This window comes from Candidatus Poriferisocius sp. (assembly GCF_965214065.1).
GTDB lineage: Bacteria > Actinomycetota > Acidimicrobiia > Acidimicrobiales > Bin134 > Poriferisocius.
On record NZ_CBDCAT010000027.1, the window covers coordinates 457,132 to 908,880 of the forward strand.

Consider the following 451,749-nt stretch of genomic DNA (forward strand, 5'->3'; position numbering starts at 1 on the left):
CCAGTGCCGATGACTGCCTCCAACTACATCGAACAGGTGCTGGCCACGGTCACCAGAGAATTCGAAAGAATAGAGGCAAGCCAGCTAGGTGATCGGCTCGAGCAAAAGGCCATGGCCAAGCAATTCATCCTGGAGGCTCTCGACACCATCGCCGCTGAACGGGCAAGGGCGTTTCTGCCCCCTATTGAAAGCACCGAAGAGACGTTTATAACCGATGAAGTGCTGGCCACCTTGTTTGGACTCGGGTCCATCGAGCGGCTGTTGGCCGATGACTCCGTGGAGAACGTGAACATCAACGGTTGCGACACGGTTTGGGTTCATCATGCCGGTGGGATCAAACGACGAGCTGAGCCCGTGGCCGGTTCGGACGATGAATTGGTCGCTCTTATCCGTAAAGCGGCGGCCCGGCTAGGCCGCAATGAGAGGCGGTTCGATCTTGCCAACCCATTTCTTGACTTGCGTCTGCCTGACGGATCTCGACTAAACGCGGTGATGGCTGTATCCGAGCGCCCCGCAGTGTCAATTCGCCGTCATCGCCACGAGCGAGTGACCTTGGACGCCCTGTTCGAGCTGGGCACCCTCGACGACACGCTCCGAGAATTCTTGCGCACCGCTGTACAAACCCGGAAGAGCATCATCATCTGCGGGGGAACCAACGCCGGAAAGACAACGCTCCTGCGAGCTCTACTGAACGCCTGTGACCCCGATGAGCGGCTGATCACCATTGAAGACCGATTGGAGTTGAGCCTGACCGCCGATCCCGACCGGCATCGCGACGTAATCGAGATGGAAACCCGGACAGCCAACATCGAGGGTTCGGGGGGAATCACCATGCAGCAGTTGGTTCGCAATGCCTTGGCCATGTCACCCGACCGGCTGGTTGTGGGAGAGGTGCGAGGCCCCGAGGTGGTGGACATGCTCGCCGCCCTGTCCACCGGAAACGACGGCTCGATGTGCACAATTCACGCCAACTCTTCCCAGGCAGCATTCAGCAAGATCGCCACCTACGCACTGCGGTCCGCCGAGCACATCCCGGTAGAAGCCACCTACCGAATGATCGCGGAGAGCCTAAACCTCGTAGTCCATATGAGCAGAGGACGCGACGGCCGTCGCCGAGTGGCCTCGGTACGAGAGGTCACCGGCAGCTCGATGGGCGAAGTGAACAGCGTCGAAGTGTTCAAGGATCAGAAGTGATCTCACTTGCTGGAGCGCTGCTTGGGGCTGCCGTAGGCAGTGGAGTCTTCACAGCCCTACTTGGTTGGCGGGGCATCCCATCATGGCCGGGCAAAAGCGGCCCGATGTTGCCAAGGAGACTCCGGGGGCCAATTGCCCCACTTGCGCTCCGCTTGGCCATCGCAGTCACGGGGTTCGTAGCCGCATTCGTGCTCACAAGATGGCCCGTTGCCGGGCTCATCGTGGGCACAGCCGGATTCAGCGCGCCGACCGTAATGGGTGCTAAAGCGAACCGCGACCGGGAGGTCGATCGCATGGCCGCACTGGCTACGTGGGTGGAGATGATCCGGGACACGATCAGCGCGGCATCAGGGTTGATCGAGACGTTGAAAGCCACGGCGGCTACCGCACCGGTGGCTGTACGGACCCAGGTGCAGCAGCTGGCGTCACGAGCGGAACGGGAGCCATTGCCCGACGCCCTGACCAAATTCGCCGACGAGGTGGACCACGGAGTCGCCGACACCGTTGCCGTAACGCTTCAACTGGCCGCGGCCAACCAGACAGGATCGTTGCAAGAGGCGCTGGCTGAACTGGCTGAGAACACCCGCGAAGAGGTGTCAATGAGAATGAGAGTCGAGGCATCTCGAGCTCGGCAATTCACTTCTGCCCGCTTCATTGCCGGCGTCGTGGCCGTGTTCTCCGTTGGCATGGTGGGCTTCAGCAGGCCCTACTTGGCACCCTACGACTCCGTGTCGGGACAGGTTGCCCTCGCCGTGGTCGGCGGGCTGTTCATCGGATCGGCAATCGCATTGGTGAGGATGAGCCGATTCGACAGCCCACCTCGAATCCTCGACGTGCGCCACACCCCCGAGACCCCAAGCACGGCCGGCGGAGGCCTCCGATGACTGTTGGCTTGGCCCTAGGCGCCGTGATTGGGATTGGACTAGCTGTGGCCTTCTGGGGGGTGTTCCCTCCCCGAGAGTCATTGCAATCCCGACTGAGCGAGCTGAACCACCCAACGGAGACCAGCCGCCGAACCGAAACACGCCGCGAGAGAATCGGTCGCGCCGCAGCACAGTCGTTTGCCCCCCTTGGGCTGCGAAGGCGCCGGGTAGCACGCGATCTGCGAGCGACCAGCCAAAGCCTGGAAGAGCTGGCCATCGCCAAACTGGCGATGATGCTCCTAGGAGCTGGGCTGCCGACAGGCATATGGATCATCGGCTGGTTCTGCCAGGTTTGGATCTCTCCCTTGCTGGTCGTCGTGGCATCAATCCTGGGAGGAGGACTGCTCTTCCTCGCCCCTGATCTCTTGTTGCGAGAAAGGGCCCGCGATCGCCGTCGAGATCTGCGCCACCAAATCAGCGTCTATCTGGATCTAGTGGGTCTTCACCTGTCAGGAGGTGCGGGAATGGAACGGGCCTTGATCGACTCGGCGGCCCACGGAACCGCCTGGGGATTCGTCGAAATCAATCGGGCACTGAGGCAAGGCCAATTGGCCAACGAACCCCCGTGGACTGCCTTCGAGCAACTGGCACAGGAACTGGATTCTACGGAGCTGGAAGAGCTCGCCGCATGGCTCCTGTTGGCCGGCACTTCTGGCTCTCGCGTGCGATCGTCTCTGCACACCAAGGCTCGGGGCTTGCGAGAACGGGCGCTGACCGAAGCGGAGACAGAAGCCCAGCAATCTACGGAGCGCATGTCGCTCCCTGTCGTGCTCATGTTCTCGGGGTTCCTGGGACTGATCGGCTATCCGGCCTTTGCCGCCATCGTCAGCACATGAATGACCCAGCGAAGCACAATTCCCAGACATCCATCTATCGGCGTCACGAACCGCCCAAACCGAAATCTCGCAGGAGACACAAGTGAAAGTGGGATCCAAACTTCATGTTCTCATCATCTCGGCGCGGACCGGGCTCGAACAACGAGCCCGCAGGGTCTGGCAGAGCGACCGGGGCGACGTGACCTCAACGGTGATCATCATTGCGGTTCTGGTGGCCGCAGCGGTGGCTGCTGGTGTGGTCATCACAAATTTCATTTCTGGGCAGACCAGCAAGATCCGCTGACTAATAGTGGTGAGGCCAACCCAGAAATGGAACACGAGCGCGGCGAAGTCACGACCACAGTTCTGGTCGTTCCCATTGCCATGTTCTTAGTCCTTGTAGTTGTACAGGCAGCGATGGTCTTTCACGCTCAGGCCATCGTCGATGCCGCTGCTCAAGACGGTGCCCTAGCCGGTCAAGGCGAACCAGGCGCAGAGGCGGTTGCCCGATCAGCAACTCAGTCGGTCATCGGAACTTACGCGGGAAATCTGTTGTCGGATGTAGATGTCTCTGTTCGCACAAACTCGTCGCGGTTTTCGGTGACCGTTCAGGCCACCGTGAAGTCACTGATCCCTGGATATGCCCCGACGATTTCTTCTACTGCGGTCGGGCCCCGCGAGGCCTTCATCCCCGCGAATGGAAGATGAGGGGAGAATTCCGGTGGTATCGGCCGGTCAATGGCGCATCTGAGCGGGGTAGCAGCGTGGTCGGACTAGTGGTGCTGACTCCCGTCATGGCCTTGCTCCTCTTCTTTGTCGTTGCCGCCGGTCGAACAGGGGTGATCGAGAGCAAGCTGACCACGGCGGCTCGCAGCGCCGCCCGAGCCGCCTCCCAATACCGTTCAGTAGCTGCTGCTCAAGCAGCAGCTACCACAATCACAGAAACCTCATTAGGCCAGTTGGAAGTGGACTGCCATGGCGGACCCCAAGTTCGTGTCCTGGAGATGGATCTCCAACCCGGAGGGAGTGTGCAAGTCCAGGTTTCGTGCCCTGTGCGGCTATCGGATCTGACCATGCTCAGCATTCCCGGAAGCCGGATGGTGTCGGCAGACTCTGCATCAGTAGTGGATCGCCACCGAAGCGGACACCAATAGTCGTGCTCCGGCACCTTCCAAACAGACTCTCTGGCTCCCCACCGGCATCCAGACACCGTCAGCGGGGGCAGATCACGGTGGTGTTTGTCGTCCTAGCTGTTGTGCAGGTCATGCTCGGAGGATTGGCATTCGACGGTGCCCAGATTTTGAATGCCAGGCGGGAAGCCTCCACGTTGGCTCTCGAAGCAGCCAGAGCTGGGGCCCAAGCGATTTCCACGGAATCGATATACCGAGATACAGCAAACGTGCTCGTTGACCCGTCAAGGGCTCGAATCGCAGCTTCCGAATACCTCGGCCAACACGATGATTGGTCGATATCGGTTCGGGGCAACACGGTCTCAACAACCGTCTGGCTGACTCAGCCTCTTCAAATCCTCTCACTGCTTGGCATCGATTCGCGCCGGGTGGCCGGCACTGCTACGGCACGGGCGGTGTGGGGCATTAGCACAGGGAATGACTTATGAACCCCAGCAAAGAACATCAAACGGAACTCCTCCGCGGCCTGGCTTCAGCCGCGTTGTTGGCTGGCTTGATAGTGGCCATTCCGATTCTCCTGACCCTTGGCGTGGGATGGCCACTGCCCCAAGAAATTCCGTCGGTGGCAAAAATAACAACCGCCATAACAACCGGGACTATTCCTCCATCACTAATCTTGAAATCAGTCTCTCTAGTGCTGTGGATTCTCTGGTTACAATTGCTAGCCGGGGTTGTAATAGAACTGTGGGCTCATTTTCATGGTCGAGTCGCCCCTCAAGTTATGTTCATTCCTCGATTCTTGCAGAGTTTATCAGCTCAATTGATTAGTACGACTTTGCTAATTATCTTCTCAATTCAACAGCCTGGAGTAGCAATGGCCAATAATCAAGATTTGCTTGCTCCAACAACTATCGAATTGGATAGCGACAGCGAATTCACTGAAGCAAAGCCTCTCATACACAAAGTGCAACAAAGCGAGAGTCTGCGGATGCTAGCTGAGCGGTATTTGGGCGACCCAAACAGATGGACTGAAGTGTATGTGCTCAACAAAGGTCAACCACAGACAGCTGGAGGATCACTCTCCGACCCAACTCGACTTCAACCGGGATGGGAACTCGTCATGCCGGCCGATGCACATCTTTCAACATCAGTTGAAAGGAATCTACATGCGATTGCGGCAAACAATTATCAGCCTGACCATCCTTCATCTGAGTTCGACAGCACCAAGATCACAGTGCAGAGCGGAGACACGTTGTGGGAGCTAGCTGCTCATCACCTCGATGACCCCAAAAGATGGGTGGATATCTTCAATTCCAATCAAGATATTATTCGAGATCCTAGTTTGATCATGCCTGGATGGGAGCTTCGACTGCCTACGGAAGACCCCAAAGTCGAGACGCCGCTGCTTATCGAACCACTCACCGAACCACCGGTAGAATCAAAGGACCTTACTGTCCCTGTCATGGCCTACGCGACAGCAAAGCCAACCGTAGTAGCCACTGTCACTCCTACTGAAGAGGATCAACCAGGCACTCCCTCCACGCAGGCGATGTTCACGGTTGGTGGTCTTGGATTGTTCGCCAGCAGTCTCTTGTGGATTTTGGCCCGACTTCGACGAGTCCAGCGTCGCCGCTTACCAAGCGAGCGTATGCCTGCGTCAATCACAAACGAGGCCATTCAACTGGAACAGCAATTGCAGGCCGCATCAGATCCCGACAGCGCCCTTTTCTTGGATGCGTCATTGCGAGTCATGTCCTCTCGATTCACAGGTCGCGCTGCTCCCGAGGTCGTTGGAGCAATCTTGGATACAGACGCAGTGTCAATTTTATTGAATGCCCCTGCTGATGCTCCCTACGGCTTCAATAGCAGCCAAGACAACATGATCTGGACACTGTCCAATAGCGAGGGGTTGGAACATCTCTTTGTAGAAGCTGAAAGCGTCCCAGCACCGCTTCCCACTCTGGTCGCCATCGGGAGGAAATCCGGTAACGAGTTTCTGTTGAACCTTGAACACATGACTGCTCTGAGCCTCAAAGGCGATCCAGAAGCTATCAATAATTTGTGCGCTGCCTTGGCGATTCAGTTGGCCAGCAGTCACTTTGCCGACGATCTCACATTGATATGCGTGGGTTTTGGCCAAGACCTCGACGTCTTTGAGCGAGTCGAGTACGTCCCTGATGTGACCTCGGCGATCGAGAGAATTGCTCATCAACAACGTCAAAACCGGGCCTTGCTTGGCAATCGCTATTCTTCCGCCGATACCAGAATCGGAAACGATGGTGACCACTGGCATCCTGCCGTAGCTCTGGTTCCCGAACGGCTGACCGAAATAGAAGCCCACCGTCTTCTCGAGGTGTGCGGTTCGTCGGTCTGCATCGTGGCCCACGAACTGAGCGGTACGACTTGGTCGGCGCGGCTCGATGAACACGGCCTGCTTCTGGAACCAATCAATCTTCAGCTAGAGCCTCACGGCCTATCTGGTGCTGCCGTCTCCGCGGTAGCCGAATTAGCGGCAACCGCCAAGGACACTCATGGGGTGCAGTTGGAATTGCCTTCGGTGCCGCAACCTGCCGATCTTGAAATCTCCACTCCCGTCGTCGAGCAGATGCCAACCGAGGTTGAAGTCCGGGTGATCGGCACCGTGGACGTGCTAGGAGCAGCGCATCCATTTACTTCGCGGCGAGCGTTGGACTTGGTGGCTTACTTGGCGTTCCACCCCGAAGGGGCCGACCGCGACCAGTTGAGGGCCCATCTTTGGCCACCGGACGATCCACCCACTGAGTCGACTCTGGCTAACACTGTGAGCCGAGCTCGCAAAGCGCTGGGAGTTGACGATGACGGCAAGCCATACTTGCCCAGAGTCACCGCGAAGGGAATCTATCGACTGCGACCTGGGGTAGGAACCGACGTTGCCCGATTCGAAGCACTCGTATCAGCCTCCCGCAAAGATGCCACCGAACAGGGACGACAACAACTTCAATCTGCGTTTGAGATAGTGCGGGGCACTCCATTCACCGGAGGCACCGGCGATTTGTATCGATGGGCCGACTTCGGGTTGCGAACCCAAATCGACTGCATGGTGGACACCGCGGCTCACGAGCTAGCTAAGAGGTGTTTGGAAGCTGGCGACCCCGAAGGCACCCGAAAGGCGGCGATGACCAGCCTGCGGCTGGTGGGAGTTTGCGAAGAGTGCTATCGCTGGCGGCTGTTGGCTGCGGCCGGGAATCCCACCGAGGTACGCCAGATCATGGCCGAGTTGATGGCCTTGCTCAACCGAGAAAACGACCAGCCTGAAGGTGACGATCTGGTCAGTTCCGACTTGCTGGAGCTCTACGAGCAGCTGATGTCGTCTCGTCCCTACTTCAGCTAGCTGGCGGTGAGGCCGACTCTGCTTTGCGGATGCGGCGGCGTATCCACCAGATAATCGCGGCGATGGCCGCGATGATGGGCAGGAAGGGCAGCAGGACGCCGACCACGATCAGCACCACGCTGAACACGGCCACCACGCCGCTGGCGCCGTCGGACACTGAGTCGCCGAATCCGGGCAGGGCATCGTCAGTGTCCACCTGCACCCGCACCACCGATTCGCCCCATACCTCGTCCAGTGCAGCGCCGTCGAAGTCCACCGGGGTGGCAAACACTTCGAGCTCGATGGGCAGTCCCCGGGTGGCCACCCGGCCGGCCAGGCGGCCCTCTTCGATGGGGAGCTCCAGCACCGCGGCCATCAGCTCGTTGGCCTCGATGCGGTTGAAGCTGCCCTGGACAGGTCCGAAGTTGTCGAGGTTGAGGCGCAGGTTGCGGGTGCTCACGTCCAAGTCGGTGAGCGCCGAGGTGCCGGTGTTCTCCACCTCCAAGCAGAGGTAGACCTTTGCGTCGGGTTCCACGGTGATGTTCTGCACGCCGAGGCACGGGTCTTGGGCGTCTTCGGACACCCAGGCGGTGACCCGGATCCCGGTGTCGGGCAGCACGGTGGGCGACTGGGTGATGGTGAGGGTGATGGTGGCCAAGTCCACTTGATCACGCAGGGTGCGAATCTGACCCCGGAGCCGCTCCAGGGTGGTCTCCCGGTCGAGCAGCTCTCGCTCGAGCTGGGCCACGTCTTCGAGTTGGGTGGCCTCCTCGAGGAACTTGCGGAGCCGGGTCACGCTGGCCTCGGCGGTGATGATGCGGCTTTCCAGATCGACGATGATCTCGGTCACGTCATCGGAGGTGATGACTTGGTCGATTAGCTTGCCCACTCCGGCCAGACGCTCTAGCGCGGTGGAGAAGTCGGCGGGGAGCACTTTGAAGGTGATCTCGGTGCGAGGCCGGGGCTCGGTGCCCGTTGCCTGAGAGAACACGATGCCGCCCAAGCCCTGCACGATGGCCACTGCCTCGCGGTTGGCCGCGGCCACATCGTCGGCCTGCACTTCGATGGTGGCCCGGTAGATGATGTCGCGGCCCAGATCGGCTGGTGTGAGGGCGGTGGGAACGGCGAGGCCGCTTTCGTCGCTCATTGGTTCGGGTCTCGGTTCGTCAGCGGGTTGAGGCTCGGGGGCTTCTGCCATTGCTTCTTCCGCGTCACTCGTCGCTGCGGGCGCGCCCATATCATCAGCGGGCGTATCCATGCTGGCCTCGGGCACCGTGTCGTCGTCATTGCCAGAACCACAGGCGCCTAGCAATACGAAGAACGCGCTGAGCAGGGCCAATACCATGAAACTCAGGGTGCGGCGTCGGGTTTTGGACTGGGTGTGGTGTACTTCGTACATGGGTGTTCCCCTTCGAGCGTTGACACCTATGACGAAGGCTAGGGCGATTTGGTTCCCCGGCTCTCAAAGATCCCGGTTCAACCAGTAGCGGGCGATGGGTAGGTACCCTCGGGGCATCAGAGGCGGAGCGGACGACACGGAGCTGGTGAAGAAGGCCCAAAGGGGCGACCAGGCCGCGTTCGATGCCCTGCTGCGGCGGCACTACAACCAGGTCTACGCCATCTGTAGGCGGCTGGCCGGCAACGATTCCGACGCCCTCGACGCCACCCAGGAGGCCCTCATCACCCTGGTGCGGCGTATCGACCGTTTCGACGGGCGGTCGAAGTTCACCACCTGGATGCACAGGGTGGTGACTAATGCCTGTCTGGACGAGCTGCGACGACGGGGTCGGCGGCCGGTGCCGTCACCGGTGGAAGAGCAGCCTCTGGCGGCCGTTGATCGGCCGGTGGCCGACTCGGTGAGCGACCGGTTGGACATCGACGATGCCCTGGCTCAGGTCCCCGAAGCATTTCGAGTGCCGGTGGTGCTGTGCGACCAGCTGGGATTGAGCTACGAGGAGATCGCCCAAGAGTTGGACATCGCCCCTGGGACGGTGAGGTCCCGTATCTCCCGGGGCCGGCGGCGCCTGGCCGAACTGCTAAGCGGGAACCCAGACGACCCCGGCCAACGTCACACAGGGGAACAACCATGAGCGACGAGCGCGGCGAGATGACCCCACAGGACCTGGACGAGCTGGCCTCCGCCTATTTGGACGGGGAAGCCACGGCGGAAGAGGCCGCCCTGGTGGAGAGTGATCCCCGCTTGCAGGATCTGGTTGAAGAACTCCGGGCCGTCCGGGATCTGGTGGCCACCCCGGTGGATCTTCCCTCCGACGAGGTGCGGGATCAGATGATCGCCCAGGCCCTAGACCACCGGGCCCCGGTGGTATCGCTGGAGAGGGCCCGCCGCCGGCTCCGGACGATTCCCCCCCAGGCAAGGGTGGTTCTGGCTGCGGCCGCGGTGGTTGCGGCTATCGCCGTGGTGGGAGTGACCGTTTTCGAGCAAGTCGGCGACAATGATTCCGGCGAACGAATCGCCTACGACTCGGCACCAGCGATGGCCGAGGCGCCGTCGGATGCTGAGGAAATGCCGATGCCAGCTCCAGCCGCCGAACCCGAGAGCGCGGAAGCTGCCGAAGAATCATTGGCCAGTGCTGATTCGGACGACGCCGCAGCTGCCTTCTCCGCAGAAGCTCCGGCCGAGGGGATGATGGATGAGGAAATGGCCGTTGGCCTAGCTGAAGCCCCCATGGACGACGGCGTCGCCAGCGATGATATGGCCGAACCCGAGCCGATGATGGCCGACGAGCCAGATGTCGCACCAACATCTGGCGAAGCCCCCTTAGTGTTCGAAACCGCGGACGATCTTGCCACCTATGCAATGGAAGTCGCTGAGGAGCTGAGCGATCCTCAGAAGATCGAGCTTCCCGAGGACGCTGCTGCCATCGATCTCCTGGGCTGCCCGCTGTTCCCCGACGAGGGGCTCGAGCTGCTGGCCCGATTCGACGCCGTCGTAGATCAAGTCGAAGTCCAGGCGTCGGTGTACCTCAGCGACCGCGATCTGCTATTGACAGAAACATCCCCGCCACCCGAATGCGAGCTCCTCAATTCCCACACTCTTCTCGACTGGTCCGAATAGCTCCCTTCCCCACTCCCCCAACATCCGATCGCGACAACCTCGGCGGTAGTCTGAAGATCCATGTCTGACGCCTCTGAGCCGAAGGAAGAAGCAACTACCGCCTCGATGCTGGGATTGTCGGAGGACTGGCCCGAGCAGGCCGCCGATGCCGTCGTCAATACCGTGGACAAGGTCCGAGATGTGACGACCGGACCGGTGGTCAACCTCAGCCGCCTGCTGGCGTATGTCATCTTCGGGGTGTTTCCCCTGCTTATCGTGCTAGTACTGGGCGTCATCGCCGCAGTGCGCGGGCTGGAGGTAGCCACCGGGCGGGTCTGGGCGGCCCACGGCATTCTCGGCCTGTTGTTCGTTTCGCTGGGCACCTTGGCCTGGTCGAGGCGACCCTCATGACCGAAGCAGCCACCCGCGAAGTAATAATCATCGGCTCAGGGCCAGCCGGGCTTACCGCGGCTGTCTACACCGCCCGAGCCAACCTCGCTCCCCTGGTCATCGAGGGCGAACCGTCCTCAACCAGTGACCAGCCCGGCGGACAACTGATGCTCACCACCGATGTGGAGAATTACCCTGGCTTTCCCGACGGCGTTATGGGACCCGAGTTGATGGTCAAGTTCCGCGAGCAAGCCCAGCGGTTCGGCGCGGAGATGCTCACCGAGAAGGTCACCCGGGTCGATCTGTCCGGTCCGCCCCACGGCGTGTGGGTGGGCGATCCCGAGGCGCCCGAGCCCACCTACCGGGCGTGGGCAGTGATCGTATCCACCGGAGCCCAATCGATCATGCTGGGATTGGAGGCTGAGGCCCGGCTGATCGGCCATGGCTTGTCCACTTGCGCCACCTGTGATGGGTTCTTTTTCCGGGATCAGCACATCGCAGTGGTGGGCGGGGGTGACTCGGCTATGGAGGAAGCCACCTTTTTGACTCGTTTTGCCTCGAAAGTCACAGTAATTCACCGGCGAGACGAGCTGAGGGCCTCCAAGATCATGCAAGACCGGGCATTCGCCAACGATCGCATCGAATTCTTATGGAATAATGTGGTAACCAACATCCGAGGTGAAGACAAGCTTGCTGGCGTCGAAGTCCAGAATATTGTCACCGGGGAAACCTCCATCCTGGATGTGACCGGGCTTTTCATCGCCGTCGGTCACCGGCCCAACACCGACTTGTTCGAGGGGCAGCTGAGGCGCAAAGACAACGGTTACCTCATCACCCGGCCCGACACCAGTCATACCGATGTTGAGGGGGTTTTCGCCTGTGGCGACGTGCAAGATGATTTCTACCGTCAAGCAGTAACCGCCGCGGGGTCGGGCTGCATGGCCGCCATCGACGCCGAGCGGTGGTTGGAATCCGCCGGACACGGCTAAACCGGAACACCGCTGATAGGCTGACCGCTCCCCGACCGCCGCAACCGAAGGGATGCCCAACGATGGCTGAGAGCATCGCCACGCTTACCAACGAGACCTTTGATGAAGTTATCGGCAGCGCTGAACTGCCAGTCGTCGTCGATTTTTGGGCTGAGTGGTGCGGCCCCTGCAAGATGATCGCCCCTATCCTCGATGAGATCGCCGTTGAGAAGGCTGGCGTGCTCAGCGTGGCCAAGCTCAATGTGGACGATGCCCAAGACGTGGCCCTGCGCTATCAGGTTATGAGCATCCCCACGCTTATCGTGTTCAAAGACGGTGAGCCGGCCAAGCGCATCGTGGGCGCCAAGGGCAAGCAGCAGCTGCTCCAGGAAATCGGCGAAGTAGCGTTTTGATTCAACCCGCCAGCGGTCTATTGCCTGCGAAGGGTTGACGAGCACAGCCGCAAGGAGCGCCCGTTTGGCCGATGAACAATTGCCCATGCTGAAGCGGGGCGACGAAAACGACGATGTCGTCGGCCTGCAACAAAAGCTGGCCGCCGCGGGATTTGCCCTGGCACTGGCGGCCAACGGGCAATTTGACGCTTCCACGGCGGCGGCGGTGGCCGATTTCCAGGCCAGCCGAGGCCTCAGCGTCGATGGGATTTGCGGTCCACACACCTGGGCCGCATTACATGAGGCCGCATGGCTGCTCGGCGATCGAAATCTGTACTTGAACCAGCCCATGTTGCGAGGAGATGACGTCGCTGAGTTGCAACTTCGACTGGGCGCCCTGGGTTTTGACGCCGGAAAGGTGGACGGCATCTTTGGGCCAGACACGGCCGGAGCAACAAAGGAATTCCAACTGAATACCGGCTTGGTCGCGGATGCGGTTTGCGGACCAGCCACCGCGGCAGCCCTCAAGCGGATGGCGGCCAGAGTCACACCCGCCACCGTGGCCGCGGTCCGAGAGCGAGCAAAGCTCCAGCGAACTCCCCGAAGGCTGACCGAGCGGCACATCATAATCGCATCAACCACCACCATGGCCGCGGTGGCCGGGGAGTTGTCCACCGGGCTGCGACGCTCGGGAGCTGCCGTTACCGAGATTTGCGATATGTCGGAAACTGATCGAATCGATGAGGCCAACCGCTTGGCGGTCGATGCCTACCTGGGTTTGATCCCCTCGGAAATCGAGGAGTGCCGAGTGGCCTATTTCGCAACCGAGGGGTTCGTCTCCCCTGGCGGACAGCGATTAGCCAGCATCCTCGGACAGCGGCTCCCCGCCGCTCTCGGCACCGACAACGTCGATGTGAAGGGCATGCGGCTGCCGGTACTGCGCCACACCCGCATGACCGCAGTCCAATGCCTCATCGGACCAACCGGTCTTGTGCAAGCTCGCCTCTCCCCCCTTGCTCGAACCATTGAAGGCTGTCTGGCCCTATGGGCCACGCAACCCGCCTAACCCCTCCTCCTTAGCAGCGAGGTAAGGGTCTCCACATAGTCGTGGTGGGGGATGGCCCGGCTCTCCCCTCAACAGCGAGGAAAGGGCACCAATCCAGGTAGGTTGGTGGGTGGCGTCGGGACCAGGACTCGGCGCCACCGCACGCCGAACTGCCCCGGCGACAGGACCCGCCGACCCGCCGGAGGGGGGTCAACTTATCCCTCGAGCATCGCCCGGTAGATGCGCTCCAGATCATCCAGGTCGGCAAACTGGATCACCAGTTTGCCCTGCCCCTTGCCGAGCGTTACATCCACGTTGGTGTCGAGATGGTCGCTCAGCAACCTTTCTAATTCGAGCACCGCAGCCCCCCGATCAGCGCTGACGGGCCGATCCTTGGCTTGCTTTGCATCTCTAGCGTCGGGAACGCTGGCTCGAGCCGCTTCCTCAACCATTCGCACAGTCAGTCCGTCAGATGCTGCCCTTTTTGCCAGCTTGACCAAACGCTTCTCGCTGACAACCCCCAGCAGGGCCCGAGCATGGCCAGCCGACAATGCACCGTCCACCACCATGGCCTTGACTTCGTCGGGAAGTTGCAGCAGACGCACGGTGTTAGCCACCGCGGATCGGCTTCGGCCCAAGCGCTTGGCCACGGCTTCCTGGGTGAAACCGAATTCTTCGATCAACTGCTGACATGCCGTCGCCTCTTCGATGACATTCAAGTCCTCGCGGTGCAAGTTCTCCAACAGAGCCTGCTCCAGCGCATCGGCATCTTTAGCGGTACGGACAACAGCGGGAATCCGCTCAAGTCCAGCTTGGCTGGCCGCCCGACAGCGGCGCTCGCCAGCAATCAGCTCGTAGGTGCCATCGGAACGGGGTCGAACCAACACCGGTTGAAGCACACCGACCTTGCGGATGGACTCAGTCAGCACATCCAGGGATGCTTGATCGAACTTGTCGCGAGGCTGATACGGGTTTACCGATATGGCCTCAAGGGGAAGCTCCAAATAGGTAGAGGCATGCACCCCCTTGGTTTGTGTTGTCGGGTCTGAGATGAGGGCGCTTAGCCCTCTACCCAACCCTGGCGAGCGCGCCACCGACGACCTCCTTGGCTAATTCGCGGTAAGCCAGCGCGCCCCGCGAATTTGGATATGTGACTGTGATTGGAGCTCCGTGCGACGGCGCCTCCGCCAATCGAACGGTCCGGGGAATCATCTGCCGGCAGACCTTGTCGCCAAAATAGCTGCGGATCTCCGAGGCAACCTGGGCGGAGAGCTTGGTGCGGCCGTCGTACATCACCAGCACGATGAGAGAGATGTCCAGCTCGCTGTTGAGGCTGTTGCGGACTAGCTCGATGTTTCGCATCAACTGTCCAAGCCCCTCGAGCGCGTAGTACTCGCATTGGATGGGAACCATGACTTCTCGGGCCGCGGCCATCGCGTTGACGGTCAGCAGGCCAAGCGAGGGAGGACAGTCCACGAACACGAAATCGAAGTCATGGATTACGGAGGCAAGAGCGGAATCGAGTCTCCGCTCCCGGCTGAAGGCCGGCACCAGCTCGATTTCTGCTCCGGCAAGGTCCAACGTGGAAGGGGCTATCCAGAGGTTCTCCACCTGAGTAGCAACAACGCTCTCCGACATCCGCCCGTTCTGGAGGAGAACGTCATAGGTGGACACGCCCCCAGCAAAAGGATCTATTCCCAACCCGGTAGTGGCGTTGGCTTGAGGATCCAAGTCGACAACGAGTACCCGTTGGCCCAATTCCGCCAGCGCGGCAGAGAGGTTCACCGTGGTTGTGGTCTTGCCCACACCGCCCTTTTGGTTGGCTATCGCAATGACGCGACAAAACTGAGACTGCTTTGTTCTGGAAACCGACACCTAGAAGATTCTCTCTCACCCTCAACCAGCGGTCAAGGATGCTGACCGATGTTTCACGTGAAACATGCGCGATCAAACGGTCGGAGGGCAAGGAGCCAGTTGGGTAGCGCGGTGGAATCTCGGGACGGTTCGGGTGAGGCGATCGGGGCCTAACCCCAGCGCAGAAAGGGATTCAGCCGGCCAGGGAGTAGCGTCGGGAGCAGCGCTGACGACAAGCTCACCGCCGAGTCGAAGCAGTGGAGCCGCCACCTCCACCACCCGTGATGAGGAGCCGAAACTTCGGGCTGTTACAAGATCGGCCTTGCCGCGGTGCTGCTCCTGGTCTCCCAGATTCTGCGCGGTTTCGTGGCGTACGACCACACGGTCCGACCACCCATTGCTCGCGCAGTGTTGCTCCAAAAACGCCGCCCGGCGCAGAGAAGACTCAACCAGGGTCCACTGGGACCGAGGCCAGGCCGCGACCAAAACGAGAGCTGGCAAACCGCCTCCACTACCCAAGTCCACCGCAATGGTGGGGGTAGCAGCAACGGCCGCGGCAAAGCCCAACGAGTGGTCCATGTGAAGATCGATCGCCTGGCGGCCTATCCAACCCCGTTTCTGGGCTTGGTTGAATACATCCACCAACCTCAAGCGGTCTTCAGCGGAAATCAATTGGGGATGATCACGACCCATCGACGGGGCTCTTGGCCTTCTGAGACGGTACCAACGCCGTCGATCTCAGCCACAACATCGTGAACTACCTTGCGGTCCGCCGCATTCATCGGCTCAAGGGGGCGATCAGCGCCGGTTTCTCGCACCTCCAAAGCGATCTTCTCACAGAACGACTCAAGAGCGGCCCGGCGACGCTCGCGGTAGCCGCCGATGTCGACCCGAATACGACCCTCGCAGTTACCATCCGATTTGCGCTGCACCAACATCCGGGACAGATCTTCCACCGCCCGCAATGTGTTGCCCTTGGGCCCGATGAGCAAGCCCACTCCTTCGGTGTTCTCCACCCTCATTTCCATAGTCTCATCGTCGACGCTCTCGGCGTACACCTCGGCATCCAATTCGAAGGCATCCAACAGCCCGTCCAAAAACTCAACTACTAGGGTGCTCTGCTCTTGCAAGCTCATCTGGTCTTCCATGGGTTTGCTCTTCCTTGCTTGATCCCCTTCAGGGGCATTTGTTGGACGATCTTTGCCAGCTCCTCTATTGGTCTTGCTGGCATTCTGAGGCTTCTTGTGCTGCGGCTCTCGCTGAGACCGCTCTCTATTCGAAGCTCCTGAACTCCGATTCTGGCCTTGGGCGCCTCGGCTACCTCGATTTCTGTCTTCCTTCAAGTTACCCTGTTCAGACTTGCGGCTCCGATTCCGATCCCTTTTGTTGGAAGGGCGGCGGTTCCGCTTCTCACGCGGCAGCACTGGCCGTACTCGAGCTCTGATTCGAGCTTCGGTTCGTCGAAGACCCAACAAAGCGGATTTGGGTTCATCCACAACGGAGAACTCGGCTTCGCTGCGATCTACTCCTAACCGGTCGAGAGCTGCTTCCTCGGCTTGGGCAATGGTTTTGCCGGTGACTTCGAGCCACTCCATGTCTACCTTCTCCTCTTCTTGCGCTGGCGCCGACGATCGGTGGGATGGGACTGATGGCCCTTTTGGGTAGTCCGGCTCGTCTGGCGTTGCTCCGGCGCTGTTTTTGACGACTTGCTGCTTCCCGTCTTGGCCCCCGTCGGTTTCGAGTCTTTCACTCGCGTCTCTTTGGCCTCGGTCTCCTTGATCGCCCGGGACGGCCTCTGCTGTTCAGAGTGCCCCACTTGCGTGCGGCGACTGTCGGTCCGCCGTTTCGGTGGCGTTCTAGATGTGGGCCGCCGACTACCGTGGTCCTGTACCGGTGTGCGCGAGCGGCTCATCGGTTGAGGGGCAGGCTTCGCGGGCTCTGGAACTACTTCTTCTTCCTCGCCATTCGAACTCTCGATCTGAGCCTGGCGCTCCTTGTGGGGGTTGTAGATGCGACGGGTGATCACCGCTTGCTGTCCAACCCGCACGATGTTGGAGCTCACGAAGTACAGATTTAGACCAGCCGGAAAGCCGACCGAGATGATAGGCAAGAACCAGGGCATCAACTTCATGATCATCTGCTGCTGGGGATTCACGGGAGCATCCGGATCTCTGCGGCCGGCGATTTGACGCTGTTGGATGTAACTGGTCACGCCGATCAACACGATCAGCAAAAGGAACGGCAAGGCAGTGGAGAAGGAATCCCGGAATGCATCGGTGAGGCTGGCCGACAAGTCCGTGCTAAGGAAATTCATCTCCGTAGATCCTTCGAGAGCGACCCGCAACTCGGAGTCTGATGCCAAGTACTCCGGGTTGAATGTCCGCTCGGGAAAAGCAGGATTGGGCACTGCATTCTCTCCGAACGGCAGTCTCCAACCTGCATAGTTGCCTAAATCACTGACACGTCGTGTAAGTCCACGAATCAGACGAAAAAGTACAAAGAACACCGGTAGCTGAGCCAGCATGGGAAGGCAGCTGCCTAGTGGATTCACATTGTTGGCCTGATACAGGCGCATCATCTCTTCGTTCATCCGCTGGCGGTCGCCCTGGAACTGCGCCTGAAGCTTTTTGATCTCAGGCTGAAGAGCCGTCATGCGAAGCATGGAACGGGTGGTGTAGAAGGTGAGCGGAGTCAGAACCAGCATCACCGTGAGGGTGAACAGCATGATGGCGATTCCGTAGCTGCTTCCCAGCGTGTAGTACACCGCCAGCAACCAAGCAAGTCCGTCGAACAACGCGTCAAACACCGGTCACCGCCTCGCCTGCCGTGGGATCGGGAGCCAAAAGGCCGCCGGCATCGGGAACCGGGTCCCAGCCTGTAGGAGCTCCCGGGCGACATCTCAACAGTCGACGCAAACCCAGCCAGGAGCCTTTGGCCGCACCATGCACTTCTACCGCTTCAACGGCGTAGTAAGAACAGCTCGGCACATAGCGGCAGGGGCTCGGACGATGGTCGGTGGCCCACTGATACACCATGATCAGGCCTCCGATGGCCCGAGCGGCCATGCTCGTCTCCAAACGGCTGTCCCTGCAGTTACTCGGGCTCACAAAGCAATCCGATCCAACTTTGCCAAACACGTCGTCAGTGAAACCCGCAGGTCAGCATGGGAAAAGCCTTTGGCACCGCGTTGAGTGCCAATTAGGTAGAGGCCAGCTGGCAAGCCAGCGGGAGCTTCTCGATCGAGGCTCTTCACAATCTCCCGCAAGCGGCGGCGGATCTTGTTGCGCATTACCGCACTTCCCGACTGTCGAGGAAGTGCATACGCCACAAGGGCCGCGCCGAGAGAGGGCTCGGGCAAGAAACGAACCCAGAGCAGGTCATGGTCAGCGCGAACACCTTCGTCCCTCAGCCGAGCGAACGCCGAGCGTCCTCTAAACCGTTCAATCAGGCCGACAGCCTTTTACGGCCGCGGCGGCGGCGAGCATTGATAATCGCCCGCCCGCTTCTTGTCATCATTCGGTGCCGAAATCCGTGGCGCCGGGCCCGGCGTTGTACATTCGGCTGATACGTGCGTTTCACAAGTTCCTCCAAGGCCGGGGTGACATCGTCAAGGGGACCGCTCTACCAGCGCCTCCCGTCTCCCGGCATCCCCACTACGCTACGGCCTCGGTCTTCACTACGACAACCAATTGGCGGTCAGGCGTCAACATCAGCCACCTGAGCGACAATGGCAACATTGCCCACGCACGCCTCTGACCTGCGAATTCTTTGTCGGTCCCCCGTGCATAATCAACATCGAAGTGCTACTGTTCGGTGCTCCAATCGAGCAGGTGCCACTTGGTTGGGTACAACAAAGAAAGTCGCAAGTTATCCACAATTTTTACACATATGTGGATATTACTTTAACAATCTTGGAGTTGCCATCAAATGGTGTCAGCAACACTTCTTTGGACTTCCTGCGCCAACAGTATCCGAACTCAAGTCCCTGACGCGGTGTGGCAGTCCACCTTCAATCCAGCAAAACCAACCTCACTTGTTGAAGATGTACTGGAAATCACGGTTCCGAGTACAATTATCAAGGATCGTTTAGAAGGCGAATATTTTGAAGTTTTGCGGAATGCATTAGCGAATTCAAACGCAACCCACATCACATTGAAAATCAGCACCGATCAACAGACAAACGGGGAAGACAATACGTCTGTAACGCTTCCACCACTAACCTCTATGCCCGAAGTAGCTAGTCCTGCTTTAGAGACTAGGCCTACCAATGCGCTCCATCCCAATTATGTCTTCGATAAATTTGTAACTGGACCGTCAAACAGATTTGCACTGGCTGCTGCTTTGTCAGTTGCAGAGACTCCTGGTAAATCATATAACCCATTATTCATCCACGGACATGCAGGTTTAGGCAAGACTCATCTCCTTCAAGCTATTGGACACTACGTCAAAGACCACTACGTAAGCGACCCACGCCACTCGATCACGCGTGTCCTTTATGTATCTACAGAAACTTTTCTCAATCAATTCGTAGACGCTATCCGAACAAACACTCGAAGCGAGTTTAAGCGTAACTACCGCGAAGTTGACGTACTCCTTGTTGATGATATTCAATTCCTAGAAGGTAAGGAAGGCTTACAAGAGGAGTTCTTCCATACATTCAACTCTCTTCACGAAGTCAACAAGCAAATTGTTCTTACCAGTGACCGACCACCAGACGCAATTCCGACACTTGAAGATCGTATGACTAGTCGATTCAAGATGGGACTGCTTACCGATATCCAACCTCCAGATTTAGAAACTAGGCTAGCAATTCTTCGAAAGAAGGCTGAACAATCTAACTTCACAATAGACGACGAAGTACTTACATTTATAGCTAGTAATATCAAGGACAATATTAGAGAACTTGAAGGAGCACTTACCAGGGTAACCGCCTACGCAAGTTTTAACGATAAGCCTCTTAGCCTTGAACTTGCTCAATTTATTCTTCGAGACATCACGGCACGCCGTGAACCACAAGTTGTTACTGCTGACATAATTTTGCAAGCCACAGCAGAACTATTTGGGTTCAATATTGAAGATATCGTTGGCCCAAGGCGTCAGAGGCCCTTGGTAAAAGCTCGCCAAGTATCTATGTACGTGTTTCGGGAGCTGACTGACCTCAGCTATCCAGATATAGCAAGAGTCTTTGGCGGCAGGGACCACACAACCGCAATACATGCCATTCAAAAGATTACTGCACAAATGGCAGAACAACCGGAGACATTCAACCAAGTTACCGGATTGATTCAAAGAATCAAAAATGCTTAGGCCACAGTGCTGGGGATTTATTTGGGGTCAAAATGGGGAAAATGTCTCGCACAGTGGGGACGACATGGCCAATATTCACAGACGACGCTTACCCCTGTTCTAACTTCCCCCTGTCTGTGGAAAATCATAAACGCAGAAAACGCATCCTGACCTGGGAAAATACATTTTGTCCACATTTCCACCGACCTACTGCTGCTAGCAGTAAATATATATAAATATCAATAGAAAGAGAGCAAACCTGTGAAATTCCGATGCGAGCGGGATGCCCTCCTAGAAGCATTGACAACAACAGGCAGAGCAGCTGGAACCAGGGGAGGATTCCACCTTGTGCTGTCCGGTGTCTATATGGCACTGTCCGGTGACGAACTAACCATGACGGCAACCGATCGTGAGTTGACCATTAGAGTACACTTGACTGTGGCGGGAGATGGTGATGGTGAGGCTGTTGTTACTGCTCGGTTGATTGGCGAGGTGGTTCGATCTCTTGATGCTGGTGCGGTCAACGTTAGGGTGGAGGACGGAGAAATCCATATAGATTCGGCTCGTTCTACTTTTTCTTTGCAGACTATGAGTGCCGAAGACTTTCCGAAAGTGACTACTCTCGAGGGTGATCCAGTAGTCTTGGAAGCAGGAGGTCTGCTAACTGCGTTACGCCAGGTCGTGAAAGCAGCCTCGGCTGATGAGTCTCGGCCGGTGTTGACTGGTGTGCTGTTGTCAGCGGAACAAGAAGGACTTCGATTAGTGACAACGGATTCCTATCGCCTTGCGTTGTGTGATCTTCCTGGTTTAGAACTATTGAATTCCGATCAAAGTGTGTTGGTGCCATCGCGGGCACTTCAAGAAGTTATCCGACTACTCGAGGACGATGACCAGGTTAGCTTGAGATTCAGTGAGCACGAGGTATCGTTTGGATTCGGTACAATTGCAGTAACAACACGACTTATTGAGGGGGAATTTCCCAGCTACCAGGGATTGATTCCAACTCACCAGCCAAATCGCTTACGGGTTGGCCGCGAGAGCCTTATCAACGCAGTACGTAGAGTACGTTTGATGGCTCAGGACTCGACACCGATACGACTGGATATGTCATCCGGAGGACTGGAGTTGTCAGCGACTACCCAAGACGTTGGGGAGGCCAGAGAACAGATGGATGCAGTGTACGAAGGGGAAGACCTCACCGTGGCGTTTAATCCCGAGTATTTGCTAGATGGAGCGGAAGCAGCCCCCGGTGAAGAAATTGTATTAAATACTGTGGATGCACTTAAGCCAGCAGTAATTCGTACGACCGAGTCCGAGGAGTTCTTATACTTGTTGATGCCGGTGCGCATTAACTGAAAGTGCGTTTCACTCGTCTTTGGTTGACAGACTTTCGTAACTATTCCCACCTCGAAGTGGATTTACCCGCGGGTACAAGCGTCTTTGTGGGATCCAATGGAGAGGGGAAGACGAATTTATTAGAGGCAATTTACTATCTGGCAACCATGACATCGTTTCGAGTCAGCACTGCGGATGTACTCATTCGAAGCGACCCTGAGGTCTCCCAGGCGGTTGTTAGGGGTGAGGTGGTTGCCGGGGAACGGGAGATGTTGTTCGAGGCCGCGCTGAGGCAATCGAGTCGTTCGCACTATCAGGTCAACAAGCAGCGAGTGCGTCGGCGGGACTTATTGGGACTGATACCGGTGTCGGTGTTCATGCCCGACGACTTAGTGTTGGTAAAAGGCGGTCCGAGCGAACGACGTCGCTACATGGACGAGGCGTTGGCGCAGATCGATTCTCGACTGGACGTTGTTCGGTCCGACGTGGAGAACATACTGCGTCAGCGGAACGCCCTGCTGCGCCAGTCGGGGGGCCGGTTCAGTTCTGAAGTGGCCATGACGTTGGAGGTTTGGGACGACAAGCTCACCGAAGCTGGCGAGCAGTTGGCTGAGGCCCGGAGGAGATTGGCAATGCGGCTCGAACCCAGGACAGCTACTGCCTATACAGAGATTGCCGGGCAGGCTTTGCCTCTGGAGATGGCTTATGAGTCGGCATGGCAATCAGAAGGGTTGAGCGAGGCCCTCCGCCAGGCGCGGAGCGAGGACCTGCGCCGCGGAGTAACCACGGTGGGTCCTCATCGAGACGACCTGTCGGTGCTTCTTGATGGCAGATCGGTTCGCACCCACGCCTCCCAAGGCGAGCAACGGTCGTTGGCGCTGGCACTGCGTCTTGCCGTACATCGCGAGCTGGCGGAAGTGTCTGGGCAATCACCGGTGCTATTGCTAGACGATGTATTTTCCGAGTTGGACCCGGGCCGGTCTCAAGGCGTATTGCGGGCTCTGCGGTCGGAGCAGACGCTGCTCACCTCTGCTGGTCCTTTGTCGTCTGAAATCGCCTACGACGCCCTCTTTCGAGTAACTGCTGGTCGGGTTTATCGTGAAATGTGAACCATGGGGCCTTGGAGTCAGGGCAGACTAAGAAAGTGGGATGGGAGCCCTTACACGAGCCTTCCGGGCCCAGGCGGATAGGGGAGGCCCTCGACCAGGTGGCCTTCCGACTAAAGGCGCCCCGAGCTCAGGTGTTGGCGACGGTGTTCGACGCCTGGGAAGAGCTGGTGGGAGAGGTGTTGGCCGCCCACGCGTCGCCGCTGCGCCTGGTTGAACGCGAGCTGGTTGTGGCAGTGGACGACCCCGCGTGGACTGCTGAAATGAAGTTCTTCAGCGCCGAGCTCATTAGCCGGATCAATGCCGCGGCCAAAGAAGAGGTAGTTACATCGTTGACGGTCCGAGTCCGCTCCCGGTAATCGCTCAATGGGGTCGGGAACCGATTCTCCGATGAGCCAAATGGGCACTGGAAACTGGTAGAATTCTACCATCGGAGGCAGTGTTTTCGACTGGTCTGATCGCAAGGCGAACAACCCGGCAAAAGCGTCTGCCCGACCTACCCACGAAGCCCGTTTAACTGGGCAGAAAAGCCAGTTCGTGACTGACACGTCTGAGTCTTATAGAGCTGAAGACATAACTATCTTGGAAGGCCTCGACGCGGTTAGAACGCGTCCTGGCATGTACATCGGGTCGACATCGGTAACCGGGTTGCACCACTTGGTTTATGAGGTGGTGGACAACGCCGTAGATGAGGCCATGGCTGGCTACTGCTCAACCATCGAAGTGACCCTTTTGGCTGACGGCGGATGCGAAGTGCGGGACGATGGGCGTGGCATTCCCGTCGACGCCCATCCCCAGCATCCCGACATGACTGCGGTAGAAGTCGTGCTTACGCTCTTGCATGCCGGCGGCAAGTTCGGCGGCAATGGCTACAAGGTGTCGGGCGGTCTGCACGGGGTGGGGGTGTCGGTGGTGAATGCTCTGTCCACTCGGCTGGAGGTGGAGATTGATCGGAGTGGCCAGCGACACACGATGTCATTTGCCGACGGTGGGGAGATCACCGAGAAGCTCCGCGTGGCAGGTCCCAGCCCCGACGGTCGCACAGGCACGACGGTCAGTTTCTGGCCCGACGAAAGCATCTTCGATGATGTGCGGTTCAGGGCCCAGGGCTTGCTGGAGCGACTCCAGATGATGGCCTTTTTGAACCGCGACCTGCAGATCAAGTTCCGAGACTTGCGATCTAACGGCACTGGTGGTGCCGACTGGACGGTGTATTGCTATCAAGATGGCATCAGCGACTTCGTCCGAGAAGTAAACAGTTCGAAGGACGCGTTGTTTGAGGAGGTCGGCTTCTTCGCCCAAGAGGAGGTCGGCGACGAAGTGGAGGTAGCCTTTCAGTGGAACACCGGCTACAACACCGACGGCCTGCACTCCTTTGCCAACGGCATTAACACTGTTGAGGGGGGTATGCACGAGGAGGGCTTTCGCACCGGGCTCACCAGCGTGATCAACCGCTACTGCCGGGACAAGGGGCACCTCAAAGAAAAGGACGACAATTTGGCCGGAGAGGACATCCGGGAGGGTTTGACGGCCATCGTCAGCGTGCGGCTGCGGGATCCGCAGTTCGAGGGCCAGACCAAGGCGAAGTTGGGGAATGCCTCGATTCGCTCGCTGGTGGTGCGGGCCACCAACGAGAAGCTGTCCGAATGGTTGGAGGAGAACCCTGCTGACGCCCGCAAGATTGTGACCAAGTGTCTCCAGGCCCAGAAGGCCAGGTTGGCGGCCCGGCAGGCCCGGGATGCCACTCGGCGCAAGTCGGCCTTGGACGGTGCCGGACTGCCTGGAAAGCTGGTGGACTGCACTTCTACTGTTCGCGACGAATGCGAGCTGTTCATCGTGGAGGGCAACTCGGCAGGCGGCTCGGCTAAGGACGCCAGAGACCCCAAGACCATGGCCATTCTCCCCATTCGGGGGAAGATCTTGAACGTGGAGCGGGTACAGGCCGACCGGATGCTTCGCAACACCGAAATACAGGCGCTGGTGGCGGCCATCGGAGCGGGTTTTGGTGATGATTTCGATATCGCGGATAGCAACGGCGCCAAAGAGAAGGAGGAGGGTGTTCCCGAGGCCAAGTCCCGAGTGCGCTATGGCAAGGTGATTCTCTTGGCTGACGCCGATGTGGACGGCAGCCATATCCGCACCCTGTTGCTCACGTTCTTCTACCGCCAGATGCACAAGCTGGTAGAGCGAGGCCAGGTGTACATCGCCCAGCCGCCGCTGTATTCCACCGAGGTGGGCAGATCGAAGGTCTACCTCAAAGACGACCACGCCAAGGAGGCATTTCTGGCGGAGAACTCCAAGCATAGCGGGGAGTTTCAACGGCTTAAGGGCCTCGGCGAGATGGACTCCGAAGAGCTGTGGTCCACCACCATGGATCCAGCTCGCCGCACACTGCTACGCGTTTCGGTGGAACAGGCCGCGGTGGCCGATCAGGTGTTCTCCAAGCTGATGGGGGAAGACGTGCAGCGCCGCAAGCAATTCATCCAAACCAACGCCAAAGACGTCCGCTTTTTGGACATATGAGCGCAAAGGATTGCTGTGCCCGACGAGCCTGATACCTCTCAAGAGTCTGAAGGGGCAACCGTCGGTTCAATTCAGGACATCGACATCCAAACCGAGATGGAGCAGTCGTTTTTGGACTACGCCATGTCGGTCATCACCGCTCGAGCGCTACCCGATGCGCGTGACGGGCTCAAGCCGGTCCACCGCCGCATCCTCTGGGGGATGTACGACCAGGGGACCCGGCCCAATCGGCCGTATGTGAAATGTGCCCGAGTGGTGGGTGACGTCATGGGTAAGTACCACCCCCATGGCGATCAGGCCATCTACGACGCCCTCGTGAGGCTGGGGCAGAGTTTTTCCCTGCGGCACCCGCTGATCGATCCCCACGGGAACTTCGGATCTCCCAACGATCCGCCAGCGGCGATGCGCTACACCGAATGCCGGCTCCACGAGCTGGCCATGCGGCTATTGGACGGCATCGATGAGCAGACCGTCGACTTTGCCGACAACTTTGACGCCTCCGAGCAGGAGCCGAAGGTGTTGCCCGCTCGGTTCCCCAATCTTCTGGTGAACGGCAGCCAGGGAATCGCAGTGGGAATGGCCACCAACATTCCTCCTCACAACCTAGGCGAGGTCATCGACGCGGTTAACCACCTGTTGGAGAACCCAGAAGCCACCAACGAGAGCCTCATGGGATTTGTGAAAGGCCCTGACTTTCCCACTCGAGGTCGCATCATGGGCTATCAGGGCATCCGCGACGCCTACGCCACCGGTCAGGGAACCATTAAGGTGCGGGCCTCGGCTGAGATAGTGGAGAGCGGTGCCAGTACCCGCATCGTGGTCACCGAGATTCCGTACCAAACCAGTGCAGAGGTCATAGAGGAGAAGGTGGCCGACTTGGTGAATCGGCGGGTGATCGAAGGGATCCGCCAGATCCACAACGAGTCGGCCAAGGGGCGAACAAGGCTCGTGTTCGAATTGAAGAGGGATGCCCCCGCCCTAGTGGTGCTCAACAACTTGTACAAGTACTCGCCGCTGCAAACCAGCTTTCCGGTGAACATGGTGGCGTTGGCCGACGGCGTGCCGCGGACCATGACCTTGCGCGATTGCCTTGCGGCCTACGCGGGGCACCAGCAAGAGGTGGTACGTCGGCGTACCGAGTTCCGCTTGGATGAGGCCCGCCGCCGGGAACATATCCTGGAGGGCCTGGTGCGGGCGGTGGACATGATCGACGCGATCATCGCGGCGATCCGGGCGTCCGAGAACCGGACGGCGGCTCGGGCCACGCTGATGGGCGAGCAGTTCGAATTCAGCGAAATCCAGGCCAACCACATTCTCGACATGGCGTTGGGTCGGCTCACCCAACTGGGAACCCAAGAGCTGAATGACGAGTTGGCCGAGAAGCGAGCACTGATCGTGGAGCTTGGGGCCATTTTGGCCGATGACGCCATGCTGCGAACCGTGATCCGAGAAGAGCTACTGGAGGTTCGAGAGGAGTTTGCCACCGATCGGCGCACCCAGATCATGGCCGACGACGGCGACATCAACATCGAGGATCTGATCGACGACGAAGACTTGATCTTCAGCCTCAGCGCCGCGGGATACGTCAAGACGGTGGCGCCCGACGAGTTCAAGACCCAGGGTCGAGGCGGCAAAGGAGTTATCGGCGCCAACCTGAAAGACGGCGATTACATCGCCACGCTCATCCACACCACCGCCCACGCCTACTTGATGTTCTTCACCAATATGGGGCGGGTGTACCGCATCAAAGCCCACGAGGTGCCCCGAACCAGCCGTACCGCCCGGGGCATGGCCATTGTAAACATGCTGCATCTAGCTCCAGACGAGACCGTATCCGCGGTCATCGACACCCGGGACTACGAGACTATGCGGTATCTGCTGTTTGTGACCCGCCGCGGCGTGGTCAAGCGGACCCGGTTCTTGGAGTACGACAAGTCTCGGTCTCGGGGGCTCATTGCCATCAATCTGCGAGAGGGCGACGAGCTGGTGCGAGTCCTACCCACCGGGGGAGGCGATGATATCTGCTTGGTTAGCGAATCCGGCCGGCTCATGCGCTTCCCCGAGTCGGAGGTGCGCTCTATGGGGCGTAGCGCGGCCGGAGTGCGGGGGATGCGGCTGAAGGACGATGACGTGGTGGTGGCGGCCAGCGCCGTACAGCCTGGAGAAGAGATGCTGCTGGCCACTAATCAGGGTTTTGGCAAGCGGGTGCCGTTGGAGCATTTTCGGGCCAAGCGCCGGGGCGGCCAGGGGGTTATCGCCATGAAGCTGCCCGGGGGACGAGGGGCTGTGGTGGCGGCCCGGGTGGTTTCCCCGGATGACGAGGTTTTCGCCGTGGCCTCCAACGGGGCAACCATCAGGATCCCGGTTTCATCGGTTTCGGTACAAGGGGCCCATGCCGCCGGCGTCCGAGTCATGACCCTGACGGAGGATCAGACATTGGCAGCCATCGCACCGGTTTTATCCGCTTCAGAGGACGAGGAGTAGTCTTCTCTGAGCTAAATCTTCCCCCGTGAGATGACTATGGAGCAGCCTTGTGGACGAGCGGGGATCGATCACGGTCTTGGGTGTGGGGATGTTGGCGTTAATCGGAATGGCGATGGTGTTGTTGGGACATCTTGGGGCCGACGCTGTTCGCCGGGCCCGAGCGACGTCTATAGCAGATGCAGTGGCGATGGCCGCGGCGGCGGAACCGTCAGCCGGGCCGGGAATTGCCGCGGCTAACGGAGCGACGCTGACCTCGTTGACCAGAGACGGATACCAGACAGAGGTGGTGGTGCGCCGGGATGGGGCTACCGCAGCGGCCAGAGCCGAGTTTCTGCCTCCGAAGTGGTGGCAGTGCCAATCTTTTCCGACCGGCGATCCCGTACACTTCGAGTCGTGTCCATTGACCCCGGTCGGGTGAGCGACCCTCCGGCTGCGCCGGTGCCCGCTCCAGCCTCGGCGCGCCAGCCGGTGAAGGTGACCCCGAGGGAGTACCGGCGGGCGGTGCGGTTGCAGGCCCGCAGGGTGCGCCGGGTGATACGGCACATCGAGCCGTGGTCGGTGCTGAAGATCTCATTGATCTTCTATGTGTGTTTGTGGGTGATCGTCATGCTGGCCGGAGTGATGTTGTGGAGCATCGCGGTGGGGTCGGGCACGGTGGACGACACCGAGTCGTTCATTGAGGAGTTGTTCGCGCTGCAAGAGTTCAAGTTCAACGCCAACCAGATATTCCGGGGCTTTGCCGTCGGCGGACTGGTGCTAGTGGTGGCGGGCACCTTCTTCAATGTCTTGTTGTGCGTTTTGTTCAACCTCATCAGCGACTTGACCGGGGGTATGAGGGTCACGGTCATTGAGGAGGAAACGGCTCGGCAACGGCCTCGGACTCGACCACCTCGATTTCGTTGGCCTAACTGGATTGCCCGTAAGTAGGCTTGCCGTCCGGCTGGGGGCTATAGCTCAGTCGGTTAGAGCGCACCCCTGATAAGGGTGAGGTCGCTGGTTCGAATCCAGCTAGCCCCACACTCCCCATTTCAAGCCCGGTTGCGGCTGAACTGGGGTTCGTTAGGATGGGAGATGTGAAGATTCTGCGGAGAGCCTTGGTTGCTCTAGCCGGGGCGGCTGCTATTGCGGCCATCTTGCGCGCTCGGGGAACCGGAGGAGCGCCGCCTCAGTCGGGCGGCTGGCGCCAGATCAGCGGCAATAGCTAATTCTGGCTGCTTCTACTGAGCTGCATGGACATATTGATTGTTGGCGCGGGCGTCGTCGGCGCAGGGGTGGTCGAGAGCTTGGCCAACGCACCGTCTATCCCGGTCGGGCGGGTGGCCATAGTTGATCGCAATCCCCACCAGGCCTGGCAGTTGTCGGAGAAATACGGCTTGCCGGTCACCATTGGCAGCCTTGACGACTCAGCCGATGTGGTGGTGCTGGCCACTGCATCAGGGAGTCAAGCCCGGTTGGCCCGTCGGTTCTTGTCCCGGGGCAGAGTAATTCTCTCCACGTCTGATTCAGTTGCCGATGTCAGACGGTTGTTGGACATGCACGGCGCAGCCCAGCGCCAGGACGCGTTGGTGGTGGCCGGGGTGGGCATGGCTCCTGGGCTGACCGATGTTTTGGCCGTTCGAGCGGCTGCTGAATTCGATCGCGTGACTGAGGTGCATGTCGCCAAGTTCGGCACCGGGGGGCCAGCTTGTGCCCGCCAGCACCACAAGGCTCTGAGTTCTCTGGCGTTGGAGTGGCGCAGCGGGTGGAAGCAGCGACCGGGGGGCTCGGGTCGGGAGTTGTGCTGGTTCCCGAGCCCGGTGGACGCGTCCGACTGTTACCGGGCGGCGCTGCCGGACCCGATGTTGCTGGCTCGAAAGTTCAACGGTGCAAATCGAATAACTGCTCGGATGGCAGCTACTCGCCGGGATCGCTTCAGCTCTTGGCTGCCCATGCTGCGACCACCGCATCCCGAGGGAAAGCTGGGGGCGGTCAGGGTTGAGATACGAGGGCAGAAGGGCCAGAAGTGGACTGGTCGGATCTTGGGCGCTTCGGCACCGCCGGGAAACGTTACAGCCGCAGTTTTGGTGAGCGCGATCGAGCTATTTGCAGCAGAAAAGTTGCGTCAGATTGGGGCCATGGGTTTGGCGGAGGTGGTGGACGCAGCCGAGTTCTTGGATGCTCTAGAAGGGCAAAAGATTGTCTGTGAGGAGTTTTCTGGCGCCTAGTTGCCGCGCAGACGAGTGAGAAGGTCGTCGTGGATGGCACCGTTGCTGGCTAGCCAGTCGCCGGCGCTGGCGGTGGTGCTGCCGTTCCACTGGGTGATGCGGCCACCAGCTTCGGGGACGATAACCAGCATGGGGGCGATGTCCCAGAGGTTTAGGCCGGGGTCGATCATGGCGTCGACCCGGCCGGTGGCCACCAGGACGTAGCCGTAGCCGTCGCCCCAGGTGCGCATTCGAGCTCCGGATTGGCTCACCCTGGGGAAGGCGCCCTCGGGCCACCATTCGAATCCCGATGCTGAAAGATACGACCGGCCCAAGTCATCTTGGGAGCTCACCTGGCAGCGGCGGCCGTTGTGATAGCAGCCCAGGCCTCGGCCGGCCCATACCGCTTCGTCGAGAGGTGGGACAGCGGCGATGCCAATGGCCGGGCCGTGCTGATCGATCAGGGCCAGCAAAGTGGTGTACAGGGGCACGCCCCGGACGAAGCTGCGGGTGCCATCGATGGGGTCGATGATCCAGGTTCGCCCCGATGTGCCCTGCTCTTCGGGGAACTCCTCGCCGATCACGCCGTCATCGGGGAACTGCTTGGACAAAGCCTCCCGAAGAAGAGCCTCGGCCGCCTTGTCGGCTTCGGTCACCGGGGAGCCGTCATCCTTGCGCCCCACCGACAACTCGTGATCGTTGAACCAGTCCAGCGTGAGCCGTCCGGCCTCCCGGGCCAGCTCAACGGACTCGTTCAGCAGCTCGGCATCGACCGTATCAGCCGAGGCGGGTTCGGTCATCCGAGAATGCCCTGGTCCCGCAGGGCGGCCAGCCGATCACCGCTCAATCCCAGCAACTCGCTCAGCACCTCCTCAGTCTGCTGGCCGACGGTGGGGGCGTGGGTGGGGGTTGGGAGCTCCTCGTCGAAGAACTTGACCGGAAGGGGGAGCTGCTCGCAACCTACCTGATCGACGGAGAACAGCGGCAGCCGATCTTGGAATTGCGGGTCGTCGACCACGTTCTTGGCGTTGTTCACCGGGGCGATGGGGGTGTTCACCCGGTCGCCGAACTCCAGCCACTCTGCGCTGCTCTTGGTGCGGAAGATGTCCCGCAGCTCCCGTTGCAACTCCAGATTGCCCCGGGCGTGGTCGGCGTATTTCGAACCCGGCCAACGGTCGAACAGGTCCATCCGATCGAGGGCCTCGCAGAAGTTGCGCCAAAAGGCCTGTTCGGAGGCCATGAACAGCACGTGGCCGTCGGATGACTCGTACATCTGGTAGCGGACGCCTTCCCACATGCCGGCCAGGCCGGGCGCTCGGCGCTCATAGTCGTCAGAGGGGTTGCCGGTCACCTCGTCCTCGGGTCGTTCGTAGGCCTTCCAAGTCTCGATGCGGTACCAGTCCATGTAGGCGGCTGCGTCGGACTGGGCCAGCTCGAGACGACAGCCCTCGCCGGTTTCCCGAGCTCGGATAATTCCTGCTAGCAGGGCGAACGCGCCGATGAGAGGGGCGATGTTGATTCCGATGTTGGGCATCTCCGGGATGCGGCAGAAGCCCTCGTCGTCGTATGTGGGAGGGATGAGTCCGGCCCACGTGTCATAGGCGATGCCGTGGCTGGGCATGTCCTTATAGGGGCCGGTCATGCCGTATCCGCTGATGGTGGCGAACACGATCTTGGGGTTCACTTCCTTGAGCTGCTCGTAGCCCAAGCCCCGCCGCTCCAGTGCACCGGGCCTCATGGCCTCAACCACGGCATCGGCGTTGCGGGCCAAGTCGAAATAGAGTTCCACCCCTTCGGGCTGGCGCAGGTCGAGCACGATGCTGCGCTTGCCCCGGTGGGTGTGCAGATGCAGCAGCGAGACCCCATTGACAATGGGCCAGGTCATCTGGCGGATGTAATCACCTTGGGGGGGCTCAACCTTGATGACGTCGGCCCCGAGGTCGGACAAGAAAGTGGTCAGGAATCCGGGGCCAAGCAGCGAGCTCTCAATAATGCGAAGGCCGCCGAGGGGCGGTGTTTTGCGGTTCATGTCATTGTCCCCCCGTCAGCCCTGATAACGATCCCATTGCAATAACTGGCATCGTCGCTGGCCAGAAAGGCGAAAGCTGCGGCCAGCTCGGCAGGTTGTCCGGCACGCTCAAAGGGAATGATGCGGGTCATAAGGGTGAGATCCACGTCTTCGGGAGGAGTGAACTGCGCCCCGATTGCTGTCTCAACTCCGCCAGGGGCGACGCAGTTGACCCGCAGGCCCGATTTCCCGTTGGTGATTGCCATGGTCTGGGTGAGGGCGATGACCCCGCCCTTGGAGGCGGAGTAGACAGAGCTCCACGGCTGGGCGTGGGTGCCTGCGGTGGAGGCGGTGTTGACGATGTTGCCCTGGGACTCGAGCAAGTGGGGCAAGCAGGCTTGGGACATGAAATAGGTGCCGGTGAGGTTCACCCCTATAACCCGGTTCCACCGTTCGAGGGTTTCGTCTTCGTCCCGGGAGAAATGGCCAATGCCGGCGATGTTGCACAGCACGTCGATGCGGCCGTAGGCATCCATGACCTGGGCGACGGTGGGGGCGATAGCATCCTGGTTGAGCAGGTCCAGCTGTATGGCCAGGTCAACGTCGTCAACCGGATCTCGGTCGATGCCTACTACGGTGCCGCCCTCTGAGCGCAGACGGTCAGCAGTGGCCCGTCCGATGCCGGAAGCCGCGCCGGTGACAATGGCGATTTTGTCTTCAAATCGATTCATGCCCAAAGCATGGCCTATTGGGGCGGCCGGGGATGCATCAGAGCAGTGCGAACGGCCTGACAAAGCCGATGGTGACTGGGGCCAATTACCGGCTGGCGCTTTGCGGTGCTGTCCCGGCCGCAGTCCGAGAGGGTGCCTCGATAATCCCGGTCAACATGTCCACCAGATTGGCGGCATACACGTTGTCTTCAGTGGCGAGGGGATCGCCTGCTTCGATGCGGCGGGCTCGCTCGGCCAGCGACGCCGTCATCAGCTGGATCATGCCCAGAACGCGTTCGTCTCGTTGGGCTTTGTCGTCAACCGATGAGCAATCTCGCAACAGCCGCAAGATGGCGTTGAGGTTTGCCGGCACATGGGTGGGATCGAAATCCCAGCGGCTGAACTCCGCGCTGAGCTGGGCCACGATCCGCAGGTAGCACCGACCACTGGCGGTGGCCAGCCGGCGGGTGAGGGGCTGAATCAGCGCCTCGATGAGAGCGGGCGTTTGGTCGTCATCCAAAGCGGCCCACACTTCGCCCCGGTCTTGGTCGATGGGCTCACCGTGCTCCCGAAGAATGGCGTCGAGCACACCGTTACGGGAGCCGAAGTGATAGGTGAGTGCCGAGCTGTTCTTTTGCCCGGCGGCAGCCACGATGTCTTGCACCCGCACCCGCCAAATGCCCTGCTCGGCGAACAGGCGTTCGGCCTCGGCGATCAGTCGGGCTCGGGTTTCGGTGGCGTCGCGCGGCACAGCCGCTAGTCCTCAGTTCGGTCGGGCTACTTGCCGGGGCCCAGGGGCAATATGGCGGTTTCGGGGATGAGTTCCACGTCGATGCCGTCGGGCAGCGGGAACTCGAAGTCGGGATATCGGCGCTGGGCGGTGGCCCGGTAGCGGTCGGTGGAGTGGACCGGGTCGGGGTCGTACTCGGGGATCACCTTGGTGCCGAACACTTCGAGCATCTCGTCGATCTCATCGTGCTCCATGCCCTCGCCGGGCAAGCCGAACACCACCTGGTCGCAGCCGACTGTCTGGTAGCGGGCCACCTGCTCGCACACCTCTTCGGCGTTGCCGCACAACATGTAGCCGCCGGCAATGGCCCCGTCGAGCATCTCGTCGGTCCACTCGATCTGGTTGGGTGTAGAGGGCCAGGTGATGGCGTCGGGGGACTTGGGCATGGTGTCGTGGTAGAGGTTCACCATGGTAACCAGATAGCCCCGTCCCTTGGACTTGGCGATCTCCCGGGCCCGTTCCCGATCTTCCAAGCAGATGACCGCGTTGGTCATCATCAAGTTGTCGTTCTTGAACTGGCCGATCTGCTCCACCGGGCTCTGGATGGCCTCCTTGTAGGCGTCTATCCGGCCCCTGAGGTTGAAGATGGGCTCGAAGTTGAAGGCGATGGCGCCGATGCCCAGCGACCCGGCCTTGGCGAATGTGGGAGGGTTGCCGCACGCCACCCAGATGGGGGGATGGCCGGGGCCGTGGGGTTTGGGCAGCACGTTGTGGGGCTTGGGCACCGAGAAGTGCTCGCCCTCGAAGCAGTAGTCGCGCTGCTCCCACATGCGGGGAATCTCCCGAATGACCTCGTCCCACATCGACTTGGTCTCGGGCGGGGTCAGTCCGCCGAAGGTGGCCACCTCGTGGCTGCCCGCGCCTCGACCGGTGCCGAACTCGAAGCGGTTCTCTGTGATGTGGTCGAGCATGGCGGCCCGCTCGGCGATGCGCACCGGGTGCTCCTTGGCGGTGGGCAGGCTGGTGATACCGGTGGAGAGATGGATCCGCTCGGTTTGGGCTGCCACATAACCCATGACCGGGGCAGGGGCCGACATGTGGCTGTACTCGGTGAGGCAGTGGTGCTCACCGAACCACGCGTACTTCCAGTTGTACTTGTCCGCGGTGATGACGTAGTGGGCCTCCCGCATCAAAGCGGTGTGCTCAGCCTCGGTGTCGTGGGCTGCTGGCCCAGGGATGTAGCCGTTGACGAAAATGCCGAACTCCATGGTCTCCTCCGCGTCCGTGGGGCGATGTGGCTCTAGTGCTAATGGATGTTATTAGAACCTGTCAAGTCAGGGGTTCCCCACTTGGCCGCGCAGATCATCGATCCAACTCTGAGCTTCAGCCCATGCCGTGGTGGCCGCGGCGCTCTGTTCTTCATTTCCTCTTGTGTTGGTGGGGTAGGAGCCGAGGAACTTCACCTCGCCGTGTTTGGCCACGATGCTGGTGAGGCAGTCGGCCACCAACTGGTCGGCCACATGGCCTTCGAGGTCGATTAGGAAGCAGTAGTCACCCAGCGCCTTCTTGGTGGGGCGAGACTCCAGCTTGGTGAGATTGATGGAACGGGCTGCGAATTCGGCGAGGATGCCCATGAGCGAGCCCGACCGGTCGGCCCGCTGGAATACCACAATGGAGGTCTTGTCGTGTCCGGTGGAGGTGGGTACCCCCGAGCGGGACACCGCCACGAAGCGGGTTTGATTCTCCGGGTGGTCCTCGATGTCGGTGGCGATCATGTCCAACCCGTATATGTGCTGCGACAAGGCAGTGCCGATGGCCGCGGCGGTCTTGTCGTTGGAGACCGCGAGATCGCGAACCGCGGCGGCGGTCGAATTGGCCGCGATCTCCTCGGCGTGGGGGAGGTTCTCGGTCAAATAGCGTCGGCACTGGGCGGTTGCGACGGGGAAGCTGATCACCCGGCGGATCTCGTCCATCGAGGTGCCGGAATAACCCAATAGGTGGAGGCGAACGTCGATGACCACTTCTCGCTGGATGAGCAGATTGTGCTCGAAGATCAAAGCGTCGAGGGCGACGTTGACCGTCCCCTCGATGGAATTCTCGATGGCGGTGAAACCCAGATCGGCCCGGCCATCAGCGGCCGCGCCAAGGACTTCGGGGATTGATCGGCACAAGAGATGGTCGGCATCTGCCAAGTCGGATTGGGTGAGAAGCGCTTCTTCGGTAAACGTGCCCGGGGGTCCCAGGTAGGCCACTTGGCTGGCTGATCGGGCAGAAGCAGTCACAGAAGGGCAGGATAGTGGTAGTGGATGAGGCTTTTGTTCGGCAATTGATGGCAGACGTGCGCGATGGCACAGTGAACGCTGACGACGCAGTCCGGCAATTGCGCCGCCTGCCCTTTGCCGATTTGGGGTTTGCCCGGGTGGACCATCATCGCAGCCTCAGACAAGGGATGGCCGAGGTTGTCTACGCGCCGGGCAAAACGCCAGAGCAGTGCGCCGCCATTGTGAGGGAGCTGGTGGCCCGACCATCCGGGCCGGTGCTGTTGACCCGGGCGTCGGCCGCGCAGGCCTCGGCCGCGTTGACCGTCAACCCCGAGGGAGAGCGCTACGACGCCACCGTGGTCTGGCGGCCGGCGCCGCCGAGGTCCGAGCGGGTGGTGCTGGCCGCGGCGGGCACCGCCGATCTGCCGGTGGCCGACGAGTGCGGGGTGGTGCTGGCTGCTCATGGACTGGCCCCGCGGCGGCTGAACGACGTAGGGGTGGCCGGGCTCCACCGGATACTGGCGGAGGCAGAGGCGCTGGAATCGGCCGATGCCGTGGTGGTGGTGGCCGGAATGGAGGGGGCGTTGGCCTCTGTGGTGGGCGGGCTTACCGCGGCGCCGATAGTGGCGGTGCCCACTAGTGCGGGCTACGGCTCCTCTCTGGAGGGTGTCACTGCGCTGTTGGCCATGCTGTCTTCATGTGCCGCGGGGGTGACCGTGGTGGGGGTGGACAACGGCTTCGGCGCGGCCTGCGCAGTATTGCGGTTGTTCAAGTCGAGGGAGCGGGCAGCTTCGGATGCGGGGTTGAGCGGAGCAAGCGATGTCTGAACCGGCCCGCATTGCCTGGTTTCACTGCTTCAGCGGGATCGCGGGCGACATGGCGCTGGGGGCGTTGATCGACGCCGGCGCCGATGTGGCCGACGTGCGGGACATATGCGAATTGCTGCCCGTGGGAGGGTGGGACTTACAAGCTCAACCCACCCAGCGGGGAGGCATTGCGGCCACCGACGTGAGGGTTATCGCCCAGGAGACCTCGGTGGTGCGCACGGCTAGCCACATCAACGCGCTGATCGGAGAGGCCAGGCTGCCCGATCGGGTGGCCGACCGGGCTTTGGCGGTGTTCGACGCCCTGTCGCGAGCCGAGGGGAAGCTGCACCGCCGTCCGCTCGAGCAGGTCCACTTCCATGAGGTCGGCGGTCTGGACGCCATCATCGACGTGGTTGGCACGTGCGCCGCATTGGAGGTGCTGGAAATCAACGAGGTCCACTCCAGTGCAGTGGCCTGTGGGCGAGGGATGATTCGCAGTGCCCACGGGAGACTGCCCAACCCGCCGCCTGCGGTGGTGGAGCTCTTGGTGGGGTGTCCCACGTTTGGGCTGGATGTGGGACTGGAGCTGACTACGCCTACCGGGGCAGCGATCTTGTCTGCGTTGTCCGCAGGTTGGGGCCCCATGCCGTCGATGACGATCTCGTCCGCCGGGTTCGGCGCGGGCGACAACCAGATGGAAGACCGCCCCAACCTCACCCAGGTGGTAGTGGGCACAATGTCGGCGGCGCGCCCTGAGGGCCAGCCAGTGATGCTGTTCGAGACCAACGTGGATGACGCCACCGGGGAAACGTTGGCTCACACGGTGGCTTCGTTGTTGGACTCGGGGGCTCATGATGCTTGGATTACGCCGATCGTGATGAAGAAAGGACGGCCCGCGTACACGGTGAGCGCTTTGGCTGATCCTGCAGTGGGCGATCAGGTAGCGGCCACGTTGGCCGATGAGACCGGCTCGCTGGGAGTTCGGGGGCAGTTGATCGAGCGCTGGCCTCGGTCACGGTTCGAGCATGAGGTAGATGTGGATGGGCGGCGGGTTCGCGTCAAAGTGGGCACTGGTCGGGTGAAGGTGGAGCACGATGAGGCAGTGCGAGCCTCGAAGCTGTTGGGGCTGCCGGTGAGGGAAGTTGTGTCGTTGGCAGAGGAGGCGTGGCGGCGACAGGGGGATGACGAGCCGGTTGCGTAGAATCGAGCCCGTGGAAGGCGAGCGCCTGTATTTTCGACAGCTGTTGACGGGGCGGGATATTGCTAATGGCGACATGATGGCTCGTCAGATGGTGAACTTCGTTTACTTGATTGGGGATCGGGAGACGGGGGAAGCGGTCGTGGTGGATCCGGCTTATGACCCCGAGGGGATTGTGGCGCTGGTGGAAGCCGATGGGATGCGGCTCACTGGGGTGCTGGCCACGCACTACCACCCTGATCATGTAGGCGGGTCGATGATGCAGTTCTCGATTACGGGCGTAGCGGAGCTGTTAGAGCTGGTGTCGGTTCCGGTGCATGTGCAAGCTGATGAGGCTCGCTATGTCAGCATGACCACCGGGCTGGAAGACGACGACCTGTGCTTGCACCAAAGCGGCGATGTGCTGTCGGTGGGAGCGGTGGACATCGAGATGATCCACACGCCGGGCCACACCCCCGGGAGCCAGTGCTTTTTGACCAATGGGCGATTGGTGGCCGGCGACACGCTTTTCTTGGAGGGGTGCGGACGAACCGATCTGCCGGGGAGCGACCCTGCCGCCATGTATGAGAGCTTGACACAGCGGCTGGCCCGAGTTCCCGACAGCGCGACGCTTTACCCCGGCCACCTGTACTCGCCCCAGCCGTCGGCTTCTATGGGCGAGACCCGGCGAACCAACTATGTGTACATGCCCCGCTCAGCCGAGCAGTGGCTGGCCATGTTCGGCGGGTGAGCAGGATGGTTGCGTCCCCGGCGAGAGATCCTCTGGCGGCTTTGGACCCTCATGTCTCCGAACCGTTGGATGAATTGGTTCAGGCTCTCGATGGGACGGGAGTAGATGCCAGCTTGCTGGAGCTGTGTGCAGCTCGGGTTGAGCGGATGATTGGCGGTGAAGCTTCTGCTCGTGCTCCCTTAGACGCCCGGGAGAAGGTCGTGTTGGCCTTCACCGAGCAGTATGTGCTGGATGCCCACGGCGTGACCGACGAGCTGTGCGCCGAATTGAACACCTATCTTTCGCCGCCGGAGTTGGCCGCGCTCACCACCGCTATCGCCACATTTGAGGCCTTGGCTCGCAGCCGGGCTGCACTGAGAGGAGTTATCCAATGACCAGAATCGCTGTCCCCGAAGGGGGAATGTCGCTGTTCGACCACCAACCCGAGCTGTTCGCGGTGTTCAACCGCTTCTACGGCACGCTGTGGAGCGAAGGGCAGCTGGATCAGGCCACCAAGGAGGTGGGCCGGCTCCGCAACGCCCGGGTCAACGACTGCAACATTTGAAAGAACCTCCGCTTCGCAGGTGCGAAGCAGCAGGGGCTTACCGACGACCTGGTGGCCCAGATCCAAGACGGCTACGACCATAGCGACCTGCCGGATCGGTTGAAGCTGGCATTGCGAATGGCTGACGCCGTGATCTCCGACCCGTCAGGGCTCAGTCCGGCGGACCAAGCGGCGCTCAGCGAGGAGTTCACCCCAGCCGAACTGGCCGAACTGGCCCTCACGGTGGCCATGGCCGCGGGATTCTCCAAAGCAGCTATTGCCTGGGGCCCGCCCCCGGTCATACCGGTGACCGAGGTCCCAACCCCCACCCCCGATGGGACGGTGGGCTGAGACAATGGGTGCGCGAGGGGGGACTTGAACCCCCACGTCCTTGCGGACACAGGAACCTGAATCCTGCGCGTCTGCCAATTCCGCCACTCGCGCTGGTTGTCGGGGTGGTCAGCGTACAAGACGGGAGCACCGATCAGTAACCGAGTTGTTCATCGGTCGTCGGGTTGGCAGCGACAGCCAATGCAACTATGGGTATAGTCCTGCGCAGAGTAGGAGAACCACGGCCATGGAACTCTGATGATCCGGCTAGAAGCGGGGCAAGCTACCGACCGAGGCCGGCGTCGAGAAAAAAACGAAGATTCGATGTTGGCAGTCGACGGCCTCTTTGCGGTTGCCGATGGGTTGGGCGGTCACCGGGGGGGAGAAGTGGCGTCGGCCCTTGCCGTGCAGACGCTGGCTGCTGAGGTGAAAGCTGCGATCGAGGCTCGCCCCGCCACTCGCCGCCGATCGTTCCGCCGCCGCCCCCTATTTTCGTCTACTCCCACGGTGGAGGAGTTGGTGGGTGCGGTGGATAGGGCCAATCAGGAGATCTTGGCCAAGTCAAAGTCGACCCCCGAGTTGGCCGGGATGGGAACCACCTTGTGTGGACTGGCCGTAGTCGAGCACGACGACGAGGAATCGCTGGCGGTGGTGAACGTCGGCGACTCCCGGGTCTACCGCTGCGACGACAGCGGTTTCCACCAAGTGACGGAAGATCACACCGTGGTGCAGGAGATGCTGAAGGCGGGAATGATCACGCCGGAAGAGGCTGAAATCCACGAAAGCCGGAATCATCTCAGCAGAGCTCTGGGTATTGAGTCGAAGGTGGCGGTTGACGATTGGATGCTGGAACCGGTGAGCGGGCACCGGTATTTGCTGTGTTCCGATGGCTTGAACCATGAAGTGGCCGATCGGGATATACACGCAGTCCTACTTCAATACGAGGTGCCAACAGAGGCGGCAGGTGCGCTGGTCGACCTGGCTTTGCGCAAGGGCGGAAGCGACAACATCACGGTGATAGTGGTGGATGTAGCAGACGTAGCCCTCCAATAAATCGCCCAAGCAAAGAACTACGCTGTTTTTGCCATGTCAGACAACGGTCCCGAACTCTTGGGCAGTCGCTACCAACTGCACAATCAAATCGCTCGCGGCGGCATGACCGATGTTTTTCTGGGACACGACACCCTGTTGTCCCGTCCAGTGGCCATCAAACGCCTGTTTCCAGAATTTGCCACTGATCCAAACTTTGTGGAGCGGTTCAGGCGGGAGGCAACTGCGGCGGCCAACCTCAGTCATCCCAACATCGTGGCGGTGTATGACTGGGGTTCAGCCGAGGGTACGTATTACATCGTCATGGAATACATCGAAGGGCACAGCCTGGCTGAGTTGCTGCGCTCGGGAGGCCCTTTGGCTCCGGAGCGGGCCGCGGAGATCGCCATGGATGTGGCAGAGGCACTGGGATTTGCTCATAGCAACGGGGTAATCCACCGGGATGTGAAGCCCAGCAATGTGCTGCTCTCGCCCGACGGCCAGGTGAAGGTCACCGACTTCGGCATCGCCATTGTGGCGTTCGGTGGAGCGGAGTCGAATCTCACCCAAACCGGTGCGGTGATGGGCACAGCGACCTATTTCTCGCCGGAACAGGCCCAAGGGAAGCCTCTGGATCATCGCAGCGACCTGTACTCGCTGGGAATCGTGTTGTACGAGATGCTCTGTGGCCGTCCTCCGTTTACGGGCGACACTTCGGTAGCCATCGCCTACAAGCATGTTCAGCAGGCCGTGCCTTCCCCCTCGTCGCTGGGAGTCTTGCTGCCGGAGTCGCTGGAAGCCATTGCCATGAAGTTGTTGGCCAAGAACCCGGAGGAGCGGTACCCCACGGCCAAGGACGTCATCCGAGACCTGCGGCGGTATCGACAGGGTCGCCATCAACTGTCGACTGCGCACCGGCCGGCGGGGCCGTCGCCACCAGAGAAGATGCCAGAGGAGCCCCCAAAGCCCCAGCAGGCTGCTCCCCCACCCACGTCCATGGGACCAGTGCAGCCCCCGCCGGCCCCCTCGCCGGCCCCAGTGGCCGTGTTGGAGCCATCCTCGCGCGCTGGGTTGTACACCGCGGCCGCAGTCATCTTCATTGCGGTGGCAGTGCTGGTGTTTTTCGTGCTCTCAAATGTGCTCGATAACGGTGATGATGCCGTTCCACCCGTGGTAACCAGCACATCTGTCCCCGAGATATCCGTGCCCGATGTGGTGGGTCTGTCGAGCCAGGCGGCGATACGCGAGCTCCGAGCCTTTGGTTTCGTGGTCAGCCAGGTGTTTACGGCCAGCGAGACGGTGCCGAGCAACGAGGTGATCTCCCAGTCTCCTGAGGCGCTGACCGAGGTGAATCAGGGGGACGAAATCGAGATCACGGTGAGCTCCGGGGCAGTTCCGGTGATTGTGCCCGGTGTTGTGGGCCAAAGCGCGGGAGACGCCGCCCGCTTCCTGCAAGACCGGGGGTTCGTCTCCGAATTGCAGGTGATGGAGGGATCCACCGGGCCGGCCGGACAGGTGCTGCGCCAAGATCCAGTGGTGGGGAGCGAGGTTGCCCCCGGCAGCACGGTTACGCTTTTTGTGGCTGAAGGGCTCCAACCCGTAGAGGTGCCCGATGTGGCGGGAATGACCTTGTTGCAGGCCACCCAGGTTTTGGTGCAAGCCGGCCTGGAGGTGAGCGATGAAGTCATCGATGAATCCTCAGTCGATGTGGAGGAAGGCCTGGTGATCGGTACCGATCCTGCGCCGCCGGGTCTGTTGTTGCCCGGCTCCACGGTCATGATCTTGCGCTCTGCGGGTCCAGAGAGCGTGGTTGTGCCCAGTCTGATTGGACTCACCCCGGAGACTGCTGCCGAGCAGCTGATCGGATTGGAACTGGTATTGACCGAGCCCATCGCCGAGTGTGATTTCCCGAACGACGCCGAAGAGCTCGTGGGTCGGGTCATGGGCCAGGTACCGCCGGCTGAGGAGGAGCATCCTCAGGGAACTGAAGTGGCTGTCTGCCTGGGGCGGCCAACTTCGACAGAGCCGGGGCCGACGCCCACAGAGATTATTGATGAGTTCACCCCCCGCAGGATGGAGGCCAGGAGTGACGCCGCGGCGGTAACCGCCAGGGCTGTTATTGCGGGTCGCCAGCCCGACTCCTTAGGCAGCATCGCAAGATGGAATGCACTGTCGAGCAGATTCGCCTCAGAGTGCAGGGAATTGGAGACGGCCTACTCTGACGTCCCTGGCCTTGTGGTGGAATGGAATTTGGAGAATCCATATCCGATGCCTGCGGCCGCGGCGAATGCCGACAATTGGGCAGAAGGCCTTGATGGCGACACGCCGGGTGTAGACGACGGATGTGTCGTGCCCTGAGTGTGGCCACCAGGGCGGTTGTTACGGGGAGATCTGGGCCAGAAAGTTCCTCAACATGTCATGGCCGGACGAGGTCAAGATTGACTCGGGGTGAAACTGCACTCCCTCCACCGGGTGATCGCGGTGGCGCAGCCCCATCACCAGCCCGTCATCGGTTTCCGCAGTAATAGTCAGGATGTCGGGCACGGAAGATCGCTCCACGATGAGCGAGTGGTATCGGGTGGCTTCAATGGGATTGGGAAGTCCGGCGAAGACCCCTTCACCGGTGTGGTGGATAATCGACGTCTTGCCGTGCATGACCTGAGGTGCTCGAACCACCCGGCCGCCAAAAACCTCCCCAAGGCACTGCAATCCGAGGCACACGCCGAGCAGGGGCCGCAAGCCGCTGAACTGCCGGATGAGGGCGTTGCTCAGCCCGGCATCGGAGGGCTGGCCCGGTCCGGGACTGATGAGAACACCATCGGGATCGATGTCGAAGGCCTGTTCGAGGGTGATGGCATCGTGGCGATAGACAAGGGGCTCCGCACCCAGTTCGCCGAGGTATTGGACCAGGTTGTAGACGAAGGAGTCGTAGTTGTCGATCACCAGTATGCGGGGAGTCACCGGGGTCAACGTTATCGGGGGCGCTGCTCGGGGTTAGAAGCGCATATCCTTTGACCATGGCCAAACCGACCAAGCGCAGAGTGCAGGGCGGGCGGGTTACTCCAAGGGGTACTCGACCCGAAAACGAGGCGGGGCCCCGTGTGCCGGTCTCTGCCGAGAAGATCAGCCCGACTTGGGTGCCGGTGCTGATGATCGCCCTGCTGGCCCTGGGGGCAATCATGATCGTGTTGAACTACGTCGCCTTGTTGCCGGGCGATACCAGCAACTGGTACCTGCTGGGAGGGCTTGGTTTGCTGCTGGCAGGCATGCTGGTGGCCACACAGTGGCATTAGCCAGCTTGGTTGGTCTCTAGTTACGGCTTTGTAGTTTGTTCCCAGGTTTATCCACAGTCTGTGGACAAATAGCCTCACTCGTCGATGGGGGCGACCAAGTCCATGTCATCGCCGCAGTGTCGAGGAGGCGCAGGGTCTTCTTCGGGTGCTGTGGTCATACGGACCTCGGTGTAGCAGACCGAGCATCGGAACGTGATCTTCACCCTGCGCAGCTCTCCCGGCGGAGGAGGCGGCGGAAGCGGCTGGCGAATCATCAAGAGCACCCCGACGCCGACACGGATGAGGATCATCCCGGCAAGAATGGCGATAAGCACGCTGAGCCATAGGGGCACTTGTTAAGACTAGATGGGCCGGTACTGTAGGCCCATGGATGAGATGAATCTGGCAATGCTGATTCTGCGGGTCGGCATTGGGCTTACGTTTGCCGCTCACGGATACGGCAAGATCTTTCAGGGTGGCCGCATTCCCGGTACTGCGGGCTGGTTCGACAGCATGGGAATGAAACCGGGCAAGTTACATGCCTGGATGGCCGCACTTACTGAGATCAGCGTCGGATTGCTCTTGGCCTTGGGACTCTTCACGCCACTGGCCGCCGCGGGCATGATCGGGGTCATGGTGGTGGCCGCGTGGACGGTACACCGGCACAACGGCTTCATGATCGTGCGGGAAGGCTGGGAGTACACCTTCGTTTTGGCCGTGGTCGCAGCAGCAGTGGCCACTTTGGGACCCATGGAGTGGTCGATCGACAACGCGCTGGGCATCGATGACGATTGGGATGGCTATGTGGGCTTGGCCATCGGCGCCGGTGGCGGAGTGCTGGCTGGTTTGGCCCAGCTCACTGTGTTCTATCGCCCCCCCAAATCCGAAGAGACCGACTGAACGGTGAGCGATGCGGGTGTGATCCGACTGGATCATGGAGAGTTGCGGCGCTACGAGGCTGCCATTCTGAACGGGTTGGGGGTTCCCTCCGACCAAGCCGAGATCGTGGCCGACAACCTGGTGGAGGCTGACCTCCGCGGGGTGGACTCCCATGGGGCACACTTGGTGGAACTGTATGTGGCCCGGCTGAGATCGGGACACCTGCGCCCGGTCACCGAGGTGAAGGTTGTGCGCGACGACGGTGCCACCGTGATGTTGGATGGCGGGATCGGTTTCGGTCAGATCTCCGGCGTTGCGGCCATGGAATTAGCGGTGGAGCGGGCCAAAGCCCACGGGGTGGCTGCGGTAACCGTGCGAGAGGGCACTCATCTGGGGGCTCTGGCCTACTACACCCTGCCCGCGGCCGAAGCGGGGTGCTTTGCCTTAGCGGTACAGAACGGCCCGGCCATCGTTCCTCCTTACGGTGGTCGGTCCGGGATTTTCTCGACCAATCCGTTCTCCTGGGCGGCTCCTGCTGGCGAAGAGCTGCCGGTGGTGTACGACATCGCCACCACCGCGGTGGCCGGAAACAAGATCTTGCTGGCCAAGAAGCGAGGCGATCCAAGCATTCCCGAGGGATGGGCCAACGACGAACAGGGCCGGCCAACCACTGACACCGCGACCGCATCGGCCCAGAATCTGTGTTGGTTCGGAGGGTATAAGGGGTTCGGAATTGCGCTAATGGTGGAAGTGCTCTCGGGCATTGTGGCGGGAAGCAGCTTTGGCCACACCGAGCAAACCGAATGCGAGCTGGTGGGCAACCGCCGGTTGGCCAAGGGCTGGATGTTCTTGACTCTCGACTTGGAGCGGTTCTGCGGGCTGGACCGATTTCGAGAGCAGATGGACCAGCTCATCAGAGATGTGCACAACACTGAGCGAGCTGAAGGGGTAGATCGGATCTATGTGCCCGGCGAGATCGAGCACGAGAATCGGGCCGAGCGGCTGGCATCGGGGATCCCCCTGCCGGCTGCCCTGATAGAGGAGATCAGCGCCATCGGTGCTGATTTTGATCTCCCCCCGTTGGGTTCGGTATGACTATCCGCTCTGCTCGAAGACGACTTTGACTGCTCCTCGAGAGCCGGCCTCTGCGGCGTGCGTAATGGCTTCTCGATAGCGATCCAGGGGATAGCGGGCTGACACCAGCCGCTCAAGTTTGGCTGATTCCACCAAGTCGAAGGCCAGCTCGAAGCTGGTGGCGGTGTTGCCGTCGGCGAGGGTTTCGGTGCCGTAGGTGTAGGCCCCCACCAGCTCGGTTTCCCGGTGCCACAACCCGGTCAGATCGACTCGGGCTGCCTCGGGCATGCCCAACAGCACCACTCGGCCGCGCGGCCGGGTGATGGCGATGGCATCAGCCACCGATGCCGGGCTGCCCACTGCGTCGATGGTTATGTCCACTCCGCTGGAGAGGTAATCGCCCAGCATCCGGCAACCACAGAACCTCCGCACTGATCGGCGCAGTTCGCTGGGGTCAACCACGATGTCGGCGCTCAACTCGGCGGCCAAGTCTCGCTGGTGCGGGTATTTGGCGGTGACGATAACCGTTCCTGCTGGTGTCACTGCCCGCAGTGCAGCCAGCGAGCACAGCCCCATGGTGCCAGCTCCCAGCACTGCGACCGAAGCGCCTGCCTCGACCTCGGCTTTCAGAGCGGCGTGGACCCCGCCCGCGGCCGGCTCCAACATCACTGCGGCCTCATCGCTGAAGTGCTGGGGCACAGAGTGGAGCTGGCTTTGGTGGGCCACCAGCGCCTCTCCCCATCCGCCGCCGGTGCTGGAGCAAAACCCGATTTGGATTCCGTCTTTGATCGCGCCTCCCAGCAGGTAGCCGTAGTCATTGCCATCTCCGGGGGCGGCGCCAGGAAAGGGCAGAGGCTCGTTGCGGGCCGCCGGTCCTAGGACCGGTTCGAGGGCTAGGCGGTGGCCGTCCTGGTCGATGCCCACCACCTCGTGGCCGGGGATGAAGGGGAACGACACCAGCGGCTCGAAATACCGGGAGGACCGGCCCTCCACGGTGGCCAAGTCTGAGCCGCAGATCCCCGTCAACCGGGGGGTGATTGTACGCCAGTCCGGTCCGGGGAGTTTGGGCGGTTCGACATCGCGCAACTGCAGGGGGCCTACTTCGCCGCCGATGCCGGGGACCACTCGGGAGGCCACCGCGGCAGCCGCATAGCGGGCGAGCTTGCGCTCGAAAACCAATGCCTGCACTATTGCGCCTGTCCGCCCACGGGGCTACAGGTAGTTTGCCGGGTCGCGGGGCGAGCCCCGGTAGCGGACTTCGAAGTGGAGATGGGGCCCGGTGGACCAGCCGGTGCTGCCGATCCCGCCGATGGTCTCGCCAATAGTCACTTCGTCGCCGACGGATACGTCGAAGCGCGACAGGTGGGCATACAGCGTGCTCCACCCGCCGGGATGTTCGATGATCACCGTGTTCCCGTATCCACCCCGTGATTGAGCCTGGGTCACGACTCCAGAGGCGGCTGCCACGATGGGGTCACCGGTGTTGCCGGCGTAATCCAGTCCTGCGTGGAAGCGCACGGTGCCGAAGATGGGGTGGATCCGGTTTCCGTATCCCGATCCAACCGGCCCTGGTACCGGTGGGAAGAACTCGGGGGGCGCGGGGATATTGAAGTCGTCGAACTGGCCGAGGCGCTCTTGGGCGGCAAGGGCGTCCAAGTCCGCTTGTCTCTGGCGCTCCAACTCGGCCAGACGGGCGAGTTCGGCTTGTCTCTGGCGCTCCAACTCGGCCAGGCGCCGTCGCTCTCTTTCCCGCTCGATCTCGTCTTCGATATGCGAGATGTCCTCGTCCAGCCCGGCGATCATGTTCTCGATTTCCAAGCTGGCCTCGGCCTCAGCCTCGATCCGCCGTTCCAGCTCCTCTCGTTTGCGATTCCACTCGTCCTGAAGCTTTTTCTGTGCTCTTCTGAGTTCGGCCAGGTCAGTCAAGGATTCTTCGATCTCGGCCTGGGCCTGCTCGATCTCGGCCTGGGCCAGTTCGGCCTGTTGTACCGCGATCTGCTGATCGTCCTTGGTTTGGCGGAGGCGATCGATGAGCACTTGGGCGTCGGCACCTAGTTCCTCGATGTAGTACTGGCGGCGAGCGTTCCGGTTGGGGTCACCGTCTTGGAGGAGGAAGTTCTGCTCGTACACCAGGTCCAGATAGATATCGACCACTTGGGAGCGCAGACGCTCTTGGATGGCCGCAATCTCCTCGTCCAGCTCAGAGTCCCGCTCTCGGGCAGCGTTTACCCGCTCCTGAGCCGCGGTTTGGGAGAGTTCCAGCGCTCTCAGCCGAGTTACAGCCGCGGCGATCCAATTGTTGACCTCGGCGAGGGCGGCGTCCACCTCTTCGATCTGAGCGTTGGTGACATTCAGCGCTTCAATAGCAAACAGAGCTTGGCGTTTCAGTGAATCCTGCTCTCGCTGCCGAGCTTCGATTTCCCGCTTCTTTTCCTCGATCTGGCGCTCACGCTCTTCGAAGAAGGAGTCTTGGGCCGCGCTGGGCGTGCTCAGTGCTAGCGGCAGCATGACCGCAATTAGGCAGACGATCCGTAAAAGCTTTTGCATATGAGGTAGTGGACAACGGCGATGGTTGTGGCGTTAGTTACAAATGTAATCAAATTGCAACAATATTACAAGTGCCCGTATATGTGAATAGTGTGGCTGATGTGGTTTAAGTGATCAATGAATTGATGGTTGAAGCGGCGGTTTCTCTGTACTCCATTGTGGTGGATACCCTGAGTTAGTGGCTGGGCTTCTGGACCGACGAGAACGGGTCATTTTGGCCGAGGACTTGGCCGGAGTAGCTGAGGGCACCCCTGGCGAAGTGATGCTCTACACCGGTATGCGCTGGGTGCGTTATTGGGTGCGATTCGACACCGGGGCCGAGCGGGGATCTATCCATCGGGACAAGCTGGTGCGCGAAGACGAGTGGGAGAGCTTTCTGGCTGGCCGGGCTGCTGCTGAGGCCGCGGGGGAAACCGATGAGCTTGCGGGCTCACCGGGCGGTGATGCCCAAGAGTCGCCGGTTGCCGATGCCGGTGGTGGCACTGGCGGTGACGTCGTTATCAACGGGGCCACCGTGCCAGCACATCTGCTGTCCCGCAGCGCCTCAGCCCGCGAGCGCCTAGGTGGATAACTAGCTCAGAGCGGATGCCCCCGACGTGACTGCGGGAAGCAGTGCCGGCGCAGTCGGAAGGATTTGGTCCAGGTAGAACCGGCTGGAGACTTGTTTGGCACTCCAGAAGCCAGCTTGGTCCGGCTCGGCCGCCTCGAGTTTCTCAGCCGTGTCCCACGCTTGAGCCATCACCCAGCCGCCGACGGTGAGACCGAGCATCTGGAGAAACGGGGTGGCGCCGGCCAAAGCGTCGTCGCCAGGGTGATCGCCCAGCCAGCGGGCGGCCTCGGCCACTGCCGCGGCGGCCTTGTCCAAGTTCCTGTCCAAACCGGCCATCTCCTCCAGCAGGGCGGCCAGCGGAGCGCCATTGTCCATGGGAACCTTCCGCCCGACCAGGTCAATGGCCTGGATGCCATTGGTTCCTTCGTAGATGGGGCCAATGCGACTGTCGCGCCAGTATTGGGCTGCTCCGGTCTCCTCGATGAATCCCATGCCCCCATGGACCTGGATGCCTACCGATGCCACCTCAACACCCTGGTCGGTACACCAGGCCTTTGAAACTGGGGTGAGCAATTCGGCCCGTTGCTGAGCTCGCTTTCGGTGCTCGGGATCGGGATGCCGTGAGCCCTGGTCGGCGGCGGCGGCGTTGAGATACAACAACCCCCGCATGGCCTCGGTACGGGCCCGCATGTCCAACAGCATCCGACGAACGTCGGGGTGTTGGTCGATGGGGGCCTGAGCGCCGGTTTTGGTGTTGGGGCGGCGTCCCTGCCGTCGTTCAGCGGCGAAAGTGGCCGCTTGTTGGTAGGCCCGCTCGGCCACGGCCAGACCCTCCAGCCCAACCAGTAGACGGGCTTTGTTCATCATGGTGAACATCTGGGGCATTCCCTGATGCTCATCGCCCACCAACTCGCCGACCGCGCCGTCTAGCTCCATCACGCAGGTGGGGCTGGCGTGAATGCCGAGCTTGTGCTCCAAGCCGATGCATCGGATGGCATTGCGCTCGCCCACTTCGCCGTTCGGTCCCAGCAGAAACTTGGGCACGATGAACAAGGAGATGCCCCGGGTGCCTACCGGTGCGCCAGGGGTGCGGGCCAGCACGCAGTGGACGATGTTCTCGGCCATGTCGTGCTCTCCCCAGGTGATGAAGATCTTCTGACCCCACAGTCGAAAGGTTCCGTTGGCCTGAGGCTCAGCCCGTGTGCTGAGCGCACCGACATCGGACCCGGCTTGGGGCTCGGTCAATAGCATGGTGCCGGTCCAAGTGCCGCTAATGAGCTGGGGCAGCCAGCGGTGTTTCTGCTCGTCGCTGCCATGAGCGCCGATTGGCCCGATAGCGCTCTGGCTAAGCATTGGGCACAGCGAGAAGGCCATGTTGGCCGAGGTGATCATCTCCTGGATGGCCACGTCGACTAATAGGGGAAAGCCAGCACCGCCGTGCTCGGGGTCAGCTGATACCCCGGTCCAGCCGCCGTTGATGAACTGCTGATAGGCCTGCCGGAAGCCCTCGGGCGTGACTACGTCGCCGCTGTCGTCGAGCACACTGCCGGTTTGGTCTCCAGTCCGGTTGGTGGGAGCGATGACCTCGGTGGCCAGCCGCCCGGCTTCAGCCAGGAGATCTTCGGTGTGGTCGAGGCCAACGTCTGACCATGCGGGCAGCTCGGCCAGTTCGTCCAAGCTGGCGATATGGCGCAGCGCGAATGTGATGTCGTCCAAAGGAGCGTTGTAGGTGCTCATTTCAGCCTTCAAGGGGGTTGTGGGACTTCAACTCGGCGAGCAGGAACTCAGCCGCAGCGGCAGGGGACAGCTCCTGGCAATCCACTCGGCTGAGAACGGCTTCGCCCGACTCGCTTTGGATCATCTGGTCTACTTGATCGCGCAGGCTCAACTCGATCCGATCGGCTACCTCGCCTCGGCGGCGGCGACAGCGGCGTCGAGCCAAGTCGCCGGAATCGTGCAGATGGGCGGTGTGGCGTTCGATCTCATCCCATAGGCCGTCGATACCCTCCCCCTCGGTGGCGGTGGTCAGCACGATGGGGGCCCGCCATCCACCTCTGTGGCCCAGGTCCAACATCAGCTCCAAGTCCCGGCGGGCGCCGCGGGCATCAGGGCGATCGGCTTTGTTCACCACGAAAACGTCGGCCACCTCCAACAGCCCGGCCTTGTTGGCCTGCACCGCATCGCCCCAGCCGGGGGTCACCACCACGACTGTGGTGTCGGCCGCCGCCGCTATCGACACCTCCACCTGCCCGACCCCCACGGTTTCCACGATGATGGGATCGCAGCCGGCGGCATCAAGCACCCGGATGGCGTCGGGCACCGCCACCGCAAGTCCGCCGGCGTGGCCTCGGGTGGCCATAGATCGGATGAAGGCATTGCTGCTGACGTGGTTGTCCATGCGGATCCGATCGCCCAAAATGGCTCCACCGGTGAGCGGGGAGCTGGGGTCGATGGCCAAGATGGCCGAACGGGATGCTCCCGAAACCGAAGCCAACCGCCCAGTTATGGTGGACTTGCCCGTTCCCGGTGCGCCGGTGACACCCACCACTCGGGCGTGGCCGGCATGGCTATGAGCCCGCTCCGACACCATTGCGGCAGTCTCGCCCCGTTTCTCCACCATGGTGAGCAACTTGCCAAGAGCCCGCCGGTTGCCGCCGCGGGCTGTTTCAAACAACTCGTCGAGCGGGTCGTGGCTCATCGTTCGAAAAGCTCGTGGGCTGGCTGATGGCTCACTGGGCGTCGGGTTGGTGGTCTACGGCCGTTTTCACTGCGGACACCACCTCATCGGCTGATGCGCCGGGACCGATTACCGCGGCCACCCCGGAATCGATGAGGGTGGAGACGTCGCCGGCGGGCACGATGCCGCCGATCACCACCGGCACGTCCAAGCCGGCTTGGTGCACGGCCTGCAACATTCGAGGGGCCAGGGTGAGATGACCGGCGTTGTGCATGGAAAGCCCGATGACGTCGGCGTCCTCCTGCTCGCAGGCGGCCACAATGCTGTCGGTGGTCTGGCGCAGACCCAGGTAGATCACTTCCATTCCGGCATCTCGCAGCGTACGGGCTACGATCTTCAACCCGCGATCGTGGCCGTCAAGTCCCAATTTGGCCAAGACCACCCGGATCGGTGCTTCGAATTCGGTGTCAGGGAAAAGCGATGTGTCAGAAGGCGGCTCGCTCATCGGGTTACACCACCGCGTTCTCCACATAGGTGCCGAACACCGTCTCCAAAGCGGCGACAATCTCGCCCTCGGTGGCATAGGTTCGCACCGCCTCGATGATGGGGGGCATTAGGTTCAAGTCGGGCTGCCCGGCGGCTTCGACCAGTGCGGCAAGAGAAGCCCTGACGGCGTCGTCATCTCGTTCGCCGCGAACTTTCTCCAGGCGCTTGAGCTGCATTTCCTCGGTTTCGTGGCCGATGGACAGAAGGCTGGCCTCCTCGTCGTCGTCCTCGGTGAACTTGTTGACCCCCACGATGATTCGCTGTCCGGTGTTCACTTCGCGCTCGTAGCGGTAGGCGGCATCAGCGATCTCGCCCACGAAATACCCGTCTTCGATGCCGGCGTAGACCCCTTCCAGCATGGAGCCGTTGCCGAGTTGGTCGATGTGGTCGAAGATCTCGTCGGCTTGGCGCTCCATCTCGTCGGTGATCCATTCCACGAAGGGGGCGCCGCCCAGCGGGTCTACCACCGAGGCGGCCCCGGTCTCGTGAGCCACAATCTGCTGAGTGCGGAGGGCGATTCGGGCCGCTTTCTCGGTGGGCAGGGCCAGGGCTTCATCGTAGGAATCGGTGTGCAGGCTCTGTGTGCCGCCCAACACCGCAGAAAGGGCCTGGATGGCCACCCGGGCGATGTTGTTCTCCGGCTGCTGGGCGGTGAGGGAGACCCCCGCGGTTTGGGTGTGGAACCGGCACATCAGCGACTTGGGGTTGGTGGCGCCGTAGCGGTCTCTCATCCACGTGGCCCAGATGCGGCGGGCGGCCCGGTACTTGCCGATTTCCTCGAAGAAGTCGCTGTGGGCATTGAAGAAGAACGAAAGGCGGGGGGCAAAGTCGTCCACCTCCAGCCCGGCGGCAACGGCGGCCTCCACATAGGCGAAGCCATTGGCCAGAGTGAAGGCCAGCTCTTGTGCGGCGGTTGAGCCGGCCTCACGGATGTGGTAGCCGGAAATGGAGACCGGGTGCCATCGGGGCATCTCCGCGGTGGTGAACCGGATCAGGTCGGTAACCAGCCGCACCGATGGGCGGGGCGGGAAGATGTACTCCTTTTGGGCTTGGTACTCCTTCAAGATGTCGTTCTGAATGGTGCCGCCGAGGTTGGCCCGGCCCACGCCGTTTTTCTCGGCCACTGCGACATACATAGCCATGGCAATGGCGGCTGGCCCGTTGATGGTCATCGAGGTGGTCACCTTGTCCAATTCGATGCCCGCAAACAGGTCTTCCATGTCGGCCAGGGTGTCCACGGCCACTCCGGCTCGGCCCACCTCGCCGATAGCCCACTCGTGATCGGAGTCGCGGCCCATGAGAGTGGGCATGTCGAACGCCGTGGACAGCCCCGTTCCTCCGGCTCGAAGCAGGGCGTGAAAGCGGGCATTGGTGTCGGTGGCGGTGCCGAACCCGGCGAACATGCGCATGGTCCACAACTTGCTGCGGTAACCGGTGGAGTAAAGCCCCCGGGTGTAGGGGTACTCACCTGGCTTCAACTCATCGCCGTAGAAGGGGTCGAGTGGGATTCCCGACATTGACTCGACCATGGGGGAATCCTAGCAAGGAAGTCCAATAGTTGGGAGTGCAAGTATCAGGTATGAGCGGTCACTTTCAAGGAAAATGGGAGTTTCTCGCGCTTTGAGGGTAGGTCAACTCCTGATCAGTTGGCCGGGTAGGGCACCGGTCAGCTCACCGTCAGCCAGCACTGTTTGTCCGGCGACCAGGGTGGCGACAAAGCCGTCGGCCCGCTGTGTCAGCCTCCGGCCGCCAGCGGGAAGGTCGAACACCATCTCAGGGGCTCGCAGTTTGAGCTGGTCGAAGTCTATGAGATTGATGTCGGCCCGCTGACCGGCCGCCAGCGTGCCCCGATCGTCGAAGCCAACCAAAGCCGCGGTGTCGGCACACTGCCACTTGATGAGCTGCTCCACCGGGAGGGTTTCACCTCGCGTCCGGTTGCGGCCCCAGTGCGAGAGCAGGAAGCTGGGCATGCTGCCGTCGCATAAGAACCCGACGTGAGCCCCGGCGTCACCCAGTCCCGGGACGCTGAGTGGGTGGGCGAGCATCTCTTTGGTGAGCTCGAAGTCGCCGTCGCCGTAGTTCATCACCGGCACATAGAGCAGCTCGGTGCCATCGCGGGCCAACAAGGCGTCGTAAAGGGCCTCGTGGGGGTCGACCCCCCGTCGGGCGGCGTCTGCCGCCACGCTGGCATCGGGGGAGGGCTCGTAATCGGGGAATTCGCCCATCGGGAAGAGATTGTCAAGTCGATTGAAGGTATGGACGGGCTGGGCGGCCAGCTCGGCCACCAGGCGTTCCCTCACCTCGGGTAGGCGTAAACGGGCCACCCGCTCAAGAAGGTCGAGAGCGGAGAGCTGGCGGTAGCTGGGGCACGAGAGGAGCGCGTGGTAGGTGGATTGGAGGCCCACGAGCACGCCCACCGGTCGGCTAGCCACCTGTGCTCGGAGGGGGATGCCGGCCGCATCGGCCTGGGTGATGCGGTCCAGCAGCTGGCGGCCCAGGTCGGGACGGCTGTCGGGGACGGTAACGGTCATGGATAGCGGACGGCCGCTTACTCGGGCCATCTCGGCCATCAGGTCGAACTCGGCATCCAGATTACCCCAGTCGCCCACCATCTCGAACACGCCCTTGCCGGTTTGCCCCACTGCCTCGGCGATGGCCCACAGCTCGGCTGCGCCGGCGGTGAGGCTGGGAGTGTGCTCACCGTCTTTGGTCCTGTGGTTGATGGTACGGCTGGTGGTGAAACCCACCGCCCCGGCGGCCACTCCTTCGGCGGCCAGTAGGGCCATCTTGGTGATCTCGGCGGGGGTGGGATGATTGTTGTGGTCGGCACCCCGCTCACCCATGACGTAGGCCCGTAGCGCACCGTGGGGCACTTGGGCGGCCACGTCGATGGTGCGGGGCTTGCGCTCAACGGCGTCCAGGTATTCGGGGAAGCTCTCCCATTCCCACTCGATTCCCTCGGCGAGAGCCGCGCCGGGGATGTCCTCTACTCCTTCCATCAGGCCAATAAGCCATTCCTCGGAGCCGGGGCGCACCGGGGCGAAGCCCACGCCGCAGTTGCCCATCACCACGGAGGTCACGCCGTGCCATACCGAGGGAGTCATGTCGGGATCCCAGGAGACCTGCCCGTCGTAATGGGTATGAATATCGACAAAGCCGGGGGTGACGAGGAGACCATCGGCATCGAGTTCTTGGTGGCCTTTGGAGAGGTTGGTCCCGACCTCTGTGATGGTGCCCTTGTTGATGGCGATGTCGGCGGTGTGACCGGGTTGGCCAGTGCCGTCGACAATTGTGCCGGCGCGGATGACGAGATCGTGCATGGGTCGAAGTTAGTCTCTCGGCATGAGTGATGAGTTGGCGGTACGAAATGTTGTGGCTCGACTGGCGATGTTGTCGGATGGGGGGGACTTGGAGGAGTACGTGGATTTGTTCACGGACGACGCTCGGTGGGATATGCCGGGGGGTGAGCTTCAGGGGCGGGAGAACCTCCTGGCAGGGGCCATAGAGCGTCGAGCAGCGGGGACGGTTGGGCCGGGGAGCAACACTCGCCATGTGATCACCACCCAGGCGGTGGCGGTGGATGGCGAAGAGGCTGTCTCCGACTCCTACTGGCAGTTCTGGGCGAACACCGCCGCCGAGCCTTCGATTGCGCTGTTCGGGACATACCACGATCGCCTGGTGCGCACCGAGGACGGCTGGAAGCTGGCCCATCGAGTCATCTCGTTTGGGTAGCACGGCGCGGCATGTCGGGCACAGATCGGGGGGTTCTCGAAGGTCGAGTGGGGGTGGTCACCGGCGGTGGTCGGGGGATCGGCCGGGCCATTGCGGTGGGGATGGCCAACGAGGGAGCCACTGTGGTGGTGTCGTCTCGCACCCGAGAGCAGCTTGATGCGGTTGTTGCCGAGATTGAAGGCACGGGCAGCCAGGGGCTGGCGGTGGTGGCGGATGCGGCTGACGAAGATGATGCCCGATCGCCGGTGCGGGCGGCAATGGCTCAGTTCGGGCGCGTCGATGTGTTGGTCAACAACGTGGGGGGCTCGTCGGGGGGAAACCACGATCCGTTCTCAGGAGACGCCGAGGCGTTCATGGGGACATTGCGGCTGAACCTGATTTCCGCCTTTTGGACCACCCAGGAGGCGCTTTCGCCCATGCGCGAGCAGGGGCATGGTCGCATCATCAACATCGGCTCCGGTGCATCAAAAAGGGCCGCGGCCAGCGTGGCCTACACCGCGGCCAAACACGGCCTGGTGGGCCTCACCAAGCAATTGGCGATGTCGGCTGCCCCCTATGGGATCACCGTGAACTGCCTCTGCCCGGGGTGGACCAACACGGCGCTGGTGGACTTCGAGCGCTTGGCCTCGGCCAAGGGAATCACCGCAACGCAAGCCGAAGCCGACGCCCATGCCGACAGCGCCCAGCGCCGGATCTTGGAGCCTGAGGAGCTGGCTCCGATGGCTGTTCTGTTGGCCTCAGACGCCGGCAGTGGCATCACCGGACAAGTGATCAGCGTGGACGGTGGTTACCGCCTCTGAATCGGATGCACCGGGTCACGGTGATCGGTCCTCCAATCGAGTAAACAGAGCCGCAATGGAGATCGCCGCTTTCCAACAGCTCATGGACGACCTGTACGGTCCCCAGGACCGGGAGCGGGGCATCCCCGCAACCGTGGCGTGGTTGTGTGAGGAGCTGGGAGAGCTGGCCCAGGCGGTGCGCAAGGGCGACGATGCAGAGCGGCTGCATGAGTTGGGCGATGTGCTGGCCTGGTTGGCGTCGTTAGCCAACCAGTTGGGGTTGAGCTTGGAAGAAGCGGCGTTGCGTTATCGGGATGATCCGCCACGGTAGTTGCGGTCTTGGGTTTACCATCCTCCGGTGTGGTGGCGGGTCCTGTCCCGGCCCAGCCCGCCGTCCTCGCAGAGCTGCGGGCGGCGGGCGCCCTGAGTCGGGCCACCCCCCACCACGCCTAGGTTGAGGCGCTCAGCTAGAAGAAGGAGAGAGGAGTGCCTCAGCGATTTGGATGGCGTTTAGGGCGGCGCCTTTGCGGAGATTGTCGCCGGCCACGAAGAGGGACAGGCCGTGCTGAACGGTGGGATCGACGCGTATACGGCCGACCAGGGTGGTATCGATGCCGGCGGAGGCCAACGGGGTGGGGACGTTGTCGACCACCACGCCGGGAGCGGACGACAGCAATCCGCTGGCCCGCTCAGGACTGATGGGGTGGTCGAATTCGGCGTTGATGGCCAGGCAATGGCCGGTGAACACCGGCACTCGCACGCAGGTGGCGCTCACCGCCAGATCGGGGAGTTCCAGGATCTTTCGGCTTTCCTCCACCAGCTTGCGCTCTTCGGAGGTCTCGCCAGAGTCGTCGTCAATCCAAGAGCCGCATTCGGGGACCACGTTGAAAGCGATGGGAGCGGCAAAAACCGATGCCGAGGGAAATGAGACTGCTTGGCCGTCGTGGGTGAGGCCTATGGCATCGTCGGCCACTTTGCGCACCTGTTCGTCCAGCTCAGCCACCCCGGACAATCCACCGCCGGACACTGCCTGATACGAGGAGATCACCATGCGGCGCAACCCGGCCTCAACAGCCAGTGGCTTGAGCACCGGCATGGCCACCATGGTGGTGCAGTTGGGATTGGCCACGATGCCCTTGGGAATGCTGGTCAGGGCATGGGCATTTACCTCGGGCACAACGAGGGGCACGTCGGGGTCCATCCGCCACGCCGAGGAATTGTCAACCACGGTGGCTCCGGCTTCGGCCACCCGGGGGGCCAACTCTCGGGAGGTGCCCCCGCCGGCGGAGAACAGGGCGATGTCCACCCCTCGGTAGTCGGCGGTGGCGGCATCCTCTACCACCAGATCTTGATCTCGCCACGACATGGTGCGGCTCGCGGAACGGGCCGAGGCCAGCACCCGAAGCTCGTCAATCGGGAAATTGCGCTCATCCAACAGGCGGCGCATCACCCCGCCAACCTGGCCGGTGGCACCGACAACCGCGACTCTCACGGCGACAAGCCTACTTTCGGTACCTCGGAAAACTGATGCCGTTATCGGGACAGGCCGAACGCCTCGTGTAGTGCTTGAGTGGCCTTGTCAGCATGTTCTTGGCGGATCACGCAGCTGATGCGGATGGGAGACGTAGAGATCATCTCGATGTTGACCTGGTTCTCTGACAGGGTTTCGAACATGGTGGCGGCAACACCGGGGTGCGACTTCATCCCCGCACCCACCAGGCTGATTCGGGCGATGTCCCGGTCGGCGGTCACTCCGGTGGCCCCGATTTCGGTGGCCACTGCCTTGGTGATGTCGGCGGCCGTGTTGACATCACCGTCGGGCACAGTGAAGGAGATGTCGGTGATGCCGCGCTCAGAGGCATTCTGCACGATCATGTCCACGTTCACGCCGGCGTCGGCCAGCTGACGGAACATGGCCGCCGCCACGCCGGGGCGGTCGGCCACCCCGGTCACGGTGATCTTGGCCTCGGAAGTATCGGGGGTGACTGATCGGATGATGGGTTGCTCCATGGATGGCTCCTCTTTGATCACCCAGGTTCCCTGCTCCCAGGTGAATGCGGATCGGATGTGTAGCTTGACGCCGTAGTTTTGGGCCACCTCGACGGATCGCATCGCCGGCTTGGGACAGCCCACCGCGGTCATCTCCAGCAGTTCGTCAAAGGAAATGCTGGGTAGCTTGCGGGCGTCGGCGCACACCCGGGGATCGGTGGTGAACACCCCGGACACGTCGGTGTACAGCTCACAGGCGTCTGCGCCCAAGGTGTGGGCCAGCGCAACCGCCGTGGTGTCGGAGCCGCCCCGGCCCAAGAATGTCACGTCGTTCTCGGTGCTCACCCCCTGCGACCCAGCCACCACCGGCACCCGGTTGGCCTCCAGCGCGGCTTGAACCCGGCCGGGGGTGATTTCCAGGATCTTGGCGTTGCCGTGATTGGTGTCGGTGACGAAACCGGCCTGGCTGCCGGTGAAGGAGTCGGCGGGCACTCCCAAATCATGGAGAGCCATGCAAACTAGGGCGCAGGCCTTGCGCTCCCCCGCGGTGATGAGCATGTCCAATTCTCGGCCCGGCTGGGTGTCGGACACCGCCGAGGCCAGCGCCAGCAGCTCGTCGGTCTCCTTGCCCATGGCGCTGATCACCAGCACAACGTGATCGCCCCGGCTTCGCGTGCGGCGCACATGGTCGGCCACCTCGCGGATACGGTCGGCGTTGGCTACCGACGTCCCGCCGAACTTCTGCACCACTAAGGCCACGACATAAAACGCTACCGGCCTCAGATGGGTACTTCGGTGGTTGTATTGCGAGTTTTTGGGGCCGCTAAGTTTCAGTCGATGGCCACGAGCAAGAGGCAACGGCAGCGCGATCGTCGGGAGGTGGCCCAGCAGCGGGCTAAAGTAACCGCAGTCCGCGGTCGGATTCGCTCTCGAGGAGCGCGGGTCGCACTGATCACCGCAGCGATTGTGGTGGCTGTGGTGATTCTCTGGTTATGGGCTCGAGGCGGCGACGATGAAAGTGCCCCGGTTGTCGACGAGGATTTGGTGTTTCCCGATCTTCCTCCCCCTCCAGATCCCGGCAGTGAGCGGACATACGAAGCGGCCCCAGATCAATTCCTTGATCCTGAACTTCGATATTCGGCGGTATTCAATACCAGCCTCGGGGTAATCCGGGTGAGGCTCGACCAAGGGCTGGCACCGGCGGCGGCGAACGCTTTCGCGGTCTTGGCCGATGACGGGTACTACGACGGAACGGTCATCTTCTACACCGACAACGTGGGCGGGTACATTCAGGGCGGATCGCCCCACACCAACTCCGCCGACGATCCTGGCCCGGGATTCACGGTGACGCCGGGCGAGTCGGTTGACTACGAGGCTGGTCAGCTTCTGTGGTCGGCCGAGGGCAGTTCAACCGGACAGTTCCTGTTCTTGGCCCGGGACGAGTTTCAGCCTTCCCAAGCGGTTTCCGGCCTTACGATCCTGGGCGAGACCGAGGACAACAGCCTGGGTTTGATCCGGACCATCCTCAACAGCCACGTCGACAACCCCGACACCGCCTTCGGCGGCCGGCCGGTGGAATCGGTCATCGTCAACTCAATCGACATACAATCCTCCGACCTCACCCCTGAAGGGAGCATTGATTTGAGCGGATGTCCGCCAGCAGACGGTTCGGGACCCCAGGTTCTGGATTTCGACGGTCCCCACCCCATGTGCCTGGACGTGTCCAAGCAATACACCGCGGTGTTCGACACCACCGCGGGCGAGATGCGGATCGACCTCGACGTGGCCAACACGCCGATCACGGCCAACAACTTCGCGGTATTGGCCCGATATCACTACTACGACAACACGCTGTTATTCCGGACTGATCCGAGCATCGGCATCATCCAGGGCGGGGCGCCCCACACGAACTCCCCGTCTGATCCCGGCCCGGGGTACACAATCCCCGACGAGGGCTCGGGGTTCGCCTATGAGCCGGGTCAGATCGTGATGGCCCGCACCGCGGCGCCCAACAGCGCCAGCGCCCAGTTCTTCTTAGCGGTGAACGAGAACACCGCCCTGCTCAACAACCAGGGCACTTACGTGGTGTTCGGCCAGATGGACACCAACAGCCTGGCGGTGGCCGAGGCTATTTTGGCCAGCCACGTCGACCAGCGCAATAACCGGCTGGGTGGTGGGCCTGATCCCCAGGTGATCGTCAATTCGGTCACCATCGAAGAATCCGGCTAGTCCCGCAGCCCGGTCTCTTCGGGTGGGGCAGAGTATGGGGGTGAGGCTTGTCCCCGAGCCCAGCCAGTGGGAGTTTCCCCCTGCGGAGTTGGCTGACGAGCACGGATTGGTGGCGGTGGGGGCCGATTTGGCCCCCGGCACGCTGCTGGCCGCCTACCGGGCCGGCATGTTTCCCATGCCATTGGGCCGAACCGACAAACTGGGATGGTGGTCGCCTGATCCCCGAGGGGTGATTCCTCTAGACCATCTTCGGATCACCCGTTCGCTGCGCCGTTCGCTGCGCCGCTACCGAATCACCGCCGACGTGGCCTTTGCCGACGTGGTCGACGCCTGCCGGACGATTGAGCGCCCTCATGGATGGATCTCGCCGGACATCCGGGATGCCTATGTGCGGCTGCACCGGCTGGGGTGGGCCCACAGCGTGGAGGCGTGGTCGGAGGACGGGGAACTGGTGGGCGGTCTGTACGGGGTGTCGATCGGAGGGCTGTTCGCAGGGGAGTCGATGTTCCATGTAGACCGCGACGCGTCGAAGGTGGCGCTTGTGTCGCTGGTAGGGAGGTTGAATCACGGCGGTGCTGCCCGGCTGTTGGATGTGCAGTGGGCGACGGATCATCTGCGGAGCTTGGGGGCGGTGGAGATTCCGCGGAGCGAATACTTGGAGCGACTGAAGTCAGCGGTGAAGCAGCCGTCGGCGCCGTGGCCCCGTTAGGCCAACAGAGTTACGGCGTCACCCTTGTGGATTGTGCCGGAGTGGATGACTTTGGCGTTGATGCCGCGTAGGTTGAGGGCTCGACCGGTGGGGGAGTTGACGAAGCGGAGGGCGTCGAGGCCGAATCGGCCGGAGAATTTGCCGCAACCCGTGTGGGGTTCGGCAGTGACTTCAAGGACCGCTTCGCCGATGGCGAGTTGAGTACCAGCAGGGAGGTTTTCCAAGCTGATGTCGAGATCGACATAGAGCTGGTCTCCGGCTAGGGCCCATCGTTCGATGGGCCCGGCCACCGCGGCAGCTGCGCGAGCGTTCATGATGTTGATTTGGGCGTCAATCAGTGGGCTGCCGTCGGGGGTCTTGCTTGAGCCCCGCTGGTTCCAAGTGTCGCCTTCCAAGCCCTCGTCCAGGTTGAGCATCCCGGTGTCCAACACCTCCCGCTCGTCCACCGCCGGGCGGCGCACGATCAACTCGAGAGTGCCGTGGTCGGCGGGGGCTTGGCGGATGTGGTCGAGGGCGGCCTCCAACTCCTCGGGCGTCCGGTGGCGGTCGGGATCGGCGGTCATCGTTGCAGTCCTTGTTGCTTGCGGCGGGTTGCGGCCGGTGCTGTCCACCAGCGCCCGCTGAACCGCCAGCGGGGAGCGGGAAGAGCGGGAGGCTCGTCAGTTGTGGGACGGGGCCAAAGAGCTTCATGGGCCGCCAAAATGGCAGCCACCTCGGCTTCGGTTGGCTGAGGAGTGATCTGGATGATGCTCATGTATTCGGGGACAACTAAAGCGGGATAACCCCGTGCTTGCGGGGCAGCAGTTCCTCCCGCTTGGAGCGGAGCATCTCGAATCCGGCGATCACCAGACGGCGGGTGTCGGCGGGGTCGATCACGTCGTCGATGTAGCCCCGCTCAGCGGCGATATAGGGATTGGCGTAGCGCTCGGTGTAATCGTCCACCAACTCGGCCCGCCGAGCTACAGGATCGGCAGCCGACTGGAGCTCGCGGCGGTAGATGATCTCCACCGCCCCCTGCGGGCCCATGACGGCCAGCTCGGCCCCCGGCCAGGCGAACGACAGATCGGATCCCACCGACTTGGAGTCCATCACCACATAGGCTCCGCCGTAGGCCTTCCGGGTAATGACCTGGATGCGGGGCACGGTGGCCTCGCAGTAGGCGTACAGCAGCTTGGCCCCGTGGCGGATGATGCCACCGTGTTCCTGATCGACTCCGGGAAGAAATCCGGGTACGTCTACAAAGGTCAGCAGCGGGATATTGAAGGCATCGCAAGTCCGCACGAAGCGGGCCGCTTTGGACGACGACTCGATGTCGAGCACCCCGGCCAGCACCATCGGCTGGTTGCCCACCACGCCGACTGTATGGCCGTTCAAACGGGCAAAGCCGCACACGATCGACTGGGCCCAGTGGGCGTGGTACTCCATGAATTCCCCGTCGTCCACCACGGCACCAATCACCTTGCGCATGTCGTAGGGCAAATTGGGGCTGTCGGGCATGATGTCCCGCAGCTCGGGGACTAGCCGCTCGGGATCGTCGGAAGCTTCAACGTGGGGGGGCTCTTCGAGATTGTTGGCCGGCAGGTGGCTGACCAGGAAGCGGACCTCGTCCAGCACCTCCTCTTCGGTCTCGCCCACGAAGGTGGCCACTCCCGACTTGGTGGAGTGCGAGCGGGCGCCACCCAGATCCTCCAGGGTCACCTGCTCGCCGGTTACCGTCTTCACTACGTCGGGGCCGGTGATGAACATGTGCGACTTCTCGGCCACCATGAACACGAAATCGGTCATGGCTGGGCTGTACACCGCCCCGCCCGCGCACGGGCCCAGTATCACGCTGATCTGGGGGATGACGCCGGAAGACTTGACGTTGCGGTGGAAGATGCCGCCGTAGGAGTCGAGCGATACCACCCCCTCCTGGATGCGGGCGCCAGCGCCGTCGTTGAGGCCGATCATGGGCGCACCCACCGACAGGGCCAGATCCATCACCTTGTGGATCTTCTCGGCAAACACCTCCCCCAGTGCCCCGCCGAACACGGTGAAATCCTGGGCGAAAAGAAACACCTTCTGGCCGTCGATGGTGCCCCAACCGGTTATCACGCCATCGGTGTACGGGCGTTCCTCGATGCCACTGTCCAGGGCTCGATGGCGGGCCAGCATGTCGAGCTCGTGGAAGGAGCCGTTGTCGAGGAGGTACTCGATGCGCTCCCGGGCCAGCATCTTGCCCTTGTCGTGCTGGCGGTCCACGGCCCGCTGCGGTCCGGCATGGAGGGCCTCGTGCTTGCGGCGCTCCAAGTCGTTGAGTCGATCCTTCATCGAGTGCTCGGCCATTGTCGAGACAGGCTACTTGGGCTTGGCGTTATTGAGCGTGTCGTGTTTGGCGGGTGTGGATTAACCATCCTCCGGCGGGGCGGCGGGGCCTGTCCCGGCCCAGCCCGCCGTCCTCGCAGAGCTGCGGGCGGCGGGCGCCCTGAGCCGGGCCACCCACCGCCCCGCCTATGTTGGGCTCACCGACTTCTTTTGTTTATTTGTGGAGGTGTACAGATAACCTCGCTTTGATGACTTTGGAGTCAGGTCGGGAGCAGCGGCGGGTCGCGGTGTTTTGCAGCTCATCGTTGGGGACTGAACCGGGTTACTCCTCGCTGGCGGCTGATTTGGGGCGGCGGTTGGCTGATGAGGGGATTGGGGTGGTGTTTGGTGGGGGGCGGGTGGGTTTGATGGGGGTCATGGCCGACGCAGTTATGGGCGCGGGGGGCGAGGTGATCGGGGTGATCCCGAATTTCTTGGACGAGATTGAGGTAGCCCACCAGGGCTTGACCGAACTCCACCTGGTGGACGATATGCACGAGCGTAAGCAGCTCATGTACTCGCTGTCCGATGGGTTCTGCGCCCTGCCGGGCGGGTTGGGGACTATGGAGGAGCTGTTCGAGGCGGCCACCTGGACCCAGTTGGGTTTGCATAAGGGCGGGCGGCACAAACCGGTTGTGCTGCTGGACGACGACGGGTTTTGGGAGCCGCTGGCTGGATTTCACGGTCGACTCGTCGAGGTTGGCTTTGTGAAGCAGAGCAAAGCGGGGATTATTCGGCGGGCGACGTCGATTGACGAGGCTTTGGAGTTGCTCTACCCGTCGTCGAGTTGAGTTGTCAGCGACTCGACTGCCTCGATGAATTCTTCGACGAGGTTGTAAACCACCTGTCGGGTGGGGAGGACTTGGTTCATGGTGCCGACGATTTGACCAACGAAATAGTTGGCCAGTTTATGGGCGCCGCCTTCGAGATGGTGGGACATTCGGTCGATGCGGCGACGGGCCTCGCCGGTCAAGATGACCTGCAAGGGCATGGGCAGCGGGTCGGGGGTGTCGTCCCGGTTCCACTCCTCGGTCCACGCAGAGCGCAGCATCCGGGCCGGTTTGCCGGTGAGGGTGCGGGATCGCTCGGTGTCCGATGATGCGGCAGCGAGGAACTTCTGCTTGACCGCCGGGCTGGTCTCGGCTTCCTCGGTGGCCAGCCACACCGATCCGCACCACACTCCCTGAGCGCCCAATGCCATGGCCGCAGCCATCTGGCGGCCGCGGCCGATGCCCCCGGCCCCTAGTACCGGTACGGGGGCCACCGCGTCCACCACCTCGGGTATGAGCACCATCGAGCCGATCTCCCCGGTGTGGCCGCCGGCTTCGTATCCCTGGGCGATGATGAGATCGACGCCGGCCGCGACATGGCGCTCGGCGTGGACGGCCCGGCCGGCCAAGGCACCCACCTTGGCCCCGGCGGCGTGGCTCTGGGCGATCATCTCCGGGGGCGGCGGGCCGAGCGCGTTGGCCACCAAGGCGGGCTCGTGGGCCAGGGCGATCTCCAGCTGGCGATTGGCACGGCGACTGGAGAGTGGGGCTGCCGGACCCCAGTTCTGAGTCGGACCGTCGTCGTCGGGCAGTGGGGGCACGTCGTAGCGGTCGAGCAATTCGTCGAGGAACTGCTGATGTTCCTCGGGGATGAGCGCCTTCACTTGTTCGGTGTCCAGCCCTCCCTGGTCGGCGCCCTCGTACCGGGCGGGAACGATGAGATCGACCCCGAAGGGCCGGTCGCCCACCTGCTCCCGGATCCAAGTCAGATCGGTGTCCAGATCTTCGTCGGTGTGTCCGACAACGCCCAGCACTCCCAGCCCGCCGGCCCGGCTGACCTCGGCGGCCACGTCGCGGCAGTGGGTGAAGGCCATGATGGGAAACTCGATGTCGAACGTCTCGGTAACCGCGGTGCGCATGGGTGGTTGTTCCTTTCAGCCTTGCCCGATCCGGGCCCTTGATTTCTCGGCCCGCTCAATAAGGTGCTCGCCCCCCATTCTGCCCATCAACGCGGGGAATTCGGCCGTGGGGCCGACCCAGGCCAGCTCGTTGAGGCGGCCAAAGGTGGGAGCCTCGTTGGCGATGGTGGCCACCTCCCGGAAGAGCATGGCCAGCTCCCGGTTCTCGGCCAATGTAGCGGCTAGCTTGGCCGAGCCCCGCACGCTCACCTCCCACTGGCCGACCGCGTCGGGGATATTCTCCAGGTGGACGTAGTGGGACAGCACTGCCGCGGTGGATCGGGCCCCCCAGCCGGGCAGCCCGGGGAAGCCGTCGGCGGTGTCGCCCACCAGGGCTAAGTAGTCGGGAATGGATTCGGGGAGCACGCCGAATTTGTCCACCACTCCCTCGTGGTCGATGAGCCTTTGTTGGCGGCGGTCATACTGCACAATGCGCCCATCGGCGGTAACGCATTGGGCTAGGTCTTTGTCGGGAGTGCAGATCAGCACCTGCTCCACGCTCGGATCGAGCACGGCCTTGCGGGCGGCCGCCCCCATGGCGTCGTCGGCCTCGTACTCGACCATGGGCCACACACAGAATCCGGCCGCGGCCAAAGCCTCTTCTACCAGGGGGAACTGGGACATCAGCTCGGGTGCCACTCCCTCGCCGGTTTTGTAGCCGGGCCACAATCGGTTGCGGAATGACTCGATCACCTGGTCGGTGGCCACTCCGATGTGGGTGGCCCCGTCGTCGACCAGTTGGAGCATGCTGTGGATCACTCCTCGGGCTGCGCCCCGCTCCGGGTCGCGGTTGCCGGGTGAGAAGTGATAGCGGAACAGCTCATATGTCCCGTCAACCAGGTGGATCCGCACATCCTGACCGTATCCTGTTGGGCGGCGTTGGTGAATGGACAAAGGGAAGGCAATGAGCGAGACGGTGATTTTGGGTGGGGCACGCACACCCATCGGGAAGATGTCGGGGGGACTGGCGTCGTTTCGGGGGACCGAGCTGGGCGCACTGGCCATTCAGGCTGCGTTAGATCGGGCAGGGGTGGCCCCCGAGCAAGTGGACTACGTATTCATGGGGCAGGTGCTGCTGGCCGGGGAGGGTCAGGCCACCGCCCGGCAGGCTGCGGTGGGGGCGGGCATCCCCATGACAGTGCCGGCCACCACGGTTAACAAGGTGTGCTTGTCGGGCATCAACACCGTTTATCTGGCCCACCAGATGATCTCGGCGGGCGATGCCGAGATAGTGGTGGCCGGGGGGATGGAGTCCATGACCAAGGCCCCCTACCTGCTCACCCGTGCCCGGGACGGATACCGCCTGGGCGACGGCGACCTGGTGGACTCCATGATGTATGACGGGCTGTTTTGCGCCTTCGACCACTGTGCGATGGGTACAGGAACCGAGAAGTACGCGGCATCGAGCGGGTTGCCCCGCGAGCCCCAGGATGCGTTCTCAGCTCAATCTCACCACCGAGCCGGGACCGCGGCGGCTGCGGGATTGTTCGACGATGAGCTGGTTACGGTAGAGGTACCCCAGCGCCGGGGCGATCCGGTGCCGGTATCGGCCGACGAGGGGGTGAGGTCGGACGCCACCGCCGAGTCGCTGGGCCGGCTCCGTCCGGCGTTCGCCGAGTCGGGGAACATCACCGCGGGTAACGCTTCGCAGATCTCCGACGGAGCCAGTGCACTGGTGGTGGCCAGCCGGGAGCGGGCCGAACAGCTCGGCGTGACGCCGCTGGGGTCCTATGTTGGCTACGGACAGGTGGCCGGGCCTGATCCATCGCTGCTCACCCAGCCTTCTCGGGCCATCTTCCAAGCGCTCAAGTCGGCTGACCTGAGCCTGGGCGCCGTGGATCTGTTCGAGATCAACGAGGCATTCGCTGCCGTCGCTCTGGCATCGATGGCCGATCTGGGGATTTCCGACGACGTGGTGAACGTGAACGGCGGAGCCATCGCCTTGGGCCATCCCATTGGAGCCAGTGGGAGCCGCATTGTGCTCACGTTGTTGCACGAGCTGCGCCGCCGGGGAGGCGGTGTGGGAGCTGCCGCGTTGTGTGGGGGCGGAGGCCAGGGCGATGCGCTGCTAGTTCAGGTGTGATTGTTACAGTTCGGCAATTACTTGACTTTGTTTCGTCATCTTCGTAATATAACTGCAACAAACAAGCACCGCCTCATGTGCGTCGGTTCCATTGCCCCCCGTCCGACTCGCTGAGGCGGTGTCTTGCTTAATGAGGTCCAGGTGGGTCAGCTGGCGGAGATCCGCTGGCGTCCCTCCAATGCCCGGCTGAGGGTGAGTTCGTCGGCATATTCCAAGTCGCCACCCACCGGCAGGCCGCTGGCGATTCGGGTAACGGCCACACCCAGCGGCTCGATGAGCCGGGCCAGGTACATGGCGGTGGCCTCCCCCTCGATGTTGGGGTTGGTGCAGCAGATGACCTCGGTGACGTTCTCGTCGTCGATGCGGACTAACAGCTCCTTGATGCGGAGCTGATCGGGTCCGATGCCTTCGATGGGGTTTATGGCGCCGCCCAGCACGTGGTATCGGCCTCGGAACTCCCGGGTCTTCTCTAGGGCCACGATGTCGCGGGGCTCCTCCACCACGCACAAGATGGCCGGGTCGCGCCGATGATCGGAACATAGCTCGCATTCGGAGTGCTCGCTGATGTTGAAGCACCGCTGGCAGAACTGGATTCTGGCTTTGGCCTCCTTGATGGCATCAGCCAGCCGTAGTGCGTCCAGCTCGGACAGTTTCAGGAGATGGAAGGCGATGCGCTGGGCCGACTTGGGACCAATGCCAGGCAGGCGTCCCAGCTCGTCGATCAATTCCTGGACCGGGGCGGAGTAGACGCTGCTCACGCGGGGCCCGGTTATCCCTGTTGGCCGGAGGCGGTGGGCGGATCGAAGGAAACCAGCTCGGAGTCAGGGAAAGCGGCCATGAGGTTGGAGATGGCCTCCTGGGCAACGGTTTCCTCGTCCATGAGTTCGTTGGGATCGATGGCCTCGTGCTCATCATCGTCGGCCGGAGTGGTGAGGGAGGATGTCGGCTGAAGATCAGGGGGCGGGGCAGTGCTGTCGTCGTCGATGGTCAGCCTTAGCGGCACAGCCCGGCCGAAGTGCTGGCGAAGGGCGTTGTCGACTTCGTCGAGTGTCTCCTCACAGCGGCTCAGGTGGATCTGGTTGGGGAGGGCGAACACCACGCTGTTGGCATCGTTGGCTAAGAATCGGCCGGCTTGAAATCGAACCCGGACCTTGTTCGGGAGATTGGCCAATATGGTGTCTCCCCAGGCCAAAACCATCTCCTCGCGGCTGGGTAGCGACGCGCCGTCCTCCACTGGGGCGGCACCGGGCATGGCCGTGGAAACTGCCTCTGGGGTTGGGGGAATATCCGACGAACCCTCGGTGGGCATCCTTTGCGCACGCATGGCCCCCAGTGTGGGCCGCGGGGCCCGTTCTTTAGCCTGAGGAGTATCGGCTTCGGAGCTGGGGGCGGGACCGTCCTCAGCGGGATCGGGGGCAGTCGGGACGCGGCCTTCAGCTTCTGCCGACCGGGCTTGCATTTGGGCGACAGCGGCTCGGGCCCGCTCATGCCCGCCGGTCGGAGGGTCGGCCTGCCGGGAGGCAAACGAGACCGCATCGGGTCCCGGCGGTCTGGAGTCACCGGCCGAATCGGCCTGCGCACGAATACCGCTCCGCTCCAGGCGTTCGATGCGCTCCAGCAGCGCGTTGACGTCTGTGTCAAGATCGCGGCGGGTCAGCCGGGCCAGGGCCACTTCCAAGTCCACCCGAGGGTCGGGGGCTTGGCGCATGTCGACCAGAGCGGTTCCCAGTACCTCGAGAGCTCGGGTGAGCCCGGCCGGTGGGATCTGATCGGCGGCGGCCCGGGCGTCTGCTTGCTGGGCATCGGTGAGGTAACCCAAATCGGCGCCCATAGCGCACAAAAAGGCGTTGCGCAGGCGGTCAAGCAGGGCTTCGCCGACGATCCTCGGCTCCCATCCTGATCGCAGCGTCTCGTGTACGGCCACGAGAGCGGGGCCGTAGTCGCGGCTTCCCAAGGCCTCGACGATGGCGTTGACCTCTTCTAGCCGGTCGGCCACCCCGCCGGCTGCGGCGATCTGGTCGAGAGCCGACAGGGTGTCCCGAGCCGACCCGGCCCCCCGGTGTACCGCGTGGTCGATGGCGTCGTCATCTACCTCCAGTTCGGCCTGCTCGATCACCCATCGGGCGTGGTCGGCCAGCACGTCGCCGTCGATGAGGTTGAACTCCAGATGCTGGGTGCGGCTGCGGATGGTGGGCACCACCTTGTGGGGCTCCGTGGTGCACAGCACGAACACCACGTGGTCGGGGGGTTCTTCGAGCGTCTTCAACAGGGCGTTCTCCGCACCGGGAGTAAGCATGTGGACCTCGTCCAGCACGTACACCTTGGCCTTGCCGGGCGAGCCCATAGCCACCCGGGAAATGAGGTCGCGGATGTCGTCCACCTTGTTGTTGGACGCGGCGTCAAGCTCGATGAGGTCGTAGGAGGTGTTGTTGGCGACGTCGAGGCACGACTGGCACTCACCGCAGGGCTCGCCGTCGGGGCCCAGATCGGTGCAGTTGAGGGCCTTGGCCAGGATGCGGGCGGTGCTGGTCTTGCCCGTGCCCCGTGGGCCGCTGAACAAGTAGGCATGGCCGACGCGCCCCTGCTGGACGGCGTTCTGAAGGGCTCGAACCACGGGTTCTTGCCCGCGCAATTCAGCGAAGCAACCCGGTCGGTAGCGTCGGTACAGTGCCTGGTGAGCCATTGCGCCGACTTTACTCAGGCTGAGCGACAACTAGGCCCAGGCAGGCAGCAAGTTTCAGGCCGGTGTGGCGACCCGGTCTCGAAAGTGATGGCCAGGCGGTCTGCGGCACACGCCAGGATCCGCTGAGAGCTGCTGCCTCCCGGCCCTGACTCGGTTCACGGGCTGGCGTTGCACAGGACCCGACCATCACATTCCAAACCGGGCAAACCGCCCGGATGCACACAGGATAGCGGCAATCGGTTCAGGTCTGCCCGTCGGGTTGCGGTAGTTTTTTGGCTCCCGGAGGGGTGCGAGAGCGGCCGAATCGGCACGCTTGGAAAGCGTGTGTGGCGCAAGTCACCGTGGGTTCGAATCCCACCCCCTCCGCCATTTGACTCCGTCTTTGGAGCCAGATCGCCGTTCAGGTGGCTTCGCCGGCGAATTGGGCGGCGTGGAGCTCGGCATAGGGGCCGCCGCGGGCCAAGAGCTCATCGTGGGAGCCTTGTTCGGCTATATGGCCGCCGTCCATCACCACGATGGTGTCGGCGCCGCGGATGGTGGAGAGGCGGTGGGCGATGACAAAACTGGTGCGGTCGGCTCGCAGCGCGTTCATGGCCTCTTGGATCAGCACCTCGGTGCGGGTGTCCACCGATGAGGTGGCCTCGTCCAGGATCAAAATGGCCGGGTCGGCGAGGAAGGCCCGGGCGATGGTGAGGAGCTGCTTTTGGCCCGCGGAGATGTTGTCGCCCTCGTCGTTGATGACGGTGTCGAATCCGTCGGGCAGCGAGTGGACGAAGCGGTCGACATAGGTGACCCGGGCGGCTTCGAGAATCTGGGCGTCGGTGGCGTCGGGGTTGCCGTAGCGGAGGTTCTCCCAGATGGTGTCGCCGAACAGCCAGGTGTCTTGGAGCACCATGCCGAACTTGGAGCGCAGCTCGCGGCGGGGCAGCGAAGTGATGTCGCGCCCGTCGAGGATGATCCGCCCGCCGTCCAGCTCGTAGAACCGCAACAGCAGGTTGACCAGTGTGGTCTTGCCCGCCCCAGTCGGGCCCACGATTGCCACCGTCTGGCCCGGCTCGGCGGTGAGATCAAGCCCGGTTATCAGGGGCTTTTCGGGTTCGTAGGCGAAGTGGACATCGTCGAACTCAACCCGCCCGGCAGTGGGCGGGGGTTGGGGCATCGGTTCGGGGTCGGGGCTAATCTCGTCGACCTCGAGCAGCTCCACCACCCGCTCCAGCGATGCGATGCCCGACTGGAAGGTGGCGGCCATCGAGGCCAGCGACTGGATCGGTATGGCGAACTGCCGGGTGTATTGGATCATGGCCTGCATGTCGCCGATGGTGATGGCCCCGCTGGATATGCGCAGCCCGCCGACCACCGCGACGGCCACGAACTGGAGATTGCCCATCAGCATCATCACCGGCTGCATGGTGGACGACAGGAATTGGGCCGAGCGGCTGGCGTCGTAGAGCTGGTCGTTTTCGGTTTCGAAGCGCCGACGCTCTTGGTCTTGGCGGCCGAAGGCGGTGACGATGGCGTGTCCGCTCACCACGTCCTCGGCCTGGGCGTTGAGGGTGCCGGTGGTCCGCCACTGGCGGAGGAACCGGGGCCGAGCCCGGTGGGCAAATGTGCGGGTGGCCATCAACGACAGCGGCACAGTCACGAATGCCACCAGAGCCAGCAGCGGCGACACCGTCAGCATCATCACCGTCACCCCTATCAGGGTCAACAGCGAGGTGAGGATTTGGTTGATGGTCTGTTGGAGGCTCTGGGTGAGGTTGTCGATGTCGTTGGTCACCCGGCTCAGCAGGTCTCCCCGGGCGTGTTGATCGACATAGGACAGGGGAAGGCGGTGGAGCTTGGCCTCGATCGTCTCCCGCAGGCGGAACATCGAGCGTTGGAGCGCTCCGGTGAGCAGGTACGTCTGGGAATAGCCGAATACCCACGCCGCCCCGAACACCCCGGCAATGGTGAACAGCCGATCCCGGAGCCGGCTGGTGTCGATGCTGCTCTCGCGAACCCCGCTCACGATGATGTCGGTTGCCCCGCCGAGGAGCCAGGGACCGATAACGGTGAGGCTCACGCTCATCACCGCCAGCACGATCACCAGGATCAGCACCGGTGTTTCCCGCCCGGTGATCTTGGCTAGCTGGCGAACGGTGCCCCGGAAGTTGCGGGTGGCCTCCGCGGGCATAGGCGCGCCCATGCGGCCGGAGTAGCGCATGGCCTCGCGCCCAAACGTCTGGAGGGCTTCTTGATCGGCTTGCTCGTCGTCGGGCTCGCCTTTTCCAGACACGTCGGTGCGGGGATCGTCGCCGGGCACGATGTCGTTCGGTTCATCCTGGCTCATGCGGCCTCACCTCCCCTCTGGGAGGAGACAATCTCGGCGTAGGTGGGGCAGGTGCTGAGCAGTTCGTCGTGGCGCCCCTGGCCGACCACGATTCCTCCTTCGAGGACGATGATCTGGTCGGCGGTCTCGATGGTGGAGATGCGCTGGGCCACCACGAGCACCGCCGCGTTGCGGGTGAGGGGTTCGAGGGCCCGGCGGAGCCGATCCTCGGTGGCGAGGTCGAGGGCCGAGAACGAGTCGTCGAACAGATAGACGGCTGGTTGAGCCACCAGGGCCCGGGCGATTGACAGCCGTTGGCGCTGGCCGCCGGACACGTTGGTGCCCCCTTGGTTGATGGGGCTGGCCAGCCCGTCGGGCATGGACTGGACGAATCCGTCGGCTTGGGCGACCTCCAGGGCCTCCCACAGCTCGCCATCGGTGGCCTCAGGGCGTCCATATCGGAGATTGGAGGCCACCGTGCCGCTGAACAGGTAGGCCCGCTGGGGCACGTAGCCGATGGTCTGCCACAGAAGGGTCTGGTCGAGCCGGCGGACATCCACACCGCCGACAGAGACCTCGCCGATGCTGGCATCGGCCAGGCGGGCGGCGAGAGTCAACAACGTCGTCTTCCCCGATCCGGTCGACCCGATGATGGCGGTGGTCTCTCCCGGAAGGGCGGTGAACGCCACGTTGTCGAGCACGGCGTGCTCTGCACCGGGATAGCGGAAGCCGACTCCGCGGAACTCCACGGTCCCGGGTCGGAGGAACTCTCCAATGGGATTGGCCGGTGGGACCACCGACGATTCGGTGTCGAGCACTTCGACAATGCGCTCCGCGGCCACCGCGGCCCGGGGAATCATCGACACCATGAAGGCGGCCATGGTGACGGCAAGGAGAATCTGGAGGAGATAGGTGATGTAGGCCACCAGCGACCCGATCTGGGTCGATCCGTCTTCAATGCGGTCGGCGCCGATCCACAAAAGGGCCACGCTCGACAGGTTCACCAGCAGTGTGACCGCGGGAAAGGTGGCGGCCATGAGCCGGGCCGCCCGCATCGATGTGGCGGTTAGGCGATCGTTGGCTTCGGCGAATCGGGCGCTCTCCACCGGTTCGCGGGTGAAGGCCCGCACCACCCGAACCCCGGTGATCTGCTCGCGCAGCACGGCATTGACCCGGTCTATGCGCTCCTGCATCTTCCGGAATGCCGGGTTCATGGCGGCGATGATCGAGCCCATGACGATGATCTCGAGGGGGATGACCACCCACAGCAGCACCGACAGCCCGGCGTCTTCACGAACGGCGAGCACGATGCCGACGATCATGGTCAGCGGGGCGGTGATCATCATGGTGGCCACCATCGCCGTCAACGTTTGGATCTGGTGGGTGTCATTGGTGATACGGGTGATGAGCGACGGGGTGCCGAATCGGCCGATCTCCCGGGTTGAGTAGCGCGTGACTCGGTCGAACACATCACGCCTCACGTCGCGGCCGAACGCCATGGCCACCTTTGACCCGTACCAGACTGCCCCGGTCAGCAGACCGACCTGCACGAAAGAGACCAGCAACATGATGGCGCCCATTCGCCAGATCACAGCCTGATCGCCGAGGAGTACGCCCTCGTCGATGAGGGTGGCGTTCAGTCCGGGCAGCAACAGGCCGGCGGTGGTTTGACCGGCTTGAAGTACCAGCACGAACACGATCGCCCGGCGGTAGGGCGCCAAATGGCTCTTGAGGAGTCGTCGCAGGTTCATGGCTGTGCTTTTTGCAGCGTGCTGCTGCCGGGTTCAGGCTATTGCCCTGCTTGGCCTTGAGGTCAGCCGATGACCCGGCCGCCGTTCACGCCGAGTGTTTGGCCGGTGACATAGCTGGCGTCGTCGCGGCACAGATAGGCGCAAGCCGCCGCGATGTCATCGGGCTGGCCCACTCGGCGCACCGGGGTGGTGGGGATGTGCTGATCGATTCCGTCGCCTAGCTGGCCGCCATCCGCCGCCCGGTGAAGTGAGGGGGTTTCGATGAAGCTGGGGGGAATGGCGTTGACGGTGATGCCCTTGCGGCCGAACTCTTGGGCCAGCGACTTGGTCAAACCGATCACTGCTGCCTTGGATGCCGAGTAGTGCGTCTGGCCGAAACTCCCGGTCTGTGCGCTTGAAGAAGAGATATTCACGATGCGGCCCCAACCCTCCTCAATCATGTGGGGGATGACCACTTGGCAGAACTCAAAGGTGCCCCGCAGGTTGACGGCCATCACCTGGTCGAACGACTCCCGGGAGATCTCCAAAAAGCGCTCGAAGGGAGTAATGCCGGCGTTGTTGATCAGAATCGTCGGGCTTCCCAGCTTGTCGGAGGTCTCGGCGACCCCCGCGTCTATTGCCCCACGATCAGCTACGTCGCAGGCCACCGCGATGGCGGTGCCGCCCGCATCCTCGATGGTCGCAGCGGTTTCGGCGGCCGATTGGCCGTTGAGGTCGAATACGGCGACAGCGGCACCGTCAGCGGCCAGCCGCCGACTGATGGCCTCGCCGATGCCGGAACCGCCACCAGTCACGATGGCAACACGGGGTTGGGTCCAAGCAGAAACGGTCATGGGTTCCTACCAATCTGCCCTAGGCGATATGACGGTCACGTTGTTCAGTCTGGCAGCCTCGGCAAGATTCCTGTCAGCGGAGGGAGGGGGATTCGAACCCCCGGGACCCCGGAAGGCCCTACGGCTTTCAAGGCCGTTGCAATCGTCCGCTCTGCCATCCCTCCGAGGGGAAGATTAGTGGCCTTGGTCTGGGGTCGAAGGAGCAGTTTAGGACCAGCGGTTCCAGGCGATGATCTCGTCGGGGTCTTTGCGGGTGGGGGGCTTTAGGTCGTCGCCCAACAAGTAGGCCACCGGGATCAGGCAGGTTTGGAGGTAGTCGTCGGGAATATCGAGCAGGGCGGCCACCTCGTCGGCGGCCAGCAGGTGGGCGGTGGTGAAGGTGGAGGCCAAGCCCCGGCTGTGGAGGGCGAGCTGAAAGCTCCACACCGCAGGCAGGATTGAGCCGAAAAGGCTGGCGGTCCAGGCGAGATCGAGGTTGGGGTCGAGCTCCCCACGGATGCAGGGGATCACCAGGGCGGGCACCTCATGTAACCGCTCGGCAAGGTACAGCACCGCCTCGGAGTGGCGAACGCCGGCGGCGTCCCCGTCGGCCCGTCGGCGGTCGAGCAGGTCCTGCATCGGGGGAACGATGCCCGCCCGGTAGTGCTCGGCAATGGCCGCTCGCTGTTCAGAATCGGTCACGATCACCCAGCGCCAGTCCTGGGCATTGGAGGCGTTGGGGGCATAGGAGGCCAACCTCACGCAGTCGCGCAGGACGTCGGAATCAACCGGCCGATCGAAGTCCAGCCGCCGTCGCACTGAGCGTGTGGTGGACATCAGGCGATCGGTGGTGCTGATGTCGAACGGGGTCATTGGCTGTGGTCTTCCATGGCTCGGATGGTAGGCGCGTAGGAGGGCAATCCATGAGGCCGGGCTAGCAGCGAACAGCTAGGGTGTAGGGGCCTGGAGAGGTGGCCGAGTCCGGTTGAAGGCGCTTCCCTGCTAAGGAAGTAACTGCCGTAAGGTGGTTCGTGGGTTCGAATCCCACCCTCTCCGCTCATTGCCGGTCGCCCGTGGTTGGGGATGCGTGCCGGGATAGTGTTCGACGCCATGGGAATGCTTGACGGGAAGACGGCAATCGTTACCGGCGGGGGCCAAGGAGTGGGTCGGGGCATTGCCTTGGCCCTGGCGGCTGAGGGAGCTGGGGTCACGGTGGCGGCCCGCACTGAGTCGAAGGTACAGGCGGTGGCGGCCGAGATCGCCGAACGGGGCGGGTCGGCGCTGGCGCTGGTGTGCGACGTGAACGAACTGGACGACATCCAGGCCTGTGTGGATCGCACCGTGGAGCACTTCGGCACCGTCGACATCCTGGTGAACAACGCCCAGCAGGTGCCCCACGGTCATTTGCTGGAGGTGAGCGACGAGGCCTGCATGGCGGCGTGGACCTCGGGGGCGCTGGCCTCCATCCGGTTCATGCGGCTGTGCCACCCGTACTTGAAGGACGGCGGGATGATCATCAACCAGGGCTCGGGCTCCAGTCTCAAGACCGACCCCAGCGGCATGGGGGTGTATGCCGGGGTGAAGTCGGCCATCCAGTCGATCACCCGGGCGGCGGCCATGGAGTGGGGCGCCGACGGCATCCGGGCCATCACGCTTATGCCGGTGGCCATGTCGCCGGCCATGGAGGACTGGAAGGGCTTCAACCCCGACGGCTTCGCCGCCCTCCAAGAGCGATTCGCTTTGAAGAGGGTTGGCGACGCCGAGATCGACATCGGCCGAGTAGTGGCCTTCCTATGCAGCGACACCGCCGGCTACATAACCGGCACCACAATTAACATCGACGGCGGAGACGCCTACCTGCGCTAGTTGGCGGGGGCTATGTGGCCTTCTAGGTTGTAGGGGCGATAGGGGCCGAAGATGGATTGCTCTAGGACGCCGATGCCTTGGCGGTCGCCCATGCGGACCTTCATGAGGTGCTGGACGTGTTGGTTCTCGAAGGCGTTGTCGTCGACGTCGGCCAGTTTCCAGCGCTCCGACTCCATGGCCAGCTCGCCCTTCCAGTCGCCGTGCGACCAGGTGGGGTGGCTGTAGCCGATGCCTTTCATGCGGTAGGTGAACTGCTTGTCGAAGGTGATCTCGTGGCGGGTGTCGTCTTCTAGGGAGGTCATGGCCAATGTGGCGCTTTTGATCATGCGGCTGCCGGGCTCGAAGATGAGCTGGTGCTCGAGACGATGCATGGGCTCCACGCCGGGGTCCTCCACCGCAGGGTTGTCGGCCAGGGAGTCGTAGGCGGGCAAAAAGGCGCCAACGTGGAAACGGGGGCGGCCCAGGGTGTCCTCGAACAGCTGGTAGTGGCTGCACATGTCGTCCCAGTGCAGCGGAGCCCACAAGAAGAACAGTCCCATGGCCCGCGGTGGCTGGGGGGCGCCTCGGTTGTCGCCGCCGGCCACCGGGCGGACGCCCCAAGAGCGGTCCTTGGTACCGTAGGTATCGGTTCGGTCGATCTCCATGCGCTGGCCGTCGTATTCGATCCAGCCGTGCCAGCGGCCGAACTGGGTGAACCGAGTGGTGTCCATGATGCGGCGGCTGCCGTCGGACCAGTGGTGGCGGGGCTCCTCGATGGCCGCGGTGCGGGCCTCGAAGGTGAGGTCGGCGGCGAAATCGGTGTCGTTGGGCTCCAGCACCACCCGGCAGGCCTTCATGGGCTCGGTGATCTCCAGGTTGAACGGCCCGACGCTCAAATCGGAGGGCTCGGGATTGGCCCGGGCCGAAGCGTGGAAGGCGTGCTGCACTCCGTTGTGAACAATGCTGATGCCGCAGTCCTGGATGCCTAGGTGGGGATAGCGGGCGGTGCCCACGCCGAGGTACATGTCGCCGACTTTGGAGTAGCCGTTGAACCAGTAGCGCTCGTAGAAATCCTTCTCTCCGGTGGAGGGAGTGGAGATGGGGTCGGGGGTCTGGTGGATGGGGAAGTCGTCGAATCTGGTCAGCACAAGCCTATGGTGGCAGACTTAGCTCCCCCAACAGTGGTCGGAAAGGCTGGTACTATCGGTTGTATCTCTGACAAATCGACGGCGTTCTCATAGGGAGGCCCACCATGAGCACCGGCAACGGCGAACAGCACACTTTTCGCACTTTCCAGCTCCGCAACCTGGAAGACACCCCCGGGTTCGACCGGCTGAGCGACCACCAGAAGATGGTGACCCGGGTGGTGGGCTCGGTGCTCCCGTTCAAGACCAATAACTATGTGTGCGAGCAGCTCATCAACTGGGACAACGTTCCTGACGATCCCATGTTCCAGCTCACCTTCCCCCAGGAGGGGATGCTCGATCCCGCCCACTTCAATCGCATCGCCGATCTGATAAGAGCCGAGGTGCCGGCCGCCGAGCTCAAGGCGGCTGCCAGAGAGATCCAGCTGGGTCTGAACCCGCATCCGGCGGGGCAGGTGGAGATGAACGCCGGCTACTTGGAGGAAGAGGTGGTGCAGGGCGTGCAGCACAAGTACCGGGAGACGGTGCTGTTCTTCCCCACCCAAGGCCAGACCTGCCACGCCTACTGCACCTACTGCTTCCGCTGGCCGCAGTTTGTGCAGCTCGACGATCTCAAGTTCGCCAGCAAGGAAATCGACCGGTTGGTGGCCTACCTGAAGCTGAACCCGACGGTGTCCGATGTGCTGTTCACCGGGGGCGACCCCATGATCATGCGGACCGAGCTGATCCGCCGCTATGTGGAACCGCTCATGGCCGATGACTTGGAGATCAATACCATTCGGTTCGGCACCAAGGCCCCGGCCTACTGGCCCTACAAGTTCACCGAGGGCGAGGAGGCCGACGACCTGTTGCGCCTATTCGAGGAGATCGTGGCCTCTGGTCGCCACTTGGCCATCATGGCCCATTACTCGCATCCAGTGGAGTTGGCCACCGATGTCTCCCGCGAGGCGCTGCGGCGCATAATCGAGACCGGTGCGGTGGTGAGGTGCCAGGCGCCGCTGATCCGCCATGTGAACGACAGCGCCCGGGCGTGGGCCGACATGATTACCACCGAAGTGAAGCTGGGAGCGGTGCCCTACTACATGTTCGTGGAGCGCGACACCGGAGCTAAGCGGTACTTCGAGGTTCCGCTGGTGGAGGCCTATCAGATATACACCGACGCCTATAAGCAGGTGTCGGGCCTGGCCCGTACCTGGCGGGGCCCGTCAATGTCGGCCACGCCGGGCAAGGTGCTGGTGGACGGCGTCGCCGAGATCGGAGGCGAGAAGGTGATCGCTCTCAAGTTCGTGCAGGCCCGCGATCCCGATTGGGTCAACCGGCTGTTCTTCGCCGCCTACGACGAAGAGGCGTCGTGGCTCGACGAGCTGCGCCCGGCGTTCGGCGAGGAGAAGTTCTTCTACACCGACGAGCTGAACAACATGAAGACCGACACCCCCCAGCGGGTGCAGCTCATCACCACCCGAGCCGCCTAGCTTCCTTCTGGGGTCACTCCCACTCGATGGTGCCGGGGGGCTTGGAGGTAATGTCGTAGGCCAACCGGTTTATGCCTTCGACCTCGTTGATGATGCGGCTCGACATGGTTTCCAGCAGCTCATAGGGCAGCCGGGCCCAGTCAGCGGTCATGGCGTCTTCGCTGGTCACCGCCCGGATGACCACCACTTGGCCGTAGGTCCGCTCATCGCCCATCACGCCCACCGTGCGGATGTCGGGCAGCACGGCGAACGCCTGCCAGATCTCTCGATCGAGGCCCGCGGCATGGATCTCGGCCCTCACGATGGCGTCGGCTTTGGCCAACAGAGCGGCTTTGTCGGCGGTGACCTCGCCGATCACCCGCACGCCGAGGCCGGGGCCGGGGAAGGGCTGGCGCCACACGATCTCATCAGGCAGGCCCAGTTCGTGGCCCACGGCCCGCACCTCGTCTTTGAACAGGTCGCGTAGCGGCTCGACCAGTTCGAAGTCCATCTCTTCGGGGATGCCGCCCACGTTGTGGTGGCTCTTGATCTTGGCCGCCGAGTCGGAGCCCGACTCGATCACGTCGGGATACAGCGTGCCCTGCACCAAAAAGGCAGCCCCATCCACTTGGTTGGCGGCCTCCTCGAAGATTCGGATGAACAGCTCGCCGATGATCTTGCGCTTCTCCTCGGGGTCGCTCACCCCGACCAGGGCCTCGAAGAACCGGTCGGCGGCTTCCACCGCGATCAACTCGATGCCCTGGGAGCGGCGGAAGGCGTCGATCACCTGCTGGCCCTCGTCCTGGCGCATGAGGCCGGTATCCACGAACACGCAGGTGAGCTGATGGCCCACCGCTCGGTGGACCAAGGCGGCGGCCACCGCGGAGTCGACCCCTCCGGACAGGCCGCACACCGCTCGGCCGTCGCCGATCTGGGCTCGGATGGTAGCCACCGCCTCGTCGATGAACGACTCAGTGGTCCACGACGGGGCCAGCCCGGCACCCCCGTACAAGAATCGCTCCAGCACCGCCTGGCCGCCGGGGGTGTGGGCCACCTCGGGGTGGAACTGAACGCCGAAGATGCGCTGTTGGGGGTCTTCGAGGGCGGCTACCGGAGCCTGGGGGGTGGAAGCGGTGACCACGAAGCCGTCGGGCGGAGTGGAGATGGAGTCGAAATGGCTCATCCACACCGGTCGCTCGGTGTCCTCATCAGCCCCGAACAGCGTGCCGGGATCGCTCACGCTCATGGCGGTGCGGCCGTATTCGCCGACGCCGGTGCGCGACACCTCGCCGCCGAGCTGGGCGGCGATGAGCTGGGCGCCGTAGCAGATGCCCAAGATGGGAATGCCCAGCCCATAGATGTCGGGGTCGATGCGGGGCGAGCCCTCGACGTGAACTGACTTAGGACCGCCGGAGAAGATCACCGCTCCCGGTTGGCGGGAGGCAATCTCGTCGGCGCTTATGGAGTGGGCGACAATCTCGCTGTAGATGTGGGCCTCGCGCACTCGGCGGGCGATCAACTGGGCGTACTGGGCGCCGAAGTCTACGACCAAGACCGGGTGGTCTCGGCTGGCGCTGTCGGCTGTACCCATGGCCGCCGATAATCCGTCGGCAGCAGAGTTGGCGGAGAGGCTCAACGCCCCATTCCGATGCCCTGGGAGCGCTGAAGAGATTTGCCCTCGGTTTGCAGCGAGGGGGCGATCATGATGTCGGCTTTCTGGAACTCCTTGAGCGTCTCATAGCCGCAGGTGGCCATGGAGGTGCGCAAGCCGCCGAACAGATTGAGTCGGCCATCGTTCTCCCGGGCCGGGCCGACCAAAATCTCCTCCAAGGTTCCCCGGGGGGAGGTCTGCACTCGGGCGCCCCGAGGAAGGGTGGGATGGAAAGTGGCCATGCCCCAGTGGTGGCCCCGGCCAGGCGATTCGTGGGCGGCGGCTAGAGGGGAGCCGATCATCACCGCGTCGGCCCCGCACACGATGGCCTTGGCGATGTCGCCCCCGGTGGCCATGCCCCCGTCGGCGATGATGTGGACGTACACCCCGGTCTCGTCGAGATGGCGCATCCGGGCGGCCCGGGCGTCGGCGATGGCGGTGGCCTGGGGGACGCCGATGCCCAGCACGCCCCGGGTGGTGCAGGCCTGGCCCGGCCCCACGCCTACCAGGATGCCAGCGGCGCCGGTGCGCATGAGGTGAAGGGCGGCGTCGTAGCTGGCGCAGCCGCCCACAATCACCGGGATCTCCAGTCGGCGGACGAACTGCTTGAGGTTCAGCGGCTCGTGGTTCTTGGACTTGTGCTCGGCGGTGACCACCGTGCCCTGGATGACCATGAGGTCGAGTTCGGCGGCCAGCATGTGGGGGGCCAGTTGCTCGGTGCGCTGGGGAGTGACCGACGCACAGGAGATCACCCCGGCGTCTTTGATCTGGCGGATGCGCTCTCCCACCAGTTCGGGCTTGATGGGTTCGGCGTACAGCTCCTGCATCCGCAGGGTGGCCTTCTCGGGGGGTTGGGATGCGATCTCGTCGAGGACTGGCTCGGGATCTTCATAGCGGGTCCAGAGCCCCTCGAGGTTGAGCACCCCCACCCCGCCGAGTTGCCCGATGACGATGGCGGTTTCGGGGCTGACCACCCCGTCCATGGCCGAGGCCATGAGGGGCAGGTCGAAGCGGTAGGCGTCGATCTCCCAGGCGATGTTCACATCCTCAGGGTCGCGGGTGCGGCGGGTGGGGACGATGGCGATGTCGTCGAACCCGTACGCCCGCCGTGCGGTCTTGCCCAGCCCGATCTCAACCTCGGCCATCGCGACGCCCCTTTTGCTTGGAAACCAAGAATTCTAAAGCCTTGCGGCTTGCCATAGGGGGATTTACCCCCTCACCAGGAGCTAGGCGAAATCAGGCGACAGATTGGATCAGATTCCAGAGATCTTCGATGTGATGGCGCTCGGTTTGAGGACTGCCGATGGCCACCCGGAGGATGATCTGGCCACCGAGGGCGGTGGAGGTGAGGTAGGCCCGGCCGGACTGGTTGACCGCTTCGAGGATCCGACTGGTGGCTTTGTTGCCGTCTTTGTGACGGAAGCACACCAGGCTCACCACGGTGGGGGCGGCTAACTCGAATCGGTGGTCGGACTCCACCCACTCGGTGAGCTCTCTGGCCCAGGCCAGATGTCGGCGGATGTGGGCCCGTAGACCCTCAAGCCCGTAGTGACGGAGCACGAACCACAGCTTGAGGGCCCGGAACCGCCGGCCCAGCGGCACCTGCCAGTCGCGGTAGTCCACCACGGTGCCGGACTCGCTGGCTGGGTTGCGCAGATACTCGGGGGCGATGGAGAGGGCTTCGGTGAGGCTGGCCCGATCGGCCACATAGAAGGCCGAGCAGTCGAAGCTGGTGAGCAGCCACTTGTGGGGGTTGAACACGTAGCTGTCGGCGGTTTCCAGCCCGGCGTTGAGGAAGCGCATCTCGGGGCAAAGCGCGGCGGTGCCAGCGAAGGCGGCGTCTACGTGGGTCCAGGCGTCGAAGTTGGACGCCACCCAGGCCACCTCGGTCACGGGATCGATGCCCGTGGTGGCGGTGGTGCCCACGGTTGCGGCTACGAAGAACGGGGTCAAGCCGTCGTTCTTGTCCTTGACGATCTCATATGCCAGATGGTCGGCCCGCATGGCGTAGTCGGGTGTGGTGGCAATGGGCCGCATCCGATCGGCGGGGATTCCTGCCACCCGCAGGCCCTTCTCCACCGAGGAGTGGGCTTGCTCGGAGGCATAGGCCACCAGATTGGGGAGGGCGTTGATGCCGCCGGCCCGGTGTCGGGCGGCCAGGACGGCGCACAGCGTGCTGCTGGAGGCGCTGTCTTGGATGACGCCGTTGCCCCGGAACTTCTCGGGCAGGTCCATCTCGACGGCCAACCAGTCGAGCACGTGCTGCTCCAGCTCGGTGACCGCGGGGCCGGTGTCCCACATCATTCCTTGGGCGCCGAGTCCTGACGACACCAGATCGGCCAGCGCCGAAGGCCCGCTGGCGTTGGCCGAGAAGTAGGCGAAGAACCCCGGCGCCTGCCAATGCGTGATGCCTGGCAGGATCACCCGGCCGAGATCGGCCAGCACCTCGGAGAAGTCCTCGCCGTGTTTAGGAGCCTCTGCGGGTAACATAGCCCGGACATCACCCGGATGGGCCGAAGACTTGACCGGAAGATCGCCGAGGCGGGCCATGTAATCGGCCACCCAGTCCACCGCCTGGTAGCCCGCCTGGCGGAACTCCTCCGGGCTCATGTGGTTTGGCCGCTCACCCATATCAGTCATTGTGGCCGACAGATCTGTGAGGTCTTGCGGTGGAGGCCGGTGAAGGCCGGGAATTTCTCAGCGGGTGGTGGCGATGGTGAGGAGTTGGCGGAGCATGGCGGCGGTGGCGCCCCATACGGTGTCGCCGTAGAGCTCGAAGAATGTGATGGGCCGGTCGACGCCATTGATGGGCCATATCTCCTCTCGCCAGGCTTCGTCGGAAAGCAGCTCGGCGGTGGACACCAACAAGATGTGCTCCACCTCGGCGGGGTCGGGGATCAGGCCGGCGGGAGGGTGGGGAAGGAATCCGACGAACGGGTGGACCAGCGATCGGCTGCCGACGGTGACGTAGCGGTCGAGTTGGCCGATGACATCCACTTGGCCGGTGTCCAGGCCGATCTCCTCGCGGGTCTCCCGCTGGGCGGTGGCCAGCAGGGTGTCGTCGCCGTCCTCTTGGCCTCCGCCGGGAAAGGCCACCTCCCAGCTGTGGGATCGCAGGTGCTGGGCTCGGCGGATAAGCAGCACGCAGAATTCGCCATCCTCGGGGTACAGCAGCACAAGCACCGCGGAGCGCCGCTCCTGTCCGGTGGGAGGGGTATCGCCCCAGGTGGATTGCGGGCGGCCGTCGAGGGCAGCCCGTAACTGGTTGAGATCCACACGCCGCTCGGACAGGCTGAGCTCGGCCCAAGGCGGCGGCCCGCCTGGCCGCCACGATTCGGGGCGGGGAATGAACTGGGGGCCACCCCGCTTCGCAGCGACGGTGGCCCCCAGGCTCAGTTCTTTGGGTGGTTGATGTTTGCCGGGTGGCTACATCATGCCGCCCATGCCGCCCATTCCTCCCATGCCACCCATGGGGTCGCCACCAGGGGGCATCGGGGGGGCAGGCGGCTCGGGCTTGTCGGCCACCAGTGCCTCGGTGGTGAGCAGCATGGCGGCAATGGAAGCCGCGTTCTGCAAGCCAGCCCGGGTCACCTTGGCGGGATCGATGACGCCCGCGGCCACCAAGTCCTCGGTGGTGCCGGTGGCGGCGTTGAACCCAATGGTGCCGGAGGTGTCCTCGATGTCGCGCACCACGATGGAGCCCTCGAAGCCGGCATTGGAGGCGATGAGGGAGCACGGCACGCTCAGCGACTCAAGCACGATCTTGGCGCCGGTTGACTCGTCGCCGCTGAGGTTGTCGACCACCTTGGCCACCGACGGACGAGCCCGCAGCAGGGCGGTGCCGCCCCCAGCGACCACGCCTTCCTCGATGGCGGCCCGAGTGGCTGACAGCGCATCCTCGATCCGGTGCTTCTTCTCCTTGAGCTCCACCTCGGTGGCGGCGCCCACCTGGACGACGGCCACGCCGCCGGCCAGCTTGGCCAAGCGCTCTTGGAGCTTCTCCCGATCCCAGTCGGAGTCGGTGTTGTCGATCTCCTGGCGGATCTGGGCCACGCGGCCTTCAACGTCGGCCTTGGAGCCGGCGCCCTCCACGATAGTGGTGTCGTCTTTGGTCACGATCACCTTGCGGGCGGTGCCCAACAGGTCGAGCGTGACGCCCTCCAGGTTGAGACCGACCTCTTCGGCCACCACTTGGCCGCCGGTGAGGATGGCCATGTCTTGGAGCATGGCCTTGCGGCGCTCGCCGAATCCGGGGGCCTTGACGCCCACCGAGTTGAACGTGCCCCTGATCTTGTTCACCACCAGGGTGGCCAGGGCCTCGCCCTCCACGTCCTCGGCGATGATCAAAAGCGGCTTGCCGGTCTGCATGACCTTCTCCAGCACGGGGAGCAGATCCTGCACCGAGCTGATCTTGCCCTGGTTGAACAAGATGTAGGGCTCGTCGAGGACAGCCTCCTGGCGTTCGGCGTCGGTCACGAAATAGGGGGACAAAAAGCCCTTGTCGAACTGCATGCCCTCGACGAAGTCGAGTTCCATGCCGAAGGTGTTGGACTCTTCCACGGTGACCACGCCGTCTTTGCCCACCTTGTCGATGGCCTCGGCGATGACGTTGCCGATGGCCTGATCGGCGGCCGAGATGGAGGCCACCTGGGAGATCTCCTCTTTCTGGGAGATGTCCTGGGCCTGGTCGGCCAGTGAGTCCACCGCGGCGGCCACTGCTTGCTCGATGCCCCGCTTGAGGCTCATCGGGTTGGCGCCGGCGGCCACGTTGCGCAAGCCGTGGCGGACCATGGCCTGGGCCAGCACGGTGGCGGTTGTGGTGCCGTCGCCGGCGATGTCGTTGGTCTTGGTGGCCACCTCTTTGATGAGCTGGGCGCCCATGTTCTCGAACTTGTCGTCGAGCTCCACCTCGCGGGCGATGGACACGCCGTCGTTGGTGATGGTGGGGGCGCCGAACTTCTTGTCGAGGACCACGTTGCGGCCCTTGGGGCCAAGGGTCACCTTGACCGTGTCGGCCAGCTGGTTGACGCCGGCTTCGAGGCCCTGGCGGGCCTCCTCCCGGAACTTGAGAATCTTGGTCATCGTGGCTACTTGACGATGGCGAGCACGTCGCGGGCCGACAGGATCAGCAGATCCTCGCCGTCCGCAGTGATCTCGGTCCCGCCGAACTTGCTGTAGACCACGGTGTCGCCGACGGAGACGTCCATCTGGATGAGCTCGCCGGAGTTGTCAGACCGCTTGCCGGGTCCTACGGCGATGACTTCACCCTGCTGGGGCTTCTCTTTGGCAGTGTCGGGGATGACCAGGCCGCTGGCAGTCATCTCTTCGGACTCGCCGGGACGGACAACAATCCGGTCATCAAGGGGCTGTAGAGCCATCTTGGCCTCCAAGGGGTTGATATTTGAGCGTTAGCACTCTCGATAGGCGAGTGCTAAGAGTAGGGCGTCAGTCGCCCTGAGGCCAATTCACAGAGGGACTGCTAAATGAAGGGGAGGACGAGGTTGGGGTCGGCGCCGGTGTCCAGCGGCGAGGGGCCATCGAGTTGGAGCCGCTGCCATCCGGCGGCGGCCACCATGGCCGCGTTGTCGGTACACATGGATCGGCTGGGCAAGAAACCGCTGATGCCCGCAGCAACGCAGGCGTCGAGCATCCGCTCCCGCAGCGAAGAGTTGGCCGCTACCCCACCGGCCAGGCACAGGCCCTTGGCATCGAACTCCTCGGCGGCCTTGCGGGCCTTGTACACCAGCACGTCCACCACCGCCTCCTGGAACGACGCCGCGACGTCGGCCACATCGAGGTCGGGATTTTTTCGAACGTGGTTGACCACTGCGGTCTTGAGGCCGCTAAAGGAGAAGTTGTAGCCGTCGTCGTACATGGGGCGGGGGAAGGCCACCGACTCGGGGTCACCGTCCATGGCCAGTCGGTCGATGACCGGGCCGCCGGGATAACCCAGGTCCATAAAGCGGGCCACCTTGTCGAACGCCTCGCCGGCGGCGTCGTCGAGGGTCTGGCCGATGAGCTGGTAGCGGCCGAACGCCTCCATCAGCACCAGCAGGGTGTGGCCGCCCGACACCAAGAGCACCACCACCGGCAGATCGAGGCCGGGCTCCTCCAGGAACGAAGAGTACAGATGGGCCTCGAGGTGATTCACCGCCACGAACGGCACGTCCCAGACCAGGGCCAGCGATTTGGCTGCGCTGACTCCCACCAATAGGGAGCCGATTAGGCCGGGGCCCGCGGTGGCGGCCACCGCCTCCACCTCATGGTCGCTGAGGCCGGCCTCGATAATCGCTTGAGCCACCACCGGGGTGAGCAGCTCCACGTGGGCTCGACTGGCGATCTCCGGAACCACCCCGCCGTAGCGGGCATGCAGGTCTACCTGGCTGCTGATCACCGACGACAAGACGTCGGAGGGGCCGGAGACCACGGCGGCGGCCGTCTCATCGCAGGAGGTCTCGATGCCCAGCACAATGGCCGGGCTCAGTTGGGGGAAATCCTCGGCAGTCATGCGTAGTCCAGTTCTACCGCGATCTTGACCAGGCGATCGGCATAGTCGGATTGGTGGATGTTGTCGGCCCGCATCACCACGGCATCGGGCGACAGGCCCATGTCGGCGTAGTACCCCCGTTGAATGCCCACTGGGGCCAGTCCGAAGCGCCGGTACAGGGATTGGGCGGAGGGGTTGTCGGCCTCCACTTCCAGGGCCAAGCTCGTGTTGTGGCGGCGGGCGGCCAAGGCAAGAGCCAAGAGCAGCCGGGCGCCAATGCCTTGGCCCCGGTGATCGGGGGCCACTGTCACGGTGGTGATGTGGGCTTCGTCTGCTTCGAAGGCCACTCCGGCGTGGCCGACAACTTTATCGGGGCGGGCGATCACATAGAGTCGATCATCGGTGCGGGCCAGTTCCGACTCGTAGACCTCCCTTGACCAGGGAATGGGATAGCACTGGGAATCGATGGCCATGACTTCAGGCAGATGATCAAGGGTCATAGGAGCGATCATCGGGTGCTCCAGTTGATGTCGGCGTCGGGAATCCGAAGGTATATCGGCTTGAGCTCCCACGGCTTGACGAATTCCTCCCGCAGCGCTCGGGCGTGGGCCAGCTGAACCAGGGAGGCGGCCGAGGGGTGAGCCAGGTCTTGTTCGGCAATGTCGGTCTTCTGGAGCTGGTCGAACACCCCGGCGTAGCGGCGGGCACCGTCGCCCACCAACAGCACCTCTTCGCTGGTGGCCAGCAATTCGGAGGCCAGGTCATCGGGAGTGCCGACTTGGGCCTCAGACACCCGCTGGACCCCGCCGGGGACCTGGCGGTAGAAGGCGTAGAACAGCTCGCTGCGCCGGGCGTCGATGGCGGCCACGATCAACCGGTTGGTGTGGCGCACGGCGAAGGCCAGAAGATCGAGGCTGGACACTCCGATCATCGGGACGCCCAGGGCGTAGGCCATCGCCATGGCGCTGGAGATGCCCACCCGCAGGCCGGTGTACAAGCCGGGCCCGAGGTCCACGGCCACACACCCCACATCCTTTAGCTCGACCCTGGCTTGTCTTGTCACGAACTGGATCTGGGGGGCGATGGACTCCGCGTGGCGACGGCCCCGGGCGCTGTGAGCCGAGGCCAGCACCCCCTCATGCCCGCCGAGGGCACATCCCACCTGCTGGGTGGCCGATTCGATGCCCAAGATCAACACGGGGGCTCCCCAGTCCACTGGCGAATAGCGGCGACCAGCGTGCCAAACCGGGCTTGCCAGCGAGGTCCTATTGGAGTTAGCAGTACCACCCGTTCGTCCGGCGAGGTGTCTTGGCCGTCGACGAAGGTCAGCGCCACTTCCAGGTAATCGTTGGGCAGGGCTTGGCGGATCACGTCGCCCCACTCGATGAGGATCACCCCATCGCTGTCGAGCAGTTCGGGCAGCCCCAAGTCGAGCACCTCAGAAATCTGATCTAGGCGAAAGACGTCGAGATGATGGAGAAGCAGCCTGCCGTGGTATTCACGGGCCAGGGTGAATGTGGGGCTGGTCACCGGCTCGCTGACGCCCAAGGCGGCGGCGAATCCCTGAGTGAAGGTGGTTTTCCCCGCGCCCAAGTCGCCCACCAGCAAGAGCAGGTCGCCGGGATGGGCCAACTCGGCCAGGCTGGCGGCCAGGTTCTTCGTGTCCTCGGGTGAGCGAGTGCGGGCTTGGATCATCTGGTCATCGCCATGCGGGCTCGAACCAAGTCGGAGCGCATCTGGGCTTCTTGGAGGCCACCACCTCGCAGAATGGCTGCCGGATGGTAAGTGGGGATGACGACCGCACTGGTACTGATCATGTTTCCCATTGGGTAGCTCTGTCCTCGCAGTTTGGTGATTCCGGTTTTCGTGTCCAGCAGCAGTTTGGAGGAGAAGTTGCCCAAAGTGACGATCACTTTCGGGGCGATCAGCTTGACCTGCTGCTCCAACCACGGACGGCAGGCATCAATCTCTTCGGGCTTGGGGTCCCGATTGTCGGGGGGACGGCATTTGACGACGTTGGCGATGTAGCACAAGTCGCGGGTGAGGCCCATCTCCTCGGCCATTAGGCGGTCAAGGAGCTTGCCCGAGCGGCCCACGAAAGGGAGGCCCTGCTTGTCCTCCTCGGCACCGGGTCCCTCTCCCACGAACATGAGGTCGGCTTGAGGGTTGCCCATGCCGAATACCACCTGTGTCCGGCCCCTGGCCAGCCCGCACTTGGTGCAGCCCGCCGCCTCAGCGGCAACCTCAGCCAACGCCAATGTCACAGGCCAAGACTACGCCCCCCATTGGCTGAGGAGAATGCTGGATTGACCCGGTCTGTATCCGACTTTGCTATGGGACGGCGGTAAATCTGTGCAGTACCGTCGGCGGTGATGTTGGGAGTTGGCGGGGGCGTGTTGGTGGGGCACTGGACCGATGAGGCGGCGCTGACGGGGTGCACGGTGGTGTTGTTTCCCCAGGGGACCACTGCCTCGGGGGAGATTCGAGGGGGGGCTCCGGCGACCCGGGATTTTGGGTTGCTGGCGCCGGAGCGGACAGTGGGGTGTGTGGACGCGGTGGTGCTGTCGGGGGGCTCGGCGTTTGGGCTGGCTGCGGCCGACGGGGTGATGCGGTGGTGTGAGGAACAGGGCCGGGGGTTTGAGACCCGGGGCGGCCGGGTGCCCATCGTGGCGGGCCTGTCGCTATACGACCTGACCGAGGGCGATGGCTCGGTGCGGCCCGGACCAGAAGATGGCTATGCCGCGGCCCAGGCGGCACACGAGGGGGTTCCCGCGCTGGGGCGGGTGGGCGCTGGCACCGGGGCCACCATGAACAAGTGGCGGGGGGCAGAGCACCGCGAGCCGGGGGGACTGGGCGGCGCGCTGCTCCAGGTGGGCGATGTGCTGGTGGGCGCATTGGTGGCGGTGAATCCCTCGGGGGCGATCAACGACGGCCGAGTGGTGGACTCGCTGGTGGCGGGCACCTACGAGCATCAGTCGGCCGACCCGTTTGCCGATGGGGATGATCCCCAAGCGCCCACCAACACCACCATCGGGGTGGTGGCCACCAACGCGGTGCTCGACAAGCTGGGCTGTTTCCGGGTGGCCCGCAGCGGACACAGCGGGATGGCCCGGGCGCTTCTTCCGGCGCACACTGGCGGCGACGGCGACGCGCTGGTGGTGGGGGCTACCGGCCAGGTGGAAGCCGATTTCGGGCTGGTTCGGTTGATGGCGGCAGCCGCCGTGGAGACAGCCATCCGCTCCGTGAGCCATGATGGCGGCGACTGATGCGACCCCGAAGGGAATTGACATGAGGGATTTGGCTGGGAAGGTGGCGGTGATCACCGGAGCAGGCAGCGGCATGGGCCGGGCCATGGTGCGCAAGGCCGCATCCGAGGGGATGCACGTCTTGGCCGGCGACATCGACGAGGCCGGGTTGGCTGAGACCGTCGGCGGCTTGGAGAATGCCCAGCTCATGCTGACCGACGTGACCAGCCCCGATGCCAACGAGGCGCTGGCCAACGCGGCGTTGGAGCGGTTCGGTGGAATCCACCTTGTGCATCTCAATGCCGGGGTGCTCACCGGCGGGTTCACCTGGGAGAACACCGTGGACGACTGGAGATGGGTGCTGGACGTGAACCTGTGGGGGGTGATCCACGGGGTGCGCAGCTTCATTCCCCGGATGCTGGACAAGGGCGACGACGGCCACGTGGTGATAACCGCCTCGGTGGGAGGGCTCACCTCCGGGGGGCTGCTCGGCCCCTACACCACCTCGAAGTACGGGGCGGTGGCCATCGCCGAGTCGCTCCATCGGGAGCTGGACATCATCGATGCGCCCATCGGGGTGTCGTGTTTGTGCCCCGGTCCGGTGGCCACCGGCATCTTCCGGGCAGAGCGCAACCGCCCCGACACCTACGAGGACACCTGCGGACCCATGTCGGCCGACGCTGAGGCGGCCGCCTTCCACCGAGCCCTGATCGATGCCATCGACGAGGGCACCGATCCGGCGGAGATCCCCGAATTGGTGTTCGACGCGGTGCGCGACGACCAGTTCTGGGTCTTCCCCCATCCCGACTTCAAAGACAGGATCGCAGCCCGCACCGAGTCGATCATGAACGAGACAAACCCCGAGTACACCGTGGGGCTTCCCCAGGCCATACCGCCGTCGCGCTAGGGCATTCCTTTACTGGTAGCGCGGGGAGACCCGGCGGCCGAGGTTGCAGACCACTTCGTAGGCGACGGTGTCGAGGCGATCGGCGATCTCGGTGGCGGTGATCTCCTCGTCGCCCTGACGGCCTAGCAAGATCACCTCGTCGCCGGGGGACACGGGGTGGTCAAGGCCGCAGTCGACCATGGTCTGATCCATGGTCACCACCCCGGCGATGGGCCGTCGGCGGCCTCCGATCAGCACCTCGCCCCCGGTGGTGCCCAGACGGCGGGTCCAGCCGTCGGCGTAGCCGATGGGGATGGTGGCCAGCTGGGTGTCGGCGGGGGCGGTGTAGTGGTGGCCGTAGGAAACCGGGGTGCCAGCGGCGATTGTTTTGACCATGGCAACCTCGGTGCGCAGGGTCATGGCCGGCTGAAGCGGCAGGCAGCCGGCCAAGGCCGGCGACGGGGGTATGCCGTAGATGGCGATGCCGCAGCGCACCATGTCGAACCGACCGGTGGAGTGGGCAATGGCCACCGCCGAGTTGGCCAGGTGGCGGGAAAAGTCGTGGTGACCAGCCAGCCGCAGCCGGGACAAGAGATGGTTGAACTGCTCGATCTGGTAGGCGGTGAAGGCGTTATCGGGTTCGTCGGCCACTGCACAGTGGGTCCACACGCCGGCCAACTCCAGCGTGTCGCGCTCGGCGATGGCGTCGGCCAGCATCATCACCTGAGCGGGTGGGGCGCCCACCCGGGCCATGCCAGTGTCGACTTTGAGGTGCACGGGCTGGCGTACCCCGGCGGCGGCCGCGGCGGCCGCGGCGGCGGCCAAGCCCTCGCCCTGGTACACCGTGGGAGTGAGTCGGTGCTCCACCACTTCGGCAAACTCGTTGGGCCGGGGCTCCGACAAAAGGAGCACGGGAGTGTCGATCCCGGCCTCTCGGAGTTGGCGGCCCTCGTCCACCAGGGCCACCGCCAGCGTGGTGGCACCCGCCTCGACGGCGGTTCGAGCCACCGGGATCATGCCGTGCCCGTAGGCGTCGGCTTTGACCACCGCACACAGCTCGGCGGGATGGACCATTTCGGCCAACAACTCCACGTTGTGGGTGATGGCGGAAAGGTTGATGTCGGACCAGGTTGGCCTCATGGGGTCGCCTCTTGCTGGGAGGCGGCTTCCCATACCCTGGGCAGGACAAATAGCAGATCGGACGCCGTCATGGCGGCCGGCGGGCAGGCGTTGGCAGCCTGGCCGTGAAGCCAGGCGGCGGAGGCGGTGGCGTGCATGGGTTCAGCGTTGGTGCTGAGCAAGCCACATATGAGTCCGGCCAACACGTCGCCAGTGCCGGCGGTAGCCAACCGGGCGTCGCCGTTGGTTACGGCCAGAGCGTCGCCGCCGGGATGGGCCACCACGGTGGTGGGGCCTTTGAGTAAGACGACCGCCCCGGCGGCGGCGGCCAGGGAGCGGGCGGCGGCGAATCGGTCGGCATCGGGGGCAGCGCCGGTGAGAATGCGGTATTCCCCGTCGTGGGGGGTAAGCACGGTGGGGGCAAAGCGTTGGGCCAACACATCTGGCGCATTGGTGCCCAGGGCGCTGAGGCCGTCGCCGTCCACTACCAGAGGCAGCGGAACCTTGGCGACGAGGTCGCGGACTGCTTTGACGGTGTTGGGGTGTCGGCCCAACCCAGGCCCGACCAGCACGGACTTGAAGCGGGCCAATTCGTCGTCATCAACCGCAGAGGCCCAATCATCTGCCGGCAAGGGCCAACCGACGGCCTCGGTGGGCGCGGCGGCGGGGCCATCCAGAAGGTCAGCAGCGTCGAGGCCGGGGGTACTGAGCCGGACGTAGCCCGATCCGCCCCGCAGTGCGGCGCTGGAGGCCAAATGAGCGGCCCCGGTCATGCCCGGCGATCCCGCGATAACCCAGCAGGCGGTCTTCCACTTGTGGGCCTCTGCGGGCCGCACCAGCAGCCAACGGCCCACGTCATCGGCGGTAACCAGGTGGGTTCGGGCTCCTGATACATCGAGGCCGATGGGGGCCACGGTGATCCGGCCGCAGTGCTGTGCGCCGGGATGGAGGATCAACCCTGGCTTGAGTGCACCGAAGGCCACGGTTTGAGCTGCGACCCAGGCGTGTCCGCGGATCTCACCGGTCAACCCGTCCACACCAGAGGGGATGTCGGCGGCCAGGATCGGAGCAGCTTGGTCGGGGTTGTCGAGCGATGGGGCGGGGCGGGGTGGGGAATAGGGCCGACGCAAGCCGGTGCCGTAGGCGGCGTCGATGGCCAAGTGGGCGGCGGGCAGCGAGTCGGGGCCATCGGCGGCATCGACTACCGCCACTCGGACGCCGCGGCGGCGCAACCGCTGGGCGGCAGCCCGTCCGTCGGCGCCGTTGTTGCCCTTGCCAGCCAGCACCGTCACCCGTCGTCCGTAGCCTCCCCCCAGCATGTCCAGCGCGGTTCGGGCCAGCGCGGCGCCAGCCCGCTCAATCAGCTCCTCGACGGGCTCCGGAGCGGCCGCATCGATGGCGGCCATCTCGGCCGGGGTGACGATGGGGGTCATTTCAAAGGCGTACCCGAACACCAGATCATGGCCGCCAACGGTCAGCGAGCTCGGCCACCGGCTCCAGCATCAGAGATTCGGTGCTGATATCGCCCAGCCGGTCGAGGCGGAAGTCGGGTTCGGTCTCGGTGACCTCGTCGCGCAGGGCGGCGAAACGGTTCCGATAGCCCTCCAGCACCTTTTGGGCCGTCTCGGGTGAGAGGCTGGGCTGAAACCGCACATGCAGCAGGGTGAGGCCAGTGGTCTGGCGGTCTTTGACCTCGGGGATCAAGACGATGGTCCGGCCGTCGGAACGGCCCCGGGCGGCTCGAACCTGCCGCTCCACGGCTACCAGGTGCTTGCTGCCTCGCAAGGTGGGGTCGCGTTCGGTGCGAGAGGCCAGTCCCACGGTGATGCCGCCGCGGTCGATCACGTGGATGGTGGTGCTGGGATCTTCCGGGTCTCCGTTGATGCCGTAGCGGATATAGCCGGTGACCTCGGCCACCGCGGGGTCGAGGGCGGTCAGCGTGCGCAGCGTTTGGTAGCTGAGCTGGTGGCGAGGAGCGCCGGCGTCGAGGGCGGCCCGGACTAGGGGCAGTTCCAGCAGCGACTCCTCGGCTCGGGAAATGCCCACGGTGACGGTCTTGGCCTGGTGGCGAATGGCGTCCACTGGGCGGGTTAGCTCGCCCACCGCCACGGTGAGCATGGCGGTGAGGTCTTCCAGAACCACAGCCGGGGTGCCCACTCGGCCCCGCTCCAGTTGGTAGGCGTCGAGAGGGGCGATGCCCAGGGCATAGCGGTACATGGAGGCCATCTCGGCGGCGGTGCCAGCTTCGAGGCATCCATTGTAGCGGCCTTGGCGCAGGTCCTGGAAGAACTGCTGGGCGGCCGGTGTGAACTGGGTGCGAAGGGAGGCCAGCATTTCCTGGCTGTCGATGTCAGCTTCGTTGCCGGCATCGCTGGAGGCCACTTCGGCCTCGATGGCCGCCCGAGTCTCCCGCAGGGGTTGGGCCAGCTCGTCGATGGCCAGCGCCGACTCATATCCGAACAGGTGGCCCACCATGGTGGCCAGCACGAAGGCCAGGTCGGGCGAGGCGGTGTTCGGGGTGGCGATCACCTCGGATGCGGCGTCGAAGCGGACTTCGGTGCTGCTGGTGATCACGATGGGGGCGGCCTTGTGGGCCCGGAAGATGGCCACCTCTTTGGCCACATCGTCGGCGGTGGAGTCGAACAGCCCGGCAGCGCACACCAAGATCAGCGGTTCGGAGGACAGATCGATGTGTTTTTTGTCCTCGGTGGTGTCGCAGGCGATGGACTTGTAGCACAGCTCAGAGAGCTTTATGCGGACTTCCTCGGCGGCTACCCGGTTGAGCCCGTTGCCCACCACCGCCCAATATGTTCGGCCCAGGGCGTGGCGCCGGACGACGTCGGCGATGCGATCGTGCAGGTTGAGAACGTCGGCCATGGCCGCGGGGAGATCGCGCAGCGAGGTCAACAGTTGCTGGCGGCGCTCCTGCTGGCGGAGGTCGAGCGGACGGTCTCCGTTGACGGCGTCGGCTAGAGCCACAGCTAACAACACCCCTGCGGCCACTTGGGCGTAGAACGCCTTGGTGGAGGCCACGCTCATCTCCACGTCCCGGCCGTCGGAGGTGTAGAGCACCCCGTCGGATTTGTCGCATAGGTCGCTGTTGCGCCGGTTTGCGATGGCGATGACGGCGGCCCCTCGCCGCCGAACCAGATCGACGGTGCGATTGGTGTCGGTGGTGGTGCCCGACTGGCTGATGGCGACAACCAGGGTGTCGCTCATGTCGGCCTGCATCCCGAAACCCGACAGCTCGGTGGCCAAAGCGGAACTGACCTGTCGATCAGGCAGCTCGTGGCGCAGGAAATGGGCCAGGCTGTGGCCGGCCACAGCGGCGGTTCCCTGGCCGATCACCACGATGTTGGCGATGCGGCCGTCAGCCAGCCGCTGCACCAAATGATCGGGGAGAGTTTCGGACCCCAGTCTCACCGCCAGGGTTGGGGAGTGCGTCTCGCTCTCGGTGCTGACGATCCGGCCCCGCAGGGTCTTGCGGAACGACTCGGGCGATTCGGTGATCTCCTTCAGCAGATAGTGGCGGAAACCCCGGCGGTCGACATCGCGGGTGGTGATCTCGGCATCGGCGATGTCGGCGGCGGCCACCGGCAGCGGAGTGCCGTCGCAGGAGAACCGCTGCACGGCGGCCAGGTCCCCGGCGTGGTCGCGGTTGAGAACCACCACCTGACCCCGGCTGGCGTCAGCGTTGTTGGGATCAGATGGGGTTTCACCGTCCATGCGAAGGTAATGGTTGGCCTGTTCAACCAGCCCGTAAGGCTCGCTGGCCACCACGTAAGCGTCTTCGGCGGCGCCAATGTACAGGGCTTGGCCACTGCCCCGCAGGGCCAGCAGGAGTTGGTCGGGATTGGCCGCGGTCTGACCGGCGATGGCCACCGAGCCGGCGAGGTCGGCGACGGTGCCGCGGAATGCGTCGATGGCGCTGTGCGGGCCGTCCAGTCGGGCCGACCAGAGCGTTGGGATGACCTTGGCGTCGGTGGTGATGCCGGGATCCAGGGCCAGACCATGCTGGGCCACCAAATCGGTGTGGTTGTCGACGTCCCCGTTCAAAGCTCCAATGGCATAGATCCGGTCGGGGCCTTCAACCGTTTCGGAGTTGAGCGGGTGGGCGTTGGCTTCGTTGATCATCCCCACGCTGGCCCAACGAGTGTGGCCGATAACCACTGCCGAGGCCGCTTCGGCGTCCACAGCGGCGGCCAGCAGCTCGTCGGCGGTAACGGCCGCTCGCAGTGCGGCGGTGTTGTCGCCGAGTTCGCCGATCTCGGCGGCGGCCTTGTAGACGAAGCTCAGGGAGTTGTCGGCCCAACGCACCGAGCCCGACCGGAACAGAGGATCAGCCGCACGCTCGGCCAGTGCCGCAGCCACCGCCGGGGTTGAGGGGTCGAGACCGTGACCGCTGACCATGATGTGGATCCCGGCCGAGTCCCGCCCTCGAACCTCCAACCTGTCCAGGGCCGACAGGGTTATCTGCACCGAGCTGAACGCGGCCAGGGCAGGTTCGCTGGCTGCGGGTCCGGCCAATGCAGCCACCGCGTCGGCGGTGCTCAGCCGGTCGTTGCCGATGGCCCATAAGGCGTCCTTCAAATGGACCAGGGCGGCGTTGACCGCCTCATTGGCCCGGTCGCCGGCGGACCGGTCAAGATCGCTTTCAAGGGCGCTGATCAGCCGGTCGATCTCGCTCAGGGTGGCCCGGATAGTGGCCCGCAGCGGCTTCTCAGTCAACAGCGCCTGGAGCCCGGGGGTGCCCCGGAGTAGTTGGTCAGCGCGGATCAGGTTTTGGGCCCTGGCCTCGATGTGGCTAGCTAGGTCATCGGCGCCGCCGAGGTCGCGCAACGACACGACCACCGGGCTCAAAAGGTCGAGGACCTCGGCCGAGGTCGGGGGAACACGCTCTGACCGGCGCCGTACCACCGCGACAATGCCGCACATCGTTCCCCAAGGTTAGTGGCCAACATGGGAAATGACCTGCCGAGGGCCGAAGGGTTCAGATGCCTATCGCCTCAGCGACGTTTGCGGCGACGGATTCGGCATTTTCAGGGGTCTCGGCTTCCACCATGATTCGGACGACGGACTCGGTTCCGGAGGGGCGGACCAGGATTCGGCCGTGTGCGCCCAGTGTCTGCTCGGCGGCGGCTACCGCGGCGTTTAGGCGATTTTGGTCGATGGAGCTGGGGTCGATGGACACGTTGTGGAGTACTTGGGGCATCTTGGTCATGGCCTCGGCAGCCAAGTCCCTCAGCGGCACACCCCGGCGGGCGATTACCTCGAGGAGCTGCAAGGCGGTCACCAGGCCATCTCCGGTGGTGGCCAGGGCGGGGAAGATCACATGGCCTGATTGCTCGCCGCCCAACGCCCAGTCGCCGTCTTGCAGGGCAGACCACACATGGCGGTCGCCCACTGGGGTAGTCACCACGTTGATGCCCCGCCGGGCCATGGCCCGGTGGAAGCCCAGGTTGGTCATCACCGTAACCACCACGGTGTCGTCGGGGAGCCGGCCCCGCTGATGTCGGTCGATTGCGCAGATGGCGATGATCTGGTCGCCGTCGACGAGCTCGCCGGTGTGGTCCACGGCCAGTACCCGGTCGGCATCGCCGTCGAAGGTGAGGCCTAGGTCGGCGTTCTCCCTGAGTACAGACCTGGCCACTGCCTCGGGATATGTGGAACCGCATTTGTGGTTGATGTTGCGGCCGTTGGGGGATGAGTTGATAACCGTGACGGTTGCGTTGTGGGCTTGGAGCGGGTCGGGTAGGACGACTGTGGCCGCCCCTTGGCCCGCGTCTACCAACACACGGAGTTCGCGACCGTCGAAATCAGCTGTTTTGGCCACCGCGTCTTGGTATTCCTCCAACATCTCCGACCCGTCGGAAGTGCGCCGGGGGGTGCCAAGGGTGGATACGGTCTTGCGGTCGGAATACCCCAGATTCGACTCCATGGCGGCTTGGGCTTCGTCGTCTAGCTTTCGGCCCTCAGGACCGAAGAGCTTGATGCCGTTGTCGTACCACGGATTGTGGGATGCCGAGACCATGGCGCCCGGGGCGCGGGTACGAGCCGCCGCCCATGCCACTGCCGGAGTGGGAGCAACTCCCAAGTCGATGGAGGAGACACCGACTGCACTGAATCCAGCTGCCAATGCTTCGGCGAATTCAGGACTGGACTCCCTGGTGTCGCGGCCGATGACGACCGGACTAGTTGGGGCCATGACCTCGGCGGCCGCTTGGGCCAGTCGGACGACGTCGTCGGGATGGAGCTCCCTGTAGGCTCGTCCCCGAACCCCGTCGGTTCCGAAGCGCAGCACAGGAGGGCTTAGCGCTTGGAGTACTGGGGCGCCTTGCGGGCTTTCTTCAGGCCGTACTTCTTGGATTCCTTCTTGCGGTCGTCGCGGGTGAGGAATCCCTCCTGCTTGAGCACTTCCCTCATCTCAGGATCCAATGCCACCAGCGCCCGGGAAATGCCCAGTCGCAGAGCCCCGGCCTGGCCGTTGGCCCCGCCGCCGTGCATGTTCACGTCGATGTCGTACATCTCGGCGGTGTTGGTGACCCGGAGGGGGGCCATAAACGCCATCCGGTGGCTCTGGGAGGGAAAGTAATCCTCGGCTTGGCGCCCGTTAACGGTCACCTGCCCGGAGCCGGGGCGAAGCCGGACGCGGGCGACAGCTCGTTTGCGGCGTCCAGTGGCCTGGGTCAAAGGGGCGGTCATTAAGAGTCTCCGGTCCTGGATCGGGCCCCGGGGATATCCAAGGGCTGGGGCTGCTGGGCTTCGTGGGGATGGAGCGGCCCGGCGTAGACCTTGAGCTTGCGGAGCATCTGGCGACCGAGCCGGTTCTTGGGGAGCATCCCCCGTACTGTGCGACGCACGGCCTCGGCGGGCTGGGTCTCCAGCAGGTATCCGTAGCTGGTCTGGCGCAGACCGCCGGGATAGCCGGAGTGGCGGTACACCTGCTTGTCAGTGGTCTTGCTGCCGGTGAGCACCACCTTATCGGCGTTCACAATAATGACGTGATCACCGGTGTCGAGGTGGGGCGTGAAACCGGGCTTGTGCTTGCCCCGCAGCACGCGAGCCACCTCGGTGGCCATCCGGCCGAGGATGAGCCCTTCGGCATCCACGACGTGCCACGCGCGTTCGATGTCTCTGATTTTCGGGGTGTAGGTGGGCATCGGGCTTCCTTCGGACGCGATCCCGGAAAGGCAATGATACGGCCCACACCGGGGGAGTGACAACTGCCCCAGAGAGTGTTGCACCCAGCGATTTACGAATAGGAGACCGACCACAGGCAAAGGCCGTGAGGCGGGGCCAGGTTGGGGACTTCGGAGCGGTCTTTGGCGGCCAAGATGGCGGCCATGTCCTCGGCGGGGCGCCGGCCGGCGCCGATGTCCACCATGGCGCCGGTGATGGAGCGGACCATCTGGTGGCAGAAGGAGGAGGCTTCGACCTCGAAGCGCAACAAGTCTTGATCGGCTGGTTGCCAACCGGCCCGTTTGACGACGCGTACCCGGGACTTCTCCGTGCCGTCGGCAGTGTGCTGTCGGCGGCAGAACGAGGAGAAGTCGTGTTCGCCCAAAATGGCGGTTGCCGCCGCGTTCATGGCGTCGATGTCCAGCGGCTGGGGACAATGCCAGGCGGTGGCGGCCAGAAACGGATCGGGCACGTCACGGTTCAAGACGGTGTAGCGGTAGGTGCGACCGATGGCGTCGAAGCGGGCGTCGAACCCGGCCGGGACGGCTTCGAGGGCTCGGATGGCGATGGCCGGGGCCAGCATGCGGTTCACCGCGGTGCGTATGTGCAGCAGATCGGCGTCGTTGGGGGCGTCGAAGCTCACCACCTGGCCCCAGGCGTGGACGCCGCTGTCGGTACGGCCGGCACAGGTCAACTCCACCGGTTGCCGCAGACACCGGGCCAGGGCTTCGGTCAGGTCACCGCCGATCGTGCGGACTCCTAGGTTGACGGCGAATCCGTGGAACGACTCGCCGCGGTAGGCGACCGTCGCTCGTACCCGCACGGTCGCTGGGCTGCTAAACCAGCTCGATGCGGGCCATGGGGGCGTTATCGCCGTAGCGGGGGCCCAGCTTGAGAATGCGGGTGTAGCCGCCGGGCCGGTTGGCATAGCGGGGGCCGATGTCCACTATGAGCTTGTCGGCGATCTCCGGGTCTCCCAGGTGGGCCAGGATCTGGCGGTGGTTGTGCTGTCCGCCTTTTTTGGCCTTGGTAATGAGTTTCTCCGCCACCGGGCGCATGGCCTTGGCCTTGGCCTCGGTGGTGGTGATGGCCTCGGCCGCGATCAGCGAGGCCACCAAATTGGCCATCATCAACTTTTGGTGCTGTGAGCTACCGCCGAAGCGGCGTCCTTTGCGGGGTCGTCCGGGCATGGTGTTCCCTGTTCTACGAGCGGGGGCCGGCGAGGGCGAGACCCCGCTCGTCCAACTTCTCGTTGACCTCGTCCAGCGATTTCTGTCCAAAGTTGGTGATGGCCAGCAACTCGTCCTCGGTGCGGGCCAGCAATTCGCCGATCATGTTGATCTGGGCTCGCTTGAGGCAGTTGCGGGGCCGTTCGGAAAGATCCAGGTCTTCGATGGGCAAATCCAGGTCGGGGGCGCCGGCCAGAGCACTGCCCGCTTCCGCCATGCCCAGACCCTGGGGCTCATCGCTCATCTCCTCGACCAACTGCACCAGGGCCCGCAGGGTGGCACCGGCCGAGGCCAGGGCATCCTGGGGCGTGATGGAGCTGTCGGTCTCGATGTCGAGTACCAGACGGTCGAACTCAGTGGACTGCTCCACACGGGTGGGTTCGACGTTGTAGGTCACCCGGCGTACAGGGGAGAAGATGGAATCGATGGGGATGACGCCGATGGTGGAGTCCTCTTTGTTGATCTCCGCCGACACATAGCCTCGCCCCTGGGAGACGGTGATGTCCATGGCCAATCGGGCCTTGCTGTTCAGCCGGGCGATGACCAAGTCGGGGTTGAGAACCTCGACGTCGGGGTTGACGTTCAAGCCCGCCCCGGTGAGCTCTCCAGGGCCTCGCTCGTCGATGCGGAGTTCAACCGGTTCTTCGCTGTGGCACCGCAGGACGAGATCCTTCAGGTTCAAGATGATATCGGTTACGTCCTCGGCCACACCGGCGATGGTGTCGAACTCGTGGAGGGCGTCGTCGAAGCGCACCCGGATCACAGCCGCTCCGGGGATCGACGACAGCAGCGCTCGGCGCAGGGAGTTGCCCAGGGTGTGTCCGAAGCCAGGCTCCAGCGGGCCGATGGCAAACCTCTGGCGGTTGTCTTCCGGCTCGGTAACGGACTCCACGGTGGGTCGTTGCATTACCAGCATGATCCGGCTCCCTCAGTTCTTGGAAAGATGGTTGATTTTGGGTTACTTGCTGTAGAGCTCGACAATGAGCTGCTCTCGGACAGGCACATCGATCTGCTCGCGCAGCGGGGTGTCTCGCACGGTGGCTTCGAGGCCGTCGTCAGTCCGGCTCAGCCAGGCGGGCGGAGTGCGGTCGAGCACGTCCAGGTTCCACGTCACCACGATCATCTCCTTGGCCTTGTCCCGCAGTGACAAGACGTCGCCCTTACGGAGCCGATAGCTAGGGATGTTGACCCGGCGGCCGTTCACATTGATGTGGCCGTGAGAGACGAACTGGCGGGCCTGCGGGCGGGTGGCAGCCCAGCCGAGGCGGTACACCACGTTGTCGAGCCGCAGCTCCAAGAACCGCAGCATGTTCTCGCCGGTGACCCCTTTGTGACGGGCCGCCTCTTTGAAGATGTTGCGGAACTGGCGCTCGTTGAGACCGTAGGTGTACCGGGCCTTCTGCTTCTCCTGAAGCTGGAGCAGGTACTCGGACACATTGCCCCGTCGCCGGGACCTTCCGTGTTCGCCCGGGGGGTAGGGGCGCCGCTCCAGAGCGATGGTCTCGCCCTTGGTGCCCCATACGTTTACGCCGAGGCGCCGGGACACCCGGGACCGCGGGCCGGTGTAGCGGGACATGTCAGACCCTCCGCCGCTTGGCCGGGCGGCAACCGTTGTGGGGCATGGGGGTTACGTCTTTGATGCCGGTTATCTCGATGCCCACTCCCTGAAGCGAGCGGATAGCGGTCTCGCGGCCCGAGCCCGGTCCGCGGACTTGTACGTCTACTTTCCGCACACCATGCTCCATTGCCTTGCGGCCGGCCTGCTCGGCGGCCATCTGGGCGGCGAACGGGGTGGACTTGCGAGACCCCTTGAATCCGACATTGCCGGCTGAAGCCCAGGAGATGACGTTCCCCTGTTGGTCGGCAATGGTCACGATGGTGTTGTTGAAGGAGCTCTTGATGTGAGCCACCCCGTAGGAGATGTTCTTGCGCTCTCGACGGCGGGGTCGGCGCCCTCCGGCTGATGGCTTGGCCATTAGCGAAAAATCCCTTCTCGTCTCACTTCTTCATCACCTTTTTCTTTCCGGCGACTGTCTTTTTCGGGCCCTTGCGAGTCCGAGCGTTGGTATGGGTGCGCTGTCCCCGCACGGGGAGCCCCCGGCGATGGCGCAGCCCCTGATAGCAGCCAATCTCCATCTTGCGCTTCACGTCTTGGCTGGTCTCCCGGCGGAGGTCGCCCTCCACCCGCAAACTGCCCTCGATGTAGTTGCGCAGCCGGGCCACCTCTTCATCGGTGAGGTCGCGAAGTCGGGTGCTCTCGTTTATATCGGTCTCCGAGCAAACCTGGCGGGCCAGAGACGGCCCGATGCCGAATATGTAGGTCAGCGAAACCACGGTCCGCTTCTCCCGCGGGATGTCGACGCCGGCGATACGGGCCACAGCTCAGCCCTGCCGCTGCTTGTGTCGGGGGTTGGCGCAGATCACCCGCACTCGCCCATGGCGGCGTATGACTCTGCACTTATCGCAGATTTTTTTGACGCTGGGACGGACTTTCACGGCGTGCCTTTCGATGATCCGTTGTGCGCTGGGGCAATTTGCATTGGGGCTATTTGTATCGGTAGGTGATCCGGCCCCGCTGAAGGTCGTAGGGAGTCAATTCCACTTGGACCCGGTCGCCGGGGAGGATTCTTATGTAGTGCATCCGCATCTTCCCGGAGATGTGGGTGAGCACTTTGTGCCCGTTCTCGAGTTCAACCCGGAACATGGCATTGGGAAGGGACTCGGTAACCGTCCCTTCCATGATGATGGCGTCTTCCTTGTTTTTCGCCAAGGGCGACCTCTCCTGACGTCCTGGCAAGCTGTTGCGGCGTACCGCGCGAATAATGGCCCACTGAGTGAGCCGAAGAGCAATGCTACCCGCCGCTGCCGATGGGGACAAACCGGCTGGCGGGTCCTAGAGCCCGTCGATGACCTCGGCGAGGCGGGCGAATACCTCGTCTTCGCTACCCAGCCCATCGACCACGGCCAAGCTCCCCCGATCCTCGAACCAGGCCAGCAGGGGAGCGGTCTCAGCCTCGTAGAGCTCCAGCCGACGGGCGATGGTCTCGGCGGTGTCGTCAGCCCGGCCCCGGGCCAGCATCCGCTCGGTGACCTCGGCAATGGGCACGTCGAGGTTGATGGCCAGATCGGGTCCGGACCCGCCCGCAATCTCGGCCAGAGCGTCGGCCTGGGCGGTGGTGCGGGGGAACCCGTCCAACAGCACTCCGCTGGCTTGGATGTCGTCGTCAGCCAACCGTTCATCGACAATACCGATCATGATGTCGTCGCCCACGAGGTCGCCGGCATCCATCACCGCCTTGGCCCGCAGCCCCAGTTCGGTGCCCGCCTCCACCGCGGCCCGAAGCATGTCGCCGGTGGACACGTGGATTACCCCGTAGCGTTCAGCTAGCAACGCGGCCTGGGTACCCTTGCCCGACCCTTGACGCCCCAAAATCACGAGGACCTGAGGCATTACTTCAGGAAGCCCTCGTAGTTTCTCATCATGAGCTGGCTGTCGATCTGCTTCATGGTTTCCAGGGCTACGCCCACCGCGATCAGCACGGAGATGCCGCTGAAGCTATAGGCGGTTGCGCTCTGGCTGGGGATGTACTGGGAGAGGGCAATGGCGGGGATGACGGCCACCGCGGCGATGAACAGCGCCCCGGGCAAGGTGATACGCGACAGGATGCGGCCCAGGTAGCGCTCGGTCTGGCGGCCCGGTCGGATGCCGGGGATGAACCCGCCCTGCTTGCGTATCTGATCGGCCTGCTTGACCGGGTCGAAGGTGATGGCGGTGTAGAAGTAGGCGAATCCCACGATCATCAGGGCGAAGACAATCAGATACACCGTGTCGGCCGGATCGCCCAAGTGAGTGTTCACCCAGCTCTGGACGCTCTCCCCCCAGGTGTTGTGATCGGGATTGGAATCAGAGGGCAGCACCGCCGAGAGCAAGATGGGCAGGTACAACACCGAGCTGGCGAAAATGATGGGGATAACGCCCGATTGGTTCACCTTAAGCGGGATGTAGGTGCTCTGGCCGCCGGCCATGCGCCGGCCAACCACCCGCTTGGCGAACTGCACCGGTATCTGCCGCTGGCCGTTCTCCACGAATACGATGGCCACCAAGAGGGCCAAGTACATGAGGGCGATGACGAACACCGCGCCCCAGCCCTCCGACGCCTTCACCAACGAGAACTGATTGGGAATGGTGGACACCACCGAGGCGAAGATGATCAGCGACATGCCGTTGCCGATGCCCTTTTGGGTGATGAGCTCGCCCATCCACATCAAAAGGGCAGTGCCGGCGGTAAGGGTGAGCACTACCAGGAACACCCGGGGGGCGGTGAAGTTTGGCAATAGGTCGATGGCTTGGTTGGCGTTGCCGCCCGTGAGGCTGAGCCCGCCTCCGCCGTTATGGAAGAGGAAAGAGAAGGAAGTGGCTTGGATTATGGCGATGGCGATGGTCAGGTACCGGGTCCACTGGGTGATCTTGCGCTGGCCGACCGCGCCCTGGTTCTGCCACTGCTCGATGCGGGGGATTACCACGCCCAGCACCTGCATGATGATGGACGCGGTGATATAGGGGAATATGCCCAGGGCGAAGATGGCGAACTGCGACAGGGCGCCACCGGAAAAGAAGTTCAGCAAGCCGGTGACACCGCCGGCATCAGCTTGGTTGCGGAGCTGGTCTACGGCGTCGAGGTCGACGCCAGGGGAGGGGATGGCGACACCGAGGCGGAAGATCACCAGCATCGACAGGGTGAACAGGATCTTGTTCCGCAGATCGGCCACTCGGAACATGTTTGTCACCCTGGTGAGCACGGCGATTCCTACTCCTTTGACCCAGTCAGGCTTCGGTTATCGGTTGGTAAGGGCGTTGCCCTTGGCCGGCGGTCGCCCGGTGAAGGGTTTGGGCAACACCTCCACGCTACCGCCTGCGGCGGTGATGGCCGCTTTCGCCGACTCGGAGAAAGCGTGGGCCTTGACGGTGACTGCTCGGGTCAGCTCTCCGCGACCCAGCACCTTGGCCAGAGCACCCTTGTGCAAAAGGCCGTGTTCGCGCAGGACCTCAGGAGTGATCTCGTCGAGCCCGGTGGCTTCGATGACATCCAGGTTGATGGCCTGGTATTCCACCCGGAACGGATTCTTGAACCCCCGCAGCTTGGGCACACGGCGGGCCAACGGCATCTGGCCGCCCTCGAAGCCGACGGGGATCTTGCTCCGGGCCCGCTGGCCTTTCATGCCCCGGCCCGCGGTCTTCCCGCCCTTGCCGGCGATACCCCGCGCCTTGCGCTGCGGCTGCTTGCGAGAGCCTGGAGCTGGTTTCAGATCGTGGACTTTCATGATTCGTCGGTCTCCTCCCAAGAAATCAGGTGGGCCACCTTGTCGATCATGCCCCTGATCTCAGGGGCGTCTGGCAGGGTGTTGGTCTGCCCGATGCCTCGTAAGCCCAATGCCCGCAGCGTGCCTCGCTGCTTGGGTCGGGTGCCGATCTGCGATCGCGTCTGGGTGACCTTGATAGCCATGGCCACTACTCCTCGTCGTCCGCCGAGGTGGCGGCGGACGTGCGCTCCGATTCCCGGTAGGCGGCCAGCATCCCGGCAGGCACAAACTCATCGGCCGGAATGCCCCGGTGGCGGGCCACCTCGTCGGGGCGTTTGAGGGCCTTGAGTCCGGCAATGGTGGCCCGGGCCACGTTGATGTGGTTAGGCGAGCCCAGCGACTTGCACAGGACATCGCCGATGCCGGCCTCTTCCAGGATGGCCCGAGCGGCGCCACCGGCAATCACGCCGGTACCGGGTGCAGCCGGTTTGAGCAAGACCCGTCCGGCCCCCATCTCGCCGATAATCGGGTGGGTGATGGTGGACGATGCCAGCGGTACCCGGAACAGGTTGCGGCGGGCTTCCTCGGTGCCCTTCTGAATGGCCAGGGGCACCTCCTTGGCCTTGCCGTAGCCCAGTCCGACCCGTCCCGCGCCGTCACCGATCACCACTAGGGCGGTAAAGGAGAACCGGCGTCCGCCTTTGACCACTTTGGCCACCCGGTTGATGTTGATAACCCTGGAGTCGCGCAGCTGGGCGTCGCCGGTTGTAGTTGGGGTTGAGGTGTCAGTCATCAGAACTCCAGTCCAGCTTCTCGAGCTGAATCAGCCAGGGCGGCTACTCGTCCGTGGTAGCGGAAGCCCCCCCGGTCGAACACCACCGCAGTGATGTTCTTGTCTTTGGCCCGTTCGGCGATGAGCTTGCCCACCACCGAGGCGCCGGCCATGTTTCCAGTCGGACCGGACCGCAGCTCAGACTCTGTGGTGGAGGCCGACACGATGGTGTGGCCCGCAGCGTCGTCGATGAGTTGGGCGATCATGTGGCGGTTGGACCGGTACACGGCCAAGCGGGGACGTTCGGCGGTGCCTTGGATCTTCTTGCGGACCCGGCGATGCCGTCGGACCCGGCTCTGGTGCTTGTGTTGGACGCTGCTCATATCGATACTCAGCTCTACTACTTGGGTTCCTCGTGCAAGTGACTCTTCGTCTTGTCTCGCCGAGTCACTTGGCTGCCTTCCCGGCTTTCCGGATGATCCGCTCGCCGGCGTAGCGGATGCCCTTGCCCCGATAGGGCTCAGGCTTGCGGATGGCCCGGATGTCGGCGGCCACTTGGCCGACCGCTTGTTTGTCGAAGCCCAGTACGTGGATACTCGTCTGGTTGGGCACCTCGAAGGTCACGCCGTCGGGGGCCTCAACGTACACAGGGTGGCTGAACCCCAGCTGAAGCTCGATTTTGCTGTTGCCCTGGGCTATGGCCCGGTAGCCCACACCGACGATCTCCAGTTCTTTGCGGTAGCCCTCGCTGACGCCGGTGACCATGTTGGCCAACAGCGACCGGTTCAACCCGTGCAGCGCCTTGGTGCTGCGCTGCTCGTCGGCCCGCTCGACGACGACGAATCCGTCATCCATTCGAGCCGAGATGGCCTCGGGAAGGTCGTGCTCCAGCGAGCCGCGGTTGCCGGAAACCGTGACATGGGCGCCGTTGATGGCCACTTCCACGCCGTCGGGCACCGGTATGGGGTTCAATCCAACTCGTGACACCGAGGTCCTCCTACCAGACCACGCAGACGACTTCGCCGCCGATGCGACGGCGGCGAGCCTCGCGGTCGCTCATCAATCCCTTGCTGGTGGACACGATGGCCACCCCCAGCCCGCCGAGCACCCGGGGGATGCCGTCCGACTTGGAGTAGACCCGCAGGCCGGGCTTGGACACCCGGGTAATCCCGGAGATGACCCGCTCCCGCTGGTCGGAGTACTTCATGTCGATCGTGAGGGTGTGTCCGGGGCCGCGCTCGGCCTGGGCCACCTCGAAGTTGTCGATGTAGCCCTCCTGCTTCAGGACGCCGGCCAGCGCCACCTTCATCTTGGAGGACGGCATCTTCACTTCGTCGCGCATGGCGGTGTTGGCGTTGCGGATGCGGGTCAACATGTCGGAGATGGGGTCGGTCATAGTCACAGTCGCATCACCTCACCAGCTCTTGGGAATCAGTCATGATCTCACCAGCTCGCCTTGGTCAGGCCGGGGATCTCGCCGGCGTGGGCCAGCTCCCTCAGGCACACTCGGCACAGCCCGAATTTGCGGTACACGGCCCGAGGCCGGCCACAGCGGCGGCAACGGGTGTAGGCCCTAACCTTGAACTTGGGCGTTCGCTGTTGTTTTTGTACAAGCGCCTTTTTTGCCATTGAGTTACTGTCCCTCAGCTTGGAATGGAAACGAGAAGGCCTCGAGCAGCGCTCGGCCCTCCTCGTCGGTGATTGCGGTTGTGACGATTGTGATGTCCATGCCCCTTACGGTGTCGATGGAGTCGTAGTCGACCTCAGGGAAGATGAGCTGCTCGGTAACCCCGAACGAGTAGTTGCCGTTCCCGTCGAAGGATCGGGCGGAGAGGCCTCGGAAGTCTCGGATGCGGGGAATGGCCAGGTTGATCAGCCGATCCAGGAACTCCCACATGCGGGGTCCCCTGAGGGTGACCTTGGCTCCAATGGGGTTCCCCTCGCGGATCTTGAAGTTGGCGATGGACTTCTTGGCCCGAGTGACGACGGGGCGCTGGCCGGCAATGGTGGTCAGGTCGGCCACCGCACCATCGAGCAGTTTGGCTTGGGCCACGGCCTCGCCTACGCCCATATTCAAGACGATCTTCTCGAAGCGGGGGACCTGCATAACGTTGTTGAGCCCCAGATCCTCTTTGAGCTGGTCGCGGATCTCTTCCCGGTACAAGGTTTGGAGCCGGGGGGCGGTAGCGGTATCGGCGGCCATCACAAATCAACTCCGGTACGACGGCAGACGCGGATCTTTCGGCCGTCGGTGTCGAACCGGTATCCCACCCGGGTGGGGCGGCCGTCGGCCGGGCTGACCACGGCCACATTGGAAGCTTTGATGGGCATCTCCTTGTCGATGATGCCGGTCTGCATGATCCCCTGGCGAGGACCCTGGTGCTTGGTAACAATGTTCACGCCGTCCACGATCACCGTTCCCTCGGTCGGGTAGGCGAACATGACCTCGCCCTCTTTGCCCCGGTCTTTTCCGCTGAGCACCCGGACTCGGTCTCCTTTGCGAATCTTCATGGCCCCTACAGCACCTCCGGTGCGAGCGACACGATGCGCATGAACCGCTTGTCCCGCAGCTCCCGCCCTACCGGGCCGAAAATGCGGGTTCCCCGCGGTTGCAGTTGGTCGTTGATGAGCACGGCGGCGTTCTCGTCGAAACGGATGTAGGAGCCGTCCTTGCGGCGCTTCTCCTTCTTGGCCCGGACCAACACGCAGCGCACCACGTCGCCCTTGCTGACCGCGGCGCCGGGCATGGCGTCTTTGACGGTGGCCACGAAGATATCGCCGATGGTGGCGTAGCGCTTTCGGGAGGAGCCCAGCACCCGAATGCACAGCACCTCTTTGGCCCCGGAGTTGTCGGCCACTTTGACCCGAGTTTCTTGCTGGATCATCGCGCCCGCTCCACTACTTCGAGCAGCCGCCACCGCTTGTTCTTAGACAGCGGACGGGTCTCCTGTACCCGCACCCGGTCGCCCACCGCGAGCTGGTTGGTCTCGTCGTGGACGTATAGGCGGGTGGTGCGCCGCACGGTCTTGTTGTATCGGCGATGGCGGACGCGGTCGGTGGATGCCACCACCGCGGTCTTGTCCATGGCAACCGACACCACCATCCCCTCCCGCACTTTCCGGCCGTTGGGCCGGGCGGCTGGCTGCACTTCGGTTGTGGGGTCAGACATTTTCAGCCTCCAGGGCCTCGGCAGCTTGGATTTCCCGCATACGCAATTCGGTCATGGCCCGGGCCACTTCCTTTTTGGCCTGCTTCAGGCGGGCGGTGTTGTCCAAACGGCCGGTGACGATTTGGAAACGGAGCTTGAACACCTCTTCTTTGGCCTCGTCCACCCGCTCGATGAGCTCAGCGTCACTGAGGCCTTGCCAGGTCGCTTTGCGGGCCATCGCTACCACCCCTCCCGACGCTCTACGAAACGAGCTTTGACGGGTAGCTTCTGGATTCCCCGCTCGATGGCGGTGCGGGCCATCTCTCGGTCGTGGTAGGAGAGCTCGAACAAGATGCGCCCGGGTTTCACCACGGCCACCCAGCGCTCCGGGTTGCCCTTGCCCGAGCCCATGCGGGTCTCAGCCGGCTTCTCAGTAACTGGCTTGTCAGGGAAGACGTTGATCCAGACCTTGCCTCCCCGGCGGATGTGTCGGGTGATGGCGATACGGGTGGCCTCGATCTGGCGGGCGGTGATCCACCCCGGCTCGAGGGCCTGGATGCCGTACTCGCCGAAATTCACGCTGGTGGCCCCTTTGGCGCGGCCTTTGGTCCGGCCACGATGGTGTTTGCGGTGTTTTACCTTCTTGGGCATCAACATGGGAGGTCAGTCTCCATCGCCTGGTCGGAAGTGCGGTGTCTCGCGGTGCTCGCGAGTGGTGCGGAGGATGTCCTCCTCCTCCTCGAGCAGCTTCTCGAACTCGGGGTCGGCCTCTTTGATCAACGGGGCGGGCTCTTCGGTTTCTTCAGTGCGTTCGGTCTCGCCTTGACGCGGGGCTGCCGCCGACGACACCACAGCCCGGGGCCTCTGCGAGCCGGAGGCTTCCCCGACCGCCATGGCCGCCTCGCGGCTGATCTTGTCCTCGGCCTGAGTCTTGTAGGGCAAGATATCGCCCTTGTAGATCCACACCTTTACTCCGATGCGGCCGTAAGTGGTGTGGGCCTCTCGAAAGCCGTAGTCGATATCGGCCCGCAGGGTGTGCAGGGGAACCCGGCCTTCCCGATACCACTCGGTGCGGGCCATTTCCGAGCCGCCCAAGCGGCCCGAGCACTGCACCCGAATTCCGAGAGCTCCGGCTTTCTGGGCATTTTGGACCGCTCGCTTCATGGCCCGGCGGAAGGCCACCCGGTTGGCCAGCTGGTCGGCAACTCCCTGGGAGATGAGAGCGGCGTCGAGTTCGGGCTGTTTGATCTCCTGAATGTTGAGCTGCACCCGGTTGTTGCCGGTGATCTTGGCCAGGCCGTTGCGGAGCCGGTCGGCTTCGCTGCCTCGGCGACCGATGACGATTCCCGGCCGGGCGGTGTGGACGTCTACCCGCAGCCGATCGCGGGTGCGCTCGATCTCGATGCGGCTGATGGCAGCGTGAGGCAGCTCCGACATCAAGTAGTCGCGCACCTTCCAATCCTCGATGATGAAGTCGCCGTACTCCCGCCGGTTGGCGAACCAGCGCGACTTCCAGTCGGTGGTGACCCCGAGTCGGAACCCGTAAGGATTGATCTTCTGGCCCATCAGGAATCCTTCTCGTCGTCTTCTTCGGCGTCGGCTTCGGTCTCGGCGACAGCTTCGGTCTCGTCGGCGTCGGGTTGATCACCAGAGCCGTCTTCGGCGACAGCCTCGGCGTCGTCCTCTTCGACAGCTTCGAAGTCGTCCCCGATGAGTTCGGCGTCGTCCATGGCCTCGAGATCGTCCTCGTCATAGTCGTGATCGCGGTCGTGGTCTTCGGCCCGCTCAGCATCGCGCTCCCGGCTGGCCGCCACTCGCCGCCGGCGAGCTTCGGCCGCCGAGCTGCGCCGACCGGTTCCCTTGAGGGCCATGCGGGCGTCGATGGCAGCCAATTCCTCATCGGAGTAGCGGGCCACAACCACAGTGATGTGGCAGGTCCGCTTGCGAATACGGGTGGCTCGGCCCCGGGCTCGGGGCCGCCAGCGCTTCAGTGTGGGACCCTCGTCGGCGTAGCAGGCGGCGATGAACAGCTCGTCGCCGTCGAGTTCGTCGTTGTGCTCGGCGTTGGCCACCGCGGAGTCGAGGCACTTGGCGATGGTGTCGGAGATGCGCCGTTCCGAGAAAGTCAGAATTTCCCGGGCTTCGGGGTATGACTTTCCTCGCACCAAGTCGAGCACTTCCCGGGCCTTGTAGGCCGAGGAGCGCACGTACTTGGCCACTGCCCGGCTGCCCGGCCGGGTCTCGGCGCCCACGGTGACCGCGGTCATCAGCGACGGACTCCCCGCTCTTGGCCGGCGTGGGCCCGAAACGTGCGAGTGGGTGCGAACTCGCCCAGTTTGTGGCCCACCATCGACTCGGTGACGTAGACGGGCACGTGCTTACGGCCGTCGTGGACCGCGATGGTGTGGCCCACCATGTCGGGGATGATGGTGGATCGGCGGGACCAGGTGCGGATGACCTGCTTGGTGTTCTCGTCGTTGAGCGCGTCTACTTTGCGCAATAGGTGGCCGTCGACGAACGGACCTTTCTTCAAACTCCTGGGCATCGGGGGTCCATCCTTTCGATCTCGCGTCCTAGCGACGCCCGCCGCGGGTGCGGCGCCGTCGGATGATCATCTGCTGCGACTTCTTCTTCTTGTTGCGGGTGCGGCCTTCGGGCTGGCCCCATGGAGACACGGGATGGCGACCGCCGGAGGACTTGCCCTCGCCGCCGCCCAATGGGTGGTCAACTGGGTTCATGGCCACACCCCGGGTCTGCGGCCGCACTCCCTTCCAGCGAGCTCGGCCGGCCTTGCCCAGCTTGACGAGCTCTGCCTCGGCGTTGCCCACCGATCCCACGGTGGCTCGGCAGTCGATGGGCACTCGGCGCATTTCGGTGCTGGGCAGCCGGAGGGTGGCAAAGCTGCCCTCTTTGGCCACGAGCTGGGCACTGGCGCCGGCAGAACGAGCCATGCGGGCGCCCCCGCCGGGCTTCAGTTCCACCGCATGCACGGTGGTGCCAACCGGGATGTAGCGCAGCGGCAGGGCGTTGCCCGGCCTTATCTCGGAACCAGGGCCGTTTTGCAGAACATCGCCCACGCCGACGCCTTCTGGGGCCAACACGTAGCGCTTCTCTCCATCGTGGAAGTGGAGCAGAAGGATACGGCAGTTGCGGTTGGGGTCATACTCCACCGAGGCAACCGTGGCCGGGACGTCGTCTTTGGCCCGCTGGAAATCGATGACGCGGTAGCGCTGCTTGTGGCCTCCGCCCCGATGGCGGGCGGTCTTGCGGCCATGATTGTTGCGCCCGCCGGTGCTGGCCTTCTTGGCCACCAGCGACTTTTCGGGCTTCGCGGTGGTGATACTGGAAAAGTCCGACACCGTCTGAAACCGGCGTCCGGGGCTGGTGGGATTGCGTCTACTTACTGCCATGATCTGCCTCAGACGTCGAACAAGGGGTTGAGAACGGGGGTGCTGGTCTTAGACATCGAACAACTCGATCTGGTCGCCTTCAGCCAGCGTGATCAATGCCCGCTTGGTGTCGGGCTTGCGGCCGAAGGTGGGGCTGCGCCGATTGCGGCGCCGCTTGCCCTTGCGGTTCATGGTGTTGACCTTGACGACGGTGACGTCGAACAAGGTCTCAATGGCGTCTTTGATCTCGGGCTTGGAGGAGTCGGGGTGAACCCGGAAGGTGTAGACGTTGGACTCCAGGAGCTCATAAGACTTCTCCGAGACCACCGGAGCCAGCACCACGTCGCGGGGGTCTTTCATGCCTCGTCCCCTTCTTCGATGGCGGGTTCGCCGGCGTCGGCGTCGGCTTCGGTCAACTCGGTGGTGGGCAGGGTATCTAGGGTAAAAACGACCACATCGGACACCAGCACGTCGTAGGCGTTCAGTTCTCCGGGACTGATGAGGTGGACCTGGGGCAGATTGCGGAAGCTCTTCCACACCTCGGCCTGCTCACGCTCGGCCACCAACAGCACCCGGCCCTCTGCCTTCAATGCGCTGAGCGCGGCGATCGCGTCCTTGGTGCGGGGGGGTTCGAACTGCCAGCGGTCGACCACGATGACCTTCTCGTCGCGGGCCCGATCGGATAGCGCCGACAGCAGGGCCAGGCGAACCATCTTCTTGGGGGTTCGCTGGCGGTAGCTCCGGGGCTTGGGACCGAGGGCCACGCCCCCTCCCCGCCACTGGGGATTGCGTATCGAGCCGTGGCGGGCCCGGCCGGTGCCCTTCTGGCGCCACGGTTTGCCGGGGCCCCCTTTGACCTCGGCTTTGGTCTTGGTGTTCTGGGTCCCTCGGCGCCGAGCGGCCAATTGGGCGGTGACCACCTGGTGCATGACGGCCACGTTGGGCTCGATGTCGAACACCTCGGGGTCCAAGTCCACTGATCCGGTCTCTTTGCCGGTGGAGTTGTGCACGGCGACGGTGGTCATCTCGCCCCGTTTTTCACTGCGCTGCGGATCAACACGGTGGATCCTCTTCGACCTGGAACCGAGCCCTTCACCAAGATCAAATCGTTCTCGCTGTCTACCCTCACCACCTGGAGGTTGAGCGTGGTGACCTTCTCAGCACCCATCCGCCCGGGCATCTTCTTGCCCCGGAAAATTCTCGACGGCGTGGCGCACTGGCCCACAGCGCCGGGTTTGCGATGAACCTTGTGGGCGCCGTGGCTGGCCTTTTGACCGCTGAAGTTGTGCCGCTTCATGACGCCAGCGAAGCCTTTGCCCTTGCTGACGCCGGTGACATCCACCAACTCGCCCCCGTCGAACACGTCGACCCCGATCTCCTGGCCGGCTTCGTAGGTGCCGACGTCGTCGAGTCGCAGCTCAACCAGTGTGCGGCCAGGGGCAACCCCGGCCTTGGCCAAGTGGCCTCGTTCCGGCTGGGTCAAACGATCGGGACTCTGGGTTCCGAAGGTCACCTGAAGGGCGGAGTAGCCATCTGTTTCTGGCCGTTTGACCTGCACGATGCGGCAGGGCTCCACCCGCAGCACGGTGACGGGAACGACGCGGTCGTCCTCGTCCCACACCTGGGTCATTCCTAGTTTTTCGCCGACAATCGCCTTGGCAACCACCGCGAACCTGCCTTCACGCGAACGCTCCGCACGGGTGCAGACCCACAATGTGGGACTTTCCGGCGGAGCGGGTTTCGGTTGTGCCGCCCGGTTCCCCGAACAGGGTGATTACACCCTGCAGGCCTAGACGGACGTAGTTTGACACGAACAGTGCCGACCGGAGCCAGCACGAAATAGAAATGATAGCGGCTGCCTGTGGATAGGCCAAATCCCCGTTTGGGCAAAAGGCGACGGTTAGCGTGAATTCGTGGACGAAGTTTCGTCCGAGGAAACCCCCTCCCCCAAAGTTCCCCCCTGGCTGTTTCGGGCCATCCTGACTGGGGTCGCGGCTCTCGGGGGGCTGTACGTGCTGGGGTGGCTGATTGAAGAGCTGAGAACGCTGATCGTGATCGTATTGGTGTCTTTTTTCGCCTCCTTTGCACTGGAACCTGCAGTGAACCGCATGGAGCGGGTGGGGATTCGCCGAGGACTAGGCACCGGGATCATGTTCCTCGCCCTAATCGCCGCTCTGGGGTTGTTCCTGTGGGCCATCGGGACGGTGCTGGCCGACCAGGTTGGTGAGTTCGCCGACGACGCTCCCGGGTACATCAACGACATTGAGGATTGGGTAGAGGACGCCTTCGACATCGAAGTCGACGCTCAGGGCTTGCTTGACGAGTTCCAGGAGGGTGGAGCGGTCGCCAACCTGGCCACCCGGCTGGCCGACAATCTGGTCAACCTGGGCGCCACCGTCGTACAAGTCCTGTTCCAGATCCTGACCATCGTGCTGTTCACCTTCTATCTGGTGGCTGAAGGGCCCAAGCTGCGGCGCAACATCTGCTCACTGCTACCGCCCGATCGCCAGCGCCAAGTATTGAGCATCTGGAATCTGGCGATTGACAAGACCGGGGGCTACATCTACAGCCGGCTGATCCTGGCGGTGATCTCGTTCTTGGTCCACTGGCTGGTGTTCTGGTTGGTGGATGCGCCGTTCCCGGTACCAATGGCGATGTGGGTGGGCTTGGTATCGCAGTTTGTACCCGTTATCGGCACCTACATTGCCGGGGCGCTCCCCGTGCTGATTGGGCTGCTGGACAGGCCTTCTACGGGATTGGCCATTCTGATCGCCATCGTGGTGTATCAGCAGATTGAGAACTACCTGCTCCAGCCCAAGGTGACCGCCCACACTATGGAGATCCACGTAACAGTCGCATTCGGCTCGGTTATCGCCGGGGGCCTGCTGCTGGGGGCGGTAGGGGCGCTGCTGGCCCTTCCGGCTGCCGCCACCATCCAGGCGTTTATGGCCAGCTATTTCGAACGCCAAGAGGTAGTGCAGGAGCTAGAAGACGCCGAAGCGGCCCAGCATCCTGAACGCGACCCCATGGGAGAGCGCATCCGCGAGGTTGTGCGACGGGTGTTCACTCCCAGGTAGCGAGTCGGCCCACTAAGTCAGGAACAGGCGGCCAAGGCGGCGTCATAGTCGGGCTCGGAGGCGATGGCTTCCACCAACTCGGTGTGGGCCACAGTGCCGTCAGGGGCGACGACCACCACGGCCCTGGCAGTGAGGCCCGACAGAGGACCGTCGACCATTTCCACTCCGTAGTCGTCTAAGAACTCCCGGTTGCGAAAGATAGATCCGATGGTCACGTTCTCGATGCCCTCGGCACCGCAGAAGCGGGAACCGGCGAAGGGCAGGTCCATCGAGGCGCAGATCACGGTGGTGTTGTCGAGACCGGCGGCCCGCTCGTTGAAGGCTCTCACGCTGTTGGCGCATACCCCGGTGTCGATGCTGGGGAAGATGTTGAGCACCACGTTGCGGCCGGCGAGGCCCTCCAGCGTGACAGGTGACAGATCACCCCCAGTCAATGTAAATGCCGGTGCCGCTGATCCCTCGGCAGGGAGGTCGCCGCCGGTGTTGATTGTCGTATCTCCGAATGTGGTCTGACCCATAGCCGTTTTGTACCACTCCAGCGGACGGTCGCTATTGCCGGAGCGCAAATCCGCTGAGTCAGCAGAGCCCTAGTCGCGTGGCGCGGGCGAGTTGTTGTTGGGCGGTGAGGAGGTGGGCGTGGTCTATGAGGCGGCCTTGGTGGCGGAAGGCGCCGATGCCATGGGTCTCGTGCTCCTCGACGGCGGCGATGAGCTGGCGCCAGGCGGAGATCTCTTCGGCCGAGGGGGAGAACACTTCGTTGATGGTGGGAAGGTGGCTGGGGTGGATGGCCATCATGCCCTCGTAGCCGAGTTGGCGGGTTTGGGTGGCGAACTGGGCAAGGCCGTCGAGGTCGTCCAGGGTGCCCCACAGCCCGGACAGCGGGTTGGGCACCCCGGCGGCCCGCACGTCGATCAGCACCTTTTGGCGTAAGTACAGGGTTTCGGTGCCTTCGGGAGACCACTGGAAGCCCACTGAGCGGCCCAGGTCACCGTGACGGCCGGTGGCGCCGCCCATGTAGGCCACCCGCTCGGAGGCGGTGGCCAGTTCGTAGGCCAGACGAACGGCTGAGGCGGTCTCCACCAGAGGCATGATCCGGGCGTCGATCCCCTCTAAGGCGGCATCCGCAGTGGCCACTTCTTCAGGTCCGGTGACCTGAGGCAGCATCAGCGTGGTTAGCGATGGGTGGCGGCAGGCGTCGGTGTCGGGGGCGAAGTCGGCCGTTCCCACCGCTGAAACCCGCACGAACACCGCCGGTTGATCCTGAGTGAGGGATTCCAGCGCGTGGCCTACGTTGGCCCGGGCCTCAGCAGCCACCCCCCGGGGTATGGCGCTCTCCAGGTCGAACACCACGCCGTCGGCCTCGGTGGCCAGCGCCTTTTGCATCCGGTCAGGGCGATTGGCAGGGACGAATAACAGGCTGCGGATCGGTGGGAGTTTGGTGTTCATCGCAGCTGCATTCAGATTCCCTCGGCTTCGACTTCCTCGCGGCTCACGCCCAGCAGGAACAGCACCGCGTCCAGATAGGGAACGCTCACCGCGGTCTCGACTTCTTGGCGCACCTTGGGCTTGGCGTTGAATGCGATGCCCAGTCCGGCGGCGGTGAGCATGTCGATATCGTTGGCCCCGTCGCCCACCGCTACTACCTGCTCAGGCGTCACGCCTTCGGCGGCGGCCACCTCGCGGAGGATCTCGGCCTTGCGGCTGCGGTCCACAATTGGACCCTCCAGGTTTCCTGTGAGCTTGCCGTCGGCCATTTCCAGGGTGTTGGCGAAGGCGTAGTCGAGGTCGAAGTTCTGTTTGAGCCGGTTGCAGAACCTAGTGAAGCCGCCGCTCACAATGGCGATGGCGTAGCCCAACCGTTGAAGTGTGGTCACGAATGTTCGAGCTCCAGGGGTGAGCGTTACCTGATCCCACACTCTTTCCAGAGCGGCTTCATCCAATCCGGCCAAGAGGCGGACTCGTTCTCGCAGCGAGGTCTCGAAATCCATTTCGCCTCGCATGGCCTGATCGGTCAGTTTCTGGCACACCTCCACACAACCGGCCTCGGCGGCCAGCAGGTCGATCATCTCGTCTTGGATAAGGGTGGAGTCCACGTCGAGCAGGGCAACCCGCTTGGCTCGCCGAGCCAGGCCCTCTCGCTGGATTGCCACGTCGAATTCGGGGTTAGCGGCGGCCACCGACAGCAGGTTGTGGCGAATGGCATCGGGATCGCCGCCGGTGACTAGCAACTCGTAGCTGTAGATGGGGTAGCGGGAGAGCCGCACAATGCGGTTGATGTTCCCCCCACCGTCGGCGATGGCGGTTGCGGTGGCTGCCAGCATGGATGGGGACAGTTCCCGGCCCAGCACGGTGACCGCGTGAGCACCGGCATGCACAGAGGGCACGGCGTCGACCACGTCGAACTCCACCGTCACCCGCTGCTCCCAGCCAAATAGCAGCAGATCTTTGAGCAGGTCCTGGCCGGGGGGAACCTCCATCACGATGCCCAAAGTGAGTTGGCGGCGGATGACCACCTGCTCGACGTCTTGGATCCGGGCCCTGCCCGCGGTCAGCACGCCGAGTAGGGCGGCGAACAGCCCGGGCCGGTCAGGCCCTGAGACCCGGAGCAGGATTACTTGGGAGGAGGCCATGGCTCGCTCCCGCTCTGGTTCGGCCTCAGCCGTGTTGGAGCTTGATCTCGATGTCCACGCCGGCGGGCAAGTCCAACCGCTGGAGGGAGTCCACGGTCTTGGGACCGGGGTCCACGATGTCGAGCAGACGCTTGTGGATGCGGATCTCGAAGTGCTCGCGGCTGTCTTTGTCCTTATGGGGCGACCGGATCACTGTGAAGCGGTGCTTCTCGGTGGGCAGAGGAACAGGACCCCGCAGGTCGGCCTGGGTGCGCTTGACCGTCTCCACGATCTTCTTCGTGGACTGGTCGATGATCTCGTGATCGTAGGCCTTGAGCCGAATGCGGATTTTCTGTCCTGCGGCCATGGGAGCTACTTGAGGATCTTGGTGACGGTGCCCGCACCCACGGTGCGGCCGCCCTCGCGGATGGCGAAGCGCAGACCTTCATCCATGGCAATGGGGGCTATCAGCTCCACGATCATCTCCGTGTTGTCGCCGGGCATGCACATCTCGGTGCCCTCGGGCAGAGCGATGGTGCCGGTGACGTCGGTGGTACGGAAGTAGAACTGGGGCCGGTAGTTGCTGAAAAACGGCTTGTGGCGCCCGCCCTCTTCCTTGGTCAGCACGTAGACCTGGGCTTGGAAGTTGGTGTGGGGGGTGATGGAGCCGGGCTTGGCCAGCACCTGGCCCCGCTGCACCTCGTCTTTGTCAGTGCCCCGCAGCAAGGCGCCGATGTTGTCGCCGGCGCGGCCCTCGTCCAGCAGCTTGCGGAACATCTCCACCCCGGTGCACACCGTCTCGGCCGTCTCCTTGATGCCGACGATCTCCACCTTGTCACCAGTGTTGACGATGCCCTGCTCCACCCGGCCGGTGACTACGGTGCCCCGCCCGGTGATGGAGAACACATCCTCGATGGGCATCAGGAACGGCTTGTCCACGTCGCGCTCGGGTTCGGCGATGTAGCTGTCCACCTGCTCCATTAGCTCCAGGACCTGCTGGCCGGCATCGCCGTCGCCGTCTAGGGCCTTGAGAGCGGAGACTGGGATCACCGGGATGTCGTCGCCGGGGAAGTCGTACTCGCTGAGCAGCTCCCTAACCTCGAGCTCCACCAGCTCCAGCAGCTCCTCGTCGTCCACCATGTCGACCTTGTTCAGGGCCACCACGATGGCCGGCACGCCCACCTGGCGAGCCAGCAGAACGTGCTCCCGGGTCTGGGGCATGGGGCCGTCGGCAGCCGACACCACCAGAATGGCGCCGTCAACCTGGGCGGCGCCGGTGATCATATTCTTGATGTAGTCGGCGTGGCCGGGCATATCCACGTGGGCGTAGTGCCGGTTCGGAGTCTCATACTCGACGTGGGCCACGTTGATAGTGATGCCCCGTTCCCGCTCCTCAGGAGCCTTGTCGATGTTGTCGAACTCGGTGAACTGAGTGGAGGTCGGGTCGGCCTCCGACAGCACCTTGGTGATCGCCGCGGTCAAAGTGGTCTTGCCGTGGTCGATGTGGCCCATGGTGCCCACGTTCAAGTGCGGCTTGGTACGCTCGAATGTTTCCTTTGCCATTTTCTTTCAACCTCCGAGGGTGGGTTGGTTGCCCATGATTATTCGCCCCGAATGCGGGCGACGATTTCCTCCTGCACCTTGGCCGGCGCCTGCCGATAGGTGTCGAACTGCATGGTGTGCGTTGCGCGGCCCTGTGTCCGCGAACGGAGTTCGGTAGCGTATCCGAACATTTCCGAAAGTGGCACATGGGCCTTGACAATTTGTTCGCGGCCCCGCTGCTCCATGCTGTCGATCTTGCCCCGTCGACCGTTCAAATCGCCGATGACATCGCCCATGTACTCCTCGGGAGTCACGACATCAACGGCCATGATCGGCTCCAAGAGGATGGGCTTGGCCCGGCGGGCGGCGTCCCGGAAGGCGGCGGTGGCCGCGATCTTGAAAGCCATGTCCGACGAGTCCACATCGTGGTGCTTGCCGTCGGTGAGGGTCACCTTGAGATCCACGACTGGGAAGCCGGCTAGGGGTCCGGTGGTCATGGCGTCCTTCATGCCGCTGTCGACGGCGGGGATATATTCCCGGGGAATGCGCCCGCCGGTGACCTCGCTGGCAAACTCGTAGCCCTTGCCGGGGTCGTTGGGCTCCAGGTTGAATGTGATCTCGGCGTACTGGCCGGAGCCGCCGGTCTGTTTTTTGTGGGTGTGGGTGTACTTGGACACCGGGGCGGAGATGGTCTCCCGGTAGGCGACCTGGGGCTTGCCCACCGAGGCGTCCACGCTGAATTCACGCAGCATCCGCTCTACCAGCACCTCAAGGTGCAGTTCTCCCATACCGGCGATGAGGGTTTGTGCGGTCTCCTCGTCGGTGCGAACCTGGAACGTCGGATCCTCCTCGGCCAAAGCGGACATGGCCTTGCCCAGCTTGTCTTGGTCGGCCTTGGTGCGGGGTTCCACCGCCACTTGGATCACCGGGTCGGGGAAGTCCATCTGCTCGAGTTCGAGGGGGTGGCCGGGATGGGCCAGGGTGTCGCCGGTGCGCACGTCTTTGAGGCCGATGCCGGCCACGATGTCGCCCGCCCGGACGACGTCGAGGTCTTCCCGGTCGTTGGCGTGCATCTCCAGGATGCGCCCTATCCGCTCCTTGCGGCCGGTGCGGGGATTGACCACCTGGCTGCCTTTCTCCAACTGGCCGCTGTAGACCCGGAAGTACGTGAGCTTGCCCACATGGGGATCGCTCATGATCTTGAACGCCAACGCGCTGAACGGAGTGTCGTCGTCGGCGGGCCGCTCGCAATCCTCTCCCTTGTGGGTGCCCCTCACCGCGGGGATGTCCAATGGTGAGGGCAGATATTCGATGACCGCGTCCAGCAAGGGCTGTATGCCCTTGTTCTTGAAGGCCGATCCGCACAGCACCGGCACGATGTCCAGCGACAGGGTGCCGGCGCGCAGTGCGGCTCGCAGGTCGGCAGGGGTGATCGAATCCTCGTCTTCGACGTATTTCTCAAGCAGGTTCTCGTCGAATTGGCTGAGCTGGTCGATGAGCTCGAGGCGGGCCTCCTCCGCCTTGTCCTTGAGGTTGTCAGGAATCTCGGTGACATCCCATGTTGCCCCCAAGTCGTCGCCCCGCCACACCAGGCCCCGCATCTCTACCAGGTCAACTACGCCGAGAAGGTCGGCTTCAAGCCCGATGGGCAGCTGCACGACCGCGGTGTTGGCCCGCAACCGCTCTTGAATGGTGAGCACCGCATGCTTGAAGCTGGCGCCGGTGCGGTCGAGCTTGTTGATGAAGCAGATCCGGGGGACGCCGTACTTGTTGGCTTGGCGCCAAACCGTCTCCGATTGAGGTTCCACCCCGGCGACGCCATCGAACAGGGCCACCGCGCCGTCAAGCACCCGCAGGGATCGCTCCACCTCCATGGTGAAGTCCACGTGGCCGGGGGTGTCGATGATGTTGATGCGGTGTCCGGCCCACTCCGCGGTGGTGGCGGCCGAAGTGATGGTGATACCTCGCTCCTGCTCCTGCTCCATCCAGTCCATAGTGGCGGCACCGTCGTGGACTTCTCCGAGTTTGTATGCCTTGCCGGTGTAGTAGAGGATGCGCTCGGTGCAGGTGGTCTTGCCCGCGTCGATGTGGGCCATGATGCCAATGTTGCGGGTCTTTTCCAGCGGGTGACGAGACATGGTCTTTAGGGTTGGGACCGCTTACCAGCGGTAATGAGCAAAGGCCCGGTTCGACTCAGCCATCTTGTGCAGGTCGTCGCGCCGTTTCACCGACGCACCCAGACCATTGGATGCGTCCAGGATTTCGTTGGCCAGACGATCGATCATGGTGCGCTCGCGCCGCTCTCGGGCGTGGTTGACAATCCAGCGGATGGCCAGCGTATTCGCCCGCCGGGGGCGCACGTCTACGGGAACCTGATAGGTGGCTCCGCCGACGCGTCGACTGCGGACCTCGAGTTGGGGGCGTACGTTGTCCACAGCCCGCTTGAGGGTGCCGATCGGCTCGGCGCTGGTTTTCTGCTCCACAATGCCGAGTGCGCCGTACACGATTTGCTCCGCTGTGGAACGCTTGCCTCGTTGCAGCACCTTGTTCACGAACTGGGTGACCAGCAGTTCGCCGTAGACCGGATCCTTGGGGAGGTCGCGTCGCCCTGCGGGGCCCTTACGAGGCATCGCTAGCCTTCCTTCTTGGCGCCGTAGCGGCTGCGAGCTTGGCGCCGCTCGGCCACGCCCGAAGTGTCAAGCGTGCCGCGGATGATCTTGTAACGCACCCCTGGCAGATCTCGAACCCGACCACCGCGCACCAGGACGATGGAGTGCTCTTGGAGGTTGTGCCCTTCTCCGGGAATATAGGCGGTGACCTCCATGCCACTGGTCAAGCGGACGCGGGCCACTCTTCGCAGGGCCGAGTTCGGCTTTTTCGGAGTGGTGGTGTAAACCCGGGTGCACACACCCCGTCGCTGGGGCGCGCCCTTCAAAGCCGGCGTCTTCTCCTTGCGGAATTTGGACTGGCGACCCTTGCGCACCAGCTGCTGAATCGTGGGCACAGCACTTCCTAGGGCTGATTGAAACAAGATTGAGAGCGCAGCAAATACCATGCTCCGGTGATCAGTCTACGTCCCTATCGTTCCCATCGGCAACACGTCGGCCTCCTCGGTGTCGGTCGGTGAGTCCCACTGGGCGAATTGATCTGCCAGGTCAACGTCGTCGTCGGTGGAGGTGTAGTACTCCATCGGCGTGTAGTCGGGGGCATGGGTGGCAATCTCCCGATACAACTCCATGCCGGTCCCGGCTGGAATCAGCTTGCCGATGATGATGTTCTCCTTCAAACCGATGAGCCCGTCATGGCGGGACTCGATGGCTGCTTCGGTGAGCACCCGGGTGGTTTCCTGGAACGACGCCGCCGACAGCCAGGAGTCGGTGGCCAAGGAGGCCTTGGTAATGCCCATGAGCTCGGGCCGGCCTTCGGCTGGACGCTTGCCTTCTTGAGCAAGCGAGCGATTCACGTTGGTGAACACCTGGGAATCCACCCGCTCGCCGGGCAGGAAGTCGGAGTCTCCTGGCTCCTGAATGGCCACCCGGCGGGTCATCTGGCGCACGATCAGCTCGATGTGCTTGTCGTGGATGGACACGCCCTGGTCTCGGTAAACCCGCTGGACCTCGTCCACCAGGTATTGCTGGGTTTCTCGCACGCCTCGGATCTCTAGGAGCTCCTTGGGGTCGCGAGGCCCATCGGCTTGGGCCACCGGATCGCCGGCGGCCACCTCTTGGCCTTCGACCACGGCCAGCTTCCACGCCGGGTCGATGACAGTGGACCACTCGGAACCGTCGTCGCCCACCACAGACAGTCGGCTGACCTTGCCGTCCTCCTCGTCGATGCGGACCACACCGGAAATCCGGGTCAATTCGGCCTTGCCCTTGGGGGTGCGGGCTTCGAACAGCTCTACCACCCGGGGCAGGCCGCCGGCGATGTCCTTGCCGGCCACACCACCGGTGTGGAAGGTGCGCATGGTGAGCTGCGTGCCTGGCTCGCCGATGGACTGGGCGGCGATGACGCCGACAGCCTCGCCCACCTCGATGGACTGACCGGTGGCCAGGGAGAGCCCGTAAGAAGCCCGGCTGATGCCCACCTCGGAGTCGTCGGTGAGGGGGGACAGCACGCGTGCTCGGGTCACCGTCGGGTCATCGCGCAACAGGGCTAGCTCATCGTCGCCGACGATGGTGCCCCGCTTCAGCACAGTGCCGTCGCCCAGGGCCACGTCGTCGCCCAAGGTGCGGCTGAAGAGACGGGTTTCCAGATAAGCGCGCTTGCCCGGCTCATCGGGCACGATGTCTTCGATCCAGATACCCCGAACTGGCCCTCCGGACTCGAACGGATCCCGGTCGTTGATGATGACCTCTTGGGCCACGTCCACCAGGCGACGCGTGAGATAGCCGGAGTCCGCTGTGCGCAGGGCGGTGTCCACCAAACCCTTGCGGGCACCGGGAGTGGCGATGAAGTACTCCAGCATCGCCAGGCCCTCGCGGAAGTTGCTCTTGATAGGACGGGGAATCATGTCGCCTCGGGGGTTGGCCACGAGGCCCCGCATGCCCGCGATCTGACGGACCTGCATCATGTTCCCCCTCGCGCCGGAGCCGACCATCATGTCGATGGGGTTGAACTTCTCAGACTTGAGCACCGCCTCCATGCGTTGGCGCACCATCTCGGTGGCTTCCGTCCAAATCTCGACCTCTTTCTGGCGGCGCTCACCGTCGGTGATGATCCCCCGCCGGAACTGGTTCTCTACCTTGTCGGCTTCCTTCTCGTATCGGTCAAGAATGTTCTGTTTGTCGTGGGGGACTTTGATGTCATCCACCGACACAGTGAGCCCGGATTGGCTGGCGAACTCGAAGGTCAGGTTCTTCAGAGCGTCGAGGCTGCGAGCCACTACCTCTTTGGTGTACTGCTGGGCCAACCGGTCGACGATCGCGGTTATGTCCCGCTTGGTGGCCACATGGTTCACATACGGGAAGTCGTCGGGGAGGGTGCTGTTGAAGAACACTCGCCCCACCGTGGTTGGGGTGTAGGTGGCCGCATCGCCGTTGGCCGGGGTGTCCACCAGCTGCGGGCTGCGGTACTCAATGCGGGCGTGCAGTTCGACCTCGCCGGATTCGTAGGCCCGCTCGATCTGGTGCTGATGGCGGAAAATCCGTCCCTCGCCGCGAGCGCCCTCCACCTCCTCGGTGAGGTAGTAGGCCCCGATGATCATGTCTTGGCCGGGAGTGACCAAAGGCCGACCGTGAGCGGGGCTCAGCACGTTGTTGGCCGACAGCATCAGCACCCGGGCCTCGGCTTGGGCCTGGGCCGACAGCGGCAAGTGGACCGCCATCTGGTCGCCGTCGAAGTCGGCGTTGAATGCGGTGCACACCAGCGGGTGGATCTGGATGGCTTTGCCCTCCACTAGCACCGGCTCAAAGGCCTGGATGCCCAAACGGTGCAGCGTAGGGGCCCGGTTCAACAGCACAGGGTGTTCTTGGATGACCTCGTCGAGCACGTCCCAAACCTGGGGGCGGCGGCGCTCGACCATCCGCTTGGCTGACTTGATGTTCTGGGCCAAGTCTTCTTCCACCAGCTTCTTCATGACAAAGGGCTTGAACAGCTCCAAAGCCATCAGCTTGGGCAAGCCGCACTGATGCAGTTTGAGGGTGGGGCCGACCACGATGACCGAGCGGCCGGAGTAGTCGACTCGCTTGCCCAACAGGTTCTGGCGGAATCGGCCCTGTTTGCCCTTGAGCATGTCGGAAAGCGACTTGAGGGGGCGGTTGCCCGGACCGGTCACCGGTCGTCCCCGGCGACCGTTGTCGAACAGGGCGTCCACGGCCTCTTGGAGCATGCGCTTTTCGTTGTTGACGATGATCTCGGGCGCGCCCAGATCGAGGAGCCGCTTAAGGCGGTTGTTGCGGTTGATGACCCGGCGGTAGAGGTCGTTCAGGTCAGAGGTCGCGAATCGGCCGCCATCCAACTGCACCATGGGGCGCAGCTCCGGGGGGATGACCGGAACGGCGTCCAGGATCATGGCCCGGGGGTCGTTGACGCGCCGGCCGTGCTGATCGCGGCGATTGAAGGCCGACACGATCTTCAGCCGCTTGATGGCCTTCTGCTCGCGCTGCTGGGAGAGCTTCTTTTGGCCCTCGGGGGGGTCGAGCTGCTCGCGGAGCTTGCGCTCCTCCTCGTCGAGGTCGACGCTATCGATGAGCGTGGCAATGACTGCCGCGCCCATGCCCCCGGAGAACAGATCGCCGTAACGCTCCTCCATCTCCCGCCACAGTTCCTCGTCCTCAATGATCTTGCGGGGGAACAGGCTGGAGAACTCCTCGAAAGCTCGTTCGACCAGGTCGATCTCCTCTTCGTATTCCTCGTCGAGGGCGAGCAGATCTTTTTCGGCCGCCTTCTGCCGGGAGTTCTTCTCCGAATCCTTGGCCCCGGCAGCCTCCAGCTCGGCCAGCTCGGCCTCCAGCTCGGCCAGACGCTCGTTTCGACGCTCTTGGTGCTCTTCTTTGATGGCCTCCACCTCTTCGCGCATCTCCCGTTCGAGATCGGGAAGCTGTTGGTGGCGGTCATTCTCGTTCACCTCAGTGACCAGGTTGGCCGCGAAGTAGATGACCTTCTCGAGTTGCTTGGCCTTGAGCTCCTCCTTGGGCTCGGTGCCCATCAGCAGGTAGGCCAGCCACGACCTCGTACCCCGCAGATACCAGATATGCACGGCCGGGGCCGCAAGCTCGATGTGCCCCATACGATCTCGGCGCACCTTGGAGCGGGTCACCTCCACGCCACAGCGCTCGCAGATGATGCCCTTGAAGCGGATGCGCTTGTATTTGCCGCAGTAGCACTCCCAGTCCTTGGTGGGACCGAAGATCTTCTCGCAGAACAGCCCGTCCTTTTCCGGACGGAGCGTGCGGTAGTTGATGGTTTCGGGCTTCTTCACCTCGCCATTGGACCAAGTCCGAATGGAATCGGCAGTGGCCAGCCCGATTGAGAGCTGGTCGAAAGCGTTGACATCCAACATCTAGAAAGGCCTCCCTGCGACGCGGCGCTCGTCTTCATCATCGGATCCCCGTTCGGGGCGCGAAATATCGATGCCCAGCTCCTCGGAAGTGCGGAAGGCATCGTCGTCCAGTTCCGTGATCTCCACCTGCTGTCCCGCGGTGTCCCTGACTTCCACGTTCAGGCACAGAGCCTGCATCTCTTTGATGAGCACTTTGAAGCTCTCCGGGATGCCCGGCTCGGGGATGTTGTCGCCTTTGACAATGGCCTCGTAGACCCGCACTCGACCGAGCACATCATCAGACTTGATAGTGAGCAGTTCTTGGAGGCAATAGGCCGCGCCATAGGCCTCTAAGGCCCACACTTCCATCTCGCCGAAACGCTGGCCACCGAACTGGGCCTTGCCGCCCAGGGGCTGTTGGGTGATCATCGAGTACGGGCCGGTGGACCGGGCGTGGATCTTGTCGTCCACCAGATGGGCCAGCTTCAGTATGTACATGTAGCCGACCATGATCCGGTTGTCGTAGGGCTCGCCGGTGCGGCCGTTGTAGAGCTCGGCTTTGCCGTCGGCCCCGACAAGGCGCTCCCCGTCGATGGTTTCGGGCTTGATGTTTTCCAAGATCTGCTGGATGGTGGGGTGGTGCCCGGAGTGGCCGGCCTCGTCCCAATGGGCGCCATCGAACACCGGAGTCGCCACCAGGGCGGCAGCTCGTGTGGCGGGGCGGGTCTTGCGCCCGTCGCCTCGTTCGGGCTCGGTTCCCACTGCGCCGTTCACATCCCAGCCCCAGCGGGCCGCATAGCCCAAGTGGGCTTCCAGCACCTGGCCCACGTTCATGCGGGAGGGGACCCCCAGCGGGTTCAAGATGATGTCAACGGGGGTGCCGTCGGCCATGTAGGGCATGTCCTCCATCGGGAGGATCTTGGAGATGACCCCCTTGTTGCCGTGGCGGCCGGCCAGCTTGTCGCCGACGGAGATCTTCCGCTTCTGGGCCACGTACACCCGGACCAGCTGATTGACCCCCGGAGGGAGTTCGTCGCCGGCATAGCGGTTGAACTTCTTGACGTCGATGACTTTGCCGTTCTCGCCGTGGGGGACTTTGAGACTGGTGTCGCGCACCTCTCGGGCCTTCTCCCCGAAGATGGCTCGCAGAAGGCGCTCCTCTGGAGTCAGCTCTGTCTCTCCCTTCGGAGTGACCTTGCCCACCAGCACGTCGCCGGGGCCGACCTCGGCGCCGGGGAGGATGATGCCCTCCTCGTCGAGGTTGGCCAGGATCTCCTCTGACAAGTTCGGGATGTCCCGGGTGATCTCCTCCGGGCCGAGCTTGGTATCCCGGGCATCGATCTCGTGCTCGTGGATGTGGATGGAGGTGAGCACGTCGTCGCGCACCAGCCGATCGCTCAGGATGACGGCGTCTTCGAAGTTGTAGCCCTCCCAGGCCATGAACGCCACCAGCAAGTTCTTGCCCAGGGCAATCTCCCCGTTGTCGGTGGACGGTCCGTCGGCCAGGATGTCACCTTTGCGGAACCGGTCGCCCACCTGCACCAGGGGCTTCTGGTTGATGCAGGTGTCTTGGTTGGACCGCTCGAATTTCATGAGCTTGTACTTGGACGAGCCTGAGCTTTTGTAGTCGACCGTGATGCTCTCACCGGCGACATCGGTGATCGTGCCGTCCTCCTCGGCAATGATCATGTCGGCTGCATCCCGAGCGGCCTTGCCTTCGATGCCGGTTCCCACATACGGCGCCTCTGTCCGGATCAAGGGCACGGCCTGACGCTGCATGTTGGCCCCCATGAGAGCTCGGTTGGCGTCGTCGTGCTCGAGGAACGGGATGAGCGCGGTGGCCACGGAGACAATCTGCTTGGGGGAGACGTCCATGAGCTGGACCTCGTCGGGCGGCACCGAGGAGATCTCCGTGGTGGCCCCGAAGAACACCTCCTGCTCGAGCTGCGCCTGCAACCCTTTCATGGTGGCCGCCTGGGGGGAGCGCCGAACCAGAACCCGGTTGTTGACGAACCGATTCTGGTCGTCGAGGGGCGCGTTGGCCTGGGCCACCACGTACTCCTCCTCGTCGTCGGCGGCCAGCCAGACGATCTCATCGGTGACCTGGCCGTCGATCACCTTGCGGTAGGGGGACTCGATGAAACCGAACTCGTTGACCCTTCCATAGGAGGCCAGCGCGCCGATCAGCCCGATGTTGGGACCCTCAGGAGTCTCGATGGGGCACATCCGGCCGTAATGGGAGAAGTGGACGTCGCGTACTTCGAATCCGGCCCGTTCCCGGGACAGTCCGCCCGGACCCAGGGCCGACAGGCGGCGGCGGTGGGTGAGCCCCGACAGGGGGTTCACCTGATCCATGAACTGAGAGAGCTGGCTGGTGCCGAAGAACTCCTTGATGGCTGCGGCCACCGGCCGGTTGTTGATGAGGGACGTGGGAGTGATGGCTTCGACGTCTTGGGTGGTCATGCGCTCTCGCACCACCCGCTCCATGCGGGAGAGTCCGATGCGGACCTGGTTCTGGATCAGTTCGCCCACCGAGCGGATGCGGCGGTTGGCAAAGTGGTCTTGGTCGTCGAGGCGGTAGCCGGGCTCGAACTTGACCAGATGCAGAAGATATGTGCAGGTAGCCAGTACCTCAGCGGGAGAGAGCACCGGTTGGTCGGCCTCCGGGCGGTCCAGCGCCAGACCGAACAGCTCTTCGATGCGGTCTAGCTCGGGCCCCAGCTTGCGGTCGAGCTTGTAGCGGCCTACTCGGGACAGGTCATAGCGGCGGCTCTCGAAGAAGGCGTTGCGGAAGTAGTTCCGGGCCGCCTCCACCGATTGGGGCTCGCCGGGACGGGCCCGCTTGTAGATCTCCAGCAGGGCCTCGTCTTGAGTGGTGTGCTGGTGCTTGTCGCTCTCCCACTGGTCGGCCAAGAAGTCGAAGTGGGCCACGAACCGGTCAAGAAAGCCGGGTTCGTTTTCCTCGTCGTAGCCCAGGGCTCGCAGCAACGTGAACAGGCTCATGCGGCGCTTGCGGGCTACTCGGGCGCCAGCCGTGGGGTTGCGGCCCGGCTTGTGCTCGACGTCGAACTCGATCCACTCTCCCCGGTAGGGGTGGATGGTGCCGGTGACCAACTGGTGCTTGCTCAGATTGCGGAGCCGGAACCTCTCGCCGGGCTGGAAGATCACTCCCGGGGAGCGCACAAGCTGGGACACCACGACCCGCTCGGTTCCGTTCACGATGAACGTTCCCTTGTCGGTCATCACGGGAAAGTCGCCCAAGAACACGACTTGCTCGATGATCTCGCCAGTGAGGCGGTTTGAGAACCGGGCCTGCACCAGGATGGGCGCCGAGTAGGTCATGTCCTTCTCTTTGCATTCCTCCACCGAGGTGCCCCAGCGGGGGCCGGGGTTCAGGTCTTCATCGTCGGGATCAAACTCCAGTTCGAGCTGGAGGTTCTCCGAGAAGTCTTTGATGGGGCTGATGTCGCGGAAGGCATCGGCCAAGCCTTGGCGGATGAACCACTGGAAGGAGTCCTTCTGCACTGCGATGAGGTCGGGTAGAGCAAGCACCTCCTCCAGATTTCCGAAGGTGTAGCGGTCGCGGGTCGCCAAACGGGGGGCCAAGGTGAGCTCCTGAGATGGTGTGGTGGACGGGCAACGCCGGTAGGCTGCTCGGACCTCTAAACGTCAACGGGAGGGCGGAATCCCGAAAACGCGGCCGCGACAAAAGAGAAATCGTGGCCAGGGGGACAAGCGAGCACGTATCTAGGGATGATACGCGGCGCGGGCATGGTTTACAAACCATGCCCGGTTGGTTTGTGCCAGTAGAGCGCTATTTGAGCTCGACAGCTCCGCCAGCCGCCTCAATGAGCTCCTTGGCCTTGTCGGCGTCTTCTTTCGAGGCCTTCTCCAGGACCGGGTTGGGTGCGTTGTCCACCAGCTCTTTGGCGTCTTTGAGACCCAAGTTGGTGAGGGTGCGCACCTCTTTGATTACCTGGATCTTCTTCTCGCCCGCGCTGGTCAGGATCACGTCGAACTCGCTCTGCTCTTCAGCGGCGTCATCTCCGCCGCCGTCGGCGCCGGGTGCAGCCATCATCATGGGCATGGCCGCGGCGGGGGCCGCCGCCTCCACGTTGAAGCGTTCTTTGAACGCTTCTTTGAGCTCGGACAGTTCGAGCACGGTCATGGATCCGATGGAGTCCAGAACCTCGTCAACCTTGGACATGGCAGTTCCTCATTCCTTTGTCTGTGGTTTGTGGTTATCGATCACTTGCGCTGATGGCGTTGAGCGGATCATGCGGCAGCACCGCCCTTTTCGCTCAGCGACTCCAGCAGCCCGGCGGTCTCGACCAGCGGGGCATCGAGGAGGCCGGCCATCTCGACGAGCGGAGCTTCCAGCAACCCGGCCATCTCGGCCAAGGGGGCTTCCATCAGTCCGAGGATCTCGGCCAAGATCTCGGTTCGGGTCCCAAGCTTGGACAGGGCGCCCACATCGTCGGCTGAGAGCACCTGGCCGTCGAGCACGCCCCCCTTAATGGACAGGAATTGGGAATCCTCGCTGTACCGGCACAAGGCCTTGGCCAGCGACACGGCATCGCCAGGGGAGCCGTCCTCTCGGGTGCCCGTGAATGCCAAGGCGGTCGGGCCTACCAAGAACTCATCGAGATCCAGCTCCAGCTCTCGGGCGGCGAAGCGGGCCAGCGTGTTCTTGTACACCTTGTACTCGCCGCCAACCTCGCGAAGCTGGTGGCGGAGGTCGGCCAGGGCCGGCACGTCCAAGCCGCGGTAGTCGGTGATGACCACCGCCTCGGCCGTGGAGATGCGCTCGCGCACCTCGTCCACGACGGCCACTTTTTCGGGGCGGGGATTTTCCATGAGGTTGCCGAACCCTCCGTGAGAACCAGCAATGGGGCGCCGCCGACGTGCGAACGCCCCAAGAGTTTCGGGAGGGTTCACCTCGTCAGGCCTGCTTCAGCTGATTAAGCGGTGCTGGGCACTGCGCCTGATGTCTGCGGCAAATCGATAAATTGTAAGCCGAAAAAAGCTACCAGATCAGGTGCTGGCGCCCAAGTCGGCGGGATCCAGCCGCACGCCGGGTCCCATGGTGGAAGAGATGGTGACCTTGCGGATGTAGCGGCCTTTGAGGGCCGCGGGCTTGGCCCGGTTCAGCTCCTCCATGACCGCTCGGATGTTGGCCACCAAGGCATCGGCCTCAAAGCTGATCTTGCCCACCGGCACATGGATGTTCCCCTGGCGGTCGGTGCGGTACTCCACCTTTCCACCCTTGAACTCGCCCACTGCCTTGGCCACGTCATCGGTGACGGTGCCCGTTTTGGGGTTGGGCATGAGCCCTCGGGGGCCCAGGATCTTTCCGAGCTTGCCGACCACCGGCATCATGTCGGGGGTGGCGATGGCCACGTCAAAGTCCATGTTTCCCCCCTGTACCTGCTCGGCGAGATCGTCGCCGCCCACTAAGTCGGCACCGGCCTCGCTGGCTTGCGCGGCCGCCTCGCCCTGGGCGAACACCGCCACCCGAACGTCGGTGCCGGTGCCCGACGGCAGGCTGACCGTGCCCCGGATCATCTGGTCGGCTTTGCGGGGGTCGACTCCCAGCCGTGCCGCGAGCTCCAAAGTCTCGTCGAACTTCGCCGCGGTCAAGCTCTTTACCAGCTCAACACCCTCGTTGGCGGTGTGCGGATGCTGCTTGTCGTAACGCTGGGTGGCGTCGTTGTATCGCTTGCCATTGTTCGCCATGTCGGCTCCCTCGCTGTTGTAGGCCCGCCGGGCGAGGTCGTCCCGTCGGGCGGTTGGATATGACTGCTGTATTGCTATTGCTCGGCTATTCCACCCGGATGCCCATGCTGCGGGCGGTTCCGGCCACTTGCAGCTTGGCCTGCTCGAGGTCGTCGGTGTTGAGATCGGGCATCTTGATCTGGGCGATGTCCGCGCACTGGGCGTCGGTTATGGCACCGACAACCTCGCGGCCCGGTTCCGTGGATCCCTTCTCCAAACCGGCTGCTTCCCGAATGAGGAAGGAGGTGGGTGGAGTCTTGGTGATGAACGAGAACGTGCGGTCTTCGTAGATGGTGATTTCAACCGGGATGATCTGGCCCCGCTTGTCCTCGGTCTTGGCGTTGTAGTCCCGGCAGAAGTCCATGATGGCCACGCCGTGGGGGCCGAGCGCAGTGCCCACGGGGGGTGCCGGCGTGGCTTGCCCCGCGGGAATCTGGATCTTGATTGTGGTGGCTACCTTCTTTTGAGCCATGGCTGTGCCCCTTTTTGGCTAGGTCCTCTTTAGAGCTTGGCGACTTGGGAGAATTCGAGTTCGACGGGCGTTTCTCGGCCGAAGATGTTGACCAAGACCTTCACCTTGAGCTGGTCTTCGTTGATCTCGGCCACCTCGCCGGAGAAGTCTGCGAACGGGCCCTCTTTGACCCGGATGGTCTCGCCCACTTCGTACAGCAGGCGGGGCTTGGTGCGGCGGACGGTCTGCTCGCCGTCCTTTTTGACCTGGAGGAAGTTCTCCACGTCTTTGCGCTTGAGGGCCGATGGCTTGCTGCCCCTCTGGCCGTGGCCTACGAAACCGGTGACGCCCGGGGTATTGCGAATCACATCCCAGGAGATGTCGTTCATATTTGCTCGAACCAGCAAATAACCGGGGAACATCTTCTTCTTGGTGGTGACCTTCTTGCCGCCCTTGAACTCCACCACGTCTTCCATAGGGATGACCGTGTCATGGATGTGGCCCTCGGTGTCCATTGTCTTGCGGCGGGCCTCGATGTTCTGCTGGACCTTGTTCTCGTAGCCCGACTGGGTGTGGACCACGTACCACTTCCCAGGCATGTCGTAGGGGCTGATGGTCTCGGCTTCTTCTTCGGCCTTTTCATAGACCAACTCGTCGGCGTCGATGAGGTTGTCGGCTTCGTCCTCTGTGGCGGGATCGCCGGGCAGGGCTAGATCTTCGGCCTGGTCGGCATCGACGGGGCCGGGCTGGGCAACTGGCCCGGTGGGCAGCAGCGCTGCAGCGGCTTCCGCAGCATCGACAGCCTCGACGGCCTCGGGCTCGGCAACGACTGGGTCTGCATTTGCGGGGAAAAGGTCTGTCATCTCGCTCCCGTCTACCTCAGGGCTCATCGGTCGAACAACTTCAAGATGGCCTCGCTGAAGCCCCAGTCGAGCAGGCCGATGGCGGTAGTAAGCAGCACCAAGACCACCAGTACCACGATGGAGTAGTTGACAACCTCCTCGCGTCGAGGCCAAGACACCTTTCGGAGCTCGCCGCGTACCTCCCGCATGAACTGCGCGGGACCGACCCGCTCTTCACCGGGACGAGGCTGGTTCCGGGGCGGGCGGCGCTCGCGGACCGGGTCTCCTTGCTCATCGACGAAGCCCTGCCTTTTGGCCATCCTCTTTTGTTGTCTGTTCAGGTCGCTCATTAGGACTCCAGTGCACCCGGCACTGCGGAGACGGAATTGCTTACGCAGGGCAGGAGGGACTCGAACCCCCAACCGCCGGTTTTGGAGACCGGTGCTCTACCAATTGAGCCACTGCCCTTTGTCAGGGGTTGTCCAAGGCTACCGTGCCGAGGGCTGTAACCCGCAATGCAAAACTGCGGTCTGGGCTTCGCTATCGGCGGGTACGGCGGCGGAAAACGACGGTGAGCACGGCCAGGGCGGTCGCGGCCAGGAAGCGCCTGATGAGTTGTCGGCGGCGGTCGTACTGGTCGAGGCGGGCCATGACCTTCCATACAAGGGTGGGGGGCGCCTCGGCCGGGGCCCGGTGATCGAAAGACTGGGAAGCGTCATTGATCATGAGGCCTCCCCGTCTTGGATTGAGGACGGGCCATGGCCGGCGCCGAAATCGGGGGTGCGCTGCAACACGGTGCGAAGCCGCTGTCGGGCTCGATGGAGTCGGACCTTGGCCGCTGAGGTGGTGATGCCCAATTCGGCGGCGATCTCGTTGTGGGAAAGATCGTGCAGATCGCGCAGCACCACCACTTGGCGCAGACGCTCGGGCAGCGACCGGACTGCCCGGTCGATGTTGTGGCGCAGAACAGCCGCCTCAGCCCGCAGGCTCGGATCCTGCTCTGGACGGAGGTCGACGATGGGGGCGTCGCTGCTCAGCTCCTCGGTGCGCTGGCGGGTTCGGCGGCTCAGATGGGTCGAAGCGCAGTTGCTGGTGATTCGGTACATCCAGGTGGAGAAGCTGGAATCACCCCGGAAGCGGCGGATCGCCCGGTAGGCCCGGACGTAGGCATCTTGCACCACGTCTCCCGCGTCATCTCGGTTGCCGGTGAGTCGGTAGGCCAAGGCGAAGGTATCTCGGTAGGTGGACCGAACCAGTTCATTGAACGCGTCGCGGTCGCCACGGCGGGCGGCTTCCACCAGAGTGGCGTCTTCAGGGACCGGGTCACGAGATGCTGCGGGTTCGATGGGGTCAGACTATCCCTGGCTGGCCGCAGGGCGAAAGGGTGGGTGGTAGCGGCGGCCAGACTCGAACTGGCGACCTCTCGATTATGAGTCGAGCGCTCTTACCAACTGAGCTACGCCGCCCCGGAGCCTCCTGAGCGGCAGAAAGCCGCCTTAGAGACCCTGAGCCTCCTGAGAGAATCGAACTCTCGACCTTTTCCTTACCATGGAAACGCTCTGCCGACTGAGCTAAGGAGGCGGGCTGGGGACTCTACCCCTTTGCGACGCCAATATTGCCACTCCGTGCCAGTGGCGGGAAAGCCAAAATTAGGTGGTGACGGACGGTACGGTGCAGCCGGTGGCGATTCGAGCGGCGAGGCTGTCTGATGCCGAGGGCATTCGCGAGATCATCAATTACGAGATTCTGAATGGGACCAGCATCTTTGAGTTGGAGCCCCGCACGCTGGCCGCCCAGCGCACCTGGTTGCAGGACCGAAGCGGGGTTCACGCGGTGCTGGTGGCCACCCCCGATGACGGTGACGACACCGTGCTGGGTTTCTCGTCGCTGTCGCCCTTCCATACCCGTCCGGCCTATAACACCACGGTGGAGAACTCGGTGTATGTCCACCAGGATCACCGGGGCAAGGGCATCGGGCGGGCTCTGCTGGTTGAGATCATCGGACTGGCTCAAAGCCACGGCTTTCACACCGTGATCGCCCGCATTTCCGGGAAAAACGAGACCTCGGTAGCAGTCCACCAATCCGTGGGCTTCGAAGTGGCAGGCGTCGAACGCGAAGTAGGCCGCAAATTCGGCCGCTGGTTAGACGTGACCGTGATGCAGCTCATGCTGCGAGATTGGACCGGAACCCCAGACCGGGCTTAGGAGGTGTCGGGGGTGAGTGTTCAAGCGGCTGCTCGTTGTTCAGCGGGCGGTGGGTGGGTTGTGGGGTTGGGCCGGGGTGGGGGTTGGAGGTGGTATCGGCCGGTTTTGGTGTCGTGGTGGATGGTGTGGCCGTGTTTGTGGACTTTTGTGTGGCAGCGGGGGCACAACAGCACCAGGTTGGTTATGTCGGTGGGCCCGTTGTGGTCCCATGGTTGGATGTGGTGGGCGTCGCACACCTGGGGTCTGAGGCCGCAGCCCACACAGCCGCGGTCTCTGCGGTAAAGGGCCAGCTTCTGGGCTTTGGTTACCGCTCTTTGGGCTCTTCCCACATATAGGGGCTGTGCGTCGGCTGCGAAGATCATCGGAACGATCTCTGCGTCGCAGGCCAGGCGGCGGAGCTCGTCTAGTTCGATGGGGGTGCCGTCGATCAGCCCTGCGCTTTTGAGTTGGCCGTCGATGGCGTCGTAGTCGGCGGACACCACCAGCACTGTTTTCTGCGGGCGGATCCCGCAGTCGAACCCGCCCGCCGCACCGCCTGCAATTGCGTCTGGGGTTGTGGCGGCGGGCTGTTGGGTGATGAGCGCGACCAGCGCGTCGGCGTTGCGCTGCTCGAAGGTGCGGATGGGGTCGAAGGCGATGTCGTCGCCGAGCATCTTGGCGCTCATGGCGCCAAGGGCGGTCTTGACCCGCTCGCCGGACACCTGGTCGAACTCGGCGTGCAACACCACCATGCCGCCGGAGGCGTCGAACACCTTGGCGCTGCGGCGGGCCCGTCGGCGCTCGGCGCGTCCCATGCCGCCGGCGGCGCGGCGCTGGTCCTCGCGGGCGGCGACGGTCTTTTTGAAATCGTCGTGGCCCTGCCAGCCGCCCAGCGCCAAGATCTCCTGGCGGTCTTGTTCACTCATCGGCGCCCGCTTGTGCGACTCGGCCACCAACCCGGCCTGATCCGCGGAGATGCGCCCGTTTTGTACCGCGCCCAGAACCTCCGGCATGGCCGCGACCCCCTGAGCCGTCTTGGCCAGCCGGCGGGCCCGATATGCGCTGATGCCCAGTTGGTGGCACACCGTGGAAGCCGCGCCCGGCCCCTCGAGCTCGCCGTAGCGGGGGACCAGCCCTACCAGATAGCCCTCCGCCCGACGGCGCAACAGATCAGCCTCGCCCATCAAACCCAACAGCTCCGAAGCGCCCGCCCCAGAAAATCCGGGAACCCGAAATCCGTAGCCACGCCGGCCTTACCGCCGCCTGAGCTGGGATTATGCGTAAATTCCATACATGAAATTACACCAACCCCAGTGACACATTGCCCCCTGAAAAACGTTCAAAAGTCCCAACGATTTCAATCAGTGAGTCGGCACCCCAAGTCGCCATGTCGGTTGACTACCTCGCGTCGGTCTGACCAGAGGTGAGGTGCATTTCAGTGTTGCGCAATGGTTGTGTGGGCCGGGGAGGATTTGAACCTCCGAAGGCAATGCCGACGGGTTTACAGCCCGTTCCCTTTGGCCACTCGGGCACCGACCCAACGAAGGACAACCTTACTGGGCGGCGAGGGCGCTGCCCTACTCAATTCAGGCGCGACCGAGGCCCGCGACTACGAACCATGTCCGGCGGAGTTTTTCGGACTCGAATCTGCCGAGGATGTACTGGCGGCGGAGTTCTTCTAGCTCGACCCCGGCCTCTTGCAGGGTCTTCTCGATGAGCACGTCTAGCTCCTCTTCGGTGATGTGATGTACCTCGGATTCAGGAATGGAAGTCATGGCCATCTCTCCTTGGTGACGCTGCTCGAAAACGGTCTTGGAACAGACGTCATTATCTCAGATCGTCTTCCTTTGACGGCACGAGTAGAGTTGGTGGCGGTGCGGTAGGTTCGGGTTATGCCGACATTTGATGTTTCTTCTGAGCTGGACATGCAGGAGGTCCGCAATGCGGTGGACCAGGCGGCCCGGGAGATCCATGGCCGATATGACTTCAAGAACACGGGTAGCGAGGTGGCGCTGGGCGACGGCGTGATTTCTCTGCGGTCGTCCAGCGAGGACCGGCTGGCAGCAGCCCGTCAGGTGTTGGAGGAGAAGCTGGTGCGGCGCAAGGTTTCTTTGAAGGGAGTGACTTACGGGTCGGTGGAGGATGCCGCGGGCGGGACTGTTCGCCAGGAGGCGGCGCTGGCTGCGGGCATCTCGGCGGACAAGGCCCGGGAGCTGAACAAGTTCATCAAGAACCTGGGCATGAAGGGCGTGTCCTCACAGACCCAGGGCGGCCAGCTCCGAGTGAGCGGCAAGAAGCGGGACATGCTCCAAGAGGTGATCGCCGCCCTCAAAGAGGCCGACTTCGCCATCCCCCTCCAGTTCGGCAACTTCCGGGACTGACTGCCGCCGGGTGGAGTTGGCGGCTTAGTACGCCTGGGGGACCCATTCGCCGGCGCGGAGGCGGCGGATTCGCTCTTCGGCGGGGGGGTGGGTGCTGAAGAGGCTGCGGAAATTGGCCCGGCCGGTGAGGGGGTTGACGATGTAGTGGGACGCCTGCTCCACCGGCACGTTGACCGGTATGCGCTGGGAGGCGGCGTTCAGCTTCTCCAGCGCCCGGGCCAGGGGTTCTCCGTCGCCGATGAGCCGGGCAGCCGAGGCGTCGGCCTGATACTCCCGGGTGCGGCTTATGGCCATTTGGATCAGGCTGGCGGCAATGGGGGCCAAGATGGCGGCGATCAACACGCCGACAAGATCGCCCATGCCCCGATCGCGGCCCCGGCCGCCGAAGAAGATCATGCCCCACACCGCGATGCGAGAGGCAAAAGTGATGGCCATGGCGATGGCCGCGGCCACCGAGCCGATGAGGATGTCGCGGTTGCGGATGTGGGCCAGTTCGTGGGCCAGCACGCCCCGGATCTCATCCCAGCTCAAGTGGTTGATAAGCCCCTCGGTGATGGCCACCGCGGCGTGCTTGGGATTGCGGCCGGTGGCGAAGGCATTGGGCTGGGGATTGGGGCTCACGTACAGCTTGGGCATCGGCACCTGGGCCTTGGTAGTGAGCTCTTCCATGATGGCGTGGTATTGGGGGAGTTGCGCGGAGGTCACCGGCACCGCCCGAGCCGAGGCGATGGCCAGCTTGTCGCTGAACCAATACGAGCCGCCTACCACGACCACCGCGATGATAATCCCGATTGCCAGCCCACCACTGCCGCCCAAAAGTCCGCCGACGGCCACGAACAGCGCCGCCATGAGCACCAGCAGGAGAAATGTCTTGATCGTGTTCATGCCCAGCCGACTCCTTTTCGGTCTGATTGCAGGTTATCGGAACGCAGAGAGCAAGCGGCAATGGCCGGGGTGGGGTGCGGCCGCTTGCTCAATAGTCAGGTTCCCGGAGTTCGGCGTAACCCGCTTCGGCTTCCAGGGACCGCCGCCGCCAAAGCCCGCCCAGCCACACAGCGAAGATCGTGATGACGAAGGGGATCATCAGCACGAACTCGCGCGGAACCCTCTCGGTGATGTTGATTTGTGATTGGATGCCGATGGCGTCGGTGAATCCGAAGAACAACCCGGCTAGAGCTGCGCCTATGGGGTGCCAGGCCCCGAAGATAACCGCTACAAAGGCGATGAACCCCCGGCCATTGGTCATGTTCTCGGTGAAGTTGCGCAGCGCTCCCACCGACAGCTCAGCCCCGCCGAGAGCGCAAAGCGCTCCGGCAATGAGCAGCGCCTGAAGCCGCACGAGCGATGGGTTCACACCCGCAGAGCGGGCCGCGAACGGGTATTCGCCCACTGCGGCGAGGCGCAGCCCGAAACGGCTGCGTCGCAACACGAACCAGGCGGCCAGCACAATCAGCGGTGTGATCCACACGAGGATCGAGAGTTCCGAGACAATCACCCCCGCCCCCGAGGTGATACCGCTTACCGGTCGAGGCAGCACCACGCCAGTGAAGATAGAGCCGCGTTTGTCGAAGATGGCGCCGAGGGCGAACGCTGTTCCGCCCAGTCCGATGGAGGTGAGCCCCAACCCGGCGATTATGACGTTGGCCCCGAGGGGGCCGATCACCCACCAGTACAGCGCAGAAAGGAACATGCAAGCGCCGACGGCTGCGAGAATCCCAAGTGCCACCGATCCGGTGGCGTCGCCGACGGCCACAGTTGTAAATGCCCCGGTAATCATCAACCCCTCGAGCCCTAGATGGAAGATCCCGGCCCGGAAGGCGAAGACGCCTGCGGTGGCCACCAGCACCAGGGGGGCGGCCGAGCGAAGCGTGGTGGCGAGGATCTGCTCCATCAGCCTGCCGTGGCCTTCGCTCCCGCGCCCGCTCGCAGCCGCACTGCTTTGAATTTGATGGTGACCAGGAACGCCACCATGCCGTGCAGCAGCACCAACGCGGGCGGTGGAAGATCGGTCACGATCGGCAAGAACAAGATGGCCGACTGCAAACCACCGAACAAGACGGCGGCCACCACGGCGCCTCCAACGGTTAGAAGGCCGACGAGCGCCACGACAACGGCAGTGAAGCCCACTTCGGGAGAGAACCCTGTGACCAGGCGAGCACCGGGACCGTAGAGCTCCACCGCTCCGGCGAGGCCGGCCAGCGCCCCAGACAGGGCGAAAGTAGCCAGGCCGACGCCGCGCACGTTGACGCCTTGCCAGCGGGCCATGGTGGGGTTCCGGCCCACCAGGGTCATGGCCAGCCCGAAGCGGGTGCGCTCAAGCAGCAGCCACACCAGCACGGCCACGCCGCCGACGAGCACTAGCACGGTTGCCGACACCCCTGAGCCGTCGGTGATGCGGAACGATTCGGGAATACGCTCGCTAGCTGCGGTTTGGCCCGTACCCGACGGGTTGCGCATGGGTCCGGCGGTCAGATACTGAAGCACCAGAGCGCCGATGAAGCTCATCATCAGCGTGGTAAGCACTTCGTCGGTGCCGAAGCGCACTCGCAGGTAGCCGGGGAGAAGCGACCAGGCCGTCCCGGCGCCGATGGCCGCGAGCATGCCGCACAGGATCACCAGTGGGGCCGGACCCTCCCGCCATCCCAGCGACACGGCCAGGGCACAGCAGGCACCTATGTAGAACTGTCCCTGGCCGCCGATGTTGAAGAAGCCGGCCCGAAATCCGATCACCACTCCCAAACCGATGAGCAGCAGTGGAATCGCCCAGCGGATCGTCGAGGTTGAAGCCCCTGTGGCGGTGACAGCCCCCTGGATGATGCCGGAGAACACATCGCCCACGCGGTAGCCGCTTGCCCACAGGATTAGCGCCGTCAAAAGGAGGGATACGACCAGAAGCACCACGGTGGAAGCCACCCGTTGCAGGCTGCCGGTCACCGCAGAGCCCCAGTCATTGCGTCTCCCACTGCCTGCCGGTCGTAGGGCGTTTCAAAGCTTGCCACGATGCGCCCGCCGTACATCACAAGGAGGCGGTCTGAGAGCTCGAACAGTTCATCGAGGTCGGAGGACACCAACAAGATGCCCGCGCCGCCGCCTCGCAGCTCTCGCAGCGATCGGCGCACGAAGTTGGTGGCGGAGAAGTCGAGGCCACGAGTGGGCTGGGCCGCCACCAGCACCTCTAGACCGGGGGCCAGCTCCCTTGACAGGATCAGGCGCTGCACATTTCCGCCGGAGAGGCTTGCGGTTGGTTGCGCGACGGATTCATAGCGCACCCGCCAAAGGTCCATCGCTTCGGCTGCCTGCCGCTTGTACTGGCGAAGCGAGATCAGCGGGTGCTGTCGGCGCTGCCGTCCGATGAGGCGAAGCGCCGATTGGTTCAGCCACAAAGGCGCACTGCGGCTGACCCCCTCGCTGTTGCGGTCGAAAGGCACCAAGCGCAGCCCTCGCAGCCTTCTGCGAGCGGGGCTAGTGCGAGTTGCGTCGACCCCGCCTAACAGGAAAGAGCCGTCGGCGATGGGGGTGAGGCCGGCGATCACCGAGACCAGGCTCCGCTGCCCGTTGCCTTCCACACCGGCAATGCCCACTATCTCCCTGGACTGGACGCTGAGGTCGATTCCGCTCAGACCGAGCTCGAAGGTCGACTTCTGGCTGGAGACCCCAACCAGCTCCAGCAGCGTCTCCTGTGTTGTCCCAGCAGATGGCGCTATGCCGATGGTGCGATCCACACTTGCTGCGGGGCCGACGATGGCGTCGCTGAGCTGACCCTCGGAGACTTCCGACATCTCACTCGGGCCAAGGACTAATCCGCCGTTGCGCAATACGCTCACCGTCTCCGCGACGGCGGACACTTCCCGCAGCTTGTGCAGCACGATGAGGATGGTCACCCCGTCGTCGCGAAGGCGCATCAACCGCTCGAACAACTGATCGGCGGCCGCAGGCGTGAGCAAGGCCGTAGGTTCGTCCAGCAACAAGATCCGCGCGTCGCCAGCCAGTGCCCGCACGATTTCCAACGACTGGCGAGTTTCCACAGGCAGATCCCGAATTCGGGTTGACATCATTGCCGGGCCGCCTAATTCGGCAACGTAGTTCTGCCAGTACCGGTGTAGCTCCGCCCGCCGGTAGAACGAGCGACCACTGTTTCGGGCCGCGGTCAGCTCGAGGGCTTCCGCGACCGTAAAGGATGGGGGCAGCGAGAAGTGCTGATGAACCATGGCCAGTCCGGCCATTTGGGCGGCGCGCACGTCGCCGAGGGGAATCTTCTGGCCAGCTATGTACACGTCTCCGGAATGCGGTGCCTGGAGACCGCCGAGCACCTTGGCCAGTGTGGTCTTGCCCGCCCCGTTTTGGCCGACCAACGCGTGGATTCGACCAGGGGCAAGGTCGAAGCTCACGTTGTGCAGTGCTTGGACGGCACCGAACGAGACGCCGAGCGACCGGCTGCTAACCGCCGGAGCTGAGCCGGATGCCGATCCGCTCGGCACCTTCATCAAATCGAGGTTACCGGTGTCAGAGCTCGGGATCGAAGGGCACTTCGAGAGACCCGTCGGTGATCTGCGAGCGGGCCTCATCGATCTCACCCAGTGTGGCGTTGATGATCTCCACCATCTCTGCTGGGCCGTTGGCAAGAAAGTCGGGGTTGATCACCAGGTCCACGCCGCCCTCGGCCACGCCAGCGCCGATGTAGCCGGGCGTATAGTTGTCGCTGAGGGCGTGATCGACTTGGTCGTAGAGAACCTGCGACCAATACAGCAAGACGCTGCCAATAACAGCAGGACTGGTGAAGTAGTTCTCCGAGCCGCCGATCACATAGCCATTCTTCTCCTCGGCGGCCTGGATGACGCCGAGGTCGGTGGCGGCCGCATCGGTCATGATGATTTCTACGCCGCCGTCGTACAGCGCTGCGCCGAGTTCTCGACCCTTGGCGGGGTCTTCGAAAGAGTCCGCGAAAGCGGCTTCTCCCGTGATGTCGGAATTCTTGGTCTGGGCCGCGGCCACGAAGGCGTTGTAGTCCGCGTTCAGCGGTGGGATTGACACGCCGCCCACGAATCCCACCTTGCCGGTGGTGTTTAGAGCGCCAGCTAGGATCCCGGCCAGGTAGGTGCCTTTGTAATAGTCGAAACCAACGGAGACGAGGTTGTCGACACCGCCTTCGAAGCCGAAAATGTGGATCCAGCGGGTGTCCGGGTATTCGGGGGCTACTGCGGTCACGGCGTCCTGCATGGGCGGGAAGGTCACCGCGATGATGTCTGTACCCTGATTGGCGAGGTTGCGCAGGGTGGTCTCGAAGGTCGACGGATCGGTTGCCTCGATGAAGGTGGTGTCGGAGCCGAAGTCGGCCTCTACCATCTCGAGCCCTCGTACGAGGTCGTCGATCGGTCCCAGGTCGCCTGCCCTCTGGTTGACCACAAGGGCCACCGAGGGTGGCTTGACGGGTTCCGGGGCGGGCGTCGGAGCGACGGTAGGTGCCTCGGTAGCCTCGGGCGTTGGTGCCTGCGTCGGCTCCTCAGCCGTTGTGGCGGCGGGTTCCGGAACGGCTGTGCCCCCGTCGTCATCGTTTCCGCAGGCTGCGGCTGCGAGGGTGAGGGCCAGCAGGATGGCCGCGAACTTGAGTCGATTTCTCATCAGATTCCTCCCTGCGTGGGGCAGTGAGTTCACTATAATGCAGTTTTTCAATAAATCGAAAGTACAAATCTTCAATTAATCAAAAATAGCTTTGGCACCCGACCGGCGCGGGTGGCTCAGCGGCCTTCCCAGCGAGGGGCTCGCTTCTCGCTGAAGGCTCGAATTCCCTCATCGCAGTCCGACGATGTCAGCACCTCCACCAGGGCGGGGAGGTTGGCCATACGGGCGTCGGAAGCGGTCATGTGAGGAGTACGGCGCACGATTTGTTTGATGGCCCGCAGCGACAGCGGGGCGCAAGCCAGCAGTTCCTCTAGCCAGCGGTCCACAGCAGCGTCTAGTTCCGCCGCGGGGACGACCTCGTTCAACAGGCCCAGAGCCAGCGCCTCGGTGGCGCTAAATCGCTTGCCGGTCAACAGAACCTCCATGGCCCACTTGGCGGGCAACTGTCGTGCCAGTGACACGATTCCCCCGTCGAGCGGTAGGCGGCCCAGCCGAGGCTCCACAAAGCCCAAAACGGAGTCCTCAGACGCCACGGCCAAATCGCAGCCCACCACGAGTTCTAGGCCACCTCCGAGCGCATAGCCGTTGACCCTGGCCAGCACGGGCACGTCCAGGGAGTCGCGCAGCGGGAGGTGGCCGAAGCCGTCTCTACGGGGTCTCAGCCAGTAGTCGAGATCTGTGGCACCTTCGGCGCGCATGTCGTCACCAGCGCAGAAGGAGCGGTCACCGGCGCCGGTGAGCACCACGACTCGCACCGAGTGGTCAGCCTCGATCGCCTCCCAGGTCCGCAGTAATTCGTCTTGGTGGGCCTCGTCGATGGCGTTGAGCCGTTCGGGGCGATTGATCGTCACCCGGGCGACGTGGTCGGCCACAACGAGGTCAATACTCATGCCAATACTCCCGCGGTCATAAGCGCATCCACGCGCTCGGATTCGATCCCGTAGTCCGCCAACGCGTCGGCTGTTCCCTCACCGAGCCGCGGCGGGGGGTGCTGCCCTGAGGCTGGCGCGTCTGGCAGATGCACCGGCGATGCCAGAGAACGCAGCGGTGCCAGAACTGGCCGGGGCACCTCCACGATCATGGGCGCTGTGTGCGGGTCTTGCAGCGCCTCTTCGAGGGTTCGCACCGGCGCGCAGAGCACATCTTGGGCCTCGAGACGCTCGATCACCTCAGCACAGGTGAACCGCCCGATGGCCTCGGCGATCAAGGCCTGAAGACGGGGCCGATTCACCTCCTGATCGGCCATGGTGGCGAAGTCGGGTTCCGCCGAGAGGTCTGGCTGGTCGAGGGCGGCGCAGATGTCGCGCAGCGGATTCGGTTTGAAGGCGCCCACCACAACGACCTCACCGTCGGCGGCGGCGAACGTGCCCACTAGGGGGAGACGGGCCCAGTTCACGATGCCCCGGCCCATCAACGAGGTCGTGGCCTCCAAGATTTGCATGGCGAGAAGGGAGTCATAGAGCGAAACCTCGACCCTCTGGCCGTGTCCTGTGCGGGTCCGCTGAAGCAGCGCCATGAGGATCCCCTGCACCATGTGCATGCCCGCGGTGTAATCGGCCAGCGATACGGGATAGATGGCGGTGGGGTGTTCGTCGTCGGCTTTGTGCGACATTGCCCCGGTGAGGGCCTGCGCCAGGATGTCTTGACCGCCCTTGTGGGCATACACCCCCTCGGTGCCGAAGCCGGTTCCCTGGGCGTAGACGATGCCGGGATTGATGCCCGACAGTCGCTCGTATCCCAGACCCAGGCGGTCCATCACGCCCGGCCGGTAGTTGTTGACTATCACGTCGGCTGCGGCCACTAGGTCGTCGATCAGGGCCAATCCCTCGGGTATGCGGACGTCGACCACCAGACTGCGCTTGTTGCGGTTCACCGCCCCGAAGGCAGGGTGCTCAGCGCCGTCGGGATCGACGATGGCATGGCGGAAGATGTCGCCGCTGCCGGGGCGCTCGATTTTCAGCACATCCGCTCCGTGGTCGGCCAAGAGCTGGGTGGCGACCGGCCCCATCATGATCTGCGAGAAGTCCAGAACCCGTATCCCGGCCAGCGGCTGGGCCGCGCTGTTGTTCGTGGCCCAGCCGCTCACGGGGCCCCCAGTTCCGGGGGGCTGGCCGGGCGCGCCCGGGGGGAGGGGATGTCTCCCGGGTCGGCGCCTTGGCGGCGCAGGCGGCGCTGCACAGCCGCAACGTCCGCCTTGCGGACGGCAACGCCGGTGTCCAATGCCTCGACGGCGGCTGTACCGGCCGCCTCGCCCATCGCCATGCAGGGAGGAATCTCCCTTGACAGCTTCTGGGCCTCGGGAGTCACCGAGTAGTGCCGCCCGGCGACCAGAAGCTGCTCCACTTCGCGGGGCAGCATTGCTCGATACGGGGTGTAGTAGCCCCGGCCGCGGGCCACGCTGTCGGCAAAGTGCACCCGATTGACCACGTCGTCTTTGGAGACGACGTACTCGCCTTCTAGAAGGCGTGACTGGCGTACTCCGATCTGGGGTGCCACATCGATCACCACGGCCTTCTCAAATCCCGGATAGTGCTCACGCACGTATTCCACGAGGCCGGCGATTCTCTTGCGTCCCTCCCGGTCGGCGGCGGTGAGATCTTCCACGCTCAGCCCGTCGTAGCCGGTCATGTGCGGGCAGTTGCACCACACGACACCCGGCAGAGGCGTCTTCAACCACCATATGGCCCAAGAGCCGCCGAGAATGCGCCGCGCCCCGCGGTTCACTGTGTGGCAGTCGGCCGGCTGGGTGTGCTCGAAGTGCTCGGCGGCGTCTGTATCGACGTTGCCGAGGCGGAACACCGTGGTGACCATGTAGGAGCCCTCCACGAAGGGAGCGCCCGCAGTGGCGGCCACGTCTGCGTCCCCGCTGGCGTCGATCACGACATCGCCGAGGACGGCCTGGGGGCCGGTTTTGGTCTCGCAGATCACGCCAGAGATGGTCTCTCCCTCCATGATCGGTGCCGAGTACCACGAATGGAGCCGGACATCGACGCCCGCTTCTTCGACGAGATTGTTGGCCACTCGCTTCCAACCGTCGGGATCGAAAGCCACCGCGTACACGATGGACTTTTGGGGCCCCTTTGCGTAGAGGTCGAACACGCCCCATCGGGACCACCGCTTCCACATCTCGTCGCTGAGCACTCTGTCTTCGGGTGGTGGGTAGACGGCCAGCCCCAGCGCGTCTAGACGTTCCACCATCTCCTGGGCTATGCCGTTAACGGTGACCTCTTCGGCACCGTCGGCGAAGTCGTCGAGCACCAGAACCATTCCCCCTGCCGCCAGGCCTCCCAAGTGGGCGTAACGCTCCAGCAGGGTCACGCTGGCCCCTTGGCGGGCTGCCGAGACGGCCGCGGCCAAGCCAGCTGGTCCGCCCCCCACCACTACTACATCGCTTTTAGCCATCACCCGGGCATCGGCGGCCGGTCGGGTGACCGAGGCCTTCACCGGTGCCTCGGTGGCTGGTTGAGTGACTGAAGGGCCCATCGCCTAGAAGCTCGGAGGAGTCACTACCCATAGCGACACCGAGGTGACCTCGCCGGGGTTCTCGTACCAGTGGGGGATGGTGGAGTCGTAGGAAATCGAGTCGCCCGCCCGCAGCACGTAGTGGGTGCCGCCGACGTTGACGGCGTGTGTTCCCTCCAAGACGATGCCGAATTCCTCGCCTTCGTGTACGAACGGGGTGTCTTCGGTGGAGTACCCCGGCTCGGTCTCGATGCGGATTACCTCAAGGGCGCTGTCGGTCCGGGCGGTGAGCAACTCGGCCACGACCAGCTCGTCATTGGGGAGATTCAGCCGGCGACGATCCTCACGTCTTACCACCGGCGAGGTCATCTGCTCGCCGGCAACGAGTCGAGCTACTGGGATGCCGAGGGCGTGGGCCACCTGCACGAGCGTGTTGAACGATGGGTTGCCCTGTCCCCGCTCAACCTGCGATAGCAGTCCGGCGCTCACCCCTGAAGCCGAAGCAAGCTGCTCCAGTGTTGACCCCTGGATCTTGCGCAACCGCTTGATCTCATTGCCCACCGCCTGCACGGTGAGCGGAGGTCGATCGGCGATGGCAAGGCGGGCCGTGGGGGCCGGAGTGTGCCAGTTGGAGTGTTCGCTGTTCTGGTCTGGCGAGTGCAAGTCAGTCACTTCCACGAGAGGGTGGCTATCTTCAGCAAAGTATATTATTTCAATATGGTGACGCAGGCACACCAATCGCACGTAGTGATCATCGGCGCGGGCGCCTCAGGCTCGGTCGCCGCTGCTCGCCTGGCGGCCGCTGGTTTCGAGGTGGTCTGCCTGGAGCAGGGCGACTGGAGCAGCCCGGCAGACTACATGAGCGCCCAACCAGAGGCTGAGCTGGCATGGATCGAACGCTGGAATCCCGATCCCAACGTCCGCCAAGGACCGGCCGACTATCCGCTGACCGGCAACGCGGATGTGCGCCCGGTTATGTACAACGGCGTTGGTGGCGGGCTGGTGCAGTGGGCAGCCATGTGGCAGCCGTTGCTGGCTTCGGACTTCAGGGTGCGGGCGCTCGACGGGGTTGCTGATGACTGGCCAATCGGCTGGTCCGATCTTGCGCGGCCGTACGCCCAGGTAGCCCGGGATATGTCGGTGTCAGGCTTGGGCGGCGACCCGGCTCTGCCCGAAACGGATGCCTACCCCAACCCGCCCATTCCCATTGGAAAGATCGGACGGGTCGCTTCCGAGGGAATGGACCGCCTGGGTTGGCACTGGTGGCCCGGTGCCAACGCGATTGCTTCGCGCCGCCACCGCTCTCTTCAGGCCTGTCAGCGGCGAGGCACATGCATGATCGGGTGCCCGGAGAACGCCAAGGCCACTCCATCGCTCACGCACTGGCCTTCGGCGCAGGCTGCGGGTGCCCGTCTGGTGACGGGTGCCCGCGTGCTGGAGATCCCCTTGGATGAACGAGGTCGGGGGCGTGGTGCCGTGTATCGAGACCGCGAAGGAGCGGAGCACTTCCAACCAGCGCAGGTGGTGATATTGGCCGCTAACGCGGTGGGAACCGCTCGTCTGTTGCTTTTGTCGACATCGCCGCGATTCCCCGATGGTCTGGCCAACTCTTCAGGATTAGTGGGACGACGACTCATGCAGCATCCCTACCAAACGGTTTCGGTGGTCTGCGAAGAGCCGATCGACAGCTGGCAGGGGCCCTGGGGGCAAGTCATCTATTCGCTGGAGTTCGCCGAGTCCCACCCCGACCGCGATTTTGTGCGCGGTGCTAAGTGGATGGTGATGCCGCACGGGGGACCCATGTTTGCCGTGGCGGAGTACCAGGAGGCCCACCGCGGTGAGGGCTTCGACGCAATATGGGGCCCCAATTTCCATCGGGCAGCCGATGAGGTTTTCGGGCGCACCTTCACCTGGGGTATCCAAGCGGAGGACCTCCCCGAGGACGATAACCGGGTGACCCTTGACCCAGAGGTGTGCGACTCTTCGGGACTACCTGCCGCTCGCATCGAATACCGGGTATCGGGGAATACCCGAAGAATGCTCGACTTCAACGTGGCACGGGCCGTCGAGGCAGCGGAGGCATCAGGAGCGGTGTCCACCCTGGTGCGCGACGTATGGCCCTCCGGCATCGGCCATGTGCTGGGCACAACCAGAATGGGCAACGATCCACAGACTTCGGTCGTGGATCGTTGGTGCCGGGCCCACGACGTGCCCAATCTCTACGTGATCGATGGCGGTGTGTTTGTCACCGGGGGATCAGCCAACCCGACGGCCACCATCATGGCCAACGCGCTGCGGGTCACCGATCACTTGATTGAGGCCCGGGCATCGCAGGATGTTCCGGCATGAGCAGCTCCGGGCCGACTCCAGCCCAGCGCCTCATACTGGCGCGGCTGGCCGACATCCTCGTGGCTCAGGGCCTGGGCATGCCGGCCGCTTCGACGGTTGGCGTGGCTGACGATCTGTTGGACCGATGTCTTGCCGCCGCACCTTCCTTATCCGAGCCGGTGCTTGCCCTACTGGACGAGGCTCCTGCCGATGGTCTTGAGGCTTTCGTGCGACGGTTGGCGGCGGATCGCCCCGGTGACTTTGCCGTGTTGTCCACGACCGTGGTGGGTGCCTACTACCTCAGCGCTGAGGTGCGAGAACGGATTGGCTACCCCGGCCAGCAGCCCAGTCCGCTGTCAGCAGCAGCCGAACCGGACTACCTCGACATGCTGGAGCGGGTCTATGACCGGCACCCCGGCTATCGGGGGTGCCCGTGACCTACGTGATCGGACCCCCTTGCATTGATGTGAAAGACGCCGCCTGCGTGGCGGAGTGCCCCGTGGACTGCATCTATGTGGGCGGGCGGATGCTCTACATCCAGCCCGACGAGTGCATCGACTGCGGGGCCTGCGAGCCGGTATGTCCGGTTGAGGCCATCTACCCTGAGGCGTTCTTGCCCGCTGAGTTCCAGAAATTCACCGAGGTCAACGCCGACTTCTTCCAGATCGCCGGCCTCGGCACGCCAGGTGGCGCAGCCTATGTTGAGCCTGTCGAAGCTGATCACCCAGTCGTGCATGCTTGGCCGGAACCTTCGCCAACCTGAGTTTTCGCTTGTCAGCGGTCGTAGTAGCCGGAGTGGATGTAGACGCAGGGGACGTTGGCCTCGGTGTACATCTCCACGTTGCGGGGGTCGTCTTCTAGGGCGCACAGCAACTCGAAGCCGTGTTTGCGGAGGTTCTCCACCTCTGCGGCCTTGTAGACGCGGGACCGGTCACCGCTGTTGGGAGGTCGTAGGATCAGGAGATCCCAGCGGACGCTTTGGGCTTGCAGCCAAGCCACCGTGTCGTCAAGCAGCAGCCAGGGGCGGGCGGTGAGCAGCACGACCGCGATGTCAGAGGCCAGCGAGTTGACCAGGGCCACCGCCGCTTCTAGCGGGGGGTCGTCGGGGCAGGCGGCGAAGAACTCGTCCCAGCGGCGGTCCTGGGCCAAGTTCTGGCGGCCGCTGCCGTCGGAGATCACTCCGTCGACATCGACGATCACCGCGGGGCCGCCGTCGATGGGCGCGCCCCGCCATGTCCAGTGGGAAGGGCCGGCTCGTTCGGTCAATCTTCTTGGGGGGATTCGGCGGCTCGGGTGCGGATCTCGTCCACCACCGACTGGTCGGCCAGGGTGGTGGTGTCACCCAGGCTGCGGCCCTCGGCCACGTCCCGCAGCAGGCGGCGCATGATCTTGCCCGAGCGGGTCTTGGGCAGGTCGGGCACCAGCACCACCGTCTTGGGCCGGGCAATGGGCCCGAGCTTGGCGGCCACGTGCTGGCGGACCTCCTCGCCCAGATCGTCGGTGGCGTCGTGGCTGCCCCGCAAGATCACATAGCCGATGATGGCCTGGCCGGTGGTGTCGTCGGCCGCGCCCACCACGGCAGCCTCGGCCACCGCGGCGTGGTCCACCAGGGCTGATTCCACCTCGGTGGTGGAGATGCGGTGGCCGGAAACGTTCATAACGTCGTCCACCCGGCCCAGCAGCCAGAGGTAGCCGTCGTCGTCCACTTTGGCTCCGTCACCGGCGAAGTAGCGCCCGTCGAACCGGCTCCAATAGGTCTCCCGGTAGCGCTCGGGGTCGCCCCAGATGCCCCGCAGCATCGACGGCCATGGGCGGGTGATGGTGAGATAGCCCCCGCCCTGCTCCACTGGCTGGCCGTCGTCGTCCACCAGCTCGGCGAACACCCCGGGGATGGGATGAGTGGCCGACCCCGGCTTGGTGGTGGTGACGCCGGGCAGCGGGGAGATCATGTGTCCGCCGGTCTCGGTCTGCCACCAGGTGTCCACAATGGGGCAACTCTCGCCGCCGATGTGGGTGTGGTACCACATCCAGGCCTCGGGGTTGATGGGCTCGCCCACCGTGCCCAGCACCCGCAGGCTGGACAGGTCGTGTTTGGCCGGCTCTTGGGCGCCCCACTTCATGAAGGTGCGGATGGCGGTGGGGGCGGTGTAGAGCTGGGTGACGCCGTAGCGCTCCACGATGTCCCACAGCCGGTCGCGGCCGGGGGTGTCGGGGGTGCCCTCGTAGATGACCGAGGTGGCGCCGTTGGCCAGCGGGCCGTACACGATGTAGCTGTGGCCGGTGACCCAGCCGATGTCGGCCGCGCACCAATACACGTCGGTGTCGGGCTTGAGGTCGAACACGTACTTGTGGGTGAACGCCACCTGGGTGAGATAGCCGCCGGTGGTGTGCATGATGCCTTTGGGCTTGGCGGTGGTGCCCGACGTGTACAACAGGTAGAGGAGCGCCTCGGAGTCCATTGGCTCGGGCGGGCAGTCGGCCGATGCTTCGGCCATTAGGTCGTGCCACCACAGGTCGCGGCCCTCGGCCATCTCGACGTCGGTATCGCAGCGATTGACCACCACAACGTTCTCCACCGAGGCCGCTCCCTGGCTGAGGGCGGTGTCCACGTTGGGCTTCAGCATCGACGGAGCGCCCCGGCGGTAACCGGCATCGGCGGTGATGATGAGCCGGGCCTCGGCGTCCTCGCAGCGGTCGACGATGGCGTCGGGGGAGAAGCCGCCGAAGATCACCGAGTGGGCCACCCCGATGCGGGTGCAGGCCAGCATGGCAACCGGCAGTTCGGGAATCATCGGCATGTAGATGGCCACCCGGTCGCCGGCGCCCAGGCCCAGGCTCTTGAGCACGTTGGCGAACTTGGAGACCTCGGTCAACAGATCGGCATAGGTGATGGTAAGGGTGTCTCCCGGCTCCCCCTCCCAGTGGAAGGCGATCTTGTCGCCCTTGCCCGCTTCGACATGGCGGTCGAGGCAGTTGTACGACACGTTTAGGGCGCCGCCGATAAACCACTGGGCGAAGGGGAGGTCCCACTCCAGCACGGTGTGGAAATCGCTGTCCCAGCTGAGCAGATCGCGGGCTTGCCGGGCCCAGAACGATTCATAGTCGGCATCGGCCTCGTCATAGAGCGAGCGGTCGTTGGCCAGTGCGGCGGCAGCGAAATCGGCGGCTGGGGCGAAAGTGCGGTCTTCGACGTAGTAGTCCTCAATGGTGGCATCGGACATTGCTCATTCCTTTCCGAGGTTTTCGCTGTGCAGCGCGGCGAGCCTACAGTCTGTCGCCCTATAGAGGTTATGGTCAGGTAGTGGAGCTACTTGAGGCCGGGAGCTGATCAGCGGTTATGGATATTCGGGTTGCCACGCTGTGTGATTTTGCCCAGGTGCGGGAGGGGTTGCTGTTTGTGAGCTCGGCGGGCATCACCCGGGTGTATCGGGAGTCGTTTCCGGCGCCGATCGGGGTCATGCTGGCGCTGGTGCTGGAGATGTCGCCGGTGGAGGCCGCCAATCCCAACAAGATCAAGGTGAGGGTTGAGGATGCCGATGGGCACAAGCTGGCCGAGATGGTGGGCGAGGTTCAGGTGAAGCTGGGATCGGGCCATGATCCCGGCGAACTGGTCAACGTTCCGTTCGTGGCTGACTTCCGGGCGATGAAGCTGCCGACGCCGGGCCGCTATCAGGTGGCCATCCACCCAGAAGTCGATGGGGCCAACCCGGTGGCGCTGGGGTTTCGGGCCGCCGTTCGGGCCAAGACCTGATTCAGCTCAACCCGGAGCGGGTACGTCCCATTCGGCCACGGTGAAACCCCCCAGCCCGGCTGGGTCGAGCAGGGCCTCGGCTTCGATGGCCCGGCTGCGACCAGCTATTGCGACGAGATCGCCTTGGGCGGCTCCGGCTCGCCAAGCGTCAATGCCTTCGGCGACCAGTTCTTCGATGCCGTGCTCTTGTAGCCACTCGGCTTGGGCAAAGACTCGGGTGGGCGGGCAGACCGCGGCCAATTGATCGAGGGCCACTTCGCAGGTGATGTCCTGGGTTCCGGGAGCTGTCCAGGGATCATCGCCCCGCTCGTGGCCCCGGTACGTCCTCAGCCACTCGGGCCACGGCCGGGAGGCCATCTCTTCGGTCGTGCTCATGTAGTCGATGACCACCACAGTGCCCTGGTTCAGGATCGACAGCGCCTGGGCCAGCCAGGCACAGGCCTGGTCTTGGCGGGGGGCCAGTCGGGTCTCGGGGTTGGGGCGGTTGACCACCTCGTGACCGTCGGGGTCGAACAAGCGCAGCGGCAGGTTGTCGAGCAGTTCGTTGGCCACAATCACCCCGTTGATCGGTCCGAGGGGCATGTCGGCACGGGATTCTCCAACGGTGTGGGCGGCTCGCCCTGCGGCGCTGCGCTCAATGTTGGTCCAACGCAGAGCAGGGGTACACAGAGGCTCGGCCTTGGCCACAGTGCGGGCCAGGGTGCCTGGTCCGGCACCGGCGTCGATCACGGTGAACGGATCGGGTCTGCCTGTCTCGCCCCAGCGTCGGTCCATCATCCGGCCCACCACGGCGCCGAAAAGTGGCCCCACCTCAGGGCTGGTGATGAAGTGACCGCCTCGCCGTCCAGCCTGGCCCGACTCGTAGAACCCGCGCTCGGGGTCATACAGCGCCCGCTCCATGAATTCGGCGAAAGTCATCATGGCGCCCAGCCAGACTTGCTGCCGCGCTCGGCGAACCCCATGAGTCCAGTATGGGCGATACTGCGGTCGGAGCACCTCACTGGTGCGCGTCTTTCGCGCTGCAAATACACTATGGGCACATGGACGAGCGGAACCGTGCGGTTTCGCAGTATCCAGCATTGGAGGCACTGTGACTGAAACACCGATGAGCCGACCTGGTGAAGTAGCTGGCTGGCCCAAGCTGACCGTTGAGTACCGGACCGACTCGGCTGGTATTGAGCAGATTCTTCCCCCGGGGCTCACCCCGGGTGAGCCGATTGTCACGGTGGGTGTTTACTGCGTGCCGGTGCTGGGCGAACCGGAGTACGGCGTGAGCGTGAAGGTACCGGCCAGTTGGCAGGGCACCAGCGGTCAGTACAGCCTGGGCCTGGGCATTGACCAGGAGGCCGCCATCTTCATCAGCGGCGAGACCAACGGCCAGCCCAAGTATCCGTGCGACATCCGCTTCTATCGTCTGGGCAACCGGGTAGAGGCCCGGACCATCCATCAGGGATACACCTTCTTCGAGTTCGAGGGCGATGTCACCGGAGCAGTGGAGCCGAAGGCCGGTGAGTACACCGAGCACGAGTGGTGGACCAAGTACTCCCGGGCCATCGGCGGCGCGGAGAAGGAGTACGACTTCCCTCCCCACGTGGTGGATGTGGCCACCACCTTCGAGCAGGTACATGTCGAAGACATCGACGGGGAACTGCGGTTGCTGGAAAGTCCCTGGGATCCGGTAGCCCGCTACTTCCCAATCGTCGAGCAGCTTTCGGCGCAGTTGGTAACCAACCGGATGATCGACCGGCAGATCACCAACGCCGGCCCTCTGGACCCCGATGCGTTCTGGCCCATGGCCGATGTCATCGGCGGCTCCCGGTGGCCGGGCACCCGAGGCGGCCCTCGTCGCTCCTAGATCGCTGGGTGGCGAGTGCCAGCCGTCATTGGCCCTCGGCGGCTAGGAAGAAGCCAGTTGACTCGGCCTCAATTGGGGCCAGAACCTCTTCGGCGCCCAGCAACTCGACTAGCCCCTGGAGAAGGTCCTCTGCGATAGAGGGCTCAGAGTCGATCAAGTTTGTGGTCTCGTCAGGGTCTTCGAACAAGTTATAGAGCTCGTGAGGGTCGTCTGGCGATTGGACATTGTGGATGTACTTCCACTGGTCAGTGCGGATCGATCGATGCTGGTGCTCGGTACAGGTAGTGGCATCCCGGATTTGAGACTCGGCATGCTCGAAGATCGGGCGCAGTGAGCGACCGTCGATCTCCTCGATCTCCGTGCCGGTGTAGTCGAGAATCGTGGCCGTCACGTCAATGAGCTCGGTCAGCGCGTTGCTTACCCCGTTGGAGATTCCCGGTCCGGCTGCGATCATCGGTATCCGCATCGACGGCTCGTAGCCGTAGTGTTTCTGGAAGAGGCGATGGTCGCCCAGCATCTCGCCATGGTCGGCAGTGAACATCACGATGGTGTCTTCGGTCTGACCGATTGCGTCCAACGTGGCCAGAATTTCGCCGATTTGGATGTCGATGGCGGCCAATTCTGCCGTGTATTGGCGGCGGGCTTTCATCAACTCATCCGGGGGGAGAGCAGACTGCGACTGGCCGAACCTCTTGGCCCGAGGTGTCCCTTCGTCGAGCACGGGTTCAGGGACATCGGCGTCGCGAAATTGCTCTCCGAACTCCCTCGGCGGGTCAAACGGGTCGTGAGGCCCGCAGAAGCTGACATAGAGGTGCCAGGGGAAACCACTAGGCACTTCCTCGAGCCATTCACACGCCTTTCGGCCGATCCAATGGTCCACCCACGCCTCGGTTGGAAGCACCGAGTCTCGGTACCACAGATCAGAAAGCGATTTCTCGCCGCCGAATCCCGGGCGTCCGGCGAAAATCTCATGCATGCGGGCGGAGTAGTCATCTCTAAAGCCCTCCCAGAGACCTTGTTCTTGAAGCCACATGTTGTAAGGGCCAGAAGGTGCGTTGGGGAAAGGGAGGCCGGCGAGTATCTTGCCCAGCGTCTCGATGGGATGGGTGAACCCCCAGCGGTATGCCTTGGGACGATCGCCGCGGGGGCCATGTTGGAGATCTCCCTTGTCGAGGTCGAGTTTGCCGACTACGCCGACCTTGTAGCCGGCATCGCGGAGCTGTTGGTAATACGTCGGCAGGGCGGAGTCGAGAACGTCATTGTTGGATTGCGCCCCGATTGACAGCGGGGTCCTTCCTGTAGCCAGCCCGATCCGCGCCGGTACACACACCGACGAATTGGTGACATGACCGGTGATCCTCGTACCACGCCCCGCCAACGCGTCGAGTTGAGGCGTCACAACCCCCGGCGTGCCATGGCACCCAAGCCAATCCCAGCGATGTTGATCTGTCGTGATCAGCAAGACATTGGGTGTTGTGCCGTTTCCATCTTGGTCAGCCATTGGTGGCACCTCCCTTCTTTATTCCACCACACCTTGCCGAAACCCCTTCCGACCTAGACAGACAAATCGACGAGGTGCTCGCTCAGTTTCCACAGCGCGGCCTCGGTGGCCGGGTTGTAGATGTGGGGGGCGTAGCCGATTTCGCCTGTTCCGGGCTCGGCCACGTTGCAGTCGGCTAGATACTTGCCGTTGTTCTCGGCTAGTTCGGGAGCGGTAGCCGCCCATACCTGGGTGGCGGCGCCAGATTCCAAGGTCTTGTATTGGAGGCCTTGGCCTGAGGACGAACTGGCTTTGGCCCGTTCCCTCATGCCCTCGATCATCTCGGTGGTCATGTGACGGCCCAGCTTGGTGGGGATCGCGCCGGGATGGACCGACAGCGACAGCATTTGGTCGCCGAAACGGCGGGCCAGTTCGGCGGCGAAGTGGACGTTGGCAGTCTTAGACCGGCCATAGGCCACCCAGGGGTCGTAAGAGGTGTGCTCGAAGTTGGGGTCGTCGAGGTCAACGTCAGAGATGCGGTGCCCCCCCGAAGAGAGCGTGACCACCCGGGGCTTGTCGGCTTGGCGTATTAGTGGCAATAGCCGGACGGTGAGGGCGAAGTGGCCCAGGTGGTTGGTGCCGAACTGCATCTCAAAGCCGTCGGTCGTGCGGCCGAACGGACAGCACATCACCCCGGCGTTATTCATCAATACGTCGATGCGGTCGAACTCGTCGGCGGCTTCGGCCGAAAATCGAGCCACGCTGGCCAGGTCGGAGAGGTCGAGCTGGTGGGTCGAAATATCAGCGTCGGGCACTGATGAGCGGATGCGCTCGGCGGCCTCCAAGTTCTTCTGGGGATCGCGGGCCAGCATGGCTACTTGGGCGCCGCGGTTGGCCAGCACCCGAGCCGACTCCTCGCCCAAACCGCTTGTCGTTCCTGTGATCAAGAAGACCTGTCCCGACAGGTCGAGCCCGTCAACGACCTCTTCGGCGGTGGACTCTCGACTAAACGAACTCATGTTGTGGCCTCCTCGTCGACATCGGGAAGATAGTTCGCTGGGGGGGAAGCTGCCGATCAGTCCTCGAGGTCTTCAATGCTGCGAGGCCAGTCGTCTTTGAGGAGGCGGGACAGGGATCGGTCGGCCAGCACCCGGCCGCCGGTCTGGCACTGGGGGCAATAGTTGACCTCGTTTTCGACGTACACGATGCGCTGGACGGGCACCGCGCACACCAGACAGGGCTGGTTGTATTTGCCGTGAACGGCCATGTCGTCGTGGAAGGCGGTCACCTTGTCGGGGAAGCCGGCGCCTACCGCTTGACGGTGGCGGTCGGTCCAATCGAGAAGCGTGGAGCGGGTCGCCTGGTAAAGGCGGGCAATCTCGGTGTCGCTGAGGTGTCCGGTGCGCTGCACCGGAGACAGCCCGGCATGGAACAAGATCTCGTCGCTGTAGGCGTTACCGATGCCGCTGAACACGGTGGGATCGCACAAGGCTCGCTTGAGAGTGCGGTTACGGGTGTTCAGGGCGTCGCGGAACGCAGCCTCATCGGTCTCAAGCGGCTCCACCCCGCCCCGGTCGTGACCCTCGGCCAGGGCATCGCCACCGTTCACTAGCCACAGCGATGCCCTCTTGCGCTTGCTGGCCTCGGTGAGGAGCAGGGTGCCCTGTTCGAAGTCGAATGCGGCCAGACCGATCTTTCCTGGCGGCTTGGCGCCTGGCTGGTCTCGCCACCGCAACCGCCCCGCCACCATGAGGTGGACAACCAAGTACAGCTCGTCCGGCCCGTCCAATTCGAGCACAAGGCGCTTGCCCAATCGCCGGGTGCCAACTACAGCACGGCCCTCGGCCGCACTGATCGGCGGGTCGAACGTTTGCAGCAGGCTGACCCCGATCACCCGGATCTTGCGCAATTTCCGCCCCACCACAAATCGGTCCAGCGCTTCGAGATAGACCACCACATCAGGCAGCTCGGGCACGACAGAGCTTCTTTCCTGTGGTGGTCACGCAGCAAGGCTATGACAGGGCCACGACCTCCAAGTCGGTGTGCTGGGCCATGACATCGAAGTCGCCGTCGGCATGAAGAACCGGAACCCCGGAGTGAATGGCCACCGCAGCGATCAAGCAGTCCAGCAGCTTGCGAATCGTCTCACCCCTCCTGCGACAGGACCCATAGACAGCGGCGGCGTAGTCGTAGTGTGAGGAATGAGTGGGCAGGGTCACCGCGCGGGCCAAGAGACGTCTGAGTTTCTGTTCGTGGATGTCATCTCGAGCGCCGGCTAGGAGTTCCAGCCTTACTGCATCGGTGATCGCCAGTTCGGCCTCGGTTGTGATCAACAATCTGAGTCGGATGTGTGAATCGCTCCCCGTATTGCGGAGGTACTCGACCCACACCGAGGTGTCGACGAGAATCACCAGACCTCGTAGGTCCTCATCTCGTCGAGGTCGCCGTCCCAGCCGGTCCCTTGCATCTGAAGTGCTTCCTCCACCGTCATCGGGTCGCCGGCCACCATTTTCAGAGCCAGGTTAACGGCTTCCCGCTTGGTGCCCAGCTGGTACCGCCGCATGACCTCAGCGCAGGCTTCGTCGTCGAGATCGATGTTTGTCCGGGTCATGCACAAACCATACACCACCGACACACCACATTGGTCCTGAAATTTGCGGGCCCTAGGGAGTCAGTGCGATGAGGGTGCCGTCGGTGAAGTGGGTGATGACGGCGGGGTATATGCCGAACAGGAGGGTGGCCGCCGCGGTCAGGGCGAGGGCGGAGACTAGGGAAGGGGGGACTCGCAGGGGTGTGGTGTCGGCTTCTTCGGGGGTTTCCTCGAACCACATCATGCGGGCCACTTTGGCGTAGTAGAAGAGCGCGATCACCGAGTTGACCGCAGCGATGGCGGCCAGGGAGTAGCCCCAGCCGGTGTCGGCTTCCACCACGGCCCGGAATACGGCGAACTTGGCGAACCAACCACCCAGCGGCGGAATCCCCGCCAGGGAGAACAGGAAGACCGACATGACCACGGTCATACCCGGGGCGTACTTGAACAGCCCGGCGTAGGAGCGGATCTCCCCGGAGGCGGTGCGGCGGGCCACGGCGATGATCACCGCGAAGGCGCCCAGGTTCATGGCGGCGTAGATCAGAACGTAGGTGATAACCGCTGAGAGGGCCTCCTCGCCGATGTCACCGGCCACCGCCAGGGGAGCCAGCATGAAGCCGGCCTGCGAGACCCCGGAGTAGGCCATGAGCCGCACGATGTTGTCCTGGCGCAAAGCGATCAGGTTGCCGGCGGTCATAGAGCCCACGGCCAGGATCCACAACAGCGGCTGGTAGATGTCTTGGGCGTTGGGGAATCCGACGTACACCAGCTGCATGAGAGCCACGAAACCGGCAGCTTTGGAGGCCACGGCCAGAAAAGCGGTCACCGGAGTGGGCGCTCCCTCGTAGGTGTCGGGGGCCCAGGTGTGGAAGGGGAAGCCCGACACCTTGAAGGCGAATCCGACGATCACGAAGATGATGCCCAAGATCACCACCGGGTTGGAGCCCTCTTGGGTAACCGTCGCAGAGATTTCCGACAGGCGGGTGTCGCCGGCCAGTCCGAACAGCAGCGACATGCCATAGAGCATGATGGCCGAGGCGAACACCCCCATCAGGTAGTACTTGAGTCCGGCCTCGTTGCTCCTGGGGTCGCCCTTACGCCACGCGGCCATCAGGTAGGCGGGGATCGACAGCAGCTCCAGGGCCACGAAGATGGTCACCAGGTCGCGGGCCGAGGCCATCAGCACCATGCCCATCACCGACGCCAGCAGCAAGCCGTAGTACTCGTTCTCCCAGTAGTCGCCTTCGGCGATGTAGTTGGTGGACAACAGCACCACGATGTAGGCGACCACGATGAACATGGCCTTCAAGATGAGCGCGAAGTCGTCCACCACAAAGGCCCCGCCGAACATCTCCCGGGTGTCGCCTGCCGCGGCCAAGGTCACGATGGGTATCAGCGCCACCAGCAGGCCGATGCCGGCCAGCGCCGAGGTGTAGGCCCGTCCCCGCTCCAACAGCACGATGTCGAGCAGGGTGACCACCGCGCCCACCCCCAACAGGGTGAGTTCGGGCGCGACGGCGTGCCAGTCGATGTCCGGTCGGACGAAGCCGACGATCGATGGCAAAGACGAGAGCATCTACGTTCCTACTTGCCGGCCGCTGAATCGAAGCAAGCGCCGCCGGTAACGGAGTCAAGGCATTCGCTGAGCGAGTTCACCACCGCGGGGTCGGTGGCTCCGAACAGCAGCTGGGGATACACCCCCAGCACCACGATGAGGATGAGCAGCGGGGCCCAGGCCAGGTATTCGGACATGGTGGCGTCGCGCACATTGGGGTCGTTGGCGAACTCTTCTCGGGGGTTGCCGAAAGCGGTCTTTTGGAGCATCCACAGCAGATAGCCGGCCGCCAGCACCGTGCCCAGGGCGGCTACCACCATGTACGACCGGAAAACCTCTTCGGATAGCACCTCGGCGGGGTTGTAAGAGGCCAAGATGGCGGGGAACTCGCCCCAGAACCCGGCCAGGCCGGGCAGGCCGAGAGAGGCCATGGCGCAGAATCCGAGGATCCAGCCCATGCGAGGGGCCTGTACCAGCAGCCCTCCCAGTCGGGTCATGTCCAAGGTGTGGTAGCGCTCTTTCACCGACCCGGCCAAGAAGAACAGCATCCCGGTGATGAGTCCGTGGGCCACCATTCCGAACACTGCGGCGTTGATGCCGAAGTCGGTAAGGGTGGCGATGCCCAGCATCACAAAGCCCATGTGGGCCACCGACGAGAACGCCACCAGCCGTTTCAGATCGCGCTGGGCCAAACAGCCCAAAGCCCCGTAGATGATCCCGATCACCGCCAAAAGCCCTATGAACGGGGCCCACTCGGCGGCGGCCTCGGGCAGGATGGGAATGGCGATGCGGACGAAACCGTAAGTGCCCAGCTTCAACAGCACCGCGGCCAATATCACCGAGCCCACGGTGGGGGCCTCGGTATGGGCATCGGGCAGCCAAGTGTGGAACGGGAACATGGGCACCTTGACCCCGAACCCCAGGAACATGCCGCCGAACACCCAGAGCTGCGATGACTTGGCGATGCCGGCGGCGGCCTCGGGCAACAGCCGCATATCGAAGGTGCCGGCGTCGGCTAGGAAGTACAGGGCTAGGAAACTCACCAGCATCAGTGCCGAGCCGAACAGGGTGAACAAGAAGAACTTGATGGAGGCGTAGCGCCGGTTCTCGCCGCCCCACACCCCGATCATGAAGTACATGGGCAGCAGCACAACCTCGAAGAACACGAAGAACAAGATCAGGTCTTGGGCGGCGAAGGTGCCGATCATCCCGGTTTCCAAGATGAGGATGAGCATCAAGAAGGCCTTGGGATTGTGCGGCTCGGGGAAGTGGTTCCAGGAGTAGATCACGCACAGGGGCACGATCAGCATGGTCATCAGCATCAGCGGCAACGAGATGCCGTCGACGCCCAAGATGTAGCGGGAGTCGATCACATCGATCCACCCCTTGTCGACCACGAAGTTAAGGGCTCCGTAGTTGTCGTTGTCGACGAACTGGATCAACAGCAGCAAGCCGAAGACGGCCACCGCCACGGTGGTCGCCAATGCGATCAGCTTGTGGAGCTGCTCTCGATCCTTGGGAATGAGCATCATGACGGCCGCGCCGATAATCGGCAGGAACGTCGGGATGCTCAGCCCCCAGTCGTTGAGAAATGACTCCATTGGTACGTGTGCTCCCTAGATGACGATGATGAAAATGCCGGCCAGGATGGTGGCGGCGGCGAACATGATGGCGGCGTACTGCTGCACCTTGCCGGTTTGGATTCGGCGCAGCTCCTCCCCCGAGCTGTCGGAGATTTTTCCGGTGGCATTGACGATGCCGTCCACCACCAGCTGGTCCACCTTGTGGTAGACGATTTCGCCGGCCTGCACCGAGCGCGTGCCGGCCTCGTTGACCACCCGGTCGATGACATTCTGGTTGGTCCAGTAGGCGGCGCGGGCCAATGGCCCCTTTACGAAGCCGACGATCACGGTGGTGTACAGCCAGTCGAGGTAGTACTTGTTCACCAGGATCCGGTGGCCGAGGCGGGCCAGCGACGACTTGGTGGTTAGCCCGTCGGGCAGTTCGGTGGCTGCCGGGCTAACCGCCCTCACTCGGACGAAGTAGTAGCGGTAAGCGGCTCCGATGCCTACTAGGGCCACGATCACCGACACGATGGCCAGCGTCCATGACGGTGTGGCGTGGCTGATGGCTGGGAAGTAGCTCACCCCTACGGGTTCTACCCATTGGAGGAACTTCTCTTCCCAGGCGGCGGGAACGAGCTGGAAGCCGGCCGGGAAGTTGATGAATCCGGCGACAACGGCCAACACGGCCAGGATCCACAGCGGCACGGTGATGCGAGGGCCGGACTCATGGGGGGTGCCGTGGCCCCGGAACTCCCCGAAGAACGTGAGGTAGACGACCCGGGTCATGTAGGCCCCGGTGAGGGCGGCGGTGATCATGCCCATGGCCAGCATCACGGTGTAGGCCCCGTTGCCCCCGGTTCCCCCGAACAGTCCCCAGCCACCGGTACCCGCCAAGATCTCGTCCTTCGACCAGAACCCCGACAAGATGGGCAGTCCGGCCAGCGCCACCGTGCCGATCATGAACGTTCGGTAGGTGTGGGGCATGTGCTTGCGCAGCCCGCCCATGTCCTCCTTCATGTCGAAGGAGTGGACGGCGTGGCTGACCGAGCCCGACCCCAAGAACAGGCAGGCCTTGAAGAAGGCGTGGGTGAACAGGTGGAACAGGGCCGCGGTCCATGCCCCCACTCCCAGGGCCAGCACCATGTAGCCCAACTGGGAGACGGTGGAGTAGGCCAGCACCCTCTTAATGTCGTTCTGGACGAAGGCCAGGGTGGCGCCCACCAGGGTGGTCATCCCGCCGATGAGGGCCAACAGGTTGATGCTGGAGCCGCCGATGGAGTAGCCCTCGAAGAACACCCCGTAGAGTCGGGCCACCATGAAGATGCCGGCCACCACCATGGTGGCGGCGTGGATGAGGGCCGACACCGGGGTGGGCCCGGCCATGGCGTCGGGCAGCCAGGTGTGGAGGAAGAACTGGCCCGACTTGGACATGACCGCGGCGGTGAGGCACAAAGCGGCGGCCAGCGTGACCGTGTGGCTCATGGTGCCGCTGATGGCGGCCTCGTTCACGCCGATTACGTCAAAAGTGCCCGCGCCGAAGAACAGGATGGACACCCCGATGATGATGCCCATGTCGCCCACCCGGTTGGTGAAGAAGGCCTTGAGGGCGGCATCGGAGTTGTCCTTCTCCTCCCACCAGTGGCCGATGAGCACGAACGAGCACACCCCCACCAGCTCCCAGCCCACCAGCATCTGGATGGTGGTGGAGGCGGTGACGAAGAAGAGCATCGACGCGGTGAACAGGCTCAAGAAGGCGAAGAAGTGGGTGTAGCGGCGATCGCCGGCCACGTAGTCGGTGGAGTAGATGTGCACCAGCAGCGACACCACGGTGACCACGAAGATCATCATCACGGCCAGGCCGTCGATCATGATGCCCGCGCCGATGGCCTCGGCCCCGTTGGTGAGCCAGGTGATCGACCGGGTGAGCGCCCCCACCCCGCCGGAGATCTCGCCTTCGGCCGCGGCAGCCAGCCCGCCCGCGCCCAGGGCGTGCTCCCCCTCAGCGCCCCCTCCTCCAGCGCCCTCCACCTCGCTGATCCATTGGATGGCGGTGAGCAGGCCGAACACGAAGGAGGCTCCCACCGCGGCAATGCCGATCTCGGAGCCCCCACGGGGGAACCGCTTGCCGAATAGCAAGATCAGCAGGAACGACACCGCGGGGAACAGCCAGATCAGCCAGGCGTTCTCCAGGAACCAGCCCGAAGCGGCTACGGCCTTGCCGGCGGTTTCGGCGGCAGTGATGCTTGCACTCAGCACTGGCCCGTCACCCCTTCATCAGATCGACTTGGTCCAAGTCGATGGATCGCCGGTTCCGGTACAGCAGCAGCACGATGGCCAGCCCGATTCCCACTTCGGCAGCGGCCACGGTGATCACGAACAGGGCGAAGATCTGGCCCATGACCGTGTCGTGGAACGCTCCGAAGGCCACCAGGTTGATGTTCACGGCGTTCAAGATGAGCTCGATGGACATGAGGACCAGCACGCCGTTGCGGCGGGCCAGCACGCCGTAGACCCCGATGCAGAACAACACCGCGCCCAAAAGGAGCATCTCATTGAGAAGCATCAGCCGCCTTCCTCTCGGCGGGCGATCACGATGGCGCCGATGAGGGCGGCTAACAGCAGCACCGACACCGCCTCAAAGGGCACGATGTACTGGGAGAACAGCTCGTCAGATACCTGAGCGGTGGTCTGGGGAGTCAGGCCGTCGGGCAGGTTGGCATCCAGCTTTACGCCTTCGAAGCGGTCCACCAGCGCACCGATCATCACGGCCAAAAGCAAAAGGGCGGTAAGCACCGCGGGGAACTTGCGCTTGTGGTCGGTCTCCTCATCCTGTTTGAAGTCGGACCGGGTGAGCATGATGCCGAATAGGAACAGCACGATCACCGCGCCGATGTAGATGAGCACCTGGGTGATGCCGGTGAACTCGGCGCCCACCAGCAGGAACAGGGCGGCCACCCCGGCCAGCACGATCACCAGATACAGGGCGGCGTGCACGATGTCGCGGGTGGTCACCACCCGCAGGGCGGAGGCCACCATCACCGCAGCGATGATCCCGAAGGCAACGTGCTCAGCGATCACCGAGGAACCTTCAACACCTTCTGCTCGGAACCGGGCTCATAGGACTCGAAGTCGGGAACGGTGTCCATCCACTCGCTGAGGCGCTCCTTATCGTGGAGCAGGTCGGCGATGCGGGGTTCGGAGTACTCGTACTCGGGGCTCCAGAACAAAGCTTCGAACGGACACACCTCCACGCATATGCCGCAGTACATGCACAGGCTGTAGTCGATGTCGAAGCGGTCGAGCGCGTTCTTCTGGCGGGGCTTGCCCCCCTCCCGGCGGGGCGGGGCCAGGTATTTGTGGCCCTCGATGTAAATGCACCAGTCGGGGCACTCCCGGGCGCAGAGCATGCAGGCGGTGCAGTTCTCCTCGTGAAGGGCGATCACACCTCGAGCTCGGTCGGCGGGCATCTCCTTAACGTGGGGGTATTGCACGGTGTGGGAGTGCTTGGAGGGGGCGGGGACCAGCGGGGGGCCGTCGCCGAACAGGGTGCGGAACATGGTGCGAGCGGTGACCTTAAGTCCCGTTATCAATCCTGGTACCAATGCCATAACGATCTCCTACAAAACGACCTTGAAAATACCGGTGATAACGATGTTGACCAGCGACAGCGGAATCAGGAATTTCCACGCTAAGCGCTGGAGCTGATCCTCTCGCAGCCGCGGATAGGTGAAGCGGAACCAAAAGATCAGTGCGGCAACGGCCATGACCTTCACCAGCAAGATGACCGGCCCGACGATGTTGAAGGCCCAGTGCTCGAGGTCGCCCCACGGCAGCGCCCACCCGCCCAGGAACATCACTGCGGCCAGCGCGGCGAAGGCGAAGGCGGTGCCGAACTCGCCCATGAAGAAGAACAGAAACCGGAAGCCGGTGTACTCCACCTGGTAGCCGCCCACAATCTCGGATTCGGCCACTGGCATGTCGAACGGGGGCTGGGTGAGCTCGGCCTGCACCGCCACCAAGAAGATAAAGAAGCCCACGAACTGGGTAAGGATGAACGGGTTGCCGATGCCGCCCCAGCCGAAGATCTCCCCGGTGGCCTGGGCGGTGACGATCTTTTGCAGGTCGAGGGTGCCGGCTTGGATGACCACACCCATAACGGCCAGCACCAGCGGGAGCTCGTAGGCGATGAGCTGGCCCGCGGCCCGCAAACCGCCCATGAGGGCGTATTTGTTGGCCGAGGCCCAACCGGCCATCAAGATGCCCACCACTGACAGCGACGACACCGCCAAGGCGTAGAAGATGCCCACGTCCAACTGGGCCACCACGGCGTCGGGGCCGGTGGGGATGACCACATAGATCAAGAACGTGGAGATCAGCACCACCAGCGGGGCCAGGGCGAACACCGTCCGGTCGGCCTTTTCCGGGAAGATGTCCTCTTTCTGCAAGAATTTCACCCCGTCGGCCAGCAGCTGCAAGGTGCCGTAGGGACCGGCTTCCATGGGACCCAGGCGGCTCTGCATGAAGCTCATCACCTTCAGCAGGAACACGTAGCCCAGCACCAGGGCAGCGGTGGGGATGACCAGGGCGATCACGCCCATCTTGATGATGGCCGTCGCCCAGTAGGGCACCTCGACGGCCAGCAGGCCGGACATCACTGCGCCTGCGGTCATCGGTCGATGTCTCCGAGTATGAAGTACAGGCTGGCCAGAATCGTGATGATGTCGGGCACGTACACGCCCTTTAGCAGCCACGGGGTGATGGATATGTTGGAGAAGCTGGCCGAGCGGATCTTCACCCGGAACGGCACCAAATCGCCCTTGCTGACGATGTAGTAGCCCATCTCGCCCAACGGGTTCTCGGTGGCGGCGTAGGCCTCGCCCGCGGGCACCTTGATGATGCGGGGCACCTTGGCCATGATCGGCCCGGCGGGAAGCCCGTCAAGAAGCTGGTCCACCATGTGGGTGGCCTCGCGGGTCTCTTGGAGCCGAACCCAGTAGCGGGCGAAGGAGTCGCCGTCGGGGTGGGTCCACACCCTCCAGTCGAGCTGGTCGTACACCAGGGCCTCATCGCCGTCGCGGCGCAGATCCCAGTCCACCCCGCTGGCCCGGATATTGGCGCCCGACAGCCCGTATGAAAGACCAACGGCCGGGGGCACGATGCCGATGCCCCGAGAGCGGGACTGAAAGATCTCGTTGCCCAGCACCAGTTCCTCGAACTCGTCGCAGAAGTCCCGGATCTTCTCCATGGCCTGCTTGGTGTCTTCGATCCAGCCCTTGGGGAAGTCGTCTTTGACTCCGCCGATGCGATCGAAGTTGGGATGGAAGCGCCCGCCGGTGACCGCCTCGATCTGGTTCAGCACGAACTCGCGGTCGCGGAAGGCCATGAACACCGGAGTGAGGGCGCCGAGCTGCACGGCCATGTCGCCCAAGAACAGGGTGATGTTGGCGATCCGGCTCAGCTCGAACAACACGGTGCGGATCCATTGGGCCCGAGGGGGGGCCTCGACTTCCATGAGCTTTTCGGCGGCCAGGATGAACGGCACCTCGTTGGCGAAGCTCCCCAGCCAGTCGATGCGGTTGATGAGCGTGGTGACCTGGGGATAGGTGCGCACCTCGGCCAGCTTCTCGTAGCCCCGGTGCATATAGCCCATGATGGGCTCGGCCTCCACCACCTGCTCGCCGTCGAGGCGGGCCACCAGCCGGAGCGTGCCGTGAGTGGCCGGGTGCTGAGGGCCGATGTTGAGGGTCATGCCCTCAGTTTCGATCTCCACGTTGAGTCGGGCGTCGGCGGCCTGGGTGGCGACGTAGGCCATCTGCTGGCGCTGGTCGGCGCCGACGGCGGTCATGGGCCTTCCTCACCCGGGAACAACTCCACGTCCACGATGCCGGGCCACGGCTTCACCCGGCGGGCGAGCAGCGGGAAGTCCTTGCGGAGGGGATTGCCCTCGAACTCGCCGGGCAGATAGATGTGGCGGAGGTCGGGATGGCTGTTGAAGTGGATCCCGAACATCTCCCATGCCTCCCGCTCGTGCCAGTTGGACCCGGGGTAGACCTGGATCAGGCTGTCGATGCTCAGATCGTCATTGGGCAGGTCGGCCTTGATGGTGATGCCCATGTGGTCGGTGATCGAGTAGAGGCGCATCACCATCTGGAATCGGGTCTGGCCCCCGGCGTGACCCTGTTCCATGGGGTCGGCCGCCTTGGGCTGGGGGTTGTCCTCTTGGGCGTCCATGTCCCGTCCGTAGGGGGAGGGGAGCCAGTCGATGGCAGACAGCCAGTCGAAGAACTGGCATCCGAGCAGGTCGCGGGCGGCGGTGGCCGCATCGATCCAAGAGTCGCGGGTGACCCGAACCCAAAGTTCGGTGTCAGGGATGGTGTGGTGCTCTACGAATCCGTCGCCCAATGTGTCGGCCAGTTGAGCTGCCCAAGCTTCCCGGCTCTCGTCGGACTGCGGTCCGGCTTCGGCGGCATCGTTCTCGATCTCAGTCGACGACAATTGGGTCACCTCGCCACCGCACGGCCGGGTCTTCGTTGCCGATGCGCTCCTGAAGCAGCACGATGCCTTCCAGCAGGGCCTCGGGCCGGGGTGGACAGCCGGGCACGTATACATCCACCGGAATGATCTGATCCACACCCTTGGTCACCGAGTAGGAGTCCCAGTACGGGCCTCCGCAATTGGCGCAGGAGCCCATCGAGATGACGTACTTCGGGTCGGGCATCTGCTCGTAGAGGCGCAGGATCGACGGGACCATCTTGTCGGTGACCGTGCCCGAGATCACCACCAGGTCGGCCTGCCGGGGGCTGGCGGGAAACGGGATAACGCCGAGGCGCATGACGTCGTAGCGGGGGGAGCCGATCACCGCGCCCATCTCGATGGCGCAGCAGGCCAGGCCCCACTGGTACATCCAGATGGAGTACTTCCGTCCGAGATTGAGCAGCATGGTCAGGGGTTTTGGAGCTTTCCCGCTAGCGACCAGTCCCACTGCCTACCTCAGATCCACCGAAGAACGCCCTTTCGCCAGGCGTATACCAAGCCCAGCGCAAGGATGAAGATGAAGATGGCCATTTCGACCAAACCGAACGTTCCGTAGGCCTCCAACCGGGTGGCCCAGGGGAATATGAACACGGCCTCGACGTCAAACATGACGAAGAGAAGGGCGAAAACGTAATACCGGATGTTGCTCTGCGACCAGCCCAGCCCTACGGGGTCGACGCCGCTCTCGTAGGTGATGTATTTCTGGGGCTGCGACCGAGTGGGACGCAGCAGGCTGCCGAGCCCCAACATTCCGAACACCAACGCACCGGCCAGCACGAGGAATAAGACGACAAGGAGGTAGTCGCGGAGGAACTCCGACACGGCCCGAAGGTTACCGATGGCGTTTTCTACGGGCCAAGACGTACTTAGGGGGCGGGAATAAAGGCCGCGGCAATAACCCCTGGTCCAGCGTGGGTGCCCACGACGGGTCCGATAAGGGTCACCGTCAAGGGGTTGTGGGCGGGGGCGTCGCCCAGGCTGGTGGTGAACGCGTCGATGTCGTCGGCCGCACCGTGGGCCAAGGCCAATTGTTCCAACTCACCGGCTTCGGCCAACTGTTTGGCCAGCCAAGTGCGGGCCTTGCCTCGGGTTCGCTGCTTGCCCGCCTCCTCCACGACGCCCGAGGTGAGATCCAGACAGGGTTTGATGGAAAGGGCGCTGCCCAAGAGGGCCTGCGCGGTGCCGATGCGCCCGCCCTTCTTGAGATTGTCCAGGGTGTCAAGCACGGCATAGATGAAAACCCGATCTTTGAGCTGGGCCAGCTGGGCTTCGATCTCGTGCGCGCTGTGCCCGGCTTCGGCGGCGGCCGCCGCGGCCTTCACCATGAGACCCAGGCCCACCGAAACCTTGCCGGAGTCCACCACCCGGACGTCCACCTCGCCCTCCAATGATCGGGCCGCATTCTGGGCCGACTCCCCGGTGGCCGACAGGGCGAACGACAGGTTGATGCACACCACTGCGTCGGCTCCGTCGGCGGCCAATTCGCGAAATGCGGTTTCGAATGCCCCCGGTGCGGGAGCGGCGGTGGACGGCAGATCGTCGCTGGCCGCCATTTTCTCATAGAAGCCTTCAGCCGAAAGACCTTGGCCGTCGGTGAACTCCTCGTCGCCGAAGCGGATGGTGAGGGGGATCACGGTGATCTGGTAGCGCTCGATGTCGGCGGCGCTGAGATCGCAGGAACTATCGGTCACGATGCGAACTGCCATGGCCAAACCCTACTCCGCAGGCTGGGTTTTGGAGCGATGGCGGGCCCACCAGTGACGGGCCCACCAAACCATCAAGATGGCCAGCGCGACGGCCGCGATCCCCACCCCGGTGCCCGACAACGAGGTTGTCCGCACGGTCAGCTGGGATTCGCCCAAAGCCAGCAGTCCGGTGGGTGAGTTGACGCCGATTTCCAATACGGCGTCACCCGAGGTCTTGGCCCGGACCGCTACTTGGATTTGGTTTACGCCGGGAGACAGGCGCCAGAGCCGGGAATCCCCATCAGGAAAGTCCAGCTTGTCGCTGTTGAGGTCCAGACGGACGATGACATCGTGGTCAAGGCTGTTGCGAATGAGCATTGGGATGCTCCCCGATCGGCTGGTCAGGGTGATCCGCTGCTGGCTCGGGGGTTGGATGGCGGCCACGGTGTCCCGCACGGTCTGGGCTACCACGGCCAGATAGGCGTCCCGCTGGGTTTCGGTCAGGCCATAGGCCCCCGACAGCAGAAGAGCCCGCTCCAAGGTCTCGATCAACTGCCGCTCAGGGGTGCCCACGGTGGCGATCGGATCCACCATGTTCTGGTACGACCGGGCGATGCGCTGGCCGTCGGTCAAGGCGGCCTTATAGTCCTCCCCGAATCCGTTCTCCTCGGCGGGGCGCACCTCTCGAAGGGTGTCCGGTTCGAGTCTCTCGGCAATCGTGGCGGGGTCGATGGGTGAGAGGATGGGGCTGGCGCTGATCTCGTCCAACAGCACCCCCAGCCCACTCGAATCCGGCAGTGAGGCCAGGGGCGGCGCCAAAACGATCCCCCGGATTCTCTGGGGGTCTTCAAACCAGCGGACGGCCAGATCGGCCAGCACCAAGTAGGGCGCGGCTTCGGTGTTGCTGGCTCGGGTGAAGTGAGCGGTCACGCTGCTGTCTATTGCCACCGCTCGAGCCGGTTGGTCGATTGCTGGGAGCAGGAACGACGTTTTGGCCGACGTGCTGACCAGTTCATCGGCCGGATTGAGCAGGGCATCGGGAACTAGCAACAGCTCCACCTGTTCTCGTTGAAGCCGCTGGAGCAGCTCGGGGGAGGCCGACGTGGTAAGCACCATGATGGTGCGATCGGGCTGAGAGCCAAGATGCTCGTCCAGCACCGCTGCCCCCGTCTCGATCTGCCAGCCGATCTGGAGACTGAGGTCTTGGTCGATCCACGCATCGCTGTCCAGAGGGACGTAGGTGTTGCTGGCGATTTGGCGACCGGTCGTGGCTTGTTGGAGTCGGGCCAACAGCTGAGCGTGTTCGGGCCGATCGCTGATGGCCAGGGCGTCGATCAGATGGGGGTCGAGCGAGACCGTGGCCTGGAGTTGGGGTCGAGCCGGGGGGTCGAGAACATCGGCCAGCGTTTGCAGGCTCTGCCCCGCGAGCCCCAGAAACACGTTGCCCTCTTGGTCGACAGCTGGTGGTCCGCTCACCAAAAGCACAGTGCCCACCAACAGGGGAGGCTGGTTGGCGTCCGGCCGGGGGGTGCGGACCAGGAAGGTGTGGACGGTGTCCAGTCGAGTGCCGTCGGAACCCCGAAGAACAAGGCTTACCGGGTACACCCCTTCGGCCGGCAACAAGAGCAGCGGTTCATCATCTTCTCGCTCTTGGTCGCTGGTGGTAGTGATTTGCAGCGACGCGATCCCGTTGGCATCAGGCTCCGGAACGGACAACCGGGAAATCTGGTGCAGAACCTGTCCCGTGGAGGGTTCGGCCAGCCGATCCAGAAAAGCGGAGCGAGACCGGATGGGCACCCCGATATTGATGTCGACGGTGGAATCTCCAGGAGCATTGAGGAGTCGGAAGGAGATTTGGAAGAAGTCCTCTTCTGCGACCCACATGCTTTGGCTAACCAGTTCGATGGAGGGAGTGGCTTCTGCGGAGGAGCCGTTGCCGTTTTGGGCGGACGCCGTCGGAAGCACGATGGCGGGCGCGGCGAGGAACACCAGAGCCAACACCAGGCCGAGGGCCCTGAATCGACGTCCCCGACGGAATCTAAGGCTCAAGGACCATCTCCAGAACTTGCAGACCGGGGGGAACCAGCTCAAAGCCCAGCTGGTCGTAGAGCCTGAGCGCCCCCGTGTGGTGCTGGGGAGTGTTGACCCAGGCTTGGGTTGCCCCCCAGCGAGCCATCCACCTCAGTCCGTCGATCGCCAGGGCGGCCCCGGTGCCCTGGCCTTGGTGGTGGGGCGAGATAGCCAAGCGCTGGAGATATCCGGCCGGGCCGCTGCGCCCCGAGATGGCATAGCCTGTTAGGGCTGCGTTGGCGCTGTTGCGGACAACTCGGAAATGTCGAAACGGAGTAGCTCGAAGGGCGTCGCGGAGACCGGCCTGGTCAAGCTGCCAAAAGGGTTCGAATGCGGCTTGGTCCACCGCCAGCACCGAGGGATGGTCGCTGCGGAGAGCCCGTCGGATGGCGATGCTGCCGTTGATGTCGGGGAGTCCGCTTTGGATGGACCGGGTCAACAAGGCCAGCTGCTGACAGGGCCTGAAACCTGCCCGCAGGAACGGCTCCGATTCGATGTGTGACAGAGCCGAGGTTCTCAGACGGTGGTAGCCCTGGGCGACCGCGGATTCAACCGCGGCGGCTGTGGAATCGTCGGACACCGCCGAGCCGGGAGTCAATTGGATGAGCAGGCCTGTCCCGGCCTCGCCAGCCCAGTGCCTAAGCCGCAGGCGATCTTCCCCAAGCCGGAGTACCTCCGACCGTCGGCCCAACATTTCAATGAGGCTAGTGGTGTGCAGGAACAATGGCCCTGCGGGGATATTGGAAGAGACGGCCGGGGCCGCGGGGGTACCGTGGGGCTGTGTCGGTTCTGTGGATCACCGACGAGCGCTTTCTCGACCACGACACTGGGCGCTCCCATCCGGAGCGGCCGGCCCGGCTGAGCGCGGTGATCGACGGGGTGCAGCGGGCCGGGCTGGCTGACGCGCTGGTTCCGACCGAGCCTCGGATAGCCACTGATGCCGAGCTGCTTGCAGTTCACCACCAGTCAGTTCTCGACTCAGTTCACCGGGTGGCTCAAGCCGGGGGTGGACGGCTGGATCCCGACACGGTGCTGTCGGCCGAGTCGGAGGCGGCGGCTCGACTGGCCGCCGGAGCCGGGCTGGCCGCCATCGACGGACTGGACGGCGGGGAGGCTGATGCCGCGTTCTGCGCGGTGCGCCCGCCAGGCCACCACGCCACTCCCGTGCGATCGATGGGATTCTGCATGTTCAACAGCGCGGCAGTTTGCGCCCAGGCCCTGGCCGACCGAGGAGAGCAGGTGCTGGTGGTGGACTACGACGCCCATCACGGCAACGGCACTCAGGATGTCTTCTGGGAGGACAGCCGGGTGATGTACATGTCGTGGCACCAGTACCCGTTCTATCCGGGGACCGGCGGGCTGCTGGAGCGGGGTGAGGGGTCAGGGGCGGGCACCACCATCAACCTGCCCATGCCCGCGGGGGCCACCGGCGACGCGTATCGCCAGGGCTGGGATGATGCCGCGCTGCCCGCGGTAGAGGCGTTCGCCCCCGATTGGCTGGTGCTCTCGGCCGGATTTGATGCCCACCGGGCCGATCCGCTGACCAGCCTGGGCCTGGCCGCAGGGGATTTCGCCGACCTTACCGATGCGATCATCGACGTGGTGCCGCCGGGCCGCCGCATCGCTTTTCTTGAGGGGGGCTACGACTTGGATGCTCTGGCCGACTGTGCCGCGGCAGCGGTAGCCGCTCTGGCTGGCACGCATTGGCGCCCGGAGCCGGCTACTGGGGGTGGACCGGGTGGGGAGGTGGCCGTGGCGGCGGCCGCGCTGCTGCCGTGAGCCTGGAACGTCTGGCCCCCGTGCGTGAAGAAGCCCGCGAGCTTGCCGGGCGATTCGCCGCAGGAGGATACCGGATCTATCTGGTGGGCGGAATTGTGCGCGATGCGATGCTGGGCCTGCCGCTTGAAACAGCCTTCGATCTGGATCTCACCACCGACGCCCAGCCGACCGCGGTGAAGTCGATCTTGGAAGGCTGGGCCGACACCCTGTGGACCCAAGGGGAGCGATTCGGCACCATCGGCGCCCGAAAGGGCGATCGCCGGGTGGAGATCACCACCCACCGCACCGAGCGGTACCTGCCCGACTCCCGCAAGCCCGAGGTGGTCTTTGCCGACGCCATCGAGGCCGACCTCTCCCGCCGCGACTTCACCATCAACGCCATGGCCGTCGAACTGCCCGATGGGGAGCTGGTCGATCCCTTCGGGGGTGCCGATGATTTGCGCGTCGGCCGCCTCCGCACCCCTCTGGACCCCGAGGAAACGTTCAGCGACGACCCCCTGCGCATGTTGCGGGCGGCGCGGTTCTTGGCCCAGTTCGAGCTCTCAGCCGAACCGCCGCTGGTGGCTGCCACGGTTGCGATGGCCGACCGGCTAAGCATCGTGGCCGCCGAACGTATCCGCGATGAGCTGGATCGGCTCCTCGCCTTGCCCGATCCCGGCACCGGGTTCAAGCTCTTGTTCAAAAGCGGACTGGCAGAGCGCGTTCTAGGTCCGGTCGGCGATAGCACCGCAGCGCTGGATCGCCTTCGTCGCGTGGGGGATGATCCCATCACTCGCCTGGCGGCGTTGCTGGCCGGTGGGGGAACTCCCGACGACGTTCGGGTCGCCCTGTCGAAACGGCGGGCGACCACCGCGGTCAGTCGGGCAGTGTCTGCGGTATTGGCTGCGGCTCACCGGATTGTTGACCAGCCTCCCCAAACCCTGCCCGAGCTGCGCCGCTGGGTAGTCGACGCCAACCTCCATTTGGATAAGGCAGTGATCGTGGCAACCGCTCTTGGTGCAGTGAAGGCGCTGGCCACCGACGTGGCCGCCCTGTTGGAAGCCGAGCCTGACCTGTGCGGCCCCCCAGTTCTCGGCGGCCAGGAGATCATGGACCTTCTTGGACTGGATCCCGGCCCTGACGTGGGCGCAGCCGTCGAGGAACTCCGCCGCCTCCGCCTCGACTCCGGCCCCCTCTCTGCCGAAGAGGCCCGCAACCACCTCTTGAGGTGGCGTTCTAGCTGACGTCGCCGCGGGCGTAGGCTTCGACCATCTCGCGGGCGGCCTCGTCGCGGTATTGGATGGGGGGGCTCTTCATGAAGTAGGCCGACGGGCCGAGCAAGGGGCCGCCCACGCCGTGGTCCAAGCCGAGCTTGGCGCAGCGCAGGGCGTCGATGATGACGCCGGCGGAGTTGGGGGAGTCCACCACTTCCAGCTTTAGGTCGATGTTGAGGGGCACATCGCCAAAACCCCGGCCTTCGAGGCGGATGTGGGCCCACTTGCGGTCGTTCAGCCAGGGGACGTGGTCGCTGGGGCCAATGTGTACATCGTCGGCGGCGATGCCTTTGTCGAGCTGGCTGGTGACCGACTGCGTCTTGGAGATCTTCTTCGACACCAGCCGGGACCGCTCCAGCATGTTCATGAAATCCATGTTCCCGCCGAAGTTGAGCTGGTAGGTGCGGTCGAGCTCCACGCCCCGATCCTCATAGAGCCGGGCCAGGGTGCGGTGGACGATGGTGGCGCCCACCTGGCTCTTGATGTCGTCGCCTACCACCGGCACGCCGGCGTCTGTGAAGCGCTGGGCCCACTCCGGATCAGAGGCGATGAACACCGGGATGGCGTTCACGAAGGCCACGCCGGCCTCCAGGCAGCATTCGGCGTAGTAGCGCTGGGCTTCTTCGGAACCCACCGGCAAGTAGGAGATGAGCACGTCGGCCCTTGCCTCCCGCAGGGCCTCGGCCACGTCGACTGGCTCGGCTGGTGATTCCTCGCACTGGGTTCGGTAGAACTCGCCGAACCCGTCCAAGGTGGGGGCCCGCTGCACTCGCACTCCCAGCTCGGGCACATTGCAGAATTGCACGGTGTTGTTGGGTTCGGCGCTGATGGCCTTGCCCAGATCCAGCCCGACCTTGGAGGCGTCCACGTCGAAGGCCGCGACTGGCTGAACGTCGTTGATGTGGTAGCCGCCGAGCACCACGTGCATCAGGCCGGGGACCTGGTCGTCGGGTTCGGCGTCGGCGTAGTAGTAGAGGCCCTGCACCAAAGAGCTGGCGCAGTTGCCGACACCGGCGATGGCGATTCGAATGGGGTTGCTCATATTGGTTGCCCTTCTAGGGGGAAGTCGGATCGAATTGTGTCGATCATCGGTCGGTCGGTTCCTGTGGCCGGTTGGTGCGCTCATCGGCTATCAGCCGGTCGAGCCAGACCAAGTCGTTTTCTCGGCGCTCTTGGTCCCTTTCGAACAAAGAGCGCACGTAGGGATCGGTGGTCTGCACGGGGTCGCGGCGAGTCATGGCTTGCAGGCTGACCAGGTGGGCTCGGCGCAGCTCGAGGAGAGCCAGCCGCCGGTCGGGGGGGAGGAAGCGGCAGAAGGCCAGCTGCAAGCGAAAGCGCCGCTCGTTGTTGGCGTCTTCTTGGAGCAGTTCCAGCAGGTGGTCTTCGCCGGCCTCGGTGATTTGATACACCTTGCGGGTTCGGCCTGATTTGGACTTGCTGCTGCGCTTTCGGCCGCGGCGAGCGTGCCCGTCTACGGCTAGTTCGTCGATGGCAATGTCAGGTGCCACTGCCGTGGAACTCACCCATCCGCGCCGCTCCAAGCGGGCCAGGGCGGGATAAAGCGCACCGTAGGAGTTGGCGTATCCGCCGACCAGGGACTTGAGGCGCTTGTTCAGCTCGTAGCCGTGAAGATCGCCCTCTTTGAGCAATCCGAGCACCGCCAGATCCAACATAGAACCGCGATTATATCGAATCGCTATATCAGATCAACTCGTCTATGCGCGATAGAAGGGCAGGCCGTCAGCCGAACAGGACAACCGAGAGGTCTTCAGGACCGCGGATGGAGCGGGGGTCGTGGGGGTCGGGAGTGGAGTTGGTCATTGTCACCGAGTGGTCGGTGATGTAGTTGCGGTGGTCGATGGCCCAACGCCGATCGCGGCGGGACCATTGGTCGACGTAACGGCCTCGGCTGTAGATGTCGGCCGCTTCGGGGCCGTCACCGAACGGGAGGGTGCGCAGCGCCACCGTTACGTAGGCCTCGCTGACCGCTCGGTCCCCGTCAATCTGGATCAGCACGTTGGTGATCTGATGGGAGTGGGTGGACATGGCGGCGTGGGCCGTCCACACCCAGTCGACGAACTCGTGGCCAGTTCCTGTGAAGATGTCCTCGCCGTAGTCGGCGGTCCCGTCGGGGTGCCAGACCGTATAGGCCGCGTCCTTGTCCATTCGATCGAGAGCTCGGCAATAGCCGTAGATCACCTCGGTGATGGCCTGCTTGGCGGCCAGCGATTCAAGGGCCTCAGTGCTGATGTGGTCAGTCATGGCCCCATTCTCTCCCGCACCAATACCCCGGCGCTGATGAGAGCGGCGGTATTTCCGTTATCTATCGTTTCGCCCATGGCTGACATCATTATCCGCGGCGGCAATCTGATCGACGGCACAGGAGCTCCGGCCTGGCCTGCCGATGTGCGCATCAATAGCGGAGTTGTCACCGAGGTGGGTCCCGGACTGAAGCCCGACGGCGAAACAGAACTGGACGCCGGCGGCTGCTACGTGTCCCCTGGGTTCATCGACTCCCACACCCACTTGGATCCGTCCATGTTCTGGGACCGGGGATGCGACCCGATGCCTCAGCACGGGGTGACCACTGCGCTGATCGGCAACTGCTCGCTGTCGCTGGCCCCGGCCAAGCCGGAGCATCTCGACGAGCTCATCGACGTGTTCTGCTACATCGAGGACATGCCGGTAGCCGATTTTGAGTCGGGTATCCCCTGGACTTGGGGGTCGTGGCGGCAGTACCGCGACGCCATGAACCAGGGAGGCATTGCCATCAATATGGCTTCGCTGATCGGCCACTCCATGCTGCGGATCTACGTGATGGGCGACGACGCCTGGACTCGGGAGGCCACCGCCACCGAGATTGCGGCCATGGCCGCCGAGATGGCCGATGCTATGGCCGCGGGCTGCTATGGCTTCAGCACATCGTTTTTTGACCTGGACCGCCGCAGCCGCCCGGTGCCGAGCCGGCTGGCCTGCGACGGTGAGTTGGGCGCGTTGGCCGATGTGCTGGCCGACGCAGGCCACGGGTTGGTCGAGTTCATCCCCAACCTCACCGGCGACGATCCCCACGGCGATATTCGCCGCATGGCCGGGATCTTCGGGCCCCGGGGTGTGACTTCTATCTGGAATGGGCTGCTGCACACCGATCTGAACCCGACCCGTTCCGAGGAGTTCATGGCACTGACCCAGGAGATCCGAGACCAGGGCTGTGACATGTGGCCTATCGCCTCCCCCCGCACGGTGGACTTCAACGTGAGCTGGGAGCAGACCATGGTGTTCATGATGCTGCCCAAGGGTTGGAACCAGATCATGGGGGTGACCGGCGAGGCTCGGCGGGAGATGCTGGCCGACCCCGGCTGGCGGGAGATTGCCCGCAACGAGTGGGACGCTACTGAGAAGTCGCTATTCCCCACACACCGTACCGACTACGTGCGGTTCACGTCGGTGACCCGTCCCGACAACGAGGGTTGGCTGGGCCGTTCGCTGGCCGATCTGGCCGAGGCTAGGGGTGGCCACCCCTCGGATGTGTTTGCCGACTGGGTTCTGGAGAACGACCTGGCGCCTGGGGTGGTGGCCATGGGGGTGAGCAACAGCGATACCGATGGAGTGGCCGAAATGATCTCCGACGACCGCTGTCTGATCAGTGCATCTGACGCCGGAGCCCATGTGCAGATGATGTGCGCGGCGGGCGACACCACTCTGCTGCTCACCCGCCACGTACGCGAGCGGGGCGATCTTGAACTGGAACGGGCCGTGTATGAGATCACCGGCCGACAGGCCGAGGTCTTGGGGTTCAACGACAGGGGTCGCCTGCTGCCTGGCTATGCCGGCGATGTGACGGTGTTCGACCTAGACGAGCTGTCGTGGGACACCGACGGGTTCGTATCCGACCTGCCCTCGGGCGCTCCCCGTCTGCGCCGACCGGCTGGCGGCTACCGGGCCACGGCGGTCAACGGTGTGCTTACGCAGGTTGAGGGCTCGCTCACCGGGGCCAATCCGGGCGCTGTGCTCGATGCCAACACTCCGGTGCCCTAAACCAATTTGCTAGGGCACCGCGGCGATCTTGAGGGGGAAGAGCTCGGCCACGCGGTGGAAGTCCTGATCCGCGGACAGGATCTCTGACCCAGTACGCAGGGCAATGTTGGCGATCATGCATACGATGTACCCCGGAGGGGCGACCCCGCGAGATCGGCAGATCCGGTTGATGCGGGCCGCGCCTTCGAAGTCGGCCACCGGATCGGCACCCAGCCACGACACCGAGGTCAGCAGGTTGTAGAGCCGGTGGTGGCTTTGGTCGTCTTTGGCCCCTCCCAGCACCTCCATCAGAACCGGCTCGGTGACGGCGACATTGCCACCGCCATGGGCGATGAGCGCAGCGAGCCGGGCTTGAACAGGGGAGTTGGTGCCTCGGTCGTACTCCATCCACGCGGAGGTGTCGGCCAGGATCATCCGATGGGTTGGAGGCCGGTGTCGGGCGGAATTTCTCCGATGAGCCGAAACCCCTGCATGGCCAGCATCTCGTCGGTGGTCATGGGCATCCCAGCCAGGCGGCTTAACGCCAGGTGGACGGCCTCGGTCTTGGTGCGCACGCCGTACCGGCGCATCACCACGTCGATTAGTCGGTCGTCGAGCTCGATATTGGTGCGAGTTCGCTCGTCCATTTCCCCAGTATACACCTATTAGGTGTATAGCGTGTGGGAAAAGTGTAGAAGCGGCTAATAGTCCTGGCTCTTGGAGGCATTGTGGTCGCCCCAACCGCCGGGGATGTAGCCGTCCATGGTCACCGAACGCTCGGTGAACATCCACCGGCCGTCCACCACCCCGTAGCGGTCGATGTAGCGGCCCCAGTGGTCGAGGCCGTGTTCCATGATCACGTGGTAATAACAGCGGCCTCGTGCCTCGTTGTGTGAGAGCAAATCGATCTGGTGGGTGGCGGTGTGGTGTCGGATGTACTTGGGGGTGCCGCCGCCGATGTCGGACAGTGTGTCTTTGGCGCCGGTGAAGATCGTGCGAATCTCGTCGATTCCGTACTTGTCGGGCTGAGTCGGCGTCCGCATGATGGCATCGGGGGCAAAGAGATCCATCACTTGGTCGAAGCGTCCCGAGTCTCCGTTGGCGTTGTACCGGGCCACCAGGTCCCGGATTGATTCTCGAGCGATCAGTTCCCATTGCTCCATAGCCCGACGGTACATCGTCTCAGCGTCATGTGGGCCGTTAGGGTGCGGGCGTGAATATCGACGATAGGACGCCGGTGCTGGTGGGGGTGGCGACCGCTGCCCAGCGATTTGATAACCCCACTGAGGCTAAAGAGGCCGTGGGGCTGATGGCCGAGGCGCTGGCGGCGGCCGCCGGCGATGCGGGCAACAGCGGGTTGTTGGGTCGGCTCGACCAGGTGAGGGTTACCAAGGGCACGTGGGGCTATACCGATCCGGCTCGCTGGGTGGCCGATGCCGCCGGGGCGCCGCAGGCCCGCAGCCATTTGGCCGACGTGGGCATCTTGCAGACCGCGGTGATGGGCGATACCGCGGCGGCCATTGCGTCGGGCTCCGCTGACGTGGTGGCGGTGGTGGGCGGTGAGGCCAAGTATCGGGGGTTGCGGGCCGCGATCACCGGCATTGATGCCCCCGACACCGACCAGGGCGGGGCCGAGCCCGACGACTTCGTCACCCCCCACGGGATGATCATCAGCCGGGCCGAGATCGACACCGGACTGGTGATGGCCACCCACCACTACGCCATGATCGAAAACGCCCGCCGATTCGCCGATGGACAGACCATTGAAGAACACCGCGCCGTGGTGGCCGGGCTATGGGCTGGCTTTGCCCGAATCGCCGCGGCCAACCCCGATGCCTGGTTCCGGGAAGGGCTGGATGCGACGGCGATCGCCACCCCGGAAAATGGGAATCGGTGGTTGGCCTGGCCGTATACCAAGTGGCACAACTCGCAGTGGAACGTGGACCAGGCCGCCGCGTTGATCTTCTGTTCGGCGGGAACCGCTCGGGCGCTGGGTATTTCCACGGATCGCTGGGTGTTTCCCTGGGCGGCGGCCGAGTCCAACCACATGGTGCCGGTGACCGAGCGACCTGAACTCCATCGCAGTCCGGGTTTCGCCCACGCCGGTCGGGCTCTGAGCGACCACCTGGGCATGGCCCCCAACGAGGCCGACCACATCGATCTCTATTCCTGCTTCCCCATCGCGGTGCGCACTCAAGCCCGAGAGATGGACATCGATCTGGGCCGCGACCTGACTGTGACCGGAGGCATGACATGGGCGGGCGGGCCGCTGAACAACTACGTGATCCAGGCCGCGGTGAAGATGGCCCAGGTGCTACGGGCCGATCCGGGGTCTACCGGACTGGTCACATCGATCAGCGGGATGATCACCAAGCAGGGGGCCAGCCTGTGGTCCGCCGAGCCTCCAGCGCATCCATTCGCAAACCTGGACGTGTCCGACGCGGTGGCCGCCGAGCTCCAGCCCAAGCCCTACCGCACTGGCGACGGCGAGCAGGCCGAAGTGGTTTCCTACACCGTGATCTGGGGCCGGGAAGGCCCCGAGCGGGCCGTGGCAATCGGCGAGTTCGCCGACGGCGCACGAACGCTACTCGTCTCCGCCGCCCCCGCTGTCATGGCCGCCGCTGTCGCCGGAGAGTTCTGCGGGCGCGGCGTCGTCGCCGGTGCCGACGGTACGTTCACGCCTGTCGACTGAAGGGGGCGACTCCCGCTCGGCGTCTTCGTCCTCGTTGCGGATCCACACGGTGCGCTGGGGGAAGGGGATCTCGATGCCGGCGTCGTCGAAGGCGTACTTGATGCGGGCTCGAAGGACGCGTCCCACCGCCCACTGCTCGCTCGGGTCGGTCTTTGCCACCAAGCGGATGACCACGGCGTCGTTGCCCAGTTCTTGAACACCCCACACCGAGGGCTCTTCCAAGATGGTGAGATCGGGATGGTTCTCGTGCCAAAGCTCAACAGCTACTGCCTTCATTATCTCGCTGGCTTGGTCGATGTCAGTGTCGTAGCTGACCCCGATGTCCAAGATGGCCCTTGACCAAAGCTGCGAGTGGTTGGCGGTGCGGTGGATCTCCCCGTTGGGCACGGTCCAAACCACGCCGCTGACGTCCCGCAGGGTGGTGGTGCGCAGGCTGACCTTTTCAATGGTGCCTGAGGTGTCGCCCACGTCCACCACGTCGCCCACCCCGAACTGGTCCTCGATCAAGATGAACATGCCGGCCAAGAAGTCCCGCACCAGCGACTGGGCCCCGAAGCCCACCGCCAGGCCGGCGATACCGGCGCCGGCGATCAGGGGGGCCAGATCGATGCTGAGCTCGCTCAAGCACAACAGCCCGGCCACGGCCATGATCAGCGCGGTAGCCAGGCTCTTCAACACCGCAGCGATGGTCTCGATCCGCTGGGCGCTGCGGGCTTGGCGCTCTTGGATGCGGTTAATGGCCTTGGCCGCCCGGGCGCCGAAGTCCAGCTTGCCGGCGCTCTCGAGCTGCTCCTCGGTGTCGGTCTCGTTTTGGCGCACCAGTCGGCCCACCGCCCGGTCGATCACCTTGTGGGCGACCTTCTTGATGATCCAGGCCGCCAGCAGGATGAGGATGATCCGCAGGGGCCGCTCAACAACCCAGCCGATGATCTCGGCCAGCCGTTCGTTCTCGGTGTTGTCGAAGACCAGCTCGCAGAAGAACCCCGGGTCGGGACCGCACGCGTCGGTCACGGTTGCCGCAGGAACTACGAGGGCCATCGGCTCAGCGTACCGGCGGGTTTGGGTATTGAGTCAGTCCAGGCGGTAGACCCGAGCAGCGTTGTCGTGGAGCACCTTGGCCAACAGGTCGTCGCTCAAGCCACCGAGGGCGCCTTCGGCGTAGTCCCGCGGGTATTGGGCGGGGGTGGCCGGGCCAGGGTGCTGGCAGGTGGGATGGGGAAAGTCGGTCTCGTAGAGGATGTTGTTTGGAAACTGCTCGATGGCGTTCACCGCACCGGCCTGCTCAAACCAGAAGCAGCCGTAGATCTGGCGCTCGAAGTACTCGCTGGGCAGCAGGTCGTACTCGGGGTGCTCCAGGTGGACGCCGCCGTTGCGCCACTGCCAGTCGAACGCCTCTAGGGCCGGTGGAATCCAACCGGCGCCGCTCTCCACCGACACCAGTTGCAGATCGGGGAACCGGTGGCACACCCCGCCGAATATCAGATCGGCGATGCAGCGCATGTTGTCCAAGAAGATGAGCGACGAGATTTTGGCGAAGTTGGTCATCCACCCCATCTCGGCCTCGTCGGCCATGAGGGTGCCCATATTGCCGCCACCCACGTGGAAGCTAACCGCCAGGCTGGCTTCCTGGGCCAGCGCCCAGATGGGATCCCAGTGCCGGTGGCCCAGCGGGGGCTGGCCGTAGTCCTGGGGCTGGTTGCAGAAGTTGATGGCCCGGTGGCCCAACGCCGCGCACCGCTCGATCTCGGCCAACGACAGCTCGATGTCCCAGAACGGCACCGCAGTGATGGGGATGAGCCGGTCGGAGGCGGCGGAGGTCCAGTCACAGAGGAAGTCGTTGTAGGCGGCCACGCACTGGGCCACCACCTCCCGGTCGCCTAGGCGCAGGAAATAGCCGTTTCCGAACCCACCCACGTTGGGATACAGGATCTGGGCCCAGATGCCCTGGCTATCCATGAACTCCAGCCGGGCACCGGCGTCGTACATCGACGGGGCGATCTCGTCGTAGGTCTCGGGGATCTTCAAGGGCATGAGACCGTCGAACCCGGCCATCGAGTAATAGCCCGGCGACCCCAGCGACTCCCCGTTCACCACCCAAGTGTCCCGCCCGTCCACCCGCTCAATATGGGGCACCTTGTCGTGCAAGCTGGCCGGCATCCGCGCCGTCCAAACATCCGGCGGCTCGGTCAAGTGCGTGTCCACGTCGATCACCTTGAACCGTTCAAACAGATCAGCGCTCATGGGATTTCCTTCTTTCCGTGGGCTCTCAGGCGTCGAGGGGGTTGTCGGGGGCGGCGTCTAGGAGGGCGCGGCCGAGTTCTAGGGCGGGGCCAGTGCCGGCGAAGACGTGCTGGGTGCCGGCGTGGATGTCTCGGAAGGCCCGCTGGAGGCCACCGGATCGCAGGGCATCGGTGCCGGCTAACAGGTAGGCCCGGCGCAGGATGTCGGCGCCCTCCTGGGTGACGAACACGGTGGCCTGGCGGGTGAGAATGACGTCCATGGGGTCGACGGTGCCGGTCTCCACCACGTTGCGCTCGGCGGTGGCGAAGGTCTCGTGGAGCCAGCCCTTGGCGGCCCTAAAGCGGGACTCCAGCTCTCCGATCTCGTGAACGAAGCGGTCGTTTTGGGCCAGGGGGGCGGCATCTCCCATGCGGTGCTTGGAGCGGGCCACCGAGAGCAGTTCGTCGAGTCCCCGCTGCACCACTCCGATGGCGAATCCGGCGTGGCCGGCGGCGGTGAGCGGCATCACGCCCAGTTTGTAGAGGGGTCCGCCCCGGTACACGGTGAGGTCGAACATGTCGAAGGTGGAGATGGCCGGCACGTAGACGTCTTCGAGGGTGTAGTCGTAGCTGGCGGTGGCCTGGAGGCCCATCACATCCCAATTGCCGGTGATTTGGGCCTTCTCCACCGGGTAGATGGCGAACAAGAAGCGTGGGTCGGCGCCCTCGGGCTCCTCGGTGAAAACCCCGGCGCCGGCCCACTGGGCGTGGTTGATGCCGCTGCCGAACGAGTAGCGGCCGTTGAGGCGGAAGCCGTCGCCGTCGGGGGTGGCGGTGCCGTTGGGGGCGAACTGCCCGGCCGACATAGGCACCCCATCGGAGAACATTCGGTCGATATGCTCATCGGGGCACCAGGCTGCGAAGTAGGCCGTGGCCGCACAGCTAGCCATCAGGCACCAGCCCACCGAGCCGTCGGCGCGCGAGATCTCCGTCCAGATGTCGATACACTCGTTGACCGGTAGCTCGAGCCCGCCTACCGCGTCTGGCACCATCACCTTGTGCAGCTCGGCATCAACCAAAGCGTTGATCGTCTCCTGGGGAATGGGCATCCCGTCGGTCTTGGCGGCATTCTCGTCGATAAGCGAGCGAAGCTCACGGGCACGATCTAGGTAAGTGCTGGCCATGTCTCAAACCCTAGAAGGCAGCATCGGCACAGGGGAACCCGCAGAGCGCTTGGCTCCCGGCGGTAGGGTCGGTGGGGTGGATCGGGTGCTCTCATTTTCGGGTGGGATAGTGCCGGTGTCGGCGGTCGTCTGGCGCTTTGATCCTTCGGGTGGACCGGGAGGCCAGCACGCCAATCGGGCAAATTCCCGGGTAGAGGCGACAATCGATCTTGGCGCGGCTGGCGACATGGCTCCCGAAGTCCGCCAGCAGCTGATCGACCGGCTGGGCGACGAATTGCGAGTGGTGGTTGACGACACCCGATCGCAGGCTCGCAACCGCGAGATTGCCCTTGACCGACTGGAGGAGCGCCTTCGCCGCGGGCTGGTAACCGCCAAGCCCCGCAAGGCGACCCGCCCGTCACGGCGGGCTCGACGGCGACGCCTCGACGAAAAGCGCCGTCGAGCAGAGACCAAGCGGGGCCGAGCCCGTATCGACCCATCCAGCTTTGACCGGTAGCCGCGTTTCATAACTGCCGATGCCGATCGATGCCTGAACGAGTTCAATTCCGGTGCCGTCCGTCTCGACCGCCATTCCACCGTCGTTTCAGAGCTCGGGGTTTTGCGTACCCCGTGGAAGGTCAGGAGACGTCGATGCTGCTATGCGGAGGTGTCAGATGCAAGGAGGTAGCGGGCGGTTCGGCGTTGGCCAGTCATGCGGAGTGCGCCCTCAGCGGCCAACCGTCGTAACAGGCGTGAGGCTTGGTCTGGGGAGAGTCTACAGAGCTCGGCCGCTTCACTCCTCCCGATAGACCCGTGCTCAGCGGTGTAGGTCAGCACCATTTGTTCTTGTTGGATTGGCGTGAATCCGCGACTGCGCACATATGCGGCTGGCTCACCGATTTCTCGATAGAGTTCAGCAGCCAGGTGATAGGTGCGCCCTCTGCCCTCGCCGCGGGCCTCGAGCAGTCCTCGCTCGACCAGATTGTTTAGTGCTGATCGTGCTTCGGCCAATGCGATATGCAATAGCTCGGCAGCGCGCTCTGAAGCAATCCGACTTTCAGAGCGCACTTCATGGAGAACTTGGAGAGTTCGAAGGTCTAGGACGTTGTCATCACGCGCCGCGGCGGCTGCGAAGACTGCCAGTTCTCGATCGGCAGCCCCGCCTGGAACCCGTACCTCAACCCATGCTCGATTTGAACGTGAGTAGTCGGGTTGTGGTCGCCCGAGAACCAGCTGGTGGTGGTAGACGCGATTGATGCCCCGGCCAGTGCGTTCTACGAGCCCGGCTCGCTTGAAGGCATCGGCGACCAGGGGGTTTCGTGCTTGTGGCGGCGCGGTGAGGAGGTTATCGATTGTGATGCCTTCGGGAAATCCACCCGGGCTGCTGATTGAGAGCGTTGTGTCTTCAACAGCCACGCGGATTTGACCGCTTAGGGAGTAGTCGCGATGAACGAAGGCGTTGGCAATCAGCTCTCGGATCGCGACTTCGGAGAAGCGGGGAAGGCCTAGACGGAAAAGCCCGTCTTGAACTTCCTCTTCAGGGTTATGGGGCATCACCGCTTCGACCAACTCGAGCATGGCTCTGATCAGTGGTGCTCGCAGGTTGCGGTTGGCCAGAACGGCGTCATGGGAATCAAGCGCCTGGAAGATGACAGCGTGGGTGGGAGCAAAAGCATCAAGCACGTCTGGAGTGCCGAACAAGAGGGCTGCACCTAGCGTCGGAGTTTCGCTGACAGATAGAAATCCAAGGGCAGACAACAGATCGTTGTCGGAGAGGTTTGATAGGACCGAATCTCCGCCGCTTCCTGCAAGGTTGCGAAAGCGGTCAAGTTCGGCAGGATCTAGATCCTCAACAGAAAGATTGGCGAGAGGCAACGTGGAAAGGTCATGCGCCCCCAGCGCACTGGCTCGGGTCTGGATCTCATGAGGGGACATGGGCAGGCATTCGGGTTTTCCGTGCACATCGGTAGCCCTGCGCAAATAGCGGCCCGAGGTCGTTGCGACAACCCTTGACGCCTTGGGCACGTTTATAGCCACGACATCTTTGCTGCCGAGCTGCACAACGCTGACCTCGACACCAAGAGAAGGCGTGGTCTTGTTGGAGACGAGGGCCACAATCCGCTGGCTATGCGTCGTATTGCCATGTCGGGGTGGGGCACCGATGACATCTCGGTTGTCACTGACGCCGATGAGGAGCCATCCACCGTCGCCGTTGGCAAGGCAAACGACGGCCTCAACGAGTTCGTCGTCGTTGGCGTCGCTCTTGAATTCGACGGTGTATGTCTCTCCTGCTGCGATAATTTTCTCTAGGTCGCTGGGGTCCACAGAGAAATTATAACGTAAGGTTTACGCTTTAGAAAAACGCAATTGAAGTGCGCATACTTTTGCAAACCGTCGTAAAACTCCGCTCTTGGCTAGACCCCGGCGGTTTGGCGGGCGGGGAGGCCGAGGATCTCGACGGCTTGGGTGGAGGTGGCTACGGGGCGGCCCGTCTCAGTTGCCAGGGCGGCGACCTCGGCTACCAGCTCGTGGTTGGGGCGGGGGCGGTCGCCGGCGTAGTCCTCGTGGCCCACGCGGAGGTGGCCGCCTCGCTCCAGGGTGAGCCTGGAGATCGGAGAGTCGATGAGGTCGCCGCCCACCACCGCGGCGAACCAGGGGAGATCGCAGTCGACCAACTCCAGCATCTCCAGATAAGCGTCCAGGGCCTTCTCGGTGGGGGGCAGGCCGAAGCTCACGCTGTCGCCGATGGCGAAGTAGCCGCCCGGCCCGCCGAAGTAGAACTTCACGAACGATCCGGGGGTGAGCTGGCCGTAGCGCCAATACGAGAGCACGTTGCGGAGGAATCCGGGCTCGAAGATGGCGAAGTGCATGCCCAGGCCCAGCCGGTTGCACTGCTCGATGGCCACCTCCATGTCGGCGAACGAGTTGACATAGACGAAGCTGTTTGGGTCGGGCAGCCCGTCGGCTCCGGCTTTGCCCAAGATCATGGAACCGGGGTCGATGAATCCCAGCCGCTGTAATCCCCCTTCGGCCAGATAATCCAGGTGGCCGAGTTTCTCGGCCATGTTCTGTCCCCACCCCAGCGTAGGCAGCACCAGCACGTCGGGGTCGGCTGCTATCCACGGTTCGAAGGTGGCCCGGTACTCGGCGGCGGCCTCGGCAGCCGGCACCCGCATGTTGGCGATGTGGCAGTGGACGATGGTGGCCCCGGCCTCGATGCAGGCCAGCCCCTCGTCGATCAGCTCCTCTCGGCTGATGGGCACATGAGGGTTGCGGTCTCGGGTGGTGGTGCCGTTGAGAGCGACTTCGATGATGACGGGCGTGGTGTCCATGGCTTGAGAGTACCGTCGTGACCAGTGAGCCGGGAATGGAAGGCGGTGTGGCTGGTTTCGCTGGCCTCGGCAGCCAGTTCCCTGGACGTGACGCTGATGTTCGTGGCCTACCCGGAGATCACCGACACGTTCAGCGACACCCCGGCCACCCAGGTGTCGTGGGTTATAAGCGGCTACAACATCATGGTGGCGGCCCTGCTCATACCGGCGGGGCGACTGGCCGACCGGATCGGCCACCGGCGGGTGTTCTTATGGGCCATCGCCATATTCGTCACCGGCTCGGCCGCTGTGGGATTGGCGCCCAATGTACCGGCCATGATCGCGGCCCGGTGCTACCAGGCCTTCGGCGGCTCCAGCCTCATCACATCCGGCCTGGCCCTGGTGATGTCCACCCTCGGTCCTCAGCGGCGGGCTATCGCTGTGGGGGTGTGGTCCACCGTGGCCGGGGTGGTGGCCTCACTCGCCCCCACTTTGGGGGCGCTGGCCATCGAGTTCGCCTCGTGGCGGGCCGGGTTCTTCCTGGTTGCCCCGGTGGGGGTGGCGGTGCTGGCCCGCCGCAGCCTCATCTCAGAATCGACGGCGTACGAGGACGCCGAGCTGCCCGACATGGTCGGGGTGGTCTTGGCAGGGCTCAGCACGGCGGCGTTGGTGCTGGGGATCGTGCAGTTCAATGAATGGGGATCGGGCGATCCCCGGGTCATCGGGGCGTTCGCGGCGGCCGTGGTGGGAATGGCGGCATTCGTGGTCCGTTGCGGCCGGCACCCGTCGCCGGTGATCGACCTCGCCCTGTTTCGCCACCGGGTGTTTGCCTCCACCGCAGTGGTGGCGGCACTGGTTGGGGTGGCATTCTTCGGCATCTTCTTGGCCCTAGTGCAGTTCCTCAGAGGGCCGTGGGAGTACAGCACGCTGGAGGCTGGGCTGCTGCTCACGCCGCTCACTGCGGCGTCCAGCACAGTGGGGTACGCCACCGGGCGGATAATGGAGCGATTCGGCCATCGGGTTGTGATGGTTCCCGCCGCAGGCTGCATCGCATTGGGCTGTGTGTGGGTGGCGGCGTTCGCCGGACCGGAGAGGGAATGGGCCGCAGTGTGGTTCCCTGCTGCACTCCTGATGGGATTTGGGGTGGGCACCGCATTTCCCGGAGTCAACAGCGCCATTGCCTTCGGGGTGCCCCCAGGCCAGCTGGGGTTGGCGGCAGGGACCGTGCAAACCCTCATCCGTATCGGCGGTGCGGTGGGGGTGGCAGCTGGTGTGGCCATGCTGGGAGGTGACCTGGATGATTACGACACGTTCTTCACTGTTCTAGCCATCATCTCCGGGGTCGCCGCGTTGGCCTCTTTGGGCATGGTCACCCGCCCGAAAGAAAATTGAGTGGAATACCCTCAACTTTTGACGGTTATCCATAGAAGAAACAAGAAATTGTCAGAAAACGAGGTGTATGTCGATGCTTGACCCCAACCGGTGGACGCTGAAGACAAGGGAGGCCTTCAACGGCGCCACCACATTGGCCCAGTCGAAGAGCCATCCGGAGGTGACCCCAGACCACCTCCTTTTGACATTGATCGGCCAGACCGACGGCGTGGTCCTGCCGGTGTTGCAGCGCACAGGGGTGGCGCTGCCCGAGCTGCGAACCCAACTAGAAGCCGCGCTCAGCCGGCTTCCGTCGGCTTATGGCGCAGAGGTGCGCACCGCCCGAGACCTGGTCAAGACCATGGAGAGCGCCGATGCGGCCCGCACCGAGTTGGGCGACGAATACCTGTCCACCGAGCACATGTTGTTGGCCGTGGCCGACCGGGTGGGGGTGGGCCGCAACAAGCTTCTGGAGGCGCTGGCAGAGGTGCGGGGGTCGCATCGGGTTACCTCGACCACTCCGGAAGACTCCTATCAGGCGTTGGAGAAGTACGGCCGGGATCTCACTGTTTTGGCACGGGAGGGAAAGCTCGACCCGGTGATCGGCCGGGACGAAGAGATTCGCCGCACCATCCAGGTGCTGAGCCGCCGCACCAAGAACAACCCGGTGCTCATCGGCGAGCCCGGGGTGGGCAAGACCGCCATCGTGGAGGGCCTGGCCCTGCGCATCGCCGACGGCGATGTGCCCGAGGGGTTGAAGAACAAGCGGCTGGTGGCGCTGGACATGTCGGCCATGGTGGCCGGGGCCAAGTACCGGGGTGAGTTCGAGGAGCGGCTCAAGGCGGTGCTGAAGGAGATCACCGACGCCGACGGCGAGGTGATCACGTTCATGGACGAGCTTCACACCATCGTGGGAGCGGGCGCCGCCGAAGGAGCCATGGACGCGGGCAACATGATCAAGCCCATGCTGGCCCGCGGCGAGCTGCGCATGATCGGTGCCACCACGCTGGACGAGTTCCGTACCCATATAGAAAAGGACGCCGCCCTAGAGCGCCGCTTCCAACAGGTCTATGTGGGCGAGCCGTCGGTAGAAGACGCCATCGCCATCTTGCGGGGGCTGAAGGAGCGCTACGAGGTCCACCACGGGGTGCGCATCCAAGACGCCGCCCTGGTGTCGGCCGCCGTGCTTTCCGACCGCTACGTGACCGGGCGGTTCCTGCCCGACAAGGCCATCGACCTGGTGGACGAGGCGGCCTCCATGCTCCGCATCGAGATCGACTCCATGCCCACCGAGATCGACGTGGTGGACCGCCGAATCCGCCAGCTCGAGATCGAACAGGTTGCGCTGGCCAAGGAGTCCGACGCGGCCTCGGCCGAGCGGCTGAGGGCACTCGAAGAGGAGCTCGCCAACCTGAGAGAAGAGCTGGCCGGCATGCAGGCCCACTGGCAGTCGGAGAAGGAGGCCATCGGCATCATCCGAACGCTGAAAGAAGAACACGACGCTTTGAGCACTGCTCTGGAAAGGGAGGACGACCTAGAGCGGGCCGCCGAGATCCGCTACGGAAAGCTCCCTGAGCTGGAACGCCAGATCACCGAAGCCGACCTGCGATTGGCCGAGCTTCAAGCCGACCGGCAGATGCTCAAAGAGGAAGTGGATCCCGACGATGTGGCCGCAGTGGTGTCCCGCTGGACTGGGGTGCCGGTCACCCGTCTGATGGAGGGTGAGACCGACAAGCTGCTGCGCCTGGAATCAGTGCTGGGCCAGCGGGTGGTCGGCCAGACCGAGCCGGTGCATCTGGTGGCATCGGCCATCCGCCGCAGTCGTGCTGGTCTGTCCGATCCCAACCGGCCCATCGGTTCTTTTCTGTTCATCGGCCCCACCGGGGTGGGCAAGACCGAGCTGGCCCGCACGCTGGCCGACTTCTTGTTCGACGACGAGCGGGCCATGGTCCGCATCGACATGTCGGAGTACATGGAGCGCCACAGCGTGTCGCGGCTGATTGGAGCGCCGCCCGGCTATGTCGGCTTTGACGAGGGCGGCCAGCTAACCGAAGCGGTGCGCCGCCGCCCCTATGCGGTGGTGCTATTGGACGAGATCGAGAAAGCCCACCCGGAAGTGTTCAACGTGCTCTTGCAGCTAATGGACGACGGACGGCTGACCGACGGGCAGGGTCGAACGGTGGACTTCGCCAATGCGGTGCTGATCATGACGTCCAACCTCGCCGTTGACCCCAAGGAGTACTTCCGCCCCGAGTTCGTGAACCGCATCGACGACATCGTGACGTTCGGCGAGCTGAAGCCCGAGCACCTGGCCCAGATTGTCGACCTGCAAATCGACCGCTTGGCCGAGCGGCTGTCGGACCGCCGTATCCACTTGGCGGTGGGCGATGAGGTGCGGGCCAAGCTGGCCGCCGACGGCTACGACCCGGCCTATGGCGCCCGTCCGCTCAAGCGGGTGATTCAAAGGGAGCTGGCTGACCGCCTAGCCGAGGCCGTCCTTAGCGGGACCATCGCAGAAGGGGCGACAGCAACGGCCACTCTCGTCTCTTCCGGAGATATTGCCATCGGCTCCGAGGGGGATTAGCGGGTAGTAGGCCCTGTCTATACATTCTCGCGGTGTTTGCGTCTGGGCTGTCGGGCCGGGTCTTATCCCGAATCTGTGGGGTTGCTGCTGCGAGTCTGCTGGTGCTGGCCCTCGGCTCGGGGGCTGTGAGCGCTCAGGATGCCCCTAGCGGCGAGTTCACCCGAGAAGACATCGAGGTGCGCGACAACCTGATAGCCGCTCAGGAAACGCTGCTCAACGTCTATCGCTGTCGATTCGGCGTCGACATCGGGACGGTGCCCGGCGGCTGTGCCGACGGTCTGCCCAACCAGGGATTTTCCCGGCCAGGGGAGTTTGGGGGCACTCCCACCCTGGAGGAAATCGAGCTGAGGGACGAGCTGATCGCGGTGCAGGAGTCGCTGCTCAACACGTACCGCTGCCGGTTCGACTTCGAGATTGACACCCATATCACCCCCGAGGGCTGTCCCGGCCAGCCTGGTTCGACCGGGTCGATGTCGCCCAAGATCGTCTCCTTTGAATCGCTGGTGCTGTCCGAGGGCTTCGACGGCGATCCCCCGCCGGGGCTGATCACGCCCACCGGTGTGTCGGTTGCCGTTTTGGGGGTGAACGAGGGGAAGTTTGTGGTGATGACGCCGTGCGGTTCGATTTCGACGGTCGGCGCTGGACTGCCTCTCTCCGGTGTGCGAGTGGTGTTGGACCCAGGCCATGGGGGTTCCTATGACGTAGGTGCGGTGGGACCCAACGGCTTGGCCGAGCGCGACCTGAACCTGACCCTCAGCTATGCCGTTTTGGACGAGCTGTCGAGCCGGGGAATTCCGGCTGCTTCAACCCGGAGCGGCCACTACGGGTCTCCGCTGTCGGTTCGGGCCGCCTTCGCCGACGCCTTGGGGGCCGAGGCCCTGGTCTCTATCCACCACAACGGGCCTACCTACGGAATCGGCAACCGGCCGGGCACTGAGGTGTACGTGCAGTCGGTGTCGGCCCAACAGGCCCGCGCCGATTCCGCTCGCCTTGGCGGGCTGCTCTATCAGGAGATCACCGAAGCGCTTTCAGGCTTCGACAACGTGGCGTGGAGCCGTGTGGCCAATGCGGGGGTGATGCGGGTTCTCTCGACCAGAGGGCGCGACGCCTACGGAATGATCATCCACCCTGCTGTTCCCGCGGTCTTGGTCGAGTACGGCTATCTGACGAACCGTTCCGAGGCCGCCCTCTTCGCAACCGACGAGTACATCCGGGTAGCGGCCAAAGCCACCGCCAACGCCATCGAGGCTTTTCTGAACACCGACCGCTCGGGCACAGAGCCAAACCAGCGGCCTCGGGTGTTCAACCCGGCCCGGGCTCCATCCAGTTGCAACGAGGTGGCATTGGAGTAGAGCGGCTGAGGGAGCCTGATTGGGTTAGCCGGCGCTTGACTCCGTCAATCGGCGTCTTCGAACTCCAGGCCAAGCTCGGCGGCCACTGTGCGCAGAGCGGTGTAGGCCTGGGCGCTGGCCGGCCAACCGGCGTAGTGGGCCAGGTGTACAACCCACTCGGCCAGCTCGTCAGTGGTGAGGTCACCTGCTTCAAGGGCTGGCTTCATGTGGAAGGGCAGGATGGCGCCGTTGCCGGTGGCGGCGATGGCGGTCAGCGTGGTGAGGCGACGCTCCCTGCGTCCTAGGCGGGGACGGGCCCACACGTCGGAGAACACCCGCTTGGTGAACCGGAGATACAGGTCATCGTGGTCGGGGGGATCGTCCAGCATGATGCTGTTCCAGGCGACACGATCTGCTTCTTTGTTGTCCATCTGGGCAGCGTAGGGTATTGGAGTGCAGATCGCCTTTATCCGCCACGGCCAGCCCGAACGGGAGTGGAACACAGACAAGGTGGCCGATCCCGGGCTCAGCGAGCTGGGCAAATGGCAGGCTGAGCGGCTGGCCGATTGGCTGGAGCACGAGCCCTTCGACCACATCATCTCCAGCACCAAGCGACGGGCCATCGAGACCATCGAGCCCCTTGCTGCTCGATTGGGCAAGGGCATCGAGCTCGAAGAGGACTTCACCGAGATCGACCGCAACTCCAAGGTGTACCTCCCCACCGAGCTTCTGGCCACCGAGGGCGGGGAGTACTACGAGGCAATCCGGGCCCAGGATTATGCCGCCATCGGCTGGGACACGCCCGAGGAGTTCCACAAGCGGGTGGTGGCCGCCTTCGAGCGGCTGTGCGAGGCCCGGCCCGGCCAGCACATAGCGGTGGCCTGCCACGGCGGGGTGATCAACCGGGTGGTGTCCGAGCTGGTGATGGCGTCGGAGCGGATCCATCTCCAGGTTTCCTACACCGGCATCTGCCGAGTGTGGGTTGACGACGACCGCCGGATGCTGATGAGCATGAACGACACCGCCCACTGCTGCGCCACCCGCACCGAGGTCACCGGCTCCATGCGCGACGGGATCGTGGTCGCCCCTCAGTATTAGAGGCTCGCTAGTCGCAGCGAGTCTCTTGGAGAACGCCTAGGATTTCGACGTGCATCGATTGCCGAATACGACGGCGTCGTTGCCACCTGCTCTCGCATTGCTGGCGTTGATCATGGTGGGGGCGTTGTTGACTGCGTGCGGCGGAGGGGAAGAGAGTGCCCCGAGCGCGGAGCTTGTTACCGCTGCTCCGACTTCTTCTCCAACAGAGGTAGTTCCTACTGCGACGATGTCGGCCACACCTGAGGCTGTGGTGGGGGATCGCGCCGAATCGGAGCCGACCCCAGAACCCACGGTGGCCGCTACCCCGGCTGAGCAGCCGAATAGCGAACCGACGCCGGTTGCCGATGACGTGCAGGAGGCTGAGAGCGAGGAAACGGCCTTGCTCCCTCCGGTACCGACCCCGGCGGCCAGTACGGTTAGCGAGTTGTTGGCGCTGGGGCGGCCGCTGGTGATCGGCCACGCCGGTGGCGACCGCTCGTGGCCCCACTCCACCATGTATGCCTTCTACCAGGCGGCCTACGCAGGGGTGGACGTGTTGGAGATGGACTTGCAGATGACCGCCGACGGAGTGCTGGTGGTGCATCACGACGACACCGTCGACGGCACTACCGAGGGAACCGGGCGAGTGCGGGACATGACCTACGAGGATCTTCAGGCGCTCGACAACGGTTATTGGTGGTCGGAGGAGTGGCCCAGCCACGACCTCGCCCCCGAGGCTTACACCTATCGGGGCATCCGCACCGGTGACATTGACCCTCCTGCGGGATACAGCCCTGACGACTTCCGAATCGAGACATTCCGAGCGGTAGCAGAGGCGTTTCCCGAGCACGTTCTGGACGTGGAGATCAAGACCCCCGCTGGTGACGACGGCGAAGACGACATCGACTTCATACTCGAGATGGCAGCAGTGCTGGCTGCCGACATTGAGGAGTTGGGCCGCACCGACTCGGTGGTGGTGGTCTCGTTCAGAGACGATGCGCTGGTCGGGTTCAGGGAGCTGGCCCCCGAGGTGGTCACCAGCCCTGGCCAGGATGCCCTGCCGGCGTGGGCATTTGCCTCGGCCCTCCTGCACCCCAACGACCTCATCTTGCAGGTGCCCCCCTCCTTCAGCGGCCTCGACGTGCTAACCCCCGATCTGCTAGGCAAAGCCGCCGACGAAGGCCTGGCCGTATGGGTGTGGCCCAACGAGGACTACCAAGAGCACCCCGACTACTACGCCGAGCTCATCGACTTGCCGGTGGACGGCGTCATCGCAGGCCGGCCCGCGGAAGCTGTCGAGCGCTTCCGAGCCGACGGCGACATCCCCTGATTCAACATTTGAACGTCGGCTTGCCAGCACCCCATTAGGTGTGATGGTTGGAAGCCCATCTCAGTGTTGATGGCCAACATGGCGGCGTTGCTGTCGGCGTTGCCGGTGCGCAGTGTAGCTACTTCGGGGGCGTCGGCACGCAGCCGCCTCCACATTGCTGCCTTCATCCAGCGTCCGATTCTCCGGCCCCGGTAGGGGGGCAGCACGACCGTGTTCCACTGCCATGCGATGGCAGGTCGGAAGCGGTTGACGAATACTTCAGTGGCGCCCGCGGCCGACCCATCAGCGCAGACGGCCAATATGCCCAGATAGTCGATGCCCAAGGCGTCGCGGGCGTCGAAGTCATCTCGCAGAATGGCCGTGTCGTAGACGGTGTCTGCGATCTCGAGGTCGTCGGTGGGGGCTTCATTCATAGCGTTGGCGGTGGCAACGAGCGCGTCGATGTGCTCGTCGGGACAGCATCTTTTCCAATGCACCAATTCGATGTCGTCCGGCGCGGCGTCGATCCACCGGCTCATCAGGTCGGCGTCCACTGAGGCCAAATCCAGATCGGACTCCTGCTCGGTGGAGCGCAACTCGGCTCCCAGCCCGGTCCAGAATGCATCGGCTTCGGGTGTGCAGTCGCCCCAGGCGATGACCGAGGTTCGGCCATCGGCTCGTGCCATTTTCAGCAGTTCGCTCAACACCGACATTGACGCTTCGCTGTGGACTGGTGCTATTTCCACGATGGCCAATGTCGTGTTGGCGGGATCGCAGGTAAGTTCCAAATGGCCTATGGCCACGGCTTCCGAGTCGTCGAACGCCACAATCCGCTCGTGGTGGGCGTTCTCGCTGGCGTTGTCGTCAAAAGTCGCCCGCAACTCGCCGGCTGGAGTTGAGGGGATCCCCGGGTCGCGGGCGATGTCCAGCCGATGCTGAAGTTGTAGGGCGGCTTCGAAGTGGATCTGATCAAGCTCCCGGGCGTTGAGGAACTTCATGATCGGAGCATAAGGGTGGGAACGAACAATGCCTTCGAGGTCAGCGGAGTGCGAGGTATTCCCAGCTCTGGGCGAGGTCGTCGAACCAACCTTGGGCTCGGTCCATGCGCCAGCAGAAAAGGGACATGACCACGTTGATGGTGGTGGCGCCGGCAGCCACCCACTGGGGAGCGGCGGCCCGGGACCTGGACCGGCGCGGACGGGAGGGCGACACCCGCTTACGACTATTCACTGCATGATTATCGCTTAGAATCGACCTGAAATAGCTATAAATGGTTGTATAATGCGGATTTGGCGGTACAAGTGAGCGTGAATGGGGGAGATGGATGGGCAGGTATGTGACTCAGGTTTGGCCACCGGGAACCGAGGGGCATGAGTACGGGGCGTACATCCCGCACCCTTTGGGGGGGTGGAATCCAAAGTTCGGCAGACGTGTGTCGGACAGGATTGCCGCGGCCGGCGCCGATATCTCACACACGCTCAGCACAAGCGCCCGAAGCATCTCTTATCGGTGGGCGGCGGACAGCATCATGGCCCAGGGGGAGAGCCTTAGCTCCAGCGCCATCGAGGGAATCTACGCCAGCCTGGAGGGAATGTCTTTGGGAACCGATGGAGCCGACGCGGCAAACAGGGCCGCCCTAGGCAACTGGGAGATGGCAGAGCAGGCCATGTCCATCGCCGAGCACGGCGGCCCCATCGCGGTGGACGACATCCTCGATCTTCACTCGACGCTGATGGCTAGATCGGACACCCCCCACCTTGCAGGGAAACTCAGACTGGGGCCTGTTTGGGTCGGGGCGCCAGTCGCCGCCGGGATGGGGCCAATAGGGGCGCGGTTTATCCCCCCGCCGGCAGGAGAGGTTCGGCAACTGCTCGACGACCTGGTCGACTACATCAACTACAGCGACCACGAGCCAGTCCTTCGGGCTGCCGTAGCCCATGCCCAATTCGAGTCAATCCACCCGTTCCCCGACGGTAACGGAAGGACAGGCAGAGCACTTATCCCAATCGCTCTATACAGAGGAGGAAGCGGGGATGCCCTGCATCTTCCGATAAGCAGGGCACTGCTGGCGAGTCGCAGTGCCTACTACGACTCCCTCTACAGCTTCCAGCGGTATGAGGGGTCACCCGGCGATCCTGCCCGGTCAGTGAGCCTCGAGCCCTGGGTTGAGACGTTCGCCGACAGCGCCCAGCGGGCGACCGAACAGGTGCGGATGGCCGCCAGCCTGACAGACGACCTGATGCGGGACTGGCGAAACCGTCTAGGAGGCATTCGGCCAGATTCCGCCGTTTGGAAGATCGCCTCCGAAATGGCCTTTCATCCAGTCTTCACTGTCGAGTCCATTGAATCGGAGCTCGGCAGCGAAGCGTCGATATCGGCGATTAGAAGAGGGATTGCCCGCCTGCGGCAGGCGGGGATAGTCCAAGAGGTCGGCAGGTCGGGGAAGACCCAGATCTACAGGGCCGCGGAAATCGTCAGCTTGGCAGAGAAGGTGCTCGGATTGAGCGAGGCCGCTTCCGGTGGGGTGGTTACCAGAACAGAGGACTATGTGGCCTTACCGGGCCTCGCCGACGGTGCGGCCAGCATAAGAGCCAGGGGCATACGGGAGGGCCGTGCGAGCACGCGGTCCTCCGCTTGGCAATGCGCTCACTGGGGGCGGCGAACCGATAGGCAGTGCACCAGGCCCTACGGACATAAGGGCCAGCATCGCTACGACTGAGGGTTGCCCGGTCGGCTTACCAGCTCGGAGCATAAAGGCGGGAACGGACAATGCCTTCGAGGTCAGCGGAGTGCGAGGTATTCCCAACTCTGGGCGAGATCGTCGAACCAACCTTGGGCTCGTTCCATGCGCCAGCAGAACAGGGACATCACCACGTTGATGGTGGTGGCGCCGGCAGCAGCCCATCGGGGGGCGGCGTCCATGCTGGGTCGGATTGACGGGCGGCCGTTTTCGTCGGTCACTGCGTCGATGTCGCCCTGGATGCCGAATCCGTCGAGGTTGCGGCCGGCGGCGGCTAGGGCGTCTTGGAGTGTGTGTACTCCGTCGGCCAGCTCGTGGAGGTCGGCATAGGGGGGCGGGATCCAGCCGCTGGCGCGTTCGACGAGGCGGCCCAGGTTGTTGGGGTGTAGGGCCCCGGCCACCCAGATGGGGATGCCATCGGGCTGGGCTGGTTTGGGTTCGCACCAGATGTTGTCGAAGTTGACGGTGGGAGAGTGGAACGAAGCGGGGGAGTCTCGCCATAGTTCCTGACAGGCGGCGATGGTGTCGGTGAGGCGTTGGCCCCGCTGGTTCCAGGGTACGCCTGCGGCTTCGTATTCCTCCCGTTGCCAGCCGGTGCCCACGCCTACTTCGAGGCGGCCCTGCGACAGCACGTCCATGGTGGCCAGGGTCTTGGCCAGCACCGCGGCGGGGCGCAGAGGAGCGATGAGGATTTTGGTGCTGAACCGAATCCGTGAGGTGACGGCGGCCATGTGGGCTAGGGAGGCCAGGGGTTCGAGCCAAGCAGTCTCTGGAGGAAATGGGAAGGGGCCGTAGGGGTACTTGTCGGTGTGTTCGCCCATGACGACGTGGTCGGTGAGCATGATGCGGTCGACTCCGGCCTGCTCGGCCATCTTGGCGAGGTCGGCGATCTGGTGGAAGTTGTTGTCTCGAAAGATGGGGCCGAATGAGGGAAGGGTTACTGACAGCGTGGCCATGCCCTTATTCTGATCGAATGCTCACGGGCGGGACGTTTTGGTCGTTGGTGGAGAGGCGGGCGGAGCTTTCGCCTGATGCTCCGATGATTGTGGATGATCGGGATAGCGCGTTGACGTTTGCGGCGTATCGGGATGCGGCGTTGCGGGCGGCGGCGGGGTTGGTTGATCTGGGGGTGGGGCAAGGGGTCTCGGTTTCTTGGCAGTTGCCTACTTGGACTTCCACGCTGGTGTTGCAGGCGGCGTTGGCCCGGTTGGGGGCGGTGCAGAATCCGATTATTCCGGTCTACCGGGAGCGGGAGGTTGAGTTTTGTGTGCGGCAGACGGGGGCGCAGTTGTTCTTGGTGCCGTCGGTGTGGCGGGGGTTCGACTACCAGGCCATGGCGGAAGGGATTGCTGCGGAGGTTGATGGGTTGGACGTTGTTGTGTGCGATGGAGAACTGCCCACCGGCGATGTATCGGTGCTGGACGGCATTCCTGCCCCGCAGGACGCCGAGGAAATCCGGTGGGTGTATTACACGTCGGGCACAACGTCGAACCCCAAGGGGGCTCGTCATTGCGACACCTCGGTGATGGCGTCGGGGATTGCAATGGTGGAGCGCCAGCACGTCACGGCCGACGACAAGTTCGGGCTGGCCTTTCCGTTTGCCCACATCGGCGGAGTGTCCAATCTGTCGGTGTCGCTGAGCTCTGGATGCACCTTGGTGATCGCCGAGACGTTCGACCCGGCGGATACCACCGCCTTGTTCGCCCGCCACGGTGTCACCCTGGTGGGCGGGGGCCCGGCCTTCTTCATGGCGTTCCTGGCCGAGCAGCGCAAACAGCCCGGCGAGCCGATTCTGTCCAAGCTTCGGCTCTGCTCAGGGGGAGGAGCCCCTATGCCTGGGTCTCAGCATTACGAGGTGATGGCCGAGATGGGTGGGCGGGGGTGTGGCCACGCATGGGGGATGACCGAGGCGCCGATCATCGCCCAGAACACTCCTGACGACTCCGATGAGAAGCTGGCTGAGACCGAGGGCCGCCCGCTGGCTGGGGCGGAGATCAAGGTGGTGGGCTTCGATGGCGAGCCGGCCGATGTCGGGGTGGAGGGCGAGCTGTGGATTCGGGGTCCAATGGTGTGCCGGGGCTACATGGACGAGGCGTTGACCGCGTCTGCCTTCGACGGAGACTGGTTCCACACCGGCGACGTGGGCTTTCTGGACACCGACGGTTACGTGACGCTCACCGGGCGGGTGAAGGACATCATCATTCGCAAGGGGGAGAACATCTCGGCCACCGAGATCGAGGACCTGCTGTTCGCCCATCCCAAGGTGTTGGACGCTGGCGTGATCGGGCTGCCCGACGACGAGCGGGGCGAGCGGGTGTGCGCGGTGGTGGAGCTGGCATCTGGGGCCGATGGGATTGCATTGGCCGAAGTGGGGGACTACTTCCGGGCGTCGGGCATCATGCCCCAGAAGATCCCCGAGCAGTTGGAGATCGTGGACTCGCTGCCCCGCAATGCTACGGGGAAGGTGCTGAAGCACGAGCTCCGGGCTCAGTTCAGCGACTAAAGCAACTGCCCTATCGCGTGGATGGCTAGGCCGGCTAGGGCGCCGATGAGGGTGCCGTTTATGCGGATGAACTGGAGGTCGCGGCCTACTCGGCGCTCGATGCGGGTGCTGGTGTCGTCGGCGTCCCAGCGGGCCACGGTGGTTCCGATCACGTTGGCCACCTCGGCATGGCCGTGGCGGGCCAGCAAGCTCATGGCGGAGACGAGCCACCGGTCGACCCGGTTCTGAAGGCTGGATTCGGATTGCAGCGACTGTCCGACTCGGACCAGGGCGGCCTCCACCCGAGTGCCTAGCGCGGCGTTGGTTTGGAGGCGCTGGGCGTAGCTTCTCAGGCCGGCGTCGATGCGCAGGCGCAGCTCGTGTTGAGGGTCGTCGGACATGTCGGCCAGCACTCCCCGCACGCCTCGGTGGAGCCGGTTGAAGATGTGGTGGTCGAGCACCTTGGGGGTGTAGATGGGGGCCTCTTCGACGATGCGGTCCCGTAGCACGTCGTGGTTGTCCAGTAGAAAGCGGTTGGCCCGCTCGACGGCGGCATCCACCATCGAGCGGTGGTGCCCGCCGTCGACTAGCGACTCCAGCAGCCGACCCAGGGCGGGGGCCGATACCAGCCCGGTATCTCCCTCGGCGGCCAGCCATCGACCGAGGGCCTCGGCGGGGGCCCGATCGGCTACCCAGCGTGCCAGGTCGTCGGGGTCGAAGAAATTGTCTTGCACGAACTCGCCCAGGCTGGCGCCGATGGCGTCTTTGCGGCGGGGGATGATGGCGGTGTGGGGGATGGGGATCCCCAGCGGGTGTTTGAACAGGGCGGTCACCGCAAACCAGTCGGCCAGCCCGCCGATCATGGCCGCCTCGGCGGCAGCTTCCACGTAGCCGCCCCAGCCATCGCCGTCGGTGAGCAGGCGAATTAACACGAATAGGGCGGCGGCCGCTAGCAGCAGGCCGGTGGCCCGCCGCTTGGCCCGCCGAAGCGAGGCCGGGTCTCCGGTGGCCCGCCGCTCGTCTCCCTTGACGGAGGCCGAGTCGCTCAGGCGACCGTTTGGGGCATCCATGACCCGCGGATCTGCTCAGCCCACGGGTAGCGCAGCGGCTCGATGAGTTGGAACGGCCCGTCCATGCCGACATCGGTGGTGGCGGCCCGGGAAGGGGTGGCGGCCCGCAGCGCGGGGACCACCTCGTTGGGATCGCCCTCGATCATGTGCAGGTCGATTGCGGTGTCGGGGGCGAACCGGGAGGTGAACGACACCACCGCGTGTACGCCATCGACGGCCACCGCAGCAGGGGCATAGACATCGCGGTGCCAATTCTGATCGCCCAAGCCTCGGCGCAACACTACGTGGAGGTCGGTGTGGGACATGTGGGGGATGTCGCCGGGGTCGGCCTTCAGGGCCGGATCGGCCACCGCCCAGTCGAGGGCCAGGGCGTCGCCGAGGCGCACCGCCTTCTTCTCGTCGGGGAACATCCGGTCGGCTTCCACCAGCACTTCTCGGTACTCGGTCATGGTGGCCATCACCCCGTCGACGTCGCCGCACAGCCAGTAGACGGTTAGGAACGCGCTGCGGCCCTCCGAGAAGGCCTCGTCGCAGCCATCGGGGCGCAGCGCCTGGTGGCTGGGCGGGGCCACATAGCGGCGACCGTGCATGACATCGGGGAGGGCGATGTTGGGAGGCAGATGCTCGAGGTCGTACCAGCGGTTCCAGTCCTCGATAGCGTCGGCATCGCAGTCGAGGCCGGCGAAGATGATTCCGGTTGTCTTCATGGATTCATGGTATGACCCTGGGACCGACCCGGTGGTATCGATCCTCGTTATGGCCTACTGGGTGGCGCAGTCTGCTAGGACGTGTTGGTGGAGTTTGTAGCGCTGGCCGGCGGGTCGTTTCTGATGGGCACCGACGAGGTGTGGTTCGAGGGCGACGGTGAGGGGCCGGTGCGTGAGGTGGTGCTGAGGCCGTATCAGATCGCGGCTACCGCGGCGACCAACGCCGAGTTCGCCGCTTTCGTGGAGGCAACCGGGCACGTGACCATCGCTGAGCGGGAGGGGTGGTCGTTCGTGTTCGGCGGGTTGCTGCCCGACGACTTTCAGCCCACCCGGGGGGTAGTGGGCGCTGAGTGGTGGCGGCAGGTGGAAGGGGCCTGTTGGTCCCGGCCCGAAGGGCCACAGTCGTCGGTGGAGGATCGGGGCGACCACCCGGTGGTCCATGTGTCGTGGTTTGACGCGGCGGCGTGCGCCGCCTGGTACCGGGCCCGGCTGCCCACCGAGGCCGAATGGGAGCACGCCGCTCGGGGCGGGCTGGAGCAGTCCCTGTTGCCTTGGGGCGACGAGCTGTGTCCCAACGGGGTGCCTCGGCTGAACATCTGGGAGGGCGAGTTCCCCAGCCACAACACCGCCGAGGACGGCTACGTGGGCACCGCCCCGGTACACGAGTACGAGCCCAATGGATTCGGCCTCTACAACTGCTCGGGCAACGTGTGGGAGTGGTGCGCTGACTGGTTCGAAAACCGGTTCCCGCCTGAGAGGCCGCTGGTCGATCCGATGGGACCTCCCCAGGGCCGGGTCAGGGCCATCCGGGGCGGGTCGTACCTGTGCCACGACTCCTACTGCAACCGGTATCGGGTGGCTGCCCGCCACGCCAACGGCCCCGATTCCACCACCGGGCACATGGGGTTCCGCCTCGCCGCCGACGCCGGGGCTGAGGTCGGCCCCAGTGTCGGCTCCAAGATGCGCTGATCGGAGGCTGGTCGGTAACGTCGGCGCCATGAAGTTGGACTTGCTGTACGAGGTAGATGCGCCCAAGCCATGGGGAAAGCCCCATCCCTGGGGTCAAAGGGAGCGGGAGCAGAAGGCTTACAAGGACGCCGTCGAGCAGATCAAGCTGGCCGACACGTTTGGGTTCAACACCATCTGGGCAGTGGAGCACCACTTCCGTGAGGGGCGCTCGCACTGCCCTGCTTCCGAGGTGCTGCTCGGCGCTCTGTCAATGGTGACCGAGAACATCAAGATGGGCTTCGGCGTGACTTTGACCCCGTTCGGGTTCATCCCGCCGCAGCGGATCGCCGAGAAGGTGGCCACCGTCGACATCTTGTCCAACGGCCGGGCGGTGTGGGGCACCGGTCGGTCCACCCCCATGGAGCAGATCGCCTTCGGCGTCGACCGGGAGAAGTCCCGCGACGACTGGAAAGAGGCCATCGAGATCGTGTGCGGCATGTGGCGGGAGGAGTACTTCGAGTACGACTCACCCCGGTTCAAGTTCCCCAAGCGGATGGTCACCCCCAAGCCGATGCAGTACCCCCATCCGCCGGCGTGGATGGCGTGTGCCTCGGAGAACTCCGCGGCGGTGGCCGGCAAGGCGGGCATGGGGATGCTGTCGTTCTCTATCATGCAGCCGCTGGAGGCCATGGGCCGCCACATCCGCAACTACCGGGCGGCGGCCGAGAACCCCGAGCCCATCACCGACGTGACCACCAACGCCACCGCGGCCTACACCCTGGTGCACTGCGCCGACTCCCCCCAGCAGGTGCTGGACAACGAGGTGTGGAAGTCGGTGGAGTGGTGGTACACCAACCTGGCCCAGTTCACCTTGGACTGGGAACTGCCCGAGCTGTCACAAGAGGAGCGCGACGCCACCTTCCCGCTGCTCAAGCCGTTGATGGAGGAGGGGATCGACGATCTCATCCACCACTTCGACGAGGCCGACATGATCGTGGTGGGCGACGTGGACACCTGCTACGAGAAGATGAAGCACTACGCCGACCTCGGCGTCGACCAGCTCATCTGCTACGTGCAGTTCGGCTACCACTCCCACGAGTCGATCATGCGCACCATCGAGCTCCTGGGCAAAGAGATCATCCCCGAACTAGAGAACTACACCCCTTCCCCCAAGACCTCCTGAGGTTGAGGCCGGTGGGGGGCCTCGCCGATATTTGGGCGTCAGCTCACCAGGCGGAGGCCGTTGTCGCGCATGATCTTGCGCTGGTCTTCGGGCGGGAGGGTCTCTAGTTGGTCGATGAAATCGGCGGGGTGGGGGAGGCCTTCGGCGTGGGGCCAGTCGGATCCCAGCACGATGGATTCGGCGCCCATGTCTCGCACGATGGCGGCCACGTCGTCTTCGGGATAGGGGGTGACTAGCACGTGCTGGGCGAAGATCTCGGGAGGCCGGGCCGGGAGCCGGCCGCCGATCCACGGGCCGTTGCGGCCCATGCCCCGCATCTTGTTCATAAGCCGCACCAAGTAGGGCACCCACTCGGCGCCGTTCTCCACCGAAACGGCGGTGATGTTGGGGAACCGGCCGAAGAAGTTCTCGAACACCAGAGCCGACAGCGTCTCCATGATGGGGCGGTCGCCGTAGCAGTTGGTCCACTGCCAGGCGGACATGGTGAAGTTCGACGGGTTGGGTTCATAGCCCCAGTAGGGGGCGGCCATCTCGTTGTAGCCCGACTCGGTTAGGTGGAAGGCCACTGAGCCGCCGGCCTCGTTGAGCCGGGCCCAGAACGGGTCGAAATAAGGGTCGGACGGTGAGCGCCCGTACTGGGGACCTGGGCGCAGGGCGATGACCTTGGCCCCCTCGTTCAGCACCCACTCCAGCTCGGCTACCGCGGCCTCGAGGTCCCACAGCGACAGCAGGGGCGGGGCAAAGATGCGATTCTGGTAGGCGAAGCCCCAGTCGTCCTGGATCCAGCGGTTGAAGGCGTGGAAGTTGGCGTAGCACTGCTCGGGGGTGGCCATGAAGTGCTCAACGGTGACCCCCACCGACGGAAACATCAGGCAGGCCTCCACGTTCTGGGCGTCCATGACGTCGAGGCGCAGGTCGCGGTCCAGGTATTCGGGGCGCACCGGCTCGAAGATGGAGAACTCCTCGGCCTCCCCGGACTTCTTCATGCGGCGCAGCTTCTCTTTGAGCGAGCCGGGTTTGCCCACATTGTCGTAAAGGTCGTGGCCGGGCAGGAAGGTGAGCGGTTGCTCGCCGATCATGATCCACTCTTTGCCGTCGTCGCGGATCTGCTGATGCACGGCCTGATCTCGGAAGGCGGGGTCGATGTAGCGGGTGAAGGAGTCCCGGGGCTCGAAGCAGTGGTTGTCGGCGTCGATCAGCCGGTAATCGAGCGTGGTCATGGCCAAGAGGCTACCTGGCCTATTTCATTGGAAACAGGCGGAAGTGTTGGTCAGCGGGCCTGGCGACCGGCCCGCAGGGCGGCCCGCTGCAAGTGGGCGGCTTCGGCCAGGGCGGTCCGCAGCCGCTGGCGGGCATCGGCATCGTTTGTGGTGGCCATGGTCTGTTCGGTTAGCTCCAGCAGGCGGCGGTTCTCGGCCAGGGGATCGCCATCTTCGGGTTCGACGTCTAATGCCTCGGCCAGGATTTCGTTTTCCTGGCCTAGTGCATTGAACAAGTAGGGCCAGGCGCCGCCGATGCGCTCCAGCATCTGGGCCACTCGCCGGGAGTGGAAGCGGTCGACGTCGTCACCTTGGGCGTTCTGGGTGGCCACCGGGTGGGCTGCGGCCTTCATCAGCGCCCCCATCACCTCATAGAACACGGCTCGCTCCGATCATCGGGGAACATCCTTCCAGGCCATGCCCTTGTAGGGATCAGGCTCGCGAGGTAGGCCCAGGGCCCGTTCGCCCACGATGTTGCGCTGCACCTCGGTGGTGCCTCCGGCGATGGTCTCAGCCCGGCTGTGCAGGAAGTTCAGCACCACATAATCGGCAATGTGGCCTTCCTCCCAGGCCATAGCCGGCGATCCCAGCAAGTTTACCCCGTTGGTCTGCACCCGCTGGTTGAGCTGGCTGTACATGAGCTTGCCCACCGACGCTTCCGGCCCTGGCGGGCGGCCCGACCGCAGGGTGTCTCGCACCCGGGCGTTGGTCCAGCGCACAATCTGCTCCTCGGTCCACAGGCGCATGAGCTGTTGGCGCACCACCCGGTCGCCCCACTGGCCCGAGTCTTTGGCCCGTTCGATGAGCCGTTCGGTACCCGAGCCGATGCGGCTCTGGCCTCCCGATCCCGGGCCCGACACCGCCAGCCGCTCGCCGCTCAGGGTGGCGTTGGCCAGCCGCCAGCCGCCGTTCACCTCGCCCAGCACGTCGCGGTCGGGCACCCGGGCGCCGTCCATAAAGGTCTCGGCAAACTCCTCTTCGCCGCTGATGGTACGCAGCGGGCGCACGTCGAGGCCGGGTTGGCGCATGTTCAACAGGAAGTATGTGATGCCGGCCCGCTTGGAGGCGTCGGGGTCGGTACGGGCCAGACAGATGGCGTAGTCGGCGACCATCGCCTGGGTCGACCACACCTTTTGGCCGCTCAGCACCCACTCGTCGCCGTCGCGCACCGCCCGGGTGGCCAGCGAGGCCAGATCGGAGCCGGCGTCGGGCTCGCTGAAGAACTGGCACCAGATCTGCTTGGCAGTGACGATGGGCGGGATCAGCCGGGCCTTCTGCTCGTCGGTGCCGAAGGTCAAGATAGTGGGACCGGCCAGGGTGAGGCCGAGCTGGTTGCGGCGCACCAGGTTGTAGGGGGCCAGCCGGGCTTCGATGGCCCGGGATGCCCGGTTGCCCACCCCTAGGCCACCGTATTGGCGGGGCCAGGTGGGAACCACCAGCCCGCTGCGGGCAAAGGCGGGGTACCAGGCGTCGTAGTCGGCCGGGGTTCGGACCTTGTGCAGGGCTGCCCTCCCGCCGGCTAGGGCCGCCTCCTGCCATTTGGCCGGCACAGTCTGGGCCACCCAGTCGTCGACGATCCCTTCCGCCTCGTCGACCGAGGTGTCCTGGTCGATGGGCAACAGGTCGAATGTGCTCATGCGGTGGCCTGTTCGACGAGCACCCGGCGCAGAACCTTGCCCACCTCGCTGCGGGGCAGAGCCTCCAGAGTGTCGAAGGCCACCGGCACCTTGTAGGGGGCCAGATGCTGACGGCAGATCTGCTCCAACTGGTCGGTATCGGGGGTGATGTTCCCATCGGCGGGCACCACGAAGGCGTGGGGCACCTCGCCCAGCCGGTCGTCGGGCACTCCCACCACGGCGGCGTCGGACACCGACTCTGACAGCAGCAGCACCTCCTCCACCTCGGCGGGGAATACCTTCAACCCGCCCCGGTTGATCATGTCGGACACCCGGCCCTCGATCCACAGGAATCCGTCCTTATCGAGTCGGGCGATGTCGCCGGTGCGGAAGAAGCCGTCGCCGTCGACCCGATCGCCGAGTCGCCCTTGTGGGTCCAACGAGGCGGTGTAGGCGGTGCGCACCCATAGCTCTCCTGACTGCTCGAGGCCTTCGTTGTCACCGTCGTCGATACGGTGGCTTGTCTCGTCGGTTTGGGTGCCAGATCCGTCGCCTTCGCTCCTTGAAAATCGAAGATCAACTCCTCGGTAGGGGCGCCCCACTGCGCCCAGCTTCTCGGGGTGCTCCCGGAAGTCCCGGGCGGTCCAGCCCACTACCTCCCCACCCACTTCGGTCTGTCCGTATCCGTTCAGCACCATGACGCCGAACCGCTCGTAGAAGCGGCGGGCCTGCAACGGCGACAGCGGTGCGGTGATGGAGCGGACGATGCGCAGCGGATCGAGGCTGTCGATGCTGGGCTCGTCGTTGAGCATGGTGATGGCGGCTGGGGGGATCACCGTGGAGGCGATCTGGTATTTGCTCACCACTCGGGCGTATTCCAGGGCGTCGAACTTGGGCATCAGCAGCGCCGGACTGCCGGTGCGCACCGCGAAAATCACGTTGTAAATCCCGGCCCACAGTGATGTGGACACCGGGATGACGTGGGGCATGGTCGGGCGCTCGGTGAGCACCTTTCCTTTCCGCACCGTGTTGATGATGGTGTCCATGAGTCGAATCACGGCGCTGGATTGGAGCTCGATGGGCTTGGGCCGCCCGGTAGTGCCCGAGGTGAACGACACAATGGCGATGCCCGGATTGTGGGAGGCCGGTTCGGTGTCTCGCCGTTGGGCCACTGACCAGCCCAGTTCGCCGTGGGCCGCGATCCTGGTGATCGGGGACGTCACCCGGTCGAGCTGATCGGGGGAACCGATCACTGCGGCGGGGCTCACGTCGTCGAGGATGTACGCTATCTCGGTGTCGGAAAGGCGGGGGTTCACTGGCACGTACACCCCGTCGGCCGCCCAGGTGCCGAAGAAGGCGGCCACCACGTCGGCGCTGGGCGGCAGCAGGCAGGCCACCGGTGTGCGGGGGGCCACCCCGGCTTCGGCCAAGGTGGCGGCCATCCGCTCGGCTGCGTCTACCAGATCGAAGTAGCTGACGGTCTCGTCGCCGTCGGGCCGGGCGACCATCACGCCGGAGGTGTCGGGTCCAGCGGGCAGCTCGGGCTCCAGCAGGAGCGTTGCGAAGCTCATAGCGCCCCGACGATAACCCACCCGTGAGCGGCCCTGGCCAGAACCGGTAGCCTCTCAGGTCATGCGTATGGAGCACCTCATCCACGTCAACCTCTGCGTTAGCGATCTTGACCGCTCCCTGGAGTTCTACCGGGATCTGCTCGGTGGCGTGGTAGTGGACGAGTCGGCCAAGGACCGCAGCGAATTCATGGAGAGGCAGGGGGAGACTGGCGACACGGGCCACCGGGCGGCGTTCTTGGCCTTCGGTGACAACTTTCGGGGTCCCTACATCGACCTGCTGGAGTGGAACACCCCCGACCCGGGCCGGCCGCTCACCTGGAAGAGCATCGGCATCCCCCGCATCGCGGTGGGGGTAGGAGATGTGGATGCCTTCTATGAGCGGCTGTCGGAGGCCGGGGTCGACATCCTCGGCCCGCCGGAATCGCTGAAGGTGGGCCGGTCGTCGATCAGGGCGTTCACGGTGCGAGATCCCGATGGCATCCTGATCGAATTCGCCACTCGCCAGTGACCGCGCTCACCCCTGAGCAAACTGCTGCGCTGGCCGATTGGCTCGGCCGCGGCGTGGCCGGGGTCGAGGCTCGCACCGGCGGGCTCTCTTGGGACGTGTTCACAGTGGAACTCGACGACGGCGAGCGGGTGGTGGTCAAGCGGGCGCCCTCGTACGGCACCATCGATCCCTACGACGTGCACAAGGAGGTAGCGGTGCATCAGGCGGCGGCTACAGCTGGCATCCCGGTGCCGGAGCTGCTGGGGGCGTGCGACGATGCCGGCCTGATCGGCGAGCCGTTTTTCGCCATGGCCCACGTGGACGCTGATTTCCCCCACCTCGCCCAGCTCGACGACTGGCCCGTGTGGCAGACCGAGGCCGGTCGTCGTCGGGCGGCTGAGCAGATCGTCGACGTGATGGGCAAGCTCCATCGGCTCGACTGGTCGTCGGCTGGGCTACCCGAGCTGGTTACCGGCCAACCGGGGGCCTCCGGGGCTGAGATGATGGCCGCGCTGGTCAACCGGTGGATAGGCAACGTGGAGCGCGACGTGTACTCCGAGTGGGCACCGGTGCCCATTCTGAGGGACGCGGCCCGGTTTTTGCTCGACCACGCCCCCGAGTTGCCCGAAGCGCCGCCGGTGCTCAGCCACGGTGACTACCGCATCGGCAACTTGGCCTTCCGGGGGGACGAGTTGGTGGCGGTGCTCGACTGGGAGCGGGCCGCAGTGGGGCCGCCGCTGCTCGACTTGGGCTTCTTCTGCCACCCGCTGTCTCGCCGCCGCCACCCCAAGCTGATGGGAATGCTGGTCACCTGGGACGAGCTGGCCTCCTTGTACACCGCGGCCACCGGCATCGAGCCCGACCCGAAGTGGGTCCACTACTGCATCATCTACTGGGTATTCGTCGAGTCAGCGGTGGTGCCCCGAGGATTGGCGCTGACCGTTGAGGGCAAGATGCGCTCTTGGCCCGCGTTCACCCAGATTCCCCTCAACACCGAGAACCTGGCCCACCACCTCAGCGCATGGGAGGCCGGCGACACCGGCTGGATCGAGCAGGCTCTGTGAGTCCCTCAGACCGCTAGCGACTCGAGTTCGCCTACTGCTGCTCCTGTTTGGCCGCCATCTCGGCCTCGTGGCGCTCCCGGGCCTCCTGACCGGCCGCGGCGGCCCGGCCCAAGAACTCCTCTCGGTTGGCCGCGGTCCAGGCGTGCGAACTGGTGCGCCGCCGGATCGAACCCTGGAAGCGGGGGGCCACCTCCTCGATCAACAGTTCATAGGAGCGGCGAGTGGCAGCCGGATTGGCCCAGTCGTTGCCGAACACCAGGAGTGCGCCGAAACCGCCCGACTGCTCCCACAGCCGGTCGACCAGGGCGGCCGCGTCGTCGGGGGTGCCGATCACCGCGAAGCCGCCGTCCACCATGGCCCGCACGAACTCGTCGCGGTCGTCGGTGTCGGGAGCTCCCGGCAGAGCCACCACTTCACGGAAATAGCGCACCCACGGCTCGATGCCGTGCTCGACGTCTTGGAACGCCTGCTCGGTGGTCTCCGCAATGTGGACGGGGGCCACGATCCGCCACTTGGAACGGTCGGCAGTGTGCCCGTGCTCTTCGGCCTTCATGTTCCACACGTCCCAGTGGCTGCCCAGGGCTTCGAACCCGGCGTCTGTGGTGGCGCTCATCGACAGCACCGCGCCGCCGAACTGCCCGGCACTGCGGGGACCGTTGGGCGACACTGTGGTGGCCATGCAGATATCGAACAGCGGGTCTGAATAGGGAGAGAGCTGGAGGCGGGCCTCGCGGAGCTTGAACCAGTGGGTCTCCATGGTGAGCGGCTCGTCGGAGCGCAGCAGATGGCAGATGGCCTCCATGGCCTGCTCCATCCGGGGCCGGGTCTCTTTGGGGTCCATGCCCATCATGTAGGCGTCCGACGGCAGGGCTCCGGGGCCAACTCCGAACATCACCCGGCCCTTGGTCAGATGGTCGAGCAACACCATGCGCTCGGCCACCTGGAAGGGGGTGTGGTAGGGCACCGACACCACTCCTGTCCCCAGCTTGATGCGGCTGGTGCGCTGGGAGGCGGCGGCAATCATCAGATCGGGAGAGGTGATGATCTCCCACCCGCCGGAATGGTGCTCTCCGAACCAGTGCTCGTCGAAGCCGAGGTGGTCGAGCCACTCGCACAAATCCAGATCCCGCTGGAGTTGCAGTGTCGGATTCTTCCAATGGGCATGGAACGGCGCCTGGAATATGCCGAACCGCAGACCTCCGTGCATGAGGCGAGAGGATAACGTCCCACCGATGGGCCAGCCCATAGATACTGCCGATGGGGACACGTAATGGCTGAATCCGAGGTTGTCCTCGATCGGGCCGCCTACGACTCTGCGCTGGCTGCTGATCTGATCGTCAACACCCAGTTGTCCACCTGGGAGATGCTGTGGCGCTCCGCTGAACGGGTACCCGAAAACATTGCCATCATCACCGGCGACACCCATATCAGCTACCGAGAGCTGGCCCAGCGCACACTCCGGGCCGCCGCAGCGCTGGCCGAATTGGGTGTGCAAAAGGGCAGACGGGTGGCGTTCATGTTCCATCCCAGCCCCGACTGGGCCGTGCTGCACTACGCCTTGGGGCGATTGGGGGCGATCGGCGTGCCTATCAACACCTCGTACATGGTCGCCGAGCTGGAGCACCTGTTCACCCTGGCCCAGCCGGATCTGCTGATAACCGTGGACCGGTTCCGGGGGGAGGACATGTCGGCCCGGCTGTCCCCGGTGGCGGCCCGGTTCGCCGGCATTTCTGAGACTGTGGTGTTGCCGCTGGACGAAGACGAGTGGGTGGCGCCGTCGCCAGCGCGCGACCAGGTGTTCGGTACCGCTAACTCAGAAGAGTTGGAGCCGACCAGCGAGGCGGGGGGCAGCGATCCGGCCTACATCATCTTCACTTCGGGCTCCACCGCTGCCCCCAAGCCGGCGCTGATCGCCCACCGGGGCATGGTGGGGGCGGCCACCGGCTTGCAGCACGCCCTGGGCCTGGTGCCCGAGGATCGTTTTGTGGCCTCCAATCCGGTATTCCACACCGGGGGCATCGTGTGGAACCTGACCATGCCCCATCTGGTGGGGATGACGGCGTGTTTGGTGGGGGTGTACGAGACGGGGAAGGTGCTTGGGGAGATGGAGCGGTCGAAGATCACCGTGATGGGCGCGTTCGACACGAAGCTGACCATGATGCGCAACGCCCCCGAGTACCACACGGTGGACCGCAGCTCGGTTCGGAAATGCAACGTAGGGGCCACCGGCAGCTTCCTGCGCAGCGTGCTGCCCGATTGGAACTGGGAGACGGTGGCCCAGGTGTACGGATCCACCGAGTCGGGCGGTCTGGGGTCGATCACCCCCCGGTACGAGACCGATCCCAAGGTGCGCTATGACGCCAACGGCCGGCCCATGCCGGGGATGGAGTTTGTGATCAAAGACCCCGAGACCGGGCACCGGTGCGCTCCTGATGAGCCGGGCGAGATCTGCTTTCGGGGGTGGGGCACGTTTATCGAGTACGTGGGCATGCCCGAGGCCACCACCGAGGCGTTCGACGACGAGGGTTTCTTCCACTCCGGCGATTACGGCTTCATGGACGAGGCCGGGAACCTGTACTTCAGGGGCCGCTACAAGCTGATGATCAAGACCGGCGGGGAGAACGTGTCGGAGCGCGAGGTGGAGATCTTCTGCGAGGACAATCTGGCTGCAGTGAAGTTCGCCATCGTGGTCGGGGTGCCCGACCCGCTGTGGGGAGAGGCGGTGGTGGCCTTTGTGGAACTGCACGGGGGGGCCACCGAGACCTCTGACGACCTGGTGACGGAGTGCCGGGGCCGGATCGCCAACTTCAAGATCCCCAAGCGGTTCTTCGTGGTGGAGGAGGAGGATTGGCCGCTGCTGGACTCGGGCCGTCCTGATCGCCATGAGCTGCGGGCTCGAGCGGCGGCCCTAATGGGGGCCGAAGGTGAGACGCGTTTACGCTTTGGGGATGGCAGATGAGGGCCTAAGCCGGGCCGGGCTGATCGAAGCGTCGGGCCTGGCTGCCGAGCAGGTGGATTTGGCCATCGATGCGGGGTTGCTGATTCCCGATGGATTCGGGAGGTTCAAGGAGGATGCGGTCACCATGCTGCAAGCTGGGGCGGCCCTCGTCGCAGTGGGAGTGAGCGTGCCGGACTTGGCCGCGCTGGCTGTTCGCCACGCCCGCAATGTGGAGGCGGTGGTGGACGAGGCGGTTGATCTGTTCTTGGCCGCCATGGGTACCGAGAGTTTGGACAGCGAAGACTTGGCGAATCTGTCTCCGTTGGTGGAGGCGCTGGTGCCGCAGGTGGTGGCGTTGGTGGGTGAGCACTTCCGCCGGACCTTGCTGAGCAGGGCTGCGGCCCGGTTGGCGGAGCGGGTGCAATGACACCTCTTGAGGAGTTCGCCAACTGGCCGGGCGGCGACCGGGTGTACTGGCGGGCCCCTGGTGACGAGGCTGTGGTTGGTCTGGGTGAGGCCCGTGCCGTCGAGGTGGATGGTCCTTGGCGGTTTGAAGCGGCGGCCGCGGAGGCCGCTGATCTCTTGAACGATGGGGAAGTGGCGTTTGGCGGCTTTGGGTTCGCCGATCAGCCAGGGTCGGGGGCGTGGGACGGATTTCCCAGTGGGCGGCTGGTGGTGCCGGATAAGGTTGTCCGGGGTTCGGCAGCTGGTGCTGGCAGCTCGGGCGAAGCCGGGGTGCTGCGTGTGGAGGATGGAACCCGGGCCTCGTACCGGGACGCAGTGAAGCAGGCCGCTGACGCCATCGACGCCGGTGAGTTGGCCAAGGTCGTGGTAGCTCGGGAGGTGGAGGCGGTAGGCAGCATCGATTCCTCGGTAGTGCTGGCTCGGTTGGCGAGCCGCTACGAGTCGTGTGCGGTGTTCGGTTTCGGCCGAGGGCGGTCTTGCTTCGTGGGAGCCAGCCCGGAGGTGTTGGTAGAGCTGGATGGCGACGTGGTCACCACCTGCGCAGTGGCCGGGACCGCCTCACGGGGTGCAACTCCGGCCGACGACGCCGACAACGCCGAGCGGTTGGCGTCCGATCCCAAAGAACAGGCCGAACACCGCTATGTGGTGGAGTATCTGCGAACTCGGTTGGCCTTGGCCGGCGTGGATCTGCATCCCACCGGCGATACCGTGGTCCGGACCCTGCCCGGCATCCACCACCTGAGCACGATGGTCACCGGGCGGATCGCCCCTGAGCCCGGCTTGGCCCTGCGGCTGGCGGGGGCGCTGCACCCTTCTCCGGCAGTGGGGGGCACGCCGAGCACGTTCGCTCAGCGGTGGATCGCCGAGCATGAGGGGCTCGACCGGGGGTGGTATGCCGGCCCGGTGGGGTGGATCGACCATCGGGGCTGCGGATCGTTTTATGTGGCCCTTCGGTCGGCTCTGATCGGCCCCTACGGGCTGCGGCTCATTGCCGGGGCAGGGATCGTGGCCGGGTCCGATCCCGAGCAAGAGCTGGTCGAGACGGACATCAAGCTGGCCGCAGTACTGGATGTGGTGACATGAGCAGCCCAACAGTGAGACTAGGAGCGTGACCGACTTTGCCTATCGGGCCACCGGGAGGTTCTGGGCTGAGCTGGTGGCCTGCGGGGTGACCGACGTGGTGGTGTCGCCAGGGTCCAGGTCAACTCCGCTGGCGGTGGCTGCCCGCAACCAGGAAGGACTGCGGGTTACTGTGCAACTCGACGAGCGGGTGGCCGGGTTCTGCGCCTTGGGGATGGCCAAGGCGTCGGGTCGGCCGGCCGCACTGGTGTGCACATCGGGTACAGCGGCGGCCAACTATCTCCCGGCGGTTGTAGAAGCCCATCACAGCGGCGTTCCGCTGGTGGTGTGTACCGCTGATCGCCCGCCAGAGCTTCGGGACGCGGGAGCAGGCCAGGCCATCGACCAGGTGAAGCTGTACGGGGATCACGTCCGTTGGTTCGCGGAGATGCCCTGCGATGTCGACGATCCCGCCTATTTTGCTCGCTTGGCAGTTCGGGCGGCCACCGTGGCCGGCGCGGGACCCAATTCCGGTCCGGTGCATCTGAATTGGCCATTCCGCAAGCCTCTGGAGCCCCAGGGACCGGTTCCCCGGTTCGAGCCGACCGTGGGTCAACCGATTGAGCCGGTTCAGCCCCTTGTGGAGGCCGATGTGGATGCGGTGGGCCGGCTGGCCGGCCGCCGGGGTCTCATCGTGGCCGGCACGCTGGACGTGGACGATGTCGAGGCCGAAGCCATCGTCGGCTTCGCTGAGGCATCGGGCTGGCCGGTGGTGGCCGATGCCGGATCGCAGTTGCGGGGCCGGGGGCCACTGGTGTTGGACGGAGCGGAGTGGGTCCTGGGCAATTCCGCGCCGCCGCCCGATGTTCTGGTGCGCATCGGCGGCCCGCCCAGCAACCGGGCGGTCATCGACTTTGTGGCGGCGTGCGGAGCTGCCGATCGGCTGTTGGTGGATTCCCGTCGCCGATGGGAGGACCCTTCGTTCGGGTGGACCGCCGCGTTGGCCTCTGATCCGGCGACCCTTTTGATGATGGCCACCGATTGGATGACCTCGGCTGATGATGCCTGGGCCGTGGCCTGGGTCGAGGCATCCGCCGATGCATGGGACCGGGTTGGGGCAGTCTTGAACTGCGCTGATCTGCTGGAGCCGTTGCTGGCGGCCACTCTGCTGCGGTCGCTGCCCGTAGAGGTGCCGCTGTATGTGTCCAGCAGCATGCCGGTTCGGGATGTGACGTCATTCTGGCCTCCAGACGCCCTGCCGCGACGGGTGCTGGTCAACCGGGGGGCCAACGGCATCGACGGCGTGGTGTCGTCGGCTTTGGGGGCAGCCCTGGCCCTCGACCAGCCCGTTGCGGCTTTGGTCGGCGATGTGGCGCTGCTGCACGACATCGGCGGGTTGCTGGCCGCGGCCCTAGCTGATGCCGACCTCACTTTGGTGGTGCCCAACAACGACGGTGGCGGCATCTTCTCGCTCTTGCCAGTGGCCGACGGCGGGTCCGAGGTTCATTTCGAGGAGCTGTTCCATACCCCCCACGGCGCTTCGCTGGGAGATGTGGCCAGCGGGCTAGGCGTCACCTATCTCCGGGTCGAACAGGCTGATGAGCTGGCCGATGCCGTCTACCAGGCTTCGGGGGTGACGGTGATTGAGGTGCCCATAGACCACGATGCCGCCATGAAGCAGCGCCAGCAGCTTGCCGATCTGGCCGAATGAGCGCAACGGCAACCGTGGCCCTGCACGGATTTACCGGATCGGCCGGAACCATGGCCCCGCTCACCAGCCGGTTGCCCGACCCGGTGTTGGCCCTTGATCTACCCGGCCACGGACCAGTGCCGATCTCCGAAGACCCGGCCGATTACACCATGGCCGCCGCGGTAGCCGGTGTGGTCGACGCCACCGCTCACCTCCAACGGTTCGCCTTGGTGGGTTATTCAATGGGCGGCCGGGTCGCGCTTCACGTTGCCCTCTCCCATCCCGACCGAATTGCCGCCTTGGCCCTCATCGGGGCCCGAGCAGGTATCGACGACACCGCCGAGCGGGCCCAGCGTATTGCCGCCGACGAGGCATTGGCCGACCAGGTCGAATCGGAGGGCATTGAGTGGTTCGCCGACTACTGGGCCGCCCGCCCTCTGTTCGCCACCCAGCGCCATCGGCTGTCGGTCGAGCAGCGAGCCGAGCTTCGAGTCCAGCGGTTGGAGTGCGATCCCCGAGGCCTGGCCCTCAGCCTGCGGGGCATGGGGGCCGGAGCGGTCAAGCCCATCGGGTGCCGGTTGGGGGAGCTGTCCATGCCCTGCGCCCTCATTGTCGGCGAAGACGACACCAAGTTCGCCGCCATCGCCCATGACATGGCCGCAGTTATGCCCCAGGCCGATGTCTGTTTGATTCCCGACGCCGGCCATGCCGCCCACCTAGAAGCCCCCGATGCAGCCGCGGCTGCGGTAATCCAATGCGTGTCGAGCTGATAGAAGTCACGCTCAAGCTTTGCCAGTCGGTGATGACTGGCCGGGGACCCATCACTCAAAGAGATGGAGTGCTGGTGCGGGTTGACGGCGGCGGCGTTGCTAGCTGGGGGGAGGCTATGCCCCTGCCGGGATGGCCCGGGGCCGATCTGTCGGCCACCCGAAAGGCATTGGAGGCGTGGGCCACTGATCCCGACCCCGGAAACCTGCCCTCCGAGCGGTTTGCCCACGGCGCGGCCGAGTTGGCCCTGCTCGATCTGGAGGCCCGGCTCACCGGTCGAACCCAGGCAGAGGTGCTGGCTGACACTGGACCAGTGGCCCACTTGGTGGAGTTGAACGCCCTGGTCAGCGACGCTCGCGCCGCGGCTGCTGCGGTAGTCGATGGTTACCGCACGGTGAAGCTGAAGGTGGGAGCGTCTGATCTAGATGAGGAAATGGCCGCGGTATCCGCGGTGCGCAGCGCCATCGGTGCAGACACTCGACTGCGTCTCGACGCCAACGGAGCGTGGACCGTGGACCAAGCGGTCGGCGCGTTGATAGAGCTTGAACAGTACGACATCGAGTACATCGAGGAGCCGGTGGTTGGCATCGAGGCTCTGGCCCAAGTAGCTGAGCAGTCCCCAATCCCGGTGGCTGTGGACGACAGCCTGAGTTCAGCTCGGGACCAAGTCCCCGCATCCATTGCTGTGGTGGTGGTCAAGCCCATGGCCCTAGGCGGGCCCCGCACCGCCTACGCCGCCGCGCATCGCTGGATCGACCAGGGTCGCAAAGTAGTAGTCACCAATTACCTCGACTCCGCCATCGGCCAACACGCCGCTATGAGCCTCGCCGCCGCCCTCTCTGTCGCCCCGCAAGTCCACGGTGCCATCACCCCCGCGCTGTTCACCAACGACATCGCCGTTCTGCCGCCAATTGCCAACGGCCACTGCCTTCTTCCCAGCCACAGCCCCATCCCGGGCGAATTGGGTTAGGCCGACTAGGGCTCCCAGACCACGGTGTCGGTGTTGGCGTCGATGATGATGCGGTTGTCTAGCGGTTGGTCGAGGGTGATGGCCTCGGTCTGCTGGAGACCGGAGCGCTGGCACTCTTCGTTGATGACCAGGGCGTAGACCGCGATCTCAATCTGGGTGATGCCATAGTCGATCTCAGCGTCGCTGAACTCCTCGCACTCGGTGCCCCAGTAGCGGACGGTGAGGGTGCGATCGTCATCAGCCACCTCCACGTTGTTGATGATGCGAATCTCCCGGGGCGGTCCCTGAGGAAGCTCCTTGGTCTTGGTAGTGCAGCCCGCGGCCAGCAGTACCAAGGTCACTAGTAGGGCGATTCGGCGAAAGCTCACGATTGCTCGGCCCGAGCCGCCACCATCTCCACCGCTCGGCTGATGGACTCGTGGGCCAGCCGATTCCAGTCGGCGGCCACCACGGGGTCGGGGTCCTCAGTCCACCCCTGCCAGGTAATCAGCGCTCCGTTGCCGTGGTCGCTGGGGGCCACTTCGGTGAGCGCCTCATAGTGGGCTACCGGTGCCCCCGACACCATGCGGTAGCGCCGCTTGCGGGGGATCTCGAGCTCCATGCACACTTCGTGCAGTTCGTAGTCCTGGAGCTTGAACACCACCAGCGCGCCCGGTCCATGGGGGGGCGGATCGCCCAACCGGGCGTAGGTGGGCGCATCATCAGGCCCGCCGATCAACCCCAGCAGCGCGGTGAATATCGACTCTGGCGATGCCTGGACTTCCCTGTCGATCCGGTAGTGCTCCCGGTGGCGTTCCACACTCTGATCATGCCACCCGGCAGAGCGGGGCAATACCGTCGAGATGTGGGACTCCGGCGGTCACAGCTCGTGGTGGTGTGGCTGATCGGCGCTGCGGTCATCCTTCCCAACGCCTCCATCGCCCCGGCCATCCCAGATATCGCCGACGCCTTCGGGATATCCGACCAGACCTCGGTGTTCATCTTGATGACTGCCCACGCCCCCGGCCTGTTCATGGCCTCGGTGATCGGCGTGGCTGCCGACCGCTACGGCCGTCGTCGAATCATCGTGCCCTGTTTGCTGCTGTTCGGGCTGGCGGGGCTGGTCATCATGGCGTCGACCAACCTGGCCATGCTGCTGACCTTCCGGTTCATCCAGGGGCTGGGCTCCTCGGGCTTTCTGAGCCTGGCGCTGGTGATCATCGGGGACAATTACCAAGGGGTGGAGCGCACCCGGATCATCGGTCAAAACGCCCTGGCAATGAACCTCAGCGTGGCGCTGTTGCCTGCTGCCGGGGGCTTGCTCACCGAGCTGTTCGGCTGGCGGGGACCATTCGCCATGCACGCTGCCACCATCGTGCTGGCCTTGTTCGCAGCCACTTTGCTGCCCCCCGACGAGCGCCGGACACCCCAGCCGTTGCGCCACCAGCTCCGCCAGGCCCGTCCCCACCTGATGCGGCGCGAAGTTGGAGTTCTGTTGCTGGTGGCACCCTTCACATTCCTGGTGTTCTTCGCCGTGGGAATCACCACCATGCCCATTCACCTGGAGAACGAGTTCAGAGCCTCAGCCGGGATCCGCGGCGTAATCCAGTCGCTGCCCGCGGTGACAGCGGGATTGATTGCGTTGAGCATGGGACGAATCGCCGCTCGCCATTCCATCTCGACGATGGTGAGGGCCGGCTACATCGGGTTCGTGATCTGCCTGACCGGAATGGCGCTGTCGCCCTCGCTGGCGGTGATCATCGCCCCCGTGCTGGTGCTGGGAGCTGCCGACCAGTTGGTGGTGGTCCCCCTGCAAAGCCGAGCTGCCTCGTTGGCCCCCGAAGAACACCGAGCGGTGATGGTGGCAGCCTGGGGCACCGCCATCCGCATCGGCCAGGTCAGCGGGCCCGCTGTTGTGGCCGGCCTGCTCGCCGTTGGCGACACCCGCCTCGTGCTTTGGGCCGGAGCCGCCCTGTCAGCGGTCATGCTCATCTTCATCACCCTCGTCCGCCCCTACATCGACCGCGACCCGGAATTTCGTCTTTGTGGGGGGAAGTGAAAGCGAAAGATAGGCTTTCCAGTCGGCGGGCGATCCTGCTCTCGTTATATCTTTGCCCTCACTATGAGCGCCGATCCTGAGCAGATCATCGCCGACATCGTCGACCCGGAGACGCGGGGTAATCTCTACCCCCACTATCACGCTTTGCGTGAGGCCGCCCCGATCCACAAGACCCACAACGCCGTCTTTCACGAGGCGTGGGTGTTCACCCGCCACGCCGACGCCGAGCAGCTCCTGCGAAACCCCAAGGCCATCAGCGACCGGCGCACCACTGAGATGTACAACGTGGGAGCGGGGGGCACCGAGTACTACGACATGATGAAGCGGATGCTGCTGTGGCTGGACCCGCCCGACCACCAGCGCATCCGCTCGATGGTGGCCCGGGTCTTCACTCCCCGAGCAGTGGAGAAGATCAAGCCGGCCATCAACGACGTGGTGACCGGCCTGCTCGACGCGGTGGCTGACGACGGCCACATGGACGTGGTGAGCCAGTTCGCCTACCCGCTGCCGGTGCATGTGATCTGCGAGATGCTGGGCATCCCCCGCAGCGACATTCCCGGCATCGAGCAGTGGATGTGGGACTTCGCCCGCCGGGGCGACATTGCCGCGCTGAGCGATGAGGTGATCGCAAACGGCGAAAAAGCCGTGCGGGGGTTCACCGAGTACTTCACCCAGCTGGCCGCCGAGCGCCGGGCCAACCCCGGCGGCGACCTGATGACCAAGCTGGTCACCGTGGAAGACGAGCGGGGCCCGCTCACCGACCAGGAGATCGTCCCCACCTGCGTAATCCTGCTCCAAGCCGGCCACGAGACCACCGCCGACATCATCGGCAACGCCACCAAGGCGCTGTTGGAGAACCCCGGCGAGCTGGAGCGATTGCAGGCTGCTCCCGAGATGATCGACGACGGCTTCGAGGAACTGCTGCGCTACGACAGCTCAGTGCAGATCAACCACCGGGTCCTGGCCACCGAGTTGGAGGTGGCCGGCCAAACCTTCCCCGAGGGCGACCTGTGCGTGGTCATGCTGGGGGCGTGCAACCGCGATCCCGAGGCGTTTGCCGACCCCGACCGGCTAGATCTCACCCGCGACGCCAGCCAGCACAACGGCTTCGGCCTGGGGGCCTACTACTGCCTGGGCTCATCGCTGGCCCGAGCCGAGGCCATTGCCGCGCTTGACGCCCTAGTCCAGCGGTTCCCCACCCTGGAACTGGATCCCGACAAGCCCGCTCCAATGTACCGCCCCACCCTGGTGCTCCACGGCCACGAACACCTCCACGTCCGCTGGAACTGACAGAGTCTCATCTGGGAAATAGCGATCGCAGCCGGTGGCCTACCCCGACCCCGCCAGACAGGGTCACAAAGCCTTCTCGAGCGTCAGCCGGCGATGGCCTGTGAGATGGAGAGGTCGACTCGGCGGCGTTTTCGGTCTACGGCCAGAACTTTTACCCAGACCTCTTCGCCGGGGAGGACGATCTCTTCGGGGTGGTACACCCGGTATTCGGCCATCTCGGTGATATGGACTAGGCCCTCGATGTCGTCGGCCACGGCCACGAAGGCGCCGAAGTCGACCAGGCGGGTCACCCGGCCAGTTATCACCGCGCCTACTTCGAGTTGGCCCAGCGGGTCGGCTGTGAGCTTCATGGTGAGGTTCACCCGCTGCTTGGGCTTTTGGATCGACTTGACCCGCACCTGCACCTCGTCGCCCACGCTCACCACCTCGCTGGGGTGCTGCACCCGCTTCCAGGCCATCTCGGTGGTGTGGACCAGGCCCCGCACGCCGTTGATGTCCACAAAGGCCCCGAAGTCTTGGAGGTCCACCACCTTGCCGGTGTACTCGTCGCCCGCCGACATGGTCTCCATGAACGCCTTGGCCGCCTTGCGCTGCTCAGCCCGTACCACCGCCTTGCGAGACAAAACCAGGCGGCCCGACACCTGATCTGCCTCCACCACCTTGCACTGCACTTCCCGCCCGACCAGCGCCTGGAGGTTCTCCACCGGCTCCACGTCGATCAGCGATGACGGGATGAAACCTCTTACTCCCACATCGCATGAAAGCCCGCCCTTGACCACCGCGGTGATGGTGCCGGTGACCGCCTCGTTGGCCGCGGCTGCTCGGGCTACGTTCACCCAGGCGATCTGCTGCATGGCCCACAGCCGGGACAGCACGATGCGGCCCTTGTGGTCTTCGCGCACCAGCACGGCGGCGTTGATGACCTCGCCTAGCACGCACTCCCGAGTCAGATCGACAGCCGGGTCGTCGCCCCAGTAGCGCTGGCTGATGACTCCGATCCGACCGCCGCCCAAATCCAGCTCTATCTCATGGGTGGCCTTCGTCTTGACCGACCCCGACACGATGGTTCCCCCCGTCAACCCGTCCACCGTGGCCGCCGCCGGCTCCCCAGGTGGGGCTTCAGGCTTGGGCTCTGATGCTGTTTTGTCAGTTTCTCCCGTTGGTTCGGCTTCGGCGACTGGCTCGGGTTCTTCGGTTGCGGCTTCGGCGACTGGCTCTGGTTCTTCGGTTGCGGCTTCGGGTTCGGTGGTCTCTGGTTTGGGTTCTTCTACGACAGCCTCAGGCTCCGCGGCAGGTTCCGGCTCAACCTCGGCGGTCTCGGATTCCACGGTGGTCTCCGCCTCAGACATAGGAGCATTAACCCTAATGGCCTCAATCAGAGCATCGACAAAGGAAAGCCGGTCAGGCTTCCGCTAGCCGGCCACCACCGGAGCCATAACCCCCATGGATTCGATCGAGAGGCCGATGTAGCTGATGCCTCGGGTGTTACTGGCGGTGGCGCCGACCTCCGGGGGGTGTTAGGTGGTTTTGGATCTGGGTCTGCGGGTTCATGGCTTGTTCGCATTGGTTCTGGTGTCGGGCTGGGGTGTCGTGTGTGCAGTAGTGCTCCACGGTTTGTATGTCCAGCACTGTGGCGCTGGCCCCTGCTTTGCGGCAGGGGTGTATCTGGGGTTCGTGGGGCTGTTTGGCGCGGGTGTTGTAGCCGTCGGTGTGGAAGTCGGGGGGGCTTATCGGATCGGCGATGACCCGGTCTCCGGTGGTAATGGGTCCGATGTCGCCGTTCCACAGCGTCCAGGTTTCGTCGTCGAAGCGGACCTGGGGGTAGGGCAGGTCTAGCCTGACGGGGAGCGGCTGGCCGTCGGGGCCGGTGTGCTTCCACGAGTCTCCCCACAGCGCTGACTGCGGCGCCGAGGCTGCTGTGGGGTACAGGTATACGCACTTTTGTTCCAAGTCGTAGTTTGGCGGCACGGACTCTATCGACACAATCCCCACCAGTGTGGACAGTTCTAGCTCCATGTCGGGGTGGTAGGGGTGCATGTCGAAAAGCGGTGGCGGCGGCAGCTCTGCCACAGGAGGCGGGTCGCCGGGGCCCAGGCGTTGGGCGGGCGCCTCGGCAGCGGGGGCGAGGCCTTGTTGTTCCAGCAGGTCCCGCTGGTTCCATGGCCTCGTGTCCTCCACGCAGATGCGCTCAAGTTCTTGTCCTTGGTGCCATACCCACTCTGGCGGCCTGTTTGAGCAGAGCCACTCCACCGACGTCCAAAAACCCCAGGGACTTGCGATACCGTGGGCAGGGCAGGCATTCCAGAAGAGATGCAGCTCGTGGGGCTCCTTGTCCCCGATATCTTCAAGTAGCGGGTCTGAGGACACAATGACTCGGTCGCCGTGGGCGATCGGGATGTCGTCGTAGTCGTCCCACAGCTCCGGGTTCCACAGCGTCTGGTTGTCCTCGTCGAAGCGCACCTCGGGATAGAGCAGCGACAACGCCAGGCGCCTTCCCTCCCATATCGCCAACGAGTCGTCCCCGAACCCCGCCGAGAAATTGGTGAGATATGCGCAAGGCGGCTCTATAGACACGATCCCGTGCAAAAAGAAACTCGACGGGCCCATCCGTTCGGGGTAGTCCACCCGCATGCCCGCCAGCGGCGGCCGCGGCCAACCCACGCCATCCCACAGGTCACCCTCATGACCCACCGCCCCCGACCCCTCGGGCGGTCCGGGGGTTGCCGTCGCCGACATAATAGCCGACGGCCGGGCCACATCCGCCTGCTGGTCCGCTCCGCCCTGTTCGGCTTCAGCCGATGCCGGCGGCGGCTCCACAGCTGCTTGTTGCCCCGACGAGCAGCCTGCAGCGGCCAGCGCCAAGCACAGCGACACAATTCCCCACCGCGCTGCCCACTCACCCCACAGCCCCTTGAGACGCGGTACAGGGCTCCTTCTGTTGCTGAACCTGCAGTTTTGATCTCGCCCGATCACAAGGAGTCTCCCGTAGCCTTCACGAAGCTGTCAGCGTGACCGGCTCGGTGAGCACATCCACGCCCAGGAAGGCCTCGACTTCCCCGATCGCCGAGAACGTCACCGTCTTGCCTCCCGATGTGCAATTGTTCCTGTCGGAGGTGCCCGCCATGATCCCGTAGGCCGTTCCACCCCTATAGAACGGTCCTCCGCTGTCGCCTCTGCAGCCTCTCAGGAATTGGCCCTCTACTTTCACGAAAACGGAGTCGCAGACCACTATTGCACCGGCGGAGTTGCGGCATGGAGCATTCGCCCATTTGAGCATGTGGTTGATGCTGGTGACCCGGCCGCAGGATGTCTTGCTGTTCTTGCCGGTGTGGCAAACGAAGTCGTCTTGCATGTTGGCGCGGGCCTCGGTCCTGGTCACATCACAGGAAGGTGTGGGGTAGCTGGCAGGATCGCGGCACAAGAAGTCGTCAAGCACGTAGTGGGACCCGCTGGCAGGTGTGGGAATACTGTGGAACTGGGCGTCGGCGGTAGCACTCAGCCAGCCGTAAACGAACGGCAACTCCACACCATTCATGCTGAACGGTACGGTTTCGGTTGGAAGATCATTGCCGCAGTGACCGGCGGTGATGATGCCGTAGTCGTAGCCACCGCCGTTGCTCCGGCGGGCTGTGAACCCCGATGTGCAATTGACGATCCCAGACACTTTATCCCCGCCTTGGAAGTTCGCCGCTGGGGCGATGTCGCGGCCGTCGGCGACAGTAAAGGCCACCTCGATGTGGTCTTGGAGCAGTTCTGCGACCACGGACGCGCTTTGCTCGAAGCCCAGTTCAGACACTGTGCCCAGCGGGCCGACATCGGAAGCCAGCCCGGGGTCTATGCCGACGCGAACCGCGTTGCCCGCCATGTCGGTCTCCAAGAACGTGACCACCTCGGCCACGCCCGAGCCCACCCCGGCGCCCTCGATGTCGCCCGGCGCGCCGGGCCCGGCCTGCCCAACAGCGCCGGTGCTGCCCAGCGCTCCGCTGCCGACGGAAGGATGTTGAGCGGCGAAGAGCTCTTCTGAAAGACCGCGCTGTGCGGCCTGGAGCTCGGCGTAGCTGTGCTGGGCGCCGGTGCGGATCTCCACATCGCCGTGAGCGTCGGCCACAGCAGCCGCCTCATTACCAGCCGGCTGGTCGCCGGTGAGTAGCACCCAGCCGCCGAAGCCGCCTCGGTGGTCGATGCCCCACCCCGCCACCCGTGCCGTCTCAAAGCCGCGGATCGACGCCAGAATCTCCTGGATCGCCCCGATGCGCCCCAGGCGGCGGCTGGCTTCCGCGTGCGACACCGAGTACTCCAACGCATACGACGAAACTGCCACATCCACCGACTGTGCAGCTGGATTCGTTTCTACCGGCGTGACCTCCTCACTGTTGGCAGCATGCACCGTGCTTGCGGTTGTCGAACCAACCGCGAATAGTCCAACTGCACAGAAGAGAATTGCTTTCCACTTCTTCCGTTTCTTTTGGCACCTAACCATTCTGGGTTTCCCCCGTTGTCTTAAGTTTGAGATTGAGGATGTATTTCTTGGTTCGGGTCTGTTGCGTCTTCAGATGAACGTAGGTTGGCTTGGCGGGCTTTGCAATCAAAACGGGTGTCAAAACATGACAAGTTTTTCGTCATGTTTTGACACTTGACGAAGTAGGTGCGGTCGTATAAAAGGCGGCTCTCTTGCTTGTTCAGATAGAGCGCAGAGATGTGATCAGGCCGACTCAGTGCGGCCCACTCGCTACATCCTCAACAATCATCCGCCGAGGAGTTTCTGAGTCTTCGCGTTGAAGCTGGGACTGGGGTGATTGTGGGGGTCCGCCACTGAGTCGGGGGCCTCGCCGATTCTTGTGACTGTCAGATTGTCCAAGTGTCAGGAGGCTCCTGGTGGTTCAAGATAGTTCAGCGGTCGGGTTCGGCGCGCTCGGGTTGTAGGTGGCCGGCGTCGAGGAGGTGGGCTTTGACGAGACGGTGATGGCCTCGGCCTCGCGGCGCCGCCGCCGCCGGTTCATCACAGCGGCTGTCGACGCGGACACCGGGCGGGTCGTCGACGTGTTCGAGGGCCGAGACGCCGCCGGCTGGGACCGCCTCCAACAAGCCCTCGACGCGGGCGACCCCTACGACGAGGTCGCCGACTGCTGGCAGGCCAAAGAAAAAGTCCGGGCCGTGTTCAAAACCGGCGGCCCCGACCAGGCCGCCGCCCGGCTTCACGACGCCATCGACTGGTGCGAAGCCCCCGAGGCGGCCCCCGAGCTGCACCGGCTCGCCCGCACCCTCAAAAGCTGGCAAACCGAGATCCAAACCAGCATCGCAACCGGTGCCCACAACGGGCGAACCGAAGCCGCCAACGCCAAAATCGAAGACATCAAACGCTCAGCCAGAGGCTTCCGCAACTTCAACAACTACCGGCTCAGAATCCTGCTTGCAACCGGACAAAACCCGGCCACACTCAACCCGTCACAAAAATCAGAGCCCGACGTCCCAGCTTCAACGCGTAGAGCCAAGCCGGTCAGATTCCCGCCAGCTGGGCCACCACCGGAGCCATCTCCTCCATGGATTCGATCGAAAGGCCGATGTAGCTGATGTCCAACTCATCTCGCTGGCGAACCAGCTTGTCCACCACTTCTCCCACCGTTCCAATCAGGCTGTGGGGTGACGCCAAGGCCTGGTCGGTGTCCAGCCCCAACGCTGGGGCCAGCGCCTCGGCAAAGCTCCTGCTGTCGTCGGTGATTGTGGCCATGTGGACCCGGGAGTGCAGTTCCACATCCCCGAATCGCTCTCCTGCGCTCTCTCTGATCCAGTCGATCTTGGCCGCGGTGGCGTCGGCGGTTGACGACGGACCCACTCGGTTGTCGATAACCCCGGCAGCCATGCTGGGGTTGACCCCCACGATGTCAGCCGTTCGGGCCGCCAATCGCAGCACCCGTTCCGACCCTCCGGCCACGAACAGCGGCGGGCCTCCGGGTCGCACCGGCTCGGGCAACCCTTTCAGGCCTTCGATGGAGTAATGCTGGCCCGAGAACGTCACCGTCTCGCCGGCCAGCAGCCCCTTGATGATGGCCACCGCCTCCCCCAGGCGCTCGATCCGCAATCCGGGCCGGTCCATGGGAATGCCGGTGCTGTGGTAGTCGCTGCTTTGCCAGCCGGCTCCGATTCCCAACTCGAACCGACCGCCGGACTACGCATCCAAGGTGGCGGCCTCCTTGGCCACCGCCGCCGGGTGGCGGAAATCGTTGGCCAGCACCATGGTCCCCAGCCTCAGCGTAGTTGTGGCCTCTGCCGCGAAGGCCAGCGCCACCATCGGTGCCGGACCCTGGTCGAAATGATCGGGCATGCAGAAGATGTCGTAGCCCAGTTCCTCGGCCTGCCGAGCAGTTTCTCGCCACCCCCGGGCATCGGTCAGCGTCCGTGCTTGCACCCCAAACCGAAACTTCCCCATCGCCCGTACCCTACCGGTGGGGGCACGCGCTGAATATCCAGCTATAGGGGAATCAGGCGGTTGCTCTCGACCCCTGGCAGGGTACAGTTGGGCAGCTTTCGGCGCTGGCTTCAAAGGCTGCCCTTCATATTTCTACAAGTGAGGGAACATCGAGATGCCGGTGAGCGAAGCCGAGCGGATGGAGTTGGTGGGAAGGTTGACGGATGCGATCGGCGAAGGGGCAGCGAAGACGCTGATGGCGTGCGTACTGCCCGATGGCCGAGATCAACTGGCAACCAAGGCCGAATTGGAAGTTTTTCGGTCTGAAAGCAAGGCCGAGTTTGCATCGATTCGGGCTGGCCTTGAGTCGTTGGCTGCGGAGACGCGGGCTGGCCTTGAGTCGTTGGCTGCGGAGACGCGGGCTGGCCTTGAGTCGTTGGCTGCGGAGACGCGGGCTGGCCATGCGGAGTTGCGGAGTTTTGTGGAGTCAAAGCTGGCCCGGCAGGCCCGACTGCACTACGGGACCCTGGCGACTTTCTTGATGAGCGTGTGGGGTGTGTTTCTGGCCCAGAGCTTCATGATGTAGCTGCTGCTCGCAGGATGGTGGTCGGTAGTGTTGGCCAGATGCCATCGACCGCGCTCACCGAGGGGCTGAACCCGGCCCAGATCGACGCGGTCACCCATCCGGGCGGCCCGATTCTGGTGGTCGCCGGGGCGGGCTCGGGCAAGACCCGGGTGCTCACCCATCGCATCGCCTATCTCATCGACCACCAGGGCGTTTCCCCTTTCGCCCTGTTGGCTATCACCTTCACCAACAAGGCGGCCCAGGAGATGAAGCACCGGGTGGGAGCGCTGGTGGGCCCGGTGGCCGACAAGATGTGGGTGAGCACTTTCCACTCGGCCTGCGCTCGCATCCTGCGTTATGAGCACGAGGCGATTGGCTTCCCCTCCAGCTTCACCATCTACGACCAGGCCGACTCGGTGAGGCTTACCCGCTACATCCTCAACGATTTCAAATTGGACCTCAAGAAGATGCCCCCCCGCTCGATCCACGCTGCTATCAGCGCGGCCAAGAACGAGATGGTCGGCGTGGCCCAATACAAAGACCGGGCTGCCAATATCTTCGAGCGCCGGATCGGAGAGGTCTACGGGGAGTATCAGGAGCGCCTGCGCCGGGCCGGGGCCATGGACTTCGACGACCTTCTGGGCGCCACTGTGGGGCTCTTCCAGCGGGCGCCCGACGTGCTCGATCGCTACCGCCGCCGCTTCGAGCACGTTTTGGTAGACGAGTTCCAGGACACCAACCGGGTGCAGAACGAGCTGGTGCTGATGCTGGGCAAAGAGCACCGCAATGTGTTCGTGGTGGGCGACGCCGACCAGTCGGTCTACCGTTTTCGAGGGGCCGATGTCCGCAACATCATCGACTTCGAGCGGGCCTTCGAGGACGTCACCGTGGTGCTTTTGGAGCAGAACTACCGCTCCTCTCAGCGCATTTTGAGCGCGGCCAACGCGGTGATCGCCAACAACTTGGGCCGCAAGCCCAAGAATCTTTGGACCGACCAGACTAGGGGCGACCCCATCGTCTGCTACCAGGCGACCGACGAGTACGACGAGGCCCGCTGGGTGGTGCGGGAGGCGTACAGGCTCCACGACGACGAGCAGCATCGCTGGGACGAGATGGCGGTGTTCTACCGCACAAACGCCCAGAGCCGGGCAATGGAGGAGCTGCTGATGGAGGCGGGCGTTCCCTATCAGATTGTCGGCGGCACCCGGTTCTACGACCGCCGGGAGGTCAAGGACTCGCTCGCCTATCTGCGGGTGACCGTCAACCCCGGCGACGCCGTCAGCCTGAGGCGGGCGTTGAACACACCCAAGCGGGGGGTGGGCGACGGATCGGTGGCCAAGCTGGAGGCATGGGCCGAGGCCCACGGCCTTACGTTGATGGACGCCTTGGTGAACGCATCCGAAGCCGGGGTGAGAGGGAGGGCACTGACTGGCATCGGCGCCTTCTTGAAGGTGATCGACGACTCCCGCAGCTTGCTCGACGGCGGACCTGCCCACGTGTTGGAGCACATGCTCGAATCCAGCGGGTATCTCGACCAACTGGAGGTCGAAGCCGCCGGGGAGACCGAAGTTGGAGTGCAGGCCCAGGGAAGGCTGGAGAACCTCGACGAGCTGATCAGCGCGGCCTCGGAAAGCGAAAACGTGAACGATTTCCTCGAACAGGTCAGCCTGGTGTCGGATACCGATGACCTGGCCGATGACTCAATGCTGACGCTGATGACCCTGCACTCGGCCAAGGGTCTGGAGTATCCGGTGGTGTTCCTGGTCGGCATGGAGGAGGGCATATTCCCCCACTTCCGCTCGCTCACCGAGCCCGACGAGCTTGAGGAGGAGCGCCGCCTGGCCTACGTGGGCATCACCCGGGCCCGCCAGCGGCTGTACCTGACCCACGCCTGGCACCGCACCGTTCACGGCACCCCGATGTACAACCCGCCGTCGCGGTTCTTGGAGGAGATCCCCGAAGAGCTGGTGGACAACCGGGGCGGCAGCCGGAGCCGCTCAACCCGGTCGGGCTCCGACCGGTACTCGGCCAGTTCGTTCGCTGGTCGTGAGCGGATGGTGGAAGCTCCCCAGGCCACCCGCACCCCGGTCGAAGCCGACCCCGATCCGGTCCGCCTCGTAGTGGGCGACGACGTGAACCACGCCACCTTCGGCATCGGCGTGGTCACCGATGTAAAGGGGGCCGGCGGCGACGCCGAGATCACCGTCAACTTCACCACCGCCGGCTCCAAAGTGCTTATGGCCTCGTTCGCCCGACTCGAAAAGGCATGAGTCTCCGGCTATTCCCAAACACAGGTACGAACCCTTCGAGACCCTGATTGGTGTTTGCAGGCGGCGTGGTCCGTGCTGCTCACTCGTTGGCGCCGACGTTGCCGACGCTGCCACCACCGCTGAAATCGCCGTCAGAATTTACTATCGTGATAATGGACGGCGGGTTTAGCAAGGCTTCAAGTTTGATAGACTGGGGCAGGCCATCTGAAGATAGAGTGTGATCGAAAGCTGGAAAGGTCACGTTGTCTAGCTCATCAACAAATCCCAATAGCTCGCCCCCGCGCAGCACTCCGAAGACTTCAGGTTCGAGGTCAAATGCTGTTTTTTCGTTTGAGTGGAGTGGAGCAGCAATTCGTATGCCTTCGAGTTCTGTCTTGAGTGAGTTCAAATCAACTGGATTAAGCAAGAATAAGCCAATAGTGACCTGGTTGACTCCAGTGTAGTCATCGTTCAAGTATAGTGAGTTTTCAACTGCAATAGATAAGTGGATAGTAGATAGCCAGGAGTCAGTGGAATTGAATACATGTGTCTTTCGGGTAGGCAGCTCACCGACAATTTGAGGGCCGCCTGGCCATGAGTAACCGTTACCGGCGGTAACTCTAATGACTCTCCCAACCACAAACATATCCGACGCAGGACCTACAGTCTTGCCATCAACCACAAATGTTGTGCGAGGAGTGGTTTCTAGAGCGGAGCTGTACAGAGGCTGTTCATATGACACACTTGAGTTCAACTCCTGTATTTTATCAGTCAATAAAATACCCGCTGATTCCGATCTCTGCGTGCCATCACCGCAAGCACTTGCGGTGATGATCAGTACTGCCATTGAGGTTATCAGTGTTTTCTTGCTTAATAACTGACCTCTGCAAACATCATCAAGATGCCAGATCGTGACCGCACGAATGGAGACAATTGCAGAGAAAAAGACGTTTCTAATAGTTTCCATTGATATGTTCCTTGTCATGATTGCTGTAATCTAACTCTGTCTTATTGTACAGACAAGATGAGTCTTCCTGCTGGTTTGATTTCGGATGAATGAGTCCAAGGGTGTGACCAAGTTCATGACATGCGTGATTCCTGCGACGAGCTGTCGTCTGATTTACCTCCCATGACTGATCTGTATATATATTGAAGCTTTGACATTTGGATCCAGAGAGCGATTCACAAGATGCATATCCAACAATAACGGATCCAGAGCCTCCATGCCATGTATGGCCACACCAAGTCTCAGAGTAGTTAGCCTCTTGTATAACAACATCAGTGTTGCTATCAGGCGATGATTGTTCTGTCTGAAGGTCTATATCAGTTGGAAGTACTGCGTTTTTGGTGCATAAGTATACGCATCAAATAGTGCTTAAGACAATCCTGGCGACCGGTGATATGTCATGTCATTGTTGTCTTGCATGTTTCCACCGCAGTTCACATTTCCTGTGGCTCCATACCAGTTTCCTGCAGATACAGGGAAAGCTGGCACAATTAATGCAAACAACATTGAGATGACAAATACTGCGTGTTTGATCCTAATATATTTCATAGATATATCACCTCTTATATGACATCAATTGCCATTGTTGATATTAGCTTTAGAATCCGTGTTCCTTCCCAGCAACTATATCTGAGAGTGTGGCATTCGGCAGCAATAAACAGTGTCAAAACATGACGAGCATTTGTCATGTTTTGACACTTGACAAGGTCGGATTCAAGGTGTAAAGGGACAGCTGCATGTGGCAATGAATTAAGGCCTTCGACATCGACGCAGGTGAAGACCAGATGGCTCTATCGCCATCGGGGCCAGAAAATGCGATCCATGCCGCCTTCGGCCTGAATGCGGGCTTGCTACGGTGGCCCCGTGGAGTTGAGCTGGGCGCAGTGGGGGTCGGTCAGCTCATTTTCCGTGAGGGTTGCCCACTTCGTGGGGAGCGTGGCGGAGGCCCACCGCTTGGGGCATGGGCCCGGGCGGTCTCGGAAGCCTTGGGAGATTGGGTTCCAGCGGCGTGCCTGTTCGATTTACGCCCAGACGCTGCGTCCTGAGTATCTGCGGGGCGTCGCCGATGCGAGCGCGTACTGCGCGGGGTTGATGGATGGCGCTGCGCCTGATGATGAGGTAGCGGTCGATTGGGGGATCGTCGCGGAGTTCCTGCGTTCCACGTCAGAGGCTTTACGCGAGATGCCTTCGGTGGCGGAGGTTGCTTCTGGGGTGGGGGTCGCTGAGATCGGGTCGGCGCCTCCGGCGGTGTTGCGTTATGAGCTCTTCGCTGAGTTGCTGAGCTCTAAGGGGATTGAGCGTTGGGGGATGCAGCCAATGGGGTCGCCCGCTGCTGTGAGTCGCAAGTGCAGGTGGTACCGACGGCTCAAGAACTGGAGTGGCTGCTCTCGGTGACCGCTCAGGAGCCGGTTGCCGTGCTTGCCAAGCGCAATGACACTTCGACGAGAGGCATGTACCGGTTGCTAGAGGCAATGTGGAAGCGCCTCGGTGTTCACAATCAAGTACAGGGAGTCGCGCTAGCGGTGCAGCTGGGGTGGATAGCACCCCCGCCGTTTGACGGCAATAGGCGCTGAAGTGATGAGTATGCGAGAGACATATGCTCATGCTGCGCAGTTCAGCGTTGGTCAGCTCCGGGTGGTTCTCAGACATGCCGCCCTGATCGAGCAATATGCAATCCGAATCGCCGAGGCCCACGGTTTGGGCTATGGACCCGGTGAGCACACCGACATCTGGGGTGTGGAGTTTCAACGCAACGCTCAAAAGGTATGGAAGGAGACCCTGGCGCCGCTATTCCATCGGCAGGTGGCCGACTCCTATGAGCGCTGTGCCTGGTTGATGGGCTCTGTTTCGCCCGATCAATCGGTCGCCGGCGATTGGGAGAATGTTGCCGGATATCTGAGTGCGGTTGCGGTCGCGATCAACAAAGACCCGGACTGCGCGGAGCTAGAGGTGCCGTCTGGTTCCCTCGATATCAGACACATGCCCGAAGTGATCCACTACGAGAGGCTCGCCGAATTGATGCACCCCGACGCGGCGGAGAGGCTGCGCTCAACGGCCGCGGCGGTCGCGCACTACTGCCGGACCAGCCTGTCAATAGTGCCCGACGAGATGCAGCTCGCCTGCCTGCAAGGCCTCGCCAACGGCGAGAAACACGCCGACCTCGCCATGCGCCTCGGCTACTCCGAGCGCCACCTCCAGCGAATCCTCGCCGACATGTGGCACCAGTTCGGAGTCGACAGCACCATCGAAGGCGTATCCCACGCCGTCGCCCAAGGCTGGATCACCGTGCCCAACAAGCGCGACAGCGGCACCTCAGGTGATTGACGCTGCACATATATCCGTCATTCGATAAATGCTCCAGGTTCACTTGAGCTAGTTTGTCGAATATATTCGAGGGTTGTGGCCTCAGAAGCAATGCCGAGCACGCCGGACGTAGTAGAAGGGCTGATCATATTATTTCCCAACAAGTAAGCTATTCCGTCAGTAACTGTTATGATGTCAAGGTCATTGTTTCGCTCTGTCAAGAAAAGAACAAAGGATTGTCCAACGTCGGTAGATGTGAAATCCGCGCCTGCAAGCAGCACACGGTTTAAGCGCTCAGTGGGTTTTCCGCCTACATTTTTGACTGTATACCCATCCCATAAAATTGCCAATTGAGCAGGTGATTCACCCTTAAGGGTTTCAATAGTACTGAAGTTCAATTTGATAAGCTCAATAAATTCACTTGTTGGTTCATCTTCGTTATATCCACCCCTATAACCTGCTCCTGTAGTTATTGAATCTAATGTTGCTCGTACAATTACTGTACTCTGCTCAATGAGGTCTCCGGAAGTTGATGGCCCGGATTCATCCACATGGATGATAACAGTATCAAGTTCGTCTGATGAATGTTCATCGTGCGCAGTGCATCCTGAGACTAGTATTCCAGCACACAACGCTATGGTACTGATGAGTCTGAACATCATATAATTCCTTTGTTATAGTGACCAAATCACAATGTCAGATCAATATCTGTCTTTGAGATGGTCAATTTCATGGACAGTGAGATTGGTTTCAAGGGAATATTTTGACTGTGGCCAGCAACCTTCATCTTCAGTCAGTCCGTCGTCGCTGCCCAGAGTGTGTCCAATCTCGTGACAAACAGTATGACCGACTTGACTAGCTGTGTTGCCTATCAATGTGTCTTCATTGAATCGAACACGGAATTGATCGCATTTGTTGTTGCTCATTGTCTTCATACAAGTAGCATCACCCAAGATTGTGGATCGCGAAAAGTGACTTTCATCAGCTGCATACCAATACATATCTACGCGAGCACTTGGAACAGCAGACTGGCGTCCATCGTTGATTGTATTAATGTCGTTGTCTGTATCTAGCTCGTAGTCGGAATGCATTGAATCAGTTACGAATGGATTGAGTTCATTATAATGAGAGTCATTTGACTCAATTGACGCGTATCTGTGTTGGTCATTATCAGCGTATCGACCTCCGAAATAGTGAGCTGCTGCTATGTTGTGCAATAGAAGCATTCCGATGGCAATCAATATTGAACAGACAACCGATCGGCTAAAGACTATTGTTGTAATCGTTTGGCTTATGCTCTTGTTGGTGTGAGTCTCCAACATTGCACGATACGGTACTCGAGGGCTTTGCAAGGATCATCCAAACTGCTGTCAACACATGACAAAGACGAGTTAAAGATGTAGGAGGCGGCGTGTTTTGCGAATCTTGCTCAAGGTCCGTCGTTGGCGTTCACGTCCACGAACAGATCGCCTTCGTCTAGCCATACTCCGAACTGGGTTAGGCCATCGCCGGTGGCTGAGTACACCAACGCTGGATCGCAGGTGTCGATGAACAGCCGTCGGTCGGCGTCCCAGTCGACCACGCAGTCGCCGCTGGCACCGGGAGACTGGACGTCGAAGGCGAACCACCCCTTCTCGGGATTGTTGCCGACGTGGTTGATCCAGATGCTGCGTCCCCGGCTCAGCGGGGCCCACGGCACCGGTCCTCGCTCGGCGATCTCAGCGGCCAACACCTCGGCGTCGCCGGCGTTGAAGTTGTCGTCGCCCAGCTTTACCTCGATCTGGTCGGATCCGGCCAGCGACACCACGGCGAATACCAAGCCCACCGCCAGCGCGATGCTGATGACGCTGTAGATGACGGCTCTGAAGGGGGTGATTTTGGGACCCGATGAGACGGGCATGTCGCTCCCTCGGTTCGTTCCAACTGATGGGGTTGCTCCTAGTATCGCGGCGAAGCGTCGGCGGTACGAACCATTGCCAAGCTGCCAGCGCGAACTTGGCCAACGCTCTGTATTGGGGAGCCCGTGGATCTATTCGAATATCAGGGAAAACAGTTCTTCGCGTCGTACGACATGCCGGTTTCACCCGGCGAGGCGGTGACTACGGTCGATGATGCGGTAGCAGCCGCGGAGCGGTTGGGGACACCGGTAATGGTCAAAGCCCAGGTCCACACCGGTGGGCGTGGCAAGGCCGGGGGGGTGAAGTTCGCGGCCGACATCGACGCCGTGCGCACCCATGCCGCCAACATCTTGGGGCTCGACATCCGGGGCCACATCGTGGAGAACCTGTGGATCGAGAAGGCCTCCGACATCGCGGAGGAGTACTACGTGAGCTTCACCCTCGACCGGTCGGCCAAGAAGCACTTGGGGATGCTGTCGTCCGAAGGCGGGGTGGAGATCGAGACGGTGGCCGAGGAGAACCCTGACGCAATCGCCAAGATCTGGGTCGACCCGACCGAAGGCCTGGCCGAGGACCAGTGCCGCCAATGGGTGCTGGCCGCCAACCTCAACCCCGACGTCACACACCAGACGGTGGAGTTGTTGTTGAAGCTGTATGAGGCCTACACCCAAGGCGACGCCGATCTGGTTGAGATCAACCCGCTGATCGTCACCCCCGAGGGCCGGGTGCATGTGCTCGACGCCAAGGTCACCCTTGACGGCAACGCTGGCTTCCGCCACGACCTGGCGCCCTTCGACGCCACCCAGCCCCGTGACGAGCGGGAGGCCGCCGCCCACGCCAAAGGTCTCCAGTACGTGGGTTTGGAAGGCTCGGTGGGGGTGATCGCCAACGGTGCCGGGCTGGCCATGAGCACGGTGGACGTGGTCAACCAGGTGGGCGGCAAGCCGGCCAACTTCCTGGACATCGGCGGAGGGGCCAACTCCGACGTGATGGCCGGGGCGCTGGAGGTCATCAACAACGACCCCGATGTGAAGTCGATCTTAATCAACATCTTCGGGGGCATCACCCGGGGTGATGAGGTGGCCAACGGCATCATCGAGGCCATGGAGCGGGTGGATATCAGCTCGCCCATCGTGATCCGCCTCGACGGCACCAACGCAGTTGTGGGCTGGTCGCTGCTGGAGCCTCATCTCGGCGATCGGCTGGTTATGGAGCCCACCATGTTGGCTGCGGCCCAACTGGCGGTCGATTTGGCAGGAGGATCTGCACGGTGAGCATCTTCGTCGACGAGAACACCAGGGTGGTCTACCAGGGCCTCACCGGAAGCCAGGGCCGGTACTACGGCTTGTTGAACCGCGACTACGGCACCCAGGTGGTGGCCGGCACCAACCCCAAGAAGGCGGGCACTGACGTGGAGGGGATTCCCATCTTCGCCACCGTGGCCGACGCGGTGGAAGCCACCGGCGCCAACGTTTCGTGCGTGTTCATCCCTGCCGCCGGGGTGCGCGGTGCGGTGCTCGAGGCCGCCGAGGGCGGTGTTGAGCTGGTGGTGGTCATCACCGAGGGCGTGCCCATGCACGACGAGGCCTACTTCTTCAACAAGCTCAAGGCCGATTACCCCGACGTGCGGTTGCTAGGGCCCAACTGCCCCGGCATCATCAGCCCCGGCAAGGCCAACATCGGCATCACCGCGGGCCACATCGCCAAAGAGGGCGGCCCGGTGGGCATCGTGAGCCGCTCGGGCACCCTCACCTACCAGGCGCTGTACGAGCTCAAGCAGAAAGACATCGGTTGCACCACCTGTGTGGGCATCGGCGGCGACCCAGTACCGGGCACGTCGTTCATCGACTGTTTGGCCGCCTTCGAGGGAGATACCGAGACCGAAGCGGTCATGATGATCGGCGAGATCGGGGGGTCGGCCGAGGAGGAAGCCGCCGAGTTCATCGCCGCCAACGTGTCCAAGCCGGTGGTGGCCTACATCGCCGGGATGACCGCTCCGCCGGGCAAGAAGATGGGCCACGCGGGGGCCATCGTGTCAGGGGGCAAGGGCACCGCCCAGGCCAAGATGGACGCCCTCGCCGCCGCTGGCGTACACATCGGCCAGAGCCCCAGCGAGGCCGGCGACATCATGGCCGAGGTGGTCGCGGGACTCTGATTTTCAGGCCAATCGGCGGGCGAGGGGACATCCCAAGCAGCCCCTGAGGCGGGTGGTAGGTTCGGCTCGATGCGACTAGCGGTGCTGGCGTCGGGCAGTGGGACAATTCTGGATGCCATGGCCCACAGCGGGCTGCCCATCTCGCTGGTGCTGGTGGACCGACCCTGCGGTGCTGAGAAGGTTGCCGCGGATCACGGGCTGACCTGCGTGCTGGTGGAGCGGACCAGCTTCGGTCCCGACTTCGACCGAGTGGACTACACCCGCCAAGTGACCGAGCGCTTGTCGGCCGAGGGCATCGAGCTGGTGGCCATGGCGGGGTTCGGGACGGTGCTGAGTCAGCCGATTCAGGATGGGTACGGAGGCCGAATCTTGAACACCCACCCGTCGCTGTTGCCCGCCTTTCCCGGCTGGCACGCGGTGAAAGACGCCTTGGGCTACGGGGTGAAGGTCACCGGCTGCACCGTGCATGTGGCTACCTTGGAGGTGGACGCAGGGCCGATTCTGGCCCAGCAAGCCGTGGCCGTGGAGCCCGACGACACAGTGGACACGCTCCACGAGAGGATCAAGACAGTGGAGCGCGACCTGTACATTCGCACTGTCCGGGAAATAATCGACCGAGGGTATGTCTTATGAGCCAGGGAGCTGACCACTCGCCGAGGGCGTTGGTGTCGGTGTACGACAAGACCGGGGTGGTAGATCTGGCCCAGCGGCTGGTAGCCCTGGGATGGGAGATCGTCTCCAGCGGGGGCACGTCGGCCGCGCTGGCCGAAGCCGGAGTCCCAGTGACCCCGGTGGAGCAGGTCACCGGAGCGCCAGAGATGCTGGACGGGCGGGTCAAGACCGTCCACCCCGTAATTCACGGGGGTCTGCTGGCCGACCTATCGAATCCGGGCCATGTTGAGGATCTGGCCGAGCGGGGCATTGCGCCTATCGACCTGGTGGTGTGCAACCTGTATCCGTTCCGCTCCGATCCATCGGTGGATATGATCGACATCGGCGGTCCGGCCATGGTGCGGGCCGCAGCCAAGAACCACGAGCGGGTCGGCGTGGTGGTGCAGCCCGAGGACTATGGGACGGTGCTGGACGAGTTGGAGGCTGAAGGCGGCCTCTCCCACGCCACCAGAAGACGACTGGCTCGGGCCGCATACGCCCACACCGGCGCCTACGACGCGGAGATCGTCGATTGGCTGACCGACACCGATGCCGACGCCGAAGAACTCCCGCCGACGGTGGCGCTGACTTTGGAGCGCCAGGAAGTGCTGCGCTACGGCGAGAACCCCCACCAAAGCGGCGCCCGCTATCGAATTGCCGGCCAGTCGAGTTGGTGGGACCAGGCTCAGCAGCTCCAGGGCAAGGCCATGTCGTATCTCAACGTATTCGACGCCGACGCCGCCTGGCGGCTGGCCCACTCGCTGGGCGATGACCCGGCCGCGGTGGTCATCAAGCACGCCAACCCCTGCGGAGCAGCAGTGGCCGACGACATCGCCACCGCCTATCGGCGGGCCCATGAGTGCGACCCGGTCTCCGCGTTCGGGGGGATCGTGGCCGTCAACCGCATGGTGACCGCCCATGTGGCCGAGGCCATGGCCGACGTATTCACCGAGGTGCTCGTCGCCTCCGAATACGAGGAGGCCGCGCTGGCCCTGCTGGGCAAGAAGAAGAACTTGCGGGTGCTCAAGGCCCCGCCGCCGGAGGCTGCCGACTTGGAGATTCGCACTCTAGGGGGTGCGGCTATGGTGCAGACTCCCGACACGGTGACCATGGACCGCTCTTCGTGGAAAGTGGTTACCGAGCGGGCACCCACCGACGACCAGTGGGCCGACTTGGAACTGGCCTGGCGGGTGGCGGCCCGAGTGGGCTCCAACTGCATTGTGCTGGCCAAAGACCGCCAGGCAGTGGGCATCGGCGCCGGTCAGCAGAACCGTCGCGACGCCGGGCGCATCGCGGCGGAGAAGGCCGCGGGCCGCGCTGCGGGCGGAGCCTGCGCCAGCGACGCCTTCTTCCCCTTCCGTGATGGCCTCGATGCCGCTGCCGACGCCCAGTGCGCCACCGTCATCCAACCCGGCGGCTCAGTACGGGACCAAGAGGTGATCGACGCCGCCAACGAGCACAAGATGGCGATGATCTTCACCGGCGAACGCCACTTCAAGCACTAGAGATTGAGCAGATTGCAGATCAGGGTTGAGGCATCAGGTCGATTAAGGGTGTAGAGGTGGATGCCGGGGGCGCTGGCGTCTAGCAACTGTTGGGACAGTTCGGCGGCGGCTTCGGCGGCGGCGGTGATGCGGTTGGGAGTTGATAAGGCTTCGAGAATGGCGAACAGTTCCTCGGGCACCGTCGAGCCATTTATTTCGGCGTAGTGGCGGGTGCTCTTGGGCCAGATCACTGGCATGACGCCGGGGAGGATTGGTCGATGGCATCCAAGGTCGGCCAGCTCATTGCAGAGTCGGGTGTAGTCGGCGGGGTCGAAGAAGAACTGGGTTATGGCGAAGTCGGCTTGGTTCAGTTTGGTGGCCAGAAACTGCCGGTCGGAGGCCCGGTCGGTTGAGCGGGGGTGGACTTCGGGGTGGGCAGCCACTCCGATGCTGAAGTTGGAGGGGTGGTCCCGCACCACCTCCACCAACTCGGAGGCGTATCGGAAGTCGCCGCTGATGGCCGACCCGTCAGGCGGATCGCCCGCGAGGGCCAATATGTTGGCCACCCCGGCGGCGGCGTAATCGTCCAGCAGGGCGGCCACGCCTTGTCGGGTATGACCCACACAGGTCAGGTGGGCCATGGCCGGAAAGGGCCGGTCTTGGCAGATGTCGGCCACGATGGTGCGGGTGCGGTCGTGGCCGTCGCCGCCCACCCCGCAGGTCACCGACACAAACGAGGGTGACAGCGCGGCCAATTCGTCCAGCGTCTCGGCCAGTTGCTTGGCGGCCACCTCGTCGGCTGGGGGGAAGAACTCAAACGACAGCGTTGGCTGATCGCCCAACAAGTCGGCTATCCGTGCCATCAATAAGGCAGAGTATGGCCCGATCCACGGCGACTCGGCATTGTTTGCCGAAGCCGTACCTCCCCTTGCTGGGAGTTGATTCTTGGCTTCGTTGGGTGCGAAGACTCGTCGGTATGCTCGCCGCATATGGGCGACAAAATCACAATCGGAGCCGATGGGAAGCTGAACGTTTCTGACAATCCCATCATCCCGTTCATCGAGGGCGACGGGACTGGGGTGGATATCTGGCCGGCTGCCAAGCACGTGCTGGACGCCGCCGCAGGCAAGTACGGCCGCAAAATTGAGTGGATCGAGGTGCTGGCCGGCGAGAAGGCGTTCAACGAGACCGGCGACTGGCTTCCCCAAGACACCATTGAGAAGTTCACCGAGTACCTGATCGGCATCAAGGGTCCCCTTACTACTCCGGTGGGAGGCGGCTTCCGCAGCCTGAATGTGTCGATCCGCCAGATCATGGATTTGTACGTGTGCCTGCGCCCGGTGCGCTGGTTCACCAACGTGCCTTCCCCGGTGAAGAGCCCCGAGCTGGTGGACATGGTGATCTTCCGGGAGAACACCGAGGACATCTACGCCGGGCTCGAGGTGGAGGCCTTCACCCCCGAGGCGGCAAAGCTCCGCGAGCTGCTTCACGATGCATTGGGCTGGAACATCGCCGAGGACGCCGGCATCGGCGTCAAGCCAGTGTCCAAGACCGGTTCGCAGCGCCTTCAGCGGGCCGCGCTGAACTATGCCGTGCGGCGGAACCGCAAGCGGGTCCACTGGGTACACAAGGGCAACATCATGAAGTTCACCGAGGGAGCGTTCCGCGGCTGGGGCTACGAATTGATTCGAGAGGAGTTCTCCGACGTGGCCGTGGGCTGGGACGACTGCGGCGGCGACGCTGGCGACAAGATCCTGGTGCAAGACGCCATCGCCGACATCGCTCTCCAGCAGGTGCTCACCCGCCCGGCCGAGTTCGACGTGATCGCCACCATGAACCTCAACGGCGACTACCTCTCCGACGCCCTGGCCGCCCAGGTTGGGGGAATCGGCATAGCCCCGGGGGCCAACATCAACTACGTGACCGGCCACGGCGTATTCGAGGCCACCCACGGCACCGCGCCCAAATACGCCGGCCAAGACAAGGTGAACCCGTCGTCGGTGTTGCTGTCGGGTGTGCTGATGTTCGAGCATCTGGGTTGGGACGACGCCGCCGACGACATCGTCAACGCGGTGGAGGCCACCATCGGCGAGAGGATCGTCACCTACGACTTCGCCCGCCTCATGGATGAGGCCACCGAGGTGAAGTGCTCGGAATTCGCGTCGGCCATCGTCGACCGGCTCTAGTCGTCTGACGACAACCACACTCCTCAGTTCCACACTCAGACCAAAGGAGTCCTTTCGGTGAGCGATCCCAAGCGAGTGGCTGTGACCGGAGCGGCAGGCCAGATCGGCTACAGCCTGCTGTTCCGCATCGCCAGCGGGCAGATGCTCGGCCCCGACGTGCCGGTGGTGCTCCAGATGCTGGAGATCCCCCCGGCCATGGACGCCCTGGGCGGAGTGGCCATGGAACTGGACGACTGCGCCTTCCCGCTTGTGGCTGGCAAAGTGTGTACCGACGATCCCAACGAGGCGTTCGACGGGGTGGACTACGCCCTGTTGGTGGGGTCGCGGCCCCGGGGCAAGGGCATGGAGCGCCGAGACCTGCTGGAGGCCAACGGCGCCATCTTCACCACCCAGGGGCGGGCGCTTTCCGCCGGGGCAGCCGACGATGTGCGGGTGCTGGTGGTGGGGAATCCGGCCAACACCAACTGCCTGATCGCCATGAACAACGCCGACGCCATTCCCGCCGAGCAGTTCAGCGCCATGACCCGCCTCGACCACAACCGGGCGGTGGCGCAGCTGTCGGCCAAGCTGGGGGTGACCGTTGGCGAAGTGAGCCGGATGACCATCTGGGGCAACCACTCGGCCACCCAGTACCCCGACCTGTTCAACTGCCAAGTGGGCGGCCAGTCGGCTGCTGAGGCAGTAGGCGACGAGGCGTGGATCGCCGATGAGTTCATCCCCTCGGTGCAGAAGCGGGGCGCAGCCATCATCGAGGCCCGCGGCCTGTCCAGCGCGGCCTCGGCGGCCAATGCGGCCATCGACCACATGCGCGATTGGGTCCACGGCACCGCCGACGGAGACTGGGTGAGCATGGCCGTGCCCTCCGACGGCTCCTACGGCGTCCCCGAGGGCCTCATCTCGTCGTTCCCCTGCACCACCGCCGACGGCCAGTGGTCCATCGTGGGCGGCCTGGAGCTCAACGATTTCTCCCAAACCCGCCTGGATGCCACGGTGGCCGAGCTGGTTGAAGAACGCGAGACCGTGGCCGAGCTGGGCTTGATCTAGTTGCCCGACATCCCTCTTGCCGGTCCTCACGGCGGAGACGGCCCTTGCATTGCCCGGGCACTGGGTATCGACCCCCAATCTGTCCTCGACCTGTCGCAGAGTCCCAATCCGTTTGCTCCTGATGTGGTGTCGATACTGGCCCGCCATCTCGATGCTGTGCGTCGGTACCCCGACCCGTGGGAAGCCGCTCGGCTCCTGGCCGACGCCATCGGCGTCGACCCCCAACGCGTCATCCTGACCAATGGGGGCAGCGAGGCCATCTCGTTGGTGGTCCAAGAAATCGGCGGCCGGGTATGGGCCGAGCCCGAATTCGGTCTGCATCCCCGCAACTCCGACGGGCCGGTGTGGCGCAGTGACCCCCACAATCCCAGCGGGCGCTTGGCCGGCTTCGGCGAGACCGCAGACGTGTGGGATGAGGCGTTCTATCCGCTTGCCACTGGGAGTTGGACGGCGGGACGGGACGCTGTCGTGGTGGGCTCACTGACCAAGGTGTTTGCCTCTCCCGGCCTGCGGCTCGGCTACATCATTGCCGACGACGTGGGGCGGTTCTCCCGCCACCAACCCCAGTGGTCGGTCGGCTCGCTGGCAGTGTCGGCGCTGCCGGAGCTCTTGGAGTCGTCTGATTTACCGGCCTGGTCGGAAGCCATCGCCACTGCTCGCAAGGAGTTGGCAGAGGTGTTTCGACGTCGCGGGTTCGCCGTAGAGGATGCCGATTCACCATGGGTATTGGTTCGTGCCCCTGGGTTGCGGGAACAGTTGGCGCCGTTTGGCGTTGTGGTTCGGGATTGCTCCAGTTTTGGGTTGTCGGAGTATGTGCGAGTAGGAGTGCCGGATTCGGAGGGGATGGCTCGCTTGGAGTCGGCTATGATTCGGGCCGGCGTGGAGGCGAAGTCCGGTTAGATTCCGGCACTGTCCCGCAACGGTGAACTGGCCCTGAGCCAGTAAGTCCGGTCGAGCTTTGCGCTGAAACGAGCCATAAGCCCCGAGGGTTGGGTTGGTTCGAGGGCAGGGCTCCTGCCGATCGAGCTTCCGTTCCTCGATCAACAGGAGGTGAATATGCCCCGACGTCCATTACGACTCTTCTCCGTGCTGCTGCTTGCTCTCGTCCTTTTAGGAGCTAGCTGCGGCAACGATGACGATGTTGCTGAGGTACCGCCAACCGAGGAGCCTGCGCCCGAGCCGGCGCCTACGGAGGCGCCAGCTGAGGAACCTGCGCCCGAACCGGCCCCGACTGAAACTGCTCCGCCGCCAACTGAGGTGCCGACTCCCGAGACGACACCCACTGAAGCCTTGACCGACCGGCCCCAGCGGATCGTGTCGTTGTCGCCGACGGCCACCGAGATCTTGTTTGCAATCGGTGCGGGCGATCAGGTGGTAGCGGTGGACCAGTTCTCCTACTACCCGCCGGAGGCCCCAGTCACCGACCTGTCGGGATGGGACCCCAACGTGGAGGCGGTGCTCTCCTATGAGCCCGACCTGGTGGTGATCTCCAACGACGCCAACGACCTCATGGCCGGGATGGACGCGGTCGGAATTGAGGTGCTGTTGAGCTCGGCACCGGCTGATTTTGAGGGTGGTTATGATGCGGTGGTCCAAATTGGCATGGCCGTTGGCCGAGTCGATGAAGCCGCAGCGCTGGTAGCCAGCCTGCGCGGCGAAATTGACGCCGCTCTAGCTGCCGCCCCGGATGCTCCGGTGCGGGTGTACCACGAGCTGGGTGACGCGCTTTATTCGGCCAGTTCCTCCAGCTTTATCGGCGCGGTGTACGCCGCCATGGGCGCCGTCAATATCGCCGACGAGGCCGACGCCGACGGCTACGGATACCCCCAGCTCACTGAGGAGTACATCGTCGTGGCCGATCCCGAGCTGATCGTTATCACCGATCAGGTGGGCTACACCGTCGACGATGTGGCCGCCCGGCCCGGTTGGGGCGAGGTGTCAGCGGTGCGCAACGGCAACATCGTGGTGGTCAACGCCGATATAGCCTCTCGCTGGGGACCGCGACTGCCCCAGTTCATCGCCGCGGTGGCTGAAGCTATCGGGGCAGTTGCAGAGCCGGTTTCCTAGTCTTCACAGGCACTGTGATGGCCGAAGCGTCCCTTTCAACCACCGTCTTGGCAGAAGCCGATGCCACCCATCGGGCGGTACGGCGGGCATTTGGTATGTCGGTTGCCGCGGTCGCTATCGGGGTGGCGGTGTTAGTAGCGGTGGGATTGCTCAGCGCCTCAAGCGGAGCTGCCGGGCTGCCGGTCAGCGGGGTGTTCAGCGCCCTGTTCGACTGGGTCCCGCTGATCGGTATGGAATCGTCGTTGTCGGCCACCCAGGAGAGCATCCTGTTCGAGATCCGGCTCCCCCGACTGGTCCTGGGCATGCTGGTGGGCGGATCGTTGGGCGTGGCCGGGGCCTCCTACCAGGGAGTGTTCCGGAACCCGCTGGCCGACCCCTACCTGTTGGGCGTTTCGGCCGGGGCGGGTTTTGGCGCCGTGTTGGCCCTGGGGTTCGGCCTCGACCTGGGCTGGGGCCCGTTCGACACGGTGCCGGCCGCCGCCTTCTTGGGAGCACTGGTGGCGGTGGTGGCATCGATGGCCATCGCTCGGGGCGGGGGAGCGTCGCCGGCCACGCTGTTGCTGGGCGGGGTGGCCATGGCCGCCTTGTTCTCGGCCGCGCAGACCTACGCCATCCAGCAGTTGGACGAGACCCGAGCCCGAGAGGTGCTGTCATGGCTGTTCGGCCAGCTCAACACCACCGGATGGACGCAGGTGTGGCTGCTGCTGCCCTATGCCGCCGTTTGTGGGGCCGTGCTCTTCGTCCACCGGAGGCATCTGGATGTGTTGCGAGTGGGCGACGACGAGGCTCGCTCTCTGGGGCTGGACCCCGCCCGGTCCCGTCTAGTGGTGATTGTGGCTGCCTCGCTTCTGACCGCGGCCGCAGTGTCGGTGAGCGGGTTGATCGCCTTTGTCGGCCTCGTCGTGCCCCACATCGTTCGCCTGCTCATCAGCCACAGCTACCGGGTGGTCGTGCCGCTGTCTGCGTTGGTGGGAGCGGCATTCTTGGCCTTTGTAGATATCGGTGCCCGCACACTTTTGGCCCCATCAGAGCTGCCGGTGGGAGTCATCACCGCGTTTGTCGGCGCACCGTTCTTCGCTCTTGTGCTGTGGCGCGATCGATGGAGCTCGACGTGAGCTCCACTCTCGTTGCCTCCGCCCCGCCTCCGGCTCTCGGATCGCCCGCGCTTTCTTGCCGTGATGTGCAAGTGTCGTTTCGCCATCAAGAAGTGGTTTGCGGTGTCGACCTGGAGTTGGGCAACGGGGAATGGCTAGGCATCATCGGCCCCAACGGGGCGGGTAAATCAACTCTGCTGCGGTCGATTGTCGGGCTGATCGACTTCGACGGAACCGTGGATTTGGGCGATGGCCGTGCTCCGGGCGCTACCGATGTGGCCCTGGTGCCGCAGTTCCCGGAGTTGCCCAAGGGCATGACCGTGGCCGAGTACGTGTTGCTGGGCCGGACCGCGCACCTGGGTTGGCTGGCCCGTGAGTCTCGGGCCGACCGCCAGATCGTGTCCTCGGTGCTGCACCGCCTTGAGCTAGGGGAGTTCGCCGACCGCTTGGTGTCCACCTTGTCGGGTGGGGAGGCCCAGCAGGTGGTGGTAGCTCGCGCGCTAGCCCAACAGTGCCCGGTGCTGCTGCTCGACGAGCCCACCAGCGCCCTCGACTTGGGCCATCAGGTTTCGGTGCTGGAACTGGTGGACGATCTGCGCCGCACCGAGGGCCTCAGCGTGTTGGCTGCTATGCACGACCTGAGTGCCGCAGGCCGATTCGCCGATCGCTTGATCCTCATTGACCACGGCCGCATCGTGGCCCAAGGCTGCCCCGACGAGGTGCTGAGGTCAGACCTGCTGTCGGCGGTGTATGGCACTTCGCTTACTGTTCAATCAATCGACGGCGAGTTGGTGGTTCTGCCCGCGCCTCGCCGTCGGACTCGACACCCAGAGGAGACCCCATGAGCACTGAATCCGCCCCCCGAGAGGAGCGCCCCTACGACATCTCAGAATTGCGGTCGGCACCATCGCTGGTGATGGTCAACACCGGCCACGGCAAGGGCAAGTCGACTGCGGCCTTCGGCACCGCGCTCCGCGCCGTCGCCCGGGGGTGGCCCATCGCGGTGGTGCAGTTCCTCAAGAGCGGCAACTGGAACACCGGTGAGGAGAAGGTGTGCCGCGAGCTCGGCGTGCAGTGGTTCTCGGCCGGCGACGGGTTCACCTGGGAATCAGACGACATTGACGAGACCAAGGCCAAGGCCGTGGCCGCTTGGGATTTCTCGGCGGCGCTCATCGCCGGAGGCGAGTACCGCCTGGTTGTTCTCGATGAGATCAGCTACGCAATGACCTGGGATTGGATCGATGCCGCCGATGTGGCCGCGGCCCTGGAGTCTCGGCCTGAACGGGTGAGCGTGATTCTGACCGGCCGGGACATGGCAGAAGAGGTGATCGATGTGGCCGACACCGTCACCGAGATGGTCAAGGTAAAGCACGCCTTCGACCGCCAGATCCGGGCCAAAAAGGGCCTCGACTTTTGAGCGAAGCGCTTGGCATTCGCTACGGGGAATAGGAGCGCCGGTGGCGGCCATGATCGTTCTGGTGTTGGGCGGCACTCGGTCGGGGAAGTCGAGGGTGGCTGAATCGATCGCGGATTCCTCGGGGTCGGCGGTGGCTTATGTGGCCACCGCCGCGGTCGATCCGAGCGATGCCGACCATGCCGCCCGTGTCGAGGCCCACAAGTCCCGTCGTCCACACCATTGGAGCACCGTCGAGTGCGAGACGCCCGATGACCTGTCCAGAGTTCTGAAAGAAAGCGACAGCCTGGTGCTGGTCGACTCGCTGGGCACTTGGGTGACCCTGCATCCAGATATGGACGTAGACGCCGACGACCTCTTGGCCGCAGTTGCCAGCCGAGATGCCCCCACTGTCATTGTCTCTGAAGAGGTCGGGCTGGCAGTTCACCCGCCGAGCGAACTGGGCCGAAGATATGTCGATGTTCTGGGGATGTTGAACCAGCAGGTTGCTGCCGTAGCTGATCGAGTCTTGCTGGTGGTGGCCGGACGAGTCCTCGAGTTGTCCGGCCCCTATGAAGTGGCCTGATGGCGATGAGACGGCCGGCAGCGATGGGAGCGGTGGCCTTTTTGACTGTCTTCGGCCGAGGCCAGGTGCCCCAGGCCCGGGCCTTGTGGTGGTTTCCAATGGTCGGTGCCGGGATGGGGGCAGTTTTGGCTGGCGTCCACTGGGGGGCGGGCGAGCTGTGGCCCCTGATGGTGGTCGGAATCCTGGTGGTGGCTGCCGACCTCGTGCTTACCGGGGGATTGCACCTCGATGGGCTGGCCGACAGCGCCGACGGTCTGCTTCCCCATATGGAACGAAACCGGCGGCTGGCGGTGATGAGCCGTCCCGACGTAGGCGCGTTCGCCGTAGCAGCGGTGGTGGTCGTGTTGGGGGCTCGATGGGCGGCGCTGGCGGTTGACAGCATGGAATCGCTGGCTCTCGTACCCATCTGGGCGATCAGCCGCACCCTGGTCGCCCTGGTTCCGGCCATCGTGCCCTACGCCCGTCCCGGCGGTTTGGCCGATCCGTTTATGGCCGGCGTCCGACGTTGGCTGGCACTGTGGCTGGCACCGGCGGTTGCCGCACTGGTGCTGATCGAAGGAATTGCCGGTGCAGTGGCGGCCGGGGTCGCGGTGGCAGCAGCAGTCGGAGTTGTGGTGTTGGCGTGGCGACGACTGGGCGGGTTTACCGGCGATGTGCTGGGAGCGGTGATCATGGTGGCTGAAACCGCCGCGCTATTTGCACTAGTGGCCGACCCATGAGCCGGCTAGGAGGGCGATGCCTGGGTGCGGCGGCAGGCTTGTTCATCGACCGATTGGTGGGGGAACCGCCTCCTGATGTCCATCCGGTTGCCGGGTTTGGACAGATCATGGAGCGTGTCGAACACACGCTTTGGGCTGATCGGCGCCTGCGGGGCGCGGCGTATGCCGCAGTTGGGGTGGCTATTGGTGCAGTTGGGGGCCGCATGATGCGCTCAACGGCCACTGCGGTTGCAGTCGCCACCGCCGGCCGAGAACTGCGCCGCACCGCCCTGAGCATCGGAGAAGCGATCTCCGACGGAGATCTACCTGCGGCCCGGGCCGCACTCCCCTCGCTAGTCGGGCGCGACCCCGCCGAACTCGACGAGTCGGGCATAGCCGCTGCGGTCATCGAATCGGTTGCCGAGAACAGTGTTGATGCGGTGATTGCCCCTGCATTCTGGGGCGCAGTGGCCGGTGCTCCTGGCGCGGCCGCCTATCGGGCGATCAACACCATGGACGCCATGGTCGGGCGGCGAAATGAGCGGTATCGGAACTTCGGCTGGGCCGCAGCCCGCCTTGACGATGCAGCCAACTACATCCCGGCCCGAATTTTCGCGGCACTGGTTGTCGTGTTGTATCAGGAACGAACTCGCCAGATTGTGAAAGCGGTGCGCCACGACGCCCCTTCCCACCCGTCGCCCAACGCCGGTGTCGCTGAGGCCGCGATGGCTGCCATGCTGGGTCGAAAGCTCGGCGGACCACTCGATTACGAGGGCGTGGTCGAAAACCGCCCGTTTCTCGGCACAGGTTCCCGTCCAGAGTCCGATGACATCGAAGCAGCCGTCCGGCACGCCAATCGGGTGGAGATTGCCTCGATTGGCGCGCTGGTGCTGACATGGCTCATTGACTGGCTTTTGGATCAAAGTGAAGACTGATATGGGGTCGCACCCGTTTCCGTCGGTTCCCCCTCTGGACGTCCAGGCCATGGAGTTGGCCCGGCAACGGTGGACCACTCGGGCCATGCCCCCCGGCGCGCTGGGGCGTCTGCAAGAGCTGGGTGTTCACCTTGCCGGGGTCACGGGTCGCTGTCCTGCTCCCGCTCCCCGCAACCCAGTGGTTGTTGTGTTCGCCGGTGACCACGGAGTAGTGGCCGACGGAGCCAGCGCATGGCCCTCGGAGATCACTGCGGCCATGGTGGCCACGGTGAGCCAGGGTGGGGCGGCTATCTCGGTGTTCGCCGAGGCAGTGGGTGCCGAGGTGGTGGTGGTCGATGTCGGGGTGAAGTCCCCGCTCGAACCGCTCCCGAATGTGAGGGCCGAGCGAGTGGCCGACGGTACCGCCAGCATCGCTACCGGGGCGGCAATGACTCCTGAGCAGGCCGAGGCGGCCGTGGCGGTGGGCACCCGGATCGCATCTGAGCAAATTGAGGCGGGGGCCGACTGCCTCATCGGCGGTGATTTGGGCATCGGCAATACCACTGCGGCTGCGGCGCTGATTGGAGCATTTGCCAGACGGTCTGCCCACGAGGTCACCGGTTCTGGGGCGGGAGTCCCGGCAGGGGGACTTGATCACAAGTGCCGATTGGTGGCCTCCGCCATCCGGAGAACTGAAGACTGCTTGGAACCTCTGGACAAGCTGGCCTCAGCCGGGGGTCTGGAGATCGCCGCCCTAGCCGGGCTGTTCATGGCTGCCGCCCAAAATCGGGTGCCCTACATCGTGGACGGCGTGATCGCCGGGGCCGCCCTGTGCGCAGCCGATGCCCTGGCTCCAGGGACCGCAGCCCACGGAATTGCCGGCCATCGCTCTAGCGAGCCGGCCGCCTCGATCGCCCTCGACCACCTGGGCCTGAACCCTCTGCTGGACCTCAATCTGCGGTTAGGAGAGGGAACCGGCGCTTGCCTGGCTATTCCTCTCGTGCAATCGGCGGCCCGGGCGCTAGCCGAAATGGCCGACCTGCCTGGACCTGGTCAGGTGTGAGCCGAATTCAGGGTACTGCGCACCGAAGCGACCGGCCTCGTGGTTGCATTTGCTCTGGACATCCCTAACCTCATGACATACAGTGATTGTGTACTATTAGCACTAGATGTGCAAATAACGCACAACAAGGGGATTCTGATGTCTAGGAGTAACGGCAAACGTCAACCGTCATCTAGGCGCCTTTGGCGCGTGATGGCAGTGGTCTTGGCGTGCGCGCTTGTCGCCGCCGCATGTGGCGATGATGACGATTCAAGTGACGAGGCCGATCCGGCCGCGGAGGTGGTTGACGAGAGCTCTGGCGGCAGTTCGTCTGAGCCGGCTGGCGATTCCGGTGGAATGGCAGAAGACAGCTCGACAGCCGTTCCGACGGCTGAGCCGGAACCAGAGCTGTCTGGAACGATCGGCTTCATCAAGGGACCACATTCGGCGATGGAGGTGGAGTTCGAAGAGCAGATCATTGCCGACTTCAATGCGCAGGTGGCGCCCGACGTCAATGTGGAGTTCTCAACCTATGACTGGCCTGTCCACGTGGCTGAGTTGACGACGTTGTTTGCGAGCGGTTCGCCGCCAGACGTTCAGTATCTAGTCGATCTCATCTATCCGGCGTTTGCTGAGCAGGGTGTTCTGCACGACATGACAGACTTGGTGAATGATCCCGACTGGGCTGAGGAGCGGGACAACATCAGTCCGTTCGCGTGGGATCTCGCCGAACAGCAAGGTGGTACGTGGGGAGTGCCCGTGCTCGGCGCGGTTTACAACATTTTCATCAATGAGACGCTTCTTGAAGAGGCGGGTTTGCTCGACAGTTGGGACGACTCCTATGAGTCGATGCTCGCTGCCGCCGAAGCGCTGACAACCGATGAGGTTTTCGGCTTCGGGGCGCGCACTTCGGCTGCCGACTTTGCCTGGTGGGACTGGTATCCCTACATCCACAATGCGGGCGGTGACGTGTTGTCCGACGATTGGACTGAGTGCGGTTTGGCCGGCCAGGACGTTGTCGACGCCATGCAGTTCCTGATCGACATCCACACGGCAGGTGTCACGCCGGCAATCGGCTCAGTAGACAACCAGGGCCTGTTCGACCTATTCGCAGCAGGGCGCATCGCTATTCTCCACCACGAAACGCCGAACATCGTGTCACTGAATGAGAACCCGCCGGACTTCGAGTGGACAGTCGCCGCTGCGCCGCCCGGGCCTCAGGGCCACACGGTGATGGGCAACTTCGGGATCTTGAGCATCGCGGAGGCGAGCGACAACAAAGATGCTGCTTGGGAGTTCATCAAGCATTGGGCATCTGCTCCGCAGGTTGGGCGATTCGCCGAGCAGGTGAGCTTGCAAGTTGTCCGCACTGACATCATCGACGACCTCTTCGCGGACAATCCGGCCATGCAGAAGGTGCAATCCGAACTCGTGCCACGAGTCCAGGGGCTCCAGCCGCATCCTCAGATCCTCGAAGCACTACAGGCCGCTTGGCCGGTGGTTGAGGACGCCTTCCGTGGAAACCGCACAGGTGAGGAAGCCGTTGCCGGGATGTGTGAAGCGATCGACGGCGTTATCGGCGGTTAGCGGAAAGGCGGAAACCATGTTCGCCCCGGACCGCCGCGGCCTCGAGGACTTCCCCTCCCCTCAAAGAGCGCTGTAGCGGCCGGGTGCGAACTCTCCAGGAGTTCTGGTGCCCCATGAAGATGGGATTTGGGGCGCCAGAACTCGCCGCGATAATGGGTGGTCGGAGGTGTCGGCTAACTTCAAGGCGAAGGTACAGGACGCAATGACGCACATCGACGCAGGCCTTACCGGCGCGCAGATGACGCTGTCGCCGGAGGAACATCGCCGACTCCGCAAGCGCTACCGGCTACGGACCACACTTACCGCCTACGCCTTCTTAGGACCGAACCTTGCCGCGTTTGTGGTCTTTCTCCTGATTCCGGTGGTGTGGCTCTTCGTGTCCACGTTCAGGACCGGGGGCGTGCTTGGCCCAGCTGAGTTCGTAGGACTCGACAACTGGCGAGACACCTTTTCTGACCCGCTGGCCAGAACGAGTATCCGAAACACAGTGGTTTACAGCGCTATGGCGATCCCCGCCGTGTTCATAATCGCCATGGTCCTCGCGTTGGCGTTGCATGCCATACCCCGCGGCGGTGCGCCGATCCGCGTTGCCCTGTACCTTCCGACACTCCAGCCAGCGGTAGTGGCTGCGTTCATTTTCACGTTCGTGCTGCATCCCGACTTCGGGGTTATCAACTATGCCGTTCGATGGCTCGGTGGCGACCCGATCAACTTCCTGGGAGACACAATGCTCGCGCTTCCGACGATCGCCGGGATCGAGGTATGGCGCGGGACCGGATTCTGGACGATGATGTTCCTTGCGGGTTTGACGGCTTTGCCCAGAGAGCTCTACCAGGCGGCCGAGCTTGACGGGGCTGGCGCGATACGGCGATTCATGCGGATGACGATTCCACTGCTGCGCCCGACGTTCTACTTCGCAGTGATATTCGCCACGATCGTCAACCTTCAGCTCTTCGACTCCGTTTTCGCGCTCACCGATGGGGGTCCAGTCAACAGCACGATCTCGGTGTCCCTCTATATCTACCGGAGCCTGTTCTTGTTCGGCGACATCGGCTTCGGCGCGACGCTGTCCTTCCTGCTCGTCATCACCGTGCTGGTGCTGACTGGGCTTCAGACCTTCCTGTTGCGAGACCGCAAGTAGCGTCAATGCCTACTACTAAGCGCAGAACACGCGGCGCTGAGACCTCCGGGGGCAAGGCCCGCTCAGGGCTTCCAAGGTCGCGATCAGCGATCTCGCTGTCGTACGTGATCCTGTTCGTCGGAGTGGCTATCGCACTGGCGCCCTTCTTGTATGTCGTGTCCACCTCGTTCAAAGAAACGATGTCGCTGTTCAGCTATCCGCCTGACTGGATCCCGTCACCGATCTTTTGGGGCAACTTCGAGTCGCTATTTACCGACCATCCGTTTGTCCAGTGGACCTTCAACACCCTGTTAGTTGCGGGCGCGGTAACTGCTTTGAAGCTGTGGTTCGATTCCATGGCAGGCTATGCATTAGCGAAAATGGAGTTCACCGGCAGGCGGGGCGTAGCGCTTCTCCTATTGCTGTCGGTTGCGATCCCCATCTCTGCGCTGATTATTCCGATGTTCTTCGTGGTGCGCTACCTCGGGCTCTTGAACACCTACTGGGCTCTGATACTGCCGCCGCTGGCGAACCCGCTGGGGATCTTCATGGCTCGCAGCTTCATTGTCGGGATCCCCGACGACCTGGAGGCGTCAGCACGCCTTGACGGCGCTTCAGAGTTCACGATCTATCGCAAGATCGTCTTGCCTCTGATCCGGCCTGGCTTGGTGGTGCTTGGCATGTTCACATTCATGTTGCAGTACACCTCGTTCATCTGGCCTCTCATCGCCGTCCAGGACTCCGACCGGCAAATGCTTGCCGTGGGCATTTCTGGGCTCCAGAGTGCGTTCTTGCAGGATTGGGGCCTGCTCTCGGCGGGCATGTTGTTGGCCGCCATCCCTATCACACTCGTGTTCCTGCTTGTGCAAAAGGCGTTCGTGATCAACGACCTCTCCGGCGCGCTCAAGGAGTAGAAGGAAATGCAAGCCATGTCGCCCCCGGCCGATGTCGCCGTGAGCCTTATCCAGGTAGCGAAGTCCTACAGTGATGTCGAGGTGCTGAAACCATTCGACCTTCAGGTTGTCGAAGGCGAATTCGTCGTCCTTCTCGGCCCCTCGGGGTGCGGAAAAAGCACAATCCTGAAGATGATTGCAGGACTCGAAGAGGTCAGCCACGGCGAGATCCACGTCGCAGGCGAACTCGTCAACTACGTCAGACCTCGAGATCGAAACGTAGCCATGGTCTTCCAGAACTACGCGCTGTATCCTCACATGTCGGTACGAGACAACATCGCGTTCCCGCTCACGATGAGCAGACGGCCTCGGCTCAAGCGAGATGTGATCAAAGAGCGCACCGTCGAGGCCGCCGACATAGTCGATCTGACACCATACCTAGACCGCAAACCGGCGCAGTTGAGCGGCGGGCAGCGGCAGCGAGTCGCCTTGGCCCGGGCAATCATCCGCCAACCAGCGGCATTCCTCATGGACGAGCCGCTGTCCAATCTCGACGCGCTGCTGCGTGCGGACATGCGGACAAGCCTCCTCGACGTACACGATCGGATAAAGAAGGCCACCTTGTACGTGACTCACGACCAGATTGAGGCCATGACGATGGCCGACCGGGTCGTGGTTCTCAATGCCGGCCGGATTCAGCAGATCGGACGACCTCGCGAGTTGTATACGGCTCCGGCGAACACATTCGTGGCCCAATTCATCGGGAGTCCGCGCATGCCTCTCCATGAGCTGGAAGTACGCAACGACGGCACCCTTCACCTTACCGATGCCACCCTCACCCCCGATGCCCCTCTGGCGCCAGGGACATCGGTGACGGTCGGGCTCCGGCCGAGTGCGCTGCGGGCAACGAGTTCGGCATCCGCCTGCTTCATCGGCGAGGCGAAGCGACACGACTACCTAGGCAGTGACAGCTACCTCGAGGTCGATCTCGGAGAAGGCTCATCGGTCATGGTGCGTGCGGAGGCTGATGCCGCTGTGCGGCCCGGCGACACCGTACGTGTGGACGCTGACCCAGGAGCCATCCATGTATTTGACGGGGCGGGTTCGCGGATCTGCGGCGCTTCGGCGTGCCGACAAGAGCGATGACCATTGGCTGGGATCTGATTGCCAACGGCGTGTCCGCTCCAGAAGGGCCGACTCTTGGACCGGGAGGGTGGGTTCTCAGCGTGTGCAGCTTCACCCGAGACAGCAACCCAGACGTCGTTGGCGGAGACATTGTGGCCACACACCCTGATCGTCCAGGCGACACGCGGCGGCTGTTCAACACGTCTGCCGATGGTGTGGCGGGCATCCCGGCGGCGCTTGCATTCGGGCCCGACGGGGCCATCTACATCACCGATGAAGGCCACCGGGCGATCCTTCGGGCAACGGATCAAGGTGTGCTGTCGGTATACGCCCGATCACCCAACGGGCCCAATGATCTCAGCTTCGACCGGGAGGGGAACCTCTGGTTTACCGATCCGTGGGGTTCCAGCATGCAGGATGCGATTGGCGGCGTCTATGTCCTCCGCGCCGGAACTGAGGTTCTCACACAGATCGCATCCGGTCTCGCCTTTCCGAACGGGATTGTGGCCACACAAGAGGAGCTCGTGTACGCCGAGACGCGCACGGGCCGGTTGTGGCGGCATCGGCGATCGGCCGGTGGGCGGCTAGGAGAAGCGGAGCTCTTCGCTGAGCTGCCGCATCAGGCTGGAGTCGAGACGCAAGGCCCTGACGGCGTGGCGCGTGACATCCATGGGAATCTGTACGTGGCACATTTCGGCGCTGCGTGTATCCGCGTTCTCGCGCCGGACGGCACCCAACTCGATCCGATTGCCGTCCCGGGCCGCAACCCGACCAACCTGTGTTTCGGGGGGCCGGACATGCGTACCTTGTTTGTGACGCTCGACGACACCGATCTGCTCGTTGCGGTTCAGGCGCCGCATCAGGGAAGCGCGATCCAATTTTGCCCGTCGGCAGACAAGACATGGGCATATGAGAGTTGGCTAGACCTGATCGAGAACAGCCCCGCAGTGTGACCAAGTGCGAGGCATGGGGCGGGGCGGGCTCGTCTCACACCTCGTGGTTGGCGGGTTCGTTGCCGGTCCATCCGAACTCCCGGGATATGCCGAAACTCGCCTCAAAAAGCTGCGGCACCATGGTAAGAAGGGTCTCGCAGTCACAGGACAGGGTCGTGGCGGTTATCGAGACCGATCCGATGGCTTCCCCTGACGCCTCGAAGACGGGCGCTGCGATGCAGTTGACCCAAGGCTCGTGCTCGAGGTGGTCGATTGCGTAGCCGCGCTCGATTGTGACTCGAAGGTCTGCGAAGTAGTCGTCGGCATTGGCGAGCGTGTTTTCGGTGTGGGCCACGAAGTCGATGCCCGACGCTATGCGCTCTTGGTCTTCGAGCGGAAGGAACGCGACGATGGCCTTGGCGACGCCTGTGCAGTGAAGTGGCGCCGCATTGCCGATTCGGGAGTACATGCGCACGGCCTGCTTTGCTTCCCGCTTGTCGATGTATACGACGGTGTCGCCCTCGAGCATTGCGAGGTGGATCGTATGCTCTACCTCATGGCTGAGTTTGGTGAGGAACGGCGCAGCGACCGAGCGAAGGTCGATGTTCTCCAGCGCTGCGTTCGCGAGGCTGATGACGCGGCGACCGAGGCGGAACACGTTGTGGCTGTCTCGTACCACCATCTGCTCAGCCTCTAGTACCTGAAGGGTTCGCAGTGCCGTGCTGCGGTGGGTCCCCATAAACGACGCGACCTGTTCGATCGACGAAGGCTGCTCGCCGATCAGTCCCAATACTTGGATGGCTCGTTGCACAGTCTGGCTCATCGCTTCTCCGGTCGAATATAGGGGCTGGGAGCCGATCGGCAAGGCTCCGGGTCAGAACTCGGTGGAGACCACGGCGACGACGGTCCCATTGTCATCTACTTCAGGAATGTGCTTCCACTTGTCGAACGTCGTGCAAGGGTGGCTTATCCCAAAGGACACGAAATCGCCCACAGCTACCTCATCGGCTGCGTCGACCGTCAGGAAAGCGTGTTGATCCATGAGTCTGGAAACCCGCCAGGAGTCAGGGACAGGGCGCTGGCGGGTCTGCTCATAGCGCCATAGCGGCACCGGCAGCCCTTCGTCGAAAGACACGTCCCTTTTCCCGAAGTCGAGCAACGCAAGGGTCGGCTCGGGGCGGGAGACGACCTGAGCGATCACCTCCAGCGCGGGTCGGAATGCCGCGAAGTCTGCGTGGCCTCGGAGCGGGGAGGCCTCTTGGTAGAACCCGCTGTCGTGGGTGATGTAGCAACCGCTGCGCAGCACCAATTTGGCATCGCGAGCATCCGCCACCGGGCCGAGGATGTCGGCAACATCGTCGAAACAGGCGCTGCCGCCCGCGGTCAGGATTGGTCCAGCAGCTGGTTCGAAAGGGCCGCAATCTGCGATCCGCTCGAACGCATGGCCGAGAAACCGCAGATAATCTCGGACTCGCCGCCGTTCGGCGTGGTTGCGAGCGGGCAGGAACACGCCTTCATAGCCGGCGACACCGGCGAACCGCACCGATTCCATAGCTCTCGCCGCTTCCGCAAGGGAGAGTGCAAGTTCGATGTCGCGCACACCGCTTCGTCCATCACGCCCGCCGATTTCTACCAGCACGGAAACCCGCCCAGCATGGCTGCGATCAAGGCGGGCGAGCCCGTTGTGGGAGTCTACGAAGCAATAGAGCTCGAGGCCCTGTACGGCGGCCTCAAGGGCCCACTCGATGGACGCCTCGTTAACTAGCTGGTTGGCGATCAGCAGGCGCCGCAGGCCGTGGTTGAAGAGGGTTCTTGCCTGGACTGCGTTGGCGACGGTGATGGCCCACGCGCCGTGCGCGATCTGACGGGAGATCAGGCTCGGTGCCATGGTGGTCTTAGCATGCGGCGCCAGTTGGACGCAGTTGGCGAGGCAGAAGTCGCGCATCGTTGCGAGGTTGTGCTCAATCGCAGCGGCACGCAGAACCACGAGGGGAGACAGAAACGTTCCGTCGAAAATGTTGCGGCCGATCAACTCATCTGTCGTCGCCCCTACCAGGTCGGTGGGGATCGCCTTGGAGCTGAATCGAAGCTGGTCTGTCATCGTGGGGATTTCCGTCTGTCGGTGAGCCAGTCTCTCAGCGAATCGACACCGCTGGGACGGGCAATCTCGGCGCCGATCCCAACTCCGAGGGCGCCTGCGTCAAGGTAGCCATCGATGTCTGAGACCGCAACGCCGCCCGTCGGGACGAGGGAAACACCGGGGAAGGGACCTGACATGGCCATAATGAAGCGGGTTCCTCCGAGTTGTCGGGCAGGGAAGAGCTTTAGCTCTGAGATGCCATGGGCCTGTGCTAACTGAATCTCGGTGGGCGTTGCCACTCCGGGCAGATAGGGGATTTTCTGCTCCCTCGCGTGATGCACGATTTCAATGTCAAGGCCAGGGGAGATGGCGAACGCGGCGCCAAGGTCTACGACCTGCTGAAGGTCCGCGACAGAGGCGATGCTGCCGGCGCCCAAGGGTCGGCCGCTCTCAGCCGCAATCTCAGCGACGAGCTCGAGTGCACGGAATCCATCGTCGTCTTGCACGGTCACCTCGATGAGCTCGACTCCGATATCCCACAGGGCCCTTGCCGCGGCCGCCGCGGCCCCAGGGGAGAGTCCCCGGAGGATTGCGACAATCGGGCATCGGAGAAGATGGGTCTGAAAGTACGACACCGTGGCAGTTGTGTCTTGGCGTTGCTCGGCGGTTTGCATCATGCGGACGTGCTGCGCGGGCGCGCTGGCGGCAGTTGGGCTTTGTCGTGCGTGTTCGTCAGGTCGAGGCTCGCTGAGACCCAGTCCTCAGATGACAAGTCGAGCAGGCGTTGAATCGTAGCGCCATCGGCGATTGGGCCGACGTCGTTCTGCTGGGAGAGCGCGCTCATGGCTGTGATGTGGCCGAGTCGGAGGGCGGCCTCCACGTTGTCATCATGTCGGAGCACTCCGACGAGGAACCCTGCCGCAAACGCATCTCCTGCACCAATCGGCTCGACCACGGGGCCGTTGAGCGCGGGAACGAAGTATTTTCTGCCGCTCCGATCGGCATAGGCACCGTTGTCGCCGTCTTTGGTGACGACGGTCTCGGGTTGGGGAAGCAGTGCCCGGACATCGTCGGCCGTGCTTACGCCCCAGAGGTCGTTGGCTTCGTCAAGCCCGACAAAGACAATGTCGCATTGGTTTGCGGCTTCTCGTAACGCATTTGAAGGGTCTCCTTGTTCCCAGATCGAGGGGCGCCAGTTGATGTCAAACGATATGAGTGCTGACCGGGATCGATCTTCTATCAGAGACCGGACGAGCTCGTTGCAGGTGCAAGACAGACCCAATGTGATCCCGGTCAAGTGGAGGACTTTTGGCGCCCGGCCCACCCTGGGGCCGATCGGCAGGGCCATTGCGGCTGCCGCAGAACCTGCCCGGTAATAGCGGACCCGGAGAGCGTCTGCCGTGACCTCTTTGAGCATGAGCCCGGTCTGGTGATCAGAAAGCCGACGTACCCCGCTCACGTCGACGCCTGCCCCCTCGATCACCGAGAGGATCAGGTCTCCGGCAAGATCGGTGCCGACCTGGCTGACCCACGAGGCCTGAAGGCCAAGAGCCGCGCAATAGCGTGCCACGTTGGACTCCGCGCCGCTTACCTCCCATTCGAAGGCCTCCTGGTTCGGGCCGGTCCGCAAAGTCAGCATTGACTCGCCCAGAGCAACCACGTCTGGGGAGGGCCTGGAGTGGTTCGCCTTGCTGGTCGAGTGGTTCATATCGTGCTCCTCGGGGCAGCGAAATCTGTCCTGGACTCTCATAAGATCAGATGGCAGACTTGAGTGCAATATTCACATAGAGTATGCGTTTATTGCACTTTAGGGGAGAGATGCGGGTAGACGAGTGGGAACATGTGCCACCGCCTGTGGGAGCGGTTCGGCCAGTCGGACGCTGCCGCAGGGGAAGGTGACGTGTACGACATCGCCATTCGCGGAGCGTTAATTGAGGACGGCTCGGGCGGGCATCCGTTCGAGGGAGACATCGCAGTCGAAGGCGGTCACATCGCGGCCATGGAACGGGTGGGTGCAGCCAGGGCTGAAATCGATGCCGAGGGGCTGGTCGCAGCCCCCGGGTTCGTTGACGCCCACACCCACGACGACATGGAACTCCACTCCAACCCTGACAATCCGTCGAAACTCCGGCAAGGCGTAACGACGGTCATCTGCGGAAGCTGCGGGTTCAGCGCGTTCCCCCATGTGCCAGGGCGACGTTCGCCAGATCTTTTGTCGGTCGATGGCCGTTGGCGGACTTACCGGGAATATCAGGAGGTGCTCACCGGACACGGCATCGGCACAAATGCCGCAGCCTTCGTTGGCCACAACACCGTTCAACGTCTGCTTCTGGGAATCGACAGCACCGAACCGAGCGCCCGAGCACTCTCGCTCGTGTGTGACGACATCCGCATTGCGATGGACGACGGTGCCCTCGGCGTGTCCACCGGCCTCATCTACCGTCCGGGGCGGAACACGTCGACCGCAGCACTAACGAGGATTGTCGGGGCGGTGACTGACTATGGCGGTATGCACAGCACGCACATGCGCGATGAATCCGACGGGCTTCTCGAGGCCATCGCCGAAGTTGCCTCCGTATCTCGAGAAACCGGCACCGCGCTCCAGATCTCTCATCTCAAGGTAATCGGCGAGCACAATTGGGGAAGCCTGGGTGCCGCGCTCGATCAGATCGACAGGTTCCGAGCCGATGGGATCGACATCGGATTCGACGTGTACCCCTATATCGCCGGTTCGGGGCCGTTGGCGACCTACTTCCCCCCCGATGGCATAGACGTGGCCAGGGCTCGATTGGTCCAGATCATTCGATGTGATGACTACCCTCACTTCGAAGGGCGGCGACTCCCAGATATCGCGCGAGAAGAGGGCACTTCGCTGCGCGATCTCACCCGGCGTCTCGTCACCGCGCCGAACGCCAGCGAGACGCTCTGCAATATCTTCGAGATCCACGAAGACGACATGCTGGAAGCGCTTTCGCATCCAGTGGCGATGATCGGTAGTGACGGTATTCCCCAGCAGGCGGGAGTGCCCCATCCCCGTCTTCATGGCACGTTTCCCCGAATTCTCGGCTACTACACCAGAGACAGGGCGGTGCTGTCCCAAAGTGCTGCGATCAACAAGATGACCTCCGTACCCGCGACTCGGTACGGCCTCCGAGACCGGGGGCTTTTGCGGCCCGGCTTCGCAGCAGATGTTGTGTTATTCGACCCGATTACGATCGCTGACTGCGGAACCTATGGCTCACGTGCCGATCCAAACGGAATTCGCCATGTTCTCGTCAATGGGAAGCAGGCGCTCATTGATGGCGACCTCACCGGCGTGCGGGCAGGCCAGGTGCTGAGACGCGGCTAATGCTGAGCTCGCGCTTGGTTTGAGGGAGAACACCATAGGCCGGCCCAATCGAGGGCTGGCAGGAAAGGATGGACTATGACTTGGAGACAAGCCATGACAAGCGCCGAGGTGCCTAAAGCCTCGGGCCCTTACTCGGCCGGGATGATCTCGCAGGGGTTCGCCTTCTTGTCCGGGCAGGGGCCATACGACGCGAAGGGCACTCTCGCTGGTGAGGACATCGCCAGCCAGACACGACAAACACTCCGAAATTTAGAAGCTGTAGCACAAGCGAGCGGCGCAACGCTGCGAAATGCCGTGCGGGTCGGTGTCTACCTTACCGACATGGCGAACTTCACCGAGATGAACAAGGTCTTCGCGGAGTTCTTCGAGGAGCCGTACCCATCTCGAACGACGGTGCAGACGGGGCTTCCGAAGCCCGACATGCTGATTGAAATCGACGTGATCGTCGCACTACCTCAACCCGATCTGCGGCCGTGAGATAAGCGTCGCTGGCCGGGAGGGGGGCTGGTATTTTCGATGGCTCTGCCAACGCCCCCAGCCGGGAAACTCCGAACTTATAAGATCCGCGCGCTGTTGGAACGGGCGGCGGGCGGGGCTATCTTTGGGAGGTGAGATATCACCGGGGAAGGCCATGATGGATACTCGCCGGCCCACCGATGAGGTCGCTCGCCTCGGCGATGAGATCTACGAGAGCGACATCCGCAGCGAGGTCGAAGCCGATCACCACGGAGAGGTCGTCGCTATCGACATCGACAGCCGCTGCTGGGCAATAGGCGACACTGTCATTGTCGCACGCGATCGCCTGCGGGCGGAGCGCCCAGATGCCGTTGACGTCTGGTTGCTGCGGGTTGGACACCGGGCACTCCATCACTTCGGGGGTCGCCCACTGCGGAGCCCTGGGTGATCGAGGGTGTTGTGAGCGCCGCCTATGAGGCAGTGCTCACCCTTACCCTGCAAGGCCCTACAGGACAGACCAGGGACATCGAGGCCGTGATCGACACCGGCTTCACGGGATTCTTGACCGTTACGCCACTGCTGGCAGAAGAGTTGGCTTTGGTGTTCGAAGGCACGGCCAGAGCCACGCTCGCCGACGGCGGCGAGACGACGTTTCCGTACTACAGCGTCGCCGTACTGTGGGATGGCCAAGCTCGACACGTCGAAGCAGACGCCGCTGACACGACCCCACTGATCGGCATGCGGCTTCTCGACAGCCACAGCCTGTACATGGAAATTGAAGACGGCGGGCGAATCATCATCGAGGCCTGCTGAGCGAACAGATTTCGATCCTCTTCTCTGGTCCAAGCGGCGGATCTGGCGCTTGCTGATCTGCCTGACCTCTAGCCCCAGTCGGTGCGGGATCTAATGTCGGCGAACACGTCGTTTGCCCTGGCCATAACCTTGTGGTGGGACAGCAAGGCCAGCGGGTCACCGTCGACGACGGTCAGTCCATTCAAAACCGCCTCCTCGGCCGATAGCTCTCCCCGGGCAATGGCCACCGCAGTGTCTCGGCTCTGGCTGAGCACCACTGCTGGCCCGGGAGCCGGCCCAATTGAGACACGGGCACCGTCGCCGTCGAACACCATGTGGAACACCACTTCATCCACCCGCTGTTCCACTGCGAATCTCTCGCCGTCTTCCGTGCACATACCAGATGTTCGCAACGCAGCATCCGCCTCTTGGATCCACTCTTTGCTCAAGTACTCGGTCACCAAGCTCTACCGTACCGATCAACAGGTATGACTTTTGAACCGACACACCGACAGTGGGCCGAATCCTGGTACGGCGATTTCGCCGCCCCCGACGGTTCACTGGGCGGCTATGTGCAGCTCACGCTGTGGCCCGAGCTGGGAAGGAGCTGGTTCTGGTCGGCGCTCGTCGGTCCTCATCGCCGCCCGGTGGTGCTGGTTGAGACCGACGCCCCACTGCCTCGGCCATCCACCCTGGAGCTGCGGGCTCCCGGACTCTGGACCGAGTTCATCGAGCAGATCCCCGATGAGCACTTTACGGTGGACTTGGAGGCGTTTGCGGTGGCGTTGGACGATCCCGAAGATCTGTTCGATCGGGGCTGGGGCGAGCGGGTGCCCTACGGCCTGGAGTTGGAATGGGAGGCTGCCGATGGTCTGCTCGATGTGGTTCACGGCTTGGTACTGGTAGGCGATGAGTCATACGAACTAGAAGGCATGGGCCGGCGCTTCCATTGGGAGGGTTTGCCTGCCTGGTGGGACCGGGAATGGTCCAACGGCCCGATCGATGGCGTCGTGATCGCCAACGCGCCCCTGCCCGTCGACCACCCTGGCACCGCCCAGCGCTCCCGCCTCGAACGATCTCTAGTCTCCACTCCCGACGGTCCTGCCTGGACCGAACAGAGCCGGTTACAAGGTCCAAATGGAGGTGACAATCTCTAATTTCATACTGTCGATTTATGACAGCCGGGGTATCGTGCCAACAACGGAACTGCACTTGGAGGAATGTCGATGGCCCTCGTCCATTCACGAGAATGGCGCCCCTGGCCCCGCAAGCTGCGCAAGAAGGCAATGCGGAAGAACGTCCAATCAGATTCAGTGACCGTGGATGACTTAAAGGCCAGTATCGGCAAGGGGCCTCTTTTGAGCCCTGATGAAATTGCCCACAGCTACGACAGCAATGAGGATTTTCTAGCCTCTTTTGAAGAGGCAAGCGACAACGCCCCGCCTACGTAGTCGCCCCCGCCGTGCCTACATACGAGAAGTCGAATGTATTCGCGCGCAGTTGGGAGAAGCTCACGCCCCAGCAGGCAGACCGATTTCGACTTCAATTGAAAAAGTTCGTCGGAGACCTGACCGCCATGGAGGAGGGTACACGAACTGCGTTCCGCAAGGGGTTGCGGGTCAAGAAGTTGAAGGGGTCGACTGATGTTTATGAGATGTCGTGGGATTCCAATGGCAGAGCGACGTTTGCCGTGGGAAACCCAATTCAGGAAGGGAAATTCCACATTGTCTGGCTAGACATCGGTGGTCACGACATACTCCCCTGAGTTGGGAACTCAGTCTGGGGAGCGTTGTAGGCGGGAAAGCGCGATCACCAAGAAGGCCGCGGCTACTGCGAGCACGGCAGGGAGCCACAGGTCGGCGGCGGGAGCCCAGCCGAGGGTGGTGCCGTCGATGGTCTCTTCGGCGTGGCGGCTGATCACGCCCACGCCGGCGGGCCAGGGCCACAACACTCGCAGCGATCCCAGCAGCAGCCCCACCATCACCGCCAGGGTGGGGTCGTGCCAGCGGGCGAGCACCCGGCTAATCAGGTTGGAGAACATGGCCAGTCCCAGAACTGCCCCGACGCCGAGTGCGGCTAGGTCGCCCCAGGAGCGGTCATCTACCGCTCCGATGGCCGCGGGATACACCCCGATCATGAGCAGGATGAATGCCCCGGAGATGCCAGGCAGCAACATGGCGCATACCGCCACGATTCCAGCTCCGAAGAGCGCAAGGGCCGATGGGTCGGCCACTGGCCCCGACTGGATCCCCAGCAATCCGAAGAACAGCCCGCCCACCGCCAGCGCCACGAGCACGAGCCCTACCCCCGGTCGCTCCAATAGCCGCCAGGCCACCACCACCGACGCCCCCACCAGGCCGAAGAACAGCCCGGCCATGGCCTCGGGTTCATCGGCCAACAGGTCGTCGATCACCGACGCCAACCCCACCACCGCGGCCCCGATCCCCACCACCAGCGGCACGGCGAACCACCAGTCGAAGCTCCGCAGCCGGTGCCTCGCCTCTCCCCATCGGCCTCGAACCAGGGCGCTCAGAACACTGGCCCCGGCCCGCACGGTGTCGATCAGCCGGGCATAAATCCCCAGCAGCAGCGCCACCGTGCCCCCCGACACGCCAGGCACCACGTCTGCCGCCCCCATGAGCACGCCCCGCGCCACCTGGAGGACGGCATCCCTAGCCCTAGACCACATGGTCAGAGGGTAAGGCGTCAGCCGGCGAAAACCGCTTCGGTGGTGAAGGACATGCCCCCTTCGAGGGTCCGGCGCACGGGACAACGGCGGGCGATGTCTTCCAAGCGGGCTCTCTGGTCGTCGTCGAAGTCGCCTTCGATGAAGATCTGGCTGCGCACCCGGTCGACGTAGCCTGAGGCGTCGGCCTCGCAGTCGTCGCAATCGCGGGCATGAACCCGGTCGTGCTCGAACCGGGCCGAAATCGAGTGGAGCTTCCACCCCTTGCGTTGGCAGTACATCGACAGGGTGATGCAGGTGCAGGCCGCCACCGACGACATGAGGAGCTCATAGGGGTTGGGGGCGGTATCGCCGCCTCCCAGGTCCTCGGGTTCATCGGCGCCCCATAGGTGCGAGCCGGTGCGGAGATCCACTGAATAATCCTGGCCGGTCTCTACCTCGAGGTCGGCGGTAACGGTAGTCATGCGTTGACGCTACAGCTAACCTGCCAGTTTGCGGTTTTTCACCTTGGCCTTGATGTAGTCCCGGTTGGTCCAGGCGATGAAGTCGATGGGGATGTCTTTGGGACAGGCCTCTTCGCACTCGCCGTGGTTGGTGCACGAGCCGAAGAACTCCTCCATGGTCTCCACCATGGCCTCGGTTCGGGCCCATCGCTGGGCTTGGCCCTGGGGAAGCAGGTTCAGGTGCTGCACCTTGGCCGCGGTGAACAGCTGGGCCGCACTGTTGGGGCAGGCGGCCACGCAGGCCCCGCAGCCGATGCAGGCGGCGGCGTCGAAGGCCGTGTCGGCCGTCTCCTTGGGGACCGGGGTGAGGTTGGCGTCGGGGGCGGCCCCGGTGTTCACCGAGATGTAGCCGCCGGAGGCGATGATGGCGTCCATGGCCCGGCGGTCCACCGCCAAATCCCGCAGCACGGGGAACGACGTGGCCCGCCACGGCTCGATCACGATGTGGTCGCCGTCTTTGAAGCTGCGCATATGGAGCTGGCAGGTGGCCGTGCTCTTCTGGGGTCCGTGGGCTTGGCCGTTGATCATCAGCCCGCAGGTGCCGCAGATGCCCTCCCGGCAGTCGGACTCAAACACGATTGGCTCTTCGCCGTTTTCGATGAGCCGCTCGTTGACGATGTCGAGCATCTCCAGGAACGAGGCGTCGGTGCTGATGCCGTTGGCCTCGTAGGTCACGAAGCGGCCCTCGGCCTGCGGGCCGGGCTGGCGCCATACCTGAAGTGTGAGGTTGATCTCAGAGCTCACTTGTAGCTCCTTTGGGTCAGCTCGACGTTCTCGAACTCCAGTTCCTCCCGGTGGCGGGTTTGGGGAGTGCCCTCGCCGTTCCACTCCCAGGCGGCCACGTGGGTGAAGTTCTCGTCGTCCCGCATGGCCTCGCCCTCGTCAGTCTGGTGCTCCTCCCGGAAGTGGCCCCCGCAGGATTCCTCCCGGGCCAGGGCGTCTCGGGCCATCAGCTCGCCCAGCTCGAACAGGTCGGCCACCCGGCCGGCCTTCTCCAGCGACTGGTTCAAGGTGTCGGCTGAGCCCAGTACCCGCACGTTGCGGTGGTACTCATCTCGCAGCGCGGGGATCTCCGAGATTGCCTTCTCCAGGCCGGTCTTGTTGCGGGCCATCCCGATGTAGTCCCAAACCAGCTTGCCCAGCTCCCGGTGATAGTGGTCCACCGACCGCGTGCCGCCAATCGACAACCAGCGGTTCATCTCGTCGGCTACTGCATGCTCAGCGTCGGCGAAGACGGGCTCGGTGGTGCCCAGCGCGGGGTCTCCCAGGAAATCGGACAGGTAGTTGCCGATGGTGTAGGGCAAAACGAAGTACCCGTCGGCCAGTCCCTGCATGAGTGCCGAGGCGCCCAGGCGGTTGGCGCCGTGGTCGCTGAAGTTGGCCTCGCCCAGCACGAACAGGCCGGGCACGTTGCTCATCAGCTCATAGTCCACCCACAGCCCGCCCATGGTGTAGTGGGTGGCCGGGTAGATGCGCATGGGCACCCGGTAGGGGTCCTCACCGGTGATGCGCTCGTACATGTCGAACAGGTTCCCGTACTTGGCTCGGATCACCGCCTCGCCGTCGCGGGCCATGGCGCCGGAGAAGTCCAGGTAGACGCCGTTGCGCAGCGGTCCCACTCCCCGGCCCTCGTCCACCACGGTCTTGGCGTTGCGGGAGGCCACGTCGCGGGGCACCAAGTTGCCGAAGGCCGGGTACTTGCGTTCCAAGAAGTAATCCCGGTCAGCGTCGGGGATCTCGTGGGGGTCGCGGGCGTCCTCGTGGGCTTGGGGCACCCAGATGCGACCGTCGTTGCGCAGCGACTCCGACATCAGGGTCAGCTTCGACTGGAAGTCGTCGCTGGCTGGGATGCAGGTGGGGTGGATTTGGGTGTAGCACGGGTTGGCGAACAGGGCGCCCTTGCGGTGGGCCCGCCACGCCGCGGTGATGTTGCACATCTTGGCGTTGGTCGACAGGAAATAAACGTTGCCGTAGCCGCCGGTGGCCAGCACCACCGCGTGGGCCGAGTGCGGCACGATCTCGCCGGTGATGAGGTCGCGGGTCACGACTCCCACCGCCCGGCCATCGTGCATCACCAGCTCCAGCATCTCCGAGCGGGTGTGCAGCTCCACCGTGCCGGCCGCCACCTGACGCATCAGAGCCGAGTACGCTCCCAACAGGAGCTGTTGGCCGGTCTGACCCCGGGCGTAGAAGGTACGCGACACCTGGGCACCACCGAAGGAGCGGTTGTCGAGCAGGCCGCCGTATTCCCGGGCGAAGGGCACGCCCTGTGCGGTGGCCTGGTCGATGATGTCCACCGACACCTCGGCCAGGCGGTACACGTTGGCCTCCCGGGCACGGTAGTCGCCTCCCTTGATGGTGTCGTAGAACAGGCGGTACACGCTGTCGCCGTCGTTCTGGTAGTTCTTGGCCGCGTTGATGCCGCCCTGGGCGGCGATGCTGTGAGCCCGGCGGGGGGAGTCGTGGTAGGTGAGCACCTTGACCCGGTAGCCCAGTTCGCCCAACGAGGCCGCAGCCGACGCCCCGGCTAGGCCTGAGCCCACCACGATGATGTCGAAGCGGCGCTTGTTGTTGGGGTTCACCAGCCGCATCGAGAACTTGTGGTCGGTCCACTTGCTCTCCAGCGATCCGGTGGGGATTCGGGCGTCTAGTGAGCCGAGCATCAGTGGTCCTCCCCCTCAGCGGTGCCGTGCTGCTGGAGTTCCTCCACGATCGAGCGGCCGTCGTCGTCGATCACCCCGGCCTGCACGAAGATCGGAAAGCTCAGATTGCCCACCAGGATGATCCCGGCCAGCCCGGCGGCCAGGTAGCGGCGCAGGTGGTTGTAGCGAGGGCTGTTTATGCCCAGGCTCTGGAACATGCTCCAGGTGCCGTGGAAGATGTGGACGGCCAAAGCGGTGTTGGCCACGATGTAGAGGATCGCCACCGGGATGCTGCCCAGGCTCTCCGACACGTTGTGGTAGGGGTCGCCCCGCACGAAGTCGGGGTTGAACCATCCCCAGGTGAGATCGGCCAGGTGGTAGAAGAGGTACAGCCCGACGATGGGACCGGTCCACCGCATGGTGCGAGAGGCGAAGTTGGCCGCGATGTAGTTCCGGCCACCGGGGTAGCGCTGGTCGGCGGCCAAGCTCATCCGGCTGAGGGAGTAGGCCGAGTGGATGTGCAGGCCGAAAGCTGCGATCAGCCCGATACGCATGGCCCATAGCAGCCAGGTGCGGGGCAAGAGCTTGGTGCCCAGATCCCGCAGCGTCTCGGCGTACTCGTGGATCTCCAGCGGCCCCTCATACAGGTGGAGGTTGCCGATCATGTGGACCACGATGAAGCCCAGCAAGGCAATCCCGGTAAGGCCCATCACCCACTTCTTGCCCACTGCGGTCTGGTAGATGCCGAGCGGCCACGGAAGCCTCACCCTGGGTTCCGACCGCACCGGCGGCGGCGTGCTCACTCTGGAAATGGTCTGGGCCATCAACCGCCGACGGTACCGGCACCCCACTCCTGCCGACTAGCCGAGCCGGGGCTTGGACCGGACTGCTAGCCCAGGACGCGGACGGGTCCGGGGTACTTCCCCAGTACCGTGTCGGCTGTTAGCAGCGTCTGCGCCTCGGCATGGGCTTGGGCGATCAAGAGTCGATCGAAGGGGTCGTTGTGAATGGGGGGCAGGGCGTCTACAGCCACGGCATGGGTTCCTGTTATCGCCAACTCTATGTACCCGTTGTTGCGCAATCCCTGGCGCAACAAACGAGGGTCGACGTTGAAGTCGGCCCGACCCAGTCCGTTCTTGATCGCGACCTCCCAAAGCGACGCCGCGCTGAAGTACAGATCTGAAGACGGATCTTCGATCAGAGCCCGAGCGTCGCCGGGAAGGCGCTCAGGCATTCCCGCGGCCCACAGCAAGATGTGGGTATCCAACAGGAAGTTCACGCATCTCCTTCAAAGAGGGCTTGGAGCTTGGATCCGCCCATTTGGTCGAAGTCCTCAGGCACAGAAATGTCGGGCAGGAATCCTGTTCGGCGCATGGCGCCCGGCTCTGGCATCTCCAGCGAGGCAACCTTCACCAACGGAGTCCCCGCCCGGGCGATGATGAACGGCTCGCCATGAACCGCTCCCTCAACGAGTTTTGAGAGGTGGGTCTTGGCCTCATGCATGTTGACCACCCGCATCACAGCCTCCATTTAGCTTAGTTCAATAAACTAAGTCTATTCACAGACCGGAGACGGCACAACTGCTCCCGGCTGCCTCTGGCTCAATTCGCGTCTACTGATATCACCAACCTTGTGCTGCTCTGCCCCCGAGGTGACAAGAGAGTCCACAAGCAGGGTTACCTCGTCGAACAGGATCCCAACACTGGACGATTCGTAGTCAAACCACCGCAGAAGCAGCCACCCGACCCCAGACCGCCAACACGAAGACCTCGACAAGAGTGTGAACGCCGATATGAGGCAGTGACGCTTGAGCAAGTCGCGTGACCCAAGCCACTGTCACTCAAGCCGCCGCCACCCAAGTAGGGGCAGCTCTAGTATGAGCTGCCCGGCGGCTGGCTACCCGAAGATCACCGCGTCGTAGCGGTTAGTTGCTTCTACGGGGCCGGTTAGCTGGAGGTGGAGGGCGGTGGGGCCGGAGGCGTCGGGGACGCGCCAGTGAAGAGTCCCCACCAGTGCGCACTCGTCGCTGCCTACCGCTCCTTCCCAGCCCCAGGAATGGCTGCCTTTGGGCCATTCCAGGGTGGCCTCAACGTGCAGCCCGACTACGGGGTCTCGGGCGTCGCTTATCACGTGAACGCCGATCGATAACTCATCGCCGGGGGTCAGCACGGCGGGCAGCCGGTCGGCCACCACGATGACTGGCTGGCAGGCCTTGGCCAGCGCCTCGTAGGCCGGCTTGGGCCACCGCTGCCAGTCGAGCAGCGCAGTGGACACGGCGGGGTGGGAGTCGGCGAAGAAGTGCTGGGAGAATCCCCCGGCCGGACGGTACTTGAGCCGTCGCAGGGTTTCGACGTGCCGCCGCACCAGCATGGCCTGATAGGCCCAAGCAGCCTCCTGCCATCCCTCTAGCGTGGTGTGGTCGCGCGGCGGGACGTGGCGATTCATTGCTGCGGCATCCAAGCCGTGAGTGCGGGCCAGGCGGGCCCAGTCGAGGTCGGGCCACGTTTGAGAGCTGAGCAGCGGCATTTCCTGGGGCGGCGACTGGGCCCCGAACTGTGATACAAACCGAACCGCCCGCGGCCAGCGAGCGGCGAATTGCTCCAAGTCCCGCTCGGAGCCTCGCTTCCACCCCAGCCACAGGTGAGTGTCGGTCCCGTCCAGCCGGGGGAGATGAGGCAGCACCCCGGAGTAGGCAATCGTTGGTCGGGTGGGGTCGCGACGCTCGAGTTCTCGTTTTACGCTTCGGTCCAGAACAGACAGGTTCCAACTTGGACGCTGATGGGCGGCCAGCTTTCGGCCCATGCTGGAGAGGTTCTCACTCGTCCCGTTGGCGCTGTCGCCCAAGGGGTCGACATGGCCGCACCACAGCATCACGCTGGGGTGGGCCCCTACCGCGCCAACAGCTGCTCGGGCACAGTGGGTGGCGGCATCCCGGCTGCCCTGCGGAAACGGTCCGACCAGGGGGAGGTCTTGCCAGATCAACATCCCAGCCTCGTCAGCAACGTCGTACAAGGCAGGCGGGGCGATATGGCCGTACAGCCGAATCAGATCCAGCCCCGCCTCTTTGGCCAGTTCCACGTCACGGCGCACGCTGTCCTCGTCCACCTCGGCCCACCACGGGGATGCCGGCCCGAAATTGGCGCCCTTCAAGAAGATACGCACACCGTTGATCGAGAACTGCCACCGGTTCATTTCCACGGCTCGCAGCCCAGTGCGCACCCGCCGCCGGTCGCTCAGCCCTCCTTGGGTAGTGCCCGCCTCTACGGTCACGTCGTAGAGGGGCTGGTCTCCGAGCCGGTGGGGCCACCACCTCCGGGGTTCAGGCACGGTCACTCGCCACTCCACCTGGTTGAGTCCCGCGGCCAGCACATGATCGTCGGTTTGCTCCACCTCACCCACGATGGTGTGAAGCCGAACCAGGCCCGCTCGCGTAGCGTCCAAGTCGGCCTGCAAGGCCACCACTGCTCGCCGTTCAGAGGCGCCGAAGGTTCCCACCCGCAGATCCAAGATGCGGACCTCGCCGGTGCTGTCCACCCTGACCGGTGCCCACAACCCACCGGAATTGCCCGGGGGCAACAGCTCCGGTGCCGATCCCAGCGATCCCAGCATGTGACCAGAGGAAATGTCCGACGAGCGCGCCGGGCACGACAGCTCCAAGGCCAAGAGGTGCTCCCGGCGCCCGGCCATGGCCTCGGTCACGTCGAATTGGTGGGCCATGAAATAGCCCTCCACATCGCCCAGATAACTCCCGTTCAACCACACATCGGCCTGGTAAAGCAGCCCCTCGAACACCAGCCACCTCCGCTCACCCGCCGCCGGAGGCTGTTGATTGAACTGATGCCGATAACGCACCGCAGTCGCATCACCCAGCGCCGAAACCCGTTCCCAATGCCCCGGAACGTCAACCGAAACCCACGCCGAGTCATCAAACGCCTTATCAGGAAACCCCAGCAGCTCCCCATCACCAACGGCAGCAAACCATTTCCCACGTAAGTCCACTTGCTTAATCTATGGGCTAGCTTTCTCACCTATGTCGCAACCCACCACCCTCGGCGAGCTCAAAGCCTCAGGCTGGCAATCCGTTTCCGTCAAACACGAAATCCGCCGCAACGCGATCATCCGCATCAGAGCCGGCGAAGACTTGTTCCCCGGCATATGGGGCTACGAGGACACCGTCATCCCCCAAATGGAGACCGCAATCCTTGCCGGCCATGACATCATTTTTCTGGGCGAGCGCGGCCAAGCCAAGACCCGGATGATTCGCCTGGTTCTCGACCTGCTCGACGAGTGGCTCCCGATAGTGGCCGGCTCCGAGGTGAACGACGACCCCTACAACCCGGTGTCCAAACACGCCAAAGACCTAATCGCCGCCGAGGGAGACAACACGCCGATTTCATGGGTACACCGCAGCGAGCGTTACGGAGAGAAGTTAGCCACCCCCGACACCTCTATTGCTGACCTCATCGGCGAGGTAGACCCCATCAAGGTGGCCGAAGGCCGCTATCTGTCCGACGAGCTCACCATCCACTACGGCCTGGTGCCCCGTACCAACCGGGGGGTGTTTGCCATCAACGAGCTGCCCGATCTGGCCGAGCGCATCCAGGTGGGCTTGCTCAACGTGCTGGAGGAGCGGGACGTGCAGATCCGGGGCCACAAGATCCGCCTGCCCCTCGACATCTTGTTGTTCGCCTCGGCCAACCCTGAGGACTACACCAACCGGGGCCGCATCATCACCCCGTTGAAGGACCGCTTCGGCGCCCAGATCCGCACACACTATCCGACCGACGTCGACATCGAGATGGACATCACCGAGCAGGAGGCAGTGATGCCCGAGGCCGATGTGCCGGTGGTCATGCCCGACTTCATGGGAGAAGTGCTGGTGTATCTCAGTTTCTTGGCCAGGCAGAGCCCGCACATCAATCAGCGTTCAGGAGTGTCGGTGCGGTTGACCGTTTCCAACTACGAGACCCTGGCCGCGGCCGCCATCCGACGGGCGCTTCGCACCGGCGAGGCCACCGCCGTCCCCCGGGTGACCGACTTGGACGCGCTCGACCCGTCTACTTTGGGTAAGATCGAGATTGAGACCATCGACGACGGCCGAGATGGCGAGATCGTGGGAACCCTTCGCAAGGAGGCCGTCCGCCAGACCTTCAAAGACGCAGTCGACCACGAGCAGCAGCAGGAGGTGGTCGAGGCCTTCGAAGAGGGCCGGGTGGTAAACGCGGGAGACGACATCTCCTCAACCGACTATGCCGCCCTCGTTGACGAGGTGCCCGCCTTCGCCAGCGCGCTGGCCGCGTTGGGGTACGAGCCGGGCGATCTGGAGAATCCCGCGTTGGTGGCCAGCGGAATCGAGTTTGTGCTCGAGGGCCTCCACCTCTCCAAACGCCTCAACAAGGAATCCTTGGCCGGCGCCGCCGTCTACCGGGGCAGGACCTAGCTAGCCTCTATTCCCCGGATGCGGTCCCGCAGGGTGAAGGCGGCGTCTTTGGGGTTGCGGTCTCGGTCGAACAGACCGCGGGCGGTTGACCGGCCCAATAGCCAGCTGTAGCCGTCCACCGCGGTGTCAGCGAAGAAACTCACTACGTTGATGCCGTCGGACCTCGCGGCCTCCACGTGATCCAGCGTCCGGGCCAAGAGCTGGTCGCGCCACGTTTCGTCGGTGGTGGACACACCGGTACCGGCTACGGCCAGCGGCTTGTCTCCCAGCATGTCCGCCAGGCGGGCCAACGCCCGGGCCAGTTCCTCGGGCTCGGGGGCTAATCCAGAGTCGTCGCATCGGGCCGTGGGTGGGTACGGGCCTAGGTGGCCTTGGCGATCTACCGATACCGGTACGTCGAAGCACACTCCCACAACGTCGAGCGCCTCCCGGAACTCCTCGCGGGCGACAATCGGGCGATCAGGCACGGTGATCTCTCCGTCGGTCAGCGCCGAGACCCAGCTCTGCCACAGAAGGCGGTCCCACCATCCCTGCCAGCCGAGGGTGTCGGACCGCTGGTCGGCTGCGAACAGGGTGCGGAGACCGAACACTCCCATCACCGGCTGGCTTCCGCTGCGGAGCAGCCGGCAGGCCTCGAACATGGCCTCTAGACCGTGCTGGGCGGCCTCCAGGGCGGCGGACGGATTGCGTCTTCCGGGTGGACGCTGGCCCAAGATGCGGCCGCGGACTGCCCAGCCCACCGGATCTTCTACTGGCACCCACCCCGCTACCCGGTCGGAGAACCACTCGCCGCACCGGTCCACCCACCGGGCCCACCTCAGGGTCCGCCCCTGCCGGGTACTCCATCCGCCTTCATCATCGGCAAACCACCCCGGCAGCGTGGTGTTCTGGAGCACCAGCCATGTGCGCAAACCGGAATCGCGGGCCGCGGCCAAAATGTCCAGGTACCGGTCGATGGCGTCGGAATCCAACCTGTCGGGCTCGGGCTCGATGTGGGCCCATTCCACCGGAAGCCGGCAATCGGTGAACCCCCATTCGGCCAGCATCTCGAGGTCGGCCCGGAAGTCGATGCCGAAGCCGTTCCCCTCGTCTGACCGGGGTGCCCGCCCCGCCCTCTCCCATACCGACCAGTCTGCGGCGGGGGCCACTCCCTCCAGTGCTACTGAGTCTGCGGTCCACCCCCAGGCAAATTCGCCGCTCCCGGTATCGCTGCTGCTTCCCACTTCGTTCAGAGTAGGTTGTCGGGATGCTTCGGAGATGGCGAAGAGGCCACCGCCGGTCCGCTCACCGGGTGGCCTACTCCCGCTGGGACGGCAGCCAGACCGGTTTCGACTTCTCCACCTCCGATTTGTTCTCCCAGATGAACGACGACTTGCTCTACCACGGCGACGTGAACGCCGCCCTTCGGCGGCTCCTTCAACAGGGATTCGAGGTCGACGGCCAGCAGGTTCAGGGCCTGCGGGAGATGATGGAGCAGCTTCGCCGCAAACGCCAGGAGCGATTGGAACAGCACGACTTGGGCGGCGTCTACGACGACATCGCCCAAGAGCTGCGCGACGTGGTGGATATGGAGCGCGAGGCGTTGGATGACCTGGCTGCCTCAGCAGCCGAATCAGGCGACGAGCGCCGCGCGGCCATCACCGAAGAGACCGTGGCCCAGCGCCAGTTCCAATTGGACATGCTGCCCCCCGATCTGGCCGGCCAGATCAAAGAACTGGAGAACTATCAATTCACATCATCGGAGGCCCAGCAGCGCTTTGACGACCTGGTGGAGCAGCTCCGCCAACAGCTCATGCAGAATTACGTCAACCAGATGACCGACGGCATGAACAACCTCTCCCCTGAAGACCTGGCCCGGGCCAAGGACATGATGGCCGAGCTAAACAGCCTGCTGGAGAAGCGCCAGATGGCCGACGAGCAGCTTCCTCCCGACATAGACGACCCCGGCGAGCGCAACCGGATGCTGGACGACCGCCTCCAGGACGATTTTGACAGCTTCATGGAGCGCTTCGGCGATTTCTTCCCCGAGAATCCCCGGACCCTCAGCGAGCTTTTGGAGGTCATGGCCCGGCGCATGGCGGCCATGTCGGCCATGATGGCATCGATGACGCCCGAGCAGCGGGCGCAGCTCCAGGGCTTGGCCGAGCAGTTGTTGCAGGACATGGACCTGCGCTGGCAGGTGGATCAGCTATCCCAGAATCTCCAGGCCATGTTCCCCGACGCCGGCTGGGACCAGTCGTACGACTTCAGCGGGGCCGATCCGTTGGACTTCGCCTCAGCCGCCCAGATGATGCAGGAGCTGGGCGACTTGGACCAGCTCGACAACCTCTTGAGGTCGGCCAACAACCCTGGCGCGTTGGCCGAGGTGGACATCGACCGAGCCCGCGAGCTGCTGGGCGACGAGGCGGCCCAGAGCCTGGAGCAGATGGCCGATCTGGCCAAGCTGCTGGAAGAAGCCGGATTGATCGAGAACCGGGAAGGCCGCATGGAGCTCACCCCCCGGGCTATTCGCCAGATCGGCCAGAACGCACTGTCAGACCTGTTCAAGAAGCTCCAGCAAGACCGGATTGGCCAGCACACCATGGAGCTGTTCGGTGGGGGTCACGAGCGGGACTACCACACCAAGCCGTATGAGTTCGGCGACCCCTTCAACCTGGACATCGAGCGGACTATACGCAACGCCATCCAGCGCACTGGGGGAGGCACTCCAGTGGAGCTGACGCCGGATGACTTTGAGGTGGAGCGCACCGAGAACATCGTGAGGTCGTCCACCGTGTTGATGCTCGACCTTTCGCTGTCGATGCCGATGAGGGACAACTTCTTGCCGGCCAAGAAGGTGGCCATGGCCCTGCACTCTTTGATCAGTTCGCAGTATCCCCGGGACTTTTTGGGCATCGTGGGTTTCAGCGAGGTCGCCCGCGAGGTCAAGCCCGAGCAGCTGCCCGAGGTGTCATGGGACTTCGTGTACGGCACCAACATGCAGCACGGGTTCATGCTGGCCCGCCAGATGCTGGCCCGTCACAGCGGCACCAAGCAGATCATCATGGTCACCGACGGCGAGCCCACCGCCCATGTGGACGAGGACGGACGGCCCTTCTTCTCCTACCCGCCCGCGAGGGCGACCGTGGAGAAGACCCTGGAGCAGGTCATGCGGGCCACTCGTGAGGGCATTCGCATCAACACGTTCATGCTGGACGCAACCTCCTACCTCACCAACTTCATCGAGCAGATATCCAAGATGAACGGTGGTCGGGCCTTCTTCACCACCCCGGAGACCCTGGGTGACTACGTGCTGGTGGATTTCGTGGAGCACAAGCGAAAGCTTCTGGGCGGCCGGCGCCGCTGAGATTCTTCCCAGCTGGCGAAAGATTCCTCTTGCGTTGGTAGCCGTTGCATGTCAGAGTTACGTTGTTGAAATTACAAGCGAGTCGTTTTCGCGACCGAGCAATCCAGGAGGGGTGCTATGAGACTGGTGGAGACAACTGCGAAGCAATCTGAGGCGGGCGACGATGGTCGTGCTTGGCAAGCGCTGGCCAACTGCCTGGGAGTGGATCCCGATCTGTTCTTCCCCGAACGAGGAGCATCCACCCGAGAGGCCAAGGAGGTCTGCCGGGCTTGCGTGGTGCGAGAAGAGTGCTTGGAATTCGCCATCGTTAACGGTGAGAAGTTCGGTATCTGGGGTGGTATGAGCGAGAGGGAGCGGCGTCGGGTCCGAAGGGCCCGGGGGCTAACCCGAGTGCGGGAGCCGATCACCGCGGTGGCCGACACGTCCGGCGCCTAGTCTCCACCCCCTGACGCAAACAGAGCGGTTTCGGGGTAGCCTGAGTCCATGAATCTCGGTGCAACGGAGTTGATCATCGTCTTGGTCATCTTGCTGCTGCTGTTCGGCGGGGCAAAGCTCCCCAAGCTGGCCCGCTCGCTGGGCCGAGCCCAGAAAGAGTTCAAAGAAGGCGTAACCGAGAGTTCGAAGGCCGAAGAGAAAACCGACGAAAAGCCCAAAGACGCATAGCATCACCCCCTGATGTCTGTAGCTACCTCTGAAGAACTGGTCATGTCTTTGGCCACGATGTCCGTCAATCCCTTCGAGCTGACCTTTGATCAGCTGGAATCATCGCTGGCTGCGACGGCCGATGCGGGCTATACCGGCATCAGCGTTTGGCCCTTCGTTCTGGGAATGGCCGGCGTCGACGCCTCTTGGCTGGCTGACCGATTAGAAGAGCTCCAGCTGACCCACCCCGTGGCTGAAGCGGCCTTCGGATGGTTGAACTCTGATCGCGATGCGGCCGCTGCTGAGGTGGACAGTCTGAGCGAATACGCCACCTCAGTGGGCAGCCGAGAAGTGGTGGCGGTCACCATGGAATCGACGTTGCCCCCCATGGACGAGGTGGCCGCTTGTTTCAGGACCCTTTGTCAGACCGCCGGCGACGCAGGGTTGCAGGTCAGCATGGAGTTCTTGCCTTGGACCGGCATTCCCGACCTGGCCTCCGCGTGGGAGATCTTGCAGAGGGCCGACTGCGACAACAGCGGCATCATGGTCGACACGTGGCACTGGTTCCGCCAGCCCGGCGGCCCCAACCCCGACCTGCTACGCCAAATCCCCGCCGAGAAGCTGCGGGTGGTCCAACTCTGCGATGCCGCTGCCGAAATCCCCGACGGCGTGGACATCGCCACCGAGACCATGACCTCTCGCTTGCTTCCCGGCGATGGCGCGGTCGACTTCGACGAAGTCCTGGGCATCATTTCCGATGTGGGAGCCGAGCCCATTTGGTTCCCCGAGGTGTTCAGCTCCGATCTGGCTGCGGCTGGCCCCCAGACCATGGCCCCCCAAGTCCTGTCGGCTTCCCGGTCCGTCCTGTCCTGAGCGCTGTTGTCAAGCGGCCGCTTGACGAAGTAGGCGTCTGCGCTCGCGCTCGGATCTTCCCCCCCACACGCCGTGCTTGATGCGGTTGCAAAGGGCGTAGGCCAGGCATGCTTCTTGCACAACGCACTCCCGGCAGATCTTTCGGGCTCTGTCCACCCCCAGACCACTGCTGGGGAAGAAGATGTCGGGTGACTTCCCAACGCAATTGCCGTGATCCATCCAACCTTCGTTCATGGGACCTCCATCGGTTACATGCCCCCGCATGTAAGACGCCCCACCTCAGCCAAAAGTTCCCTCCGCTCCAGGGATTCCAAGAGCTTTCGGCCACCCGCCCGCTCATCATAGCCACGAGATGGGCATTCGGGATATCGCCCCGATTCGGTTACAATATCAAGGCCCCATTTCCTACAGGAGCGACGCCATGACTGAGACCATAGATGCCCTGCCCGAGCCGCCGGTTGGGCATGTAAAGGTGGTTTATCTGGGTCCGGTGGCACCTCATTGGGACTTCATGTCTGATTTTGGGGATTCGAGCCACCTCGAGCAGTTCAAGGTCCGGGCCGAAGCCCGACTACTGCTGCTCCCTCCCCACGATCCGCAGTTCCGCCGGAACCGGGAGAGGGTCAATCGGGACGCCGAGCGGGAGAATCTACTCATCGACTGGGATTTGGGATACGACGAAGAAGAAGAGGAGGGAGAGTCCGGCGGGGGGTAGGCGCGAAGGCTGTACCACATGGTTTTGGAATCCATCGACATGGGAATCGACACAGATGCTGAGGCTGGGCGATTCATCAATCGCGAGCTCTCCTGGTTGGATTTCAACAGCCGCGTATTGGCCCAAGCCGAAGACCCGTCGGTGCCCTTGCTGGAGCGGGTCAAGTTCTGCGCCATTTGGTCCTCCAACCTGGATGAGTTCTTCCAGGTCCGGGTGGCCGGACTCAAGGACCAGCTAGCCGGCCAATTCACCGGCACTACTCCCGACGGTCGCACCGCAGCCCAGCAACTCCATGAGATCCGCATCGAAGTGGACGCTCAGATGGACCGAGCCGCCCGCTGCTTGAGCGGATTGACCGTAGAGCTGGCCGACGCCGACATCGAGATTCTGAACTGGGACGACTTGGACGATGAGGACCGCAAGTTCCTGTCAGGCGAGTTTGACGACCGCATCTATCCGGTGCTGACCCCCCTGGCAGTTGACCTCGGTCATCCGTTCCCCTATATCTCCAATCTGTCGCTGAGCTTGGGCGTGCTGATGATCGATCCCGCCGACGGCCACCAACGGTTTGCTCGCCTCAAGGTGCCGGCCACTTTCGGGCGCTTCCTCCGACTCCCCGACGAGCATCGGTTTGTGCCTATCGAACAAGTGGTGGCCGCACACCTCCCCACGCTGTTCCCAGGGATGGAGATCACCGAGACGGTGGCCTTCAGGGTTACCCGCAACGCCGACTTGGCCGTGGACGAGGGCGAGGCCCAAGACCTGCTGGCCGCGGTCGAGGTTGAGCTAAGGCGCCGCCGATTTCGCAGCGTGGTCCGCCTGGAGGTTGAGCATCTGGTGTCTTCCGAGATCCGCAGCCTGCTGATCGACGAGCTCGACATCGAGCGCGACGACGTCTACGAGGTGGACACACTGCTGGAGCTGTCCAGTCTGTGGGATCTTCTTGCAGTCGACCGCCCCGACCTCAAGAACCCAGCGTGGAAGTCGGTCAATCCCCTCCCATCGGCAACGACCGGGGATCAGCCGATAGATCTATTTGCCCGCATCCGCGAGGGGGACATCCTTGTCCACCATCCCTATGACTCCTTTACTGCCACCGTGCAGGAATTCATCTGGCAGGCAGCTAACGATCCCAAGGTCTTGGCCATCAAGCTCACCCTGTATCGAACCTCGGGGGATAGTCCGATCGTGCGATCGCTCATCCGGGCCGCAGAGAGTGGCAAGCAGGTGGCGGTAGTGGTCGAGCTGAAGGCCCGCTTCGACGAAGAGGCCAACATCGAATGGGCCCGCCGCCTGGAGCAGGCCGGCGTCCACGTGGCCTACGGCTTGGTCGGGCTAAAAGTTCACGCCAAGACCTGCCTCGTGGTGCGGGAAGAGGCCGACGGTGTGCGCCGCTACTGCCATATCGGAACCGGCAACTACAATTCCATTACTGCCCGGGTGTACACCGATCTGGGTTTGTTCACCGCCGACCCCGAAATCGGGGTAGATCTAACCCAGCTGTTCAATTCCCTTACCGGCTACGGCCGAAACATCGAGTTCCGCCGCTTGGTGCCCGCGCCCCAGGGTCTTCGTCCCACGGTGATGGAGCTGATCCGCAACGAAGCGGCCCGCGGCCCCGAGGGCAGGATCATCATCAAGATAAACAGCCTGGCCGACGCTGACATGGTCGAGGCGCTCTACGAGGCCTCCCAGGCTGGGGTGGACATCGACCTGATCGTGAGAGCCATCTGCTGCCTGCGCCCTGGCGTGCCTGGCATGTCCGACACCATCCGGGTCCGCTCTCTTATCGGGCGCTACCTGGAGCACAGCCGCATCTACTACTTCGGCAACGGCGAGGACATCGGTGCTCCGGCGTACTACATCGGCTCGGCCGATCTCATGCCCCGCAACCTCAACCGCCGAATCGAAGCCTTGGTGGCAGTGGTCGACCCAGATTTGCGCCGTCGGCTCGATCAGGTTTTGGAGATCAACCTTAAAGACGACACTCTGGCTTGGGATCTACTACCCGACGCAACTTGGCAGCGGGTCCCCGAAAGCACGGGTTATGAGGCCCACACCGCTTTCGAGCAGCTGGCCACGACCGCGATTTCTTAGATTCCCTGTCGTGGCAGATCACGCAGGTATCCACGTCTTCAGCGCGTTCAGACCCTATCGTTGATCTTCGTGCGGTTCGGAACAGTCGCAGTCATACTCGGCGGCGGCGGGCTAATTACCCGGCACAACGACGGCGAGTTGGAAGTTCTGATAGTTCATCGGCCCAAGCACCTCGACTGGTCGCTGCCCGCCGGCAAGCTCGATCCGGGGGAGACCCTGGCCGAATGCGCGCTGCGAGAGGTGTATGAGGAGACCGGCCACGTCTGCGAGTTGGGACGCGAGCTGGGCATGGTGGACTACCGCGATCGCCGGGACCGCGCCCGCCAGGTCCACTACTGGGAGATGGACGCCATTGCCGGCAGCTTCACCCCCAACCAGGAGGTGGACGCCGTTGCCTGGGTGCCGTTGCTCGAGTCTTTGAACTACTTCTCCAACGAACGCGATCTCAAGATGGTGAGCGCGTTCTTGGCCTTGGTGGGCGACAGCGTGCTGGCCTGATAGCGGCCGCTCCAAAGCTTCCTAACCCGTTCACCTTCTGTTCAGACAGTCGCGGCTGGGTGGAAACCCGCCCCTCCTACCTTTACGGCTGATCCATTGCGCTGATCGGTGTGTTCGGCGTGCAGTCAAGGAGGACATATGAAGCTACGGAAACTGCTCGTTCTGATTATCGGGCTAATTGCAATGTTTGCGCTTGTCGCGGCCGCATGCGGCAATGACGACGATGGGGATGCCACCCCAGACACGGCGGGACAGGCCGACGCTGGTGACGCTGGTGACACCGGGGACACTGGCGGGGACACTGGTGATGACGATGGCCAGCAGGCTTCTGTCCAGGAGGCTCCTGCGGGGAGCGTTTCTGGTTCGGTGACGATTTCGGGTTCGTCGACGGTGGAGCCGATCTCGGTGCGGGTGGCCGAGTTGTTCGAGGATGTTCAGCCGGATGTGTCGGTGACGGTTGACGGTCCGGGTACCGGTGATGGTTTCAAGTTGTTCTGCGAGGGCGAGACCGACATCTCCGATGCGTCCCGCCAGATCAAGTCTTCCGAAGCCGAGGTTTGCGCCGAGAACGGTATCGAGTTTGTTGAGCTGCGGGTGGCCATCGACGGGATTGCGGTGATGACCGGCGAGAACAACCCGGTAGAGTGTGTGACCTTCAACGACATCTATGGTCTGGTCGGCCCGGAGTCGACTGGCTTCGGCTCTTGGTCGGACGCCGGGTCGCTTGGTCTTGCGACTTCGGATCTGCCGGATTCCGATTTGGATGTCTATGGTCCTGGCGAGGAGTCGGGAACGTTCGACAGCTTTATCGAGATCGTGTTGGAGGACATCGCCGACGAGCGGGGCCAAGACGCCATCACCCGTCCCGACTACAACGCCAACGCCGACGACAACGTGATCATCCAGGGCATTCAGTCGAGCGATACCAGCTTCGGCTGGGTCGGGTTCGCCTTCGCGGCCCACGCCTCGGGTGTGAAGCTGCTGGATGTGGACGGCGGCGGCGGCTGCGTGAGCGCCAATGCTGACACCATCGCCTCCGGCGAGTATCCGGTGTCCCGGTCGCTGTACATATATGTCAACAAGGCCAAAGCCGACGCCAATCCCGCCCTGGTCGCCTATGTGGACTACTACATGAGCGACGACGGCCTCGGCACCGCCGTCAGCGACGTCGGATACGTGAACCTCACCGACGATGCCAAAGGCGCCACCCGGGCCAACTGGGCAGGCCGATAGGCCGGATTTGGGACTGCGAGTAGATACCAAGCAACGATACCGATGACCAGTAGCGTGTGGTCGTGAGCGACACCCGGGTCGATCCTGCCAAGGGGTTTTCCGTCGAATCACTGACGGCGAATCCCCGGCAGGCTCGCAAGGAGCGGCTCATCCGAGATTCCCTCGGGGCCACCGCACTGGTATCGGTGCTGATCTCCGGGCTGATCATCTGGTCGCTGTTCTCGGAAGCCTGGACGTTCATGGTCGAGGTGGACTGGGGCTCGGTGTGGGATATCGGCTGGTTCCCCCGCAGGGGCATCTACGACATCAAGACGCTGATCGTGGCCAGCCTAATCGTCACGGGCATTGCCATGATCGTGGCCGGACCGCTGGGCCTGGGTGCCGCCGTCTACTTGTCGGAATACGCCCGCCCCGGTATCCGCCGAACTCTCAAGCCCATCTTGGAGATCTTGGCCGGCATTCCCAGCGTGGTGCTCGGCTTCTTCGCCTTGCAGTGGATCGCCCCCAACGTGGTCAAAACCCTATTCGGCGGGCCGGCGGCCGGCTCGCTTCTGGCCGCCGGCATCGGGGTGGGGGTGCTGGTGGTGCCGCTGGTGGCGTCCATCTCTGAGGACGCCATGAAGGCGGTGCCCATGTCGCTGCGGGAGGCTTCCTCGGGCTTGGGTGCCCGCAAGATCACCACCACTATCCGAGTGGTGCTTCCCGCCGCCGTTTCCGGGCTGATGGCGGCATTCATCGTGGCCGTGTCTAGAGCCTTGGGTGAGACCATGGTGGTGGTCATGGCCGGGGGGGCCGCCCAGACCGCGATCTACACCAGCGATCCGCTGGACGGCAGCCTCACCATGACCGCGGGTATGACCTCGCTGGCCCGGGGTACCGACAGCGTGGTCGGTGAGGGCCTCACTTTCCAGAGCTTGTTCTTTGTGGGCTTGGTGCTGTTCGTGGTGACCTTCGCCTTGAATCTGATGGCCGACCGCTTCGTCCACCGGGTGAGAGAGCAGTACTGATGGCCAGGGCAAGGCTCATCGGCGACCGCACCAGCAAGGTGATGGTGCAGGCCATGGAGCGTCGGGCCACCGACATGCGGGGCCGGGTGTTCCAGATCACACTGCTAACTGCTCTGCTGATATCCCTGTTTATCCTGGGCGTGCTGATCGCAGACGTGGTGGTCGACGCCTGGGGAGTGCTCACAGGCCGTCCTGGGGGCTTCTTGTCGGGCACCATGCGCTCCCTCTCCGACGATCCAAAGCTGGGCGTTCACCAAGCCCTGGTGGGCACCTTTTGGATCGCCGTCTTCGTAGCCGTGCTGGCTTTCCCCATCGGCATCGGCGCGGCCATCTGGTTGGAGGAGTACGCCCCCAAGAACCGATTCACCCGGTTCATCGAGTTGAATATCCGCAACCTGGCCGGGGTGCCCTCGGTGGTCTACGGGCTGCTCGGCCTGTTCTTGTTTGTGAACAGCCTCGGCGACCTCACCGGCGGCAAGTCGATTGCCGCGGCGGGCATCACGCTGGCAATCTTGGTGCTGCCCATCGTGATCATCACGGCCCAAGAGGCCATCCGAGCCGTGCCCCAAGGACTGAAGGAGGGGGCGTATGGCGTGGGGGCCACCAAGTGGACCATGATCCGCAGCCAAGTGCTGCCCTATGCCGCGCCCGGCATCTTCACCGGGACGCTGCTGTCGATGTCCCGGGGCATTGGCGAAGCCGCTCCGCTGCTGGTAGTGGGCGCAGTCTCCGGCCGGCTGGGGTCTAATCCAGGGTTCTTCGACCTGAGCGCAATCAACGCAGAGGCATTCATGGCCATGCCGGTGATCATCGTGGAATGGGTGCAGAACTCGGGCCGCGATCCTGGCTTTGCCGAGGCCGCGGCGGCGGCCATCGTGGTTCTGCTGGTGTTCGTTATCCTGATGAACGCGGCGGCCATCTTCATGCGCAACCACTTCGAGAAGAAGAGAGAGTGATTCGTGGAAACAATCCCTGGGAGTATGGTCACCGCAATGGTTGAGCCCGAAACCTCTCCTCGACTCGGTTTGGAAGTGGATCGAACCGGGCAGGCTGCCGCCCCCGACACAACCGGCGACACGGTGTTCGAGGTGGAAGATCTAAGCGTTTACTACGGCGACTTCAGGGCCGTCCAAGACGCCACCTTCACGGTGTACGAGCACGAGATCACAGCCATGATCGGCCCCTCTGGTTGCGGGAAAACCACCGTTCTGCGGTGCTTCAACCGCATGAACGACCTCATCGCCGGGGCCCGGGTGGAGGGTCGGCTTGACTTTCGCAAAGTCCCCTTATATGACCCCCGGGTGGATCCGGTGGAGGTTCGCCGTCGCATCGGCATGGTGTTCCAAAAGCCCAACCCGTTCCCCAAGTCGATCTACGACAACATCGCCTTCGGCCCCCGGGCCACAGGAATGGCCAAGAAGAAGGGCGATTTGGATGACATCGTGGAGCAGTCGCTGAATCGCGCCGCCCTGTGGGATGAGGTGCAAGACCGGCTGAAGGACTCTGCGCTGGGGCTGTCCGGCGGCCAACAGCAGCGGCTGTGCATCGCCCGGGCCATTGCCGTCGATCCCGATGTGCTCTTGATGGACGAGCCGTGCTCGGCTCTCGATCCCATCGCCACCGCCCGCATTGAAGATCTGATGCAGGAGATCAAGAACGACTACACCATCGTGATCGTCACCCACAACATGCAACAGGCCGCCCGCATCAGCAACCGCACCGCGTTCTTCACCGCTCAGCTCGACTCCACCACCGACCAGAGGTGCGGCCTGTTGGTGGAGTACGACCGCACTGAGACCATCTTCTCGAACCCCTCCGACGAGCGGACCGAGAACTACGTCACCGGACGGTTCGGCTGAGCACCGGTCAGGAGCCCGTGGTGGGAGAACTGCGCAAGTCCTTCCACGAAGAGCTGGACGAGATCCAGGCCGGCATCGTGCGCATGGCCGCGCTCGTCACCGAGGCAGTACCCCGGGCCACCGAGGCGCTGCTGGAGTCCAACCTGGAGCTGGCCCAGCAGCTCATAACCGCCGACGACGAACTCGATGATCTGTCGGTGTACCTCGAGGAGCGCTGCCATCACGTGCTGGCCCTCCAAGCCCCCATGGCCAGCGACCTGCGGGCTCTCAGCAGCGCCCTCCGGCTGAACGCCGAGTTGGAGAGGTCGGGCGATTTGGCCGTCAACATCGCCAAGGCCACCCGGCGCATCTATGGCACTCGCTACGACGCCACGCTGCGGGGCCTGTTGGTGAGAATGAGCGAGGAAGCCTGCCGGCTGATGCGTCTGGCCATTGACGCCTACGTGGACGGGAACGCCGGGCTGGCCGCCGCCCTCGACGATATCGACGACCAGCTCGACGGCTTGAACCGCGACTGTGTACAGGCCGTGTTCCAAGCCCACAACGACGGCGCCATCGACCTTCAAGCCGCGGTGCAGCTCTGTTTGATCAGCCGGTACTACGAGCGCATCGGCGACCATGCGGTGAATATCGGGGAACGGGTGGTGTATATGGTGACGGGATGGCTTCCTGAACACACCGGGTCGGCCCGATTGAAGATCCGAGAGCAGAACCACCCCGACGAAACCAGCGAAGGCACCGACGAATCCACCGACGAGGAGTGAGCATGGTGTCACGGGTCGCCTCTAGCCCACGGCAAGGGGTGTTCGGGTGATCGTGACCCTCGTTGTGGTGGCCGCCGTGGTGGTATTGGCGCTGACCGCCGCAGTGGCGTGGCGCGAGCACCGGCACTTTGTCGACGCCGAAGAGGGCCGTCGCCGCGACGATGAACTGCACCGCCGCCAGGAACACGAGGTGGTGGAAAGCGAGACCCGGCTCCGGCTGTCGTTGGACGCCATCACCCAGGGAGTGATCATGGCCGATCCAGACGGCACCGTGCTGTACCGCAATCCCTACGCTCAGCCGTTTATCGAAGCTCGCCACGGCGAGGCCCTAGTGGAGGCTGCGGTGGCCGAGCTGTTGGCCGAGGCGGCCCGTGGACGGGCGGTGGAGCGAGAGGTCGAGCTGTTCGGCCCACCTCGCCAATGCCTGTTCGTCAGCGCCATGCCCCTGCGGTTCGAGGGCAGGGACTACGGCTCGGTGGCCCTCATCGACGACATCACCGAGCCCCAACGCCTGGATGCCATGCGCCGGGACTTTGTGGCCAACATCAGCCACGAGCTCAGGACCCCGATGGGGGCGCTCAGCCTGCTAGCCGAGACCCTGGCTGAGGAGACCGATCCCGAGGTGTTGTCCCGGTTGGCGGTGAGGGTGCAGGCCGAGGCCATCCGGCTATCCGACATCATGGACGAGCTGCTGGAACTCAGCCGGATTGAGAGCAACGAGGCGTCTGAGCAGGCACCAGTGGCAATCCAGCATGTGATCAGCGAGGCACTGACGCGGGTCATGCCCACCGCAGAGGACAAGGAGGTTCCCATCGAAACCGTTCTGCCCGCGCTGGATCTGGTGGTCCGGGCTGATCGTCGCCAGCTCACCTCCGCGGTATTCAATCTGCTTGACAACGCGGTCAAGTACTCCGAGGCCAACCAACCGGTCAGGGTTACTACCCGAATGGAAGGCGACTGGGTCGAGGTTGAGGTGCGCGACCTGGGCTATGGGATCCCCCAGGGCCACCAAGAGCGCATTTTCGAGCGCTTCTATCAGGTAGACCGCTCCCGGGGGCGGAGCGATGGCGGAGTGGGCTTGGGCTTGGCCATTGTGCGCCACGTGGCCACCAACCACGGAGGCGAGGTCAGGGTGGAGTCAAAGGTGGGAGAAGGCTCAGCATTCACGCTGGCGGTGCCGGTGTCCGATGACGAACCGGTCGGACAAGAGGATTCTCAAGATCTGAAACCCATCGGGGTGCAGGCATGAGCGGGTCGGCCAGGGTTCTCATCGTTGAGGACGAGGAATCCTTCGTCGAAGCGCTGACGGTGGGACTGACCCGTGAGGGTTTCACCGTGAACGTCGCCCGCGATGGCAAGGAAGCGCTTGATTTCTTCAACGCCTACTCTCCCGACATCGTGCTGCTCGACGTGATGCTGCCCCTGGTTTCCGGCGTGGATGTCTGCCGCCAGATCCGGGCCCGCTCCCAGGTGCCCATCATCATGGTCACTGCCAAAGGTGAGGAGATCGATGCGGTAGTTGGCTTGGAAGTGGGGGCCGACGACTACGTGACCAAGCCCTATCGCCTGCGCGAGCTGATCTCGAGGATGCGGTCGCTGCTGCGTCGGTCCCGGTGGACCGCGGAGAGCGAGACGTTCCGGGGAGACGTCATCGAGGTGGGAGATGTGGCGGTCGACCCCGAGAGCCACGAGGTGTTCGTCCGGGGGGAGCAGATCGAGCTGCCGCTGAAGGAGTTCGATCTGCTGGAACTGCTGTTGACCAATGCAGGACGGGTGTTGACCCGGGATGTGCTGATCGACCAAGTATGGGGCAGCGACTACGTGGGCGACACCAAGACGCTGGATGTCCACGTCAAGCGGCTCCGATCCAAGGTTGAGGACGACCCCTCCAACCCCAGCCGCATCGTGACCATCCGCGGCCTGGGCTACAAGTACGCCACCGGCGTCGCGGCAGAGACCACGCCGCCGTAGTTATCGCCGTATTCTTCACAGCGTGATCAATATCCCGTTCTTGCGGCTGGTCAGGGTGCATGCTCTTGCCGCGGCGGGCGACGCCATGATCACCGTCGCACTCGCGGGTTCACTCTTCTTCTCGATCGATCCCAGCGCGGCTCGATTGCGGGTCACCCTCTATCTGTTGCTGACCATGGCTCCGTTTGCGGTGGTCGGTCCGCTGATCGGACCGGCTCTGGACCGCTTTCGGGGTGGACGGCGTCCCATGGTCTTCGCCATCAATGGTGGACGGGCTTTCGTCGCCTTCTTGATGATCTCCAACATGGACTCGCTGCTGCTGTTTCCCCTCGCCTTCGCCATGTTGGTCCTCCAGAAGAGCTACGGCGTGGCCAAGGCATCCATGGTGCCGCTCATCTTGTCGAAAGAGGAGCAGTTTGTGGGGGGCAATGCCCGATTGGCGCTGGTGGGGAGCGTCTGCGGTTTCATAGGGGCCGGCCCAGCGCTTTTGGCCAATCTGCTGGGGGGATCGTCGTGGACGGTGGGTCTGGCCATGGTGGTCTACATATTGGCTGCGCTGTCCTCTCTGTCGCTGCCCCAAGGTCGCATTGCCCCAGAGCCGATTGGCGATGAAGAGGCGGGCCAGTTGAGCGGCGTGGGCATACGCAAGGCGGCGTCCGCAACCGGCACCCTGCGGGGCATTGTGGGGTTCATCACGTTTCTGGCCGCATTTGCCTTGCGGGGCGGCGCCGACGACGTGAACCTGTCCGGGGTTGGCAAGGCGTTCGGCGCTGGTGTCCGCCATGCTCTCCAAGGCGATGTTGCCTCTGACGCCAGCCCGGCGTGGAAGCTGGGGCTGGTAGCGGCCGCCCTGGTCAGCGGTTTCTTGGTGGGCTCGCTGCTGGCCCCCAAACTGCGGGATCGGTTCCGTGAAGAGGTCATCATTGCCGCCGCGCTGGTCGCCCTGTTCCTCGTCGGCCTGCTGGCCGCCTGGGGAGGGGGTTTTGGCTCAACCCTGCTGCTGGCTCTGGGCGTGGGGATGACGGCCAGTGCCGGCAAGCTCTCCTTCGACTCCATCGTGCAACGCGACGCCGAGGATGCCAATCACGGACGGGCGTTTGCCGTCTTCGAGACCCGCTTCCAGATCTTCTGGGTTCTGGGCGCGCTCATCCCCGTGGTCATTCCCATGCCTGCCCGAGTCGGCTTCATCCTCATTGCCATAGCCGCGGCGGCTGCCACTGTGTTCTTTTGGGTGCGGCGAACTCCTATTCAGGAAGGTCGATCCGGGCCAGCCACAGGCCCGGCGCATCAACCTCAGCGGGCGTAGGCAGTTCTCGTGCAGAACGCCAGAGCCGGGTCAGACCCTCGGTCCCAGCCCGCTCCACCACCCCGCTAGCGAAGGCCGTTCCCCGGTCGTACTGGTCCTGGCTGAGCTCGAGACCGAACATCTGGTCGATGAAGCGGTCGGCGGCCCCGGCGGTTACCCGACGCCGCCTCAGGGCCTCGCTGAGGCGCTGGTAAGAGCCGATAAGGCCTCGTCCTATGCTATCCATAGCCCAATCGACATAGCCGGCGATCACCGTGACCAACGCAGTGATGTGTGGCAGCAGAGCCCTTTGGGCCGGCGACTGGATCGCCCCCAGGATGACTGCGGGGTCGCCCAGCACCGACTGGAGGTCGCCCATTGAATCGGGGTTGGCAAAGTCCAACTCGCCCAGCTGGCTCTCCAACGCGGTCGGGTCGGCCTCGAACTTGCGGACATAATCGGCCAACAGCTCATTGAGTTGCCGGCTCACATGGGGGACAGAAAGCACCGCATGGTGGGTCAGTTCGCTCAGGCACACCCAAAGCCGCAGATCGGAGCGGTCCAAGCTCCACTCATCGGCCAATGCGTCGATGTTGGCCGGTACCATCATCAACTCCGAGCCCTGCCGGGGAATGGGCAGCTCGTATTGGCCCAGGCTTCTACGGGCGAGGTTGCCCACCATGCTTCCCGCCGTCATGCTCAGCATGACCGGGCCGATCATTTTCATGATCTGTCCGAACATGGCTTGGGCGGGGTCGAAGGATTCCTCTTCGGCCTCTACCCGGCCGGACACGTTCCCGATGGGCTCAAGGAGGTCTTGATAGGCATCTAGGGTGGCGCTGGCCCATTGCGACCGGGTCACCGCCACGATCGCTGCGGCTTGGCCGTCGCGGGTGGTGGAAAGGCCGGTGGTGTTGGCCACTTGGAGTTCGGCCACCCGGCCCAGTTCCTCTAGCGCGATCCGGTCGGTGGGGTCGACGTTGGGCTCGGACTCGCCCTCGGTGGCAACCGCCACGGCGAACTGGCGCGCCGTCTCCCAGGTGGACGAGGCCTGCTGCGAGAAGAGCTTGCCCAGGTCGCCGAAAATTGGCATTCCCTGGAAGGGGTTGAACTCCTCAGGAGAATCCGGATCGTCCACACCGCGAGGTTATCGGCAATACCCCAGTAGCAGTTGCGGTGAAATCCTCGTAGCCTCGATAGGTGGCCGATCCCACTCCGATTTCTGTTGCAGTGGCCGGTGCCTGTGGTCCGCTTGGCCGCCGAGTCAGCCGCCGACTGGTTGACCATTGCCGGGTCGGCACAGTAATCGGCTTCGACTTGCGCCCCGATCCCGGAATCGCCGGAATGGACTATGTCTGCGGCGATGTCGGAGAACTAGACCTTGGTGAGCTGCTTGCCGAGGTCGATGTGTTGGTCCACTTGGTGTCGGCGCTGGAGCCGTGGCCCGACGAGGCCCACGCGGGCACCAGTGATGGCGAGGCCACCCACCGGCTCTTCGAGGCCGCGGGCTCTGCCGGGGTCGGTCGGCTCGTGCTGATGTCCACTGCCATGGTGTACGGCGCATGGCCAGACAACCCTGTTCCCCTTACCGAGGCCTCTCCGCTGCGACCGATTCCTGAATTCGGCTTTGCCGTCAACAAGGCTGAGCAGGAGCGGTTTGCCGCTCAATGGGGTGAGGGTCACCCCGAAGTGGACATCGTCACCCTGCGTCCCACGGCTAGCCTGGCCGAAGAGCATGTGGGATGGGTGGCCCGGTCGCTGCGCTCGGCTGCCAGCCTCACCGGAGAGAGCGAGATCCCGGTTCAATTCCTCCACCTGGATGATTTAGCTGCCGCGGTCGAGCTGTCTGTGGTGGGCGATCTGACCGGGGTTTACAACGTCGCCCCTGAAGGCTGGATGAGCAGCGGCACTACCCTTGACCTTGAAGGTCTGACCCCCCGTGTCCGCCTGCCAGAGCAGCTGCTCGGTCGTCTGAGCGCGTGGTGGTGGAAGTACCGCCTCGCGCCCACCAGCCCCGGCGTGCTCCGGTATGCCCGATTTCCCTGGGTTGTGGCCAGCGATCGGCTTCGGGCGGAGGGCTGGACCCCTCAATACACCAGCGAGTTAGCCTTTGTCTCCGGGCGTAAGGGCCACCCGTGGGGGATGTTGGACTCTCGTCGCCGTCAGCAAATCGCCCTGGGCAGTGCAGCTGTGGGCGGATTGGCGCTGGTATGGGGAATCTCAGCCGCTGCTCGACGGCTATTTCGCCGGTAACCTCGTCAAAGAGGTGGATTCCCACCGGAGCGCAGGGTTTACACTCTATCCGTGACACCGCCAGAAGCCGCTAACGTCTGGATAGGGCTCAGCGAGTCGCCGCTGCCGCTGGACCGGGTGCTTTCTTGGGTTGGCCGATCGGATTGTGGTGGCATCGTCCTGTTCAGCGGCACCGCCCGCGACCACTCAGAGGGACGGCCAGGAGTGACCGTGCTGGAATACGAGGCCTACGAGAAGCAGGTGGCCCCCCGACTGGAGGCGCTGGTCGACGAAGCTCGGGTCCGGTGGCCTGGCATCGGTCGGGTGGCCGTGCTGCACCGAATCGGCCGAGTAGAAATCGGCGAATCGGCGGTGGTAGCCGCGGTCTCTGCGCCCCATCGAGAAGAGGCCTTTGCCGCGGCCCGATTCTGCATCGACGGGCTGAAGGCGACCGTTCCCATTTGGAAGCGGGAGAAATGGGAGGGAGGTGAGAGCTGGGGCTTGGAGGCCCAGCACATCTCTGAAGCTGTGACGGTTGTTTCCTCGGGCGAGACGGCCAGCTGAACTCATGGCCCGAGATCTGGCTATCGACCTAGGTACGGCCAACACGCTGGTCTACGCCCGCGGCCAGGGGATTATCCTGAATGAGCCCTCGGTTATCGCCCTGAACCGCAAAACCAATGAAGTGCTGGCCATGGGGCGTGAGGCGTGGCAGATGATCGGCCGCACTCCGGCGCACATTGTGGCCGTCCGCCCGCTGCGAAAAGGCGCGATCACCGATTTCGAGGTCACCCAGCGCATGATCCGCTTGCTGCTCCTGCGCGCCGGGGTCAATCGATTCAGCCGTCCCAAGGTGGTCATATGTGTGCCGTCGGCGATTACCGCCGTCGAGCGCCGGGCAGTGGTTGAGGCTGCTCGGCGAGCAGGCGCGGCCGAGACCCGGCTCATTGAACAACCACTCGCAGCGGCCATTGGCGCTTCCCTGCCGGTTCACGAGCCGGTCGGCAATATGGTGGTCGATATCGGTGGAGGAACCAGCGAGACAGCTCTCATCTCGTTGGGAGGGGTGATCGCGCTCAATGCCATCCGGGTGGGGTCGTTCGACATCGATGCTGCCATCCAGTCTTATGTTCGACACGAGTTCGGAATTGCCATCGGCGAGCGCACCGCCGAAGAGGTAAAGATCACTATCGGTTCCGCGGCCTATGTGGCCGGGGAGTGCAGCGCCGAGGTTAGAGGTCGCAATCTAATGAACGGTCTGCCGGAGACCATCGTGTTGTCACCGTTCGAAGTGCGAGCAGCCATTGGCGAACAGGTCTTGTCCATTGTGGACTCGGTGGTGTCGTGTCTGGTGGAGGCGCCTCCAGAGCTGTCGCAGGATGTGATCTCCCGCGGCATTCACCTGGTAGGGGGAGGATCGCTGCTGCGGGGGATGAGCGAGCGGCTGTCCCAGGCCGCCGATGTGCCGGTCAGTTTGGTCGACACACCGCTGGAGGCGGTGGTGATCGGGGCGGGCCGCTGCCTGGAGTCTTTCGAAGACGTCCAGGCTATGTTCATGGAGTGAGCCAGACCATTTTGCCGACGGGTTTCTAGTCGGTACTGGTGAGCAGCTCGGCCGCGTCTCTGGTCTGCCAGTCTCTGTCTTTCGCAGCTCGCTGGAGAGCGGCCTCCACCTCGGGGCCGTCGAACGGGGCCAGAGCCAGCACCGCTCGTCGGCGCACAGCAACTCGGTCGGTGGTTGCACCCAGAATGGCTTCGAGCCCAGCAGGGTGGCCGATCGCTCCCAACGCGGCGACGGCCGCTTCCCGCACCAGGGGATTCGAGTGGCCGGTGGATAATTCCCCCAATCGAGTCACGGTGCCGAGTTCTTCAAAACCCCGCTCGCCACAGGCCCATGCGGCGGCCTCCGCTATGTCATCGGTAGGGTCGTCCAACAAAAGGCCAGGCGACACCTTTGGGCGGCCAACACTCAATAGCACAGCCCGCAGTCTCACTTCCGGCGACGGATCGCCGAGTGCGACTCGCAACTCTTCGTCGGCCAGCGCGCCCATCCGGTCTAGTGCCCCGATTGCCGATGCCCGCACTCGGGGATCATCGTCATTCTGGGCCGCCCTAGCCGTGGCCTCATCCCCGGCGTGCCCGGCGATCACCGCGTCGCGGCGTCGAATCCTGCGGGCGTGCTGATTGTCTTCTGGGAACCGGCTCACACCAGTGTTTCCAAGGCAATCGTGAGGCCGACGAAGAAGAGCCCCACCAACATGGTCAATCCTGCTCCCAGCAAGACGATCACAAAGAAAAGGCTGACACCGGCTCGTAAACGCTGCCACCACCGAAACCGCGCCCCTTCGCCGTACTCAGCTCGATAGGAGGCCAAGACGTCCCTCTCGGCCCTTGTCGCCCGCCAGTTTTCCCACCGGTGCTGCCACCGATCCTTTAGCGCTGCCCAAGTATCGTCAGAGAGGGAAACACGAATGCGCGACCAATCGACCACAGAGCCATCCAGGATAGTTCCAACCACGGAAGTCCGGGTGCCGCTGTGACCCGCTACGGCACTTCTTCTACGGAGTCAGGAGTAGTTACACCCAGAGAGGCGACTTGGTGGCGCCGCAACATGGTCTGGCTGGTCCCCGTGGCCGTGCTGGTGGCTGTTTTGGCGATCATCTCGGTGGTGTTCACCATCTGGCGCACCGATCAGGTGGCGGTCCGCCCTGGCTCAGTGGAACAGGTGCCCTCCCGGATCACCATTTCGGGGGCCGATGTCTATCCCCCAGAGAGCGAGATTGCCCTGGTGACCGTACTAGTCAGTCAGCGGCTGACCATTTGGCAGCGCATCGGCGCCGAGTTCGAGTCAGGGGTGGACATCGAGCCCGAGCGGACCTTCACCGGCGACGGCACCCGCAGAGAGCTGCGCCGGCTCAACGAGCTGCGGATGGAAACCTCCCAGCACACCGCCGTCGTGGTGGCGCTGGAGCACTTGGGCTTTGAGATCCCCCGCCTCGCCTCGGGGGTCATCGTGGCGGAGGCCATGGCCGGTGCTCCTGCCGCGGAAGTACTGGAGCGGGGCGATGTGATCGTGGGGATCGACGGCGTCACGGTAGGCGAGTTGAAGGATTTGGCTGAGGTTCTGGCTTCTCGGAGTGCCGGGCAGACGGTGGTCTTAGATGTGGAGAGGGCAGACGACGGTTCGGTGGGGTCGGTCCCACTGGAGCTGATCGCCTCCCCTGAAGATGCCAATCGAGCCTTGATCGGGGTTAGCGCGCGCGAGCGAACCGATGTCGGAGAGCTACCGGTTGAGGTCGTCATCGACAGCGGCGCAATCGGAGGGCCGTCCGCCGGGCTGGCCCTCACCATTGGGATCATCGACCTGTTGACCCCTGGCGAGCTGACCGGCGGGCTCAGGGTGGCGGCCACCGGCACGATCGCGTTCGACGGCTCAGTAGGGGCAATTGGAGAAGTTGACCAGAAAGCCATCGCAGCGAGCCGTGCCGGAGTAGATCTTCTGCTGGTTCCCACAACGAATCTGAGTGATGCCCTCGATCACGTCGGCGATGACATGCAGGTGGTAGGGGTGGCGTCACTGCAAGAGGCCTTGGACGCATTGGCCGAGGCATGACAGGACTACCATTTGAGGATGGCCGAACGTCTTGGCGGAGATACTCCCTTTGAGCGGGTAAATCCTGAAGAGGTGTCCAGTCAGACTTTCGCCGTTGCCCGCAAGGGCTTTGACCAGAAGCAAGTACAAGCGTATTTGGTTTCGCTGGGCAATCAGATCAAGGCAGGCCAGCAGCAGATCCGGGACTTGCGGGAACAAGTTGCCCAAATCGACGAGCGGCCCGAACCTGAGCCTGAATTCAGCACGCAGGGGGTCAAGCTGCTCGATGACGGGATGGGGGCTTCCCGTCGCCTAACGCAGATTGAGGCCAACGAAATAGCGGCTCGGGCCGGCCAGCTTGCCGAAAAGCTAGACAAATCTGTTGAGGCTCTGCGGTCACAGCAGGATCTCTCGGATGCCGGAGAGATAGTGGAGTTGTTGGAGCAGGCCGGTGAACAGGCTCAAGCGGTGGCCGGGCTGCTTCAAGATGCCCGAGAGCAGGCCCTGGCCGAGGTTGAGCATGGCCGAGTCCAAGGCCGAGAGATCGTAGAGCAGGCCAAGACACTTCGATTGACGGTGCTGCGGGACATGGCTCGCCGTCGCCAGACGGCTCGTGCCCAGGTTGAGCGGCTTCGAGCCGGACGCGACAAGCTGATGGCTACCCTTAGCGATGCTCGGCACTCCATCGAGCAGTCAATGGAGGCGGCCAAGCTATCGCTGGCGGAGGCCAAGGTGGTGGCTGATGCGGCCGCCCGCCGAGTGGAGGACGAAACCGAGCCCACCGACTTGGCCCTGCTGTCGGAGTTGGACGATGCCCAGGCGGTGGGAATGGTGCCTGACGCAATTGCAGGGAGCGACGATTCTGAAGAGGTCCGTGAGAGTGTGACGCTCCTCTCTCCTGTAGAGCGCGATCCGGTTGAGGCCGCGGCCGAACATCCTGTGTTGACCAATGTCGGCGACGGCAGCGAAGTGGATGCCATCTTCGCTCGACTGCGGTCCCAGAGCGGTCTACCGCAAGACGATCGCGAAACCGCGCCGGGCGCTGCGAAAACCCCCGTCGGCGACGAGTAGTCTGCTTCCGGTATGCGCGTCCCTAGAAGTGTGCCCAGATCGGGCCCACCAGCTCGCCCGCGGCTCTCGCGCAGATCCAAGATCATCGCCGGGCTCATCTTGGTGGTGCTGCTGGCCGCCATTCTGTCTTTGCGGGGAACGGCCCGCATGTGGACCGACTACCTGTGGTTCGACTCACTAGGCCACGGAGACGTCTGGACTGAGATCTTGGTCTACAAGATCATTCTGTCGGTCATCTTCATCGTCCTGTTCTTCTTGCTGATGTATTCCAACTTGGCGATAGCCGACCGCTTGGCTCCCTCCTCCCGTCCACCCGGACCGGAGGAGGACCTGCTCCGCCACTATCACGAAGCGGTTAGCAATCGCCGTCGGCTGGTGAGCTTGGTGATAGCCATCTTGTTCGCCCTCATCGTGGGCGGCGGCACCGGCGGGGAGTGGCAGAAGGCCATGTTGTTCTTCAACAGCGTGGACTTCGGTATCGACGACCCGCAGTTCAGCAAAGACATCGGCTTCTATGTCTTCAAGCTGCCGTTCATACAGTTCTTGGTCAGTTGGTTCTTCCGGGCCCTCATCATCGTGTCCGTCATAACCGCCATCGCCCACTATGTGAATGGCGGCATTCGGGTGCAGACCACCGGGCAGCGGGTCACTCCCCAGGTGAAGGTCCATCTGTCGGTTCTCTTGGCCCTGATCGCCCTCACCCGGGCCGTGGGATATTACTTCGATCGATTCGGCCTCAACTTCTCCACCCGGGGGCCAGTGGACGGGGCTTCATACACCGATGTCAACGCCCAGTTGCCGGCGCTCAACCTGCTGCTGCTGATCTCGGTGCTGTCGGCGGTTCTGCTGGTGATCAACATCTGGCAGCGGGGCTGGGTGCTGCCGGTGACCGCGGTGGGGCTGTGGATGATCGTGGCCATAGTCATGGGGGCGATCTACCCGGCCATCATCCAGCGATTCCAGGCTGAGCCGGAGGAGTCTCAGAAAGAAGCGGTCTACATCGAGCGCAACATCGGCGCTACCCGCTACGCCTTGGGCCTCGACGACGACGACGATCCCAAGAACGGCAGCGGGATAGTGACTGACCGGGAGTTCGATTTCGACACCGAGATCACCGATGAGGAGTTGGCCGGAAACCCCAGTGTGCTCAACATCCGGTTGCTGGACCCCGACATTGTGCCCAACGCCTTCCAGGTGGAGCAGTCTGAGCGCACCTTCTACACCTTCAGCGGAGAAGTCGACGTCGATCGTTACGAAATTGATGGCCAGACCACCGAGGTGGTGATCGGCGCCCGCAACCTCAACGTAGCCGACATCCCCCAGCAGTCCTGGGAGGGTCGCCACATCCAATACACCCACGGCTATGGCGTGGCAGTGGCCCCGGTGAATTCGGTTACCACCCAGGGGTCGCCCGACTTTGTGGTGGGAGACGTGCCGGTGGCAGACACTTCGAACTTCGAGTTTCGTCGGCCCCAGCTCTACATCGGGGAGAACCTCACCGGTTACGCCATCGTCGGGGCCTCGATTGATGAGGTGGACTACACCTCCGACAATGAGACTGTCACTTTCGCCTATGACGGCGAGGACGGCGTGGGCATCGGGAGCTTCTTCCGTCAAGCAGCGTTTGCCCTGCGCTTTGGCGATATCAATCCGCTGATCTCCGGTTTCGTGGAAAGCGATTCCCGGATCATCTTCAACCGGGATCTGCGCCTCCGAGTGCAGAACCTGGCCCCTTTCTTGGAGCTGGACGCCGATCCCTATCCGGTGGTCTCCGACGGGCGGGTGAAGTACATCGTGGATGCCTACACAACGAGCGACCGGTATCCCTACGGTCAGAGCCCTGATGTGAACGACCTCCCGTTGGGCAGCGGGCTGCGCAAGGAGTTCAACTATGTCCGCAACTCGGTGAAGGTGGTGGTTGACGCATTCGACGGCACCACCACCTTCTACGTGATCGATCCCGACGATCCCATTATCCGGGCCTGGCGGAAGATATTCCCCGGCCTGTTCGAGGACTTCGATCAGATGCCCGTCGACCTCCAAGAGCATCTGCGCTACCCGGAGGACTTGTTCCGGGTGCAGACAAGCATGTGGGCCCGCTACTTCATCGTTAATCCCGAGACCTTCTACGCCAATTCGGTGACCTGGGCCGTGGCCCAGGATCCGGGTACCCGCATCACCGCCCGAACGTTCGTTGATGAGCTGACCGAGGCTATAACCGCCGAAGAAACGGCTACTGCCGCCGCTACCCGTCAGCTCGAGCGGAGAATTCGGCCTTTCTACCAACTCCTCCAGCTCCCAGAAGAGGACGACCTGGATTTTGTAATCTTCCGACCGTTCGTGCCTATTTCCGGGGCAGGCGATGATGAGGACGAGCGCAAAGAGCTGACCGCCTTTATGGCGGCTAAGAGCGACATCGATGAGTACGGACAACTGGTGGTCTACAGGGTGCCGGGCACCAGCATCCCCGGTCCGAGCATCGTCGACGCCAAGATCCAGGCCGATACTGCAATCGCCGAAGAGTTCACCCTGCTGAACCAGCAAGGATCTACCGTGCTCCAAGGGAACCTGCTGATGATTCCGGTGGGCGACTCGCTGCTGTTCGTGCGCCCGGTTTATGTGCAGGCCACCGGCGACACCGAGCTGCCTCAAGTGAAGCGGGTGATCGCCGGTGTCGGCAACGACGACGACTTCAGACTTGTTATCCGCCCGACCCTGGACGAGGCCTTGACCGCCCTGTCCGATCCCGACGGGCTTTCGGGGCTCCCCGGCCAGCCATCGGTGCCGGAAACAGACGGCGCTGAGCCTGCTCCCGCTCCTGCGCCGTCGGTAACCGACGGTGAGCCCATTGACGAGGACACCCGTCGGGCTTTGAGCGAGCTCATCTCAGAGCTCCAGACCACACAGGACTCCCTTGACGAGGACCGCCGCCGGCTAGACGGCCTCATCGAGGAACTGGAGTCCCTCCTCGACTCATCCGACGGATAACCCCGCGCTCAGTCGAGCATTGCGACTGATACGACGGCTAACCCCGCGCTCAGTCGAGCAGGATGTTGCTCGGCCGGGGAGTGCCTTGGGCTTCGAGCATGTGGTAGTAGCCCATCAACACGGTTTGGCCGTCGGTGATGCTCTCGATGTTGCCCTCGGCGTCCATGTTCAAGTTGGCCCCCCAGATGGCGAAGAACACCTCGGTGGTCTCGGTGTTTTCCTCAGGGGTATACAGCGTGTGTATGGAGCCGGCCGGCTCATAGAGGAACGACCCGGCCCGGTTCAGAAAATCGCTCTCCTTGTATCCCCAGGCCCCGGCACTGGTGTAGGCGAACACCTGGCCGGTGTGCTTGTGGGTCTGCACCGAGTAACCCGGCGGGAACTGGTTCTTGATGACCCACAGCCCCTCGCTCTCTTTGATCTGAAGCACCTTGAGCCCGATCCCGTCTTCACCATTGGCCCAAGGCAGGTCGTCCTCTCCAATGTGCTGAGCAGTAGGGGCAACCATCACGTCAACCATGCGCCAATCTTACGCCCCCGGTTTGGTGATTAGCCCCTAGTGGCGGATCAGTCGATCTCGGTGCGGGTTAGGCGCCAGGAGGTGTATGCCAGTCCGGCTAGGCCTAGGGCGAGCGGCACTATGTAGGAGGCCAGGGTGGAGCGGTCGGCTAGGCGCATTTCCACGCCGGTGGCGTCCGACAGGATGCTCATGGGGTAGCTGCGCACTGACAGGCGGGCGAACCAGTCGCCCAGCCGGGATATCAGCAGCTCCCAGATGGCGATGTAGCCCAGGCCGACCAGCAGGGACCGCTTGAAGCGCAGGCCCAGGGCCATGAAGATTCCCGAGTAGGCGAACACCGCCAGAGCGGTGGCCACTGCGGTGGCCGCTAGCAAGTCGCCGACACCAGTGATGATCGCAGCCACGGTCATCACCGCTACCACCATGGGGCCCACGAGGCTCAGCACCGCTGCGAAGGCCGCGGTGGCAATGGAGTGGCGGGGAACGGGGCGAAGCCACAGATACACCAGGGTGCGGTCTTCCACCAGGTTGCCCAGGGCGGCCGAACCCAGGGCCAAGGCGATGAACGGGGCGAAGATGTTGGTTCCGAAGGTGCCCATGCTGCGGGTGGCGAACTCCACTGGGTCGTCGGCGGCACGGGCGACGAAGGCCAACAAGATGGCCACCCCGCTCAGCCCGGCGAAAGCCAGCAGCCGGCCGGTGCTGATCTGGCTGCGGACCACGATCCGGTAAATGTGCGTGTTCACTGGGTCTCCAGATGCGTTATCACTGTGTCTCCAGATGCGTTATCACTGGGTCTCCAGATGCGTTATCACTGGCCCACCAGGTAACGGAAGACGCTCTCCAAGTCGTCGTCGAGCGGTCGCAGCTCCAGCAGCGAGGCATCCCGGTCGCGGGCCACCGGGGCCACCGCCCGGCGGAAGGCCGCTGGTTCGGTGGTGTCCACCACCACCGAATCGGGTCCCTCCAGGCGGCAGCCGGAGATCACCCCGCTCTCCAACAGCGCGGTGGCCAGCACCCTGGGCTGGTCGGTGCGGATGCTTATGCGCAGCGGGCGGTCGTCCATGAGGTTGCGGATCTCCCGGAAATCGCCCTCGGCGGCCAGCCGTCCCTGGGCGATCACCAGCACCCGAGAGCCGAATCGCTCCACCTCGTCGAGCACATGGCTGGACACGATCACGCACTTGCCTTCGGTGCCCAGACGGTGGAAAAGGTCGATCATCTCCCGCCGCTGTCGGGGATCGAGCCCGGTGAGGGGCTCGTCCAAGGCGATCACCGGCGGATCGTGGACGATGGCCTGGGCCAGCTTGATGCGCTGGCGCATGCCCTTGGAGTAGGTGGACAGCCTTCGCGGGTCGTCGGGATCGAGCTCCACCGTGGCGATTGCCCGGCGGGCGGCTTCGGCTGGATCGTCGACTCTGTGCAGCTGGGCGGCCAACTCCACGAACTCCCGGCCGTTCAGATAGTCGAGCAGCGACTCCTGCTGGGGAGCCATGCCGATGCGGCCCAGCACGGACACGTCGGCCCGGGGGTTCTTGCCCAGCACGGTGAGCGTCCCATTGGACGGGCGGGCCAAGCCGCACATCATCCGCAATAGAGTGGATTTGCCCGCGCCGTTGGGCCCGAGCAGTGCGGTGACGCCGACTCCGATGCTGAAGCTCACGTCGGAAACGGCCACCAAGTCGCCGAACCATTTGGACAAGCCGATGGCCTGTACCATTGGCGGAGGGCCTGCCTGTGTTTGGACCTGGGTCATCCGGAAATCTCAATTCGCTGGTAGCGCCAGCGGGCGAAGGCGCCAAAGGCGGCGATGAGCCCGACCAGTGCGGCGAATATCGCCCATGTGTCAACTTGGTCGATGGGAGGTCCGTCGCCGTCGCCAGCCTCGCCGAAAATGCGGTAGACGGCCTCGAAGGGAAGGGCGATCAAGTTGAAGAGGGCAAACGAGTCGCCCACTTCAGCCCCCCCGGCAAGACCGTCGCCCACCGCGGAGCTGGCCAGCAAACCGACGAAAATGCCCACGCTGGCCAGCGAGCGCCGGGCGGTGAGGCTGGACAGCGCCAGCGACAGTGCCGTCCAAAAGGCGGACAGAGCAGCTCCCGACGCCAAAATTCGCCCCAGTTCGGTCAGCCAGCCGGTCACACCAGAAGGCCCCGCGTCGGCCAAGGTGTAGGCGATGAGCATCAACAGCGGAGGCCCCAAGGTCATGGTGCCCAGCACGGCGGCGATGGCGGCGGCCTTGGCCAACAGATAGGTGTCTCGGCTCAGCGGCGAGGCCAGATACAGCCCCAGCATTCCGCTGCGGCGGTCGGTACACACCGCTTCAGGGGCGATGAATGCAGTGAACAAGAAGAGTGCCCCGGTGATGAACCCGTAGTAGTCGGCATTGGATGCCAGCCCGAGGTCTTCTCCGTTGGGCAAAAAGGCGGCGATTCCGATGAACACGATGGCGGGCACGAACGCGATGAACAGGGTGATTGCGGGGAGGACTTTCTGCCAATTGGACCTCTTCAATCCCAGCACCCGCTGCGCGGTGTGGTAGCTCAAGTTCGCCATGGCGTGTCTTGTGCGGTGGCGAGGGCCGTCGTAGGACAGGTATCCCCGGTCGTGGATGCGGGCCTCGGTCATTGGGAGGCCTCGATGAACACGTCTTCGAGGGAGGTGCGGCGGGGCTCCAGCCGGCGCAGCCCCAGGTTTAGATCGGCCACGACATCTCGAATCAGGTCGGTAGCGTCGTCGGTGCCGGTCACGGTGAGGATGTGCCCTTCGACGACAGCCGCGGCGCCTCGGGCCACCAGTGCTTCAGCCAGGGGTTGGGGGTCTGAGTCCAACTCCACTTTGACCCCGGCGGCGGTGGATCCCAAGTCTCGAAGATCCCCGCTGTGGCCCACTGTGCCGTTGGCCAAGATCACCACCGAGTCGCACACCCGCTCCACTTCCTCGAGCAGATGCGAAGACAGCAAGATGTCGATGCCGAACTCGCTGCCCACCCGTCGGATGAGGGCCAACATGTCGTCGCGCTGCACCGGGTCGAGGCCGTCGGTGGGCTCATCCAGCAGCAGGAGGTCGGGATCGTGGGCAATGGCCTGGGCCATCTTCACCCGCTGGCGCTGACCGGTGGACATGGTGCCGATGGGGCGGAACCGCTCTTCGCCCAGGCCCACCTGCCACAGAGCGTTGCTGGCCCTCTCGGTGGCGGCCCGGCGGGGCAGGCCGTGGAGCTGGGCAATATGGCGCACCAGGTCGGCGGCCTGCACGTCTCCCGGCAGGTCATGGTGCTCGGGGGCATAGCCCAGCTTGGCCCGCAGCTCAGGGCCGCTCCGGTCGGGGTCTACCCCCAGCACGTTGAGTTCGCCACCCTGGCGGGGGCGCAGTCCCAGGATCAGGCCCATGAAGGTGCTCTTGCCGGCGCCGTTGGGCCCCAGCAGCCCGGTGATGCCCTTCCCGACCTCGCAGTTCAGGCCCTGGAGCACGTGGTTCGATCCGTAGCTCTTCTGGACTCCGCGAGCGGAGATTACGGTGTCGGGCACTGGTCGAAATTCTACCCCTGCTCTGGCCCCATCAGGTCGTCGGGGGTGGGGAAGTGGCAGGCGACCGGGTGTCCGATCCCCAGGTCGAGCAGCTCGGGGTCGTATTCGGCGCAAATCGACTGGGCCTTCCAGCATCGGGTGCGAAAGCGGCAACCCGAAGGGGGTGAGGCCGGGTTTGGCGCGTCGCCTTCGAGCACGATGCGCCGGCGCCTCTTCTCAAGCTTGGGATCGGGGATCGGAACGGCCGAGAGCAGAGCCTGGGTGTAGGGATGCGCTGGGGTTTCGTACACCTCCGGTCCGGTGCCCGTCTCCACGATCCGCCCCAGGTACATGACCGCCACCCGGTCGGAGATGTGGCGGACCACCGACAGGTCGTGGGCCACGAACAGGTAGGTGAGTCCTAGTTGGCGCTGGAGGTCTTCCAGCAGGTTCAGAACCCCGGCCTGGACGGACACATCGAGGGCCGACACCGGCTCGTCCAAGATGAGCAGGTCGGGCTCAAGGGCCAGGGCCCGGGCTATGCCGATGCGCTGGCGCTGGCCCCCGGAGAACTCATGGGGGTAGCGGTTGGTGTGTTCGGGGTTCAGGCCGACCAGCTCCAACAGCTCGCTCACCCGGGCCCCGATGTCGCCGCCTTTGCGGTGGATTCTCAGTGGTTCGGCGATGATCGACGACGCCGTCATGCGGGGGTCGAGCGAGGCCATCGGGTCTTGGAACACGATCTGCATGTTTCCCCGCATGGCCTGAAGCTGGCGGCGGCTCATCGCTGCTAGGTCTTTGCCCTTGAACCGAGCCGAGCCCGATGTGGGTTCCATTAGGCGGAGGATGCAGCGGGCGATGGTGGACTTGCCGGATCCGGATTCGCCCACCAGGCCGAGGGTCTCGCCTTGGTTGATGTGCAGGGATGCCCCGCTCACGGCTTGGACGGTGCCCACGGTGCGCCGAATGACTCCCCTGGACCGTATGGGGAATGTCTTGACCAGATCGGTCACCTCGATCAACGGGGTGCCGTCGCCCGGCGGACCGGCGAGGCTAGACATCTTCGGCCTCGCCGATCTGGTCTTCGGCGTGGTGGCAGGCGGAATGCTGGTTGCCAATGGGGCGTAACTCGGGAATCTCTTGGGAGCAGAGTGGGGTGGCTAGCGGGCAGCGGGGGGCGAAGGCGCAGCCCGGAGGTGGGGCCAGCATGGAGGGCGGAGTCCCGTCGATGGGCGAAAGGCGGGTTCCCTTGGGGTCATCGAGGCGAGGGATCGATCCGAGCAGCCCGGCGGTGTAGGGGTGACTGGGGCGCTCGAACACGTCTTCGGCCATTCCGGTCTCGCCCGCCCGGCCGGCATACATAACCAAGATCCGATGGGCGATGCGGGCCACCACGCCGAGGTCGTGGGTGATGATGACCAGCGCCGAGCCGGTGGCCTCGCGGGCTCGCTCCAACACATCGATCACCTGGGCCTGGATGGTCACATCGAGGGCGGTGGTGGGCTCATCGGCGATGAGCAGGTCGGGATCGTTGGCAATGGCCATGGCGATCACGGCCCGCTGGCGCATGCCGCCCGACAGCTCATGGGGGTAGGAATCCACCCGCTGGCCGGCGTTGGCAATGCCCACCAAGTCGAGCAGCTCAACTGCCTTGGACCGGGCCGAGCGGGAACTGGCCCGCCGGTGTATGCGAACTCCCTCGGCGATCTGGGCGCCGACCGACATCACCGGGTTCAGCGAGGTCATCGGGTCTTGGAACACCATTGAGATGGCCGATCCCCGCAGCTTTTCGAGCTCTTGTTCTTGCATGGCCAGCACATCGCGGCCCCGGTAGGCGATCGATCCCTTCACTTGGGCGGAGGGCGGCAAGAGGCCCATGGCGGCCATGACGCTGACCGATTTTCCCGAGCCTGACTCCCCGGCGATGGCCAGCACCTCGCCCTCGAAGATGTCCCAGCTCACGCCCCGCACTGCCTGCACGACGCCGTCGGGGGTGGGGAAGGCGACCTCCAAGTTGCGAACCGACAGCACCGGGGTCTGCGCTTGAGGATTGGCCGGGCCGGTCATCGACGCTGCTCCCGGCGGGGATCGAGGGCATCGCGCAGCCCGTCGCCCACGAAGTTCACACACAGCACCAGCACCACCAGCACCGCTCCGGGCAGATAGAACAGCCACCACCGGGTGCGGGCCGCGTCGCGGCCCTCGTCCACCAGCGATCCCAGCGACACCTCGGGGGGCTGTATGCCGAAGCCCAAGAACGCCAGCGCGGTCTCCAGCAGGATGGCGGTGGCCACCGTGAGGGTGGCGTACACGATGATCGAGCTCATGGCGTTGGGGATGAGGTGGCGGAAGATAATGCGGGCATTCGACGCTCCCAGGGCCTCGGCGGCCTCTATGTACTCCTTCTCCCGGATCGAGAACACCTCGCCCCGAACCACCCGGGCCAATGGCGCCCACAGGAACAAGCCGATGATCACCGCCACGAACATGAGGGAGCTGCCCCCGCTGGCCCGGGTGCGGGTGCCCAGCACCATCAGTACCGGCAGCAGGGGCAGGATCAACAAGAAGTCCACCACCAGCCCTAGCGCTCCGTCCACCCGGCCCCGGAACCATCCCTGAATGGCGCCTAGCACCGAGCCCAACAAGGTAGCGATGGCGGCCACCACCACGCTGACATGGACCGAGACCCGCAGCCCCCGCATGGACTGGGCGAACATGTCGTGGCCGATGGTGTCGGTGCCGAACCAGTGGTCGCCCGAGGGCCCCTGCGACAGATCGGGCGACAGGTCTTTGTAGCCCCAATCGGTGAGCGGTTCGGCGAGATAGCTGAACAGATAGGCCCCCACCAGCACGATGCCCGCAGCCACCGCCAGCCGGTGGGCGAGGAACCGTCGAAGCACCAGCCGCCACTGGGAGCGGGCTTCGGCTGGGGTGTCGGCGAGCAGGCCGACCGGTTGGTCAGCCATCGCGCACCCTCGGATCCAATAGGCCGTAGGTCAGATCGGTCAGCAGATTGACGATGATCACCGAGATGCCCACCGCCAGCAGCCACCCTTGGGTCACGGCCACGTCCCCGTTGAGCAGGGACTCCAGGAACAAGCGGCCCATGCCCTTCCAGTTGAACACCACCTCGGTTACCACCGTGCCCCCTATGAGGGTGCCGAACGTGAGCCCGGTGTAGCTCAGTACCGGGAGCAGGGCGTTGCGGAGCGCATGGTGGGTGATGATCCGGCGGCGGGGGACTCCCTTGGCCCGGGCGGTGCGGATGTAATCGCTTTCCAGCACGTCCAGCATGGCCGAGCGCTGGAAGCGGCTGGTGGCGGCCAACTGGATCAAGACGAGGGTGAGGGCGGGCAGGATTATGTGTCCGGCCCGGTCGGCCCATGTGCCCCAGAAGTCGGCATCGAGGCGGGGCGACTGCTCGCCGATGGTGAAGAAGATCCGCCGTCCCCACCAGTCGTTGAACCGGATGCCCAAGTCTTTGAGCACTGCCCCTAGCCAGAACACCGGCATGGCGAAGAACAGAAAGGCGAAGAAAGTGGAGATGTTGTCGAACGCCCCGTACTGGCGCACCGCGCTTACCGCCCCCACCGACACGCCGAAGATCACCGAGACCGCAGTGGCGGCTATGACCAGCCGCAAGGTGACCGGGATTGCCTCGCCCAACAAAGTGGTGACCGCCCGGCCGTTGTCGCTGGAAGATCCCATATCGCCGGTTAACAGCTCGCCCAGCCAACTTCCGTAGCGCTCGATGAGGGGCTTGTCGAGGCCCAGGCTGGCTTCGAGGCGCTGTACTTGCTCGGCGCCGCCGGGCTGGGAAAGCAGGGAGACCCGCTGCTCAGCGATGGGGTCGACGGTGGCTACCAGCAAGAAGGCCACCAGGGTGGCGAAGAATAAGACGACGATCGAGATCAGCAGTTTGCGTGTCGCGAACCCGAGCATTTGTAGACAAGCTAGTTAGCTATGGCCCATTCTTCGAGATTCCAGGTGAAGCTCTCGTTGGTGGGGTTGTCTTGGATGTTTTGGATTTTGTTGTTCCAGGCCAAGAAGAAGGGGAGTTGGTAGACGGGCATGTTGGGCAGCGTCTCCCACATGAGAGCGTCGGCTTGGTTCAACAGCTCGGCTTGGCGGTCGAGGTCGAGGGTGAAGGTGGCTTCGGTCAAAAGCTCGTCCACCCGGTCGTCGACGTAGGCCCCCAGGTTGGTCTCGCTTTCGATGCCGAACACCTGCGAGGCTGAGGCCGCGGGCAGAGGGCCTCCCACCCAGGCGAATATGGCCAAATCGAAGTCTCCCGGCGGACCCGGCGGATCATTGTTGGCGCCAAGGAGCGGTCCGAATATCTCGCCACCGGGCAAATTGTCGATGGTGATCGCGATACCGGCCTCGGCAAGCTGGTTCTGCACCAGTTCTTGAAACTGCTCCCGGCGGTTGTTGCCCCCGGTGGTGCGAATCCGCAGGCTCAGGCGCCGTCCGTCCTTGGCGTAGACATCGCCGTCTAGCTCCCAGCCCGCCTCTTCCAGCACGGCGCGGGCCGCGGCCGAGTCGCGAAGTTGGAACTCTGCCGGGGTGTGGTCTTCGTACTGGGCTTGGCCGTTCATGAAGATCCGGTTGCCCAGCGGCTGGGCTGATTCGGAAAACGGCCGCATCAGCGCGGTCACGATCAAATCCCGGTCGAGGGCCAGGGCGATGGCCCGACGGACCTCCAGTGGCACCGTGGTGGTGTTGAACGTGATTTGCTCCCAGGTGGGCCCGAAGGTGATGGAGGTTTCCACCCCGCCGATTCTGCCGACTTGTTCCACCAAGTCCACTTGGGGTTGCGGGTAGATCACGTCCACCTCGCCGTTCTCCAGCGCCAGCGGCAGGTTGCCCACGTCGCTGATGAACCGGAAGGTAACCTCGTCGATGTGCGGCCCGTCGCCGAACCACGCGGGGTTGGCCACCAGGGTCAGATCGCTTCCCGGGTTGTATTCGTCCACCACGTAGGGGCCGGCGCCTACACCCGGGTCGGTGCGGAAGCCCTCGCTCCAGTCGCGGCCCAGGTGGGCGGGCGGGAACGGGCCCGAGAAAAGCTGGATGTACTCCACGTAGGGCTGGCCCGCCGGCCAACTCAGCCGGACGGCTTTATCGTCGAGCACCTCCAACTCGGCGCTGTCGAAGCCAGCGGTGCTGGAGCAGTCGTCCCCGGCCTCGTTGCAGTTCTCGAAGAAGAACACCAGGTCGTCAGAGCTCACAGGGGTTCCATCGCTCCAAGTGGCGTCTTGTCGCAGTCGGTACTCCACCACCAGCGGATCCTCGGTGATGATGGTGGGAAGCGACTCGCAGAAGTACGGCTCGAATGAGAAATCAGGCCGGACCCGAACGCAGGTGGGCCACACTGTTCGGAGGATCTGACGGCCGGCCAAGAGCTGGTCGGCCGCGGTCAAGGTGTTGAAGTTGGTCAGCTCCTGCTCCAGCCCGATTACCACGCTGGTGTGATCATTGTCAGCGCTCGGGGCAGGGGCTTGGGTAGCCGTCGATGCCGCAGTGGGCTGGTCGGGTGCTGTGGAGAAAGAGTCGTCATCGTTGCCGCAGGCGGCGGATAGCAGCGCAAGTGCCAGCAGCACTGCTCCCCATCGGTTCCTGCTGGTTTTTCTTGCCGTTGTGCCCACACCTGCAACGCTATAGGCCGCCATTGGGCCCTACCCTGTTCGCGTACTGTCGCTGTTGGCGATAGCATGGCTAGCCAGGGGAACATATCCGGGTGCCCAGCGGTTGTAACCACAGCCGCAAGCGAAAGAGAGAGACCAGTGACATTGGATACAGTCCGCAACCCAGCGGCCCTCATCGAGATCACCGAGTTGGTGGATGGGCTTCTGGACGCCATCGATGGGGAGCTCACCAGCCGCTCTCGGGTGGTAGACGGGCTGTTGGATCTGCGTCTCGCCGCTTCTGATCTCCCCGAAGTGGTCGCCCAAGTCGACGACTGCTTGGCCACGCTACCCGGACACACGACGGTGGCGAACCGTTGGTGGATGGAGACGCTGGCCGACCTCCGCTCCGCCGCTTCTAACTAGCTCCCACTAGCCTCCGTTGGCCACAGAGAGAGCCAGCGCAGCATTTATGAGCCCGAGGTGGGAGTAGGCCTGGGGGTGGTTGCCCAATAGGAGTTCGTTGGCCGGGTCGTATTGCTCGGGCAACAGGCCGGTGGGGCCGCAGAGGTCGAGGTAGCGGTCGAACAGCGCACGGGCATCGTCGAGCTGCCCGATGAGCACGTAGGCCTCGATCAGCCACGACGTGCAGATCAAGAAACCGCCTTCGGTGCCGGGCAGCCCGTCGTCGTGGCGGTAGCGGTACACCGTCTGGCCGTCCCGCAGCTCGCTCTCCACCGCCTTGAGGGTGGACACGAACCGGGGGTCACCGGCGGGCAGCAGCCCGCTCAGGCCAACCCAAAGGAGGCTGGCGTCGAGGTCGGTGGATCCGTATGCGGTGGTGTAGGAGTGCCGATGCTCGCTCCAGCCGTTCTCTACCACATCGGCAGCTATCTGGTGGCGGAGGGGGCGCCAATACGAGGCCAGCTCCTGATCGAGGCGCTCGGCGATCTTGATGGCCCGATCCACCGCCATCCAGCACATCACCTTGGAGTGGACGTGGTGGCGGGGCGGTCGGCGCTCTTCCCAGATTCCGTGATCGGGCTCTTGCCAGCGGGTGGCCACCGCCCCCACTACTGCTTTCACCACCTCCCAGTGCCGGTCGGTGAGGGTCACCTCGGATTCGCACAGCCGCCAGGCCAAGTCGACCACCGGGCCGAATACGTCGAGTTGCACTTGGTGTTCGGCCGCGTTGCCGATCCGCACCGGGCGGCTCCCTGCGTAGCCGGCCAACTCGGGCAGCACCGCCTCGGGCAGGGCCTCGTCGCCCACCAGCGGATACACCGGCCGAAGCTGTTCGGGGCTGGGGAGATGCTCAACCCTGTTGAGGATCCAATCGAGCAGATCGCAGGCCTCCTGGCTGCTGCCCAAGGCCAGCAGCGCGGCGGCGCTCATGCTGGCGTCCCGGGGCCAGCAGTAGCGGTAGTCCCAGTTGCGGACCCCGCCCATCACCTCGGGCAGGCTGGTGGTGGCCGCGGCCAGCATCGCGCCGGAGGGCTGGTGGCACAGCGCTTTGAGCACCAGCGCCGACCGCTCGACCTCCTCGGATGCTGTGGGCGGCAGGGTCAGCTCTTGGGCCCAGTCCCGCCAGTGGCGCTCAGTGACCTGGCGGCGGTCGGTTTCGGTCAGGTCGGTGCGGTGGCGGCCGTGGACGCCGAGGCGCAGCATCAGCTCCAACGGAGTCCCGTCAAGCTGGACATCGGCCACCGCGGTCTGATGGGGGCCGTCGTTGACGATGTCCCAGCCCACTCCGGGCGAGAGCAAGACCATGGTCTCGGCCGCGCCCCACACTTCGAGGCCGCCGTTGGACTTGTGCAGACCGGTGGGCGCTCGTCCGAAGTCCAACCGGGGGGCGAACTCGATGCGGATGCGCCCGGTTCCGTCGATGGCCCGGATCAGGTTGGTGCGCCCCGCCGGCTCGGTGGGCCGCCCGTCGGAGCAGTCCAGATAGTCGGTCACCGTCACATCCGACCAACGGGTCTCGACGACCATGGTGCCATCCAGATAGCGGTGGGAGATGGGCGGGCTGTCGTCGTGGCGGCTGATGGAGAAGTGGCCGGCCCGGGCACCCCCCAGCAGGCCGGCGAACACCGCCGGGGAGTCGGCTCGGGGGTGGCACATCCAATTCACCGAGGCATCGGCGGTGACCAGCGCCACCGTTCGCTGGTCGCTAAGCATGCTGTGCCGCTCGATGGGCAGGGCGTGCTCGCCCATCAGCCATGCCCGGCGCCGCTCGGCCAAAAGGGCCAGAGCTTGTGCCACAACCCTGGGGCTCTCTAGGCGAGCATGGGCCAAACTCGGCCCCATCCCCACCTTCAGCCCAAAGTCGGGGCCGGTCAGCCGGGCGAAGGCGTCCTCATCGGTCACATCGTCACCGGTGTAGATGACCGCCTCGGCAGACATGTCGGTTCTCAACCGGTCTAGGGCATCGCCCTTGTTGACGTCGAGAACCGACAGCTCCACAACCATCTTTCCGGTCTTGACGTGGACGCCGTTCCATTTGGCCGGTCCCCTTAGCACCTCATCCACGGCTGTTGCCGCCAACTCGGGATCGGCCTTGCGGTAATGGAAGGCGACTCCGGCTGGCTTGGGCTCGATTATGAAACCGAGGTCGCGTCGGGCGATGTCGTTCAGCACTTCCAGGACTCTGTCGCGTCGCTCTCGCTGCTCGGGGGACAGATCGTCGGCGAAGCCCACGTCGAACTCGGTGCCGTGGCTGCCCACCAGGTGGATCTCCTCGGGCAGTCGGCTCAGTGCGGCCAGGTCTCGCAAGGCCCGCCCAGAAATCACCGCCACATGGGTGTCGGGCATGGTGGCCAACCGGCGCAACGCCACCACAGACTCCCTGGTGGGCCTGGCCTCGTCTGGGTTGTCGATGATGGGCGCCAAAGTGCCGTCGTAATCGCAGGCCACCAGCAGCACCGGTACCCGGGCCAGTTCCCGGAGTCGGGCGTCCACGTCTTTGGCGGTCATTACCGGTCCGCGGGCGACGGCGTCGGTCATGGAGCTGCCTCCAATAGGGCCGCGAAGCGCTCGGTCATTAGCAGGCCTCCAGGCGGTCGAGGAAGCGCTCGGCCCAGAGCTGGGCGGTGTTGGTTCTCACCGCCCGCCTCATGGTCCGCATGGCCGGCTCGGCATCGGCGCCGGAGCGGTGGGCGGCGGCCTCCATGGCGGTTTTCAACCCTTCGATGTCGTGGGGGTTGATCAGCTCGGCGGTCCGCAGCTCCTGGGCCGCACCGGTGAACTCGGAGAGCACCAGCACCCCGGTGTTGTCGGAACGGCAGGCCACGTACTCCTTGGCCACCAGGTTCATGCCGTCGCGCAGCGGGGTCACCAGCATTACGTCGGCCATGAGATACATGGCTGCCAGCTCTTCGATGGGATGACTCTGGTGCAGGTAGTGGACCACGGGACGGCCCATTACCCCGAAGTTCCCGTTCACGTCGCCCACCATCTGCTCGACTGTTTGGCGGACCTCGGCATATCCGGTGACCTGCGATCGGCTGGGCTCGGCGATCTGTACCAGCACGCACTGGTCCACCGGCAGCCGCCCCTCGGCCAGCAGCTCCCGGAAGGCCCGCAGCCGGACCTCGATGCCCTTGGTGTAGTCCAGGCGGTCCACCCCCAGCAGCACGGTGGTCGGTGAGCCCAGGCTTTGGCGGATCTCCGCTGCTCGGGCCTTTACGCCGGGATCAGCGGACAATCGGGCGACCCGATCCACGTCTATGCCGATGGGGAAGGCGCCCACTTGGGTGGTATGGCCGTTTTGCGAGATCACCCGTTTAGTGGTTTTCAGCCCGGTAATCCGGTTTACCGCCCTACAGAAGTTGTCAGCGCCCAGTGCAGTTTGCATGCCGATCAGATCGGCGCCCAGCAAGCCGTCGATGATCTCGGCCCGCCACGGCAGCCGGATGTACAGCTCGCGGGCCGGGAAGGGGATATGGAGGAAGAATCCGATGCGCAGGTCGGGGCGGGCCGCCCGTAACAGGCCGGGCACCAGCAGCAAGTGGTAGTCGTGGATCCACACGGTGGCGCCGGGAGCGGCCAGATTGGCCACGGTGGCGGCGTAGCGCTGGTTAACGGTGCGGTAGGCATCCCACCAGGTCCGGTGGTATTCGGGGGGCACCAGCGCGTCGTGGAACAGCGGCCACAGGGTGGCGTTGGAAAACCCCTCATAGAAAAGCTGGAGTTCTCCCTGGCTCACACCCACCGGGTGGCACTGGAACCCGTATACCTCAAACGGATCGGTGCCCGGGCCAGGAACGCCGGTCCAGCCCACCCACGCCGCGTCGGGATTGCCGGACATGACCGGCCGCAGTGCCGACACCAGCCCGCCGGGACTGGGAACCCACTTGGCCGTGTCGCCCTCCCACACCCGTCTCACCGGGAGGCGATTGGCCGCGACCACGAAGTTCCACTTCTGATCGCCAGCAGCCACTTGGCCAAAATATCGCGCTGCCAACCAAGAACACGGGTTGATAAGCTGTTTGGCGAGGTGGCCCCCGTCCGGTGGGCCGAGTCCGGTTGTGACCTACCTCACGCCGGGGCGGAGCCGCTCGTCACGTTATCGGGTAATAGTGAAGAGTTATCTAACTGACTGAAAATAGATGACATCAGTCAATAATTAGGAGCTGGTCGGGCAGCTCTCGATCATCGGCGACGTCGATCACCACTCGGCTGAGGGTGCCAATGAACGGGAATTGGCCGGTGTAGCGGGGGCTGGGGGACGGGGCTTTGGTAAAGCCCACACTGATGCCCACCGCGTGGATATGGGTGTTGTGGGTTTGGGGCATAGCCACCGACCCGACCTCGACCCCATCCACCAGCAGTCGGCCGGTGCCGGCGTAGCTTCCGGTGCGCTCGAAGGCGGCGGTGACGATGTGCGCTCCTGCTGACAGCGGCTCAGCCGATGCGGCCACATAGTGCTCCCAGGCCATGTTGTAGTCCCACACCAAATGGCCGTCTTGGATGAACAGGGCAAACCCCGAGGCCACGTCGCCGCAGGCCAGCAGGGTGCCGTCGTCGCCGTCAGCTCGCTCCAGTTCGACAGCGATTTCATAGGAAACGTTCTTAAGGTCGGGACAGCCGTCGCTGGGGATGTACGCCCCGGGGTAGTACACGAACCGGGATCGGCTGGTGATGGGCCGGGGCTTGGGCACGTGGAACCGTTCCAAGATGCGGTCGTCCAGAGGGAGCACCTGATAGTCGCGGGCCGCCTCCCACCAGCGGTCGATTAGGGATGCAAGCCGCTCAGGCTCGGCCTCGGCCAGGTCTCGGGCCTCGGAGAAGTCCTGATCCAGGTGGTACAGCTCCCAGCGGTCGTCGTCGAAGCTCTCTCCCTGGATGTGGCGGGTCACCGCCTTCCACCCGTCGACCCACATGGCCCGGTGGCCCAGCATCTCGTAGTACTGGTCGGCTTTGGCCGTGGGGGCCTCGGCGTCGGAGAAGGAATAGACCATGCTGGTTCCCTCGATCGGCATCTGTTCCACCCCGGCCATTTCCGCGGGAGGCTCGAGGCCGATGGCCTCCAACAGGGTGGGGGCGATGTCGCTCACATGGTGGTATTGGGTGCGCACTTTCCCGGTGTCGGAAATCCCGGCGGGCCAGGAGATGATGAGCGGATCCCGCACCCCACCGGCATGGGTGTTCTGCTTGTACCACTTCAGCGGGGTGTTGCCGGCCATGGCCCACCCCATGGGGTAGGCCATCCACGAATTGGGTCCGCCGATCTCTTCGATGTCGGCAAGCTGTTGGGCCAAAGACCGGGGTTCGAGCCCGTTGATGAAGCGCATGGCGTTCTCATGGCCCGAAGGTCCGCCCTCCTGGGTGGCCCCGTTGTCGGACAGCAACACGAACACGGTGTTGTCGGCCTGGCCGATCTCCTGGAGCGTGGAGACGAGCTGGCCCAGATGCTCGTCGGTGTGGGTGAGCATCCCGGCGTAGGCCTGTTGCATCCGGGTGGCCAACCGCTGCTCGTCGGCGCTCAGCTCCTCCCATTCGGGCACGCCGGGGTTGAATGGGGGCAGTTCGGTGTCGGCTGGGATGATGCCGATGTCCTTTTGACGGGCGAAGCGCTCCTCTCGGATAGTGCCCCAGCCAGTGTCGTAGCGCCCGTTGTAGCGATCGATGTGGGGCTTGGGGACGTGGATCGGATAGTGGCCGGTGCCGAAGCACAGGTATAGGAAGAACGGTCGCTCGGGCCACGCCGAAGTCTGGGAGGTGACCATGCCGATGGCTTGGTCCACCAGATCCTCGGTGACGTGGTAGCCGGGCTTGTCGGGGGCGTCGATGTGGTGGTTGTCGGCTACCAGATCGGGATCCCATTGGTTGGTGGCCCCGTCCAAGAACCCGTAGTAGCGGTCGAACCCCCGCTGGAGCGGCCACTGGTCGAACGGGCCGGCAGGAGTGGTGTCCTCGATGGGGGCCAGGTGCCACTTGCCCACCGCGAAAGTGGAGTAGCCCGCGGGTCGGAGCATCTCGGCCATGGTGGCTGCCCGGTTGGAGATGCGCCCGGTGCAGCCGGGGAAACCGGTGTCCCAGTTGCTGACTACGGCCATGCCCACCGAGTGATGGTTGCGGCCGGTGAGCAGGCAGGCTCGGGTGGGGGAGCAGATGGCGGTGGTGTGGAAGTTGTTATAGCGCAGGCCGTTGGCGGCTAGGGCGTCCATGGTGGGGGTGTCGATCTCGGAGCCGTAGCAGCCCAGGTCGGCGAAGCCGACGTCGTCGAGGACGACCATGACCACGTTGGGGCTGCCTTCTGGGGGGGTTGTGGGGTCGGGCCACCAGGGGGTGGAGTCGGCGACGGTGTTGCCGATGGTGCCGCCGTAGGGTTGGTTGTTGGAGGTCATGGTGTGGTTGCTAGCACATGCTGGGTTGGCAGCGGGATTTTGGGGTTTACCATCCGGCGGACTTTTGTCTTTACCATCCACCGGCGGGGCGGCGGGCTGTTTTGATGGGGTCGTGGTGGCGGGGCCTGTCCCGGCCCAGCCCGCCGTCCTCGCAGGGCTGCGGGCGGCGGGCGCCCTGAGCCGGGCCACCCACCACCACGACCTAATTTTGTGGCCCGCCGCCCCGCCTACCTGGGGGGCCAGCACTCTTTTTTTTGAGAGAGGAGGGGGTTGTACCAGCCGGGGCGCTATGCATATGCGAGGGTGGTTGTGGGAGGGGAGGGAAGTAGGGTTTGGCGGTGCCTGAGCGGGTTTTGAATGAGCGGTTGGTGGAGTTTGGGACGACGATTTTTGCGGAGATGTCGGCTTTGGCGCTTTCCACGGGGGCTATCAATTTGGGGCAGGGGTTTCCGGATACTGATGGGCCGCGGGAGGTGGCGGATGCGGCAGTGGCGGCTATTCGGGCGGGGCACAACCAGTATCCGCCGGGATTGGGGATTGCTGATCTGCGGCTGGCGGTGGCTGAGCACCAGAAGCGGTTCTACGGCATGCACTTCGACCCTGATGCCGAGGTGCTCATAACTGCGGGGGCTACTGAGGCCATCGCTGCGGTGATGCTGTCGCTGTTGGAGCCGGGGGACGAGGTCGTGCTGTTCGAGCCCTATTACGACTCCCATATCGCGGGTATTGCCATGGCCGGGGCCGAGCGGCGGTTGGTGACGCTGCGGCCACCCGATTACCGGTTCGATCCTGACGAGTTGGCTGCGGCCATCGGTCCCTGCACCCGGATGATCGTGGTGAATTCGCCGCACAACCCCACTGGGAAGGTGTTCGACCGGGAGGAGTTGGAGCTGATCGCCGAGCTATGCCGGGAGCACGATCTGCTGGCGGTAACCGACGAGGTTTATGAGCACTTGGCCTACGACGGAGAGCACATTCCAATGGCGACGCTGCCGGGAATGAGAGAGCGCACCATCTCGGTGTCTTCGGGGGGTAAGACGTTCTCGTTCACAGGGTGGAAGATCGGCTGGGTGTGCGCGATGCCGGAGCTGCGAGATGCCGTCACTACTGCCAAGCAGTTCTTGACCTTCGTCAATGGAGCGCCGTTCCAGCACGCCATGGCAGTGGGGCTGCGGCTGGGCGACGACTACTTCGACGGGCTGCGCAACAGTATGAGGGCTCGGCGCGACCAGCTCTCTGACGGGCTGTCCGCCGCCGGGTTCGAGGTTTACCGCCCGGCGGGCACTTACTTCGTTACCGCCGATGTGCGGCCGCTGGGCTTTGACGACGGCATGGCGCTTTGCCGCAAGCTGCCGGAACTGTGCGGGGTGGTGGCCGTGCCCAACGTGGTGTTTTACGACAACGAACGCGAGGGCCGGCACTTGGTGCGGTTCGCCTTTTGCAAGCGGCCCGAGGTGCTAGATGAAGCAGTGGAGCGGCTGGCCAAGCTGGGGGCTGGCTCATGAAGGTCGCCGCCGTCCAGCACGACATCGAGTGGGAAGACCCGGAGGCCAACTTTGCGTCGCTCGGCCCCAAGGTGGCCAAAGCCGCGGCCGACGGCGCACGGCTGGTAGTGCTGGCCGAGATGTACTCAACCGGGTTCTCAATGGCTTCAGACCGGGTGGCCGAGCCCCCTGACGGACCCAGCGTGGGGTTTTTGGTCGAACAGGCTGCGGCCCACGGGGCGTGGGTGTGCGGGACGGTGCCGGTGCGGGATCCGTCGACGGCCGAGTTGCCCGTGAACCGGTTCGTGCTGGCCGGTCCCGACGGCTCAGTCGCCTCTTACGACAAGATTCACCCGTTCTCCTACGGCGGCGAGCACGAGCATTATGCTGCCGGGTCCGAGCGGTTGACCATCACCGTCGAAGGGGTGAGGATCACCCCGTTCGTGTGCTACGACCTGCGGTTTTCTGACGATTTCTGGACGTTGGCCCACGAAACCGACTGCTACGTGGTGGTGGCCAACTGGCCCGCACCTCGTCGGGCCCATTGGTCGGCGCTGCTATTGGCCCGGGCTATCGAGAATCAGGCCTTCGTGGTGGGGGTGAACCGAGTGGGCACCGGGGGCGGCATCGACTATCAGGGCGACTCGGTGGTTATCGATCCGTTCGGGGTTGAGGTGGCCGGTGCGCCCGAAGGCGAGGAGGCCGTGCTGTACGCCGACATCGATCTCGACCGGTTGGAACAGGTCCGCTCCCGCTATCCATTTCTCGCCGACCGGCGATAGCCCGCCCCTGCCAATTCACAGACGGACCACTAACAAACAGTGACTGCCCAGACCCAGTCCCTGCTAACGGGCCGCTTCATCGTGCTGTGCCTGTGCGGGGTGTTCTATTTCATGTCGCTGGGTCTGGTTTACCCGGTGCTGCCTGGATTCGTGGAAAACGATTTGGGCGGAGGGCCGGTAGCGGTTGGTCTGGCTGTCGGCGGTTTCGGCCTGTCGGCTGCCATTGCCCGTCCGTTGGTCGGTCCCCTGGGCGACTCCAAGGGCCGACGCTTCCTCGTGGTATGGGGGTGTGTGCTGGCTGGCTTCGGCATCCTCGGCAACTTGTGGGTTGCCTCGGTAGCGGTGGCGGTTTTGTTCCGCCTGCTTACCGGATTGGGAGAAGCTGCTTACTTCGTGGGCATTGCCGCGGCCGCCCAGGACATGGCCCCCGAGCATCGCCGGGGAGAGGCCACCTCGTACTTTTCGGTCACGGTGTACTCCGGTTTGGCCGCAGGACCGATCATCGGGGAGCAGTTGGAGGGCGCGGTCAGTGCCGATGCAGTCTGGATGCTGGGCGGGTCGCTTTGCGCGCTCGGCACTGTGCTGGGCGCGATGTCCATGCCTGGCCGCCCCGAGGGTGCCCAGTCGGGTTGGCCGACGACGTTCATACACCGGCCCGCCATCCGTCCTGCATTGTTGTTGGGGCTAGGACTCATGGGCTACTCCGGGTTCTTGGCGTTCATCAAGTTGCATGTGGACGACATCGGCTTTGCCCACTCCGGAGCGGTGTTCGCCACCTTCGCCGTGATGGTAATCGGCCTGCGAATTCTGCTGGCTCGCCTGCCCGATCGCCTGGGGCCCCAGCGCACTAGCACCTTGTCTTATGTGTTCTCGGCCACCGGCCTTTGGGTCATCGCCTTTTGGCAGCAGATCCCCGGTGTGTTCATCGGCACCGCCATTTTGGCCATGGGCCAGACGTTCCTGTTCCCGGCCCTGTTCGTGCTAGCTATCCAGTCGGCACCCGTCAACCGGCGCAGCCAGGCCATCGGCACCTTCAGCATCGCCTTCGACCTGGCCGTTGGCCTAGGCGGGCTCATCTTGGGCGGCGTGGTGGAGGTGTCGTCGTATTCCATTGCCTTTTTCGCCGGTGGCTCGCTATCGCTGGTGGCCCTGGTGGTGAGCCGCACCCTGGTCCGCCCCCAGCTTGAAGTGTCGTATTGAAATTGCCCATTGACATCGGAGGATCGGCGTAGGAGAGTTGGTGCCTTCCCTCTGAACTTCCCCCTCGTCGCGCGTGGCGCGCCTCCGATGACCCGAAGGGAAGTTCAATGCGAAGCTCCACGCTCGTGGCCTGGGCTGTTGTCTGTCTCGTTACTGTGTCCAACCTGGAATTGGCGGCCGGGTGGCAGCAGGCCGATGAAGGCACGTCGGTGGAGGCCGGAGAGGGGTTGGTGGAGCTGGGGGCATGGATCGAAGTGAACATTCCCGGGGCGTCCGAGCCCGACGTCCATCCCTATAATCCATCACTGCCGCCTTGCTACTTCCGGCAAGCCAACTACTCGGAGCTGAACGCCTGGTTGGAGAACGACTTCGTGATCGCGCCCGACCCCGATGAGGTTTACATCTTGAAGCTCTGCGATACCGGCGAAGGTACGCAGCTCGTTACGTTTTGGGTACACCAGCCCGCGCTGCCGAAAGAACCCCCACCGCCCACAATCAAAGAGACCATCCGGCTGCGCGACGAGGCCTGGGGCAGTCTGGCCATCCCTGAACCGACCACGCAGATGGCGCCTGGCAAGGTCACCATTGTTCAGATCCCCACCTTTGTTTGGGTGTCGGCCGCTGACCGCACCCCGGTGTCGGAAACGGTCACAACGACGCTCGATGGCCACGAGCTGACCCTCACTGCCACCGCCTACCCCCGTCGCCTGGGCTTTCTGCGGATCGACATGGGCGACGGCAACACGCTGTGGTGCGATGCCGCCGACGTGGTGGCCTTCGACCACTCCCGGGATCCGCTGGACCAGCCGTCCAACTGCTTCCACTACTACCGACAATCGTCGGTGAACGCCCCCGACCTTCGCTACCAGGTGGCGCTCACCGCTTACTGGGATGTCTCTGTGAGGTGCACCTTCAACGGCGGCTTATGCACTAACCCGCCCCCCGCCGTCCCCGCGCAGGCACTGACCGCCCCGGCCCACCCCATAGCTGTAGCCGAGATCCAAGCACTTGCCCGCCCTGGCTAGCCAAGCAGGCTGATTCGCCGAACCCCCTGGCGACCCGCCGGGCTGTCACCGCCGAACCATGGAAAAACCAAGGTGACAGTCCGGCGGCAAGGGGATAAAGTAATCAGTCCACTCGACGCGGGGTGGAGCAGTCTGGTAGCTCGTCGGGCTCATAACCCGAAGGTCGCAGGTTCAAATCCTGCCCCCGCCACTAGCAGCTCCATCTCGCCGCCCTCACCGCCTGGGTTCACGTAGGCTGACCAATTGCCATGAGCAAGCGACTCTAGTATCCGATTCCCGCACCTCACCATGTGGTTGATCAGAGACGATCTGATCGAGGACTCCATCGCCACCACTCTGGACAATCTCGTCAAGCGCTTCTCTCCATGATCTGAGCTTGACTCAGCGCAGTTTGTAGGTGATCGGGAGGCTGGTCGGTCCGCTAACCATGCTCGACTCGAGGTTTCGGCACGGCCCTGTGGCCTCCACTTGGTCGAGGCGCGGCATCAAGAGCTCGAAGAACTTGGCCACCTCGAGGCGGGCCAGGTGGGCGCCTAAGCAGTAGTGGCGACCGAAGCCGAAGGCCACATGTTGATCAGCGTTGGGCCGGGCGACGCAAAAGATCGCGGGGTCATCGAACACGAGCTCGTCTCGGTTGGCCGAGGGATATGACAACAGCACCCGGTCACCCTCGCCCCCATCTTCGTCGAAGACATGACGACCTTCTGGGCCAGCGTCATGTCGCCTGGTGAATAGGTCCATACCTGACCCCAGCATTCCGGGTAGTGGGTTCAGTCGATAGGGTCTTCCTCGATCATCTCCCAGTAGTCCAGGTCGATCGCGAAGTCGGCGATCTCGACCACCCCCGGTTCGAGGAGTATCCCGACGAATGCCACGACGCCAAAGATGGGATCAACGATATGGAGTGTGCGTATCTCCGGGTGGAGGTTGAAGGGCAAATTCTCGAAGTCCTTGAAACCAATGAGCGCTGCGGCTAATGGGCCCGACCAAATGTCCCACTCAGACGGTTGTCCCGTTGGACTTCGACTGGGATCGTGCTCTGCTGTGATCTTCTCGGCAGCGAAGCTGCCAACTCGGATTTCAGGCACTACCGCGTGGTTTCAAAACCGTAGCGTTCCGCAACCGACTTGGAGAGCCGCTCACTGGTCGGAGTCTGAACCTGCTGGTAGTCGAGGAAAGCAGTGGAGAACGGGATGGTTTCGCCGACTTCGGTCAGTCGCCAGCCGGGCTCTTGGTGGGACAGCTCGCTGACTTGGGTGCCGGTCATGCCTGCAAGTTGGGTGAGAACGTCCTCGATCGTTTTGAGCTCATCGTCGGTGAACACGTCGAGATTTGCCTCTCGGGTGGGCACCAATCGGTGCTGCGGGCGGCCGAGAAAATCCTCCTCCACGAGCTCAGCCGCACCGGAGTCGATCAATTGGCGACGGGCTGGAAGAAGTTGGCGAGGTGCCGGGCCATGGGCCAGCTTCTGAAATTCGCATCCGGAGATCACCTGGTGGTGGCGTCGCAGGTGTGTGAATTCAGCGAAGAAAAGAACCTTGTTCAGCTTCGTAGCTCCGCCGGCACAGTCGTCCTGTAGTCGGTCAGCGACATATAGCACCATCTCGACGAACTTTTTCTCGTCGTAGGCAACATTCATGTCGCCATCGTACAGACCAAGGGTGACGACTTCCCCGGACCCTTCTTGTCGAATCGACACAACGAGAACCCAGAGCCACTACCAGAGTTCGTCGAGGTATTGGGTGGTGCCGGGGATGGTGGGGATGAAGGGGGCGGCTAGCTCAAGGCGGGCGCCCTTGGTGGAGACGTCGTCAGCCAAGGTGGCGAAAATGCCCCAGCATTGTTCGGGGTCTTGGTCGCAGAAGTAGAGGCGGAGGACTTCGGGGTGCTCCCCGGTGAGGGGCGGGAGGCCGCCCTCCTTGGCGACCTGGACGAAGTCGATGATCTGGCCGATGGGGCTGCCCTCGGCCAGCAGGTAGGGATCGCTCTCGGCCCGCAGGCCTGCCGCAGCCTCTAGCACCGAGTCAGTGTCGTCGCCTCTAATCCAGGCCACCACTAGGCCCGCGTAGGGGTGATCGAGGGCGATCTCGGCCGGAACTGGGGCGGGCCCTCGGCTTGCCGAGCCGGCGAGGTCGTAGGCGGCGGTGCTGACGTGGTCGCGGTTGGGGTTCATGCGCCCCGTGGCGAACAGGTCGGGCCCGACCGAGAAGGAGTAGCCGAAGGTGTCGGCGTCGTGCCCCTCCTCCATCCAGTACAAAGCGATGAACGAGCCGTTATCCACCGGATCGGCCACCGCGCTGTCCGCGGGGAAGCGCAGATCTTTCAGCCGCCTCGTTGCCACGTAGCGCCGGTAGGCGAAGCAGCCCGGCGCGGCGGTCATGGCGGCATAGGCGTGGTCGTGCTCGTACCAGCGGTTGTACTCATGCAGCACCTCGCCTCGGTGCGGCTCGATAAAGGTGATCATCGAATGGCCCAAATGGATCTGGCTGCCAATTGCCAGTTCTGAATCAGACATGTCGTCGCCTCCTGTTGCTGTCGCATGTTACGGGCGAGTTGGCCAGCACGGGCAGTCAGTACATGATGGTACGGGTTAGGTGGTGGGGCCAGAAGGTGGCGTGGTACGCCTTCCAGAGCCGGAAGTCCACCTGGGGGACGACCAGCGACTGTGAGTCTGGGCGAATTCGGTTGATGGCATCGGTAAGCAGGGCGGTGGCGTACAGGGTGTGGGCCCGGATCTCCACTTCCTCGGCGCTGTTTGTGGAGATCAGTTCCCCATGGTTGATGGCGGCTTCCAGTTGCTCGGAGTAGGACAAGATGCCCATGAGCCGCAGGGCGACGGGGACGATGTAGTCGGCGAACGCCGTCATCCGATCTAGGTCGGCCACCGAGAAGGCACCTCCGCTGGCCAGCGCCATGTGCAGTTGCCACAGCCACAGCTGGGCCAGCTTGTGCAGTTGCACCTCATGGCCGTCGTGAGTGCTGACATCGTTGAACCGAGGGAACTCCGCCACCAGCCGCTCCAGCAGGCCGTTTCCGTCGGCGTACATGGCCGGCGCACAGTCGGCCACGAATCGATGGGCGCTGCCGTCGTAGCCTTCGGCCAAGACTCGGCCCGTTGCATTGAGGATCTCAGCACGATCCTTGAGCATGGGGATATCGATGTTCCCGCTGAAGACGCGGCCAAGTTCGGTTCGATCGATCTCGGCCAGGTAGGCTCCGTCGGTCAGCGGCACGCCCTCGTACAGTGCCCGGTTGACGCAGGCGAACATGCCCTCGCTATCCGACCAGGTGCGGCCCTTGTAATCGGCGGTGAACTTCACCCCGGAGTCGAAGTCGGTGAAGGCGAAGTTCATGACCGCATAGAAGAAGGACACATCGATGATCTCTGCCGGGTCAGTCCTGTCGCTGAAGGCGCCGTCTACCGGGCCAGACGGAAAGGCGAACTCCTCAAAGGCCATCCATGAGGCCACCTGCTCGATGCCCTCGACCGATGTGCGAACGTGTCGGGAGCAATCAACCACCTCGCGCACCGACCGCAGTACCGGCGAGGTCCACACTGGGGATTCGGGCATGGTCGGCTCCTATCGCTGCGAGTGGGTCACAGGGCGAGATGAAGTCGGAGGGCGTTGTCGACTTGGGCCATTTGGTCGAAGGGGATCTGGCCGATCAGGCGGCCAACTCGTTCAACTGAGATCGACCTGACCTGTTCGGCTTGGGCCTTGGAGTCGCGCCCGAGGCCAGTGTCGTCGGCGATCAGCAGCACTTGGAAGGGGTGGATCCGCTCGGTGTTGGAGGTTATGGGGACGACGGTCACCGCTCCGTGCCACAGTCGGGCGGCCGTGGTGTTGGCGCCATCGTTGCTGACAATCACCGCGGGCCGGGTTTGTGCAGACTCAGCGCCCGGTGTGGGGCTGAGGTTGACGATGCGGATCTCTCCTCGTCTCATCAGAGCTATGCGAGTCCGTCGGAAATGGCGGAGTCCCAGAGGTGGCTCTCTTCGTTGTCCCACTGTGCGAATGCCTCGGCGTAGTCTCGCGCCAACTCCGATGCCCGAAGGAGCCGGATTGCCCGGTGCAGGGTGGCCGATCGGGAGGCGATTTCGTGGTTGCGGGCATAGTCGTCGAGGAATGCGACGTCTTCGTCGGGAAGGCTGACGCTGACTTTCATACCGAAAATACTACTAGAGTAGGATTCAATGGACTCAATCCGGTTCACCTTTGATGGAGACCAGGCGCTGTCCGCGGTCACCGGCCGCGATGGCGGGGTGAGCCGAGGCCAGGTGGCCAGCCTCAACCTGAGTTTTGCGGTGGGGGACGACCCAGGAAGCGTCGTGGCCAATCGCAAGGTTGTGGGTGACAGACTTGGTTTCGACTTTCGGGATCTGGTGGTTCCCCGCCAGGTGCACGGGGTTCGAGTGAAGGTCGTCGGTGAGCAGGACAGGGGTCGGGGGGCCGATTCGGCTGAATCTGGAGTGGCCGCCTGCGATGCGCTGGTTACCACCACGCCGATGGTCCCGATAGCCGTTCTCGTTGCCGATTGCGCGCCCGTCGTTCTCTACGACCCAGTTCAACCGGCAATCGGGATCGTGCATGTCGGATGGCGGGGGGCAATCGGGCGTATCGCACAAAAGGCTGTGGAGACAATGGCTCGGGAGTTCGGGTGCCGGCCGCGGGACATCCGAGTTGGTATCGGTCCATGCCTGCAACCGCTCTCCCTCGAAGTATCGATGAACGAGGCCATGCAGGCTGAGGGCGAGTTTCACCAGCAGCCCGCGGTGCTCTACGACGCAGGGGACAAGCCGCACCTCGACATCCCGTTCATGGTCAAACAGCAGGTGCTCGATGCCGGGGTGTGGCTTAAGTACATAGAAGACGTCCGTATGGACACGATGGATGCCCGGCGCTTCTTCTCCCATCGGGGACAGTCCGGCCGAGCGGGACGCTGCATGGGCGTGGCAATGCTGCGATCGGCTTAGACGGCTGTTCGTCAGTCCGGGACGAGAACTCCCGGGTTCATGAGGTTGTCAGGGTCGAGGGCGGCCTTGACAACCCGCAAAACGCCGGCGCCGGCATCGCCGAGTTCATCGGCCATCCATGGTCGGCGGACGCGGCCGATGCCGTGATGGTGGGAGATTCCGGCACCGCAGCCAGTGGCCGCCTGCATGGCCGCTGTCCAGCAGGCGTCGTAAACAGATTGGTACTCCTCCGGACCAGACGGTTGGGCGGCGAAGGTGAAGTAGAGGTTGGTCCCAGAGCGGTAGGCGTGCGATGAGTGGGCGGTAGCGGCGATCACCGAGGGCACCCCGTTGATCGCTTCGATCACCGCTTTATGGAGCCGAGCGAGGTGGCGCCAACCGGTGGCTACCTCAATGGTGTCGGCCACGAGGCCCTGCTCGAAGAGCTCGGTCCAGGTGGGCACGGTGTTGCGATGCTCAAACCAGTGGTCGACTGCGCCTGGATCGGCTTGCTCGCCCTCACCGGCCCTGCACAGCTCAGCAACCGCGGCCGCCTCCAGAGCAGCGTGGCCAGGCGGGCCCTCGTGCAAGAAGATGGCCACGCAGCGGCCCTTGGGCACGTGGTCGCGGAAGTGGCGGCGGGTCTCGCCGGCGTCGTAGAGGCGCACCACTGGAGGTCGCCAACCAGGCGCAATCACGCTTCGCACCGCCTCGATCCCCGCGTTCATATCCTCGAAGTGGAAGGCCTGGCGCACTCCCGGCTCGGGCAGCGGCCGCAGCGAGAAGGTCACCTCGGTGATAATCCCCAGAGTTCCCTCGCTGCCCAGCAGCAGCTGGCGCAGATCTGGGCCAGCCGATGCCCGGGGAGTAGGGCGCGACCGGTAGATCGACCCGTCGGGCAACACAGCTTCCACCGCATACAAGATGTCCTCGATGTTGCCGTAGGCAGTGGAGTACTGGCCGGAGGCCCGAGTGGCCACCCACCCGCCCACCGAGGAGATCTCGATCGACTGCGGCCAGTGCCCGATGGTGAAGCCGTCCTGGCGAACCCGGTTCTCAGCGTCGATGCCCATGGTGCCTGCTCCGAACGAGGCCAATCCGTCCACCGGGTCGAGCGACCGCAGCCCACTTATGCCTTCGGTGCTGATCACCACCGAATCGGGAGAGGCCAACACGCCGCCCACGCAGCCCGACCCTGCCCCCCGGGGAATCATCGACACACCGTGGGCCCGGCACAGCCGCACCGTCTCGGCCAACTTCTCGGTGGTAGAGGGCGTTACCACCGCAAACGGCAGCACCAGCCGGCCCTGCCACTGATCGAACTCGGAGCGGGGCCAGGTGTCGCGGGCTCGGCTTCGACGGGCGTCGTCGTCAATTAGCAGCTCGTCGCCCAGCAGGCCGGCGAGGTCGTCGAGAAGTGTCATCAGGCGTTGTCCTGGAATTGGAGCTCGCTGGCGAAGCGGGTTCGAACGGCTTCAATCTCGGCGGTGGTGCGGGACTCGTCCCACCCCCGCAGGTCGGCCATCAGCGAGGCCGCCGGTGCGAGAAGGTCCTGTCGCTCAGCGGGGGTGTACCAGGCAGCCCGGGTCCGGCGATAGATGAGGTCTTCGAGGGTCAGCGCACCATCCACCTGTACCGCCCAGTCGACCTCGCCCGCTATCACCCGCCCCCCGGGTGCTAACGGCTCGGGGCCCAGCGACAGCACCTGGCCGGTCTCGTCGCCGTAGAGCCGCACCAGACGGTCGACCAGCGGCTGCTCAACCCCTACGGCGGCTGCCACCGATGCGGCGTGGGCGTCGAGGCTCGATGCCAGGTCGCCACCGGGGATCGGATCGGGTCCCGGGCTCGACCCCAGCGACCGGCCCAGCTGCTCAGCCACGAAGTCGAGCACCTTCATCGCCATGGTGCGAAAGCCGGTGAGCTTGCCACCCGCGATGGTGATCATCCTCCCGGCGCCAAGCCACACCTCCTCCTTGCGAGAGATCTCGGCGGCTTCCTTGTTTCCTTGGGCCACAAGTGGGCGCACGCCCGACCAGGCCGCCACGACATCGTCGAAGCCCAGAGGATCGACGTCGAAATAACGCTTGAGCGGGTGCAGCAAGTACTCGACATCGGTCCGCTCGATTTCGGGCCACAGGAGTTGATCGCCGTGGTAGCTAGTGTCGGTGGTGCCGATGGCCACGGTGTCGCCTCGGGGCAGAACAAAGATGCTGCGCTTGTCGGAGGTTTCCATGATCACCAGGTTCTGTACAGGTAGCCGTGATGCATGTACGACCACGTGCACGCCCTTGGAGGGATGAAGCCGATCGACAGCGGTTTCTTCCTCGAGTCGGGCCAGACGCTCCACCCACGGCCCGGTGGCGTTGACCACTGCATCGGCTCGGATCTCCACTTGATCGCCACTCACGCCGCATTCAGCCACCACTCCGTCGATCCGCTCGCCCTCCCAAACCACGTCCACCACCGGAAGCCTGTTAGCCACCTGCGCCCCTGCGGCAGCAGCGTCGCGCAGCACGGCCAGCACCAGGCGGGCATCGTCGGTCATGTACTCCCGATAGGCACACGCCCACGGGAACTCGTCTTGGCGCATGCAAGGCTCCATCTCCCCCAGAGCGTCGCGATCCCAGCTGAGGTGGCGGTCGGCATCCTCCACTGCGCCGAGCTTCTCGTAGGTCCCGATTCCGGCTCGGACCTTCATCAAGCTCGCCCGGCTACGAGCTGGCACCACCATCCAGCACGGCTCGGCCAGATGGGGCGCCATCTCATGGACGGCCTTGCGCTCCCGCGCCGTCTCCCGCACCAGCCCGATATCGCCCATCGCTAGATACCGCAGCCCCCCGTGGATCAGCTTGGAAGAGCGCGACGACGTTCCCGCGGCGTAGTCGTCCTTCTCCACCAGCGCCACCCGCAGCCCCCGTCTGGCCGCATCCCGAGCCACCCCCGCCCCCGTGATCCCCCCGCCGATGATCACCAAATCAAACCGCTCACCCTCAAGCTCGGCCAGCAGCCCAGCCCGCGACCGGGGCGTCAGAGATGTCGAAGGAGCGGCTTCAGGCATTTTCAACCAAACCAAAGCCGCTATTCCGCCTAGCAGGTAGCGCCGGGCTGGTTCCGCACTACCAGTTCTTCCAGTAGCGGGAGGGGATGGGGCCGGTTTGGTCTTGGTACTTGGACCCGGCCTCGGTGGAGCCGTAGGGGTTCTCTGCGGGGGTGGTCATTCGGATGAAGGAGATCTGGCCGATCTTCATCCCGGCATACAGGGTGATGGGCAGGGTGGCCACGTTGGACAGCTCCAGGGTGAGGCGGCCATTCCAGCCGGCGTCCACGAAGCCAGCAGTGGAGTGGATCAACAGCCCGAGGCGGCCCAGCGACGACTTGCCCTCCAGTCGGGCCACCAGGTCGTCGGGAATCCGTACCCGCTCCAGGGTGGAGCCCAGCACGAACTCCCCGGGATGGAGGATGAACACCCCTTCGGGCTCGATCTCCACCGGCTCGGTGAGGGCGTCCATGTTCTCTTTGACGTCGATCAGGCCCTCGGTGTGGTTGCGGAACACCCGGAAGTGCCGGTCGATGCGCAAGTCCACAGACGAGGGTTGGATGGCGCCGTCGCCCAGCGGCTCGATCTCGATGCGGCCCTCGGCCAGTTCCTTGCGGATGGATACGTCGGAGAGGATCATGTCAGAGAGGCCGCAGAATCACGGTCTTGCCACGGGAGGATCACGCTTTGGGGGCGAAGAAGCTTCGCACCAGCGGCTCGTAGTGCTCTAGGGGCGGCGTGGGGTATGCGGGGTCGAAGGCGGGCATGTCGTATTCGGCGCAGAACTCGGCGCAGCGGTCGTAGTGGGGGTGGTCGGCGTAGGCGTCGCGGCTGTTGCGATCTAGCCCGACGTGATGCCAGAAGTAGTGGCCCTGGAAGACGCCGTGCTTCTGCACCATCCAATGATTGGCCTCCGACACGAACGGCTTGAGGATGGCCGCGGCGATGTCAGGGTGGTTGTGAGGGGTGAGCAGGTCGCCGATGTCGTGGACCAGCGCGCACACCAAGTACTCGTCGTCGCGCCCGGCTTTCTCGGCCCGATGGGCGGTCTGGAGGCTGTGGACCAGCCGGTCGACGGCGAAGCCCTGAGGGCCGGTGGCCAGATCCTGCAACTCCCTCAGTACCCGGTCGGCCAATCCCTGCTCCAGGTAGTGGTGGGCAGGGGCGGTTGCCGCCCAGTCTTCTGCGGTGGACTCGTCCATGCGGGTGAACGTGGCTTGAGTCAGCGTTGCCATGCCCGAAGCCTACGGCACAAAGAGCACCTTCACCTGCCCGTGAGACGCCTCATGGCCGTTAGATTGCAGGACTGATGCGAGCAGTGGTTTTCGAGGGCGGACAGGCAACAATCGGGGAAGTAGACGACCCAAGCCCTGGCCATCGGCAGCTTCTGGTGGAGGTGCGGGCCGCAGGGCTGAACGGCGCCGACATCGCCCAGGCCAAGGGGGGCTATCCGCCGCCGCCGGGCGCGCCGACCACCGGCGGCCTCGAGATGGCCGGCGAGGTGGTGGCTACCGGGCACGGGTGCCAGCGGTTCTCGGTGGGCGACCGGGTGATGGCGGTGGTGCAGGGGGGCGGACAGGCTCAGTTGTGCATGGTGGACGAGCCTCTGGCCATGCCGGTGCCCAGCTCGATGGATTGGGAGAGTGCGGGCGGGTTTCCTGAGGTGTTTGCAACCGCCCACGACGCCTTGTTCACCCAGGCTGGAGTGGCCATGGGCGAGCGGGTGTGCATCCACGGCGCGGCCGGAGGCGTGGGGGTGGCCGCGGTGCAGCTGGCCGCGGCGGCCGGGGCGGAGGTGACCGCTACTGTGCGCAACCCTGACTCCCGCAGTGCGGTGGCCGAGATGGGAGCACACGCTGTTGACCCCGGCGACTTCGTTGAGGCCGGCCCGTTTGACGTGATCCTCGAGCTGGTGGGCGCCTCCAACTGGCCCGCCAATCTCAAGGCGCTGGCCACCGAGGGTCGCATCTCGGTCATAGGAGTTGGGGCCGGGGCGGAGGTATCGCTGAATCTGGCGCTGCTGATGGTCAAACGAGTGCGGCTGTTGGCCTCCACGCTGCGGCCCCGCTCTCTGGAGCAGCGGTCCGCCGTTGCCCGCCGCATGGAGCGCCATGTGCTCTCCTTGGTGGATGCGGGCCGAGTCCGGGTTCCCATAGCCCGCACCTTCCCCCTGGCCGAGGCGGCTGCGGCCTACGAGTATTTTGCTGTCCCCGGCAAGCTGGGCAAGGTGGTGCTTATCGCCTGAGCGCCAGGTAGTCGAGCACCTCTTGCTCGGACACCACATCGGCGTACTTGGCGTCGAGGTCGAAAAGGTTGGCCTCGTGGATGCTCCGGTCTCGGTCGCCGCAGGCATCTCTCACCACGATGGGAACGAAGCCGTGTTGGCAGGCGTCGAGTGCGGTAGCCCGGACGCAGCCGCTGGTTGACACGCCCGTGATGATCAGCGTGTCGATGCCCAAGGAAGTCAGCGTGGAGGCCAGCGACGTGCCGAAGAATCCTGAGGCGTACTGCTTGACCACCACCACCTCGTCGCTGGTCGGTTCCAAGCCTTCGCCGTAGTGGCCCAGCGGGTTGCCCCGCACAAAACACTCCAGTGCGCCGACCTTGCGGAAGAAGACCCCGCCGTCTGCCCCGCCCGGCTGGAACTCCACCCTGGTGTGCAGCACGGGGATCTGAACCCCCCGGGCGGCGGCCAGCAAACGTATGCACGACTCACGGGCTTCTTCCACACCGGCATAGAGCCGCGAATCAGGTTCCAGGTACGCCTGGCAGAAATCGACCACCACAAGGGCAGGCTGCCGGCCGAATCCGAGGCGGTTGCTGAACCCGGCCTGGAGGTAGTCGTCGGCCAAGCTGTCTCCGGTCATGCCCGGTCCCCCTGCATCAGTCGATTATCCCATTGGCCCGGAGCTGGCCGATGGCGTCGCCGTCGAGACCGAGGATTCCGCCCAGCACCTCTTCGTTGTGCTCGCCCAGCACCGGACCCGACCATTCGATCTCTCCGGGGGTGTCCGACAGCTTGGGCACCACGTTCTGCATGGGGATCGAGCCGAAGTCGGGGCTGTCCACCCAGGAAATGGCCTGTCGGGCCGCAAAATGCTCGTCGGCCAACATCTCGGGGGCGCGATACATCTGGCCGTTAGGCACGGCGTGCTCGTTCAGCAGCCGGTGGAGGTCGTGGGCATCGAGGGTGGCTGTCCACTCGGCGATCAGCTCGTCGAGCTCAAGTTGGTTGTCGCCCCGGGCGAGGTGGGTGGCATAGCGGGGGTCTTCGCCCAGCTCGGGTCGGCCCATGGCCTCAGCCAGCCGTCGCCACACCGTGTCCTGGTTGCCGGAGATCAGGTGCATCTTTCCGTCCCGGGTGGGGTACACGTTGGCTGGCGCGATGTTGGGGATTATCGATCCGGTGCGCTCGCGAATGAACCCCGCAACGTGATATTCGGTCAAAAGCGACTCCATGACCGCCATCACCGATTCGTACAGGGCAGCGTCCACCACCTGTCCCCTGCCGGTGCGCTGGCGGGCGTGGAGGGCGTTGAGCGTGCCGATGGTGGCGAACATGGCGGTGAGGGTGTCGCCGATGCTGATACCGGTACGGCTGGGCATTTTCTCCGGGTCTCCGGTGGTGTAGCGGATGCCGCCCAGCGCTTCGCCGATGGCGCCGAAGCCCGGCTGGGACGCATAAGGGCCAGACTGTCCGTAACCCGACACCCGGGTGATGACCAACCGGGGATTGACGGCGTGGAGCTCGGCGGGGGACAGTCCCCACTTTTCCAGGGTGCCGGGTCGGAAGTTCTCCACGAGCACATCGGCGTTGGCCGTCAGTTGACGCACCAGATCTTGTCCGGCGGCCTCGCGCAGATTGATGGTGACCGACTTCTTGCCCCTGCCTACCACCGGCCACCACAGAGACTTGCCGTCGGCCTTCTCCTGGCCCCACACCCGCATGGGATCGCCGGTGCCCGGCGGCTCCACCTTGATCACTTCGGCTCCGTGGTCGGCCAACTGCTGGCCGCAGAACGGGCCGGCCAGCAGGGTGCCCATCTCAATGACCCGGATATCGGTCAGAGCTCCAGACATGATTCTCCAATATGCTCGGACTCGCAGTGAGCGAGCGCATTCAAATCGTCGAAGTGGCCCCTCGTGACGGCTTGCAGGCCGATCCCGCCGACCTCAGCACCGCGCAGAAGGTCGAGCTCATCAAGCGGCTGGTCGCCGCGGGCCACACCCGCATCGAGGCCACCAGCTTCGTAAGCCCCAAAGCGGTGCCCAAGATGGCCGACGGGGACGCGGTCATGGCCGGCGTGCCTCGGTTGAGTGAGGTGAGCTACAGCGCACTGGCCCTCAACCAGCGAGGGGTTGAGCGGGCCATCGCCGCCGGGGTCGACGAGGTTTGCGGGGTGGTGGTGGCCACCGAGGCGTTTTCCCAGGCCAACCAACGGGCCAGTGTGGCTGAGTCGGTGCAGCGCTGGCGCGACATCAGCGATGCCGCCCGGGCTTCTGGCATCAAGACCGCGGTCACTGTTTCTGCTGTGTGCGGATGCCCCTACGAGGGGCGGGTGGAAGCCCAGAGCGTGCTCGACATCGTGGCCCAGTTGGCTGAGACCCGGCCCGACGAGTTGGCCCTGGCCGACACCATCGGGGCCGGAGTACCCACCCAGGTGGCCGATCTGTTCGCGGGGGCCAGGGAGCATGCTCCCGACACCACCTTGCGTGGGCATTTCCACAACACCCGCAACACCGCTTTGGCCAACATCGCCGCGGCGATCGACACCGGCGTGAGGGTGTTCGACTCCAGCCTCGGCGGGGTGGGGGGCTGCCCGTTTGCTCCCAAAGCCACCGGCAACGTGGCCACCGAAGACGTGGTGTATCTGGTACACGAGATGGGCTTCGACACCGGGCTCGATCTGGACGCGCTCATCGACACCACCGCCTGGCTGGAAGCCCAACTCGGCCACGGCGTGCCCAGCCTGGTGGCCAAGGCCGGCGGATTTCCCCAACCTAGCTGAGCACCTCACAGCAGTGGCCGCCGCGCTCATGTCGGTCGCTTCTGGTACTTGCCGCCGGGGCTGCCCACCACTTGTGAATCGGCCAGAATGCGCTGGCCCCGCAGCCAGACGTGGCTGATTCTGCCGGCAAGCTCCTGGCCCTCGAACGGGGTGTAGCCCTGGCTGGACTCCGACTCGGCGGCCCGCACCACATGGCTGATCGTTGGATCAACCAGGGCGATATCGGCGTCGTAGCCGACCCCGATGGTGCCCTTGGTGCCTAACCCGTAGCGTCGCGCCGGATTCCACGACAGCAGCCTGGCGATGTCGGCCAGCCCCAATCCCCGCTTGACACCCTCGGAATACAGGCCGTTCAGAAGGTACTCGGTGCCGCCGAAGCCGCTCTTGGCCAGCCAGATGTCGTCGGGGTTCTCCGCGGCGACCTTGGCCTCGGTGCGACAGCAGGCGTGATCGCTCACCACCCAGTCCACTTCGCCGGCCAGCACATGCTCCCACAGCGCCTCCACATCGGACCGGGAGCGGATCGGCGGGTTGACCTTGCCCCACGGATCGCCTGAGGTTTCAATGTCCACCAGCAGGTGGCCGATGGTGACCTCGCGGCGGAAGTCCACATTCTCGAAGCACCTGCTCATGCGCAGGGCGGCGTCCATGGCCTTGGCCGACGACAGGTGTAGCAGGTTGATGTTGGCCACCTTGGTTTCATGGGCCAGATACGACGCCACGGTCACGGCCAGCCCCTCGGAGTGGGGGGGGCGAGACGCCGAATAGGCGGCCAGCCCGGCGAGGCGGCCCTCGGTTTCGACCAACTTGGTGTAGGCGGTCATGATCTCGGCCGACTCGCAGTGCAGCGAGAGCGAGAGGGCATCGGCCAGATCGGGGTGGGCCTCGCGGGTGTCGGCGATTCCCCGCATGATGAACTCGAAGTGGGCATAGTCGTAGCGCTCGCCGGGCGGGGTCATCAGGAAGCTCGCCTGGTCGTCGCTGGCGCCGTGCAGGCCGTGGCCGCCGTAGAACATGAAGATCTTGAACGAGGTGACCCCGTACTCAGTGGCTAGCAGCGGGATCTCGTCGATGTGCGAGGCCTGCATGGGCGCGAGATGGAAGGCGTAGTCCACGTAGCTGCGGCCGTCGATGAGCCGCAGCACCTCGGGGAAGAACTGGGCATAGGGGCCGCCCCGGTTGAGGTAGTACTGGCCGGTCCGCATGTAGTTGAGCACGGTGGTGGTACCGCCCTGGGCCGCGGCTCGGCTCTCGCTGGTGGCATCCTCGCCCAATGGGTTGTAGATGCCCATGTGGGTGTGGGCGTCCACCGAGCCTGGAAAGGCGATTAGGCCCGAGGCGTCGAACACCTTGGTGGAATCGACAGAAGCCGCTAGGCCGACGCCTAGATCGCTGATGCGCCCGTCGGTGATGGCGATGTCAAACTCGTCGACCGTGCCGGTGTCGGGGCGGACGACTTTGGCGCCGGTGATGACGGTGTCGGTCATGGCTGTTTCCCCGTGAAATCGAGCAGTGGAACCAGCAACTCGGAGACTGACGGCGCTGCGGCCAGGGCAGACAGGTCATCGTGGATTCGGCTGGCGACGCTGGCGTCCACCAAACCGGCGGTGTTGTCAGCGAACTTGGTGGCCAACTCGTCATCGGACAGAGGTTGGTCGGGTCCCCCCCGATTGGCCAGCACTTCCTCCACCAGGGTGTGGCCCGAGGCGGTGGTCAAGGTAAGGCGGGCGGGAAGCTGGCATGGGTAGATGGCCATCAAGCTGGGGTCGCCCACCACATCCACTCGGGCCATTAGCTCTCGCCGGGCCGGGTCGCAGGCCAATTCGTCGGTGAAATCAGCCATGCCAACCCCCAAGCCTCCGCCGCCGAGAAACCCGGCCGCCACGGTGTAGGGACCGCTGAACTGCGCGTGGTAGCCGGTTTCCGGTTTCCGCTTCGCATCGATGGGCTCGCCGATGGTGCGCACCGTGGGCGGGGCCACTTCCAAAGTGGCGTTGGCTATGTCATCGACACGCACATCCCGCGAGCGCAGGGAGATGGCGGCATCGATGCCGGTGTGGGTGAAGTGATTGGCCGGGTAGGGCTTGTAGAAGATGTTCTCAGCCTCCCATCGCTCCCCCAACTCGGCGGTGACCGCCTCGAAGTCGGCATGGTCTCCGAGAAAGGCTTGGAACAGCCCGAACCGGCCTTCGACTGCGGTGGGAGGCCCGGTGATGCCTCGCGCCGCGAGTTGGGCCGCGGTAACCCCGGCTCGAGCAGCCCATCCGCAGTGCAGCCGCTTGACCGTGCCTCCGGCCCGGTTGGCCTCGATGATGCCGCTGGACATGCTGCACGCGATGCCCATGGCGTGGGCGATACCGTCGGCATCGGCGCCCAGCAGACGCGCCGCCGCCGCGGCCGACCCAACCGCACCGCAGATAGAGGTGGCGTGCTGACCCCGCTCGAAGTACACCGACTGGCGGGCTTGGCTGTCGTAGCCGCCCATGCCCAGCCGCACCGTGACTTCCAAACCCACCGCCACGGCATCGATCAACGCCGCGCCGGAAGCCCCCCGCCATTCGGCTACGGCCAGCGACGCGGGCACCACCGATGCACTGGGATGGAGGATGGAGGGCAGATGCGTGTCGTCGTAGTCCAGCGAGTGGGCGAGCACGCCGTTGACGAACGCCGCCTCTGGTGACGACATGGCCCGGCCGCCCCCGATGGGAGTGGCCTGGGGGGCAGAGCACTGGTCGGCTGCGAACGCGATGACCGCTTGAGAGGTGTCAAGCGAATTGGCCCGCACCGCTACCCCCACGATGTCGATGATGCGTGAGGGGATGCCGGTTCGCACCGCGTTGGGAACCGGACCGCCGGCCAGCGCGCCGAGCTGGGCCAGAATCGGGCTCATGCCAGGGCCAGCGGTCTTACGGGAGCGCCGGTGGCCCCGTAGATGTTCAGATGCGAGAGCACGAACAAGAACTCGAACACCCTGGCGGCGGCTAGGCCATCTAGGTCCATCGCCTCGATGATGTTGACGCCCCGTTCCACCAGCAGCACCCGGTGGGCAGGGAGCAGGGCATGGCCCTGGCGCGCGGGGATGCACTCGAACGCCAGAGTGTCGGCCCCCACCAGAGCTGCGCCCTGATCGGCCAGCCAGCGAGCCCCCGCTTCTCCCACGCCCGGAACGCCGGTGTCGACTCCCAGGTACCCTTGCGGGTCGTCGAAGTGGGTGCCCCACCCGCTACGCACCAGCACCGCATCTCCCGTTTGGACCGTTGATTCCTGACGGGCAACGGCGCCCTCCAACTCGGCGACAGTAATCTCATGGCCCCCGTTGCAGGCATCTGTGCCTAGCAGCCCGGGAATGTCCAAGAGAACGCCGCGGCCCACAAATGGCGGAAGCTCATCGATGCCCAGAACTGCGAAACCGCCACCGGCTTGGGCTTCAGCGGCATCCACTCCGCCATAGAGCTGTCCCTCATGACTGACATGGGCCAGAGCGTCCACATGGGTTCCCACGTGACAGCCAGTGGTGAGCAGGTCGGCCGCGGCCGAGCCGCCATCGGGTCGCATCCGGTCACCATGCAGTCGGTCTAGGCAGTGGTGAAACTGCGGGTGGTTGGGCGACTGGGCCATACCGTTTTGCATGGGTCGGCCCAAGTCGTACACCGCGGCTTGGGCGGCGAGATCGATCAGGGCCCTGGCCGCGTCGACACGACTGCCGGTCATGCCACCACTCTCTTGGCTCGAAGTTCGTCGATGTGCTCGGCGCTCAACCCGGCTTCCTTCAGCACCTCGTCGGTGTCGGCACCCAGGTCTCGCCCAGTGTGGCGGATGGCGCCCGGAGAAGACGACAGTGAGAACAAGACGTTCTGCATCCGAACCGGCCCCAGGTCGGGGTCGTCAACCGCGGTGATGGCTCCCCGGGCCTGCACCTGGGGATCGCTTGCGTACTGGGCCACGTCGTACACCGGCGCTACCGCCACCTCGGCATCAGCGAACGCGTCCATCACTTGGGCGAGGGACCGATCCCCGATCCAGCAGGACAGGGCTGCATCGATCTCATCAGCATGCTCGGCTCGACCAGATCCGGTGGCGAACCAGGGCTCTGAAACCAGATCGCCCCGGCCAACCAGTTCCATCGTGCGCCGGGCCACCGCGTCGGCGCTGCTCGACACCGCCACCCAGCAGTCGTCGGCGGTGAGATAGGTATTGCGCGGCGCGTTGTTGGACGATCGGTTGCCCGAGCGCTGAGCGATGTGGCCAGTCTGATCCCAGGCGACCACATGGGGGCCGAGCGCCGCGGCCAGCGTCTCCAGGATCGACAGGTCTACCACTTGGCCCTGGCCGGTGGCATGGCGGTGGTGGACCGCCATCATCACTGCTGCCACTCCGCTGAATCCGGCCACGCTGTCGGCCAAGCCGAAGGGCGGCAGGGTAGGGGGCTGGTCAGCCTCACCGGTCATGTGGGCGAAGCCGCTCATAGCCTCGATCAGCGTGCCGAATGCCGGTCGTGGGGCGTAGGGACCGGTCTGGCCATATCCGGTGACCCGGCACAAGATCAGGCCAGGATTGCGGTCGGCGAGCGCCTCCCACCCCAAACCCCAGCGCTCAAGCGTGCCGGGCCGAAAGTTCTCGATCACCACGTCGGCAGTGGATGCCAGTTCCAAGAACACCTCAGCACCCTCGGGATGGCTCAAATCCAGGCCCAAACAGCGCTTGTTGCGGGCCACCAGCTTCCACCAGAGTCCCTGGCCGCCCTTCTGCGCTCCATGGCCCCGCAGACTGTCACCGGTTTGGGGATGCTCTATTTTGACCACGTCGGCACCGAAATCGGCCATGATCTGGCCGATCAGGGGACCGGCTAAAACGGTGGAGGCATCGATGACTCGCAGATCGGTGAGAGGCCCAATCATGCGGAACGATGTTTCTCCCAGTGGAACATTGTCCGTAGTGTTTCCCAATTTGGCGGGGTCAAGCAACCGTTTACAGGGAATTATGGGTCGATTCTCCCGGTTCGCGGTATGGTCATTCCTCTGAGCGGAACAGCAGGAAATTCGGACTCGGGGTCTGGTTCGGGTCGGGGAGTGGCGGCAATCGACAGGGCCGTCGATGTGCTGTTCCTGTTCTCCCGGTCGCCGAGCACGCTGGGAGTCACGGAGATATCCCGTGAATTGGGGGTGTCCAAAGCGGTGGTCCATCGGGTACTCACCTCCCTTTGCGAACCCGGCCTGCTCACCGTCGACCCCCAGAGTCGGCGGTACGCGCTGGGCCCCGCGGTGCTGGAGTTGGCCGCGGCCTACCGCGATCAGCTCGACGTCACAGACTTGGCCCTGGACGAGATGCGAAGGCTCAGTGCCGAGGCCGACGAGACCGCCACCCTGTCGGTGCGCCACGGCAACCGGCGGGTGTACGTGGCCCAGATCACTCCTCCCCGAGAGGTGAAGATGACGGTGCCCATCGGCGGATCGTTCCCGCTGCACGCCGGCGCATCGTCGAAGGCGTTCCTGGCCTGGCTGAGCGACGGCGAGATCGACCACTACCTGGCCGAGAACCCGCTCGAGTCGTTGACCGAGGCCACCATCGTGTCGGTCGAAGAACTGCGGGCCGAGCTGGACCGCATCCGCCAGCAGGGATTCGCGGTGTCGCTGGGAGAGCGCCAGCATGATGCGGGCTCAGTCGCCGCTCCCATCCTCGACCACAACCACCAGCCGGTGGCGGTGATCAGCATCAGCGGCCCGCTGGAGCGCTTCCGCGACAAGATCGCCCGCTCCGCCGCCGCGGTGGTGGAGGCCACCCGAGGGCTCTCAATCAAGCTCGGGGCCCGTGCCTGAGGCTCTACCATGAGAGACCGCGTTCGAGTGGCCACGGTGCAATTCGCCACCGGCACCGACCTCGACGAGAACTTGGAAACTTGCCTGCGGATGCTGGATGCCGCCGCGGCCGAAGGGGCCGAGCTGGTGGTGATGCCCGAGTTCTGCAACCACATCTCCGTGTACAGCGACCAAGACCACTGCCGGTCGGTGGCGGTGTCGCTGGACGGCCTCTGGTTGGGGGCCCTGGCCCGTAGATCCGCTGAGCACGGGGTTTACACCTCGCTGACGGTTACCGTGCCCCGAGATGGCGCCCGGGTGACGGCCACCAATGTGCTGGTCGACCCCCATGGACGAGTGGTTGCCACCGCCGATAAGCAGATGCTGATGGGCAACGAGCGCGCCCATCTGAGCGCGGGCACCGAGGCCAGTCCGCTGCCTGACACCGCATTCGGCCCCGTGGGTTTGTACTCGTGCATGGACGGAGTGACTTTCGAGGTGCCTCGCACGCTTGCCGTGAGAGGAGCTCGCCTCCTATTGAACAGCCTCAACTCATTCGCCCTCGACGAGGCCAGGTTGCACATACCGGTGCGGGCGGTCGAGAACGGGGTATTCGTTGTGGCCGCCAACAAGGTCGGTCCACTGCTTCCCGCCGAGCAGGTGCCGCAATTCAGCCGGGCATTAGGCGTGCCTGCTGAGGCATTGAACGGCGCCGGTGAGAGCCAGGTGGTAGCCCCCGACGGCACGGTGTTGGCCATAGCACCCCGCACCGGCGAAGCGGTGGTGGTCGCCGACTTAGACCTGTCCACGGTCAAACCAGACCGGCTTCGGGGGCGCCGGCCAGAGGTGTACGAACCACTGGCCCAGTCCCGCACCGCCCGTCCAGACTCCGGCCGAGAGCCCGAGGTGGTCACCGGTTGCGTGCCCGGTGCCCAGGAGAATCCCGAGTTGGTGCATGTGGCCATCGACGCCGGGGCCTCTTTGGTGGTTCTGCCTGAGCTGACACCGCCGCCGCCGAACATCGCTCCCGGTGTGCTGGTGGTGACCACTGCCCTGCGAGATGACCAGCACCTCGGCCAGGTGTGGTCGGCCGACGGCGTTGTCCACGAGCAGGTGCAGGTCCATCACTGCGACCGCCACGCTATTGCCACCCAGTTGGGCACCGAGGTGGGCCTGTATCCGACACCGTTCGGCGACCTGGCGGTGATAGTGGGCGACGATCACCGCTACCCCGAGGTCTTCCGACTGGCGGCCATCGCCGGGGCCCATCTGGTGGCAGTGTGCTGGCAGCCTGAGCACCCCTGGGAGTGCGACCTTGCGCTGATGGAACGTGCCGCGGAGAACCGGATCAGCGTGGCGGCGTGCGGACCCCCTGGGCTACTCGCGTCCACCATGCTGCTCGACCCACCGGCCGACTCGCTGTGGAACCCCAATCGGTCGAGCCCCTACAACGGGACCATAAACACTCCGATCAGCCACCGGGTTGAGCCCGACGACGGGTTCCTGATCGGCACCCTGCATCCCGGCCGGGCAGTCAACCGCGAGGTATCCAAAGACACCGACCTCGTGGGCGGTCGCCCCTGGAAGGCCGCGGCGGCGATTGTTGCCCTCCCGGTGCAGACTACGGCCGCGGGCGTTCCCGCGGCACCCGATTGAGCACTGATCTGGCCCAGCGCATGACCGCCGGGTCGATGAACTCCCCGTCGATCACCGCGACCGCCCGCCCGTCGGCAGTCGCCTCTTCAAAGGCGGCTACCAGCTTCTTAGCTCGGGTGATCTCGTCATCTGATGGGGTGAAGGCCGCGTTAACCGCGGCCACCTGCTTGGGGTGGATAACAGACCGGCCGCCGAAGCCGTGGCGGCGAAGCGACTGGCTGGTGGTCGCCAGCCCCGCATCGTCGTCAAGGTTGGTGAACACCGGCCCGCAAGGCGCCTCGAGTCCCTCGCCCGCCGATGCCACCACCACCCGAGTACGGATTGGCCACATCTCCAGGGCATCGGGCGAGGGCTCCATGCCCAGGTCGGCGGCCAGATCGGCTTCGCCCAAGGCTAGGCGCACCACTTCGGGTACCGCGGCAACCTCGTAGATCTGAGCCACCCCTACCGCCGACTCGATGAGCGCCATAACCGGATAGCCGCCGAAGTCCCTTGAGCACGTCGCCGCGTCGGCCTTGGGCACGACTACGCCGGCAAAGTCCACGCCGTCGGAAACCAATGACCGCACCAATTCAGCGTCCTCATCCACCAGGCCGGGACGGTTGTTGATCCGCACCCATGCCGGCGCGCCGGGATTGTCCCGGAGCCATTGGCCCACCGCCTCCCGGGCGGTTGCCTTGGCTGCTTCGGCCACCGCGTCCTCGAGATCGCAGATGATGGCGTCGGCCCCCGACTCCAGCGCCTTGTCGAAGCGGTCGGGACGATCTCCGGGCACATAAAGCGTGGTGCGGCTCATCGAATTCTCGGCTCCTCGCGGCTGGTTGACACTGGTTTGGCTTGGCCCTACTGTCAGACTAACGAAACGTTGTTCCGCTTACCGGAACAGTGTGCCGCTGACGACACCGGAGCACCAATGCGCGAGACGCTGAAGGGCGTCCAAGACATCTTTGACGAGCGGGGCCCCACAGACGCCACGGCCACGTTCAACCGGCTGTGGTCTATCACCGAAGAGCTCATGGCCAAGATCGAAGCCCGCTTCGAGTTGACCCGCGACCCCAGCACTGAGGACTTGGAGTCTTACCGAGGCGAAGCCGAGTACCCAGCCGGTCGGCTGGCCGGCTATACCGGCCCGGAGGTCGACTGGCTCGTCCATTCTTGGATCGGAAACCCCCCGCTGGGGTTCACGAACATGCACGTCACCGCCTGGCTCGGCCCCCACATCGACGTGCCCCATCTAGGAATTGCGTGGGGGACGCTGCCCGATCTGTGGTTCTACATCGACTTCAACCCCCGCTCCGATCTCATGCTCGACACCGATGCGCTCGACAAATACTGGGGCTCGCTCAACGAGGAGTTCTTGGAACTGCGGGCCGACGAAGGGCTCGCGCCGTTCACGTCCCGGGCGTTGTACGTCCGCCAGGCGCTGAGCGAGGTGGCCATCTGCTTCACCACCCCGGGCATCGTCTACGACGAGGGCCGGCTGAATCAGGTCAGCGAACTGGCCCACCGTCGACTCGACCAGTGGCTGGCGTGGGTGGACGAGGCCCAGCCAGTGCCGCTTGGGCGTCGGGAGCAGTTGGCAGCCGACGATCTGGCCCGGCGGCGTAACATCGCCGAGAGAGACCCGGCCAACATCATGGGCGTGCGGTTCTTCGGAGAGGAGATGACCGACCGTCTGGTGCGGGCCCTGTGGGGCGGCGACCGGGTATTGCCCCGACCTGCCTAGGGGGGAGCTGGCATGTTGATCAAGAACCAGTGGTACGCCGTGGAATTCGGGCAGTGGGTGACCGACCAGCCGGTGCTGGCCCAGGTCCACGGCCACGACCTGGTGCTATGGCGCAGCCCCAACGGCATGGTCAACGCCCAGTCCGACCTATGCGTGCACCGAGGCGGCTCGCTGGCTGGCGGGTCGGTGGTGGGCGACTGCGTCCAGTGTCCCTACCACGGCTGGCGCTACGGGGCCGATGGGGCCTGTGTGGAGATACCTGCCAACCGGCCAGACCTCCCCATTCCCAAGAAGGCCCGGGTTGACACCTATCCCTGCATCGAGCGCTACGGCTTCGTGTGGGTGTTCTTGGGCGATCTGGCGCCCGAGTATCGGCCCCCGGTGCCGGAATTGGAAGGCCTTGAGGAGCACACAGAGGCCAGGGCGGAGGGATACCGGGCGGTCACCGGCGAGTTCACCTGGCAGGCCAACTACGACAGGGTGCTGGAGAACGCAGTGGACATCGCCCACACACCCTTCGTGCACTCCGGGTCGTTCGGCAACAAAGACCAGCCCGAGATCCAAGACTTCGACCTCGACGAAACCCGGGTCAACGGCCACCTTGCATCGGTTACCGCCACCGTGGAGCTCGAACCTCCCCGACCGTCGGGTATGTGGCGGTTTATCTCCAAGAAGGACCGTCCGCCGGTGAGCACCTCCACCGGGTTCTACCCGCCCAACGTTTCGATGCTCATCGTGCGGCTGCCCATGGGGGAGATCCGCATCTTCACCGCCGCGGTGCCCCGCGACGAGCACGTCACCGTCTCGAAGTTCTGCATGCTGCGCACGTTCTTCACCGGGGGGTGGGCCGACAAGAACTCCTACGAGCGCACCATCAAGATCTTTTTGGAAGACCAGCCGACCGTTGAGGGCCAGCGCCCGGAACTGCTGCCGTTCGACCTGTCAGCCGAACTCCACGTCAAGTCCGACTCCATCCAGCTGGCCTACCGCCGCTGGCGCCAGGAGCAGATCGACAAGGGCTGGGCGCTCGACACCCCTTCGGACGAGGAGGCCAAGCGGGCCGCGGCGGTGATTCCCTCGCCCGGACGCTCCAGCGACCCCGAGCTGGCCAACGCCTGGGTGTTCCCCACTGTGGGGGAGGCTCGGACATGAGCCTTTCCGCTGATCTTTGCCTGGGCACGGTGGAGGCCATCGCCAGCCGACTGGAGTTGGAGGAGACGGTGCACACCCCGCTGGCCTCGGCCATCGACGGCTCGCCGGTGGGAGCCCATCGGGTGCTGGCCCGCGACGGGGTGGCGGCACTGGTGTACGTGGGCATGACGGTGGAGGCGTTCGGGCTGGACAGCCACATGTGCTTTGCTTTCACCCCCGCGGCCAGCCCGGTGCCCCACTTCACGGTGGACTCGGTTCTGGCCGGACCTCACTATGCCTTCCACTTGGATCTGATCCCCCGGGTGGACCCGGGTGCCAACCTGGCCTACATCGACCACTGCTACGGCCCCCTTACCGAGGTTCACGACGAGACCATGCAGATCGAGGGGCTCACCCCCGCCCACCTGTCACCCCGCCAATGGCAGCTCATGTCGGCGTGGATGCTGGCCCACCGGGCTGACGAGGACGGTTTCCGGTCGGTGTTCGGTGCGGTGGCCGCCTACCGCGACCACTGGCTGGGCCTAGTGGCCGACGGCGTGCCCGACGCTGCCACCGGTGGGGCCACCGCCGAGCAGCTGGCCGAGCGGGATGCCCGCAACCGGGCCGCCATATTCAACCCGGATGTCGACCCGGTATGGGCCCGAGTCGACCAACTGCTCGGCCTCGAGCCGAGCGCCGCCATCCAGGCCAGCCTGAAGACCGCGGCCCGATCCCCATCCATCCTGCAATGAACGGATCACCATGAGCGATACCCAAGCCTCCGAGTGGCAGCAGCGCATCACCGGTGAGTGGTACGGGTTGCCGTCGGTGTTCGACGCCGAGGGAAACCACACCGGATTCAACAAGGTCAGCCGGGCCAGCGTGTTCGCCGACGGCAAGGTCACCTACTGGATGCAGTGCAACTTCATGAACACCGGCCCCCTGCGCAACCGGTTCGAGGTCAAGGACTTCGAGTTTGGCGTGGACGACCGGGGCAACGACCGCATCTACCAGGGACCCGACTTCTACGGCGCCGGGCACCCCTACGGCTCGCTGGTGGACTCGCACTACTACGCGCCCGGCTGGCGGGCCGACCTCAACACGATGAACCAGATCCTGCCCGACGGGGTGACCCAGGTGTACTCGTCATTGCTCTATGAGGGTCCCACCATCTTCTCGGTGTTCAACGGGGTGTATCTCAACGCCCACGACTACGACACCAATCCCGACACCAAGGTGTGGATCGACGCCCACATCGAGTCCGAGCGGGAGTTGGCTGCATGGCCCCATACCGTGCCCGACCGCACCGGAGGCACCTGGAGCGGGGATTGCGAGGTGTTCGGGGCCGACCAGCAGCGCCGGGGAAGTGTGAGCGTGCGCCTGCGCCACGATCCCATCGACTTGGTGCGCACCACCCACACCCTGGAGTTCTCTGGGGCGATCGACTACTCCCACTCCTACATCCGCACCCGCTCGCACGGCAACCGCTACACCTATGACGGCCCCGACCTCTGGGGTAACGCCATCGCCTACGGCCGCGCCCTCTACACCTCCCAACACCACGTCAGCGAGGCATTCAAAGTCAAAGGCCGAGAGTTCATCATCGACCGCGACTACACCCTCGCCGTGGCCTGGAAGCTCTACAGCGGCGACCGCATGACCGACATAGTCTTCGGCCCCCTCACCTTCACCCCCGACGCCTAGCGGCGCCCTTGCGGGGATCTGGGGTCGAAGCCGTCACGCCGGTTTCCACGCCGACTTTGCTCAACAGTCGGCTATGGCGTTTAGCGCAGCGCAGATTTCGTAGCCTCGCCGCCTCACAGATCCGACATAGCGGGTGAGCGACGACTTCGGAATAATTCGGAGGTTGTCAAAACTGGCTGCACATTGCCCGGATAGACCGTCTTCGACATCTAGCGGCAGCTCTGTCGGAATACCTCGGACTGTGCGGGTAATGGGTGCGACCATTATTCGGTGGAGATTTGTGATGGCCCGATCGCGGGTCACTACCAGGACAGGCCGGATGAGGTCCTCGGCCTCGGCCCACCAAATGTCGCCATGAAGGGGGCTCACCACCGTTCCCAGGGCTCCTCAGCGATCATGTCACGGAGATTCCCCTCAGCCCAGCGAAGCTCTTCCTCCGTCTCGGGAATGCGACGGTAACCCTCCACGATGGCCTCCCCGATAAGCCAGCGCCGACGTTGATCGAGCATTGCCTCCAGTGCGTTCCGCACCGCGTCAGAGCGAGACTTCACCTCGCCGCTTTCGACCATCTCGTCCAATTGAGCAACTAGCTCATCGTCGACCCTCGTCACCAGCTGTGCCATGCATAAAGCATAACAAGATGCAATGCACAATGTATGGTGCCCCTGTAACCTGGCGCTCAGTCAACGACCACCGAGACAGAGCGGTCTCCACCGTTCACGTCTTCGGTGATCTCGATGCCTGTGGCTCTGATGGGGTCGCGCATGGCCCAGAGGCGGCGGTGGTGGGTTGGGGAGGGTTGGTGGGCGGCTACCAGCATGGGTCCGGCTGAGCGGCGCAGGGGCCAGTGGCCGTCGGGGTTGGGGACTGGGGCCGACAGGTCGAGGCGGGGCTCTTCGCCGGAGGCTTCGGGGACGGCTACTCCCACGATGTCGGCAACTGACCGGCCGGCAATGGAGAAGAAGCCGCCGGTGAGCTGGCGGTCGGGGGCCACTAGGACGGAGTAAGACTCGAACTCGTAGCCGAATCGGGGCCAGAGTCCCTGGCCGGTGAGGGCGCCGGGCTGCCACACGGTGCCGAAGCCCACTACATCGGGGCCGAGATAGCGACGTTGGTCTCCGGTTATCTCCAGATCAAACACCCACTCGCCTGCGAAAGCGGCCATGGGGTGGTCGGCTAACTCAGGCGATGGGCGGCATTGTTGGGTTACCAGCAGCCGTGTCTTTCCAGCTGGCTCCACTATCCGGCGCTGGGCCACCTCGCCGCGAAACGTGCCGTCGGGGTCGTAGACGTACTCGGTTATCAGCCAGTCGCCGCCGAAGCGGTCTTTCTCGGTCATGCCGGTTCGAAGGCCAAGGCCCCGTAAGCCGCTCCGAGGCGCTGCTCGCCCCGATACCAGATATGGAGCACCGCCTTGATGGCGCCGTCGCGCGACACCACTTCGCGCCGCCACACCCGAAGCCCTTGGGAGCGGAGGTGGAACTGGCCGCTGAAGCCCCGGCCGCCGCTGAGGCTGCCGCTGCCCATCAGATCACATTCTGGGGTCCATGCAGTCCAGCCGTCGGACCGCAGGTTGAACGAGAATCCGGTGGAGTAGTCCGCCCCGGACAGAACCACCTCCCGGGTGTCGCCCCGCCCACCGACCGTTTCTGTGAAATCAGCCGAGCCGGTCGGTGTGTAGTCGGCGTCGAGGCGATGCAGCTGGCCCGACCAGCGGCCGGGTCGGAGCAGCAACAGCTCACCCCGGCCGCCCGTGGGGTCGGCTCGCAACTCCTGCGGATCCATCTCCACCACCGGGAGAGGCACCGGATCTGACGGGTCGACCTGACGCTGGTATTCCCCCACCACCGTCCACTGGAGTTGGTCGCCCCGGCTGAGCAGAGCCAGCGAGAGCTGGCGGGTGCCGCCGGGCAGGACCATCAGAAAGAACCGCTGCGAGAGCCCCAGGCCGGGCCAGTAGTTGTGGGCGGCCACCAGATCGTCGCCCAGCGCTTCGGCGTAGCCGATGTTGAGGGGCCCCTCATAGGTGCGATGCGAGCCGTGATCGGTGATGGTGTAGACGCCCGACAGGGAGAACGGCCCGTCGAACTCCACCTCCACCGTCACCCGCCCGGCCTGATCGTCGGCCTTCACCGTCCGGGTGTCGCTCCCCATACCGGCAAATCGGCCGTCGGCATCGTAGACCTCGGCCGCGCCGATCCATTCTCCAACCCCCTGGGAGAAAGACCTCTTGTTCACATCCGGACCAGGCGCACTGTCTGGGTGGCCACCGGGGTGGCGGCCAGCACCGGGCCGAGGTCGGTACCTGGAGGCTGGGGGGCGAGATACCGGCCCTCGGTGGCCAGCTCAAGCCCGTCTCCGGCAAACGGGTAGGGGTCCAGCCCGTAGACCCCTCCGGGACGCTCGACCACCGAGATAGTCACGTCGTCGCCCACCGCCCGGGGCACGTTGGAGAAGTCGGAGGTGCCCCGTTCGCCTTCGGGAGCCAAGTGGAAGTACAGGGAGATGGTGTCGAAGAACTGAAGCTGCTTATAGGCGTGGAACAGGTATTCATCAGTGGCGTGGTCGGGATCGTCGGCAGCCAATTGCTCCTTCAGACGGCGCTGGCGGCCTTCCTCGCTGCCCAGCATGGCGTCGACCTCGGGGCGCAGTTCGTCGGGGATCACGTCCAAGAAGACCTTGTCGCTCAACCCGTACCGCCCCCGGTACAGGCCATAGGTGTGCATCGACGAGATGATGCCGCTGAACGGGTGATGGGCTTCGTTGAACGCCGGCGACCCCGCCGATGTGATCACAATCTGGGGCAGCGGCGTGGCGGTCAGGTTATAGGGCAGGCCGGTGTCGGGATTCTGAGGGGCCTGGGCGTCGAGGGCGGCCCAGCCCTGGTCGTGGTGGTCGACGATGAACTGCATCGGCTCGCCCGGCGCCAACCCGTCGAACTCGTCGTTGCCGAAGTTGGCGGCCAGCGAACCGGCGAAGGCGGTGTGCTGGTGCATGGCGATCACAAAATGGGGAGCGTCGGCGGCCCCTCCGGGGGCGCTTTGGACGATCATGGACGCTGCACCCGGGTGAAGTCTTGAATCTGGAACAGGCTAGTGGCACCGTCGCGCACCTTGTGGGTGATGATGCGGCGGGTGTCGGGGTCCAAGAAGTAGTGGTTGTTGTAGACGATGTTGTTGCTCACCCGGCTGTCGATGGTGAAGACGTAGTTGTACGGCGTGAGCTCGGCCCCTTCCAGGCTGAGCTGGTCGCTGTCGGCGAAGCACCGCTTGCCGTCAACCCCGATTGGGGTGTCGAAGATGGTCTCACCCACGCCATAGAGATTCTCAAAGTGCTCGTGCAGGTGCCAGGTGTTGTCGTCGAGCCAGTACACGTCCATGTGAACGGCGCTGGATTCGAGGAAATCGCCATGGGGGGTGAAGCTCTTGCACAACCCCTCCCAGTGGCCCATGAAGCACTGATACGGCCGGGGTGAGGCCGGCCCGTAGTTTCTGGTGTCGCTCACCTTCGGAATCGTAGAGTGTGCCGGTAGTGGATGAAACCGTGTTCCCGTGAGCGGAACAAAGAGCGCCGCATGATCGTCCGAGGGCTGCACTTCTCCTTTGATGCCCACGGCGATGCCGCGCTGGCCACGCTGCTCTACCCCGGTGATGACGGCCGGCTGGATGAAGCCCGCCTGACCGGGCAGGTTCCGGCTATCGAAACCGGTGCCCTGTGGCCGGTGGTCGTCATCATGCCCGGCATCAACGTGGCGCCCGACAGCTACCGGTGGCTGGCCCGCCGTTTGGTAGCCGACGGGCTATGCGTGGTGACCTATGCGGCCATCGGGTCGCTGGGACCGGCGGGGCGTGGGATCACTCCTGGCATCGACCTGGCAGCCCTCGCCCCCGACACCATCGGCACCCGGCCGTCGTCCACCGCCCTCGGACCGCTGCTCGCTCACCTGGCGGAATTGGCCGCCGATGAGCACACCCCGGTGGCCGGGCACCTGGATTTGGGCCGAGTGGTGGTGGGGGGCCATTCGGCGGGGGGCACGGCGGCGTTGCACAACAGCGAGACGGGGTGGGTGCCGGGATTGCAGGCGGTGTTCGCCTACGGCGCCCATACCATGGTTGCCACGGCATTGGGCCATGGTGAGGCCGCGGTGATATCCATCCCGGCCAAGGTGCCGATCATGCTGCTGGCCGGTGCTGACGACCGGGTCATCGCGGCGAGCCGCGACCGCTACCGCTCCGACGACGGCGCCCACGAACCCGTTCGCCGAACCTTCGCTGAAGCTATTCATCGCCAGCAGGGAGACTCATGGCTGGTCGAGCTGGCCGGCGCCGGGCACTTCGCCATCTGCGATCCGGTGGACACCACCAGCGGCCGCTCCTTCCTGGAGACCGATTCGGCGAAGACCGACCCGGCCGTCCGAGAGCTGCTCGGCGACCTCATCGCGGCGTTCATCGCCGCCAGCCTGGCCCGGCCGAGCGGGGTCAGCATGGAGCAATTGGTCGATCGCCCATCGGTCAGGCACTGGGATCGACGCTGAGCAATAGCATCAGGAGGGGAACAAAATGACCAAGCGCATCGTCATCACCGGCAGCACCAGGGGTATAGGCAACGGGTTGGCCCGCGAGTTTTTGAAGCGCCGCTGCCAGGTGGCGGTGAGCGGCCGTTCACCCGACCAGGTCGACGAGGTTGTGGCCGAGCTGGGCCAGTACTACGGCGAGTCCAAGGTGTGCGGCGCGGCCTGCGACATTACCGACCCCGGACAGCTCCAGGGACTGTGGGACGGCGCGGCCAACGCCTTCGGCGGCGTCGACGTGTGGATCAACAATGCGGGTATCAGCATCACCCGCCAGCCGCTATGGGAACAGCACGACGACGAGTTGGCCGCGTTGGTCGACACCAACCTCACCGGCGCATTGCTGGCCAGCAAGACGGCCATCGCCAACATGGTGGGCCAAGGCCACGGCCAGGTGTGGAACACCGAGGGATTCGGTTCCGACGGCGCCACCCAGCCCGGCATGGCGGCCTACGGAGCCACCAAGCGAGCGGTGCGCTACTTGCAAAAAGCCCTGCGTAAAGACACCGCCGACACCCCCGTGCAGGTGTGTACCGTGTCACCGGGCATTGTCGTGACCGATCTGCTCACCGGCGACTACGACCTCACGTCCGAGCAGTGGGAGAAGTCGAAGAAGATCTTCAACATCCTGGGCGACCACGTGCATACCGTCACCCCCTGGCTGGCCGACCACATCCTGGTCGCCGACAAGTCAGGGGCTCGGGTGGTGTGGCTGACCCGGCGTCGAGCCTTCGCCCGGTTCATGACCGCCTCGTTTCGACAGCGCGATCTATTCGCTCAGGTCGAGGGGGCGTGAACGATCCCGCCTCGCGTGTCAGGGGCGCGAATTCGATCCGCTGCGGGCAATAGCGGAGGGGTCGTCGCCCAGATAGCTCTGCACCACCGCGGGATCGGCTTGCACCTGGGCGGGAGTGCCCTCGGCGATCACCGCTCCCACCTCCAGGGCGATCAAGCGGTCGCACACCGAGGTCAACAGCGGCATGTCGTGCTCGATCACCACCAACGTGATGCCGTAGACCTCGCGGATTTGAGCGATCACCGCCCCTAATGCCTCGGTCTCGGCTTGGGCGATGCCGGCCGACGGCTCGTCCATGAGCAGCAAGCGGGGGCGCAGGGCCACGTTGGCGGCCAGCTCCACCAGGCGCCGGGTGCCGGTGGACAGCACGCTGATCGGCTGGTCGCCCAACCCGCTCAACCCGAACATGGCCAGCGTCTCCGACGTGTGGTCTTCCAGCTCTCGCTCAGCTCGCGAGCCGCCCACCACGAAGCCATGGTGGTGGGCCCGCTGATTGGCCAAAAAGACGATGTCGCGGGGGGTCATGGTGGGAAACAGCGGAGCGTTCTGGAACGAGCGCACCAGCCCTCGTCGGCTGCGGGTTTCCGGGGTCAGCCCGGTGATGTCGGCGCCCTCGAAGATCACCGTGCCCGCGTGGGGGCGCAGATAGCCGCTGATGAGCTCGAACACGGTGGTCTTGCCCGCACCGTTGGGTCCGATTAGCCCAAGCGTCTCGCCGTCGTCGACGGTGAACGACACATCGTCCACTGCCACTAGGTCGCCGAAACTCCGGGTGAGTCCTCTTACCTCCAGCACCACGCCAGCCGGCTTCGAGACTTGAGCGAATGGCGTGGCCGTCACCGATGCGGCGCCAGTCTCGAATTCGCCAGTCTCGAATTCGCCAGCCTCGTCTCGGGCTTGGACCGGATCGATGCCCCGCAGCCGGGCGATCTGGTCGATGAGGTTGCGCCGGGTGGTGGCCAGAAGGCCGTGGAAACCCCGGGGCTGCTCCAGAATCAAGATCAGCCAGGCCGCATTCAAGCCCGCCAGAGCCGACAGTTCGAGATCGAAGAACTCCCGGGCTCCGATCAGATAGGCCGCGCCGATGAGGGGGCCCGTCAGCTCCGAGAGGCCGCCGATGACGGCCAGCGAGACCACGTTGATGCTGTCGCTAGGGGTGAAGATGCTGCGGGTGACGAAGGTGTTGCTCATGGCCAGAATCACGCCGCCGACACCGGCCACGAAACCGGCGAAGCCATAGGCCTGCAACAGCAGGCGCCGGGGGGAGATTTGCAGCACCCGGGCTGCTGCCTCGTTGTCGCGCACCGCCACCAGCGAGCGACCGAATGAGGATCGGCGCAGCACATGGGCGATGGCCAGCACGCCGGCGAACACCGCCAACGCCACAAAGTAGAAGGCCCGCGAGGTGGTGAGGTCGATTCCGAGCACGCTGGCCGGCCGCGATGACAATCCAGCGCCGAACGCCCAGTCTTGGCGGAGCAGCCAGCTGAAAGTGGCCAGGGCGAAGGCCAGTGTGGCGATGGCCAGCAGTAAGCCCCGCACCCGCAAAGCGGGCAGCCCGACCGCGGCCGACGCCGCGGCGCCGACCGCTCCGCCGCACAGCAGCCCCAGCAGCAGGCTGCCGGTCTCGGTGGCCACCCGAACCCCGGCCACCGCGCCGATGGCGGCGAAGGCCACTTGGCCAAGCGACAGCTGGCCGGCCAACCCGGTTAGAAAGCTCACCGATATGCCGATGGTGGCAAAGGCGATGATGGTGGACAGCACGAACGCCGACCGGTTGCTGATGCCCAGGGGTACCAGAGCGGCGGCCACCGCGGCTGCTCCGCCGGTGACCCAGGCCAGGTTCCGGATCAGCCAGATGTCGCGGTAGGAGTCGGGCAGTCGGCGGCTAGGGGACAAGCTGGACCAGCGCTCCGACAACTCCCGGCCGACCCGCACTTGCATGGCCACCCCCACCAGGATGAGTAAGAACAGGGCCACTTCAAACCACCCGGTGGCCTCGGGATTGGAGGCCAGGATCTGCTCGACCAGACCGATTCCCAGCCCGGCGAGCAGCGCGATGGGAAGACTGGCGAACCGGGCCAGAGCCGCCACCGCCAGGCCCCGGATGATGAAGTCGGGGCCTAGAGCGTCGGCGGTTACCGTCGACTGGTTGGGAATGATGAGCATGGCTGCGAAGGCGGCGATGCCTCCGGCCAGCGCCCATGACAGCATGGCCATGTGCCGGGGATCCACCCCGGCCAAGGTGGCCGAGTCGGGATTGGCGGCCGCACCCCGAATGGCGAGGCCGAACCGGCTGCGCTGAAGGAACAGATAGAGCCCGCCGACCACTACCGGCGACAGGCACAACAATGCGGTGGCCGACGGCGACACGAACACCGTGAGGTCGAATTGGGGAAATCCCGGAGGCTGGGGAAAGCTCCCTCCGCCAAGGCCCCCTTGGGAGAACGACAAGGCCAGCAGCAGCAATGCCTCGGCTGCCCCTAGGGTGGCAACCATCGACAGCACTTTGGGTGCGGCAGCCAACCTGCGGACCACGAAGGCCTCGATCCCCGCAGCGATGAGCGCGGCGACGATCAGCGCCCCGAGGAATCCCAACCAGTAGGGCACTCCGTAGTCGTTGACCACCACCGACATCATCGAGGCGGCTACCAGGCCGATGGACCCGTGGGCGAAGTTGATGAAGCCGCTGGACCGATAGGCCAGAACCAGCCCGATGCCCAAAAGCGCATACCCCAGTCCGAAGATCGTTCCCAGCAACAAGAGCGGGCCGGAGATGTCGAAGGAGCCCATCACTGTGCTCCGGTTCCACCGCCGCTGGTACGCAGGGCTTGGGCCAATCCTTCGAGATAGGCCGCCTGCAACAGGTCGGGTCGGGTCCGGAGTTCCGCCGCGGGGCCCGAGTGGCCGATCTCGCCCTTTTCCATCACGTAGGCGTGGTCGGCAACCGACAGCGCAATGTTAACCGACTGCTCCACCAGCAGCACGGCCGCACCTTGGTCGGCGATGCGGCGGACCACCGGCAACAGGTCGGCTATCACTGCCGGGGCCAAGCCCAGCGAGAACTCGTCGATCAGCAGCAGGCGGGGAGGGGAGATGATGGCCTTGGCCAACGAGAGCATCTGCTTCTCGCCGCCCGACAGAGTGGACGCCCGCTGGCTTGACCGCTCGGCTAAGCGGGGAAAGAGGCGGTAGGCCTCGTCTATCCCCTGGTCGCGTTGCGAACGGCTGACTCCGTGGGCGAAGAGGCTGAGATTGTCGGCCACGGTTAGGGGGCCGACAACGGCCTCGCCACCGACGATTTGATGCAGCCCCATGGCGACCCGCCAGGTGGGGCGAGTCTTGGTGATGTCCAGCCCGGCGTACACGATGCGCCCGCCGATGGTCGGCTCAAGGCCGGAGATCGCCCGCAACAGAGTGGTCTTGCCCGCACCATTGGTGCCCAACAAGGCGACCACCGCGCCCTCCTCGACTCGGAGGTCTACTTCGAACAGGACCTGCACTGAGCCGTAGGCCACCGACACTTGCTCGACACACAACAGCGGCGCATGGGAATCGGCGTCAAACACCCGTCGGGGCACGGTGGTGTCCTGTGCTTTGGCCACCGCCGTCTCGGCGTCGCGCGCCGGTGACGCGAACCGGCGAATAGCCCAACCGGCAACCAGCAGGGGCAGCCCCAGCCATCCGATCTTCCACTGGTCCGACCAGGTTCCGATTATCTGGGCGTTGGCCACCGACCCAACCAGTGCCCCCGCGCCCGTCCAGAGCACCTGGCGGGCGGCAACCGACCGCCGAATTGCGGGGGCTAGCGCCGGGAACACCGCGGCATCCAATCCGGCGGCGGCCAGGGCAATGGCCCCACCGGCGAACAGCCAGCACACCACCAGACCGATGTAGGTGAACGACAGGCCCCCCAGGAAAATCAGCGCACCGGCGATCAGCAGCTGTGTTCCGATGGCATCGGATCGGCGGCTGCCTCCGAGCCGGTGAAGCCGGTGATACCACGGGCCGAACAGGCAGATCAGCGCGGCCGCCCCAGTTCCCGCGGCGAGCACGGCGGCGTTTTGGGCGGCGCTGCGCTGCCATTCCCCCAGCAAGAGCGATTGGGCGGCGTCGGCGCCGCCGATCACCACCGCCCCCACGGCGAAGGCCGCCCCGTAGGAACGTCGGGCCCAGGGCACATCGAGGCGGGCGACTGTGACCTCGGCTTCTTGATCCCCGTCGTGGGCCAAGGCGTGGCGTCCGACCCACAGCGCGGCGACCAGAGTCAGCGCCGCGCTGATCCACAGCAGCGTGTCGTATCCCACCGCAGCGAAGATGAGGACGACGAGCGGCCACGACGCCCCGGTGGCCACCGCCCCCCAATACCACGACATGGTGCGGAACCGGTCGGCGGGGCGGTCGTCGGTGGTCAGAAGAATGCGGTGGGTAACCAGCCCAGGGGCCGAGCCCGCCGCCAGCAACACCCCGCCGACGGTGAACAGGGCCAGCTCGATTGTCCAGGCCATCAGCCCCAGGCCCACCGCGGCCGTCAGCCCGCCGAGCATCAGCATCGCTCCTGCGGGGAGCTTGTCGCGCAGCCGGGGAACCACTAGCGCCGCCACTGCGGCCACCGCGCCCAACAGTGCAGCCTCTGTCGTTATGGCACCCAGCAGGTCGAGCCGGTCGGCGATCTCCACTCGCTTGAACAGCAAGATCGGCAGGGGTGAGGCCAAGGCCACCCCCTGGCAGGCCACCGCGCCCAACAACCGAGGGCTGCCCGGACGCCCCTCGGGTTCGTTGTCCATGGCGGCCGACTACCCGTCGAATTCCACCGGATCGCCGATCAGCGCCATGCACTCGCACTCGGGGTCGAACCGGAAGCGCCGGAAGAGATCGCCTCCGGCGTAGCTTCCCTCGGTGAACTCCACCCCGTAGACCGAGGCAGCCTCGAAGGTGTCGCCCAGAGCCCACACCGCCTCGGTGACTCCCTGCGCGCTCACCTCGGCCATGTGCGGAGTGGCCGCACTCAGCAGGCGCAGCACGTCGCAGAACATGAGACCGGTGCGGACGTTGGCCCGCTCGGTGAACTCCAGACCGGCAGCGGAGAATATGTCGGCGCACTCCTGTTCGGCGGCGCTGGCCGGGAACGGGTAGTCGTCGTCGCTCACGTCGTAGCCGGGAAGCACGCTGATGCCGCTGGCCCCCGTCATCATCTCCGGGTAGTTGAACACGTTGAATTCGGGGGCGTCGTAGCTGGACACCGCATAGGCTGGGGCGAAGTTCTGGGTGACGCTGGTGTCGATGAACCACGACACCAGACGAGACCCGCCGATGGCCACCACCTTGTCCACCCCCGCTTCCTTGAAGTTGATAATGGCCTGGAGCTGGTCGTTGTTGAACGACGTCCCGTCGGTGGGGTCGATGGTGTTGTACGAGGCCACTTCCACTCCAGCGGCGGCCAGCCGGGGGGCGAACTGCTCGTCGTATACCCGTTGGCTCAAGTCGGAGTCGATGGCGATGACCCCCAGCGTGGCGCTGTCGAACCAGCCGTCTTCGATGAGTCCGGTGGCCATCCCGCCCACCAGGTCGTCGTAGGAGGGGAGCATCGGCGACCAGTAGTAGGGGGCCAACTCTTCGAAACCTGCGTTGTCCACCGGATACAGCGTGGCATCGAACATGAGGGTGTTGGCATTGCGATAGCAGGGACGGGCGTTCTCCTGGAACTGGCCGGTCATCACCACCGCGAAGGCCTTGTGGTCCTGGGTGATGGCGTTGCAAAGGGCTTCCTCGGCCACCGGACCGTCGGTGATGGCGTTGAACACGGTGACTTTGGCCTCCACTTGCCGTCCGGCGATTCCGCCCTCGGCATTGAAATGGTCGACCAGGGCAGCCACCTGGGCCTCGCGATCGCCCTCGTCAGGGGTCTCCCAGCCGAACGCGGCAGCCACTGCCGAGGTGTCGGTGATGATGAATGAGATGGTGATCTTTTCATCGGTCACACCGGGGGTGTTCGGCCCGGCGGGCACCAGGCCGCCTGTGGTGTCTTCCGGTTCGGTGGTTGGCGCCTCGGGCTCGTCCGGTGCATCCGGGGCGCCTGCTGTGGCCGGGGCCGCGGTGGGAGGGGCGGTTGGGGCCGAGGGCTCGTCGCCGGCTTCTTGGGAGCAGGCCGCGGCCACCAGAGCTGCAACCACCAGCAGCCCCAGCGCCCGAGAGCGAACCGATGGCGAACGGCGATTGGCAAAGAAGATCATCGGACACACCCTTTCATATGGCTGGGTTCATGGGGCCTGGTTCATGGACGGGAAGAACGGGTCGTTTCGGCGGCTCGGATTGCCGATAGGTAGGCCGAGCGTCGGCGGTTGAGCGCATCCAGCGTGAAGTAGGCCGCCAGGGCGAGCAGGGCGAGCACCACACCCGTCTGCCCCCAGCGACCGACGTCAAGCCACAGGTCGCCGACAATGTGCAGGAACTCGTCGTTCATCCCCGTCAGGTAGAGAAACGCTCCCATCCCAGGGAAGAACCAGGGGAGCTTCCGCAGCGGGTTCACTGGGCGCCCTTGGTGGTGCCGAATTGGTCGTCTTCTTTGCCGAACACCAGATACGAGGCGGCCTCGAGGCGGCCTCGCTCGGCGGGAAAGCCCTGCACAAGCCCCATCGACAGATCGCGCAGACCCCGGGAAATCGCCCCCTCCATCCCGGTGTTGCCGGTGCCGCACGCCTTCAGGGCCTGCACCGCGGCCTGGAAGCAATTGTCGGCGATCTCCCCCTTGGCGATCCGCCAGTTGGCCACCACATCGTCTTTGGGGATGATCTCGGGATCGGCCGTTTCCAGCAGGATCTGGCGACGGGCCCAGAGGTAGGCGGTGTCGAGATGGGCCCGCATCTTGCCGATGAGCTGGCGGTGCAGGTCGCTGCCGCCGATGGGCTCGTCGGTGCCGTGGTAGGTGGTGGTAGTGAGAAATTCCAGCGCGAAGTCGTGTACTGCCTGGGCTGCGCCGATATACACCGACGACAGGGCCACCTGGTTGCCGACGAAGCTGCCCCGGCTCACCTGGGTCATCTTGACAAATGTTCCCGGCACGGTGAGGGCATTCTCGTCGGGCACAAAGGCGTCCTCGAGCACGATGCCATGAGTAGCGGTGGCCCGCATGCCTATAGCGTCCCACTTGGTCCGCTCGCTCACCCCCGGTGTGTCCCGGGGAATCAAGAACACCGACAAGAACTCGGCCGTGTCTCCGGTGTCGAGCTTGGCCGTTACCAGATAGTCATCGGCCACTCCGGTGGCGCAGCCGAAGGACTTGACCCCGTTCAGCAGCCATCCCTCCTCGGTGCGGGACGCTTCGGTGGCAATGGTCACCGCGGCGTTCTTGGACCGCACCGACTCGCTGGCGAAGTTGGCTACCCACCGGCCCTCAGCCCCCATGCGGCGCAGCACTTTCTCGCCGAACGCCCGCACAACAGGCACATCGTCGTCGGCGAACAGCCCGGCGTCGACGGCGGCCAAGGGCAGCAGGCCTCGGGACGATCCGCTGCACTGGAAGAAGTAGGCCAGCGCCGTCGACGGACAAGCGATGGCCATGGCAAAAGTGGCCGCCGCCAGGTCGCGCAGCCCGCCGCCGAGACCGCCGTAGGCGGTGGGAACGGTGAGCCCCAAAAGGCCCGCCTCTGAGATGGTGCGGACGTGCTCGAGGGGGAACTGGCCCGAGCGGTCGGCCTCCACCGCCCTCTGGGCCAATGCGGGCAGCACCTGATCGACCCGTCGAGCCCGTTCGCGTTCGGCTTCGGTCATGTCCTCCACCAGCAGTTCGCCGGTGGTCCGGACCATGGCCTCAGTTGCCACTGCCAGCTCTCATTTCCTGGCTGCCAGCAGGCCGAGCATGAGGTCGGCTTCTCCGGAGTTAGCGCCTTCGAAGGCGCCAAACGTGTGGCCGCTCCAGACAATCCACCCGTCGGCGGCCGCATCCAGACCGGTGGCGTCATCGACGGCATCGGTGCCGAACTGCTGTATCTCGACCAAGTTGCCATCGAGGTCGAGCCAGACCAGCACGGCGTCGCGCTCACCCCGCGAGCTGCCACCTCCGGCCAGGTCACCGGTAACGCTCCCGGTGACCACGATGTGATCTCCGGCTTGGCGGACTTCGAATGCCGAATCAGCTCCTGCCGTGCCCCCTTGCCAGCGCCATTGCTCGTTGCCGTCGGCATCGAGGGATACCACGATCATGTCGCGCTCGCCGGCATGGTCGGCTGCGAAGGAACCCTCAGTCGATCCGGCCAGCAGCACCCCGCCGTCAGGGCCCAAGCCCACTCCCTGGGTCCAGTCGAGGGCTGAGGTGCCGAGTTGGACAGCCCATGCCAAGCTGCCGTCGGGCCGCAGCCGCACTGCAAAAAGGTCCTTGTCGCCGGCGTTGGCACCGCCGAGGTCACCCTCGGTGTAGCCGGTGAGAAACAGCCCGCCATCGGGGGCCAGCGCCGAGCCCTGCCCCCAGTCGGTGGCGTCGGTGCCGATGTGGCGAATCCATTGCTGGTTGCCGTCGGCATCGAATTTGGCGGCAAAGCCGTCGAATCCCCCGAGATCGGTATCGGGGTCCAGGGTCCCGGCAGAGTAGCCGGTGATGTAGGCACCGCTGTCGAAGGCGGCTACGTCGAATCCCCGATCCCAGGCAGGTCCTCCGAATTGCCTGCGCCACAGTTCGTTGCCATCGGCGTCGTAGTGGGCCAGCCAGACGTCGGCCGATCCCTGGTTGGGTGAGGCAAAGTCGCCTTCGGTGAAGCCGCCGACATAGATGGAGCCGTCGGGAGCCACCGATACGCCGAGTGGGGAGTCGTTCTGCGGCCCACCGGTTTGCCGCGACCATCGCAACTGGCCGTCGGGCGAATACCGGGCGAGGTACACATCCCGTTGACCTTGGTTTCTGCCGACCAGGCTGCCCTCAGTTGCTGCGGCCAGTACGACATCGCCGTTTGGTGCCGCCGACACCCCGTAGGTGGTATCGGGCAGCTCGGTGCCGACTTGGATGCTCCAATCACTCTGGGCGGCGGATTCCGGCTCGGAGTCGCCACCGCAGGCCAGCGCTCCGACGGCAGCGATCCCGGCTACGGCGAGAGCCGCCCTGAGACTGATCACATCAGGCCGCGGCGCGACCGCTCCTGCGCTGGCGGAACCACAGCGCCAGCAGGGCAAGCACCACGACCACAATGATCACCGGAAGCAGCCACACCCAAACCGAGCTTCCCCCATCGTCGTCATCGGCGGCCGGGGCCTCGGCTGGCTCGGGGGCCTCGGTCGGCTCCGGCTCTGGCTCTGGTGCAGGGGCTATCGCCTCGGTCGGCTCCGGTTCGGGTTCGGGGGTGGGCTCTGGCTCGGGGGCCTCGGTCGGTTCCGGTTCGGGCTCGGGCGTCGGCTCGGGTTCGGGGGCCTCGGTTGGCTCGGGTTCTGGTTCAGGCTCGGGCTGAGCGGCAGATCCCGCGGCAAAGGTGAATTCCTGGGCGGCGTAGTTGGCATTCGGACCGAAACCGTCACCGGCCACGATCAAGCAGGCAGTGGTCTCGTCGCATCGGCCGGGCACAATGGCTATCGGGTATTCGAGGGAGCCGGTCCCATCGTCGCCGATGGTCACACTGTGCGTTCCGTAATTGCTCAGTTCGCAGTCGGCCGGTCCAGCCGCCGGGTAGGTGTAGCAGGTGACAACGGTGGCAGTTTTGCCCGGCAGCCAACTGGTCAGGGTAACGGTGACCACCTCGCCATCTTGCAGTCCCTCGCTCTTGGAGAGTTCGAGAGTCTCTCCGTTATGACCCTCACCGTGGTCGGCTATTGCTGCCGGGGCAACAAACAGACCGGCAAGGGCGACAGCGACACCAGCAATGAGCAGGCGTCGAATAGTGCGATCCCGCATATGTTCCCCCTCTTGCTGCCCCATGAGCGGCAGTAGTTTCCTTGAGATTGCGAATTGAGAAGCTCTTGTGCGGACAAGTGTTCCTGTGCCCGCAACGTCGGCCTTAGGCTAGAGCGAAACAGTGTTCCGGTCAACGAAACACAATTGGATTGCAGCAATGGAATCCACGAGGTGCTGTTCTTCAGCCTGTTTTGAACACGCCGACCTCCTCGAGCTCGGCTCTCATGGCGTCTTTGGCGTTGATCATGCTGGCCTGGAGCATGTAAGAACGGGCTTTATCAGGATCGGCGGCCCGGGCCGCCATCAGATCAAGAGCTCGCTGGCGGTCGGCGCTGTCGGGGGCGGCCAAGCTTTGGGCGTTGTCGTGGGTTTGCCGCCTGACGTAGTCGATGGCCAGATTCCGCCGCAGTTGGGCGTGGTGGGCCAGACGATCAGCGCCGAGGTCGCCTCGCAGCACGGCGGCCAAAGACGCTCCTAACAGCACCGCATCGTGGACGCCGCCGTTCATGCCCATACCGCCCAGCGGATTGTTGATATGGGCGGCGTCGCCCATCAAGACCACCCGACCCACAGCGAAGCGGTCGGCCACCCGCTGGTGGACCCGGTAGATAGTCCGGTGGGCTACCTCGAAGGGCTCATCGCGGGCCACGATCCCCTGAAGTCGTCGCTGGGCGCTTTCGTCGCTGAGCGCCTCGTCGTCTGTCTCATCATCGCCAACGGGAAACAGTGCCCGCCATAGATCCACGGTTCGCAGCAGCACCAGCCACTCTTCGGGATCAGAGATGTAGTTGACGTAGGCCAGGTCGGCCAGGTGGTCGGCCATCTCGAACGGAGTGGAAAGCACCAGGTAGCGGTCTTCGTAGGTCATGCCGTCGAACGCCAGGCCCAGCGACTTGCGCACCGCGCTGGCCGCGCCGTCTGCGGCCACCACCGCGTCGGCCGCCAACATCTCGCCGGAGGCCAGTTGGGCCGAGGCGGATCCGCCGTGATCGACGATACCCACCACTTCAGCACCGAATCTGACAGCCACATTCGCCATTGAGCGGAACTTGTTCAACATGATCTCGCACAGCTTGAACTGCTCGCATTGCAGGCGGAACGGGTGGTCGGTCACATCGGCCAGTGCCGTGAGATCGAACTCGGCCACTACTCCCTGGCGTCGATCCCGATAGGCGAACCGGGGGGCTATCAAGCCCCTCTGAACCATCTTGTCGACCACGCCGAAGCGTTCGAGCAGGTCGAGCGTGGCGGGGTGGAAGGTTGATGCCCGCAACTCACGGGGCAACTCGAGAGAAGCTTCCAGCAGGGTCACGTCGACGCCGCCCGAAGCCAGCTCGGCGGCGGCGACGCACCCGACAGGGCCAGCGCCGACGACGACCACGCGGGGCGGCATCGGTCAGAACTCGCCCAGTGTTATTCCGCTGTCCACAAGCGGTCAGAACTCACGCAGCATCATCCCGTGGCCCACGAACTGGTCGTTGATGTCCAGCGTGCGCAGGGCATGCCACAGGCAGATGGCGTTGATGGCCAGCACCGGCTTGCCTAGCCAGCGCTCAGCCTGGTCGGCCACCTCGACCATGGACAGATTGGTGCCGCACTGGACGATGGCGTCGATGTCATCGCCATCGAGTCCTTTGAGCACCTCCACCAGAGTCTCTGGAGTCACGTCGGCGATGGAAGTGGCCGAATCGCAGCGCAGCCCATGGACTCGTTTCACTTCGTAGCCGCACTCGGTGAAGTAGCCGTACACCTGCTCGTCGGCCGCCGGCTGGTAGGGCGTCAGGCAGGCGATTCGCGACACGCCGAGCCGCTCCAGAGCCGCGTTGCAGGCCGCTGCTCCCGATGTGATTCCGATGTCGCCGGCGATTTCCGTCACCCGAGCCTGGAATGCGGCGTTGCCCTCCTTACCTCCCCAGAAGGTCTCGGCCGACATCCCCATGAGCAGGTGATCGGGCTTGCACGTCATGAGGTCGTGTACCGCGGTGGGGATGGTCTGGCGGATCAGGTCCAAGAAATGGAGAAATGCCTCGTCGCTGCTCAGATCGGGGGCCTCGACCAAAAAGCGCCCGCTGTGGAACGTGACCCCTGGGGGCCGCACCCGGGCAAAATCATGCTCGACCACGGTGTTGGTCGACGGCACGATGACCCCGATCTTGGCCCGGTAGCCGACAACATCAGGCATAGGCGTCCCTCTCGATTCGCTCATTTGCGGAATGATGTTCCGCTCTAAGGAACACTAGCCGTCCCTGTCTGAGCGGCAATTGTCGATCCCTTGACCGTTGCCGGTTGGCTATAGTTCTGGGCACCTGCGGGTGTAGTTCAGTGGTAGAACCCCAGCTTCCCAAGCTGATGACGCGAGTTCGATTCTCGTCACCCGCTCCACAATGACGGGGCAGATCTATCTGGGCACGGTGGCCATCGAGCCGAACCGCTGGGGTTTGGCCGAACCCGGCGGGAATCCGCTGACCCGGGTGTCGGAGTGGCTGCCATCGATTGCCGATGCCGGGTTTGACGGCTTGGAGCTGTGGGAGCGCCACGCCCGCTCGGCTCCCGATGAGGAACTCGAAGCGCTGCTGGCATCGGAGGTGCCGATCAAGATCCTGAGTTGCTACACCAGCTGGGACGAGCCCGACGACGCCGACCGGGCCGAGACGGCGGCCTGGATCGAGCGAGTAGGAGCGCAGGGAATCAAGTTCAACGTGGGCAGCGACCCCGACGCCATTGCTGACTACACCGAACGGCTCCGCCGGTTCGAGGCCGAGGTGCCCAGCGGTGCCCGGTTGCTGTGCGAGTGCCACTTCGGAACGGTGGCCGAGGATCCGGCAGTGGCCCGCGACATGTTCGGCGCCGTCGCCGACGCCGACCGGCTGGGGGCCATCGTCCACGTCCACCCCATGGCCCGAGACGAGTGGTCGGAGCCGCTGGGGGTGCTCGGCAACTGGGTGCGCCACGTTCACGTTCAAGTGGCCGAAGTTCCTCAATCCACCAGCGCTGACGAATTGAGCGAGGTACTGCGCCCGGCCGCCGAAGCCATAAGCGCTGCATCCCCCAACACCACATGGACCATCGAATTCTCCTTCGGCATGTGGGGCTTCGGTCGCGACGACGCCGAGTTCGACAACCCGGCCTACATCCTCCAGTCCGCCCAACGCGACCTCGTGGCCCTGCGCGCCGCGCTCTGAGCGGCCATTTGGCTCGGGGGCAGTCAGTAGCGGATGGCGCGGCTGGGGCAGAGGGTGGCGGCTTCTTCGACGGCATCTCGCTCGGATTCGGGCGGACGCGGGTCGATCACGTGTGACAGGGCATCGTCGCCTAGTTGGAAGACCTCAGGCGCGACCCGCTCGCAATAGCCCACTCCTTGGCACTGTTGGTGGTCGACGGTGACGTGTAGCTTCTCGGCGCCCATAGCTGGCCTACAGCTTGGTCAAAAGGATCAGGAAACGGCCGTAGGCGTCGTGGTGGCTGGCCTCGGTGTAGCTAGGGGGATCGTTGGGGTCGATCTGGATTCCGGCGTCGTAGAGGGCGCTGGCGATGTTGACCAGCGTGCCGTCGGTGCCCTCGTCATTGTCGGTTCGGGCTGAGAGGCCGGTGACCAAGGTACGCCCGATGCAGATGTGCTCGCCGCCGCCGAACGTGAGGCCCCAGGGCTTCACTGAGCCCACCTCCCGGTAGGGGTTGAACTTCCCGGCGTCGGAGCCGAATACCTCGGGGTCGCGGTTGGCCGGGGTGAAAAGGCAAGCCACCCGCTCGTCGGTGGCGATGGTCTTGCCGTTGCTCAGCGCGAAATCCTCGTTGGCGATCCGCAGCAGGGCGGGCGACGGCAAGTGCAGTCGCAGGGCCTCATGGGCGGCCCGCTTGATGTACTCCCGATCCGACACCTTGGCCCGGTCTTCGGGGTGGGCGTCGAACCACTCGTCAAGGTGGGCGATGAGGTGGGGAACCGAGTGGGTGGTGGTCTGGGTGGCCGCCACCAGGAACAAGCAGGCCTCCCGTATGGGCAGCCCCTCGTCCCAGTCGTCGTTCCAATGCAGGTAGAGCATGGTGATCAGATCGACGGGGAGCTCGTCACGTTCGATCTCGCCTCGGTGGAAACGCTCGATGAGGGCCCGGCGGCGGGCCACCGATGAGGCGAAGAAGTCGCGGTCGAAATCATCCCTCACTGCCAAGATGCGCCGAATCACCTCATCGTGGTCCTCGGTGGACCACTCGACGGTGGCACCGGTGCCCAACAACTCGACGTACTCCCGGAATGCGGTGGTGCGCTCTGGGGTGTCCACCCCGTCGATCCCGGTAGTGGCGGCGGCAATGCGGGCCAGCATGGTGCGCAGCAAGACACAGAGGTCGGCCCGCACGACACCGTCATTGCCCCGGTTGTCGCGGCACTCCTCCAGCGTCTTGCCGATCAGCGGAATCAGCTCGGTGTGCTCGTAGTACTCCAGCGCGGCCTTGGCGAACAGCGGAGCCTCCAGCCGTCTGCGCTCGAAGTGCTCGTCTCCGTCGATGGTCAAAAGGGAGCGTCCAAAGAACGGCTGGCTCTCCTGATGGGACCCCTGCCGAAAGCTCCTCGACCGCAAGATCTCGTCGATCTCGGCATAGGTGGTGAAGTGCTGCAAATCAACGATGTGCGGAGGCGGGGGCATCTCTCGAATGGTGGGCTCTCTAGTCGGCACAGCAATACCTCCATGTTCACCTTGGCGCACCCGAAGATAGCCGGTGATCTCTAGGGAACCGGTTTGAGTTGTCGCACTACTAGTGTGCGGGGGGCATGCCGGTGTTGTTGGGGGCTCTCGCGTCGGGGCTGATCGGGGTCTCGGACTACTTCGGGCGCTATTGCAGTCGGCGTGCCCAGGCCATGACCACGGTGGGTACAGCCTTTGTGGGCGGTCTGGTCACCATCGCCTTGGCAGTGATATTCGACGACGACACCCTGCGGTGGTGGCAGGCCATCGGCATCGCCGCCGTCTTAGCTGGCACCACCATGATCACCATAGGGTGAGTCCCACATACGCTATTGCGAGATATCGAAGCGTTTCGATGCTGCTATCGTCTTGTCGGCGATGACGCTTCAGGCCGTCGGACAGGGAGATGGAAAGGGCACGTGAACTGTGGCAACGATGGCTGATGTCGCAAAGCTCGCTGGAGTTTCGTTGAGTACTGTCTCCTATGCATTCAGCGGGGCCCGGCCAATCTCGGAAGCGACTAAAGCGCGCGTGATGAGGGCGGTGGAGCAGCTCGATTTCCAGCCCAACGCTATGGCTCGAGGACTCGCTGGACGGCGGACGGGATTTCTTGCCCTGCTGCTGCCCACCGACGAGGCGATTGCCGACCAGTTTATGGTGGATATCATCGTCGCTGCGGCCGAAACGGCGCGGGAGCGGGGCTACCACCTCTTGCTGTGGACGGAACCTGCCGGAGAGTCAACAGCCGTGAAGGACCTTATGCGGCGAGGCTTAATCGACGGTGCGCTGCTGCTTTCGGTTCGGCTCTTCGATGAGCGCGTTGGGGCTCTTCAGGAAGCTGGCGTGCCCCTCACCATGGTTGGTCGGACCCAAGATCCCGTCGACAGTCATTACGTGGACAGCGATGCCGAGCAGGCCGCAGAGCTGGCTATTTCCCACCTTGCTGAACTCGGCCACACAACTGTGGCTTATCTCGGTCCGCCACAGAGTGCCTACGACGATGGCATCGGCATCGTGGTGCGGGTTCACGACTCCCTTGTCGAGTCAGCCCAACACCACCGGGTGAAACTCATCTCGGTCTTCTCGGAGCGCAACGCAGCCGCTTCGGCCGAAGCCATGAGCCAGCTCATGACCGCAGAGCCCGAAGTTACTGCCGTCCTCGCCCTTGATGACTCCGCCGTCGCCGGGATACTCAATGGATTGAGATCGCTGGACCTCGCTGTTCCCGGCGACGTCTCGTTGGTCGGCCTGTTCACTTCACCCCAGATTGCCGAACTCACCTGGCCCCATGTGACATCGGTTTCTCACGATCCGAGGGATCTGGGCCGCCTAGCCTCATTGACGATGATCGATTCACTCAATGGCACCAGCGGCTTTGGTACTCAGACGCTGCTTCCCAGCGAAGTGTTCAGGCGGTCGACCACCGGGCCACCTCCCGCTGCTAATCGCTGAGGCTGCTCAATTCCCGCAGAATTCTGCAACTTCTTGCGAAGCAGGTCGAGTTGCGATACGTTATCGAAACGCTTCGATAGGAGGGAAAATGCGTACCAGAACAATGAGGCTTTTGGCCTTGATATTTGCGCTTGTACTCGTTGCGTCCGCGTGCGGAAACGACGACGACACGACAAGTACGGAGCCAACCCCAGAACCGACCAGCGCGCCGGCTGAGCCGGCCGACGAGCCGGTTGATGAGCCGGAAGGTACGAGCTTGATGGACGGGGAGATCCCCTGCGAGCAGCAGTACGCCGGCCGGCAGGTATCGATTATCTCTCCGGTTCGCGACAGCGAGGATGACCAACCGGTCGCCGACTTCGTAGCTGCCTATCAGCCGCTGATGGACTGCACCGGCGTCGAGATCGTTTGGGAGGGTACCGATCAGTTCGAGACCGAGATCAATGTTCGGCTCGAGGGGGGCGATCCGCCCGACGTCATCGACTACCCCCAGCCTGGGCTCATGACTCAGCACGCCCGACAGGGCCATTTGGCTCCCCTTCCCAACGACGTGGCTGCCCACCTGGCAACCGACTACATCGCGGGCTGGGATACCTACGCCACTGTGGATGGCGTGATTTATGGGCTGCCCGGCCGGTCCAACATCAAGTCGCTGGTCTGGTACAGCCCGGGTGCATTCGCCGAGGGCGGGTACGAAGTGCCAAGCAGCTTGGGCGAGCTGAGAGACCTCTCGGACCAGATCGTGGCCGATGGGGGTATTCCCTGGTGCATTGGCGCCGAGTCCGGTGTGGCAACTGGCTGGGTCCTCACCGACTGGATGGAAGACTTCATGTTGCGCACCCACGGTGCAGAGGTCTACGACCAGTGGGTGAATCACGACATTCCGTTCAACGACCCGAGGGTCGTCGAGGTAGTGGATGCGGTCGGGTCGTTCGTGAAGAACGCCGACTACCTCGGCGGAGAGAACCTGGTGAAGGCAATTGCCACCACCAAGTTCCAAGACGGTGGCCTTCCCATCCTCGAAGGCGACTGCTACATGCACCGCCAGGCCAGCTTCTATTCCAACTTGTGGCCAGCAGGCACCACGATTGGCGAGGACGGCGATGTGAACGTCTTCTATCTGCCTAGCCCGGCCGACGGCCCGGCCTTCATGCTCGGCGGTGGCGACATCTACGCCGCGGCGACCGATAAGCCAGAGACGTTCGACGTCATCCGCTACACCGGCTCACTGGACTACATGACCAATGTGGCCAATGTGAGGGGCGAATTGGTACCGCACCTTGACATAGACACCGGCGCCTACACCGATCCGTTCCTGGCCAAGCTGGCAGAGCTCCAACTCGGGGCGGACGTGTTCAGATTTGATGGCTCGGACCTCATGCCCGGAGCAGTGGGCGCCGGAACATTCTGGACTGAGGTGACCGATTGGGTGATCGGTGGCAGCACCGAAGACTTCGTGAACAACGTCGAGGCGAGCTGGCCGGGCTGAACCCCCTCCACAGCGAAAGCTAGCTAGCGTGGGGGCCGGGCAACACCCGGCCCCCACTGCCTTACAAGCGCCAGAGGACCAAAGGGGACAGGTAAAATGGGGGACGTAATCAGCGCAATCGTTATTACCGCGATTGCCTTAGCCGCGCTGGCTGGGCTCCTAGGCGCCGTGTATTGGGTAGTCGGGCGATTGCCGAAGAAGTGGCGAGAAGGGGCTCGTGCATGGGTCTTCCTTTTCCCCACCGCGGTCGCCGTGACGATCGGGCTGCTCGTGCCCGCAATCAGAACCATCTACCTGAGCCTCCTCGATGACAGCGGTGAGAAGTTCGTTGGTTTCGAGAACTACGCCGATGTCTTTACAACCACCGGGACTCGGCTCACGGTTTTCAACAGTCTCACTTGGGTGTTGATTGGCACCATCGCCACCGTGGCAGTGGGTCTGGCCATGGCCCGCTTCGCCGACGGCATGCGGATTGAGAGCGCCGCGAAGTCGGCCATTTTCTTGCCTGGTGCCATTTCCCTGGTCGGTACCGGGCTGATTTGGGGATTTGTTTATGCCGGGCCGCCGTTCGACGTGGGGTTGCTCAACGCGGTTACTGAGGGCATTCCCGGATTGCCCGACAGCTGGGGAGGTGGTGGCGACCGGCTGTGGCTTCTAGAAAGAGGATTTGGAGGAGTCGACCCGCCGGACTCTGCACCAGGTGTAAACACCTTCCTCCTGATCGTGGTGTTCATCTGGGCCCAAGCTGGCATCTCCACCGTCATCTTCTCGGCCGCCATCAAAGGGGTGCCCGACTCGCTGATCGAAGCGGCCAAGGTGGACGGGGCTACCGACCAGCAGACGTTCCGCCGAGTGACGCTGCCCTATATCCGTTCGACGATCGTGACCGTGGCCACCCTCACAACAGTTGCCGGGCTCAAGGCGTTCGACATCGTGGCGGCAACTACTGGCGGGCGGTTCGGCACCAGCACCATCGCCAACGAGTTCTACGTGGTCCGATTCGTGCAAGGACGAAGCGGGGTGGGTGCCACCCTCGCCGTGCTGATCTTCATTCTGGTGATTCCGGTGATGATCTTGAACCGCCGGGCGCAGGCTAGGGCCGAGGAGATGATGGGCGGATGAGCGTGACGAAGCAATTGACAGCGCTCAAGCCCTCGATTGGCGAAGGCCTGCGCAACCGCCGGACCAAGAAGCGCCACGAAGCCTCTCTGGGCCGCTCAGCAGCGGCAACCCTGAGCAGCAGGCCGGGTCGGATTTTGGTTTATCTGCTGGTATTCCTCTGGACCATCCCCACGTTTGGAATCTTCATCTCGTCGTTCCGACCGGAGATTGACGTCAAGACCTCGGGCTGGTGGAACTGGTTCGCCGATCCGAGCCTCACGCTCGACAACTATCGCAGCGTCCTGTCGTCGGGCCCAGGCCAAGATGACCTTTGGACGTTCTTTTTGAATTCGGTGAGAATCACCGTCCCTTCGGTCATCTTGTCGGTAGGCCTCGGGCTGATGGCCGCGTACGCCTTGTCGTGGATAAAGTTCAGGGGCCGAGACTGGATCTTTGTCGGCATAGTGGGGCTGCTCATGGTCCCGCTGCAAATGGCGCTGATTCCCATGCTCCAGTTGTTCTCCGGTGGTGCCCATATCGGCAGCGTGACCATCTTCCCCGACCTGGACCTGACGGGCGAGGTCTACGGTGTGTGGCTAGCCCACACCGCATTCGGGCTACCACTGGTGGTATTCATTTTGAGGAACTTCGTCGCCGCCCTGCCCAGGGACATCTTCGAGGCAGCCCGTGTTGATGGTGCGGGACACCTGACGATTTTCCTCCGCCTTGTCGTGCCCCTTTCGGTGCCTGCAGTGGCATCTGTGTCCATCTTCCAGTTCATGTGGATCTGGAATGACTACCTGATCGCCTTGATCTTCGCCGGACGCGAAAACGCCCCAATCGTCCGCCAACTGGCAACGTTGACGGGGACACGCGGGCAGTCGTATCACCTGCTGACCGCCGCGGGCATGATCTCGATGATCGTGCCGGTTGCCGTTTTCTTCGCGCTCCAGCGATATTTCGTGCGCGGTCTGCTAGCTGGAGCTGTGAAGGGATGAGTGACGCACCTGAGCCAGTGAACGATAGGAACGCGTGGTGGCGGTCGGCTGTCGTCTACCAGATCTACATTCGGTCATTCGCTGACGGAAATGGCGACGGTATCGGCGACATAGCAGGACTCCGAGCCCGGCTGCCGTACCTAGCCGAGTTGGGCGTGGACGCTATCTGGATCAACCCGTGGTATCCGTCACCGTTGCACGACGGAGGCTACGACGTCGTCGACTTTTGCGACATCGATCCGGTGTTCGGCACGCTGGACGAGGCTGATCTGCTGGTGGACGAAGCACATGGCTACGGAATCAAGGTGCTCATCGACATCGTCCCCAACCACACGTCGAATCTGCACAAGTGGTTCCAAGAGGCGCTGGCTTCACCTCCGGGTCACCCTTCGCGAGATCGCTATCACATTCACGACGGCCGGGGTCCGAACGCATCGGAGCCGCCAAGTAACTGGCTCTCCGTTTTCGGCGGTCCGGCCTGGCAGCAGATGGCCGACGGCCAGTGGTACCTGCACCTCTTCGACGTCAGCCAGCCCGACCTCAATTGGGAGAACCCGGAAGTACTCAGGGAGTTCGAGTCGATTCTCCGATTCTGGCTGGACCGCGGGGTCGATGGTTTCAGAGTGGACGTGGCCCACGGCCTGTTCAAGGATCCCTCCTACCCGGACATCGCAGAAGTTGGCGATCTGTCGGTTCCCCGGCAGCAACTCGGTCACCCCTTCTGGGACCGCGACGAAGTTCACGAGATCTACCGTCGCTGGCGCTCGATTCTCAATGCCTATAGCGACCGGATGATGGTCGCCGAGGCGTGGGTTCACCCCGACCGACTGCCCTTATACATCCGAGATGACGAATTCCATCAATCATTCAACTGGGACTTTCTTGCGGCGGAGTGGGACGCAAATGAAATGGCTCGAGTTATCGCGGAGTCGTATCAGCGAGCCCGCAAAGTCGGGGCCAGCCCAACCTGGGTCCTGTCTAACCACGATGTGATGCGCCACAGCACCCGCTATGGCCTGCCCCGGGGCACCGACTGGCACCGATGGCCAACGGAAGGACCCCATGAAGCTCTCGATGTCGCCGCGGGGCTTCGTCGGGCGAGAGCGGCCGCGCTCATCACGCTCTCGCTTCCCGGGTCGGTCTACCTATACCAAGGCGAGGAACTTGGGCTTCCCGAGGTATGGGATCTTCCCGAATCGGTGCTGGAAGACCCCACTTGGGAGCGATCCGACCGCAAAGTGCGGGGCCGAGACGGATGTCGAGTTCCGCTGCCCTGGTCGTTGGAAGGGCCAGCCCTGGGATTCAGCACCGCTGAGCCGTGGCTGCCGCAGCCAGCAGCATTCGTCGGTTTGGCTGCCAGCAGTCAAGCAGAGGACGCAGAGTCAATCCTGACGCTGTACCGCCGGGCCCTGGCCCTTCGCGGAGAATGGCTCACGGCCGATGAAGAATTCGAGATGATCGACCTGGGGGCAGACACGCTCTCCTATCGCAAGGGGTCCAGGATGACCTGCGTCGTCAACATGGGGTCAGCCGACCTGCCTTTGCCCGTCGGAGAAGTGATCTTGACGTCTGCACCGCTCAAGGGCGGTGAGCTTCCACCCGATGCGGCCGCCTGGATTTCTCTGGCACCAAGTACAGCAAGTTCGACCGACTAGGAGACCCGAATATGGCCACCATCACGCTCGACAAGATCAACAAGATCTATCCCAACGGGTTCCATGCCATTCACGACCTCGACCTCGACATTGCCGATACCGAGTTCTTGGTTCTGGTCGGGCCATCGGGGTGCGGAAAGTCCACTGCGTTGCGCATGGTTGCCGGACTCGAGGAGATCACCGAAGGGGAGATGCGCATTGGCGACCGCGTTGTCAACGATGTGGAGCCGAAAGATCGCGACATCGCAATGGTCTTTCAGAACTATGCGCTGTACCCGCACATGTCGGTGTACGACAACATCGGCTTTGCGCTCAAGTTGGCCAAGACGCCTAAGGCCGAGACCGACCGCCGCATCCGCGAGGCAGCCCGAATTCTTGAGCTAGAAGAACAGCTTGACCGCAAGCCCGCCCAGCTCTCAGGTGGCCAGCGTCAGCGGGTTGCTATGGGCCGGGCCATCGTGAGGCAGCCAGCGGCATTTCTGATGGACGAGCCGCTATCAAACCTCGACGCCAAGCTCCGGGTTCAAATGCGTGCTGAGATTGCCAGCTTGCAACGCGAACTCGGCGTAACCACGGTCTACGTGACCCACGACCAGGTGGAGGCGATGACCATGGGAGACCGGGTTGCGGTGCTGAAGGACGGATTCCTCCAGCAAGTGGATACCCCCCAGAATCTATATGACCGGCCCCAGAACGTGTTCGTTGCCGCGTTCATAGGCTCGCCTTCGATGAACTTGTTCGAGGGCACTTTGAACCTTGACGGCGGCAGCCAGCAGGGCAAGTTGACTCTTGGCTCCCAAACGTTGTCTATCCCCTCCGAGGTTCTTGCCTCAAGGCCAGCGCTTGCTGGCTATGACGGGAAGTCGCTGATCTACGGCATACGCCCCGAGGACATGGAGGATGCCTCGCTCGATGAACGGCCCGAAGATCAGTGCATCAGCGGCGAGGTCAGCCTTGTCGAAGCGCTCGGAGCAGAGATCCTGGTCCATTTCGGTATCGATGCTGCCCCAGTAGATTCCGGCGACCCCGACGCGGTAGCCGAGCTCGGCGACACAGCGGTGGTTGTGGGAAGGTTCAATCCGAGGAGTCGAATCCGCCTGCGAGATTCTGCCAAGGTCGCCGTCCACGCCGAGCGCATAAGCTTTTTCGACCCCTCTACACGCCTTGCGATCTGGGACTGATCCTCACGCGGGGAATTCGTGCGGCTTCAGCTAATAACAACGCACGACCCCCTGCCCGACTACCTTGAACTGCCACTCCGTCAGCCGCTTGCTGAGTGGACCCATCCTGGACTGGTCGAGTTTCCAATTGGCATTCATCGCCACGTGGTCCGCTTCTTCGAGTCGGAGCAGGGTCTCTTTGCCCTTAAGGAATTGCCCGGGCGTCTAGCCGATCGGGAATTCGCGCTGCTGCGCCACCTTGCCGAAGAGGGCGTGCCAGTGGTGGAAGTGCTCGGAGTCATCTCGGAACGCGGTGATGACCTTGAAGACATCCTCATCACACGGCACTTGGAGTTCAGCCTGCCTTTTCGATTCCTGTTTACCAGATCAGGCATATCCAGTTTGCGTGAATCGATAGTCGACTCAATCGCAGTGCTGTTGGCGCAGCTCCATCTCGTCGGGTTCTTTTGGGGAGACTGCTCTTTGTCCAACATCCTGTTTCGGCGCGACGCCGGGGCGCTGGCCGCTTGGGTAGTGGACACCGAAACCGGGGAACTACACGATCAGCTGTCGCCAGGGCAACGGGAACTCGACCTGGACATTGCGCAGATGAACATTTTCGGGGGTTTGCTGGATCTTGAAGCTTCGGGCCGGTTGCCATCTGACATCGATCCGACGGAGTTAGTGGAGAACCTCGCTAGCAGGTACGGGCAGCTTTGGGAGGAACTCACCGCAGAGCAGTCAGTGGAGGTTGCCCAACGTCATCTTATCGACGCTCGCCTGGCTCGTTTGAACGAGCTTGGATTCGACACCACTGAGGTGTCGATCACAACGGGAAAGGACGGATCGCAAATTCGATTTCGGCCTGCTGTCGTCGAAGCAGGACATCACGCTCGGGAACTCGAGCGCCTCACCGGTCTCCGACTCCTTGAGAATCAGGCGCGGCGAATGCTGAATGACGTTCGATCCTACGGCGCATGGCTGGCCAGACGAGACGGATGTGAGCTGCCGGAGGCAGTGGTTGCCTATCGGTGGCTCAACGAGATCTTCGAACCAACCATAGACGCCATCCCACAGGACCTTCGCGATCGCCGCTCCCGTGGTGAGCTGTTTCACGAGATCCTCCTCCACCGTGACGCTCTCCAATCGGTGTTCCAGGCTGACGTCAGCATGGAGGCCGCCGCGGCGGACTACGCATATGAGGCGCTGCCGTCCTCCCTTGAAGAGCGGTCTCTTCTCGAACAGGACTAATCCTTGGTCAAACCCGGTTCATTTTCGTTGTCTTCCCCAGCAAGGAAGTTCATTGTCGCATTAGGGGCCGTTCACCTTGGCTTTATTCGGGTTTTAGGCCATTGAAGGACAATAGGGAGATGGATGAGGAAGTCCCTATGGAGCCGCAGGTCAAGCTGACCACTGAAGAGATCTTGTTGATCAAGCAGGCTGCCCAGCGGCTTGAGGCCAAGTTCGAGGGCACGTTCAACGCCGAGACCGTCGAGCGGCACATCATCGACTCGCTGACCCGACTTGATAGCCGGGCCAAGTTCGCCGCCTGGATGCCGGTGCTGATCGAGCGCTTCACCCACGACCGCCTTATTGCTCTGTCCCGTTTGGAGGTGGGCACCCTGGACCGGCCCGGCGTGCTGTTTTTGTGCGTCCACAATGCAGGGCGCTTGCAGATGGCAGCCGGCTACCTCCGACACTTTGCCGGTGACCGGGTGGACGTGTTCACCGGCGGGTCCGCCCCGGGTTTCGGCACCAACAAGGTGGTTGTGGCGGCTATGGCTGAGGAGGGCATCGACGTTTCCCAGGAGTACCCCAAACCGTGGGCTGACGAGATCTCCCGGGCCGCCGACGTGATCGTGAGTATGGGCTGTGGCGACGCCTGCCCCATTTACCCCGGCAAGCGCTACGAGGACTGGGAATTGGACGACCCCTCCGGACAGTCCATTGAGGCAGTCCGCCCAATTAGAGACGACATCAGGGGTCGCGTCGAGGCCTTGCTGGTCTCCTTGGAGCTGACCCCAGTTTCGTAGCCGCCGCCCATAGCCCGCCGAGCCGCCGTGCGGGATTTCTCCTCAGCGTCTAAATTACGGTCGAGCCGGGGAGAGGAGGTCGGGAGGGGGGCAATCCTCTCCCCGGCTGCGACTTCGCCATTGCTTTCAGTCGATTAGAGCCTGGACTTCGGCCACTCTTTCTTGCACTTCGTCGGGAGTGGGGGCTTCCAGGTTCAGCCGCAGAAGGGGCTCGGTGTTGGAGGGGCGCAGGTTGAACCACCAGTCGCCCAGGTTCACGGTGAGGCCGTCGAGGCGGTCTTGATCAGCATCGGCGTAGGCCGTGGCCACTCGTTCGATCACCGCGGCGGCATCTTCCACCACAGTGTTGAGCTCGCCCGAGGCGGCATAGCGGTCGAGATCGGACACCAGGTCGGCGAGCCCGGACGGGTGGCGGCTGATGGCCTCCAACACCACTAGGGCGGCGATCAGTCCGCTGTCGGCTCGGAAATTGTCCCGGAAGTAGTAGTGGCCGGAGTGCTCGCCGCCGAATACTGCCCCGGTCTCGGCCATGGCCTGCTTTATGTAGGAGTGGCCCACCCGGGTGCGTACTGCCGTTCCGTGCCCCTCGGCGATCACCTCGGGAACCGTTCGGGAGCAGATCAGGTTGTGGATCACCGTGGCGCCGGGATCGCGGGCCAGGATCGAGCGGGCGATAATGGCGGTGGTTAGCGACCCCGACACCGGCCGGGCCGTCTCGTCCACCAGGAACACCCGGTCGGCGTCACCATCGAAGGCCAACCCGATGTCGGCGCCCACTGCCAACACCCGGTCTTGTAAGTCCCGCAGGTTCTCGGATTGGAGGGGGTCGGCCGGATGGTTGGGGAAGGTGCCGTCCAGCTCGGGATACAAGTGGTCGAGCACTAAGGGCAGCCCGTCGAATACCGCGGGCACCACCAGGCCGCCCATGCCGTTGGCGGTGTCGGCCACCACCAGCAGCGGGGACAGTGCATCCAGGTCTACGAACGAGCGCACGTGGTCGACGTAGCCGCTCAGCAGGTTGCGGGTGGTGCGGATGCCCTTGGCCGCCGCTGGGTCGGGGCCGGCGATGGCCATGGCCTTGATGGCCCCGAGCCCGGAGTCAGCGCTTATCGGCGCGGCCCCGGTGCCGCACATCTTGATCCCGTTGTAGCCCGCGGGATTGTGGGAGGCGGTGAACACCGCGCCGGGCAGGTTGAGCGTTCCCGAGGCGTAGTAGAGCATGTCGGTGGCGCACAGACCCACGTCCACCACGTCTACCCCGTGGTCTATTGCCCCGTCGCCGAAAGCGGCAGCGAACTCCTCGCCCTCAGGGCGCATGTCCCGCCCGACCAGGACCGCCCTCGCTCCCGACGCGGCCGTGAACCGGGCGAACGCCCCGCCGATGGCCCGGGCCCCATCAGCGTCGATCTGGTCGCCCACCGTGCCCCGCACGTCGTAGGCCTTGAAGATGGCGTCGTAGTCGGTGGCCATGCCGGAGTGCGGGCTAGTGCAGGTGGGGGATTGACGGCATCAGGCGGCTATTGCTTGTTGAGGTATCGAGACATTCAGCGCCCTTACTGCTTCTTTAAGTTCTGCTTCATCTCATCGAGTTGCATCAAGATGGGATAGCCGCTGACGCTGATGGCGTTGCCGTGGCCGGTGTGATGCACGTCGAAAACTGATTGGAGGGCGGTGTAGTAGCCCTGCACATCGAGGGTCTGGTTCACCGCTCGCTTGGCCTGGGCCAGGCCGAAGGCGTTGTTCTTGGCGATCTGGGCGGCCAGCTCGTGGGTGCGCTCCCAAAGCTGGTCGCGGGCCACCACCTCGCGGGCCACCCCGATCTGCACGGCCTCTTCGGCCCCAAGTGTGCGCTGGGTGAAGAGCAGATCCTTGGCCCGGCGGGCACCCAGCTCCCAGGTGTGGCCGTGGTATTCCACCCCCCCGATGGCCATAAGCACCACCGGGTCGGAGAACTCCACGTCGTCGGCCACCACCAGCAAATCCAGGGGCCAGATCAGATTCAGGGCCCCGGCTATGGCCTTGCCCTGTATGGCGCCGAGGGTCGGCTTGGGGATGTTGCGCCAGTGCCAGGAGTAGCCCAGGTACTTGCGGGCCTCCCAGCGGTAGATCTTGTTGAGCTGCCAGCTTCCGTCGGGTTCGTTCAGTGACACCGCGTCGGGATCGGGGTCGCCGCCGCCCAAATCATGGCCCGCGGAGAAGTGCTTGCCCTCGCCTCGCAACACGATGACCTTCACGTCGTCGTCGTATTCGGCGGCCAGAAAATGGTGGTGCAGCTCATCGAGCATGCGCTCGTTCTGGGCGTTGGCCTTCTCGGGCCGGGCCAGCGTGATGGTGGCCACCGCGTCGGCGGTCTCGTACTCAACGAATTTGAACTCGTCCATGGAGGGTCCTTGTTGGAATTGGTTGCTTCAGCCAGTAACCACTTGTATGGTGAAAAAAGCAGTCGGAACCGGCATCGCCCCAGAGCATAAAGGGTTCCCCTCAGAATCGAATAGACGACGAAGGGAACCAAATGGCACTCACCGAGGTAGAGCGCACGGAGTTGGCTAACCGGCTGGTCTTGGCCATCGGCAAAGAGGCAACCGAGAAGCTCATGCAATGCATCATCCCTGAGGGACGAGACCAACTGGCCACAAAGGACGACCTCAAGGTCTTGGAATCCTCCCTCCGAGGCGAGTTCGCGGAGTTCAAGGGGGAGATGCGGAGCGAGTTCGCCGAGTTCAAGGGGGAGATGCGGAGCGAGTTCGCCGAGTTCAAGGGGGAGGTCAAGTCGGAACTCAACTCGGCGCTGGCCAAACAGACCCGCATGTATCTGACGACTTTGGCGGGGTTCATGCTCACCACGTGGGCCGCTCTGATTGTGCCCGCTGTGGTGTGATGGACCACTAGGCCATCACGCGTAGCGGAGGGCAGCGGCTTCGAGTACGGCCAAGGTCCTATCAGCGATGGGTTCCCAGTCGAAGGCTGGGCGGCGTTCGATCAGGGCTTGGCGGGAGCGTTCCAAGTTTTTGGGAGCGAGCTCGTCGAGGCAGCGGGTGAGGTCTTCGACGGTGGAGCCATAGCGGATATCAGCCCCTTCAAAGGTCTCGTCGAAAAAGTCCCAGTCGCTGGTGATGGCGGGCACGCCCGCCCCCAGGCAGTCGAACGCCGTGCCGGTGGTGAGCATCCCAGACGGGGCGAACGGGAGGATCACCGCGTCGAAAGCCTTCATGCGCCGCAGGTACTGATTGAAGTCGAGATGGCCGTGCTCGGCAATAATCCGAGGGTCGTCGGGCACGGCCACCGACAGGTCCACCCGGATGACGAGTTGGATGTCGTCCCGGCGGCAGGCGGCTACCGCGTCCACCACCAGCTGGAGGTCCTTTTCCACCCGGGGGGTGCCGATGACCGCCACCCGCAGACCGCACGGCGCCCAGCCCTCGGACAGCTCCACGTCCTCTCGGGTCGTGTTGGCCACGGCCACATACTCGCGACCCCAGTGGCCGTGGGGGATTACCTGGTGCTCGGTGTGACTGCCGTAGTTGTAGGTAGCCAGGGCCACATCCCGACCTACTGCGCTGTGGTGGATGACCGCGTCGGCCGCCTCGGCCCAAAGCTGGTAGCTGGCCGCCGCCTCGTCGGTCTTGAAGAAGTGGGGAAGAAGGTTGTGCTGGGTCCACACGATTGCCGTGCCGGTGGCCTTGACCTGGGCCAGCACCTCGGCGGTGCGCTGGGGGTCGACGCCGCTCCACCACTCGGGCCAGGCCATGTGCAAGACATCTATGTCACGCAGTCTCCGCACCAGCTTGTCGTCGGGAATGCCCGCGCCGGTGGCCACCACCCGGTTGGCGAGCGGGTCATACAGCGACCGGTCGTAGGGGTGGCCGTGGATGGTGCTGGCCACCCGCAGGCGGGGGGTGATCTTCCAGGTGAAGTTCACTGCCGCGGCGGGCTCTAGCTCAGCCTGGTATACCCGGGGCAGCTCACCCCAGAAGCTGCGCCATTCGGCGATACCGGCGGTGTCGACGACCTGGAGCGGGCCCGAGTCGATCTCCACATCAATGGGGCGAGACTCTGATTCAGCCACCGAGATGGTGAGCGGCCCCGGCAGACCATTGGGATCGTCGAAACGAAGTTGCTCGGACACCACCAGCGAACGGCCCTTCACCTGGTAGGTGGCCGTTCTGGTTCCGGCAACGGTTGCCTCGCTGCTGCCCGCTGGAGCCCAGCCGTTGTGGATGGTGGTGACCGTCCCCGGGGAGTGCTCCACCGAGGTGGGCAAACCTGCGGGCACGAGGGGCGCATAGCTGGTACCAGCCATGTCGTCTCGGCCTCGCGGCGTGATCACCGGCAGCATTACCGGATGGCCGCTCGTGGGCTGCTCCAACAGAACAGGACCCCGGGGCGAAGGGGCGTAGTCGGCCGAGAAGCCGAAAACGGTAGGCAGAGCGAACGACAGCGACTTTGAGCGATACGACCACACTGTGGCTCGCTCGGAATCGTCGAATCGGACGAAGCGCTCTGCGGGCAGGAAGGCATCGGTGGACGGCGCGCCGACTATCTCTGGTCTGCGCCGCAGTTCCAGTGCGGACAACAGGAGCTTTCCGTAGATGTCCAAGGTCATCTGAAGCCGTCGGGCTGGGCCTCGGTAGAACATGGCTGCCCTGTATTGGTGGGCGGCGATGACGCCACCGGGAAACCACTCCAGCAGATCGTCGAGCGTGGCGTCGGCCCGGGCCAGCCAGCGGTCTTGAGGGGCTCTTAGGTCACGCCCCGCCGCGATGGCGGCCAACTCGATGGTGATGGCCATGCCCAGCGCGCCGATGGAGCGTCCCCACACGATGGTCCCGCCCGGCTGGGCCACTTCGTCGAGATCGCGAAGCACCAGGGACAGTCCGTCGGCCCACCTCGGTCCGAGTAGGTCCACTAGGGGTTCGGCGAACAGGTACATGTCGGGGGTGTAGATGTCGTAGTGGACCCAGTCGCCCATGCCGTCGTTGAGCCATCCGGTGGGGCTGGTGAACATCGAACGCACCCGCTCCAGCAGCCGAGAAAGCTCGGCAGGCTCGTCGTCTCCCCGGAGGCGAGCCAGGGCCCGCAGACATCGGGCGGCCACCACCGCGAAGTTGGGAGGGATGGCGTCGGTGTCGTCGAGCCGGGCGATGATCTCCTTGGAGTGCACGGCGTCGAGCACGGTGTGGTGCAGCTCAGCAGGCAGCGCATCGAGCCCGCCCAGCCGCAAGACGGTTTCCCCGACCCGATAGCTATAGAAGCCCTCGACTGCGGAAGGGTCGAGCGAGGCGACGAGCGGGGGGATTCGATCCTGCAGGTCGCAGCCGGCGACTTCGTCTACCCCGCATTCGACGAGCAAACCCAGCACGTACAGCAAGTCGGCGGTGGTGTCGTCCAGCACCGGATGCCCGGCGTACAGGCTGGGCAGCTTGAAGCCGGGAGCGGCGTTCTGCTCGAACTCGGCCATCTTCTCGGCCGTCGTCGACACCAAGCGGTTGGCCAGTTCTCCGGCGTTGGTGGTCCCGCTCAGCGGCGGCTCGGGCATGCGGAGGTCCAAGCTCATGCTGAAAGCTCGCCAATGGTACTCATGTGGAGTTTCTCGCGTTGGCAGTCATGCCATGGTGGCCAGTCGATCTCGGGTGACCTCGTTGAGGGCCTGCTCTCGCACCGACCACCGGCGGACTTCCTCGATCACGTTGTCGGTCATGCGGGCCAGCTCGGTGCCTTGGCTGCCGGCCAGATGTGGGCTGATCCACACGTTGGGCATATCCAGCAGCGGGCTGTCTTCGGGCAGCGGCTCGGGATCGGTCACGTCCAAGATGGCGTGGAGCCGCCCCGACGCCAAGTGGGGCATGAGCGCCTCGTGGTCGATCAGCGGGCCCCGGGCGGTGTTGATCACCGTGGCCCCATCGGGCAATGCCGCAAGCTGGGCCGGGCCGATCAAGTGCATGGTCTCGGGCAGGGCCGGCGCGTGGATGGACAGCACGTCGGCCCCCGCGCACAGCTCGTCGAGCTCGAGTTTTTCTACCCCCAGCGATGCCGCCTCCTCGGAGGTCACATAGGGGTCGTATAGCGTCACCTTCAAGTGGGGGAAGGCCCGCAGCAGCTCGACCACCCGGCGACCGATTAGAGACGCCCCGACAATGCCGACGGTGCGGCCGTAGTTGCCCCATTGGCGGTCGCCCATGTCTGATAGGGCCGAAAAGTCCGCTGGGCCACGGCGCCACAGCACGCCCTTGTTGGCGAACAAGATGGCCGCCAGGGTGAACTCGGCCACCGGCTCGGCATTGGCGTTGGCCCCGCTGGTCACCCGGATGCTCCGATCCCACACGGCGTCGGTCAGGGTCATCTTGACCGTTCCCGCCGCGTAGGCGAACAAACCGAGCCGGGGGGCCCGATCCAGCATGGCCGCGTCCAGAGGCGGGCACCCCCAATGGCCGACGACCACCTCGGCATCGGCTAACAAGGCGTTGGCTTGGTCGTCCCAAGCCCCGATGGGCTCGGTATTCAACAGAGTCCCCAGCGCCCGAAAACGGTCGAGGTCGGCATTGCCGAATAGCTCCAATCCCGGCCAGTGGGCGATGGCGATGTTGGGCTGCCCTCTGCTCATTGCAAGAAGTCTCCCAATATCGGCTAGACCATTCACAAGTAAGACCAAAAAGGGGAGCGGCAATGGCTGATCTGGTCAACTACGAGGGCAAGCGGGTGCTGGTGGTGGGCGGCGCCACCGGGATGGGGGCGGCGGCGGCCCAAAAGGCAGCCTCGTTGGGTGCCCACACCATCGTTTTGGACATTGCTGACGTGGCTTACGAGTGCGACCAGTACATCCATGTGAACTTGGGCGACCAGTCCAGCGTGGATGCGGCGGTCGAGGCCATCGAAGGGCCGGTTCATACGGTGCTGGCTTGTGCGGGAGTGGCCGACGGAACCGGCAACCTCATGCTGATCAACTTCACATCTCAGCGCCACCTGATCGAAGCGCTGATCAAAGGCGCCAAGCTGGGCCGAGGCGGCTCGGTGAGCTTCATTTCCTCGGCAGCCGGTTTGGGCTGGATGAGCAACCTGGAGCAGGTACAGGACTTTCTGGCCACCCCCGACTGGGATACCGCCGCAGCATGGATCGATGAGAACGAGGGCACCGACAGCTACATGTTCAGCAAGCAGGCCATCAACGGCTATGTGGCTGCCCAGGCATTCCCCTTCCTGCAAAGGGGCATTCGCATCAACTCAATCATGCCCGGCCCCACCGACACCCCCTTGGCACGGGCCAACGCCGATCTGTGGCTCGGGTTCGGGGCCAGCTACCGGGAAGCCGCCGATGTGCCCACCCTGGTTCCCGAGCAGATGGGCGACACGCTGCTGTTCCTGAGCAGCGACGCGGCCAGCGGGATCAACGGGATCAACTTGCTGGTTGACCTAGGCCACACAAACGCCTCGCTGGTGGACGCCTGGGACGACCCATTCGTGAAGGTCATGGCCGGCATGATGGATTTCGACCCGGCCATGTTCGGGATGGACGAGTGAGCCGTAGCGCCCTATGAGCGGCGAACTGCCTGACATCTTGGAGCTCACCGAGGTCGGTGAGCAGCGTTACCACGTCTTTCAGCCGGCGGAGTCGGCCGAGGGGCGCGATGTGGTGTTCAGCGGCCAGCTCATGGCCCAGATGATGATGGCGTCAGATCGGGAAGCGGGCGGGACCAAGGACATCCGCTCAGTCCACTCCATCTTCGCCCGGGCCGGCACTTACACCCTGCCCATCGAGGTGGACGTCGACTCCATGCAGGCCGGGCGCACGTGGGCCAGCGACACGGTGACTGCCACCCAGGGGGGCAAGCTGCTCAGCCGGGCCATGATCCTGATGAGCACGGTGGACGACGACCTGATGCACCACGAACCGGCCATGCCCGACGTGCCCGGAGCCGACGGGCTGGACCCCGGTTTCGCCTTCGTCTTCCCCGGCGCCGAATGGCGTCCGGTGCCCGGCGAACCGGAAATCGATGGCGTGCCGGTAGAGCGGGCCTGGCACCGCTATGAGCCAGGGGCGGGATCTCAAGCGGCCAACCAGGGCATCGCCGGCTGGGCCACCTGCGGCAGCATCATCGGATTGGCTATGCGCCCCCACCGCGACACCATCCGTATCGAAGACGCCCATCGCACCCTGTCTACCGGGGTAATTGCCCACACCTTGCATTTCTTGGACCGCCTGGACGTGTCCCAGTGGCTGTTAGTCCAGCTTCGGGGCACCAAAGCGGCCAACGGCCGGATCTACGGCCAAGGCGAGGTATTCGCCGCCGAGGGCCAGCTGGTGGCCACCTTCCACCAAGACTCCATGGCCAGAGCCGCCCCCGGCGCCATGGACCCCTCGCGCTCCATGTGAGCGGGGCCGCATCGGGATAGACGACATATTGATGAAGGACTCATCGAGTGGTGTCGTCGAGGATCATCAGGGTCTTGAGGTCGCTGTGGAAGTCGAGGGCGTAGTCGCCGCCTTCGCGGCCGATGCCGGAGATGCCACAGCCGCCGAAGGGGGCGGTGAGGTCTCGCACCAAGAAGGTGTTGACCCATACCAGCCCGGCCCGTATGGCTGCTCCTACTCGTTCGGCTCGGGATTGTGACGAGGTCCAGATCTGGGCCGACAGGCCGTAATCGGTGCTGTTGGCCAGTGCGATGGCCTCTGCCTCGTCGGCAAACGTCTGCATCGTGAGCACCGGGCCGAAGATCTCTTGTTGAACCACCTCGCTGTCGTTGGAGGCCGGTTCGATGAGGGTCGGCTCGTAGTGGAGGCTGCCGTCGGTCGGGTGTCCGCCCCGCACGATCACATCACCTGCGGCGCGAGCCCGCTCCACGAACTGGTGGACCCGGTCGCGGTGGTCGGGATGAGCCAGGGGGGCGATGTCGGTGGCTGGATCGCGGGGATCGCCCAGCACTAGGGCGTCGGCGTGGTGGTGGAATCGCTCGAGGAATTCCTTCCGGACTTCCTCGGCGACGAGCAGCCGGGTGCCGGCCAGGCACACTTGCCCGGAATCATCGAATTGCCAGGCCGCCCGGTGGGCGGCGGCGTCGAGATCGGCATCAGCAAATACGACGAATGGCCCCTTGCCGCCTAGCTCAGCAGTGAACGGAACAATGTTCGCCGCGGCGGCCTGACCAATGTGGCGGGCGGTCTCCGGTGACCCGGTGAATGTGATGCGCTTCACCCGGGGGTCGGACACCAGCGCAGCGCCCACCTCTTCGCCGATGCCCTGCACAAGGTTGAACGCTCCGGGAGGAAAACCGGCGTCGATGGTGAGCTCGGCCAGCAGCGCCGCCGACAGCGGCGACCACTCGGCTGGTTTGTGGATGACGCTGTTGCCCGCGGCCAGCGCGGGGGCCAGCTTCCACGTGCTGAGCATGAACGGGGCATTCCAGGGGGTGATGACCACCGCTGGTCCGGCGGGCATGCGCTGCACCTGGTTCCTCATGCTCTTGGCGTCCCAAGTGCGGTTCTCGTGCTCAGTGATCAGGTCGGCGTAGGTGCGGAAGTTGAGGGCCCCCCGGGCCACCAGACGCTGTTTCATCGACTCGAGGAGAAAGCCCATATCGAGGGTTTCCACCAGGGCGATCTCATCGGTATGGTCCTCGATCAAGTCGGCCAGCCGGCAGAGCACATCGGCTCGCTTTTCGACGCTGAAGGCGCTCCAGGCCTCGAAGCCCTCCACGGCGGCGGATACCGCGGATTCCGCCGTGGCCTCGTCACCGCGTGCAACGTCGGCCAAATGCTCCCACCCCATCGGCGACCGGGACTCGAATCGTTGGGGCGAGGACACCCAAGACCCGCCGATCAGGTGGTCGACTGGTACCGAGACCCCGCCAACGTCGTGGCGTGTCACTGAGTCATTCCTCTTCGACGGTGGACTCGTAGTGCTGGGCACCGGGACCCAAGGGTGCTCGGATGCCGCGGAACTCCCAGTCCCCGCCTTTGGCGGTGGACTGCACCTCTTCGGAGTTCGACGGCTGCGCCCCCACATCGTCCCGGATGGGCGTGGGACCGGACACGATGGTGTTGGTGAGCGCGCCCAGGCCCTCCACTTCCACGGTGACCACGTCGCCGGGTTGCACCGGGCGGGAATTGGCTGGCGTACCCGACAGCAAGATGTCTCCCGGCACCAAGGTGATGGTGCGGGCGATGTCGGCCACGATGTAGTGCATGTCCCATTCCATCTCATCGGTGGTGGCGTCTTGTTTGACGTCTCCGTTCACGATGGTCTGGATTCGCTTGCCCCTAAAGTCCCACCCGGTGACCAGGCCGGGGCCCACCGGGCACAGGGTGTCGCTGCCCTTCACCCGCAGCATTGAGCCGGCATCGGTGTCGCGGAAATCGTGGAGCCCGTAGTCGTTGGCCACCGAGTAGCCGGCGATGTAGTCCCCGGCCTCGGCGGGCGACACGTTGCGGCAGGTCTTGCCGATCACAATGGCGATCTCGCCCTCGTAATTCAGCCACTGACAGCCTTCTGGCCGCACCACGTCACTCTGGTGGCCCGTCAGGGCTGTGATCGGCTTGTGGAAATAGGTTGGCGCGGCTGGCAGTTTGGTCATGAACTCCTCTACACGGCTGCGGTAGTTCAGATGGATGCAGATGATCTTGGTGGGCGTCACTGGTGGCAAATGGACGGCATCGTCGATGGCTGCCGATCGTCCGTCGCCAGATACGAGCCGGTCGCCAATGCGTTCAACGTGGCAGGGGTAGCCGTCCATGAGGATGCGGCGATATTCGGACATGTCTGGCAATCTACCCATTGATCCCATGGCAACCGACTCCAATCCCGGTGAACGTCTGCTCGATGCCGAAGTAGACATTCAGGCTCGGCTGGGTGACCAGCCCCTCGACTTCGACTCGATGCAGGCCATATCCAACATCTACCGGGCCGCCGCGGCCGTGCGGCGCCGGGCTGAGCGGGAGTTGTTGGCCGAGGCGGGACTGTCGTGGGGCGGCTTCACCATATTGTGGGTGCTGTGGGTGTGGGGGGAGATGGAAGCGGCCAAGCTGGCCGCCGAATGCGATTTGGCCAAGGGCACCCTGACCGGGATGGTGACCACCCTGGAGAAGCAAGGCAGGGTCGAGCGCACCCGCATGCAGACGGACCGCCGCCGAGTCAAAGTGGCCCTGACCCCCGCAGGACTCTCGACCATCGAGCATCTGTTTCCCCAGTTCAACGACTTCGAGGGCAAGATGAGCGGAGGCCTCAACGTCGCCGAAAAACACGAACTGGCCCGCCTCCTGCGGGCAGTAACCACGAACGCCTCTGAGTAGGTCAGCCAATAACAAACGGGTCGCGGGTGGCGCCGGTGAGCTCTACCCAGACGGTTTTGGTCTGGAGGAAGCCGTCGAGGGCTTCTAGGCCGTTGTCGCGGCCGTAGCCTGATTGCTTGTAACCGCCGAAGGGGGCCATGTAGCTGACGTTGCGGTAGGTGTTGATCCACACCGTGCCCACCCGGAGCGCCCTCGACACCCGGTGGGCACGGCGGATGTCATTGGTCCATATGCCGGCGGCCAGCCCGTAGTCGCTGTCGTTGGCGAGCTTGACCACCTCGTCTTCGTCTTCGAAGGCAATCACGGCCAGAACCGGGCCGAAAACCTCCTCCCGGACGATGGTGGACTGGTTGGTCACGCCGGTGATCACGGTGGGCCGCACGAACCGACCGCCGAGTTCGGGGTCGACCACACCGCCGGCGGCGATGGTGGCCCCCTCTCTGCGGGCCTGGTCGATCATGGCCAGGATCCGGTCCCGCTGGGCGTCGGACGCTGCCGGGCCCATCTCGGTGGCCGGATCGGAGGGATCACCGAGCACCAGTTCATTGGCCCGATCCACGACCCGTCCGATTACCTCATCGAAGATGTCGCGGTGTACGTAGGCCCTGGATCCGGCAATGCAGGTCTGGCCACTGGCCGCGAAGATCCCGGCCAAGAGCCCGTTGGTCACCGCCGCGGGGTCGGCGTCGGCGAAGATGATTTGGGGTGATTTACCGCCCAGCTCCAGCACTGTAGGCGTCAGATTGTCGGCCGCCGCCCGGGCCACGTGCTTGGCGGTGGCCCCGCCGCCGGTGAAGGTGATCTTGTCGATGTCAGGGTGGGCGGTGATGGCCGCGCCCACCTCGGCCCCTCCGGTCACGACGTTGACGACTCCGGGAGGAAACCCGGCCTCCCCTGTCCGCTCGGCCAGCATCAGCGCGGTGACCGGGGTGATGTCGGAGGGCTTGACTACCACGGTGCACCCGGCGGCCAGGAGCGGGGCGAGCTTCCAGGTCAACAGGGCCAGCGGCGAGTTCCACGGGATGATGGCTCCCACTACCCCGATGGGCTCGCGCTCGGTGTACACCAGAAAATTGGGCGATGGGCTGGGCAATTGCTCACCGCCGATTTTGTCGGCCATCCCGGCGAAGAAGTCGTAATAGCCCTGCAAGCCCTTGGCCTGGGCCGACGTCTCCCGGATGATCTTGCCGTTGTCCCGGGTCTCAGCTTGGCCCAACTGCTCGGCATCGCGGCTCAGCAGCTCGCCCAAGCGGCGCATAAGCCGGGCCCGCTCGGTGGCGGGCATAGTGGCCCAGGGGCCGTCGGTGAACGCCCGCCGAGCCGCCCGGACGGCGTCGTCCACCGCGGCGGGGTCGTCGGCCACCTCGGCCCAGGGTTCCCCGCTGAACGGGTTGGCCGTCGCCATGCGCTGGCCGTTGGGTGGGGGAGCGAAACCCCCGTCGATCCAGTTGTCGTAGGTTTCCATCAGAGCTCCTTGTCAAGATTTTCTTCAACGATGGCGATGGCCTGGCCTGGGCAGCGATCCACCACTGCTTCGGCTCGGTTACGGGGCAGTAGGCCGTCGCTGATGACCGAGGAGATGACCACGTCGTCGTCCAGTTCGAACACCTCGGGTTCGAGCATCTCGCAAATCCCGCCGCCGATGCACAGCTCCTGGTCGACTGCCACTCGTACGGAGTTGCCGCTCACCGGGCGCTCCGTTGCTGCATGCCTACCGATAGCACGCCGTGGACGAAGTTCGACCGGGCCCGCACCGGCTCGGAGGTCTGCTCCAGGCAGATCGACCGCTTGGCCATCTCCTCCAGCAGCACTGTCACTTCAAGGCGGGCCAAGAAGGCCCCCAGACACAAATGCGGACCGCCTCCGCCGAACGCGAAATGCTCGTTGTCGGTCCGGCCCAGATCGAAGCGGAACGGATCCTCGAACACGGCCTCGTCGCGGTTCGCCGAGGCGTACCACATCACCACCTTGTCGCCCTCGGCGATCTCGGTTCCGGCCAGCTCGGTGTCGGTGGTGGCCGTACGCCTCATGTGCATAATCGGGGTGGCCCACCGCAGGATCTCCTCGGTAGCCGACTCGACCATCGATGGGTCGTTGAGCACCCGCTGCCACTCATGGGGATTGGCGGCCAGCGCCATTGCCCCGTGGCTGAGGGCGGTGCGGGTGGTTTCGTTGCCGGCGAACACCAGCAGGTGGAACATGTTGCGGTATTCGCTCAGCGAGAAGCGCTCCCCCTCAGATTCGGCCTGCACCAAGTGCGAGACCAAATCGTCCTGGGGGTCGTTGCGCCGCTGTTGGTGCATGCCCTCGCCGTACTCGAACAGAGCGTGGCTGGCCGGGCTGTTGAAGGGCAGCAGACGCAACTCGGTGGTGTTCCCGAATGCGTCGGGGGGAATGGACTGGGAGTCGCCGGTGCCCTCCACCAGGTAATTCGACAACTCCACCAGGTAGTCGGAATCCTCCACGGGCACGCCGAGCATGGTCAAGATCACTTGGATGGGAAGCGGTGCGGCAACCATGGCAACCCAGTCGCCGCCGCCCTGGGCCGCGAACTCGTCCAGCAGCTCGCAGGTGATCTCGCGGACCACCTGCTCCCAGCGCCGGATGTTCTTGGGGGTGAATGCGCCGGCCACCAGGCGCCGGAGCCGGGTGTGGTCGGGGGCGTCGGTGTCGATGAGCGACCGCCGGGCCTCCAGCGCATCGGCCTCCAAGTCCCACAGGTTGGTGTGGCCGATGGCCGACGAGAACAGCTCGGGGTTGCGGGACACATAACGCGCCTCGGCATGGCGGGTGACAGCCCAAAACCCACTGTCCTCATAGGGATGCCAGGCCAATCCATCGATGGCCCGAATCTGGGCGAATCGATCGTGGGGAATTCCTTGGAGGTACAGGCTGGGATCGGTGACGTTCGGCGTCTCTCCCACGGCGGTATACGCCATCTCAGCAGTGCTCCGCATAACGGGCCCGCTCCCAGTCGTTCACATCGTCGGGATGAGGCGAGTGCTCTGGAGCCATGGCCAGCTCGTGGTCGGCCAACGTCAGGAAGCCATCCGAGAACACCTTCCCCAGCATCTCGGCCAGAGGGCTGTCCCGGTAGGCGGCGATGGCCCCGGCCAGATCGGCTGGCAGCGGAAGCGAGTCGCCGGGGTCGGCGTACATGTCGCCGTCGCTCATGGGCGGCAGGGGAAGTGCCCGCTCGATCCCGTCTAGGCCTGCGGCCAAGATGGCGGCGATCATCAGGTAGGGGTTGGCGTCCGCGCCCGACGAGCGGTGCTCTACCCGGTTGGCCTGCGAGCCGGGTTCGCAGATGCACCGGCACAGCACCGAGCGGTTGTCCAAGCCCCAGTGCACATGGGTGGGTACGAACGTATAGGGGCGGATGCGCTTGGGGCCGTTTATGGTGGGCGCACCCAAAAGCGTCATGGCATCAGCGTGCTCGAGTAGACCGGCGACCCAGTGCCCCATGAGCTGGTTGGGCATGCCGTCGGAGTCGGCAAAGGAGTTGGCCCCGCCCTCAGACAGGCTGGTGTGGATATGCATGCCCGATCCCGACGGCTCGGTCCAAAGCTTGGGCATGAAGGTGGCCCGCATCCCGTGTTGGACGGCTACCTGCTTGACGATGCTCTTGAGCAGCACGGTGTTGTCGGCACAGGTCATGGCGTCGGCGTGGCCGATGTTGATCTCCATCTGGCCCGGGCCGTACTCGGGGTTGGACGATTCCAACTCCAGGCCGGCCCCAAGCAAGCCGTGGCGCATGTCCCGCACGCAATCCTCCAGCTCCAGGGCGTCGGTGAGCGAGGAGTACTGGATGTGGTTCTGCACCGGCGTCCAGTCGGGGGCGCAGATGTAGAACTCCAATTCGGTGGCCACCACCGGGTCCAACCCGGCTTGGCGGCACCGCTCGACCTGGTTGGCCAGCACGTTTCGGGGTGAGGCGGGGTGGGGCTCGCCGTGGGGGTCGAAAGTGTCGGCGAACACCAACGCGTAGCCGGGGCGGTGGGAGAAGATGCGGGCGGTGGACATGTCGGGCACGAGGTGGCAGTCGAGGAAGCCTGAATCCATGTTGATGTAGGGGTGATCGGGCAGGTCGTTTTGCATGTCGAACGCGAAAATGGCGTCGGCGATGTTGAGTCCGCCTTCGACGGTCGTCGAGAAGAACCGCTGCACCGGTACCCGCTTGCCCCGGATATGGCCCATCGTGTCGGGCGCGGCCACTTCGACGGTGTGGACATCCGCCTGCTCACAGGCGGTGCGGAAATCGTCGATGGTGGTGGTCTCAGCCATGATTCGAATACCTCGCTGATGGGCTAGTGGTGTGTCTTGGGTTTAGCGCCGTGGATTGCGACGGCAGCGGCGTTCCTCGCAAGGCGCACCGACGCAGCCATACCCGGAGCGTACGGCAAGGAGGGGCAACGCCGCGAGGGGCTTCGATGCCTAGCAGGACACGCGCGAATAAACCCAAGACACACCACTAGTTGGCATGGGCTTGGTCGATCAGGAGCACCAGGCGGCCTTCGACGTCGCCGGCGCGCAAACGGTCGTGGGCCATCTGCGCATCGGTGAATGCCATGGTCTCCACCGGGGCGATGATGGACGGTTCCCGGCGGGCCAGGTCGAGGAGCTCGCCCAGCTGTGTTCGGGTGCCCCAGATGCTGGACATGAAGCGGGCCTCGTGGGGAACGGCTCCAACGCCAAACGGGACGCGGCCGCCGTATAGGCCGACTGCCACCACCACACCCCGCCGGGCCACCGCACCGGCAGCCGTGGCCAGCGTGGCATCGAGTGCAACGAAATCAACCACCGCATCGAACAGCGGCAGATCGTCGTCGGCGTCAAACGCCCCGTCGGCGCCGATGGCCACCGCGGTGGCCCGCTTGTCGGGTGCTCGGTCGAGGGCGTAAACCTCGGCGTCGGTCAACAGCTTGAGGTAGCGCAGCGCGAACTGACCTATCCCCCCGGCGCCGATCACCAGAACCCGGCGCTTCCGGCCAGGACGGCGCAGCGTCTCCAGGGTTTGCTGCACCGCCCGATAGCCGGTGAGGCCCCCGCAGGCCAACGGCGCGCTGGCCACAGGGTTAAGATCGCCCAGCGGGTAAAGGTAGGCCCGATCGGCGATGCCCATGCGCTCGGCGTAGCCCCCGTCGACCACCAGGCCGGCCTCGGTGGCATCGGCGCAGATCATCTCGTATCCGTCAGCGCACTCCCGGCATCGCCCGCACCCCCACGGGGCGTACACCATCACCGGCCCCAGTTCGGGGTGGTTCCCGGTGACCTCGTGGCCCAGCACGATGGGGAGCGGGCTCGGGAATTCGCCGGCCACTACGTGCAAGTCGGAGTGGCACAGCCCGCAAGCAATGACGTCGATGACCTCGCTGCCGTTGGCATCGGGCTCGGGATAGTCATCCACCACCTTCAGGGGCGAGTTCCGGGCTTCGAGGACGACGGCGCGCATAGGCGTATCAGCAGCTCTTGGGCAGGCCTAGGCAATGGCAGAGATCGTAGAAGAAGGCCAGCTCACTCATGACGCCGACGATCCGAGGTACGCGGCTTGTACCGTGGGGTCGGCTTGGATCTCTTCGGGGGTGCCCTCGGCGATGACGGTGCCGCGGTCCAAGCAGTAGATGCGGTCGCAGATCCCGATTATGAAGTCCAGATCGTGGTCGATAACCACCACGCCGGCGCCCACCAAAGCAGCCATGGTCTGCACCTGTTCGACCATGGCCAGCGACTCGGTGTCGCTCATTCCCGATGTGGGCTCGTCGAGCAGCAAGAACAGCGGTCGGGCCGCGGCGGCTCGGGCCAACTCCAGCCGACGGGAGTTGCCGTAGTCGAGTTCCCCGGCCCGTCGGTCCCGGTGGTCCCACAATCCGGCGGCGGCCACCAGGACGTCGGTCTCGGGGTTGGAGCGATCGTTGTGCTCGGCTATGGCCACGAGGCGAGTCACCTCTACGTTCTCCCGGACGGTGAGCGACCCGAACAACCGCAGATTCTGGAACGTGCGAACCAACCCGGCCCGGGCGATTTCGTGCGACGGGGTGCCGACGAGGTCGGTGCCGTTCAGCCGGACTCGCCCCGAGTTGGCGGGGACGAGCCCGGTGACGACGTTGAGCATTGTGGTCTTTCCCGCGCCATTGGGGCCGATGATTCCCACCACCTCCCCGCTGCCCACCTCGAAACCCGACTGGGAGAGCGCCTGGAATCCGCCGAAGGAGACGCTGACGTCGGTTACTTCAAGTCGGGCCTTATGCGTAGAGCTCATTGAGACATCTGGCACCGTCGGAGCGCTTTGCACCCGGGTGAATCGGCGGTAGAGCCACTCGTCGAACTCCCAGTCGCTGAGCAGGCCTTTGGGCCTCCAGATCATGAAGCCGAGCATGGCTGCGCCGAAGAACACCGTCTGGAGGTTCTCCCGGAAGATCCAGTCCAATGGCGCGCTGTCCAGGCCGAGGCCGAACACCTCGAAGCCGTCCTGGCCCAGTCGGCGGGCGAGTTCCCGGCCCACGGTCATGACGGCCACCCCGAACAGGGCACCGGTCACGCTGTTTCGCCCACCGACAATCAGCATGGCCAAGGTCAGCAGTGTGTAGTCGAAGAAGAAGTTCTCCGGCAGGATCGAACCGGTCTCATAGACCCGCAGGCTGGCCCCCACCGACACCACCACCACCGAGATCAACAGCGCGATCATCTGCTGAACCATGGGGTTGACCCCCATGGCCCTCGCCGCCAGATCGTCCTCCCGCCCTGCTTTGGCCAAGCGGCCTCGCCGGCTTTGGGCAAAGATGCGGGCCAGCACAAGGGCGCTGGCCAGCGCCAAGAAGATCGGCATTCGGGTACCGAGGGCGCCGCCGATTCGGAACGACAGCCCAGCGCGCTCGCCGCCGGTCAACTCCGGCCAGTTGCGGGCCACTTCGTGGGTCACAAACAGCAGTGCCAGCGTGATGACGGTAGCGGCGACCGCCCCCGACTCGGCTCCCGAGCGGGTCAGGCCGATGCCGACGAAGACAGCGGCTACCACCGTTACGGCGATGGCCACGCCCGCAGCCGCCCAAGAGCCCATGTCCACATCGGTAAGGCCCAGCGGCGCGTCGGGAATGCGCTTTGCCTTCTCCAAGGGGGCGATGGCGAATATGGCGAATGTGTAACCGGCAATGGCCCCGAACCCGATGTGGCCGAACGACAGCACCCCGGTGTTGCCCACATAGATCTGGATACCGAGCACGATGATGGCATCGATGAGGGCAATGGTGACCAGACGCTCTGCCGCCCCGCCGAAGAAGCTCTGGTAGAACAGCCCGACGGCGACGAACACGCCGAACAGCAGCCCCATCCCGACAATGGGGAAGGCCACATCTCGGCGAAGATCGGGGAACATTCCCGCGTGGGCTGCGGTCGGGCCGCGCTGTTCGGCCATCACACCCGCTCCGCGTGGGCTACCCGGATGAGGCCTTGGGGTCGGAAGATGAACAGCAGGGCGATCAGCAAGAACACGAAGCCCTCGGTGAGGCTGGCCACCGAATCGGGCAGTCGGGATCTCAGCAGGACTTCGGCCAGTCCGAGCACGAAGCCGCCCAGCACTGCGCCTCTGAGGCTTCCCAATCCGCCGATCAGCGCGGCCAGGACCCCCTTGAGCATCGGGGTGATACCAGCGCTCGGCACCGTGTTGCCAGCCCGCATGAGCCAGAAGACTCCGGCGATGCCGGCCAACAGACCGGAGAGGGCGAACGCACCCCGGATCACGGTGTCCGAGCGCACCCCCATGAGCCGGGCGGTGTCGAAGTCGGCGGCCGCGGCCCGCAGGGCTAGGCCGAACATGGTGCGCTGAATGAGCCACGAAGTACCCAGCAGGGTGACCAGGGTCACCCCGATCACCACCGTGTCGAACACCTCGACGTTCAGAGACCCGATGGGGTAGGTGTTGGTAACCCAACCGGGTCGTGAGAACGTCTTGACCGACGCGGAAACGTAGAGCAAGAAGATGGCGAACACCACGAAATGAACGCCGAACGAGGTCAACAGCAGCGTGAAGTCGGAGCTTCCTCGGACGCGGCTGAACGCCACCCGTTCGATGACCAGCGAGGTCATGATGGCGGTCCCGATTATGGCCGGGGTGACCAGGTACCACGACCAGCCCTCGTTGATGGTCCAGAAGGCCACATAGCCCGAGACGGTGATCAGCTCGCCGTGGGCGAAGTTGAGAAGGTGCATGACGCCGAAGATCACAGCCACGCCCAGGGCCAGCAACGCGTAGATGCTGCCCCGGCCCAGGCCGTCGATGAGGTTCTGGAGCAACTCGGTCATTTGCCGCTGCCTCCCACGAAGGTGTCGAACAGGTCGGGGCGTTCTCGCAGCTCTGCACCGGTGCCTTCGGCCACCACCTCTCCCGATCTCAGCACGTAGGCCCGGTCGGCCACCTCCAGCATTCGGGTGGCATTCTGCTCGACGACCAGCAGGGTGCGCCCTTGATTGCGAAGTGTCTCGATCAACTCGAAAACCACGTCCACCAGCACGGGGGCCAGCCCGAGGGATGGCTCGTCCATCATCAGCAGTCGAGGCTTCGACATAAGGGCCCGGGCGATGGCCAGCTGCTGGGCCTCTCCGCCTGATAGGTAGCCGGCGGACACGTTCCGCTTTTCCCGCAGCACCGGGAATCGCTCGCCCATTTCGTCCAGCAGTCTGGCCCGCTCATCGCGAGGCTGGGTGATACCGCCGATTCTCAGGTTTTCCTCAACGGCGAGGTCGCCGAAGATCCGCCGGTGCTCGGGTACCAAGGCCACCCCTAGGCGCAGGAGCTTTTCCGGCGACTGGCCGGTGATGTCGGCGCCCTCGAAAGCCACTGTTCCGGCTGCGGGGGAGAGCAGTCCGGCGATCGACCCCAACAGCGTGGTCTTGCCCGCACCGTTGGGCCCGATGAGGCCGACGACCTCACCGGACCCTACGTGCAGTTCAGCGTCTCGAAGTGCTGAGATCGCACCGTATCGGGTAGTCAATCTCGAGACTTCGAGCATCGCGCTAATCGTATGTGAGCATCAGGCCCTAGTGGTAGGGCCTGGCCTTAACCGATGGTGGCGACCAGGGTGTCCACGCCGTTCACGATCTGGTTGATCGGCACGGCCTTGGGTGGAATCCCGTTGGTGCCGGCGAAGGTGATCGCGCCGGACAGACCCCGGAAGCCTTGGATCTGGGCCACTGCGGCGCCGATCTCGGCCGGGTCGGTGCAGCCGCAGTCCAAGATCCCCTGGATGCCCAAGAACATCGAGTCCACGTACAGGGCCATGAAGCCCCGGCTCTCCAGCGCCTCGCCCTTGGCGGCCTCATAGTCGGCCAGCATCCGGTCGATGCGGTCACCCGGCGAGATGCTGGTATGGGGAGTGTGGGCGATGCCCTCGTTGTTGTCCTCGAACTGGATGCCGGTGGCGTCCAGAGCGTCGGTGCCCAGGTAGGTGAGGCCGTCGAGACCTTGGCCCTCGAGTTGGCCCCGCAGGGCGGTGACCTGGAAGCCGAGGGCGGCAGAGAACACCACCTCGTTGTTCTGGGAGATGCCCGCGATCTCGTTGACCTGGGCGGAGAAGTCGGTGTCACCCGCCCACACGTAGGTCTGCACGCTGACCACCTCGCCGCCAAGTTCCTCGAACTTGGCCATGAAGGCGTCGGGGTTCACACCGGTGTAGGGAATGCCATCGCCCTCGGTGAACACAATGGCCCGGTTGATGCCCTCATTGTAAGCCCACTGGGCCGCGGCCTCCGACATGCCGTAGTCGTCGAAGGTCACCAGGAACGAGTTGATCGCGGCATCGGCCAGGGTCGGCTCGGTGGAGGCGGCCACGAACAGCGGTACCTGGCCCTCGGTGGCCTGGAGGATCGGCAGAGCGAAATCAGCGAACGGCGGGCCAATCAGGAAGTGGGCGCCCCAATCCAGGAGCTCCTGGGTGGCCAGCACGGCGTCGTCTCCGACCTCGGCCACACGGACCTCGACCGGCGAGCCGTAGATGCCGCCGGTGCAGTTGACCTTCTCGGCGATGAAAGGCACCAGCTTGGAGCCGGGGATGTCCACGAACCCGACAACGTCGCTGAAGTCCATGGCCATACCCACCCGGATGGGATCGCCGGTGGGTGCGTCGGCGCAGTCGTCCAAGTCGGCGGCCAGGATTCCGTCGATGTCCACCGCGGCACCATCAGGCGCTGAGGTTGCCCCGCCGTCATCGTCGTTGCCGCAGGCGGCGACTACCAGGGCAAAAATCGCCAAGAGTGCCAACAAGATCTTGAGTTTCATGAACTCCCCCTCCTCGGTCAGGTTGCGCGAACTTTATGGCAAAAGTCGTTTGGGAGCAAACGACCCTCGCATTCGGAAATGAAAGCACTCTTCGTCCTAGAAGCTTTCAATGACCGGCAAAACAGGCCTCATTCAGGCGGGACGGAGTTCCGCCGCCAACTCACCGCCTGCTACCACCGGGTTTCCGTCCAGAGTCACCGTGCAACCCCGCATGGGCAGATCGAAGTGACCTCGGCAATACCGCCCTGCCACCTCGTTGGCGCCGGTCGAGTACAAGAAGTTGCCGGCGAAAGCCCGCAGCTCAGTGCCGTTGTGATCGGCCTTGTCCCATAGGGCCATGGCCTCCCACCGGGCCGAGGTGTTCATCCCCCAGCCCACGTGGCTCACTGCGTAGGCGTTGGGCTCCTCGAATGCGGCCAGATAGGACCGGAACAGCTCGGCGTCAACCCCGTCTCCCGCGATGTCGGTGATGTAGTCGTCCACCACGGTCAGCGCCACTGGCTCGCGGATGTACTCCTTGAAGGTGAGGTTCACGTCGCCAGGGGCCAGCACCACCGTTCCGTTCACCGTGGCCGCGGCGGGGAACGCCAACACCAGACCGCCGGGCCAGTGGGCGATCGTCCCCGGCTCAGCGCACCAACCGTGCGACCCGGCCCGCACCGCGCCGAAGAGATCGATGGTCAGATCGGTACCGGCGCCAGAGGCCACCGTCATCATCTTGGCCTGCTCCAACATGGCGACCCCGGTTGCCACCCGATCGGCCAGTGAGGGGTCGTGGGGCCACCGCTCGGTGTTCTCGGGATGCTCGTTGGAGACCATAAGCACTCGGGCCCCGCTGGCCAGGATCTGTCCGAGCTCTGGGGCATGCAGCAGCCCCTCCACCGTGCAGTCCACGATGAAGTCGGCATTGGTCAGCGCACCCAGCGCCACCGCGTTGGCGGCCAGCGCCACCGATGCCCCGGTGGAGCGGATAGGAAGCGGCCCCGCATTGGGCGGGGTGGTGACCACCACATCGACGGGAGCAACCCCGCAAAGCGATAGGGCCGAACGAGCGGTCTGCACAATCTCGGAGCGGCTCCGGGTCTCTGACAGCACCACCGCGGTCTCGGTGGAAACCAGCCTGCAGGCCTCGAATTGCTCGGCGTATCGCCTGACCCAGGAGCTCTCAATCATGGATCAACCCTCATCGCTCACACCGGGGTCTCTTCTGCGTCGTCGAAGAGCCCCGCCCGGCCGAGGCGGTCGAGGCACACATCCACGCTCCAGGGATGCATGGCCGCGCCGCACCGGGCGTCACGGTAGTGCTGCTCCAGCCGCGACGGTCGCAGCAGGGCGCGCCCGCCGCACACCCGCAGCGCAAGCGAAGCCAAATCAGGGGCGCCGTCCATGGTGGTGACCATCGAACTCCACGCCCTTCGCACCGCGGCGGGCTCGGGATCGACTCCGCACTCGCCCAGCACCCGATAGCACAGCGCCTGGGCGCGGTCGTAGATGAGGTTCATTTCCGCCCAGCCCTGCTGCTTGATGGAGTGGGAGCGCCGGGCCGCAGGTCCGCCGTCGCCGATGAGGTACTCGGCGGTGGCGTCTATGACGGCCCTCATCAGCCCCAGATAGGCGAACGACAAGGTCATGAAGAAGTACGGCCATCGGGCAGCGGCTTGGTCGAACATCCCCGGCGGGATCCACTCGTGCTCTTGCGGGACGAACACGTTTTCCAACAACAGGTTGCGGGAGTCGGTGGCCCGCATGCCCAGCGGATCCCAGTCGCCCTCGATGTGGAGGCCTTTTGAGTCGGCGGCCACGCCCAAAAGGCGCACCCGGGGGTCGCCTTCAACCACGCACACGACGTTGTGGATGTCGGCGGCTCCGCTGAGCGAGGCGAAGATTTTCCGCCCGCTGACCCGGTAGCCGCCCTCGACCGCCACCGCGGTGGTGGCATAGCCCTCGGTGGCCCCGGCCGCTATCCCCTCCGAAAACGGCTGGCTGTGGATGTGCCCCTGCTCCACGATGCCCTTCCATAGCGACGCTCTTCTGCGGTGCAGCACCGATCGCTCCTCTGAGCTCAACTCCATGTCGTCGGCGATCTGGCCCACCATGAGTGTGGTGGCCGAGTGCATGTTGAAGGTCAATGCGGTGGCCGCACAGTGCCGGGCGAGCTCTTCAGACGCCAGGGCGTAGCCCACGAAGTCGGCGCCTAGCCCGCCGGCCGATTCCGGTATGCAGACACCCAGCAAGCCGGCATCGGAGAGGTCGTGCCAGTTCTCAAAGGGGAAGGCCGCGTCCCGGTCGTACTTGGCCGCTCGAGCCGCCAGCTCAGGGCCGATGGCTCGAACCCGCTCCACGATGGCTGACCGCTCAGGGGTCAGCAGCCCGCCGCCTGCCGCGAGGTCGACAAGAGTCACCGGGTTGCTTTGTGTTCGCAGGGCACAGTCACTGTCTCGACTCTATTGTTGATAACCCCGGCCGCGACAGTCCGGTTGAATCGTTTGGTACCGAATGATTATACTGCCGCCGTGGCCGACCTCAAGGGGTTCATGTATCCCCGCTCACCCTCCGGTGCCGCTGGCATCCTGCCCGGTCCGCCGTGGCACTACTCGGGCGAGATGCTAACAGTGGAGTTCCGCACCGATCCGGCCAACGTGGCCGAGCTGCTCCCCGAGCCGCTGAAGCCAGTTGATGACGACCCCGGTGCCGTCGCCCTTATCTGGGCCGACTGGCAGAGTTGCAGCGACAGCTTCGAGGAGATCCTCGACCCGGCTCGGGCCCAGTACAAAGAAGTGTTCTTGGTGGTGCGCTGCTCCTATCAGGGCCAGGTCTTCAGCCGGGCGGCCTACATCTGGGTGGACAAGGACTTTGCCATGGCCCGGGGCCACATCCAGGGCTACCCCAAGAAGATGAGCGAGATCTGGATGACCCGGCCGGTGGCCTACGGCAAAGCCGGTCCCCGGCTCGAGCCCGGCGGGCAGTTCGGCGCCACCCTCAGCACCTGGGGGCGGCGGATCGCCGAGGCCCGGTTCACCATCCAGGGCACCGCCGAGGCGCCCGGATTCGTCAACGGCCACCCCATGCTGCACAGCCGCCAGATGCCGTCTATCGAGATGGACGGGCGCGACTCGCTGGACGAGCTGGTGACCATGCGGGGCTACGACGCCGACTTGGGCCCGGTGTTCAGCGGCGATGCCGAGCTAGTGCTGCCCGAGAGCCCCACCGAGGAGCTCACCCGCCTGGCGCCCTTCGAGGTCATCGGCGGCTATTACCGGCAAGTGGGCAACTCCATGGCCGGGGGCACCACGCTGTGGGCCGCCCCCAACCCGATGGAATCCGATTGATGGGCGCCCAGACCTATGTCGATAGCTACTTGGCCGACCTCGGCCCCGATGACGCTGACATAACAGACCACGACACCTATGTGGCCGGCGTGCCCCACGCCACCTTCACTCGGCTGCGGGCCGAAGATCCGGTGCATTGGACCGAGGAGGCCGATGGTGCCGGGTTCTGGTCGATCCTGCGCTACGACGACTGCCTGGCAGTGAGCCGCGACGTTGAGACGTTCACCTCGTCGCTGGGCATCCGCTTGGAGGAGATGGACGCTGAGCAGACTGAGGCCCGGCGCACCATGATGGAGATGGACCCGCCCGAGCACACCCGTTATCGGCGCTTGGTGAACAAGGGCTTCACCCGCCGCACGGTGGAGACCTTCGAATCCTCAATCCGGGAGCTGGTGGGCGAGGTGCTTGACAAGGCGCTGGCCAACGACGAGTTCGACTTCGTTCACGACATCGCCGAGGAGCTTCCCATGAGGATGCTCGGCCGCCTGCTGGGCACCGACGACGAGGACGGCCGCAAGCTGGTGGCCTGGGGCGACGCTCTGCTGGGCAACACCGACCCCGACTTCACCGATTTTCCGGTTGACCTCACCGACACCGAGCAGTTTCGGATGGTTCCTTTCCGTAGCCCCGCCGCCATCGAGATCTTCCGCTACGCCCAAGAGCAGGCCGCCGACCGGCGGGGTTGCCCCCGTGACGACATCATCACCAAACTGCTGGCCCCCGCCATCGACGGCGAGCCGCTGACCGACTTGGAGTTCAACAACTTTTTCACCCTGCTGGTGGCCGCCGGCAACGACACCACCCGCTACACCATGACCCACGGTATGTGGACCATGCTGAACCACCCTTGCCTGTGGGAGTCGTGGCAAGCCGACCCCGGCTTGACCGACACGGCGGTGGAGGAGATCTTGCGAACCGGGTCGGTCACCATGCACTTCCGACGAACCGCCACCCGCGACGTCGAACTGCGGGGGTCGCATGTTCGTGCCGGCGACAAGGTGGTTGTCTGGTTCGTGGCCGCCAACCACGATCCTGGGGGGTTCGAGCGGCCGTTCCGCTTAGATCTTGGGCGTGAGCCCAACGACCACATGGCGTTCGGCCGCAACGGACCCCACTTTTGCCTGGGGGCCTGGCTGGCCCGTATGGAGGTGCGGCTGGTGTTCGAAGAGCTTCTGAAGCGGGTGAGCCGCTTGGAGCCCGCTGGCGCCATCGACCGGCTGCGGTCCAATTTCATCTCGGGAATCAAGCGACTTCCGGTCAAGGTGGTGTGATGCAAGATCCAATTGCTGGAATCCGGCTCCCCTCGATCCAGGGGGCAGCGTGATGGGCGCCATTGTCGGCGCCGGGCTGGTCTCCCACGTTCCGCCGCTGGTGATGCCCGAGGCGATTCGCCGCCTGCTCAACAACGGCGAGGACACCACGCTCTACCAGGGTCTCCACGACTTGGGCGCTGAGCGGCTGGGCCCTCTGAGCGCCGACACCGTGGTGGTGGTGGACACCCACTGGTTCACCACCGTCGAGCACATAGTGACTTCCGCCGACCGCCGGTGCGGACTGTTCACGTCCGAAGAGCTGCCCCGGGGCATGAGCCAGATGCCCTATGACATGCCTGGCGACCGGGAGCTGGCCGAGGCGTGGGCCTCCCAGGCCGCCGGTCGGGACGACACCTGGGTAACCGCCATCGACGACCCCCATATGCCGGTCCACTATCCCACCATCAACCTGCTGGGGTTCTTGCAAGGTGACGAGGCGTGGATTTCGGCCGGCATCTGCCAGACCGCCGAACCGGAAGACTTCCTCTTGTTCGGCGAGCTGCTGGCTCAGGCGGTGGCGAGCCTGGACCGCCGGGTGGTGGTGTTGGCCAGCGGCGGGCTGAGCCACCGGTTCTGGCCGCTGCGCCAGTTCCGCGACCACGAAGGAGCCGATCCCGCTCTGCATCTTCGCACTCCTGAGGCGCGCGCCGCCGACGAGCACGTCATCGACTGCCTCACCAGGGGTGACCATGCCGGGGTGCTCGACTTCTTGCCCGAGTTCTCCACCCACGCCCCCGAGGGGTTCTTCGGCCATTACCTGACCATGGTCGGCGCTCTGGGCGGGGCGGACTGCACGACCCCTGGCGAGCAGTTCGGCCAATATGAGGCGGTCGCCGGGACAGGACAGATCCATCTATGGTTCAGCCCGTGAAGCGCGCTCTGGCCATCGCCCACGAGGTGGACGGTCTGCCCGGCCAGATTGCCACCCGTTTGCGCCAGCGGGGCTATGAAGTCCACATCCACGTTGTTACCCACGACTACGACCACCCCAACGTCGCCGTGCCGTTTCCGCCCATGGACGACTACGACCTGCTGTTGCCCATGGGCTCGGTGCGCTCGCTCACCGACAAGGCCGAGATCGATACTTGGATCTATGAAGAGCTCGACATGATCAGACAGGCCCATGAGGCGGGCAAGCCCGTGTTGGGAATCTGCTTCGGCGGACAGCTGATCTCCGAAGCGCTCGGCGGCACAGTCGAGGTGTCCCCGGTGACCGAGATCGGCTGGTTCGAGCTCGGCGACGGCGAAGACGGCCCCAACCCGGCCGGGCCGGGGCCGTGGATGCAGTGGCACCACGACCGCTTCACCCCGCCCCCCGGATCTGAGGTGCTGGCCCGCAACGACAGCTCGGTGCAGCTCATCAGGATCGACCGCACGGTGGGAACCCAGTTCCACCCCGAGGTCGACGTGGCCCACGTCGAGTCGTTCCTCAGGTTGGCCCCGAAAGACTACTTGGACGAATGCGGGGTGGACTTCGACCAGCTCATGGAGGAGACCCGCCAGCACGAGATGGCCAACATCAAGCGGTGCCACGCCTTTGTCGACTGGTACCTCGACGAGGTGCTGGCCGATTAGCGCACCCCTCAGCCGGGTTTCTCAGTGGTACATGAGGTATTCGTCGAGCTCCCACTGGGTTACCTCGCCTCCGGGCACGTCCCCGCCAACCGCGGCGATATAGCGGTCCCACTCGGCCTGCTTGTTGGCGATGAAGTTCTGGCAAAGGTCGTCGCCCACTGCGGCCATCAACGCGGGATCGGCCTGAAGATGCTCTAGTGCGGCGGCAAGGCTGGGCGCCGCGCCGACATCGGTGTTGACCTCTTCGAATCCGTCGGTGGTCAGCGGACCGGGGCATTCCAGCTCATCGACCACGCCGAGCCGGGCCGCTTGAAGGACGGTGGCCACCCCCAAGTGGATGTTGACCGCGCCGTCGCCAACCCGGTTCTCGATCCGGGTGGCCGCTCCTCTCGCCTCCGGTATGCGATTGGCCGCGCAGCGATGGTCGTGGCCCCAGTTGGCCCAATAGCCGTTGAGCTCTGCGGGCTGGAGCCGCCGGTAGGCGTTCACCGTGGGGGCGCACAGCGCGGTGAGCCCCTGATGGTGGGCCACCAGGCCGGCCAGGCACCCCTTGGCCAGGGCAGATAGGCCGTCGTCGGCCGAGGTGTCGTTGAAGGCGTTATGGCCGTCGGCGTCGACCAGAGAGAAGTTCACATGTACGCCGCTGCCGGCCACCCCGACAAACGGCTTGCCCAAGAAAGTGATGTCCAGGCCGTGGGCCAGGGCCACCTCTCGGGCCAGCACCCGGAACAAGAACGCCTCGTCGGCCGCTTTGAGGGCGTCGTCGTATTCCAGCGTAAGCTCGAACTGGGACTCGTCGTACTCCGCGTTGATGCTCTCCATCCGGAACCCGCACCTCCAAGCGGTGCGGGTGATGTCGTCGATCAGCCCGGTGGGATCAGCCGAGCGCCCCGTGCCGTAGACGAACGACCGGGGAGTGTCCCAGCGCTCCCAGCCGCCCTCGCCGTCGGGCTGGAGCACATAGGCCTCTAGCTCGATGCCCACCTTGGGCGTATACCCAAGCTCGGCCCACGCGGCGATGGCCTGCTGGAGAGCGAAACGGGTTGAGACGGTGTAGGGCTGGCCCCTGAAGTCCAGATGACCCACGACCACACCGGTAGCGTCGTCCTCCCAGCTGGGGCGAACCTCGTCAGGATCGAAGCTGGCCACTACGTCGGGTAGCCCTTCCAGCAGATAGGTACCCGGAGCGGGAATCAGGCTGCGGTCGTAACCGAGGGCGAAGGTGGTGATGCAGTGCCCTGTGCCCTGCTCGGCCAGGTGGACAGGCAGATACTTGCCCCGGGCCAAGCCGAGATGGTCGGGCCACAGCACGCGAATCCGGTCGTAGTCGCTCATGGAGTTATTCCTCTCATGACGGAGAGATTTGTTGTCTTATCTTTGCTGAATCGCTGGCAAGGAACCCAAGAACTCGCCAACAAGCTCATTGAACGCTTCAGGGGCTTCTGCCGGGCTGAGGTGACCTGCTCCAGGGATGACTTCCAGCCGGCTGTTCTTGATGCCCGCATGGAGCACGTCGGCATAGGCCGGAGGGGTCTCCTCGTCGAGTTCGCCGACGACCACCAGCGTGGCAGACTCGACCTCAGAGAGCCGGTGGAGCACATTATGAGAGGGGATCAGCTGGCACGAGGCCCGGAATCCCGTCTCGGGGATTCGGGCGAACGCGGCGGCGGTGCGGTCGCGCTCGATCCCCTCGAATCCCGGGGCTGCGATGCCGGCGATCACTTCGTCGGCAATGTTGGCCAGCGAGAGCCCGGCATCCAGAGGGGCGGTCCGCGATTCGCGCCACTCGTCGGGATCGGTTCCGTCGCCGCCGAATACTGCGCTGGTGTCGGCCAGCACCAGCGACCGGATCCGGTAGGGGTGGCGCAAGGCGGTGTGCAGCGCATGGTGTCCCCCAAACGACAGCCCGCACAGATGAGCTGACTCCACGCCCAGCCGATCGAGAAGTTCGGCCACCGCGTCGGCGACGGCCTCGAATGTGAGCGGGGTTACCGGCGATGACTCGCCGTAGCCGGGCATATCCCAGGCCACACAGCGCCACCGGTCGCTAAGAGCCTCAAGCTGGGGTTCCCACGAAGTGCGCGACCCGGCCAAGCCATGGAGGAACAGCACAACATCGCCATTGCCTGCTTCACGCCATGCGATGGCACCATCGACATCTCGCACCCGGACAGCCACCACAGACCAAACTAACGTTCTCGGCAAGAGCGAATAGAAGCGAACAGTTCTATGGCCACGAAACCCCCCCTGATCGGATTGCCCGGCCGGCGCAAGCGCGGCTCAGAGGTACGCGGCTTGCTGAAGGTGCTAGATGACTGCGACCTCGACCTGTACTTCGCCGATTACGCCCGCGGCGTCATCGAGGCGGGCGGGATTCCGGTGCACATTCCCATCGACGTTGATCCGGCTGCTGTCGGCGAGCGGCTCGACGGGCTGGTGTTGCCCGGGGGAACCGACATCGACCCGATTCGATACGGGGCCGATCCCGATCCTGAATTGCTGGCTCCTGAATTGGAACGCGATGACTTGGAGTTGGGGCTGCTGTCAGCTGCGTTGGATGCCGACATCCCGGTGCTCGGCATCTGTCGGGGTATCCAGGTACTCAACGTCCACCAGGGGGGCACACTGCACCAGCACGTCCCGGAACACAACCGCCTCGACATTTCCATCCATTCCGCTACTCACCGGGTGAACTTCGCCGAGGACTCCACCCTTTATGAGCTTTATGGCCCGTCAGCCCAGGTCAACAGCCTCCACCATCAAGCGGTGGCCAACGTGGGTCGCGATCTCACCGTCACCGCCCAGACCGACGACGGCACCATCGAGGGTTTGGAGATGGGCGACTCAGTAGTGACCGTGCAATGGCACCCGGAGATGATGCCCACCCGCCCCACGGATCCGATCTTCCGCTGGCTGGTGGATCGAGCGTCTTGCTAGTCCTGCTTGCGGCCGTGGAGAAAGTACATGGGCGTGAAGATGCCGAGTTCGCCCGCCTCGCCCACCACTAAGGCAGAGCGGCATGAAGGATCCGCTCGTAGTCGGCTTCTTCGGTCGGCAAGGTCTCGACCAACCGCCCTCGGCTCATAACGTGGATCACGTCGGCCACTGCGAGCAGCTCCTCGAACTCTGACGATGCCACAACAACGCCGAATCCGTGTTCCTGCACCAACCGGCGAATGAGAGCAAGGATCTCTGCCTTGGCCGCGACATCGATCCCTTGAGTTGGCTCGTCGAGCAAGAGGACGTCAGGTTTCGAAACCAGAGCTCGCGCCAGGGCAAGTTTTTGCTGATTGCCTCCACTGAGGTTACCGGCAAGTATCTCTGTGTTGGATGGGCGGATTCCGAACGCTTCGACGTGCTCACTGGCCAATTGCCGTTCTTTTCTGATTCGGCGCATTCCACCGCGGCTCGCCCCGGAGTGGATGGGAAGCGTGAGATTGGCTCGAACTGACAGCTGCGAGACGATGGCCGACGCGCGGCGGTCAGCCGGAACGAGGACGACCCCAGCACGGTATGCGCCTCTGATCATGCCAGGGTGGAGGGCATGACCGCGTACGGCGATAAGACCGCGGTCGTACCCGTCTACACCGGCAATCGCGCGCAGAAGGTGGCCGTGTCCTGATCCTTGAACTCCGGCCACACCAACGATTTGCCCTGAGTGCAAACGAAGCGAGACGTCGGCGAGATTGGGCTCTCGCGTCAGTCCGTCAACTTCAAGCAGAGGCCTTCCATTGGTCGCTTCCACCGAAGAGGAGCGGAAGGTGCCCGAAGGAGGACCATTTTGATCAGTGAGCCTGCTGGTCTTGGTCATGAGGGCGACGATCTTGTCCTTGTCGAGTTCTGCCCGGGGGAACGTGCCCACTGCACAGCCATCGCGCAGAACGGTGATCCGGTCGGCGATGCCGAGAACTTCGGTCAGCCGGTGGCTGACAAAGATGATCGCCTTCTGCTGGTCGCGCAGTAGCCGTAGCCTGTCTAGCATCGCCGCTGCATCGTTCTCGGACAGGGCTGCGTTGGGTTCGTCGAGGACGATGACGTCGCCGGGATGCAAGAGTGTCCTAGAGATCTGCGCGAGCCGAAGCTCCGGGATGCTCAGCTGGCCTGACAGCGCCGATTCGCTGAAAGCAGCGCCGCAACGGTCCAATGCATCCCTGGTTTGCTCCCGCTCCTTGGAGGAGAGCTTCCCTTTTCGGTCAAATGGCCCTTCGAAGCCCAAGAGCATGTTGCGCCCGATACTGAAATCTGGCACCGCCTGCACTTCTTGGGGGACGTGGCTGATTCCACGTCGCTGGGCGTCTCGGGGACCGTGGAATACCACATCTGAATCGTCCAGCAAGATACGACCGGAGTCGGGAGGGATCAGCCCAGCCAGGATCTTCACCAAGGTCGACTTGCCCGCACCGTTCTCGCCTAGGAGTGCATGAACTTCGCCTCGCCGCACGTCGAAGCTGACGTCGTCGAGTGCCTTCACTCCTGGAAATGACTTGGTTATCCCGTCTAAGCGCGCCGCGGGAACATCGCCGGGCAGTTCCACCCCGCAGGACGTTGCGCTCAGGTCAGGCTCAGATTCGGAGTCAGGCGGTGTCATCGCTCGACGTGTCTGTCTTTGAGGCCGGGCCGGCAAGCCTCCAGGATTGTCCATCGAATCCGATGAAGAGTCGCTTCAGCGTCGGCAGGAGATCAGAGAATTGGCGGAAGCTTCCTCCCCTTATCTGGCTGATCAACACTGCGACCACGAGGGCGATGCCGATCGCCATCTGCTGCTGGAAGGTACCGACACCAGTCACAGCAAGCCCCACAGTCAGGCATGTCATCAGAGCTACCCCGAGAAAGACCCCGCTTAATCGGCCTTTGCCCCCGCCGATGACTGCACCCCCAATAACCGCTGCGGCAATTGATCGCAATTCGAAACCGGCACCGAGCCCGGTCTGGCCAACCGATACTCGGGCGGTGAGCATGATCCCGCCTGCACCGGCGAGCATGCCGGTGATCATGTAGGTAATGGTCTCGTAGCGGGCTACGGGAATCCCGGCCAGCCGACATGTCTCGCGGCTGCCGCCAATGGCGTACACATAAAGGCCGATACGCGTTCTTCCGGTGAACGCAACTGCCAACAGCAGGATGATGATGCCGATTCCGATCGTCGATGGCATGAAACCCCAGTCGCGGCCACCGAACCACTTGAGGGTGGGATCGTTCGCGATAACTGAGGCTCCGTTGCTTCGCACGCCGCCGTAACCGGTCAAAAAGGTCAGCATCGCCATGGTCACGACGAACGGACTCACACGCAGCTTGGCGATCAGGATCCCGTTGACGAGCCCAATAGCGGCACCGGTGAGAAGCCCGATGACTATGGCCGCCGCCACCCCGTGGTCTGCCATCGCTTGGGCAGTGACGATGCTGGTGAAACCCATGTTCGCCCCAACAGAGAGGTCGAACCCGCCGACGGTTATGGCGAACATCTGGCCGATTGCCACCACGAGGAGCACGCCCGCCTGGCGCGATATGTTCTGAACGTTGGCTGTAGTTGGGTAGATTGACGGCTCGAGGAGCGAGAAAATGGCGATCATCGCGGCGAGCCCAGCCAGAAGCTGGAGTTCGGTTGAATACTTGAAAGCCCAGTCTCGGATGGAGAGCCTGTGACTCCTGGCCGTAAACGAGGTGTGAGCAGCCAACGATTCTTCGGTCACAGAAGCCCCCTCAAGAGCATAGTTCTATTCCACTACCGCTCTCCGGCCTGCTAGAAGGCAGCCGCGAGGCCGCCTCCTAACTGATTGGCATCAGCCGTCCAACCCTGCCCAAGATTCGGGCGGGCGTGCTTTCGCCCCTGTCAAATAGGGGTTCTTCTCCACCCATTCGTCGAGAGGGTTCTCACGGCGGAACTTCGCTGCCAGATCGCCGAGTGTGCTGAAGGTTCGTCCTTCGCCCTCCATATAGTCGATCAGCTCCTCAAGCATCTTGATACGCGACCCGCGGCCGATGAACTGTGGGTGGCAAGTGAGAACGTACATCCCACCCGGGCAGTTCTCGATCATGTAGTCAAACTCCCCCTGCCACAGCTCTCGAACCTGTGAAGGAGTATTGGGACCCTGGTTCATACCCCAGACGTATTCAAACGGCGGAAAGTCGTCCAGTCCCCAACTGGGAGGGAGTTCCACGATGTCGATCGGTGTGCCGAACACGAAGGGTTCGTTCGCAGGGAATTCGTCACCATCTCGCAAGTAGTAGGGGTAGAAGTCACTCGCCATGAATGTCGACGAATAGTCGAGATCGAACTCTTTCATGAGATCCAAGGTGTTGGGGCTGAAGTCCCATGCCGCGGTGCGACACCCGGTAGGACGAACACCTGCGGCGTAGTCGATAGCTTCGAAGCCCAGTTCGAAGTCTCGTCTCTCTTCTTCCAAGGAGAGTTTGGTGGGGTTGCGGTGGCTCCACCCGTGGTGCCCGATCTCGTGACCCTTGTCCACGATCTCCTTGACGAGGTCTGGGTAGAGGTGGGCCGAGTGACCCGGGCAGAAGAAGGTGCAGGGAATATCCCGATCTTCCAGGACCTTGAGAACACGCTTCAGCCCCGGAACGGCGAATTCCCCCCGAGAGCACATGCTGGGTGTCTCAGCTCCAAATGAGCCTAGCCAGAGGCAGATTGCATCGAAATCAAAGGTCAGGCAGATCGTGTGATCTTTGTTAGTCATCTATTTCTCCTTGCTAGGCGTTGATACAGGGAACTTAGCTGACCTCAGCCTGCCACCCGGCGGGGATCAGCTCGATCTGGACCCAATCCTCGTTGACGTTGGACGGGTCGACTACGGGGAAGGGCACGCAGTTGATGCGAGGCACGTCATCTCCGTTCAGCACCGAAACCGCAGTTCCGAGACCGATGTAGCCCATCCAGTACGGACTCACGAGGAACAGGGCATCAGCGCTGCCGTCGTCGATCCAAGGAGCTGAGAAATTGGTGAAATCGGACGCTATGTAGGGGACGTCCTGGTATTCCTCAGGAATGGAGGGAGGCAGCAGCAATGCGAAGTGGGCCGCATAGATCCAGTCGATTTCCGGGTTTCCGGTAACCACGTTCAAGAAATCGGCGAGGCCTTCCTCGGGATCGACCAACTGGTTGGGCGCAGCGATTATCTCGAGATTCGGATGGGCTTCTTCTACCCGGTCTCTGAAGCCTTCGGCCCGCTTGCGAGACCAGGTGGCATTGGCGGGACCCGCCATAACGACACCCTTCCCGCCTTCGGGAACCAGTTCGGCGATGGCATCGGCGCCTGCTTTGCCGAACAGGTAGTCGTCCTGCATGATCATGAAGACCCTGCCGTCGGGAACCTCTGTCGAGACGTTCACGACGGGCACGCCCGCGTCGGTTGCCGCATCCACAATTGCAACCGAGCCAGCCGTGTCCACGGGAGCCAGAATGATGGCATCGGGGTTGCGCTGGAGAATGTTCTCCGCGTCTGCGAGCTGGTCGGCGGGACCCGTATAGCCCACGCCCGCCGTATGCCGGACCGTGACGGTCCCGCCGCCGGCTGCCGAGACGTCGGCTGCCGCTTGCTCCGCGCCGTAGGCCATGGCCTGGTAGTACTCAGCGGCCAGGCTCACTTGCATGAAGTCGATCTCGTAGGAAGCGTCAGCCGCAGGTGGGGCATACGCCAGCAAATCGTCGGTCGTGGAATTCACATCGCAATCCAGCGGAGTTCTGAAGTACTCATCGTTGATCTCTACCGGCTCGGGGGCGCTCTCAGGGGTAGGCGCAGGGGTAGGGGCAGCAGTCGGCGCAGGGGTAGAAGCGGCAGTCGTCTCCGGGGCCGAAGTCTCCCCCGGGTCGTCGTCATTTCCGCACGCTGATGCGACCAGTACGAGTGCCGCAATAGTGCCCAAGACCGCCCACAGCTTCATCCGTCGCATATCGGTTCCTACCTTCCGGTCAGAGCGCACCGCCCCTGATGAGCGGTCCAACTGAGATCGAATATTATAGCATAATCCAGGATAATCCAGCCCGTGGGCCTCGTCAACCGTCGAGTCTGGGTGCCAGTGGGGGACTCGCGCTGCTTGAACCTATGAGATGATCTGAAACACGCCTTCAGCCTCGACGGCGAGCCCGAGTGGCAGTGCAGCCATTCCCACAGTCGAACGGGCATGTTTCCCGTTTTCGCCGAAAACATCGACCATCAGGTCGGAGGCGCCGTTTGCGATCATCTGGTGTCTATCGAAATCCGGAGCCGAGTTGATCATGATGAGCAGCTTGACAACCCTCTTTATCCGACTCAGCTCGCCAAACTCGGCCTTGAGGGTAGAGAGCATGTTGAGAGCGACAAGCTGGGCTGCCTCTACTGCGGTTTCGACGTCCATGTCCTCACCCACTCGACCCTTGTGAATGAGCTCGCCGTCTTTGAACGGGCCATGCCCAGCCACGAAGACGAGGTCGCCGACGGTGACTGTTCCCAAGTAATTTGAGGTGTTCGGCGGGCACGGCGGCAATGTGAGCCCAAGCTCCTCGAGCCGAGACTCTGGGGAGACTTTCATGGGGGCACCTCCTTGGGATCCCATGGGCGGCCCGTCAAGACCCCTGAGAGTCCTTTGCGATGTAGATATTATAGCATAATATAGGAATACCGATAATCCCGTAGTAGTCCATCCGTGAATGGAGACTCCTGATGCTGTTAGCCAACCCACGAGGCGGATACCGCTTCCTCATGGGAATAGACCCCTACTCTTGTGGCGTAGTTGCCGACCCTGGCTACGAAATCGTCCACGCGACCCTGCGAACTCCGCTGCCCTGGCGGGAGGGCTTTGAGAAGATCGATTCCCATCTTCGGGAGATCGGTCGATCCCGTCACGCCCTCTGCGGAGTTGAGCTTCGGTCCCCCACGCCCTACAGCATGGAGGGATTCATCGAGTTCAACGTGGGCTATTGCGATTTGGTCCAGACATGGGATCTATATGTTGGCGACCTCAATCCTGTCGCCCGGACAAACGTTGCTCCGGCTGATTCTCCCCCGGCCACCCCTGTATTGCACGGCTTCTCCTACACCGCTCCCGAAATGCAGGACGCCCCGATGACATTCGTCGTCGCGGGTGCTGCGGAGTTGCGCGAGGCCGCCCTGGACGAGGACGACATCATCCGAAGAGGGGAGTCCGGGCCCGACGCCCTGCGGGAGAAGGCGGGCCATGTGATCGGGATCATGGAGTCACGCCTTCATGGTCTAGGTGCCAGTTGGGAGCTGGTCACTGCAATTGACGTGTACACCGTGCTCCTGCTGGAGGGGTTGCTAGAGGACTCAGTTCTACCGAAGGTAGGAGTGGCGGGACGCCACGGGCTTTGCTGGAGTCGGGCGAGGCCGCCAGTTCTCGGACTCGATTTCGAAATGGACATGCGCGGCGTGCGGTCCGAAATCAAGTTGTAGCCGGCGGGAAGGACTACCTGTGAAACTGATTCGAGTCGGTGCCGAAGGCCAAGAAAGCCCTGCTGTTGTTGACCCCAAAGACGGGTCGGTTTTGAGCGCTGAATCCGTAGCCCCGGACTATGACGCCGAGTTCTTTGGGAGCGATGGTCTCGACCGCCTAAGGGAGGCACTTGACGCCGGAATCCTCCCGCCGCTCCAGTCGGGCAAGTCGCGCCTCGGCCCCCCCATCAAACGACCGGGCAAGATCATCGGCATCGGACTCAATTACCGAGACCACGCCGCGGAATCGAACATGCCGATCCCCGATGAGCCAATTCTGTTCATGAAGGCACCCAACACCGTCATCGGTCCAAATGACGATGTGCGTATTCCGCCCGGATCGACCAAGACCGACTGGGAGGTTGAACTCGGCGTCATTGTCGGCCGGCAGGCAAGCTACCTGCGGACTCCGACGGAGGCGCTCCCGTACGTCGCTGGGTACACCATCTCCAACGATCTCTCCGAACGCGAGTATCAACTAGAGCGCGATGGCCAGTGGGACAAGGGAAAATCCTGCGACACCTTCAACCCTCTTGGCCCGTGGCTCGTGACGAGCGACGAGATTCCCGACCCGCAAACGCTGAACTTGTGGCTCAACATCGACGGTGGCCGTGAGCAGACTGGCCACACTTCCGACATGATCTTCTCTGTCGAACACATTGTCTGGTTTGTGAGCCAGTTCATGGTTCTTGAACCGGGCGACCTGATAAACACCGGTACGCCATCTGGGGTTGGACTCAGCAAGACGCCACCCCGTTACCTACAGCCTGGCCGTGAATTGCATCTCGGAATCGACGCGCTGGGCGAGCAAAGGACGAGGACAATCGCAACCCCCCACTAGCAGGGTGGTCGCGTGCCCGCGCCGCAACGCTAGGGAACTTCCTCCACCCCGCCGTGTTCCTCGCGGCCCACGAAGCTTGCCGCCTCAACCGCGCCCCTGATCAATTCAACCGTGGATGCAAGATGGCAGCGCAAGGCTTCTGCGGCTGCGGATTGGTCGCCATTGCTAAGGGCATCCACTATCAACCGGTGCTCATCACTCGCTGCATCATGTCGGTAGTGAAGCGACAGCCGCTGATAGCGGGCGGAATGCAGCCAGAGTTGGTCAATCAGCTTGAGTCGTCGAGGGGAACCAGCCAATTCATAGATCGCAAAGTGAAACTCGCGGTTCAGGGCGACAACCGCCGCGTGGTCGCCCTTGGCATGGCGCTCTTGGGCTTCACCGAGGTTGTTCAAGAGCATGTCGATCTTCTTCTCATCGCAGCCTGATGCTCGTCTCACTGCTTCACATTCGAGCTCTGTGCGGACGATGTACAGGTCGTCGAGGTCTTCTACCGACATTGACGACACCCATGCTCCACGGTTGTGGAACACAGTGACGAATCCTTCAGACTCGAGAATTCGAAACGCCTCGCGCACCGGAATGAAGCTCGTGCCGCACCTCTCGGCGATCACCTTCGGTTGAAGCTTCGACTCTGGCAGATATGTGCCATCGATAATGCCCTCGCGGAGGTGGCGCACTACGAGTTCCACTGTGCTGTCGGGGTCATGCATCGGGTTGAACCATTTTCGGCAAGTTCGGCGGCCAAATATTATATCATTTGGCTAGGAACTTTCACGGCTCGCTCCGCAGGCGACCCTGTCGAGTCGGGCCAGCATGCCCTGGCAGTCTCGTGGTCTCGACTCGATAAACCAGTTCGACAAGCAGGCCGTAAGCGCCAGTCGGGGTGTAGCCGTGACGGACTGTACGCTCTGCATATGGCTGTCGGGAAGGAAAGCCGATGATAAATGGGATTCACCACATCGCGCTGTCAACTGGGAACCTGGCCCGGTTGCGGGAGTTTTATGCCGAGCTGCTCGGATTCGAGGTTGTTGACGAGAGGGGCTGGACCGACAACGAGGTGATCGACAGCATCGTTGGATTGGAAGATTCGTCGGCCACCAGCTTGATCTTGCGGGCTGGCAACGTGTTCATCGAGATCTTTCAGTATCACCAGCCGATCGGAGCGCCGTCAGACCCCAATCGGCCGGTTTGTGATCATGGCTACACCCATCTTGCACTAAACGTGACCGACATTGATGCCGAATACGAGCGGCTACGGGCCGCCGGAATGCACTTTCACCGGCCGCCGCCCACGAAGGAGGAGTTGGGAGAGCGGGGAGAGATGCTGCAACTGCGGGCAACGTACGGGCGCGATCCCGATGGTAACGTGATCGAGCTCCAAGAGGTGCTCGACCCCGATATGCCATTTGCCATGGACAAGGCAGGATTCCGAACAGGGAATTAGAGCCTATTGACGAACTGATCGCCTATACAGGTAGAGGTTCCATGCTGGCCATCCCCTATTTTCGCGTCTGATCGGACTCGACGATGGCGGTCACCGTTTTGCGGCCGAGTCCGGAAACTTCCGCGATCTGTCGAAGTGAGGCTCCGGCGCGGTGGGCGATCCGAATCATGTCATCTCGGATCACCATCTCTTTGTGAGCTCGCTCGGCGCTGAGACCGACCACAGACAGGGCAGCGCCTACCTCACCTTCTAGTCCACTCCGGTACTTATCCATCGCTGCATCGGCTGCGGACACGTCTGCTTGGCGATAGCCCATGGTTGCTTAAGCCTAAAGGCCGAAGCCGGTGAAGTCGCCGGACATGTCGGGTGGGCCGTAGTAGATGCGGTTGAGAGACCGGCGGGCGAACTTCCACTGGCCGCCTTCTAAGCAGTATTCATCGTCGTAGTAGCCATACATGGTCATGGGGTCTTCGCGGGGCCGCTTGAAGTGCTCGATCACGTACCAGCGTCCGGTGCCGGTGCCCGCGGCTTCGTCGAGTTCGGCCCAGCCGTTTAGGTAGGCGTGGATCACCCCGTCGAGACGGGCCAGCATGCCCTGCCAGGAGGTGGATATCTCGTCCCGCCCGGTCTTGGTCATCGGGCCCATCTCCCATACTGCGTCGGTGGCCCAGGTCGACGCCCACTGTTCGGCGTCGAAGCGGCACACCCCGTCGGAGTAGCGGGCCAACAGGGTGCGAATCTCTTCTGACATGGCGCCTCAGGCTAGTGGCGTGTAGCGCCAGCCGATGATCTGGTCGTAGTCCATGGCGCCGTCGGGGAAGACGGTGAAGTCATTCCGCTGCTCTTCCAGCGCCGGCTTGGCTTCGGCATACGGGGTGCCCACTTCGTACATGACTAGGTGCTGGAACGGCATCCCATTGGGACTGATTTCACCATGGTCGATGGCCCATTGGGGGGTGAGGATGTTGTCGGCGGCCCAGTAGCGCCGCCCGGTGAGGAAGCCAGGAGTCGCCATGACCTCCCGATAGTGGATGGTGTACCAGCGCTCAAACCACTCAAGGTTGTCCTTGGTGGGGTTGGCCAGCGATATCCCGAGGTGGTCAACCTCATCGGGGGTGGCCGCCCCTATCTGCGGACCGGTCTGGGTGAAAGCCCAACTGGCCACGGTGTCGTGGTCGAGACTGTCGTCGGACCGTATGGAATAGTCGTCTTTGGTGGCAATGCCCTGGATGACCGAGGGCAGGTGACCCTCGATTTCATAGACGGCCAAGAACTCGAACGGCATCGGCAGATCGCTGCGATCGGCGTGGGTGCGCATCCACTCGGGCGTAAGCAAGTCGGCATCGGGGCTCATTCGGTAGCGCCGCCCGCTGACCACCCCCTCGCACGACGCAACCTCGCGGGTATGGACGTCGTGCCACTGGTGGTATTGGGCCTCCTGGCCAATCACCGGGTTGGAGAAAGTCAACAGCACATGTCGGTCGGAGTCGTTCACAAGCCACCACGGTACGCTGATCGCAGATGGTCTTATGGGTGGCAGCGCTGGTGATCGCCGGGATGATGCTGGTGGTGTGGGTCATCAGCGTGGCGGTGCGGGACGCGGGCATCGTCGACATCCTGTGGGGCTTCGGCTTTGTGGTGGTGGCCTGGGTGAGCTGGCTGGTCACCGACGGGCACGATGTGAGGGCCGCGCTATTGGTGGCGATGGCCACCACCTGGGGGCTGCGCCTGGCCATTCATCTGGCGTTTCGCAACATCGGCCAGGAAGAGGATTTCCGCTATCGGTCAATGCGCCGCCGGGCTGGCGACCGCTTCTGGCTGACCAGCCTGGTGAGGGTGTTTGGGTTGCAAGCGGCGGCCATGTGGGTGATGTCGCTTCCCCTCATGATCGGCATCAGCGAAACCGAGAGGGGATTTGCCGCCCTGTGGTTCATCGGCATGGTTGTCTTCCTGGTCGGGTTCGGGTTCGAGGCCATCGGAGACTGGCAGTTAGTCCGGTTCAAAGCCGACCCGGCCAACGCCGGGAAGCTGATGGACCGCGGCCTGTGGCGGTACACCCGCCACCCGAACTATTTCGGTGACGCCACCGCCTGGTGGGGCATTGGCCTGGTAGCAGCCTCAACTCCTATCGGGATTGTGGGGCTGGTCGGCCCCGCCATCATGACCTGGCTGTTGATGAAGGTGTCCGGCGTGCCGATGGTGGAACACCGCTTGGCCAAGACCCGCCCGGGCTATCTGGAGTACACCCAGCGAACCAGCTCATTCGTCCCCCGCCGTCCCAAATCTGCGTAATCACGGGAACCCGACAGTGACGGCCCGGTTGTTCAAGCGGGATCTAACCCGATTGGAGGAGGTTCACGAATGTCGGCCGACTAATGCACCCCTGGCATCACGCAGAGCATTTCGAAGAGGAGGTTGGCGGCGGTGAGGGCGGTGGCGCCGGTGGGGTCGTAGATGGGGGCTACTTCGACTAGGTCGCAGCCGACCAGGCTGAGGCCTCGGCAGCCTCGGATGATCTCGAGGGCTTGGGGGGCGGTGAGGCCGCCGATTTCGGGGGTGCCGGTCCCGGGGGCGAAGGAGGGGTCGAGGGCGTCGATGTCGAAGCTCATGTACACCGGCCCTCCGCCCACCTTGTCGCGTACCTCGGCCATGAGGGGCTCCAGCGAGCGGTTCCAGCACTCTTCTACTTGCACCACCCGGAAGCCCTGTTCCCGCGACCAGTCGAAGTCGTCGGCGGCGTAGCCTGTGCCCCGCACGCCGATCTGGGCCACCCGGTGGGTGTCGAGCAGCCCTTCTTCCACGGCCCGGCGAAACGGTGTGCCGTGGGCGATGGCCTCGCCGAACATGTGGTCGTTGATATCGGTGTGGGCGTCCACGTGGATCAGCCCCAGAGGGCCGTGCTTGCGCCGCATGGCCCGCATGATGGGCAGGGCGATGGTGTGGTCGCCTCCCATGGCCACCGCGATCACATCATGGCCGAGCAATTCGTCGTAGAAGGCCTCGATGCGGGCCACCGCGTCGGCCAGGTTGTAGGGGTTGGTGGCCACATCGCCGATGTCGTCGATCCGCAGGCTGTCGAACGGTGCTGCTCGCGTGGCCATGTTGTAGGGGCGAATCAGCACCGACTCGTTGCGGATGCCCCTCGGGCCGAAGCGGGCCCCCGGCCGGTTGGACGTGCCGATGTCGATCGGCACGCCCACGACGGCGACATCGAGGTCGTCCGCCGCCGACCGGCCGGGTAGCCGCATAAAGGTGGCGATGCCCGCGAAGCGGGGCATCTGATTGCCCCCGAGGGGTTGAGGCATGTCGGCCACCTTAAATCTCCGGTATTCCTAGCGGACTGAGGCGATCAGCCCTTGGCCTCGATGAAGGCGTCGGAGAACTTCACCTCGAAGTCGCCGGTGTCCTGGATCTCCTCCAAGATCTCCACTGGGGCAACCCCTGGCGTGCTGAGGAAGTCTTGGAGGTCTTCATCGAGCCCGCCGAATGCGGCCGCGTTCGGAGTGGAGTAGTAGTTCCAGTTCGACAAAGCGGCGCCCTGCTCGGCGGTGAGCAGCCAGTTGATGAAGGTGTGGGCCGTGCACGGGCTGCCGGCGTCGAACGGGATGGCCATGTTGTCGATCCAGCGGGTACCGCCCTCGTCGGGCACGAAGTACACGTACTGCGACGGATCGTCGGTCTCCAGGAACTGGGTGAACATGTCACCGGAGTACCCGTGGGCGATCACCGTCTCACCGGTGGTCAAGAACTCGTCGGCCGAGTCGGTGTTGAACGCCGCGAGGCGACCCCGTGCGCTGGCCACCAGATTGGTGGCCTCCTCCAGCTCACCCTCATCGGTGGAGTTCAGCGAGTAGCCCAGGTACTTGAGGGCTGCGCCGATCGTCTCCCGAGGATCGTTGAGCAGCGAGATCGAGCCGCTGTACTCATCGGCGAGGGCCGGGTCGAAGATCAGACCCCAGGAGCGGGGGAAGTCGCTGCCCAGCGCCGCGGTGTCCACCGCGATGCCGGTAGTGCCCCACTGGTAGGGCACCGAGTAATCCCCTGCCGGGTCGTAGATCAGGTTCCGGAAGTCCTCGGAGATGTTGGCGATGTTGGGGATGGCGTCTTTGTTGAGCGGCTGGACGGTTCCGCCGGCGATCAAGATGGCCACCATGTAGTCCGACGGCACGATCAAGTCGTAACCCGAGTTGCCGGCCGCCACGATGGGCTGCATGGCCTCGTTGGAGTCGTAGACGTCCATGGTCACGCTCACGTCGTACTCGTCTGAGAACGCGGCAAGCTGCTCCTCGTCGATGTACTCGGCCCAGTTGTAGATGTTGAGATTGCCGTCGGTCTCGTTCACCTCGCAGTCGGCGATTGCACTTCCATCATCGTCGTCATTGCCGCACGCGGCGGCTACCAGCGCAAAGGCCAGCAGCACGCCTAGCAGACAAGACACTCTTCGGCCAGGAAGGTTTGTGATTGTCATTGGGATATCCCCTCTTTGATTTGGGTGTTGGTTGTGGGTTTGGCGGATACGGCTTGCCGGGCGGCGCGCAGCGAGGGGCGCCCGCTGCGGCCGCTGAACTGCTGGAAGGCCAGCGACAGGGCCACTAGAAGTACCGATGCGGCCAGCATAAGCACCGAGGTGGCGTTGATGAGCGGGGTGACGCCCCGGCGGATGAGGCCGAACACGAACACCGGCAGGGTGGTGGCGCCCGGGCCGGCAGCGAACTGGGTGATGACCACGTCGTCGAGCGACAATGTGAGGGCCAGCAGGGCGCCGCCGGCTACTCCGGGGAGGATCTGGGGGAAGGTCACGTAGCGGAACGTCTTCCACCGGGTGGCGTAGAGGTCGAGGGCGGCTTCCTCAAGCACCTGGCTCATGCCCGCCAGTCGAGCCCGCACCACCACCGAGACGAAGCTGATGTTGAAGGCGATGTGGCTGATGGTGATGGAGCCGAGTCCCTTTTGGACATCCCAGCCGAACACCGAGTCGAGAATCTCGAAGAACTCCGAGAAGAACAGCAGCATCATCACCGCCATGGTCACGTCGGGGATGATGATCGGCAGATACAGCAGGGCGTCGAACACCTTGCGGCCCCGGAACTTGAAGCGCTCTAGGGCCAGGGCGGCCAGCGTGCCCAGCACCACCGAGATGACCGTCGAGAGAAGGGCCACCCGGACCGACACCCACACAGCGTTTTGGAGCTGGCTGTGCTCCACGAAATCTTGGTACCACTCCAGCGTGAAACCGCCCCACCGGCCCACGTTGCGGTCGTCGCTGAAGGAGAACACGATCAGCACGAAGATGGGGGCGAAGAAGAACAAGTAGACCAGCCAGGAGTGGGCCGTGAGCGCGATCTTGGTGGTGCCCCGAGGCTGGACGGTGCTGCTCACAGGTTCCTGCCCCCGGTTCGGAAGTACACCAGGGTGGCCACCAGCATCACGGCCATCAGCACGAACGAGAGCGACGCCCCCACCGGCCAATTCCTGGCCGTAAGGAACTGGGTGACGATGTAGGAGCCCAGCAGGGTGGTCTTGGCGCCGCCCAGGATCTCTGGAGTCACATAGGCGCCCAGGCTGGGCACGAACACCAGGATCGACCCGGCGATCACCCCGGGCATCGACAGCGGGAGCAGAACCCGCCGAAATGCCTGGAATCCCGACGCGTAAAGGTCGCGGCTGGCCTCGATCAGGCTGAGGTCGATCCGCTCGATCGATGCGTACAGGGGCAGCACCATGAACGGCAAGAAGCCATAGACCAACCCGATCACCACCGCCGAGGTGGTGAACAGCAGTTCCCGCTCTCCCAAGCCGAGGGCCTCTGAAATGTTGGTGAACAGTCCGTCGTTGCCCAACAGGACTCGCCACGCGTAGTTGCGCACCAAGAAGTTGGTCCAGAACGGGATCATCACGAAAACCAGCATCAGGTTGCGGATAAGGGGGGTGCGGGTGGCGATGAAGTAGGCGAACGGATAGGCCACCACCAGGCAGATCAGCGTGGTGAGGATGGCCAGCCACAGCGACCGGAACAAGATGTCCCGCACGATGGGCTCGCCCAGCTTGCGGTAGGCGTTGAGGTTCCAGCCCGATAGGTCGGTGCCGCCGAACCGGTTCCGGGTGGCGAACGAGTAGATCATCACGATCCCCAGCGGGACGGCGAAGAACAACACCAGGTAGGCGTAGGCCGGCAGCGACAGGAGGAAACCCCGCCGAGATGCGGCTCGGTTGGCCGCCTTTTCGAATTCGGGCGTGGCTACTTCGGCTTCCCGCCGTTCTTCGACGACCGTCATGCCCTGACCACCGTGACCGCGTCTGGCATCCACGACACCGCCACATCGTCGCCGACGTAGGGCCGGAACCCGCCGGGCTGGTTCTCGAGTCGGATCTCCATTTCAGTCCATTCGTTGGTCACCATGTATACCAACGCGTTGCCCAGGTAGGTGACGCTCTCCAAGCGGCCCGATATAGAGGTGTGGCCGGCGGGGACGGCAGTCACCGGGTGCATCTCAACCCGTTCCGGTCGAAGGCACAATGCCACCCGGGTGCCCACCGGCAGATCCGACCGGCCGGGGATATGGCTGCCGTCGGCCAAGCACACGGTGTCGACCGACACCACGGATGCGTCGATCAGGTTGGACTGGCCGATGAAGTTGGCCACGAACCGGTTCACCGGGCACTCGTAGATGCCCTCGGGAGTGCCGACCTGGAGGAGTTCGCCCTCGTTCATCACGCCGATCCGGTCGGCCATGGTCAAGGCCTCTTCCTGGTCGTGGGTGACGAACACGAAGGTGATGCCCACTTCTCGTTGAAGCGCCTTGAGCTCGCGCTGCATTTCTTGGCGCAATTTTAGGTCGAGGGCGCCCAGCGGCTCGTCTAGCAACAGCACCTTGGGCCGATTGACCAGTGCTCTAGCCAACGCCACCCGCTGGCGCTGGCCGCCCGAGAGCTGTTGCGAACGTCGTTGCTCAAGGCCTTCGAGGCGGACTAGGCCGATGGCCTCCTGAACTCGGCCGGCGATCTCGGCCTTGGCCACCCGCTGCATCTTGAGTCCGAACGCAACATTGGCTTCTACCGTCATGTGGGGAAACAGGGCGTAGTCCTGGAAGACTGTGTTGACCGGGCGTTTGTTGGGCGGAAGCGTGCCCACCTCGTTGCCGAAGATCTTGAGGCTGCCCTCGGTGGGGAACTCGAGTCCGGCGACCATGCGCAATGTGGTGGTCTTGCCGCACCCCGACGGCCCGAGCAGGGCGAAGAACTCTCCGTCGGCGATCTCCAGATCCACGTTGTCGACCGCTACAACGTCGCCGAATCTCTTGGTGATGGCCGAGAGCTGCACCGCTGCGCTGGCGTCGCTCACTGGATGATCCCCCCCGTCGCCCATTAGCCGGTGCCCCAGTTATAGGTCTGTTTGACCAGCCTCAAATAGTGCAGCGTCTCGATGTCGATGACCCCGGGAATGGCCCGAACCCGGTCGTTTACCACTGATATGAACGCCTCGCTGTCGGCGCAAACGATCTCGGCGATTACGTCGAACCGCCCGGCCACGATCACCACGTACTCGGCCTCGTTGATCTCGGCGAGGGCTTCAGCCACGCTTCGGGCATCGCCTGAGACGTTGATGCCGATCCATGCCTGGTAGCCCACTCCCAGCCCCACCGGGTCGGTCACCGCCACGATCTGGACCACTCCCCGCTCCATCAGCCGGTTGACCCGTTGGCGGGTGGCGGCCTGCGAAAGCCCGACCATCGGTGCGATCCGGGCGTAGGGCATGCGGCCGTCATTTTGCAGCTCGCGGATGATGGCCTTGTCGATCTCGTCGATGTCGAACGCAGCAGCCATCGTCGTACCTAGAAGAGGGCCTGAGCCTCAGTGAGCGCTTTTCGCAGCGTCTGATTGATGCGGTCGAACTCGTCGGGGCCGGCGATGAGCGGCGGTGAGAGCTGGATCACCGGCTCTCCTCGGTCGTCGGCCCGGCAGATCAATCCCAAATCGAGGAGGCGGTTGGAGAGAAAGCTCCGCAGCAGCGATTCGGCTTCTTCGGAGGAGAACGACTCCTTGGTGTCGCGGTCTTTCACCAGCTCGATCCCGTAGAAGTAGCCCATGCCACGAACCTCGCCGACGATCGGGAGGTCGCACAGGTCGTCCAGGGAGGCCCGGAAGGCTTCCTCGTTGGCCAGCACATGGTCGACCAGTTGCTCCTCTTCGATGATGTCGAGGTTGGCCATGGCCACCGCACAGCTCACCGGGTGCCCGGCGAAGGTGAAGCCGTGCAAGAACGACTCGTCGGTGCCCACAAACGGCTCGGCCAACCGGTCGCTGGCGATCATGGCCCCCATCGGCGCATAGCCCGATGTCAGCCCCTTGGCGCAGGTGATGATGTCGGGCAGATAGTCGAGCCGCTCGGAGCCGAACATGCTGCCGAGGCGGCCGAAAGCGCAGATCACCTCGTCGGAAACCAGCAATACCCCGTATCGGTCGCAGATCTCGCGCACCCGGGCGAAATAGCCGTCGGGGGGGACGAAGCACCCACCGGCGTTTTGCACCGGCTCCACGAACACGGCGGCCACCGTCTCGGGGCCGGCCCGCAATATGGCCTGTTCTATGTCGTCGGCGCAGGCCAGCGTGCAGGATGGGCAGTCGGCGCACAGCTTGCACCGGTAGCGGTTGGTGTTGGCCGCGTGGGAGACACCGGGCACCAGCGGCTCGAAGGGCTCGCGCAAGACTTCGAGCCCGGTGATCGACAGCGCTCCCATCGAGGTGCCGTGGTACGAGAGCTGCCGGCTGATCACCTTGTGCCGCTCGGGCTGGCCGATCACCTTGAAGTACTGGCGGGCAAGCTTCCACGCAGATTCGACCGACTCCGACCCTCCGCTGGTGAAGAACACCCGGTTCAAGTCGCCGGGGGCAAGCGAGGCCAGGCGAGCGGCCAGCTCCACCGCCCCGGGGTGGGCATAGGTCCAGATGGGGAAGTAGCCGAGCTGCGACGCCTGTTTCCCGGCGGCCTCGGCCAGCTCGACTCGCCCGTGGCCCACCTGGGAGACGAACAACCCGGCCAAGCCGTCAAGGTATTCGTTGCCCTTTGTGTCCCAGACGTAGCAGCCGTCGCCCCGCTCCACGATCCGTATTCGGTCGACCGCGCTGCCGAGGCTGCTGAAGTGGCCCCACAAGTGGCGGTCGGCCAAAGCAGCCAACTCATCGTGTTGCATCGATGGCGTCCCCCTGCTCCGAACGGTGATTACCGATTTAACACCAGAATGCCCACATGTGCAACCGAATCGGTTGCTGAGGGTGAATTGACAACTATTTCTCAACCAAATGGGGGCTTGATTGTGCGGGTTTGGTGCTGCAATATGAGCGAAGCAACAGAAAGAACGGGGGCAGCGGGATCATGCTGACGGACAACTACATCAACGGGGTATTTCAACCGGCGATCGATGGGGCTACCGACTCGGTGGTGAATCCGGCCACCGGCAAGGTGATGGGCGAGGTTGCCTCGAGCTCGGCGGCCGATGTGGACGCCGCGGTCACCGCCGCAGCCGCAGCCTTCCCCGAGTGGTCGGCCAAGACGCCGAGGGAGCGCAGCGAGATCCTCCACAAGGTGGCCGACATCGTGGAGGAGAACGTGGCCGAGCTTTCCGCGCTCGAGTGCGAGAACGTGGGCAAGCCGGTGTCGATCATTGAGTTCGAGATGGATCAGCTGTGCGACAACTGGCGCTTCTTCGCCTCCGCCGGGCGCTTCTTGGATGGCAAGGCCGCTGGTGAATACCTCGAGGGTTACACCTCGATGGTGCGCCGCGACCCTATCGGGGTGGTGGGCTCCATCGCTCCCTGGAACTATCCGCTGTTCATGGCTACATGGAAGCTCGGCCCGCCGTTGGCAGTCGGTAACACGGTGGTGTTGAAGCCGTCGGAGCTCACCCCCTACACCACGCTGCGTCTAGCCGAATTGCTCGACGATGTGCTTCCCCCCGGGGTCTTCAACGTGGTTTGCGGGCAGGGCCAATCCGCCGGTGTGCCGCTGGTGCAGCATCCCGACGTGGCTATGGTGTCGCTCACGGGTTCGGTGGCCGCCGGCAAGTCGGTGGCCCAAGAGGCGTCGGACTCGCTCAAGCGGGTCCATCTCGAGCTGGGCGGGAAGGCGCCGGTGATCGTGTTCGACGATGCCGACATCGATGCAGTGGTGGCCAATCTGCGCGACAACAGCTTCTACAACACCGGCCAAGACTGCACCGCTCCGTGCCGGGTGATCGCCGGCGCCAAAGTGTACGACGACTTTGTGGCCCAGCTCACCGACGCGGCCGGGTCCGTGGCGACTGGCGACCCCATCGATGAAGACACTGAGATGGGCCCGCTGGTATCTGGTGTCCAGCTGGACCGGGTGTCAGGGTTCGTGGACCGGGCGGGCGAAGCCGGTGCGGAGATCACCACTGGTGGTTCCCGACGAGCGGGCGATGGCTATTTCTACGAGCCCTCGGTGGTTGTCGGGGTGGACCAGGCGTCGGAGATCGTGCAGCGGGAGGTGTTCGGCCCGGTCATCACCGTGCAGGCGGTACCTGACGAGGAGACCGCGCTGGGGTGGGCCAACGACTGCGACTACGGGCTGGCTGCCAGCGTGTGGACCAACGACGTGGGCCGGGCCATGCGGATGGCCAAAGGGCTGCGGTTCGGAACGGTGTGGGTGAACGACCACATCCCGATCATCTCGGAGATGCCCCACGGCGGCTTCAAGCAGTCGGGCTACGGCAAGGACATGTCGCTGTACGCCCTCGACCACTACACCGAGCTCAAACACGTCATGGTGAAGCACTGAGCGTTCAGACTTGGGCTTCGCAAGCCCTGGGCGCGGCGCGCCCCGCGGTGTACTGGTCGGATCGCGACGATGCCCCGGCCCCGGCAGCGGCGCTGTCGGGGACAATGGAAGCCGATTTGGCGGTGATCGGCGGCGGTTTCACCGGGCTTTGGGCCGCGCTCCAGGCCTTGGAGGACCAACCCGGAATGCGTGTGGCGGTGCTGGAAGCCGAGCAGTGCGGGTTCGGGGCCAGCTCTCGAAACGGCGGCTTCTGCGATTCTTCGCTGACCCACGGGCTGGCCAACGGACTCTCTCATTGGCCCGCCGAAATCGAGACTCTGGTGCGCCTGGGCCGGGAGAACTTGGCTGGGCTGGCCGCCAGCCTGAAACAGCACGGCGTAGATGCCGACTTCCGACTCTGCCCCGAAATCGGCGTGGCCACTGAGCCCTGGCACTGGGAGGGGCTGGAAGAGGATATCGAGGTCTATCGGGCCTTTGGGGAAGACGTCGAACTGCTCGATGCCGACCAGATGCGGGCTCGAGTGCATTCGCCCACCTACCTCGGCGGGATGATCCGCCGCAACGATGTGGCATTGGTCGATCCCGCCCGACTGGTGTGGGGATTGCGGTCGGCTGTTGAGGTTTTGGGAGGTGGAGTCTTCGACCACAGCCCGGTCCTGTCTGTCAACCGAGTGGGCAGCCGCCTATCGATCAGAACTCCAAACGGCAGGGTGCTGGCCGACCGGGCGGTGATGGCCACCAACGCCTATCCGGGCCCGGTAAGGCGCCCCCGCCGCTACACCATCCCGGTCTACGACCACGTATTGATGACCGAGCCATTGTCGGCTGAGCAGATGGCCTCGGTCGGCTGGGCCGAGCGGGAGGGGCTCGGCGATGTTTCCAACCAGTTCCACTACTACCGGCTCTCGGCCGACAACCGGATCCTGTGGGGCGGCTACGACGCTACCTACCACTTCAACAACGGGGTCGATGCCCGCCACGATCAGAGCAAGACAACCCATCTCCGGCTGGCCGAGCACTTCTTCCAGACGTTTCCCCAGCTTGAGGGGCTGTCGTTCAGCCATCGCTGGGGCGGGCCCATCGGAACCACCACCCGTTTCACCGCCACCTGGGGCACCGCGTGCCGCGGCCGCCTGGCATGGGTGGCGGGCTATACCGGCCTCGGGGTGGGGGCCAGCCGATTCGGCGCCCGGGTGGCACTAGACCTTGTGTATGGCCAATCCACCGGGCGGACCGAGCTTGAGATGGTGCGCAGGCACCCGGTGCCCTTCCCCCCGGAGCCGGCCCGCTGGGCCAGCGTGCAGATCACTCGCAAAGCCCTCCAGAGGTCTGATCGGCGCAGCGGCAAGCGGGGGGCCTGGCTGAGACTGCTCGACCGGTTCGGCGTGGGGTTCGACTCATGAGCGACCGTTACCGCGCCAGGTCGTTTTGGCATGACACCTGCGGGGGGTCGCTCGAGCCCCGGCCCGCCCTGGGGGGCGATTCCGATGTAGATGTCGCCATCGTGGGCGGCGGTTACACCGGGCTGTGGACCGCCTACTACCTGCTGACGATCGACCCGACAATCCGGGTGATGGTCATCGAGCGCGACATCGTCGGCTTTGGGGCGTCGGGCCGCAACGGCGGCTGGTGTGTAGGGGAGATGGCGGCCGGGCCCAAGCGGCACGAGGCAGTTGGCGGCAACGATGGCGCCCGCCGGCTGCTCCATGCCTTGCACGATTCGGTCGATGAGGTGGGCCGAGTGGCCGAACGCGAGGAGATCGATTGCCACTACGCCAAAGGCGGCGCGATCCGACTGGCCCGCAACCGTGCCCATCTAGCCCGCCAGCGCAAAGAGGTCGAGCTGTTTCACGGTTCTTATGGGTTGGCTGAGGAAGACATGAGGATGCTCGGTGCCGACGAGGCCCGCACCCACTTGGCCGCCACCGGGGTTGTGGGCGGCATGTTCTTCGCCCACACCGCGGCCCTGCATCCGGCCCGATTGGTTCGAGGACTCGGCGATGCTGTTGAGCGCTTGGGCGGCAAGATTGTCGAGGGCACAGCCGCAATCGCCATTCAACCCGGCCGAGTCGCTACTGACCGGGGAGAAGTCAATGCCGAAGTGGTGGTACGAGCCCTTGAGGGTTACACCGGCACACTGGAGGGAAACCGCCGGTCTCTGGCCCCGCTGTATTCGCTGATGGTGGCCACCGAGCCCATCGACGATGCGCTATGGGAAGACATCGGGCTGAGCCAACGGGAGACGTTCACCGATGACCGGTTCATGGTCATCTACGGACAGCGGACTGCCGAAGGAAGGATCGCATTCGGAGGGCGGGGGGCGCCCTACAACTTCGGCTCCAGGATCGCCAGCTCGGTGGAGCAGAGGTCGCGCACCCACGACAAGATCATCAAAACGCTGGTCGAGCTGCTGCCCATGCTCTCTGATGTGGCCATAACCCACCGGTGGGGCGGTGTGCTCGGCGTGCCCCGCGACTGGTTCCCCTCGGTGGGATTCGACCGGGAGAGCGGCATGGCCTGGGGCGGAGGCTATGTCGGCGAGGGGGTGGCCGCCGCCAACCTAGCCGGGAGGACCATCGCCGAGCTGATCACCGAGACCGACTCGCCCCGCATCGACCTGCCTTGGGTAGGACACCAGTCACGGCTATGGGAGCCCGAGCCCCTGCGCTGGCTCGGCATAAACGGAGCGCTGAGGATCATGGGCATTGCCGACCGAACAGAGGCGATAACCGGCAGGAAGTCGCGGCTCGCCCGGATGATGCAGCGGGTGCTCAGCTGAGAGGCGGCTAGGCCACTCCCAGGCGGGCCAATTCGAACGTTTCGGCGGCAACGGCCAGGATCTCGCTGCGGTCAATGGCCAAGATGTAGCCACCCGCAATGGTCTGGTCGAGCGATTCTGTGAACGCCGCTAGGTAATCGTCCCCGCCTCCGGGATAGAGCCGGTCGATTGTCCCGGGCTCCAGGGGCGCAGTGGTGCCGAACAGGGAGGCAAAACCGTCGCCTTCTTGCCCTTCTCCAGACAGCATCCGAAGGGGAGTGTCGACCCATGGGTTGCGGATCCCGCCTCGGGCGTTGCCCAGATCGTCGCGCTCGCAGGTGATGCCATCATCGCCCAGTTGCAAACGGGGGGCGACGGGGGGCGGCTCACCGCCTCCAGCCCAGCGGTCGAGGTGCTCTAGGGCCGCTTGGGCCACGTAGTGCTGATGAGGAGCGGAGTTGATGGGCTTGTCCACGGTCATGATCACCAGGTCGGTGATCGGTTCGAGCATTCGGGCCAATTTCGAGGGTTCAAGTTGGCCGCCATCGGCTCGCGAAGCCACCAGCAGGTAAGTGTCGGCATGTGCAGCCCCGGGCAGTTCCCACCCCCGGACGTTCTCGCTATCGGGTTGCTCGATTGCCTCATTGCGCAGCACGGTCACGTCGGTTTCGCTGCTCAACAGCAGAACCGGCACCCGGGCGTCAGCGCGGATCTGCTCGGGGCAGTGGGCCATGGCGTCGTATCGCCCGTCGAGAACCCGGGGGCCGAAGGTGCCGTTTAGCTCAGTCCGAACTCCGGGTCGCCCGTGCAGGAAGTAGCCGTCGAAGGTCCGAACTAGCGGATCGATGGCGTTTACATAGGTGGCCAAGAATGCCGCCGACTGCGACTCGCCCACTGCTAGAAGTCGCTCGGGAACCAGGTCGCCGATCAGAGGGGAGCCGCCTTGGCGAAGAGCTTGGGCTACCTGAGTGAAGATGTCGTAGCTGTATGCGTCGCCGGGATGGGACAGGTGCCCGTAACGCTGCGGTTTGTGCAACTTGAGATGGAGGCCCTCGGCCAAGCCGCCCCCGTCGATACCGGCCTTTTGGGCCGATACACCTACCCAGGCGTCGCCCCTGCGGATGATGTGGCGGTGCATGTAGTCCCAGTCGGGGGAGCCGTCGACGCCAGCCGATACGTTCAGCCACTCGACCACGACTGTTCCGCTGAAGTCAGCCGCGGCCACCGGCCGGCGCACCAGCGCCCGGGTGATGAACGGTGCAGACTCGGCCGGCTCGGCGGTAATCTGCCCGTTTCGCGGAAGCTCTCCAATTGCCAGGTACGACTGGGCCTGACCTCGGACTTCGAACTCGGCTTCCAGGTAGCCCAGCTTTTCGAGGTCGTAGTTACGAGGGATCAAGGCCGGCGGAGCGCCGGGAAGCTCTTCGATTACAACAGAGGTTGGCGTGGTCATTGGAGAGTGCTCGGGGCTACTGCTGCTCGATGTCGGTGGAGAACTCGTTGGCCACCTCGGGTTCAGGTGATCGCAACAGAAGCGACTCGATTCCGAACGTGGGGGCGGCGAACAAGGCAGCCATGCAGGAGACCAATCCATGAGCAACCTCGTCGCCTTGCATGATCCCGGTGCGGAATCCCTGGCGTTGCCAATGGGGTATGGCGGCTTCGAAGGCTTCGGGAGTGAACGAGTTGGCGAACTCGGTGGGCATGGTTGGCCCCAAGATGACGGTGACGAATCGGCGGGTGCCCAGCATCTCGGTACGCCATCCGTCCATGGTGGCTTCCAGAGCTCGCTTGGAGGCGGCGTAGGGTACCAGCGAGTGGCGGGGCATCGAGGATGAGTCTGAGGACACTGCGGCCACTACCGCGTCCTCGCTGAGATGGGGGAGGGCGGCCTTGATGACCAGGTTCGGTCCAAACGTGTTGACTCCGAAGACCGCTTGCCAGTCCTCTTGGGTCAGCTCGGCCATTGGCGCCATGGGGGACATACCCGAGGTGTAGACGATGCCGTCGAGACCACCGAGCACTTCGGCGGCCTCGGCCACCCCGTGTTCGATGCTTGAGGGGTCAAGGGTGTCGATGACCACGACGTGGCCGCCTCCGGCCTCTTCCACGGCGGCCTCCAGCACGTCGCGCCGTCGGGCGGCAAAGGCAACGTGGGCACCGAGGCGCTGTAGCGCTATGGCGGTGGCCCGACCCAGGCCTGATGAGGCCCCAACCACCAATACTTTGCGCTTACCCAGTGCTTCCATCTGCTCTCCCTCCGAGGGCCTCGGCCAGCCAGGCCTGCCATAAGGGTCCGTCCCGCTCGGCGGCCTCGGCTCCGTCGGACCCGTAAAGGTACAGCCACACCGAGGCCCCGGCGTGCTCGCCGTAGGACTCCACGGTAATGAACCCGGTTCCTGGCGCCGGCTGGTCAAGCAGCAGGGCAATCCTCCACGTTGCGGCATCCACCACCGTTCCGGCTAGCGGGGGAGCTCCTGAGGCGTTGACCTCGATCCGCTCGCCTGCAACCGGAGCCGAAGGGATACCCAGCGCGTCGGTAAGAACACTCCAGGCCTCATCCCGGGAACCGGCCAACATCCCCACGGGCAGCACCGGTGCCGCGGTCTGCCCGGCAAAGTGCTCCATGTGCAGCTTGAGATTGAACAGGAACAACCCCCAGCCCTCCACCATCCCGTCGTACTGGGCGTCCCACTCGCCCCCCTGTCCGAAACCGGTGTTCACCAGCCGCACCACGCACCGGTCGTCCCGAGGCTCCACCGTCCACTCGAACGCCAGCCCATCGACCCCTTCGCCACCGTCGAAGCAAACCGACCGAGGCGGCTCCCACACCGCTACCCGCCCCGGAATCTGCATCTCCGGCCCTGGCCCAAACGAGGCCATAGCCGCTCCCCCTGCGCGTTCCTCCACCGTGTGGGGCACATACCAAGAAGAGATCCCCGGCCCAGTAGCCACCGCCCGCCACACCTCCTCTGCGTTCCCTGAAACCTCTACCTCCAGTTCAATCGAGCGCCGCTCCTCAGCCATGGTGTTCACAGTAGCGGTGTGTCGCTGGCCGGGGGCGAAGGCAAACTGCTTTTGTGACTACATTATGGGACTATAATTTGTTTGGTTGATGGGTTTCTGAACAGGAACTTCTCTAAAATAGAAGAAAGTTATTGTAATGGAACAAAAAATGTCAGGTCATGGCCAACAAACTCGCACGGTGGCGGCGCGGGAGTTCAAGACTCACTGCCTCCAGCTGATTCGCGAGGTCGGCGAAACCGGCGAAGAGATCATCATCACCCGCCACAAGAAGCCCGTCGCCCGTCTCGCTCCAGTCAAGAAGGAGTTTGTCCCCTTGAGCGGGATCGACAAAGGACGGATCGAGATCCACGGTGACATCGTGTCCTCGGTGTGGGACGACGAGTCGTTTGACATGGAGGACAACCCCGACAAAGTCCTTGACCCAGTTGCCTGGTACGAGCGTCATGATAACGGTTGACACTCACTCATTGATCTGGCTGAGGTGTTCAGACGACCGGCTAGGCAGCCACACCGATGCATTGCTTACCCAAGCCCAGTTCGAAGGAGAGCTGGCGGCCTCTGCCGTAGTGCTGACCGAGGCCACTCGCTTGCACCTAGATGGCAGAGTCGACTTGGGAATGCCGCCCAAGGCATGGGCAGAAAGCTGCATGGACAACGGACTTAACATCATCCCTGTTTCAGCACGAATCGCAATCGAGTCGTCGATGCTGGGCACTTCGGGATTTCACGGAAACCCCTTGGACCGCTTCATTGCCGCCACGGCCATTGTCGGAGGCCACAGCCTGGTAACTGCCGACCGCCAGATCACCCAATGGGCCGAGCGCACCCGTCTCCTAGAAGTCATCGACCCGGCTCCTTAGTGAGGTTACGCTGGCTGCCTCTTCAATTGCCTTCAGGCAAAGATGGCGGCAGATTGCCCACGATTCGGGCGGTCTCGACCGAGACGTGGATGAGCCGGCGGAGGTGGCGGATTAGGTTGAAGGGCTCGTCGGCCCAGGCGTGCCATCCGTTGGGGTCGTCGGTTATGCCGGATGCCTTGTCGTATTTGAGTCGGAGGCTGTCTATGGCCCAGTCAAGCGGGGTGCGGCCCGACACGGTGTAGTGGTGGGCCTCGTCGGGGACGTCGATCAGCTTGCAGCGGTGGTTGATCTCCAGTACTGAGCGGTTGGTCTCCTTGCCGCTCTTAGCCCAGCGCATCTTCTTGTCGATCCGGTAGGCGGCGGCCTCCGCGTCTCCCTCATCGGGCTGGCCGTCCACCAGGCAGGTCGCCGGGTGCTCGTCGACGGTTTCGTAGTTGATGTGCAGATCCATGAGCTCTCGCCCTGCGGCCCGGAACGCCTCGAAGTCTTCCGCCAGGGGGACGCGGGGTAGGTTGCGCTGGAGGTCGTGCTTGTACCGCTCCCGCCAGTCGGGGGCATGCATCACGCCATAGAGGTACTCCCAGATGTCGTCTTTGGTGATGTGGTCGCCGTAGCGGTCGTGGAACCGCTCAAGGCACCAGTCGGTGATGTTGTCGGTGTCGGCGGGGTCTAGGGGTAGATCCAGATCCAGCTCGAGAGTCTCGGCCATATGCGCTCCTATTGAGAACAGCGGGTCACGGCCCGCCCTGCCGGATCGACGGCATGCAGGTCGGGCAGCAAGCCGACAGCTAATGCCGCGAACCGTGTGCGGTTCGACGGGCTGCTCAAGAGGACCGCCTCTGCTTGGGCATAGCTCGGGTCTGCTGACCCGGCCCCATCAGGTGCAGGTCGGGCAGAGTCAGGGAGGCCAGCACCCCGAAGATCGCCATGTTCGAGGGCCCCGCCATCAAGATCGTCCCCGGAGGACAGCTCGGGTCTGTCGCCCGGTGGCGCACAGGTCGGAGAGCTGGCTGCTGGCGACGATCCCGAACGGAAGCTGCTGGGTGAGGTTGAAGAGCATCGCCGGGGGGGGGTCACAGTCTGCGCCGCGGCAGCACCCGGGTCTGCCTCGACCCCGCGACCATGGCCAGGTCGGGCAGTGTCTTCGCTGCCAAGGCTTGGAAGGCCATGTTGGAGGTTCCCGAGATCAAGATCCCCTCCGTCGGGGGATGGCCCTGGTCGGCTGATTGGTTCCGTTGGCGCTGAGGTCGGGCATGGCGTTGGTGGCCAGGACCGAGAAAATGGCGCGGTTGTTGGGAGCGGCGAGACAGAAGCGGGTCGGGTCGGGTCGGGTCGGGTCGGGTAAGTTTACTAGTGGGAACAGTGCGGAAATGGTCTTTACTCTGGAGAGGACGAGGGGGTCTTCGTAGAGCCAGAGCTTGGTGAAGGGGCGGTAGAGAACCTCGCGGATGCGGGATTCGTCGAAGACGAGTTCTTCATTCTTGCGGAGCGACTGCTTGAGGGTTTCAGTCCATTTGATTCGTGGAAGATCACTATTCTCGGTGCATTCGTCCAGCGAGAAGCCGGCGGCGAGGTACTCCGCGGCATCGTTGTAGGCGTCTATGAGGCGTCGCACTCGCTCGCCAAGGGCTTCCTTGGAGAAGGAGTAGACGTACTGATCACAATTGGTCTTCACGCCTGACGCGTGTTTCGAGAAGATTGTGGGCGCGTCCTGCTGTGAACTAGTGATACAGACCGGCATCATGTCGTTGAAAGTGCCGTCGGTAAGGTTGATCCAGTCGTGGGTGTCGTTGACGGGCACGGTCTCGAACTGGTCGCTCGTGGCGTCTCCGAGGTCAGCGAGCCAGTCGAATTTCTGTTTGAGGGTTGAGCGTTCTGGTACTTCGGCGTAGTGCAGCATTGCAGGCTGGCCAAGGGGCTTGTCGGGGTTGCGGACCAGGACGGTGATCTGGACGCCGTTGCGCGACCCTGCACCGAATATCTTGTCTCCCTCCCGGCGGAACTCGTTGCCAGATTTCATGGCGTCGCCGAGCAGGTTGACCACGTAGATGTCGGTGAACTCGTCGCGGAGGGCGGCGCGCATTCCTGCCAGGGAGGTGGCGTTGGAGAGGCTGTTAGGGTGGACAAAGGCGATCACACCGGGACAAGTGGTGTCGCTGTCGGCCTGGTTGAGCCGGTCGGAGGCCCACCGGATGGCTTGCACGTAGAGGTTGGCTGAACTTGTACCGCCTACTGGTTTGTCTGAGACCTCGCGCAATCGTTTGCCGTACGTCTCCCTTACCCGTTCTTCCAGCGCCGGGTAGTCGATGTTGGGGTTGTCATCACCGGCGGATTTCTGGCCGGCTGACCAGGGTGGGTTGGCGAGGATGACTTGGATGGGGAGTTCGTTTTGTTGGCGGGCTCGGGCGCTGTTGTAGCTGATACTGCCGGTGCCGGGCAGGCGGCTGTCGTCTTGCAGCATGAATGTGTCGGTGAGGACGATGCCGGTGAACGGCTCGTATCCGCCGGTGCGCTCCCGGTAGCCCTCCTCGATCTTGATGGCGGCCAGGTAGTAGGCCAATAGCACTACTTCGTTGGCGTGGATCTCGTGTGGTGAGCCGCTGTCGGGGACCAAAGGGTGGTGGGTGTTGGTGAACTTGCGCTCGATGTCCTTGTCTCGGATCAGGTACTCGCCGTTGATGTCTTTGATGGTGAGCAGGCGGTTGATGAAGGTGCCGGTGCCGGTGAAAGGGTCGAGGATGTGGACGCCCTCGTCGGTGAGGCCCCGGCCGAATTCTTGGCGGAGCACTGCGTCAGCGGAGCGCAAGATGAAGTCCACCAGCTCCACCGGGGTGTACACGATGCCCAGGCGCTGCACTGCGTCGGGCATGGCCTCTTTGAAGAATGTCTCGTACACCTCCAGCATCACCTTGATCCGGGTGTCTCCGTCGACCGCGCCTGCCAGGCGGTTCTCCACGCTTTGGTAGAAGCGGTCAAGGTCGCGGGTCTCGTCTCGCAGGCGCACCTCTTGGGCTTTGAACTCGTCGAGCAGCTCGTTGAGGGCTTTGGAGATGGGGTTGCGGTCGGCGAAGCCGCTCTCGGAGAACAGGGCATCGAACACCGGGATGGTCACCACATGCTGGGCCAGCATCACCACCAGCGACTCGGAGGTGAGGTGTTCGCCGATGGTGGCCCTCATCGCCTCGGTGAACTGTTGGAATGCCTCGGCGAGGATCGGGTCGTCGCGCCGGGCTTGGCGGATGTGGGCTGCGATGGTGGTAGTGACCCGGGCCACCTCTTGGCCCCAGCGGCTCCAGTACTGGCGGTCGCCGCACTTCTCCACCAATTTGGAGGCCACCGCGTGCTCGAACGGCAGTCGGCGTTGGAGGTTGCCGCTTGCTCTGAGGCGGTCTTGGCAGTCTTGGCCGCCGTCGCACCCGGCTTGGCCGCAGTCGGGGCACACCCCTGAGGTGATGATCTTCACCGGCAGCTTGCCGGTGAGGTCGGCGGTGTTGATGGCCACGTCGAGGCGCTCGTCGTGGGAGCGCAGCGCTTTGAGCACGCTCCACACCTGTTTGAAGTCGGAGCCCGACAGCACGATGTCGTCGGCCAAGTTCGAACCCGAGGGTACAACTACGGGCAGCACAACGTAGCCGGTCTGTTTGTCGGGTGAGCGGCGCATGACCCGGCCCACGGCCTGCACCACGTCGACCTGCGAACGCTTGGGCTCGATGAACAGAACCGCGTCGAGGGCGGGAACGTCCACCCCCTCGGTGAGGCACTTGGCGTTGGTCACGATCCGGCAGCCGCCGTCGGGGTCGCCGCCCTGGAGCCAGGAGATCACGTTGGCCCGCTCCAGGGCGTTGCGGGCACCATCGGTGTGGCGCACTTCGCACTGGAGCAGTTCAACGCTCAAGTTGTGCGGCGGGGAGATCAGGTCGGCCACCGGACCCCAGTACCGCTCCACCTGCTGGGAGTTCTTGATGGTGTTGGTGAAGGCGATGGCCCGACGGGCCGAGTGCCCGGGTCTGACCGCGCCGGTGATGCGTCCCTCGGGGGTCCGGGTGGTGGGATCAGCCAGGGCATCCCAACAGCCAGACAGCTTGACCGCCTCCTCCACTTTGATGGGCCTGCGGTCGTCGCCTATTGCGAGGTCATCGAACCCTTCGAGCACCGGGTCTTCAGCCACCGCGATCACCAGTACCTCGTAGTCGGTGAGGTGCCCGCCCTCCACTGCCTCGCCGAACCCCATCCGATAGAACTCCGGGCCGTAGACGGCCTCATCGTCCATCGAGTACACATCGAAGTCGCTCGTGTTCTCCGAGACCTTGGCTTTCGCCCGGTCGGTGTACAGGCGGAGGGTGGCCGTCATGTACAGCCGTCTGTCGGCCAGCACCTCGTCTTCATCATGGATCAGCGTGAACGCGCTGCCTCGGGTGGCTTCTTGTATGCCGGTGGTGCGGTGCGCCTCGTCGCACAAGGCCAGATCGAAAGCCGGGGCGCCGCCGGCTTGGGCTTGGGTCACCAACTCCAACGACTGATAGGTGCAGAACACCGCCGTCATCGCCTCGTCGTGTTCGGCAGCCAGCTCTTCTGCGATCTTGTCGGGGTCGGTGGTAACCGGCATGGCCAACTCGGCCATATCGGCGTCCTCATCGTTGCGACCGGCCCGGGTGTCAGAGCAGATGCCGATGTAGCGGAGGGGGATGGCGGGATCGCGCTGGCGGGCCCACTCCCGCATGGTCTGGCCCATCAACGCGATGGACGGCACCAGGTACAGCACCCGCCCGCCCCGGCCCGCCACCTGCTCAGCGACCCACAACGCAACCACCGACTTGCCGGTACCGCACGGCAGCACCAGCTTTCCCCGACCGTGATCGGCAAAGCCGGCGACAACCTCTTGCACTGCCTCAGATTGGAACCCGAAGGGCTCGTAGCGGACCGAACCGAAAGACAACCTCTCAGGTGAGTCCAGGAAGTCCGACCAGACCGTTGGCCAGTTCTCGATGTCGCTGCCGTAGAGCACCTCGCAGCTCGGCGAGGTCTTCGACACCATCGTTTGGGCGTGGGCGGTCAACGACGAGGTGACCACCAAGATGCGGCTGGTGAAGATGCCGGCACTCGAAGCCGACAGAAACGAGTCAACCGCCGCCTTGTCGACCGACCCTGTGTCGTAGAACTTGGTCTGAATCGCGCACAAGCCCCCACCCCAGGTCTCGGTCTGTTCGGCCACCAGGTCGATCCCCACGTCGTGTCCGTACCCGTTGGCCTCCCGGTCGGCCCACTCCATCCACCGCCACACCTTCTTGAAGCGGCTCGGCCCGTACTCGCCCGGATGCCGCCCGAAGGCGTACTGCATGAGCCGTTCGAACACCCGGCCCCGTTCTTGCGCAGTGGGATACCGCCCGCGTAACTCCTCGAACAGGCCCCGGCCTAGCCCGTCACTGCCTCCAGACTCATCCTGCGGGGGGGGGGGGGGGTCATCGCAAGATTCCTCTACCCAAGATCACGCTATTCAGGTTTAGAGGTGTTCTGGCGATTCGTTTCTTTGATATTGAGTCTCTCTCGATAGTAGATGGCAAAGCCGCAGGCTACTGCGAACAGTAGAAGGAGAATCCATCCCACTGGGGAGTTGGTACCGCCATACCTATCGTTGTTTGTCGTCGCCCAGTCGGCCAGCAATATCGCTCCGCCGGAACCGCATAGCGCTCCGACTGCTGCAAGCATCACATCAAGAGGCCGCCACATGAGAACAATACCCTACGGCATTCTGTTAGGGCAGTGGCGACTTATTCCATACCCCAACTGGGAGAGATTTAGGCGATATTAAATATATACAAATCAAAGTCAGACAATCACCGGGTAAAACTGGTTATTCATGCTTATTCAGATGGTTATTGCCACTGGGGTCGGTATACTTGTATGTATGGAGTTTATGGGCTTTGACCAGGAGAAACGGACTGGCGACAGGCTGTCCGCTCCGGTTTGGCCGGAGGCGGTTGATGTTGACGTTTTGTCGTTGTCGGAGCTGCGGGAGCGGTTGGGGTTGATTAAGCGGGCTGAGGCTCGTCTGGCGGCGATGAAGACAACCACGCTGGCTGCGTACACGAGCCGTGGGGGTGAGGGATTGGCCCGTCGAGTGGCCTTGGAAGAGCTTCAGGCCTCCAAACAGCAAGCTCGCCGGCAGGTGGAGACCGCCTCTCAGCTCTCTCGGGTTCCCGAAACGCTCGACGCGTTGGGTGCCGGTGAGATTCCCGAGGCCCATGCCAAGCAGATCGCCAAAGCCGCCTCCCGGGGGCCGGTCGACGAAACCGTGCTGGTGGAGGCGGCCCGTCGCGAAGACTTTGGCACCTTCTCCCGGACTCTGCGCGACCACCAGCACGAACAATCCGACGACGGCGGAAAATCGCTGTTCGAGAAGCAGCGGGAGCGACGGTCGATCAACTTCTTCAAGTCGCCCGACGACGGCATGTTCATCCTGAACGGCCGGTTCGACCCGCTGGCGGGTAACAAGATCGAGGCCGCATTGGCCGCCGAAGAGCGTCGACTACGCAAAGACGACAAAGCAGGCGAACAAGCCGCATTCGACCAGCGGCTCGCCGATGCGTTGGAGAATTTGGTTTGTGCCGATTCCCGCGACAGCAGACCCCAGGGCACCACGCTGGTCTTGACCGCGGAGTGGGACATGGTCAACAACCAGATTGCTGATGTCCGTCTGCCCGACGGGGACCAGCTGCCTATGTCTGAGGCCCTGCTGCTGGCCTGCAACGCCGACATTCTGCCCTGCGTGTTCAACACCAAGAATCAGGAACTCTGGGTGGGACGCAAGCACCGGTTGGCCACCGAAGCCCAGCGGGCCGCGCTCATCATCCGGGACAAGCACTGCATCGGATGCGGGCGATCCGCCGTCTGGTGCGAGGCCCACCACATCGATGAGTGGTCCAAGGGTGGCCGTACCGACATCGACAACCTGGTCTTGGTGTGTACGAGCTGCCACCACAACATCCATGTCGGCGGTTGGGAAGTACACCGGACAAGCGGCAGTGCCTACGAACTCAGACCGCCGCCCAGACCCTACGCCCACCTGCGACCGTGGCGATCCAGACCCGACACGCCCTCTCAAGAGCCCGACCCATTCCCCGAAACAGGAATCAGCACTGGACACCCTGCCAACCGCCAACCGGTACTTCTTAGCTGAACACAGTGCCTACCGGGGCACGACCGCAGCTTCTAGCATGAACTCCAACTCCTACTCCTGAGCTTTGAGAAAATCGACCGTTTGTATGTATGGGCAGCAGTCGGCGCGACAGCCATTCCATACTCCTGAGCTAAGAGAATCGACCGTTGGTATATTTCTTAGCGATGGGGTTGACGGAGTCTCAGCGGGCGAGCTGGGAAGAGAACGGGTTCTTTATTGAGCGGGGGTTCGCTGATCGGGCGACCACCGACGCCATGATCGAGCGGATTGTGGAGGTCGCCCGGTCTAACGCCGCCGGGGAGTCGCGGCCTGATCTGTTCATCACTCCCGACAAGACGAACGAGAATCCAGCCACTCCAGAGGTGGGCGTTTCCAAGATCTTTCGGGTGATGCGGGCTGAGCCGGTGTTCAATGAGTTCGCCACCGATCGCCGGCTGCTGTCGATGATGGGCGATCTCATCGGCCCCGACGTGGACTGCTTTTTGTCACAGTTCATCTTCAAGCATCCGGGCACGCTCGGCCAGCCCTGGCATCAAGACGACTACTACTTCCGCATGACCCCTTTGCCGCAGGTGGGGGTGTGGCTGGCCTGCACGGCTGCCACCCCGGACAACGGACCGCTGTGGATCGTCCCCGGTTCCCACACCGAGCCGATCCACGACGCCGTGCCCGACACCCGGGAGGGCGCCGGGCTGGCCTATGTCGAGATCGTTGACGTCCCCACCCACAACGAGCAGGTAGTCCTCATGGAACCGGGCGATCTGCTGGTGTTCCACTCCCATCTGCGCCATCGGTCTACTGACAATCTCACCGATGGGATGCGAGCGGCCATGGTGTACCACTACGCGGCGGCCAATTCAGAGGGCTATCTCGCCTTCAACCAGGACTGGACCGAGGTTCTGCGCGACGGCCATCCGGTGCAGGCATCCACTGAGCCGGTGCCCATCGAATACTGACGAATACAGAGCGGAGGGCTCGATCAAACCGCATTTGCGCGGCGGGCTCGGGAGGCGAACGCCGCAGCCACTGCGTCGTAGGCTGGCTTGGGGTTTCCATCCCGATCGAACAGCAGCGGGGCGCGATCGGGGCCGAAGTGCTGGTCGACCCACGAGTGGGCGTCGCTCACCCCCCAGAAGGTGACCTCTCTGCACGCCTCTACCGACAGCGCGGCGTCGACCAGCTCGCCATAGAGCTGGGCCTGGACGTCTAAGCGGTCGGAATCGGTGGGGTGGGCCAAGATGTCCATCTCGGTTATGGCCACCTCCAGCCCCATGTCGGCGAAGGTAGATACTCCTCGATGGAGGCGAGCGGGGTCGGGAGGTCCGGGGGAGAAGTCGGGATAGAGCTGATGGCCTTGGATGCCGATCCCGTGGAGGGGCAGGCCCCGCTCAACTAGGTCGGCAACAGTCCGGGTGAACAGGTCGTGTTTGTCAGGGATCACGTCGGTGTGGGTCTCGTTGATCCACAGCTCGATGTCTGGGTCGACCTCGTGGGCAAGGGCCAGCACCTCGGCCAGGTAGTCCTCCCCGAGCAGGGTGCGCCATACGGATTCGGCATGACGGCCTTCCAACCAGTGCAGCGGCTCATTGACAACGTCGACTCGGGCCACCGCCCCTCCCCACCGGGCGAAGAGCCGTTGGAGATGGTCGGTGAGGTATTGACGAAGAGCCCCGGCATCTTCGCACTCGGTGATGTAAGTCGGCGTGCCCCAATGGGGCCACACCACGGTGTGGCCCCGCACCTGCATCTCATGGTCGGCCGCGAACCGATTCAGCTCATCGTTGGCCTCCCACTCCCACAGATCGGGCTCGGGATGAATCCACATCCACTTCATGGCCCGCTCGGCGGTGACCGAGTTGAACTCGGCGGCCAACAGCGACCGGTAATCCTCGTCGCCAGAAGCGAAGACAGTGTCGCTGACCGCGGCCCCGACCCGGATTCCACCAGCGGCCGCCAGATCCCTTAGGCTCACGGCGACCGCCTCGCCGACTCGGTGACCCCGAACATCCGGGCCACAGTCTTGGACCACAGCTCGGGGTTGGGGGCCGGCCGGCTGTGGGCTTCTTGCACGCCGACCCCGGCCGACAGGGCGTTGATCACGTAGAGCAGCACTTCGGGGGCGTCGAGGCGCCGCAGTGTGTCGAGGATCCAGGCGTTGCGGGCCGAGAAGATCTCGGCCATCCCGGCGGCCACGTCGGGATCGTGGCGAGCGGCCGCGGCGGCGTCAATCTGCAAGAGTCGCAGGTGGCGGCTGTCGGGGTTGATGAACTGGAAGAAGACCTCGATGGGCCGCTCAAAAGCAGCCTGGGCATCGAATCGAGAGTCGCGTTCGGCCAACTGCGTGCGGATCACCTCCACCAGAAGCTGGCCTTTCGACCGGAAGTGGCCGTAGATGGCCCCCTTGGTAACCCCGGCGGCCACCGCGATGTCTCGCAATGAGACCGCGGCGTAGCCCCGCTCTACGAACACCTCGGCGGCCACCTCCAACAGCCGAGCGCGGGTGGCCTCGGCTTTGGGGGTGATCGGAGGATCGGCGAACACTGAGCTCATGGCTTCGGTTGGGGAGCCGTGTCGGGCAACGGGCTGGTCATGGCCCACCTCCTGCGTCTGATCTAGAAATGGCCCGGGTGTCGGTGCCCAGGTAGCTGGCCACCACCCTGGGGTTGTCGCGCACCGCCTGAGGCGGCCCCTCGGCGATCACCTCTCCGGCGTCCATGCAATAGATCCGGTCGCTGATCGACATCACCAGCGGCATGTCGTGCTCGATCAAAAGCACCGAGGCATCGAGTTCCCGGCGCACCCCTTGCAGCAGCGGCACCAGGGCCTCGGCCTCCCTCTGGGCCACCCCGGCGGTGGGCTCGTCGAGGCACAGCAGTCGGGATCCCCCGGCCACCAGACAGTTCAGCTCCACGATCCGGCGAGTGCCGGTGGACAACTCGGCCACGAAGTTGTCGGCATAGTCGCCCAAGCCGAAGAAGCTGATTAACTCATCGGCTGTCGTGGCCTGTCGCCGTTCGTGGCGAAAACCCGGAGACAGGCCCAGGGCCGCGGGCCAAAATCGAGTTCGGCCTCGACGCTCTAGTGCCACCTGCACCGTCTCGCGCACGGTGAGGTCGGGAAACAAAGTGGCGGCCTGAAAGGTCCTCCCCAGGTGGTGGCGGTGGCGACGATGGGCAGCAAGTCGGCTCACGTCGGTTCCGTAGATCTCCACTCGCCCGTTCGCGGGGATCAGGCCGCCCACCCCGTTCATGAACGAGGTCTTGCCCGCTCCGTTGGTCCCGATGAGCCCCACGATCTCGCCGTGGCCCACCTCGAGGCTCACCTGGTTGACTGCAACCCGGGGCCCGTGGCGCACGGTGAGCTCGTTGGCGGCCAGTGCCACTTGCGATGGCGGCGACGGGATCGAAACCGACCCGGGCATTTCTCGAACTCGCGTCGGAGGGGCGGGCTGTCGCAGGGCGTACCAGCTGAAGAACGAGTCCCGAGCCAGGTACCAGAGCTGCACGAAGCCGCCCGGGGCGTACATCAACAGCACTAGTATTCCCAGGCTGCTGGTCAGCACCGGGATAAGTGCGGAGTCGGGCCAAAAGGCGGGCAGCCCGATCACCCAGAGTGCTCCGAGCACCGGGCCGACAACCGAGCCGATGCCGCCGATCACCGCGATGGCCACCACTTGGAACGAAGCGTCGACCGAGAAGAACGAGAACAGCACCGTCGAGTACAGCCCGGCCAAGAGCGCCCCGGCGAACCCGGCCAGCCCGCCGCCCAAGGCGAAGGCCAGCACCTTGGATCCGGTGGGCCACACGGTAGCGGCCGCCGCGGCTGACGGGTTCTCCCTGGTGGCCACGATGCGGCGCCCTATCCCGGTGCGGCGCAGGTGGGCGGTGAACGCCACCCCCAGTACCAGGCCGATCAGGGCCAGATAGAAATAGGTTCGCTGGGGGGTGAGGTCGATGGGTCCGATGTGGGCCCGCTCCAATAGCGCTGCGGTTTGGCTGCCTCCGCTGAGGAATGGCCGGGTGAAGAAGAACTTCTCGGCGGCCACCGCGAACGCCAGGGTGACCACGGCCAGCAACAGTCCCCGGGCTCGGAGCGCGCCGATACCTATTACCACCGACGCGGCGGCGGCCACGGCCGTACCCCACACCGCGGCCCACAGGAAATGCAGCTCAGGCATGGGCACCACCACGTCGAATCCGGCCACCCCGAGCCCGAGATCGTTGCCGCTGACCAGCGCAGTGGTGGTCAGTGCGCCCAGGCCGGCAAAAGCGCCTTGGCCCAGTGAGATCTGCCCGCTCCAGCCCACCAGCACCACCAAGGAGAGGGCGACCAGCGCCATCAGCAGGATTTCGCTGTAGCGGAAGGTGCGGCTGGCCGTGGAGACGAACACCGGAACCACCGCGGCAATGGTCACCCCAACCGCGGCCATGATCCGAGAGTGGTGGCGAACCCACCAGATCGAGCGCAGCCGGGCCGGTATGGGACGAATCCGGGGGCTGAACGAGAAGGCGCCGGCCTCGTCGGGGGCGGCCCGTCGGGTGGTGGCCACGATCCCCAAAATGACCACCAGCAGCAGCACCGCTTCGAACCTACCCAGATCCAGCGGGTAGTTGACCCGGATAAGGGCCTCGACGATGCCGAGGATGATCCCGGTGGCCACCGCCACGCTGAACGACACGAACGAGGCGCACACCGCCACCACCAACACCCGGGTCATGGTGGCGTGACCGGGGCCAGTGACCACGAACGAGCCGATGGAGTCGGCCTCTTGGAACACGGTGACCAGCCCGGCGAACGCCCCGGTGAGCACCCACACCACCGTCGACACCCGGCCCGGATGGATCCCGGCCAAGCGGGCCCGATCGGGATCGGCCGCCGTGGCCCGAATGGCCCGCCCCCATGCCGACCATCTCACCCAGATGCTCAGCGCCACCACCGCCGCGGCTGAGGCGACGAACAAGATGAACTCCCCTCCTTCGATGCGGATGCCGAACCACTCCAGTTCCCGGTTCCAAGGCGTGGGGAACCGCTCCCGCTTGTCAGCAGCCGAGGCTTCGGGCAGGGCGAATATGAGAGCTTGGGCCAACTGGGCCAGCCCGATGGTGGCCACCAGCAGGATCACCCGGGGAGCGGTGAACAGGCGGCGCACCACGGTTAGCTCGGCCAGTCCCAAGAACGCGGCCCCAGCCAGCACGGCCAGCGCCACACTGATCCAGTAGGGCACGCCGTAGCGGATCACCAGATGGGCCAGCACCTGGCTGGCCAATAGCCCGGTGGCGCCCACCGCGAAGTTGATGATCCGGCTCGACCGATAGATGAGGATGACCCCGAGGGCCAACAGGGCATAGGAAAGGCCGTTCACCGCGCCGATGAAGACGAACTGGCGTCCGACCTCGAAGGCGAGGATCACGACGGGTTTTCCGGTTCGGGGCGGTTGTCACCCAAGAAGACGGCTCTGGCAATGTCGCCCCGCTCGGCTAGCTCAGAGGTAGGGCCGTCGAAGCGGACGTGTCCCTTCTCGATGAACACAGCCCGATCGGAAAGGGCAGTGGCGATGTTGAGCGACTGTTCCACGATGACCATCGTTTGGCCCTCGGCCTTTAGCCCCTCGATGATCTCGAACAGCTCGCCAATCACCGCCGGGGCCAGGCCCAAGGAGAGTTCGTCGATGAGCAGCACATCAGGCTTGTGCATCAGCACCATGGCCAGGGCCAGCATCTGTTGCTGGCCCCCGCTGAGCGCACTGGCGGGCTCGTCGAGCCGATCGGCCAACTCGGGGAACATCTCCAGCACATGTTCGATGCGGTCGTTGAGCTGGGCCCGGTTCCGCCGCATGGTCCATCCCGCGGTGCGGAGGTTGTCCTCGATGGACAGCGGAAGGAACACCGCTTTGCCGCCGGGGAGCTGTTGGATGCCCATGTCCACCCGGGTTTGGGGAGAGGTGAGGGTTATGTCACGCCCGTGTAGGGAGACGATGCCCCGCGACGGAACGGCCAGTCCGCTGATCACCCGCAGAATCGTCGACTTGCCGGCGCCGTTTGTCCCCAGCAGCGCCAGGGTTTTGCCGCGGTCTACATGGAGGTTGACCCCGAACAGCACCTGCACCGGTCCGTAGGAGAAGTCGATGTCTCTCAGGCCGACCGCGGGCAGCAGGTCGGGGTGCGATTTCCGCCGTTCCAAGTCGGCGTGGTCTTTCTCGATCTCGTCTACTACTAGTGACAGGTCGTGGCGGATGTGTCGGGCCCCCCAGATCAACAGGGCGCCGCCGAGCAGCTTGAACGGGATGGCCACGATCAAGATGGCGGTGCGCTCGTCGGTGGCGTCTGACAGCAGCCCGGCCACGATGGGGCCGAGCACGCCGCCGCCCAAGAAGATCACCATGATCGACAACGCAGTGGACTGGGCGCGCAGTCGATAGGGGACCACCCCCACTAACAGCGGTGAGATCATGCCGAAAATAATCACGCTCAACACCGCGGGGACGATCCCCACCGCGGCGAATAACACGGGATGGGGCATGAAGAACTGGATAGGGATGGCCACCGCAATGGGGAAGAAAAGGGCGCCCACCCAACTCAGCGCCTTAGCCGGGCTCTCGCGGTACAAAGAGTCGTAACGCTTGGCCGCCCACGGTGCGGCAGCGAACGCCAGCATCCCGGGGACGAATCCGATCATCGCCCTCTCGAACGGGCTCAGGCCCCATCGGTCTTCCAGGAACAGGTTGACCAAGAAACTCTGCCCGATTATCGAGAACACGATGATGCTGAAGGAGATCCACGCCAACTTCAGCGTCTTGATGGCCATGAGGCGCTGCCACACCGCCCCGAGCGACACCCGGGGCGGGTCATCATCCTCCTCCATCACCTCACCGAGCACGGATTTCTGCTCGAACTGGCCCCGAGGCGGATCGGGAACGAACAAAGCCCAGATTCCCAACGCCAGCGTGGGCCAGGCGAAGATCCAGTAGGCCCACCGCCAGTTGTCGTCTACCAGCAGCATGAGGCCGCCCACCAGCAGCGGGGCGATCCGCTCGCCCCCTCGACCGAGCACGTTCTTGACGGCGTAAATGCGACCTCGGGCCGAAATGGGGTAGGCGTCGGCCAAAACCGCTCCCTGCACTGGAAAGGTGTTGGACGTGCCGATTCCCATAAGCATGCCGACCAAGAAGAACCCCAGCGCGGTGGCCTGGAACCCGCGGGTGAACATGGCCACGCTCCAGAACACGGTGGCCAACCCCACCAGCCGCATGCGGTTTACCCGGTCGCCCATCTTGCCCATCGGGATGGCACACAGCGTGGTGGTGATGAGACCGCCGATCCCGATCACTGCCAACCCGGCGTCGGACACCCCGAAGCTGTCTTGAATCTCAGGGCCGAGCAGACTGGGAATGGCGAGCTGG

General features: G+C 63.9%; 449 protein-coding genes, 11 tRNA genes, 1 other RNA gene, 3 pseudogenes and 1 riboswitch (1 of these 465 only partly in view). Of the genes and pseudogenes, 179 read left to right on the plus strand and 285 right to left on the minus strand.

The features are described 5' to 3' along the window. The first annotated feature begins 9 nt into the window (after positions 1-9). The 7 genes from ACOOGG_RS08420 to ACOOGG_RS08450 all read left to right on the plus strand — a co-directional run bounded on the left by ACOOGG_RS08420 (position 10) and on the right by ACOOGG_RS08450 (position 7,432). Complete coding sequence (locus tag ACOOGG_RS08420) at positions 10-1,194, plus strand: CpaF family protein (protein ID WP_420434207.1); 1,185 nt, start codon at positions 10-12, stop codon at positions 1,192-1,194. Between the two features lie 152 nt (positions 1,195-1,346). Beyond that, on the plus strand, positions 1,347-2,078 hold the full coding sequence (locus ACOOGG_RS08425; RefSeq protein ID WP_420434209.1) for a type II secretion system F family protein: 732 nt from the start codon (positions 1,347-1,349) through the stop codon (positions 2,076-2,078). Next, positions 2,075-2,953 (plus strand): type II secretion system F family protein, encoded by an 879-nt coding sequence (locus ACOOGG_RS08430; protein ID WP_420434211.1) that lies wholly within the window; start codon positions 2,075-2,077, stop codon positions 2,951-2,953. Before ACOOGG_RS08425 ends, ACOOGG_RS08430 begins: the two co-directional genes overlap by 4 nt. An 82-nt stretch (positions 2,954-3,035) precedes the next feature. Then, positions 3,036-3,236, plus strand: coding sequence for a hypothetical protein (locus ACOOGG_RS08435; RefSeq protein ID WP_420434213.1), 201 nt, complete (start codon positions 3,036-3,038; stop codon positions 3,234-3,236). A gap of 26 nt (positions 3,237-3,262) precedes the next feature. Then, positions 3,263-3,640, plus strand: coding sequence for a TadE family protein (locus ACOOGG_RS08440; protein ID WP_420434215.1), 378 nt, complete (start codon positions 3,263-3,265; stop codon positions 3,638-3,640). A 523-nt stretch (positions 3,641-4,163) separates the two neighbouring features. After that, complete coding sequence (locus ACOOGG_RS08445; protein ID WP_420434217.1) at positions 4,164-4,550, plus strand: hypothetical protein; 387 nt, start codon at positions 4,164-4,166, stop codon at positions 4,548-4,550. After that, on the plus strand, positions 4,547-7,432 hold the full coding sequence (locus ACOOGG_RS08450) for a LysM peptidoglycan-binding domain-containing protein (RefSeq protein WP_420434219.1): 2,886 nt from the start codon (positions 4,547-4,549) through the stop codon (positions 7,430-7,432). The genes ACOOGG_RS08445 and ACOOGG_RS08450 overlap by 4 nt, the downstream gene beginning before the upstream one ends. On the opposite strand, the gene ACOOGG_RS08455 is transcribed toward ACOOGG_RS08450, so the two are convergent. Next, entirely contained in the window at positions 7,425-8,810 is a 1,386-nt protein-coding gene (locus ACOOGG_RS08455) for a DUF4349 domain-containing protein (RefSeq protein WP_420434221.1), read from the minus strand. The two genes, ACOOGG_RS08450 and ACOOGG_RS08455, sit on opposite strands and share 8 nt — an antisense overlap. A gap of 94 nt (positions 8,811-8,904) precedes the next feature. On the opposite strand from ACOOGG_RS08455, the gene ACOOGG_RS08460 reads away from it, so the two are divergent. From ACOOGG_RS08460 to ACOOGG_RS08485, 6 genes are all read left to right on the plus strand, one after another. Beyond that, a complete protein-coding gene (locus ACOOGG_RS08460) occupies positions 8,905-9,501 on the plus strand; it encodes an RNA polymerase sigma factor (protein ID WP_420434223.1) in 597 nt (198 codons plus the stop codon). Continuing rightward, positions 9,498-10,487: an anti-sigma factor family protein gene (locus ACOOGG_RS08465; RefSeq protein WP_420434225.1), complete on the plus strand. Its 990-nt coding sequence runs from the start codon at positions 9,498-9,500 to the stop codon at positions 10,485-10,487. The genes ACOOGG_RS08460 and ACOOGG_RS08465 overlap by 4 nt, the downstream gene beginning before the upstream one ends. A gap of 60 nt (positions 10,488-10,547) precedes the next feature. Continuing rightward, complete coding sequence (locus ACOOGG_RS08470) at positions 10,548-10,877, plus strand: hypothetical protein (RefSeq protein ID WP_420434227.1); 330 nt, start codon at positions 10,548-10,550, stop codon at positions 10,875-10,877. Next, the gene (trxB, locus tag ACOOGG_RS08475; protein ID WP_420434229.1) at positions 10,874-11,845 is read left to right on the plus strand and encodes a thioredoxin-disulfide reductase; all 972 of its coding nucleotides are present in this window, start codon (positions 10,874-10,876) and stop codon (positions 11,843-11,845) included. Before ACOOGG_RS08470 ends, trxB begins: the two co-directional genes overlap by 4 nt. Positions 11,846-11,907: 62 nt before the next feature. Then, on the plus strand, positions 11,908-12,237 hold the full coding sequence (gene trxA / locus ACOOGG_RS08480; RefSeq protein WP_420434231.1) for a thioredoxin: 330 nt from the start codon (positions 11,908-11,910) through the stop codon (positions 12,235-12,237). 64 nt (positions 12,238-12,301) lie between these two features. Then, positions 12,302-13,282 carry a peptidoglycan-binding protein gene (locus ACOOGG_RS08485; RefSeq protein ID WP_420434233.1) on the plus strand — a complete coding sequence of 327 codons (981 nt, stop codon included), beginning with the start codon at positions 12,302-12,304 and terminating at the stop codon, positions 13,280-13,282. Between the two features lie 194 nt (positions 13,283-13,476). Here the strand turns inward: ACOOGG_RS08485 and ACOOGG_RS08490 are convergent, their stop codons facing one another. The 8 genes from ACOOGG_RS08490 to rpmH all read right to left on the minus strand — a co-directional run bounded on the left by ACOOGG_RS08490 (position 13,477) and on the right by rpmH (position 18,694). Continuing rightward, positions 13,477-14,283 (minus strand): ParB/RepB/Spo0J family partition protein, encoded by an 807-nt coding sequence (locus ACOOGG_RS08490; protein ID WP_420434235.1) that lies wholly within the window; start codon positions 14,281-14,283, stop codon positions 13,477-13,479. Positions 14,284-14,329: 46 nt separating this feature from the next. After that, on the minus strand, positions 14,330-15,136 hold the full coding sequence (locus tag ACOOGG_RS08495; RefSeq protein WP_420434237.1) for a ParA family protein: 807 nt from the start codon (positions 15,134-15,136) through the stop codon (positions 14,330-14,332). 72 nt (positions 15,137-15,208) lie between these two features. Beyond that, complete coding sequence (locus ACOOGG_RS08500) at positions 15,209-15,808, minus strand: RsmG family class I SAM-dependent methyltransferase (protein WP_420434239.1); 600 nt, start codon at positions 15,806-15,808, stop codon at positions 15,209-15,211. Next, a complete protein-coding gene (gene jag / locus ACOOGG_RS08505) occupies positions 15,784-16,710 on the minus strand; it encodes an RNA-binding cell elongation regulator Jag/EloR (RefSeq protein WP_420434241.1) in 927 nt (308 codons plus the stop codon). Before jag ends, ACOOGG_RS08500 begins: the two co-directional genes overlap by 25 nt. Positions 16,711-16,712: 2 nt before the next feature. After that, the gene (locus ACOOGG_RS08510) at positions 16,713-17,921 is read right to left on the minus strand and encodes a YidC/Oxa1 family membrane protein insertase (RefSeq protein WP_420434243.1); all 1,209 of its coding nucleotides are present in this window, start codon (positions 17,919-17,921) and stop codon (positions 16,713-16,715) included. Next, positions 17,914-18,180 carry a membrane protein insertion efficiency factor YidD gene (yidD, locus tag ACOOGG_RS08515; protein WP_420434245.1) on the minus strand — a complete coding sequence of 89 codons (267 nt, stop codon included), beginning with the start codon at positions 18,178-18,180 and terminating at the stop codon, positions 17,914-17,916. Before yidD ends, ACOOGG_RS08510 begins: the two co-directional genes overlap by 8 nt. A gap of 38 nt (positions 18,181-18,218) precedes the next feature. After that, a complete protein-coding gene (locus ACOOGG_RS08520; protein ID WP_420435187.1) occupies positions 18,219-18,563 on the minus strand; it encodes a ribonuclease P protein component in 345 nt (114 codons plus the stop codon). Beyond that, positions 18,560-18,694: a 50S ribosomal protein L34 gene (gene rpmH, locus ACOOGG_RS08525; RefSeq protein ID WP_419844918.1), complete on the minus strand. Its 135-nt coding sequence runs from the start codon at positions 18,692-18,694 to the stop codon at positions 18,560-18,562. Before rpmH ends, ACOOGG_RS08520 begins: the two co-directional genes overlap by 4 nt. A gap of 348 nt (positions 18,695-19,042) precedes the next feature. On the opposite strand from rpmH, the gene dnaA reads away from it, so the two are divergent. The 9 genes from dnaA to ACOOGG_RS08570 all read left to right on the plus strand — a co-directional run bounded on the left by dnaA (position 19,043) and on the right by ACOOGG_RS08570 (position 30,053). Next, positions 19,043-20,422, plus strand: a complete 1,380-nt coding sequence (gene dnaA / locus ACOOGG_RS08530) for a chromosomal replication initiator protein DnaA (protein ID WP_420434247.1) — start codon at positions 19,043-19,045, stop codon at positions 20,420-20,422. Between the two features lie 240 nt (positions 20,423-20,662). Next, positions 20,663-21,757, plus strand: a complete 1,095-nt coding sequence (gene dnaN, locus ACOOGG_RS08535; protein WP_420434249.1) for a DNA polymerase III subunit beta — start codon at positions 20,663-20,665, stop codon at positions 21,755-21,757. Positions 21,758-21,759: 2 nt separating this feature from the next. Continuing rightward, entirely contained in the window at positions 21,760-22,845 is a 1,086-nt protein-coding gene (gene recF, locus ACOOGG_RS08540) for a DNA replication/repair protein RecF (protein ID WP_420434251.1), read from the plus strand. A gap of 35 nt (positions 22,846-22,880) precedes the next feature. Beyond that, positions 22,881-23,201, plus strand: coding sequence for a DciA family protein (locus tag ACOOGG_RS08545; protein ID WP_420434253.1), 321 nt, complete (start codon positions 22,881-22,883; stop codon positions 23,199-23,201). A gap of 178 nt (positions 23,202-23,379) precedes the next feature. Next, positions 23,380-25,365 (plus strand): DNA gyrase/topoisomerase IV subunit B, encoded by a 1,986-nt coding sequence (locus tag ACOOGG_RS08550; protein ID WP_420434255.1) that lies wholly within the window; start codon positions 23,380-23,382, stop codon positions 25,363-25,365. A gap of 15 nt (positions 25,366-25,380) precedes the next feature. Next, complete coding sequence (gene gyrA / locus ACOOGG_RS08555) at positions 25,381-27,849, plus strand: DNA gyrase subunit A (RefSeq protein WP_420434257.1); 2,469 nt, start codon at positions 25,381-25,383, stop codon at positions 27,847-27,849. Positions 27,850-28,242: 393 nt separating this feature from the next. Then, positions 28,243-28,776 (plus strand): DUF3566 domain-containing protein, encoded by a 534-nt coding sequence (locus ACOOGG_RS08560; RefSeq protein WP_420434259.1) that lies wholly within the window; start codon positions 28,243-28,245, stop codon positions 28,774-28,776. A gap of 16 nt (positions 28,777-28,792) precedes the next feature. Further along, a tRNA-Ile gene (locus ACOOGG_RS08565) sits at positions 28,793-28,866 on the plus strand. Positions 28,867-29,078: 212 nt separating this feature from the next. Next, positions 29,079-30,053, plus strand: coding sequence for an NAD(P)-binding domain-containing protein (locus ACOOGG_RS08570; RefSeq protein WP_420434261.1), 975 nt, complete (start codon positions 29,079-29,081; stop codon positions 30,051-30,053). On the opposite strand, the gene ACOOGG_RS08575 is transcribed toward ACOOGG_RS08570, so the two are convergent. The 6 genes from ACOOGG_RS08575 to pheA all read right to left on the minus strand — a co-directional run bounded on the left by ACOOGG_RS08575 (position 30,050) and on the right by pheA (position 35,762). Then, positions 30,050-30,832 carry an inositol monophosphatase family protein gene (locus ACOOGG_RS08575; protein WP_420434263.1) on the minus strand — a complete coding sequence of 261 codons (783 nt, stop codon included), beginning with the start codon at positions 30,830-30,832 and terminating at the stop codon, positions 30,050-30,052. The genes ACOOGG_RS08570 and ACOOGG_RS08575 overlap by 4 nt on opposite strands. Continuing rightward, complete coding sequence (locus ACOOGG_RS08580; protein ID WP_420434265.1) at positions 30,829-32,061, minus strand: CaiB/BaiF CoA transferase family protein; 1,233 nt, start codon at positions 32,059-32,061, stop codon at positions 30,829-30,831. The genes ACOOGG_RS08575 and ACOOGG_RS08580 overlap by 4 nt, the downstream gene beginning before the upstream one ends. Then, positions 32,058-32,771, minus strand: coding sequence for an SDR family NAD(P)-dependent oxidoreductase (locus tag ACOOGG_RS08585; protein ID WP_420434267.1), 714 nt, complete (start codon positions 32,769-32,771; stop codon positions 32,058-32,060). Before ACOOGG_RS08585 ends, ACOOGG_RS08580 begins: the two co-directional genes overlap by 4 nt. 85 nt (positions 32,772-32,856) lie before the next feature. Continuing rightward, complete coding sequence (locus ACOOGG_RS08590; protein WP_420434269.1) at positions 32,857-33,501, minus strand: TetR/AcrR family transcriptional regulator; 645 nt, start codon at positions 33,499-33,501, stop codon at positions 32,857-32,859. A gap of 26 nt (positions 33,502-33,527) precedes the next feature. Then, entirely contained in the window at positions 33,528-34,748 is a 1,221-nt protein-coding gene (locus ACOOGG_RS08595) for an LLM class flavin-dependent oxidoreductase (protein WP_420434271.1), read from the minus strand. 66 nt (positions 34,749-34,814) lie between these two features. Next, a complete protein-coding gene (pheA, locus tag ACOOGG_RS08600) occupies positions 34,815-35,762 on the minus strand; it encodes a prephenate dehydratase (protein WP_420434273.1) in 948 nt (315 codons plus the stop codon). 20 nt (positions 35,763-35,782) lie between these two features. Here pheA and larB point away from each other — a divergent pair, with 20 nt between their 5' ends. Genes larB through ACOOGG_RS08630 form a run of 6 tightly spaced genes read left to right on the plus strand, consistent with a single transcriptional unit; the run spans position 35,783 to position 39,349 of the window. Continuing rightward, a complete protein-coding gene (gene larB, locus ACOOGG_RS08605) occupies positions 35,783-36,568 on the plus strand; it encodes a nickel pincer cofactor biosynthesis protein LarB (RefSeq protein ID WP_420434275.1) in 786 nt (261 codons plus the stop codon). After that, positions 36,561-37,748, plus strand: a complete 1,188-nt coding sequence (gene larC, locus ACOOGG_RS08610) for a nickel pincer cofactor biosynthesis protein LarC (protein WP_420434277.1) — start codon at positions 36,561-36,563, stop codon at positions 37,746-37,748. The genes larB and larC overlap by 8 nt, the downstream gene beginning before the upstream one ends. Before the next feature lie 10 nt (positions 37,749-37,758). Continuing rightward, on the plus strand, positions 37,759-38,475 hold the full coding sequence (locus tag ACOOGG_RS08615) for an MBL fold metallo-hydrolase (protein WP_420434279.1): 717 nt from the start codon (positions 37,759-37,761) through the stop codon (positions 38,473-38,475). Further along, the gene (locus tag ACOOGG_RS08620; RefSeq protein ID WP_420434281.1) at positions 38,472-38,849 is read left to right on the plus strand and encodes a hypothetical protein; all 378 of its coding nucleotides are present in this window, start codon (positions 38,472-38,474) and stop codon (positions 38,847-38,849) included. Before ACOOGG_RS08615 ends, ACOOGG_RS08620 begins: the two co-directional genes overlap by 4 nt. Then, positions 38,846-39,019 (plus strand): hypothetical protein, encoded by a 174-nt coding sequence (locus ACOOGG_RS08625; protein ID WP_420434283.1) that lies wholly within the window; start codon positions 38,846-38,848, stop codon positions 39,017-39,019. The genes ACOOGG_RS08620 and ACOOGG_RS08625 overlap by 4 nt, the downstream gene beginning before the upstream one ends. A 51-nt stretch (positions 39,020-39,070) precedes the next feature. Next, positions 39,071-39,349: a carboxymuconolactone decarboxylase family protein gene (locus tag ACOOGG_RS08630; RefSeq protein WP_420434285.1), complete on the plus strand. Its 279-nt coding sequence runs from the start codon at positions 39,071-39,073 to the stop codon at positions 39,347-39,349. A 9-nt stretch (positions 39,350-39,358) separates the two neighbouring features. On the opposite strand, the gene ACOOGG_RS08635 is transcribed toward ACOOGG_RS08630, so the two are convergent. After that, a tRNA-Leu gene (locus ACOOGG_RS08635) sits at positions 39,359-39,442 on the minus strand. A 144-nt stretch (positions 39,443-39,586) separates the two neighbouring features. On the opposite strand from ACOOGG_RS08635, the gene ACOOGG_RS08640 reads away from it, so the two are divergent. Both ACOOGG_RS08640 and pknB read left to right on the plus strand, forming a co-directional pair. Further along, complete coding sequence (locus ACOOGG_RS08640; RefSeq protein ID WP_420434287.1) at positions 39,587-40,381, plus strand: PP2C family protein-serine/threonine phosphatase; 795 nt, start codon at positions 39,587-39,589, stop codon at positions 40,379-40,381. A gap of 33 nt (positions 40,382-40,414) precedes the next feature. Next, a complete protein-coding gene (gene pknB, locus ACOOGG_RS08645) occupies positions 40,415-42,715 on the plus strand; it encodes a Stk1 family PASTA domain-containing Ser/Thr kinase (RefSeq protein ID WP_420434289.1) in 2,301 nt (766 codons plus the stop codon). A gap of 21 nt (positions 42,716-42,736) precedes the next feature. Here the strand turns inward: pknB and ACOOGG_RS08650 are convergent, their stop codons facing one another. Next, positions 42,737-43,318, minus strand: a complete 582-nt coding sequence (locus tag ACOOGG_RS08650; RefSeq protein ID WP_420434291.1) for an anthranilate synthase component II — start codon at positions 43,316-43,318, stop codon at positions 42,737-42,739. 56 nt (positions 43,319-43,374) lie between these two features. Between ACOOGG_RS08650 and ACOOGG_RS08655 the strand changes: the two genes are divergently transcribed. Further along, positions 43,375-43,650, plus strand: coding sequence for a cell division protein CrgA (locus tag ACOOGG_RS08655; RefSeq protein ID WP_420434293.1), 276 nt, complete (start codon positions 43,375-43,377; stop codon positions 43,648-43,650). 74 nt (positions 43,651-43,724) lie between these two features. Here ACOOGG_RS08655 and ACOOGG_RS08660 read toward each other — a convergent pair whose 3' ends face one another. After that, positions 43,725-43,982 carry a hypothetical protein gene (locus tag ACOOGG_RS08660; protein WP_420434295.1) on the minus strand — a complete coding sequence of 86 codons (258 nt, stop codon included), beginning with the start codon at positions 43,980-43,982 and terminating at the stop codon, positions 43,725-43,727. A 34-nt stretch (positions 43,983-44,016) separates the two neighbouring features. Between ACOOGG_RS08660 and ACOOGG_RS08665 the strand changes: the two genes are divergently transcribed. After that, the gene (locus tag ACOOGG_RS08665; RefSeq protein ID WP_420434297.1) at positions 44,017-44,529 is read left to right on the plus strand and encodes a DoxX family protein; all 513 of its coding nucleotides are present in this window, start codon (positions 44,017-44,019) and stop codon (positions 44,527-44,529) included. 3 nt (positions 44,530-44,532) lie between these two features. Continuing rightward, a complete protein-coding gene (locus tag ACOOGG_RS08670) occupies positions 44,533-45,603 on the plus strand; it encodes an Ldh family oxidoreductase (RefSeq protein WP_420434299.1) in 1,071 nt (356 codons plus the stop codon). Here ACOOGG_RS08670 and ACOOGG_RS08675 read toward each other — a convergent pair whose 3' ends face one another. Both ACOOGG_RS08675 and ACOOGG_RS08680 read right to left on the minus strand, forming a co-directional pair. Further along, positions 45,604-46,770, minus strand: a complete 1,167-nt coding sequence (locus ACOOGG_RS08675) for a zinc-dependent alcohol dehydrogenase (protein WP_420434301.1) — start codon at positions 46,768-46,770, stop codon at positions 45,604-45,606. A gap of 24 nt (positions 46,771-46,794) precedes the next feature. Beyond that, positions 46,795-48,129 (minus strand): peptidoglycan DD-metalloendopeptidase family protein, encoded by a 1,335-nt coding sequence (locus ACOOGG_RS08680; RefSeq protein ID WP_420434303.1) that lies wholly within the window; start codon positions 48,127-48,129, stop codon positions 46,795-46,797. A gap of 178 nt (positions 48,130-48,307) precedes the next feature. Here ACOOGG_RS08680 and ACOOGG_RS08685 point away from each other — a divergent pair, with 178 nt between their 5' ends. Next, positions 48,308-48,700, plus strand: coding sequence for a hypothetical protein (locus ACOOGG_RS08685; protein WP_420434305.1), 393 nt, complete (start codon positions 48,308-48,310; stop codon positions 48,698-48,700). Here ACOOGG_RS08685 and ACOOGG_RS08690 read toward each other — a convergent pair whose 3' ends face one another. From ACOOGG_RS08690 to ACOOGG_RS08710, 5 genes are all read right to left on the minus strand, one after another. Then, the gene (locus ACOOGG_RS08690; protein ID WP_420434307.1) at positions 48,701-50,416 is read right to left on the minus strand and encodes an acyl-CoA dehydrogenase; all 1,716 of its coding nucleotides are present in this window, start codon (positions 50,414-50,416) and stop codon (positions 48,701-48,703) included. 1 nt (position 50,417) lies between these two features. After that, complete coding sequence (gene meaB, locus ACOOGG_RS08695) at positions 50,418-51,377, minus strand: methylmalonyl Co-A mutase-associated GTPase MeaB (RefSeq protein ID WP_420434309.1); 960 nt, start codon at positions 51,375-51,377, stop codon at positions 50,418-50,420. 31 nt (positions 51,378-51,408) lie between these two features. Then, entirely contained in the window at positions 51,409-51,861 is a 453-nt protein-coding gene (locus tag ACOOGG_RS08700; RefSeq protein WP_420434311.1) for a cobalamin B12-binding domain-containing protein, read from the minus strand. A gap of 4 nt (positions 51,862-51,865) precedes the next feature. Next, positions 51,866-53,431, minus strand: a complete 1,566-nt coding sequence (locus ACOOGG_RS08705; protein ID WP_420434313.1) for an acyl-CoA mutase large subunit family protein — start codon at positions 53,429-53,431, stop codon at positions 51,866-51,868. 102 nt (positions 53,432-53,533) lie between these two features. Then, entirely contained in the window at positions 53,534-55,222 is a 1,689-nt protein-coding gene (locus ACOOGG_RS08710) for an N-acyl-D-amino-acid deacylase family protein (RefSeq protein WP_420434315.1), read from the minus strand. Between the two features lie 22 nt (positions 55,223-55,244). On the opposite strand from ACOOGG_RS08710, the gene ACOOGG_RS08715 reads away from it, so the two are divergent. From ACOOGG_RS08715 to ACOOGG_RS08725, 3 genes are read left to right on the plus strand one after another with little or no spacing between them, the layout of a single operon-like run. Then, positions 55,245-55,634: a nuclear transport factor 2 family protein gene (locus tag ACOOGG_RS08715; RefSeq protein WP_420434317.1), complete on the plus strand. Its 390-nt coding sequence runs from the start codon at positions 55,245-55,247 to the stop codon at positions 55,632-55,634. Between the two features lie 11 nt (positions 55,635-55,645). Further along, entirely contained in the window at positions 55,646-56,434 is a 789-nt protein-coding gene (locus ACOOGG_RS08720) for an SDR family NAD(P)-dependent oxidoreductase (protein ID WP_420434319.1), read from the plus strand. Positions 56,435-56,489: 55 nt separating this feature from the next. Next, positions 56,490-56,744 carry a MazG nucleotide pyrophosphohydrolase domain-containing protein gene (locus ACOOGG_RS08725; protein ID WP_419924566.1) on the plus strand — a complete coding sequence of 85 codons (255 nt, stop codon included), beginning with the start codon at positions 56,490-56,492 and terminating at the stop codon, positions 56,742-56,744. Positions 56,745-56,876: 132 nt separating this feature from the next. Here the strand turns inward: ACOOGG_RS08725 and ACOOGG_RS08730 are convergent, their stop codons facing one another. Together ACOOGG_RS08730 and ACOOGG_RS08735 are read right to left on the minus strand one after the other, a co-directional pair. Beyond that, positions 56,877-57,905 (minus strand): aspartate-semialdehyde dehydrogenase, encoded by a 1,029-nt coding sequence (locus tag ACOOGG_RS08730; protein WP_420434321.1) that lies wholly within the window; start codon positions 57,903-57,905, stop codon positions 56,877-56,879. Between the two features lie 41 nt (positions 57,906-57,946). Then, positions 57,947-59,161 (minus strand): aspartate kinase, encoded by a 1,215-nt coding sequence (locus ACOOGG_RS08735; protein WP_420434323.1) that lies wholly within the window; start codon positions 59,159-59,161, stop codon positions 57,947-57,949. 78 nt (positions 59,162-59,239) lie between these two features. On the opposite strand from ACOOGG_RS08735, the gene ACOOGG_RS08740 reads away from it, so the two are divergent. Together ACOOGG_RS08740 and aat are read left to right on the plus strand one after the other, a co-directional pair. Continuing rightward, the gene (locus tag ACOOGG_RS08740) at positions 59,240-60,631 is read left to right on the plus strand and encodes a peptidylprolyl isomerase (protein WP_420434325.1); all 1,392 of its coding nucleotides are present in this window, start codon (positions 59,240-59,242) and stop codon (positions 60,629-60,631) included. A gap of 34 nt (positions 60,632-60,665) precedes the next feature. Beyond that, positions 60,666-61,340 (plus strand): leucyl/phenylalanyl-tRNA--protein transferase, encoded by a 675-nt coding sequence (aat, locus tag ACOOGG_RS08745; protein WP_420434327.1) that lies wholly within the window; start codon positions 60,666-60,668, stop codon positions 61,338-61,340. Here aat and ACOOGG_RS08750 read toward each other — a convergent pair. The 3 genes from ACOOGG_RS08750 to ACOOGG_RS08760 are packed head-to-tail and all read right to left on the minus strand — an operon-like array spanning position 61,337 to position 63,650. Further along, positions 61,337-61,903 carry an MOSC domain-containing protein gene (locus ACOOGG_RS08750; protein ID WP_420434329.1) on the minus strand — a complete coding sequence of 189 codons (567 nt, stop codon included), beginning with the start codon at positions 61,901-61,903 and terminating at the stop codon, positions 61,337-61,339. The two genes, aat and ACOOGG_RS08750, sit on opposite strands and share 4 nt — an antisense overlap. After that, the gene (locus ACOOGG_RS08755) at positions 61,900-62,094 is read right to left on the minus strand and encodes a hypothetical protein (protein WP_420434331.1); all 195 of its coding nucleotides are present in this window, start codon (positions 62,092-62,094) and stop codon (positions 61,900-61,902) included. The genes ACOOGG_RS08750 and ACOOGG_RS08755 overlap by 4 nt, the downstream gene beginning before the upstream one ends. A gap of 14 nt (positions 62,095-62,108) precedes the next feature. Beyond that, entirely contained in the window at positions 62,109-63,650 is a 1,542-nt protein-coding gene (locus ACOOGG_RS08760) for an acyl-CoA carboxylase subunit beta (RefSeq protein ID WP_420435188.1), read from the minus strand. A 242-nt stretch (positions 63,651-63,892) separates the two neighbouring features. On the opposite strand from ACOOGG_RS08760, the gene ACOOGG_RS08765 reads away from it, so the two are divergent. Further along, positions 63,893-64,474, plus strand: a complete 582-nt coding sequence (locus tag ACOOGG_RS08765) for a TIGR00730 family Rossman fold protein (protein WP_420434333.1) — start codon at positions 63,893-63,895, stop codon at positions 64,472-64,474. Here the strand turns inward: ACOOGG_RS08765 and ACOOGG_RS08770 are convergent. Both ACOOGG_RS08770 and ACOOGG_RS08775 read right to left on the minus strand, forming a co-directional pair. After that, a complete protein-coding gene (locus tag ACOOGG_RS08770; protein ID WP_420434335.1) occupies positions 64,456-65,592 on the minus strand; it encodes a nitronate monooxygenase in 1,137 nt (378 codons plus the stop codon). The genes ACOOGG_RS08765 and ACOOGG_RS08770 overlap by 19 nt on opposite strands. Before the next feature lie 15 nt (positions 65,593-65,607). Next, the gene (locus ACOOGG_RS08775; protein WP_420434337.1) at positions 65,608-66,483 is read right to left on the minus strand and encodes a 5'-3' exonuclease; all 876 of its coding nucleotides are present in this window, start codon (positions 66,481-66,483) and stop codon (positions 65,608-65,610) included. A gap of 52 nt (positions 66,484-66,535) precedes the next feature. Between ACOOGG_RS08775 and ACOOGG_RS08780 the strand changes: the two genes are divergently transcribed. Continuing rightward, positions 66,536-67,714, plus strand: a complete 1,179-nt coding sequence (locus ACOOGG_RS08780) for an acetyl-CoA C-acetyltransferase (RefSeq protein WP_420434339.1) — start codon at positions 66,536-66,538, stop codon at positions 67,712-67,714. A gap of 146 nt (positions 67,715-67,860) precedes the next feature. Here ACOOGG_RS08780 and recR read toward each other — a convergent pair whose 3' ends face one another. From recR to ffs, 3 genes are all read right to left on the minus strand, one after another. Next, a complete protein-coding gene (gene recR / locus ACOOGG_RS08785; protein WP_420434341.1) occupies positions 67,861-68,472 on the minus strand; it encodes a recombination mediator RecR in 612 nt (203 codons plus the stop codon). An 11-nt stretch (positions 68,473-68,483) separates the two neighbouring features. After that, entirely contained in the window at positions 68,484-70,397 is a 1,914-nt protein-coding gene (gene dnaX / locus ACOOGG_RS08790) for a DNA polymerase III subunit gamma/tau (RefSeq protein WP_420434343.1), read from the minus strand. A gap of 86 nt (positions 70,398-70,483) precedes the next feature. Next, positions 70,484-70,582, minus strand: an RNA gene (gene ffs / locus ACOOGG_RS08795) — signal recognition particle sRNA small type. A gap of 96 nt (positions 70,583-70,678) precedes the next feature. On the opposite strand from ffs, the gene ACOOGG_RS08800 reads away from it, so the two are divergent. Continuing rightward, a tRNA-Ser gene (locus ACOOGG_RS08800) sits at positions 70,679-70,766 on the plus strand. 31 nt (positions 70,767-70,797) lie between these two features. Here ACOOGG_RS08800 and ACOOGG_RS08805 read toward each other — a convergent pair. From ACOOGG_RS08805 to ACOOGG_RS08825, 5 genes are all read right to left on the minus strand, one after another. Further along, the gene (locus ACOOGG_RS08805; protein WP_420434345.1) at positions 70,798-72,726 is read right to left on the minus strand and encodes an ABC transporter ATP-binding protein; all 1,929 of its coding nucleotides are present in this window, start codon (positions 72,724-72,726) and stop codon (positions 70,798-70,800) included. Then, on the minus strand, positions 72,723-74,456 hold the full coding sequence (locus ACOOGG_RS08810; RefSeq protein ID WP_420434347.1) for an ABC transporter ATP-binding protein: 1,734 nt from the start codon (positions 74,454-74,456) through the stop codon (positions 72,723-72,725). The genes ACOOGG_RS08805 and ACOOGG_RS08810 overlap by 4 nt, the downstream gene beginning before the upstream one ends. A 62-nt stretch (positions 74,457-74,518) precedes the next feature. Then, positions 74,519-75,289 carry an SDR family NAD(P)-dependent oxidoreductase gene (locus ACOOGG_RS08815; protein ID WP_420434349.1) on the minus strand — a complete coding sequence of 257 codons (771 nt, stop codon included), beginning with the start codon at positions 75,287-75,289 and terminating at the stop codon, positions 74,519-74,521. Between the two features lie 77 nt (positions 75,290-75,366). Beyond that, positions 75,367-75,453: transfer RNA gene (locus tag ACOOGG_RS08820), tRNA-Ser, on the minus strand. A gap of 43 nt (positions 75,454-75,496) precedes the next feature. Further along, positions 75,497-76,141 carry a nitroreductase family protein gene (locus tag ACOOGG_RS08825; protein ID WP_420434351.1) on the minus strand — a complete coding sequence of 215 codons (645 nt, stop codon included), beginning with the start codon at positions 76,139-76,141 and terminating at the stop codon, positions 75,497-75,499. 92 nt (positions 76,142-76,233) lie between these two features. Here ACOOGG_RS08825 and ACOOGG_RS08830 point away from each other — a divergent pair. Next, a tRNA-Ser gene (locus ACOOGG_RS08830) sits at positions 76,234-76,324 on the plus strand. Positions 76,325-76,378: 54 nt separating this feature from the next. Continuing rightward, entirely contained in the window at positions 76,379-77,134 is a 756-nt protein-coding gene (locus tag ACOOGG_RS08835) for an SDR family NAD(P)-dependent oxidoreductase (RefSeq protein WP_420434353.1), read from the plus strand. Here the strand turns inward: ACOOGG_RS08835 and ACOOGG_RS08840 are convergent. Beyond that, a complete protein-coding gene (locus ACOOGG_RS08840) occupies positions 77,131-78,261 on the minus strand; it encodes a hypothetical protein (RefSeq protein WP_420434355.1) in 1,131 nt (376 codons plus the stop codon). The two genes, ACOOGG_RS08835 and ACOOGG_RS08840, sit on opposite strands and share 4 nt — an antisense overlap. A 104-nt stretch (positions 78,262-78,365) precedes the next feature. On the opposite strand from ACOOGG_RS08840, the gene ACOOGG_RS08845 reads away from it, so the two are divergent. Continuing rightward, on the plus strand, positions 78,366-79,730 hold the full coding sequence (locus ACOOGG_RS08845; protein ID WP_420434357.1) for a KamA family radical SAM protein: 1,365 nt from the start codon (positions 78,366-78,368) through the stop codon (positions 79,728-79,730). A gap of 13 nt (positions 79,731-79,743) precedes the next feature. Here ACOOGG_RS08845 and guaA read toward each other — a convergent pair whose 3' ends face one another. From guaA to ACOOGG_RS08900, 11 genes are all read right to left on the minus strand, one after another. Further along, positions 79,744-81,300: a glutamine-hydrolyzing GMP synthase gene (guaA, locus tag ACOOGG_RS08850; protein ID WP_420435189.1), complete on the minus strand. Its 1,557-nt coding sequence runs from the start codon at positions 81,298-81,300 to the stop codon at positions 79,744-79,746. Between the two features lie 41 nt (positions 81,301-81,341). Then, positions 81,342-82,505, minus strand: a complete 1,164-nt coding sequence (locus ACOOGG_RS08855; protein ID WP_420434359.1) for a GuaB3 family IMP dehydrogenase-related protein — start codon at positions 82,503-82,505, stop codon at positions 81,342-81,344. 91 nt (positions 82,506-82,596) lie between these two features. Beyond that, positions 82,597-83,991, minus strand: coding sequence for a pyridoxal-dependent decarboxylase (locus ACOOGG_RS08860; protein ID WP_420434361.1), 1,395 nt, complete (start codon positions 83,989-83,991; stop codon positions 82,597-82,599). Between the two features lie 66 nt (positions 83,992-84,057). Next, the gene (locus tag ACOOGG_RS08865; RefSeq protein WP_420434363.1) at positions 84,058-84,636 is read right to left on the minus strand and encodes an NUDIX hydrolase; all 579 of its coding nucleotides are present in this window, start codon (positions 84,634-84,636) and stop codon (positions 84,058-84,060) included. 150 nt (positions 84,637-84,786) lie between these two features. Further along, complete coding sequence (groL, locus tag ACOOGG_RS08870; protein WP_420434365.1) at positions 84,787-86,442, minus strand: chaperonin GroEL; 1,656 nt, start codon at positions 86,440-86,442, stop codon at positions 84,787-84,789. A gap of 5 nt (positions 86,443-86,447) precedes the next feature. After that, entirely contained in the window at positions 86,448-86,738 is a 291-nt protein-coding gene (groES, locus tag ACOOGG_RS08875; protein WP_420434367.1) for a co-chaperone GroES, read from the minus strand. Between the two features lie 101 nt (positions 86,739-86,839). Continuing rightward, a complete protein-coding gene (tsaD, locus tag ACOOGG_RS08880) occupies positions 86,840-87,868 on the minus strand; it encodes a tRNA (adenosine(37)-N6)-threonylcarbamoyltransferase complex transferase subunit TsaD (protein WP_420434369.1) in 1,029 nt (342 codons plus the stop codon). Further along, a complete protein-coding gene (gene rimI / locus ACOOGG_RS08885) occupies positions 87,865-88,347 on the minus strand; it encodes a ribosomal protein S18-alanine N-acetyltransferase (protein ID WP_420434371.1) in 483 nt (160 codons plus the stop codon). Before rimI ends, tsaD begins: the two co-directional genes overlap by 4 nt. Before the next feature lie 8 nt (positions 88,348-88,355). Further along, positions 88,356-89,045 carry a tRNA (adenosine(37)-N6)-threonylcarbamoyltransferase complex dimerization subunit type 1 TsaB gene (gene tsaB / locus ACOOGG_RS08890; RefSeq protein WP_420434373.1) on the minus strand — a complete coding sequence of 230 codons (690 nt, stop codon included), beginning with the start codon at positions 89,043-89,045 and terminating at the stop codon, positions 88,356-88,358. Further along, entirely contained in the window at positions 89,039-89,542 is a 504-nt protein-coding gene (gene tsaE, locus ACOOGG_RS08895) for a tRNA (adenosine(37)-N6)-threonylcarbamoyltransferase complex ATPase subunit type 1 TsaE (RefSeq protein WP_420434375.1), read from the minus strand. Before tsaE ends, tsaB begins: the two co-directional genes overlap by 7 nt. Continuing rightward, a complete protein-coding gene (locus ACOOGG_RS08900; protein ID WP_420434377.1) occupies positions 89,539-90,111 on the minus strand; it encodes a uracil-DNA glycosylase in 573 nt (190 codons plus the stop codon). The genes tsaE and ACOOGG_RS08900 overlap by 4 nt, the downstream gene beginning before the upstream one ends. Before the next feature lie 108 nt (positions 90,112-90,219). On the opposite strand from ACOOGG_RS08900, the gene ACOOGG_RS08905 reads away from it, so the two are divergent. Next, a complete protein-coding gene (locus ACOOGG_RS08905) occupies positions 90,220-91,113 on the plus strand; it encodes a P1 family peptidase (protein WP_420434379.1) in 894 nt (297 codons plus the stop codon). A gap of 22 nt (positions 91,114-91,135) precedes the next feature. Then, entirely contained in the window at positions 91,136-91,999 is an 864-nt protein-coding gene (locus ACOOGG_RS08910) for an SDR family NAD(P)-dependent oxidoreductase (RefSeq protein ID WP_420434381.1), read from the plus strand. 9 nt (positions 92,000-92,008) lie between these two features. On the opposite strand, the gene alr is transcribed toward ACOOGG_RS08910, so the two are convergent. From alr to rplC, 36 genes and pseudogenes are all read right to left on the minus strand, one after another. Further along, a complete protein-coding gene (gene alr / locus ACOOGG_RS08915; protein ID WP_420434383.1) occupies positions 92,009-93,118 on the minus strand; it encodes an alanine racemase in 1,110 nt (369 codons plus the stop codon). Further along, positions 93,115-94,530 (minus strand): NAD(P)H-hydrate dehydratase, encoded by a 1,416-nt coding sequence (locus ACOOGG_RS08920; RefSeq protein ID WP_420434385.1) that lies wholly within the window; start codon positions 94,528-94,530, stop codon positions 93,115-93,117. The genes alr and ACOOGG_RS08920 overlap by 4 nt, the downstream gene beginning before the upstream one ends. A 25-nt stretch (positions 94,531-94,555) precedes the next feature. After that, positions 94,556-98,032, minus strand: a complete 3,477-nt coding sequence (locus ACOOGG_RS08925; protein WP_420434387.1) for an SIS domain-containing protein — start codon at positions 98,030-98,032, stop codon at positions 94,556-94,558. 55 nt (positions 98,033-98,087) lie between these two features. Continuing rightward, positions 98,088-99,398, minus strand: coding sequence for a phosphoglucosamine mutase (gene glmM / locus ACOOGG_RS08930; RefSeq protein WP_420434389.1), 1,311 nt, complete (start codon positions 99,396-99,398; stop codon positions 98,088-98,090). A gap of 8 nt (positions 99,399-99,406) precedes the next feature. Further along, complete coding sequence (gene rpsI / locus ACOOGG_RS08935; protein ID WP_420435190.1) at positions 99,407-99,988, minus strand: 30S ribosomal protein S9; 582 nt, start codon at positions 99,986-99,988, stop codon at positions 99,407-99,409. Next, positions 99,892-100,257 (minus strand): annotated as a pseudogene (gene rplM / locus ACOOGG_RS08940) (50S ribosomal protein L13); the annotation flags it as partial. The gene rpsI and the pseudogene rplM, both read right to left, overlap by 97 nt. A 92-nt stretch (positions 100,258-100,349) precedes the next feature. Further along, positions 100,350-101,099 carry a tRNA pseudouridine(38-40) synthase TruA gene (gene truA / locus ACOOGG_RS08945; protein ID WP_420434391.1) on the minus strand — a complete coding sequence of 250 codons (750 nt, stop codon included), beginning with the start codon at positions 101,097-101,099 and terminating at the stop codon, positions 100,350-100,352. Between the two features lie 16 nt (positions 101,100-101,115). After that, a pseudogene (rplQ, locus tag ACOOGG_RS08950) lies at positions 101,116-101,466 on the minus strand (50S ribosomal protein L17); the annotation flags it as partial. 13 nt (positions 101,467-101,479) lie between these two features. After that, positions 101,480-102,421: a DNA-directed RNA polymerase subunit alpha gene (locus tag ACOOGG_RS08955; RefSeq protein WP_420434393.1), complete on the minus strand. Its 942-nt coding sequence runs from the start codon at positions 102,419-102,421 to the stop codon at positions 101,480-101,482. A 42-nt stretch (positions 102,422-102,463) separates the two neighbouring features. Continuing rightward, positions 102,464-103,081, minus strand: a complete 618-nt coding sequence (rpsD, locus tag ACOOGG_RS08960) for a 30S ribosomal protein S4 (protein WP_420434395.1) — start codon at positions 103,079-103,081, stop codon at positions 102,464-102,466. A 1-nt stretch (position 103,082) separates the two neighbouring features. Next, positions 103,083-103,481 carry a 30S ribosomal protein S11 gene (gene rpsK, locus ACOOGG_RS08965; RefSeq protein ID WP_420434397.1) on the minus strand — a complete coding sequence of 133 codons (399 nt, stop codon included), beginning with the start codon at positions 103,479-103,481 and terminating at the stop codon, positions 103,083-103,085. A 22-nt stretch (positions 103,482-103,503) separates the two neighbouring features. After that, positions 103,504-103,884 carry a 30S ribosomal protein S13 gene (rpsM, locus tag ACOOGG_RS08970; RefSeq protein WP_420434399.1) on the minus strand — a complete coding sequence of 127 codons (381 nt, stop codon included), beginning with the start codon at positions 103,882-103,884 and terminating at the stop codon, positions 103,504-103,506. A 3-nt stretch (positions 103,885-103,887) separates the two neighbouring features. Further along, positions 103,888-104,001 (minus strand): 50S ribosomal protein L36, encoded by a 114-nt coding sequence (gene rpmJ, locus ACOOGG_RS08975; RefSeq protein WP_420434401.1) that lies wholly within the window; start codon positions 103,999-104,001, stop codon positions 103,888-103,890. A 49-nt stretch (positions 104,002-104,050) separates the two neighbouring features. Continuing rightward, positions 104,051-104,275 (minus strand): translation initiation factor IF-1, encoded by a 225-nt coding sequence (gene infA, locus ACOOGG_RS08980; protein WP_419845009.1) that lies wholly within the window; start codon positions 104,273-104,275, stop codon positions 104,051-104,053. Between the two features lie 123 nt (positions 104,276-104,398). Continuing rightward, positions 104,399-104,956 carry an adenylate kinase gene (locus ACOOGG_RS08985; protein WP_420434404.1) on the minus strand — a complete coding sequence of 186 codons (558 nt, stop codon included), beginning with the start codon at positions 104,954-104,956 and terminating at the stop codon, positions 104,399-104,401. Beyond that, positions 104,956-106,305: a preprotein translocase subunit SecY gene (gene secY / locus ACOOGG_RS08990; protein WP_420434406.1), complete on the minus strand. Its 1,350-nt coding sequence runs from the start codon at positions 106,303-106,305 to the stop codon at positions 104,956-104,958. The genes ACOOGG_RS08985 and secY overlap by 1 nt, the downstream gene beginning before the upstream one ends. Before the next feature lie 36 nt (positions 106,306-106,341). After that, positions 106,342-106,827 carry a 50S ribosomal protein L15 gene (rplO, locus tag ACOOGG_RS08995; protein ID WP_420434408.1) on the minus strand — a complete coding sequence of 162 codons (486 nt, stop codon included), beginning with the start codon at positions 106,825-106,827 and terminating at the stop codon, positions 106,342-106,344. Next, on the minus strand, positions 106,824-107,009 hold the full coding sequence (gene rpmD / locus ACOOGG_RS09000; RefSeq protein ID WP_420434410.1) for a 50S ribosomal protein L30: 186 nt from the start codon (positions 107,007-107,009) through the stop codon (positions 106,824-106,826). Before rpmD ends, rplO begins: the two co-directional genes overlap by 4 nt. Positions 107,010-107,014: 5 nt before the next feature. Then, on the minus strand, positions 107,015-107,599 hold the full coding sequence (gene rpsE, locus ACOOGG_RS09005) for a 30S ribosomal protein S5 (protein ID WP_420434412.1): 585 nt from the start codon (positions 107,597-107,599) through the stop codon (positions 107,015-107,017). Next, positions 107,599-107,961, minus strand: a complete 363-nt coding sequence (gene rplR, locus ACOOGG_RS09010; RefSeq protein ID WP_420434414.1) for a 50S ribosomal protein L18 — start codon at positions 107,959-107,961, stop codon at positions 107,599-107,601. Before rplR ends, rpsE begins: the two co-directional genes overlap by 1 nt. Before the next feature lie 64 nt (positions 107,962-108,025). Further along, positions 108,026-108,565, minus strand: a complete 540-nt coding sequence (gene rplF / locus ACOOGG_RS09015; RefSeq protein ID WP_420434416.1) for a 50S ribosomal protein L6 — start codon at positions 108,563-108,565, stop codon at positions 108,026-108,028. A gap of 10 nt (positions 108,566-108,575) precedes the next feature. Next, positions 108,576-108,980: a 30S ribosomal protein S8 gene (gene rpsH, locus ACOOGG_RS09020; RefSeq protein WP_420434418.1), complete on the minus strand. Its 405-nt coding sequence runs from the start codon at positions 108,978-108,980 to the stop codon at positions 108,576-108,578. A gap of 41 nt (positions 108,981-109,021) precedes the next feature. Then, the gene (locus ACOOGG_RS09025; RefSeq protein WP_419845018.1) at positions 109,022-109,207 is read right to left on the minus strand and encodes a type Z 30S ribosomal protein S14; all 186 of its coding nucleotides are present in this window, start codon (positions 109,205-109,207) and stop codon (positions 109,022-109,024) included. A 4-nt stretch (positions 109,208-109,211) separates the two neighbouring features. Further along, entirely contained in the window at positions 109,212-109,781 is a 570-nt protein-coding gene (gene rplE / locus ACOOGG_RS09030; RefSeq protein WP_420434421.1) for a 50S ribosomal protein L5, read from the minus strand. After that, complete coding sequence (gene rplX, locus ACOOGG_RS09035) at positions 109,781-110,089, minus strand: 50S ribosomal protein L24 (RefSeq protein WP_420434423.1); 309 nt, start codon at positions 110,087-110,089, stop codon at positions 109,781-109,783. The genes rplE and rplX overlap by 1 nt, the downstream gene beginning before the upstream one ends. A 5-nt stretch (positions 110,090-110,094) precedes the next feature. Beyond that, a complete protein-coding gene (gene rplN / locus ACOOGG_RS09040; RefSeq protein WP_420434425.1) occupies positions 110,095-110,463 on the minus strand; it encodes a 50S ribosomal protein L14 in 369 nt (122 codons plus the stop codon). Continuing rightward, complete coding sequence (gene rpsQ, locus ACOOGG_RS09045; protein WP_420434427.1) at positions 110,460-110,747, minus strand: 30S ribosomal protein S17; 288 nt, start codon at positions 110,745-110,747, stop codon at positions 110,460-110,462. The genes rplN and rpsQ overlap by 4 nt, the downstream gene beginning before the upstream one ends. Then, entirely contained in the window at positions 110,740-110,964 is a 225-nt protein-coding gene (gene rpmC / locus ACOOGG_RS09050; protein WP_420434428.1) for a 50S ribosomal protein L29, read from the minus strand. Before rpmC ends, rpsQ begins: the two co-directional genes overlap by 8 nt. 2 nt (positions 110,965-110,966) lie before the next feature. Continuing rightward, the gene (rplP, locus tag ACOOGG_RS09055; RefSeq protein WP_420434430.1) at positions 110,967-111,383 is read right to left on the minus strand and encodes a 50S ribosomal protein L16; all 417 of its coding nucleotides are present in this window, start codon (positions 111,381-111,383) and stop codon (positions 110,967-110,969) included. Between the two features lie 6 nt (positions 111,384-111,389). Then, complete coding sequence (gene rpsC / locus ACOOGG_RS09060; protein WP_420434432.1) at positions 111,390-112,292, minus strand: 30S ribosomal protein S3; 903 nt, start codon at positions 112,290-112,292, stop codon at positions 111,390-111,392. Beyond that, the gene (gene rplV, locus ACOOGG_RS09065; RefSeq protein ID WP_420434434.1) at positions 112,292-112,993 is read right to left on the minus strand and encodes a 50S ribosomal protein L22; all 702 of its coding nucleotides are present in this window, start codon (positions 112,991-112,993) and stop codon (positions 112,292-112,294) included. Before rplV ends, rpsC begins: the two co-directional genes overlap by 1 nt. Beyond that, positions 112,993-113,271: a 30S ribosomal protein S19 gene (gene rpsS / locus ACOOGG_RS09070; protein ID WP_420434436.1), complete on the minus strand. Its 279-nt coding sequence runs from the start codon at positions 113,269-113,271 to the stop codon at positions 112,993-112,995. The genes rplV and rpsS overlap by 1 nt, the downstream gene beginning before the upstream one ends. Positions 113,272-113,299: 28 nt before the next feature. Continuing rightward, complete coding sequence (gene rplB / locus ACOOGG_RS09075; RefSeq protein ID WP_420434438.1) at positions 113,300-114,136, minus strand: 50S ribosomal protein L2; 837 nt, start codon at positions 114,134-114,136, stop codon at positions 113,300-113,302. 48 nt (positions 114,137-114,184) lie between these two features. Further along, the gene (gene rplW, locus ACOOGG_RS09080; protein WP_420434440.1) at positions 114,185-114,475 is read right to left on the minus strand and encodes a 50S ribosomal protein L23; all 291 of its coding nucleotides are present in this window, start codon (positions 114,473-114,475) and stop codon (positions 114,185-114,187) included. Continuing rightward, positions 114,472-115,140, minus strand: a complete 669-nt coding sequence (gene rplD, locus ACOOGG_RS09085; protein WP_420434442.1) for a 50S ribosomal protein L4 — start codon at positions 115,138-115,140, stop codon at positions 114,472-114,474. The genes rplW and rplD overlap by 4 nt, the downstream gene beginning before the upstream one ends. Next, a complete protein-coding gene (gene rplC, locus ACOOGG_RS09090) occupies positions 115,137-115,781 on the minus strand; it encodes a 50S ribosomal protein L3 (RefSeq protein WP_420434444.1) in 645 nt (214 codons plus the stop codon). The genes rplD and rplC overlap by 4 nt, the downstream gene beginning before the upstream one ends. Positions 115,782-116,028: 247 nt before the next feature. Between rplC and ACOOGG_RS09095 the strand changes: the two genes are divergently transcribed. Next, positions 116,029-117,192: an AI-2E family transporter gene (locus ACOOGG_RS09095; protein WP_420434446.1), complete on the plus strand. Its 1,164-nt coding sequence runs from the start codon at positions 116,029-116,031 to the stop codon at positions 117,190-117,192. Positions 117,193-117,209: 17 nt separating this feature from the next. On the opposite strand, the gene tpx is transcribed toward ACOOGG_RS09095, so the two are convergent. The 21 genes from tpx to ACOOGG_RS09200 form a co-directional block, all read right to left on the minus strand. Beyond that, positions 117,210-117,710, minus strand: a complete 501-nt coding sequence (gene tpx / locus ACOOGG_RS09100) for a thiol peroxidase (RefSeq protein ID WP_420434448.1) — start codon at positions 117,708-117,710, stop codon at positions 117,210-117,212. A gap of 58 nt (positions 117,711-117,768) precedes the next feature. Beyond that, positions 117,769-118,638 (minus strand): HpcH/HpaI aldolase/citrate lyase family protein, encoded by an 870-nt coding sequence (locus tag ACOOGG_RS09105; RefSeq protein ID WP_420434450.1) that lies wholly within the window; start codon positions 118,636-118,638, stop codon positions 117,769-117,771. Between the two features lie 11 nt (positions 118,639-118,649). Continuing rightward, positions 118,650-119,822, minus strand: a complete 1,173-nt coding sequence (gene serB, locus ACOOGG_RS09110; RefSeq protein WP_420434452.1) for a phosphoserine phosphatase SerB — start codon at positions 119,820-119,822, stop codon at positions 118,650-118,652. Between the two features lie 25 nt (positions 119,823-119,847). After that, complete coding sequence (gene rpsJ / locus ACOOGG_RS09115; RefSeq protein ID WP_419845036.1) at positions 119,848-120,168, minus strand: 30S ribosomal protein S10; 321 nt, start codon at positions 120,166-120,168, stop codon at positions 119,848-119,850. Positions 120,169-120,173: 5 nt separating this feature from the next. Beyond that, positions 120,174-121,364 carry an elongation factor Tu gene (gene tuf, locus ACOOGG_RS09120; protein WP_420434455.1) on the minus strand — a complete coding sequence of 397 codons (1,191 nt, stop codon included), beginning with the start codon at positions 121,362-121,364 and terminating at the stop codon, positions 120,174-120,176. Between the two features lie 38 nt (positions 121,365-121,402). Beyond that, the gene (fusA, locus tag ACOOGG_RS09125; RefSeq protein ID WP_420434457.1) at positions 121,403-123,481 is read right to left on the minus strand and encodes an elongation factor G; all 2,079 of its coding nucleotides are present in this window, start codon (positions 123,479-123,481) and stop codon (positions 121,403-121,405) included. A gap of 21 nt (positions 123,482-123,502) precedes the next feature. Beyond that, positions 123,503-123,973, minus strand: a complete 471-nt coding sequence (gene rpsG, locus ACOOGG_RS09130; RefSeq protein ID WP_420434459.1) for a 30S ribosomal protein S7 — start codon at positions 123,971-123,973, stop codon at positions 123,503-123,505. A 2-nt stretch (positions 123,974-123,975) separates the two neighbouring features. After that, the gene (rpsL, locus tag ACOOGG_RS09135; protein WP_419924645.1) at positions 123,976-124,347 is read right to left on the minus strand and encodes a 30S ribosomal protein S12; all 372 of its coding nucleotides are present in this window, start codon (positions 124,345-124,347) and stop codon (positions 123,976-123,978) included. A 66-nt stretch (positions 124,348-124,413) separates the two neighbouring features. Further along, a complete protein-coding gene (locus tag ACOOGG_RS09140) occupies positions 124,414-128,346 on the minus strand; it encodes a DNA-directed RNA polymerase subunit beta' (RefSeq protein WP_420434461.1) in 3,933 nt (1,310 codons plus the stop codon). Next, entirely contained in the window at positions 128,347-131,931 is a 3,585-nt protein-coding gene (locus tag ACOOGG_RS09145) for a DNA-directed RNA polymerase subunit beta (RefSeq protein ID WP_420434463.1), read from the minus strand. Between the two features lie 208 nt (positions 131,932-132,139). After that, positions 132,140-132,532 (minus strand): 50S ribosomal protein L7/L12, encoded by a 393-nt coding sequence (rplL, locus tag ACOOGG_RS09150; protein WP_420434465.1) that lies wholly within the window; start codon positions 132,530-132,532, stop codon positions 132,140-132,142. 68 nt (positions 132,533-132,600) lie between these two features. After that, positions 132,601-133,182: a 50S ribosomal protein L10 gene (rplJ, locus tag ACOOGG_RS09155; protein ID WP_420434467.1), complete on the minus strand. Its 582-nt coding sequence runs from the start codon at positions 133,180-133,182 to the stop codon at positions 132,601-132,603. Between the two features lie 177 nt (positions 133,183-133,359). Further along, positions 133,360-134,061, minus strand: a complete 702-nt coding sequence (gene rplA / locus ACOOGG_RS09160; protein WP_420434469.1) for a 50S ribosomal protein L1 — start codon at positions 134,059-134,061, stop codon at positions 133,360-133,362. Positions 134,062-134,146: 85 nt separating this feature from the next. After that, on the minus strand, positions 134,147-134,572 hold the full coding sequence (gene rplK, locus ACOOGG_RS09165; protein WP_420434471.1) for a 50S ribosomal protein L11: 426 nt from the start codon (positions 134,570-134,572) through the stop codon (positions 134,147-134,149). Between the two features lie 29 nt (positions 134,573-134,601). After that, a complete protein-coding gene (gene nusG / locus ACOOGG_RS09170) occupies positions 134,602-135,414 on the minus strand; it encodes a transcription termination/antitermination protein NusG (RefSeq protein WP_420434473.1) in 813 nt (270 codons plus the stop codon). Between the two features lie 23 nt (positions 135,415-135,437). Continuing rightward, entirely contained in the window at positions 135,438-135,743 is a 306-nt protein-coding gene (secE, locus tag ACOOGG_RS09175; RefSeq protein ID WP_420434475.1) for a preprotein translocase subunit SecE, read from the minus strand. 45 nt (positions 135,744-135,788) lie between these two features. Beyond that, positions 135,789-135,861: transfer RNA gene (locus ACOOGG_RS09180), tRNA-Trp, on the minus strand. Between the two features lie 72 nt (positions 135,862-135,933). Beyond that, positions 135,934-136,119, minus strand: coding sequence for a hypothetical protein (locus ACOOGG_RS09185; RefSeq protein ID WP_420434477.1), 186 nt, complete (start codon positions 136,117-136,119; stop codon positions 135,934-135,936). Further along, a complete protein-coding gene (locus ACOOGG_RS09190; protein ID WP_420434479.1) occupies positions 136,116-136,691 on the minus strand; it encodes an RNA polymerase sigma factor in 576 nt (191 codons plus the stop codon). The genes ACOOGG_RS09185 and ACOOGG_RS09190 overlap by 4 nt, the downstream gene beginning before the upstream one ends. A gap of 91 nt (positions 136,692-136,782) precedes the next feature. Continuing rightward, a tRNA-Met gene (locus tag ACOOGG_RS09195) sits at positions 136,783-136,859 on the minus strand. A 42-nt stretch (positions 136,860-136,901) separates the two neighbouring features. Beyond that, positions 136,902-136,974: transfer RNA gene (locus ACOOGG_RS09200), tRNA-Thr, on the minus strand. A 75-nt stretch (positions 136,975-137,049) separates the two neighbouring features. Between ACOOGG_RS09200 and ACOOGG_RS09205 the strand changes: the two genes are divergently transcribed. Continuing rightward, the gene (locus ACOOGG_RS09205; protein ID WP_420434481.1) at positions 137,050-137,598 is read left to right on the plus strand and encodes a GNAT family N-acetyltransferase; all 549 of its coding nucleotides are present in this window, start codon (positions 137,050-137,052) and stop codon (positions 137,596-137,598) included. Between the two features lie 20 nt (positions 137,599-137,618). Here ACOOGG_RS09205 and ACOOGG_RS09210 read toward each other — a convergent pair whose 3' ends face one another. The 3 genes from ACOOGG_RS09210 to ACOOGG_RS09220 all read right to left on the minus strand — a co-directional run bounded on the left by ACOOGG_RS09210 (position 137,619) and on the right by ACOOGG_RS09220 (position 139,352). Next, complete coding sequence (locus ACOOGG_RS09210; RefSeq protein ID WP_420434483.1) at positions 137,619-138,761, minus strand: DUF222 domain-containing protein; 1,143 nt, start codon at positions 138,759-138,761, stop codon at positions 137,619-137,621. A 273-nt stretch (positions 138,762-139,034) separates the two neighbouring features. Beyond that, a tRNA-Tyr gene (locus ACOOGG_RS09215) sits at positions 139,035-139,116 on the minus strand. 47 nt (positions 139,117-139,163) lie between these two features. After that, positions 139,164-139,352, minus strand: a complete 189-nt coding sequence (locus ACOOGG_RS09220; RefSeq protein ID WP_420434485.1) for a hypothetical protein — start codon at positions 139,350-139,352, stop codon at positions 139,164-139,166. A gap of 117 nt (positions 139,353-139,469) precedes the next feature. On the opposite strand from ACOOGG_RS09220, the gene ACOOGG_RS09225 reads away from it, so the two are divergent. Beyond that, complete coding sequence (locus tag ACOOGG_RS09225) at positions 139,470-139,958, plus strand: YajQ family cyclic di-GMP-binding protein (protein WP_420434487.1); 489 nt, start codon at positions 139,470-139,472, stop codon at positions 139,956-139,958. A 24-nt stretch (positions 139,959-139,982) separates the two neighbouring features. Here ACOOGG_RS09225 and ACOOGG_RS09230 read toward each other — a convergent pair whose 3' ends face one another. From ACOOGG_RS09230 to ACOOGG_RS09270, 9 genes are all read right to left on the minus strand, one after another. Continuing rightward, the gene (locus tag ACOOGG_RS09230; RefSeq protein ID WP_420434489.1) at positions 139,983-140,843 is read right to left on the minus strand and encodes a M48 family metalloprotease; all 861 of its coding nucleotides are present in this window, start codon (positions 140,841-140,843) and stop codon (positions 139,983-139,985) included. A gap of 88 nt (positions 140,844-140,931) precedes the next feature. Beyond that, entirely contained in the window at positions 140,932-141,849 is a 918-nt protein-coding gene (locus ACOOGG_RS09235) for an ABC transporter permease (RefSeq protein ID WP_420434491.1), read from the minus strand. Beyond that, complete coding sequence (locus tag ACOOGG_RS09240; RefSeq protein ID WP_420434493.1) at positions 141,849-142,871, minus strand: ABC transporter permease; 1,023 nt, start codon at positions 142,869-142,871, stop codon at positions 141,849-141,851. The genes ACOOGG_RS09235 and ACOOGG_RS09240 overlap by 1 nt, the downstream gene beginning before the upstream one ends. Positions 142,872-142,888: 17 nt before the next feature. Next, positions 142,889-144,442, minus strand: a complete 1,554-nt coding sequence (locus ACOOGG_RS09245) for an ABC transporter ATP-binding protein (protein ID WP_420434495.1) — start codon at positions 144,440-144,442, stop codon at positions 142,889-142,891. A 19-nt stretch (positions 144,443-144,461) separates the two neighbouring features. Beyond that, a complete protein-coding gene (locus ACOOGG_RS09250) occupies positions 144,462-145,577 on the minus strand; it encodes a BMP family ABC transporter substrate-binding protein (protein WP_420434497.1) in 1,116 nt (371 codons plus the stop codon). Between the two features lie 116 nt (positions 145,578-145,693). After that, positions 145,694-146,467 carry an enoyl-CoA hydratase-related protein gene (locus ACOOGG_RS09255; RefSeq protein WP_420434499.1) on the minus strand — a complete coding sequence of 258 codons (774 nt, stop codon included), beginning with the start codon at positions 146,465-146,467 and terminating at the stop codon, positions 145,694-145,696. Beyond that, the gene (locus ACOOGG_RS09260; protein WP_420434501.1) at positions 146,464-147,663 is read right to left on the minus strand and encodes a CaiB/BaiF CoA transferase family protein; all 1,200 of its coding nucleotides are present in this window, start codon (positions 147,661-147,663) and stop codon (positions 146,464-146,466) included. The genes ACOOGG_RS09255 and ACOOGG_RS09260 overlap by 4 nt, the downstream gene beginning before the upstream one ends. Further along, positions 147,660-149,060 (minus strand): FAD-dependent oxidoreductase, encoded by a 1,401-nt coding sequence (locus ACOOGG_RS09265; protein ID WP_420434503.1) that lies wholly within the window; start codon positions 149,058-149,060, stop codon positions 147,660-147,662. Before ACOOGG_RS09265 ends, ACOOGG_RS09260 begins: the two co-directional genes overlap by 4 nt. 3 nt (positions 149,061-149,063) lie before the next feature. Then, positions 149,064-149,711 (minus strand): helix-turn-helix domain-containing protein, encoded by a 648-nt coding sequence (locus ACOOGG_RS09270; protein WP_420434505.1) that lies wholly within the window; start codon positions 149,709-149,711, stop codon positions 149,064-149,066. A 45-nt stretch (positions 149,712-149,756) separates the two neighbouring features. Between ACOOGG_RS09270 and ACOOGG_RS09275 the strand changes: the two genes are divergently transcribed. From ACOOGG_RS09275 to fdxA, 3 genes are read left to right on the plus strand one after another with little or no spacing between them, the layout of a single operon-like run. Further along, positions 149,757-151,388 carry a GMC oxidoreductase gene (locus tag ACOOGG_RS09275; protein ID WP_420434507.1) on the plus strand — a complete coding sequence of 544 codons (1,632 nt, stop codon included), beginning with the start codon at positions 149,757-149,759 and terminating at the stop codon, positions 151,386-151,388. Then, positions 151,385-151,804 (plus strand): hypothetical protein, encoded by a 420-nt coding sequence (locus ACOOGG_RS09280; RefSeq protein WP_420434509.1) that lies wholly within the window; start codon positions 151,385-151,387, stop codon positions 151,802-151,804. The genes ACOOGG_RS09275 and ACOOGG_RS09280 overlap by 4 nt, the downstream gene beginning before the upstream one ends. Beyond that, complete coding sequence (gene fdxA / locus ACOOGG_RS09285; RefSeq protein WP_420434511.1) at positions 151,801-152,130, plus strand: ferredoxin; 330 nt, start codon at positions 151,801-151,803, stop codon at positions 152,128-152,130. Before ACOOGG_RS09280 ends, fdxA begins: the two co-directional genes overlap by 4 nt. Before the next feature lie 11 nt (positions 152,131-152,141). Here the strand turns inward: fdxA and ACOOGG_RS09290 are convergent, their stop codons facing one another. Then, positions 152,142-152,633: a hypothetical protein gene (locus ACOOGG_RS09290; protein ID WP_420434513.1), complete on the minus strand. Its 492-nt coding sequence runs from the start codon at positions 152,631-152,633 to the stop codon at positions 152,142-152,144. Next, the gene (acs, locus tag ACOOGG_RS09295) at positions 152,630-154,588 is read right to left on the minus strand and encodes an acetate--CoA ligase (protein WP_420434515.1); all 1,959 of its coding nucleotides are present in this window, start codon (positions 154,586-154,588) and stop codon (positions 152,630-152,632) included. The genes ACOOGG_RS09290 and acs overlap by 4 nt, the downstream gene beginning before the upstream one ends. Before the next feature lie 116 nt (positions 154,589-154,704). Between acs and ACOOGG_RS09300 the strand changes: the two genes are divergently transcribed. Continuing rightward, positions 154,705-155,118 (plus strand): DUF6941 family protein, encoded by a 414-nt coding sequence (locus ACOOGG_RS09300; protein ID WP_420434517.1) that lies wholly within the window; start codon positions 154,705-154,707, stop codon positions 155,116-155,118. Between the two features lie 6 nt (positions 155,119-155,124). On the opposite strand, the gene ACOOGG_RS09305 is transcribed toward ACOOGG_RS09300, so the two are convergent. Further along, positions 155,125-156,036, minus strand: coding sequence for an SAM-dependent methyltransferase (locus tag ACOOGG_RS09305; protein ID WP_420434519.1), 912 nt, complete (start codon positions 156,034-156,036; stop codon positions 155,125-155,127). A 172-nt stretch (positions 156,037-156,208) separates the two neighbouring features. Here ACOOGG_RS09305 and ACOOGG_RS09310 point away from each other — a divergent pair, with 172 nt between their 5' ends. Then, positions 156,209-156,973, plus strand: a complete 765-nt coding sequence (locus tag ACOOGG_RS09310; protein ID WP_420434521.1) for an acetoacetate decarboxylase family protein — start codon at positions 156,209-156,211, stop codon at positions 156,971-156,973. A gap of 25 nt (positions 156,974-156,998) precedes the next feature. Here ACOOGG_RS09310 and ACOOGG_RS09315 read toward each other — a convergent pair whose 3' ends face one another. The 19 genes from ACOOGG_RS09315 to ACOOGG_RS09405 are packed head-to-tail and all read right to left on the minus strand — an operon-like array spanning position 156,999 to position 175,146. Beyond that, complete coding sequence (locus ACOOGG_RS09315; protein WP_420434523.1) at positions 156,999-158,474, minus strand: sulfatase; 1,476 nt, start codon at positions 158,472-158,474, stop codon at positions 156,999-157,001. Between the two features lie 53 nt (positions 158,475-158,527). Further along, positions 158,528-159,472 carry an SDR family NAD(P)-dependent oxidoreductase gene (locus ACOOGG_RS09320; protein WP_420434525.1) on the minus strand — a complete coding sequence of 315 codons (945 nt, stop codon included), beginning with the start codon at positions 159,470-159,472 and terminating at the stop codon, positions 158,528-158,530. 56 nt (positions 159,473-159,528) lie between these two features. Further along, entirely contained in the window at positions 159,529-160,428 is a 900-nt protein-coding gene (locus ACOOGG_RS09325) for an Fpg/Nei family DNA glycosylase (RefSeq protein ID WP_420434527.1), read from the minus strand. Positions 160,429-160,465: 37 nt separating this feature from the next. Further along, entirely contained in the window at positions 160,466-160,864 is a 399-nt protein-coding gene (gene vapC / locus ACOOGG_RS09330; RefSeq protein WP_420434529.1) for a type II toxin-antitoxin system VapC family toxin, read from the minus strand. Then, positions 160,861-161,064, minus strand: a complete 204-nt coding sequence (locus tag ACOOGG_RS09335) for a type II toxin-antitoxin system VapB family antitoxin (RefSeq protein WP_420434531.1) — start codon at positions 161,062-161,064, stop codon at positions 160,861-160,863. Before ACOOGG_RS09335 ends, vapC (ACOOGG_RS09330) begins: the two co-directional genes overlap by 4 nt. Before the next feature lie 52 nt (positions 161,065-161,116). After that, entirely contained in the window at positions 161,117-162,619 is a 1,503-nt protein-coding gene (locus tag ACOOGG_RS09340) for an NADH-quinone oxidoreductase subunit N (protein ID WP_420434533.1), read from the minus strand. Between the two features lie 8 nt (positions 162,620-162,627). Beyond that, the gene (locus tag ACOOGG_RS09345) at positions 162,628-164,199 is read right to left on the minus strand and encodes a complex I subunit 4 family protein (protein ID WP_420434535.1); all 1,572 of its coding nucleotides are present in this window, start codon (positions 164,197-164,199) and stop codon (positions 162,628-162,630) included. Positions 164,200-164,214: 15 nt separating this feature from the next. Beyond that, positions 164,215-166,419, minus strand: coding sequence for an NADH-quinone oxidoreductase subunit L (locus ACOOGG_RS09350; protein ID WP_420434537.1), 2,205 nt, complete (start codon positions 166,417-166,419; stop codon positions 164,215-164,217). A 7-nt stretch (positions 166,420-166,426) separates the two neighbouring features. Then, positions 166,427-166,726, minus strand: a complete 300-nt coding sequence (nuoK, locus tag ACOOGG_RS09355; RefSeq protein WP_420434539.1) for an NADH-quinone oxidoreductase subunit NuoK — start codon at positions 166,724-166,726, stop codon at positions 166,427-166,429. Further along, entirely contained in the window at positions 166,726-167,241 is a 516-nt protein-coding gene (locus ACOOGG_RS09360) for an NADH-quinone oxidoreductase subunit J (RefSeq protein ID WP_420434541.1), read from the minus strand. The genes nuoK and ACOOGG_RS09360 overlap by 1 nt, the downstream gene beginning before the upstream one ends. Next, a complete protein-coding gene (locus ACOOGG_RS09365) occupies positions 167,238-167,771 on the minus strand; it encodes a NuoI/complex I 23 kDa subunit family protein (protein WP_420434543.1) in 534 nt (177 codons plus the stop codon). Before ACOOGG_RS09365 ends, ACOOGG_RS09360 begins: the two co-directional genes overlap by 4 nt. Positions 167,772-167,780: 9 nt before the next feature. Continuing rightward, the gene (gene nuoH / locus ACOOGG_RS09370; RefSeq protein ID WP_420434545.1) at positions 167,781-168,833 is read right to left on the minus strand and encodes an NADH-quinone oxidoreductase subunit NuoH; all 1,053 of its coding nucleotides are present in this window, start codon (positions 168,831-168,833) and stop codon (positions 167,781-167,783) included. Further along, a complete protein-coding gene (locus tag ACOOGG_RS09375; protein WP_420435191.1) occupies positions 168,830-169,975 on the minus strand; it encodes an NADH-quinone oxidoreductase subunit D in 1,146 nt (381 codons plus the stop codon). Before ACOOGG_RS09375 ends, nuoH begins: the two co-directional genes overlap by 4 nt. A gap of 29 nt (positions 169,976-170,004) precedes the next feature. Further along, entirely contained in the window at positions 170,005-170,658 is a 654-nt protein-coding gene (locus ACOOGG_RS09380) for an NADH-quinone oxidoreductase subunit C (RefSeq protein ID WP_420434547.1), read from the minus strand. After that, a complete protein-coding gene (locus tag ACOOGG_RS09385) occupies positions 170,645-171,103 on the minus strand; it encodes an NADH-quinone oxidoreductase subunit B (RefSeq protein ID WP_420434549.1) in 459 nt (152 codons plus the stop codon). Before ACOOGG_RS09385 ends, ACOOGG_RS09380 begins: the two co-directional genes overlap by 14 nt. A 50-nt stretch (positions 171,104-171,153) precedes the next feature. Continuing rightward, positions 171,154-171,519, minus strand: coding sequence for an NADH-quinone oxidoreductase subunit A (locus ACOOGG_RS09390; RefSeq protein ID WP_419845087.1), 366 nt, complete (start codon positions 171,517-171,519; stop codon positions 171,154-171,156). A 44-nt stretch (positions 171,520-171,563) separates the two neighbouring features. Then, complete coding sequence (locus ACOOGG_RS09395; RefSeq protein WP_420434551.1) at positions 171,564-172,403, minus strand: DegV family protein; 840 nt, start codon at positions 172,401-172,403, stop codon at positions 171,564-171,566. A 9-nt stretch (positions 172,404-172,412) separates the two neighbouring features. Beyond that, positions 172,413-174,431 (minus strand): DUF6049 family protein, encoded by a 2,019-nt coding sequence (locus tag ACOOGG_RS09400; protein WP_420434553.1) that lies wholly within the window; start codon positions 174,429-174,431, stop codon positions 172,413-172,415. Further along, a complete protein-coding gene (locus ACOOGG_RS09405) occupies positions 174,421-175,146 on the minus strand; it encodes a GNAT family N-acetyltransferase (protein ID WP_420434555.1) in 726 nt (241 codons plus the stop codon). Before ACOOGG_RS09405 ends, ACOOGG_RS09400 begins: the two co-directional genes overlap by 11 nt. Positions 175,147-175,232: 86 nt before the next feature. Here ACOOGG_RS09405 and ACOOGG_RS09410 point away from each other — a divergent pair, with 86 nt between their 5' ends. Both ACOOGG_RS09410 and ACOOGG_RS09415 read left to right on the plus strand, forming a co-directional pair. After that, positions 175,233-176,231, plus strand: coding sequence for a histone deacetylase (locus ACOOGG_RS09410; protein ID WP_420434557.1), 999 nt, complete (start codon positions 175,233-175,235; stop codon positions 176,229-176,231). Continuing rightward, positions 176,228-177,454 (plus strand): CCA tRNA nucleotidyltransferase, encoded by a 1,227-nt coding sequence (locus ACOOGG_RS09415; RefSeq protein ID WP_420434559.1) that lies wholly within the window; start codon positions 176,228-176,230, stop codon positions 177,452-177,454. Before ACOOGG_RS09410 ends, ACOOGG_RS09415 begins: the two co-directional genes overlap by 4 nt. Here the strand turns inward: ACOOGG_RS09415 and ACOOGG_RS09420 are convergent. The 3 genes from ACOOGG_RS09420 to ACOOGG_RS09430 all read right to left on the minus strand — a co-directional run bounded on the left by ACOOGG_RS09420 (position 177,447) and on the right by ACOOGG_RS09430 (position 179,746). After that, positions 177,447-178,526: an inositol-3-phosphate synthase gene (locus ACOOGG_RS09420; RefSeq protein WP_420434561.1), complete on the minus strand. Its 1,080-nt coding sequence runs from the start codon at positions 178,524-178,526 to the stop codon at positions 177,447-177,449. The two genes, ACOOGG_RS09415 and ACOOGG_RS09420, sit on opposite strands and share 8 nt — an antisense overlap. Positions 178,527-178,569: 43 nt before the next feature. After that, positions 178,570-179,157, minus strand: a complete 588-nt coding sequence (locus ACOOGG_RS09425) for a PadR family transcriptional regulator (protein WP_420434563.1) — start codon at positions 179,155-179,157, stop codon at positions 178,570-178,572. A gap of 67 nt (positions 179,158-179,224) precedes the next feature. Then, positions 179,225-179,746 carry a nuclear transport factor 2 family protein gene (locus ACOOGG_RS09430; protein WP_420434565.1) on the minus strand — a complete coding sequence of 174 codons (522 nt, stop codon included), beginning with the start codon at positions 179,744-179,746 and terminating at the stop codon, positions 179,225-179,227. 75 nt (positions 179,747-179,821) lie between these two features. On the opposite strand from ACOOGG_RS09430, the gene ACOOGG_RS09435 reads away from it, so the two are divergent. Beyond that, positions 179,822-181,519, plus strand: a complete 1,698-nt coding sequence (locus ACOOGG_RS09435) for an N-acyl-D-amino-acid deacylase family protein (RefSeq protein WP_420434567.1) — start codon at positions 179,822-179,824, stop codon at positions 181,517-181,519. Between the two features lie 9 nt (positions 181,520-181,528). Here the strand turns inward: ACOOGG_RS09435 and vapC (ACOOGG_RS09440) are convergent, their stop codons facing one another. The 3 genes from vapC (ACOOGG_RS09440) to ACOOGG_RS09450 are packed head-to-tail and all read right to left on the minus strand — an operon-like array spanning position 181,529 to position 182,661. Then, positions 181,529-181,933 carry a type II toxin-antitoxin system VapC family toxin gene (gene vapC, locus ACOOGG_RS09440; RefSeq protein ID WP_420434569.1) on the minus strand — a complete coding sequence of 135 codons (405 nt, stop codon included), beginning with the start codon at positions 181,931-181,933 and terminating at the stop codon, positions 181,529-181,531. Beyond that, positions 181,930-182,145, minus strand: a complete 216-nt coding sequence (locus ACOOGG_RS09445; RefSeq protein ID WP_420434571.1) for a type II toxin-antitoxin system VapB family antitoxin — start codon at positions 182,143-182,145, stop codon at positions 181,930-181,932. Before ACOOGG_RS09445 ends, vapC (ACOOGG_RS09440) begins: the two co-directional genes overlap by 4 nt. Before the next feature lie 54 nt (positions 182,146-182,199). Next, the gene (locus ACOOGG_RS09450; RefSeq protein ID WP_420434573.1) at positions 182,200-182,661 is read right to left on the minus strand and encodes a nuclear transport factor 2 family protein; all 462 of its coding nucleotides are present in this window, start codon (positions 182,659-182,661) and stop codon (positions 182,200-182,202) included. Positions 182,662-182,711: 50 nt separating this feature from the next. Here ACOOGG_RS09450 and ACOOGG_RS09455 point away from each other — a divergent pair, with 50 nt between their 5' ends. Beyond that, complete coding sequence (locus tag ACOOGG_RS09455; RefSeq protein ID WP_420434575.1) at positions 182,712-184,190, plus strand: acetyl-CoA acetyltransferase; 1,479 nt, start codon at positions 182,712-182,714, stop codon at positions 184,188-184,190. Here the strand turns inward: ACOOGG_RS09455 and ACOOGG_RS09460 are convergent. The 3 genes from ACOOGG_RS09460 to ACOOGG_RS09470 are packed head-to-tail and all read right to left on the minus strand — an operon-like array spanning position 184,083 to position 187,593. Beyond that, a complete protein-coding gene (locus tag ACOOGG_RS09460; RefSeq protein WP_420434578.1) occupies positions 184,083-185,228 on the minus strand; it encodes a mechanosensitive ion channel family protein in 1,146 nt (381 codons plus the stop codon). The genes ACOOGG_RS09455 and ACOOGG_RS09460 overlap by 108 nt on opposite strands. A gap of 33 nt (positions 185,229-185,261) precedes the next feature. Further along, on the minus strand, positions 185,262-186,431 hold the full coding sequence (locus ACOOGG_RS09465) for an amidohydrolase family protein (protein ID WP_420434580.1): 1,170 nt from the start codon (positions 186,429-186,431) through the stop codon (positions 185,262-185,264). A 25-nt stretch (positions 186,432-186,456) separates the two neighbouring features. Next, positions 186,457-187,593, minus strand: a complete 1,137-nt coding sequence (locus tag ACOOGG_RS09470; RefSeq protein ID WP_420434582.1) for an acyl-CoA dehydrogenase family protein — start codon at positions 187,591-187,593, stop codon at positions 186,457-186,459. On the opposite strand from ACOOGG_RS09470, the gene ACOOGG_RS09475 reads away from it, so the two are divergent. Further along, positions 187,592-188,089 (plus strand): peptide chain release factor-like protein, encoded by a 498-nt coding sequence (locus ACOOGG_RS09475; protein ID WP_420434584.1) that lies wholly within the window; start codon positions 187,592-187,594, stop codon positions 188,087-188,089. The genes ACOOGG_RS09470 and ACOOGG_RS09475 overlap by 2 nt on opposite strands. A gap of 140 nt (positions 188,090-188,229) precedes the next feature. On the opposite strand, the gene ACOOGG_RS09480 is transcribed toward ACOOGG_RS09475, so the two are convergent. Further along, positions 188,230-189,897: an RNA-binding domain-containing protein gene (locus ACOOGG_RS09480; protein ID WP_420434586.1), complete on the minus strand. Its 1,668-nt coding sequence runs from the start codon at positions 189,895-189,897 to the stop codon at positions 188,230-188,232. An 89-nt stretch (positions 189,898-189,986) separates the two neighbouring features. Next, on the minus strand, positions 189,987-190,904 hold the full coding sequence (locus ACOOGG_RS09485) for a 3-keto-5-aminohexanoate cleavage protein (protein WP_420434588.1): 918 nt from the start codon (positions 190,902-190,904) through the stop codon (positions 189,987-189,989). Positions 190,905-190,928: 24 nt separating this feature from the next. Between ACOOGG_RS09485 and ACOOGG_RS09490 the strand changes: the two genes are divergently transcribed. The 3 genes from ACOOGG_RS09490 (at position 190,929) to ACOOGG_RS09500 (ending at position 196,190) form a co-directional block, all read left to right on the plus strand. Continuing rightward, a complete protein-coding gene (locus ACOOGG_RS09490) occupies positions 190,929-192,275 on the plus strand; it encodes an MFS transporter (RefSeq protein ID WP_420434590.1) in 1,347 nt (448 codons plus the stop codon). A gap of 67 nt (positions 192,276-192,342) precedes the next feature. Next, on the plus strand, positions 192,343-194,838 hold the full coding sequence (locus ACOOGG_RS09495; RefSeq protein WP_420434592.1) for an ATP-dependent Clp protease ATP-binding subunit: 2,496 nt from the start codon (positions 192,343-192,345) through the stop codon (positions 194,836-194,838). Positions 194,839-194,870: 32 nt separating this feature from the next. Then, the gene (locus ACOOGG_RS09500) at positions 194,871-196,190 is read left to right on the plus strand and encodes an N-acetylmuramoyl-L-alanine amidase family protein (RefSeq protein ID WP_420434594.1); all 1,320 of its coding nucleotides are present in this window, start codon (positions 194,871-194,873) and stop codon (positions 196,188-196,190) included. 44 nt (positions 196,191-196,234) lie between these two features. Here the strand turns inward: ACOOGG_RS09500 and ACOOGG_RS09505 are convergent, their stop codons facing one another. Continuing rightward, on the minus strand, positions 196,235-196,600 hold the full coding sequence (locus tag ACOOGG_RS09505) for a carboxymuconolactone decarboxylase family protein (protein ID WP_420434596.1): 366 nt from the start codon (positions 196,598-196,600) through the stop codon (positions 196,235-196,237). A gap of 22 nt (positions 196,601-196,622) precedes the next feature. Here ACOOGG_RS09505 and ACOOGG_RS09510 point away from each other — a divergent pair, with 22 nt between their 5' ends. Further along, a complete protein-coding gene (locus ACOOGG_RS09510; RefSeq protein ID WP_420434598.1) occupies positions 196,623-197,267 on the plus strand; it encodes a histidine phosphatase family protein in 645 nt (214 codons plus the stop codon). A gap of 226 nt (positions 197,268-197,493) precedes the next feature. Then, positions 197,494-198,576 (plus strand): glycerophosphodiester phosphodiesterase family protein, encoded by a 1,083-nt coding sequence (locus ACOOGG_RS09515; RefSeq protein WP_420434600.1) that lies wholly within the window; start codon positions 197,494-197,496, stop codon positions 198,574-198,576. Here ACOOGG_RS09515 and ACOOGG_RS09520 read toward each other — a convergent pair. Both ACOOGG_RS09520 and ACOOGG_RS09525 read right to left on the minus strand, forming a co-directional pair. Beyond that, positions 198,480-199,553, minus strand: coding sequence for a hypothetical protein (locus ACOOGG_RS09520; RefSeq protein WP_420434602.1), 1,074 nt, complete (start codon positions 199,551-199,553; stop codon positions 198,480-198,482). The genes ACOOGG_RS09515 and ACOOGG_RS09520 overlap by 97 nt on opposite strands. Positions 199,554-199,593: 40 nt before the next feature. Beyond that, complete coding sequence (locus tag ACOOGG_RS09525; RefSeq protein ID WP_420434604.1) at positions 199,594-199,785, minus strand: hypothetical protein; 192 nt, start codon at positions 199,783-199,785, stop codon at positions 199,594-199,596. Between the two features lie 202 nt (positions 199,786-199,987). Between ACOOGG_RS09525 and ACOOGG_RS09530 the strand changes: the two genes are divergently transcribed. After that, positions 199,988-201,274: a Fic family protein gene (locus ACOOGG_RS09530; protein WP_420434606.1), complete on the plus strand. Its 1,287-nt coding sequence runs from the start codon at positions 199,988-199,990 to the stop codon at positions 201,272-201,274. A 62-nt stretch (positions 201,275-201,336) separates the two neighbouring features. On the opposite strand, the gene ACOOGG_RS09535 is transcribed toward ACOOGG_RS09530, so the two are convergent. Continuing rightward, positions 201,337-202,251, minus strand: a complete 915-nt coding sequence (locus tag ACOOGG_RS09535) for a TIGR03619 family F420-dependent LLM class oxidoreductase (RefSeq protein WP_420434608.1) — start codon at positions 202,249-202,251, stop codon at positions 201,337-201,339. Between the two features lie 17 nt (positions 202,252-202,268). On the opposite strand from ACOOGG_RS09535, the gene ACOOGG_RS09540 reads away from it, so the two are divergent. Further along, positions 202,269-203,798, plus strand: a complete 1,530-nt coding sequence (locus tag ACOOGG_RS09540) for a class I adenylate-forming enzyme family protein (protein WP_420434610.1) — start codon at positions 202,269-202,271, stop codon at positions 203,796-203,798. Here ACOOGG_RS09540 and ACOOGG_RS09545 read toward each other — a convergent pair. Beyond that, positions 203,795-204,847 (minus strand): DUF445 domain-containing protein, encoded by a 1,053-nt coding sequence (locus tag ACOOGG_RS09545; protein ID WP_420434612.1) that lies wholly within the window; start codon positions 204,845-204,847, stop codon positions 203,795-203,797. The two genes, ACOOGG_RS09540 and ACOOGG_RS09545, sit on opposite strands and share 4 nt — an antisense overlap. After that, on the minus strand, positions 204,823-205,554 hold the full coding sequence (locus ACOOGG_RS09550; RefSeq protein WP_420434614.1) for a hypothetical protein: 732 nt from the start codon (positions 205,552-205,554) through the stop codon (positions 204,823-204,825). The genes ACOOGG_RS09545 and ACOOGG_RS09550 overlap by 25 nt, the downstream gene beginning before the upstream one ends. Before the next feature lie 87 nt (positions 205,555-205,641). Here ACOOGG_RS09550 and ACOOGG_RS09555 point away from each other — a divergent pair, with 87 nt between their 5' ends. Continuing rightward, positions 205,642-206,523 carry a formylglycine-generating enzyme family protein gene (locus tag ACOOGG_RS09555; protein WP_420434616.1) on the plus strand — a complete coding sequence of 294 codons (882 nt, stop codon included), beginning with the start codon at positions 205,642-205,644 and terminating at the stop codon, positions 206,521-206,523. Between the two features lie 28 nt (positions 206,524-206,551). Continuing rightward, positions 206,552-207,685: an LLM class flavin-dependent oxidoreductase gene (locus ACOOGG_RS09560; RefSeq protein ID WP_420434618.1), complete on the plus strand. Its 1,134-nt coding sequence runs from the start codon at positions 206,552-206,554 to the stop codon at positions 207,683-207,685. Positions 207,686-207,723: 38 nt separating this feature from the next. On the opposite strand, the gene ACOOGG_RS09565 is transcribed toward ACOOGG_RS09560, so the two are convergent. The 4 genes from ACOOGG_RS09565 to ACOOGG_RS09580 are packed head-to-tail and all read right to left on the minus strand — an operon-like array spanning position 207,724 to position 212,131. Beyond that, positions 207,724-208,905: an amidohydrolase family protein gene (locus ACOOGG_RS09565; protein ID WP_420434620.1), complete on the minus strand. Its 1,182-nt coding sequence runs from the start codon at positions 208,903-208,905 to the stop codon at positions 207,724-207,726. A gap of 50 nt (positions 208,906-208,955) precedes the next feature. Continuing rightward, positions 208,956-209,324: a hypothetical protein gene (locus ACOOGG_RS09570; RefSeq protein WP_420434622.1), complete on the minus strand. Its 369-nt coding sequence runs from the start codon at positions 209,322-209,324 to the stop codon at positions 208,956-208,958. 12 nt (positions 209,325-209,336) lie between these two features. Further along, positions 209,337-210,581 carry an acyl-CoA dehydrogenase family protein gene (locus ACOOGG_RS09575; protein WP_420434624.1) on the minus strand — a complete coding sequence of 415 codons (1,245 nt, stop codon included), beginning with the start codon at positions 210,579-210,581 and terminating at the stop codon, positions 209,337-209,339. Then, entirely contained in the window at positions 210,578-212,131 is a 1,554-nt protein-coding gene (locus tag ACOOGG_RS09580) for a class I adenylate-forming enzyme family protein (RefSeq protein WP_420434626.1), read from the minus strand. Before ACOOGG_RS09580 ends, ACOOGG_RS09575 begins: the two co-directional genes overlap by 4 nt. A gap of 61 nt (positions 212,132-212,192) precedes the next feature. Between ACOOGG_RS09580 and ACOOGG_RS09585 the strand changes: the two genes are divergently transcribed. Then, positions 212,193-212,639 (plus strand): VOC family protein, encoded by a 447-nt coding sequence (locus tag ACOOGG_RS09585; protein WP_420434628.1) that lies wholly within the window; start codon positions 212,193-212,195, stop codon positions 212,637-212,639. Beyond that, positions 212,636-213,682, plus strand: a complete 1,047-nt coding sequence (locus tag ACOOGG_RS09590) for a phosphotransferase family protein (protein ID WP_420434630.1) — start codon at positions 212,636-212,638, stop codon at positions 213,680-213,682. Before ACOOGG_RS09585 ends, ACOOGG_RS09590 begins: the two co-directional genes overlap by 4 nt. Positions 213,683-213,713: 31 nt before the next feature. Here ACOOGG_RS09590 and ACOOGG_RS09595 read toward each other — a convergent pair whose 3' ends face one another. Continuing rightward, on the minus strand, positions 213,714-214,889 hold the full coding sequence (locus ACOOGG_RS09595) for an LLM class flavin-dependent oxidoreductase (protein WP_420434632.1): 1,176 nt from the start codon (positions 214,887-214,889) through the stop codon (positions 213,714-213,716). Positions 214,890-214,952: 63 nt separating this feature from the next. Between ACOOGG_RS09595 and ACOOGG_RS09600 the strand changes: the two genes are divergently transcribed. From ACOOGG_RS09600 to ACOOGG_RS09625, 6 genes are read left to right on the plus strand one after another with little or no spacing between them, the layout of a single operon-like run. Next, positions 214,953-216,641 carry a class I adenylate-forming enzyme family protein gene (locus tag ACOOGG_RS09600; RefSeq protein WP_420434634.1) on the plus strand — a complete coding sequence of 563 codons (1,689 nt, stop codon included), beginning with the start codon at positions 214,953-214,955 and terminating at the stop codon, positions 216,639-216,641. After that, positions 216,631-217,047 (plus strand): hypothetical protein, encoded by a 417-nt coding sequence (locus ACOOGG_RS09605; protein ID WP_420434636.1) that lies wholly within the window; start codon positions 216,631-216,633, stop codon positions 217,045-217,047. Before ACOOGG_RS09600 ends, ACOOGG_RS09605 begins: the two co-directional genes overlap by 11 nt. Beyond that, complete coding sequence (locus tag ACOOGG_RS09610; protein ID WP_420434638.1) at positions 217,044-218,168, plus strand: isochorismate synthase; 1,125 nt, start codon at positions 217,044-217,046, stop codon at positions 218,166-218,168. The genes ACOOGG_RS09605 and ACOOGG_RS09610 overlap by 4 nt, the downstream gene beginning before the upstream one ends. Before the next feature lie 25 nt (positions 218,169-218,193). Further along, positions 218,194-219,855 carry a 2-succinyl-5-enolpyruvyl-6-hydroxy-3-cyclohexene-1-carboxylic-acid synthase gene (gene menD, locus ACOOGG_RS09615; RefSeq protein WP_420434640.1) on the plus strand — a complete coding sequence of 554 codons (1,662 nt, stop codon included), beginning with the start codon at positions 218,194-218,196 and terminating at the stop codon, positions 219,853-219,855. Then, positions 219,852-220,604: a 2-succinyl-6-hydroxy-2,4-cyclohexadiene-1-carboxylate synthase gene (menH, locus tag ACOOGG_RS09620; RefSeq protein ID WP_420434642.1), complete on the plus strand. Its 753-nt coding sequence runs from the start codon at positions 219,852-219,854 to the stop codon at positions 220,602-220,604. The genes menD and menH overlap by 4 nt, the downstream gene beginning before the upstream one ends. Next, a complete protein-coding gene (locus tag ACOOGG_RS09625; protein ID WP_420434644.1) occupies positions 220,589-221,572 on the plus strand; it encodes a mandelate racemase/muconate lactonizing enzyme family protein in 984 nt (327 codons plus the stop codon). Before menH ends, ACOOGG_RS09625 begins: the two co-directional genes overlap by 16 nt. 5 nt (positions 221,573-221,577) lie before the next feature. On the opposite strand, the gene ACOOGG_RS09630 is transcribed toward ACOOGG_RS09625, so the two are convergent. Together ACOOGG_RS09630 and ACOOGG_RS09635 are read right to left on the minus strand one after the other, a co-directional pair. Continuing rightward, positions 221,578-221,940 carry a hypothetical protein gene (locus ACOOGG_RS09630; protein WP_420434646.1) on the minus strand — a complete coding sequence of 121 codons (363 nt, stop codon included), beginning with the start codon at positions 221,938-221,940 and terminating at the stop codon, positions 221,578-221,580. Continuing rightward, on the minus strand, positions 221,937-222,371 hold the full coding sequence (locus ACOOGG_RS09635; RefSeq protein WP_420434648.1) for an SRPBCC family protein: 435 nt from the start codon (positions 222,369-222,371) through the stop codon (positions 221,937-221,939). Before ACOOGG_RS09635 ends, ACOOGG_RS09630 begins: the two co-directional genes overlap by 4 nt. Positions 222,372-222,416: 45 nt before the next feature. Here ACOOGG_RS09635 and ACOOGG_RS09640 point away from each other — a divergent pair, with 45 nt between their 5' ends. Further along, positions 222,417-223,610 (plus strand): MFS transporter, encoded by a 1,194-nt coding sequence (locus ACOOGG_RS09640; protein ID WP_420434649.1) that lies wholly within the window; start codon positions 222,417-222,419, stop codon positions 223,608-223,610. Positions 223,611-223,673: 63 nt separating this feature from the next. Further along, entirely contained in the window at positions 223,674-224,900 is a 1,227-nt protein-coding gene (locus ACOOGG_RS09645; protein ID WP_420434650.1) for a cytochrome P450, read from the plus strand. 83 nt (positions 224,901-224,983) lie between these two features. On the opposite strand, the gene ACOOGG_RS09650 is transcribed toward ACOOGG_RS09645, so the two are convergent. The 3 genes from ACOOGG_RS09650 to ACOOGG_RS09660 form a co-directional block, all read right to left on the minus strand. Continuing rightward, positions 224,984-226,249 (minus strand): 30S ribosomal protein S1, encoded by a 1,266-nt coding sequence (locus tag ACOOGG_RS09650; protein ID WP_420434652.1) that lies wholly within the window; start codon positions 226,247-226,249, stop codon positions 224,984-224,986. A 136-nt stretch (positions 226,250-226,385) separates the two neighbouring features. Then, entirely contained in the window at positions 226,386-227,717 is a 1,332-nt protein-coding gene (locus ACOOGG_RS09655) for a hypothetical protein (RefSeq protein WP_420434654.1), read from the minus strand. 175 nt (positions 227,718-227,892) lie between these two features. Further along, positions 227,893-229,221 (minus strand): hypothetical protein, encoded by a 1,329-nt coding sequence (locus tag ACOOGG_RS09660; RefSeq protein WP_420434656.1) that lies wholly within the window; start codon positions 229,219-229,221, stop codon positions 227,893-227,895. Between the two features lie 602 nt (positions 229,222-229,823). Here ACOOGG_RS09660 and ACOOGG_RS09665 point away from each other — a divergent pair. Further along, positions 229,824-230,471 carry an ISL3 family transposase gene (locus tag ACOOGG_RS09665; protein ID WP_420434658.1) on the plus strand — a complete coding sequence of 216 codons (648 nt, stop codon included), beginning with the start codon at positions 229,824-229,826 and terminating at the stop codon, positions 230,469-230,471. Here ACOOGG_RS09665 and ACOOGG_RS09670 read toward each other — a convergent pair. Next, positions 230,398-231,327, minus strand: a pseudogene (locus ACOOGG_RS09670) (TIGR03621 family F420-dependent LLM class oxidoreductase). The gene ACOOGG_RS09665 and the pseudogene ACOOGG_RS09670 overlap by 74 nt on opposite strands. Before the next feature lie 154 nt (positions 231,328-231,481). Here ACOOGG_RS09670 and ACOOGG_RS09675 point away from each other — a divergent pair. Both ACOOGG_RS09675 and pcrA read left to right on the plus strand, forming a co-directional pair. After that, positions 231,482-231,892 carry a hypothetical protein gene (locus tag ACOOGG_RS09675; protein ID WP_420434660.1) on the plus strand — a complete coding sequence of 137 codons (411 nt, stop codon included), beginning with the start codon at positions 231,482-231,484 and terminating at the stop codon, positions 231,890-231,892. Between the two features lie 38 nt (positions 231,893-231,930). Further along, the gene (pcrA, locus tag ACOOGG_RS09680) at positions 231,931-234,141 is read left to right on the plus strand and encodes a DNA helicase PcrA (protein WP_420434662.1); all 2,211 of its coding nucleotides are present in this window, start codon (positions 231,931-231,933) and stop codon (positions 234,139-234,141) included. A 79-nt stretch (positions 234,142-234,220) separates the two neighbouring features. Here the strand turns inward: pcrA and ACOOGG_RS09685 are convergent, their stop codons facing one another. Next, positions 234,221-235,087, minus strand: coding sequence for a hypothetical protein (locus tag ACOOGG_RS09685; RefSeq protein WP_420434664.1), 867 nt, complete (start codon positions 235,085-235,087; stop codon positions 234,221-234,223). A gap of 1,674 nt (positions 235,088-236,761) precedes the next feature. Here ACOOGG_RS09685 and ACOOGG_RS09690 point away from each other — a divergent pair. Then, entirely contained in the window at positions 236,762-237,451 is a 690-nt protein-coding gene (locus tag ACOOGG_RS09690; RefSeq protein WP_420434666.1) for a hypothetical protein, read from the plus strand. 17 nt (positions 237,452-237,468) lie between these two features. Here the strand turns inward: ACOOGG_RS09690 and ACOOGG_RS09695 are convergent, their stop codons facing one another. The 3 genes from ACOOGG_RS09695 to ACOOGG_RS09705 all read right to left on the minus strand — a co-directional run bounded on the left by ACOOGG_RS09695 (position 237,469) and on the right by ACOOGG_RS09705 (position 239,330). Next, on the minus strand, positions 237,469-238,089 hold the full coding sequence (locus ACOOGG_RS09695) for a hypothetical protein (RefSeq protein ID WP_420434668.1): 621 nt from the start codon (positions 238,087-238,089) through the stop codon (positions 237,469-237,471). 42 nt (positions 238,090-238,131) lie between these two features. Beyond that, positions 238,132-238,752, minus strand: coding sequence for a hypothetical protein (locus ACOOGG_RS09700; protein WP_420434670.1), 621 nt, complete (start codon positions 238,750-238,752; stop codon positions 238,132-238,134). 107 nt (positions 238,753-238,859) lie between these two features. Then, positions 238,860-239,330, minus strand: a complete 471-nt coding sequence (locus ACOOGG_RS09705; protein ID WP_420434672.1) for a hypothetical protein — start codon at positions 239,328-239,330, stop codon at positions 238,860-238,862. Between the two features lie 123 nt (positions 239,331-239,453). Between ACOOGG_RS09705 and sucC the strand changes: the two genes are divergently transcribed. The 4 genes from sucC (at position 239,454) to purH (ending at position 243,639) form a co-directional block, all read left to right on the plus strand. Continuing rightward, positions 239,454-240,602 (plus strand): ADP-forming succinate--CoA ligase subunit beta, encoded by a 1,149-nt coding sequence (sucC, locus tag ACOOGG_RS09710; protein WP_420434674.1) that lies wholly within the window; start codon positions 239,454-239,456, stop codon positions 240,600-240,602. After that, entirely contained in the window at positions 240,599-241,483 is an 885-nt protein-coding gene (sucD, locus tag ACOOGG_RS09715; protein WP_420434676.1) for a succinate--CoA ligase subunit alpha, read from the plus strand. The genes sucC and sucD overlap by 4 nt, the downstream gene beginning before the upstream one ends. 69 nt (positions 241,484-241,552) lie before the next feature. After that, the gene (gene purN / locus ACOOGG_RS09720) at positions 241,553-242,116 is read left to right on the plus strand and encodes a phosphoribosylglycinamide formyltransferase (RefSeq protein WP_420434678.1); all 564 of its coding nucleotides are present in this window, start codon (positions 241,553-241,555) and stop codon (positions 242,114-242,116) included. Then, complete coding sequence (gene purH / locus ACOOGG_RS09725) at positions 242,113-243,639, plus strand: bifunctional phosphoribosylaminoimidazolecarboxamide formyltransferase/IMP cyclohydrolase (RefSeq protein WP_420434680.1); 1,527 nt, start codon at positions 242,113-242,115, stop codon at positions 243,637-243,639. Before purN ends, purH begins: the two co-directional genes overlap by 4 nt. Here the strand turns inward: purH and ACOOGG_RS09730 are convergent. Further along, entirely contained in the window at positions 243,636-244,481 is an 846-nt protein-coding gene (locus ACOOGG_RS09730) for a methylenetetrahydrofolate reductase (RefSeq protein ID WP_420434682.1), read from the minus strand. The two genes, purH and ACOOGG_RS09730, sit on opposite strands and share 4 nt — an antisense overlap. Positions 244,482-244,607: 126 nt before the next feature. Between ACOOGG_RS09730 and icd the strand changes: the two genes are divergently transcribed. The 16 genes from icd to ACOOGG_RS09810 all read left to right on the plus strand — a co-directional run bounded on the left by icd (position 244,608) and on the right by ACOOGG_RS09810 (position 260,320). After that, a complete protein-coding gene (gene icd / locus ACOOGG_RS09735) occupies positions 244,608-245,804 on the plus strand; it encodes an NADP-dependent isocitrate dehydrogenase (RefSeq protein ID WP_420434684.1) in 1,197 nt (398 codons plus the stop codon). Positions 245,805-245,861: 57 nt separating this feature from the next. Continuing rightward, positions 245,862-246,848, plus strand: coding sequence for a malate dehydrogenase (locus ACOOGG_RS09740; RefSeq protein WP_420434686.1), 987 nt, complete (start codon positions 245,862-245,864; stop codon positions 246,846-246,848). Further along, positions 246,849-247,748: an aminotransferase class I/II-fold pyridoxal phosphate-dependent enzyme gene (locus ACOOGG_RS09745; protein WP_420434688.1), complete on the plus strand. Its 900-nt coding sequence runs from the start codon at positions 246,849-246,851 to the stop codon at positions 247,746-247,748. Then, positions 247,711-247,852, plus strand: a riboswitch (adenosylcobalamin (AdoCbl) riboswitch). It overlaps the preceding gene by 38 nt. 286 nt (positions 247,853-248,138) lie before the next feature. Next, positions 248,139-248,915, plus strand: coding sequence for a helical backbone metal receptor (locus ACOOGG_RS09750; RefSeq protein ID WP_420434690.1), 777 nt, complete (start codon positions 248,139-248,141; stop codon positions 248,913-248,915). Between the two features lie 17 nt (positions 248,916-248,932). Next, positions 248,933-250,030 (plus strand): FecCD family ABC transporter permease, encoded by a 1,098-nt coding sequence (locus ACOOGG_RS09755; protein WP_420434692.1) that lies wholly within the window; start codon positions 248,933-248,935, stop codon positions 250,028-250,030. Further along, positions 250,027-250,854 (plus strand): ABC transporter ATP-binding protein, encoded by an 828-nt coding sequence (locus tag ACOOGG_RS09760; RefSeq protein WP_420434694.1) that lies wholly within the window; start codon positions 250,027-250,029, stop codon positions 250,852-250,854. The genes ACOOGG_RS09755 and ACOOGG_RS09760 overlap by 4 nt, the downstream gene beginning before the upstream one ends. Further along, entirely contained in the window at positions 250,851-251,426 is a 576-nt protein-coding gene (gene cobO, locus ACOOGG_RS09765; RefSeq protein WP_420434696.1) for a cob(I)yrinic acid a,c-diamide adenosyltransferase, read from the plus strand. The genes ACOOGG_RS09760 and cobO overlap by 4 nt, the downstream gene beginning before the upstream one ends. Positions 251,427-251,475: 49 nt before the next feature. Beyond that, positions 251,476-251,988, plus strand: coding sequence for a bifunctional adenosylcobinamide kinase/adenosylcobinamide-phosphate guanylyltransferase (locus tag ACOOGG_RS09770; protein ID WP_420435192.1), 513 nt, complete (start codon positions 251,476-251,478; stop codon positions 251,986-251,988). Beyond that, positions 251,988-252,707 carry an adenosylcobinamide-GDP ribazoletransferase gene (locus tag ACOOGG_RS09775; RefSeq protein ID WP_420434698.1) on the plus strand — a complete coding sequence of 240 codons (720 nt, stop codon included), beginning with the start codon at positions 251,988-251,990 and terminating at the stop codon, positions 252,705-252,707. Before ACOOGG_RS09770 ends, ACOOGG_RS09775 begins: the two co-directional genes overlap by 1 nt. Next, positions 252,704-253,621, plus strand: coding sequence for an adenosylcobinamide-phosphate synthase CbiB (cbiB, locus tag ACOOGG_RS09780; protein WP_420434700.1), 918 nt, complete (start codon positions 252,704-252,706; stop codon positions 253,619-253,621). The genes ACOOGG_RS09775 and cbiB overlap by 4 nt, the downstream gene beginning before the upstream one ends. Beyond that, on the plus strand, positions 253,611-254,663 hold the full coding sequence (cobT, locus tag ACOOGG_RS09785; protein WP_420434702.1) for a nicotinate-nucleotide--dimethylbenzimidazole phosphoribosyltransferase: 1,053 nt from the start codon (positions 253,611-253,613) through the stop codon (positions 254,661-254,663). Before cbiB ends, cobT begins: the two co-directional genes overlap by 11 nt. Positions 254,664-254,855: 192 nt before the next feature. Then, on the plus strand, positions 254,856-256,229 hold the full coding sequence (locus ACOOGG_RS09790; protein ID WP_420435193.1) for an ABC transporter substrate-binding protein: 1,374 nt from the start codon (positions 254,856-254,858) through the stop codon (positions 256,227-256,229). A 166-nt stretch (positions 256,230-256,395) separates the two neighbouring features. Further along, positions 256,396-257,370, plus strand: a complete 975-nt coding sequence (locus ACOOGG_RS09795; protein WP_420434704.1) for a carbohydrate ABC transporter permease — start codon at positions 256,396-256,398, stop codon at positions 257,368-257,370. Between the two features lie 104 nt (positions 257,371-257,474). Then, positions 257,475-258,263: a carbohydrate ABC transporter permease gene (locus ACOOGG_RS09800; protein WP_420434706.1), complete on the plus strand. Its 789-nt coding sequence runs from the start codon at positions 257,475-257,477 to the stop codon at positions 258,261-258,263. 6 nt (positions 258,264-258,269) lie between these two features. Further along, the gene (locus tag ACOOGG_RS09805) at positions 258,270-259,388 is read left to right on the plus strand and encodes an ABC transporter ATP-binding protein (protein WP_420434708.1); all 1,119 of its coding nucleotides are present in this window, start codon (positions 258,270-258,272) and stop codon (positions 259,386-259,388) included. Then, positions 259,385-260,320 (plus strand): SMP-30/gluconolactonase/LRE family protein, encoded by a 936-nt coding sequence (locus ACOOGG_RS09810; RefSeq protein ID WP_420434710.1) that lies wholly within the window; start codon positions 259,385-259,387, stop codon positions 260,318-260,320. Before ACOOGG_RS09805 ends, ACOOGG_RS09810 begins: the two co-directional genes overlap by 4 nt. A 34-nt stretch (positions 260,321-260,354) precedes the next feature. Here the strand turns inward: ACOOGG_RS09810 and ACOOGG_RS09815 are convergent, their stop codons facing one another. From ACOOGG_RS09815 to ACOOGG_RS09830, 4 genes are read right to left on the minus strand one after another with little or no spacing between them, the layout of a single operon-like run. Next, positions 260,355-261,122: an IclR family transcriptional regulator gene (locus ACOOGG_RS09815; protein WP_420434712.1), complete on the minus strand. Its 768-nt coding sequence runs from the start codon at positions 261,120-261,122 to the stop codon at positions 260,355-260,357. A gap of 51 nt (positions 261,123-261,173) precedes the next feature. Next, entirely contained in the window at positions 261,174-262,400 is a 1,227-nt protein-coding gene (locus ACOOGG_RS09820; protein ID WP_420434714.1) for an amino acid deaminase, read from the minus strand. Next, positions 262,397-263,056, minus strand: coding sequence for a bifunctional 4-hydroxy-2-oxoglutarate aldolase/2-dehydro-3-deoxy-phosphogluconate aldolase (locus ACOOGG_RS09825; RefSeq protein WP_420434716.1), 660 nt, complete (start codon positions 263,054-263,056; stop codon positions 262,397-262,399). Before ACOOGG_RS09825 ends, ACOOGG_RS09820 begins: the two co-directional genes overlap by 4 nt. Continuing rightward, a complete protein-coding gene (locus ACOOGG_RS09830) occupies positions 263,053-264,087 on the minus strand; it encodes a sugar kinase (RefSeq protein ID WP_420434718.1) in 1,035 nt (344 codons plus the stop codon). The genes ACOOGG_RS09825 and ACOOGG_RS09830 overlap by 4 nt, the downstream gene beginning before the upstream one ends. Before the next feature lie 132 nt (positions 264,088-264,219). On the opposite strand from ACOOGG_RS09830, the gene ACOOGG_RS09835 reads away from it, so the two are divergent. The 4 genes from ACOOGG_RS09835 (at position 264,220) to ACOOGG_RS09850 (ending at position 266,997) form a co-directional block, all read left to right on the plus strand. Further along, positions 264,220-265,728, plus strand: a complete 1,509-nt coding sequence (locus tag ACOOGG_RS09835; protein ID WP_420434720.1) for an N-acyl-D-amino-acid deacylase family protein — start codon at positions 264,220-264,222, stop codon at positions 265,726-265,728. Between the two features lie 93 nt (positions 265,729-265,821). Further along, entirely contained in the window at positions 265,822-266,205 is a 384-nt protein-coding gene (locus tag ACOOGG_RS09840) for a RidA family protein (RefSeq protein ID WP_420434722.1), read from the plus strand. 154 nt (positions 266,206-266,359) lie between these two features. After that, the gene (locus ACOOGG_RS09845) at positions 266,360-266,632 is read left to right on the plus strand and encodes a hypothetical protein (protein WP_420434724.1); all 273 of its coding nucleotides are present in this window, start codon (positions 266,360-266,362) and stop codon (positions 266,630-266,632) included. Further along, a complete protein-coding gene (locus ACOOGG_RS09850) occupies positions 266,629-266,997 on the plus strand; it encodes a clan AA aspartic protease (protein ID WP_420434726.1) in 369 nt (122 codons plus the stop codon). The genes ACOOGG_RS09845 and ACOOGG_RS09850 overlap by 4 nt, the downstream gene beginning before the upstream one ends. Positions 266,998-267,065: 68 nt before the next feature. Here the strand turns inward: ACOOGG_RS09850 and ACOOGG_RS09855 are convergent, their stop codons facing one another. Next, a complete protein-coding gene (locus ACOOGG_RS09855; protein ID WP_420434728.1) occupies positions 267,066-267,437 on the minus strand; it encodes a hypothetical protein in 372 nt (123 codons plus the stop codon). A gap of 27 nt (positions 267,438-267,464) precedes the next feature. Between ACOOGG_RS09855 and ACOOGG_RS09860 the strand changes: the two genes are divergently transcribed. Then, entirely contained in the window at positions 267,465-268,133 is a 669-nt protein-coding gene (locus ACOOGG_RS09860) for a hypothetical protein (protein WP_420434730.1), read from the plus strand. A 63-nt stretch (positions 268,134-268,196) separates the two neighbouring features. Further along, positions 268,197-268,427: a hypothetical protein gene (locus ACOOGG_RS09865; RefSeq protein WP_420434732.1), complete on the plus strand. Its 231-nt coding sequence runs from the start codon at positions 268,197-268,199 to the stop codon at positions 268,425-268,427. 323 nt (positions 268,428-268,750) lie between these two features. Here the strand turns inward: ACOOGG_RS09865 and ACOOGG_RS09870 are convergent, their stop codons facing one another. The 8 genes from ACOOGG_RS09870 to ACOOGG_RS09905 form a co-directional block, all read right to left on the minus strand. Beyond that, entirely contained in the window at positions 268,751-269,665 is a 915-nt protein-coding gene (locus ACOOGG_RS09870) for a DUF368 domain-containing protein (RefSeq protein WP_420434734.1), read from the minus strand. A gap of 17 nt (positions 269,666-269,682) precedes the next feature. Continuing rightward, on the minus strand, positions 269,683-270,126 hold the full coding sequence (locus tag ACOOGG_RS09875; protein WP_420434736.1) for an OsmC family protein: 444 nt from the start codon (positions 270,124-270,126) through the stop codon (positions 269,683-269,685). A 15-nt stretch (positions 270,127-270,141) separates the two neighbouring features. After that, a complete protein-coding gene (locus ACOOGG_RS09880; protein ID WP_420435194.1) occupies positions 270,142-270,897 on the minus strand; it encodes a succinate dehydrogenase/fumarate reductase iron-sulfur subunit in 756 nt (251 codons plus the stop codon). A gap of 8 nt (positions 270,898-270,905) precedes the next feature. Further along, positions 270,906-272,828, minus strand: a complete 1,923-nt coding sequence (locus ACOOGG_RS09885) for a fumarate reductase/succinate dehydrogenase flavoprotein subunit (protein WP_420434738.1) — start codon at positions 272,826-272,828, stop codon at positions 270,906-270,908. Further along, the gene (locus ACOOGG_RS09890; protein WP_420434740.1) at positions 272,828-273,631 is read right to left on the minus strand and encodes a succinate dehydrogenase cytochrome b subunit; all 804 of its coding nucleotides are present in this window, start codon (positions 273,629-273,631) and stop codon (positions 272,828-272,830) included. The genes ACOOGG_RS09885 and ACOOGG_RS09890 overlap by 1 nt, the downstream gene beginning before the upstream one ends. 65 nt (positions 273,632-273,696) lie before the next feature. Continuing rightward, complete coding sequence (locus ACOOGG_RS09895; protein WP_420434742.1) at positions 273,697-274,086, minus strand: type II toxin-antitoxin system VapC family toxin; 390 nt, start codon at positions 274,084-274,086, stop codon at positions 273,697-273,699. Further along, positions 274,083-274,337, minus strand: a complete 255-nt coding sequence (locus tag ACOOGG_RS09900; RefSeq protein ID WP_420434744.1) for a type II toxin-antitoxin system Phd/YefM family antitoxin — start codon at positions 274,335-274,337, stop codon at positions 274,083-274,085. Before ACOOGG_RS09900 ends, ACOOGG_RS09895 begins: the two co-directional genes overlap by 4 nt. Positions 274,338-274,703: 366 nt before the next feature. Beyond that, a complete protein-coding gene (locus tag ACOOGG_RS09905) occupies positions 274,704-276,806 on the minus strand; it encodes a glycoside hydrolase family 2 protein (protein ID WP_420434746.1) in 2,103 nt (700 codons plus the stop codon). Between the two features lie 31 nt (positions 276,807-276,837). On the opposite strand from ACOOGG_RS09905, the gene ACOOGG_RS09910 reads away from it, so the two are divergent. Next, positions 276,838-278,247: a magnesium chelatase gene (locus ACOOGG_RS09910; protein ID WP_420434748.1), complete on the plus strand. Its 1,410-nt coding sequence runs from the start codon at positions 276,838-276,840 to the stop codon at positions 278,245-278,247. Here ACOOGG_RS09910 and ACOOGG_RS09915 read toward each other — a convergent pair. Then, positions 278,244-279,470 carry a family 1 glycosylhydrolase gene (locus tag ACOOGG_RS09915; RefSeq protein ID WP_420434750.1) on the minus strand — a complete coding sequence of 409 codons (1,227 nt, stop codon included), beginning with the start codon at positions 279,468-279,470 and terminating at the stop codon, positions 278,244-278,246. The genes ACOOGG_RS09910 and ACOOGG_RS09915 overlap by 4 nt on opposite strands. 23 nt (positions 279,471-279,493) lie before the next feature. Here ACOOGG_RS09915 and ACOOGG_RS09920 point away from each other — a divergent pair, with 23 nt between their 5' ends. From ACOOGG_RS09920 to ACOOGG_RS09935, 4 genes are all read left to right on the plus strand, one after another. Next, complete coding sequence (locus tag ACOOGG_RS09920) at positions 279,494-281,593, plus strand: hypothetical protein (RefSeq protein ID WP_420434752.1); 2,100 nt, start codon at positions 279,494-279,496, stop codon at positions 281,591-281,593. Between the two features lie 117 nt (positions 281,594-281,710). Further along, positions 281,711-282,028, plus strand: a complete 318-nt coding sequence (locus tag ACOOGG_RS09925; RefSeq protein WP_420434754.1) for a WhiB family transcriptional regulator — start codon at positions 281,711-281,713, stop codon at positions 282,026-282,028. Between the two features lie 48 nt (positions 282,029-282,076). Further along, on the plus strand, positions 282,077-282,256 hold the full coding sequence (gene tatA, locus ACOOGG_RS09930; RefSeq protein WP_420434756.1) for a twin-arginine translocase TatA/TatE family subunit: 180 nt from the start codon (positions 282,077-282,079) through the stop codon (positions 282,254-282,256). A gap of 12 nt (positions 282,257-282,268) precedes the next feature. Continuing rightward, positions 282,269-283,108: a sugar phosphate isomerase/epimerase family protein gene (locus ACOOGG_RS09935; protein ID WP_420434758.1), complete on the plus strand. Its 840-nt coding sequence runs from the start codon at positions 282,269-282,271 to the stop codon at positions 283,106-283,108. Between the two features lie 9 nt (positions 283,109-283,117). On the opposite strand, the gene ACOOGG_RS09940 is transcribed toward ACOOGG_RS09935, so the two are convergent. After that, positions 283,118-283,372: a WhiB family transcriptional regulator gene (locus tag ACOOGG_RS09940; RefSeq protein ID WP_420434760.1), complete on the minus strand. Its 255-nt coding sequence runs from the start codon at positions 283,370-283,372 to the stop codon at positions 283,118-283,120. 157 nt (positions 283,373-283,529) lie between these two features. Between ACOOGG_RS09940 and ACOOGG_RS09945 the strand changes: the two genes are divergently transcribed. The 11 genes from ACOOGG_RS09945 (at position 283,530) to ACOOGG_RS09995 (ending at position 294,558) form a co-directional block, all read left to right on the plus strand. After that, positions 283,530-283,823: a hypothetical protein gene (locus ACOOGG_RS09945; protein WP_420434762.1), complete on the plus strand. Its 294-nt coding sequence runs from the start codon at positions 283,530-283,532 to the stop codon at positions 283,821-283,823. Positions 283,824-283,841: 18 nt separating this feature from the next. Beyond that, complete coding sequence (gene ppk1, locus ACOOGG_RS09950) at positions 283,842-285,920, plus strand: polyphosphate kinase 1 (RefSeq protein ID WP_420434764.1); 2,079 nt, start codon at positions 283,842-283,844, stop codon at positions 285,918-285,920. 69 nt (positions 285,921-285,989) lie between these two features. After that, positions 285,990-286,418: an NUDIX hydrolase gene (locus tag ACOOGG_RS09955; RefSeq protein ID WP_420434766.1), complete on the plus strand. Its 429-nt coding sequence runs from the start codon at positions 285,990-285,992 to the stop codon at positions 286,416-286,418. Between the two features lie 183 nt (positions 286,419-286,601). After that, on the plus strand, positions 286,602-287,651 hold the full coding sequence (locus ACOOGG_RS09960) for a substrate-binding domain-containing protein (protein ID WP_420434768.1): 1,050 nt from the start codon (positions 286,602-286,604) through the stop codon (positions 287,649-287,651). Positions 287,652-287,713: 62 nt separating this feature from the next. Next, positions 287,714-288,658: a phosphate ABC transporter permease subunit PstC gene (gene pstC, locus ACOOGG_RS09965; protein WP_420434770.1), complete on the plus strand. Its 945-nt coding sequence runs from the start codon at positions 287,714-287,716 to the stop codon at positions 288,656-288,658. After that, positions 288,658-289,614: a phosphate ABC transporter permease PstA gene (pstA, locus tag ACOOGG_RS09970; protein ID WP_420434772.1), complete on the plus strand. Its 957-nt coding sequence runs from the start codon at positions 288,658-288,660 to the stop codon at positions 289,612-289,614. Before pstC ends, pstA begins: the two co-directional genes overlap by 1 nt. Before the next feature lie 36 nt (positions 289,615-289,650). Then, positions 289,651-290,517 carry a phosphate ABC transporter ATP-binding protein PstB gene (gene pstB, locus ACOOGG_RS09975; protein ID WP_420434774.1) on the plus strand — a complete coding sequence of 289 codons (867 nt, stop codon included), beginning with the start codon at positions 289,651-289,653 and terminating at the stop codon, positions 290,515-290,517. 20 nt (positions 290,518-290,537) lie between these two features. After that, positions 290,538-291,281 (plus strand): phosphate signaling complex protein PhoU, encoded by a 744-nt coding sequence (gene phoU / locus ACOOGG_RS09980; RefSeq protein WP_420434776.1) that lies wholly within the window; start codon positions 290,538-290,540, stop codon positions 291,279-291,281. 46 nt (positions 291,282-291,327) lie between these two features. Further along, on the plus strand, positions 291,328-292,530 hold the full coding sequence (locus ACOOGG_RS09985) for an ATP-binding protein (RefSeq protein ID WP_420434778.1): 1,203 nt from the start codon (positions 291,328-291,330) through the stop codon (positions 292,528-292,530). After that, positions 292,527-293,252, plus strand: a complete 726-nt coding sequence (locus ACOOGG_RS09990) for a response regulator (RefSeq protein ID WP_420434780.1) — start codon at positions 292,527-292,529, stop codon at positions 293,250-293,252. Before ACOOGG_RS09985 ends, ACOOGG_RS09990 begins: the two co-directional genes overlap by 4 nt. A gap of 22 nt (positions 293,253-293,274) precedes the next feature. Then, positions 293,275-294,558 carry an MFS transporter gene (locus tag ACOOGG_RS09995; protein WP_420434782.1) on the plus strand — a complete coding sequence of 428 codons (1,284 nt, stop codon included), beginning with the start codon at positions 293,275-293,277 and terminating at the stop codon, positions 294,556-294,558. On the opposite strand, the gene ACOOGG_RS10000 is transcribed toward ACOOGG_RS09995, so the two are convergent. Then, positions 294,497-295,675 carry a zinc-dependent metalloprotease gene (locus ACOOGG_RS10000; RefSeq protein WP_420434784.1) on the minus strand — a complete coding sequence of 393 codons (1,179 nt, stop codon included), beginning with the start codon at positions 295,673-295,675 and terminating at the stop codon, positions 294,497-294,499. The two genes, ACOOGG_RS09995 and ACOOGG_RS10000, sit on opposite strands and share 62 nt — an antisense overlap. 62 nt (positions 295,676-295,737) lie before the next feature. Between ACOOGG_RS10000 and ACOOGG_RS10005 the strand changes: the two genes are divergently transcribed. From ACOOGG_RS10005 to ACOOGG_RS10015, 3 genes are read left to right on the plus strand one after another with little or no spacing between them, the layout of a single operon-like run. Further along, entirely contained in the window at positions 295,738-296,790 is a 1,053-nt protein-coding gene (locus ACOOGG_RS10005) for an NAD-dependent epimerase/dehydratase family protein (protein WP_420434786.1), read from the plus strand. A gap of 51 nt (positions 296,791-296,841) precedes the next feature. Next, positions 296,842-297,333 carry a molybdenum cofactor biosynthesis protein MoaE gene (locus tag ACOOGG_RS10010; protein ID WP_420434788.1) on the plus strand — a complete coding sequence of 164 codons (492 nt, stop codon included), beginning with the start codon at positions 296,842-296,844 and terminating at the stop codon, positions 297,331-297,333. A 4-nt stretch (positions 297,334-297,337) separates the two neighbouring features. Then, positions 297,338-298,333, plus strand: coding sequence for a rod shape-determining protein (locus ACOOGG_RS10015; protein WP_420434790.1), 996 nt, complete (start codon positions 297,338-297,340; stop codon positions 298,331-298,333). Between the two features lie 25 nt (positions 298,334-298,358). Here ACOOGG_RS10015 and ACOOGG_RS10020 read toward each other — a convergent pair whose 3' ends face one another. Beyond that, the gene (locus ACOOGG_RS10020; RefSeq protein WP_420434792.1) at positions 298,359-298,976 is read right to left on the minus strand and encodes a HEAT repeat domain-containing protein; all 618 of its coding nucleotides are present in this window, start codon (positions 298,974-298,976) and stop codon (positions 298,359-298,361) included. After that, complete coding sequence (locus tag ACOOGG_RS10025) at positions 298,973-299,143, minus strand: hypothetical protein (protein ID WP_420434794.1); 171 nt, start codon at positions 299,141-299,143, stop codon at positions 298,973-298,975. Before ACOOGG_RS10025 ends, ACOOGG_RS10020 begins: the two co-directional genes overlap by 4 nt. Positions 299,144-299,380: 237 nt before the next feature. Here ACOOGG_RS10025 and ACOOGG_RS10030 point away from each other — a divergent pair, with 237 nt between their 5' ends. Genes ACOOGG_RS10030 through ACOOGG_RS10040 form a run of 3 tightly spaced genes read left to right on the plus strand, consistent with a single transcriptional unit; the run spans position 299,381 to position 304,420 of the window. Next, positions 299,381-300,382 carry a PDZ domain-containing protein gene (locus ACOOGG_RS10030; protein ID WP_420434796.1) on the plus strand — a complete coding sequence of 334 codons (1,002 nt, stop codon included), beginning with the start codon at positions 299,381-299,383 and terminating at the stop codon, positions 300,380-300,382. Positions 300,383-300,400: 18 nt separating this feature from the next. Next, on the plus strand, positions 300,401-301,432 hold the full coding sequence (locus ACOOGG_RS10035) for a hypothetical protein (RefSeq protein WP_420434798.1): 1,032 nt from the start codon (positions 300,401-300,403) through the stop codon (positions 301,430-301,432). 30 nt (positions 301,433-301,462) lie between these two features. Then, positions 301,463-304,420, plus strand: coding sequence for a UPF0182 family protein (locus ACOOGG_RS10040; protein ID WP_420434800.1), 2,958 nt, complete (start codon positions 301,463-301,465; stop codon positions 304,418-304,420). A gap of 49 nt (positions 304,421-304,469) precedes the next feature. Here ACOOGG_RS10040 and ACOOGG_RS10045 read toward each other — a convergent pair whose 3' ends face one another. The 10 genes from ACOOGG_RS10045 to ACOOGG_RS10090 all read right to left on the minus strand — a co-directional run bounded on the left by ACOOGG_RS10045 (position 304,470) and on the right by ACOOGG_RS10090 (position 314,097). After that, positions 304,470-304,940, minus strand: a complete 471-nt coding sequence (locus ACOOGG_RS10045; protein ID WP_420434802.1) for a 2,4'-dihydroxyacetophenone dioxygenase family protein — start codon at positions 304,938-304,940, stop codon at positions 304,470-304,472. A gap of 47 nt (positions 304,941-304,987) precedes the next feature. Next, a complete protein-coding gene (locus ACOOGG_RS10050; protein WP_420434804.1) occupies positions 304,988-305,686 on the minus strand; it encodes a hypothetical protein in 699 nt (232 codons plus the stop codon). A 65-nt stretch (positions 305,687-305,751) separates the two neighbouring features. After that, the gene (locus ACOOGG_RS10055; protein WP_420434806.1) at positions 305,752-306,696 is read right to left on the minus strand and encodes an ABC transporter ATP-binding protein; all 945 of its coding nucleotides are present in this window, start codon (positions 306,694-306,696) and stop codon (positions 305,752-305,754) included. Further along, on the minus strand, positions 306,693-307,568 hold the full coding sequence (locus ACOOGG_RS10060; protein WP_420434808.1) for an ABC transporter permease subunit: 876 nt from the start codon (positions 307,566-307,568) through the stop codon (positions 306,693-306,695). The genes ACOOGG_RS10055 and ACOOGG_RS10060 overlap by 4 nt, the downstream gene beginning before the upstream one ends. Further along, positions 307,565-308,470, minus strand: a complete 906-nt coding sequence (locus ACOOGG_RS10065) for an ABC transporter ATP-binding protein (RefSeq protein ID WP_420434810.1) — start codon at positions 308,468-308,470, stop codon at positions 307,565-307,567. Before ACOOGG_RS10065 ends, ACOOGG_RS10060 begins: the two co-directional genes overlap by 4 nt. Positions 308,471-308,481: 11 nt before the next feature. Continuing rightward, a complete protein-coding gene (locus ACOOGG_RS10070; protein ID WP_420434812.1) occupies positions 308,482-309,510 on the minus strand; it encodes an ABC transporter ATP-binding protein in 1,029 nt (342 codons plus the stop codon). Further along, positions 309,503-310,516 (minus strand): ABC transporter ATP-binding protein, encoded by a 1,014-nt coding sequence (locus ACOOGG_RS10075; protein ID WP_420434814.1) that lies wholly within the window; start codon positions 310,514-310,516, stop codon positions 309,503-309,505. Before ACOOGG_RS10075 ends, ACOOGG_RS10070 begins: the two co-directional genes overlap by 8 nt. Then, positions 310,513-311,415 carry an ABC transporter permease gene (locus ACOOGG_RS10080; protein WP_420434816.1) on the minus strand — a complete coding sequence of 301 codons (903 nt, stop codon included), beginning with the start codon at positions 311,413-311,415 and terminating at the stop codon, positions 310,513-310,515. Before ACOOGG_RS10080 ends, ACOOGG_RS10075 begins: the two co-directional genes overlap by 4 nt. Next, positions 311,408-312,391, minus strand: coding sequence for an ABC transporter permease (locus ACOOGG_RS10085; RefSeq protein ID WP_420434818.1), 984 nt, complete (start codon positions 312,389-312,391; stop codon positions 311,408-311,410). Before ACOOGG_RS10085 ends, ACOOGG_RS10080 begins: the two co-directional genes overlap by 8 nt. 11 nt (positions 312,392-312,402) lie before the next feature. Beyond that, positions 312,403-314,097, minus strand: a complete 1,695-nt coding sequence (locus ACOOGG_RS10090; RefSeq protein ID WP_420434820.1) for an ABC transporter family substrate-binding protein — start codon at positions 314,095-314,097, stop codon at positions 312,403-312,405. Positions 314,098-314,235: 138 nt separating this feature from the next. On the opposite strand from ACOOGG_RS10090, the gene ACOOGG_RS10095 reads away from it, so the two are divergent. Beyond that, the gene (locus ACOOGG_RS10095) at positions 314,236-314,502 is read left to right on the plus strand and encodes a hypothetical protein (protein ID WP_420434822.1); all 267 of its coding nucleotides are present in this window, start codon (positions 314,236-314,238) and stop codon (positions 314,500-314,502) included. Between the two features lie 6 nt (positions 314,503-314,508). Here the strand turns inward: ACOOGG_RS10095 and otsB are convergent, their stop codons facing one another. The 3 genes from otsB to ACOOGG_RS10110 form a co-directional block, all read right to left on the minus strand. Next, positions 314,509-317,079: a trehalose-phosphatase gene (gene otsB / locus ACOOGG_RS10100; protein WP_420434824.1), complete on the minus strand. Its 2,571-nt coding sequence runs from the start codon at positions 317,077-317,079 to the stop codon at positions 314,509-314,511. Between the two features lie 37 nt (positions 317,080-317,116). Continuing rightward, positions 317,117-318,514 (minus strand): alpha,alpha-trehalose-phosphate synthase (UDP-forming), encoded by a 1,398-nt coding sequence (locus tag ACOOGG_RS10105; protein WP_420434826.1) that lies wholly within the window; start codon positions 318,512-318,514, stop codon positions 317,117-317,119. 175 nt (positions 318,515-318,689) lie between these two features. After that, positions 318,690-320,924, minus strand: coding sequence for an arylsulfatase (locus ACOOGG_RS10110; RefSeq protein ID WP_420434828.1), 2,235 nt, complete (start codon positions 320,922-320,924; stop codon positions 318,690-318,692). A gap of 332 nt (positions 320,925-321,256) precedes the next feature. On the opposite strand from ACOOGG_RS10110, the gene ACOOGG_RS10115 reads away from it, so the two are divergent. The 5 genes from ACOOGG_RS10115 (at position 321,257) to ACOOGG_RS10135 (ending at position 325,605) form a co-directional block, all read left to right on the plus strand. Then, entirely contained in the window at positions 321,257-322,429 is a 1,173-nt protein-coding gene (locus ACOOGG_RS10115; RefSeq protein ID WP_420434830.1) for a pyridoxal phosphate-dependent aminotransferase, read from the plus strand. Next, positions 322,426-323,190, plus strand: coding sequence for a nitrilase-related carbon-nitrogen hydrolase (locus tag ACOOGG_RS10120; protein ID WP_420434832.1), 765 nt, complete (start codon positions 322,426-322,428; stop codon positions 323,188-323,190). The genes ACOOGG_RS10115 and ACOOGG_RS10120 overlap by 4 nt, the downstream gene beginning before the upstream one ends. Positions 323,191-323,229: 39 nt before the next feature. Then, complete coding sequence (locus tag ACOOGG_RS10125; protein WP_420434834.1) at positions 323,230-324,390, plus strand: MFS transporter; 1,161 nt, start codon at positions 323,230-323,232, stop codon at positions 324,388-324,390. A gap of 107 nt (positions 324,391-324,497) precedes the next feature. Beyond that, positions 324,498-325,415 carry a hypothetical protein gene (locus ACOOGG_RS10130; RefSeq protein ID WP_420434836.1) on the plus strand — a complete coding sequence of 306 codons (918 nt, stop codon included), beginning with the start codon at positions 324,498-324,500 and terminating at the stop codon, positions 325,413-325,415. A 116-nt stretch (positions 325,416-325,531) separates the two neighbouring features. Then, positions 325,532-325,605, plus strand: a tRNA-Met gene (locus tag ACOOGG_RS10135). 191 nt (positions 325,606-325,796) lie between these two features. Here the strand turns inward: ACOOGG_RS10135 and ACOOGG_RS10140 are convergent. The 6 genes from ACOOGG_RS10140 to ACOOGG_RS10165 all read right to left on the minus strand — a co-directional run bounded on the left by ACOOGG_RS10140 (position 325,797) and on the right by ACOOGG_RS10165 (position 329,582). Then, complete coding sequence (locus ACOOGG_RS10140; RefSeq protein WP_420434838.1) at positions 325,797-326,156, minus strand: cytochrome P450; 360 nt, start codon at positions 326,154-326,156, stop codon at positions 325,797-325,799. Positions 326,157-326,502: 346 nt separating this feature from the next. After that, positions 326,503-327,054 carry a Panacea domain-containing protein gene (locus ACOOGG_RS10145; protein WP_420434840.1) on the minus strand — a complete coding sequence of 184 codons (552 nt, stop codon included), beginning with the start codon at positions 327,052-327,054 and terminating at the stop codon, positions 326,503-326,505. A 78-nt stretch (positions 327,055-327,132) separates the two neighbouring features. Continuing rightward, a complete protein-coding gene (locus ACOOGG_RS10150) occupies positions 327,133-327,930 on the minus strand; it encodes a hypothetical protein (RefSeq protein ID WP_420434842.1) in 798 nt (265 codons plus the stop codon). A 55-nt stretch (positions 327,931-327,985) separates the two neighbouring features. Further along, positions 327,986-328,987 carry a queuosine salvage family protein gene (locus ACOOGG_RS10155; protein WP_420434844.1) on the minus strand — a complete coding sequence of 334 codons (1,002 nt, stop codon included), beginning with the start codon at positions 328,985-328,987 and terminating at the stop codon, positions 327,986-327,988. Positions 328,988-329,013: 26 nt separating this feature from the next. Beyond that, positions 329,014-329,361: a type II toxin-antitoxin system PemK/MazF family toxin gene (locus tag ACOOGG_RS10160; RefSeq protein ID WP_420434846.1), complete on the minus strand. Its 348-nt coding sequence runs from the start codon at positions 329,359-329,361 to the stop codon at positions 329,014-329,016. Between the two features lie 5 nt (positions 329,362-329,366). Next, positions 329,367-329,582: a ribbon-helix-helix domain-containing protein gene (locus tag ACOOGG_RS10165; protein ID WP_420434848.1), complete on the minus strand. Its 216-nt coding sequence runs from the start codon at positions 329,580-329,582 to the stop codon at positions 329,367-329,369. 28 nt (positions 329,583-329,610) lie between these two features. Here ACOOGG_RS10165 and ACOOGG_RS10170 point away from each other — a divergent pair, with 28 nt between their 5' ends. Next, the gene (locus ACOOGG_RS10170) at positions 329,611-330,390 is read left to right on the plus strand and encodes a polyphenol oxidase family protein (RefSeq protein ID WP_420434850.1); all 780 of its coding nucleotides are present in this window, start codon (positions 329,611-329,613) and stop codon (positions 330,388-330,390) included. A gap of 11 nt (positions 330,391-330,401) precedes the next feature. Here ACOOGG_RS10170 and ACOOGG_RS10175 read toward each other — a convergent pair whose 3' ends face one another. The 4 genes from ACOOGG_RS10175 to ACOOGG_RS10190 are packed head-to-tail and all read right to left on the minus strand — an operon-like array spanning position 330,402 to position 334,641. Continuing rightward, the gene (locus tag ACOOGG_RS10175; RefSeq protein WP_420434852.1) at positions 330,402-331,793 is read right to left on the minus strand and encodes an FAD-binding oxidoreductase; all 1,392 of its coding nucleotides are present in this window, start codon (positions 331,791-331,793) and stop codon (positions 330,402-330,404) included. Beyond that, positions 331,793-333,427 carry a glycerol-3-phosphate dehydrogenase/oxidase gene (locus ACOOGG_RS10180; RefSeq protein WP_420434854.1) on the minus strand — a complete coding sequence of 545 codons (1,635 nt, stop codon included), beginning with the start codon at positions 333,425-333,427 and terminating at the stop codon, positions 331,793-331,795. Before ACOOGG_RS10180 ends, ACOOGG_RS10175 begins: the two co-directional genes overlap by 1 nt. A 58-nt stretch (positions 333,428-333,485) precedes the next feature. Beyond that, positions 333,486-334,046, minus strand: coding sequence for a dCTP deaminase (gene dcd, locus ACOOGG_RS10185; protein ID WP_420434856.1), 561 nt, complete (start codon positions 334,044-334,046; stop codon positions 333,486-333,488). Positions 334,047-334,086: 40 nt separating this feature from the next. Further along, positions 334,087-334,641, minus strand: coding sequence for an HD domain-containing protein (locus ACOOGG_RS10190; RefSeq protein ID WP_420434858.1), 555 nt, complete (start codon positions 334,639-334,641; stop codon positions 334,087-334,089). Between the two features lie 74 nt (positions 334,642-334,715). On the opposite strand from ACOOGG_RS10190, the gene ACOOGG_RS10195 reads away from it, so the two are divergent. Continuing rightward, positions 334,716-335,651 carry a zinc-binding dehydrogenase gene (locus tag ACOOGG_RS10195; protein ID WP_420434860.1) on the plus strand — a complete coding sequence of 312 codons (936 nt, stop codon included), beginning with the start codon at positions 334,716-334,718 and terminating at the stop codon, positions 335,649-335,651. Here ACOOGG_RS10195 and ACOOGG_RS10200 read toward each other — a convergent pair. Continuing rightward, positions 335,641-336,273 (minus strand): isochorismatase family protein, encoded by a 633-nt coding sequence (locus tag ACOOGG_RS10200; protein ID WP_420434862.1) that lies wholly within the window; start codon positions 336,271-336,273, stop codon positions 335,641-335,643. The genes ACOOGG_RS10195 and ACOOGG_RS10200 overlap by 11 nt on opposite strands. 16 nt (positions 336,274-336,289) lie before the next feature. Further along, positions 336,290-337,486 (minus strand): CaiB/BaiF CoA transferase family protein, encoded by a 1,197-nt coding sequence (locus ACOOGG_RS10205; RefSeq protein WP_420434864.1) that lies wholly within the window; start codon positions 337,484-337,486, stop codon positions 336,290-336,292. Between the two features lie 26 nt (positions 337,487-337,512). Between ACOOGG_RS10205 and ACOOGG_RS10210 the strand changes: the two genes are divergently transcribed. Next, positions 337,513-338,415 carry a hydroxymethylglutaryl-CoA lyase gene (locus ACOOGG_RS10210; protein ID WP_420434866.1) on the plus strand — a complete coding sequence of 301 codons (903 nt, stop codon included), beginning with the start codon at positions 337,513-337,515 and terminating at the stop codon, positions 338,413-338,415. A gap of 26 nt (positions 338,416-338,441) precedes the next feature. On the opposite strand, the gene ACOOGG_RS10215 is transcribed toward ACOOGG_RS10210, so the two are convergent. Genes ACOOGG_RS10215 through ACOOGG_RS10230 form a run of 4 tightly spaced genes read right to left on the minus strand, consistent with a single transcriptional unit; the run spans position 338,442 to position 343,313 of the window. Further along, positions 338,442-339,902, minus strand: coding sequence for a dihydroorotase (locus ACOOGG_RS10215; protein ID WP_420434868.1), 1,461 nt, complete (start codon positions 339,900-339,902; stop codon positions 338,442-338,444). Then, positions 339,899-341,305, minus strand: a complete 1,407-nt coding sequence (locus ACOOGG_RS10220) for an MmgE/PrpD family protein (protein ID WP_420434870.1) — start codon at positions 341,303-341,305, stop codon at positions 339,899-339,901. Before ACOOGG_RS10220 ends, ACOOGG_RS10215 begins: the two co-directional genes overlap by 4 nt. Then, positions 341,302-342,126 carry a cyclase family protein gene (locus ACOOGG_RS10225; RefSeq protein WP_420434872.1) on the minus strand — a complete coding sequence of 275 codons (825 nt, stop codon included), beginning with the start codon at positions 342,124-342,126 and terminating at the stop codon, positions 341,302-341,304. Before ACOOGG_RS10225 ends, ACOOGG_RS10220 begins: the two co-directional genes overlap by 4 nt. After that, positions 342,123-343,313: a CaiB/BaiF CoA transferase family protein gene (locus ACOOGG_RS10230; RefSeq protein ID WP_420434874.1), complete on the minus strand. Its 1,191-nt coding sequence runs from the start codon at positions 343,311-343,313 to the stop codon at positions 342,123-342,125. The genes ACOOGG_RS10225 and ACOOGG_RS10230 overlap by 4 nt, the downstream gene beginning before the upstream one ends. Before the next feature lie 171 nt (positions 343,314-343,484). Between ACOOGG_RS10230 and ACOOGG_RS10235 the strand changes: the two genes are divergently transcribed. Both ACOOGG_RS10235 and ACOOGG_RS10240 read left to right on the plus strand, forming a co-directional pair. Next, positions 343,485-344,231, plus strand: coding sequence for an IclR family transcriptional regulator (locus ACOOGG_RS10235; RefSeq protein ID WP_420434876.1), 747 nt, complete (start codon positions 343,485-343,487; stop codon positions 344,229-344,231). A 9-nt stretch (positions 344,232-344,240) separates the two neighbouring features. Continuing rightward, entirely contained in the window at positions 344,241-345,866 is a 1,626-nt protein-coding gene (locus ACOOGG_RS10240; protein ID WP_420434878.1) for a nitrilase-related carbon-nitrogen hydrolase, read from the plus strand. Here the strand turns inward: ACOOGG_RS10240 and ACOOGG_RS10245 are convergent. Beyond that, a complete protein-coding gene (locus ACOOGG_RS10245; RefSeq protein ID WP_420434880.1) occupies positions 345,832-346,662 on the minus strand; it encodes an HpcH/HpaI aldolase/citrate lyase family protein in 831 nt (276 codons plus the stop codon). The genes ACOOGG_RS10240 and ACOOGG_RS10245 overlap by 35 nt on opposite strands. 117 nt (positions 346,663-346,779) lie before the next feature. On the opposite strand from ACOOGG_RS10245, the gene ACOOGG_RS10250 reads away from it, so the two are divergent. Genes ACOOGG_RS10250 through ACOOGG_RS10265 form a run of 4 tightly spaced genes read left to right on the plus strand, consistent with a single transcriptional unit; the run spans position 346,780 to position 350,427 of the window. Continuing rightward, positions 346,780-347,592, plus strand: coding sequence for an oxidoreductase (locus ACOOGG_RS10250; protein ID WP_420434882.1), 813 nt, complete (start codon positions 346,780-346,782; stop codon positions 347,590-347,592). 12 nt (positions 347,593-347,604) lie between these two features. Further along, a complete protein-coding gene (locus ACOOGG_RS10255) occupies positions 347,605-348,744 on the plus strand; it encodes a Rieske 2Fe-2S domain-containing protein (RefSeq protein WP_420434884.1) in 1,140 nt (379 codons plus the stop codon). Then, entirely contained in the window at positions 348,741-349,475 is a 735-nt protein-coding gene (locus tag ACOOGG_RS10260) for a hypothetical protein (RefSeq protein ID WP_420434886.1), read from the plus strand. Before ACOOGG_RS10255 ends, ACOOGG_RS10260 begins: the two co-directional genes overlap by 4 nt. A 10-nt stretch (positions 349,476-349,485) precedes the next feature. Beyond that, on the plus strand, positions 349,486-350,427 hold the full coding sequence (locus tag ACOOGG_RS10265; protein WP_420434888.1) for a hypothetical protein: 942 nt from the start codon (positions 349,486-349,488) through the stop codon (positions 350,425-350,427). Between the two features lie 60 nt (positions 350,428-350,487). On the opposite strand, the gene ACOOGG_RS10270 is transcribed toward ACOOGG_RS10265, so the two are convergent. Genes ACOOGG_RS10270 through ACOOGG_RS10295 form a run of 6 tightly spaced genes read right to left on the minus strand, consistent with a single transcriptional unit; the run spans position 350,488 to position 353,932 of the window. Next, on the minus strand, positions 350,488-350,799 hold the full coding sequence (locus ACOOGG_RS10270) for a type II toxin-antitoxin system PemK/MazF family toxin (protein WP_420434890.1): 312 nt from the start codon (positions 350,797-350,799) through the stop codon (positions 350,488-350,490). Beyond that, on the minus strand, positions 350,793-351,050 hold the full coding sequence (locus ACOOGG_RS10275) for a ribbon-helix-helix domain-containing protein (RefSeq protein ID WP_420434892.1): 258 nt from the start codon (positions 351,048-351,050) through the stop codon (positions 350,793-350,795). Before ACOOGG_RS10275 ends, ACOOGG_RS10270 begins: the two co-directional genes overlap by 7 nt. 56 nt (positions 351,051-351,106) lie before the next feature. Further along, positions 351,107-351,766: a hypothetical protein gene (locus ACOOGG_RS10280; protein ID WP_420434894.1), complete on the minus strand. Its 660-nt coding sequence runs from the start codon at positions 351,764-351,766 to the stop codon at positions 351,107-351,109. Continuing rightward, positions 351,763-352,665 (minus strand): hypothetical protein, encoded by a 903-nt coding sequence (locus tag ACOOGG_RS10285; RefSeq protein ID WP_420434896.1) that lies wholly within the window; start codon positions 352,663-352,665, stop codon positions 351,763-351,765. Before ACOOGG_RS10285 ends, ACOOGG_RS10280 begins: the two co-directional genes overlap by 4 nt. Further along, positions 352,662-353,480: a DUF3891 family protein gene (locus tag ACOOGG_RS10290; RefSeq protein WP_420434898.1), complete on the minus strand. Its 819-nt coding sequence runs from the start codon at positions 353,478-353,480 to the stop codon at positions 352,662-352,664. Before ACOOGG_RS10290 ends, ACOOGG_RS10285 begins: the two co-directional genes overlap by 4 nt. After that, positions 353,477-353,932, minus strand: coding sequence for a hypothetical protein (locus ACOOGG_RS10295; RefSeq protein ID WP_420434900.1), 456 nt, complete (start codon positions 353,930-353,932; stop codon positions 353,477-353,479). Before ACOOGG_RS10295 ends, ACOOGG_RS10290 begins: the two co-directional genes overlap by 4 nt. Before the next feature lie 69 nt (positions 353,933-354,001). Here ACOOGG_RS10295 and ACOOGG_RS10300 point away from each other — a divergent pair, with 69 nt between their 5' ends. Both ACOOGG_RS10300 and ACOOGG_RS10305 read left to right on the plus strand, forming a co-directional pair. Next, a complete protein-coding gene (locus ACOOGG_RS10300; RefSeq protein WP_420434902.1) occupies positions 354,002-354,961 on the plus strand; it encodes an alpha/beta hydrolase in 960 nt (319 codons plus the stop codon). Positions 354,962-354,986: 25 nt separating this feature from the next. Beyond that, complete coding sequence (locus ACOOGG_RS10305) at positions 354,987-355,793, plus strand: SDR family NAD(P)-dependent oxidoreductase (protein WP_420434904.1); 807 nt, start codon at positions 354,987-354,989, stop codon at positions 355,791-355,793. An 18-nt stretch (positions 355,794-355,811) separates the two neighbouring features. Here ACOOGG_RS10305 and ACOOGG_RS10310 read toward each other — a convergent pair whose 3' ends face one another. From ACOOGG_RS10310 to ACOOGG_RS10350, 9 genes are all read right to left on the minus strand, one after another. Next, complete coding sequence (locus ACOOGG_RS10310) at positions 355,812-358,586, minus strand: ABC transporter permease subunit (protein WP_420434906.1); 2,775 nt, start codon at positions 358,584-358,586, stop codon at positions 355,812-355,814. Then, positions 358,586-360,580 carry an ATP-binding cassette domain-containing protein gene (locus tag ACOOGG_RS10315; RefSeq protein ID WP_420434908.1) on the minus strand — a complete coding sequence of 665 codons (1,995 nt, stop codon included), beginning with the start codon at positions 360,578-360,580 and terminating at the stop codon, positions 358,586-358,588. Before ACOOGG_RS10315 ends, ACOOGG_RS10310 begins: the two co-directional genes overlap by 1 nt. A 9-nt stretch (positions 360,581-360,589) precedes the next feature. Then, complete coding sequence (locus tag ACOOGG_RS10320; protein ID WP_420434910.1) at positions 360,590-362,026, minus strand: hypothetical protein; 1,437 nt, start codon at positions 362,024-362,026, stop codon at positions 360,590-360,592. 41 nt (positions 362,027-362,067) lie between these two features. Next, a complete protein-coding gene (locus ACOOGG_RS10325) occupies positions 362,068-362,322 on the minus strand; it encodes a hypothetical protein (protein ID WP_420434912.1) in 255 nt (84 codons plus the stop codon). After that, complete coding sequence (locus ACOOGG_RS10330; RefSeq protein WP_420434914.1) at positions 362,319-363,614, minus strand: acyl-CoA dehydrogenase family protein; 1,296 nt, start codon at positions 363,612-363,614, stop codon at positions 362,319-362,321. The genes ACOOGG_RS10325 and ACOOGG_RS10330 overlap by 4 nt, the downstream gene beginning before the upstream one ends. A 9-nt stretch (positions 363,615-363,623) precedes the next feature. Beyond that, a complete protein-coding gene (locus ACOOGG_RS10335; RefSeq protein ID WP_420434916.1) occupies positions 363,624-364,898 on the minus strand; it encodes a hypothetical protein in 1,275 nt (424 codons plus the stop codon). Between the two features lies 1 nt (position 364,899). Next, positions 364,900-365,667, minus strand: a complete 768-nt coding sequence (locus ACOOGG_RS10340) for a hypothetical protein (RefSeq protein ID WP_420434918.1) — start codon at positions 365,665-365,667, stop codon at positions 364,900-364,902. 181 nt (positions 365,668-365,848) lie between these two features. Beyond that, entirely contained in the window at positions 365,849-367,060 is a 1,212-nt protein-coding gene (locus ACOOGG_RS10345) for an FAD-dependent oxidoreductase (RefSeq protein WP_420434920.1), read from the minus strand. A 42-nt stretch (positions 367,061-367,102) separates the two neighbouring features. Further along, on the minus strand, positions 367,103-367,873 hold the full coding sequence (locus ACOOGG_RS10350; RefSeq protein WP_420434922.1) for a maleate cis-trans isomerase family protein: 771 nt from the start codon (positions 367,871-367,873) through the stop codon (positions 367,103-367,105). Positions 367,874-367,975: 102 nt separating this feature from the next. On the opposite strand from ACOOGG_RS10350, the gene ACOOGG_RS10355 reads away from it, so the two are divergent. Further along, positions 367,976-368,049, plus strand: a tRNA-Gly gene (locus tag ACOOGG_RS10355). Positions 368,050-368,051: 2 nt separating this feature from the next. Continuing rightward, a complete protein-coding gene (locus ACOOGG_RS10360) occupies positions 368,052-368,849 on the plus strand; it encodes a sugar phosphate isomerase/epimerase family protein (protein WP_420434924.1) in 798 nt (265 codons plus the stop codon). A gap of 23 nt (positions 368,850-368,872) precedes the next feature. Here the strand turns inward: ACOOGG_RS10360 and ACOOGG_RS10365 are convergent, their stop codons facing one another. Together ACOOGG_RS10365 and ACOOGG_RS10370 are read right to left on the minus strand one after the other, a co-directional pair. Beyond that, positions 368,873-369,073 (minus strand): ferredoxin, encoded by a 201-nt coding sequence (locus tag ACOOGG_RS10365; protein WP_420434926.1) that lies wholly within the window; start codon positions 369,071-369,073, stop codon positions 368,873-368,875. A gap of 7 nt (positions 369,074-369,080) precedes the next feature. Beyond that, positions 369,081-370,307 (minus strand): cytochrome P450, encoded by a 1,227-nt coding sequence (locus ACOOGG_RS10370; protein ID WP_420434928.1) that lies wholly within the window; start codon positions 370,305-370,307, stop codon positions 369,081-369,083. Between the two features lie 125 nt (positions 370,308-370,432). Between ACOOGG_RS10370 and ACOOGG_RS10375 the strand changes: the two genes are divergently transcribed. The 9 genes from ACOOGG_RS10375 to ACOOGG_RS10415 all read left to right on the plus strand — a co-directional run bounded on the left by ACOOGG_RS10375 (position 370,433) and on the right by ACOOGG_RS10415 (position 380,234). Further along, positions 370,433-370,663, plus strand: coding sequence for a hypothetical protein (locus ACOOGG_RS10375; RefSeq protein ID WP_420434930.1), 231 nt, complete (start codon positions 370,433-370,435; stop codon positions 370,661-370,663). 118 nt (positions 370,664-370,781) lie between these two features. Beyond that, positions 370,782-371,798 (plus strand): LacI family DNA-binding transcriptional regulator, encoded by a 1,017-nt coding sequence (locus ACOOGG_RS10380; RefSeq protein ID WP_420434932.1) that lies wholly within the window; start codon positions 370,782-370,784, stop codon positions 371,796-371,798. A 259-nt stretch (positions 371,799-372,057) separates the two neighbouring features. Further along, positions 372,058-373,287, plus strand: a complete 1,230-nt coding sequence (locus ACOOGG_RS10385) for an ABC transporter substrate-binding protein (protein WP_420434934.1) — start codon at positions 372,058-372,060, stop codon at positions 373,285-373,287. A gap of 252 nt (positions 373,288-373,539) precedes the next feature. Continuing rightward, a complete protein-coding gene (locus tag ACOOGG_RS10390; RefSeq protein ID WP_420434936.1) occupies positions 373,540-374,409 on the plus strand; it encodes a carbohydrate ABC transporter permease in 870 nt (289 codons plus the stop codon). Further along, positions 374,406-375,386 carry a carbohydrate ABC transporter permease gene (locus ACOOGG_RS10395; protein ID WP_420434938.1) on the plus strand — a complete coding sequence of 327 codons (981 nt, stop codon included), beginning with the start codon at positions 374,406-374,408 and terminating at the stop codon, positions 375,384-375,386. Before ACOOGG_RS10390 ends, ACOOGG_RS10395 begins: the two co-directional genes overlap by 4 nt. Beyond that, complete coding sequence (locus tag ACOOGG_RS10400; RefSeq protein WP_420434940.1) at positions 375,383-377,041, plus strand: glycoside hydrolase family 13 protein; 1,659 nt, start codon at positions 375,383-375,385, stop codon at positions 377,039-377,041. Before ACOOGG_RS10395 ends, ACOOGG_RS10400 begins: the two co-directional genes overlap by 4 nt. Positions 377,042-377,052: 11 nt before the next feature. After that, entirely contained in the window at positions 377,053-378,222 is a 1,170-nt protein-coding gene (locus ACOOGG_RS10405) for an ABC transporter ATP-binding protein (protein WP_420434942.1), read from the plus strand. A 144-nt stretch (positions 378,223-378,366) separates the two neighbouring features. Beyond that, positions 378,367-379,452 carry a DUF4032 domain-containing protein gene (locus ACOOGG_RS10410; RefSeq protein WP_420434944.1) on the plus strand — a complete coding sequence of 362 codons (1,086 nt, stop codon included), beginning with the start codon at positions 378,367-378,369 and terminating at the stop codon, positions 379,450-379,452. Between the two features lie 119 nt (positions 379,453-379,571). Continuing rightward, complete coding sequence (locus tag ACOOGG_RS10415) at positions 379,572-380,234, plus strand: arsenate reductase ArsC (protein WP_420434946.1); 663 nt, start codon at positions 379,572-379,574, stop codon at positions 380,232-380,234. Positions 380,235-380,360: 126 nt separating this feature from the next. On the opposite strand, the gene manB is transcribed toward ACOOGG_RS10415, so the two are convergent. Continuing rightward, positions 380,361-381,704 (minus strand): phosphomannomutase/phosphoglucomutase, encoded by a 1,344-nt coding sequence (manB, locus tag ACOOGG_RS10420; protein ID WP_420434948.1) that lies wholly within the window; start codon positions 381,702-381,704, stop codon positions 380,361-380,363. Between the two features lie 83 nt (positions 381,705-381,787). After that, positions 381,788-382,615 (minus strand): enoyl-CoA hydratase, encoded by an 828-nt coding sequence (locus ACOOGG_RS10425; RefSeq protein WP_420434950.1) that lies wholly within the window; start codon positions 382,613-382,615, stop codon positions 381,788-381,790. 131 nt (positions 382,616-382,746) lie between these two features. Between ACOOGG_RS10425 and ACOOGG_RS10430 the strand changes: the two genes are divergently transcribed. Beyond that, complete coding sequence (locus ACOOGG_RS10430) at positions 382,747-383,112, plus strand: hypothetical protein (RefSeq protein ID WP_420434952.1); 366 nt, start codon at positions 382,747-382,749, stop codon at positions 383,110-383,112. 15 nt (positions 383,113-383,127) lie between these two features. Here ACOOGG_RS10430 and ACOOGG_RS10435 read toward each other — a convergent pair whose 3' ends face one another. After that, complete coding sequence (locus tag ACOOGG_RS10435; RefSeq protein ID WP_420434954.1) at positions 383,128-385,788, minus strand: hypothetical protein; 2,661 nt, start codon at positions 385,786-385,788, stop codon at positions 383,128-383,130. A 48-nt stretch (positions 385,789-385,836) separates the two neighbouring features. After that, positions 385,837-386,835: a hydroxyacid dehydrogenase gene (locus ACOOGG_RS10440; RefSeq protein ID WP_420434956.1), complete on the minus strand. Its 999-nt coding sequence runs from the start codon at positions 386,833-386,835 to the stop codon at positions 385,837-385,839. 62 nt (positions 386,836-386,897) lie between these two features. On the opposite strand from ACOOGG_RS10440, the gene ACOOGG_RS10445 reads away from it, so the two are divergent. Both ACOOGG_RS10445 and ACOOGG_RS10450 read left to right on the plus strand, forming a co-directional pair. Further along, complete coding sequence (locus ACOOGG_RS10445) at positions 386,898-387,749, plus strand: SDR family oxidoreductase (protein ID WP_420434958.1); 852 nt, start codon at positions 386,898-386,900, stop codon at positions 387,747-387,749. A gap of 13 nt (positions 387,750-387,762) precedes the next feature. Continuing rightward, a complete protein-coding gene (locus ACOOGG_RS10450; protein WP_420434960.1) occupies positions 387,763-388,602 on the plus strand; it encodes an acyl-CoA thioesterase in 840 nt (279 codons plus the stop codon). A 40-nt stretch (positions 388,603-388,642) separates the two neighbouring features. Here the strand turns inward: ACOOGG_RS10450 and ACOOGG_RS10455 are convergent, their stop codons facing one another. Both ACOOGG_RS10455 and ACOOGG_RS10460 read right to left on the minus strand, forming a co-directional pair. After that, positions 388,643-390,094, minus strand: a complete 1,452-nt coding sequence (locus ACOOGG_RS10455; RefSeq protein ID WP_420434962.1) for an aldehyde dehydrogenase — start codon at positions 390,092-390,094, stop codon at positions 388,643-388,645. Positions 390,095-390,098: 4 nt separating this feature from the next. Then, complete coding sequence (locus tag ACOOGG_RS10460) at positions 390,099-390,983, minus strand: fumarylacetoacetate hydrolase family protein (RefSeq protein ID WP_420434964.1); 885 nt, start codon at positions 390,981-390,983, stop codon at positions 390,099-390,101. Between the two features lie 25 nt (positions 390,984-391,008). Between ACOOGG_RS10460 and ACOOGG_RS10465 the strand changes: the two genes are divergently transcribed. Beyond that, positions 391,009-391,515 (plus strand): MarR family winged helix-turn-helix transcriptional regulator, encoded by a 507-nt coding sequence (locus tag ACOOGG_RS10465; RefSeq protein WP_420434966.1) that lies wholly within the window; start codon positions 391,009-391,011, stop codon positions 391,513-391,515. Position 391,516: 1 nt separating this feature from the next. Here the strand turns inward: ACOOGG_RS10465 and ACOOGG_RS10470 are convergent, their stop codons facing one another. From ACOOGG_RS10470 to ACOOGG_RS10520, 11 genes are all read right to left on the minus strand, one after another. Continuing rightward, positions 391,517-392,980 carry an aldehyde dehydrogenase gene (locus tag ACOOGG_RS10470; RefSeq protein ID WP_420434968.1) on the minus strand — a complete coding sequence of 488 codons (1,464 nt, stop codon included), beginning with the start codon at positions 392,978-392,980 and terminating at the stop codon, positions 391,517-391,519. Then, positions 392,980-393,204 (minus strand): ferredoxin, encoded by a 225-nt coding sequence (locus ACOOGG_RS10475; RefSeq protein WP_420434970.1) that lies wholly within the window; start codon positions 393,202-393,204, stop codon positions 392,980-392,982. The genes ACOOGG_RS10470 and ACOOGG_RS10475 overlap by 1 nt, the downstream gene beginning before the upstream one ends. Then, positions 393,201-394,472 carry a cytochrome P450 gene (locus ACOOGG_RS10480; RefSeq protein ID WP_420434972.1) on the minus strand — a complete coding sequence of 424 codons (1,272 nt, stop codon included), beginning with the start codon at positions 394,470-394,472 and terminating at the stop codon, positions 393,201-393,203. Before ACOOGG_RS10480 ends, ACOOGG_RS10475 begins: the two co-directional genes overlap by 4 nt. Continuing rightward, entirely contained in the window at positions 394,456-395,799 is a 1,344-nt protein-coding gene (locus ACOOGG_RS10485; RefSeq protein WP_420434974.1) for a glutamine synthetase family protein, read from the minus strand. Before ACOOGG_RS10485 ends, ACOOGG_RS10480 begins: the two co-directional genes overlap by 17 nt. 187 nt (positions 395,800-395,986) lie before the next feature. Continuing rightward, the gene (locus tag ACOOGG_RS10490; RefSeq protein WP_420434976.1) at positions 395,987-396,967 is read right to left on the minus strand and encodes an alcohol dehydrogenase catalytic domain-containing protein; all 981 of its coding nucleotides are present in this window, start codon (positions 396,965-396,967) and stop codon (positions 395,987-395,989) included. A 66-nt stretch (positions 396,968-397,033) separates the two neighbouring features. After that, complete coding sequence (locus tag ACOOGG_RS10495) at positions 397,034-398,926, minus strand: ATP-binding cassette domain-containing protein (protein WP_420434978.1); 1,893 nt, start codon at positions 398,924-398,926, stop codon at positions 397,034-397,036. Continuing rightward, positions 398,926-399,813: a branched-chain amino acid ABC transporter permease gene (locus ACOOGG_RS10500; RefSeq protein ID WP_420434980.1), complete on the minus strand. Its 888-nt coding sequence runs from the start codon at positions 399,811-399,813 to the stop codon at positions 398,926-398,928. Before ACOOGG_RS10500 ends, ACOOGG_RS10495 begins: the two co-directional genes overlap by 1 nt. Continuing rightward, positions 399,810-400,520, minus strand: coding sequence for an ABC transporter ATP-binding protein (locus ACOOGG_RS10505; RefSeq protein WP_420434982.1), 711 nt, complete (start codon positions 400,518-400,520; stop codon positions 399,810-399,812). The genes ACOOGG_RS10500 and ACOOGG_RS10505 overlap by 4 nt, the downstream gene beginning before the upstream one ends. 47 nt (positions 400,521-400,567) lie before the next feature. Further along, a complete protein-coding gene (locus tag ACOOGG_RS10510; protein WP_420434984.1) occupies positions 400,568-401,785 on the minus strand; it encodes an ABC transporter substrate-binding protein in 1,218 nt (405 codons plus the stop codon). A 132-nt stretch (positions 401,786-401,917) separates the two neighbouring features. Then, positions 401,918-402,958: a peptidase M29 gene (locus ACOOGG_RS10515; RefSeq protein WP_420434986.1), complete on the minus strand. Its 1,041-nt coding sequence runs from the start codon at positions 402,956-402,958 to the stop codon at positions 401,918-401,920. A gap of 17 nt (positions 402,959-402,975) precedes the next feature. After that, positions 402,976-404,187, minus strand: coding sequence for an acyl-CoA dehydrogenase family protein (locus ACOOGG_RS10520; RefSeq protein ID WP_420434988.1), 1,212 nt, complete (start codon positions 404,185-404,187; stop codon positions 402,976-402,978). Positions 404,188-404,298: 111 nt separating this feature from the next. On the opposite strand from ACOOGG_RS10520, the gene ACOOGG_RS10525 reads away from it, so the two are divergent. The 4 genes from ACOOGG_RS10525 to ACOOGG_RS10540 are packed head-to-tail and all read left to right on the plus strand — an operon-like array spanning position 404,299 to position 408,002. Continuing rightward, positions 404,299-405,114 carry an acetoacetate decarboxylase family protein gene (locus tag ACOOGG_RS10525; protein ID WP_420434990.1) on the plus strand — a complete coding sequence of 272 codons (816 nt, stop codon included), beginning with the start codon at positions 404,299-404,301 and terminating at the stop codon, positions 405,112-405,114. Next, positions 405,114-406,385, plus strand: coding sequence for a cytochrome P450 (locus tag ACOOGG_RS10530; protein ID WP_420434992.1), 1,272 nt, complete (start codon positions 405,114-405,116; stop codon positions 406,383-406,385). Before ACOOGG_RS10525 ends, ACOOGG_RS10530 begins: the two co-directional genes overlap by 1 nt. A gap of 52 nt (positions 406,386-406,437) precedes the next feature. Then, positions 406,438-407,298 carry a catechol 1,2-dioxygenase gene (locus ACOOGG_RS10535; RefSeq protein ID WP_420434994.1) on the plus strand — a complete coding sequence of 287 codons (861 nt, stop codon included), beginning with the start codon at positions 406,438-406,440 and terminating at the stop codon, positions 407,296-407,298. Then, positions 407,295-408,002, plus strand: a complete 708-nt coding sequence (locus tag ACOOGG_RS10540; protein WP_420434996.1) for a type 1 glutamine amidotransferase — start codon at positions 407,295-407,297, stop codon at positions 408,000-408,002. Before ACOOGG_RS10535 ends, ACOOGG_RS10540 begins: the two co-directional genes overlap by 4 nt. 21 nt (positions 408,003-408,023) lie before the next feature. On the opposite strand, the gene ACOOGG_RS10545 is transcribed toward ACOOGG_RS10540, so the two are convergent. Beyond that, entirely contained in the window at positions 408,024-409,337 is a 1,314-nt protein-coding gene (locus tag ACOOGG_RS10545; RefSeq protein WP_420434998.1) for a glutamine synthetase family protein, read from the minus strand. Between the two features lie 36 nt (positions 409,338-409,373). Next, positions 409,374-410,180, minus strand: coding sequence for an alpha/beta fold hydrolase (locus ACOOGG_RS10550; RefSeq protein ID WP_420435000.1), 807 nt, complete (start codon positions 410,178-410,180; stop codon positions 409,374-409,376). Positions 410,181-410,231: 51 nt separating this feature from the next. Between ACOOGG_RS10550 and ACOOGG_RS10555 the strand changes: the two genes are divergently transcribed. After that, a complete protein-coding gene (locus ACOOGG_RS10555) occupies positions 410,232-410,939 on the plus strand; it encodes a gamma-glutamyl-gamma-aminobutyrate hydrolase family protein (protein WP_420435002.1) in 708 nt (235 codons plus the stop codon). A gap of 67 nt (positions 410,940-411,006) precedes the next feature. Here the strand turns inward: ACOOGG_RS10555 and ACOOGG_RS10560 are convergent, their stop codons facing one another. From ACOOGG_RS10560 to ACOOGG_RS10580, 5 genes are all read right to left on the minus strand, one after another. Further along, positions 411,007-412,536, minus strand: coding sequence for a sugar ABC transporter ATP-binding protein (locus tag ACOOGG_RS10560; RefSeq protein ID WP_420435004.1), 1,530 nt, complete (start codon positions 412,534-412,536; stop codon positions 411,007-411,009). 40 nt (positions 412,537-412,576) lie between these two features. Further along, on the minus strand, positions 412,577-413,692 hold the full coding sequence (locus ACOOGG_RS10565; RefSeq protein ID WP_420435006.1) for an ABC transporter permease: 1,116 nt from the start codon (positions 413,690-413,692) through the stop codon (positions 412,577-412,579). 90 nt (positions 413,693-413,782) lie between these two features. Then, on the minus strand, positions 413,783-414,694 hold the full coding sequence (locus ACOOGG_RS10570) for a polysaccharide deacetylase family protein (protein WP_420435008.1): 912 nt from the start codon (positions 414,692-414,694) through the stop codon (positions 413,783-413,785). 34 nt (positions 414,695-414,728) lie between these two features. After that, positions 414,729-415,907, minus strand: a complete 1,179-nt coding sequence (locus tag ACOOGG_RS10575; RefSeq protein ID WP_420435010.1) for a sugar ABC transporter substrate-binding protein — start codon at positions 415,905-415,907, stop codon at positions 414,729-414,731. Positions 415,908-416,057: 150 nt separating this feature from the next. Further along, positions 416,058-416,525, minus strand: a complete 468-nt coding sequence (locus ACOOGG_RS10580) for a RidA family protein (RefSeq protein ID WP_420435012.1) — start codon at positions 416,523-416,525, stop codon at positions 416,058-416,060. A 131-nt stretch (positions 416,526-416,656) separates the two neighbouring features. Between ACOOGG_RS10580 and ACOOGG_RS10585 the strand changes: the two genes are divergently transcribed. Together ACOOGG_RS10585 and ACOOGG_RS10590 are read left to right on the plus strand one after the other, a co-directional pair. Next, positions 416,657-417,406: a RidA family protein gene (locus tag ACOOGG_RS10585; RefSeq protein ID WP_420435014.1), complete on the plus strand. Its 750-nt coding sequence runs from the start codon at positions 416,657-416,659 to the stop codon at positions 417,404-417,406. Positions 417,407-417,425: 19 nt separating this feature from the next. Further along, positions 417,426-418,286, plus strand: coding sequence for a fumarylacetoacetate hydrolase family protein (locus tag ACOOGG_RS10590; protein WP_420435016.1), 861 nt, complete (start codon positions 417,426-417,428; stop codon positions 418,284-418,286). Positions 418,287-418,315: 29 nt separating this feature from the next. Here ACOOGG_RS10590 and ACOOGG_RS10595 read toward each other — a convergent pair whose 3' ends face one another. After that, positions 418,316-418,999 carry a GntR family transcriptional regulator gene (locus ACOOGG_RS10595; protein ID WP_420435018.1) on the minus strand — a complete coding sequence of 228 codons (684 nt, stop codon included), beginning with the start codon at positions 418,997-418,999 and terminating at the stop codon, positions 418,316-418,318. 227 nt (positions 419,000-419,226) lie between these two features. Here ACOOGG_RS10595 and ACOOGG_RS10600 point away from each other — a divergent pair, with 227 nt between their 5' ends. Then, the gene (locus ACOOGG_RS10600; protein ID WP_420435020.1) at positions 419,227-419,733 is read left to right on the plus strand and encodes a VOC family protein; all 507 of its coding nucleotides are present in this window, start codon (positions 419,227-419,229) and stop codon (positions 419,731-419,733) included. Positions 419,734-419,788: 55 nt separating this feature from the next. Here the strand turns inward: ACOOGG_RS10600 and ACOOGG_RS10605 are convergent, their stop codons facing one another. Genes ACOOGG_RS10605 through ACOOGG_RS10615 form a run of 3 tightly spaced genes read right to left on the minus strand, consistent with a single transcriptional unit; the run spans position 419,789 to position 421,228 of the window. Next, positions 419,789-420,049 (minus strand): hypothetical protein, encoded by a 261-nt coding sequence (locus ACOOGG_RS10605; RefSeq protein WP_420435022.1) that lies wholly within the window; start codon positions 420,047-420,049, stop codon positions 419,789-419,791. Positions 420,050-420,061: 12 nt separating this feature from the next. Next, a complete protein-coding gene (locus tag ACOOGG_RS10610; RefSeq protein WP_420435024.1) occupies positions 420,062-420,484 on the minus strand; it encodes a nuclear transport factor 2 family protein in 423 nt (140 codons plus the stop codon). 6 nt (positions 420,485-420,490) lie between these two features. Beyond that, positions 420,491-421,228, minus strand: coding sequence for a hypothetical protein (locus ACOOGG_RS10615; protein ID WP_420435026.1), 738 nt, complete (start codon positions 421,226-421,228; stop codon positions 420,491-420,493). 26 nt (positions 421,229-421,254) lie between these two features. Between ACOOGG_RS10615 and ACOOGG_RS10620 the strand changes: the two genes are divergently transcribed. Next, entirely contained in the window at positions 421,255-422,025 is a 771-nt protein-coding gene (locus ACOOGG_RS10620) for a DUF1295 domain-containing protein (RefSeq protein ID WP_420435028.1), read from the plus strand. A gap of 80 nt (positions 422,026-422,105) precedes the next feature. Here ACOOGG_RS10620 and speB read toward each other — a convergent pair whose 3' ends face one another. The 7 genes from speB to ACOOGG_RS10655 are packed head-to-tail and all read right to left on the minus strand — an operon-like array spanning position 422,106 to position 428,924. Then, positions 422,106-423,038 (minus strand): agmatinase, encoded by a 933-nt coding sequence (gene speB / locus ACOOGG_RS10625; protein WP_420435030.1) that lies wholly within the window; start codon positions 423,036-423,038, stop codon positions 422,106-422,108. A 44-nt stretch (positions 423,039-423,082) separates the two neighbouring features. Then, on the minus strand, positions 423,083-424,201 hold the full coding sequence (locus ACOOGG_RS10630) for a polyamine ABC transporter substrate-binding protein (RefSeq protein ID WP_420435032.1): 1,119 nt from the start codon (positions 424,199-424,201) through the stop codon (positions 423,083-423,085). Further along, positions 424,198-425,112, minus strand: a complete 915-nt coding sequence (locus ACOOGG_RS10635) for an ABC transporter permease (protein WP_420435034.1) — start codon at positions 425,110-425,112, stop codon at positions 424,198-424,200. Before ACOOGG_RS10635 ends, ACOOGG_RS10630 begins: the two co-directional genes overlap by 4 nt. Further along, positions 425,109-426,008, minus strand: coding sequence for an ABC transporter permease (locus ACOOGG_RS10640; protein WP_420435036.1), 900 nt, complete (start codon positions 426,006-426,008; stop codon positions 425,109-425,111). Before ACOOGG_RS10640 ends, ACOOGG_RS10635 begins: the two co-directional genes overlap by 4 nt. Then, positions 426,005-427,075 (minus strand): ABC transporter ATP-binding protein, encoded by a 1,071-nt coding sequence (locus ACOOGG_RS10645; RefSeq protein WP_420435038.1) that lies wholly within the window; start codon positions 427,073-427,075, stop codon positions 426,005-426,007. The genes ACOOGG_RS10640 and ACOOGG_RS10645 overlap by 4 nt, the downstream gene beginning before the upstream one ends. A gap of 23 nt (positions 427,076-427,098) precedes the next feature. Further along, on the minus strand, positions 427,099-427,557 hold the full coding sequence (locus tag ACOOGG_RS10650; protein ID WP_420435040.1) for an Lrp/AsnC family transcriptional regulator: 459 nt from the start codon (positions 427,555-427,557) through the stop codon (positions 427,099-427,101). Between the two features lie 8 nt (positions 427,558-427,565). Beyond that, positions 427,566-428,924 carry an aspartate aminotransferase family protein gene (locus tag ACOOGG_RS10655; protein WP_420435042.1) on the minus strand — a complete coding sequence of 453 codons (1,359 nt, stop codon included), beginning with the start codon at positions 428,922-428,924 and terminating at the stop codon, positions 427,566-427,568. Between the two features lie 182 nt (positions 428,925-429,106). On the opposite strand from ACOOGG_RS10655, the gene ACOOGG_RS10660 reads away from it, so the two are divergent. Genes ACOOGG_RS10660 through ACOOGG_RS10670 form a run of 3 tightly spaced genes read left to right on the plus strand, consistent with a single transcriptional unit; the run spans position 429,107 to position 433,307 of the window. Beyond that, the gene (locus tag ACOOGG_RS10660) at positions 429,107-430,528 is read left to right on the plus strand and encodes a gamma-aminobutyraldehyde dehydrogenase (RefSeq protein WP_420435044.1); all 1,422 of its coding nucleotides are present in this window, start codon (positions 429,107-429,109) and stop codon (positions 430,526-430,528) included. A gap of 47 nt (positions 430,529-430,575) precedes the next feature. Beyond that, positions 430,576-431,931: an NAD(P)/FAD-dependent oxidoreductase gene (locus ACOOGG_RS10665; protein WP_420435046.1), complete on the plus strand. Its 1,356-nt coding sequence runs from the start codon at positions 430,576-430,578 to the stop codon at positions 431,929-431,931. Next, positions 431,928-433,307, plus strand: a complete 1,380-nt coding sequence (locus ACOOGG_RS10670; protein WP_420435048.1) for an NAD(P)/FAD-dependent oxidoreductase — start codon at positions 431,928-431,930, stop codon at positions 433,305-433,307. The genes ACOOGG_RS10665 and ACOOGG_RS10670 overlap by 4 nt, the downstream gene beginning before the upstream one ends. 7 nt (positions 433,308-433,314) lie before the next feature. Here the strand turns inward: ACOOGG_RS10670 and ACOOGG_RS10675 are convergent, their stop codons facing one another. The 3 genes from ACOOGG_RS10675 to ACOOGG_RS10685 are packed head-to-tail and all read right to left on the minus strand — an operon-like array spanning position 433,315 to position 436,313. Then, the gene (locus ACOOGG_RS10675; protein WP_420435050.1) at positions 433,315-434,739 is read right to left on the minus strand and encodes an alpha/beta hydrolase domain-containing protein; all 1,425 of its coding nucleotides are present in this window, start codon (positions 434,737-434,739) and stop codon (positions 433,315-433,317) included. Positions 434,740-434,755: 16 nt separating this feature from the next. After that, on the minus strand, positions 434,756-435,535 hold the full coding sequence (locus ACOOGG_RS10680) for an SDR family oxidoreductase (protein WP_420435052.1): 780 nt from the start codon (positions 435,533-435,535) through the stop codon (positions 434,756-434,758). Beyond that, positions 435,519-436,313, minus strand: a complete 795-nt coding sequence (locus ACOOGG_RS10685) for an SRPBCC family protein (protein WP_420435054.1) — start codon at positions 436,311-436,313, stop codon at positions 435,519-435,521. The genes ACOOGG_RS10680 and ACOOGG_RS10685 overlap by 17 nt, the downstream gene beginning before the upstream one ends. 178 nt (positions 436,314-436,491) lie before the next feature. Here ACOOGG_RS10685 and ACOOGG_RS10690 point away from each other — a divergent pair, with 178 nt between their 5' ends. Both ACOOGG_RS10690 and ACOOGG_RS10695 read left to right on the plus strand, forming a co-directional pair. Next, on the plus strand, positions 436,492-436,770 hold the full coding sequence (locus ACOOGG_RS10690; protein ID WP_420435056.1) for a type II toxin-antitoxin system Phd/YefM family antitoxin: 279 nt from the start codon (positions 436,492-436,494) through the stop codon (positions 436,768-436,770). Next, positions 436,757-437,173: a type II toxin-antitoxin system VapC family toxin gene (locus ACOOGG_RS10695; RefSeq protein ID WP_420435058.1), complete on the plus strand. Its 417-nt coding sequence runs from the start codon at positions 436,757-436,759 to the stop codon at positions 437,171-437,173. The genes ACOOGG_RS10690 and ACOOGG_RS10695 overlap by 14 nt, the downstream gene beginning before the upstream one ends. A 22-nt stretch (positions 437,174-437,195) precedes the next feature. Here ACOOGG_RS10695 and ACOOGG_RS10700 read toward each other — a convergent pair whose 3' ends face one another. Then, positions 437,196-437,882: a type ISP restriction/modification enzyme gene (locus ACOOGG_RS10700; RefSeq protein WP_420435060.1), complete on the minus strand. Its 687-nt coding sequence runs from the start codon at positions 437,880-437,882 to the stop codon at positions 437,196-437,198. A gap of 477 nt (positions 437,883-438,359) precedes the next feature. Beyond that, positions 438,360-442,526, minus strand: coding sequence for a type ISP restriction/modification enzyme (locus tag ACOOGG_RS10705; protein ID WP_420435062.1), 4,167 nt, complete (start codon positions 442,524-442,526; stop codon positions 438,360-438,362). 552 nt (positions 442,527-443,078) lie between these two features. On the opposite strand from ACOOGG_RS10705, the gene ACOOGG_RS10710 reads away from it, so the two are divergent. Next, positions 443,079-444,350 (plus strand): DUF222 domain-containing protein, encoded by a 1,272-nt coding sequence (locus tag ACOOGG_RS10710; RefSeq protein WP_420435064.1) that lies wholly within the window; start codon positions 443,079-443,081, stop codon positions 444,348-444,350. Between the two features lie 164 nt (positions 444,351-444,514). Next, entirely contained in the window at positions 444,515-445,306 is a 792-nt protein-coding gene (locus tag ACOOGG_RS10715) for a phytanoyl-CoA dioxygenase family protein (RefSeq protein WP_420435066.1), read from the plus strand. A gap of 23 nt (positions 445,307-445,329) precedes the next feature. On the opposite strand, the gene ACOOGG_RS10720 is transcribed toward ACOOGG_RS10715, so the two are convergent. The 4 genes in view from ACOOGG_RS10720 to ACOOGG_RS10735 are tightly spaced (at most 37 nt apart) and all read right to left on the minus strand, a layout consistent with a single transcriptional unit that may run on beyond the window. Then, positions 445,330-446,322 carry an endo-1,4-beta-xylanase gene (locus ACOOGG_RS10720; RefSeq protein ID WP_420435068.1) on the minus strand — a complete coding sequence of 331 codons (993 nt, stop codon included), beginning with the start codon at positions 446,320-446,322 and terminating at the stop codon, positions 445,330-445,332. Further along, the gene (locus ACOOGG_RS10725; protein ID WP_420435070.1) at positions 446,319-446,900 is read right to left on the minus strand and encodes a TetR/AcrR family transcriptional regulator; all 582 of its coding nucleotides are present in this window, start codon (positions 446,898-446,900) and stop codon (positions 446,319-446,321) included. The genes ACOOGG_RS10720 and ACOOGG_RS10725 overlap by 4 nt, the downstream gene beginning before the upstream one ends. A gap of 37 nt (positions 446,901-446,937) precedes the next feature. Then, positions 446,938-449,760, minus strand: coding sequence for an ABC transporter permease subunit (locus ACOOGG_RS10730; protein WP_420435072.1), 2,823 nt, complete (start codon positions 449,758-449,760; stop codon positions 446,938-446,940). Further along, on the minus strand, positions 449,757-451,749 hold the 3' portion of the coding sequence (locus tag ACOOGG_RS10735) for an MFS transporter (RefSeq protein WP_420435074.1). The gene runs 224 nt beyond the window's last position; only the last 1,993 of its 2,217 coding nucleotides appear in the window; its start codon lies off the right edge, out of view — the gene reads right to left on this strand; the stop codon is at positions 449,757-449,759. The genes ACOOGG_RS10730 and ACOOGG_RS10735 overlap by 4 nt, the downstream gene beginning before the upstream one ends.

Bases quoted from the DNA above. Each gene is read 5' to 3' on its own strand.
- trxB (WP_420434229.1), top strand. From the start codon at position 10,874: ATGACCGAAGCAGCCACCCGCGAAGTAATAATCATCGGCTCAGGGCCA.
- ACOOGG_RS10400 (WP_420434940.1), top strand. From the start codon at position 375,383: ATGAGTGACGCACCTGAGCCAGTGAACGATAGGAACGCGTGGTGGCGG.
- rpsC (WP_420434432.1), bottom strand. From the start codon at position 112,292: ATGGGCCAGAAGATCAATCCTTACGGGTTCCGACTCGGGGTCACCACC.
- ACOOGG_RS10190 (WP_420434858.1), bottom strand. From the start codon at position 334,641: ATGGCAACGCTGACTCAAGCCACGTTCACCCGCATGGACGAGTCCACC.
- ACOOGG_RS10660 (WP_420435044.1), top strand. From the start codon at position 429,107: ATGCTGACGGACAACTACATCAACGGGGTATTTCAACCGGCGATCGAT.
- ACOOGG_RS10175 (WP_420434852.1), bottom strand. From the start codon at position 331,793: ATGACACTTCTCGACGACCTCGCCGGCCTGCTGGGCGACGAGCTGCTA.
- ACOOGG_RS09885 (WP_420434738.1), bottom strand. From the start codon at position 272,828: ATGCTCGGCTCACTAGACGCCCGAATCCCCACCGGATCGCTGGAGAGC.
- ACOOGG_RS10485 (WP_420434974.1), bottom strand. From the start codon at position 395,799: ATGGCTGAGACCACCACCATCGACGATTTCCGCACCGCCTGTGAGCAG.
- ACOOGG_RS10240 (WP_420434878.1), top strand. From the start codon at position 344,241: ATGAGAGACCGCGTTCGAGTGGCCACGGTGCAATTCGCCACCGGCACC.
- alr (WP_420434383.1), bottom strand. From the start codon at position 93,118: ATGAGGCCAACCTGGTCCGACATCAACCTTTCCGCCATCACCCACAAC.
- ACOOGG_RS09550 (WP_420434614.1), bottom strand. From the start codon at position 205,554: ATGAAGACAACCGGAATCATCTTCGCCGGCCTCGACTGCGATGCCGAC.
- ACOOGG_RS09645 (WP_420434650.1), top strand. From the start codon at position 223,674: ATGAGCGCCGATCCTGAGCAGATCATCGCCGACATCGTCGACCCGGAG.
- ACOOGG_RS10230 (WP_420434874.1), bottom strand. From the start codon at position 343,313: ATGATTGGGCCTCTCACCGATCTGCGAGTCATCGATGCCTCCACCGTT.
- ACOOGG_RS10060 (WP_420434808.1), bottom strand. From the start codon at position 307,568: ATGACCGAGGCCCGCATCCACGACCGGGGATACCTGTCCTACGACGGC.
- ACOOGG_RS10530 (WP_420434992.1), top strand. From the start codon at position 405,114: ATGGGCGCCCAGACCTATGTCGATAGCTACTTGGCCGACCTCGGCCCC.
- tpx (WP_420434448.1), bottom strand. From the start codon at position 117,710: ATGGGTCAGACCACATTCGGAGATACGACAATCAACACCGGCGGCGAC.
- ACOOGG_RS08710 (WP_420434315.1), bottom strand. From the start codon at position 55,222: ATGCACGATCTCGTCATCCGCGCCGGCACAATTGTCGACGGCACTGGC.
- ACOOGG_RS09890 (WP_420434740.1), bottom strand. From the start codon at position 273,631: ATGGCCCAGACCATTTCCAGAGTGAGCACGCCGCCGCCGGTGCGGTCG.
- rplA (WP_420434469.1), bottom strand. From the start codon at position 134,061: ATGGCGAACAATGGCAAGCGATACAACGACGCCACCCAGCGTTACGAC.
- ACOOGG_RS08430 (WP_420434211.1), top strand. From the start codon at position 2,075: ATGACTGTTGGCTTGGCCCTAGGCGCCGTGATTGGGATTGGACTAGCT.
- secE (WP_420434475.1), bottom strand. From the start codon at position 135,743: ATGAGCGACCTGAACAGACAACAAAAGAGGATGGCCAAAAGGCAGGGC.
- ACOOGG_RS09385 (WP_420434549.1), bottom strand. From the start codon at position 171,103: ATGCTGCTCAATCTCGGACGGAAGTACTCCATCTGGATGTACCAGTGG.
- ACOOGG_RS09835 (WP_420434720.1), top strand. From the start codon at position 264,220: ATGTGCCACCGCCTGTGGGAGCGGTTCGGCCAGTCGGACGCTGCCGCA.
- ACOOGG_RS10245 (WP_420434880.1), bottom strand. From the start codon at position 346,662: ATGAGCCGCACCACGCTTTATGTGCCCGGAGATCGTCCCGACCGCTTC.
- ACOOGG_RS08665 (WP_420434297.1), top strand. From the start codon at position 44,017: ATGGATGAGATGAATCTGGCAATGCTGATTCTGCGGGTCGGCATTGGG.
- ACOOGG_RS08725 (WP_419924566.1), top strand. From the start codon at position 56,490: ATGGAGATCGCCGCTTTCCAACAGCTCATGGACGACCTGTACGGTCCC.
- ACOOGG_RS09265 (WP_420434503.1), bottom strand. From the start codon at position 149,060: ATGGGCCCTTCAGTCACTCAACCAGCCACCGAGGCACCGGTGAAGGCC.
- ACOOGG_RS10030 (WP_420434796.1), top strand. From the start codon at position 299,381: ATGGTCTGGCTGGTCCCCGTGGCCGTGCTGGTGGCTGTTTTGGCGATC.
- ACOOGG_RS09810 (WP_420434710.1), top strand. From the start codon at position 259,385: ATGACCATTGGCTGGGATCTGATTGCCAACGGCGTGTCCGCTCCAGAA.
- ACOOGG_RS08465 (WP_420434225.1), top strand. From the start codon at position 9,498: ATGAGCGACGAGCGCGGCGAGATGACCCCACAGGACCTGGACGAGCTG.
- ACOOGG_RS10700 (WP_420435060.1), bottom strand. From the start codon at position 437,882: ATGGCCGAGACTCTCGAGCTGGATCTGGATCTACCCCTAGACCCCGCC.
- ACOOGG_RS10195 (WP_420434860.1), top strand. From the start codon at position 334,716: ATGCGAGCAGTGGTTTTCGAGGGCGGACAGGCAACAATCGGGGAAGTA.
- rpsG (WP_420434459.1), bottom strand. From the start codon at position 123,973: ATGCCTCGTAAGGGCCCCGCAGGGCGACGCGACCTCCCCAAGGATCCG.
- rplN (WP_420434425.1), bottom strand. From the start codon at position 110,463: ATGATCCAGCAAGAAACTCGGGTCAAAGTGGCCGACAACTCCGGGGCC.
- rplX (WP_420434423.1), bottom strand. From the start codon at position 110,089: ATGAAGATTCGCAAAGGAGACCGAGTCCGGGTGCTCAGCGGAAAAGAC.
- ACOOGG_RS10695 (WP_420435058.1), top strand. From the start codon at position 436,757: ATGATAACGGTTGACACTCACTCATTGATCTGGCTGAGGTGTTCAGAC.
- ACOOGG_RS09465 (WP_420434580.1), bottom strand. From the start codon at position 186,431: ATGAGCGCTGATCTGTTTGAACGGTTCAAGGTGATCGACGTGGACACG.
- ACOOGG_RS09575 (WP_420434624.1), bottom strand. From the start codon at position 210,581: ATGAGCACATTCGACCTGTTGCCCATCGACCAGGACACCTCGGTCGAC.
- ACOOGG_RS09845 (WP_420434724.1), top strand. From the start codon at position 266,360: ATGATGGATACTCGCCGGCCCACCGATGAGGTCGCTCGCCTCGGCGAT.
- ACOOGG_RS10130 (WP_420434836.1), top strand. From the start codon at position 324,498: ATGCGAAGCTCCACGCTCGTGGCCTGGGCTGTTGTCTGTCTCGTTACT.
- fusA (WP_420434457.1), bottom strand. From the start codon at position 123,481: ATGTCTCGTCACCCGCTGGAAAAGACCCGCAACATTGGCATCATGGCC.
- ACOOGG_RS10545 (WP_420434998.1), bottom strand. From the start codon at position 409,337: ATGAGCGACTACGACCGGATTCGCGTGCTGTGGCCCGACCATCTCGGC.
- ACOOGG_RS10605 (WP_420435022.1), bottom strand. From the start codon at position 420,049: ATGGGCTATCGCCAAGCAGACGTGTCCGCAGCCGATGCAGCGATGGAT.
- ACOOGG_RS09275 (WP_420434507.1), top strand. From the start codon at position 149,757: ATGGTGACGCAGGCACACCAATCGCACGTAGTGATCATCGGCGCGGGC.
- ACOOGG_RS09755 (WP_420434692.1), top strand. From the start codon at position 248,933: ATGGCCGAAGCGTCCCTTTCAACCACCGTCTTGGCAGAAGCCGATGCC.
- nuoK (WP_420434539.1), bottom strand. From the start codon at position 166,726: ATGCTTCTCAATGAGATGCTCCTTTTGGGCGCGGTGTTGTTCTGCATC.
- cobO (WP_420434696.1), top strand. From the start codon at position 250,851: ATGAGCACTGAATCCGCCCCCCGAGAGGAGCGCCCCTACGACATCTCA.
- ACOOGG_RS09250 (WP_420434497.1), bottom strand. From the start codon at position 145,577: ATGAGAAATCGACTCAAGTTCGCGGCCATCCTGCTGGCCCTCACCCTC.
- ACOOGG_RS09650 (WP_420434652.1), bottom strand. From the start codon at position 226,249: ATGTCTGAGGCGGAGACCACCGTGGAATCCGAGACCGCCGAGGTTGAG.
- rplO (WP_420434408.1), bottom strand. From the start codon at position 106,827: ATGAAAGTCCACGATCTGAAACCAGCTCCAGGCTCTCGCAAGCAGCCG.
- ACOOGG_RS10220 (WP_420434870.1), bottom strand. From the start codon at position 341,305: ATGAGCCCGATTCTGGCCCAGCTCGGCGCGCTGGCCGGCGGTCCGGTT.
- ACOOGG_RS08580 (WP_420434265.1), bottom strand. From the start codon at position 32,061: ATGAACCGCAAAACACCGCCCCTCGGCGGCCTTCGCATTATTGAGAGC.
- ACOOGG_RS08805 (WP_420434345.1), bottom strand. From the start codon at position 72,726: ATGAGCCAGGATGAACCGAACGACATCGTGCCCGGCGACGATCCCCGC.
- ACOOGG_RS10555 (WP_420435002.1), top strand. From the start codon at position 410,232: ATGGCCACGAAACCCCCCCTGATCGGATTGCCCGGCCGGCGCAAGCGC.
- ACOOGG_RS10495 (WP_420434978.1), bottom strand. From the start codon at position 398,926: ATGGCCGAACAGCGCGGCCCGACCGCAGCCCACGCGGGAATGTTCCCC.
- ACOOGG_RS08860 (WP_420434361.1), bottom strand. From the start codon at position 83,991: ATGGGTGAGCGGCCAAACCACATGAGCCCGGAGGAGTTCCGCCAGGCG.
- rpsJ (WP_419845036.1), bottom strand. From the start codon at position 120,168: ATGGCCGCAGGACAGAAAATCCGCATTCGGCTCAAGGCCTACGATCAC.
- ACOOGG_RS09450 (WP_420434573.1), bottom strand. From the start codon at position 182,661: ATGGAGCAATGGGAACTGATCGCTCGAGAATCAATCCGGGACCTGGTG.
- ppk1 (WP_420434764.1), top strand. From the start codon at position 283,842: ATGGTTTTGGAATCCATCGACATGGGAATCGACACAGATGCTGAGGCT.
- ACOOGG_RS08740 (WP_420434325.1), top strand. From the start codon at position 59,240: ATGGCCACGAGCAAGAGGCAACGGCAGCGCGATCGTCGGGAGGTGGCC.
- trxA (WP_420434231.1), top strand. From the start codon at position 11,908: ATGGCTGAGAGCATCGCCACGCTTACCAACGAGACCTTTGATGAAGTT.
- speB (WP_420435030.1), bottom strand. From the start codon at position 423,038: ATGCCTCAACCCCTCGGGGGCAATCAGATGCCCCGCTTCGCGGGCATC.
- rpsQ (WP_420434427.1), bottom strand. From the start codon at position 110,747: ATGTCTGACCCCACAACCGAAGTGCAGCCAGCCGCCCGGCCCAACGGC.
- ACOOGG_RS10405 (WP_420434942.1), top strand. From the start codon at position 377,053: ATGGCCACCATCACGCTCGACAAGATCAACAAGATCTATCCCAACGGG.
- ACOOGG_RS09235 (WP_420434491.1), bottom strand. From the start codon at position 141,849: ATGGAGCAGATCCTCGCCACCACGCTTCGCTCGGCCGCCCCCCTGGTG.
- rpsS (WP_420434436.1), bottom strand. From the start codon at position 113,271: ATGCCCAGGAGTTTGAAGAAAGGTCCGTTCGTCGACGGCCACCTATTG.
- ACOOGG_RS10490 (WP_420434976.1), bottom strand. From the start codon at position 396,967: ATGCGCGCCGTCGTCCTCGAAGCCCGGAACTCGCCCCTGAAGGTGGTG.
- ACOOGG_RS10155 (WP_420434844.1), bottom strand. From the start codon at position 328,987: ATGCCCGAATCCCCAGTGTGGACCTCGCCGGTACTGCGGTCGGTGCGC.
- ACOOGG_RS10250 (WP_420434882.1), top strand. From the start codon at position 346,780: ATGCGCGAGACGCTGAAGGGCGTCCAAGACATCTTTGACGAGCGGGGC.
- ACOOGG_RS09940 (WP_420434760.1), bottom strand. From the start codon at position 283,372: ATGCGGGGGCATGTAACCGATGGAGGTCCCATGAACGAAGGTTGGATG.
- groES (WP_420434367.1), bottom strand. From the start codon at position 86,738: ATGGCTCTACAGCCCCTTGATGACCGGATTGTTGTCCGTCCCGGCGAG.
- rplK (WP_420434471.1), bottom strand. From the start codon at position 134,572: ATGGCTCAAAAGAAGGTAGCCACCACAATCAAGATCCAGATTCCCGCG.
- ACOOGG_RS09825 (WP_420434716.1), bottom strand. From the start codon at position 263,056: ATGATGCAAACCGCCGAGCAACGCCAAGACACAACTGCCACGGTGTCG.
- ACOOGG_RS10595 (WP_420435018.1), bottom strand. From the start codon at position 418,999: ATGCATGACCCCGACAGCACAGTGGAACTCGTAGTGCGCCACCTCCGC.
- ACOOGG_RS09515 (WP_420434600.1), top strand. From the start codon at position 197,494: ATGTCGGCCACACCTGAGGCTGTGGTGGGGGATCGCGCCGAATCGGAG.
- ACOOGG_RS09375 (WP_420435191.1), bottom strand. From the start codon at position 169,975: ATGGCCTACGTCGCCACCCAGGCCGCCGACGCCCGACTCAACGTGGAG.
- ACOOGG_RS09605 (WP_420434636.1), top strand. From the start codon at position 216,631: ATGGCAGATGAGGGCCTAAGCCGGGCCGGGCTGATCGAAGCGTCGGGC.
- ACOOGG_RS08750 (WP_420434329.1), bottom strand. From the start codon at position 61,903: ATGACCGCCGATCCCGACCGCCACCGGACGCCCGAGGAGTTGGAGGCC.
- ACOOGG_RS10315 (WP_420434908.1), bottom strand. From the start codon at position 360,580: ATGGACAACGAACCCGAGGGGCGTCCGGGCAGCCCTCGGTTGTTGGGC.
- ACOOGG_RS09770 (WP_420435192.1), top strand. From the start codon at position 251,476: ATGATCGTTCTGGTGTTGGGCGGCACTCGGTCGGGGAAGTCGAGGGTG.
- ACOOGG_RS08825 (WP_420434351.1), bottom strand. From the start codon at position 76,141: ATGACCCCGTTCGACATCAGCACCACCGATCGCCTGATGTCCACCACA.
- ACOOGG_RS09860 (WP_420434730.1), top strand. From the start codon at position 267,465: ATGACTTTTGAACCGACACACCGACAGTGGGCCGAATCCTGGTACGGC.
- tsaD (WP_420434369.1), bottom strand. From the start codon at position 87,868: ATGACTGCCGAGGATTTCCCCCAACTGAGCCCGGCCATTGTGCTGGGC.
- rpsD (WP_420434395.1), bottom strand. From the start codon at position 103,081: ATGTCCCGCTACACCGGCCCGCGGTCCCGGGTGTCCCGGCGCCTCGGC.
- rplV (WP_420434434.1), bottom strand. From the start codon at position 112,993: ATGACCGCGGTCACCGTGGGCGCCGAGACCCGGCCGGGCAGCCGGGCA.
- ACOOGG_RS09830 (WP_420434718.1), bottom strand. From the start codon at position 264,087: ATGAACCACTCGACCAGCAAGGCGAACCACTCCAGGCCCTCCCCAGAC.
- ACOOGG_RS10180 (WP_420434854.1), bottom strand. From the start codon at position 333,427: ATGCCTGAAGCCGCTCCTTCGACATCTCTGACGCCCCGGTCGCGGGCT.
- ACOOGG_RS10395 (WP_420434938.1), top strand. From the start codon at position 374,406: ATGAGCGTGACGAAGCAATTGACAGCGCTCAAGCCCTCGATTGGCGAA.
- ACOOGG_RS10500 (WP_420434980.1), bottom strand. From the start codon at position 399,813: ATGACCGAGTTGCTCCAGAACCTCATCGACGGCCTGGGCCGGGGCAGC.
- ACOOGG_RS10685 (WP_420435054.1), bottom strand. From the start codon at position 436,313: ATGGCTGAGGAGCGGCGCTCGATTGAACTGGAGGTAGAGGTTTCAGGG.
- ACOOGG_RS09585 (WP_420434628.1), top strand. From the start codon at position 212,193: ATGCGTATGGAGCACCTCATCCACGTCAACCTCTGCGTTAGCGATCTT.
- ACOOGG_RS08450 (WP_420434219.1), top strand. From the start codon at position 4,547: ATGAACCCCAGCAAAGAACATCAAACGGAACTCCTCCGCGGCCTGGCT.
- rpmD (WP_420434410.1), bottom strand. From the start codon at position 107,009: ATGGCTATCAAGGTCACCCAGACGCGATCGCAGATCGGCACCCGACCC.
- ACOOGG_RS09700 (WP_420434670.1), bottom strand. From the start codon at position 238,752: ATGTTGGAGACTCACACCAACAAGAGCATAAGCCAAACGATTACAACA.
- ACOOGG_RS10600 (WP_420435020.1), top strand. From the start codon at position 419,227: ATGATAAATGGGATTCACCACATCGCGCTGTCAACTGGGAACCTGGCC.
- rplW (WP_420434440.1), bottom strand. From the start codon at position 114,475: ATGAAAGACCCCCGCGACGTGGTGCTGGCTCCGGTGGTCTCGGAGAAG.
- ACOOGG_RS09535 (WP_420434608.1), bottom strand. From the start codon at position 202,251: ATGGCCACGCTGTCAGTAACCCTTCCCTCATTCGGCCCCATCTTTCGA.
- dnaA (WP_420434247.1), top strand. From the start codon at position 19,043: ATGGTGTCAGCAACACTTCTTTGGACTTCCTGCGCCAACAGTATCCGA.
- groL (WP_420434365.1), bottom strand. From the start codon at position 86,442: ATGACCAAGATTCTCAAGTTCCGGGAGGAGGCCCGCCAGGGCCTCGAA.
- yidD (WP_420434245.1), bottom strand. From the start codon at position 18,180: ATGGCCGCTCGGGCCATCGGAGGCCTGATCATGGTGTATCAGTGGGCC.
- ACOOGG_RS10165 (WP_420434848.1), bottom strand. From the start codon at position 329,582: ATGAAAGTCAGCGTCAGCCTTCCCGACGAAGACGTCGCATTCCTCGAC.
- ACOOGG_RS09460 (WP_420434578.1), bottom strand. From the start codon at position 185,228: ATGGCCCTCGTAGTTCCTGCGGCAACCGTGACCGACGCGTGCGGTCCC.
- ACOOGG_RS10255 (WP_420434884.1), top strand. From the start codon at position 347,605: ATGTTGATCAAGAACCAGTGGTACGCCGTGGAATTCGGGCAGTGGGTG.
- ACOOGG_RS09505 (WP_420434596.1), bottom strand. From the start codon at position 196,600: ATGGACAACAAAGAAGCAGATCGTGTCGCCTGGAACAGCATCATGCTG.
- ACOOGG_RS09960 (WP_420434768.1), top strand. From the start codon at position 286,602: ATGTTTGCGCTTGTCGCGGCCGCATGCGGCAATGACGACGATGGGGAT.
- nuoH (WP_420434545.1), bottom strand. From the start codon at position 168,833: ATGACCGCAGGCGCAGTGATGTCCGGCCTGCTGGCCGTCGAGGTGCCC.
- ACOOGG_RS10710 (WP_420435064.1), top strand. From the start codon at position 443,079: ATGGAGTTTATGGGCTTTGACCAGGAGAAACGGACTGGCGACAGGCTG.
- ACOOGG_RS08920 (WP_420434385.1), bottom strand. From the start codon at position 94,530: ATGACCCCCATCGTCACCCCGGCCGAGATGGCCGCCATCGATGCGGCC.
- ACOOGG_RS08575 (WP_420434263.1), bottom strand. From the start codon at position 30,832: ATGACCGAACCCGCCTCGGCTGATACGGTCGATGCCGAGCTGCTGAAC.
- ACOOGG_RS10610 (WP_420435024.1), bottom strand. From the start codon at position 420,484: ATGTCAGAAGAGATTCGCACCCTGTTGGCCCGCTACTCCGACGGGGTG.
- ACOOGG_RS08715 (WP_420434317.1), top strand. From the start codon at position 55,245: ATGAGTGATGAGTTGGCGGTACGAAATGTTGTGGCTCGACTGGCGATG.
- ACOOGG_RS10200 (WP_420434862.1), bottom strand. From the start codon at position 336,273: ATGACCGGAGACAGCTTGGCCGACGACTACCTCCAGGCCGGGTTCAGC.
- ACOOGG_RS09705 (WP_420434672.1), bottom strand. From the start codon at position 239,330: ATGCCCGTCTCATCGGGTCCCAAAATCACCCCCTTCAGAGCCGTCATC.
- ACOOGG_RS08955 (WP_420434393.1), bottom strand. From the start codon at position 102,421: ATGCTGGTAATGCAACGACCCACCGTGGAGTCCGTTACCGAGCCGGAA.
- ACOOGG_RS09435 (WP_420434567.1), top strand. From the start codon at position 179,822: ATGGCTGACATCATTATCCGCGGCGGCAATCTGATCGACGGCACAGGA.
- purN (WP_420434678.1), top strand. From the start codon at position 241,553: ATGCGACTAGCGGTGCTGGCGTCGGGCAGTGGGACAATTCTGGATGCC.
- ACOOGG_RS09910 (WP_420434748.1), top strand. From the start codon at position 276,838: ATGTCGCAACCCACCACCCTCGGCGAGCTCAAAGCCTCAGGCTGGCAA.
- rplJ (WP_420434467.1), bottom strand. From the start codon at position 133,182: ATGGAAAATCCCCGCCCCGAAAAAGTGGCCGTCGTGGACGAGGTGCGC.
- ACOOGG_RS10145 (WP_420434840.1), bottom strand. From the start codon at position 327,054: ATGAATGTTGCCTACGACGAGAAAAAGTTCGTCGAGATGGTGCTATAT.
- ACOOGG_RS08755 (WP_420434331.1), bottom strand. From the start codon at position 62,094: ATGAGCATCATCCAGATCACTCCTCAGCCAACCGAAGCCGAGGTGGCT.
- ACOOGG_RS10375 (WP_420434930.1), top strand. From the start codon at position 370,433: ATGCCGGTGTTGTTGGGGGCTCTCGCGTCGGGGCTGATCGGGGTCTCG.
- ACOOGG_RS10055 (WP_420434806.1), bottom strand. From the start codon at position 306,696: ATGACCCAGGTCCAAACACAGGCAGGCCCTCCGCCAATGGTACAGGCC.
- pcrA (WP_420434662.1), top strand. From the start codon at position 231,931: ATGCCATCGACCGCGCTCACCGAGGGGCTGAACCCGGCCCAGATCGAC.
- ACOOGG_RS10370 (WP_420434928.1), bottom strand. From the start codon at position 370,307: ATGCCCCCGCCTCCGCACATCGTTGATTTGCAGCACTTCACCACCTAT.
- ACOOGG_RS08760 (WP_420435188.1), bottom strand. From the start codon at position 63,650: ATGAAGGATCGACTCAACGACTTGGAGCGCCGCAAGCACGAGGCCCTC.
- ACOOGG_RS09105 (WP_420434450.1), bottom strand. From the start codon at position 118,638: ATGAACACCAAACTCCCACCGATCCGCAGCCTGTTATTCGTCCCTGCC.
- ACOOGG_RS10350 (WP_420434922.1), bottom strand. From the start codon at position 367,873: ATGAGCGAATCGAGAGGGACGCCTATGCCTGATGTTGTCGGCTACCGG.
- ACOOGG_RS09230 (WP_420434489.1), bottom strand. From the start codon at position 140,843: ATGAACACGATCAAGACATTTCTCCTGCTGGTGCTCATGGCGGCGCTG.
- meaB (WP_420434309.1), bottom strand. From the start codon at position 51,377: ATGAGCCACGACCCGCTCGACGAGTTGTTTGAAACAGCCCGCGGCGGC.
- ACOOGG_RS10260 (WP_420434886.1), top strand. From the start codon at position 348,741: ATGAGCCTTTCCGCTGATCTTTGCCTGGGCACGGTGGAGGCCATCGCC.
- ACOOGG_RS09185 (WP_420434477.1), bottom strand. From the start codon at position 136,119: ATGATCAATGACGCTTCCCAGTCTTTCGATCACCGGGCCCCGGCCGAG.
- jag (WP_420434241.1), bottom strand. From the start codon at position 16,710: ATGGAGTGGCTCGAAGTCACCGGCAAAACCATTGCCCAAGCCGAGGAA.
- purH (WP_420434680.1), top strand. From the start codon at position 242,113: ATGAGCCAGGGAGCTGACCACTCGCCGAGGGCGTTGGTGTCGGTGTAC.
- cbiB (WP_420434700.1), top strand. From the start codon at position 252,704: ATGAGCCGGCTAGGAGGGCGATGCCTGGGTGCGGCGGCAGGCTTGTTC.
- ACOOGG_RS10620 (WP_420435028.1), top strand. From the start codon at position 421,255: ATGGTCTTATGGGTGGCAGCGCTGGTGATCGCCGGGATGATGCTGGTG.
- ACOOGG_RS10570 (WP_420435008.1), bottom strand. From the start codon at position 414,694: ATGACTAACAAAGATCACACGATCTGCCTGACCTTTGATTTCGATGCA.
- ACOOGG_RS09225 (WP_420434487.1), top strand. From the start codon at position 139,470: ATGCCGACATTTGATGTTTCTTCTGAGCTGGACATGCAGGAGGTCCGC.
- nusG (WP_420434473.1), bottom strand. From the start codon at position 135,414: ATGACAGACCTTTTCCCCGCAAATGCAGACCCAGTCGTTGCCGAGCCC.
- ACOOGG_RS10205 (WP_420434864.1), bottom strand. From the start codon at position 337,486: ATGTCTGGAGCTCTGACCGATATCCGGGTCATTGAGATGGGCACCCTG.
- aat (WP_420434327.1), top strand. From the start codon at position 60,666: ATGGGGGTGAGGCTTGTCCCCGAGCCCAGCCAGTGGGAGTTTCCCCCT.
- ACOOGG_RS09805 (WP_420434708.1), top strand. From the start codon at position 258,270: ATGCAAGCCATGTCGCCCCCGGCCGATGTCGCCGTGAGCCTTATCCAG.
- ACOOGG_RS09820 (WP_420434714.1), bottom strand. From the start codon at position 262,400: ATGACAGACCAGCTTCGATTCAGCTCCAAGGCGATCCCCACCGACCTG.
- ACOOGG_RS08705 (WP_420434313.1), bottom strand. From the start codon at position 53,431: ATGGTCGAGTCAATGTCGGGAATCCCACTCGACCCCTTCTACGGCGAT.
- ACOOGG_RS10150 (WP_420434842.1), bottom strand. From the start codon at position 327,930: ATGTCTGATTCAGAACTGGCAATTGGCAGCCAGATCCATTTGGGCCAT.
- ACOOGG_RS08500 (WP_420434239.1), bottom strand. From the start codon at position 15,808: ATGGGTCGTGATCATCCCCAATTGATTTCCGCTGAAGACCGCTTGAGG.
- ACOOGG_RS08470 (WP_420434227.1), top strand. From the start codon at position 10,548: ATGTCTGACGCCTCTGAGCCGAAGGAAGAAGCAACTACCGCCTCGATG.
- ACOOGG_RS09430 (WP_420434565.1), bottom strand. From the start codon at position 179,746: ATGACTGACCACATCAGCACTGAGGCCCTTGAATCGCTGGCCGCCAAG.
- ACOOGG_RS08810 (WP_420434347.1), bottom strand. From the start codon at position 74,456: ATGAACCTGCGACGACTCCTCAAGAGCCATTTGGCGCCCTACCGCCGG.
- ACOOGG_RS09865 (WP_420434732.1), top strand. From the start codon at position 268,197: ATGTCGATGGCCCTCGTCCATTCACGAGAATGGCGCCCCTGGCCCCGC.
- rpsK (WP_420434397.1), bottom strand. From the start codon at position 103,481: ATGGCCAAGCCATCAGCCGGAGGGCGCCGACCCCGCCGTCGAGAGCGC.
- ACOOGG_RS10290 (WP_420434898.1), bottom strand. From the start codon at position 353,480: ATGATCGTCCAAAGCGCCCCCGGAGGGGCCGCCGACGCTCCCCATTTT.
- ACOOGG_RS10085 (WP_420434818.1), bottom strand. From the start codon at position 312,391: ATGCTCGGGTTCGCGACACGCAAACTGCTGATCTCGATCGTCGTCTTA.
- ACOOGG_RS10110 (WP_420434828.1), bottom strand. From the start codon at position 320,924: ATGACCTCCAACAACCAACCCTACGGCGGCACCATCGGCAACACCGTC.
- ACOOGG_RS08460 (WP_420434223.1), top strand. From the start codon at position 8,905: ATGGGTAGGTACCCTCGGGGCATCAGAGGCGGAGCGGACGACACGGAG.
- ACOOGG_RS08770 (WP_420434335.1), bottom strand. From the start codon at position 65,592: ATGCGCACCGCGGTTACCGAGACGTTCGACATCGAGTTTCCCATCATG.
- rplL (WP_420434465.1), bottom strand. From the start codon at position 132,532: ATGTCCAAGGTTGACGAGGTTCTGGACTCCATCGGATCCATGACCGTG.
- ACOOGG_RS10160 (WP_420434846.1), bottom strand. From the start codon at position 329,361: ATGAGACGAGGAGAGATCCGCATCGTCAACCTCAGCCCCACACCGGGC.
- ACOOGG_RS10580 (WP_420435012.1), bottom strand. From the start codon at position 416,525: ATGAAAGTCTCCCCAGAGTCTCGGCTCGAGGAGCTTGGGCTCACATTG.
- ACOOGG_RS08765 (WP_420434333.1), top strand. From the start codon at position 63,893: ATGACTTTGGAGTCAGGTCGGGAGCAGCGGCGGGTCGCGGTGTTTTGC.
- ACOOGG_RS09485 (WP_420434588.1), bottom strand. From the start codon at position 190,904: ATGGACACCACGCCCGTCATCATCGAAGTCGCTCTCAACGGCACCACC.
- ACOOGG_RS09475 (WP_420434584.1), top strand. From the start codon at position 187,592: ATGTCTCAAACCCTAGAAGGCAGCATCGGCACAGGGGAACCCGCAGAG.
- ACOOGG_RS10070 (WP_420434812.1), bottom strand. From the start codon at position 309,510: ATGTCTAGCCTCGCCGGTCCGCCGGGCGACGGCACCCCGTTGATCGAG.
- ACOOGG_RS10415 (WP_420434946.1), top strand. From the start codon at position 379,572: ATGGATGAGGAAGTCCCTATGGAGCCGCAGGTCAAGCTGACCACTGAA.
- ACOOGG_RS08905 (WP_420434379.1), top strand. From the start codon at position 90,220: ATGTTGGGAGTTGGCGGGGGCGTGTTGGTGGGGCACTGGACCGATGAG.
- ACOOGG_RS09560 (WP_420434618.1), top strand. From the start codon at position 206,552: ATGAAGTTGGACTTGCTGTACGAGGTAGATGCGCCCAAGCCATGGGGA.
- rplB (WP_420434438.1), bottom strand. From the start codon at position 114,136: ATGGCAGTAAGTAGACGCAATCCCACCAGCCCCGGACGCCGGTTTCAG.
- ACOOGG_RS09425 (WP_420434563.1), bottom strand. From the start codon at position 179,157: ATGTTGGATCTGGCGGTGCTCGGATTGCTCAAAGAGGGCGATCTTCAC.
- ACOOGG_RS09900 (WP_420434744.1), bottom strand. From the start codon at position 274,337: ATGGAGGCTGTGATGCGGGTGGTCAACATGCATGAGGCCAAGACCCAC.
- ACOOGG_RS09875 (WP_420434736.1), bottom strand. From the start codon at position 270,126: ATGACTACCGTTACCGCCGACCTCGAGGTAGAGACCGGCCAGGATTAT.
- ACOOGG_RS10640 (WP_420435036.1), bottom strand. From the start codon at position 426,008: ATGACGGTCGTCGAAGAACGGCGGGAAGCCGAAGTAGCCACGCCCGAA.
- ACOOGG_RS08595 (WP_420434271.1), bottom strand. From the start codon at position 34,748: ATGGAGTTCGGCATTTTCGTCAACGGCTACATCCCTGGGCCAGCAGCC.
- guaA (WP_420435189.1), bottom strand. From the start codon at position 81,300: ATGGGTACAGCCGACAGCGCCAGCCGAGACCACCCGGTCTTGGTCGTA.
- icd (WP_420434684.1), top strand. From the start codon at position 244,608: ATGGGCGACAAAATCACAATCGGAGCCGATGGGAAGCTGAACGTTTCT.
- ACOOGG_RS10045 (WP_420434802.1), bottom strand. From the start codon at position 304,940: ATGGTTGACGTGATGGTTGCCCCTACTGCTCAGCACATTGGAGAGGAC.
- ACOOGG_RS09625 (WP_420434644.1), top strand. From the start codon at position 220,589: ATGCGTGTCGAGCTGATAGAAGTCACGCTCAAGCTTTGCCAGTCGGTG.
- ACOOGG_RS10265 (WP_420434888.1), top strand. From the start codon at position 349,486: ATGAGCGATACCCAAGCCTCCGAGTGGCAGCAGCGCATCACCGGTGAG.
- ACOOGG_RS10460 (WP_420434964.1), bottom strand. From the start codon at position 390,983: ATGTCCGAATATCGCCGCATCCTCATGGACGGCTACCCCTGCCACGTT.
- ACOOGG_RS08625 (WP_420434283.1), top strand. From the start codon at position 38,846: ATGACCAGAATCGCTGTCCCCGAAGGGGGAATGTCGCTGTTCGACCAC.
- ACOOGG_RS10215 (WP_420434868.1), bottom strand. From the start codon at position 339,902: ATGACCGACACCGTCATCACCGGCGCCAAAGTCGTCCGCCCCGACACC.
- ACOOGG_RS09405 (WP_420434555.1), bottom strand. From the start codon at position 175,146: ATGTTGGGCCGACGGTCGGAGGTACTCCGGCTTGGGGAAGATCGCCTG.
- ACOOGG_RS09925 (WP_420434754.1), top strand. From the start codon at position 281,711: ATGAGACTGGTGGAGACAACTGCGAAGCAATCTGAGGCGGGCGACGAT.
- ACOOGG_RS10225 (WP_420434872.1), bottom strand. From the start codon at position 342,126: ATGACCGGCAGTCGTGTCGACGCGGCCAGGGCCCTGATCGATCTCGCC.
- ACOOGG_RS09025 (WP_419845018.1), bottom strand. From the start codon at position 109,207: ATGGCAAAAAAGGCGCTTGTACAAAAACAACAGCGAACGCCCAAGTTC.
- ACOOGG_RS08420 (WP_420434207.1), top strand. From the start codon at position 10: ATGACTGCCTCCAACTACATCGAACAGGTGCTGGCCACGGTCACCAGA.
- ACOOGG_RS10470 (WP_420434968.1), bottom strand. From the start codon at position 392,980: ATGGAAACCTACGACAACTGGATCGACGGGGGTTTCGCTCCCCCACCC.
- ACOOGG_RS09990 (WP_420434780.1), top strand. From the start codon at position 292,527: ATGAGCGGGTCGGCCAGGGTTCTCATCGTTGAGGACGAGGAATCCTTC.
- larC (WP_420434277.1), top strand. From the start codon at position 36,561: ATGTCTGAACCGGCCCGCATTGCCTGGTTTCACTGCTTCAGCGGGATC.
- vapC (WP_420434569.1), bottom strand. From the start codon at position 181,933: ATGATCCTGGCCGACACCTCCGCGTGGATGGAGTACGACCGAGGCACC.
- ACOOGG_RS09790 (WP_420435193.1), top strand. From the start codon at position 254,856: ATGGCAGTGGTCTTGGCGTGCGCGCTTGTCGCCGCCGCATGTGGCGAT.
- ACOOGG_RS09610 (WP_420434638.1), top strand. From the start codon at position 217,044: ATGACACCTCTTGAGGAGTTCGCCAACTGGCCGGGCGGCGACCGGGTG.
- ACOOGG_RS09565 (WP_420434620.1), bottom strand. From the start codon at position 208,905: ATGACCACGCTCGATTACCGGCTGATCGACGCCGACAACCACTGCTTC.
- manB (WP_420434948.1), bottom strand. From the start codon at position 381,704: ATGGCCACCGACTACGACGCCATCTTCAAGGCCTACGACGTGCGGGGC.
- acs (WP_420434515.1), bottom strand. From the start codon at position 154,588: ATGTCCGATGCCACCATTGAGGACTACTACGTCGAAGACCGCACTTTC.
- rpsE (WP_420434412.1), bottom strand. From the start codon at position 107,599: ATGACTGACACCTCAACCCCAACTACAACCGGCGACGCCCAGCTGCGC.
- ACOOGG_RS08570 (WP_420434261.1), top strand. From the start codon at position 29,079: ATGGACATATTGATTGTTGGCGCGGGCGTCGTCGGCGCAGGGGTGGTC.
- ACOOGG_RS10280 (WP_420434894.1), bottom strand. From the start codon at position 351,766: ATGACCGAGAAAGACCGCTTCGGCGGCGACTGGCTGATAACCGAGTAC.
- ACOOGG_RS09600 (WP_420434634.1), top strand. From the start codon at position 214,953: ATGGCTGAATCCGAGGTTGTCCTCGATCGGGCCGCCTACGACTCTGCG.
- ACOOGG_RS09695 (WP_420434668.1), bottom strand. From the start codon at position 238,089: ATGTTCAGACTCATCAGTACCATAGCGTTGTGTGCTGGAATACTAGTC.
- ACOOGG_RS10435 (WP_420434954.1), bottom strand. From the start codon at position 385,788: ATGAGCTTGGACCTCCGCATGCCCGAGCCGCCGCTGAGCGGGACCACC.
- ACOOGG_RS10340 (WP_420434918.1), bottom strand. From the start codon at position 365,667: ATGCGGGATCGCACTATTCGACGCCTGCTCATTGCTGGTGTCGCTGTC.
- ACOOGG_RS08925 (WP_420434387.1), bottom strand. From the start codon at position 98,032: ATGTGCGGCATTGTCGCGGTGGTACGGCGCCGGTCAGAGCGTGTTCCC.
- ACOOGG_RS09815 (WP_420434712.1), bottom strand. From the start codon at position 261,122: ATGAGCCAGACTGTGCAACGAGCCATCCAAGTATTGGGACTGATCGGC.
- pknB (WP_420434289.1), top strand. From the start codon at position 40,415: ATGTCAGACAACGGTCCCGAACTCTTGGGCAGTCGCTACCAACTGCAC.
- ACOOGG_RS09870 (WP_420434734.1), bottom strand. From the start codon at position 269,665: ATGTGGTCTAGGGCTAGGGATGCCGTCCTCCAGGTGGCGCGGGGCGTG.
- ACOOGG_RS09840 (WP_420434722.1), top strand. From the start codon at position 265,822: ATGACAAGCGCCGAGGTGCCTAAAGCCTCGGGCCCTTACTCGGCCGGG.
- ACOOGG_RS10650 (WP_420435040.1), bottom strand. From the start codon at position 427,557: ATGGCTGCTGCGTTCGACATCGACGAGATCGACAAGGCCATCATCCGC.
- rplP (WP_420434430.1), bottom strand. From the start codon at position 111,383: ATGTTGATGCCCAAGAAGGTAAAACACCGCAAACACCATCGTGGCCGG.
- ACOOGG_RS10320 (WP_420434910.1), bottom strand. From the start codon at position 362,026: ATGATCTTCTTTGCCAATCGCCGTTCGCCATCGGTTCGCTCTCGGGCG.
- ACOOGG_RS09365 (WP_420434543.1), bottom strand. From the start codon at position 167,771: ATGGCATTGGTACCAGGATTGATAACGGGACTTAAGGTCACCGCTCGC.
- ACOOGG_RS08855 (WP_420434359.1), bottom strand. From the start codon at position 82,505: ATGGCCGAGGTTGAGATCGGGCTGGGCAAGACCGCACGGCGGGCGTAC.
- ACOOGG_RS09775 (WP_420434698.1), top strand. From the start codon at position 251,988: ATGGCGATGAGACGGCCGGCAGCGATGGGAGCGGTGGCCTTTTTGACT.
- ACOOGG_RS09420 (WP_420434561.1), bottom strand. From the start codon at position 178,526: ATGAGCAACCCCATTCGAATCGCCATCGCCGGTGTCGGCAACTGCGCC.
- ACOOGG_RS10680 (WP_420435052.1), bottom strand. From the start codon at position 435,535: ATGGAAGCACTGGGTAAGCGCAAAGTATTGGTGGTTGGGGCCTCATCA.
- ACOOGG_RS09305 (WP_420434519.1), bottom strand. From the start codon at position 156,036: ATGACTTTCGCCGAATTCATGGAGCGGGCGCTGTATGACCCCGAGCGC.
- ACOOGG_RS10715 (WP_420435066.1), top strand. From the start codon at position 444,515: ATGGGGTTGACGGAGTCTCAGCGGGCGAGCTGGGAAGAGAACGGGTTC.
- ACOOGG_RS10430 (WP_420434952.1), top strand. From the start codon at position 382,747: ATGGCACTCACCGAGGTAGAGCGCACGGAGTTGGCTAACCGGCTGGTC.
- ACOOGG_RS09335 (WP_420434531.1), bottom strand. From the start codon at position 161,064: ATGACCCGGACAAACATCGATCTCGACGACGAAGCCTGCGCTGAGGTC.
- rpmC (WP_420434428.1), bottom strand. From the start codon at position 110,964: ATGGCCCGCAAAGCGACCTGGCAAGGCCTCAGTGACGCTGAGCTCATC.
- ACOOGG_RS09345 (WP_420434535.1), bottom strand. From the start codon at position 164,199: ATGGAGTCATTTCTCAACGACTGGGGGCTGAGCATCCCGACGTTCCTG.
- ACOOGG_RS09945 (WP_420434762.1), top strand. From the start codon at position 283,530: ATGACTGAGACCATAGATGCCCTGCCCGAGCCGCCGGTTGGGCATGTA.
- ACOOGG_RS08455 (WP_420434221.1), bottom strand. From the start codon at position 8,810: ATGTACGAAGTACACCACACCCAGTCCAAAACCCGACGCCGCACCCTG.
- ACOOGG_RS09315 (WP_420434523.1), bottom strand. From the start codon at position 158,474: ATGGCTGACCAAGATGGAAACGGCACAACACCCAATGTCTTGCTGATC.
- ACOOGG_RS09685 (WP_420434664.1), bottom strand. From the start codon at position 235,087: ATGGAAACTATTAGAAACGTCTTTTTCTCTGCAATTGTCTCCATTCGT.
- ACOOGG_RS09495 (WP_420434592.1), top strand. From the start codon at position 192,343: ATGTCGATGCTTGACCCCAACCGGTGGACGCTGAAGACAAGGGAGGCC.
- ACOOGG_RS09935 (WP_420434758.1), top strand. From the start codon at position 282,269: ATGTCTGTAGCTACCTCTGAAGAACTGGTCATGTCTTTGGCCACGATG.
- ACOOGG_RS10365 (WP_420434926.1), bottom strand. From the start codon at position 369,073: ATGGGCGCCGAGAAGCTACACGTCACCGTCGACCACCAACAGTGCCAA.
- ACOOGG_RS10670 (WP_420435048.1), top strand. From the start codon at position 431,928: ATGAGCGACCGTTACCGCGCCAGGTCGTTTTGGCATGACACCTGCGGG.
- ACOOGG_RS08835 (WP_420434353.1), top strand. From the start codon at position 76,379: ATGGGAATGCTTGACGGGAAGACGGCAATCGTTACCGGCGGGGGCCAA.
- ACOOGG_RS10425 (WP_420434950.1), bottom strand. From the start codon at position 382,615: ATGGACGAGTTCAAATTCGTTGAGTACGAGACCGCCGACGCGGTGGCC.
- ACOOGG_RS10035 (WP_420434798.1), top strand. From the start codon at position 300,401: ATGGCCGAACGTCTTGGCGGAGATACTCCCTTTGAGCGGGTAAATCCT.
- ACOOGG_RS10305 (WP_420434904.1), top strand. From the start codon at position 354,987: ATGACCAAGCGCATCGTCATCACCGGCAGCACCAGGGGTATAGGCAAC.
- ACOOGG_RS08780 (WP_420434339.1), top strand. From the start codon at position 66,536: ATGAGCGAGACGGTGATTTTGGGTGGGGCACGCACACCCATCGGGAAG.
- ACOOGG_RS09320 (WP_420434525.1), bottom strand. From the start codon at position 159,472: ATGAGTTCGTTTAGTCGAGAGTCCACCGCCGAAGAGGTCGTTGACGGG.
- ACOOGG_RS09210 (WP_420434483.1), bottom strand. From the start codon at position 138,761: ATGGGCGAGGCTGATCTGTTGCGCCGTCGGGCGGAGGGCTATCTGGTA.
- ACOOGG_RS10535 (WP_420434994.1), top strand. From the start codon at position 406,438: ATGGGCGCCATTGTCGGCGCCGGGCTGGTCTCCCACGTTCCGCCGCTG.
- ACOOGG_RS10450 (WP_420434960.1), top strand. From the start codon at position 387,763: ATGAGCGGCGAACTGCCTGACATCTTGGAGCTCACCGAGGTCGGTGAG.
- ACOOGG_RS08655 (WP_420434293.1), top strand. From the start codon at position 43,375: ATGGCCAAACCGACCAAGCGCAGAGTGCAGGGCGGGCGGGTTACTCCA.
- ACOOGG_RS08910 (WP_420434381.1), top strand. From the start codon at position 91,136: ATGAGGGATTTGGCTGGGAAGGTGGCGGTGATCACCGGAGCAGGCAGC.
- ACOOGG_RS09730 (WP_420434682.1), bottom strand. From the start codon at position 244,481: ATGGCACGGATAGCCGACTTGTTGGGCGATCAGCCAACGCTGTCGTTT.
- rimI (WP_420434371.1), bottom strand. From the start codon at position 88,347: ATGACCCTTGATCATCTGCCTGAAGTCATGGCCATCGATTCCCAGTGC.
- ACOOGG_RS10725 (WP_420435070.1), bottom strand. From the start codon at position 446,900: ATGAGCTCAGTGTTCGCCGATCCTCCGATCACCCCCAAAGCCGAGGCC.
- ACOOGG_RS10655 (WP_420435042.1), bottom strand. From the start codon at position 428,924: ATGCAACACGATGAGTTGGCTGCTTTGGCCGACCGCCACTTGTGGGGC.
- ACOOGG_RS09545 (WP_420434612.1), bottom strand. From the start codon at position 204,847: ATGGATGCCCCAAACGGTCGCCTGAGCGACTCGGCCTCCGTCAAGGGA.
- pstB (WP_420434774.1), top strand. From the start codon at position 289,651: ATGGTTGAGCCCGAAACCTCTCCTCGACTCGGTTTGGAAGTGGATCGA.
- ACOOGG_RS09580 (WP_420434626.1), bottom strand. From the start codon at position 212,131: ATGAGCTTCGCAACGCTCCTGCTGGAGCCCGAGCTGCCCGCTGGACCC.
- ACOOGG_RS09595 (WP_420434632.1), bottom strand. From the start codon at position 214,889: ATGCACGGAGGTCTGCGGTTCGGCATATTCCAGGCGCCGTTCCATGCC.
- dcd (WP_420434856.1), bottom strand. From the start codon at position 334,046: ATGATCCTCTCCGACGTATCCATCCGCAAGGAACTGGCCGAGGGCCGC.
- ACOOGG_RS08845 (WP_420434357.1), top strand. From the start codon at position 78,366: ATGAGCACCGGCAACGGCGAACAGCACACTTTTCGCACTTTCCAGCTC.
- ACOOGG_RS10675 (WP_420435050.1), bottom strand. From the start codon at position 434,739: ATGACCACGCCAACCTCTGTTGTAATCGAAGAGCTTCCCGGCGCTCCG.
- ACOOGG_RS08815 (WP_420434349.1), bottom strand. From the start codon at position 75,289: ATGACCGTTTCTGCTTGGACCCAACCCCGTGTTGCCATCGTGACTGGT.
- ACOOGG_RS10120 (WP_420434832.1), top strand. From the start codon at position 322,426: ATGAAGGTCGCCGCCGTCCAGCACGACATCGAGTGGGAAGACCCGGAG.
- ACOOGG_RS10575 (WP_420435010.1), bottom strand. From the start codon at position 415,907: ATGCGACGGATGAAGCTGTGGGCGGTCTTGGGCACTATTGCGGCACTC.
- ACOOGG_RS08700 (WP_420434311.1), bottom strand. From the start codon at position 51,861: ATGAGCGAGCCGCCTTCTGACACATCGCTTTTCCCTGACACCGAATTC.
- ACOOGG_RS08680 (WP_420434303.1), bottom strand. From the start codon at position 48,129: ATGCAAAAGCTTTTACGGATCGTCTGCCTAATTGCGGTCATGCTGCCG.
- ACOOGG_RS10585 (WP_420435014.1), top strand. From the start codon at position 416,657: ATGCTGTTAGCCAACCCACGAGGCGGATACCGCTTCCTCATGGGAATA.
- ACOOGG_RS09395 (WP_420434551.1), bottom strand. From the start codon at position 172,403: ATGGCAGTTCGCATCGTGACCGATAGTTCCTGCGATCTCAGCGCCGCC.
- ACOOGG_RS10445 (WP_420434958.1), top strand. From the start codon at position 386,898: ATGGCTGATCTGGTCAACTACGAGGGCAAGCGGGTGCTGGTGGTGGGC.
- rplE (WP_420434421.1), bottom strand. From the start codon at position 109,781: ATGGCCGCCGATACCGCTACCGCCCCCCGGCTCCAAACCTTGTACCGG.
- ACOOGG_RS10080 (WP_420434816.1), bottom strand. From the start codon at position 311,415: ATGGCTGACCAACCGGTCGGCCTGCTCGCCGACACCCCAGCCGAAGCC.
- ACOOGG_RS09140 (WP_420434461.1), bottom strand. From the start codon at position 128,346: ATGTTGGATGTCAACGCTTTCGACCAGCTCTCAATCGGGCTGGCCACT.
- ACOOGG_RS10515 (WP_420434986.1), bottom strand. From the start codon at position 402,958: ATGATTGAGAGCTCCTGGGTCAGGCGATACGCCGAGCAATTCGAGGCC.
- ACOOGG_RS09920 (WP_420434752.1), top strand. From the start codon at position 279,494: ATGCTTCGGAGATGGCGAAGAGGCCACCGCCGGTCCGCTCACCGGGTG.
- dnaX (WP_420434343.1), bottom strand. From the start codon at position 70,397: ATGGCTCACCAGGCACTGTACCGACGCTACCGACCGGGTTGCTTCGCT.
- rplR (WP_420434414.1), bottom strand. From the start codon at position 107,961: ATGAGCAGCGTCCAACACAAGCACCAGAGCCGGGTCCGACGGCATCGC.
- ACOOGG_RS10465 (WP_420434966.1), top strand. From the start codon at position 391,009: ATGGCAACCGACTCCAATCCCGGTGAACGTCTGCTCGATGCCGAAGTA.
- ACOOGG_RS10630 (WP_420435032.1), bottom strand. From the start codon at position 424,201: ATGACAATCACAAACCTTCCTGGCCGAAGAGTGTCTTGTCTGCTAGGC.
- ACOOGG_RS10505 (WP_420434982.1), bottom strand. From the start codon at position 400,520: ATGCTCGAAGTCTCGAGATTGACTACCCGATACGGTGCGATCTCAGCA.
- ACOOGG_RS09220 (WP_420434485.1), bottom strand. From the start codon at position 139,352: ATGACTTCCATTCCTGAATCCGAGGTACATCACATCACCGAAGAGGAG.
- otsB (WP_420434824.1), bottom strand. From the start codon at position 317,079: ATGACCGACGCCGTCGCCCGCGGACCGGTAATGACCGCCAAAGACGTG.
- ACOOGG_RS09340 (WP_420434533.1), bottom strand. From the start codon at position 162,619: ATGCTCTCGTCTTTGCCATCGATCGTCGGCTTCGTCCGACCGGACATC.
- ACOOGG_RS10385 (WP_420434934.1), top strand. From the start codon at position 372,058: ATGGACGGGGAGATCCCCTGCGAGCAGCAGTACGCCGGCCGGCAGGTA.
- ACOOGG_RS08690 (WP_420434307.1), bottom strand. From the start codon at position 50,416: ATGAGCACCTACAACGCTCCTTTGGACGACATCACATTCGCGCTGCGC.
- ACOOGG_RS10170 (WP_420434850.1), top strand. From the start codon at position 329,611: ATGGACTCAATCCGGTTCACCTTTGATGGAGACCAGGCGCTGTCCGCG.
- ACOOGG_RS09675 (WP_420434660.1), top strand. From the start codon at position 231,482: ATGCCGGTGAGCGAAGCCGAGCGGATGGAGTTGGTGGGAAGGTTGACG.
- ACOOGG_RS10380 (WP_420434932.1), top strand. From the start codon at position 370,782: ATGGCTGATGTCGCAAAGCTCGCTGGAGTTTCGTTGAGTACTGTCTCC.
- ACOOGG_RS09255 (WP_420434499.1), bottom strand. From the start codon at position 146,467: ATGAGTATTGACCTCGTTGTGGCCGACCACGTCGCCCGGGTGACGATC.
- ACOOGG_RS10275 (WP_420434892.1), bottom strand. From the start codon at position 351,050: ATGGCACAGCTGGTGACGAGGGTCGACGATGAGCTAGTTGCTCAATTG.
- ACOOGG_RS09445 (WP_420434571.1), bottom strand. From the start codon at position 182,145: ATGGACGAGCGAACTCGCACCAATATCGAGCTCGACGACCGACTAATC.
- ACOOGG_RS10015 (WP_420434790.1), top strand. From the start codon at position 297,338: ATGGCCCGAGATCTGGCTATCGACCTAGGTACGGCCAACACGCTGGTC.
- ACOOGG_RS10140 (WP_420434838.1), bottom strand. From the start codon at position 326,156: ATGGACCTATTCACCAGGCGACATGACGCTGGCCCAGAAGGTCGTCAT.
- ACOOGG_RS08720 (WP_420434319.1), top strand. From the start codon at position 55,646: ATGTCGGGCACAGATCGGGGGGTTCTCGAAGGTCGAGTGGGGGTGGTC.
- serB (WP_420434452.1), bottom strand. From the start codon at position 119,822: ATGGCCTCCTCCCAAGTAATCCTGCTCCGGGTCTCAGGGCCTGACCGG.
- ACOOGG_RS09520 (WP_420434602.1), bottom strand. From the start codon at position 199,553: ATGAAGTTCCTCAACGCCCGGGAGCTTGATCAGATCCACTTCGAAGCC.
- ACOOGG_RS10300 (WP_420434902.1), top strand. From the start codon at position 354,002: ATGATCGTCCGAGGGCTGCACTTCTCCTTTGATGCCCACGGCGATGCC.
- ACOOGG_RS10440 (WP_420434956.1), bottom strand. From the start codon at position 386,835: ATGAGCAGAGGGCAGCCCAACATCGCCATCGCCCACTGGCCGGGATTG.
- ACOOGG_RS08440 (WP_420434215.1), top strand. From the start codon at position 3,263: ATGGAACACGAGCGCGGCGAAGTCACGACCACAGTTCTGGTCGTTCCC.
- ACOOGG_RS10510 (WP_420434984.1), bottom strand. From the start codon at position 401,785: ATGAAACTCAAGATCTTGTTGGCACTCTTGGCGATTTTTGCCCTGGTA.
- tsaE (WP_420434375.1), bottom strand. From the start codon at position 89,542: ATGATCCAAGCCCGCACTCGCTCACCCGAGGACACGAAGAACCTGGCC.
- rplD (WP_420434442.1), bottom strand. From the start codon at position 115,140: ATGACCACCGTCGCCGTGCACAACTCCACCGGCAAAGAGACCGGATCA.
- ACOOGG_RS09540 (WP_420434610.1), top strand. From the start codon at position 202,269: ATGCTCACGGGCGGGACGTTTTGGTCGTTGGTGGAGAGGCGGGCGGAG.
- ACOOGG_RS10075 (WP_420434814.1), bottom strand. From the start codon at position 310,516: ATGACCGGCCCGGCCAATCCTCAAGCGCAGACCCCGGTGCTGTCGGTT.
- ACOOGG_RS10345 (WP_420434920.1), bottom strand. From the start codon at position 367,060: ATGCCGCCCCGCGTGGTCGTCGTCGGCGCTGGCCCTGTCGGGTGCGTC.
- tatA (WP_420434756.1), top strand. From the start codon at position 282,077: ATGAATCTCGGTGCAACGGAGTTGATCATCGTCTTGGTCATCTTGCTG.
- tuf (WP_420434455.1), bottom strand. From the start codon at position 121,364: ATGGCAAAGGAAACATTCGAGCGTACCAAGCCGCACTTGAACGTGGGC.
- ACOOGG_RS10360 (WP_420434924.1), top strand. From the start codon at position 368,052: ATGACGGGGCAGATCTATCTGGGCACGGTGGCCATCGAGCCGAACCGC.
- ACOOGG_RS08585 (WP_420434267.1), bottom strand. From the start codon at position 32,771: ATGAATCGATTTGAAGACAAAATCGCCATTGTCACCGGCGCGGCTTCC.
- ACOOGG_RS09280 (WP_420434509.1), top strand. From the start codon at position 151,385: ATGAGCAGCTCCGGGCCGACTCCAGCCCAGCGCCTCATACTGGCGCGG.
- ACOOGG_RS09470 (WP_420434582.1), bottom strand. From the start codon at position 187,593: ATGGCCAGCACTTACCTAGATCGTGCCCGTGAGCTTCGCTCGCTTATC.
- pstA (WP_420434772.1), top strand. From the start codon at position 288,658: ATGGCCAGGGCAAGGCTCATCGGCGACCGCACCAGCAAGGTGATGGTG.
- ACOOGG_RS09300 (WP_420434517.1), top strand. From the start codon at position 154,705: ATGGATATTCGGGTTGCCACGCTGTGTGATTTTGCCCAGGTGCGGGAG.
- ACOOGG_RS08640 (WP_420434287.1), top strand. From the start codon at position 39,587: ATGATCCGGCTAGAAGCGGGGCAAGCTACCGACCGAGGCCGGCGTCGA.
- menH (WP_420434642.1), top strand. From the start codon at position 219,852: ATGAGCGCAACGGCAACCGTGGCCCTGCACGGATTTACCGGATCGGCC.
- ACOOGG_RS10480 (WP_420434972.1), bottom strand. From the start codon at position 394,472: ATGCGGAGCACTGCTGAGATGGCGTATACCGCCGTGGGAGAGACGCCG.
- ACOOGG_RS10310 (WP_420434906.1), bottom strand. From the start codon at position 358,586: ATGGGCTCCTTCGACATCTCCGGCCCGCTCTTGTTGCTGGGAACGATC.
- ACOOGG_RS08985 (WP_420434404.1), bottom strand. From the start codon at position 104,956: ATGCCTCAGGTCCTCGTGATTTTGGGGCGTCAAGGGTCGGGCAAGGGT.
- ACOOGG_RS09245 (WP_420434495.1), bottom strand. From the start codon at position 144,442: ATGAAGGTGCCGAGCGGATCGGCATCCGGCTCAGCTCCGGCGGTTAGC.